Genomic DNA, 461,373 nt, shown 5'->3' with positions numbered 1-461,373 from the left:
CCACCGCCGCGACCTGCTGCATATTCAGCATCACCACGAACAGCCCGCCCCCCAGCAGCCCCAGCCGGCTCTGGAGCGAGTCCAGCCGCTCCCCCATCCCCAGCTCCTCGGCGTGCGAGGGCAGCAGGAACGTCGCGGTCGCCATGAGCACCATGAGATACAGCGGGCCCGTCAGCTTCCAGAAGATCGTGGGATCGTCCCGCGCCAGGTCGACCTCCACCCGGATCCGGCTGTAGGTGGTGGCCGTGCCCCTGGGCAGCGTGGGGTCGCCGAAGTTCGTGGGGTAGATCCGCCGGGCGGGCGTCAGCCGGAAGCCGGTGATGCGCCAGCCGGGCGGATGGATTTCCTTGTTGTAGGCGGAATTGGCGTTGTCCGGCACCAGCAGGAAGCGCTTGCTCTCCGGCGCCGCCGTGACCAGCACCGCGATCCGCTGCCGGTCGAAGGGGAAGGCACGGACGTCCCAGCCCTGCCGGAAGGTGCCCTGGATCCGCATGAGGTCCCGGAAACCGCCCCCTTCGGCGCTCAGGATGGGATCGCCCTTCTCGGGGTCGTTGGCGTTGCTGAACGAGACCGCCGGCAGCGGGTCCAGCTTCCGGTCCGGGCAGACGGACCACAGGAACATCCGCGCGGAGAAGACGTGGTTCGAGGGGTCCAGGTCGTAGAGATCGCTGAGATACGCGCCGAGCTCGCAGCTCGGCACCGGCGCCCGCGCGGTCCGCGGCGACGCGTACGCGACGGAACCACCGCCGGCCCGGCCGTCACCGCCCTGGAGCAGCCACACCGCGCACACGCAGGCCACGACGGCCACCAGGGCGGCACCGGCCCCGCGCCGTCCGAACCGTCCGGGCCGACCCTCACGCTCCCCAGCCATATGTCAGGGAGCGTGGCCCGGCCCGGGGCCGTCGAACCGGGCCCGCACCCCGATACGCCCATGTGGGTGATGGGCGTATCGGGGTGCGCCTCGTCCCGTACGGGCGCGCCTCGGTACCTCAGTGCGTCGGCGGCCGGCCGCTCGCGCGCACCACCATCGCCGAGCCGCCGCCGCGCCTGACCTTCTCCGCGGCGGCGAGCCAGCGGCCGTCGGGCAACCGCTGCACCCCGGTCGCCGCGCCGATCTCGGGGTTCTCCTTGAACACGTGCCCGAGGGCTTCGAGCCGTCCGCGCAACGGGCTGTTCCACAGGGCGGGTTCGAGATCGGTCGTCGCGGCGTTGCGCTGGCTGGCGCGCGGGGCGGCGATCGCGTCGGCGAGCGGCATGCCGCGGTCGACGTGGTTCAGCAGGGTCTGGAGCACGGTGGTGATGATGGTGGAGCCGCCGGGCGAGCCGAGCGCGAAGGCGGGCCGGCCGTGGTCGAGGACGATCGTCGGCGACAGCGACGAGCGGGGCCGCTTGCCCGGGCCGGGCAGGTTGGGGTCGTGGACCCCGGGGGTCACCGGGACGAAGTTGAAGTCGGTCAGCTCGTTGTTGAGCAGGAAGCCGCGCCCGGGGACGGTGATGCCGCTGCCGCCGGTCTGCTCGATGGTGAGGGTGTAGGCGACGACGTTCCCCCACTTGTCGGCGACCGTCAGATGGGTGGTGTTCTCCCCCTCGTACGGGGTGGGGGCGGGCGCGCCGCGCGTGCCGCAAGGCACCGGGTGGCGCGGGTCGCCGGGGGCGAGCGGGCTGGTGAGGGCCGTGCCGTCCTTGATCAGGCAGGCGCGGGCGTCGGCGAACCGCTGGGAGGTGAGCGCCGCGGTCGGCACCTTCTCGTGGGCGGGGTCCCCGACCCAGCGGTTGCGGTCGGCGAAGGCGATGCGGGACGCCTCGATGTAGCGGTGCAGGTAGGTCTGCTCGCTCAGCTTGGCGAGGTCGCCGCGCTCCAGGATGTTGACGGCCTCGGCGACCGTGCTGCCGCCGGAGGAGGAGGGGGCGATTCCGTAGAGGTCCAGGCCGCGGTAGGAAGTGCGGGTCGGGGCCTGGGTGTTCGCCCGGTACGCGCGCAGATCGCGCTCCGTCAGGTCGCCGGGGCGGGCCACTCGCCCGGAGCCGGGGGCGACGGGCGGCTTGCGGACGGTCCGTACGAGGTCGCGCGCGATGTCGCCCTTGTAGAACGCGCCGACGCCGCTCCTGCCGAGCTGCTCGTAGGTGCGGGCCAGGTCGGGGTTCTTCAGGGTGCTGCCGACGGCCGGGGGTCTGCCGCCCGGCAGGTAGAGGGCGGCGGTCGCGGGGAAGTCCTTGAACCGGGCCTCGTTGTCGGCCGTCTGCTGCCGGAAGGTCTGGTCGACGGTGAAGCCCGAGCGGGCGAGGCGCTCGGCGGGCTTCAGGACCTGGGCGAGGGACCGGCTGCCCCAGGCGCGCAGGGCGGTGTCCCAGGTGGCGGGCGTGCCGGGGGTGCCGACGGAGAGCCCGCTGGTGATGGCGTCGGCGGGCGGGAGCGGCTTGCCGTTCTCCAGGAAGAGGTCCTTGCCGGCGCTGAGCGGGGCGCGTTCCCGGCCGTCGATGGTGGAGACGCGGTGCCGCTTGGCGTCGTAGTGGACGAAGTAGCCGCCGCCGCCGACGCCGGAGGAATACGGCTCGGTGACGCCGAGCGCGGCGGCGGTGGCGACGGCGGCGTCCACGGCGTTGCCGCCCTTGCGCAGCACCTCGATGCCGGCGGCCGAGGCGTCGGCGTCGACGCTGGCGACCGCGCCCCCGTAGCCGACGGCGACGGGGGACTTGGCGGGTGTCGCGGCGGCCGGGCCGCCCGTCGCGTCCGGGCCGCCGCCGGTGGCGGCGGCCGGGACGACGCCCAGCCCGACGACCAGGGTGGCCGTCGCGGCGAGCACGGGCAGACGTCGGTCGGGTTTCTTTCTCGCGGGGGCCATCCCTACCTCCATGCGGGCGAGCGGGCCCCGGAGCCTACTCGGCACGCGAGGGGGAGGACAGGGTGCCGCGCGAATGGCCCCGGGACTCGAGCTCACCGGCCGTGCGGAGGGCGGCCGGGCGGGTGACTCAGCTCTTGTGGCCGAGGGCCGGGAGCACCGCGGTCGCCATGGCGGACTCGCCCTTGGCATTGGGGTGGAAGGGGGCGGCCGGGTTCTCCGGCCGCGCCCCCTCGATCCAGCGGTCGGCGGTGGACTTGCAGACGTCGTGGCCGACGGTCGGGGCGTAGGTGTCGGCGTAGCGGACACCCGCCTTGCGGGCCTGCTCCTTGAGCATGGCGTTGAGCCGCTTCTCGGTGTCGCGCAGGTACGGGACGTCGCCGGCGGCGATCGGCACGGACGGGAAGCAGCCGACGCCGTCGTCGGGCATGATCGCGGGGTAGCCGACCAGGACGACGCGGGCGTACGGGGCGCGCTTGTGCACGTCCTTCAGCACCTTGGCGATCTTGGGCGCGGTGTCGGCGATGCGCTTGGTGAGCTCGTCGGCGCCGCCGGCGGTGAACTTCTTGCGGCAGGGGTCGCCGGCCGGGTCGGAGACGGACAGCTGGGCGCAGGTGCCGATGATGTCGCCGAAGCCGATGTCGTTGCCGCCGATGCCGACGGTGACCAGGCGGGTGGTCCGGCCGAGGGTGTTGAGCTGGGGCGGGTTGTCGCCCTGGGCGCGCCACATGTCGTCGGTCTTGGCGCCGCTGCAGCTGACGTCCTTGAAGGAGCCGATGCCCATGGCCTTGGCGGCGAGCGTGGGGTAGTTGACGCTGGAGCGGGCGCAGTCGCCGCCGCTCTGCTCCGGGACGCCGGGGGCCGAGGTGTAGGAGTCGCCGAGGGCGACGTAGCGCTGGCCCGTGGCGGGCTTCCCCTCCTGCGCCTGGGCGGCCGTCGCGGGGGCGGCGGCCACGGCCGCCAGGGCCGTGGCCGCTCCGAGCGCCGCGAGTGCCCTTCTTCCGTGCTGCCCGCCGCGTCCGTTCACCTGTGCCACTGATTCCTCCGTTTGTCGTGCGTGTCGTGCGTGCACGGTGGGCGGGCCCACGCGCAGGCGCGCGCCGTGCGCCCCTCCCGTGCTTCCCACGCGGTCGTCCGCGCGGTTGTGTCCGCCCCTATGGTGTCCGGCGGACAATGCGTCGCAAGACTCGCCGCGTCGTGACCGTCTGTCAATGTGACTGATAGGTGCGGCTGTGGCGCGGGCGGCGTAACGGACTTCACCGGCCGGACGATGACACGTCACATGAGGATTCGATTAGCGACATCCTGTGCGGCGGCGGCCCTGGCCCTGATCGCGCTCGGCACGGCACCCTCCGCCAGTGCGGCGCCCACCGATCCGACAGATCTCTCGGTGACCCAGGCGGGCAACTATCCGACGGAGTCGAACCCCGACGGATCGTTCTCGGTCACCTGGAGATCGGAGGGTTCCCAGGACGTCACGGGGCTGACCCGGCTCACGGTCGACCTGCCGCCCGGCATCACCACGCAGGGCGCCCTGATGTACTCGATGCCCTACGACTACACGTTCACCGAGACGGTCTCGCCGGACGGCCGCCGCCTCACGGCCTGGTACTACGGCACGATGACACCGGGCCGCAGCCACTTTATGAAGGTGAAGGTCACCGCGACCGGCAAGCCGTCCGGGGAGATCAAGGCGACCGTCGCCCACGCCCGCGACCTCGACCCGCGGAACAACGTCGCGACCGTCACGCTCGGCGGCTCCGGCGGGCCGCCGGTGATCCCGCCGGAGCCGGTGGTCACCGGAATGGACGTCCGGAGCGGCCCGGGCAGCGGCGGCACGGTCGTGACGCTCACAGGCCGGAACCTCGACGACGCGTTCGTGGACTTCGGCCTCTACGCGGCGCCGGGCTCCTGCACGAGCACGAGCTGCGTGGTCACCACCCCGCCCGGCTGGGGTCCGACGGCGGTGGACGTCGCCACGCCGGGCGGCGGCGCCCCCGCGGGCGACTTCGTCTACGGCGAGCCGGAGCCGACGGCTCCACCGGAGCCCGTGCTCAGCTGGCTGTCCACGCGCGGCGGCCCGGCGGCCGGCGGGACGAACATCCAGGTCGCCGGGCAGCACCTCGACCGCGGCGTCCTGATGATCGGCGGCCGGCCCGCCGTGCACAGCTCGTGCGGTCCGGAGTTCTGCACCGGGCAGTCCCCGGCGGGGACCGGAACCGTCGACGTCACCGTGGACGCGCCCGGCGGCGAGAGCGCCCACGGCCCGGCCCTCACCTTCACCTACGGCCCGGCATCCGCCCACTAATTTGGAGTCTAGAAATCCAATTAGATAGAGTACGTGCGTGCGACTGACCAAGAGCACCGACATCGCGCTGCGCATGGCCATGCGCCTCGCGGTCACGGGCGAGAACGACGCGCCGACCACCCGCGAGGTGGCCGGCGCCGTCGGAGTGCCGTACACCCACGCGGCCAAGGTGGTCAGCAGGCTCCAGCACCTGGGGGTCGTCGAGGCCCGGCGGGGCCGGGGCGGCGGGCTCACGCTCACCGCCGCGGGCCGTACGGGCTCGGTCGGCCGGCTGGTGCGCGAGCTGGAGGGCACGGGCGACGTCGTCGGCTGCGAGGACGACCCGCCGTGCCCACTGGCCGGAGCCTGCCGCCTGCGGGGCGCGCTGCGCGCGGCCCAGGAGGCGTTCTACGCCACGCTCGACCCGTACACCGTCGAGGACCTGGTCGCCCGGCCGACCGGCCCCGTGCTGCTGAGCCTGGGCTCCGGGCCCCCGTCATGACGACCCCGGCGCGCCGGCCGCACACCGTCGGCGCGCCGGTGACATGACGGATCACCCTCCGTCCGGTTGCCGCGTCGCACACCTTTAAACAAGAGTCTGAGATGAATATTTCAGCCTGAGCGTCAGGAGTCGCCGATGCTGTCCCCCCAGTCGACCGAGATCGTCCGCGCCACCCTCCCGGCGGTCGGCGGCGCCATCGGCGAGATCACGCCGCTCTTCTACGACAAGCTGTTCGCCGACCGGCCGGAGCTGCTCCGCGACCTCTTCAACCGCGGCAACCAGGCCAACGGCAGCCAGCGCCAGGCCCTCGCGGGCGCCATCGCCGCCTTCGCCACGGCGCTGGTCGAGCACCCGGACACCCGCCCCGACGCGATGCTCGCGCGCATCGCCCACAAGCACGCGTCGCTCGGCATCACCCCCGACCAGTACCCGCTCGTCCAGCAGCACCTCTTCGCCGCCATCGCCGAGGTCCTGGGCGAGGCGATCACCCCGGAGGTGGCCGCGGCCTGGGACGAGGTCTACTGGCTGATGGCCAACGCCCTCATAGCCCTGGAAGCGCGGCTCTACGAGGAGGCCGGCGCCCCGGACGGCGGCACCCTCCGCCCCTGCCGGATCACGGGCCGGCTGCGGGAGACCGCGGACGTGGCCACCTTCCTCGTCCAGCCCCTGGACGGCCGCCCGCTGCCCGCGGGCCGGCCCGGCCAGTACGTCTCGGTCCAGGTGGAACTGCCCGACGGCGCCCGCCAGATCCGCCAGTACAGCCTCTCCGGCCGCCCCGACGACGCCCTCCAGTTCTCCGTCAAGCGCCTGGCCGGCGACCCGGCCGGCGAGGTCTCCAACCACCTGCACGACCACCTGAACGTCGGTGACACCCTGCTGGTCAGCGCGCCGTTCGGCGATGTCGCCCTGGACGGGGGCGACGCGCCCGTGCTGCTCGCCTCGGCCGGCATCGGCTGCACCCCGATGATCGGGATGCTCGCGCACCTCGCGGCCACCGGCTCGACCCGCAGGGTCGTCGCGGTGCACGCGGACCGCAGCGAGTCCGCGCACGCCTTCCGCACGGACCTCACCCAGCTGGTCGCCAAGCTGCCGGACGCCGCCGCGCACGTCTGGTACGAGCGCCCCGAGGCCGCCGACTGGCCGGCCGACCGCACCGGCCTCGCCGACCTCACCGGGGTCGAGATCCCGGCCGGCACCGTCGCCTACCTCTGCGGCCCGCTGCCCTTCATGCGCGCGGTCCGCGCCCAGCTCCTCACGGCGGGCGTCCCGGCGGCCGACATCCACTACGAGGTCTTCGGCCCGGACCTGTGGCTGGGCACCGCCTCCTGACGCCGATTCAGCCGCCCGCCCCCCTCGGGCGGCTCACCGACCAATCGTTACCCATGCGTAACTTGCCGGAGCATTACCTTCGGTAAGCCGACGAGGTTACCGTCGGGTCACTTTCATCGGCGTGCCGCACCCCCCGTCACTTCCGCGGCACCGACGTCAGGAGTGACTGTGCGACACCCTCGTAAGGCACTGCGCGCCTCCGCCGTCGGAGCCGCCTGTGCCGCACTGCTGGCGGGCGCCGCCCTGGGGACGGCGCCCGCCGCGCAGGCCACCCCCGGCGGGCAGGCCGCGGCGGCGCGGTCGGCGAGCGTGCGGTTCACCGACATCCCCGGCTCCGGTGGCATCACCCTCAAAGGCAACGTCTTCACCCCCGGCGGCGCGGACGGGTCCCGCCACCCCCTGATCGTGCTGCCCACCAGCTGGGCCATGCCCCAGCTGGAGTACGTCGCCCAGGCCCGGCAGCTCGCCGACGCCGGCTATGTCGTGGTCAGTTACACCTCGCGCGGCTTCTGGCTCTCCGGCGGGCAGATCGAGACGGCCGGCCCGGCGGACGTCGCCGACTCCGCCGCGGTCATCGACTGGGCACTCGCCCACACCCCCGCCGACCCGCGGCGGATCGGCATGGCCGGGGTCTCGTACGGCGCCGGCATCAGTCTGCTGTCCGCCGGGCACGACAAGCGGATCAAGACCGTGGTCGCGATGAGCGGCTGGGCCGACCTCATCGAGTCGATCTACGGCGAACGCACCCAGCACCGCCAGGCGGCCGAACTCCTCGGCGGGCTGGGGAAGCTGACCGGGCGGCCGAGTGACGAGCTCCAGCGGATCCTGAAGAACTTCCTCTCCTCGGACCTGTCCAAGGAGAAGGAGATGCTGGAGTGGGGGGCCAAGCGCTCCCCCGCCACCTATCTGAACGAGATCAACGCCAACGGCGCGGCGATCATGCTGGGCAACGCGTGGGGCGACACGATCTTCCCGCCCGACCAGTACGCGAAGTTCTACGAGCGGCTCACCGGCCCCAAGCGGCTGGAGCTGCGGCCCGGCGACCACGCCACCGCCGAGGGCACCGGGCTGCTCGGCCTGCCCAACGACGTCTGGGCGGACGGGAAGCGCTGGTTCGACCACCACCTCAAGGGCGTCGACAACGGCATCGACCGCGAGCGGCCCGTCCAGCTGAAGTCCCGTACGGGCGGCGGCTACGAGTCCTACCCCGACTGGGCGGCCGTGGACCGGACCCGGCGCACCCTGCCGCTGGAGGGCACCCGGACCATCCGCACCGGCGTCGACTCCGGCGCCAACGGCGGCACGGCCCTGCTCTCCAACACCCTCGACCAGTTCCTGCGGCTGCCACCGATGGTGTCGGTGCCGCTGCTGCCGCGCGCGTACACCGCCGTGTGGGAGTCCGGGCCGTACCCGAGCGCGCAGCGCGTCCGCGGGAGCGTCCGGCTGCACACGACGGTGACCGGCGAGAAGGAGAGCGGCACGGCGATCGCGTACCTCTACGACGTGGGGCCGCTCGGGCTCGGCAAGCTGGTCAGCCACGCGCCGTACACGTTCCACGGGAGGGAGCCGGGGCGGCCGTTCGCGGTGGATCTGTCGTTGGTCGCCACGGCGTACGACGTGCCGGCGGGGCATCGGCTGGCGGTGGTGGTGGATTCCGTCGATCCGCTCTATGTGGGGCACAACTCGGGTGGGCGGCTGACGTTTTCGTCACCGGCGGGGGATCCTTCGACGCTGTCGGTGCCGGTGCGGGGGTAGGGGCGCCTACGACGTTCTCCCCCACCCCGCCCCTTCCCGTAACCGGGGGCTGACGCCCCCGGACCCCCGGTGTCCTCAAACGCCGGACAGGCTGGATCTCACTCCGCCGCCCGGTACGTCCCCGGTGCCAGGTACACCGAGAACCTCGGCGAGGCCCCGCCACGGTACGAGATGAAGTTCTGCGTCAGGGACTCCGTCAGCGGGCGGTCCGCGAGGGCGTCGAGGAGCTTCGCGTACGCCTCCGCCTCGGGCGCGCCCTCGGCGTGGAGGAAGGCCAGGACGCGGTCGCGGGCCGCCGCGTCGTGGTCGTGCACGGGGATCATCGGGACGTACGCGGTCGCGCTCGGGAGGTCGTGCCGGTGGTCGAAGGTGAACACGGTGACCGGGGGCTTGCGCCGCCACGCCGGGGCGTCGTCGGGGCCGTTGATCTGCCGGAGGGCGCGGGCGAACAGCCCGGGGACGTGGTCGCGGGCGGCGGCCGCCTTCGCGTCGATGCCCTCCGCGGTCACCCCGGAGTGCGCCACGTACACCTGCGCGCGGAAGGCGTCGTCGCCGACGAGGTCCAGGGCGACGGCGACGGGCTCGTGCTCCGGGCCGAAGGGGCCGAGGTGGTCGGCCAGCGCGCGCCAGGGCCGCTCCAGGCCCATCCGGGCCATGGCCTCGGCGGTGCGGGCGGCGGACCGCTCCCGGCCGGCGACCGCCGGGTTGAGGAAGATCTTGTACACGGGGTGGCGGCCGGGGCGCCAGGCCACCGCGTGGGCCATGGTGAAGTACCCCTGGGGGTCGTCGTCGGTGAAGAGGTCCTCGATCGCCAGCAGGCGGTCGAGGGAGACGCCGGGGCGGCCGGCCAGCCGGCGGCTGAAGTCCATGCCGTCCCGCATCCGGGACAGGGCGGTGCCGTCGCCCGGTGACTCCAGGGAGATCCGGACGCCGGCCTTGCCGTCTCCCCAGGCGACGGAGGGCTCGAAGGGCATGCCGTCGATGGCGACCCAGCCCGCGCGCTCCGGGGGCGTGCCGACCGGGAGCCGGCCCCAGGCGCCGGTGAGGTCCTGGAGGAGGGCGAGGATCGACTCCCGGGTCTCCCCGGTGAGGCCGAGGCTCTCGTAGGCGCGCCACACGCGGTCGCAGGCGACCTCCGCGTAGGTGTCGGTCGGCAGGTACCGCGTGGACTCGAAGCGCATCGGGCGGCCGATCATCTCGGCTATGACGCCCGAGCCGGAGGTGAACTCCCCCGGTGGGACGGGGGGCTGGGGAACAGCTCCGAGGTCTGCGGTTTCCATGGTGTCTCCCTGTGCGTAACGCGGTGCGGACAAGGGCGTACCGAAGGCAAAAACGAGCGTGATCCTCTCACCGAGCGGCGGACCGCGTCCACGCTTTGCCCGACAATTGCCCGGGGGCCCTTTATCGGGCATATGTTCCGGCCAATATTGCCGGGGCGGGTCTCCACCGGCGGCCGCGGGCCGCGCGCCGGCGCCCGGCCGCCCGGTGGTCCGGTGGCGCCCGGCGGTCGGCACCGCACGGAGTTCGTACCAGGGCCTTACCCAAGGTTCCCGGAAAGCGATCAAGTCGCGCACAAGAACGGCCGAAATCATCCACGGCGGTGGTCCGCATCGCGACGTTCTGCGACATGATCGCTACACATTGTTCGCCGGGAGCCACCGGCGGACGCTGTGCCCTGTCCACATGCGGCCAACCGGAGCGTCGGCGCCGCCGTGCTCCGGGAAGCCTGCGCAGAGGAGTTGTTGACGCGTGTCCGCACAGCACCACTCACCGCGCCGCCTTCCCCCCACCGGTTCCCACGGCCCCGTCGAAGGGGCCGCGCTGCCCGCGACCCTTTCGGAAGCCTTCACCGGGCAGGCCCGCCGTACCCCCGGCGCGACCGCTCTGGTGTGCGGGGACATCACCCTGACCTACCGCGAGCTCGACCTCCGCGCCGACCGGCTGGCGCGCCGGCTGGCGACGGAGGGGATACGCCCGGGCAGCACCGTGGCGGTCCTGATGGAACGCTCGGCCGAGCTCGTCGTCGCCCTCCTCGCGATCGTCAAGTCCGGTGGCTGCTATGTGCCGCTGGACCCACGACAGCCGGCCGCCCGATTACGGTGGATCCTGGAGCAGACCGGGGCCCGGGTGCTCCTGACGGGCGGCACGGGAACCGGCCCCCGGGACCGTGGCCCCGACGCGACGATCGGCGCGGGCCTGCGGACCCTGCCGGTGACCCTCGGCGAAGGGCCCGGCGAGGACGCGCCCGCCGTCCCCCTCTTCCCCGCCGAGCCCCGCCAGCTGGCGTACGTGATGTTCACGTCCGGCTCCACCGGCACGCCCAAGGGCGTGGCCGTCACCCATGAGAACGTCGTCGGTCTGGCCCGGGACCAGGCATGGCGCGGCGGCGCCCACGGGCGCGTCCTGCTGCACTCCCCGCACGCCTTCGACGCGTCCACCTACGAGCTGTGGGTGCCCCTGCTGTCGGGCGGTGCCGTCGTGGTGGCGCCGCCCGGTGAGCTGGACGCGCGCGCCATCGCCGCCGCGGCCGAGGACGCCGGGATCACCGGGCTGTGGGTGACGGCGGGGCTGTTCTCGGTGCTGGCCGAGGAGGACCCGCGCTGCTTCCGGGGCGTGCGCGAGGTGTGGACCGGCGGGGACGCCGTCTCGCCCGCCGCCGTGCGCCGGGTGCTGCGCGCCTGCCCCGACACCGCCGTCGTCAACGGCTACGGACCGACCGAGACCACCACCTTCGCCACCTGCCACCGGGTCGCCGACGCCGGCGGGCTCGGCACCGTGGTGCCCATCGGGGCGGCCATGGCCGGGATGCGCACCGAGGTGCTCGACGCCGGGCTGCGGCCGGTGTCCCCGGGCGAGGTCGGCGAGCTCTACATCGGCGGCTCGGGACTGGCCCGCGGCTACTGGAACCGCCCCGGGCTGACGGCCGAGCGCTTCGTCGCCGACCCGCTGGGCGAGCCCGGTGCCCGCCTCTTCCGCACCGGCGACCTCGTACGCCATGGTCCGGACGGCCTCCTGGAGTTCGTCGGGCGCAGCGACGACCAGGTGAAGATCCGTGGTTTCCGGGTGGAGCCCGGCGAGGTCGAGGCGGTGCTCGCGGGTCACCCGGGCGTCGGTCAGGCCGCGGTCGTGGTCCGCGAGGACCGGCCGGGGCAGAAGCGGCTCGTCGGCTATGTCGTGCCCGCCGAGGAGGGCGGGCCCGGTCGGGCCGCGGCGGCGCCGGACTCGGTGGGCGAGTGGCGGGAGATCTACGACTCGCTGTACAGCGACACCGCCCGCGCCCGCTTCGGCGAGGACTTCTCCGGCTGGAACAGCAGCTACGACGGCCGCCCGCTGCCCCTTGAGCAGATGCGCGAGTGGCGCGAGGCCACGGTGGAGCGGATCCGCGAGCTGCGGCCCCGCCGGATCCTGGAGATAGGCGTCGGGACCGGCCTGCTGATGTCCCGGCTGGCCCCCGGCTGCGACTCCTACTGGGGCACGGACCTCTCCGGCCAGGTGATCGAGGCGCTCGGCGGGCTGGTCCGCCGGGACCCCGAGCTGGCCGGCCGGGTCGAGCTGCGCACCCGCGCCGCCGACGACTTCGACGGCCTGCCCACCGGCTTCTTCGACACCGTCGTCATCAACTCGGTCACCCAGTACTTCCCCGACGCCGCCTATCTGACGGACGTCCTGACCCAGGCCCTCGGCCTGATCGTGCCCGGTGGGGCGGTCTTCGTCGGCGACGTCCGCAACCTGCGGCTGCTGCGCGCCTTCCACACGGACGTCCAGCTGCGCCGCCCCGGTCTGCCGGACGATCCCGCCGCCGTCCGCGCGGCCGTGGAGCACGCCGTGGTCCGGGAGAAGGAGCTGCTCGTCGACCCGGCGTTCTTCGCCGAGCTGGCGCACGTCGTGCCCGGCGCCGAGGGCAGCGAGGTGCGGGTCAAGCGCGGCCGGTACGTCAACGAGCTGACGCGCTACCGCTACGACGCCGTCCTGCGCAAGGCGTCCGGCCTGCCGGACCGCACCGCTCCGCCCGTGCGGGAGCTGCGGTGGGGCCGGGACGTGGCGGACCTGGCGGAGCTCGCCACCCGCCTCGACGCGCGCGAGCCCGTCGACATCCGGGTCACCGGCGTGCCCGACGACCGGGTGGCCCCGGTGGCCGGGGCCCTGCGCGCCCTGGCGGACCGGCCGGACGCGGCGGGCGTACGGGCCCTGGACGCCCGCGCCGACGCCGACGCCCCGCTCCTGGAGGGCTTCCACGAACTGGCCGCCGCCATGGGCCTGCGGGCGTCGGCGAGCTGGGCGGCCGGGGACCCGGACGGCCCGGCGGAAGGCGGCGCCCTCGACGTCGTCCTCACCTCCGGCAGGCCCGGCACCCGCAGCGCCGGAGCGCCGCGCCCGGCCGGGCTGCCACTCGCCTCGCTGGTCAACGCCCCCGCGACGGCCCGGGATACCGGCGCCCTGGTCTCCTCGGTCCGCGCCTTCCTGCGCGAGCGGCTTCCCGAGTACCTGCTGCCGGCCGCGACGGTGGTGCTGGAGACGCTGCCGCTGACGCCCAACGGCAAGGTCGACCGGCGCCGTCTGCCGGCCCCGGACACCGCCTCCGCCGAGGACGGGCGGGCCCCGCGCGACCCCATGGAAGAGCTGCTGTGCGGGCTGTTCGCGGACATCCTCGGGGTCTCCCGGGTCACCATCGACGACAGCTTCTTCGCCCTCGGCGGGCACTCCCTGTCCGCGACCCGGCTCAGCACCCGGCTGCGGTCCACGCTCGGCCTGGAGCTGCCGGTGCGCAGCGTCTTCGAGACCCCGACGGTCGCCGGGCTGGCCGAGGCCGTGCGCCGGGCGTCGGCCGGTGACCGGCCCGCGCTGGTGCCGGCCGAGCGCCCCGAGCGGGTGCCGCTGTCCTTCGCCCAGCGCCGGCTGTGGTTCCTCGACCGCCTCCAGGGCCCGGGCGCCGCCTACAACGTCCCGCTGGTCCTGGACCTGCGGGGCGAGCTGGACGAGGCGGCCCTGCGGGCCGCGCTGGCCGATGTGCTGAAGCGCCACGAGAGCCTGCGCACGGTCTTCCCCGAGACCCGGGGAGTGCCCCGGCAGCGCGTCCTGGACGGCGCCGTCGCCCGGCCGGAGCTGACGGCGGCCGCCGTGCCGCCGGAGGAGCTGGACGCGGCGGTGGCCGCGGCCGTCCGGCAGCCGTTCGACCTCGCCACCGAGATACCGGTGCGGGCCCGGCTGTTCACGACCGGCCCCGCCACCCATGTACTGGCCCTGGTCGTCCACCACATCGCGTGCGACGGCTGGTCGCTGGCACCGCTGTGGCGGGACCTCGCCGACGCCTACGCCGCCCGCCGGGCCGGCCGGGCGCCCGCCACCGAGCCGCTGCCGGTGCAGTACGCCGACTACACCCTGTGGCAGCGCGAGCTGCTGGGCGACGCGGACGACCCGGACGGCCTGGCCACCCGTCAGATCGCCTACTGGACCGAGGCGCTGGCCGGGCTGCCGGAGCGCACCGAGCTGCCCGGCGACCGGCCCCGGCCGCAGGTCGCCTCGCACCGCGGCGACACCCTCCACTTCACCGTCGACCCCGATCTGCACCGGCGGGTGACGGAGCTGGCCGAGCGCTGCGGGGCGAGCCCGTTCATGGTGCTGCACGCCGCGCTGGCCACCCTGCTGACGAAGCTGGGCGCGGGCACCGACCTCGCGATCGGCACGCCGGTCGCGGGCCGCACCGACCACGCGCTCGACGGCCTCGTCGGGTTCTTCGTCAATACGCTGGTGCTGCGCACCGACACCTCCGGGAATCCGGCCTTCCGCGATCTGCTGGCCCGGGTGCGGGAGACCGACCTGGCGGCGTACGCCCATCAGGACGTGCCCTTCGAGCGGCTGGTCGACGCCCTGGCCCCGTCCCGCGGGCTCGCCCACCACCCGCTGTTCCAGGTGATGCTGGCCCTGCAGAACGCCCCGGAGGGCGCGGCGGAGCTGCCGGGTCTGACCGTCGCGGAGCGCGCGGTGAGCACCGGGGCGTGCCGGTTCGACCTCTCACTGAGCCTGCGGGAGCGGCGCGACGCCGACCGGCGGCCGGAGGGCATGGACGGCGTCGTGGAGTACGGCACCGACCTGTTCGACCGGAGCGGCGCCGAGCGGCTCGTCCACCGGTTCCTGCGGCTGCTCGACGAGGTGACCGCCGACCCCGGGCGCCGGCTCGGCGGGCTCGACGTGCTGCTGCCGGAGGAGCACGGGACGCTGCTGGAGCGGAGCGGCGACGGGGCCCACGAGGTGCCCCGGCTGCCGCTGCCCGCGCTGTTCGAGGCCCAGGTGAAGCGGACCCCGGACGCGGTCGCGCTGATCCACGACGATGGCACCGGAGCCACCCGGACGCTGACGTTCCGGGAGTTGAACGCCGAGGCGAACCGGCTCGCCCGGTATCTGATCGCCTGCGGCGTGGGGCCGGAGCGGTTCGTGGCGATCGCGCTGCCCCGCACCGTCGACTCGGTCGTCGCGACCCTCGCGGTGCTGAAGGCGGGCGGCGCCTACCTGCCGCTGGACGCCCACTACCCGGCGGCGCGCCTCCGGCTGATGCTGGAGGACGCCCGGCCGGCCCTGCTGCTGACGGACAGCACCGTCACGCTGCCGCAGACGGAGGGCCCGGCGGGCGCCGGGCCGCGCCGGATCGTGCTGGACCGGGAGGAGACCCGGCGCGCCGTGGCCCTGCACTGGGACGTGGACGTCACCGACCACGAGCGCGAGCGGCCGCTGCTGACCGGCCATCCCGCGTACGCCATCTACACCTCCGGGTCCACCGGCCGCCCCAAGGGCGTGGTCGTGACCCACTCGGGCGTCGCCGGCGTGGCCGAGGCCAATGTGCGGCGGTTCGGGGTGAGCGGGTCGAGCCGGATCCTCCAGTTCGCCTCGCACAGCTTCGACGGAGCGGTGTGGGAGCTGTGCGGCGGGCTGCTGACCGGGGCCACGCTGGTCATGGCCCCGCCGGACGTCACGGCCCCGGGCCCGGACCTGGCCGCGCTGATCCGCCGGCAGCGGATCAGCCACGCGACGCTGCCGCCGGCCGCCCTGACGGTGCTGGAGCCGGAGCAGCTGCCCTCCCTGACCTCGATGATCGTCTCCGGTGAGGCGTCGTCCGGGGAGACGGTGCGCCGCTGGTCGGCCGGGCGCCGGTTCATCAACGGCTACGGGCCGACGGAGACCACGGTGTGCGCCACCCTCAGCGCCCCGCTGACCGGGGCCGGCAACCCGCCGATCGGCCGGCCGACCGTGGGCGCCCGCGCCTACGTCCTGGACCGCGACCTGTGCCTGGTGCCGCCGGGCGTCCCCGGGGAGCTGCACGTCTCCGGGGCCGGGCTGGCGCGCGGCTATCTGCACCGGCCGGGGCTGACCGCCGAGCGGTTCGTCGCCGACCCGTTCGGCGAGCCGGGCACCCGGATGTACCGGACCGGGGACACCGTGCGCTGGACCGAGGACGGCCAGCTGGAGTTCATCGGCCGGGCCGACGGGCAGGTCAAGATCCGGGGCTTCCGGATCGAGCCGGGCGAGGTCGAGGCGGCGCTGAGCACCCACCCCGGCGTGGCCCAGGCGGTGGTGGTGCCCCGGAAGGACCCGCGCGGCGGCACCTACCTGACCGCGTACGCCGTGCCGGCCGCGGGCGCCCCCGCGCCGGACGGGCCGGAGCTGCGCGCCCACCTGGCCGGGCTGCTGCCGGAGTACCTGGTCCCGTCGGCGGTGCTGGTGCTGGAGTCCCTGCCGGTCGCCGCGACGGGCAAGGTCGACCGGGCCGCGCTGCCGGAGCCGGACTTCGGGGCGATGTCGGCGGGCCGGGCGCCGCGCAATCCGCGCGAGCGCATCCTGTGCGAGCTGTTCGCCGAGGTGCTGGGCGTGCCGCAGGTGACCATCGACGACAGCTTCTTCGACCTGGGCGGGCACTCCCTGCTGGTGACCCGGGTGATCAGCGGGGTCCGTCGGCGACTCGGCGTCGAGGTGCCCGTACGGACGCTCTTCGAACGGCAGTCGGTGGCGGCGCTGCTGGACGCGGTCGACGGGCGGGACGGGACTGCGGCCCCCGAGGGGGCGGACGCGGCCCCGGGTTACGGCCCGACGCCGGCCGAGCTCGCGGCGGAGGCGGTCCTGGACCCGCGGATCACCCTCGCGCCCCGGCGCCCGCGCCGGGGGGCCGCCGGCCGGGAGCACGTCCTGCTGACGGGCGCGACGGGCTTCCTCGGCGCGTTCCTGCTGCGCGAGCTGCTGGACCGGACGAGCGCGGACGTCCACTGCCTGGTGCGGGCCACCGATGTCGCACAGGCGGAACTGCGGATCCGCCGGAGCCTTGTGCGGTACGGGCTGTGGAACGAGTTCTCGCGCGGCCGGATCGTGCCCGTACCCGGTGACCTGGAGAAGCCGCTGCTGGGCCTGGCCCCCGAGCGGTTCGAGGAGCTGGCGGGCCTGGTCGACGCGATCTACCACAACGGCGCCCGGGTGTCCGCCGTCGACGGCTACGCCCGGCTGCGGGCGGCGAACGTGTCGGGCACCCAGGAGGTGCTGCGGCTGGCGGCCCGCTCCGGCGGCGCCCCGGTGCACTACATCTCCACGGCCGCGGTGTCGGTCGGCACCGACGAGGCGCTCACCATCGTGCCCGAGTCGCACCGGGTGCGCCCGGAGGCCGTCCTGCCGGGCGGCTACACGACCAGCAAGTGGGTCGCCGAGCAGCTCGTCTGGGCCGCGGCGGACCGCGGGATCCCGGTCACGGTGCACCGGTGCGGACGCGTGAGCGGACACACCGTCAGCGGGGCGGGCTCCAGCCGGGACGTGTTCTGGCAGCTCGTCCGCGCCATGCTCGTCATCGGCGCGGCACCGCGCCCGCCGGCCGGCCAGGACCTGACGCCCGTGGTCGACCTGGTCCCCGTGGACTACGTGGCCGCCGCGGTCGTCCACCTCTCCCGCCGCCCCGGCAGCCGGGGCCTGGCGCACCACCTCACCTGCCCGGCCCCGGTGGACTTCGACACCGTCCTCGGCCATCTGCGGGACTACGGCTACCACCTGGACAGCATGGAACTCGACGACTGGAACCGCGCCCTGCGGCAGCGCGCGGACGCGGAGGCCGAGGCGGACCCGTCCGCCGGAGCGGGGTTGCTGGACGCGGCCGTGCTGCTCACCGACACGCTGCCCGCGCTCGCCCGGCTGGGCCGCCTCCGGCTCGACCGGACCAACACGCTGGCCGGGCTGGCCGGTTCGGGCGTGGATTTCCCGCCGCTGGACGGCGGCCTGATCCGCGCCTACGCCGACCACTTCGTCGCCTCGGGCTTCTTCCCGCCCGCCGGCCCGCGCTGAGCGGGCACCGCGCGGGCCGTCTCCACCGTGCCGGGGCGAGGGGCCCCGGCACGCCCGGCACCCTCCACGAAAGGGCACACAGCATGAGCAATCCGTGGGACGACACCGAGGGCACCTTCCTGGTGCTCGTCAACGACGAGGGGCAGCACTCCTTATGGCCCTCCTTCACCGCGGTCCCCGCCGGGTGGACGGCCGTACGGGGCCCCGCCACCCGTGAGGAGTGCCTCGGCTACGTCGAGGAGAACTGGACGGACATGCGGCCGAAGAGCCTCGTCGAACACCACAACCGTTACTCGGAGGCACGGTCGGCATGAGCGAGAACACGAGCGGGACCCTGGACGGCGACGTGGCCGAGCGCCAGTCGCCCCCCGCCTACCCCTTCAACGAGGCGGTCGCCCTCGAGGTCGACCCGCTCTACGCGAAGCTGCGCGCGGAGGAGCCCGTCGTACGGGTCGGCTGCCCTTTCGGCGAAGACGCCTGGCTGGTCACCAAGCACGCGGACATGAAGACCATCCTCGGGGACCCCCGGTTCAGCCGGGCCCTGGCCGCCGAGCACGACGAGTCCCGGCTGACCCCGCTGCCCATCCACACCAGCATCCTGGGGATGGACTCCCCCGACCACACCCGGCTGCGCCGGCTGCTCTCCCGGGTCTTCACGATGCGCCGGGTCGAGCTGCTCCGCCCGCGCGTCGAGCGCGAGGCCCACCGGCTGATCGACGCCCTGGTCGCCGCCGGCGGGCCCGGGGACCTGATGGAGGGCTTCGCGGTGCCGTTCGCCGGCACCGTCGTCTGCGACCTGCTCGGTGTGCCCTTCGAGGACCGCGAGCAGTTCCGCGGCTGGCTGGACGCCTTCTCCGCCACGACGGTGATGTCGGAGGAGGAGATCGAGGCGGACACCGAGCGGCTGCACGGATACATCGCCAAGCTGATGGTCAGCCGACGGGCCGAGCCGCAGGACGACCTGATCAGCGCCATGGTCAAGGCCAGCGACGAGGAGGACAAGCTCTCCGAGAAGGAGCTCGTGGAGCTGGCGAGCGTGCTGCTGATCGCCGGGCACGAGACGGTGTCCTCGCAGCTCATCGACTCACTGCACGTCCTGTTCACCCACCCCGAGCAGCTGGCGGAGCTCAAGCGCAGGCCGGAGCTGATGCCGCGCACGGTCGAGGAGCTGCTCCGCTACGTCCCGCTCATCTCGCATGTGACCTTCGCGCGCTACGCCACGGAGGACGTCGAGCTGAGCGGCACCCTGGTCCGGGCGGGCGAATCCGTACTGCCCGCGATTCCGTCGGCCAACCGCGATGAATCGGTCTTCGAGAACGCGGACCGTTTCGACCTGACCCGGGAGCACAATCCGCACTTGGGATTCGGATACGGCATCCACCGCTGCCTGGGCGCTCCGCTCGCCCGGCTGGAAATGCAGGTGGCGCTGGATTCCCTGCTGACCCGGCTGCCGGACGTCCGGTGCGCGGTCCCGGTGGAATCGCTGGAATGGAAGGACGGGATGCAGGTGCGCAGTCTGCTGGAACTGCCGGTCGTGTGGTGAACGGCCGCCGGCCGTGAAAGGGCCTGAAAGGACATGAAAGGGGGTGCCTCCCCGCGGACCGCGGGGAGGCACCTTTTCCTCCGGTTTTCCTCCGGTCTCCTCCCGGCCTCCTCAGCCCAGGCGCCAGCCGGGGTCCGCCGGGCTGCTGTCGGCCGTGGCGGCGGGGTCGCGGTTCGCCACCGGCGCGAGCGCGGCGTCGATCGCGGCCATGGTCTCCTCGTCCAGCCGGACGTCGGCCGCCTCGGCATTGTCGGTGATCTGCTCGGGGCGAGAGGCGCCGACCACGGCCGTCGCCACATTGCGGTGCTGGAGCACCCAGGCCAGGGAGAGCTGGGCGACCGTCAGACCGAGGCCGTCGGCGACCGGCCCGAGGCGCCGCACCCGGCCCAGCACCTCGTCGTTCAGCCAGCCGGCCAGCACGGACGAGCCGTCGTTGGAGTCCGTGGCCCGGGAGCCCGCCGGCCACTGGCCGCCCGGCAGGTACTTGCCGGTCAGCACGCCCTGGGCCAGCGGCGACCAGACGATCTGGGACATCCCGAGCTCCTCGCAGACCGGCATCACCTCGGCCTCGGGCACCCGCCACAGGGCGGAGTACTGCGGCTGGTTGGAGACGAACGGGATGCGCAGCTCACGGGCGAGGGCGTGGCCGCGCCGGATCTGGTCGGCGGTCCACTCGGAGACGCCGATGTAGTGCGCCTTGCCCGCGTGGACGAGGTCGGCGAACGCCTCCATCGTCTCCTCCAGCGGGGTGGAGGGGTCGAAGCGGTGGGCCTGGTAGAGGTCCACGTGGTCGGTGCCCAGCCGCCGCAGGGAGCCGTCGATCGACTCCCGTATGTGCTTCCGCGAGAGCCCCATGTCGTTGCGGCCGGGCCCGGTCGGCGCGAAGACCTTGGTGAGGATCTCCAGACCTTCCCTGCGCTCGCCCTTCAGCGCCCGGCCGAGGGATTCCTCCGCCCGGGTGTCCGCGTAGACGTCCGCGGTGTCGAAGGTGGTGATTCCCGCGTCGAGCGCGGCACGCACACAGGCGGTCTCCGTCTCCTCGCTCCTCGATGAACTCCGGGTAAGCCAGTTCCCGTAGGCGAGCCGGCTGACGACCAATCCACTGCGACCAAGATGACGGAAATCCATGTCCCCACGCTAGCAATGGGCTTCGCCCATGATCGGACGAATACCGGATTCCCCGGGCGCATTTCCTTAATGCGCCCCGGCGCCGGGCAGCAGGGTGCCCGGCTCGGCGGGGGCGACCTCCACGGCCTCCGTCTTGGGGCTGCGCCGCTGCCGCTTGGCGGCGAAGGTCGCCAGCCACGACAGGAGCATGCACATCCCGATGTAGATCGGCGAGATGACCATGACGACGGGGATGAACGGCAGCCCGTAGTCGAGATTGCTGGCGATCAGCTTGCCCGCGTGCAGGAACTCCTCGTAGGTGATCAGGAAGCCGAGCGAGGTGTCCTTGAGGGCCACCACCAGTTGGCTGATGATCGTCGGCAGCATCGCACGTACCGCCTGGGGCACCAGGACGTAGCCCATCACCTGCGTCTTGCGCATCCCCAGGGAGTACGCCGCCTCCCGCTGGCCGCGCTCGACGGAGTTCACGCCCGTACGGAAGACCTCGGCGAGCACCGAGCCGTTGTACAGGGTCAGGCCGGTGATCAGGGCGGGCATCGGCTGCACCTTGAGCGCCACGAACACGAAGAAGATCATGACCAGTACGGGCATGGCCCGGAAGAACTCCACCAGCAGCGTGGCCACCCAGCGCACCGGCCGGTGCGCGGAGAGCCGGCCGGTGGCGAGCACGCCGCCGAGGACGAGCGAGAGCACGGCGGCGTACGCGAACGCTTTGAGGGTGTTGCCGAGGCCGCGCAGCAGCAGCTCCTGGATGCCCACGTAGGTGAAGGGCCGCCATTTCTCGGCCGTGAACTGGTGGGTGTCGAAGAGCAGGTAGATCACCCAGGCGACGAAGCCGAGGATCACGACCGTCGAGGCGAGGCCGTAGAGGCGGTGCCGGCGCCGGGCCAGCGGGCCGGGGATGTCGTACAGCGCGGTGTCACTCATGCCGCCTCCTCGCCGCGTTCGCTCACCGGGGCACTCCCCAGCGCTTCTCCAGCACGTTGAAGACCGCGCTGATGGTCAGGGTCACGATCAGATAGCCGACGGCGATCCAGACGAAGGTCCAGATGATGCTGTAGCCCAGCTCGTTGAGGGTCTTGTAGGTGCCGAGGAGCTCGGTGACGCTGAACGACCCGGCGATCGCCGAGTTCTTGGCGAGGGCGATCAGCGTGGAGCCGACCGGCGGGATCACGGAGCGGAACGCCTGCGGCAGGATGACGGCGCCCAGCGTCTGCCCGAAGGTCATGCCGAGGCTGCGGGCCGCCTCGCCCTGGCCGGTGGGCACGGTGTTGATCCCGGAGCGGACGGCCTCGCAGATGAAGGCCGAGGTGTAGCAGCCGAGGGCGAGGACGGCGAAGAGCTGGAAGGGCAGCACCACGCCGAAGCGCGGCAGGCCGAGCAGGACGGCGAAGAACAGCAGGGTGAGCGGGGTGTTCCGCAGGACCGCCACCCACACCGTGCCGAAGGCGCGCAGCGAGGCGACCGGCGCGACCCGGAAGGAGGCCATCAGGAAGCCGACGACGAGGGCCAGCAGCGAGGCGTAGACGGTGAGTTCGACGGTGCCCAGCAGCCCTTCGCCGTACAGGGAGAAATTGTCGGTGAGTACGTTCACGGGGGACCTCAGCTGGCCGGATAGCGGTCGACGGGCGGCGGCTGCGGCGCGGGCACCCCGGACAGGCCGAGGGTGGCGTCGTACGCCTTCTTCCAGTCGCCGTTCTTCTCGTGCGCCTCGATGGCGTCGTCGAGGGCGAAGCGCAGCGCGTTGTCGCCGCGGGGGACGCCGATGCCGTAGGGCTCCTTGGAGAAGGGCTTCCCGGCGATCTTCAGCTCGTCGGGCGCCTTGGCCGCGAAGCCCATCAGGATGGTGTCGTCGGTGGTGACGGCGTCCACCTGATAGCTGAGGAGGTTGTCCACGCAGATGGAGTACGTGTCGTACGCGACGGCGATCGCCTTGGGGTAGTCGCGCCGGATGCGCTGGAGCGGGGTGGAACCGGCCGCGGAGCAGACCTTCTTGCCGGCGAGGTCCTGGGGCCCGTGGATGTCCTTCTCGCCGGTGCGGACGAGCAGGGCCTGGCCGGCGATGTAGTAGGGCCCGGCGAAGCCGACCTGCCGCTTGCGGAGGTCGTTGATGGTGTAGGTGCCGACGTAGTAGTCGATCTGGCCGTTCTGCAGGGCGGTCTCGCGGTTGGCCGAGGCGATGGTGCGGAAGGCGATCGTCTTGGGGGCGAAGCCGAGGGAGGCGGACATCATCCGGGCGATCTCGATGTCGAAGCCGGAGTAGACGCCGGTGGCGGGGTCCTTCTCGCCGAGGTAGGGCTGGTCCTCCTTGGCGCCGACGACGAGGTGACCACGGCTCCTGGCCGCCCGCCAGGTGGGCGAGTCGGGCAGCTGGAAGCCGGTGGCGACCTGGTAGACGGGCAGCTGGTCGGGCTGGGGCCCCTTGACGGGCGGGCTGCCCGCCCTGCCGCAGGCGGCGGCGAGCAGGGCGAGGCCGGTCAGGGCCAGGGCGGCGGCACGGCGGTGGGAGCGCCGGGTTCCGGCGGCGCGCGGCGCGCGCGGCCGCACCGGGGCCCCGGGGGCACGGCGCGGCCGGAGGGTACGGAAGGGATCGGTCCGCCTCATCTGCGCAGTCACCCCGCTCAGTGCTTGAGGATCTTGGAGAGGAAGTCCTTGGCGCGATCGCTCTCGGGAGCGGTGAAGAACTCCTCGGGAGGGCGGTCCTCGACGATGCGGCCGTCCGCCATGAAGACCACCCGGTTCGCGGCGGAGCGCGCGAAGCCCATCTCATGGGTGACGACGACCATCGTCATCCCGTCCCGGGCGAGCTGCTGCATGACCTCCAGCACCTCATTGATCATCTCCGGGTCCAGCGCCGACGTCGGCTCGTCGAACAGCATCACCTTCGGGTCCATCGCCAGCGCCCGCGCGATCGCCACCCGCTGCTGCTGACCACCCGACAACTGCGCCGGATACTTCTCCGCGTGCGCGAGGAGGCCCACTCTTTCGAGGAGTTCCCGCGAGCGCTTGTCGGCCTCCTCCCGGCCGCGCTTGCGCACCTTGATCTGGGCCAGCGAGACATTGGCCAGCACGGTCTTGTGCGCGAAGAGGTTGAAGGACTGGAAGACCATGCCCACCTCGGCCCGCAGCCTGGCCAGCGCCTTGCCCTCGTCGGGGAGCGGCTGGCCGTCCAGGGTGATGGTGCCCGACCCCACGGGTTCCAGCCGGTTGATGGCCCGGCACAGGGTGGACTTCCCGGAGCCCGAAGGGCCGATGACCACCACGACTTCCCCGCGGCCGACGGTCAGATCGATGTCCCGGAGGACATGCAGCTTTCCGTAGTGCTTATTGACATCACGCAGTTCGATCAGGGGATCGACGGCCATACCCAGCCCAACCCACTCTCAGCGCTCTCGCGGTCGACGCCTGCTGTCGGCGCAAACTATCGGCCCAATGGGGGACTCCGCCGGTGACACGCTTATATAGGGGCATTCGTTGTGCATTCCCCTCCATTTGCCCTAGGTACCCAGACCCGGCCTGGGTACCTAGCCTGTGGGGGTCGAACCGGGGAGCTCGGGGGAAGGAGCCGGGGTGGGCGACAGCAGGCCCGTCTACCAGCGCATCGCGGACGATCTGCGCCGCCGCATCGACGAGGGCGGGCTCGCCGTGGGGGACCGCATCCCCTCCCGGTCGGAGCTGAAGCGCGCCTACGCGGCCAGCGACCAGACCGTGGACCGCGCGGTGCGCGTCCTGAAGGCCGCGGGATACGCGGAAGGCCAGTTCGGGCGGGGCGTGTTCGTCACCGACCGGGTGCCGCTGGGCAGTCTGCTGCGCTCCACCGGCGCGGTCGACTCCCCCTTCGCCGCCCGGATGACGGCCCGGGACACGGCGCTGACGTGGGAGGCGTCGTCCAGCGAGGTCTGCGCCCCGGAGCGGGTGGCCGACCGGCTGCGGATCGGCCCGGGCGAGCGCGTGCTCTGCACCCAGTACGAATATCTGGCCAACCGCCACCCCGTCCAGCTCGCCACCAGCTGGGAGCCGCTGGCCATCACCGAGGGCACGGACGTCGTCCTGCCCGAGCGCGGTCCCTACGCCAGGCGCGGGGTGCGCGGGCGGCTGGCGGCCATCGGCATCCGGGTCGTCCGGGCGCAGGAGCTGGTGGGCTCACGGCCGGCGACCACCCCGGAGGCCGAGGCGCTCGGCTGTGCGGCGGGGCAGTGCGTCACGGTCGTCGAGCGCACCCACTTCGACGGCGACGGCCGGGCGGTGGAGACCTCCGACATCGTCGTACGGGCCGACCGCTGGCGGCTGGAGTACGACATTCCCTTCACCAGCTGACCCTCCGGCCTCCCCTGCCCGCCTCCGCGCTCTCCCCCGTCTCTCCCGCCCGTCGCGCTCCGGCCCCTCCCGGGGCCCGGCCCCCGTCACCGCCTCAGTTCTCGGCGAGCTCCGCGTACAGCTGGGAGAGCTCCGGCGCCCCGTCGGCCGCCCACGCCTGCCCCGCCTCGACCACATCGATCTCCCGCCCGTTGGCGAGCCGCACCACCGGCTGGCCGTTGGGCCAGATCCACCAGCCCGCGCCCGGGACCGTACGGACCACGACCGTGCCCAGGTACAGACCCGCGTCGTTGCCGAGCCAGGGCAGCAGCTCCGGGTCGTCCCGCCAGCGCGGCTGGAGCTGGTCGAGCGCCTCCAGGGAGGCCGGGGTGTCGTCGAGCGCGACGCCCGCCGACTGTGCCTGGTCGCGCAGCAGTTCGCACTCCGAGAGCAGCTCGGCGAGCCCCTCCGGGTCCCTGTCGGCCCCGTCCGCCAGCGCCACCCCGTGCGCAGGGCCGTGCCGCTTGCGCCAACCGTCCAAGAAGGGAATGTTCATACCGGCCAGGATCGCACCGACACGGATGGCCCCACCACAGGCGCGCGGCTCCCGGCGTGACCGGATGGCCTCCTTGACGTTGCCCTGACGTCTCCCTAGCTTCATCCCGCCACATTCGCAGCGGGGAAAGCTGGGAGGCATGAGACACATGCGCCTGAGAACGCAGCTCGGCGGCAGACCTCACAGACGGCACGGACGCTGGACGGTGGCCGGCGCCGTCGCGGCGGGCGCGGCGTGCGCCGTGGTCGCCGCGACCACCCCGGCGCTCGCCGCGCCGCCCCGGCCCGGCGGGGAGCCGCTCCCCCTGGAGCGGCTCTTCGACAACACGGCGGCCGGCGGCGACGCCCGCCCCGGCGAGGGCGACTTCGACGGAGCGGGCAATTCCCTGTCCGCCCAGGACCTCGGCGCCGCGGGCTGGACCCCGGGCCGCGTGCTGACCATCGACCGGACCCGGCTGACCTGGCCCCGCTCGGCGCCCGGCCGCCCCGACAACGTCCGGGCGGCGGGCCAGTCGGTCCGGCTCGGCGGCCGCGGCGAGGCCCTCTCCTTCCTCGTCGCGGGGACCACCAAGGGCGCGCCGGGCCCGGACGTCACCGGGACCGGCGTCATCCGCTACCGCGACGGCTCCCGGGCCACGTACCGGCTGACCGCCCCCGACTGGCGGCGCGGACCGCTGACGACCAAGGCCGTCGGCCTGCCCCGGCTGCGCACCCCGGGCGGACCGCGCGCGGAGACCACCCGGCTCTACGCGGTGACCGTGCCGGTCGCGCCCGACCGGGAGGTGGCGTCGGTGACCCTGCCCGACGACCCCGGTCCGGACACCGACCTGCACGTGTTCTCGATGGCACTGCGGGGTCCCACGTACGGGTGGACCGGAAGCTGGGCGGCGTCCCCTTCGGGTTACGCGGCCGTGTCCTGGACCGACCGGACGCTGCGGCTGGTGGTGCACAGCAGCGCGGGCGGGCCGGTGACCAGGCTCCGGTTCGAGAACACCTTCGCGCCGCGTCCGGTCAGGATCGGGCACGCCACGGTGGCCGTCCAGCGCAAGGGCGCGGCGGCGGCCGGCCGGCCCAGGGCACTGACCTTCGGCGGCGGGGCGGGTACGGACATTCCGGCGGGGGCCCAGATGTTCAGCGACCCGCTGGGGTTCCGGGTGCCGGAGGACGCCAATCTGCTGGTGAGCATCCATCTGCCGGGGACCGTTAAGGCGGTGCCCGTGCACAGCTACACCGCCCAGGTGTCCTATCTGACGGCCGACGGCGGCGGTGACCGCACGGCCGAGCAGGGGGCCGGCGCGTACACCGGGACGCTCGACCGCTGGCCGCTGCTGACGGGCGTGGACGTCACCGGCGGGCCGGGCTCCGTGGTGACGCTCGGCGACTCGATCACCGACGGCGAGCGCTCGACGCCGGGGGCCAACGGGCGCTGGCCGGACCTGCTCGCGCGGCGGCTGCGCGGGCAGCACGCGGTGCCCCGGTTCGGGGTGCTCAACCACGGGATCTCCGGCAACCGGGTGGTGACCGACCGCTATCCGGGCGACGGGACCAGCACCATCATGAGCGGGGTCAGCGCCGGGCACCGGCTGGAGCGGGACGTGCTGGCGCAGACGTCGGCCCGCACGGTCGTCGTCTTCGAGGGCGTCAACGACATCCGCTCCGGGACCACGGCCGCGCAGGTGATCGCCGAACTGCGGTCGATCGCGGCGCGGGCGCACGAGCGCGGCATGCGGGTGGTCGCCGCGACCATCGCGCCGTGCGGCGGGTTCTACGACTGCACGGAGACGGCCGAGGCGCAGCGCACCGCCATCAACGCGCACATCCGGCGGAACGCCGGGACGTACGACGCCGTGTTCGACTTCGACGCCGCCATCCGCGACCCGGAGCACCCCGAGCGGATGCTCCCGGCCTACGACGGCGGGGACCACCTGCACCCCAACGACGCGGGCATGCGCGCCTTCAGCGACTCGATCGCCCTGCGCGACCTCGTCTGATCCGGCCGGGCCGGCCTCGCGCCGGCCCGGCCGTGACCGGCGGGGCGGGGCGCCCCGGGCTCACACCTCCAGGTCGACGACGACCGGGGCGTGGTCCGAGGCGCCCTTGCCCTTGCGCTCCTCGCGGTCCACGAAGGCGTCCCGCTTCGCCTTGGCGAAGGGGGCGTTGCCGTAGACCAGGTCGATGCGCATGCCCTTGTTCTTCGGGAAGGACAGCTGGCGGTAGTCCCAGTAGGTGTACGGGTGGTCGTACTTCAGGGGGCGGGGCACGACGTCGGACAGGCCGGTGTCGCGCAGGGCCGCGAGGGCCGCGCGCTCGGCGGGGGTGACGTGCGTGGCGCCCTCGAAGACCGCCGGGTCGAAGACGTCCTCGTCGGTCGGGGCGATGTTGTAGTCACCGAGGACGGCGAACGGCCGCTCGCCCTCGGCGTCGGCGGTGACGGCGTCGCGCAGCGCCTCCAGCCAGCGGAGCTTGTAGGCGTAGTGGTCGTGGCCGACCTCCCGGCCGTTGGGCACATAGACCGACCAGAGGCGGACGCCGCCACAGGTGGCCGAGATCGCGCGGGGCTCCTGGCCGTCCTCGTAGTCGGGCCCGCCGGGCAGGCCCTTGACGACGTCGTCGAGGCCGACGCGGGAGACCAGGGCGACGCCGTTCCACCGGCCGGTGGCGTTGACCGCCGACTCGTAGCCGAGCTCGCGCAGGGCCTCGAACGGGAAGGCGTCCTCGGCGCACTTCGTCTCCTGTATGCACAGCACGTCGGTGCCGCTGCTCTCCAGCCAGGCCAGCAGCCTCGGGAGGCGTGCGGTGATCGAGTTCACGTTCCAGGTGGCGATGCGCATGGCCCCCACCCTAACGGCCGGGTCCGACATCAGAGCTCTACGCTCTCACCCGGCGCCAGCCGGGAGTGGTCGGTACCGACGCCCGGTCCGGCGGGGCCCAGCATCCGGTCGTAGACCGGCCGGGCGAGGTCCGTGAGGAGCGCGTCGTGGATGTCGATCGCCCGCCGGGGCCGGACCTCGCGCAGATAGTCGATGATCTCGCCGACCTTGTTCCAGGGGGCCATGACCGGCACCATCAGCGTGTCGACCGGCTGCCCGGGAAGGGTCAGCGCGTCGCCGGGGTGGAAGACCGCGCCGTCCACGAGATAGCCGACGTTGGTGACCCTCGGGATGTCCGGGTGGATCACCGCGTGCAGCTGGCCGTGCACCTGGACGTCGAAGCCCGCGGCCGTGAAGGCGTCGCCCTCGCCGACGGTGTGCACCCGGCCGGGGAAGGCCGCGGACACCTGTTCCGCGACGCTGCGCAGGGTCCACAGCTCGGCGGCCGGGTCGGCGTCGAGGGCGGCCCGCAGCCGGCCGACGTCGAAGTGGTCCGGGTGCTCATGGGTGACCAGCACGGCATCCGCGCCGAGCGCGGCGTCCTCCTCGCTGAAGGCGCCGGGGTCGATGACGAGCGTGCGGCCGTCCTTCTCCAGGCGGACGCACGCGTGGCTCTGCTTGGTCAGCTTCATGATCCCCATACTGCTACGCCCCGGCCGCGCCCGGTCCGCTCTCCTCGGAGATGACGCGCCGCGCGACCGAGAAGGCGGCGCTCGCGGCCGGGACACCGCAGTAGACGGCGGTGTGCAGCAACGTTTCCTCGATCTCCTCGGCGGTGAGGCCGTTGCGGAGCGCGGCGCGGGTGTGCGCGGCCAGGTCGTCGAGGTGGCCGCCGGCGGTGAGGGCGGTCAGGGTGACGAGCGAGCGGCTGCGGCGGTCGAGGCCGGGCCGGGCCCAGACGCCGCCCCAGGCGTAGCGGGTGACGAAGTCGTGGAAGTCGCCGGTGGCGTCGGCGGCCGCGGGGCCGTCGCCGAGGACCTCGCGGCGGACGCGGACGCCCTCGTCGTGGGCGTCCGTGGCGGGCGCGGGCGCGGGGTCGACGGTGGGGGGCGGGCCGAAGCCGGGGAACGAGGCGGGCGAGGCGGGGGTGACGGGGGGCGCGGCGGCCGGCGCGTGCGGACCGGCCGGGCTCGTCGCGTACGGGCTGGGGGTGGCCGACGGCGTGGGGGCGAACATCCCGCCGGGGAGGCCGGGGCCGACCTGGCCACCGGGGACGCCGGGGGCGGGCATGGCGGAGGCCGCGGGGCGGGCGCCGGCTCGGGCGCGGGCGCCGGCCCGGCGGCGGTCCCGCCCGGCGGCGTCTGCGGGGCGGTGGCCTGCCAGGCCGAGGTGAAGTGGCGTACGAGCAGGTCGGTGACGGCGGAGGGCTGCTCGACCGGAGCGAGGTGTGAGGCCCCGGGGACGACGGCGAGCCGCGCGTCGTGGATCGAGGCGACCAGGACGCGGGCGTCGGCGGGCGGTGTCACCTGGTCCTCGGCACCGACGAGCACGAGGGTGGGCACGCTGATCCGGCCCAGCCCCTCCCGGGCGTCGAACGCGGCGAGGGCGTCGCACGCGGCGACGTAGCAACCGGGGTCGGTGGTACCGACCATCTGCACGGCCCAGTCGACGATGGCCGGCTGGGCGCCCGCGAAGTTCTGGGTGAACCAGTGCTCGGGCGCGGCCCGGGCGACGGGGTCGAGACCCGCGGCGCGGACACCCTCGCCGCGCTGCCGCCAGGAGTCCGGGGTGCCGAACCGGGCGGAGGTGGCGACGAGGGCCAGCGAGGCGAGCCGGTGCGGATGACGCAGGGCGAGGTCGGCGCCGACCGCGCCGCCTATGGAACAGCCCGCGTAGCCGAAGCTCCCGACGCCGAGGCCGTCGAGGGTGGCGAGGAGCCGGTCGGTGAGCTCACCGACGGTCGGTGCGGGCTCGGCGGGTGCCCCGCCGTGACCGGGCAGGTCGAAGCGGAGTACGCGCCAGTGGCGGGTGAGCTCCGGTATCTGCCGGTCCCACACATGCCATGTGGCGCCCAGCGCCGGGCCCAGGACCAGGACCGGGGCGTCTTCCGGCCCGTCAGAGCGGTATTGGAGGGTGTTCGCCGGTGTCTCACTCACCCGCCAGACCCTCTCATCTGTCACGACAGCCCCTATGAGCGGGGTCCTGGCGTAGCTGTCTGACCAGGTGGAAGGCGTCCCGGGCCGCATGGCGCTTGAGACAACGGCCGGCATGGCGACGCCCGTCGGTGGCGCGGGTTCATAGCCACGCGGGTCGGGTGGCCTCTTCCGTCGTGTTCCGTCGTGCTGTCTCGCCGTTGAGTGCCTGGCGCTGAATGACGGGCACCGATCCGCCACCGCGCTGTTCTCAAGGGTGGTCGCGCCGCGGTCTTGACCCAGGGGCCACCTGCCGGGTCGGGGTCAGCGCGTACGTCGCGCTGGACGGGTCCGGGCCGCGGCCCCCGCTGACGGACGGGCGGGCGGTGCGGTTCGAGGGGCCGTTGCTGTTTGCGCGTCCACCTCTCATCCAGCAGGCGGGAAAGATCAGTACCCGTGGTCGTGAAGTGCTTGCAGGCGGTCGCGGGTGGTGCGGGGCAGGCCGGCGACGACGCGTTCCCAGGAGTGTTCGATCATGTCGGTGAGTTCGTCGGTGGGCACGGTGCCGTCCAGGGCCACGGTGTTCCAGTGCCGCAGGCGCGCGTAGAAGCCGGGGCCGACCGCTGGGTACTGCTCGCGCAGGTGCAGGGCGGTCTCGGGGTCGCTTTTGAGCGTCACCTGCTCGGGACGCGAGGCGTTGGCCTCGGTCAGGATGGCGAAGATCTTGCCGCCGACCTTGAACAGGGTCATCCCCGGCCCGGGTTCGCCCTCCGTCGCTTCGGGCAGGCCCATGGCGAACGCCGCGATATCCGCCGGAGTCATGGGCGACGCCTCCTTCGCATTGCGGTCAGGCGCGGGCCTCGGAGCCCGGGGCCCGGGGCCCGCGTGGTGGTCAGCGGTAGTCGGCGGGGTCGGGGGCCGTGCAGCCGTACTCGCCGGCCTCCTCCGCCAGGGCCTTCGCCATCCGGATCGGCGCGTACTTGGCCAGGTCGTAGTAGAACGGCGCGCGGTAGCGGCGGTTGAACTCCTCCGTGCCGTCCGTCATCTCCACCACCAGCCCACCCGGCTGCCGGATCATCAGCGGCAGGGCGTAGCGGCTTGTCGACCACGACCGCGATGCCCCGGCCGCCGGTGGCGGTGACCAGGTCGGCGGTCTGCTCGATGGTCTCCGCCGGGCGGCCCGTCTCGCTCGCCCCGCCGTGCGTGGTGCGGCCGGTGACGTACACGGTGGCCCCGGCCCGGCCGAGCTCGACGGCCATGGCCCGGCCCGCACCCCGGGTCGCCCCCGCGATCAGCGCCACCTTCCCCGCCAGCGGCTTTGCCTCGCCCATAGCCGTGCTCCCGCCCGTGATCCTGGTGGTGCCCTGAGAAGTCACAACGGAAGCATGCATTCCATATAGGACGGGACACGTCCTATATCCGATCAATTAGCGACTCCAGGAATATAGGACATGAATAGCCCTATATCGGTGTCAATCTTCTGCTGACGACTTCACGAGGCACGGAAAGGCCGACAGTCATGAGCACCAGCACCGACGTCAACGAACTCGTTCACGAGTGGGTGGACGCCTACAACCAGCAGGACTTCGACCGGTTCGGGGCAGTGCTCACCGACGATGTCGTCTACACCTGCGGAGCCTTCCAGCTCGCCTTCACCGGCCGCGACGCCTTCGTGGACCACATCCGGGAGTACGCGGGCGCCGTTCCGGACCGGACCCTGACGCTCAAGCGGGTCATCGCCGAAGGCGACGCCATCGCCATCGAAACCGACTTCGCGGGCACCAGCTCCGGAGCCCACCCCGCCCTGCCCCCGGCCGGACAGCCGGTCACCGCCACCTTCTGCACCATCCTGCACCTGCGCGGGGGCCGGATCGCCTCGCAGACCGACTACCTCGGCGGGCAGTAACCCCTGCGGGGAACAGGCGTCCACGGTCGCCGCAAGTGACCACACCCCCTCTTGCTGCGGCCGTCGCCTCGTGACCTGGAGCGGCGATCGGAACGCGGTCCCGCCGGCCGCCCTCCACACTGCCGTCCTCCCCTTGATGACCGCTGTGCCCGCACCATCCGGCACCAGGCCACGGGCCGCCGTGGGTAAGCGTCTGCCGGGCTTTTTGCCCGGTCAGGCGTATTTACCGAGGTCGCCGGCTTGGAGAGCGGTCTTGTCATTGACGCCGATGACGTAGCCGTCCACGTCGCGGAAGTAGAACATGCGTGGAGGCTGCGAACTCAACGTGCCCGCTGGGGGCGGGGCGGAGCGGCGCCGTGCGGTCGCCCCGCCCCGCCCCCAGCGGCAGAGTTGCCCGTGCCCTCCGGGCGTGCGTTCAGGCAGGCGCGTTGTCAGCGCTTGAGCCCGCCAGTCGCGATGTCGTCGATTTTGTAGGTGAGGCCGATGACGTCCTTCTCGTGCATCTCAAGCGCGAGCGCGTAACGGTTCGCATCGTAGGTGCCGTTGCGGATCCCCTTCTGAATCCGCGCGAGCTCCGACTCAGCCTTCGCCAGCCTTTCCTGCGTACGGCCGAGTTCGGAGGTGCCCCAGGGCTTTCCTTCCCTGAGCTCGTCGTACTTCAGGCTCAGTCCGATGACGTCCTTCCCGTACATTTCGAGCGCGAGCGCGTATTGCTTCGCATCGTAGGTGCCGTTGCGGATTCCCTTCTGGATGCGCGCGAGCTCCGACTTGGCCTTGCCCAAGTGCTTCTCGGTCTGTTCGATCAGGGCCTTCCGATCGGTCGAGAGCTTGGCCGGTGCGGTGCGCTCGGAGGCGGGCCTGATTACGGGCTCGGACGCCGCCTGAGCGACGCCGGCGACGAGGACGGTGATGAACGCACCCGCGCCGAGAGCAACGGCTGCGCGGGCGGCGCGGGCGCCCGTCCGGACCTTACGGCTGGTTGTCTGCTTGGACACAAGTCTCCTTGTTTCTGATGACTGTTCGGCTCGTGAGACCTGGTCGACGGTGAAGCCGAGCAAGGCCGCCGGAATCGAGATCGACACTACGATCGCAATAGGACAGGGGGTGTCCCATTGAACGGGTGGCGCATCATCGGTTCTACGGGTGCACGGTGGCTCGGCATCTGTTTCCGCCGCACTGCAATGCGTTCCCTCGGTCAATTCCCCTGCATTTACTCAGCTTTTTCGGCCCGGGGTGGGCCCGAATCACTGCTGTGCTCTGTGAGTCGCAGAGTGCTCCGCGCCACGGTCCGCAGGTGGGTGAGGACTTCGGGGTCGGCCTCGACTGCGGTGACTTCGCCGAGTGCGGCGAGGAGTTGGGCGATGCGGTGGAGGGAGTCGCCGGAGAGGTCGACCGCACAGGTCTCGGCAGTGAGAGGTGTGACGCGTTCGGGCAGGCCCTGGGTGCGGGCGAGGGCGGTGGCCGCGGAGGCGGCGACGGTGGCGACGGCGCGGTAGCGGGCGGGTGCGGTGGCGATCTTCGCGGCGAGGTAGGCGGCGGGGTCGGGTGCGGGCAGTTCGCGGGGCGGGACCCGGTGGCCGGTGGGGGTGGGGTCGGTGATGCGGTCGAGGCGGTAGGTACGCCAGTCGTCCTTGTGGGTGTCGTAGGCGACGAGGTACCAGCGGCCTGCCGCGGGGACGAGGCTGTGGGGTTCGGCGCGGCGGGGGCCGGGCGTGCCATGGCGGGTGGTGTAGCCGAAGGTGACGATCTCACGGTCGCGGCAGGCGGCGGCCAGCAGGGCCAGCGCGGCCGGGTCGGCCTGGGCGCGGGCCGCGACGCCGTAGGCGACGGGGGCGGTCGTGGCCTGCTGGAGGGCCGCGACGTGGGTGCGCAGCCGGGTGGGGAGGACCTGTTCGAGCTTGGCGAGGGCGCGTAGGGCGGTTTCCTCGATGCCGGTGATGTCGGTGGTGGCGGTGCGCAGGGCGACGGCGATGGCGACGGCTTCGTCGTCGTCCAGGAGCAGGGGTGGCATGGCGGTGCCGGCGGCGAGGCGGTATCCGCCGGCGCGGCCGGTGGTGCCCTCGACGGGATAGCCGAGTTCGCGCAGGCGGTCGATGTCGCGGCGGAGGGTGCGGGTGGTGACGCCGAGCCGGTCGGCGAGCTCCGTACCGGCCCATTCGCGGCGGGTCTGGAGGAGGGCGAGCAGGCGGAGCATCCGGGCGGGCATGTCGGTCGTCATACCTCCACTGTGGCTCCATATGCGGACGAGTCGTGTCCTAAAAGGCTCCTAGCGTGGGATACGCCCGAGGGGATGAATCAGATCATTCCCTCCCGTATCGCCGAGGAGATGTATCGCCATGAAGATCGGACTACTGGGGACCGGATTCGCCGTCGCCCACGCCGGCGTCTACGCCGCGCGTCCCGACACCGAGGTCGTGGTCTACGGGCGCAGCCCCGGGAAGCTCGCGATGTTCGCCCAGGACTTCGGCTTCGCCACCACCACGGACGCGGACGCGATCTACGCCGACCCGGACGTCGATCTGGTGGACGTGTGCCTGCCGACCGCCCTGCACAAGGAACACATCCTGCGGGCACTGGCGGCAGGCAAGCACGTGCTGTGCGAGCTGCCCATCGCTCCCACGGTCGCCGAGGCCGAGGAGATCACCCGCGCCGCCGAGGCGAGCGACAAGAGGGTGTTCATCGACATGTTCATGCGTATGCACCCGGCCGTGCGGCATCTGCGCCGGGTGATCGAGGACGGCTCGCTCGGCGCGCTGCGCACCCTGCGCTCGTACCGCAAGGCCGGCCCGGTCTGGGGCCCGGTCGACCTGGGGCTGGGCAAGCTCGCGCTGGAGGTGATGCTCTCCGACCTGGACTACACCGTCGCCGCCCTCGGCCTGCCGCACACGATCCACGCCGCCGGAATCGACACGGGCGACGGGCGGGCCGCAGCGGAGACGGTGCTGCGGTACGACGACGTGGTCGTGGAGTACACCGCCTCGTCGATGGTCCCGGCCTCGTACGGCGTCACCCACGGCTTCGAGGCCACGTTCACCGACGGCGTCCTCGAACTGCACGAGCGGCCTTTCGAGCGCACCGGCCCGGTCATGAGCCTGACCGAGTACACCGCCGCCGGCTCCCGCGAGATCACCCTCACCCCCGCCGACAACTACGCCACGGCGATCGACCACGTCCTGGACTGCGTCACGAAGGGCACCGAGGACGCTCTCCTCACCCCGCGCACGGCCACCGAGACGCTGCGCCTGGCACTCGACATCGACCGGGCACTCACCCGGCCCTGACCCCTCTTCCCGGACCGGCGCCGCCCGGTCCGGGGCCGCACCGCCTGCCAGGAGCCCCTCATGAGCAACAAGCCCTCCCCCGACGAGCACGGCATCGTCATCACCCGCGCCCGTGCGCACAACCTCAAGGACGTCTGCCTGGCCATCCCCAAGGGGGTAATCACGGTGTTCACAGGGGTGTCCGGTTCGGGAAAGTCCTCGGTGGTCTTCGACACGATCGCCGTCGAGTCCCAGCGGCAGCTCAACGAGACCTTCCCCGCCTTCGTCCGCAACCGCCTGCCGAAGTACGAGAAGCCCGAGGCCGACGGCATCGGCAACCTTTCTCCCGCGATCGTGGTGGACCAGAGGCCCCTCGGCGGTGGGAGCCGCTCGACCGTCGGCACGATGACGGACATCGCCTCGCTCGTCCGGCTGCTGTTCTCCCGCGCGGGCACGCCGTCCGCGGGCATGTCGACGGCGTACTCCTTCAACGACCCCTCCGGGGCCTGCCCCACCTGTCAGGGGCTCGGCCGTACCGTCCAGCTCGACCTCGACCGGTTCTTCGACACCGGCAAGTCCCTCAACACCGGGGCCCTGCTGTTCCCGCTGTTCAATGTCGGTGGTGTGCAGTGGACGCTGTTCACCCGCTCCGGGCTGTTCGACAACGACAAGCCGCTGCGCTCGTACACGAGGAGGGAGTGGCGGACGCTGCTCCACGGCGGCGCGGACGGCGAGGTGAGGATCGAGCTCGCCACCCGCAAGGGCACCCAGAACGTCGTCTACGAGGGCATCGTCGACCGGTTCAACCGGCTCTACCTCAACCGCGACCTGTCCACGCTGTCGAAGCGGACCCGGGACGCGGTGGAGGAGTTCACCGCCGATGCCGAGTGCCCGGACTGTCACGGTGCCCGGCTGAACGCAGCCGCCCTGAAGACGAGGATCGACGGGCTGAACATCGCCGACCACATGGCCATGGAGATCACCGATCTGATCGGTGTCCTGGAGAAGATCGACCACCCGCTGGGCACCCCGATCGCGAAGGCGGCGATCGAGGGACTGCGGCGCATCGAGGACATCGGGCTGGGCTATCTGCACCTGGGCCGGGAGACGGCCTCCCTGTCGGGCGGCGAGGGGCAGCGGCTGAAGATCGTACGCAACCTCGGCTCCAGCCTCACCGGCATGACGTACATCTTCGACGAACCCTCCACCGGCCTGCACCCGCGCGACGTGAACCGGGTGGGGCGGCTGCTGACGCAGCTGCGGGACCAGGGCAACACGCTGCTGATCGTCGAGCACGACCGGGACGTCATCGCCCTGGCCGACCACGTCGTCGACATGGGGCCCGGCGCGGGGACGCACGGCGGGCAGGTGGTCTTCGAGGGGAGCGTGGCCCGGCTGCGCAAGGCCGGTACGCTCACCGGCCGGCATCTGGGCCGCACACTGCCGCTGAAGACGGAGGTCCGTACTCCCACCGGGCACCTGGCCGTCACCGGCGCGAGCCGGCACAACCTCAAGGACGTCTGTGTGGACATTCCCACCGGAGTGCTGGTCGCGGTGACGGGCGTGGCGGGCTCCGGCAAGTCCACCCTGATATCCGAGGTGTTCACCGAACAGCACCCCGAGGCCGTCGTCATCGACCAGAGCCCCATAGGAGTCAATTCCCGTTCCACTCCCGCCACCTGGCTGGGCATCATGGATACGGTGCGCAAGCTCTTCGCCGAGGCCAACGGCGTGCCCGCCGGGCTGTTCAGCTTCAACTCGACCGGCGCGTGCCCCGCGTGCGGCGGGAAGGGCAGCGTCACGGCGGACATGGCCTTCGCCGACCCGGTCACCACCGTCTGCGAGACCTGCCGTGGCCTGCGCTACAGTGCCGAGGCCCTCGCCCACACCCTGCGCGGCAAGACCGTCACCGACGTCCTCGCACTGACCGCCGAGGAAGCCTGCGCGTTCTTCACCGGCCGGGGAGAGAACAGCGTGCGGACCGCGCTGGAGACCCTCGTGGAGGTCGGGCTGGGCTACCTCACGCTCGGTCAGCCCCTGTCGACCCTGTCCGGAGGCGAACGCCAACGGCTCAAGCTCGCCGGGCATCTCGGCAGCCGCAGCGGCGTCTACGTGATGGACGAGCCCACCACCGGCCTGCACATGGCGGACATCGAAACCCTCCAGCGGCTGCTGGACCGCCTCGTCGACGACGGCAACACCGTCATCGTCATCGAGCACAACCTCGACATCGTCAAGCGCGCCGACCGGGTCCTCGACATGGGCCCGGAGGGCGGACGGCACGGCGGACAGGTCCTGTTCACCGGAACCCCCGCCCAGTTGCTCAAGCACCGCACGTCCCACACCGCACGGGCGCTGCGGCAGGACCTGAACGGGGCCGCACGCAGCTGACGTCCCCGAGGCCCGGCTCAGGTCATGGCCAGGTCCTGAGCCAGGCCGAAGGCGTACAGCAAGGCAGTGGCGGGGAGTAGCGCGAGCAGGCCCCGTACGCGTTCCCCGGCGCCCCGGCCGAGCAGGACGGGGACCCGCACGGCGGCGCCGCGTGGTGATGCCGATGTCCGTGCAACGGCGGTCTCTCCCGCCGTGGGAGTCATGGCCGGCATTCCGTAACCTTCCGATCCGTATCCGACGGTTGTCGATGTCCCGGGGGGGGCGGGTGCCCGGGCGGTGACGGCCGGGCACCCGCCCCCCGGGGACACGATGGTCAGCCCTGTACGGGCGCGGCGGGCATGGCGAAGAGGCCGAAGCGGTTGCCGTCGGGGTCCTTCAGCCGGGCGAAGACGAGCCCGTCGGGGTTGCCGTCCGGGCCGTGCTCGACCGCGGCGCCGCCGGCCGTGGCCTCGGTGACCGTGGCGGGAACATCGGTGACCAGGAAGGACGGCATCACGTAGTCGGCGCCGCCCGGGCCGGAGGAGTGGTCGTACATGCCGCCCGAGGGGAACGGGTTTCCCGTGAAGACGTTGAAGTACGGTTTGCCGCCCGCACTGTCGTCCTTCTCGAACCGCCAGCCGAACGCGGCCTCGTAGAACTCGCGGGTGGCCTGCGGATCGGTGGTGCCGATCTCGAACCAGGCGAAGCTGCCCGGGGCAGGCGCGTGGGCGGCCTGCTCGATGTGCTCCTCCGTCGACGCCGCTCTCTCTTCCAGCTTCTGCGAGGTGGTGCGGGAGAAGAGGGCGAAGGCGTTGCCGAGCGGGTCGCGGAGCCGGGCGAAGACGGTGACGTCGCCGACCGCGGTGGGCGGGACGACGACGGTCGCGCCCAGCTTCTCCAGGCGCTCGACGTCGGCGGACAGGACGGAGAGGTTGATGACCTCGCCGCCGGTGCCGCCCTGCTCGATCGCGCCCATGGGCCAGGGTGCGCCCGGGGCGATGACGCGGGTGTAGACGCGTCCGTCGGTGGAGGAGTCGTGGTCGGTCTCGAAGGTCCAGCCGAGCAGGGGGCCGTAGAAGTCCCGCACGGCGGCGGTGTCGGCGGTGCCGATCTCGAACCAGACGACGGAACCAGGAGATATGAAGCTCATGACGGAATTCCTTTCGTGATGCGGGGCGTCAGGCCGTGGTGACGGCGGGCGCGGGGGTCTCCTCCTGGTCCACACCCGGCTCTGCGGGGCGGACCTTGCGGGGCAGGGCGAACATCAGCAGGAGGGCGACGGTGACGAGCCCGGCGACGTACAGGACCGTCTCGCCGACCGTGTCGGTGTACGTGTGGGCATTGGCCCGAGCTCCGGCCTGCCGAAGGGCGTCCGCGGCGCGCGGGTCCGTCTGCGCGGAGGCCAGGACGGGAGCGGTGCAGCTGGCCGGTGTGCTGGCGGGGTCGGTCTGGGAGGCGCGGTCCCGGTGGCACACCGTGAACGCGGTCACCGTACGGTCGGCTTGTTCGGTGCTCAGCGACGTGGCGGCCAAGTCCGTCCGGAGCCGGTCGGTGACTTCGCCGTTCGCGGTGTGGCCGCCGAGCAGCCCGAAGAAGACGACCGCGACCAGGGCCGCGCCGAAGGCGCTGCCGAGCTGCCCGGCCGTGGCGGACACGCCGGAGGCGGAGCCCGCGTCACGGGCGGGGACATCGGTCAGGACGGTGTCGGTGAGCGGGGCGACGATCATTCCCATGCCAAGGCCGAAGACGGCCATGGGCCAGGCCATCTGCCAGTAACCGATCGAGGGTCCCGCCGCACCGGTCTGCCAGGCGAACAGCAACAGCCCCACGACCATCAGGACGGCGCCGGCCTGCAGGACCGTACGGCCGAACCTCGGCACGAGCGCGCCCATGGCCAGCCCGGCGCCGATCATGACGGCGGCGGAAAAGGGCAGTCCGGCCAGGCCCGCGCGCAGGGCGCTGTAGCCGAGGCCGATCTGAAGGTAGAGCATCCAGGCCAGGAAGAACACGCTCAGACTGAGCGTGATCAGCAGTTGCACGCCGATCCCGGCGCTGAAGCCGCGGGCCGTGAAGAGGCCGGTGGGCATCAACGGGCTGTCGTCACAGGCGGTCTTGGCCCGCTGGTGGGCGACGAACACAGCGAGCACGCAGACGCCAGCGGCCGCCATCACAAAGGTCCAGGCCGGCCAGCCCAGCGAACGGCCCTCGGTGAGCGGGTAGATGACCATCAGCAGGCCCAGCGCCGCCAGGCCCATGCCGACGAGGTCCACACGTGGCGCCCGTTCGGCCTTCGACTCGCCCATCGCGCGGGCGGCGATGATCAGGGCTGCCAGGCCGATGGGCAGGTTGATCAGGAAGATCGGCCGCCAGGACAGGCCGAACAGGTCGGCCTGGACGAGGAAGCCGCCCAGGACAGGGCCCAGGATGGTGCCGACGGCGGTGATCGCGCCGTGGATACCGAAGACCTTGGCCCGCTCACCCTTGGGGAAAGCGACGTGCACGGTCGCCAGGACCTGCGGCACCATCAGCCCCGCCATCGCGCCCTGCGCGACGCGGGAGGCGATGAGCATCGGCGCATTGACGGCCAGACCGCACAGCAGCGAGGCCGCGGTGAACCCGGCGATGCCCAGCAGGAACAGTCGCTTGCGGCCGAAGATGTCGCCGAGCCGCCCGCCGGTGATCAGCAGCAGCGCGAAGGTGAGTGCGTAGCCGGCGACCGTCCACTGCACGGCGGTGTAGGAGGCGCCGAGGTCCTCCTGGAGGTGCGGGATGGCGACATTGACGATCGTCACGTCGATGACGTCCATCAGCGTGCCGGCCAGCAGCGCGGTCAGGGCGAGCCAGCGGCGGGGGTCAGGGGGTGCGTGGGAAGTGGCAGGGGAATTCATCGAGGTGCTCCTGAAGGGGTGACGCTTACGGCTGCGCGGGCGCGGGGACCTCAGTCCCCGCGCGTCGACGGGCTCAGCCGGTGCAGCAGTTCATCTCCCAGATCACGCCGAAGCGGTCCTGGACGATGCCGTAGACCGCGCCCCAGGGCTTGGGCTCCAGCGCCTCGTACACGGTGCCGCCCTCCGCGAGCTTGCCGAACGCCGCCTTCTGCTCGGCGAGGTCGGTGTGCTGGAGGCCGATGTGGAGGTTGTTGCCGGTGACCGGGCCGCCGAGGGCGGTCGGGTCGCCGAAGCGGTCGGCGACGTTGAGGCCACTGCCGTCGGGGAAGCGCAGCGCGGAGTAGACGACGGTACGGTCCATGCCCGGGACGTCCGCCAGGCCGGGCAGGTGCGCGGCCAGCATGCGGCGCTCGGTGAGCTCCTCGGCGCCGAGGGCGTCCGCGTAGAAGGCGAGGGCGTCGAGCGCGTTGTCGCAGTAGATCATCGGGGTGGTGAACAGGGTCTGCTCGGCCATGACGGGCTCCTGGTGGTGTCGGGGGGGATCCGGGTGAATCCCGGGGAACCGGTACGGGCCGGATGGGCCTTTCCGGGGGTATGGAACGACCATAGGAAACCAATAGGCCAATTCATGACCTATTGGGCAAAATGACTGTTCAGCGACTCGCATCGCGGTTTTAGGCCGGGAAATGTCCTATCGGGGTGGGATGCTCCCGGGCATGCGCGCCGAGTGCCTCGATACGGCCCGCGCACCATCAGCCGTGGGCGCCACGGGACCGAGCAGCCGCCTTTTGCGGAAGGTCCGCGCCTTGTCTCGGGCACCCTTCCCCCGTTCCGGGCAAGGCTCTGCTGCGGCGATCGCATCGGCGTGACCCCCGGGCCTTCTTCCGTATCCGTGTCACTGGGGCGTGGCGGCACGGTGTTTGGCGGCGGGCGTCCCGGTACGGCGCAGGACGTGCCAGACAAGGGCATAGAGGGTGACCAGGCCGGCCAAGGCGGGGAGAGCGAGGGTCACACCGTGGTGGAGGCGCAGGTAGGGGGTGGGCTGGTACGCCTGGTCGAAGGTGACCGCGCCCCAGAGCAGTACGGCTGCCGGAAGGGCGGCCAGGGTGAGCCACAGCGGGGCGCGCCGCAGCGGACGCGGCAGAGACGCCGGCTGTCCTGTGGGCTGACGGATGAGCCACCAGGCGGCCACGGCCACCATCACGGCAGCGAGAACCACGGTGATCCCGGCCTGGAGCGTCCGGTGGAGGCCGAGGCGGGGGTCGGGATGGGTGAGGTCGTCGAGCAGGACATGGCTGGCCGCTCCCAGGGCCAGGGCAAGCATCGTCCACAACGCCCGCGGGACACTGTCGCAGCGGAAGCCCACGGCAGGGGCCGTGAGTTTACGGCCGAGGCGGTCGGGCGTAAGGGCGAGCAGAGGCTGTTTGAGGAGCAGGTGGAAGAGGGTCAGCAGAACCGCGCCGAGCAGTGCGCCCAAGGTGGCCGCGCCGGGGTAGGTGTGGGTGAACTGCGCGGCGTCCGCGAGCCCGGCGCCGCGCACAGCCGTCTCCAGCGGCGGCAGGAGTTTGGGCAGGTCCGGAGCCAGGGAACCGGCGACGAGGGCGGAGGTGGGGAGCGGCCTGCAGGCGGCCGCGGGGAGAACGACGGCGGGGTGGACGAGGGTCATGGGCATGAAGATGGGTCCTTAGCGCAGCGCGGAGAGAGGCTCCGCTCCGGGTGGCGGAAAGACACTAGGGGCCCAATAGGCCAATCAATGACCTAATGGACAGAATGGCTGTTCAGCGGCTCGACTTTGGGTTTTAGGCCGGAAAATGTCCTATTGCACTGGGATGCTCCCGGGCATGAGTGATACCCCCGCCCGCCTTCTGCGACTGCTCTCCCTGTTGCAGTCCCCGCGCGAATGGCCCGGCCACGAGCTCGCCGACCGTCTCGGAGTGAGCCCGCGCACCATCCGCCGCGACATCGACCGCCTGCGCGAGCTCGGCTACCCCGTCCACGCCACCCAGGGCAACACCGGCGGCTACCGCCTCACCGCCGGCACCGCCATACCACCCCTCCTCCTGGACGACGACGAAGCCGTCGCCATCGCCATCGGCCTGCGCACCGCCGCCGCAGGCTCGGTCACCGGCATCGAAGAAACCTCCGTACGCGCCCTGGCCAAACTCGAACAAGTCCTCCCCTCCCGCCTGCGCCGACGCGTCACCGTCCTCCAGGAAGCAGCAGTCGCCGTACCACAAGGCGGACCGAGCGCCGACGCCGAACACCTCACCCTCCTCGCAGCCGCCTGCGTCACCCACGAGAAAATCCGCTTCACCTACCACGCCGCCAACGGACAGGAAACCCGCCGCCTGACCGAGCCCCACAGCCTCGTCGCCGCCGGACGCCGCTGGTACCTCGTCGCCCACGACACCGACCGCGCCGACTGGCGCACCTTCCGCCTCGACCGCCTCACCAACCCCTACGCACCGGCACCCGCGTCCCACCCCGCGAACTACCCAACAGGGTCGACGCAGCCACCTGGGTGGCCAACACCCTCAGCGGCACCGCCGGCCACCGCGCCCTGCTCCTCCTCCACGCACCCGCCGAACAGGTCACCGACCGGATCCCCGCCACCCTCGGCGTCATCGAACCCATCGACGACCACACCTGCCGCCTGCTCACCGGCGCCGACTCCCTCGAATACCTCGCCTACCGCGTCGCCGTCCTCGGCTACGACTTCGACATCCTCGACCCACCCGAACTCGGCGACCACCTAAGGACACTGGGAGAACGCGTCCTGCGCGCCGCGCACACCGCCGAGCGGGCGGGGGACGCCAAGTGAACACCCAGCCCGGGCCCTTCGACACAGCCAGCATCATGGCCGAACAAGGACAACCCGGACCGCCAGGTACGGTTGAGTTCCCTGGGGTGAAGCAGGGCATTGAAGACCGTCCAGAATGGCGGCCGCCAGATCGTAACGGAACTGGAGGGCGGAGTCGGCCGCCTTGCTTTCCGGCATCCTCCGGCGGCCGGCTGACGATCGAGATCGGCCGAGGCGGACCTTCGGGCCGGAATCAGAAGGCGGGCGCCCTCAGCACACAGGGCGCCGCCGGGGCTGAGGGGTCCAGGGCCCGCTTGACCAGTCCGATCGCACGCGGGCTGTACGACATGCTCAGATGGGCGGAGAAGTCGACGACGCAGCCCTCCTGCAAGGTGATGTTCTGCACCGTTGCTCCGGGGCCCGCCGTCATGAACGTGCTCTGCCAGGGAGTGGTGATCTCGTCGTACTTCGTGCCGATCACGGCGTAGTCGATCCCGGGAACGGTGTCCCCGTCGGCGTTGAGCTCCGTGATGAAGTCGGATTTCTCGTACTGCTGGATGCCCGCCTTCCCCAAGACCTTCTCCCCGGGGCCCAGTATGTGGAGCATGTCGGCGAGAGTCTCGATGCCGCTCATGGTGGTGCCGTGGTTGGTCGCGCCGAGCTGGACGACCTTCTTGACCTTGTTCTTCGAGGGGTCGGTCGGGTTCGCGCCTCCGTCGGCCTTGAGATACCAGCGGGCCAGGGTCCCGCCCTGGGAATGGCCGACAAGGTCCACCTGGCCGGAGCCGCCGGCAGCGAGCACCTTGTCCACGAAGGCGGCCAGCTCCTTGGAGGACTGCTTGATGTCTCCGTAGCCCTTGACGGTGGGAGCGAGAGCCACTCCGGCGTCGTCGGTGTCGCCGTAGTCGAGGGCGTAGACGCAGTAACCCTGGGCCTTCAACTCGGGTGACATCCGGGCCCAGTTGTTGTAGCGGTTCTCGTAGGTCCCGTGCACCAGCACGACCGGACGCGGGTGGGCGGCGCTGGGACGGCAGTTCCAGTCATTGGCGCCCGGCGGATCGATGTCGAGGTGGAGGATGGAATGGACCATAGCGGGAAGGAAATTGCCCTGCTCAGGGCCGGTCTCCGCGGCCGCGGACGTGGAGGTGGCCAAGACCGTCGCCGCGGCGGTGGCACAGACGGCGGTGACATATTTCGGTATGTGCAAGACGGCTCCTGAGAAGTGTGGAACTCGGGCCACGCGCGATGTTTCCCATGGGTGCCGACCGAGGAGGGCCTCGGGTGGCCTCCTCCGACGCCCCCACCGGATGACGTATCGTCAGATCTCTGCCCTGGTAACGCCCGAGGAGAATCCCGGACCGTCGGCCGCGTACCTCGGGTAACTTTCCGGGCCCCCAGTATGCACGCGAGGCGGGAGGTTCTGAAGGGTCGGCGGCGTCCTTCGGCCTCTACTGGTGGGCTCTCCCAATCCCAAGCCCGGGAGCCGCCCTCCCCTGGCAGCGACCCGCTGGACGCCGCCGGCCAAGGCAATGCGCAGGCGCCTGTACAGGGAGAAGCAGTCGGCGCTGCCCGGCGGTATGGCGCATGCCACGACCGGATGATGATCGACGGCCTGCCGCCGGTCCGGCCGGACCGGCGGCAGGGTTTCCCGCTCTGACCGACGGTCACGCCAGTTCCCGTATCCGGGCCAGGATCGTCCGCCTCTGATTTGAGCGGGTCGGCCCGGGGCAACTGTGCCCACCCCAGCTCGCGCCGCCCATGATATGGGTGCCAAGACCGACGTCCTGTGGACTGTCGGCCAGCTTGAGCGGCCAGCCATGCTCGCGAATTCCCCATTGGCAGATCCGAGTGACAGCATCAATCTGTGCCGTGGTGAGTGCCTTGCCGGAAAAACCGGAGGTTTCCACAGACTCCCATTCGGCGTTGCCATCGCCCTGAGGCCATGCCCTGTCATGCGTAGAAACGTACTGTGCCAGCATGTCGAATCTGCGGAGTTCTGACGTTCCCGGGGACTGTTGCAGACGGATCGGCCTGCGACAGTCTCCGGGAGGCTTTGCGGGTCAGAGTCTTGTCAGAACCGCAGTCCGTGCTTCATCAGGTGCTCCTTGATCTCCTTCTCGGAGGGCAGTCCCTTGGGGGCATTGCCGGAAAGGTTCTCGCGAACCTCCTTCAGTTTGGCCTCAAGCGCCTTGTACTCCCCGTCCCGGTCGCCCAAGTCCAGCGACGGCGCGCCAGCAAGCCCTTCCAGGTTCGCGTCATCGAGGGTGAGCTTGCGGCTCAGATCCTCCAGGTACGGCTTTGCCACCGCGTTCATGAAGTGCTCGTTGAAGGCGTCGAGGGCGCTCTTGCCGTCCTTGGAGGGCTTCGCGGTCGCGTCGAAAGTGTGCTGGGCGATCTGCAGCCCCTGGGCCTGGTACGCCTTGACGCGCTCCCTCGAGTGCTGGCGGCGGGTATCGGACAGCTCGTGGATGAGTCGATCGTGGCATGCGCTGATACGGTTCTTCTCCTCCTCGGAGCCGGCAGCGGCACGCGCCTTGTCCGCCACCTTGCTCATAGCCTGAGCAGCGGTCTGGACCCACTTGCCGAGCGTTGCCTGCTCGGTTGTGGCTGCGGCCTTGAGCTTGCTGCTGAGCTGCGGAGCAATCTTCTCTTCAGGACGGGCCTGCCGACTTTCACAGCGATGCTCCCGCCGCGGGCGAGCTTGGCCCCCACCTTGGCGAGCACTGTCGAGTCCGTGCTTGCCGCCTGCACCCCCTTCAGGTCCTTGCTCATCGCCTCGGCGGCCTTCGAGGCGAATGCCTCGTACTCCGCCGCGGTCAGAGGCTTGTCCCGTGCCTTGTTCAGGGTCGTGTTCGTCTCACGCAGCGGTGACAGCACAGCCTTCGGGTTCTTCTCCAGCTCCGCGACAGACGTGACGTATTCGACGTCCGAGCCGTGCCGGGCCAGGCGCTCACGCTGGACACGGGCCACCCACTCCTCATCAGCAACGGGCTTCCCCGCCTCCGCAGGACCTTCCTCACCCTGCGGGTTCCGCCCCTCGGTGCTGTCCGACTCCGTCGCCTGCCGGCCCTCACCCGGCTGCTTGCCTTCCTCCGCGGTATCACCGCCGTCTGCCGTCTCGCAGGGGTCTGCGGACCGTTTGGCCCGTCCCGAGCCGCCCTGCGCGCAGGAAAGGAGTCCCTCCCCCTCCGTCAAGCGGGTGATCTCATATGGAGTGTCAGACGCCTGTGCACCCTTGCCTGGTCGAAAAGCGTCGTTGAACACGGTCTCGTTCACGATGGGCACTGCGTCCTTGTTGACCAACCGGACCGGATTCGCGGAATGCACCAACTCCGGGCGGATGGAACCTTGCGATGCCCACTCCTGCTGATAGGCGTACTGTGCACGCGGGCCCTCGACATGAGTTCTGAGCTGTTCCGGAATTCGGTTGGTCGCCGGGTCCAGACTGGCCTGGACATCGTAGAAGTTACGGTCAGGCTGGATAGCGTAAACCCAGACCTTTTGGTTCTGCGCCAGAAGACCGAAGGTTCCCTGTTTGGCCGCATACCTCTCACTGACGGACGTGGATACGAAGTTCGTAGTTCCGCCCAGTGGTCCCGAAGCCTGCCGAGTACTTCTCCCGGATACATGATCCAGCAGATTATTGTTAGTACCGGCACCGGGCACTTTGAATCCCTCGCGGAATATTTCCTCCGGCGGCCGGATGTCGACTCTGTACACCGTCTTAGGCGGAGATATCTTTTTGGCAGCGCCGACCTTGACGCCCCTGCCACCCTTATCCATCTTGTCGCTCGCAGCGAATGCCTCCAGTTCGGAGCTGGACAGCAGAGCCGCAGCCGCCGCAAAGAGCATGACAGGGCGGCGCCACCGCGTGCGGAAAAAATTATTCCCCCCAGCGGGGGCGGGGGTGCGAAACTCCATGACGATGTGCAGCCTTCTCTCAAATTGGACGTGACCCATCGGGGTCGTTTCCCACGACCCGAACCACGCTAGGAACTCAATAGGTCACCCAGCGACCTATTACCAAGAGAGAGCAAAAATTTCAGAAACGGTCTCCACCTCAGGGCCACCCTCCTGAGGGTTCACCGGAAGCGGATCTCGAACCGGGTGTGACCGCAGGGCGCACCCCACGGAGCCAAGGAAAGCGCCATCTCGTCACCAACAGCAGTGATCTTTACCCGGCACGGTGGTTGCCGACGGGGAGGGCATTCTCAGCACTGAAAGGCTGACGAGGCGCCATATCGCCGAATGCGGCGCCGCTTAAATACACAAAGCTGCCAGCGCCTTCCCGCATATCGGCCGCGATGTCAGAGCCAGCCGTTGGCACGGGCAATTCGGATGGCGTCGGCCCGGCTGCGGGCCTTGAGTTTTCCGGTGATCGCGGCAAGGTGGTTGCGCACGGTTCCGGGCGCCAGGTGGAGCGCGGCCGCGATGCCGCCGGGAGCGTGCCCCTGGGCGGCGAGGTCGAGAACCTCACTCTCCCGGCGGGTCAGCGGGCTGCTCTCGGCAAGCAGTGCCCCGGCCATGACATCCGGGTCCAGGAGCCGGCCCCCGGCAGCGACCCGTCGGACGCCGTCGATCAGGACGGCGAGGGGGACGTCCCTGCCGAGGAGGCCGCCGACCCCGCTCCGCAGTGCGGCCCGCGCCACAGCCGGACGGTTGACACCGGCGAGCAGAAGCAGTCGGCACTGAGGCAGGGCCCGGCGCAGCCGGGCGAGGGTGGTGGCCGCGTGGCGGCCGAGCAGCGCCGCATCGACCACGGCGACGTCGGGCCGGGCCCGGAGCGCAGCGCGCGCGGCCTCGTCGGCGGATGCGGCCTCGGCGACGACTTCGATGTCCGCTTCGGCGCCCAACGCGACAACAAGGGCTTGACGCAACAGGAGCAAGCCATCAGCGACAAGGACACGGGGCATGGACAACTCGGCTTTTCAACGGGACGGGAAAGGGCGTGAGCATGGTGCGCCCCGCAGAAGGTCTTCCGCGTCCGCGCAAGCGACGGAATTACGGAAGTGACGCGAGGGGCAAGGCCCCGCACCCGTGGATGCCGGCCATTGAACGGGCCCTCCCCTGACGGGCCGTGCCGGCGCGCCCGCGGGCAACACTACGGCGGCAATAGGTCACCGCATGGCCCATTGCCCCTGCTCTCCGCCACGGCGCCTCCTGAACCTTGACGCCTGGGAAGCCGTCCCAGGCTGCCGCCCAGGTCCTGCCGTTCCCGCGTTCACCGGCAGACCTGTGCATTTTGCACGGCACAAGCATGGCCAACGCATCTGAACGCAGTCGACGGAAGAAGATCCACTGGCCTGCAATTCCCGCATCGCCGCAGGTAGGCATCGCAAGGACGACAGTCTCACCACCGCAGACACAGCTCACGCCCTCAAGCGATCCCTTGATCAGAAGAAAAGGATTCCTTTACCTTCCCTGCATCCGGGGCACCGGCGCATGGTCCGTTCCTTCCAGATCGGCTCCCAGGCGGCCGAACACGTGGAACGGCAGGTCCTGAGCGAACAGCGGCAGCATGCCGCCCCATTGCCCATCCCTGTGCTGCGATCTCGCCCCGGCCGATTCTGCAGACCTTTCCTGAAAGGCACTTCTCGATGTCCTTTGCAACCCGGCGGATGATGGGGAAGCCGACGCGTCCCAGGAGCGACCGCAGCCGCGGGAGACACGGCTGGGCCACGCTCCTTTTCATGGCGACAGCGGCTGCCGCCCCCCTGATCGCCGCACCCGCCCATGCCGCTCCCGATCCCCGCCCCACACCGTCCGCCGCCCCTGCGGCGAGCACCGGGTACCGGCCGGTCATCTTCGTCCACGGCCTCAAGGGTGATGCGCTCACCTGGGGATCCATGGTCGACAACTTCCGGAACTCCCAGGCGGACAGGCCCGGATACTCCGGCAGCGAGCTCCACACCTGGGGCTACGACTGGAAGCTCTCCAACAAGGAGAACGCCCGGAAGCTCCACGAATACATCAGCGAGAAGTTCCCCCGGACCAAGGTCGACATCGTCGCCCACTCCATGGGGAGTCTGGTCAGCCGCTGGTACCTCAAGGACCCGGAGGGCCATGGCTGGAAGGGGGCCGAGAAGGTCGCGAACTGGGTTTCCATCGGTGGCCCCAACAAGGGCACGACACTGGCTGCCCTGTGCAACGTTCCCCCGGACGAAGCCCTGGCTTACGGAGCCGGAGGCCTTGCAGCCGCATGTGACACGATCTCGGGCGGGCTCCCTGAGATGACAGTAGGAAGCGACTTCCTGAAGGCGCTGAATTCCGGGGATCCAACGCCGGGGAACGTCCGCTACACCACCATCGGCTCCCCAGCTGACGGGCTGGTCTTCCCGCGCGACAGCGTTGCCCTCGACGGCGCGGACAACCACAACTCCAACAACATCGCGAAACACAAGGACCTCGGGCACAGTGCTCTGCTGGACGACAGCGACGTCGCGGAGTTCGTCGCGAAACGCCTGCAGGAGGGCCAGCATGCCGAGCGTAAGCCGCACAAGGGCCCCTTCAAGCTCACTGTCAAGGACGCCCGGATCCATGTGAACGACGCGGGCAACGAAGCGGAAGTCTTCGGCCACATCACGCTCAGGGACCGGAACGGGAACTCGAAAAGCATCTGGGACAGGGAAAATGCTTCCGGCCAGATATCAGAGATCCCCAGCGAACAGTGGCACAGCCTGGGCACCGGAGGCGAGCGTAAGGGATTCTTCCTGCAGTCGACCGGCGCCGTGGACATCAAGGTGAAGATCCAGGAAGACGACCACACCGCCACCAATGTCGTGGCCGCGGGCATCGCCGGCTGGGATCCGCTCTCCTCGGGCCCCGGAGACTTCTCGGACACCTTCCAGGGCACAGATGGTGGCGTCGTCCGCATCGATTACACCGTCGAGCCGCTGTCCCGGAACAGCGATGTGATCCCCGTCGACTCGGAGAAGGACTGCCCCAAGGACTACCTGTGCGTGTACCGGGGCAAGTGGCGCGACGGCGGCGGAATCGCCGTGCGCTCGGGCGTCTCCGTCTCCCGGCTCGCCGACCACGGCTTCAACGACGCGATGCAGTCCTGGATCAACCGGTCCGGGCGCCCCTACTCCTGGTACGAGGACACCGAGTACGGCGGGGGCAGGCACCCCATCGGCTCTCACGAGGCCGTCAACATGACCAGCCACAGCAACCTCGACGGACTGCGCGGCAAGGCTTCCTCACTGCAGCCCCGCTGAGAAACCCGGACACCACCGACCGTGGTCCTGGGCGCCCGAGATGTCTTCTGACGCCCAGGACCGTGGCACCACTCCGGCACCGACGCAAAGGACAGCATCATGGCCTTCCATCGGCCCTTCGGTACAACACGTAAGCGCATCACCCTCGGGATCCTGACGACTGCGGCCGCCGTGCCTCTCCTCGCCACCCCCGCCACAGCTGACGCCCCAAAGCCCACCCCTGCCCCGAGCAACCCGGCGCAGCTCAAGGTACTCAACTGGAACGTCATGCTCCTCAGTGACCTTATGTCGCTGGAAGCGGGCAAGACGGCTGTGGCCGCGAGAGCCGCCTCGATAGCAGACTCCGCAGCAGTAAAGAACGCGGACGTCATCGTGCTGGAAGAACTGTTCAGCATCGCCCCTTCCGAGGACCTCCTGGCCCGGCTGCACGCCAAGGGCTTCACCCATCAGACCAAGGTGGTGGGCTCCGCCGCGGTGGACTCCCCTGATCCGGACAGCGCATGGGACGGCCGGTACGGCCACCAAGCCACACACTTTGAGAACGGTGGCGTGGCCATCGTGAGCAAGCACAAGATCTCCCGCCGCGAGGAATTCGTCTACCGCGACGCAACCGGCGCCGACAAACATGCGGCCAAGGGGTTCGCCTACGCGAAGGTGGAGAAGAACGGCTCTGCCCACCACATCTTCGGCACTCACCCGCAAGCCGAAGCCGACAAGGCAGACATCCGGCAGAAGCAGTTCGACGAACTCGACCGGTTTATCTCGGAGAAAGAGCGGAACGATGCCATTCCGAGAAACGAGCCGGTGATCATCGCCGGCGACATGAACGTCCACAGATCGGACGACGAGTACCGCGACATGCTCAGCACCCTGGGCCTCCAGGACGCACCGCATTCAGGTGGCAACACCCTTGACACCGTGGGCAACGACATCGCCCGGCACCGCTACAACGGACACCGGTCGGAAGTCCTGGACTACGTCCTCTTCCGCAAGGGCCATCCCATACCGAAAAGCTGGGCCAACAAGACCATCAAGGTGAAGATGAAGAAGCCCGTGGAGGTGGACGGCTCCCTGAAGTTCCGGGACTACAGCGACCACTACCCGGTACTCGGATATGCCAACGATCCGTACGAACTGAGCGCCGAGGCAGCCGCCGGGAAGTACCGGCTCACTGTGCGGAAGGTGACCGTCAAGGGGGCGGAGGAGAAAAGCGGCGATGAGGTCTACGGAACCGTCGCGGTCAACGGCACCCTCGTCTGGGCCCGGGACGACGACCATCCGCTGGACGACCAGAAGGCCCCGTACACCCTGCCCGGTGTGAGCGCAGAGTCCGTGACCAGGCCGGACGACCAGTTCCGGCTGACTCTGCGTCTCAAGGACTTCGACCCCTCCCCCCTGGACAGTGACGAGCAGCTCTTCGACACCGTCGTGAACCTCGACGCCACCCCCGGAACACACACCGCACGGGTGGCCGGCACCGACGAGCTCACACACGGCGAAGCCGCGGCCGAGGTCGAGTACCACGTCGAGGAGATCCGGTAACCAGCCCTACGACACCTGTCATCACCGCCTCCCTGCTCCGCGCGCTCGACAGCGGAGAGCCGGCGTACAGCGGTGCTCACACCGAACGCCGCGCACCGTCGTAGCCCACGGTGCGGCGAACCCCCGCCGGAAGCCGCCGGCCGGCGGGGGTTCCACGGACGCCCCTATGGTTGGGGGCCGATGGATACCGTCCTGATCAGGTTGAAGACCTCTCGGGCGGCATATCGCTTAAGGCATCGGAAGTGATCAGCAGAGTGACGGCGCTGTCCGGGCCGATGTCCACCGGTATGAACAGTTGCTGGGCGTGGCGTTCGACGAGCCGAGTCAGACGCTGATTGAGCGCCTGACACGATGGACAGCCCATGCCAGGACTGCCTTATCGTGAGGCACTCACTATCGCCTGCGGCGGCGTCTGACCAGCGATGATCAGGACGCGGGGTGATCTGCGAGGTGAGGGAGCAGGTCGCTCACGGGGGCCTCGGCGAGGTACGGGACGAATCGCCGCCGGTACTGGTCCGCGAGGCCGGGGGGCAGGCTGCCGATCAGGTCGACGGCACGGTAGGCACTGTCGACGGCGGCGTCGAGATCACCGAGGGACAGGTGTGCGTCCACCACGTAGAGGAGCCGTCGTGCGGTGCGCGGGGGCACCTGTGCGGTCGACGGGGCGAGGAAGGGCGCGAAGTGGGCCAGTGCCTTCTTTTGGTCGCCCAGGTAATGCCAGGCGTATCCGTAGCCGAAGTTCAGGTGGCCCTCGTCGATGCCGATGCCGAAGCCGAAGCCGTCGGTCGGCGGTCCCTCGTCGGGTGCGCCGGTGACCAGCGCGGTGGCCCGGTCCAGCGCCTGCGTGCTGCGCCTCGCCTCGCCGAGGCGGGCCAGGGCGAGGGCTTCTCTGGCGAGAAGGAAGGCGTCGAAGCGCGGGGAAGGCCGGGGGGTGAGGGACTGCGCGGCGTTGACCAGGGACAGGGCGTCCCGGGCGTCGCCCGCTATGAGATGCAGGATCGCGAGGCGGGACATGCAGGCCGCCGCGTGCCGTCGTGATCCCGCGGCGGCCGCGGAGCGGATCGCGGTGAGGTCGTAGCGCTCCGCCCCGGCTTCGTCGCCCAGACAGCTGTTGAAGTATCCGCACAGGGCCGCGGTACGCGTGGCGAGGAGCAGCAGCCGGGTTCCGGTCGGGCGGTCGTAGCCACCGGTGGCCAGCAGTCTGCCGACAAGCCGGTGACCGGCCCGGGCGGCGTGGTGCAAGGTCATCGGCGTGGCCGACGACCCCGCTCCCTGCACTTCGAGCGCCCGGGTGCGCGCTTCGATCCCGGCCAGCCTGTCCGGGTTGACGAAGTGGCCGTCCTGGGCCGGCGGCTGCTGGGGGCTCGCCAGGGCGGCGAGCGCCTTCTTGATCTGAGCTTCGAGCACGGGGCCGGTGACCGCCAGGTACGAGCGGGTCCCTTCCCGGCCGGGCTGCGCCGTTCTCCGGGTGGCGCTGATGGCTCCTTGCGGGGTCCACGGCTGTTCCAGCAGGGCGTCGTCGTCGGTGGCCAGGTGCAGCCAGTGGGGCCAGCCGAGGCGCCGTACGTCCTTCTCGGACACCCGGTGCACATGAGCCATGGCCAGCTGCGTGCCGAGCTCCGGGACCGTCCGGCCGGACTCCCAGCGGGAGACCTTCTCGCGGCGGGCGGCCATGTTCCCGAAGCCCAGCTCGGCATGTGTCTCGGCGATCAGTCGCGCATAGGCGGGGTGCGACATGCCTGCTGACGTACGGAGGAACGCCAAGGGATGCTGTGCCATGAAGATGCCTTGATCGAAAAGGTCCAGCGCCTGACGGGACCGAGGGGTCAGCGAGCGGTGGAATAGTAAATGAATTCTCCAGGTGGCACCAGAGGTCAAAACACCCATTTAAGCGCGCCCGTCAGCCGAGCCAAGAGAAGTCGGCTGAAGAGGAACTGCAAGCCCAAGTGCCGACCCGCGCCCCTGCTCCTCGCCCAGCACTGAGGAATGCCCGATATACGGCTCATTTCTGTGCGATCCATCCCCAAGAGCCCGCACAGCCCATGGCGCTGGGCACCCCCTGGGCACCCCTCCGGATCTTGAAGCACACCCCTGCTCGTGGTCTTCTGGCACCCACGCTGTCCGGCGAGCCGCCCCGAAATCCTCACGGAAGCGACCGGCCGCCGGCACTGCTGGAGATTCCCGGCATCGTCCGATGTCGGATTTCGAAAAGTCCGGACCAAGGCCACAGGTTTCCGGTGCCGAGGGATCGCCTTGGCGCCCGCACGAAGAAAAAGAAACATATAACTCAGTGAACGACCTTGACACCCGACGTCTGAGTGCTTATTTCGACGACGTCGTGACACAGTTCCCGGCAGAGCGGCCCACGGCGAGCCTGCTCATCACGCACCTGCTGCCGGAACGCCCCGTCTTCGTGGACGCAGTGGCCGGCCTGTCGGATCTGCGGGCAGTTCTGCCCAAGCCGAAGTCCATATGTCCTACCGCGCTGGAGGCCGTCGAAAGGACGGCCATATGCGACCCGTTGTCCCGGGAGACCTTCAGCGATCCGGCCGCGGTCGTCGCCTACCTCGAATCGCGGGCCGCCGGGCTGCCGGTCGTCCTCCTCGACATAGGCGGCTACTTCGCGCCTTCGCTCTCCGAGATCTGTGACCGGTTCTCCGGCCGGGTCCTCGGCGTGGTCGAGGACACCGAGAACGGACATCGCCGTTACGCCGGACCGGACAAGCTCCCCTGCCCCGTCATCTCCGTGGCGCGTTCACCGCTCAAGGACCCCGAGGACTTCCTCGTAGGACAGTCGGTGGTCTTCTCCACCGAGGCGCTCCTGCGTGCCCGGGGAGGGATTCTGGTGGGCCGCAAGGCATCGGTCATCGGGTTCGGGAAGCTCGGCTCCAGCATCGCCCGCCTGCTCCACGCCAAGGGCGTCCAGGTCACCGTCCACGACATCGACCCCGTGCGCGGCACGCAGGCTCTGTCCCAAGGCTTCTCGGTGGCCGCTCGCCTGGAGGACGCTCTGGAGCCGGCCGACATAGCGGTGTGCGCCACCGGGGCCAAGGCGCTCCGGCACGACGACTTCGCGATGCTGAAGGACGGTGCCTACGTCGCCACCGTGACCAGCGCCGAGGACGAGCTGGAGATCGAGCGGCTCCCGGAGACGTACGCCCTCACGCCCGCGGGTGACCACATCACCCGGTACTCGTCGTCCAGCCGTTCCTTCTACTTGTGCAACGGCGGCAACGCCGTGAACTTCCTGCACGGAGCATCCGTCGGCCCCTTCATCTTCCTCGTGCAGGCCGAGATCCTGGCCGGCCTGAGCAGGCTGTCCCGAGGGGACCTCGCTCCCGGCCTGCACGAGATATCGGCACAGGACCGCGCCGCCATCGCCTCGACCTGGCTGGACCACTTCAACAGGCGGATGTCATGAGCATCGGCCCTCAAGAGATCCGGACCGCTCTGAGTGCCTACCTGGACCGGTATCCGGAAGACGGACAACGCCTTCGAATCGTGCGGGAGGTTCTCGACCTGCCCGACGCCTCTCCCACGTCGCGCGAGGAGTTCCGAGGGCACGTCACCGCCGGGGCGGTCCTGATGGACGGGCAGGGCCGAGTTCTCCGGATCCACCACCGGTCCCTGAACACATGGCTGTTCCCCGGTGGCCACCTGGAGGCGGGTGACCGCTCCCTGGCCGGTGCCGCCCTGCGGGAACTGTGCGAGGAGACCGGGATCGCCACCGAGTCGGTGACCGCCGTCGATGCCGTACCGGTCGACATCGACGTGCACGACATTCCGGAGAACCGGGCGAAGGCCGAGCCCGAACACACCCACTTCGACTTCCGGTACGTCTTCCGTACGTGCTCCCCGGAGCTGTCGCCTCAGTACGAGGAAGTGACGGACGTGCGGTGGTTCCCGGTCGAGGACATCCCGGACGAGCGGCTGCGCTCCCGTGTCCAGGGCTTTCCTGACCGATCGGAGAACCCGGCTTCCCGATGAGCCCGTCGCAGCGCTCCACTCTCACCGTGACCATGCTCGCCACATTCCTGGCCGTCATGGACCAGTTCATCATCAATGTCGCTCTGCCTTCGATCCGCAGCGATCTCCACGCTTCCGCGGCCGAGGCCGAATTCGCCGTCAGCGGGTACGCCCTGGTGTACGGCGCCCTGCTGATCACAGGAGGGCGGCTGGGTGACCTTTTCGGATACCGGCGCCTCTTCGTCCTCGGCGTGGCGACGTTCACCCTCGCCTCCCTGGGATGCGGGCTGGCTCCTACCGCCGAGGGCCTCATCGCTTTCCGCCTGGTCCAGGGCATCGGCTCGGCCCTCTTCTACCCTCAGATCCTCTCCTTCCTCCAGACGACATTCGACGGGCAGGCCAGGACGAGGGCGTTCTCGATGTTCGGTGCCGCGGTCGGTCTGGCCTCGGTCTGCGGGCAAGTGCTGGGCGGTCTGCTGGTCGGCCTCGACCTCTTCGGGATGTCCTGGCGCCCCGTCTTCCTCATCAACGTCCCCCTGGGGCTGGCGGCACTGGCCGGCGCCATGAGCCTGCCGCGGTACCGGGGAACCGAGCGGCCGCTCCTCGACCTCCGAGGTCTCATCTGTCTCACGAGCGCGTTGCTCCTGCTGTCCGTACCTCTGGTGGGCGGACCGGGCTGGGGATGGCCGTGGTGGTCGTACGCCCTACTCGCTCTGGCATTGCCCGCGATGCTCGCGTTCGTGCTCTGGGAACGGCGCGTCGCCCTCCGCGGAGGCATGCCGCTGATGGACCCGGGGTTGTTCAGGCGACGCGTCTTCGCTACCGGCAACGGACTGGCCCTCGCCTTCTTCGCGAGCAACGCCGGGCTCTTCTTCGTCCTCACCCTGCATCTTCAGCAGGACCTCGGCCGCACCCCCCTGGAGAGCGGGCTCACCTTCGCACCCTTGACCCTGGCCTTCATCGTCGCCTCGCTCAGCGCCCCGCGCATCCAGCACCGGCTCGGCCTCCATGTCCTGACCTGCGGATACGGGCTCAACCTCGTCGGCGTGCTGGCCCTGTTCCTCTTCGCCGTGACCGACGGCCCGGGGTCCCGCACCGGAGTTCCCTGGTTCCTGCCGGCCGCACTGACCGTCATCGGTCTGGGGCAAGGGCTGGGAGTGAGCCCCTTGTTGGGAGCCCTGCTGTCCGACGTACCGCGCGTTCACGCCGGAGCCGCCTCGGGTGTGGTGGAGACCACCGCACAGGTGGGGGCATCGCTGGGCACGGCCGGCGCCGGTCTGGTCTTCCGGTCGCCCCAAGGGCACGCCGCCACGCCATCGGCCTTCTCCCAGGCGCTGACGGTCAACGTCGCGCTGTCCCTGACCGCTCTCCTCCTCATGGCCCTCGTCACGCGCCCCCAGCTCCAAGGGGGCAAGGAAGAACCGTTCCTCACCACCGCTGACCAGAACTCCCCGGGTGTCCTCTCATGACCGAATCAACGCAATCATCGGCGAACACTTTCAACAACGCTGTTCTCTTCGACCTGGACGGTGTCCTCCTGGACAGCCGGGAAGCCATGCGCCGCGCGATCCTGGGAACCGCCACGGCGGCACTGGGGAGGCGCGTCGACGAGTCCCTGCTGGGGCCCGATCTGGATCGCCTCCCGCATTACGAATCCCTGGCGCACCTCGGCGTCCTCGACAAGGAGACCGCCTTCGGAGCCGTTTGGGAGACGGCACTGGCGGTCGCCACCCGGGACACCGTCCTCTTCCGCGGAGCCGTCAACGTCCTGCGGACCCTCCGTGCCCGGGGCTCGGCCATCGGCGTGGTCACCATGCAGCCCCGTACACGACTGGCCTGGCTCGTCCCGGAAGAGCTGTCCTCCCTCTTCCACGTGGTGGTCGGCTGGGGGGACGCCGAACCCAAGCCCTCCGGCGCGGGCATCGCCCTTGCCCTCGAACACCTCGAAGTGCACCCGGCACGCGCGTGCTTCGTCGGCGACAGCCCCACTGACATCGCCGCCGCGACGGCGGCCGGGGTCCCGTCCATTGGAGCGGCCTGGGGCTACACCGGATCCTCCCTTGCCGACCACCACCCCACCGTGCTCGTCCACGCGCTCTCCGACGTACCGGCGGCCGTGGCAAAGGTGCTGGGCTGACGTGCCGGACCCCCTCCACCCCGTACCGATGACGAGGAAAACGCAAACCGTGCTCGACCCGATTGACGACGCGTTCAAGGTCCTGGCGAACGACAAGGGCCAGCACTCCCTCTGGCCAGGTCATCTCGACCCGCCGCCCGGATGGCGAGTCGTACACCCGACGGCGAGTCGCCAGGAATGCCTGGACTACGTCGAAGAACACTGGACGGACATCCATCCCCGGGGGTCGGCCGACGGGGAAGCCGATCTCCCCGGTCACACGGACCCGGCAAGGGCCGAGGAAGCGCGGACACGCGCCTGTGTGCACGACATGTTCGCCGACCAGGTCGCGCGGACGCCGTTCGCGCCGGCGCTGATCTGGCAGGACCAGCAGCTCACCTATCTCCAGCTCGACGAGGAGTCCGGCCGGATCGCCCGGTACCTCATGGAACGGGGCGTCGGCCGGGGCTCGCGCGTCGGTCTGTGCGTCGAGCGGTCACCGCAAATGATCACCGCCCTCCTGGGCATCCTGAAATCGGGCGCGGCATACGTCCCCCTCGACCCCGACTACCCGGCCGGACGCCTGCGGTACGTACTGGACGACGCCGAGGTCACGTTGCTCCTGACGCAATCGCACCTGGGCTCGCTGTTCCCCGGTTACGACGGCGAAGTCGTCCATCTCGACAGGGCCCAGGAACGCATTGACGCCCTGCCCATCGCGTCGGCCGGCATCGCCGTTCCGTCGGACATCGCCTATGTCATCCACACTTCCGGGTCCACCGGCAGGCCGAAGGGCGTGCCGGTGACACACCGGTCCCTGGCGAACCACAGCTTCGCGGTGAACGACCACTTCGCGCTCGCCCCCGGCGACCGTGTGCTGCAGTGCAGATCGCTGAGCTTCGACGCCGCCGCCGAAGAGATCTTCCCGCCGCTTCTGCACGGAGCCACCCTGGTGCTGGGCGACGATCCGCTCCGGCAGACGTTCCGCGCCCTGACACAGCAGGTGATCGACACCGGAACGACGTTCCTCAGCATTCCCACCGCCTTCTGGCACAGCTGGGTCCTGGAGGAGGACTGCCTGGTGCGCCTGGCGTCGGAGTCGTCCCTTCGACTCATGATCGTCGCCGGCGAGAAGGCCGGCCGGCAGGCCCTGCTGACGTGGCGCGAATGGACCGGCCGCGGCATCCGGTGGTGCAACGTCTACGGTCCGACCGAGGGGACCATCACATCGGCCCTCTACGAACCGGGGGCCGACTGGACAGGCGACGGACACGGGTCCGTCCCCATCGGACACCCCATCGAGAACGTGCACGCCTATGTCCTCGACGACCGCATGAACCCGGTCCCGCAAGGGACAGCCGGTGAGCTGTACATCGGCGGGAGCGGGATAGCCGTCGGCTACCTCAACAAGCCGGGGATGACAGCGGAGAAGTTCCTCCCCGATCCGTTCTCCGGCGCGTGGGGCGAACGCATGTACCGCACCGGCGATCTGGTGCGCGCCGCGGCCGAGGGCGGTATCGAGTTCATCGGCCGTCGCGACCACCAGGTGAAGCTGCGCGGCTACCGGATCGAGCTCGGCGAGATCGAGATGACTCTCGCCGAGCATCCGGAGGTCCGGGCAGCGGTCGCTCTGGTGGACGAGACCGACCCGGAGAACAAGTCGCTCGTGTGCTACGTGGTCATGCATGCGAGAACCAGGGTCTCGGTCGGTGAGCTGATGGCTCACCTGCGCCGGCATCTGCCCTGGTACATGATTCCTGCCGTGGTCGTCACCATCGACGCATTCCCCTTGACGCCCAACGGGAAGATCGACAGGAGTGCTCTCCCGGCCCTCGGAGTAAGCGCCGCTACGACTGCCGACCACATCGCCCCGCGTACGCCCGTCGAGGCCGCACTGGTATCCATCTGGGAAGAGCTGCTGCAAAGGCAGGGCATCAGCGTCGACGCCGACTTCTTCCAGTCGGGTGGCCATTCCCTGCTCGCGGCGAGTCTGATCGCGCATATCCGAACGAGGCTGAAGGTGAGTATCCCGGCCCGGGTCCTGTTCGAGTCTCCGACCGTTGAAGGACTGGCCACAGCGGTGACGGACAGGCTGGCCGGGGCCGCGACGCATGACGCACGGAACGGCTGACCGGCCGGTGGTGCGGGGAGAAACAGGTCCCGTGAACTCGCGACCCCGAGCGAACGGCCCCTGGATCAGAACACTCTGCCCGGCCCCGTCGGCCCGCCTGCGGCTGGTGTGCTTCCCGCACGCCGGCGGCACGGCCGGCTTCTACCGGGATTGGAGCGGCCTGCTTCCGGCCGACGTGGAGTTGTGGGCGATCCAGTACCCGGGCAGGGAGAACCGGATCAGCGAGCCCTTCGTCACCGACATGCACACGCTGGCCGAGCTGATCACCCATGAGCTGTCGCGGTTCCTCGATCTGCCGACGGTGATCTTCGGTCACAGCATGGGCGCCGCGGTCGGCTACGAAGTCGTCCGCCGACTGGAAGCCGCCGGCAGAGGGCGCACCGTCCGGCACCTTCTGGTCTCCGGGTGTGCCGCGCCGCACCGCGTCCGCCCCTTCGCCGGTCATGAGGGCGCGCGCTGTCTGGATGACGATCAACTCGTGGCCATGCTCAAGCGCCTGGGCACCGGCGGCGCCGCCCTGTTGGACGATCCGGACATGAGGTCGGTCCTTCTGCCGGCGATCCGCAACGACTACGGACTCATACAGTCCTACACCGGGCGCCTCGACCGAATGCTGCAGACCGGCCTCACCGTCTTCACGGGGCGGCAGGACGACGTCGCCCAGGCCGGCGATCTGCACGCCTGGGCGGAGGTGACCCGGGGCGGATTCGAGATCCGCTCCTTCCCCGGCGGCCATTTCTATCTGACGAGCCACCGGGACGAGGTCGTAGAGGCTGTGAACGACGTGCTGGATGTCGTCCGGTGACAGTACGTCACTTCTGGGGCGCCAAGGCTCCTCATGTACCTGGAGAAAACAAGTGAACGTTGATCTGTCGGACCCGATGATCTATCAAGAGTCCGATCCGGAGCTGGTGTGGGCTCAACTGCGAGCCGAGCAACCCGTCTACCTGAACCGGCGGGCGAACGGTGAACACTTCTGGGCGGTGATGACGCACCGTCTGTGCACTGACATGCTCACCGACCCGCACGTCTTCAGTTCCGAGAACGGGATGCGCCTGGACTCCAGTCCGCGGGTCCTGGCCGCGGCGGCCGGCAAGATGCTCAACGTCACCGACCCTCCCCGGCACGACAAGATCCGGAAGGTCATCAGCTCGGCTTTCACGCCGAAAATGGTCAACCGCCTCGAAGCCAATATGCGAAGGACCGCCGCCAAGGCCATCGACGACGCCATGGCAGGCGGTGAGTGCGAGTTCACCCGTGTCGCTCAGAAGCTTCCGGTATCGGTCATCTGCGACATGATGGGAGTTCCGCCGGCCGACTGGGACTTCATGGTCGACCGCACACGCTTCGCCTGGAGCTCCACCGCGCTCGACGAAGCGGAAGAGGCGGAGAAGGTGCGGGCCCACACCGAGATCCTCTGCTACTTCCAGGAACTGGCCGTGGAGCGGAGACGGAATCCGCAGGACGATCTCATGAGTGCCCTGGTGCGCGGCGAGATCGACGGGGCGCCGCTGACCGAGCAGGAGGTCTTCTACAACTGCGACGCGCTCATCTCCGGCGGCAACGAGACGACGAGGCACGCCACGGTGGGCGGGCTGCTGGCCCTGATCAACAACCCGGATCAGTGGCGGAAGCTGCGGGACAACCCGGGCCTGATGCCTTCGGCGGTCCAGGAAGTGATCCGGTACACCTCTCCGGTCATGCACGCCCTCCGCACCGCAAGAGAGGACGTGGAACTCGGCGGACAGCGCATTCGCGCAGGAGAGCACGTCATAGCGTGGCTGCCGTCGGCGAATCGTGACGAGGCGGTCTTCGCCGACCCGGAACGCTTCGACATCGAGCGCTCCCCGAACCGCCATCTTGGGTTCATCCAGGGGAACCACTACTGCATCGGCGCCGCACTCGCCAGGCTCGAGCTCACAGTGATGTTCGAGGAGATCACACGGCGCGCGGAAGCCGCCGAACTCACCGGCCCGGTGCGTCGGCTGCGGTCGAATCTGCTGTGGGGGTTCGACTCGCTTCCGGTGAGATTCACCCCATGGCGCCGGTAGACATGCGAACCCGTATCCGAAGCACAAACCGGAGGCTGCCGGTGAGCACCATCACCACAGTGGACTGGGCCGAACTCTCCCCGGACGCCCTGCGTACCGTGGAGAGCTATGAGAGCCGATATGACACCCGGTTCAGTGACCTGGTCCATTTCGACTCGCAGGTGCTGAAGTCCCTGCACGCGCCGGGCATTCTGCCGGGCAACATACACATCGCGTCCGCCGAAGACCCCCGTGTGATCGAGCGAATGGCCACCGTCACGGCCATCGCCAACAGTCCCGCGCCCCGGGACGTGGACCGTGAGCGCTATCTGCGGGCACTGCTCGACATCTACGGCATGCTTGCCGTCCAGGTGATGGACGCCGCGTCCGTGCCGGGAGCGACCGTCATCGCCCCGGAACGCGAGGGGCGGATCCTGGCCGAGCTGCTCGATGTGCTGCCCCATCGTCGGGGCTGGACGCCGCAGGCGAAGCGCATGCCGGTGGACGGCGGCCTGCTCGTCGGCGTGGACGACCGGCTCCCCGCCCGGACCGACCGCTTGGTGATCGTCGACGGGGTGGTGGCCAGTGGCGTGACGCTGATGGCCGCGATGCGGCTGACGGCCCGGCCGGGGGCCGTGGTCGACGTCTTCACCTGCCACGCGACCGAGGAAGGTGCCCTCGCTCTGGCCAGGTTCGCGGAGCAGTCGGAGATCTCGCTGACGCTGCACGTCGGGCACGTGTCCGGGGTGCTCGACGAAAGGTTCTACTCGGTGGATCCCGCCGACCGGGCGTCCCTCATCCTCGGCGACATCGGCGACACCATCGGCCCGGTGGCACCGCCGACGCCGCCGGGAGCATCGCGGGAACGCCTGACGCCCCAGGAGCCGGACCAGGACGCGCCTCTGCTCGCCGCGTCGTTCCAGCAACCCGGCGACACCCCCGAGCGGTTGCGCCGCCAGATCGAGTTCGTGATCGAGGCCGACCGGCTCAAGAACGTCTTCCGGCAAAGCCCGCTCCTGGCGGCGGACCGCAAGGAGAACGACGCCGAACACTCCTGGCACCTCGCTCTGATGGCCCTGGTGCTCGCCGAGTACGCGGACGAGCCCGTCGACGTCGGCAAGGTCCTCGCCCTGGTCGTCGTTCACGATCTCGTGGAGATCTACGCAGGGGACACCTTCATCTACGACACCATGGCCGCCGCCGATCAGGACGTGAGGGAACAGCGGGCCGCGGAGAAGCTCTTCGCCGTCCTGCCCGCCGGCCAGGCCGAGCGGTTCCGGGCTCTGTGGGACGAGTTCGAAGCACGGGTGACCCCCGAGGCACGCTTCGCGAAGGCAATGGACCGGCTCCAGCCACTCCTGCTGAACTACGGCAATCGTGGTGGGACCTGGCGCACTCCAGGAGTCACGGAGGGCGACGTGCTCGCCCGGAAGTCCGTCATCGAGGACGCTTCGGCAGACCTGTGGCGATACGCGCAGGACTTGATCCGCACCGGTGGTGCCAACGGCTGGGTCCCCCGTACGGGTCCCGGGAACTGACAGAGAACGCCGGCGCACCCGGCCGCCCAGGCGGGGCGGGTGCGCCGGTCGCGGGCCGGCCTCGCCCAACATCGGAAAGACTCATGCGAGCAACATTCATCCATGCTCCCGGCGACATCCGGGTGGAGAACGTCCCGGACCCGGAGATCGTCAACCCGACCGACGCGGTCGTACGAGTGGTCGCCACCTGCGTCTGCGGCTCCGATCTGTGGGAGTACCGCGGCATCAGCCCCGTCGGCACGCCACACCCCATCGGCCACGAGTACGTCGGCGTCGTCGAGGAGACCGGCAGCGAGGTCACCTCCGTCAGGCCGGGCCAATTCGTCATCGGCTCGTTCTTCGCCTCGGACAACGCCTGCGCGATCTGCCGGGCCGGATACCAGGCGTCCTGCCCGGACGGCGAGTTCATCAACGGCTGCCAGGCCGAGTACGTCCGTGTTCCGCTGGCCGACGGCACGCTGGTGGCCCTCGACCGCCGGCCGGCCGAGGAACATATTCCCGGCCTGCTCGCCCTCTCCGACGTCGCGAGCACCGGCTGGTACGCCGCCGTGGCCGCGGGGGCCGGGCCCGGCGCCACCGTCGCGGTCGTCGGCGACGGTGCGGTCGGCCTCTGCGGAGTGATCGCCGCCAGGTGGCTCGGCGCCGAACGCATCATCACCATGAGCCGCCATGCCTCCCGCCGGAAGCTCGCCCTGGAACTCGGGGCCACCGCCCTCGTCGCCGAGCGCGGCGACGAGGGCGCGGCACGGATCAGGGAGCTGACCGGCGGCATCGGTGCCGACGCCGTGCTCGAGTGCGTCGGCACACCCGAGGCGATGCGGCAAGCCCTGCGCTCCGCCCGTCCCGGCGGCACCGTCGGGTTCGTCGGCGTCCCCCACGGCATCCGGATCGACGGCCGAGAGCTGTTCCGCTCGCAGGTGGCGCTGCGCGGCGGCCCGGCCCCCGTGCGCCGTTTTCTGCCCGGCTTGATCGAACAGGTCCTCGACGGCCGCATCGACCCCGGCAAGGTCTTCGACCTCACTCTTCCCCTCGACCACGCTGCCGAGGGCTACCGTGCCATGGACGAACGCCGCGCCGTCAAAACACTGCTCTATCCCTGACTACGGCTCGCCCCGCCGGACGGCCGCCCCGGGAACCGGTGACGGCGGAGGCCCGTCGTCTCGCGAGCTGTCAGACGCGTCTCACCGACTGTGCGGACTCCCCGGGACACGAGGCCCTGGCCTGCCTTGAGCGCTCTTCCTGGACGGTCTCTACGACCTGGTGCCCAGCGAGGGGCCGAGGACGAGTACGGGCACGTCCTCGGGGCCGTCGGTCCGGTGTGGCGGGGACACGGTCAAGGGGTCGCCGTGGGGGCGTCGAAGTCCCGCCGGCACCACGGATTGTCCGGGTTGACAGCGGTCTCAGGGCGTGGTCGTGGAGACCAGGTAGACCTTCGGATACTGCGGATTGTCCAGATTGACCGTGATCTCCAGGGACGGCTTGGGCTTGTCCTGCTCCAGCACCGTGCCCGACCAGTGGTGTCCGGCGCCGAAGTCCCAGCCGACCTCCGCCGCCTCCTCGGAGTCGACGGTGACCTCGCCCTCCTCCAGGTCGCCGAGGTTCCGGCCGGACTTGGCGAGGAAGTTCTCCAGCCCGTCGCGGGTGGTGGTGAACTGCACGTACAGCGAGCTGGCCTTCCACGAGTTGGTCTCGTAGGTGGCGACGTCCGCGGAGTACGGGGGGATCCACACCTCGTAGATGCGGCGCTGGAGCCGGGAGGGCCAGCCCTCCTCCAGGCCGACGGCCTTGGCCTGCTCCTTCTTGGACTCGCTGCCGCCCCGGCTCTGCATCGCGGAGATATAGAGGTAGCCGGCGGGGATGGCGATGAGCAGGAAGATGACGAGCGGCTTGACCCAGCGGTGCCGGCGGGGGGCGGCCGGCTGCTTCCGGTCCGGCCCCCGGTCGGCCTGTCCGGGCACGTCGGTGCGGTCGGGGTGGTCCATGGTGACCGTCACCCGCGGCCCGCGCGCGCGTAGCGCTCGTAGCGCTCCACGCGGCGCCGGTTGGCGCGGCGGAAGCGGCGGGCGACGAGCCGGGCCAGGTCGGCGGCGCCGACCATGCCGGCCTCGGGGCCGAGCTGTGCCTTGACGATACGGGCCTCCGGACGGTAGCCGCGGCCGGTGAGGTGGCGGCGGAAGGCGTCCCGGGCGGGGGCGATCAGCAGGTCGTCGGCGGCGCTGACGCCACCGCCGATGACGAAGCAGGACGGGTCCAGGGCGGCGGCGAGGTTGGCGATGCCGACGCCGAGCCACTGGCCGATGTCCTGGAGCAGCTCCACGCACATGGCGTCGCCGGAGCGGGCCAGCTCGGTGATGAGCGGTCCGGTGATCTCGGAGATGTTGCCGCCGACGCGGTCGATGATGCCGTACGCGACCGGGGACTCGGCGGCGGCCAGTTCGCGGGCCTCGCGGACCAGGGCGTTGCCGGAGCTGTACTGCTCCCAGCAGCCGCGGTTGCCGCACGGACAGCGGTGCCCGCCGGGGACGACCTGCATATGGCCGAACTCGCCGGCGACCCCGTACTTGCCCCGCTTGACCTGGCCGTCCTCCAGGATGGCGCCGCCGATCCCGGTGCCCAGGGTGATCATCACCAGATGGTCCTCGCCCCGGCCGGCGCCGAAGCGCCATTCCGCCCAGGCGGCGGTGTTGGCGTCGTTGTCGACCATGACCGGGACGGCGAGCCGGCCGGCCAGGCGGTCGCGCAGGGGCTCGTTGCGCCAGGACAGGTGCGGGGCGAACAGGACGCGGTTGCGGTCGGCGTCGACCCAGCCGGCGGCGCCGATGCCCACGGCGTGCACGTCGTGCCGGTCGGAGAGGTCCAGGACCAGCTCCGTGATCGTGTCCTCGACGACCTTGGGGCTCTTGGACTTGTCCGGGGTCTCCGTGCGGAGCTTCTCCAGGATGTTGCCGTCGGCGTCCACGACGCCCGCCATGACCTTGGTGCCGCCGATGTCGATGCCGACGGTGGGGACCCGGGGGGCGGTGAGGTGCGAGCGGCGCTCGCGGGTTCCGACGGTGCGGAGCACGGTGGCTCTGGCCGCGCCCCGGTGGAGCTCGCGGTACATGCTCATGACGCCTCCACGGTGTGGGGCCTGGCGGTACGGCTGCGTGCTCGCACGGTGTCGTCGTCCCCGCGGTGGTCTCTGGAGGGGGTCCCTCGATGGTTACGGTCGGTGCGATTGTGCCTCACCGGCGCGCTTGGTACCGCATCGCGGTGGCGCTCCCCCGGGGGCTCCCGGTCGCCGAAACGCCGGACGGGCCGGAAAATCCGGCCCGTCCGACGATCATGAAAAAGGGGGACGGGGGGCGTCAGCCCTCGTCGGTGGCGACCCGTTTGCCGCCGATCACGTCCGGGCCGGTCGCCCGCGCCAGCTCGTGGCTGAGCTGGTCGAGCTCGCTGCCGCCCGCCATCTGGCGGGTCAGCTCGTCCAGGGCGATCTCCGACTTGGCGTGGCTGCCGGCCATCCCACCGCGCTTGAGGAGCACGAAGCGGTCGCCGACCAGGTACGCGTGGTGCGGGTTGTGGGTGATCAGCACCACGCCGAGGCCCGCGTCCCGGGCCGCGGCCACGTACTTCAGCACCACGCCCGACTGCTTGACACCGAGTGCCGCCGTCGGCTCGTCGAGGACGAGGACCTTCGCGCCGAAGTAGACGGCGCGGGCGATCGCCACGCACTGCCGCTCGCCGCCGGACAGCGTCCCGATGGGCTGGTCGACGTCGCGCAGGTCGATGCCCATGCGCAGCAGCTCCGCGCGGGTGATCTCGCGCATCCGCGCGGCGTCGAGGCGCTTGAGGGGGCCGAAGCCCTTCGTCGGCTCGGAGCCGAGGAAGAAGTTCCGCCAGACGGGCATCAGCGGGACGACCGCGAGGTCCTGGTAGACCGTGGCGATGCCGCGGTCCAGGGCCTCGCGGGGCGAGCCGAGACGGGTCTCCTCGCCCTCGATCTCGAAGGAGCCGGCGTCGTGCTGGTGCAGCCCCGCGATGATCTTGATGAGGGTGGACTTGCCGGCGCCGTTGTCACCGAGCACACAGGTGATCTCACCCGCGTGGACCTCCAGGGAGACCCCTTCGAGGGCCCGGATGCTCCCGTAGAACTTGCTGACGTCCGTCAGCTTGACCAGAGCACTCACGAGTGCCTCCCGTTCTCCCCCGGAGCTGACGCCCGGGAGGTACCCCCGTCTCCGCCCACGCGGCGCGGAAGTGCGGCCATCGTGATTGCCTGCGGCCCGGCGGCCGCGCGTGCGTCGCTCACTTGCTCGCCTCCGCCCGCTTGCGGACCCATGCGTTCAGCAGCGTCGCCAGCAGCAGCATCGCGCCCAGGAAGAACTTGAACCAGTCCGGGTCCCACTGGGCGTAGACGATGCCCTTGCTGGTCATGCCGAAGATGAACGCGCCGACCGCGGAGCCGATGGCCGAGCCGTAGCCGCCGGTCATCAGGCAGCCGCCGATGACGGCCGCGATGATGTACAGGAGCTCGTTGCCCACGCCCTCGCCGGACTGCACCACGTCGTAGGACATCAGCAGGTGCTGTCCGGAGACCCAGGCGCAGAAGGCGACCGCCATATACAGGCCGATCTTGGTGCCCTTGACGGGGACGCCCACGGCGCGGGCCGCGTCGGAGTTGCCGCCGACCGCGAAGATCCAGTTGCCGGCGCGGGTGCGCAGCAGGATCCAGGTGGCCAGGGCTACCAGGCCGAGCCACCACAGGATGGTGACCTGGAGGTCGACGCCGCCGATCGTCAGGTGCGAGGCGAAGACCGCGCGGGCGGACTCGAAGCCCTCCATGTCACCGATGGTCTTGGTGGAGACCGTGCCGCTGATGAGCTTGGTGAAGCCCAGGTTCAAGCCGGTCAGCATCAGGAACGTGGCCAGCGTGATGATGAAGCTGGGCAGCTTGGTGCGGGTGAGGACGAAGCCGTTGAAGAAGCCGATGGCCAGCATGGTGAGCAGCGAGACGCCGGCGCCCACCCAGACGTTGGCCGTCATCTGGTAGCTGAACATCGAGGAGACCAGTGCGGCGCTGGTCACCATCACACCGGCCGACAGGTCGAACTCGCCGCCGATCATGAGCAGCGCCACCGGGACGGCCATGATGCCGATGGTCGAGGAGGCGTAGAGCACCGTCGACAGGCTGGACGCCTGGAGGAAGCTGTCGGCGACGGTCGAGAAGAAGACGAAGACCGCGGCGGCGCCGACGACCGCGCCGAGCTCGGGGCGGCCGAGCAGCCGGCGCAGGTGCGAGCGGTGCGCCGACCGGTCGGCGGCCGTGTCCTGGGCGGGTGCGGTCGCGGGCGCGCTCATCGCGTGCCCCGCTTGGTGAAGTCGGCGAGGATCTTGGCGTCGTCCTTGGTGACGATCTGCGGGCCGGTCAGGACCGGGCGGCCGCCGCCGAGCATGTCGCGGTTGTAGCGGTAGAGCCACAGCAGGTCGACGGCCTCGTAGCCCTGGAGGTACGGGTCCTGGTCGACGGCGAAGCCGAGCTTGCCGGACTGCAGGGCGTCGGCGACCTTGGCGTTGAGGTCGAAGGTGTCGACCTCGGCCTTGCTGCCGGCCTGCTCCGCGGCCTTGACCGCGGTGGGCGCGAAGGGGGCGCCGAGGGTGACGACGGCGTCGATGTCCTTGTCCGACTGGAGCTTCGCCTCGATGGACGACTGCACGTTGGGCATGTTGGTGCCCTCGACGTAGAGGTTCTGCAGCTCGCCCTTGAAGGACTTCTTCACGCCCTCGCAGCGCTGCTCGTGGCCGACGTTGCCCTGCTCGTGCAGGACGCAGACGGCCTTCTTCCTGCCGCGCTCGTTGAGCTGCTCGCCGACGGCCTCGCCGGCGATCACCTCGTCCTGGCCGATGTGGGTGAGCGCGCCGAACTCCTTGGACTTCTCGGAGCCCGAGTTCACCGTGATCACCGGGATGCCGGCCTTCTTCGCCTTCGCGATGACGTCCTTCATGGCGTCGGGCTTGGCGAGGGTGACGATCAGGCCGTCGACCTTCTGGTCGATCATGGCCTGGACGTTCTGGGCCTGCTTGTTGCCCTCCACGTCATGGGCGTAGAGGAACTTGATGTTGTCCTTGGCGGCCGCCTGCTTGGCACCGCTCTGGACGATGTCCCAGAAGGTGTCGCCATCGCCCGAGTGGGTGACCATCGCGAAGGTCCAGCGGGGCGTGTCCACCGCGGCGTGCCCCTGGGCCGCCTTGGCCGCCCGCTCCTCCGCGCGCTTGCCGCCCGTAGCGCTGCACCCCGCCAAGGAGGCGCCGAGCACCGCTGCCAGCACGGCGCTCACCGCACGTACGCCTGTCCGAAGCCTTGCCACGAGGAGTTGCCCTTCTCACTGTCTGTCACGGTGCGGCCGGGCCCCGGTCCTGCGGGCCCAACCGCCCAAGTATCCGTCACCATCCGTCACCGCTGACCGCGGGGGCTTTTGGGGGTACCTCTCCGGGCTGCTGTATGTGGGTGGATTTTTAGCGGCGCCCACCACACCGAGTCAAGACTTTGTCCGAACATTCTGACGACACAGAAGCCGCCGGGCCCGTCCGTGGCCGCCCCGGCGGGCCCGTCCGGCAAGGCTACGGGCGGACGAGCAGCTGGAAGTCGAAGGAGTAGCGCGAGGCCCGGTAGACGTGGGAGCCGAACTCCACGGCGCGCCCCGTGTCGTCGTACGTCGTCCGTTCCATGGTGAGCAGCGGCGCCCCTTCCGGCTCGCCCAGCAGTCCGCTCTCCGCGGCGGTCGCGGCGCGCGCGCCGACCGTCTGCCGGGCGCTGTGCAGGGTGATGCCGGCGGACCGGATCAGCCGGTAGAGGCCGGTCGCGGCCAGTCCGCCGCCGTCGAGGTCGAGCAGGCCGACGGGCAGGTGGTTGCGCAGATGCGCCATGGGTTCGCCGTGGGCGAGGCGCAGCCGCTCGACGAGCACCACCTCGGTGCCCTCGGGGACGCCGAGGGCCGCGGCGACGCGCGCGCCGGCGGGCTCGGTGGTGTGCAGCAGGACCCGGGTGGCGGGCTGCTGGCCGGCCGCCTCCAGGTCGTCGTAGAGGCTGCTCAGCTCCAGCGGGCGCCTGACCTGGCTGTGCAGTACCTGGGTACCGACGCCACGGCGGCGGACGAGCAGCCCTTTGTCCACCAGCGACTGGATGGCCTGCCGGACGGTGGGCCGGGACAGCCCTAGCCGCGCGGCGAGGTCGATCTCATTGCCGAGCAGACTGCCCGGGGCCAGGCCCCCCTGCTCGATCGCCGCCTCGAGCTGCTGCGACAGCTGGTAGTAGAGCGGTACGGGGCTGCTGCGGTCCAGGCTGAACTGGAGGGATCGGTGCGTCGACACGCTGGGAGCGTAACCGCGGGACCGGATGACGGGAAGTTCGGAGGTCAGGTTGTCCGGACATGCGCACTTCCCGGGGGCGGGCTGACCGATACGGGTGACGAAGCCGTCAACTCCGTGCCTTGCGGTCGCGTCTTGTGCAATACAGATGACAGTGGCGAAGTCCTATGGATTCCGGGATATTTCCGGTAATTCCTCTTGAGGGCTTGTCCATCCGCCGATGTCAGCTGCGTTCCGGGCACCGCGAGTGCCCCGAGGGAAGGGCCGGAGGGAGGGCGAGGCCGTGGAAGAGCTGGCTCTGGGGGTGGCGCTGGGCTTCAGCGCGGGGATCAGCCCGGGCCCCCTGCTCGCACTGGTGCTGTCCGGGACGCTGCGCGGCGGCCTCGGCGTGGGGCTGCGGGTGGCCGCGGTGCCCCTGCTCACCGATCTGCCGGTGATCGTCCTCTCCGTGACCGTGCTGGCCGTGCTGCCGGAGCGGGCGATCGCCGTCGGCGGGGTGCTGGGCGGCCTGTTCCTGGCCTGGCTGGCCGTGACGACGCTGCGCGAGGCGCGGACGGCCGAGGTGCCCACGGCGCGGGACACCGGGGAAGCGCGGGCCGCGGGGCGGCGGACCCTGTGGCAGGGCGCGCTGGTCAACCTGCTCAGCCCGCACCCGTGGATGTTCTGGCTGACGACCGGGGCGCCGCTGCTGGTGGCGGCCTGGCGGCACGGCCCGCCCGGCGCCGGCGGCTTCCTCTTCGGCTTCTACGCCCTGCTGGTCGGCAGCAAGGCCGCGCTCGCGGTGGCGGTAGCCCGGGCCCGCCACCGGATCGGCACCCGGGGCTACCGCCTGCTGCTCGGCGGCTCGGGGGTACTGCTGCTGGCGGCCTCCGGCTTACTGCTGGTGGAGTTCGGCTCCGCGCTGGCGGCGTAGTTCGCCTGGTCCTGTTGCCTGTCCGGTACCGACACGATCGAGCGACTTTGCCCGCAAAGCTCAACCTCGCTCCCGGTCTGACTCGTTTTTGTGTTTACCGGACACATTGACTGGGGGACCGAGCCATGAGCCATGGACACGGACACCACGACCCTTCGAGCGGCGGCCCGGCGGCCGTCCTCTCCCGCATCCGGCTGTACGACGAGCCGGCCGCCGGCGGCCACGACCGTCTCCGCCCCGTCCGCGACTGGGTCCGCGACCATGTCGCCCGGCCCCACCCGGACCTCGGCCGCAGGGGCGCGGTCTGCCCCTTCGTACCGCTCTCGCAGCGCCTGGGCCTGATCCGCTACGCCCTGGCCGAGCCCCTTGTGACCGACGAGGCCGGGCTGACCGCGGCGGTCGCCGCGCTCAAGGCGCACTGGCTGGCCATGGAGCCGCGCGGCGGGCAGCACACCATCGACAAGACGATCGTGCTCGTCCTGCCGGGGGCGGCGGCGGAGACCGTCGTCCGGGTGCACGACCGGGCCAAGCCCGAGTTCGTGGCCGACGGCATGATGCTCGGCGAGTTCTTCCCCGGACACCCCGGACCGGGGCTGCACAACCCCGATTTCCGGCCGTTGCACAGCGACACCCCGCTGCTCGTCGCGCGCAGCATGGTCACCAACGACCTGCCGTTCCTGACAGAGCGGCGCTATCCGCCGGCCCGGCGCGCCGGCTTCGTGGAGTCCTTCCTGGAGCACCAGCGGTCGGCGAGCCCGGACACCAGGATCCGGGCCCGGGAGGAGCTGGCCCGGGCCCGGGAGGAGCTGGCGCGGCCCGAGCCCCGGCCGCCGGACTGAGCGGGCGGCCCGGCGGGGGTCAGAAGCGGACCGGCAGCCGGTGCGGGCCGCGGATGAACAGGCCCTCGCGCCAGGGCAGGGCGTCCGGATGGGCGTCCAGGGCGAGGCCGGGGCAGCGCTCCAGGACGGTCCGGAGTGCGGTCCTGGCCTCCAGGCGGGCCAGCGGCGCGCCCAGGCAGTAGTGGATGCCGTGGCCGAAGGTGACGTGGCCGCGCGCGTCGCGGCGGATGTCGAAGCGGCCCGGGTCGGCGAAGCGGGCGGGGTCGCGGTTGGCGTCGGAGATGACGGGCAGGACGAGCTCGCCGCCGCCGGGTATCACCGTGCCGCCGATCTCGACGGGCTCGGTGGTGAAGCGGTACGTCGGGGTCTCCAGCGGGCCCTCGTAGCGCAGCGTCTCCTCCACGGCGCCGTCCAGCAGGCCCGGGTCGGCGCGCAGGGCCGCCAGCTGCTCGGGGTGCGTGAGCAGGGTGAGGACCGCGTTCGTGATGAGGTTCCCGGTCGTCTCGTGGCCGGCCACGAGCAGGATCCAGGCGGTGCCGAGGAGCTCCTCGGGCGAGAGCCGGTCGCCGTCCTCGTCCGTGGCGCGGACCAGGTCGCTCAGCAGGTCGTCGCCGGGCCGGGCCCGCTTGGCCGCGACCAGCTCCTCCAGATAGGCGTGCATCGCGCCGGCGGCGACGGCCTTCTCGGCCGCCGGCGCGGATCCGACGGCGGTGTTCGACCAGTCGCGGAAGGACTCCCGGTCCAGGGACGGCACGCCGAGCAGTTCGCAGATGACGCCCATGGGCAGCGGGAAGGACAGGGCGTCGACGAGGTCGGCGCGGCGGTCCGGCGCGGCCAGCATGGCGTCCAGCAGGCCGTCGGTCAGCTCCTGGACCCGGGGCGCCAGGGCGTCGACCCGCTTCGGGGTGAACTCCTTGGCGACGAGCTTGCGCAGCCGGGTGTGGTCCGGCGGGTCGAGGGTGAGCATGTGCGGGCCCGAGGCCACGGTCTTCAGCCCGAGCGACGGCGACACGCTCCGCCAGTCCTTCGACAGGCGGGGGTCGCTGAGCGCGGCCCGCGCCTCCTCGTAGCCGACGACGAGCCAGGCGACGGAGCCCTCCGGCATCCGTACGTGGTGCACGGGCCCCCGCTCCCGCAGTCCGGCGTAGACCGGGTGCGGGTCTCTGGCGAACGCGTCCCCCAACGCCGCCAGATCGACGGTCTCGCTCGTGTGCGCCCCCATGGCTCCCCCTCGCTCCGGAAGATCGTCCCCGGCACGACGGGTGGCCTCAAGAGCGATTTCCGGACACCTGTCCGGTAACCGGTGGGCCCGGTCTACGGGTACTCGGCGAGGTGGGCCACCCGGTGGCGCGCGTCGGAGGGACCGCCGGTGCCGTTGACGACGTGCCGGATCACCCCCTTGCCGCCGAGGGAGACGGTGACGAGGTGGTGGAGGCGCACCCCGGGCCGGTGGGGTGCCGCGAACGCGCGGTCGGCGACGACGCGCGGGTCGGCCGTGAAGTTGCAGTAGCTGCCGAGCCCCCATGCCTCGTGCCGGGTGACGCCGGCCGCGACCTCGTACGCCGGGTAGCCCCGGTGGGCGCCCTCCCGCCAGGCGGCCTGTCGCGGCGGGTCGTAGGGCAGCTCGTTCTGGAAGAAGTACGTCCGGCCGCGCTCGCCCCGCCAGAGCGTCTGGTGGCGCTGGTAGTGCTCGACGAACAGCCCGTACACCGTGACGTCGTCGCCGTTGACGATCAGCCCGTGGTCGGCGGTGTTGACGGTCCAGCCGACGCCGTCGCCGTGGTCGGCGCGCCACAGCCAGAGGTTGTCGCCGATCACGTCGGAGCTGTTGACGACCAGGCTGCGGGCGGCCCGGCCGGGGCCGGCGCCGCCGATCCGGAAGAAGACGTCGTGGAGGGAGACGGGGTCGGCGGCGTGCCGCCGCCGCGCGCCCGGCGGGCCGATCTCCAGCAGCGTGGGCGAGGCGACGGGCCCCGCGTCGATCAGCAGGCCCGCGAGCCGGACCCCGTCGACGTCGGCGACGGACAGCGCGGTGCCGCCGTGGTCGGGGACGAGCGTGGCGAGGCCGAGGCCCAGGACGACGGTGCCGGGGCGGGTGACGCGCAAGGTGCGGTCCAGGTGGTGGACGCCGGGGGTGAACAGCAGGTCCCGGCCGCGGTCGAGCGCCGCCTGGACGCCCGCCGCGCCGGCCCCGGGCCGCACGAGGTGGAACCGGCCGAGCGGGCGCGACTCCCCCGCCGGGCGGGCGCCGTGGGCCCAGGTGGTGCCCTGCCCGCCGGTGCGCAGGGCGGGCACCTGGACGCGGTAGGCCCCGGCCCCGTCGACGTACAGGAACGGCTTCTCGCGCACGACCGGTGTCCGGTCGACGCGGGTGTGGGGCGGCGTGGGGTAGCCGCGGTCCGAGGGGGCGTTCCGGACGCCGACGAAGACCATGTTCCAGGTGGCGCCGGTCCAGCCGGCGAACTCGCTGTCGCGGGTGAGCCATTGCTGCTGGGTGCCCGCCCGGACCCGGCCGTCGATCAGCGAGTCGGCGAGCAGGCCGCCGCTGGACCAGCCGCCGTCGTCCAGGAGGAGATCGCCGCGGACGTGCATGCGGCGGTACGGAGCGGCCTGCGAGACGGCCCAGCGGTCGGCGCCGGAGGGCGGGAGGACGGAGAGGTTCTCGGCCGAACGCCAGAAGTTCTGGGTGGCGTTGCCCTGGAACCAGTCGGCCTCGGCGCGCACCGCGCCCCGGACGAGGACGTCGTCCGGGGACCGCCCGAGGCCCGCGACCTGGGTGGAGAAGCCGACGTTGATATCCACGTCGTAGCTGCCCGGCTTGAACAGCAGCGCGTGGCGGCCCTCGCCGAACTGGGCGCGCTCCTGCCGCCGGAAGACCTCGTCCACCTCGCGCTGCACCACGGCCCTCGGCATCGACGGGTCGAAGACGTGGACGTTCGGGCCCAGGTCGGGGGCGTCGCCGGGGGCGCCGGCGCGGGGCGCGGCGGGGGTCTGGGCGAGGGCGAGGCACGCGGTGGCGGCCAGCAGGGCGGCGGTGAGTCTCACCCGGCCATGGAAGCCGAAGGTCCCGCCGCCGTGGCGGACGGCGGCGGGACCTTCACCCGTCGGTGTACGGACCCGCGGGCGGATGGTTCAGCGGGCGGGTCAGCAGGTGAAGTCGACCAGGTCGAAGGTCTCGTAGTGGTCGCCTGTGTAGTAGTCCTCGTGGGTCTGCTTCCCGGTGACGATCCGTCGGGCGCCGCGGTCCGGGGAGCCCGGGGTCGTGACCGTGTACTCGTGGTAGTAGCCGGAGGTCTGCTTCGGCAGGACGCCCTCGCGGTTGGTGAAGACGGTGCCGTCCTTCGGGTACGGGAAGGGGCCGCCGGCGTCGATCAGGCGGATGGTGTCGTGGGCCTGCGAGGGCAGGTCCGAGTAACAGATGTCGCCGACGGTCTTCACGGCGGCGGGGGCGGCCGCGACGGCGGCCGGGGCCGGGGGCGTGGCGGCCAGGGCGGGTCCGCCGAGGAGCAGGGCGGAGACGAGGGCGCCGGCCAGGGCGGTGCCCCGGACGAGGCGGCGGGAGCGGGCGACGCGTGGGGGGTTAGTCATGTTCATGACCACAAGGATGACGCGCGTAGCTACCGGTGAGTCAATATTGAACGGGCAATGTTTCCGGGAGGTTCACCGAGGCCGGCCGCCGTTCACCCGGAATCGACCGTTCGTCCTCTGCGGTTTTGCCTCAGAGGCAAAACCTTTGCCTCTGAGGCACAGCGGGTCTATACCGGAACCATGAGCCAGAGCACCCCGGCCCCACCGGACGGCGGCGGCCCCGGAGAGGACCTCCCGGCCGTCGCCCCCCGCCTGCGCGACCTGCGCCGCCGCAGCGGCCTGACCCTGGAGGCCGCGGCCGGGCGGGTGGGCCTGTCGCCCGCCCACCTGTCACGGCTGGAGACCGGCCGCCGCACCCCGTCGCTGCCGATGCTGCTGGCGCTGGCGCGTACGTACGGGACGACGGTATCCGACCTCCTCGGCGAGGCGATCCCGGAGCGGGACCCGATCGTGCGGAGCGACCGGATGGAGCCGCAGGAGGCCGGCGGCTGGACGTACTGGCGGGCGGGCGGCTCGGGGCGGGCCATGCAGGCCCTGCGGCTGCACGTGCCGCCGGGCGGGGGCGGCCAGGCGGAGCTGGTGCGGGTGCACCCGGGCGAGGAGTGGCTCTACGTCACGTCCGGCCGGCTGCGGCTGACGCTCGGCGAGTCCACCCACCTGCTGGACGCGGGCGACGCCGCCCACTTCGACTCGCTGACTCCGCACCGCATCGCCGCGGCCTCGCCCGGCGGGGTGGACCTGCTGTTCATGCACACGCTGATGCAGAGCGCCGCGACCGAGCTGTGCCTCGGGGGCGCGACGCCGACCCGGAGGGGAATGCCATGACACCCGTCAACGGACGCCTGGACGGACGCACCGGGGAACCCGCCGTCCGGCACATGAACGAGGAGGACCGGGCCCCGATGGGGATGACGGTCCGCGTGATCATCTACCTCGTGGCCGTGCACTTCTTCGCCGCCTTCCTCTTCCTCCTGTTCTATCTGGCCGGGGGGTGAGCGCGCGGCGCCCGGTTCTGGAAGGCTGGGCCGGGGGACGGCCCCCGCTCGGACGGCGGAAGGCGGATCGATGACGCGCACGGCCCAGGACGTACTGGCGGACGCGGCGCGGGAGCTCGCGCCCGCGCCGAACGCGACCGTCGAGCGGATCGCGGCGGGAGAGGCGCCCGTCGAGGTCCTCGCGACCCTCGCGCTGGAACAGCACCACGTCATCGTCGGCGACCGCCGCAGCTTCGCCCACCTCGCCGGGCGGGCCGGATCCCTGCCGGCCGTCGCCGCGTTCTTCGAGACCCTCGCGCGGGGCGAGGACTCGGCCCTGGGCCACCTCGGGGCGCTGGCCACCGCCTGCGGGCTCGACGAGGAGACCGTGCGGGCCTACGAGCCGCGGGCCGGCTGCCAGGCGTATCCGTCGTACGTGGCCCGGCTCGCGCTCGGCGCGGAGCCGGTGGACGTGGTCGTCGCCCTGTCCGCCAACTTCGCCGCGTGGTCCGGCTATTGCGCCACGGTCGGCCGGGCGCTGCGCGAGCGGTACGGCTTCGACGACGCGGCGTGCGCCTTCTTCGACCTCTTCGCCGAGCCGAAGCCGGGCGCCTCGGACGCGGTACTGGCCGCGGTGTCGGCCGGGCTGGCGGCGGGCCGGCTCTCCGAACCCTCGGCGCGCCGCTACGGCCGGCTGCTCCAGGACTACGAGTCGATGTTCTGGGAATCGCTCGCTGTACGGTGAACGCATGTCGTTCAGCGATCGGCCGTCGGTGGCCTACCGGACCGCGCTCCCCGCGGACTTCGAGGGCGTCGAGGCCCTCGACAACTCCTTCACGACCGGTTCCGTCCTCGAAGTGACGGCCACCGAGGAGGGGTTCCGCGTCCGCGCCGTGCCGGTCGACCCTCCGCTGCGGAAGGTCTACCCGTCCGAAGCGGAGGAGGAGGCGGGGCCCGGCGAAGACGAGGGGGCCGAGGGGGCCCGGACGGTCGTCGCCCACGACGCCGGGGGCCTGTGCGGCGCCGTCACGTTCGCCCACTCCGCCTGGAACCGCCGGCTGCTGATCTCCGACATCCGGGTGGCGCCGCACCGGCGCGGCCAGGGCGTCGGGGCCGCCCTGATGGACCGCGCCCTCGCGCACGGCCGGGAACTGGGGGCGCGCACCGCCTGGTTGGAGGTGACCAACGTCAACGCCCCGGCCGTGCGCGCGTATCGCCGGATGGGCTTCGCGCTGTGCGGCCTGGACACCACGCTCTACACGGGGACGGCGTCGGAGGGTGAGATCGCGCTGTTCATGAGCCGCCCCCTGTGACGGGCCGCGGCCCGTCACCGGGCCGGTCCGTCAGCGAGCCGTGCACGCGCAGCCGGGCCACGCCGCCGTCGGGGAGGACGTCGATCCGTACGTGCGTGGCGACCGGCCGGGCGGCCAGCGGGAAGCGGTGGACGGCGTCGGGCTGGAGGCGGGTGCGCGGGAGCACCTCGGTCCAGTCGGCTCCGGGGTCGGCGGGGTCCGCGCCGGCGGTGGCGTCGAGGATGGAGAGGGCGGCCCAGCCGGGGGCGTTGCCCTTGTAGCAGCCGGTGTCGATCTCGACGCCCCGGAGGGCGGCGCGGCCGGTGAGGCGGTAGCGGACCCAGTCGTGGCCGGTGTCGCGGCGGCGGCGGGTCTCCCAGCCGTCGCCCATCTCGCGGGAGCGGCCGGGCCGGATGCTGTTGAAGGGCGAGCTGTAGAAGCGGTCGGAGGCGTCCTCGACATGGCCCCCGTTCTCCAGCGCGGCGAGGTCGAAGACGCCGAGGGCGGCGAGCCAGGCGGGGTCGGGCACCGCCTCGCCGTGCACCCGCAGCCGGGCGACGCCGCCGTCGGGGTACTGACGCAGTCTCAGGTGGGTGAAGCGCTCGCGGGCGCCGACGGCGAAGGCGTTGGCGGCGTGCCCGCCGACCGGGGTGCGCGGTACGAGGACGGTCCACTTCACGTCCCCGGCGAGCAGTTCCTCGGGGGCGGGGGTGCCGGGCAGGGCGGCGGCCTCGACGGAGACGGCCTCGGGGTGGTTGCCCCGGAAGTGGGCGGTGTCGACGACGAGTCCGTGGACGCGGCCGGGGACGCCGAGCCGGATCAGCGCCCAGTCGTGGTCGCCGGGGGCGGGGTGCGGCGCGGCGGCCGTGGCGCCGCGCCTGCGGCGGGTCTCCCAGCCGTCCATGACCTTGCCCTTGTGGCCGAAGGCGCGCGGGTCGAAGCGGGGGGCGGTGGGCGTGATCAGGTTCTCGCGCTCGGCGAAGAACTCGTCGCTGGCGGCGACGACGGCGGCGCCCAGGTCGCGGTCGGCGAGGTCGGGGAGGTGCCCGAAGGGGACGGGCGCGGTGCGGTAGTCGGCGTACGGGTCGCCGCCCGCGTACGGTTCCGCGTTGCCGGCGAAGGAACGGGGCGGGGCGTCTTCGGCGGAGGGGCGTATCTCGGTCATGTGCCGCGCTGCCTTTCGAGGAGGAGGCCGGTGGGTTCGGCGAGGGCGCCCGGCCCCGCGATCCGGCGGCCGCGCAGCCAGGTGGACCGGACGACGCCGAGCAGTTCCCTTCCGGCGTAGGCGGTGCCGGGGTTGCGGTGGTGGAGCGCGGCCGGGTCGACGGTGAAGGGTTCTTCGGGCGCGAGGACCGCGAAGTCGGCGTCGCGGCCCGGGGCGATGGCGCCCTTGCGGTGGAGTCCGGCGAGGGCGGCGGGGGCGGCGGCCATCCAGTGGGCGACGTCCCGGAGGGTGTGGCCGCGGCGGCGGGCCGCGGTCCAGACGGCGGGGAGGCCGAGCTGGAGGGAGGAGATGCCGCCCCAGGCGGTGCCGAAGTCGGGGACCTTGAGGTCGGGGGTGCAGGGCGAGTGGTCGGAGACGACGCAGTCGAGGGTGCCGGCGGCGAGCCCCGCCCAGAGGGCGTCCTGGTTGGCGGCCTCGCGGATGGGCGGGCAGCACTTGAACTCGGTGGCCCCGTCGGGGACCTCCTCGGCGGTGAGGGTCAGGAAGTGCGGGCAGGTCTCGGCGGTGACGCGCACGCCGTCCGCCCTGGCCCCGGCGAGCAGCGGGAGGGCGTCGGAGGACGACAGGTGCAGGACGTGGACGCGGGTGCCGCGCCGCCGGGAGACGGAGATCAGGCCGGCGACGGCGTCGTTCTCGGCGGCGCGCGGGCGGGAGGCGAGGAAGCCCGCGTAGCGCCGGCCGTGGGGCCGGGGGGCGCGGTCGAGGTGGGCCGGGTCCTCGGCGTGCACGATCAGCAGGCCGCCGAAGCCGGCGAGCTCCGCCGCGACGGCCTCCAGGTCGCCGGGGCCGAGGGCCGGGAACTCCTCGACGCCGGAGGGCGACAGGAAGGACTTGAAGCCGAGGACGCCGGCCTCGTGGAGGGGCCGCAGGTCCGCGAGGTTCGTGGGGAGCGCGCCGCCCCAGAATCCGACGTCGACGTGGACCGCGCCGCGTGCCACGTCCCGTTTGACCCCGAGGTGCTCGACGGTGGTGGTCGGCGGGAGGCTGTTGAGCGGCATGTCGACGAGCGTGGTGACGCCCCCGGCGGCGGCCGCGCGGGTGGCGGTGCGAAAGCCCTCCCACTCGGTGCGGCCCGGGTCGTTGATGTGCACATGGGTGTCGACGAGGCCGGGGAGCAGGGCGTCGTCCCCGAGGTCCTCGGTCACGGCGCCGGGCGGCGGGTCGCTGTCGTGGGGCAGGACCGCCGCGATCCGGCCGGCGGCCACGGCGACGGAGGCGGCGCGGGTCCCCTCCGGGGTGACGACGCGTGTGGAGCGCAGCACCAGCTCCACCGGTTCTGGGGACACGCCTTCTCCTCTCCCAGCGGTTCCCGGTGACTACCGGCGATCCCAGTGATGACGAGCGAGATGTTTTTCAACGTTCTGTTGAACGGCGGTGTGGGCAGTCTTCAGCCGGGCCCCGCACCCGTCAAGACCTCCGGACCGCCCCCGCCCCTCCTGCGGCTTTCCAGAGGACAGAAATGGGATTTCTTCTGACGGAAGGTGGCGAACAGGGGTGGCGACGGGCCGGTAGGCTTCTGCCACCCGTCCCGGAAGGACCCCGAACGTGCCCTCGCCCACCGAGCCCCGAACCGCCTCACCCACTGGCGGTGTCCAGTCCCTGGAGCGCGCTTTCGACCTCCTGGAGCGGATGGCGGACGCGGGCGGCGAGGTAGGGCTGAGCGAGCTCTCCGCGAGCAGCGGGCTGCCGCTGCCGACCATCCACCGCCTGATGCGCACGCTGGTGGCCTGCGGCTACGTCCGCCAGCACCCCAATCGCCGGTACGCCCTGGGCCCCCGTCTGATCCGCCTCGGCGAGAGCGCCTCCCGGCTGCTCGGCACCTGGGCCCGCCCGCACCTCGCGCGGCTGGTCGAGGAGACCGGCGAGACCGCGAACATGGCGCTGCTCGACGGCGACGAGGTCGTCTACGTCGCCCAGGTGCCCTCGCGCCACTCGGTGCGGATGTTCACCGAGGTCGGGCTGCGGGTGCTGCCGCACACCACCGGGGTGGGCAAGGCGCTGCTGGCGCAGAGCCCCGACGACGAGGTCCGCGCGCTGCTCTCCCGTACGGGCATGCCCGCCGCGACCGAGAAGACGATCACCACGCCGGAAGGCTTCCTGGACGCGCTGACCCGGGTGCGCGAGAGCGGCTACGCCGTGGACGACAACGAGCAGGAGATCGGGGTCCGCTGCCTCGCGGTCCCGGTGCCCAACGCCCCGACGGCCGCCGCCATCTCCATCTCGGGCCCGGCGGGCCGGGTCACGGACGCGGCCACGGAGCGGATCGTGCCGCTGCTCCAGCAGGTGGCGGCCGAGCTGTCGGTGACGCTGGCCAACACGTCCGCCTGACGCGGGTCGCCGGCCGCACTGCCGCGCCGGCCGTCGGCCACGCCCCACAGCAGGTGCGCGAGGCCGCTCTCCCCCGCCCGTACGGTCCCGCCCGTACGCTCCGCGCGTCAGCCCCCTTCGCGGGGGTCCGGCACCCGGAACGGCTCCTCCCCCGGCGTCCCGCCGAAGCGGTCGACCGCGGCCCTGACCTCGCCGAGCGCGGGGGCCAGGGCGCTCACCGAGCCCAGGGCGCCCGCGACCAGGAGCAGCGCCCGGCGCAGCCGGGGCACCTCGGGCTCACCGGCGCGCGCCATCGCGTCGAGGGCGGCCAGCTCGTCCTCGGCGGCGTCGCGGTCGGGTAATACGGCAGGGTGCCCGGCGAGCGCCCGGCGCAGCCGGGACACCGCGTCGCACAGCTCGTTCACCCTCGGGTCCTCGCCGACGCGATCCACACGCTCCTCTTCCGCCACTCCGGCGCCCTCCGCCACGACCTTCCCCCTCCCACCCGCTAGCGCGGATCAGTTAACGCACTTTCCGTACCTCGCGCTACACGCACGGCGAAATCAAGTCCGTACTCCGCACGCACGGGTGATGCGGCCGCCGCGCCCCGCCCCGCCGATCGATGCGGTATGCAGGGGCCATGACGCGCACCACGGCCACGACATACCGAGCCGCCTCCGGGGCGGCGCCCGTCGCCGGACTGCTGCTCGCGGCGGGCGGCGGCAGACGGCTCGGCGGCCGGCCGAAGGCGCTGCTGGAGCACCGGGGGCGGCCGCTGGTGGAGCACGCGGCGGCGATCCTGGCCGAGGGGGGCTGCGCACCGAGGTACGTCGTGCTCGGCGCGGCCTCCGAGGAGGTCCGGGCGCGCTGCCGGCTCCCCGGCTGTGAGCTGCTGGACAACCCCTCCTGGGCCGACGGCATGGGCTCCTCGCTGCGCGCGGGGCTCGCCGCGCTGACCGCCGGGGACGCCCCGGCGGTGCTGGTGACGCTCGTCGACCAGCCGCGCGTCGGCGCGGTGGCGGTGGCCCGGCTGCTGGCCGCGCACCGGGCCGGCGCGGGCCTGGCGGCGGCCTCGTACGGCGCGGAGCGCGGCCACCCGGTGCTGTTCGCGCGCGAGCACTGGGCGGGCGTGGCCCGCGCGGCCACCGGCGACCGCGGCGCCCGCGACTATCTGCGGGCGCACTCCGCGGAACTGACGCTCGTGGAGTGCGGGGACGTCGCGGACCCCGGCGACATCGACACCCCGGACGATCTGCGGCTGCTCGGCTGACGTGCCGGGCCCGGGTACCCGCCCGGCGGCCGGCAGACACGTGCCCGGCGGCCGGGGGTGGCACGGGGAGCCGGAAACCGTTCCCCGACGTCACCGCCCCATTGATGTTCCACCATGAGAAAACTATTCTCCACTGACGATCAGCCGGGCGGCACTCCGTGCCGCCGTGCCCGAGCACCGCTGAAGGAGTGAGCGCCCATGCCCGCACCAGCGCCGTCCCCGCTGGCCCTCGCCGACGCCCCGCCCGTCGCCCGGCAGTCGGAGGTCCTGACGAACGGGGCGCTCGCCTTCCTGGGCGAGCTGCACCGCCGGTTCACCCCCCGCCGTGACGAACTGCTGGCCCACCGGGCCCGGCGCCGGGCCGGGATCGCCCGCACGGGCACCCTGGACTTCCTCCCGGAGACCGCTCACATCCGCGAGGACCCCGACTGGCGCGTCGCCCCCGCACCCGCCGCGCTGGCGGACCGGCGGGTGGAGATCACCGGCCCGACCGACCGTAAGATGACCGTCAACGCCCTCAACTCGGGCGCCCGCGTCTGGCTCGCGGACTTCGAGGACGCCTCCTCCCCCACCTGGGAGAACGTGGTGCGGGGGCAGCTCAACCTGGTGGACGCCTTCGAGCGGCGCATCGACTTCACCGACGAGCGCGGCAAGTCCTACGCCCTGCGGCCCGCCGAGGAGCTGGCCACCGTCGTCGTCCGGCCGCGCGGCTGGCACCTCGACGAGCGCCACCTCACCGACGGCGAACGGGCCGTGCCCGGCGCGCTCGTGGACTTCGGCCTGTACTTCTTCCACAACGCCCGGCGGCTGCTGGACCTCGGCAAGGGCCCGTACTTCTACCTGCCCAAGACCGAGTCCCACCTGGAGGCCCGGCTGTGGAACGACGTCTTCGTCTTCGCCCAGGAGCACCTCGGCATCCCGCGCGGCACCGTCCGGGCGACCGTCCTGATCGAGACGATCACCGCCGCGTACGAGATGGAGGAGATCCTCCACGAACTGCGCGAACACGCCTCCGGGCTGAACGCGGGGCGCTGGGACTACCTCTTCTCGATCATCAAGAACTTCCGTGACGGCGGCGAGCGGTTCGTGCTGCCCGACCGTAACTCCGTGACGATGACGGCGCCGTTCATGCGCGCGTACACCGAACTCCTGGTGCGCACCTGTCACAAGCGTGGCGCGCACGCGATCGGCGGGATGGCGGCCTTCATCCCCTCCCGGAAGGACCCCGAGGTCAACCGGGTGGCCTTCGAGAAGGTGAAGGCGGACAAGGACCGCGAGGCGCGGGACGGCTTCGACGGCTCCTGGGTCGCCCACCCGGACCTGGTACCCGTGGCCCGCGCCTCCTTCGACGCGGTCCTCGGCGACCGGCCGCACCAGAAGGAGCGGCTGCGCGAGGACGTCCGGGTGACGGCGGATCAGCTCCTCGCCGTCGACTCGCTGGAGGCGAAACCCACCCACGAGGGGCTGCGCAACGCCGTGGCGGTCGGCATCCGCTACATCGAGGCGTGGCTGCGCGGCGTGGGCGCCGCCGCCATCTTCAACCTGATGGAGGACGCCGCGACGGCCGAGATCTCCCGCTCGCAGATCTGGCAGTGGATCGACGCGGGGGTCGTCCTCGACACGGGCGAGAAGGTGACCGCGGAGCTCGTCCGGCGGGTCGCGGCGGAGGAGCTGGGGGCGGTGCGCTCGGAGACGGGGGAGGCTTTCGCGGCGGGGCGGTGGGGGGAGGCGCACGATCTGTTGCTGCGGGTGGCTCTGGACGAGGACTACGCGGAGTTCCTGACGCTGCCGGCGTACGGTCTGCTGCGGGGCTGAGGGCCTTTCCCCACCCCGCCCCTTCCCGAACCGGGGCTCCGCCCCGGACCCCGGTCCTCAAACTCCCCCAGCTACCGCTGGGAGGTGCCCCCAGACGGGCTGAGTTGTTGCCCGGAACCGGGCGGAAAGCCGAGCTCGGACCGGGCGAAAATCCAGCCCGGCCGGCGTTTGAGGCCACCGCGCGAAGCGCGGAAAGGGGGCCCGGGGCGCCAGCCCCGGTTACGGGAAGGGGCGGGGTGGGGTGGGGGCTACGCCGCCGCGCCCAGCGCCACGAACCCGCAGATCAGCACCGCCAGAATCACCAGCAACGGCCACACGAACCGCAAATACTTGTCGTACCCCACCTTCGCCAGCGCCACCCCGCCCATGATCACCGCCGTCGTCGGCACCCACAGGTTCATCAGACCGCTCGCCGCCTGCCAGGCCGTCACCACCACCGTCCGCCCCACGTCCGCGAAGTCCGCCAGCGGCGCCAGGATCGGCATCGCCAGCGTCGCGTGGCCCGAGGTCGAGGGGATCAGGAAGGCCAGCGGGAGGTTGACCAGGAAGACCATGATGCCGAAGAACGCGCCCGGCGTGCCGGAGACGACGCCCTCGATGGAGTGCAGCACCGTGTCCGTGATGCGGGCGTTGTTCATGAGGACCGTGACGCCCCGCGCCAGGACGATCGTCAGCGCGGGCGACATAAAGTCGCCCGCGCCCTTGACGACGACGGCGCTCAGCCGCTGCTCGCCCATCCGCGCGACCACGCCGACGAGCACCGACGCGACCAGGAAGAGGGCCGCCAACTGGGCGAACGACCAGCCCAGTTCCCAGCCGTAGGGCGTCGCGTCCGCCTTGCCCGTGAGCGCGCTCGCCCAGGGGATCACCGAGAAGATCATAAAGACGAAGACCACGGTGACGATCACGAGGACAGCCTTCTGCAGCCCGGTCAGCTCCGGGGGCGCCGCCGCCTCCGCCGCCAGCTCCCGGTCGCCGGGCAGGAAGCCCACCATCGAACGGCCGGGGTCGGTCCGCACCCTCCGCGCGTACCGCTGGACGTAGCCGATGGTGACGCCCGTGAGGACGACCCACATCGCGAAGCGCAGCGCGATGCCGTCACCGAGGGAGACCCCGGCGGCCGACGAGGCCACCCCCGTGGCGAAGGGGTTGACGGTCGAGGCGAGCACCCCGACGCCCGCGCCCAGGATGATCGTGCCGGTGGCGACCATCCGGTCGTAGCCGAGGGCCAGCATCAGCGGCACGATCAGCCCGTAGAAGCCGAGGGTCTCCTCCGCGAAGCCCTCGACCGTGCCGAGCAGCGAGAAGACGGTCATGACGGCGGCGATCAGCAGGGCGCCACGGGTGCGCAGCCGGTGGGCGAGCCGTTCGATGCCCCGGTCCAGGGCGCCGGTGGCGAAGACGACAGTGATGAACGCGCCGATGGCGAGGACGAAGAGGAAGACGCCCGCGCTGCCGTAGAGCGCGCCGACCGCGTCCGGGGCGACCTCGCCGGTGCGGGCGTCGCGGATGCCGTACAGGCCGTTGACGGGCGAGAGGAAGAGGTCGCCCAGACGGTGGACGAAGTCGCCGGGCGCGGCCTCGCGGTGGTACGTGCCCTGGACGGGGTTGCCGTCGTCGTTCCGCCGGTAGGTGCCGGAGGGGATGACGAAGGTGAGGATCCAGACGGCGAGGGTGACGAGCGCGAGGACGGTGAGCGCGCTGGGGAAGGTGAAGCGCCCCTCGCCGCCGGCGGCCGCGCCCCCGTTCCCATCCGCGCCGCCGTCGGCGCCGCTTCCCACCGGCCCCTCGCCGCCCGTGTCGTCCTCCCGGTCGGGCGCGCCGTCCCCGGCTTGCTGGTCCACGACGGAACACCCCTCCGCGCTTCTGGCGGTTGTTTTGCGCCGATTGTGGCGTAAAACGGAGGTATCTCCCTAGTCGCCACGCACGGACCGGCGTGCTCCGAGGTGGTTGAACGCGAGGTTGAGGACGACGGCCGTCAGACAGCCGGCGCTGACGCCCGAATCCAGGACGATCTTCAGGGTCTCGGGGACGGCCGCGTCGTCGTAGAAGGACCCGGAGACCACGGGAATCAGGCCGACGCCGAGCGAGACGGCGGCGATCAGGAGGTTGTCACCCTTGTCGAGGCCCGCCTTCACCAGGACTCCGACGCCGCTGGCGGCGACCGTGCCGAAGAGCACGATGCCCGCACCGCCCAGCACCGGGCGGGGCACGACGGCGATGAGCGAGGCGAACGCGGGGCTCAGGCCCAGCAGCAGGAACATCAGCCCGCAGGCGGCGACGACGAAGCGGCTGCGCACCCGGGTGAGGGCGACCAGGCCGATGTTCTGGGCGAAGGCGCTGTTCGCGAAGCCGTTGAAGAACGGCCCGACGGCGGTGCCGAGGGTGTCCGCGCGCAGCCCGCGCGCGATGACCTCCTCGTCCGCCGCCCGGCCCACGATCTCCCCGAGCGCGAGCATGTCCGCGGTGCTCTCCGTCATGCAGACGAGCATCAGGACGCACATGGACACGATCGCCGACACGGCGAAGTGGGGCGCGCCGAAGTGGAAGGGGACGGGAAACCCGACGAGGTGGGCGTGGGCGGCGGGATCCAGGTCGACGGCGCCGGCCGGAACGGCGATCAGGGTGCCGGCGACCAGGCCCAGCAGGATGGCGATCTGCTGGAGAAAGCCCCGGAGCAGCCGGCGCAGCAGCAGCACGATCACCAGGGTGGCCCCGGCCAGGCCGAGGCCGGTCGGGGACGCGGGCCGGTCGCCGCCGTCCTGGATCCACTTGAAGGCGACCGGCAGCAGCGAGAGGCCGATCAGGGTGATGACGGTGCCGCTGACCAGGGGCGGGAAGAAGCGGACGAGCCGGCAGAAGTAGGGGGCGAGGAGGAAGCCGAGCGCGCCCGCCACCATGACCGCGCCGTAGATGACCGGGAGGGCGTCCCGCGGGTCGGCCTGGGCGCCGACGACGGCGAGCATCGGGGGGACGCCCGCGAAGGACACCCCGTTGACGAACGGCAGCCGGGCGCCGACCTTCCAGAAGCCGATGGTCTGGAGCAGGGTGGCGATCCCCGCGGTGAACAGCGCCGCGCCCACCAGGAAGGTGATCTCCGTCGGGGACAGGCCGATGGCGGCGCCGACGACGAGGGGCGGGGCGACGACCCCGGCGTAACTCGCGGCGAGGTGCTGGAAGCCGCCGGCGAGGAGTTTGGTGAGGGGTGGGAGGTGGTCGACGGGGTGGGGGGCGGGGCGTTGTTCCGGGGCCGGGTCGGGGGTTCGCTCGCTGGAACCGTGCACGGTGGCCATGGCGGGTCCTCTTGTCGGTGACCGATGGGTGCCCGCCCCCGGGCGGGGGATTTTTCCCCACCCCGCCCCTTCCCGGAACCGGGGCTCCGCCCCGGACCCCGGTCCTCAAACTCCCCCAGCTACCGCTGGGAGGTGCCCCCAGACGGGCTGAGTTGTTGCCCGGACCGGGCGGAAACTTCAGCTCCGGACAGGGGCGAAATCCAGCCCGTCCGGCGATTGAGGACACCGCGCGTCAGCGCGGCCGGGGGCCTGGGGGCGAAGCCCCCAGTTCCGGGAAGGGGCGGGTAGGGGAAAACCCGCCGGAGGCGCGCAAAGTGCGGGCCGGAGCGCCACCGGTCACAACCGGCCACGCCCCGGCCCGCCACCCGTGGGCCGCAGCCCACGGGCCCGGCCGAGGGCCGTCCCCCTCGACCAAGTCCGGAAGGGCGGACGCGTGGCGGGACAGAAGGGTGAGACCCTCAGTCCCCCGCCGCGATCCGCGCCAGCCGCCGCGCCTCCGCACGCGCCTCCCGCGCCACCTCCTCCTCGTCCACCGTCACCAGCCGCCCGTCCTCGACGACCGCCCGGCCGTCGACGAGGGACAGGGTGACGGGCGCGGCGGCGCCGAGGACGAGGGCGGCGACCGGGTCGGCGATGGAGGAGTGGCCTAGGCCGTCGACCTTCCACAGCACGAGGTCGGCGAGCTTGCCGGGCTCCAGCGAGCCGGTCTCCCCGGCCCTGCCGAGAACCTGCGCGCCGCCGTACGTGCCCAGCCGCAGGGCCTGACGGACGCTCAGGGCGTCGGCGCCGCCGGCGAGCCGGTGGACGAGCAGGGTGTTGCGCAGCTCGGTGTGGAGTTCGCCGGTCTCGTTGGAGGCGGTGCCGTCCACGCCGAGCCCCACGGGCACCCCGGCCTTGAGCAGCGCGGGGACGGGGGCGGTGCCGGCCGCGACGCGGGCGTTGGAGGACGGGCAGTGGGCCACTCCCGTGCCGGTGCGGGCGAACGCCTCGATGTCGGCGTCGCCCATGTGGACGCAGTGGGCCATCCACACGTCGTCGCCGAGCCAGCCCGTGGACGCGAGGTAGTCCGTGGGGCCCATCCCGAAGAGCTCCTTGCAGAACCGCTCCTCCTCGACGGTCTCCGAGCCGTGGGTGTGCAGGCGCACGCCCTTGCGGCGGGCGAGCTCCGCGGCCTCGCGGAGCAGTTCGGTGGAGACGGAGAAGGGCGAGCAGGGGGCGACCCCGACGCGGAGCATCGAGTCGAAGCCCGGGTCGTGGTGGGTGTCGATGGCCTCCTCGGTGGCGATCAGTGCCGCCTCGGTGGTCTCGACGGCGAAGTCGGGCGGCAGCCCGCCGGCCGACTCGCCGCGGTCCATCGAGCCCCGGGTGGGGTGGAAGCGGACGCCCATCTCCCGGGCGGCCCGGATCTCGGCACCGAGGAGGTCGCCGGCGCCCTTCGGGAAGACGTAGTGGTGGTCCATGGCGGTGGTGACGCCGCCGCGGACCATCATCGCGAGGGAGCCCCGGGCGGCGGCGTGGACCATCGGCTCGTCGATGCGCGCCCAGATGGGGTAGAGGGTCACGAGCCAGTCGAAGAGGGCGGACTCCTGGGCGAGGCCGCGGGTGAGCCATTGGTAGAAGTGGTGATGGGTGTTGACCAGGCCGGGGGTGGCGAGGTGGCCGGTGCCGTCGACGCGCCGGACGACCCGGTCGAGGCCCTCGGGGGCCGCTCCCGGGCCCACCGATTCGATGCGGTTGCCGGCGACGACGACATGGCCCGAGGCGTATTCGGTGTCCTGGGCGTCGACGGTGGCGACGGCACAGTTCTCGATGACGATCCGGTCCACGGGTGCGGACCGGGGGCCGGTGGAACTTGTGGGACCGGTGGGGGCTGACGGGGGTGCTGCCACGGCGATTCCTCGTTCTCGGTTCACGGAAGGTTCGCGGTTCACGGGGGCTCGTGGGCCACGGAGAGCGTGGTCCACGGAGGTTCGTCAGTCACGAGGCTCGCGGGCCACGGAGAGCGTGGTCCACGAACGCACGTGGGTTCACAGACACACGTGGTTCACAGACACACGTGGTTCAACAGACACACGTGGTTCAACAGACGCACGTGATTCACGGAAGGTTCGTCAGGTCCACCGGGATGGCGGCCTCCGCGCCCTCCCGCAGGACGGTCGCCTCGATGAGCCCGTACGGCCGGTCGGCGGCGTAGTACACCTCGTTGTCGTTCTTCAGGCCGAACGGCGAGAGGTCCACCAGGAAGTGGTGCCGGTTGGGGAGCGAGAGGCGGATCTCGTCGACCTCCGGGAGGTTGTCGACGACCCGCGCGCCCATGGCGTAGAGGGTCTGCTGGAGCGAGCGGGAGTAGGTGTCGGCGAAGGCGCGCAGCAGGTGGCCGCGGATGGCCGCGTAAGCGGCGTCCCAGTCGGGCTCGGTGTCCTCGCCGCCGGTCCAGGCGTACCGCCAGCGGGCGTGCACCTGGGTGGCGAGGATGCGGTCGTCGGTCTCCGGGAGCGTGGTGTAGCGGTCCTTGACGTAGCCGCGGAACTCCGAGTCGGTGGTGTTGAGGACCACGAGGTCCTTGAGCCCGGAGACGACCCGCAGGGCCGTGCCGTCGAAGGATATCTGCGCGGTGCGGGTCTCCTGCCCGGTGCGGACGAAGGAGTGCTCGCCGGGGCCGTCGCAGGCGATCCGCTCCCAGGCGTACTCCTCGATCCGGATCCGGGCGGCCGTGACCGGGCCCTGGCTGCCGACGAAGTGGCGGGCGAGGTGGGCGCCGAACCGCTCGGCGGAGTCGATGCCGTGTTCCTTGGCGAAGGCGAACACGGTGTTCTTGGTGGCGTCGGTCGTCAGGACGTGGGCGTTGGAGCCGGTGAGGTGGACGGCGTCCATGTCACCGGAGAGCGAGACGGAGACGCTGAGGTCCTTGAGGTGATGGACGGCTCCGTCCCGGGTGACCTTCAGGACGCGGTTCTCGGCTTTGCCGTACTGGTTCTGGCCAAGGACGGGCATGCTAGCTCCCTCGGTATACGGAGTAGCCGTACGGGCTGAGCAGCAGCGGTACATGGTGGTGTTCGCCGGGCGCGACGGTGAAGTCGACCGTCACCTCTGGGAGGAAGGGCGTGCCTCCCCCGGCGCGGCCGGAGAGGTAGGGCCCGGTCGCGAAGCGGAGCCGGACGCGGGCGGTGCCCGCCGGCAGCGCCGGGAGGTCCCCGCAGCGGCCGTCCGCGTCGGTGGTCGAGCCGCCGAGCGCGGCCCAGGCCCCGGCCTCGCCGCCGGCGGCGTCGGCGCCCCGTGCGGAGAGCTCGACGGCGACTCCTCCGGCGGGCCGGCCGAGGGCCGTGTCCAGGATGTGGGTGGACACCGTGGCGGCCGGGTGGTCGGTGCTCATGGCGGGCTCCCGTCGGTCGGGGGTCGGTCGGGGGCGCCGCCGGGCGCGGTGACGAGCCCGGCGAGCCTGATGCGGTTGATCTTCCCGAGTTCCCGTCTGACGATCTCGCGCTCGTGTTCCGGCGTGTTGTCGATCCGGTGACGAACGGCGTCCCGCAGTTGTACGGCGGTGAGGCCGGTGGCGCAGACGAGGAAGACGTGTCCGAACCTCTCCTGGTAGGCGAGGTTCAGTTCGAGCATCTCCGCCCTGAGCGCGGCGGGGGCGTCCGCCATTCCGCGCTGTTCGCGGGCCGATGCCGGGTCGCCGGGGGTGGGGCGGCCGATCGGCGGGTGCCCGGCCGTCGCCTCGGCGAGGTCGGCCGGGGCCAGGGCGGCCAGGGCGGCGTCACCGGCCTCGTACAGGGCGGCCGGGCCGGGGTAGGGGCGCCGGGCGAGGACCGCCTCGACCCAGGCGCCCGAGGCGCAGACCGCGCGCAGCGCGGCCCGGGCCGCGTCGTCCTCCGCCGTGTTGAACCGGGTGAGCCCCGGCGTCGAACTCGAAGTCACGGGAGCCTCCGTGGCCGCTGCCGATGAGCTTGAGCGTGAACGGACCGCACACGACCGCCGGGCGTGAACGGGCTGCGCATAGCTAACGCCCTCGGAAACACCCCGTCAACACTTTGTTGAAATTACTCACCGCTCCGGGTGGTCTTTCCCGGATCGGCTTCCCGGTTGAGGTAGTTGTAGATGGTGAAGCGGCTGACGCCCAGCGCCGCGGCCACCCTCTCCACGCCATGGCGTACGGAGAACGCGCCGCGCGCCTCCAGGGTCCGTACGACCGACTGCTTGGCGCGGCGGTCCAGTTCGGCCAGCGGCAGGCCGTGCCTGCGCTCCAGTTCGGCCAGGATGTGGTCCAGCGAGTCGGACAGGTGCGGCAGCCGCACGGCCACGACCTCGCGCCCCTCCCACGACAGCACCACGTCGTCGCCGCGGGCCTCGCCGGGCTCGATCAGCTCGCCGCCCATGGCGTCGACGAGCGGTCTGACCGCCGCCCTGAACGGGTGTTCGGCCGCGCCGGTCACGCCCCCTCCCCCGGTACGACGTTGACCTGGAGGGAGACGCGGGTGGCGCCCGCCCGGAGGGACTCGCGCAGCAGCTCGCCGACGGCGGCCAGCACCTCCTCCGATCCGCCCTCGGCGCTGGTGCCGAACGGGCCGACGTCCACGGCGTCCAGTTCGGCGGCCCGCACCGCGTCGCGAGCCGCCACCGCGTGCGGTGGCGGCTCGTCGAGATCGAACGGCTCGGTTGTGAACTCCACTCTCAATCGCACCATGGCCCCACCGTAGCGGGGTGGCTGACCTGCGCGTTCAGCCTCTGGCCGACGCCATCTCCCGCTGGGGTGCCGCCAGCCGGCCCGCCGCACCGGCGTCCTCGGGCGCGGGCGCCGTGACCTGGACGGCGTCGAGCAGCCCCGGGAAGCGGAGGTCGATGTCCGTGCGGCGGAGCGAGATCACCCGCGAGGTGCCCCGGATCTCCGTCGCCATCAGCCCCGACTCCCGCAGTACCTTCAGGTGGTGCGAGAGCGTGGACTTCGCGATCGGGTAGCTGAGCCGTCCGCAGACCATCGGGCCACCCTCGTACAAGGTGCGGGCGATGTCCCGGCGGATGGGATCGCTCAGGGCATGCAGGACCTTGTTCAGGGAGATCTCCCCACGGTCGGGGTGGAACAGTTCAGCACGCACGGCCGGCCTCCTCGTCGATGTTGCTCGTTTCGGTGTCCGCAACCGGCCGCCGCCACCACATCCGGACCGCGGCGCCCTGCCCCCGCTACTCAAGTTCGACAACTTGCGAACTTGAGGCATCGTAGCGGAAGCGGTCACTCACGAGGCATCACCCACACAGCGGCCGAAGCGCCGGGGCGGAGAAGGGGTGTGAACGGACGGCGCGGACGGCATCCGCGGGGGTTCGGATGCCGTCCGCCGTCCCGTACGGCGCGCCGCGGCCTCCCGGCCGCCCCTTGCGCGCTCCCACTCCTCGACAATATTCGATGTTCGCCGAAGTTCGCAAGAGTCCGCCTGACCGCACATCAGAAGAAAGCCCCCGGGCGGCGGTCCGACCCTTGACACCCTCTCGATTCGGCGGGCACGCTTCCATTGAGCAGAATTTAACTTCCGCATTACGGAAGGAATGGCGTTCCATGGGCCCTCATGAGCCGCGTTTCAATGTGAACCTCTCCATCCTCTTCACCGAACTTCCTCTTCTGGAACGTCCGGCTGCCGCTGCGGCGGCGGGTTTCACCGCCGTGGAGCTGTGGTGGCCCTGGCCCGGGGTGGCGGTGCCCGCCCCGGCCGAACGCGACGCCCTGCGGCGGGCGCTGGACGACGCCGGCACCCGGCTGGTCGGGCTGAACTTCTACGCGGGGCTGCTGCCGGGCCCGGACCGGGGCGTGCTCTCCCTGCCCGGCGCCGGCTCGGACGACTTCCGCGCCAACCTCGACGTGGCCGCCGACTTCGCGGCCCGCACCGGCTGCACCGCGCTCAACGCCCTCTACGGCAACCGCGTCCCGGGGGTCGGCCACGCGGCGCAGGACGCCCTGGCCCTGGAGAACCTGGTGCGCGCCGCCCGCGCCGCGGACCGGGCGGGGGCCGTCCTCCTGATCGAGGCGCTCAACGCCACCGAGTCCCCGGACTACCCCGTCGTCACCTCGGCCCGCGCGGTCGGACTGGTCGAGGAGGTGAACGCGGCGAGCGGGCTCGGCAACGCACGCTTCCTGATGGACCTCTACCACCTGTCCATGGGCGGCGAGGACCTGCCCGCCGTCATCGAGCGGTACGCGGGGGTGACCGGGCACGTGCAGATCGCGGACAACCCCGGGCGCGGGGAACCGGGCTCCGGGGCACTGGACTTCGGCGCGCTCCTCGGCCACCTGGACAAGGCGGGCTACGACGGCTGGGTGGGGCTGGAGTACCGCCCTTCCGGGGCCAGTGCCGACAGCTTCGGCCGGCTGGACGCGCTCGGCCGCCGCGCGGGCTGAGTGACCACGCCGCCGCACCCCGCCCGCCCCCCCCCGAGGACTTCGCAAGGCTCCCACGAGACCCCACGAGAAGGGCCCTCCGCATGCCCACCGCACTCCCGCACGTCGCCTGGATCGGCCTCGGCGTCATGGGCTCGCCCATGTCCGAGCACCTGATCAAGGCCGGATACCCGGTCACCGGGCACACCCTGGAGGCGCACAAGCTCGACCGGCTCGCCGCCGCCGGCGGCACCCCCGCGGCCTCGGTCGCCGAGGCGGTCCGCGGCGCCGACGTGATCGTCACCATGCTCCCGGCCGACCCGCAGGTCGAGGCGGTCGCCCTCGGCGCCGACGGCGTCCTCGCCCACGCCCGGCCGGGCGCGCTCCTGATCGACATGTCGACCGTGGCCCCGCGCACCTCCGTCGCCCTCGCCGAGGCCGCCGCGGCCGGCGGCAAGGGCGTCCGCGTCCTCGACGCCCCCGTCTCCGGCGGCGAGGCCGGGGCCGTGGAGGGGGCGCTGTCCGTCATGGTGGGCGGCACGGCGGCGGACTTCGCCGCCGCGAAGCCGCTCCTCGGCACCTTCGGCACGACCGTCGCGCGATGCGGCGGCCACGGCGCCGGCCAGACCGTGAAGGCCGCCAACCAGCTGATCGTCGCCGTCACCCTCCAGGCGTGCGCGGAGGCCGTCGTACTGCTGGAGAAGTCCGGTGTGGACCTCGCCACCGCACTGGACGTGCTCGGCGGCGGCCTGGCCGGCTCGGCCGTCCTCAGCCGCAAGCGGCGGAACTTCCTCACCCGCGAGTACGCCCCCGGCTTCCGCGTCGACCTGCACCACAAGGACATGGGCATCGTCACCGACGCCGCGCGCGCCGTCGGCGCCGCCCTCCCGCTCGGGAGCGCCGCCGCGACCCTGATGGCCTCGGCCCGCGCGCGCGGCGACGGCGGCCTGGACCACTCGGCGCTGCTGCGCGGCGTCGAGCTGCTGTCGGGGACGGCGTCATGACCACCGCCCCGGCGTACGGGGACCGCGCGGCATCCAGGCGCCCGGCCGTCGCCCGGATGCCCGCCATGGAGGCGGCCGTACGCATCATGAAGGACGAGGGCGTCGACATCGCCTTCGGCTGCCCCGGGGCCGCCGTCCTGCCGTTGTACAAGGCGATGGAGACCGTGGGCGGCATCGAGCACCTCATCGTCCGGCACGAGGAGGGCGCGACGCACATGGCCGACGGGTGGGCCCGTACCAACGGCCGCGTCGGCGTCGCCCTCGCCACGTCCGGGCCCGGCGCCACCAACCTCGTCACCGGGCTCTACACCGCGTTCGCGGACTCCGTGCCGATGGTGTGCGTCACCGGGCAGGCCGCCTCCGCCAAGCTGCACCAGGAGGCGTTCCAGGCGGTCGACATCGTGGAGATCGTCCGGCCGGTCACCAAATGGGCCACGCAGATCAAGGAGGCCGCGCAGATCCCCTGGGCCTTCCGGGAGGCGTTCCGCACCGCCCGCGAGGGACGGCCGGGCCCGGTGCTGATCGACATCCCGGTCGACCTCGCCCGGCACGAGATCCGCTACGACCCCGCCCTCGACGCCCGGCTGCCGGTCGCGGCCGTCGCGCCGCACCCACCGCGCGTCGAGGCCGCCCTGGATCTGCTGCTGGCCTCCGAACGGCCGCTGGTGCTGGCCGGCGGCGGGGTGATCCTCGCCGAGGCGGCGGCCGAGCTGCGCGCGCTGGTCGAGTACCTGCGGGTGCCGTTCCAGGTCACGCTCATGGGCAAGGGCGTCATCGAGGACGACCACGAGCTCAACATGGGCACCACCGGCATCCAGACCTCCCAGCGGTACGCCAACGCGTCCTTCCTGGAAGCGGACTTCGTGCTCGCCGTCGGCGCCCGTTTCGGCGACCGGCACACGGGCGGCGACCTCTCCGTCTACCGGGGCGGGCGGACGTTCGTCCACGTCGACATCGAACCGTCCCAGCTGGGCAAGGTCATCGAACCGGAGCTCGGCATCGTCTCCGACGCCCGGCTGTTCCTCGCCGCCCTGCTGGCCGCGGCCCGGGCCCGGGCCGCCGCCCGGGCGCCCCTCGCCTCCTGGGAGCCGTGGACCGCGCGCTGCCGGACGCTCAAGCGCACCCTCACCCGCCGCGAGGACTTCGACACCGTTCCCGTCAAGGCGCCCCGCGTCTACAAGGAGATCAACGAGATCTTCGGCGAGGACACCTACTTCGTCACCGCCATCGGGCTCTACCAGATCTGGGGCGGCCAGCATCAGAAGGCCCACCGGCCCCGTCACTACCAGGTCTGCGGCCAGGCCGGCCCGCTCGGCTGGGAGCTCCCGGCCGCCATCGGGGTGAAGAAGGCGCTCCAGGGGATGGGCCGGGGCGACACCGAGGTCGTGGGCATCGTGGGCGACTACGGCTTCCAGTACACGGTCGAGGAGCTGGCGGTCGCCGCGCAGTACGACATCCCCTGCGTGCTGATCATGCTGAACAACGCCTACCTCGGCCTCATCCGCCAGGCGTCGGCCGGGTACGGCATGAACTACCAGGTCGACATCCACTACGACGAGACCGGCACCAATCACGTCAAGCTGATGGAGGCGTACGGCTGTTCAGGCAGGCGCGTGGTGGACCCGGCGGACATCCGGCCCGCCGTCGAGTGGGCCCGGGAGCGGGCGGCGGCGACCTCACGGCCGGCACTGGTCGAGATCCTCATCGAGCGCGAGGCGAACACCCCGCACGGCCCGGACATCGACGCCGTCCGGGAGTTCGAGCCCCCGCCCGCCGGCTGAGACCGCGAGGGGGTGACGACCTCCCGTGCCGCCCCCGGAGCACGGGCGGCACGGGTGCGGCGGTGACCCCGGCGTCCCCGCACGCCCCCGCGCCACCGCCGTCCGGCACTCCTCCGGCGGGCGCCGGGGGCGTGCCCGTCCGCTTCGGCATTCGCTCCCCCAGCGCGCCCGCATCGTGGACGATGGGCCCGTACTCATCCCCTGCGGACTACGTTGCTGGAGCCGAAGATGGCCAAGAGCGTGCCGGTTCACTGCCCGACGTGTCGTCGGGAGCACTCCTTCACCCCGCCCACCTTCCCTTGCGCCTGCGGCGCACCCCTCACCCTTCCCGTCCTTCCCGACGCCACACCGGAGTTACTGGCCCACCGCACGTGGCGCGACTCCTGGGTGGCCGTGCGCTGCCCCTCCTGCGACCGCCAGGACCAGTGGCCGCGACCGGAGTTCGGCTGCTCGTGCGGCACCGTGGTGCGGCTTCCGGTGCAGCCGGTGCGCGAGCCCTCGACGGACTCGGGCCCGCCGGCGCCCGCGGCGCTGCGGCCCGAATTCCGCCCGGTCGCCATCCGCACCGCGGAGGACGCGGTGGTGGCGGCCGAGCGCTATCTCACCTGGCTGGGGTTCACGGGCGTCACCCGTCCGGGTGTGGCTCCCGACTCCGGTGTTGACCTGCGCGGTGTGGGCCTGGTCGCCCGGGTCGACCCGACGACCCTGCCCACGTCCCTGCGCGCCGTGGAGTGTCTGTGGCTGCACGGTCTGATCGATTCCGCGTCGGGCGTCTTCTTCTCCCTGGCGGGCTACGAGCGCGAGGGCCGGGCCCGCGCGGACGAGCTGGGCATGCCCCTCTTCGTGATGGACCTGACCGGCACCCCGCAGCCGCTCAACGGCCCGGCCGACGCACTGCTCGAACAGGGCCCGAACTGACCGCCGGAACCGCGAACCTCAATTCTTCCTCTGAACCGGCGCCGTTCGATGGCGAGTTGGGGACCACGGGCGGAAACTCTGTTGTGGGCCCGCGAAACGTACGGGGGATCGCGGGCCCTCCACGCCAGGTCTGTCCGGCGGGTCAAGGGGAAGTCCCGCCGGGCAGGTCCTAGGGCGTCACGGTTAGGGCGTCACGGCCGTCTCCAGGACCGCGGTGGCCTGCTCCCGCAGCTCCACCTTGCGGACCTTGCCGCTGACCGTCATCGGGAACTCCCGCAGCACCCGCAGATGGCGGGGCACCTTGTAGTGCGCGAGCCGGCCCCGGCAGTACCGGGCGAGCTCGTCACGGGTGAGGGTGTCGGCGGGGTCGCGGAGGATCACACAGGCCATGATCTCCTCGCCGTACTTCTCGTCGGGGACGCCGACGACCTGCACATCGGCGATCTTGGGATGGGTGTAGAGGAACTCCTCGATCTCCCTGGGGTAGACGTTCTCCCCACCCCTGATGATCATGTCCTTGATGCGGCCGACGATCCGGACGTAGCCGTCCTCGTCCATCATCGCGAGGTCACCGGTGTGCATCCAGCGGTCCTCGTCCACGACCTCGGCGGTGCGTTCGGGCTCCTCCCAGTAGCCGAGCATCACCGAATAGCCGCGGGTGCACAGCTCCCCCGGCTCACCGCGGCCGACGGTGTCCCCGGTCGCCGGGTCGACGACCTTGACCTCGATGTGCGGCAGCACCCGGCCGACGGTGCCGGTGCGCCGCGCCAGGTCGTCGTCGCGCCGGGTCTGGGTGGAGACCGGTGAGGTCTCCGTCATCCCGTAGCAGATGGCGACCTCGGCCATGTGCATCTCGGTGACCACCCGCTTCATCACCTCCTCCGGGCAGGGCGAGCCGGCCATGACCCCGGTGCGCAGCGCGGAGAGGTCGTGGGCGGCGAAGCCGGGGAGGCCCAGCATCGCGATGAACATGGTGGGGACGCCGTAGAGCGAGGTACAGCGCTCGTCCTGCACGGCGCGCAGGGTGGCGGCGGGATCGAAGGAGAGGGCGGGGATGACGGCGCAGGCACCGTGCGAGGTGATCGCGAGGTTGCCCATGACCATGCCGAAGCAGTGGTAGAAGGGCACCGGCAGACACACCCGGTCGGTCTCGGTGTAGCCGAGGAGCTCTCCGACGAAGTAACCGTTGTTGAGGATGTTGTGGTGGGAGAGGGTGGCGCCCTTGGCGAAGCCCGTGGTGCCCGAGGTGTACTGGATGTTGACGGGGTCGTGGCAGCCGATCCGCGCCTCGCGCTCGGCGAGCCGCGCGGGATCCACCCCCTCACCGAGGCGGACGAGCCCGGCCCAGGTGGGGTCGTCGATATATACGACGTCGCGCAGGGCGGGGCAGTCGGCGCGGACCTGTTCGACCATCCTTCGATAGTCGCTGGTCTTGTGTTCGACGGAGGCGACGAGCACGCTCACCCCGGCCTGGCGCAGGACGTAGCCCAGCTCGTGGACGCGGTAGGCGGGGTTGATGTTCACCATGACCGCGCCGACGCGGGCGGTGGCGTACTGGACCATCACCCACTCGGGGCAGTTGACGGCCCAGATCCCGACCCGGTCGCCCTGCGCCACCCCCTTGGCGAGCAGCCCGAGCGCGACCTCCGTGACGGCCCGGCCGAACTCCGCGTAGGTCCAGCGGCGGCCGCTCACCGCGTCGACCAGCGCCTCGCGGTCACCGAACCGTTCGATCGTGAAGGCGAGATCGGCGCCGATGGTGTCTTCGATCAGCGGGACGGAAGTGGTCCCCGCCGTGTACGAGGGTGTGGTCACCGGTGATCTTCCTCTCGGTACTCGTGCCCGCCGCCCCGCGCGGTGCGGTCGCGCAGCTCGACGCGGCGGATCTTGCCGGACACGGTCTTGGGCAGCTCGGCGAACTCCAGGCGGCGCACCCGCTTGTAGGGCGCGAGCGTGGCGCGGGAGTGCGCGAAGAGCGCCTTCGCGGTGGCGGGACCGGGCTCCCAGCCCTCGGCGAGGACGACGTACGCCTTGGGGACGGCGAGCCGCAGCGGGTCGGGAGCGGGGACGACGGCCGCCTCGGCGACGGCCTCGTGCTCCAGGAGGGCGCTCTCCAGCTCGAACGGACTCACCTTATAGTCACTCGATTTGAAGACATCGTCGCCCCGACCCACGTAAGTCAGGTACCCGTCGGCGTCGCGAGAGGCAATGTCGCCGGTGCGGTAGTAGCCGCCCGCCATGGCCTCGGCGGTGCGCTCGGGGTCGCCCTCGTAGCCGGTCATCACCCCGACGGGCCGCTCGCTCAGGTCGAGGGCGATCTCGCCCTCGTCGGCGGGCTCACCGGTGACGGGGTCCAGGAGGACGATGGTGAAGCCGGGGCCGGGGCGGCCCATGGAGCCGGTCTTGAGGGGCTGTCCGGGCGAGTTGGCGATCTGCACGGAGGTCTCGGTCTGGCCGAAGCCGTCCCGGACGGTCATGCCCCAGGCGCGCCGTACGGTCTCGATGACCTCGGGGTTGAGGGGTTCGCCGGCGGCGACGGCCTCGCGCGGCGGGGTGCGCAGCGCGCCGAGGTCGGCCTGGATGAGCATCCGCCAGACGGTGGGCGGCGCGCAGAAGGTCGTCACGCCCGCGCGGTCCATCTCGCTCATCAGCCGGGCGGCGTCGAAGCGGGTGTAGTTGTGCACGAAGACGGTGGCTTCGGCGTTCCAGGGGGCGAAGAGGTTGGACCAGGCGTGCTTGGCCCAGCCGGGCGAGGAGATGTTGAGGTGGACGTCGCCGGGCCGCAGCCCGATCCAGTACATGGTCGTCAAGTGACCGACAGGGTAGGACACATGGGTGTGCTGGACGAGCTTGGGGCGGGCGGTGGTGCCTGAGGTGAAGTAGAGGAGGAGGGGATCGTCGGCGAGGGTGGGGCCGTCGGGGACGAAGACGTCGCCGGGGTGGGTGGTGCCGTCGGGGCCCGCGTGGCCCGTGCCGCCTCCGACCGGGTCGGCGGGCTCGCAGTTCTGGTGGTTCTCGTAGTTCTGGTGATTCTGGTGGTTCTCGTAGTTTTCGTGGTCCTCGTAGGCCAGCCAGGGCGCCGGGGCGCCGCCGCCCACCGCGATCCGGGTGTAGTCGCCGGGGACGTCCGCGAACTTCTCCGTGTCCCCGGTCCTGACGATCACATGGGCGGCCCGGCCGCGCTCGACCCGGTCGGCCAGATCGGCGGTGCCCAGCAGCGGGGTGGCGGGGATGACCACGGCGCGCAGCTTCATCGCGGCGAGGGCGGTCTCCCACAGCTCGGTCTGGTTGCCGAGCATGACGAGGATCCGGTCACCGGCCCGTACGCCCCGCGCGCGCAGCCAGTTGGCGAGCCGGGCCGAGCTCCGGCGCAGGTCGTCGAAGGACCGCCGGGACTCGCTGCCGTCCTCCTCCACGATCCACAGCGCGGTGCGGTCGTTGCCCTCGGCCAGGGCGTCGAACCAGTCGAGCGCCCAGTTGAACTCCCGGGGCCGGGGCCAGACGAAGCCCTCGTACGCCGTCCGGTAGTCGTCCCGGTGGGCCAGCAGGAAGTCCCGGGCCGTCCGGAACTCGTCCGTCGCCGAACCGCTTGTTCCGTCCGCGTCTGTCAGGCTCATAGACGTCACATGTCCTCCATATCGCAGGGCGCGTCGCCGGCCCGCTGGTTAGCATCGTGCGACGGTGATCTGAGTCTCACCACCCCCGGACGGGGGTGGCCGCATTTCATTGGATACGGAGATTCCGACTCCGGGTCCGGACCGGGGAGGCAGTGATGGGGGATGCGGACGGGACCGCGGAGGTGCGGGCGGCGCTGTTACGGATGCGCAGGGGTGCGGGGATCCCGGTGGCCTTCGGCGGGCTGCTGGGTGGCTCACGACAGCTCCGGATATCGAACATGTCCGGCACCGCGACGCCCGCGCTCCGCGGCCTGGCCATCCGCACCGGCAGCGGCCTGGGCGGCAAGGTCGCGGCCCTGGGCCGGCCGCTGTCGGTCACGGACTACCACTCCTCGCACGTCATCACGCACGAGTACGACGCGGCGGTGGCCGCGGAGGGGCTGCGCTCGGTGATGGCGGTGCCCGTCGTCGTACGGGGCCGGGTGCGCGGGGTCCTCTACGGCGCGCTGCGGCGACCCCTCCCGCTCGGCGACCGCGCGCTGACCACGGCGGTGGACGCGGCGCGCGAGCTGGAGCAGGCGCTGGCCGTGCAGGACGAGGCCCTGCGGCTGCTGTCGGTCGCCCATCAGCCGACGACGGCGGACCCGGCGATGTGGGAGGAGGTCCGCGAGGCCCACGGCGAACTGCGGGCCCTAGCCCACCGCGTCACCGATCCGGCCCTCCGCCAGGACCTCCTGACCGCGTGCCGGCGCCTGGCCCTGGCCGCCTCCGGCGGCGTACGGACGGCCGGCGCGGACGGCCCGCACGCCGATCTGTCGCCGCGCGAGATCGATGTGCTGGCGTGCGTGGCCTCGGGCGCGACGAACGCGGGGGCGGCGGAGCGGCTGGGGCTCCGGCCGGAGACGGTCAAGAGCTATCTGCGCTCCGGGATGCGGAAGCTGGGGGTGCACACCCGGCTGGAGGCGGTGGTGGCGGCGCGGAAGGCGGGGGTGCTTCCGTAAGGGCGCGCACCCGCCCCCGTACGCCCCGTACGCGCCCTCCGTCCATCCTTCCTTCCCCCCTCCATCCGGCCCCCCCGTCCGCACTCCGGACAGCGCCCCGGGACCGATGTCAAAGAAGCGTCAAAGGAGTGGCACTCAGGGTCAACAGGCTGTCAATGAGGCGCTTCGGCGGGCGTGGGACGGGCATAGCGTGAGCGGGCCGCACGACGTCACGGGCGGCTCGTCCCACCACGTCCGCGGCATCTCGCACCTCTTCGTCCCGCCGGCCGTACCTCCGGTCGCACGGAACACCGCCGTACCGGCACGTATCGCCTTCCCCGACACCTCTCGATGACTTCCACACCCCTTCGAGGACCGTCATGCACCTGAGCCGTAACCCCGCCGAAGCCGCCGCCATCGCCGCCGTCGACGGCCCGCAGGCCGACGAGGGGGAACCCTCCGAACCGTCCCATCCCGCCGGGCGGGCCCCCGAGCGCGCGCTCTACGTCCCCGTCCGGCCCTGCCCCAGCGGTTTCGCCCTGCGGGTCTTCCGGTCGCCCCTCGGCGACCGGACCGCCGTCGCCTTCACCACCGCGCGACGGCTCTCGGACGTCCTGGGCCCCGGCCAGGTGTCCGTCCGCCTCGCCCTCCCGGCCGTGCGCGCCCTCGCCGCGCCCCTCGGCGTCGCGCTCGTCTCCGTGGATCCCCAGCTCACGGCCCCCGCGGTGCGGTCCGCGCCGGACGGTGTGCCCGAGCAGTTGCCGCCCCTTCCCGGCTGAGCCGGGCGGACCCCACCGACCACGCCGCCCTTCCCCGCTGGAGATCACCATGTCCGTACCCCTCGCCCCCCGTTCCCGTACCCCGCTCCCCGAGGCGCCCGCGCCCGCCGCCGGGGTCTGGCCGGCGTCCACCCGGGTCCTGCCCGGCGGCGACCTGGCCGTCGGCGGCGTACCGCTCGCCGAGCTCGCCGACCGCTTCGGCACCCCTTCCTATGTCATCGACGAGGACGAGGTACGGGCCAGGGCGCGCGCCTGGCGCGCGGCGCTCCCGACCTCCGACGTCGCGTACGCCGGCAAGGCGTTCCTCTCCCGGGCGATGATCCGCTGGATCGAGGAGGAGGGCCTGCACCTGGACGTCTGCTCCGCCGGGGAGCTGGAGCTCGCCGCGCTCGCCGGGTTCCCCGCGGAGCGGATCGTCCTGCACGGCAACGCCAAGAGCCCTGACGACCTGCGGGCCGCGCTGCGCCTGGGCGTGGGCCGCGTCGTCATCGACAGCACCGGCGAGGTGGCCCGGCTCGCCGCGCTGGTGCCGCCGGGCGCCCGTCAGCGGGTGCTGGTGCGGGTGGTGCCGGACGTGGCGGCCGGGGCGCACGCGGCGGTCCGTACGGGGGTGGCGGGCCAGAAGTTCGGGCTGCCGCTCACGGGCGGGGAGGCCGAGGACGCGGTGGCGCGGGTCCTCGGGCAGCACCGGCTCGAACTCACCGGTCTGCACTGCCACCTGGGTTCGCAGATCACCGGCCTCGACCCGTACGTCACGGCGGTGCGGCGGCTCGTCCCGTTCCTGGCCCGGCTGCGCGAGCGCCACGGCGTGACCTTCCCGGAGCTCGACCTCGGCGGCGGTTTCGCGATCCCCTACCGCGAGGGCGAGCCGACCGTCGACCCCCGGGCGTACGCCGAGCGGGTGTGCGGCGAACTCGTCCTGCAGTGCGCCCGGTTCGACCTGCCGGTGCCCCGGCTGACGGTGGAGCCGGGGCGCTGGATCGCGGGCCCGGCGGGCGTGGCGCTCTACCGGGTCCTCGCGGTCAAGCGCACGGGCGAGCGCGTCTTCGTCGCGGTGGACGGCGGGATGAGCGACAATCCGCGCCCGGCGCTGTACGGCGTCCGCTACACCGTCCGGCTCGTGGGCCGCGCGTCCGGCGAGGCACCGCGTGCCATGACGGTGGTGGGCCGGCACTGCGAGGCGGGCGACGTGCTCGCCGAGGACGTGCCGCTGCCCGGTGACATCCGGCCCGGCGACGTCCTGGCGGTGCCGGCCTCCGGGGCGTACCACGTGTCGATGGCGTCCGCGTACAACCTCGTCGGGAGGCCGCCGGTCGCGGCAGTGTCGGGGGGACGGGCGAGGCTGCTGATACGCCGGGAGACGCTGGAGGATCTGCGGAGCAGGGACATGGGGGACTGAGTCGGGCCGGCCCGTCCTCTTCCGGCGATGGGCCAGGGAACCTCCCCGAACCGCACGTCGTGCCGCAGCCCGGGCGCGGAGCCGGTCGAGGCCGGGGCCGAGGTCGTCCGGGTCCGTGGTCTCCCCCGGGCCGGCCCAGGCGTCGAGCGTGATCCAGGCGGCGGCGCCGGCGCGGCCCCACAGAGCGCGCGGGGTGACCTGGACGAGCGGCAGGAGGCCACGTGCGGCGGCCAGGGCCGCAGGGTCGGGTCCGGGCCGGCGGGCGGCGAGCGCGTGGTAGGGGTCCATCGGCGACCGGGCCTGGAGGCCGACCAGGTGCCCGACGGCGTCGAGCGCGGGCAGCGCGGCACGGCGGAGCAGGAGCTGCCGCTCCAGCAGTGCGCGGTTCAGAGCGCGTACGGTCAGGGTGGGAGACGGGCCGGTCGTCATGCGCTCACACCAGAAGCGAATGTCGATCATGACCGGTCATCTCCTGTCCGCGCCTGGGTCCGCTGTCCGTAATTTGGTCCGTATATCCTGTTCTGCGGTCCAGTGATGAGCGAGAGGGAAGAGTGCCCCCATGCCGGAGAACCCGCCTCGCCGTCAGCGGCCGACACCGAAGAAGCACTCCTGGCTCCGCTCGGCGCCCGCCCGCGCGGGCGAAGGCGACACCCCGCCCGCCCCGGTCCCGGCCGGCCCGGAGAACGGCGCGGGCAGCATCGTCCACGCGGCCGTCTACCGCGAGGGCCACCGGATCAGCACCCCCACCTCGCTGGCAGACACCTACCGCCGGCTGCGCGAGCAGCCGGACGGCATGGCGTGGATCGGGCTGCACCGGCCGACGGAGAGCGAACTGGTCTCGCTGGCCGAGGAGTTCGACCTCCACCAGCTGGCCGTGGAGGACGCCCTGGAAGCCCACCAGCGCCCCAAGCTGGAGCGCTACGGCGACACCCTGTTCGTCGTGCTGCGCGCCGCGCGCTATCTGGACGCCTCCGAGGAGGTCGACTTCGGCGAACTCCACATCTTCGTCGGCCACGACTTCGTGATCACGGTCCGGCACGGCGCGGCACCCGACCTCTCCGCCGTCCGCCGCCGCATGGAGAGCACTCCGGAGCTGCTGGCTCTGGGCCCCGAGGCGGTGCTGTACGCGATCCTCGACGCGGTGGTCGACGGCTATGCCCCGGTCGTGTGGGGCGTCCAGAACGACATCGACGAGATCGAGACCGAGGTCTTCGGCGGCGACCCGGAGGTCTCCCGCCGCATCTACGAACTGGCCCGCGAGATGGTCGAGTTCCAGCGCGCGACCCGCCCCCTGGTAGGCATGCTGCACGGCCTGATGGCGGGCTTCACCAAATACGGCACCGACGACGAACTCCAGCGCTACCTCCGCGACGTAGCCGACCACGTCACCCACACCAGCGAACGCGTAGACGGCTTCCGCTCGGCCCTGGCCGACATCCTCGCGGTCAACGCCACCCTGGTCACCCAGCAGCAGAACGCCGAGATGCGCGCCTTGGCGGAGGCGGGCTTCGAACAGAACGAGGAGATCAAGAAGATCTCGTCATGGGCGGCGATCCTGTTCGCGCCGACGCTGGTCGGCACGATCTACGGCATGAACTTCGACAACATGCCGGAGCTGCACTGGGTGGGCGGGTATCCGTTCGCGATTGTGCTGATGGCGATCGTCTGCACCAGCCTGTACGTCATCTTCAAGAAGCGCGACTGGCTGTAGGCAGGCGCCCCACCCCCTTGATCGACTTAACACCAGCGAATCACGGACCGTGCCTCCGGAGGCTGCCTGGGGAGAATCCGGGGAGAACGCACGGCAGCGGGCCGACCGGACTCAGGGCCTCCACCTCGTCGAGCGGCGGCGCCCGGCGCAGTCACCGCTCCCCGCACTCCACAGGAACAGGCCATTCGGAACGCCCTGCGTATCCGCGGCACGGCACCCAGCCGGAAAGTCTCGGCGCAGACCAGAGGACTGCGAGGGCCGGTAGACACTCGCGAAGACATGGCCGACTCACGCTCTTGCCTCCCGCACGATCATGACGGGGCATCAGATTCTGTCAGTGGCCACCGCTACAACCGAACTGGAGGTCCGCGCGGCGCGGACCGATAGGGAGGGGATGCAGCATGGCGAAGGTTCCGGACGGATACGTGCGCGTACGAAGCCACCTCCGCCGCAAGCCGGGGCCGAAGTCCGCCAAGGGACTGAGCGTCTGGGCCGTGGCCGGCTTGTGTGCGGTGGTATGGCTCTGGGGTCAGATCTTCGGGTTCGGCGACAGCGACACCGAACAGCAGCCTGCCCCGAAGCCGGCCGTCTCCGCACCGGCGGGCGGGCAGTGACGGCCCGACCGCGGCGAAAGATCCGATGGCGACCGCGCGGCACCATGGACGCCCTGGGTGCGGCGGCCGTGGCCCTCGCGGTGTTGGTCGCCCTGGCGCAGGCCGCATCGAACCCGGTGACGAGGGCCGCTGCGGCCTGGCCGCTGCTGGTCCTGGCCGTCCTCGCCCTGGCCGTCGCCGTGGCCGGACTCCGGATACGGGGCTACCGCCGGCGCCGCGCGGACAGCGAGAGGCTGGCTCGTCTACGGATCACCTTGTCGGAGTTGGACGCGATGGACGATGAGCAGTTCGAGTACGCGCTGCGCGACCTCCTCGTCCGCGACGGCTGGGCGGCCAGGAAGGTGGGCCGGGCCGGGGACCAGGCCGCGGACGTGATCGGCGTCCGAATACCCCTCGGGCGGATCGTGGTGCAGGCCAAACACACACGCGTCGGAGGCAAGGTCGGCTCGTCGGTGATGTACCAGGTGAAGGGCACGGCAGGTCCCGTGCACAAGGCGAACCACGCCGTCGTCGTCACCAACGGCTCGTTCACCCGCGACGCCATGACTTGGGGCGACCTCCACGGCGTGCGGTGGGTGGACCGCGACCGGCTGGCCCGTTGGGCCCACAAGGGCAGGCCCCTGCACGAACTGCTCGCGCTGCCCACGAGAGGCTCCCGCTTGCCGTGGCGTCGAGCGGCATGACATACGCGCCGGCGAGAACGGGTGGCACAGCGTGTGCTGTGCCACCCGTTGCTCAAGCCGCGACCAGGTTCTCTGCGACGAATTCAGGGACCGCACCGAGCAGTACGTCGACCGCAGCTCGTCCCCTGCCACCCGCCTCGGGCATGAAGTGGGCGTAGTGGTCGAGGGTGACGGTCGGGCCGGAGTGGCCGAGCCATAGGGCGAGGGTTACGACGGATTCGCCAGCTTCGATCGTGCCCGACTACGCCCAGCAGGTCCTCGACGACCCCGCCTGACCGAAGCCGAGAACCCCGAACCACGACCCCGAGCAGTTCCTCCAGCACGCCGCACGCCTGCACACCCTGGACGACGTCCGCTCCACCGCCGGGGCCCTCGCCCGGCGCGCCGGGCGAGGGCCCCGGCGACCGAGCACGAGCCGCGCCGGCCTGGGCGACTCTGGGCTTGACCATGACAAGTTCGCCTCCGCCCTGGCGTAGGTACCGTTCTGATAGAGACGCCTGAACAGACGGAGGCACCATGCCCTGCCGAACGACTGAGCCGAGCCGACCCATCAACAGGTCGGAGGCGCGCTGATGATGGAGGAAGCCGAGGAGATCGGTCGCCGAGCCCGTCGCGCCCGCCTCCGCCTGGGCATGCCGCAGGCTGACCTTGCCGCCGCTCTAGGCAAGTCGCAGGGCTGGGTCTCGAAGATGGAGCGCGGCCTGATCGAACTGGACAGGGTCGGCGTCCTGAACCTGCTGGCGGCCGAGTTGCACGTCCACCCCAATGATCTGATCGGCCGCCCGTACACCAGCTCCCCCGACGAGAACCAGTGGCAGGTTGCCGCGTCCTCGATCCTGCGGGAACTGCGTCGCTACGACCTCGTCCCCGTGTTCGACGGCACCCCGCGTCCGGCGACGAAGCTGTGGCGGGAGATGACGCGGCTGCACCGCCTGCGGGACGCCGCCGCGAACGTGGCCATCCTGCGTGTCCTGCCGGACCTGCTCCGCGAGTCACGCGCCCTCGCCGAGGTGACCACCGGCCACGAGCGGGAGGAGGCTTACGCGATCTACGCGGTGTGCTGCAAGTTCGCGCACACCGCCGCCCACGCTCTGGGTCACCCAGAGCTGGTCGCCATGGCCTGCGAGCGGGCCGCCTGGTCCGCACGGCTGTCCGGCGACCCGGTCATGCCCGCGGTCGCCGACTGGATGCGGGTCTGGGACATGTGGGCGAGCGCGGACTGGGAAGACGCCATCGTCCTGTCCGACAAGGCCATCAGCACTCTTCAGCAGGACTACGAGCGTGGCGAGCCGTTGGCCCTGCGGGCATGGGGCACGCTCCAGCTCCGTGCTGCGGTCTCCGCAGCGCGTGGCGGCCGGGCAGCGGAGGCGGAAGACCGCGTCAATCTCGCCAGGACGGCGGCCGACCGCATGGGTGAGTACACCGGGCCTCCGGTGTACGACAGGCACTCGCTGACGTTCTCGCCCGGCAACGTCCAGATCCACGCCATCAGTGTGGCGCTGGAGATGGGACAGCAGCGAAAGGCCCTGACGATAAACCACCGCACCAGTCCGGAGCTGGTCGCTTCCCTGCCCAACTCGCGCCAGGGACACCACCACATGGATCTTGCGCGAGCCTGGCTATGGGACGGGCACCGCGACAAGGCACTGGGCGAACTGGAGAGGGCGGAGCGAATCGCACCCCAGCTCGTCCGTAACCACCCCATCGCCCGCTCCACCCTTCGCAGCATCGTCTACGCCGAGCGAGCGGTCACACGCGAGAAGTTGCGGCACATGTCCGACCGCTTCCACCTGGACGGATGAGGGTCGTATTCCTCGGGCTCATATTCGGCCCCTGACCCGTTCCTAGCGTCAGGGGCATGAGCGGACGACCAACTCCCCATCTGCCTTCGCAGGGGGCCGAGTTAGGCACAACGGCCCCGTTCCTTCCCCAGCTCGGCGACCTCGCCTCCGACACCGCCCGGAACGGCCGAGTCGGCGTCGTCGTCGCGCTCCCCGGCGAAGGTGCCGCGACGTACCACCTGCGCCCGCCGGGCGGCGGCCCGGAATGGTCCGCGTCGGCCGACGCCAGCACGTTGGAGCCGGTGCCCTCCAGGCCGACACACGCGACCCTGCTCGTCACCGACGCGGTCTACGACCCTCGTGCCAAGCAGGGCTCGGTGGCCATCCTCGTGCACCACGAAGATGGCGGCCGCAGCGAGGCCGTGCTGATCCTCACGCCGGCCGACCTTGAGCGCCTGCACGCCCAGACCGGACGCATACTCGCCGACCACGAGCACTCTCGCGGCGGGGCGCCGTGATGCCCGAGGGACGGCACCGCGCGCCGGACCACGGGCCGAGCAACCCGGTCCACCGCGACTCCGGCGGCATCGCCCTGGCCGTCCTGGCCCTGCTCGGCCTCGCCGGCCCCGCGTGGATCCTGCGCGGCCAGGCTGCCGATCTCCTCTCCGCCGAGTGGCCCACGGCCCTCTCCGTGCCGGATGTCACCGAGCCGACCCCCTAGACCGCTCCGGCCCCCGGCCTGGGGCCTGCCCCCGGGTGCCGGAGCACCGGACACCGCCCTGGACGAGGCGCGGTGAGGAGCCGCCCGAGCTACGACGGGCTGCCCCGCAGCACAACCCGTTCCGCCCGGCGGCAGCCAGCGGCTCGGCTCGCCGGGCGGAACAGCGCTCGACCCGGCACATGTCGTACGGCATCCGATCGGCCGCCCATCGCTGTGGGCAGACGGACCATCACCAGGGAGGGGATCCCATGGAGATCCCGTACATCGTCATCGACCAGCTCACCCCCTCGCAGCAGCAGGTGTGGAACACCTACTTCGGCGACGCCGACCGTCCCCGCTACATCGAAGAGGGCATCTGGCGCCGCACCCAGGAGGAAGCCACCGCCGGCCAGTCGGGCTGGAGCGGGGGCGACGACGCCCGGCGGCGCCTCATCCACTACCGCTACCGGTACGACCTGGTGCCGACCACGGCCGCCCCCGCGATCGGCCTGACCGACCTGTACCTCTACCACTCCGTGACCGCGCCCGCCGGCGAGATCACCGCCCACGAGGACGCGCTGAGGGCCGCGCTCGCGGTCGGGGGATGGAAGCGCACCCCCGGCGGCGCCTTGTGGATGCGCCGCGACCTCAAGTGCAAGATCACGCAGTTCACGCTGCACCCCCAGGACGCCGTGGCCCGCCGCAAGCTCCCGCAGAACTACCGCAGCCTCGACGTCCACATCACTTCCGCCCAGTACGCCCCACCGCCGGCCGTGCGGCAACGGCCCTGGGACGTGCTGGCCTCCGGCATCCGGATCAAGGACCAGCGCGGCACACCCACCCTCGCCCCGGACCTGTCCGCCCTCGCCGATTACCTGCCCTTCCAGGTCGAGATCGGCTGCGGCACCTCCGTGGAGGCCGGCATCCCACCCCTGCACCGCCTCCACGAGATCTACCGGGTCACCGACCGCCAGGGTGACGACCCGCGGGAACACCACTTCGCCCTCTCCCCCACCTCCGACCCGCTTCTGCACGAAGTGCTCACCGAGCCGGAGGAAAAGACGGCCGAGTTCACCGAGATGTTCAAGGCGTGCTTCCTGGCCGAGCCGACGCCCGCCATGCACGCGCTGAAGGAGCTTCACGACACTGGACACCTGGTCGGGCCCGTGATCACCAACAACTTCGACGTACTGGCAGCCCGCGCCGGCCTGAAGGAGTGCTTCATGCGCCGCTACGACCAGGCCGTACCGGACGTCGAGTGGGTGGACGGCGCGAAGGCCCTGCTCGTCGTAGGCCTGCACGCCGACCGGCGCAAGGTCCAGGCCCGCGCCCGCGAGCGCGGCCTGAAGGTCGTCTACCTCGACCCCGAGGGTTTCTGGCACGACGGCCAGTTCAAGCCCTACCCGCTGGAAGGCCCCCAGGACGACGACCTGGTCTGTCGGAAGCCGGCCGCGGAGGGCCTGACGGAACTCGTCAACCTCCTCGCCAAGGCCACCGACTGACCTACCTGCACGATCAGGTCCGGGCCGGACAGCGGCGCTAGCGTGTCGCCCCTGACCGGCCCGGACCACCGGGCAGGCGAGACAGGGAAAGGAGCGCCGGCACCATGCGCGTATCCGTCATCGGCTGCGGCCACCTGGGCATCCCGCACGCCGCGGCCATGGCCGAGATCGGCCACGAGGTCATCGGCGTGGACCTCGACCAGGCGAAGATCGACCGGCTCAACGCCGGCGAATGCCCCATCTACGAAGAGGGCCTGCCGGACCTGCTGGCCGCCCACACCGCGTCCGGCCGACTGCGCTTCACCACCGACCTGGCTGAGGCCGCGGCATTCGCCGACGTCCACTTCCTCGCCGTCGGCACACCGATCGACGCCGACGGACGCAGCTACGACACCGGCCAGGTCTTCGGCGCGGCCCGCGCACTCGCCCCGCACCTGACCCGCCCTGCGTGATCATCGGCAAGTCCACGATCACCGTCGGCACCACCCGCGACCTGGCCGCCCTCCTCGCCCGCCTCGCCCCTGCGGGCACCGACGTCGAGGTCGTCTGGAACCCCGAGTTCCTCCGCGAAGGCCACGCCATCGAGGACACCCTACGCCCCGACCGGATCGTCGCAGGCGTCCCCTCCCCACATGCCGAGGACGTGGTCCGCCAGGTGTACGCCCCGCTGCTGCACAACCAGATCCCCCTGTTCGTCACCGACCCCGCCACCGCCGAACTGATCAAGGGCGCCGCCAACGCCTACCTCGGTATGAAGATCTCCTTCATCAACGGCGTCGCCGACATGTGCGCCGCCGCCGGCGCCGATGTCCACCAGCTCACGGAGGCGATCGGTCTCGACCCGCGCATCGGCCGCGGTGGACTGAACGCCGGGCCCGGCTACGGAGGGGGCTGCCTGCCCAAGGACGTGCGCGCGTTCACCGCCTCCGCACAGAGCCTCGGCGTCCTTGACGCGGCAGCCCTGCTGCGAGCCGCCGAGCAGGTCAACGAATCGCGCCCCACCGCTGTCCTCACCCTCATCGAGCAGACCCTCGGCCGACCGGTGGCAGGGGCACGCGTCACCGTGTGGGGCGCCTCCTTCAAGGCCGGCACCGACGACGTGCGCGAGTCTCCGGCCCTCGCCATCGCCGCCCTCATGCACCAACGCGGCGCAACCGTCACGGTCCACGGCCCCCACGCCATACCCACCGCACTCGTACGCCACCCCGAGCTCGACTACGCGGAAGACCTGGAGGAGTCGGTCAAGGGCGCGGAACTGATCGTCCTGGCCACCGAGTGGCCCCAGTTCCGCGACGCCGACCCCAAGGCGCTGTCCACCCTGGTCGAGCAACCGGTCCTCGTGGACCTCCGCAACCTCCTGAACGCCGACACCTGGCGCACAGCCGGATGGACCGTACGCCAGCTCGGCCGACCCGCACAGCCATAGGACCCAGGCCCCCCGGGGCCGGGACACACGGATGGGAGATCCGTCATGGACGACCTGTGGGACGACATCACCAAGCTCTCCGCCGTCTGCCGCAAGGCCGGTGAACACCTCCCCGACGAGGAACTCAAGGCCCTCCAGGTGGGCAAGGTCGCCGAGGAGGCCGGCGAGGCCATGCACGCCCTCTACGGGCTGAAGGGCCTGACCACCTGCGGCGACGCCCACAGCTGGTCCGAGGTCCAGAACGACCTCGTCGGCGCCGTCATCGCAGCCCTGCCGGCCATGCACTACATCGACCCTGAAGGCGCTCGCGCGACCTTCGAGGAGATCTTCCACCGCCGTACCCGCAGGGGCCGCGAAGCCGCTGCCGCCTCCTGACCACTCACCCATCCCCACGCCGGCGGTCGCGCGCCCTCGGGACGCGACCGTCGGCCCGTGTCGTAGACGCTTCTCCCCCACCCGCGGGGTGGACCATGGCGGGATGACCGACACCCAGCTCCAAGCGGAAGCGATTGAGGCCAGCACGGGGGGATCCGCGCTGATCACGAACAGCCGGGGCGACTACCTGCTCCATCTCCGCGACGACATCGAAGGCATCTGCTGGCCCGGCTACTGGACTCCTATCGGCGGGCGTCCCGAACCGGGCGAATCGCTGGCCGACACCGTCGCACGCGAGGTAGCGGAGGAGACCGGACTCACCATCCCGCTCAAGGAGTTCACCACCGTCCAGCAGAGGAACGCCGAACACCTCGGCAAGGGCCCGATCGCCATCTACACCGGCCACTGGGACGGAGACGCCCACGCCCTCCCCCTCACCGAGGGCATCATGCTCCACTGGTTCCCGGCCTCGGTGCTCCCACGGCTCCGCGTACCCCCGTGGTGCCGAGAGGCGATCGCTCTCCACCAAGATGTGTGAGCCCGGACGCCTTCGGGCGGGCCATCGTGGTGCGAACCCCGGCGCTGACCTGCACATAAAGCCACCAGGCGGCATGACATGAACCGCCCCGACACGAGTGACAGCGAACTCGAAGCCCTTCGCTGATAGCACCCTCGATGCCTACCGCGGCCCTGCCTGTAGGGCCACCGGCCTCCGGCTTGTCACCGCCTACCAGATAGCGGCCTCTGAGCTGGGAGAACCGTCAAGCCGACCACCGTTGTCAGTGGCTCCTGCTACACCAGAAGGCGCGATGAAGGGTGGCCCTTCGTCGGCAGCTTGTTGATCAATAAGGAGCCTGTGCATTGAAACTGACGGCAGCTCAGCTTACTGCAATCGGTACCATCCAACGCGACCTCCTCATCGTCGCATGTGCGGGTTCGGGCAAGACTGAGGTGATCTCCCGCCGGGTTGTGGAGCTGCTGAAGCAGCCTGGCGTGCACCCGCGGAACATCGTGGCCTTCACCTTCACTGATAAGGCCGCCAGCGAGCTGAAGGAGCGGATCAACGCGCGTGTTCGGGAAGAGCTCGGCGAGGTCCACGGACTTGCCGAGCTCTTCGTCGGAACGATGCACGGATACGCGCTGGACTTGCTCCACTCTCACGCTCCGGAAGCGTTCAAGTTTTCGGTGCTCAGTGATGTGCAGGCCCGTGTGCTCATCGACCGGAACAGTCGTAACAGCGGCCTCACCGACACCCTCGCCCGCGTGGCAGGCAAGCCGCCCCGAGAGCTCCGGCGTTACACAGAGTCGCGGCTCTACCAGCAGGTTCTGAGCCTCCTCCGTGAAGACGAAGTCGATGCGAGCCAGCTGTACGACGACACTCGAGAGGGGCTGACCAGCTACAGGAAGTTGCTCAAGCGCCATCATTACTTCGACTACAGCGAGATTCTGCGGCAAGCTGCCGACCTTCTCGACCCTGCGGGTGACGCGGGCGCGACAGGCCCGGATCCGGTCATCAGCCTCCGCAACCACGTCCGGGACACAGTCCGTTACGTCGTGGTGGACGAGTACCAGGATACGAACCCCGCCCAGGAGCAGCTGATCCGCGGGCTGACGCAGTTTGGCGCAAACCTCTGCGTTGTCGGGGACGACGATCAGACGATCTACCAGTGGCGAGGCAGTGCTGTTGCGAACATCCTTACCTTCGCAGACAGGTACAAGGACGTCGAGACGGTCACCCTTAACGAAAACTACCGCTCCAGTCGGGCCATCGTGGATCTCGGCCGGACGATTGCTGAGGGGATCCCGAGCGGAGAGCGTCTCCAGAAGAGCATGGTTGCCTCCGGGCATCAGGAGTACGAGCGTGGCGATCTCCTCGCTCTGACTTTCGACTCGGACTCCGACGAGGCTGAGTGGATCTGTAGCCGGATGCAGTGGATGCGCGGGCTGCCCTTTGCCGACCGGCCTGGCGGCGAGGCGCGAGGTCTGGATTGGTCGGACTTCGCAGTTCTCTTCCGTAGTGTCTCTGGCGACGCTGGCCCGCTTGTTGCGGAACTTCGGCGGCGTGGCATCCCCTACGTGATCAAGGGGCTCAGTCGACTCTTTGAGACCCCGGAGATCAAGGCAGCTCAGTCCTCCTTCTCCTACGTCACTGGGGAGGTGCAGCGGGAGGAGGTCGTGAATGCCTGGCTGGACTCTCAGCTTGGTTTCAAGCCGGATGACATCCAGCGGGGCATCTCCGTGCTCGATGAGGCACGTACCTGGACGCCGGACATGCCCTGGGACTCCTTCACGATCCAGGGTGTATACCTTCGGTTCCTCGAAGAGCTCGGCCTGCGGGAGGGGGGCATTGCCGAGTCCGTGGGCCCCGAGCGGGGAGAGCTCGTGTTCTACAACCTCGGCAGGTTCAGCACAGCGATTTGGTGACTACGAGCGCATCCACTTCCTCAGCAACCCGCCTGACCGGTTTGCTACTTTCGCGAAGTGGCTGGAGTACCAGGCAGCTGACTACTACGAGGAGAGCGATGCCGACGCCGGCTATGCCCGTCCCAACGCTGTCACCATCGCCACGGTGCACCAGTCGAAGGGCATGGAATGGCCAGCTGTCTTCGTCCCGTGCCTGCGGAAGAACCGGTTCCCGGGTAAGCGGCAAGGAGGACTCAACGTCTTCCACGTGATCCCCGAGTCTGCCGTCCAAGGTGCTGCGCGTTACCGGGGTACGGAGGAGGATGAGCGGCGTCTGTTCTATGTGGCGGTTACGCGGTCACAGAAGTACCTGGCTATGACCTTCTCGCCGAGCGACAAGAAGCTCTACAAGAAGGAATCGCTCTTCTTCGCTGAGGTGACGCGCAACACCTACGTTCTCACGAGGGAGCCGGTTCGTCCCGACGGCAGCGCACTTGGTCGGCTCCAGCTGAGTTCGCGGCACAAGACACCGGATGTCGTACTCAGCTTCAGTGAGCTCAAGTACCTCTTTGAGTGCCCCTATCAGTTCAAGCTGCGCTTCCTCTACGGCTTTGACTCGCCGCTGCAGAAGGAGCTCGGCTACGGCAAGTCTCTGCATGACGTCATGGCTGAGGTCCACAAGCGGGCGGTCAAGGGAGATATCGCGACCAGTAGCGAGGTTGAGGAACTCGTTGATCGGCACCTTCACGCCCCGTTTGCCCCTGCACCGCTCAAGGAACAACTTCGTACCGCGGCTACTCGCGCAGTGAGCCGGTACCTCAGGGATAACGGAGCCCGGCTGGCCCTGACCGAGTACTCGGAGCAACCCATCGAGGTGCACGTCACCTCGGGCGTCACCGTGAAGGGCCGGATTGACCTGATTCGGAGGTTGGACACAGGTGAGGTGTCCATCGTCGACTTCAAGTCGACTGAGCGGGCTCAGGCTGAGGACGTCACGAGGGATCAGCTGCACATTTACGTAGTCGGCTATGAGGAGCTGAGCGGGACACGTGCGGACCTCGTGGAGGTTCTCAACCTTGATGAGGGGAGTGGCAGCAAGCGCGAGGAGGTCAGCGACGATCTGCTGTCACACATCTCGGGCAAGGTGGCAGCCGCCGGCAACGCCCTACGGATCAACGACCTGCCCCGAAAGTCCGCGTGGTGCGAGACATGCAGTACGTGCGATTTCGCTGCCGTTTGTCGCGACCGGCCATCCCCCTGACGGGGCAGTTCCGGTGTAACGGGGTGAGCCCCGTGTGAGCCCGGACGCCCTCAGACCGATGTCACGTACCGGCCCCAAGGGGGCTGCCGCCCGGCGCTGACCTGCATGGACAGATACCGGGCGGCAGTGGGAGTCACCAGCTGTCACGATCGGATTCGAACTCGTAATGCATAGGTCTCGGGTTCGGATCGCGAGGGCGGCTCAGTTGGCCGCGGGCGGCACCGTCGGCTACCCGGGCCGGCTCCCTACGACCGAATCGTGGGCTGGTATACCCCGCCGTAGCTGCCGAAGACGCGGGTGGACCAGGTCATCGAGGGCGCGTACATCGAGGGCACCCTCACGATGACTACCGGCACGGAGATCATCCTCATGCCCGGCTGCCCCGCTTACGGCGGCTACGGAGGCCAAGGCGCCTCTCAGCCGACTTCTCCCCGAAGACGGGTCGGCCCCGCTGGGGAGAATCTGGGGAGAACGGAGCCCCGTTGGGGAGCGGCTGGGGAGGGCCGGCCGCGCAAACAGGCAGCACGACGAAAGAGCCGGAAAGAAGCATCGCCGCAGGTCAGAGCACCTTTCCAGCTGATTCCCGCAGGTCAGCGCCCCGAGGGCGACGACTTCAAGAAGATCTCGTCGTGGGCGGCGATCCTGTTCGCGCCGACGCTGGCCGGCACGATCTACGGCATGAACTTCGACAACATGCCGGAGCTGCACTGGGTGGGCGGATATCCGTTCGCGATTGCGCTGATGGCCATCGTCTGCACCAGCCTGTACGTCGTCTTCAAGAAGCGCGACTGGCTGTAGGCGGGCGCCCGCCTACGCGCCGTCACCCTGGCGTCCTGGCCGACGGCCCCGGATGGCCCTGGTGGATGAAGGCCGCCCAGGCCGACGGGTGGTGCAGTTCCGGGGCGCCGGCCAGTTCGGCCAGCAGGCTGCCGCTGAGTGACCCCGGGTTCTCGCGTTCCGGGTCGAGCATCCACATCTGGGCGGCGTGGAGCGCGTCCACGGGGCTCAGGCCGTCGGCGGTCAAGTAGTGGTGGAACACGGCCATCATCAGGGCCGCGGCCGAGTCCTGGGTCGCCCACCGGGAGCCCACCACGTCCCGCGCGCCGCTCGCCACGAAGGCGGTCGTCAGAGTGAGTGCCTCGTCGTGGTCGCGCTTGCTCAGGTCCGTCTCGCAGGCGCTGAGTACGACCAACGGCCCGTCGGGGTAGGTCTGTTCACCTGTGGGGCGATCGAGGAGGCGTGAGACGGTCAGCAGGTCCGCAGGTCCGTGCTCGTCGGGGGCCAGGCGCAGGGCCGATGTGGTCGGGTCGGTGCCGGCCGAGCCGTGGCACGCCACGTGGAGCAGGGACGGATTCCCGGCGAGGGCGTCGAGGAGGTCGTCCGGGGTGCCAGGCGCCGAGGGTTCGACGGGAGGCTCGTAGAACTCCCCGTACAGGCGCGCCCGCGGGTACAGGGTCTGCTGGAGCGCCGCCACCTCCAGCTCGGCGTACGGCAGGCTCATGGTGGGGTCCGCCACCAGGACGGGAGCCTCGGCCGGGGCGCGCCGGGCGCGCCGGACCGTGTTCAGGAACTGACGGCCGGACGCCGCATAGCTGATGACCATGATCTGGCACGCGTAGTCGTGGGGCGCGGCGGCCGGGAGGCGGGCCGCGTGCCAGGGCACGACGCCGAGGCGGCCGCAGGGCACCAGGACGATCCTGGGCGGGCCGGGGCGGGCCTTGCGCCGGTTCTCGTTCGCGGCGAGCCGTTCCGCGATGCCGGTCAGCACCGGGCCGATCATCGCGTCCGTGGCCCAGTCGCAGAGCTCGGACAGCGCGTCCTCCCAGGTCCGCGCGGTCCCGGGCGCGGTGGGCCGGTCCTGGTACGCGGCCGAGGCGTCGAGGAACCGCTCCAGGGGGCCGCTTTCCTCGCCGGACAGGAGGGGCAGGGCCCGTACGCCGGTGCCGATGTCGGGGCCCAGTACGACGGCCATGCCCGGCGTGGTGCCGTCGCCGGCCAGCAGGTAGACCAGTGCGTCCGCGTCGCTCCCGGCCACACCGGCCTTGAGCTCGTCGACCGTGGGGGTGCGGAAGAGGGCACCGTCCCGGCGGCGGTGGCCCAGGGCCTCCAGGGCGCGGCGCCGCAAGGAGCTGGGCAGTTCCCGGGGGAGCTCGTCGGGTGCCACGCCGGCGCCGGGTGCGGATCCGGCCCGTACGGGTTCCGATCCGTCCCGTACGGATTCCGCCGCTCGCCACTCCTCCGCGAGGTCGTGGTGGCCGCGGGCCTCCAGGAGGTCGGGCACGGCGCGTGCGGCGGAGGCCGCTTGCAGCACCAGGGCCCGGCCCAGTTCCAGGGCGGCCACCGCCTCCTCGACCCGGCCCTGGGAGGCGGCCCAGACGGCGGCCCGCACCCCTCGTTCGGCCCCGGTCCGGGCGGCGAGCAGGCCGTGGTCGGATCCGGACTGCAGGACGACGTCGCCGGCGAGTGCCTGGAGCGCTTCCATCGCCGCGTCCGTGGCGGCGTCCCGGTCCGCCGGGTCCTGGGTGCGGCTCTGGCGGGTCCGGTAGTACTCCGCGAGCTGCCACAGGGCGGGGAAGGCCAGGTGCGGGGACCGGCCCTGCCGGACCTCGTCGCGTACGTGTTCCAGTCCGCTGATGGCGGCGTCCAGATCGGCCGGGTCCTCGGTGGTGGAGTACCGGAGGCCCGCCGTCATGGCGGTGAGGTACGGGGTGCCCGCCGAGGTGCCGGGGGCCGGCGGGGCGGGGCTGAGTATGTGCTCCGGGGCGCGGCCCAGCATGACCCGCGTGGCCCGGAGCCCCTCGGCGAGCTCCGCGATCCTCGCCTCTGGAACCCCGGTCTCCCACTCGGGCCTCGCCTCGAGGGCGGCCTCCTGCCGGTCCAGGCCGCGTACGACGGTCTCGTCGTCGCGGGTGCGCTCTCCGAGCGATACGAGCGCGGATCCGTGGAGGAGCGTCACCAGCCAGTGGAACGGATGCCCGGCGGCCACGGAACGCTCGAGTGCTTCCAGTTCGCCCGTCAACCGCAGGAGTTCGTCCTCGTTCTCCGCCTCGTCCGCGGCCCGCGTCCTGAAGAACAGCTCGGCCGCCCGGGCCCCGACGACGAGGTGGGCCGCTCCGGGATCCTCTGCCGCCCACCGCGCGAAGTGCTCGACGACCGGCCCCATCTGCCGGAGGGCCGCATCGCTGTCGGCACGGCTGCCCCCGAGGGGCCCGGCCATCTGCAGCACCATGCGCATCAGGCTCTCGATCTCGGCGGTCCGGCCGTGCCCCGCCGACAGGCGGTCGAGTTCCCCTCCCAGGCGCCGGAGAAGGCGGCTGAGGGACTCGGGATCGCCGGAGTTCACGGCCTCCGGCAGGCCGAGCACGGCGGCGAGCCACGCGCCTGTGACAGCGGTGTCGGCCCGGTCCGCCTCCTGCTCCGGTTCCGGTTCCGGGACGGCGACCCCCGGTGCCGGCGAGTCGGGCGAGTCGGGGAACGACGAGATCGGGCCCAGCAGCGTCCGCAAATGGTCGGCGAACGGCAAGCCAGGGGGCAGCATGGCCAGCAGCGTCTCGGGGTCGGAGAAATCGGTCCGTGCCATGTACGACAGGAGGTCCTGCACCTGCCGCAACTGCCCCTGGAGTTCCGGTGGCAGCATCGGAAGCTCGCCCGTCTCGGCGGCCAGTGCCGCGATCCGCGCCGCCTCCGCGGCCGGCTGCCCGGGTTCCGCCGCCAAGGCGCGGTCCAGGACGGAGAAGATGTCCGGGGGTGCGGCCCCTGCCGGGCCCGGCCGCACGTGATCCGACACCATCAGCAGGAACATCGCCGCCCACTGCCTGTCCTCGTCCGACATCCGCTCCCCGGCGGCCGTCGCCGGATCTCGCACCTCGCCCAACAGGCGCCCGGCCCGTTCCGGGTCGTCCGGTGTGCCGTGTCCGGCCGCGTGGCGGGTGGCGTGCAGGCCACCGAGTACGAGGGTGACCTTGCCGAGCAGCAGCCGGTCGTGTTCCAGGAGGTCTCGCAGCCGCGAGAGTTCGGCGATCGAGCCCTCGGACTCCGCTGCGGACACCGGAGGGGCCTCACCTCCCCGTCCTATCAGCCGGGCGCCTCGTCCGGTGGCCTCGGCGACCCAGGTCCGAAGCCCCTGGACCCCACCGCTCTCCTCGTCGCCCACCATGTCCCCCGTCCCCTCCCCCGTCCGTCACGGTGATTCCGTCCGGTCGCTCTCGCGGCCCATGATGGCCGCAGGGTGGCTCCCCCGGCTCCTGACGGTCGCCGACTTCCCTCCATCCGACCGGAATTCGACCGGCGGCCACCCCGCGCCGGTCGCCGGCCGCCGTTCCCGGCCCCGCTGGGCGGCGACCGGGCGAACAGCGGGCGAGGTCCGGGCCCGGTCTTCACCCGGCACGCCGACCGCTGCTTCGCTGTTCGTACGGGGGAACGAAGGAGGAGGCAGCGTGGACATCGGCGTGGTGACCGCTCCGCTGGTAGCCGTCGTGGGAGTCGTCGGCACGCTGCTGTCCGCGCTGCTGACCCAGCGGGCGGCCGACCGCAGCCGGCGGCAGGAACGGCAGCGGGCCGAGAGGGCGCGGGAGCGGCGCGCCGAGGCGCGGGAGCTGTGGTCGTGCTACGTGGCGCTCAACGCCTCCGGACGGCGTTATCTGGCCGCGCTCACCGACCAGTTGTACGCACTCGGCGACACCGCGGAGGCGCCGCGTGTACGGCAGCGGCTCACCGACGCGCGTGACCACCACCGGGAGGCGTACGCGGAAGCGCAGATACGGCTCCCGGAGCGGGTTCTCGACCGCGCGAGCGCCGTCAGCCACGGCCTGGGGGCGGTCTACGGCATGATCCGGCGGCTGGACGACGGTGTGCCGCGTCCGGAGGACTCACCGGACGCGGCACACGAGGACATCGAGGCCCTGTGGGCCCGGCTGCGGGAGATGCGGCGCGAGATGCGGGCCGGTCCTGGTGCCGCCCGGGCGGGCTCCGCCCGTCGGCGGGGAGATGCGGGCGAAGCCGGGGCGGCGTCCGCGGCGGACCGGCATAGTGGGAGCGATCCGACAGTGACTGCGGAGGGCTGTGTGGGGCCCGAGGAGGCGGGATGCCGGTGAGCCGGGAGGAGAGCGGTGGTGTTCAGGGGCTGCGCGCCTGGGTGTCGGACGCCGTCGAGCGGGTGAAGCGGCTGCTCACCGGCGTGGGGGGCGGCCCGCTGTCGCCGCAGGCCACGACGGCGTCGGTCGCCGAACTCGACCAGCTCGCCCGGCTGCTGGAGCACGACGAGGAGCTGAGCGGCTCGGCGCACGTGTGGCTGGCGGGTGCGCTGACCCTGCGGGACGCGGCCGGGGCCGGCTCGCCCATGGACCGGGACCGGGCCGAACGACTGCTGCGGGACGCCCGGGACCGTACGACGCCGCTCGGGGCCGCCGTGACCGAGGAGGACCGGCGGTGGGCGGCGCTGTTCCTGATGAGCCACCTCTCGCCGATCCGGCCACAGCGAGAGGTGCCCGGGGCGGCGGTGCCCGATCTCTCCGGATATCTCGACCGGCTCCAACAAGCGGGACCCGCCGGGATGATGGCCAGGGCGACGGAGCTCGGCGCGCTGATGGACGACGCGGTGACCCTGCCGCTGCCGCCGGAACTGCTCGGTCCGCTGCGCCGGGCGCAGACGCTCTTCTCGGCCCCTTCGCCCCAGGGGGTCTCCGACCTGCTGGCGGGCATGGTGCCGCCCGGTTCGCCATACGCGGACCAGTTACGCCTGATGATGGACCGTATGTTCGGGGCGACGACGCCTCCGGGCCCGGACTCCTCCGCGTCCGCCCGGCCGACGTGGGAGCGGGCCCCGGAACCCGAGCCGGAGCCGGAGCCGGAGCCAGCCGAGCTGAAACCGGCTCCGGACCCTCAACCACGAACAGACCCGACGCCGGAGCCCGAGCCGCCGTCCACGCTCACCCTCAACGCCCTCCGGAACATGGTCACCACCCTGGACGCCGTCAACGCGGCCGCCCAAGGGCTCGACTCCGTCCTGCGGAACGGCGACCCGCAGGCGCTCAACGCCCTCCTCGACAGGCTGCGCTCGGCACAGGGCCTGCCGCTGCCGGGAGGTCTGGAGTCGTCGTCGGCCCTGGAGGCGATCAGGACGGCCCTGCTCGGCATCAGTCCGGCCGTAGGAGGCACCTACCAGGACGCTGAGGCCGGGCGCACCCACATGGACTCGCTCGTGGGACATCTGGAAGGCATGCGTGGATCGCTTCCCCCGGGCATGGGCGACCCCGCCGTCGTGGGGCGCGCGATGGACATCATCTCGCGGGCGATGGCGGCCCGGGAGACGGAGGACGTCCCCGCCCTCCGGAAGCTCCTGGACGAGGCCGAAGCCCTGGGGCCGGCCGTCCCCGAGGGTGATCCGCTCCGGTTCGCGATCGACTTCGCACTCGGCTCGGTGCACGCCTCGCTCGGCATGGTGACCCGGGACCACGAGGCGCTGCTGCGGTCCCTGCCCCTCATGGAGCAGGCGATGACCCGTGTCAAGGAGAGCGGCCTGCCCTTCGCCGACGAGCTGCCCGAGCCACGGACGCGGGACTTCCGCATGGTCCACGACGCCCTCACCGGAGAGACGGCCCCCGCCCCCGCGCACGTCCCGCCGCCCCCGGACGCCTCGATGGACGATCTCTACTCCTCGGCGCTGTCCCTGGGCCTCCGCTTCGACCGCGACCGCGACCCGGCCGTGCTCGACACCCGGATCGACGAGCTCGAACGGCTCCGGACCGGCGTACGGGAGGGCAGGGCACCGCGGATCGCCGCCGACGCGCTGTGGCAGCTGGCCGAGTCGTACCACCTGCGCAACCTCCTCACGGAGGACGCGCCCGACGGGGCGGGCACCCGCGCCCTGGAAGCCGCCGAGGAGGCGCTGAAGGCACTCGCCGCCGACGTCCTCCTCCAGACCGGCGCCGAACACGGGCTGCTGGCCGCCCGTACCGGGGCGAGCCGGGGCGTCCGGGCGGCCCGGATGGCGGCCTCGTACGGCAAGCCGCACGAGGCCGTGGCCGCCCTGGAGCTGGGCCGGGCCCTGGTCCTGCAAGCGGCCTCCACCTCGTCGGCCGTGCCCGAACTCCTGGAGGCCGCCGGGCGTCACGGGCTCGCCGGGGCATGGCGGGCGGCGGGCGGCGCCGAGGACGGCACGGACGACGCCGGAGAGGTTCCGGGCCTGTTGCCGAGCACGTTGCGCCGCGAGGCCCTCGACGCCCTCGGATACCGTCGGGAGGGCGGCCTGCTGAGCACCCCCACGCTCGGCGAACTCACGGACGGACTCGCCGGGGCGGGCGCGGACGTACTCCTCTATCTGGTGGCCGGCGACGAACGGGGACCGGGCCTGGTGATCGCTCTGGGACCGGAGCTCGGCGCCGGAACGGGCGCCCTGCCGCTGCTCCGCGACACCGAGGACGGCCCGCTGGCGCGGTATGTCGACGCGGCGGCGGCACGGGACGCCGATCCGGACGGGGCGTCCGCCGCCCAGGCGTGGGAGAACGCACTGGAGGAGTTGTGCGACTGGGCCTTCCAGGTGCTCGGCCCGGTCCTCGGCGGCATCGAGGACCGGCTGGCGGAGGCAGGCGAAGGGCGGGAGGGCCGGCCGCTCCGCGTCGTCCTGGTGCCCTGCGGGCGCCTGGGCATCGTCCCGTGGCACGCCGCGCGGTTCCCCGCCGGGGCGGAACACCGGCGTCTCTGCCAAGCGGTGGTCGTCAGCTACGCGGCGTCCGGCGGCCAGTTCCTGCGCACGGTGGGACGTGCGCCGCGGGACCCGGCCGGCGCCCCCGTGCTGGTGGCCGACCCGACGATGAGCCTGCAGTACGCCGATGCCGAGGTGACCGCCCTGCGGGACGCCTTCTACCCGGATGCCCGGGTGTGCGGCGCGCTCTACGACGTGGAGCCGGGAGAGCTGCCGCCCGGTACGCCCGACGCCGTCCTGGGGTTCCTCTCGGACGGCACCTCCCTGCTGCACGTGGCCTCGCACGGGTCGGCGGGCACCCGCCCCACGGTCTCCGCGCTGGACCTCGCGGCCGACGGGAACGGCACTCCGGCCCCGCTGACGGTGACCAGGCTGCTCGACCACGAGGGGCGGCAGGACGCCGGGGACGGGCCGTTGGTCGTACTGAGCGCCTGCCAGACCGATCTGAGCAAACGCGACCACGACGAGGCACTGACCCTGGCCACGGCCTTCGTCGCCGCCGGGGCGCGGGACGTCGTGGGTTCACGGTGGCCGGCCCAGGACAGCGCGTCGGCGCTGCTGATGGCGGTGTTCCACCACCACCTCGCCGTCGACGGGCTCAGCCCCGTGGACGCCTTGAGGGCGGCGCAGTCGTGGATGCTCGATCCGCACCGGGAGAACCCGGGCTCCCTCCGGGGCGACCTGCTCAGGGAGATGGCACGACCGGGACGGGAACGTACCGCGCTCTGGGCCGCCTTCAGCCATCAGGGGCACCCGGGCCCGAGCGCGACGAACGCGGAAGAAGGGACAGCATGAACGAGGAGGGCCGCGGACCGTCCGCGGAGCCGCTGCTCGCCCTGATAGGCGAACACCGGGAGTCCATCCGCGCGGCGCTCGACGACGCACAGCACGCGCTGCTGCTCACCCGGCTGAGCGCGCTCACCGAAGCGCCGCCGGACAGCGACATGGCGGTCCGCAGGGCGCTCCAGGGCGTCAGGCTGGCATTGCGGCCGCTGCCGTTCGACCATCCGGTGCGCGCCGCCTTGGACGGGGTACGGCTGGCCACCGCGCCCCCCGGGCCGACGACCGTGACGGACGCGCTGGCGCTGGTCGGCCTCCTGACGGCCGCGGCCCCGCACCCCGGTCCGATGACGACCGGGCTCCCGGAACCCGGCCTCATGCAGGCCGGGGTCCCGGAGCCCGCGCTGATGCCCGGCAGCGTCCCGGAGCCCGGACTGATGCCCGCCGCGCCGCCCTCCACGCCGTTCCGCGACGGCCGCGCGCCCGACCCGCTGCTCCGGGAGCCGGCCCTCTCGGCGGCCGAGGTGGCGGCGCGCTGTGGCGGCGCGCCGCCACCCGAACTGATCAGGCTGCCGGACCCGCCGAACAGCGACCGCTACCCGGAGTTCCAGTTCCCGCCGGGCGGTGGCACACCGCACCCGGTCGTCCTTCAGGTCAACCGGCTGCTCCTGGCGGACATCGACCCCCGGGGCGCCGCGTCCTGGTGGCTCGGCGGCAACAGCTGGCTGGGCGGGACCCCCGCGTCGCTCCTGGGGCGGCTGCCCGACCACGAGCTCGTCTGCGCGGTCACCGCACTCGTGGAGGGGGAGTGATGAGCAACCTCCCGCCCCTGATCAGGTTCTTCCCCATGATCGAGGACCAACTGGAGCCCAACCTCGAGGTGATCCCGGCCGGCACGGAGCTGTGGCGGGTGCACAAGTCCACGTACAGACCGGTTCAGTTCAACCCGACGCTCGCGGACATCCACCTCAGGGGCGGCCGCTTCGAGGGCACCGTGCTCGACCCCTACCGCAGCCTGTACGTGGCCGACACCGCCCTGACGGCCGTCGCGGAGAGCGTGTTGCGTTCGGTGCCGTTCCCGCGGACCGGGACGCGGCGGATCCCTTACGCCCTCGTCCACGGCAGGGCCCTGAGCGTGCTGCGCACCACGCGCGAGCTGACCTTGGTCTCGCTGATCGAGGAGAAGGACCTGGCCGCCGTCCACCAGACCGCCGACCTGCTGGACGACGAGAGGAGCTATCCGATGGCACGGCGCTGGACGAGCGAGATCCGGGCGCAGGCACCCGGGGCCATGGGGCTGGTCTGGCAGTCCCGCCGGAACCGGCCCGGGCACGCCATGGTGCTCTTCCACGACCGCTTCGAGGACTGCCACTGCGGGGCCCTGGAGGTGCTGCCGGAACGGGGGATCGCGGACCTCGGCTCCCCGGCGGGCACGGACGAGCTGGACCGGCTGCTCGGCCCGCTGCGGGCGGAGGTGTCGAAGCCCGTCAGACGGTGACGGACACGGGTGTTCGGTACCAGGCTTGTCCGCCTGTGAAGGGTAGTGCATCGTGGGCGCATGGCACCGTCTCTCTCCGATCACGCCTTGCTCCTCGCCGAGTTGAAGGAGGTCAGGCGCGCGGGACCGATCCGGCTGAGGGGGCGTGCGCTGCCCGCGCTGGAGGCGGCGGCGGAGGCGGTCGCACCGCCCGGCGCCCGGACACCGGGTGCGCGCATGGAGGCGTTGCTGCGGAGCGCGGTGACGCGCCTGGACGCGGGGACGCTGCGCACCGCCGCCGAGTACACCCTGGGGCTGGCCCAGGGGACCCGGGACTGGCCGGCGTCCTCCCGCCGGGCCAGGGCGGCCTCGGTCTACGGAGTGAGCGTCGAGCGGTTCCGCAAGGACCAGGAGGTGATGGTCCTCGGCCAGGTCGCCGAGCACATCGTGCGGCTGACGGCGGAGGCGGCCGGGCCGGACCCGGGCGCGGCCGTGGCGGACGGGGACGGCGTGGGGACCCATCGGACCGTGGAGGTCCGGGCCGGCGGCCGGACCGTCCGGCTCACCGTGCACGTGCACCCCGTGGACCTGCTGCGCGACGTGGACGTGGTCGTCTCCCCGTCCAACGTCCACTTCGCGCTGCCCGAGGCTTACAAGTCCTCCATCGCCGCGTCGCTGCGGCGGGCGGCGTCCGTGCACGGGGTCACCGGTGAGGTGCTGGCGGACCCGCTGCCGGCGGAGTTGCGCGAGTGGGCCGAGCGGCACGGCACTTCGGGGCGGGCGGTGCGGCCCGGCACGGTGGCGGCCACCACGGCGGGGGCCCTGGCCGCGCAGGGCGTCCGGCGGATCTACCACGTGGCGATCGCGGTACCCCGGGCAGGCACCAACGACTACGACGTACTGCCGGCCGACGTCACCCGGGCGGTGTCCCGGACGCTGGCGGTACTGGCCGAGGAGCGGAACCACCACGTACCACCGCTGCGTTCGGTGTGCTTCCCCCTGCTCGGCTCGGGCCGCGGCGGACTGGATTACGAGGTCAGCCTGGGCGCCGTATGGGCGGCGGTGGAAGCCGAGCTGGCGCGCGGGGCGCGCTGGGACGTCCACTTCGTGGTGCGCACGCCCGAGGCGGCGGCGCTGGTGGAGCGCATCCCGGCCGGAATCCGCCCGGCGCACGCCCGGAGGCCGACCGGCTGACCCGGTGGAATGGCAGGGACGCCCCGGTGCGTACGGGGGAGCGCCGGGGCGTCGCGTTTCGGGGTACGGGGGGATCTTCGTGTGGGTAATCTCTGCTGTCACGCGACCGGTTGAGGCCGAGTCACCTGGCGTGGGCGAATGAGTGGCGGGATGGAAAAGTGGGGTCATGGGGCACCGGGACGGATCATCACCTGGCCCGCGCCCGACGCGTACGTCCTGGTCGAGGGCGTGCTGTTGCGCGTACTCCCGGACTCCCCGGGGATGGCGCCGGGCACGGAGGTCGTCGTGCGCTACGACGCCGCGCGGCACCGCCTCCTCGCGTACGAAGCGGAGCGGGCGGACGGGAGCGGGGCGGCCGGGGATGAGTGAGTACGACTTCGGACTGGCGCGGGGCTACGACGAGCGGCAGCCCGTCGTCCTGCTCCTCGACACCTCGGCCTCCATGGGCCGCCCGGCCGGGCACCCCCGGATCGACGAGCTCAGCGACGCGCTGGCCCGCTGGTTCGACGGGGTACGGGCGGAGCCGAGGCTGCGCGCGCGGGTGGAGGTGTGCCTGATCACCTTCGATTCGCGGGTGCGGGCCTTCGACTCGGACCGGGACCGGCTGGTGCCGGTCGAGGAGGCCGACCCGGACCGGCTCTTCGTGCCGGTGGACCGGATGCGCCCGCCCCGGCTGGAGGCGTCCGGGCTCACCCGGATGACGGAGGCCGTCGAGACGGCGCTCGACCTGGCACGGGCGCGCCACCGGGCCTTGCAGGACCGGCGGGTCCAGGTGCGCAGGCCGTTCCTGTGGGTGCTGACGGACGGCGCGCCGAGCGACGCGGACGGGGCGGCGATGGACCCCGCCGCCCTGGCCGGCACGGCGGAGAAGGTGCGCCGCGGCGAGGAGCGGGGCGAATGCGTGCTCCAGGCGATCGGTGTGCGCGGCGCGGACCTGGAGCTGCTGCGGGTCCTGACGCCCAAGGGCGCGCTGATGCTGGAGGGCCTGGACTTCGGGCGGATCCTCGATGTGCTGTTCCAGAGCTCGGACCGGGTCGGGGCGGGGCAGGCCGCCGACGAGATCCACCGGCAGGTGGCCGACCGCGCGGAGCACGAGCGACGCATGCGACTGCTCGAGGAGAGGTTCCGGTGATCGTGGCGGGGGCCGCCGTCCAGGGCACCGCGCACCTGGCCCGCGGACAGGGGTGCCAGGACGCCTTCAAGGCGGTCGACCTGGGTCCGGCCGCCGTCCTCGCCGTCGCGGACGGCGCCGGGGGCCGGGAGCGCAGCGCGCTCGGCGCGCACATCGCGGTGGACGCCGCCTGCCGGGTCCTGTCCGAGGACATCCCGGAGGCGGCGGACGCTCCGGAGACGTGGACGGGGTGGATCGCGGCGGCCGGCGCCCGGGTGGCCGGGGACTGCCTGCGGGCCGTGGAGGGCGTGCTGGCGGCGCCGGTGGACGCGGGCGCGCTGGCCGCCACACTGGCCGCGGCGGTGGTACGGCCGCCCTGGGTGGCGTTCCTCTCCGTCGGCGACTGCTTCGGGACGGTGCTGACCCACGGGACCGGGGGCACCGGGGCGGACGGGCGGGCCGCCGAGCGGTGCCATCTGGTCCTTCCGCCGCCCCCTCCCGGCGCTCCGGAGACGGTCTTCCTCACCTCGCCCGGGGCCGCTCTGCGATTACGGTCGTTCGCGCTGTGGGAGCCGCAGCTCAGCGGGGTCGTCCTCGCCACCGACGGCTGCGCGTCCCTCACCCTCGACCACCCCTCCGTCCACGGCCTCCCGCCCGAGGCGGGGCCGCTGCCCGCGGAGCGGTTCTTCTGCGGGCTCGCCGCGACGCTCCGCGGCAACGGCGGTGACGCCGCCCCCTTGCGCGCCCTGCTCTCCGGCCCCGACGCGGCACGGACCGGCGACGACCTGACCGTGCTCTGCGCCCTGACGGACGGCAGGTGACGATGACCCTCACGGTGGTGTCCGGCAGCGGACGCGCATGGCGGCTCACCGAGCGGATCGGCAGCGGCTCGGAAGGGGTCGTCTACGCCGTGGACGACGCGCGCCCCCTGGTGGCCAAGCTGGTCCCCGACCCGCTCGACCCGGCCGCCTACCGGCGCCGTATCGCCCGGCTGGTGCGGCAGCGCCGCGAGCCGCGTGCCGTCCGGCTGCTGGCCGGGACGCCCACGCGGGTCGCCTGGCCGCTGGCCGGGGTCCGGGCCGGCGGCCCGGGCGCCGGCGGTGTGGACGGCTATGTGATGACCGACATGCGCCACGCCCACCGGCCGTTCGCGCATCTGCTGACCCCCCGGTCCCGCGCGGCGTTCCTCCCCCACGCGACCTGGGCCACCGCACTCGCCGCCGCCCTCTCGCTCGCCCGGCTCCTGGCCGACCTGCACGCCGAGGGCTATGTGGTGGGCGATCTGAAGCCGGACAACCTCTGGGTCGACGCGCACGGCGGGGTCGGCATCGCGGACGTGGACTCCTGGCAGTTCGCCGTCGGTGACGAGGTGTTCCCCGGGCGCATGGGCAGCCCGGGCCACACGGCACCCGAACGGATCGGCGCGCCGGCCGGCACGGCGCCGGACCGGGCGTCCGACGTGTTCGTCCTCGCCGTCCTGGTCCACGAGTTGCTGATGTGCGGGCTCCACCCGTTCGCCGGGCATCCCGTCTCCGGTGACTATCTGTCGTACGACGACAACGTCCTGCACGGCCGCTGCCGGCTCCTCGACCGGGCCTCGGTGGTCCTGCCCCGTTCGGCCCCGCCCGCCGACCTGCTCCCCCGCCGGCTCACCGCCCTCTTCCGGGCGGCTTTCGGCGGGGTGCGGCCCCCCGCTTCGACCTGGGTCGAGGCGCTGGCCGCGGAGGCGGACCCGGCCCGGCTGAGGACCTGCCGGCGGAATCCGCTGCACGTGCACACCGCCGAACGGCCCTGGTGCCCCTGGTGCGACCTGGCCGAACGCGGCACGGACGACCGTCCGGCTCCGGACCAGGGCCCACGGAGGGGCGGCGGCGCGGCACCGGGCGCACAGAACGCGCAGGACATGACCGGTACGGAGGGGAGCACCGTATGGCGGAGATGACCCGGCTCTCGGTGGCGCGCACGCTCGACCACTGCACCGTCCTCGGGCCCGGGACCCGGGCCGTGATCTGGGTGCAGGGCTGCCCGCTGCGCTGCCGTGGCTGTGTGGCGGCGGAGACGCTGCCCTTCGACGGCGGCACCGCCCACAGCGTCACCGAGCTCGCCGACTGGCTCTGCGGGGTGCCCGGTGTCGAGGGCGTCACCCTGTCCGGTGGCGAGCCCTTCAGCCAGGCGGCCGGGCTGGCGGCACTGCTCGACGAAGTACGGTCGCGACGCCCCGGATTCAGCGCGATGGCCTACTCCGGTCTCCGGTACGAGGCCCTGCGCCGGGGCGGCCCGGACCGGCGCGCCCTGCTGCGCCGCCTCGACCTGCTCGTCGACGGCCCGTACGTGGCCTCCCGGCGGCACGGCCTGCGCTGGCGCGGCTCGTCCAACCAGCGCGTCATCGCGCTCACCGACCGCTACCCGCACCTGGCGTCCGAGCCCGACGTCAGCGCGGGCGTCGAACTGTCCGTGGAGGCCGACGGATCGCTGTCCTGGGCGGGGGTGCCCCCGGCCCCCGGGTTCCGGGAGGGGTTCGAGGAACGGCTCGCGGCCCGGGGGTTCGTCCTGCGCGCCGAGGCACGGAGGGAAACATGAGCGGATCACCGAAGTACAGCACCGTCACCGTCGCACCGGCCTACGCGCGGCTCGAGGCGCAGCGGCGCCAGGCGCGGGAGGCGGAACGCCGGCGGCTGGAGGCGCGGCGCGCCGGGGAACGGGCCGAGCGCGCCGCACGGCGGGCCCGGGAGGCGGCGGCGCGCCGGGAGCGGGCCAGGGCCGAGGCCGAGCGCCGGGAGACCGAGTCGGCCGAGCGCCGGGCCGAACGGCAGCGGGCCCACGCGGCCCGGTCGCGCCAGGAGCAGGCCGGGGCCGACGCGCGCCGGCTGGCCGAGGTGCGGGAGCTGCTGGGCCGGGTCCGCGCGGACGGCTCCGAGGTGCGGGTCCTGCGGCAGCGGCTGGACGCGCTCCAGGGCGGCGTCGACCGCGCCGAGGACCTCGGCGGGGCGATCGAGGAGCTGCGCGGCCGGGTCGTCCTGCTCGGCCGGGAGGGGGAGGCGCCCGGCCGGGGCGCCGGCCACGGGGCCGTCCTGGCCGGACTGGAGGAGCGGCTGGCCGGGATCGGCCCGCAGGCCCGGGAGCGGGACCCGCAGGGGTACCGGACCTGCGTGGACCTGCTCGGGGAACTGCGCGCGGCGGCCGGGCCCGGGGCGGAGACGCGCTTCCGGGCGTTGCTCGGCACCGTGGAGCACGCACTCGCCCGGCATGCCGCCACCGCCGGGGAACGGGCCGCCGAGGAGCGCCGCCGGGCCGAGGAGGCGCGGGAGGCCGAGCGGCGGGCCGAGGAGCACGCCGCCGGGCGGGAGGCGGCGCGGCAGGCGGCGCTGGAGGCCGAGCGGGAACGCCTCGCCGCGGCGCTCGCCGAAGCGGCGGACCGGCTCGGCGTCGTACGGCGGCCGGTGGAGGAGGCGGCGGAGGAGGCCCGGGAGCTCGCCGACCCCGGACTCGCCGAGCGGCTCACGGCCGCGCTGGCCGCCGTCACGGGCTCGCTCGCGGCGGGCGCGGCGGCGGAGGCGTTGCGGACGGTCACGGCGCTGGAGGAGTCGCTCGTGGGCGCCGAGGCCCGGTTGGACGAACTCCAGTTGGCCTGCACGCGCCGGATGGACCTCGCGCAGGCGCTGCGGGACGCCATGCTCGGCGAGGGCTTCGAGTTCACCGGCGGAGCCGAGCGGGACGGGCGCCTGCTGCTCAGCTTCGAACGGCCGAGCGGGGCGACGTACGAGACCACGGTCACCACCGACGAGGGCGGCACCCCCTTCCTCGTCTACCGGGTCGACGGCGAGCCCGACATCACCCTCCGGCCGGAGCCGGACGGCGCGGTGTGCGACCGCACCGAGGACCTGCTGGAGCGGGTGCACGAAGCGATCGTCGAACGGAACGGCTTCGTCCCCGGTGAACTCACCTGGCAGGGCAAGCCGCCGGGGGACGGCGGCGCACCCGGCACCGACGCGGCGGCGCGGCGGGCCCGGCGGCTGCCCGGCGCGGAGGACTGGAGGTGGAGCCGGTGAGCACGGTCGAGTGGGCGAAGCGGGAGAACGGCGCCGGCGGCGCGGAGCGCCCCCCGCACGCGGACCGCCGGAGGGGGCCCGCCGGGGACGGGGAACCGGTCACCGCGGACGGCATGATGCCGCTGTGGGCGGTGTCCCTCGGCTGGGAGCTGCGGCGTGGGCGTCAGGTGATCCTCAACGGGCAGATCAGGGACCGCTGGTGGTTCGCGGACCGGCCGGCGTCCTTCCGCGAGGTGGTGGCGGGCCTGCTGGAGACGCGCGGCGCGGAGGTCGTCGGCTGGTGGGACCCGGTGGGCGGGCTCACCTTTCCGCTGCCGGGTCACGCGGAGCGCTTCGACCGGCTGCGCGAAGGACGCCCGCCCGAGGAGGCGGGGAAGCGGGACAGGGCGGCCGGAGCGCCACCGGAGGGCCCGGGGGGCCTGCCGCCGCGGGGACACGGGGAGCACTTCGACCAGCCGCACGGAGAACACCCGCCAGAGGGGACGAGGAAACGGGACGGGGCGGCCGGAGCGCCACCGGAGGGGCCGGGGGCCCGGCCGCCGCAGGGCCACGGGGACGCGGCGGGGGCGCCCGACGCCGCGCCGGACGTGACGGCCCGCACCCGACGCGGCGGCGAGCGGGACCGCGGCCGGGAGCGCCTGCTGGCGCCACGGCAGTCGGGCCGGCCGCGTTCCTTCGAGGACGTCGTCGCCACCGTGCACCGTCTGGTGGCCTCGCCCGGCACGGCCACCGCCTTCGTCTTCGAAGACGTCGATCACCACCTCCCGCCCGGCCGGCCCGAGTCGCACCCGGGCTTCCTGCGGCTGCGCGCCGCGATGACGGACGCCGTGACCCCGCGTGACGCCGCCGGCCCGGCGCCGCACGCGCGCAACGCGGTCCTGTGCGCGGTGGGGGACATCGGGCGGCTGCCCGGCTGGTTCCATCTGGAGGACCCGAGAATCGCCGCACTGCACATCGGCCCGCCCGACCCGAGCGAGCGGCGGCTGTGGCTCACCTGGCTGCGGCGGCACTTCAACGGGGCGCGGGACTCCTCCCGCGCCGACCTCGAGGCCCTCGTGGGAGCCACCGACGGGATGGCGGCCTGGGACATCGAGTCCCTGGCCAGGACCTCATGGCTGCGCAACGCGTCCTTACGGAAGCCGGACAAGCTGCTGGAACTGCACCGGCTCAACGTCAGCGTCGACCCGTGGACCCAGCTGGACCGGGAGACCGTCGCCGGCGCCGCCGGGATCCTCGGCACCCGGGTGGTCGGCCAGTCCACGGCCGTGAACGCGGTCGCGGCCGCCCTCCAGTCCGCTTTCGTGGGGGTCGACTTCGGCGGCTCGGGAACGGCTCGCCCCCGGGGCGCCTTCTTCTTCGTGGGCCCCACCGGCGTCGGCAAGACCGAACTCGCCAAGGCCGTGGCTGAGTTGATGTTCGGCGATCAGAGCGCCTACGCCCGCTTCGACATGAGCGAGTACCAGCAGGAGCACGCCGCCGAGCGGCTGGCCGGTGCGCCGCCCGGCTACATCGGCCACGAGCAGGGCGGCGAACTGACCCGCCGGGTGCAGGAGCGGCCGTTCAGCGTGCTGCTCTTCGACGAGATCGAGAAGGCCCACCCCAAGGTGCTGGACAAGTTCCTGCAGATTCTGGAGGACGGCCGGCTCACCGACGGGCGCGGCCAGACCGCGTACTTCTCCCAGTGCCTGATCATCTTCACCTCCAACACGGGGGCGGAGCGGGTCCGCGGCCTGCTGGAGGAGCGGGACGAGCTCTCGTACCCGCGGCTGGAGGCGCACTTCACCCGGGCGGTGGAGGAGAAGTTCCGGCAGATCGGCAGGCCGGAGATCTACGGCCGGCTCAAGCCGGGGGTGGTCGTCTTCGACATGCTGCGCCCCGAGCACGTCGTCAGGATCGCCGACCGGCTGCTGCGGCAGCTCGCCGAGTCGGTCCGCGAACGCCACCGCGTGGAGCTCGTTCCCGACCCGGACACCCTGCACCCGTGGATCACGGAGCGGATGTCGGACCCCGAGCACCGGGCGTACGGAGGGCGGCAGATCCGCAACGAGCTGGAGCTCGTGCGGTCGGCCGTCGTCGGCCATCTGCTGGCGCACCGCCCGGAGCCGGGCAGCCGGATCCGGGTCGGCGTCGGCGCCGACGGCACGGTGCGGGTCGCCCCCGACGGGGTGGGGCCGGCCGCGGGCGAAGGGAGCGGGCGAGCATGATCGCCATCGACCTCGGGCACCGTTTCGGACACGTCGCGCGGGTCGGCTCCGACGGCCGGCCGGAGGTGACCACGACGGAACTCGCCGGTGTGGACGGCGTCCTCGACCCGGTCCGGGCGCTGCCCCGGCTGTTCGGCCCCGCCCAGGCGATGGACGCGGAGCCGGACCGCGCGGCCCTCCTCGGACTCCCCGTGTCGGGCGGCCGGGAGGAAGAGCTGCGGTACGCGGTGGAGCGCGCCGGGCTCGACGTCGTACGCGTCGTCCCGGACCCGGTGGCCGTGGCCGTGCACTACGGGGCGGTCGCGGAGGGCGTGGACCACACGGTCCTGGTCTGCGACCAAGGGGCCACGACACTGGACCTGAGTGTCCTGGCCATCGCCCCCGACCTCACCGTGCACGTGGTCCGGAGTCTGAGCCTCCGGCTCGGCGGCGACGACTGGGACGCGGCGGTCGCCGCCGGACTCACCGGACGCCTACCGGAGGGCGTCGACCCGCTCAGGGCGGCCGAGGTCCTCCGACGGGCGCTCGGCGACTCGGACGGCGTCACCGAGACGGTGGAGGACGCGACGGGTGGCCGGCACCCGCTGACCCTGGACCGGGCCGCGTGCGAGCGGGCGGTGGCGGCGCTGCGGGAGCGTACGCTCGCGGCCGTCGCCGAAGAGCTCACCGCCGTGGCACCGGCCGTGGACACGGTGCTGCTCGCCGGCGGCATGTGCGCCGCGCCCGGCCTGCGGTCCGGGATCGAGGCCCTCCCCGCCGCGCGGGGACTGACGGTGCGCCGTGACCGCCCCGAAGCCGCGGTCGTGCTCGGGCTGCTGGCGCTGCACGACTTCGGCCTCCTGCGCGTCGTCACCGGGCCCGCCGCGAGGCCGGGGCGGACGAAGACCGGGTACGCCGGCCCGGGCACGGGGTGTCCGCCCGCGGAGGCCGGGCGCCTCGGGGCGGACGCCGGAGGTGTCCTGCCGGACCCCGAACCCGGCCGGAGGCAGGGCGACGCGACGGATCCCGAGCCCCGCACGGGGCGTCCGCTGCCGGAGGACCCCGAGCCCGGCCCGCGGCGGAGCGGCGCGCCGGGGGTCCCGCAGGCCGGGCAGGCCGGGCGCGAAGGCGACTTCCGACCCCCGGAGCCCGAGGACGCCGAGCGGCCGCGTCCCGAACCGCCGCACGCCGGAGCCCCGCAGGCACCGTACGCAGAGCCTTCGTACGCCCGGCCCTCGTACACCCGGCCGTACCCCGAGCACTCCCGGCCCCCGTACACCGAGGACCCGGAGACCGGCCCCGCGTACGAAGACCCGGAGACCGGCCCCGGCTCCCCGGAGGCACCGGAGCCGCCGACTCCGCCGGGCGCTCCCGGGGCCGGCTCCGTCCCCGGGCCGCCGGCCCCGTCCGGCAGCGACCCGTACGACACCACGGCCACCGCCCCCACCGGGTCGCCCGCCGATCCACGGCCCCTGTTCGCGGTCCCGGTCGACCAGCTCCAGGCCGTCCGGCGCGGCACCCACCTCCTCGTGCTGTGGGCGTGGCCCGACGGCGCCCTGAGCGCGCGGGTCCGCTGGCGCGGGGAGGGAAGCACCGCCGGAGCGGGTCCCGGCGACGGGGACGTCGTGTGCCGGCGCCGGGTGTACGAGCACGACGGCGGGTTCGACGTGGCCGTCGGCCACGGGGCCGTCACCCTCACCGTGGAGGCCCTGGTCGCGGAGGGCCGCGAGGACCGCGAAGGCGCATCGTCGCTGCTCGTGTCGGCCGCGCCGCCGGTCGTCGCGTACGAACCGAGCGTGCGCCGCCGCCTCAGGGGCCGGGTGGCCTCGGTCGTCTTCACCTCCGAGACCGGCTGCGACCTGCCCGGTCTCCGTATCGTCCACGGCCTCGGCCGCTTCCGCCCCACCAGCACGGCCGAGGGAACCGTCCTGCACGAAGTGCCCGCACAGCGGCTGTCCGCCGGCACCCCCTTGACCGTGGAGTTCCCGCTGCCCGCCACCCGCGGCCCGTCCTGGCTGGTCTGCTTCCCGGCCGACGCGGACGCGGGCGCCGACTCCGGAATCGACATCCGCCCGACGGCGCTGCACAGACTGCGAGTCACCTGATGGCCAAACGCCTCACCTGCCCCTACTGCTACGAGAACTTCGCCCCGCGCGAGATCCGCTTCCGCTGCAACAGCCGTCTGAGCAGGACGGGAAAGCAGTGCCAACGCCGCCGGGACCAGGTGCTCGACCAACGGAAGGGACCGCGCCGCAGCCATGACCTCGGCCCGGACTTCACCGCGGACGGCCGCAGGCCCACGGCGGTCTGCCCGGACTGCGACGGCGAGAGCACCTACCGGATCTGCCCGGTGTGCCACTCCGAACTCCCCGTCCAGTTCGGCATGGTGGACAACCGCCTGATCGCCATGGTCGGCCCGAAGGCGTCCGGCAAGACCGTCTATATGACGGTGCTGCTCCACGAGGTGCGCAACCGGGTCGGCGAGGCGTACGGAGCCGCCCTGATGGGCTCGGACGACGAGACGATGCGACGCTACGGCTCCGACTACGAGGACCGGCTCTACCGCGACAACCAGATGTTCCCCGGCACCCAGACCGCCTCCACCACCCTCAACCGGGTGGACCCGCTGGTCTTCCGCTTCGGCCTGCGCCGGCGCACCCTGCTCGGCGAGCGCCCCCAGCACACCGTCCTGTCGTTCTTCGACACCGCCGGCGAGGACTTCAGCTCCCGGGAGAACGTGGAGCTCAACACCCGCTATCTGGCCGGTGCCGACGGCGTCGTGCTGCTGCTCGATCCGCTGCAGATGCCGGGCGCCCGCGACAACGCACTGCCCGGTACCCCGTTGCCGGGCACCGAGGGTCTGGACTCCCCCGCCAACGTCCTCTCCAGGGTCACCAACCTGCTACTCGCCCCTCGCTCCGGCAGGTCCGCGCAGAAGATCGACACCCCGATCGCCGTCGTCTTCCCGAAGATGGACGCCTTCTGGCACCTGCTCGACCGTGGCAGTCCGCTGCGCGACTACGCGCCCCCGCGCGGCCGCTTCGACGTGAGCGACAGCCTCAGCGTCCATGAGGAGGTGCGCCGGCTGCTCAAGGACTGGGACGGTGTGGCGATCGACCACCTGCTGGACAACCACTACTCCCGCTACCGGTACTTCGGCGTCTCCGCCCTCGGTCGCAATCCCACCCCCGACGCCCGGGTCTCCCCCACCGGCATCCAGCCGTACCGGGTGGCCGACCCGCTGATGTGGCTGCTGAGCGAGTTCGGTTCGGTGCCGAAGGCAGGGCGGGGATGACGCACTTCCAGCAGCTCTACTACACCTCCTGCGAACACGGGCTCAGCGGGTTCTCCGGATTCCAGTTCAACGCCGTCAGCGCGGGCGTCACCGCCGAGACCCGGCATGCCGTGGAGGCGCTGGCCGGGTACGAGCCGCCCCGCTCCCTGGCGGAGTCGGACACCCCGGAGCTGCTGGAGCGCTGCCCGGTCAACCTCTGCTACCGGCCCTACGACCGGGAGGGGCGCCGCGCCACCGCGCTGTGCGTGCGGTACGTGGGCCGCGACTCCGCCCGCCGCTTCGGCAACTACTTCGCCCACGCCCTGCACAGCGAGGACTTCGCGGCGACCGGGGGCGGGACGCTCGCGATCGAGTTGTGGAACTCGCCGGTGTGGACCCGCGCGGTGTCCCCGAGCACGGAGCTCCCGGTGCTCGCGGCGCCCGCGCCCGGGCCGCTCGGCGTCCGGGCCGTGAGCGAGTTCCTGCGCGGGCACCCCCACACGGCCCGGCTGCCGGAGCTGCTGGCCGCCGTGTTCGCCGCGCTCACCGAACACGGCTCGGTGGTGGTGGTCGACCGTTCGACCGAGCGGATCGCACACTGGTTCGCCGCGGTCTCCTACCTACTGCCACCCCCGCTCGCCCGCGGCCTCTCCTTCGCCACCTACGTCTTCCGCCCGGCCCGCAGCAGGCTGCACCTGATCGGCACGGTGCCCGAGGCCCAGCTCGCCTTCGGGCCGGACGACGAAGCGGCCTACACCGTGTTCGACTTCTCGCGGGGCGTCTTCCCCGACGTCCCCGTGGGCGACCTGGTCCGCCTGCTCACCCGCATCGGCGTCGGCTCCGTCCGGCCCGTCTGGTCCTGGACGGCGGACTACGCCCGGGGCGGGGAGGAGACGGCGGACGACTGGCACGCCCCCGTCGCCGCGGCGGCGGCCTCGGGCGGCCTCACCATCACCGCGGCCGACGCCCACGCGGTGATCGACTGGCTGGCCGGGGCCGACCATCTGGGGGCCCGCCGGGCCGCCGTCGCCGCGGACATCCACCGCAGGCACCGGGACCTGGACGACAGCCGGCTGACCGTACTGAGCGCGGCCGCGAAGGCCGGCGGTGACACGGCGGTGCACCAGGAGATCGAGGGAAAACTGCACGCGTCGCGCATGCGGGCCTACACGGCCGCCGCCGAGGACGCCGCCGAGCCCGTACCGATCACCGAGCCGACGGCACGCGAGCGGGCCACCGCCCTGTGGGAACGGCTGCTGGAGACCGAGGTGCGGACCGCGCGCGAGCGGACGCGGCTGCTGCTCTGGGCCCTCGGCGCCCGCCTCCCGGTACCGCCGGAGGTCATGGCGCGCGAGACGCTCACCCTGGCCCACACGCTGCTCGGCGCCGCAGCCCCCGCCCCGCGGTTCCGCCACGAGGTGGCCGAACTCCTCCGTGTCCTGCCGGTGATGAGGACGTCCCTCGCCTCGGCGGTGGAGGAGGCACTGGCACGACGCGCGGGACAGGAACAGCTCTTCTCGCAGTTCCCCGCCGAGCTCCTCCACGAGGACGACCTGGCGGGCCGCCCCCTGCTCCTGGAACACCACCTGCGGGCGCGAGCCGAGCGCGAGCCCTCGAACACGGTCCCGCTCATGTTCAAGATCCTGAAGATCCGCGGGCGCGCGTCGCCCGACGAGGAACTGCTGCGCGGCCTGTGGCGGCAGCCCTCGCGCGTCTGGAACCACCGGGAGGCGACGCGTATCGCCATGGAGCTGCCCACGAGCGGCCCGGTGGACGAGGCGGTCGGCGAGTGGTTCGACCGCGCGCTGGGCCAGGACGTCGAGGACGAGGACACGCTCGGGGCCTGCCTCGACCTGTGCCACGTACTCTCCCACCCGGCTCGCTTCGCCTGGCTGCCGCCGAGCGCCGGGGAGCGCGTACGAATCACGCTCGGCCTGGCCGACGTGCTCCGCCACGCCCTTGAGGCTACGGAACTCGTCGTCGCGTTCACGATCCCGGAGACCGGCCTGTGGGCGGCGCCCCGCGCGCTCAAGCGCCTCTACCTGGTGCCCGCCATGCTGGACCTGCCGGCCGACGTCGGCCGGCTCCGCCGTCTGCTCACGGAGCTGGACCACCGCTGCCTCGACGGGTATCTGTCGGCGGTGCACCACCGCGCGACGCGCGGCGAGCGCGTCGACGACATCGTGCTCGGCCATGTCGCCACCGTCGTCACCCTGCCCGCGGGAGCCCGGCTCTCCCAGGCCCAGGAGGAGACGGCCGCGGTGATCCGCGCCCATCCCGCGGCGCACTGGCCCCTCCCGGACCTGATCCGGCTGGAGCACGTGGTACGGCCCCACCAGGCCGGACTCGCCGACCACTACGCCGGGGCGGCCGACGCCCGGCGGCCCGGGACCCGGGGCCCGGCCCGCAGAATCCCGCTCCTCGGCCGCCGCGTCAGGCCCGGCGCCGCGGCGCCTCCCGACGCCGCACCACCGGACAACCCCCGTAAAAGGAAGGGGCGATGACACACCGTGGCCGAAATCTTCCTCTTCGTCCTCGTCCCCCTCGTCTTCCTCGCCGGGCTCGCGGCGTATCTGCCCTTCGTCCCGGTCATCGCCGCCCTGCGGGCCCTCGCCCTGGTGATGCAGATCCTCACGGGGTACGGACGCACGCTCGTCGGTGTCGTGTACCGACGCACGCCCGAATTCCGGACGCTGCCGCCCTACCGCCCGCAGGACGAGCGGGTGAAGGCGTACCGCAACTACTTCTTCGGCCCGGCCTTCCGTGACCTGCGCCAGCTCCTCACGCTGGCACGGCGGTCCTCCGTCACCACGGTCGGCGATTCCTTCCGTGCCGTGACCTCCCGGCAGTTCGTCGCTCCGGCGCACCACCGGGCCCTGACCGTGCCGTACGGCCTGACGCTCCACCTCGGGCTCTGCGCGGGCACGGTGCTGGCCCTGCTGCCGGTCGGCCTCCTCGTCGTCCTGCACGCGCTCCTCATCGCCCTTCTCGCGGGTGGGGCCCGGCTCCTCGCCGGCACTCTGCGGGCCGTCGACCGGGCGGTGCTGGGGATGAAACGGCTGCACACCGGAATGCTCTGCCCGCACTGCTTCGAACGCGTGCCCTACCCCGCGTACGACTGCCCCAGCCCCACCTGCCGACGCCGGCACGCGGACATCCGCCCGGGGACGTACGGCGTCTGGCGGCGGCGCTGCGAGTGCGGACAGCGCATGCCGACGCTGCTGATCCTGATGAGCCGGGACGCGCGGCTCCAGGCGTACTGCGTCCACCCGCACTGCGGAAAGCCGATGAACACGGACGCCGGCCATATGCCGGAGGTGGTGATCCCGTTGATCGGCGGACAGGCGGCGGGCAAGACCCAGCTGATGGCGGCCATGCTGCTGGCCCTGGAGCACGCCGCGGCCGGCGGCGGTCCGGCGATCACCCTCGCCGACGAGGAGTCGGACGCCGAATACCAGGTGCTCCGCGAGGTTCTGCGGATGCGGGGACACACCCGCGCCACCCAGAAGACCCTGCCCCGGGCCCACTCCTTCGTCCTCGGCGCCGGCCGCTCCCAGCGGCTCGTCCACCTCTTCGACACGGCCGGCGAGCGGTTCGTCGACCGCGACGACACCGACGCGCTGCGCTACGCGCGGGCCGCGCGCACCTTCGTCTTCGTCCTGGACCCGATGGCGGTGAAGGCGTTCTGGACCGCTCTGGAACCCCCGCCCGGCCCCCTGCTGGACCACACCCTGGGCTCCACGGTCGATCCGGAGGAGGTCTTCGCCCGCTCGGTCCAGGCGGTGGCCGCGATGGGCGCCCCGCTGAGCCGCTCGCGCCTGGCGGTCGCCATCAGCAAGACGGACCTGCTCGCCGAACACGGCCTGGCGCCGGCCCACCCCGGCGACAGCGACGGCGCCCGGACCTGGCTCCGTCAGGCGCTCGGCCTGCACAGCCTCGTACAGGCCATGGAACTGAACTTCCGCGAAGTCCGTTTCTTCCACACGGCCGCCGTGGCGAACGAGGAGACCGGAGTGGACGGCAGCGTCACGCGGTTCGTCGAGTGGTGCTTGCGGGGATGACGGCTCCCCCGCCGCCTGTCACGCATGGCCAGAAGTTGCCATCAACTCAACGTTTGAAGAAGGGATTTACCTGACTACGGACGTGAATTCGCCTACAGTTGTGACGAACGTGGTGCGAGGACGTGCTGCGACGTATGGAACCGGGGGTTGCCCCGGGGGTTCCGGCCGTCGGATTCATCCATGGGCCGGGGCTGTTGCCGGTGACGAGGTTCGGCGCAAGGGCGCCTTCACCCGCACGCGGCGGCAACCGCGTCCGCCGGAGTCGTGAGACGTCGCGCGTGGCGTAAGGGACCCCCACCGCCCTGTTCCATCGGCTCGCCGGAGGCATCAGGAAGACAGCCCGGCGTGTGCCGAACCTGGCTGACAGCGGCCCCGTACGGAGCTGGTCACGCTGACCACCGCACCCTTACCACCGAGCATCTATTTCGTGGACGACGGCGGCGACTCCCGCCGGCTGGCCCTGCTGGGCTGGCTCCGGGTCGCCCTGGGCCGGACCTCCGGACCTCTCGGCCACTGGCAGGCGTTCCGTTCGGAACTCCACGCCGATCCTTTTCTCGACATCCGCCCGGGCGACGCCCTGCACGCGGTCTCCCTCGCCGCCGGACGCGGCCGGCCGGTCTACGGTGTCCGCCGGGAGCCCGGTACCTCCGCCAAGCAGCCCTACCGTGACGTCGTTCGCCGGGCGCTCGGCACCATCGGCACGATGCCCGGCGTCACCGCGGGCAGTTCGTACCGCACGGGAGCCCCGGGGGATCCGTTCGGACGGACCAAGCAGGGGCTGTACGAAGCCTGGGTGCGGCACGTCGACGCCGCGCACGCGGCGGCGGGCACCCACGCCTTCATCGTCTTCGACGGGAACGGGACCGAGACCGGCCTGCGTGGCGCGCACCACCGCCTGCCCGGGCCACGGCACGTCATCGGCGATCCCTGCCTGATACCCGCCCGCCACAACCCGTTGCTCCAGGCCGCGGACCAGATCGCCTACGCCTCCTACCAGAAACTGGCCCGCCGGCCCCAGCGGCGGTTCATGTGGGACTGGCTCGACGAGCACATCCCGCAGGCCGAGGGCCCGATCCGGCTCTGAAGAGAACAGGTCCGGGCCCCGGCATCGCTGCCGGGGCCCGGTATGCGGACCTGGTGCCCCGGATTCCCGGGCCAGGACCGCCGCCACCAGCTTCCCACATCAGCGGACTCACGACGGAGACCTCATGACCAGTTCCACATCTCGTCCCGCCATCTCGGTCGAGTGGGAGGGCGAGACCATCATCGTGTCGAACGTCGAGCGCGATCTTCCGGCACCGTCGACGGGAGACGAGCGCGGAGAAGTCCTCACGGCGGGCGCCGCCAACCCGATGGTCCCCCTCCCCGCCGACGCCTGGCACGCCGTGGCGCGCGCGGTCGTCACCCCCGAGACGGTGGCCATGCAGCTCCGCCCGTCCAAGTCCTCGGCGGGAGGGCTCCTGATGGAGGAGCACGTCGAAGGCGCGACGCTCAGGTCGGTCCTCTCGAAGGCATGGCTGTTCGAGCTGTTCCCCGGCATTCAGCCCCGCACGGGCATGGAGGCCATGGAGGTCCCCGACCCCCGCGTGGAAGGCACGACGGACGACGGACAGCCCTGCACCCTGCTGCGCTATACGTACAAGGACTTCGCGCACCTCAAGCGCCATGTGTGGCAGACCGTCCAGGGAACCCTGGCGCTCAACAGCTACGCACCGTCGATCCTCAGCCGGAAGGTCACCCGGGCCCTGATCACGCACCCCGTCGAGTTCGCCTTCGAGGACGGCACGGAATCCGTCTACGGTCTTGTGGTGCGCGATGGGATCACACGGCTGGCGAGTGCCTGGAAGGTCCTGGCGGGCCCGGAATCCGACGCGGACAAGGCCGCCACCACGGCGGTACAGGCCCTGTTCGGCACGGTCTCCCCCGCCAGGCACGGGGAAGGCAAGCCACTGACCCAGCGGATAGCCGCGAGCCGGGAGGCCCGGCGCACCACCCTGGCCAATGAATTCGCCCGCGGCTGGGCCGGATCCGAGCCGACACTGCGGGCGATCCAGATCGCGCAGACCTTTGTCGTGCCCGTACAGATCACGGTCGGAGCGCAGCAGCACGCGGGGGGCGGGCCCGCCCTCGCCGCCGAGGACCTCTTCGACGACGCGATGCGCTCGATCCTCGCTTCGGTCCACCTCGAGTTCAAGGAATGGAGCCCGGCGGCTCAGAACGTCGAGGTCGCCACGCGCGCGCTCAAGCGGGTGATGCAACTCGGCCTCGGGAGCCTGCGCAGGGACGAGCTGCAAGTGGTCTACGGACTCGCGGTCGGCCGCACCCTCCCGGAGGAATTGCCGAAGGAGTACGGGGACGACGCGATTCCGGGAACCGCGCTCTGGCGGGCCGTCTATCTGGTGCACTCCCTGGCCCACCCCGGGCTCTTCGGCCCGCTCAAGGAGCAGTCCAAGGCGATCAAGGGGGATCGCCGCATGTCGGACAAGGGCTTCGCCGCCCTGCTCGGCCCCATCGTGGACCACCCGTGGCGCAACAAGAAGCGGGACGTCACCAAGCAGGCGCGCAATGCGTGGGCCAACGGTGGCGTCCTCACCAAGGACGTCCTCACCAGGCCCTGGAGGCCCGTTCCGACCACTGATTTCACCTCCTTGGTCAAGGCGGCGCTCCGCGGCGACGACAACGCGCGCGGCACACTGGCGGTGGCGGGCGGAATCGCCTTGATCGCCGACAAGATGCTCACCCGGAACGTGGGCTCCGCGCTGATGGCGCCCAAGGAAAAAGGTGGCGTGCCTTTCCGCGCCAACGTCAACGACGTCATCGGGGACCTCGCCCGGCAGGACAACGAGCTGGGGCTCTGGACCCTCGCGCTGGCGGCGCAGCGATTCGAGGTGGAGCGGCTGCCACGCAACTCCGCGACCGCCCTCCAGATCATCCGTAAGCCGGCCGAGACCGACCAGGCGAACGACTACGTGCATGTCGTGGTGGACCTCTCGGCATCGGACCGGATCGCCCGTGACGCGGCGGGCCAGCCGCTCGCTCTCACCCAGTGGGATGTCGTGTGGGCTTCCGACGAGCGGCGTGCGCGCAAGGAGGTCGCGCGCAGGAATCCGCCCGCCGCACCGCAAGGAGCCGGCGCCCTGCCACGGCAGAACGCGGCCGGCGCCGCGCTCCCCGGAACCTCCGGGGCGGCGTCGTCCGACCAACCGGCGGCGCAGCTGGCCGCCGACAATCGCCGGACGCTCAAGGACGCGCTGGACGACGCCCGCCACGCACTCGACGAGCTGACCAGGCTCGAACCCGAACTCGGCACCTGGCCACCACTTTTCACCACTGACTCCCTCAAGCAGCTGCACACGGTCGCGCAGGACCTGAAGCACGACCTGTACCAGCGGCTCAAGGCGTTGAACGACGCGGTCGAACAGGAGGAGCAGGAAGAACGGGAAGAGGAAGAGGAGGCGGAAGACGGACTCGCCGAATCCGGTAACTGACGGGCTCCGGTCCCGGAACCGGCCGGGACCGGAGCCAGGACCAGAGCCGACCGGGGCCGGGACCGGAGCCGGTCGGCCGGGACCGGTACCGCCCCGTACCCGCCCCACGACCGCGTCGGCCACCGGATCCGCCGCCGGGCCGGCTCGTGGAAGGACCCGCCCGCATCCGCCGGAGGCTCCCCGGCGGCCCGGCTCAGCGCCCCGTGAAGAAGTCCCGGACCCGCCGCCGGGCCCGGCGCTCCGTGGGGTAGTCGTCGTCCGGGCCGTCGTCCGGCCCCTGGAGGACCGTCCAGCTCACGGCGGAGACGGCCGGCTCCAGGGAGAGCCGGCTGACGGCCTCCTCCAGCAGGGAGTCGTCACGGCGCTCGGTGGTGAGGTCCGCCGCCACGGTCACCTTGCCCGGCACGGGCGCGTCCGCGCTGCGCACGGACCGCAGCCGGAAGCCGGGCCGGACGAGTGACTGCACGACGAGGGTGCGCACATGGGCCTCCTCGGGCTCGGTGCACACGACCTCGAAGTGGTAGTCCGTGGCCACCTCGGCGCCGCCGTGCGGCCCCCGGTCGAGCCCCCGGGCGACCGGGCGCAGCAGGGTGTTCGCGCCGACCACGCCCACGGTGCCGAGGGCCGCGACCACGTACAGACCGGTGCCGGCGAGCGCGCCCACCGCGGCGGAGCACCACAGGGTGGCGGCGGTGTTGAGGCCCCGGATGCTCAGGCCGTCGCGCATGATGACGCCGGCGCCGAGGAAGCCGATGCCGGAGACGATCTGGGCGGCGACGCGTGAGCCGTCGTAGCCGGTGGTGCTGGTCGCGGAGGAGAAACCGTACTGCGAGAGCAGGACGAAGAGGGCGGAGCCGGCGGCGACGAGCGCGTTGGTGCGCAGACCCGCCATACGGGCGCGCCACTGACGCTCCAGCCCGATGATCGCACCGAACCCCAGGCCGGCCGCGATGTTGGCCGCCATGTGCCACTCGTTGACGAAGACCATGTTCCACCCTTCTCACCGGCCGCTCGGCTCTCCCGCGGCTCTCTCTTATCGGCCGTTTACAGCCAGGTGTTGAACCGGCGGATGTACCAGGACTTCACCACCTGCGTGAGCGCGCAGTACGCCAGCAGGATCCCGGCCAGCCACGGGAAGTAGCCCATCGGCAGCGGCTCCATCGAGAGGGCCGACGCCAGCGGCGAGAACGGCAGGAGGAGGCCGAAGAGCATCACCAGTCCGGTCATGACCAGCACCGGCACCGAGGCCCGCGACTGGATGAACGGGATCTTGCGGGTGCGGATCATGTGGACGATCAGCGTCTGGGACAGCAGGCCCTCGATGAACCAGCCGGACTGGAAGAGCGTCTGGTGCGCCTCGCTGTTCGCCCCGAAGACGTTCCACAGCACCACGAAGGTGGTGATGTCGAAGATCGAGCTGATCGGGCCGATGAAGAGCATGAACCGGGCGATGCCCTTGGCGTCCCAGGTGCGCGGCTCGCGCAGGTACTCCGGGTCCATCCGGTCCCAGGGCGTGGCGAGCTGCGAGATGTCGTACGCGAGGTTCTGCACCAGCAGGTGGATCGCCAGCATCGGCTGGAAGGGAATGAAGGCGCTGGCCACCAGGACGGAGAAGACGTTCCCGAAGTTCGAGCTGGCCGTCATCTTGATGTACTTGATGGTGTTGCCGAAGGTCGTCCGGCCCTGCTCGACGCCCTGCTCCAGGACCATCAGGTCCTTCTCCAGCAGGATGATGTCGGCGGACTCCTTGGCGATGTCGACGGCCGTGTCGACGGAGATGCCGACGTCGGCGTCGCGCAGCGCCGCCGCGTCGTTGATGCCGTCGCCGAGGAAGCCGACGGTGTGGCCCTCGGCCTGGAGCGCCCGGACGATACGGGCCTTCTGCACGGGGTTGGTCTTGGCGAAGACCGTGGTCGTACGGACCAGGGAGCGCAGCTCCGCGTCGTCCAGGCCGTCGAGCTCGGCGCCGGTGACGACCTCGCCGACGTGGATGCCGACGTCGGCGCAGACGCGCGCCGCGACCAGCTCGTTGTCGCCGGTGACGACCTTGACGGCCACGCCCTTGTCCGCGAGCGCCGTCAGGGCCGCCGCCGCGTCGGCCTTCGGCGGGTCGAGGAAGGCGAGGAAGCCGATGAGGGTCAGCTCCGCCTCGTCCGCGACGGTGTACGCCTCGCGGTCGGCGGGGAACGTCCGGGTCGCCACGGCCAGCACCCGCAGGCCCCGCCGGTTGTGGTCCTCGGCGGTACGGGTCACCCGGCGGCGCAGCTCGGGCGTGAGCTCCACGCTCCGGCCGGCGTCCGTCATACGGGTGCACAGGTCGAGGACCTCCTCGACGGCGCCCTTGGTGATCAGGCAGTGCTCCCCCGCCACGGTGCCCTCGCCGTCGGGGGCCGGCACGGCGAGGCTGTTGCGGCTGAGGACCACGGACATGCGCCGGCGGGCGAAGTCGAAGGGGATCTCGTCGACCTTGGTGAACCGCGCGTCGACGACAACCTCCTCGGCCTCGAGCACCCGGTCGATGACGGCCTGGTCCATGAGGTTGCGCAGCCCGGTCTGGAAGTGGCTGTTGAGGTAGGCGTATTCGAGGACCTCGGTGTCCTCCTGGCCGTGGACGTCGAGGTAGCGGTCGAGGACGATGCGGTCCTCGGTGAGCGTCCCGGTCTTGTCCGTGCACAGCACGTCCATGGCGCCGAGGTTCTGGATGGCGTTGAGGCGCTTGACGACGACCTTGCGCCGGGACATCGCGACGGCGCCGCGCGCGAGGTTGGTGGTGACCACCATCGGGAGCATCTCGGGGGTGAGCCCGACGGCGACCGCGACGGCGAAGGTGAACGCCTCGGCCCAGTCGTTCTTGGTGAAGCCGTTGATGGCGAACACCAGCGGGACCATCACCAGCATAAAGCGGATCAGCAGGAAGCTGACCTTCCGGACGCCGGTGTCAAAGCTGGTCTCGGGGCGCTCCCCGACGAGCGAGCCGGCCATCGAGCCGAAGTAGGTGCGGCCGCCGGTGGCCACGACGACGCCGGTGGCGGTGCCGGAGGTGACGCTGGTGCCCATGAGGGCGAGGTTGTCGGCCTCGACGGGGTCGCTGGTGGTGCTCTGGCCGTAGTCGTGGGTGCGGGTGTCGGCCTTGGCGACCGGCAGCGACTCGCCGGACAGCGCGGCCTGGCTGATCATGAGGTCCTTGGCGGTGAGCAGCCGCAGGTCGGCGGGGACGAGGTCGCCCGCCGCGAGCCGCACGATGTCACCGGGGACGACCTGGTCCATCGGGATCTCGACCGCCGTCGGCTGCTCGCCGCGCCCGGCGCGGCGCTGGACGGCCGTGGTCGTGGTGACCAGGGCGCGCAGCGCGGCGGCGGCACTGCCGGACCGGTACTCCTGCCAGAACCGCAGGAGGCCGCCGATCAGCACCATGCCGCCGATGATCGGGATCTTGGGGTCGAAGGGCTCCTCGTCGGCGACCTGGAGCCACTGCACGTACATGATCACGAGCAGCGCGACCAGGATGAGCATAAAGGGGTTCCAGAACGCCTTCGCCAGCTGGACGTACCAGCGGGGGCCCCGGTCGTGGGCGATGACGTTGGCGCCGAGCCGCTCCAGGCGGTCCGTGGCGTCGTCGTGCCGCAGGCCCTGGGCGGTGGCCCGTACGTCCTGGAGCACCTGGCTGCCGGGCAGCGCGCTGTACCTGGCCAGCTGCTGCCCGACGGCGCGGGTACGGGTCTCCAGCTCGGCGGCCTTGCGCTCGCGGCGGTTGCGGCCCGGCGGTGCGAGCTTCTGCGGGGTGAGGGTGGTGTGGGTCATGGCGGAACCTCTCTCCGGGCACGACGGCACGACGGCGCGGCGGCACGGGGGCACGAGGGCACAGGGCACTGCGACGCGACGGCGCACGACGCCGAGCCGCAGGAGGGCATGGCGACATGACGGTGCGTCAGCTCGGCTGTACGGGGGCACGGTGGCGCGCCCGTACGACGGCGCCGCGTGGCGGCCGGGCCTGTGGCACGGAAGGGTGGAGAACAGATATGCGGGCTACGGCCGTCGTCTCCGCCGGGACGGGGGTACGCCTGTCAGCGGCCCGTCAGGGCACGACGGCGGCCGGAAAACACCGGATGAAGGGGAAATGCGCGCGACAGCGCCCGGGCCGTGAGCAGGCCGGAGGGTCGTGGAGACCCGGGGCCGGGGGCCTGGAGAGATCGGCTTCGGCTCAGCGGCCCGGCCGGTACGGCCGAGGGGTCAGAGCGAAGCGGAAACGCTGAAGCGAGGACTTCCCTCGGGACTCCGACTGGTCATCCCGATCACCTCCTCGCTCGTACGGACAGCGCAGGCACCGCGCGAAATCACGCCGAATGCGGCCGGAGCGGCACCTTCAGCTCCTAGCTTGCCATATGACGTCAAGCGATCCCCCATCGCCGGGTAATGCGAGGATCAAAAGTGTGAGCGAACTCCGGAGCGCCGGCGAACGGCACGGGCGGGCGGCACCGCTCTCCCGCCGAGGGCTCGCACGCGGGTGCGCGGGCCTGCTGCTGACCGTCGTGAGCGTGCCGCTGGCCTGCCGGGCCCTCGATACGGACGGGGTCACGCCGGTCCCCCAACTGCTGGCGTTCCTCCCGTGGTTGACAGCACCCCTCACGGTGGCGCTGCTGCTGGCCGCGGGATCCCGCTGGGTGCCGGGCTGCGCGTGGGGGCTCCTCGCGCTCGCGGTCACCGGCTGGTTCCTGCGCCCGTACGAGGCGGGCGCCGCGCGGCCGGCCGGCCCGGTCACGGCCCGGCTGCGCGTCCTCTCGGCCAATCTGGAGTTCGGCGGCGCCACCCCGGGGCTGCTGGCGGCGCTCCGCCGGGAGCGGCCCGACCTGGTGTCCGTGCAGGAGTGCGCGCCCGCGACGTGCGGGGCGGCGCTCGGCGGGGCGGAGGTGCGGGCCGCCTATCCGTACCGGCTGGTCGTGGGCGGCGGCGCGGCGGAGGGCTCGGCGATCCTCAGCCGGTACCCGCTGGAGCCGGACGGTGCGGTGCCGGGCACGCTGGCGATGCCGAGGGCGGTGGTGCGGGTGGCGGGGGTGCCGCTGCGGTTCCAGGTGGCGCACCCGATGCCGCCGGAGCCGGGCGGGCTGGCGGTGTGGCGTGAGGAGCTGGGGCGCCTGCGGGAGGTGGCCGCCGGGCGCGGCGACACGGCGATGGTGCTCGCCGGCGACTTCAACGCCTCGCAGGACCACGCGGCCTTCCGCGCCCTCCTGGACACGGGGGTGCGGGACAGCGCGGCGGCGCTGGGCCTGGGCCGCACCCCGAGCTGGCCCCGGCCGGTGGCGCCGCGGCTGGGTGTGCAGATCGATCACGTACTGGTCAGCTCCGCGCTGGAACCGCGCGCGGCACGCTTCCTGGACCTGCCGGACACGGACCACCGGGCGCTGGTGGTGGATGTGGCGCTGCACGGAGGCGGTGAGCCGTCACCGCGTGACCGGGGGCCGGAAATGGCGAGGGGAATCAGCGCTCCGGTTGCGCGCCCAGGGGCGCACGACCTCGGAAACGCCCGCGCCTCGGATGCCCGGCGACAGGCCCCGAACGGTTCACGGATTCATGGCCACGGAATCGCTCACACCGCTACCCGACGACGGGCCGGAGATTAAACAGGAACGCCGTCCGGTGATACCGGAAAGTGAATTCTCGCTTTCGCCGCACCCGCACGGGGCGCGTTCTCCGGGCACACCTCACTTGCCACACGGGTAGCGGCCTCTTGCCACCAGAGGAGGATAGGGACTCGTCCAGCAATCTTCCATACGGCCTGTATTTTGATCGCAGATTTCACCCACACGCACTTACTGAAGCGATCATTGATCGAGTGTGACCGGCTTTACGCAAAGTAAGGTCATGGACACCGATCCCGTCGAAGCAGCGGCGATCCCCCGCAACTAGGACTTCTCCCCGCCGAAAACCGGCCAGTAGGGCATTTTCAGGCGCCGGGGGGTGTTTACTGGCACGGCGGTCTGAGCCTTGGCGGGTCCAGGCCCCTCGGCCGGGGGTCCGGGTTGGTCCCTTGACCCCCGGCTCTCCCATCCCGCCGCCTCGTTCGAGGGCCGGTACGGGAATTCGCGCACACATTCACCGGGCGCCGATGATTCCGGTTCACCCATTCCCGCTTCCCGCGAATTCCATCGCCATCAATTCCCGCAGAGGCCGGCGGGGCATACTCACCGGGGGCGCATTCCTGACGCTTCACGCCCCTGGCGTGCGCGGTACCCATGGAGCACATCGTCCTATTAGTGAGGAATCCCCCTCGCCTCAGGGAAACTTCGCCGTCACCGCCGCATCGGGGTAGCGTTTGAAACGCCGCTTGTAACCGGCAGACCTCGCCTAACCACCGAGAGCCGCAATCCGGGCACGAGAGGCACTGGACCCGCCAAAGACCCGCAAATTCCATAACGAAAGGCTCAGCCGCAACGTGGACCACGTCACCTACTACGGAACCGTCATCGCGTTCGTCGCGCTCATGACCTTGCTCGCGGCGTACGCGATCAAGCGCCTCGCGCACTCCCCACGCACTCTCGCCGCCGTGCTGCTGGCGATCACCGCGGTGATCGGCGCCTTTCCCCCGGTCATCCGGGCGCTGGTGCCACCACCACCGGCCACAGCCCCGGCCGCGCCCGCACCGGTGACCGGGGGCCGGTCATGACGCCTCCCCCGAACCTGGAGTCATTCCGCGTCCCCGACGTACTGGCCGGGCGTCGGCCCATGCCCGAAGGCAGCTTCCTGCACGGCCTCGCGCCACGGCTATGGTCGTCGATGATCCCGCTCGGACAGACCCGCGCCTACGCCAAGGGCGAGCCGCTGACGACCGGCGGCCCGGAAGAGGCCGTGCACATCGTGCTCGGCGGCTGCGTGTCACAGCAGCGCAGCCACTTCGGCACCTCCATCCTGCGCTTCCGGGGCACCGGCCAGGTGCTGGAGGAGCAGCGGCTGCTGGACCCGGGCGCTCCCGGTCCGGCCACGACGTGCCTGAGCGAGACCGTGACCCTGGGTTTCGCCCCCGACGTGCTGTGGAAAGTCCTCACCCGGCACGTCGTGATCGAGCGCAAGCTGCTCCTGAGCCTGGAGACACGCAACCGCACGGACGAGCGGATCTACAGCACGTTCAAGCGGCCTGCGCTGGCGCGCGTCAGCACGCTGCTGCACCACCTCGGCGCCACCGTGGGGGTGCGCGACCAGGGCCGGTACGGGGGCGTCCGCATCGAGGGGCCGAGTCAGTACAACCTCACGGAGGCGCTGCAGCTCGGCCAGTCCACGGTGGAGCAGGCGCTCGGCGAGCTCCGTGAGAAGGAGGTCATCCACAACCGGTACCGGGCGATCGTCGTGCGGGACATGGCCGCGCTGGCGGCGATCGCGCGGCGGTAGCGGGCGGGGAGGGGCTCTTCCCCGAATGCCCTCAGGCGCCGGACGGGCTGGAATCAGCCGTCCGGCGCCTGAGGGCCGGGGTCCGGGACCGTCCGGAACGGTCCCCTCAGCTCATCCGCAGTGCCAGGAAGAAGTCCAGCTTGTCCTCCAGGCGCGAGAGGTCACGGCCCGTCAGCTGCTCGATCCGGCCGACCCGGTAGCGCAAGGTGTTGACGTGCAGGTGCAGCCGCGTCGCGCACCGCGTCCAGGAGCCGTCGCAGTCGAGGAACGCCTCCAGCGTCGGGATGAGCTCGGCGCGGTGCCGGCGGTCGTAGTCGCGCAGCGGGTCCAGGAGGCGGGCCGTGAAGGCGCGGCGGACGTCGTCGGGCACGAAGGGCAGCAGCAGGACGTGCGAGGCCAGCTCCTGGTGGCCCGCCGCGCAGACGCGGCCCGGGCGGGCGGCGGCCACCCGGCGGGCGTGCCGGGCCTCCTCCAGGGCGCCGCGCAGGCCCTCCGCCGAGTGCACCGCGGCGCTGACGCCGAGGGTGAGGCGGCCGTCGCCGTCGAGGCCCCGGGCGAGGGGTTCGCGGACGGCCGCGAGGAGGGCGTCGGCGTGCAGGCCGGGGGCCGCGGGCGCGCTCTCCGCGCCGGTGAGCGCGTCGTCCAGGCCCTCCGGGCGGACCGGGACGGCGGGGAGGGGCACGAGCGCGACCGCCTCATCGCCCGTGTGGGCGACGGCGATCCGGTCGGACGGCTCGGGGCCGGTGGCCTCCGGGTCGACGAGGATCTCCTCCAGGAGCGCCTGGGCCACCGGGCCGCCGGGGATGTCGCCGCCGTCCCACTCGACCCGGGCGACCACCACCTGCCAGTGCGGGGCCGAGCCCAGGCCGGGCAGCAGCACCGGCGCCGCCACCCGCAGGCGGGCCGCGATCTCGGCGGGCGCCGCGCCGCCCTGGACGAGCTCCAGGACCTCCTGGGCGAGCCGGCGGCGCACCGTGCGGGCGGCGTCGCGGCGGTCCCGCTCGACGGCGATCAGCTGGGTGACGCCGTCGAGCAGGTCGAGCCGCTCGGCCGGCCAGTCCCCGGCGTCCGCCTCGACGGCCAGCAGCCAGTCGGACAGGACGGTCTCGCGGACGTCCCGGGAGGCGATCCGGCCGCCGCCCCCGATGGGGAAGAGGGAGTACGTGCCGCCGCCGGCCGTGACCCGGTGCGGGCCGCGGCGGCCCGTGCGGGAGGCGGCCAGGTGCTCGCCCGCGAGCGTGGCGCAGACGGCCGCGGGCAGCTCGGGCCCGGCGCCGGCCAGCGAGGAGCCGGCGATGGGCCGTCCGGTGGGCGAGAGCACCCAGGCGCGCAGGTCCAGGTCGGAGCCGAGCAGGTCCAGGACCACCTCGGGGCCGCCGCCCGCCGGGCCCGAGGTCATCAGCCGGCGGTGCCGGTCGACGACGGCCGCCAGGTCGCCCGCGCGCTCGCCGGAGACCTGGCGCACCACGTGCTCCGTGATGGAGGCGAACGAGACGTCCTCCACGACGGAGAACAGCGGCAGCCGGTGCCGGGCGCACGCCTGCACCAGGTCGTCGGGGATCGAGCGCATCTCCGCCTCGCCCGCCGCCAGCCCGGCCACCCCGGCGGCGGTCAGGATCCGGACGAACCGCTCGGAGTCGTCCGGGTCCCGGCGCCATGCGAGCCCCGTGAGCACCAGCTCGCCGCCGGACAGATACCGGCTGGGGTCCCGCAGGTCGGTGGTCATCACGCCGCGCACGGAGCGGTCCAGCTCGTCCTCGCCGCCGAGCAGCCGAAGGCCCAGCGCATCGGTCTCCAGGAGTGCGCGCAGCCGCATCGTGGTCGCCGCCGATCTGTCTTGTTGTAACCAGTGGAATGCAGTGGGGTTTCTGAACCCCGCCTTTCGTTCGAATCTACAAGACGGCGGGCGTGGCCAGCCAACCGCTTCATGGTTTCGGTGACTGCACCCGGGTGCGCGGACCTCGGTGTACTGGCTGCAGAGCGCGCGAACAGGACATGCGGCGCCGGGACCGAACCGGCCGGAACACCTCCCACGGACCACCTCGCGAGACCCGATCGAGAAGAGAAGATCCATGGACTTCCTGCGCCCCGGCACCTGGGAGGAGGCTCTGGCCGCCAAGGCGGAGCACCCCTCGGCCGTGCCCCTCGCGGGTGGCACGGATGTGATGGTCGAGATCAATTTCGACCACCGCCGTCCGGAGTACCTGCTGGACCTGAACCGCATCGGCGATTTGTACGAATGGGAGGTCGGCGAGCGGGACGTCCGCCTCGGCGCGTCCGTCCCGTACACGCGGATCATGGAAAACCTCCGGGGGCCGCTGCCCGGGCTGGCCCTCGCGGCGCACACCGTCGGCTCGCCGCAGATCCGCAACCGGGGCAGCGTCGGCGGCAACCTCGGCGCCGCGTCCCCGGCCGGCGACTCCCACCCCGCGCTGCTGGCGGCGGGCGCCGAGGTGGAGGCCGAGTCGGTGCGCGGCACCCGGCTCATCCCCGTCGAGCGGTTCTACACCGGCGTCAAGCGCAACGCCCTGGAGCCGGACGAGCTGATCCGGGCCGTCCGCGTCCGCAAGGCCGACGGGCCGCAGCAGTTCGCGAAGGTCGGCACGCGCAACGCCATGGTGATCGCGGTCTGCGCCTTCGGGCTCGCGCTGCACCCACGGGCGCGGGCGGTGCGCACGGGCATCGGCTCGGCCGCGCCCACCCCGCTGCGGGCCCGCGCGGCGGAGGAGTTCCTCGACGCCGCGCTGGCCGAGGGCGGCTTCTGGGACTCCGGGCGGGACCTGCCGCCGTCCCTCGTCCGGCAGTTCGGCGAGCTGGCGGCGGGCTCCTGCAACCCCATCGACGACGTGCGCGGCAGCGCCCGGTACCGCCGGCACGCGGTGGGCGTCATGGCCCGCCGCACCCTCGGCTGGGCCTGGGACGCGTACCGCGGCAGCGAGAGGACCACCCGATGCGCGTGAACTGTACGGTCAACGGCCGCCCGCGGGAGGCCGACGACGTCTGGGAGGGCGAGAGCCTGCTGTACGTCCTGCGGGAGCGGCTGGGCCTGCCGGGCTCGAAGAACGCCTGCGAGCAGGGCGAGTGCGGCTCCTGCACGGTCCGCCTGGACGGCGAGCTGGTGTGCGCCTGCCTGGTCGCGGCGGGGCAGGCGGAGGGCCGCGAGGTGGTGACTGTCGAGGGCCTGGCCGAGCTCGCGGCACAGCGCGCCCCAGACGCCGGGGCCGCCGGGGACCAGGGCCGGGACGGGGCGCAGACCGCCGGACTCTCCCCCGTACAGCGGGCGTTCGTCGACGCGGGCGCCGTGCAGTGCGGCTTCTGCACCCCCGGTCTGCTGGTCGCCGCCGACGATCTGCTGGCCCGCGTCCCCGACCCCTCCGACGCGGACATCCGCGAGGCCCTCTCCGGCAATCTGTGCCGCTGTACGGGCTACGAGAAGATCCTCGACGCGGTACGCCTGGCGGCCGCCCGTGCGGGAGAGACGGTCTGACCATGGGCACCCCTCGCGTCCCCACCGGACTCCCCACCGACCTGCCCGCCGGCACCGGACCCGCCTGGGCGGGCCCGGCCCCGGGCGGCGTCGGCGAGTCGACGCTCCGCCCCGACGGCACCCTGAAGGTCACCGGCGAGTTCGCGTACGCCTCGGACCTGTGGCACGAGGACATGCTCTGGGGCCACACCCTCCGCAGCCCGCACGCCCATGCCCGGATCCGCTCCGTCGACGTCTCCGGGGCGCTCGCGACGCCCGGCGTCCGCGCCGTGCTGACCCACGCCGACCTCCCCGCCGCCACCCGCTACGGCCTGGAGATCGAGGACACCCCCGTCCTCGCTGACGGTGTGGTCCGCTACCACGGCGAGCCGGTCGCCCTCGTCGCCGCCGACCACCCCGAGACGGCCCGCCGCGCCGCCGCGAAGATCGAGGTGGCGTACGAGCCGCTGCCCGTCGTCACCGGTGAGGCGTCCGCGCTCGCCCCCGGCGCCCCCGTGCTGCACCCCGGCCGCACCGACGCCCACGCCCGCCACGTCCCGCACCCCAATGTCGTCCACCGGCAGCCGGTCCGCCGTGGTGACGTCGCCGCGGCCAGGGCCCGCGCCGACGTGATCGTGACGGGCGACTACGAGGTCGGCATGCAGGACCAGGCGTTCCTGGGCCCCGAGTCCGGGCTGGCGGTGCCCGCCGAGGACGGCGGCGTCGACCTGTACGTCGCCACCCAGTGGCTGCACGCCGACCTGCGCCAGATCGCGCCGGTCCTCGGTCTGCCCGAGGACAAGGTCAGGATGACGCTCTCCGGCGTCGGCGGCGCCTTCGGCGGCCGCGAGGACCTCTCCATGCAGGCCCACGCCTGTCTGCTGGCCCTGCGCACCGGCCGGCCCGTGAAGATGGTCTACAACCGCTTCGAGTCGTTCTTCGGCCACGTCCACCGCCATCCCGCCCGGCTCCACTACGAGCACGGGGCCACCGAGGACGGCAGGCTCACCCATGTGGCGTGCCGCATCGTGCTGGACGGCGGCGCCTACGCCTCGTCCTCCCCGGCCGTCGTCGGCAACGCCGCCTCGCTCTCCGCCGGCCCGTACGTGGTCGACGCGGTGGACGCCGAGGCGCTCGCGCTCTACACCAACAACCCGCCCTGCGGCGCGATGCGCGGCTTCGGCGCCGTCCAGGCGTGCTTCGCCTACGAGGCGCAGATGGACCGGCTCGCCGCCGCCCTGGGGCTCGACCCGGTGGAGTTCCGGCAGCGCAACGCCATGTCCGAGGGCGCGGTCATGCCGACCGGTCAGGTCGTGGACTCGCCCGCGCCGGTCGCCGAACTCCTGCGCCGCGTCAAGGCGATGCCGCTGCCGCCCGAGCGGCAGTGGGAGAGCGCGGGCGGCGCGGCGGACGTGCGCGCCCTGCCCGGCGGGCTGTCCAACACCACCCACGGCGAGGGCGTCGTGCGCGGCGTCGGCTACGCCGTGGGGATAAAGAACGTCGGCTTCTCCGAGGGGTTCGACGACTACTCGACGGCCCGGGTGCGGCTGGAGGTCGTCGGTGGCCGGCCGGTGGCCACGGTGCACACGGCGATGGCCGAGGTCGGTCAGGGCGGGGTCACCGTGCACGCCCAGATCGCCCGCACCGAGCTGGGCGTCGAACAGGTCACCCTGCGCCCGGCCGACACCCGTGTCGGCTCGGCCGGTTCGACCTCCGCCTCCCGGCAGACGTATGTGACCGGAGGCGCCGTCCGGCACGCCTGCGAGGCCGTCCGGGAGCGGGTGCTGGAGCTGGGCCGGGCCCGGTTCGGCACGTACCACCCGGCGTGGGCCACCGCCGAACTGCTCCTGGAGGGCGGCAAGGTGACCACCGACGGCGGCGAGGTCCTCGCCGATCTCGCGGAGGTCCTCGGAAGCGACGCCGTGGACCTGGAGCTGGTGTGGCGGCACCGGCCCACCGAGCCCTTCGACCTGGTCACCGGGCAGGGCGACGGCCATGTGCAGTACTCCTTCGCCGCCCACCGCGCCGTGGTCGAGGTGGACACCGAGCTCGGTCTCGTCAAGGTCGTGGAGCTGGCCTGCGCGCAGGACGTCGGGAAGGCGCTGAACCCGCTGTCGGTGGCCGGGCAGATACACGGCGGCACCACGCAGGGCCTCGGGCTGGCGGTGATGGAGGAGATCGTCGTGGACCCGGTCACCGCCAAGGTCCGCAACCCCTCCTTCACCGACTACCTCATCCCCACCATTCTCGACACCCCCACCCTGCCCGTGGACATCCTCGAACTCGCCGACACCCACGCCCCCTACGGGCTGCGGGGCGTCGGCGAGGCCCCCACGCTCTCGTCCACCCCGGCCGTCGTCGCCGCGATCCGCGCCGCCACGGGGCTGCCGCTCGCCCGGGTGCCGGTGCGGCCGGAGCACCTCACCGGCACCTGAGCACGGGTGCCGGGACCCGGCGCCCCTCCCCCACCTCTTCGGACTGCCGCCGACGGGCCCCTTCCGCCCCTGTACACCGCGCGCGAGGGGCCCCGGCGGGCCGTCACCCGTTTCCGTCTCGGGCCGTCCCCCGGGTCGTGCAGCGATCCACATTCCCCGGAACATGGGAGCAGGTCATGACCCAGCCATCCGTGGAGCCGGGCACCACGGCACGGGACGCGGGCGCGGGCCCACGGCCACCGGCCGGACGGTCCCGGCTCGACCGGTACTTCCACATCGGCGAAAGGGGCTCCACCCTCGGCCGCGAGGTGCGCGGCGGCGTCACCACCTTCATGGCGATGTGTTACATCCTCCTGCTCAACCCCCTGATCCTGTCCGGCCCGGACGTCACGGGGCACACCCTCGGCCACGCCGGTCTGATCACCGCCACCGCGCTCGGCGCGGCGGTCTGCACACTGCTGATGGGCTTCGTCGGCAAGGTGCCGCTGGCCCTCGCCGCCGGGCTGGGTGTCTCGGGCGTGCTCTCCACGCAGGTGGCACCCCATATGACGTGGCCTCAGGCGATGGGCATGTGCGTGGTGTACGGACTGGTGATCGTCGTCCTGGCGGTCACCGGGCTACGCGAGCTGATCATGAACGCGATACCGCTGGCGCTCAAGCACGCCATCACCATGGGCATCGGTATGTTCATCGCCCTGATCGGCCTGGTCAAGGCCGGTTTCGTGCATGCCTCCACGGGCGGTGGGCCGGTCACCCTGGGCACGGCCGGCGAGCTCGCCGGCTGGCCCGTACTGGTCTTCTGCGTCACCCTGCTGCTCATCTTCATGCTCCAGGCCCGGGACGTCCCCGGCGCGATCCTCATCGGCATCGTCGCCGGCACCGTGCTGGCCGTCGTCGTCGACGCCGTCGCCCGGCTGGGGCCCAAGACCTGGCAGAACGGCGCGCCCACGCTGCGGGGCGGCGCCGTGTCGATGCCGGACTTCTCGCTCTTCGGCCATGTCGCCCTCGGCGGCTGGGGCACGCTCGGCGCCATGGGCGTGGGGATGATCGTGTTCACCCTGGTGCTGGCCGGCTTCTTCGACGCGATGGCCACCATCATCGGCGTGGGCACGGAGGCGGGGCTCACGGACTCCCGGGGGCGGATGCCGGGGCTGAGCAAGGCGCTGTTCGTCGACGGCGCGGGCGGGGCGATCGGCGGCGTCGCGGGGGCGTCGGGCCAGACCGTCTTCATCGAGTCCGCGACCGGGGTGGGCGAGGGCGCCCGTACGGGCCTGTCCTCGGTGGTGACCGGCGGGCTCTTCGCCGCGTGCCTGTTCTTCACCCCGCTCACCCGGATCGTCCCCGGCGAGGTCGCGGCCGCGGCGCTGGTGGTGATCGGTGCGATGATGATGAGCAACGCCCGGCACATCGACTGGAACGACCGGGCGGTGGCGGTGCCGGTCTTCCTGACCGTGGTGCTGATGCCGTTCACGTACGCCATCACGCCGGGTGTCGGCGCGGGCGTCATCGCCTTCACGGCCATCAAGGCCGCCCAGGGGAAGTGGCGCGAACCCGGGGTGTTCATGTGGCTGCTGACCGCCGTCTTCACCGTCTACTTCGCCCTCCACCCCCTGGAGAACTGGCTGGGCGTCAGATGACGGCGCACGGCCCGACGTTCCCGTACCGCGCAGAGGAGACCGTCATGCTGGACCTCGCCGACGAGCTGCACCGGTGGTGCGCGGAGGGGCGCGAGTTCGCCGTGGCCACGGTCGTGGCCGTCACCGGCAGCGCGCCCCGGCAGCCCGGCGCGGCGCTCGCGGTCGACACGGACGGCACGGTGATCGGCTCCGTCTCGGGCGGGTGCGTGGAGGGCGCGGTCTACGAGCTGTGCCGGGCGGCCCTGGTGAGCGGCGAGAGCGTGCTGGAACGGTTCGGCTACTCCGACGAGGACGCCTTCGCCGTGGGGCTGACCTGCGGCGGGGTGCTCGACGTCCTGGTCACGCCGGTCCGCGCGGACAGCCCGGACCGCCCGGTGCTCGGCGCGGCCCTGGCCGAGGCGGCGCGCGGCGGCACGGCGGCCCTGGCCCGGGTGGCCTCGGGCCCCGCGCACCTGCTGGGCCGGGCCCTGCTGGTGGGCCCGGGCGGCGGGGTGACGGGCACGCTCGGCGGTACGGAGGCGCTGGACCGCGTCGCCGGCCTGGAGGCGGCGGCACTCCTGGACGTGGGCCGGACGGGAACGGTGGAGGTGGGCGAGGGCCCGGGGGCCGCGACGGCCGGGCGCCCGGCCATGGGCGCCGCTGGAGCGGCCCGCGGCGCCGGGGCGGGTGGCGAGCCGGGGTCCGGCGTGGGAGCTCTCGGCGGGAGGGAGCCGGTCGCGGGGCGGGCGGCCGGGGGCGGCGCCCTCGTCCGCCCCGGCTCACGCTGCGGCGAGCCCGTGACGCTGCTCGTCGAGTCCGCCGTCCCGGCCCCCCGCATGATCGTCTTCGGGGCGGTCGACTTCGCCGCGGCGCTGGTCGGGGCGGGGAAGTTCCTCGGCTACCACGTCACCGTCTGCGACGCCCGGCCCGTCTTCGCCACCGCCCGCCGCTTCCCCGGCGCGGACGAGGTCGTCGTGGACTGGCCGCACCGCTATCTCGACTCCCAGGACCTGGACCACCGCGCCGTGCTGTGCGTCCTGACCCACGACGCGAAGTTCGACGTCCCGCTGCTGGAGCGGGCCCTGCGGCTCCCGGTCGCCTACGTCGGGGCCATGGGCTCGCGCCGTACGCACGAGGCCCGGCTCGACCGGCTGCGCGAGGCCGGCGTGGGCGAGCGCGAACTGGGCCGCCTGCGCTCGCCGATCGGCCTCGACCTGGGTGCCCGTACGCCCGAGGAGACGGCCCTGTCGATCGCCGCCGAGATCGTCGCCGTCCGGCGGGGCGGTACGGGCACCCCGCTCACGGGGGCCCGTACGCCCATCCACCACGACCACCGGGCGGCGTGAAGGAGCGGGCGGCCCGTCCCCGGCCCTCGGAACGGGCCGCCCACGCCCCTGTGATAGGCATGCGCAGCATCTCGCACACCCGTTTACGCACATTCAGAGAGTCACTTTGTCCTCTTCTGCCAGACGTACCCCCAGACGTACCTCCGGACGTACCTCCGGCCGGTCCCGGCTGGTCGCCGCCGTCCTCGCCATGGCCGCCTGCGGCATGGCCTTCTCCGCCACCGGCGCGGCCGCCGCGCCGCGCGTCCCCGCTCCCGCCATCGACGCGCGCGCGGCGGCGACGTACTGGACGGCCGAGCGCATGGCCGCGGCCCGGCCGCTCGACGCCGGCCACGGCACCGCCCCCACCGGGGCACGCACCCGCGGTCTCGCGGCCGCCGCCGCACCGAGCGGCACGCTCCAGGGCGCGTACGGCGACGGCATACCGCCGGTCGGCACGTTCTTCAGCAGCTCCGGCCCCGGCGGGCCCACCTACTGCACCGCGAGCGTCGTGCAGAGCGCCGGCCGGAACCTCGTGCTCACCGCCGGGCACTGCGCCAAGTCCCTCGCCGGCGGGCAGCAGATCTTCGTACCGCAGTACCGCAAGGGGCAGGACGCGGCCCACCAGCCGTACGGCGTCTTCCCCGTGGAGCGGGTCTTCACCGACCCCCGCTACACCAAGAACAGCAAGGGCACCGACTCCGACCTGGACTTCGGCTTCGCCCGGCTCGGGGCGAACGCCCAGGGCGCCGAGGTGCAGGACCTGACCGGCGGCCTGCGGCTGACGCCCACGCCGCGCTGGACCAGCACCGTCACCGTCACGGGCTACCCCGGCACGTTCAACCCCGACCAGCGGGCTTTCAGCTGCACCGTGCCCACCGCGCGGCTCGCCGGTTACCAGCAGCTCCAGATGAAGTGCGGCGGCTTCTTCGGCGGGACGTCCGGCAGCCCCTGGATCTCGTACTACGACGCCAAGGCCCGCACCGGCGACCTCATCGGCGCCCTCGGCGGCTGGAACGGCGGCGGCGACGCCGCGGGCGACGACTGGGTCAGCTACTCCCCCGTCTTCGGCCAGGAGGTCCAGGACCTCTACCAGGACGCCGTCGCGGACCGCACGCCCGTGCGCCCCACCGCCTACCAGCCGCCGTCCGACGCCGCCCGGCTGCCCGGCGCCGCCTCCACCTGGACCCACGCCCGGCACCTCGCGTCGGGCGACTTCACCGGTGACGGGCGCGAGGACCTGCTGACCATCTGGAGCGACGGCGAGGTCAGCCTCTACCCCGGCGACGGCCAGGGCGGTTTCGGGGCGGAGAAGCAGCTCGCGAAGGCGGACAGCTTCTGGAAGCGCGCCGAGACGGTCACCACCGGCGACTTCAGCGGCACCGGCCGCACCGACCTCATGGTCCGCTGGGACAACGGCAAGCTCAGCTACTACGAGGACTTCGACGCCTCCGGCTCCGGCAAGGAGTACACGCTGGGGGCCGTCGGCTCCTTCTGGAAGTACGCCACCCAGATCACCGCGGGCCGGTACGCCGCCACGGACAAGGCGGGCGACCTGGCCGTCCGCTGGGTGGACGGCAGCCTCAGCGTGTACTCCGGCGTGAGCTCCGCCGGGCCGGGCACGGAGCGCCGGCTGATGGAGGCCGGTTCGTACTGGCGGAACGCCACCGCCCTGACCAGCGTCCAGCCGGCCGGTGACGGCCGCTCGAACCTGGTCGTCCGCTGGTCCGACGGCTCGCTGGGCTCGTACACCACCACGGGCACCGACATCGGCAAGGGCACCCGCCTCCAGCCGCCCAACGCCTCCTGGGCGGGCGCCGTGATGACCGCCGGCGACTTCACGGGGACCGGCCGCCGGGACGGCCTCGTGACCCGCTGGTCCAACGGCGAGACCTCGCTGTACGGCGGTACGGGCACGGACGCGCTCGGCGCCTGGTCCCCGCTGGTGCAGACGGGCTGAGCCGCACCGCGCGGCCCGCGGCTCGCGGCCCCGGCTCCGGGAGCCCGCGCCGCGGGCCGGCGGGATAGCCTTCCTCCCATGGGGGTAGTGATCAAGGAAGGCCGCACCCGGGTCCGGGTGGAGCGCGGCGAGGTGCGCTGGCAGACGGGGCGCACGACGACGGTGGTGCCGGGGCCGTGGATAAGCCGCGTCGACGTCGATCCCGGTTCCGGGCCGGGCACGCTGACGCTCCATCTGCTCGCCGGGCCGCACCCGCCCGCCGCACCACTGACGGTCCGTCACCGAAGTCACCAGGCGCTGGCCGGGCTGGCCGCGGAGATGACGGCGCTGCGGCCCACGTACCCGCCCTACGGCACCCGCCCTCCGGTGCGCCGGGAGACGACGGAGCCGTGGCCGGTGCCCGCCGTACGGTCGGCGGCGGGCCGGCTGACCGGCGTCCTGCGGCACGGCACGTTCCCGCAGAAGTCCGCGGCCTTCTACACACTGTTCGGCCTGCCGGTCGCCCTGCTGGCCCTGCTGCTCCCGGGGGCGCCGCGCTGGCACGCCCCGGCCGCCTGGGCGGCCGGTCTCTTCGGCGGCTATCTGCTGACGCTCTTCGAGCACGCCCTCGACCTGCGGACGCGCTGGATCCTCCGGCGCCGGGGCGTGACGGTCCAGGTGCCGAACCCTCCGGAGGTCTTCCGGGACAGCGAAGGGGCCGGCTCCTATCTCTACCGCTTCCGCACGCTCGACGGGGTGACGTGCCGTCACCGCTCCGGCTGGAAGGCACGGCGGGGCGAGCTGCGATACGACCCGGAGGACCCGTCGCGGGTGCTGGCGTCCTCGTGGGGCGCGTTGCCGGTCGGCCTGCTGCTGGGGGTGCCGATGTTCGCCGTACCGGGGGTCGTGTGCGCGGCGATGCCCCTGGTGTGGGTGGGGGAAGCCGTGACGGCACTGTTCTGACCACGGGAGGCCGTCCGCGCGGCCCGGCCTACGCCCGCCCCACGGACCGCAGGTACTCCGCCCTGTTCAGCGGGTTCCCGTCGCTGCGCGGGCGCTTCGGCACGCTCCCGCCGCACGGCCGGTCGGCCGCCGCCGCCGTCCACCACACGCCCTCACCCCGCGTGAGCCCCGGCAAGCGTCCCTCGAACCCCGTGAGCCCGCGCGCCGGGATCGTTCCCCTCAGTACGCATCCCTCCGCCCCGGCCACCGTTTCCCCGACGACCGCGCCGGCCGCGGCGAGCGCCCCCATGACCGGGCCGAGGCAGTCCACCGGCACCTCCAGCTCGTAACCGTGGCAGGGTTCGTACACCTCGGTCCCCGCCTCGGCCAGCGCGGCCATCAGGACCAGGGGCGTCAGCTGCCGGAAGTCGGCGGCCGTGCTGACCGGGCCGACGAAACCGGAGCGCGTCAGGGTGACGACGCAGTCGGTGACCGGCCAGCCCCGCAGGCCCTGGTCGAGCGTGCCGTGGACGGTCTCCTCCACCGCCCGGTCGAAGGCGAGCGGGAGGGCGCCCAGTTCGGTGTCCCGCCGGAAGACGTTGCCGGAGCCCGGCGCGCCCGGCTCGACGCGCAGGCCGACCGTGGCCCAGAAGACGTGGCCGCCGTGCCGGTCGATCTCCTCCCGTGCCTCGCCGGTGCCGGCGGGCCGCTCCCGGAGGATCGTGGTGCTCGGCTCGAAGGCGGCGCCGAGGCCGAACTCCTCGTCGAGGGTGGCCGCGAGGACCTCCTTCTGCACCTCGCCGTAGAGCAGTACGGAGGTGCCGCCGCCCGGCAGGGCGCGGGTGCCGATCAGCGGGTCCTGGTCGGCGAGCCCGGCCAGCGCGGCGTGCAGCCGGGCCGCGTCGGCGGGGCGCACAGGCCGGACGACGGACTCCAGGGACGGCGGGGCGAAGTGCGCCGGACCCGCGTCCGCCAGGGGCCCGAGGCGGTCGCCGACGCGGATCCCGGGCAGGCCGCGGAGCCGGGCGATGCCCCCGGCGGTCAGCCGCCGGGCGGCGTCCGGCGGCGCGCCGACGGTCTCCAGGAAGGTGATCCGGCCGGTGTGCTCGCCGGGCGCGCCGTCCGCCTCACGGCGGTGCAGCGTGATCCGGGCGCGCTCGGCCAGCTCGCCCGAGAACAGCCGGAGGTACGCGGTCTTCTCGCCGGACGCGCCGCGCTCGACGGCGAAGACCGTGCCGGTCGGCCCGGCGTCCGGAGCGCCGGCCCCGGCCCGTACGGCCGGCAGGTACGTGGCGATCCCGTCGAGCAGCCCGGCGATCCCCTCGCCGGACAGCGCCGAGCCGAAGTACACGGGGTGGAGCAGGCCGCGCGCCGTGCGGTCGGCCAGCGCGGCGCGCAGCTCACCGGCGCCCGGCGGCGGCCCGTCGACGAGCCTGGCGAGCAGGGCGTCGTCGTCCTCGGCCAGGGCCTCGGCCACCAGGTCGCGGAAGGCCGGATCGCGGTACGAGCCGGGGACGGCGCGGGCGGCGGGCGTGCCGATGCCGTGGACCGTGGCCATGGGCACCACGCGCGGCGTCAGCCGGCGGCGGATGTCGGCCAGCGTCCCGGCCTCGCGTGCGCCCGGGCGGTCGGCCTTGTTGACGAACACGAGGGTCGGCAGGCGCAGCCGCCGCAGCGTCCTCATCAGCACCCGGGTCTGCGCCTGGACGCCCTCGACCGCGGACAGGACGAGCACGGCGCCGTCGAGGACGCCCAGGGCGCGGCCGACCTCGGCGATGAAGTCACTGTGCCCGGGGGTGTCGATGAGGTTGACGCCCAGGTCGCCGACGCGGAAGGGGGCGACGGCGGTGCGGATGGTGATGCCCCTGCGGCGTTCGAGCTCGCCGCTGTCGGTACGGGTGCTGCCGGCGTCGACGCTGCCGAGCCGGTCGATGGCACCGGTGTCGAACAGCAGGCGCTCGGTGAGGCTGGTCTTACCGGCGTCGACGTGGGCGAGAATGCCGAGATTGAGGGTGCGGGAGGTGTGCATGCGCGAACGAGTCCTCGAAAACAGTGATCCGGTCAGGGAACTGGGGGTTTTCGAGGCTTCGGCGCATGCGGGTTCTCCCTGGTGCTCGTCGGTGGCTGTGCCGGGGCCGGGCGGACCGGCCGTTCCCGGCCACCGCCCATGCGGCGGGCGAGGGTCCGGTCGCGCGCCCTTCCACCGTGCGGCGGGGGCGCGCCGTCATCCTGCCAGCGGCCCCGTCCGGCGCGCGAGGCATTTTCCACCGCCGCGGCCCGACCCGGCCCGGGCCGCTCCGTACCGCCTGGACCTGCCCGTTCTCCGATAATGTGCCGCTGCCGCGGAGAGCCGCGGACACGGGGGCGCCCCTTCGCCCCGTAACCGGCGGGCGAGTTTGTGAACTGGTTCACACCTGGCCCTTGGCCGCGCCCGTGTCTTCGTGCTGAGATGCGGTCACGGCTTCCAGCTCGACGGCGCGCTTGGGGAGGGCACTGTGGCGGATACCGCCATGCGGAATTCTGGGTTGTCCGAGGAGCCACCGGAACCGGAGGGGCCGCACGGAGGGGACCCGCACGGGGACGATCCGCTGGAACGGGCCGTATGGCGGCTTCGGTCGCGCGCCTGCTGGGACGACGCCGCGGCGCTCCTCGCGCCGCGCGCCGCCGGGGAGCCCGGTCCGGCGCTGCGCCGGACGGTGGTGCTGATCGAACAGTGCATGTTCACCGGGGAGGGCTGGCGGGCCGCCGAGGACGCGCTGCGCACGGCGGAGGCGCTCGCCGCGGACGATGAGGAGCGCGGGGCGGCCGCCTGCGAGCGGGGTCATCTCGCTTACGCCGCCACCCTTTTGGGCGTACGCGACCGGGCCGACGAGGCGCGTTCCGCACTGGGCCGGGCGGCGGCGCTGCTCGCCCCGGGTTCACGGACCCGGCCCCTGCTCCACTTCCGGCGGGGCCTGATCGCCCAGCACCTGTCCGACAATCCGTCCGACGCGACGGCGGCCTTCGAGCGGGCCCACGCGGGGGCGACCACGCACGGCCAGCGGTTACTGCTCTCCTTCACCTGGCGGCACGTGGCGGCGATGGCCGAGCACGACGGGCGGCTCGACGAGGCGCGGTACGGCTTCGCGGAGTCCCTTCGCATACGGGAAGAGCTGGGCTATCTGATCGGGATCGCGCCCGCCCTGGCATCGCTGGCCTCGGTACTGCCGGACGCGGGCGAGGCGGCGCGGCTGCGGGCGGAGGCGGGGCGGCTGGTGCGGCTGCTGGGTGGGGTGCCGGCGTGGCTGGCGGGCCGTCTGCCGACGGGGGCGGCGGCGCGTAGCGCGGGGCGGGGCCGGGGCCGGGGGACGGCGGTTCTTTCCCCTACCCGCCCCTTCCCGAACCGGGGCTCCGCCCCGGACCCGGTGTCCTCAATCGCCGGACGGGCTGTTTTCAGCCCGTCCGGCGATTGAGGACACCGCGCGTCAGCGCGGAAAAGGGGGGCCGGGGGCGAAGCCTCCGGTTACGGGAAGGGGCGGGGCTGGGGAACAAGCCCCCCTAGACCGCCCCCGTGAAGTGCCCCCGCACCAACGCCTCCACCGCCCCCAGATCCCGCACCGTCAACGCCTCCAGCAACGCCACGTGCTCCGCCGCGTCCGCCACCAGATCCGCGCAGCGGAACGCCGGCTCCCGGGCCGCCGGCCACTGCGCGCGACGGTGCAGTTCCTCCGCGACCGCGGTCAGTTGGCGGTTGCCGGCGAGGCCGAGGAGCGCGCGGTGGAAGGCGCGGTCGGCCTCGGCGTAGAGCGCGCGGTCCCCCGTCGTGGCCGCGGCGGACGCGGCCTCCGCGAGGGGCGCCAGCTCCGCCCAGCGCGCCGCCGGGACCGTGCGCGCGAGGCGCAGCACGACGGGGACCTCCAGGAGGGCGCGGACCTCGGCCAGCTCGGCCAGGTCGCGGGCGCTGCGGCGGGTGACGCGGAAGCCCCGGTTGGGCACGACCTCCACGGCGCCCTCCAGGACGAGCTGCTGCATCGCCTCGCGCACGGGCGTCGCGGAGACGCCGAACCGCTCGCCGAGGGCGGGGCCGGAGTAGACCTCGCCGGGTATGAGCTCACCGCCCAGCAGGGCCTTGCGGAGCGCGTCGAGCACCTGTCCGCGCACGGAGTAGCGCGTGGGCATCCGGCGCGCGGGAGCGGGGACCGCGTACGGGCGCTCGCCGTGGACGTGCTCGCCACGGACCAGTTCGTCGCGCCCGTGGTGCCCACCGTGCGCGCCGGGCGTGGCCTGCGCGGGCACGCCGGCGGCGGTGCGCGATGCCTCGGTGTGGGGTCTGCCCTGCTCCATTGGGGTCCTCCTGTGTCCATCTGAACCATAGGCGGCCGTTCTGACAGTTCAAACCCCGATCAATTCCGGTAAGGTAAGGCTTACCTGCAAATGATCCCGATTCGGTGGTCCTCGCATGCTTCCCGCCTCTGCCACTCCGCCTGCCGGTATTTCCTCATCCGCAGCACCTTCGATCCCACCCGCCTCGGAAGAGGTCCCCGACCCCACGGTCACGCTCTCCGACACACCCTCTGCCACCCCCTCTGACGCGCTCACCTCCGTTTTCTCCGCCGCCTATACCCGGCTCTCGGAGGCCCTCCCCCACGTCACCGCCACGGTGGAACCGCCGTGCCGGGGCGACGGCTGGTTGACGGCCGACGGGCTGGCGGCGGGCGGCGAGGAGCTGGACGCCTTCCTCACCCGGGACGACGAGCAGCTCCTGCGGGACTACGGGGAGCGGGGCCGCCCGGAGGCCGTCGCGAGCCTCGGGCTGCACCGCTACGCCTGGCCGGTCTGCCTGCTGGTGACGGTCCCGTGGTTCCTGCTCCGCCGGGTGCCCCGGCTGCCCGCGGCGGCCGTGTCGCTGCACCGCGCGCGGGGCCGGATGACGGCCTGGCCCACGGGGTTCGCGTGCCTGCCGGACGATCCCGCGGCGGCCCTGCCGGGCGCCGTGGCGGTGGCGGACGAGGAGGCGCTGCGCGCGTGGGCGCGGGAGGTGCTGGCCGAGCACCTGACACCGGTGCTGGGCGCCTTCCGGCCGCGGATGCGGCGCGGGCCGCGGGCGGTGTGGGGCATGGCGACGGACGAGGTCGCCGAAGGGCTCTGGCACGTGGCGGGGCTGCTGGGCGAGGCGCCCCGGGCCAGGCGCGAGCTGGAGCTGCTGCTGCCGGGGGCCACTCCCCCGTACGTCGGCGGGGCCTCCTTCCGGACGCTGTCCGGAACCCGGGGCGAATCCTTTCCGACGCGCGACCGGGCGGGCTGCTGTCTGTTCTACACACTGCGCCCCGAGGACGCCTGTCTCACCTGCCCACGCACCAGCGACGCCGAGCGCATAAGGCGGATGTCCGCAAGCTGAACGACCCCACACCACCCGATCGAGTGGGGCGAAGGGAACGCAATTCCCTTCCGGTTGAGGGACGTTCGATTTCCCCCACACCTATCTGTATTCCCTTGCCCTCCATTGGCAGGCAGTTACGTCGAAACCCCTTGTTGAACGGACCGATTCCGTCAGGATGGCGCGCGAAAGGCCGTACAGCTATGCAAGGGACGCAAGATGAGAGTGACCGATATACCGCTGAATTGGATGCTCCCCTCTGTCGTGGCGCTAGCCGGGGCCGTGGTGGCGGTGACGGTGCTCGCGCGCGGCCGGCACGGTAACGCGGACGACGCGGGGGCGTCCTCGGACTCGTGGGAGCGCACGGAGGAACGCAGGCGCCGTAAGGAAGCGGTCTACGGCAGCGCCTCGTACGTCCTGCTCTTCTGCTGCGCCGCGGTGGCCGCCGCCCTCTCCTTCCACGGACTGGTCGGCTTCGGGCGGCAGAACCTGGGCCTGGTGGGCGGCTGGGAGTATCTGGTCCCCTTCGGCCTCGACGGGGCGGCGATGTTCTGCTCGGTGCTCGCCGTGCGCGAGGCGAGCCACGGTGACGCGGCGCTCGGCTCCCGGCTGCTGGTGTGGACCTTCGCCGGCGCCGCGGCCTGGTTCAACTGGGTGCACGCGCCACGGGGCATGGACCACGCGGGCGCGCCGCAGTTCTTCGCCGGCATGTCCTTGTCCGCCGCGGTGCTCTTCGACCGCGCGCTCAAGCAGACCCGCCGGGCGGCGCTCCGCGAGCAGGGACTGGTGCCCCGCCCGCTGCCCCAGATCCGCATAGTCCGCTGGCTGCGGGCCCCTCGTGAGACCTTCGGCGCCTGGTCGCTGATGCTCCTGGAGGGTGTGCGGACCCTGGACGAGGCCGTCGAGGAGGTCCGCGAGGACAAGCGGCAGATGGAGCGCGACCGGGTGCGGCGGCGCGAGGCGGGCAAGCTGGAACGCGCCCGGCTCAAGGCGTACAACCGGCAGCACCGCGTATGGGGCCGGGTCTCGCGAGGGGGCCGGCAGGTCGAGGTGAGCGGACCGGCGGTCTCCGCCGCCGCTCAGCCCGCGCAACTCGGCGCGGACCCTTCCATAGCCGCTGACCAGGGACAGTTGCCCGTCCGCGCGCGTCCGCTGCAGGCCGTCTCCGGTGCCCAGAGCGGCCCCGGGCCGATCGACCTGACCGCCGAGGACGACACCCAGGCCATCCCGCGACTCGACTCGCTGGAGGCCAAACTCGCCCAGATCGAGCGACAGTTCGGCTAGCGGCCCGCGGGCCCTGAGTCGTCGCCGCGCGGCGGTTCAGGGCTCCTGGGCGCCCAGCTCGAACCAGACCGCCTTCCCCACCCCGTGGGGCCGCACGCCCCAGCCGTCCGCCAGCGAGTGGACGAGCAGCAGCCCGCGCCCGGACGTGGCGGCCTTGTCCGGCACGCCCTCCGCGGCCTCCTCCGGGACACCCGGCCCCGCCCCCGCGCAGCAGGAGTCCCCTCCGCCGCACCCCGCCCGGCCGACGCCGTCGAGGCCCCGCGCTCCGGCGTCCATGGGCGTCCCGCGCGGCTCCGGGCGCCCCGGGAAGAAATCCCGCACCTCCACACGCAGCAGGCCCTTGACGGAAGCGCCCGGCCCGCCCGTGAGCGTGGCCTTCACCACCGCGCCCCCGTCCGTGTGCACCAGGGCGTTGGTGACCAGCTCGCTCGTCAGGAGCTCGGCGATGTACGCGCGGCCCGGCTCGCCCCAGTGCGCCAGCAACTCGCGTAACCGGGCACGCACCTCACCGACCGCGGTGAGGTCCCTGCGCCCCAGTCGTCTTTCGAAGCGCGGGCCGCCATGCTCCGCGCCGTCCTCTCCCGGTGCCATGCCGTCCGCGGTCTCTTCCCGGCCCGCGCGGCCGTCCGTACCCGCCCGGTTCGCAGTCCGCCGTTTCATCCTTCCCTGCCCCCGACCCCTCCCCGGCGCCCCGGCGTCGAACACGCTCACGCACACTCACCAATGCATGCCCCGGCCCACGGCCGACGACGCCTGTTGACCCATCAACATGGTGATATGACTGGAATGCTGGCGCGTCTTGTGCAGGGCGCGAATATGCCAATGGCGTCGGGCGGGTGAGGTTTCACCCGGCCCATTTCGCGGGGGTTCGCGGGAGACCGCCGACGCCGCTCCGGGGTTCCGGAGGGACGGTTCGGCGGGCCGCCGGGGCCTCCGCGGGCCGCGCGGCCGTCGGCTCCGGTGGCCGCTCCGGCTGGCCGCTCCGGCGGCGTCCCTCAGGGGCGTCCCCCGGGAAACGCCCGTCGGGGCACCTCCGGAGAACGTCCCGGAGATGCCCCGACGGCCCGCCGCGCCGAACCCGCTACGCCTCCCAGAGGGCACACGCCGTCCGGTCGTCGGCGTACCCCTTCACCCGTAGCTGGACGTCCCCGAGGAAGGCCGCCAGGCCCGGCGGCTCGCCGTCCGCCCAGCGCTTCGCCAGCCGGGCCCCCAGCTCGGGCTCGCCCCGCAGCGGCTCCGCCAGGCCCGCGCTGCACAGCAGCAGCGTGTCGCCGGGCCGGGCGGCGGACGCCCGGAAGCGGAACGGCTCGCCGGGGATCTCGGGGGGCTCCACGACCGGTGCCAGGCCCGGGGTCGGGATGCCGAGGTCCACGGTCATCCGGTCCTCGGGCACCGCTCCGTAACCGATCAGGGGCTCGTCGGCGAGATCCCCGCGCGGCGCCGGATCCGGGTCGAGGTCCTGCCAGGTGCCTTCGCGGAGCCGGAACAGACCGCCCGCGCCCACGCCGAAGAACACGCGCGTACGGCAGGCCGGGTCGGCGGTCAGGAGCAGGCACCGCACGGCGGCGGTGTACTGCTCGGGCCGCAGGTCCAGCTCGGCGGCGCGGGCGCGCAGCCGGCCGTACGAGCGGTCGGTGAGCCTGTGCAGGCCGGACTTCAGCTCGCCGCGCCTGCCGCCGCGGATGTCGTCCGCCAGCCGGGCGTGACTGCGGCCCACGGCCCCGCCGAGCCAGGCGCAGATGTCCCGCGCCGCCCGGTGGCTCGCGCCGCGCGTACCGCTCGCCATCGCGACGAACAGCAGGGCACCGTCACCCTCCCCGAAGCGGGCGGTCAGCAGGGCGTCGCGCCGTGGCTCGCCGCGGTAACGCGCGGAGTCGCCGCGCAGCGACAGCGCCCGGAGGGTGACCGAGCCGTACCGGGCCCCGTCCAGGACCGTGTCCGGCACGAGGTCGCCCAGCCGGTCCGGGTCGGCGACGGCCCAGGCGGTGGGTTCCGCGTCGTAGGTGGGCGGCCCCTCGCCGACGAACTCGGCGGCCCGGGAGGGCTGCCGGGCGGGCCCGGAGGGTCCCTCGGCGGGCACGGCGGGGGTGAGCCAGCCCGCGGACGGGGACGGCCCGGAGGGCAGCACCTCGGGCGCCCGCTCCGGGCGCCGGGGCACCCTGCCGCCGGGCCACGCGTCCGGCTGCTCCGGCCGGCCCGGCCAGGCGGCCGCCGGAACCTCCGGCAGCCGCACGGGCCGCCGGGGCGACTCCACGAGGGCACTCGACGGCTCCGGCCGACCGGCCGGGGAGACCGCGGTCTCCGGAGGCTCGGCGGGCCGCACGGGGACGGGCGGCCAGGGGCCGTCGTCCTGGAGGGCGCCGTCCGGCGGCACGGGCCGGTACGGCTGCTCGGGCTCGTCCGGCCAGAGGGCCGGACCGGACGGGGACTCGACGACCGCACCGGACCCCGGCGGCACGGAACCCTCCGGCTCCTCCGGCCACAGGGACGAACCGGCGGACGGGGACTCGGCGACCGCTCCCGAACCGGGCCGTACGGGGTCGCCCGGCTGTTCCGGCCAGAAGACCGACGTCGGGTCCGGACCCTTGCCCCTCGGGTGGCGGTCCCGCCCCGGAGACGGGACCGGGGCGGCGGGCCGCTCCGGCCAGAAGACCGACGTGGGCTCCGTCCCCGGGCCGCCGTTCGCCCGCCCGGGCCCCTGGCGTCGGCCGGATCCGGGCGGCGTGGGCTCGGCGGGCCGGCGGGGCGACCGGGGCTCCGGCACCGCGCTCCGCGGGCTCCGCCCGGACCGCGCGGCGCCGGGCGACCGCGTGGTGTCGGCGGGCCGTTCCGCCCGCCCGGGCGCTCCGGGCTCCGGAGTGTCCTCCCCCGGCGTACCGACCGGCTGATCCGGCCACAGCCGGCCCTCCTCGGGTCGCGGGGATCCGGACGACCGGGGCTCCGGGCGGCCGGGCGTCCCGGGGCCCGCCTCCGGCCCCGCCGCGTCCTCTCCTGCCGGCGCACCGCCCGGCGACCCCATCGTGTCGACGGGCTGATCCGACCAGAAGGACGACCGGGGTTCCGGCATCAGGTCCGCGTCGGGGAGCCTGGGCGCCTTTCGCCTGCCCGGCGGCGGGGTGCCATCGGGCAGCGCGTCCGGCCAGAAGCCCGCCGACGGATCCGCGCCCGTACCCAGCACGGGTGGCCTCGGCGGCTCCGGCGGGGCGCCGTCGAGCGGCTCGTCCGGCCAGAGGGAGGAGCGGGGGCCGGGGGGCGCGGGCGGCCGTTCCTCCCACCACGACGAGGCGGACGCGGACTCCGGCGACGGGTCCGGCCAGACCGGCGGCGGCTCGGTGCCCGTGGGCCCCGCCGGGTCCCCGGCGGGGCCGGACCGCGCGGGGCCGGACGGCCGGTCCGGCCGGAGGGAAGGCGGTGCGGCCGAGCCCGCGCCCCCGGCCGGAGGCGGGCGCCCGTCCGACGGGACGGCGGTGGTGGTTCCGTGAGACCGGCGGGCTGGTCCGGCCAGGTCGGTGAGGCGGGCTCCACCGGGCGGCCGCTCCGCCTCGGCGGCCTCGGCGCCGGGGGGCGGATGGGCGGGACGGGGCCGCTCCGGATGGGCCAGGAGCCGGTCACGGGGCGGGAGCGCGGGGGCCGGTCCTGGGACGGGGGCGGCGGCTGCGAGGGGGACCGCGGCGGGGACGGCGCGCGCTCGGTGGGCTGTTCCGGCACGGCCGCCTGGCGGGGCCGCGGGGGCTTCGCCGCCTTCGGCGGCTTCGGATGGCGGACCGGCTTCAGCGGCTTCTCCGCCTGTGCGCCGACCGCCCGGCCGGCGTCCCGCACGTTCTGCTTCTGGACCTGCTTCCTGATGGGCGCCCTCAGGTCGGGCCGGGCCGGCCGGCCGGGAACGCCCGGCGGACCGGGCACCCTCGGCGGCGGGACCTGCGGCGCCCTCGGATCAGGGGGCGCGTCGCCCACGATCCGCTCCGAGGCCGTGGGCGCGGGCGGCCGGGGCCGCCCGGGTCGGGCGGCGGCGGGAGGCCGGGTCGGCGGGGCCCGGCCGTCCCCGGCCCGGCGGCCTTCCGTAGTTCTTGGGCAGCGACGGCAGGCCGCCCGCCTGCGGCGGTGCCGGGCGGTCCGGCCCGGGCGCCGCCTTCGCCCTGGACTTCACGAACCTCGGTTCCGCCGCGACCACCGCGGAGGCGGAGGTGAAGCGTTCGTCGAGGCTGTCTTCCTTCGCGGCGGATCCGGTGTCGGGTGCATTTTTGTCGTACAACTCGCCCCACCAGGCGTCCTCTTGACCGGTGCGCGGGTCCCCCTGATGACTCATGCCCTTATTGTCCACACTGTGGCCCATACGGGAAGAGTGCGCGGGGGTCGTCCCCCAGGGATGATGACCGAAGTCGGAACGCGCTTGCGGGGAGGGATGTCGCGTGCTCAGTGCCATAGGTCTGGACGCCGTCCGGGAGACAGTACCGTGTGGGCGGAGGCCCGAAAGGGCTTCCGCCCAGAGTGCGGTGGAACTGGTGAACGGCGCGTCCGCTGTTGCCGAACATCTGCTCAGAATGCGGCGTGGAGCCACCGAAGAGGTGTGCGTGCTGCTGGCCGACAGACCCGGGTCCGCGGCGGCGGACACGCTCGAAGACGTCCCCCACAGGGCTGTTGTCGAACGCACGGCCGTTACCGGCCTTCTGGGGCTGCCGGGACTGCCGCAACAGCTGAGGCGGAAGGTGCCTGCCGAGGCTCCCGGCCCCGGTGCGCCCACCCGGGTGCGGGTGGTCGACCGGGTGCCCGCCGAGCTCGTCGTCGCCGACCGCGCGATCGCGCTCGTACCACTCACCCCGCGCACGGGTGAGCCGGCCGAGCCCACGGCCCTGCTGGTGCACCCCGGTGTCCTGCTCACGTCCCTGGTGGACCTGTTCGAGGACGTCTGGCACGAAGCCCGCCCCCTGCGGGCCCGCGCCGCGGCGGCCGAGGGTCCCGACGCCCTCGATCTGGAGGTCCTCTCGCTGCTGCTGTCCGGACTGACGGACACGAGCGTCGCCAAGCAGCTCGGGCTGGGGCTGCGGACGGTGCAGCGGCGGGTCAAGCGGCTGATGGAGCTGGCGGGCGTGACCACCCGCCTCCAGCTGGGCTGGCACGCGGCCGAGCGGGGCTGGACCGCGGGCCCCTGACCCGCGCCGGGCTTCGTGGCGGGGCTCTACGGGGTGGAGCGGCGGCGGCTGGGCGGGCACGGGGAGGCGTGGGCGGGAGGGTGACGGTGCGCCTGCGGCGGGCTTTTCCCCAGCCCGCCCCTTCCCGAATGTCCTCAAGCGCCGGACGGGCTGATTTTCAGCCCGTCCGGCGCTTGAGGACCGGGGTCCGGGGCGGAGCCCCGGTTACGGGAAGGGGCGGGGCTGGGGAAAAGCCCGCCGCAGGCGCACCCACCCTTACCGCTCAGACCACCCCCGCCCCCTCCAGCCCCAGCAGCAACCGCTTCCGCTCCAGCCCACCCGCGTAGCCGGTCAGCGAGCCGTCCGCCCCGATCACCCGGTGGCAGGGGCGCAGGACCAGCAGCGGGTTGGCGCCGACCGCGCCGCCCACGGCCCGTACCGCGGCGCGCGAGGCGCCGACGCGGGCGGCCAGCTCGCCGTAGCTCGTGGTGGTGCCGTAGGGCACGTCGTCGAGCGCCTCCCATACCTTGCGGCGGAACTCCGTGCCCTGGACGGCGAATTCCAGGGCGAAGCCCTCGGACTCCCCGGCGAAGTACGCCCGGAGCTGGCGCTCGGCCTCGGCGAAGGCGCCGGGGTCGCGCCGCCGGTCGGCGGCGATCGCGGGGGCGTTCTTCTGGCCGGGCACCGTCAGCGAGGCGACGGCGGTGCCGCCGGGCGCGGTGTCCGAGGGCGTGCCGGTGAGGAGCAGCGGGCCGAGCGGGCTGTCGATCTCGGTGTAGAGCATGGTCAGTCGTCCTTCGCGGCGTGGTTCCAGAGGTGGTGCAGGGCGTACGAGCGCCAGGGGCGCCAGTCCCCGGCGGCGGTCGGCGGCGCGCCCAGCGCGGCGAGGCCGTGCCGTGCGCCGGCGTCGCCCGGCAGGAAGACGTCGGGGTCCCCGAGGGCCCGCATGCGGACGTAGCCGGCCGTCCAGGGGCCGATGCCGGGCAGTGCGAGGAGGGCCTGCTCGGTGGCCTCGCGGTCGACGCCGGGGTCGAGCCGGACGGCGCCGTCGGCGAGGGCGGTGGCGAGCGCGCGCAGGGCCCGGCGGCGGGACTCGGGCATGCCGAGCTCGTCGAGGGCGGCTCCGGCCAGGGCGCCGGGTTCGGGGAAGAGGTGGGTGAGGGTGCCGTCGGGCGCGGTGAGGGGCTTGCCGTACGCGGCGACGAGCGCGCCCGTGAGCCGGACGGCGGCCGCGACGGTCACCTGCTGGCCCAGCACGGCCCGGACGGCGAGCTCGTCGCCGTCCGCCGCGCCCGGGGAGCGCAGGCCCGGCCGGGCGGCGACGAGGGGGCCGAGGCGCGGATCGGTGCCGAGCCGGTCGGCGACGGCGTACGGGTCGGCGTCGAGGTCGAAGAGGCGGCGGGTCCGCTGGACGGCCGTCGCGAGGTCGCGCAGGTCGGCGAGGTGCAGCCGGCAGTCGAGCCAGCGGTTCCGGCCGCCTTCGGCCGGCTCGCGGACCTCGGTGATCCCGGTGCCGTAGGGGAGGCGGAGGGTGCGGCGGTAGCGGCGGGCGCCGGGGGCACCCGTCATCTCCTCGACGCCGGGGACGGCCCGGCGCGCCAGGAAGTCGAAGATCTCCCGGGCCGCGTAGGGGCCTCGGTGGGCGAGCCGCAGGGGGACGCCGGTGGGCGCGCCGGTGGTGGGCCGGAGCTCGTTCCGACTCGCCGCCGCCTCGGCGCGCAGCGCGCTGGGGGTGCGGGCGTAGACGGTCCGGATGGTGTCGTTGAACTGCCGGACGCTGGCGAAGCCGGACGCGAAGGCGAGCTCGGTGACCGGCAGGGCGGTGGTCTGGAGGAGGATCCGGGCGGTGTGGGCGCGCTGGGCCCGGGCGAGGGCGACGGGGCCGGCGCCGAGCTCCTGGGTGAGCTGGCGGTGGACCTGGCGGGCGCTGTAGCCGAGCCGGTCGGCGAGCCCGGCGACGCCCTCGCGGTCGACGACGCCGTCGCCGATGAGCCGCATGGCCCGGCCGACGAGGTCGGCGCGGACGTTCCAGTCGGCGGAGCCGGGCGCGGCGTCGGGGCGGCACCGGCGGCAGGCGCGGAAGCCCGCGCCCTGGGCGGCGGCGGCCGAGGGGTAGAAGCGGACGTTGGCGCGCTTCGGGGTGACCGCCGGGCAGCTGGGCCGGCAGTAGATGCCGGTGGTCGCCACCGCGAAGAAGAATTCTCCGTCGAAGCGCGCGTCGCGGCTGCTCACCGCCTCGTAGCGGGAGTCCTCCCGGAGCTGTGCCGTGGTGTCCGTCATGTGTTCCAGTCTGCGGTACGCACGGACCTGGTACTGGCGGGAATCGGACATGGCCCTCACCTGGGGTGAGGGCCGTGCCGAGCGGCGCGGTGCGCCCTGCCGGGGCGCGCGTGGACTAGCGGGCGCTTCCTCGTTTGCGCTCCGCCATGTGGCGGCCCACGGCCTGCTTCCGCTTCCAGTCGCGCCGGATCTCGGCGCGCAGGCGGGCGTCGGTGCGGGCGGCGATCCACTCGTTCTCGCGGATCAGCTTACGGTAGCTGTCGAGGCGGCGCTCGGGGAGCTCGCCGGAGTCGAGCGCGGCGAGGACCGCGCAGCCGGGCTCGCCGCCGTGGGCGCAGTCGTGGAAGCGGCACTCCCGCGCCAGCGCGTCGATCTCCGCGAAGGTCCGGGCGACGCCGCCGTCGGCGTCCCACAGGCCCACGCCGCGCAGTCCGGGCGTGTCGATCAGTACGCCGCCGCCGCGCATCGTCAGCAGATTGCGCGTGGTGGTGGTGTGGCGGCCCTTGCCGTCGCTGTCCCGGGTGGCGTGGACGTTCTGGACGTCCGCCCCGGCGAGCGCGTTGGCGAGGGTGGACTTCCCGGCGCCGGACTGGCCCAGGAGCACGGCCGTGCCGCCGGAGAGGGCGGCGGCGAGGACGTCGACGCCCTCTCCGGTCGCCGCGCTGACGGCGAGGACCTGGGCGCCCGGCGCCACCACGGCGGTGTCGTCGAGGAGGTGGCCGAGCACCACGGGGTCGGCCACCAGGTCGGCCTTGGTGAGGACGACCAGGGGCGCGGCCCCGCTCTCCCAGGCGAGGGTGAGGAAGCGCTCGACCCGGCCGAGGTCCAGCTCGACGGCGAGCGAGACGGCGATGACGGCGTGGGTCACGTTGGCCGCGAGGATCTGGGCCTCGGAGCGCTTGGAGGAGGTGGACCGCACGAAGGCCGTGCGGCGCGGGAGCAGCGCCCGGACGAACCCCTGGGCGAGGTCGGCGGCCGCCCAGTCGCCGGTGCACATGATGCGCTGCGGGTCGCCGGTGGTGACGAGCCCGGTGTCGGCGTGGACGGTCCGCACGGTGTCGCCGTCGGGGACGACGAGGTCGCAGCGGCCCCGGTCGACGCGGGCGATCCGGCCGGGGGTGAGGCCCCGCTCGGCGTACGGGGCGAACTCGGCGGCCCAGTCGGCGTCCCAGCCGTGGCCGGACAGCGGGTGCGAGGGCGCGGAGAGGGTGGAGGGAGAAGGAAGAGGGGGGAAGGACGGGAAAGACAAGGGAGACCCTTCACAAGGGTGTCTCCGGCACCGCGCGCACGCGCGGTGGGTGTCGACGCATGCCGACGGGCGCCGGCGCGCGCCGTCGGGAGGACGGCGGCGGCCGACGGGGGCCGGGGAGCGTCAGCCGGAGACCACGGAGGTGGAACGGACGGGCTTCTGGACGCGGACAGCGCGCATCGTGGGAACAGCCATCGGTCACACCTCCTGGTTCGTGAACGGCCGGGCGCGGGGGCCGGGGCCGGCCACCGCGTGGATCTTCCTCACCCTAGCCCGGGGCCGTGCGGCCCGGTCAACCGGTTTTCCGGCGGCCGGTTCCGGGCCCCGGGCTCTTCCGGTCTCCCTCGTCCGGTACGCGAAAGCGCCGGCCGGGCCGGTTCTCCGGCCCGGCCGGCGGCCGGGGTGACGGCGGCCGGGGTGACGGCGGCCGGGGTGACGGCGGCCGGGGTGACGGCGGCCGGGGTGACGGCGGCCGGGGTGACGGCGGCCGCCGCGCTAGTCGCGCGGCTTCGCGTGCTTGGGACGGTGCTCCGGCTTGTGGAGGCGGGCGCGGACGTCCTCGGGGGGCAGGAACTGGGCCCAGCGCTCGGGGAACTCCGAGGGCGGCTCGCAGTCCCGGCCCATCACACCGTCGTCCCCCGGCCCGTAGTCGTCGTCGTCGAACCTCGCCTCGAAGGCGCGGGCGGCCCGCTCGGCCGCCTCCTGGGCCGCGGCGGCGGCCCGCACGCCGTCCACCTCGGCGCGGGCGGCGGCGGTGGCGACGGAGGGCCAGACGCGGTCGAGGGCCGCGTTCACGGCCGCGCCGACGAGGACGGCGAAGGCCGAGACGCCGATCCACAGCAGCACCGCGACGGGCGCGGCCAGCGAGCCGTAGATGGTGAGGCCCTCCACGGTGTGCGTGAGGTAGATGCGCAGCAGGAGGCTGCCGACCACCCACATCGTCAGGGCGACGAGTGCCCCGGGGATGTCCTCCTGCCAGGGCGACCTGACGGGTACGGACACGTGGTAGAGCGTGGTCAGGAACGCGATGGACAGCAGGATGACGACGGGCCAGTACAGGAAGCGGACGACGTCCGCGCTCCAGGGCACGATGTCGACCACCGCCTCGGGTCCGGCCACCATCAGCGGCAGCGCCACCGCCCCGACGAGGAGGGCGACGATGTAGAGGAGGAAGGCGAGCAGCCGGGTCCTGACGATGCCCCGCTTGCCCTCCAGCCCGTACATGATCGTGATGGTGTCCACGAAGACGTTCACGGCCCGCGAGCCGGACCACAGGGCGATGGCGAAGCCGACCGAGATGACGTCCGGGCGGCCCTTGGTGACGTCCCGGAGGAGCGGCTTGGCGATCTCGTTGACGCCCTTGTCGCTGAGCACCGTGGCCGAGGCTTTGAGGATGTTCTCCTGGATGGACCCGATGGTGTTCGTGCCGGTCCAGTCGTCCCAGTAGCCGAGGAGGCCGAGGAGGCCGAGCAGCAGGGGCGGCAGCGACAGCAGGGTGAAGAACGCCGCCTCGGCCGCGAGTCCCGTGACGCGGTACTCGATGCAGGAGTTGACGGTGTCCTTGAGGAGCAGCCAGGCCATCCTGCGCTTCGAGACATTTCGGTACAGGACCCTTGCCCTGTGGAGACGGCCGGTACGCCGCCCCGATGGTTCGTTTGCTGCCTGCACGCTCTAACCGTATCGGCCCTGGCCAGGTTCGTTCGCACCGTGGCGGGAGGTACGGGAGGGGGGCGGCCGCGGGCGGAACCGGAGGGGGCCCGGGGAAGTCCGGTGAGGCCCGGTGGAGGGTGATGCTGCGCCGACTCGGCACCACCCTCCGGCCGCTCCCCGTCAGGATCCGTCGGCGCCGCTCCCCGGCGCAACGGTTGCATGCCGTTGCAATCCGGTGGATGCCCTCACGGGCGGGCCCGTGCGACGGCACCATGGGCAGGGTGAACCTCGGAACGATCGACGAGAGCCTGCTGCCGGCCGTGCGGGAGGCGAGCCTCGGGGGAGGCCCGCCTCCGGCTCCCCCGCGCGCGGTGATCGGGCAGTCGTGGCACCGGGCGCGGCTGCACGGCGTGGACCCCGACGCGGGCCGCGCGTCCCCGCCGCCGCTGCCCGCCGAGGAGGTCGAGCACCGGCGTCACACGTCCCGGCTCGGGAGCCTGCTGCCGCAGCTCCGCGAGGGGCTGGGCGCGATCGTGGACGTGGAGCGGCATCTGATGGCCGTGACGGACGCCGAGGGCCGGGTGCTGTGGCGGGACGGGGCGCGCGGGGTGCTGCGCAGCGCGGACCGGCTGCACTTCCGGGTGGGCGCCGCCTGGACGGAGGAGCAGGTCGGGACGAACGGCATCGGGACGGCGCTGGCCCTGGGCCGCCCCGTGCAGGTGCACGCCGCGGAGCACTTCGTCCGGACCCACCACAGCTGGACGTGCGCGGCGGCGCCGCTGCACGACCCGCGCGACGGGCGGCTGCTGGGCGTGCTGAACGTCAGCGGTCCGGCGCCCGCCTTCAATCCGGCGACGCTGCCGCTGGTGACGGCCGTCGCGAAGGTCGCCGAGGCGGAGCTGCGGCTGCGGCACTGGGAGTCCGTGGACCGGCTGCGGGCGGTCGCGGCGCCGATGCTGTCCCGGGTGGGGGGCCGGGCGCTGGCGGTCGACCGGGAGGGCTGGACGGCGGCGGTCACGGGCATGGGGCCGGTGGGCCGGGTGGCGCTGCCCAAGGAGGTGCAGGCGGGGCGGGTGTGGCTGCCGTCGCTCGGGCCGTGCTCACTCGAACCTCTGCCGGACGGCTGGCTGGTGCGGGTGGAGGAGGCCGGTCCGGGCGGCGGCGCGGAGGCGGTGGCACACCGGGTGGTGCTCGATCTGCGGCTGCCGCGCAGCTGGACGGTGACCGTCTCCGGGCCGGCGGGCGAGTGGTCGCGGGAGCTGAGCCCGCGCCACGCCGAGCTGCTGTACGTGCTGGCCCGGCATCCGGCGGGGCGGACGGCGGCCGAGCTGGCCGCGGACCTCTTCGGCGACGCGTCGCGCACGGTGACGGTGCGGGCGGAGATCTCCCGGATGCGGCGCACGCTCGCGGGGGTGCTCGGCCACCGCCCGTACCGCTTCGCGGACAGCGTCGAGGTCCTGCTGCTGACTCCGCCCGGGGGTACGGACCCGCTGCCGGCGTCGACGGCTCCGGGGGTGCTGGCCGGCCGCCGGGGACTGCCCTCCGGATAGCGCGCGGCGCGTGGTTGGCTGGGCGGCATGAGCATCAGTACGACCAGTGTGACCACGTGGTCCATGGAGCAGACCTCGCCGGCCGATCTCACACCGTTCCGGGGCGGCGGCCCCGACGGGTCGTCCGGTCTGCCCGAGGGCGTCCGCATCGTCCGGTCCGAGCGGCCCTCGCCCGAGTTCAGCCGGTTCCTCTACACCGCCGTGGGCGGGGACCTCACCTGGACCGACCGCCTGGGCTGGCCGTACGCCCGCTGGCAGGAGTTCCTGGCGCGGCCCGGCGTCGAGACGTGGGTGGCGTACGAGCACGGGACGCCGGCCGGGTACATCGAGCTGGACGCCCAGGACGGGGGCACGGTGGAGATCAGCTACTTCGGCCTCCTGCCGGCCTTCCGCGGCCGGGGCATCGGCGGGCCGCTGCTGTCGATCGGCACGGCGCGCGCGTGGGATCTGGCGGAGCGGTGGGGGGAGCTGGCGCCGACGAAGCGGGTGTGGGTGCATACGTGCAGCAAGGACGGGCCGTATGCGCTGGGGAACTATGAGCGGCGGGGGTTCCGGGTCTTCGACACGAAGGTCGAGGAGGAGCCGGATGTTCCGACGCCGGGGCCGTGGCCGGGGGCGGGACTGTTCTGACGGGTCCGCTGCGCGGGCCTTTCCCCACCCCGCCCCTTCCCGAACGGGGCTCCGCCCCGGGCCCCGGTCCTCAAACGCCGGACGGGCTGATTTGTCACCCGGAACCGGGCGGAAAAGCCGGCCCGTGGCACGGAAAAGCTGTCCCCGGACAGGAGCGAAATTCAGCCCGTCCGGCGTTTGAGGACACCGCGCGGAGCGCGGAAAAGGGGGCCCGGGGGCTTGCCTCCGGTTCGGGAAGGGGCGGGGCTGGGGAAACGCCCCGCGCAGCGGCCGGCCGCAACACCCCGTCCCACACCCCAAGACACAAACGTCCGCATCGCGGACAACGGTGGACTGCCCCGAGACCGCCGTGCCACGCTTCCGTCATGTCCCGCGCAGGAGTTGTCTTGGTGAGCCGACGTCACGTCGATCTCGGCCGCATGTCCAGCGCCATCTGTCCGGCGCGCTGACAGCCTCAGCAGCACCGCCGCACGCCGTCCCCATCGCCGCGGACGCGCCCCTCCCCTCCGCAGTGCCCCTTGCACCGCCGCCTTGTCGCCACAGCGTCGCCGTCGCCGACCCCTGACGCATACCCGCAGCTCAATGCGGGTGTCATCGGGGTCGCGCCCACGCTTTCCCGCGCCCTGAGAGCCACCCCGAAGGACATACCGCCATGGCTGCCACCTCGGAACTCCCCCAGCCTTCGGCCGGGGGTGCCCCCGCCAGCACCACCGCCGCCGCCCGCCGGAAGACGGGCCGCCACCGCGGCGAAGGCCAGTGGGCCGTAGGCCACTTCACCCCGCTCAACGGGAACGAGCAGTTCAAGAAGGACGACGACGGTCTCAATGTGCGGACACGCATTGAGACGATTTACTCCAAGTCCGGCTTCGACTCCATCGACCCCAGCGATCTGCGCGGCCGGATGCGCTGGTGGGGCCTCTACACCCAGCGCAAGCCCGGGATCGACGGCGGCAAGACCGCGATCCTCGCGCCGGAGGAGCTGGACGACAAGTACTTCATGCTGCGGGTGCGGGTCGACGGCGGGCGGCTGAGCGTCGCCCAGCTGCGGGCCATCGGCGAGGTGTCGCAGAGCTACGCGCGGGGCACCGCCGACATCACCGACCGGCAGAACATCCAGTTGCACTGGGTGCGGATCGAGGACGTGCCCGCGATCTGGGAGAAGCTGGAGGCGGTCGGGCTCTCGACCACCGAGGCGTGCGGCGACTGCCCGCGCGTGATCATCGGCTCGCCCGTCGCCGGGATAGCGGCGGACGAGATCATCGACGGCACACCGGCCGTGGACGAGATCCACGACCGCTACATCGGCAGCAAGGAATTCTCCAACCTGCCGCGGAAGTTCAAGACCGCGATCTCCGGCTCACCCGTCCAGGACGTGGTCCACGAGATCAACGACATCGCCTTCGTGGGCGTGCGCCACCCCGAGCACGGGCCCGGCTTCGACGTCTGGGTCGGCGGCGGCCTGTCCACCAACCCCCGCCTCGCCGAGCGCCTCGGCACCTGGGTGCCGCTGGACGAGGTCGCGGACGTCTGGGCCGGTGTCGTCGGGATCTTCCGCGACTACGGCTACCGGCGGCTGCGCACCCGCGCCCGGCTGAAGTTCCTGATGGCGGACTGGGGTCCGGCGAAGTTCCGGCAGGTCCTGGAGGACGAGTACCTGGGGCGCAAGCTCCTCGACGGACCCGCGCCCGAGGAGCCCAGCTCGCGCTGGCGCGACCACGTCGGCGTGCACGAGCAGCGCGACGGCCGCTTCTACGTGGGCTTCGCCCCGCGCGTCGGCCGTGTCGACGGCGCCACCCTCACCAAGATCGCGGAGCTGGCCGCCGCACACGGCAGCGACCGGCTCCGTACCACCGTCGAGCAGAAGATGATCATCCTCGACGTGCCGGCCGACCGGGTCGAGTCGCTGGTCGCGGGGCTGGAGGCGCTCGACTTCCAGGTCCGGCCGTCGCCGTTCCGGCGGTCCACGATGGCCTGCACCGGAATCGAGTTCTGCAAGCTGGCCATCGTGGAGACCAAGGCCCGGGGCGCCTCGCTGATCGACGAACTGGAACGCCGGATGCCGGACTTCGAGGAGCCCGTCAGCATCAACATCAACGGCTGCCCCAACGCCTGCGCCCGGATCCAGACCGCCGACATCGGCCTCAAGGGCCAGCTGGTGCTGGACGCCGAGGGCCGCCAGGTCGAGGGCTACCAGGTGCACCTCGGCGGCGCGCTGGGCCTCCAGGCCGGCTTCGGCCGCAAGGTCCGCGGCCTCAAGGTCACCGCCGCCGAGCTCCCCGACTACGTCGAGCGGGTGCTGACCCGCTTCGACGCGCAGCGGCGGGACGACGAGCGGTTCGCGGTCTGGGCCGCGCGTGCCACGGAGGCCGATCTCTCATGAGCGAGCGAGCCGCCCCCTTCTTCTGCCCGTACTGCGGGGACGAGGACCTGCGACCCTCCGAGGAGGGCCACGGCGCCTGGGAATGCGGCGGGTGCAACCGCGCGTTCCGGCTCTCGTTCCTCGGACTGCTGTCCCGAGGGCTGACCAAGGGAGCCCCCCATGACCGACCTTGAGATACTCGCCGAGCGCGCGGGCCGTGAGCTGGAGGACGCCCCGGCGCTCGACATCCTCGACTGGGCCGCACGGACCTTCGGGCCGCGGTTCTGCGTCACCTCCTCCATGGAGGACGCCGTCGTCGCCCACCTCGCGTCCCGTGCCGTCCCCGGCGTGGACGTGCTGTTCCTCGACACCGGCTACCACTTCCCGGAGACCATCGGCACCAGGGACGCGGTCGCGGCCGTGATGGACGTCAGCGTCCTCACCCTCACCCCGCGCCGCAGCGTCGCCGAACAGGACGCCGAACACGGGCCGCGCCTCCACGACCGGGACCCGGACCTGTGCTGCGCGCTGCGGAAGGTCGAGCCGCTCACGGCCGGCCTGGCCGCGTACGACGCGTGGGCGACCGGGCTGCGCCGCGACGAGTCGCCGACCCGGGCCGGCACCCCGGTCGTCGGCTGGGACGCCCGGCGGGGGAAGGTCAAGATCTCGCCGATCGCCCGCTGGACGCGGGACGACGTGGACGCGTACGTCGCCGAACACGGAGTCCTCACCAACCCGTTGCTGATGGACGGCTACGCCTCCGTCGGCTGCGCGCCCTGCACCCACCGGGTCGCGGAGGGCGAGGACAGCCGCGCGGGCCGCTGGGCAGGGAGCGCCAAGACGGAGTGCGGGCTGCACGGATGACCGCACAGGGGAGCAGGGAGCGAGCGATGAGCGGGGCCACCATCTGGCTGACCGGGCTGCCGAGCGCGGGGAAGACCACCCTCGCGCGGGCGCTGGCCGAGCGGCTGCGCGGCGAGGGGCGGCGGGTGGAGGTGCTGGACGGTGACGAGATCCGTGAGTTCCTCTCGGCCGGTCTGGGTTTCTCCCGCGCGGACCGCGACACCAACGTGCGGCGGATCGGCTTCGTCGCCGAGTTGCTCGCCCGCCACGGGGTGGCCGTCCTCGTGCCGGTGATCGCGCCCTACGCAGACGCCCGGGAGGCGGTCCGCAAGCACCACCAGGAGCACGGCACCGGATATCTGGAGGTGCACGTGGCGACGCCCGTGGAGGTCTGTTCGGTGCGGGACGTGAAGGGCCTGTACGCGAAGCAGGCCGCGGGCGAGATCTCCGGGCTCACCGGGGTCGACGACCCGTACGAGGAGCCGGTGTCGCCGGATCTGCGGATCGAGGCGCACGGGACGAGCGTGACGGAGTCGGCGGCCGTGGTGCACCGGCTGCTGGTGGAGAGGGGACTGGCATGAGCGGGAGCGGGTGGGCGCTGTCGCACCTGGACGCGCTGGAGTCGGAGGCGGTGCACGTCTTCCGTGAGGTGGCCGGGGAGTTCGAACGGCCGGTGATCCTCTTCTCCGGTGGCAAGGACTCCATCGTCATGCTGCATCTGGCGCTGAAGGCGTTCGCACCCGCGACCGTGCCCTTCGCCCTGCTGCACGTGGACACCGGGCACAACTTCCCCGAGGTCCTCGCCTACCGGGACCGGGTGGTAGCTGAACACGGGCTGCGCCTCGAAGTGGCGTCGGTGCAGGAATTCATCGACACGGGGCGGTTGCGGGAACGCCCGGACGGCACCCGTAACCCGTTGCAGACACCACCCCTTCTCGACGCCATCGAACGCCACCGTTTCGACGCGGTGTTCGGCGGCGGGCGCAGGGACGAGGAGAAAGCGCGGGCGAAGGAGCGCGTGTTCTCCTTGCGGGATGAATTCGGCGGCTGGGACCCGCGCCGCCAGCGCCCCGAGCTCTGGCAGCTCTACAACGGACGCCACGCCCCCGGCGAACACGTCCGCGTCTTTCCCCTGTCGAACTTCACCGAGCTCGACGTGTGGCAGTACATCGCCCGCGAGAAGATCGAACTGCCCTCCATCTACTACGCCCACGAACGCGAGGTCTTCCACCGCGCCGGAATGTGGCTGGCCCCCGGCGACTGGGGCGGCCCCAGGGAAGGCGAGCGGACGGAGAGACGACTGGTGCGCTACCGCACCGTCGGCGATATGTCCTGCACCGGCGCCGTCGACTCCGACGCGCTGACCATCGAGGCCGTCATCGCCGAGATCGCCGCGTCCCGCCTGACCGAGCGCGGGGCCACCCGCGCCGACGACAAGCTGTCGGAAGCGGCCATGGAAGACCGCAAGCGCGAGGGGTACTTCTAACCATGACCACCACGACCCTCCTGCGTTTCGCGACCGCCGGTTCCGTCGACGACGGGAAGTCCACCCTGGTCGGCCGGCTGCTGCACGACTCCAAGTCGGTGCTGGCCGATCAGCTGGAGGCCGTCGCGCACGCCTCCCGCAACCGCGGCCAGGAAGCACCCGACCTGGCACTGCTCACCGACGGACTGCGGGCGGAACGGGAACAGGGCATCACCATCGACGTGGCCTACCGCTACTTCGCCACCCCCCGCCGCCGCTTCATCCTGGCCGACACCCCCGGACACGTGCAGTACACCCGCAACATGGTCACCGGCGCCTCCACCGCCCAGCTCGCCATCGTCCTCGTCGACGCCCGCAACGGCGTCGTCGAACAGACCCGCCGCCACGCCGCCGTCGCCGCCCTCCTGCGCGTCCCCCACCTCGTCCTCGCCGTCAACAAGATGGACCTCGTCGGCTACACCGAGAACACCTTCGCCGCCATAGCCGACCAGTTCACCGCCTACGCCGCCTCCCTCGGCATCCCCGACGTCACCGCCATCCCCATCTCGGCCCTGGCCGGCGACAACGTGGTGGAAGCGTCCTCGCACATGGAGTGGTACGGCGGCCCGACCGTGCTGGAGCACCTGGAGGGAGCGCAGGTCGCCACCGACCCGGCAGCGGAGACCGCCCGCTTCCCCGTCCAGTACGTCATCCGCCCCCAGACCCCCGCCCACCCCGACTACCGCGGCTACGCCGGCCAGATCGCCTCCGGGGTCCTCACCGTCGGCGACGAGGTCACCGTCCTGCCCTCCGGCCGCACCAGCACCATCACCGGCATCGACGCGCTCGGTGAAGCCGTCGACGAGGCATGGGCCCCGCAGTCGGTGACGGTCAGTCTCGCCGACGACCTGGACGTCTCGCGCGGCGACCTGATCGCGCCGACCACCACCGCACCCGTACCCACCCAGGACGTCCAGGCCACCGTCTGCCACGTCGCCGACAAACCCCTGCGCGTGGGCGACCGCGTCCTGCTCAAACACACCACCCGCACCATGAAAGCCATCGTCAAGGACATCCCCTCCCGGCTGACCCTCGACGACCTCTCCCACCACCCCCACCCCGGCGAACTGACCGCCAACGACATCGGCGAAGTGACCCTGCGCACCGCCGAACCTCTTGCCCTCGACCCCTACGGTCACTCCCGCCGTACTGGTTCCTTCCTCCTCATCGACCCCACCGACGGCACCACCCTGACCGCCGGCATGGCGGGCACCGCCTTCGCCGCTTCCCTCACGAGGTGACTTCCCGCATGGCTCCTACGCCGCGCCCGCAGCGCTGGCTGCTGCGCAAACCCAAGGGAGACGCGCCCACCCGGCTCTTCTGCTTCCCGTACTCCGGTGTGGGGGCGTCGATGTACAACCGTTGGCCCAAGCGGATCGGCCCCGCCGAGGTGTGCCTGATCCAGCTGCCGGGCCGGGAGAACCGCCTGCGCGACCCGCACTACGTCACATACGAGCAGCTCGCCGGGCCGCTCGTGGAGGCGCTGCTGCCCTATCTGGACCGGCCGTTCGCGTTCTTCGGGCACTGCGGCGGCGCCCTGCCGGGCTTCGCCACCGCCCTCCACCTGATGCGGGAGGGGCTGCCGACCCCGTCCGCGCTCTTCGTCTCCTCGCAGGTCGCCCCGCACGACGGCCCCTTCGGCCGGTTCCTCGGCATGACGGACGACGAGCTGGCCGTCGAGCTGGGCGAGCTGACCCGGGCCATGGGCGGCACACCGCACCCCGGCCTGATCGACATGAGCCTCGGGGTGCTGCGGGCCGACGTGGACGCCAACCGTGCCTACCACCTGGCCGAGCCGGTCCGGCTGCCCTCCGTGGTGCACACCATCGGCTGGGACGCCGACAGGGAGATCAGGCCGGACCAGATGGGCGGCTGGGAGAAGTACGCCGAGCCCGGCCGGTTCGGCTCGACGGTCCTCCAAGGGGAGCACTACGCGTTCCTCGGCGCCCCCGACCACCTGATCGACGTGCTCGCCACCGGTATGCGACGGGCGCAGGAGGAGCACGACGACAAGGAAGGGGGCGGCGTGGATGGACCTCGCACCGACGCCTGAGCAGCGGGCCTACCGCGACGAGGTGCGGGCGCTGCTCGACACCGACGAGGTGCGCGCCGAGACCGCCGCGGTCCGCACCCGCCCCGGCACCGAGGGCGGCCTCCTGGACATCTACCGCAGGCTGGGGGAGCGCGGGCTGCTGGCGCCCAACTGGCCGCGCGAGTACGGCGGGAGCGGGCTCGGCATCGCCGAGAAGGCGATCCTCACGGAAGAGCTGATCGCCCACGGTGTGCCCGACATCGCGCACACCCTCAGCGTCGACATCGTCGGCCTGGCCCTGCTGCTGTACGGCACCGACCGGCAGAAGTCACGGCTGCTGCCGCCGATCGCGCGGGGCGAGAGCGTAGCCGGGGTGCTGTTCAGCGAGCCGGAGGCCGGGTCCGACCTCGGCGCCCTGCGGACCAGGGCGGAGCGGGACGGCGACGGCTGGCGGCTGTCCGGCCGGAAGGTCTACAGCGCCAAGACCCAACTGGCGGACTTCGCGCTGTGCGCCGCGCGGACGACGGAGTCGGAGGTCCCGTTCCACGGGATCACCGTCTTCCTGGTGCCCCTGCGCCCCCCGGGCGTCGCCGTGGAGCCGCTGTGGAACATCGGTGACGAGCGCTTCAACGAGGTGACGCTCTCCGGGATCCGGGTCACCGAGGAGGACGTGCTCGGCACCGTCGACGACGGCTGGGGCGTCATCGGCGAGATCCTCGGCCTGGAGCGCACCGGCATCGAGTTCCAGGCCAAGGCGCGCCGCTGGCTGGACGCCGCCCTGGAGCGGACCGGTGCGGAAGGGCTCGCCCCGGCCGAGGCCGACCGGCTGGTGGCCCTCGACGCCGACGTACGCGCCGCCCGGCTGCTGGCGTGGCGGTGCGTGGACGACCTCCACGCCGGGCGGAGCGACGAGGTGCGCTCGGCGATGGCCAAGTACTGGGCGGGGGAGACGGGCCGCGAGGTCGCTCTCGCCGCGTCCGGGGCGGCCGGCCTGGACGCCCTGCTCGCCGGGGACGACGAGGAGAGCCTGGGGCACGGGGTATTGGAGGCGGCCTGCCGGGAAGCCCCCGGACTGACCCTGGCCTCGGGGACGTCCGAGGTCATGCTGACCGTCATCGCCTCCGCCGGCCTCGGCCTCCTCGCCTGAGCCGGCCGGGCGTCCAGGGGGGCTTTCGAGCACCCCGGGACCCTTGAGCGCCGCGAACGCCGCACCGAGCCCAGCCACCGAGAGAAACCGGAGAGACCGGACCGCCATGGACGTCACACTCGCCGCGGAGCACCAGGAACTGCGCGAGCAGGTCACCGAGATCCTGGGTGACGAGCTCGCCCCGCTCATCCGCCGCATGGCCGACCGCCCGCGCCACGGCGCCGCGCCCGACGACGCCGAGATCCGCGCGCTGGTCTGGCAGGCGCTGACCGGGATGGGCGCCCTGGGTCTCAACCAGTCGCCCGCCCCCGGCGACCGCCGTGGCCTGCGCGGCCTCGCCGTACTGGCCGAACGCCTGGGTGAGGTTCTCTACCAGGGGCCGCTGCTGGACACGGTGCTCGCCTCGGAGGCCCTGCTGCGCTGCGCTCCGGACCCCGGGCGCGAGCGTCTCCTCAAGGAGATCGCCGAGGGCGCGTCCGTGGCCGCCGCGGTGCGCGACGGAGGCGTTCGCCCGTACGACGCCCCGCTCGCGGCCGGTGCGACGGGGGACACCGTCGGTGCGGAGCGGCGTTTCGTCGGCTTCGCGGCGGAGGCCGACTGGCTGCTGGTCCCGGGCCGGACCGCCGACGGCGTCCACCGGACGGCCCTGGTACGGCGCGACCAGCCCGGCGTCCACCTGCGCAGACACGAGGAACTGGGCCGCGGCGAGCTGTACGCGGTGCGGCTGGCCGACGCCCCGGTCACCTTCTGGCTCACCCCGGAGGGCGACGCGGAGACGGCCTGGCACGAGCTGATCGCCTCCGCCCGTACCCTCCAGGCGGCCTATCTGGTCGGGCTCGCCCGGGGCGCCCTACGGCTCGGCGCCGACCGGCTCAAGGAGCGTCGGCAGTTCGGCGGCGCCCTGGCGAAGCAGCAGGCGCCGGCCTTCCAGCTGGCCCGCCTGGCCACCCGTGTCGACGCCGCCCACCTGCTCACCCAGCAGGCCGCCTGGGAGGGCGACACCGGCCGCGACCACCGCCTGACGGCCGGTCAGGCCCTGGCCATGGCCGCCACCCTGGCCCAGGACACGGGCCGGGACGTACTCCACCTGCACGGCGCCCACGGCATGACGGACGCCAGCGACGCCCAGCTGTTCTACCGCCGCGCGACGGTGGAGTCACGGGTGCTCGGTTCACCGGCACGGGTACGGGCCGACGTCATGCCGCTGCTGTGGGAACGGGGTCCGGCGGACTGAGCGGCGCCGGTCCCGTCCCTCGCGGCTCAGGCCCGGTGGGCGGCCGCGCCGACACGGTGCGTACGCGCGGCGTCCGGTAGGAGGGCGGTGAGCGGAGCTGTGGGTTCCACCCTCAGTTCGAGGCGGAGCAGCCGTGCGTAGGCACGGTACTGGCGGACCGCCTCGGAGAGGTTGCCCTCGGCGATGTGCGCCTCGATCAGCACCCGCTGCGCGGTCTCGCGCAGCGGGTCGGCCGAGACGGCGCTCAGCCCGGCCTCGATGGCCGACGCATGGTCCCGGAGCTCGGTGAGCCTCCGGCACAGCGCCTCCAGGGCGTGCAGGCGGATCTGCCGGTACCGCTCCCGCTCGACCACCACCCACTCGTCCAGCCGCTCCGGCAGCAGGTCGTGGACGAGCGCCGGGAGCCGGCATCCCCGGGGATGCTCACCGGCCTCCAGCAGCCGGGTCCACCGGACCGACTCGTGCGGGTCCACCGACACGGAAGAGCACAGGCCCAGTTGCGCGCCGTGGCCCGTGGCCCGTGGCCCGTGGCCCGTGGCCCGTGGCCCGTGGCCCGTGGCCCGTGACCAGGTCCGGGGCGGCCCGCCGCATCTGCCAGAGCGTGGTGCGCAGCGCGGCGGCCGACCGGTCGCCGGGCAGGTCCGCCCACAGCCGGCCGGCGACGACGGCGCGGTGCTGCGGCCGGTCGGACAGGGCGAGGAACGCCGGCAGCCGCTGTGCCCCCGCCGGCAGCCGCAGCCGCCGGCCGTGCCTGCTGAGCTCGAAGGCGGGCAGCAGCAGAAGCCGGAGCCCGGTGGCCGCCGTGTCGTCTCCGGGGCGTCGGTCGTTCTCGGACATGCATCCCCACGGGTCGAGACGCACCGCAGCGGCGCCGAGGTCGGGTGGTTCCGGCGTCAGTATCACCCCGGCGCCTTCGCCCACCATCGCCATGGGCGAGCTGCGCCAGTTCTGGGTCAAGCGCTCGGACCTCGCCCGTGACTCCCGAGGCCGTCACCGCCTGCGCCCGTGGCACGGCCTCGGCGCCGCCCCCGAGCAGCTACTTCCAGCGGCCGGTGCCGCCGGAGTGACGGCCGCGCCGTCGCCGCGTCGACGCCGGTGTCCGCGTGGGCGGCCGCCGTCGCAGTCATCCGCTATAGCGGATGCCTTGACGGGTTTTGGTCCGCTGAGTAACGTTGCCGACGCTGGGGCCACTTGGCCGGTGCGGGCGGTCGCCGCCGTCCGTGCGCACATTTACGCGGCTGGTACGGGGGTGCAGCCGCGTGAGTGTGGCAGTAGGGGGCACGCGCACATGCCGGGAGGCGCCCGCACCACCTGTGCGGGGCCGCCCCGGTGCGGTGCGGGTGGCCGTCCCCCGCCGCGCTGTCCCCGTTGTGAAGTCGTTCCTGCTTTCTTTCTTCCCACCTTCCCCCGTGGCCACACTGCTCCACCCTGCGCACAGCCCGTCCGGCCGCCGATCCCTCAACGGCGGTGCCGGTCGGGGCGTTCTCCCGCACCGGAATACCGCCGGCACATCAGAGATGGGTGAAGATGCTCAAGGAAGCCGCACCGGTTCACGCACTCGCGACACCCGTAGCACCCGTTTCGACGGCGGTGCCTGAGGCGGTCGTGGCAGGTGTGTCGTACGCCCGTCACCGAGCCGCGGTCCCGCCGGGCCCCGTGACAACCGCCGCCTTCCGTAACCCTCCTGCCCCGGCATCCGTCGCTTCCGGCTCCGGACGGGTATCCGCCGTGGTCGACGTCCGCGGGCCGGCGGCGGCGCTGGGGGAGTACGCGTTGCGGGTCTACGCGTGCGCGCTCGAGCGGTCTTCGGTGACGGTGGAGGAGGCGGCCGAGGAGCTCGGTCTGCCGCCCGCTCGGGTCGCACGGGCGGTGGCGGAACTGCGGGAGTTGCGGTTGCTGGTGGGAGCGGCCGGTTCGGGGGGCGGCTTCACCGCCGTGGGACCGGAGGTGGCGCGCCGGGAACTGACGGTGCCGTTGCAGCGGACGATCGAGGACGCCCACCGTGAACTGGCCGGTGTCCATGAGCGACTGGCGTCCTTCACCGCCGCCCTCCACTCCTCCCGCCGTACCGCGCGGCCGTCCGCCCCGGCGGGCACCCCGGTCGCCGACCCGCTGCTCGCCGGGGTGCCGTCCGCGGAGGACGGCCCCGTCCGGGCCGCCGTGTACGACGGCGCCTTCCCGCCCGGTGCCACGGAAGGGGGAGCCGGTCTGCGCCAGGAGCGGCTGCGGCTGGCGAACCTGGCGGGCGGCTGCCGGTTCGAGATCCTGGTGATGCTCTCGGCCCAGGAGGTGTCCCGGCAGGACCCCTTCCTCCTCGAACTGCTCCGGGAGCCGCTCCGGAACAAGGTCCGTACCCGGGTCCTGTGCCCGCACACGCTGCGCGCGGACGCCGCCGCGCGTTCGGTGCTGGCGCGTCTCGTCCAGGACGGCGCCCAAGTGCGCACGTGCACCGAGGCGTTCGACCCCGTGGTCATCTTCGACGGGCAGGCGGTCTTCCTCCCCGCCGGGGACGGACAGGGCGCGGACGGCGGCGCCTTCGCCTATGAACAGCGCCTGGTCGCGTTCCTCGGCAGGATGTTCGAGCGTTTGTGGGAGCCGGCCGGCCCGGTCGAGGGCGCGGCGCCCGGATACGGGGACACGCTGGGCGACCTGAGGGCGACGATCCTGCAGCTGCTGGCCTCGGGCCTCAAGGACGAAGTGATCGCCCGCAGGGTGGGCATGTCGTCGCGCACCTTCCGCCGGCATCTGGCCGCCCTCATGCAGGAACTGGGCGCGGGGAGCCGTTTCCAGGCGGGCGTACGCGCCGCCCGCCTCGGCCTGGTGAGCTGAGCCTTCCGGCACCCCACCTCTCGTACCTTCCTCTCACCCCCCACACCTGGGGCCCGTCCCGGCGTCATCTCCGGGCCGGGCCCCAGGCATTTCGGTGCCGCGCGACCGGCATGGTCGGTCGCGCGTGGTGCACGGCGCCGAGATCCGTTTTGGGACGAGTGGGGAAATGATGGCTGATGATCGACTCCCGGTATGCCGTCATGATCCGTACATTCGGGCTATTCGACGCCAACTAGGGAGGACTGAGATGGCTATGAGGCACGGGTTACGGCGACGGGCTGTTGTGGCGATGGCGGTGGCATCGGGGGTGCTGGGGGGCGTCCTGCCGATGGGGCAGGCGTTCGCGGCTCCTGCGGGTGGGAAGACCACCCTGACGTTCAGTGAGGCGAAGACCACGCAAATGAAGGTCCCGGCCGGCGTCACGAAGATCGTGATGACGGCCGTGGGTCCCGGGGGCGGCGGCGGGGGCGGGGGTGCCGGGCTGGACACCGCTGCTCCGGGCACACCCGATGCGGCCATGTTCGGCGGCGGGGGCGGTGCGGGCGGCGCTGCCGGCGGCTACTTCCAGTGCACCCTGAACGTCACCCCCGGTGAGACCCTGTCGATCGACGTCGCCGGTGGTGGCGCGGGTGGCGCGGGCGGCACTCTGGTCTGGTTCAGTCCGACCGACGGCGAAGCCGGCGGGGACAAGGGCGGGTCCACGGTTCACTTCCCGAACGGGCAGCAGACGGCCGGGGCTCCGCGTGGGGCGGGCGGTGCCGCCGGTATCCGGGGGCAGTTGGATGTCGGGCCGGGAGCCGGGGGCGTGGGAACCGATGTCACCAGTGGTCTCGGCAAGGGCCGGTGCGTCGGCGAGCCCACGTCGAGGCCGGGGGCCGCTTCGGCTTCCGGCCTGGTCGGGACCAGGGTGGCGGGCGGTGCGGGAGGCGCGGGCGCGCGACCGTACGCCGTGCCGTCGACCTGCCCGGCCGGGGCGGGCCGTGGCGGGGACGGTGGCCAGGGCGGTGGGGACATCATCACTCCCCCGATTCCCCCGGGGCACTTCAGCCGTCTCAAGGGCCAGCCCGGCCAGGCCGGGAACCCGGGCTGTGTGGTCCTGACGTACTGACGGCGGCGGGCGGCGGTCCCACCGCCGCCCCTGTCGGGGGACAGCCGACGGAGAGGCCGGTGCGGCTCGCCCTGCCGCGGCGACCGGGGCACCCCGCTCTTCCCGCCTTCGAGTCGCTGGACGGCGGCGCGCAGTCCGGCAGAGCGCTGGTGCGCCACGTGCTGTCCACGCACCTGGACCAGTTGACGCCGCGCGGGGAGGCTGCCGGCCCGGGACGCCGACCCAGGGGGCCGGGGCCGCTGGTTTCCGCCCGCTTCCCCGGGCGCAGTATCGAAAGGGTGGACATCGGAGGGGGAGACCATGACCGTGATAGCCGGGCTCGTGCACAACGGCCGGGTGCACCTGGGCGGGGACTCGGCCGGTGTCGCCGGGCTCAGACTGACCGTACGCCTGGACCCGAAGGTCTTCCGGAACGGTCCCTACGCCATGGGCTTCACCACCAGCTTCCGCATGGGACAGCTGCTGCATCACGCGTTCAAGGCACCGAATCCCAGAGGGGACCTGGACCGGTTCATGACCACCGTCTTCGTCGACAAGCTGCGCAAGTGCCTCAAGGACGGCGGCTGGGCGCGCAAGGACTCCGATCAGGAGAAGGCGGGGACGTTCCTCATCGGGGTGCACGGCCGCCTGTTCGCCCTCCACGACGACTACCAGATAGCCGAGCCGGCCGACGGATACGCGGCCGTGGGCTGCGGGGACGAATTCGCGCTCGGCGCTCTGCACGCCACCGCGGGCCTGGACCTGAAACCGCGCGAACGCCTGGCCCTGGCCCTCTCGGCGGCCGGCCACCACAGTGCCGGAGTCTCCGAGCCGTTCAGTTACGTCACCGCGCGCAAGCACCGTTCCGAGGAACGGGCCTGGCCGCCGCCGGCCCGCGGGAAGCGGACCGTTACCCGCGGGGAGACCGGCGGCCCGGACGGCGCCGGCGCTGTCGATGCCCGTTGACGACGATCCCGTCGGCGGCGGTCGCGGCCTCGGTGAAAGTGCCGGGAGCGATGCCGGGGTGGTCGGCGAGCCACTGCCCGTAGGGCGGGTTGCCCATCATGTCCGGTTCGGTGCGAGCGAAGTCTCATCCGCGTTCGCGGAGATACGCCTCCAGCTCGGCGGCGCCGGTCAGCATCGCCCGTCCCCGGGCGGACAGGCGGGCGCGCCAGTCGCACAGCGCGGCCTCCAGCGGCTCCAGCCCGCCGGCCGAACGCACCTGGGTGATCAGCGGGGCGATCTGCTCCAGGAGATAGCCGCCCCGCCGGAGCTGGTGGGTCAGCCGGGCGTCCCGTACGTCCGGCTCGTCGTAGACGCGGTACCCGGTCCGCGAGTCGCGGCGCGGGCGGACCAGCCCGGCGCGCTCCCACTTCCGTAGCGTCGCGGGCCGGATTCCGAGCTTCCCCGCCAGCGGCCCGATGAACGTGCCGCCGGGCCCGGATACCGCCGCCGGCTCGGGCGCCGTGGTGGTGTCCAGGTCGCGGAGGGCGCTCTCCACGGCCCGCAGGGTCCGGCGGTCGTCGAGGAGCTGGACGTGGCTCTCGTCGATGAGGCGGAACGCCTCGTCGACCGCGCCCTCGTTCACCGCCCGCATGATCGACGTCGCCGTCGGGTGACCGTGCCCGGGCACCAGGGCGAGGAACGCGCGCAGGGCGCCCGCGTGCAGCGGGGTGTAGGTGCGGTAGCCGTGGGGCGTGCGACCGGCGGCCGGAAGGATGCCGGCCTCCTCGTAGTTCCTGACCGCCTGCGTGGACAGACCGTGCCCGCGCGCCAGGTCGATCGGTCTGAGCCGCTCACCGCTTTGAAGGTTTTGTCCCATGGGCCTGCCGATATCGCGAAAAAGTTTCAACCGAAGGTTCAACGATACCGTTGAAGGCATGGCAACCGACATCAAGGACACCGCGTACCCCGTCGACGCCGCGGCCGTCATGAGGCTGTTCCCGGCCCGGCCACGGGTGCTCGCCCTGGGCGAACCCACCCACGGCGAGGACACCTTGCTCGACCTCCGCAACGGCCTCTTCCGGCAGCTCGTCGAGCAGGAGGGCTACCGGACGATCGCGATCGAGAGCGACTGCACGGCGGGCCTGCTCGTGGACGACTACGTCACCTCGGGCACGGGCACCCTCGACGACGTCATGGAGCACGGGTTCAGCCACGGGTTCGGCGCGTCCGCGGCCAATCGCGAACTCGTGCGCTGGATGCGCGTCCACAACGACGGCCGGCCCGCGTCCGAGCGCCTCCGCTTCGCCGGCTTCGACGGCCCGCTGGAGATCACCGGCGCCGCGAGCCCCCGGCAGGCCCTCACCGCGCTCCACGGCTTTCTCGCACCCCGGGTGGACGCCGGCCTGCTCCCCTGCACCGGGGAAGCGCTCGACCGCCTGCTCGGCGCCGACGACCGGTGGACCGATCCCGCCGTGATGACGGACCCCGCCCGGTCCGTGGGGCGGTCGGCCGGGGCCGGGCAACTGCGGCTGTTCGCCGACGATCTGGTGGCGCTGCTCGACGCGCAGACGCCGCACCTGATCGCGGCGACGTCACGGGAAGCCTGGGACCGGGCGCGCTTGTACGGACGCACCGCCGTCGGTCTGCTGCGCTACCACTTCTGGATGGCCGACACGTCACCGGCCCGTATGGCGCGGCTGGTGGGTCTGCGGGACCGGATGATGGCCGACAACCTCCTCGCCGTCGCCGAACGGGGCCCGGCCCTGGTCCACGCCCACAACCTCCATCTCCAGCGGAACAAGAGCGCGATGCTGATGGGCGACCGGCTGGAGTGGTGGAGCGCCGGGGCGATCGTGAGCGCCCGCCTGGGCGACGGGTACGGCTTCCTGGCGACGGCTCTCGGCACGATCCGTCACCAGGGAGTGGACACCCCGCCGCCCGGCACCGTCGAGGAACTCCTGTACGCGCTCCCGGAGGAGAGCTGCGTCGTGGACGCCCCCCGACTGGCGGCCGCCCTCGAAGACACGCCGCCCCCTCCCCGCGTCTCCCCTTACTACGGTTACTTCCCGCTCGACCCGGCCCACCTGGCGGGAAGCGACGGGCTCGTGTTCGTCAAGGACGTCCCGCGGAGTCGGCGCGACGATCGGGGACCGGCCCGGCGGCCGGCCTGCCGATGACCGCCCGCCCGGCGCTCACCGGCCGGGCGAAGCCGGCGGGACCGTGCCGCAGAACTCCGCGAGGAGTACGTACGCGGCCGCGTCGGTGTCGCCGGCCCAGTCGGTGTTGAAGTTGACCACCAGGCGGTGCCGCCCGTCCCGGGTGGTGTAGGCGACGCTCTGCGAACCGGGCATGAAGCCCGTGTGCCCCCAGACCTCCGTGCCGCAGGGCAACGTGGCCCGGAAGATCCCCAGGCCGTCGTCCTGGCCGTCGCCGAAGTCGGGTGAGGGGACCGTGGTCGTCATCTCCTTGAGCTGGGCGGCGGGGAGCAGCTCGCCGCGCATCAGGGCGGCGTAGAAGCGGTCGAGGTCGCCGGGGCTGGAGATGATCTCACCGGCGGACCAGGCCCAGGAGGGGTTGAACTCCGTGATGTCGTGGACCGTTCGCCCCGGGTCGTCGGGGAATCTGGTGTACATCCGCCCGCTCGGGTGCGGAATCCGGGTGTCCGTTCCGGGCAGGCCGGTGGCGGACAGCCCGAGTGGCCTGAAGATCCGCCGCTCGGCCTCCGAGGCGTAGGTGCGGCCGGTGACCCGTTCGATGACCATCGCGGCGAGGACGTACGCGGTCGTGCCGTAGCCCCAGCTCGTCCCGGGGGCGAAGTTCGGCTTGTGCCGCATGGCGACCGCCACGAGCTGCCCGGGTTCCCAGGTGTCGTAGCGGTGGGCCAGATAGTCCTTGCCCTGGAGGTGCAGGGCGGGGTCCTCGGTGTAGTCGTAGATGCCGCTGGTGTGGTTGAGGAGCTGCCGGAGGCTGATCTCGCGGCCGTCGTGGCCGTGGCCGCGGACCGTGCCCGGCAGCCACTTCTCCACGGTGTCCGACATGCTCAGCCGGCCTTCGGCCGCCAGCTGGAGAAGGACCGTCGCGATGAAGGTCTTGGAGATGCTCCCCGCCCGGAACCGGTCGCCGGGCAGCGGCGGGCGCCGCGTGGCGAGGTCGGCGACCCCGGCGGCGGCGCGCCAGGTGCCGTGCGCGTCGTGAGCCTGCACCAGGACGCCGGGGACGCCGCCCGCGACGGCGGCGTCCATGGCGGCCCGGGTCTGTTCGTGGCGCCCGGCGGCAGCGGCGGGCGCACCCGCCGCTGCCGCCGGGACGCCCGGGCCGGCCGCGACCGCCAGCGTGGCCGCGGCGACGAGGGCGGCAAGGGCCGCCCGTACCGTGTATGCCGTCATGGGAACTCCCTCCGACTGGGAGGACCCATACTTCCGGGGAGCCGACCGGCTCACGGTACGGCGCAAGCGAAGCAACTCTCCCGTGTCGGGTGCGCCCGGCGCCCGGTGGACGGCGCACGCCGGGTGACCGGCTACGGCACGGCGGCGGGGACGTCCCCGCCGCCGTGGGGTCCTTGGCGGGCGCGGGCGATGCCCGGCTTCCGCCACTGGCCGCCGGAGATCTGACGCCCGCCCTCGCAACCCTTGTTCAGGAGGGCGTCCCAGCCGTACGGCAGTGGTGCCGGTGGCCGCGTGTCAGGAGTCCGCGACGGCCTCCAGCGGGCTCAGGGCGGCTGCCCGGCGGGCCGGGACGGCGGCCGCGATCGCGCCGATCGCGAGGGACAGCAGGCAGACGAGGAGCAGCGTCCCCCACGGCGGGGCCGGCGAGTACTCCGTCATGGCGCCGTTGGCCAGCGAGCCGACCGCCCAGGCGCTGAACAGACCGCCCGCCAGGCCGAGGAGCGTGCCGAACGCGGCGACCGTGACCGCCTCCAGCCGGATCATCCGCCGGATGCCCGCCCGGTCCATGCCGACGGCGCGCAGCACGCCGATCTCGCGGGTGCGTTCGGCGACCGACATGGCCAGGGTGTTCACGATGCCGAGCGCGGAGATCACGGCGCCGATGACGAGCAGCCCGTACATCAGGGTGAGCAGTTCGCCCACGGTGCCGGCGGCCTCGCGGACGATTGCCTTCCGGTCCTGCACCTTCAGCAGCGGGTTGTCGCCGACGGCGGTGCGCAGCCGGTCCTCGATGGTCCTGGAGACCGTGCCCCCGTCGGTGCGGACGAGGACGCGCTGGACGGAGCCGGGGGTGAAGCTGTGCTTCGCCACCTCGGCGCGGGCGCCCAGCACGTCCTTGGCGATGGGGTTGTCCTTGTAGACGGCCGCGACGGTGTACTGCTTGAACTCCCGGCCGGGGCCGCCCGTGCCCATGCTGGCGTTGATCTTGCCGCCCGCGCGCACGCCGTGTTCCCGGGCGACGGTGCCGGAGACGGCGATCCGGCCCGGCCCGAGGTCCGCGAGGGAGCCGCTGGTGAGGTCGAGCCTCATGACGTCCTTCACCGTGCCGGGGTCGACGCCGGAGATCTCCTTGCTGCTGCCGCCGAGGAGCACGGTGGAGTCGGTGACGGCGGTCGCCGTCCGCACCCCGGGCGTGTCGGTCACCCGTCGCACGGCGGCCGGGTCGACGGTGAGCGTGGGGGTGCGGGTGCCGATCACGTAGTCGGCGCCGAGGCCGGCCGCGGCCTGCCGGTCGAGCGCCTGGCCGGTGGAGCTGCCGAGGACCGCGAGTCCGGCGACCAGCGCGGTGCTGATCATCAGGGCGGATGCGGTGGCCGCGGTGCGGCGCGGGTCGCGCAGCGCGTTCTGCCGGGCGAGGTGGCCGGTGAGCCCGAAGCGGCCGGTCAGGCGTCCGGTCAGCCGGATCACGGGGCCGGCGAGCAGCGGCGCGAGCACGACCATGGCGACGACGAGGACGGCGCAGCCGAACATCGCGCTCCGCAGGTTGGCCTCCGAGGCGTCCTTCGCTCCCGTGAGCGAGATCAGCAGACCGGCGCCGAGGGCGAGCAGGGCCAGGCCCACCACGGCGCGGATCCGGGACCGCGCGGTCGACGGCGGCTGTCCGGCCGTACGCATCGCCTCGACGGGCGCGACCTTCGCCGCCCTGCGGGCGGGCAGCCACGCGGCGAGCACGGTGACTCCCACGCCCACGCCGAGCGCCGCCACGACGGGGCGTACCCCGATCACCAGCGGGCCGCTGGGCAGCGGGTCCGCGCTGGTGCCCAGGATGTCGGGCAGCACGGAGGCGATGCCCAGGCCGGCCACGAAACCGGCCGCCGACGCGGCGAGGCCGACCAGGAGGGCCTCCCAGAGCACGGAGCGGACCACCTGGCGGCGCGAGGCGCCGATCGCCCGCAGCAGCGCGATCTCACGGCTGCGCCGGGTGACGAGCATGGTGAAGGTGTTGACGATGAGGAACGAGCCGATGAACAGGGAGACCCCGGCGAAGACCATCGGGATCTTCTTGTAGCCCCGGGTCATGGTCTCGACGTTGGTCGCCTGCTGGGCGGCCTGGGCGCTGCCGGTGGTGGCCTCCGCGCGGTCGGCCGGGAGTACGGCGGTGACCCGGCCGGCGAGCTCGGCTTGGTTGGTGCCGGCCGCGGCGGACAGGTCGATCCCGGTGTAGTGGCCCGGGGTCGCGAACAGGTGCTGGGCGGTCGCCTTGTCGAACAGGGCGAGGGTGCCGCCGGCGGTCACCCGGGAGTCCTCGGTGGTGACGATGCCGACGAGCCGCTTGGTCATGACCGGGCCGTCGACGGCGAGCGTGACCGTGTCGCCGGTACGGAAGTGACCCGCGGCGGCGGTGCCGCTGTCCAGGGCCACTTCGCCGCTGTTCGCGGGGGCGCGCCCCTTGACCAGCGGATAGCGGCTGTCCTTGCCGTCCGCGCCGGGTACGTAGGCGGCGGCCGGGTGCGCCCATGCCTTGTCGGCTCGCAGCGGAGTGCCGTCGGAGGCGTTCAGGGTGGCCACACCGTCGACCGACGGCCGTACGGCGGCGACGCCGGGGACGCCGGCCAGTTTCCGCGCGAGGGCGTCGTCGAGCACTCCGGCGGACCGGTCCGCGGCGGCCCCCGGCGGCGGGGACTTCGGGGTCACGGTGACCGCGACGCCCGCGAAGTTCCGGGTCGCGGCCGCGCGGTAGGCCGCGGCGGACGAGTCCGCGAAGACGAGGGTGCCGGAGACGAACGCGACACCCAGGCAGACCGCGAGGACGGTCATGGCCAGACGGGCCTTGTGCGCCAGGGCGTTGCGCAGGGCTGTTCTCAGCATGGGCAGCTTTCGGGAACGGGGGAGAGGGAGCGAGGTGGGTGCGGCACGGCCGGAACAGCCGGCGGGCGAGCCGGTCGGCCGGCGCGTGGACCGGTCGGCCGGTGCGCGCGGTCAGCCGGTGTGTGCCCGGGTGTCGAAAGCCTTCATCCGGTCCAGGACCCGGTCCGGGGTGGGGCGGGTCATCTCGTCGACCAGGCGGCCGTCGGAGAGGAAGACGACGCGGTCGGCGTAGCCGGCGGCGACGGGGTCGTGGGTGACCATGACCACGGTCCGGCCCAGTTCGCGTACCGATTCGCGCAGGAAGCCGAGGACCTCGGCCCCGGCGCGGGAGTCGAGGTTGCCGGTGGGCTCGTCACCGAAGACGATCGCGGGGCGCGAGGCCAGGGCGCGGGCGACGGCGACGCGCTGCTGCTGTCCGCCGGACAGCTGCGCGGGCCGGTGGCCGAGGCGCTGGGAGAGGCCGACCATGGCGACCACACGGTCCAGCCACTGCTGGTCGGGGCGGCGCCCCGCGATGGACAGCGGCAGCGTGATGTTCTCCAGCGCGGTCAGCGTCGGCAGCAGGTTGAACGCCTGGAAGACAAAGCCGATCCGGTCGCGGCGCAGCTGTGTGAGCTGCCGGTCGTCGAGAGCGCTCAGCTCGGTGGTGCCGACGCGCACGGAGCCGGAGCTGGGGGAGTCGAGCCCGGCGGCGCAGTGCATCAGGGTGGACTTGCCGCAGCCGGAGGGGCCCATGATCGCGGTGAACTCGCCCTCGCGGAATTCGATGCTGACCCGGTCCAGGGCCACGACCCGGGTGTCGCCGCTGCCGTGGACCTTCGTCAGGTCGGTGGTGGCGGCCGCGATCCCGGGCGTCGTGCGCAGCGCGTGCGGGGCAAAGGGGTCGGCGGTCACAGGGACTCCTCTTCGGTGCGGAAAGGTGCACTTCGAAGGGTGCCGGGGGAACGTATCGGGGCCTGAGCCACTGTGTATCGGTGGCCGCTCCGCTTCGCGGCAGTTGTGTATGGGCGGGGGCCGGCCGGTCAGGCCGGCAGGCGCAGGGTGGCGACGGCGCCGCCGTCGGGGGCGTTGTCGAAGCGCAGCTCGGCGCCCAGGAGCCGGGCTTGTCCCAGGGCGATGGTCAGGCCCAGGCCGTGACCCGTGCCGCGCTCCGCCGCGCCCGTGTGGAACCGGCGCGGGCCGTGCAGCAGCAGGTCCGGGGGGAAGCCGGCGCCGTGGTCGCGCACGACGACCGTACGGCCCTCGACGGTGACCCGTACCGGGGCGTCGCCGTGCCGGTGGGCGTTGGCGACGAGGTTGCCGACGATCCGCTCCAGGCGGCGGGGGTCGGTTTCGACGGTCTCCCCGCCCCGGTCGGCTTCGGCGCCCGGTGTCCCGGTGACGGTGACCTCGGTATCGAACCCGGTGCGCAGTACGGCCTCGGAGACGACGGCGCCGAGCGGCACCCGGGCGCGTACGGGCTGTTCGGCGCCCGCGTCCAGCCGGGAGATCTCCAGCAGGTCCTCGACCAGGCCGCGCAGATCGCGCACCCGGGCCCGGAGCAGATCCTCCGTCTCGCCGGGCGGCAGCAGGTCGGCGGCGGCCAGCAGACCGCCGACGGGGGTGCGCAGCTCATGCGCCACGTCCGCGGTGAACCGGCGCTCCGTGCGCAGCCGGTGGCCGAGGCTGTCGGCCATGAGGTCGACGGTCGCGGCGATGTCGGCCACCTCGTCGCCGCCCTTGGTGGGTCCGGTCCGGGCGTCGAGGTCCCCGGCGGCGATCCGGCCCGCGGTCTCGGAGACCCGCCGCAGCCGGCGGCCGAGCAGCCCGGCCCCGTAGACCGCCAGGGGCACGGCCGCCGCGAGCGCGAGCAGCGAGGCGACAGTCATGATCACGTCGAGCCGGCGCAGGGTGTGGAGCTGCGGGCCCATGTTGACCCGGACGGCGAGCACCGGGCTGTCCGGCCCGCCGGTCCGCTGGGCGGCCCAGACGCTCGGCCCCAGATTCCCCTCGACGCGCCCGTCGTAGGCCGTGTGCCGGTCGCCGTCGGCCGGGTGGCGCAGCGCTACGGGCAGGTCGGCCGGGTCGAGCTCGGCGCCGTCCGCCGGCGTTCCGGTACGCCGGTGGACCTCCATGGCCGAGTAGACGGTGTTGAACGCCTGCGCTTCGGCGCGGTCGCGGATGTCCTGTGCGATCCACACGTGCACCAGGACGCCCACCACGGCCATGACCAGGCATGCCGTGGCCGCGGCCAGCGCGGCGATCTTCCACCGCAGGGAGGCGAGGGCCGGGCGGAGCCGCTGGAACGGACGCACCGGCCTCAGCGCCTGAGCTTGTAGCCGAAGCCGCGGACCGTCTCGATCCGCTCCCGCCCCAGCTTTTTGCGCAGCCGCTGCACGCACAGGTCCACGACCCGGCTGTCGCCGTCCCAGCCGTACTCCCAGACGTTGCGCAGCAGGGTGTGCCGCTCCAGTACGACGCCGGGGTGGGCGGCGAACTCGAGGAGCAGCTTCAGTTCGGTGGGGGTCAGCGCCACGGGTTTCCCGGCGACGAACACCTCCATACCGGCGGTGTCGATGGTCAGGTCGCCGAACGCCGGCATCCCGCCCTCGGACGGCGGCCCCTCGACCGCGCCGTGTCCGGGGCCCGGGGCGGGCGCGTAGGTCGCCCTTCGCAGCAGCGAGCGGATGCGTGCGACGAGGACATAGGTGTCCACCGGCTTGACCACGTAGTCGTCCGCTCCGGCCTCCAGGCCGGCGACGACGTCGAGCCCGTCACCGCGGGCGGACATCATCAGAACGGGCACCAGGCTGGTCTCCCGGACCCTGCGGCACAGGCCGATGCCGTCCAGGCCGGGCAGCATCACATCCAGGATCAGCAGGTCGAAGTGCTCGTCCCGGAAGAGTTCGAGCCCCGTGAGCCCGTCGGCCGCGGCCCTCATCCCGTAGCCGTAGCGCTCCAGGGCGACGGTGAAGGACCGGCGCATCAGGTCGTCGTCCTCCACCAGCAGCACGCGAACAGGGCGCGACGAGACCCCGGCCGGGGTGGACGAGGACACGGGCAGGCAACTCCTGTACGAATGCGTGGATGGTCCGGGCGGGACACGGGCCCCGGTCGTACGCACGATCGGTGACCTGTGGGAACGATACGGCAGACGTCAGATGCGGCGACCGCGTCGCGCGGGGGAGCGGCGGCGCCGGTTCCCGCGGCCCCTCCCTTTCCTCTTCGTTCGCTGAGTACCAGGTCAGGCCGGGTGTCGCCGGGATCGGGCGACCGGTGGTGCCGGGGCTCTCCAGCTCTTCGCGGGCCTGTGCCGGGCCCCTTCGCCGAGGGCGGGAGCGCGGATCCGATGGGCGATCAAGCGCTTCCTGATACGTATCCGATACAAAACCGCCGTGGGTGCTCCTCCCGGACGGCGGGTGCCGGGGGCCGGTAACGCTCGCGTGCCCGAGGCCCCGCCGGGCCGGTGAGCACCTGGGAGCCGGAGACGGGTCAGCCCTGGGCCGCGTCCAGAAGGCCGTCGAACGCGGAGGCCACCGCGAGGCCCTTGGCGATGTCCCTGGGACTGGCCTCCGGGTTCGGTCCCCCGTACCAGACATGGGCCTGCACCTGGTGCTTCGTGATGTAGCCGATCGCCTCGTCGGAGGCCAGCCCCGGGTAACCGACCGCGACGTCGGTGAACATGTAGTCGATCCAAGGGGTGGCGAAGCGGATGACGTCGATGACGTAAGGCTTGAACTCGTCGCTGTAGGTGGCGCAGAACAGCACTTGCCGGCCGTCGTCGACGAGCGCGACACGCAGGTCGTGGACGGTCCCGAGACGGTTCTCCCAGTACGGCGCCTCGATGCACGCCTTCTCGGCGCGCTCCAGGAAGACGGCGGGTCCGGTCGGCTGGATGACCGGTGCCAGCAGGGTGAACTCGGACCGGTTCACCGCCCGCAGGCCGACTCCGTCGGTCTGGGTGCGGGGGTGCTGGAAGTTCTTGGCGATCTCCTCGACCGGTACGTCCGGGGAGATCGGCTGATAGGTCGACGGATCGAAGTCGTACATCCGGGTTTCCTTTTCGAGGAGGCGTCAGGACCGGTCGGGAAGCACGTCCGCCGCCGAGGCCGGCTCGGCGCGGTGCTGACCGTTCAGCCGGTGGCGCAGCGACGACGAGTGCCGGTACACCTCTTTGCGGACGGTCTGGATCGAGCCGAGCGGTACGTGCTCGGGCGGGCAACGCCACGGTGTGAACGAGAGCGCGTCGGCGGCGGCGAGGTTCTCCTCGCCGCCGATGTCCTGGCGGGGGAAGCGCAGTCTGGCGACGGTCACGAACGGGGACTCGTGCTCCTCCCATTCGACGGTGAGGTCGTCGACGGGCATGGTCTCCAGGGACGCGCACAGCTGCACCTGAAAGTCGAACTCGTGCTCCGCCCCGGCGAGTTCGCCGACCAGGGCGGGGCGGAAGACCTCGTCCCGGCCCGTCGGGTCGAGGCCGCGGGTCCGTACGCGGGCGGCCGAGTCGTCCGTGGGGCGGATGCGCAGTTTGGCCACGTAGTCGCCGTGGCGCACCGCTCCCATCGAGAAGAACGAGGAGAGGAGGAGGTTCTGCCACCGGGCCCGTTCGCCCAGCCGGAGCATCGCGCCGAGCTCGTCCCAGGCCCATTCGGACGCGGGCAGCGTGCCGTACCCGGTGACCCAGTCGTGGAACATCTGGTGGTTGCCCCGGCGGCCGCTCTGCCGGTACTTCGGCAGGTCGATGAAGAGCTTCGCCAGGAATGTGTAGTGCGCCGCCGTGTTGCAGAAGAAGACGGGCCCGTTGATCATGTTGAAGTCCATGGTGCGGCTCATGGCCTCGTCGGGCAGGGTGGTGGTGGACTCCATCCCGAACACCTTGGTCGCCATGCCCACGATGTTGCCCAGCATCCGGTCGGCGCCCAGGTGGGACAGCCCGTTGGAGTAGCGGACCAGCGCGTCGTGCGTCCCGGGCCTGCCGTAGACGCCCTGGGCGTACTCGGGCGGGACGCCGTCGAGGATCTCGAACGTGCCGCGCACCAGCCCGTACGCCTTCGCGTGGGCGAAGCGGACCGCGCGGCCCTCGCCCTCCACCGAACCCCGCTCGAAGTCCTCGATGACCTCGATGATCCGACGCATGCTCCGATCGAGATCAGGTTCCGGTGGCGCGATGTCGGGCGCGTACCGCACAGGGGTGAAGTCCAGCTCCGGTGATGTCACCTGTCACTCTCCGGCATCGATGTGGGTGGGGTGGTGGCGGGCTTCGCGGCCGTGTCGGGCAGCGTGGTGAGCCACTTCAGCGCGGTCAGGCCGGGCAGGAAGCAGTACTCGCCGCCGCGCACGGTCACGAACCGGGGCAGCCCGGTGAGCCTGCGGCGGACCGGCGTGGCCGGGACGGTGTGGACGCCCGTGCCGTCGTTGTCGCCGATCAGCGGGTCCCGCTCGGCGCCGAGGCCGGCGAAGTCGCCGTCGTTGAGCCACACCTGCTGCACGAACTCGAACTGCCGGGACAGGCTGGCGCCCAGGAAGACGAAGATGATCCCGCGCTCCGCACCGTCGTCCTCGAGGATCCCGTCGGGCAGCGGCGGGCCGTAGGCGGCACCGCGCCGCAGCACGCGGTGGATGTTGACCGCGACCACGGTGTCCGTGAGGCCGTCCCTCGGGTTGGCGCGCCGGATGTGCGCGCCGCGCGGGACGCGCAGCCCCCGCGGGTCCTCGTGGTAGCGGAAGTCGTTGTTGCGCATGGGGTCGGCGCCCAGTTCCGGATCGTCGTGGTCCGGGGCCAGCGCGAGCGGCGCACCACTGCGCCAGCGGCCGACGAACTTCGCCGCGAGCAGTTCCTCGGCCTCGGGGGAGGAGGCGTTGTCGCGCAGGTATCTGCGGAACGCGGCGACGTCCGCGTGCATCTGGCGGAAGGCCAAGTAGCAGCCGTTGCGGCCGAGGACTTCCGGGGCCGGACCCGGTGGCGGGGTCCCGGACTCGTCCGGGTAGCCGAAGAGGAACTCACCGGGCTGGACGGAGTCCTGACCGGGCAGCGGCGCGTCGGTGCTGCCGAGCAGGTGTGGACTGGAGATCCCGTCCCGGAACCCGAAGTGCTCGCGCCCGGTGACCGGGACACCGACGTCGAGCCGGTAGACCAGGTTCACCCCGGCCAGCCGGCCGGCCGCGTCCACGGGTTCGCGCAGTCCCTCGGGGGCCCTCGCGATGATCATTACGCCGATGTGCACATCGGCCCCGCCCAGTGGAGGGAGCCAGTTGCCGGGATCGTTGGCGCCGAGGTCGCCGAGCACCTCCTTGCGGGCGGCCATGCCGGCCCGGAACTCCTCGGAGAAGGAGGCGAGCGAGTCCTCCGGCACACCCAGCCGGGCCAGGCCCCGGTAGGTGAAGGCGACGTTGAGGGTGTACGGGCGGGGCAGCTCCCAGTCCGCCGCGCTGGTGATCTTCGGCAGGACCTCGCGCAGGGACCGCTTCGTCGCGGCCGGGTCGTCGATCCGGTACAGCAGATAGACGCCGTGATAGTCGTCCGGGCGGCGGCGCAGCACGGTGCCCTGGATGTCGTCCAGTTCCAGCGCCGGCACCGTACCCGCGGTGGGCCCGGTCATCCCCGTGGGTCGAAAAGCCGGGTAGCCATGAACATGGTGGGCTTCCTTCATATGGGCGCAAATATGGACACAGTTTGCACCGAAGGTGTCGATCTCGATGGCAATCCGTCTGCCGTGTCGTGGAAGTGCCTCCCGTTGGACCGAGGCGGCGGCCGGGCTTGCCATGTCTCCGGGCTCGCCATGTTTCCGGGCGCGGCGGCCCACCGATCCGGCGGAGTGTGATCGTTCCCCGAAAACCACCTTCCCGGAGGCACCGCTGTGATGATGTGGTCCTCCGTGCCCGAGCCCAGGGAGGCCGCTCATGTCCCGAACCCCGCAGGAGATCTTCGAGAGCCATGTGCGCGCCGGCGCGTTCACCCGGAACGCCGATGCCCTCGCCGAGAACTTCACCCCGGACGGCGTCTTCGAGGCGCCGCTCATGCCCGCCGGCGCCGCCTTCCCGAGGAAGCTGGTGGGCCGCGAGGAGATCCGTAGCGCGATGGCGGCGTACTACCGGGGCCAGGGGAAGGACGGCCGTGCGCCGAACGTCGAGAAGTCCGGATACGTTCTGCACACCACCGCCGATCCCGAGGTCTTCATCGCCGAGATCGACACGGTCTTCGACGGGGACGGGGGCGGGGACGGGGATGGGGACGACGTGACCGTCTCGCTGGTCCAGATCTTCCGCGTCCGCGACGGGAAGATCGCTCGACTGCGTGACTACTTCGCGCCGGAGCTGATGGACTGAGCGGCGTCGCCACCTCCCTGTCGGCAGGTCAGGGTGGTGTGGGGCGGCCCAGCGCGCCTGGGCGAGCGCTCCCGGGGTCGTTGCGGGCGGCGCCCCCACGCGGAGACCATCGGGCGGTGGCGAGGACGAGGCGTCCGGTGGCGGCGTTCTCCGGGTGGCGGTCGGTCTCCTCGTCGGTGGCGCGCCTCCCGCGGACCCCACCGCGCACCCGCTCGCGCGTTCGCCCGTTCCCTCGTCGGGCCGACCTACGGGTCATCCGCCCTCCGTACGGGTAAACCCCGCGGATGTGGTCCCACGACGGGGAACGCGGCCCCTCGCAGCGCCCTGCCCCGCATGCCCTGGCACCCGTTGCGCAGACGTCCCTGTGGACTCTGTACCACCGGGCGGCCGCCGCCCGCCGCGACCCCCCGCTCCTCACGGATCCCGCGGCCGTGGAACTCACCGACCGATGCGACTGGCCCTTCCAGGCGTGGTTCGGCCGGCCGCACCATGTCGCCGAGCAGTACCTCGCCCGGCGGGCCCGCATGTACGACGCCGCGACGACGCGCTTTCTGCGGCGCCACCCCGGAGCCACGGTGATCGCCCTGGGGGAGGGGCTGGAGACGCAGTTCTGGCGCGCGGACAACGGCACGGCGCACTGGCTCTCCGTCGACCGGCCCGAGGTGATCGAGCTACGCCGCGCGGTCCTGCCGCACGGACCGCGGCAGCACGCCGTCGCCTGCTCCGTGACCGACCCGCGGTGGACGGACCACGCCGTCGCCCGGCCGCCCTCGCTCATCGCGGCGCAGGGCCTGTTCATGTACCTTCGGCCGCCCCAGGCCGCCGCCCTCATCCGCCTCTGCGTCCGCCGCTTTCCGCGGAGCGTGCTGCTCTTCGACACGCTGCCCCACGTCACCGCCCACTTGGCCCCGTACGCCCTGACCCGTGGCGGGACATTCCGCTTCCCCACCCTGCGCGGCGCCATCAGACCGTCCGCCCTGCGCCTCGGCGACACCGGGCAACGGCACGCGGTGACGGTGCGGAGCATCGGCCCTTACGCGATCGGGCCGCGCGCCACCGCCCGGCTGATCCTCGCCGCGCAGCGCTCATGGCCCGTACGCGAGGCGCTGTTGCCGGCGCTCGTCCGGTTGGACATTCCCTGACGTCGAGGCGGTAGCCCGCCCACCCGTGTCCGGCAGCGGGTCGGATGGCTGTATGAGCGCGGAACCGATCGATTTCAGGCCATGAACGGTAATCCTATTTGCTGTGCATGATCTGGATCAGGTTGCCGCAGGTGTCGTCCAGGACCGCCGTGGTGACCGGGCCGGCCTCCAGCGGCTCCTGGGTGAAGCGGACCCCGAGTCCGCGCAGCCGGTCGAACTCCGCGGGTACGTCCGCCACGGCGAACGAGGCGGCCGGGATGCCGTCCTTGACCAGCGCCGTCTTGTACGGTCTCACCGCGGGATGGCCGTCGGGCTCCAGCAGCAGTTCGGTCCCGTCGAGGTCTTCCGGTGAGACCACCGTGAGCCAGCGGTCCTTGCCCAGAGGGACCTCGGTCTTCTTCACGAAGCCGAGCACCTCGGTGTAGAAACGCAGGGCCTTTTCCTGGTCGTCGACGAAGACGCTGGTCAGGTGGATCCTCATGGGGCGCCTCCGGGGTGGTGTCCGGCCTGGGACCGGGTGATCATGCGTTCGAGGGGCCGGTGGCCCGAGGGCGGAACACACGGTGCCCCCGGCGCCGCGGACGGACCGGACATGCTGATCCCAGTACAACGGGCGGCCGCGTACGCGTCGAGTGCGGACGGGCATACGGGGAACCCGCGCGCCCCTACGGTGCGTTCCCGCCGATGCCGCTGGGCCGGTGGGCGCCCGTCTCACGCCCGGCTGTCGTCCGGGGCGGCGGCCTCCAGGGTGGCGATGTCACCCGACATGATCGTCCGTATGTGCTCGGTGATGTGCTCCGCCGGCCAGTCCCACCAGGCCACCGCCAGCAGCCGGGCGACGTCCTCGTCGCCGTACCGGGCGCGGACGCCACGGGCGGGGTTGCCGCCGACGATCCCGTAGTCGGGCACGTCGGCGGTGACCACGGCGCCGGAAGCGACGATCGCGCCGTGCCCGATCCGTACACCGGGCATCACCGTCACGCCGTAGCCGAACCAGACGTCGTTGCCGACGACGGTGTCCCCGCGGTTCGGCAGGCCGGTGAGCAGGTCGAAGTGGTCGGACCACGAGCCGCCCATCGTGGGGAAGGGGAAGGTCGAGGGGCCGTCCATGCGGTGGTTGGCGCCGTTCATGATGAACCGGACCCCTGTGCCCAGCGCACAGAACTTGCCGATGATCAGCTTCTCCGGCCCGTAGTGGTAGAGCACGTTGCGCGTCTCGAACGCGGTCGGGTCGTCCGGGTCGTCGTAGTAGGAGTACTCCCCGACCTCGATCAGCGGGGACTTCACCAGCGGCTTGAGCAGTACCACCCGTGGGTGCTGGGGCATCGGGTGCAGCACGGTCGGGTCCGCGGGAACGTGGGGACTCATGGGCGGGCTACCTCTCCCTGGCCGGGCCGTCCTCGCCGGACCCGGCTTCGCCGGTGGTCGCCGTTGACGCGACAGCGTGTGCGTCAAGGATGCTGTCATGGCTCCGTTCGCCGGGCAAACCCTTTCCGGGCGGTGACTCCCGCCTTGCCGCAGGTGTCCGACGGTCTTGCCGCCGGTGCCTGACGGCCCGTCGGTGCGGCCTGCCGAGGCCCCCGCCCGCTGTGACGACACCCCCTCTTGAGCGATCGCTCAAACAGCTCTAAGATTCGACCCGCGCGCGGGCCGGAACATCCCCTTCACCATCGAGAACGTCCCCTACCGCGACGCCTACGGGCGGGAGACCGTGACCTTCGTGCGGACCTTCGCCTTCCCGGACCGGCCGCGCCGGTTCGACGCCACCATGGTCTTCAGCCGCGAACGGGGCTGCGTCGTGGACTACCTCGGCACGCACCAGCACCTCGCCACCGATCTGCACTTCACGGCCGACGACACCGGGGCACTGGTCATCCGCTCCGGGGAACACCGCTTCCGGGAGGGCCCGGTCGACGCCCGGGTGCCCGCGCTCGTCGCCGGTGACGCCGTCGTCCGCGAGTCCTACGACGAGGCGGCGGAACGCTTCCGCATCGAGGTACGGGTCACCAACCGCCGCTTCGGACCGCTCTTCGGCTACCGCGGCTCCTTCACCGCCGCCTACACCCATGGAGTCGAGCCGCGGGCGGGCCTGCGGCCGGTGCGGGAAGAAGCCCGCGCGTGAGCGAGGACACCCGGGCCAAGCTGCTCGAAGGGGCGCCGCGGACCCTCACCGAACAGGGCATCGCCAAGACCTCCGCCCGGTCCGTCGCCGCGGCGGCCAGCGTCAACCAGTCGCTGGTCTTCTATCACTTATCGTACGGTCCCGCCTGCGACGACGGGAGGGGCGGGGTTAGGGCCTGCCCCACGGGTCGTCTCGCCGACGAGACTGACGGGTCCGACGGGCCGTCTCCGAGGGACCGGGCCTACGAACGTGTGAACCACCGCTGGTCGGGGTGGAAGTGGCAGTCCCACAGGACCAGCGGAGTCCCGTTGGCGGTGCTGCCGTTGTTCGCCAGCCCCACGCACTTGTTCTGGCCTGCCGCGGACACGAGGGCAGCGGTGCCGTCACCCAGATCCTGCATCCGCCACCACTGATCGGGGTGGAGGTGGCAGTCCCACAGAACGAGGCGCGTGCCATTTCTGTCGCTGCCGTTGTCCGCCAGCCCTATGCATTTGCCTTGCGGATAGCCGGAGGCGTTACTGCGCAGGGAAACGCCGTCATCGCCTCTGTACCACCACTGATCGAAGTTGAGGTGGCAGTCCCACAGGACAAGGATCGTCCCGTTGGCGGTGCTGCCGTTGTTCGCCAGTCCCACGCACTTGTTCCCGTTCGGGTCAGCCGCGTTCCGTAGGCTGAAGAGGGGGCCGGCTCGTGTCGCCGTTGACGGCGCTGCCGTAGCCGTTGCCCCGGTCAGGGCGAGCGCGGCACTCGCGACCAGCGCACTCAAGACTCCCAGCCGACGGTTCAAGCGAACGATCATGTGGTGTCCTTCCCCATGGCCGCCCCTCGGGCGTCGCTCAAGGGTGGCCGCTGTACTCGGCTCCGTACACCCCTGGAACCGGACATGTGCTGCGCCTTCCCGTAGACCGCCACGCACAACGGCCTAAGCGCACGACCGTCATGCGCCCCCTCGGGCACGGCTTGGGCGCAGTTCGTGGATCCGGCCCGCTGCCCCGCGCGGCGTACGGCCGGGGGGGGGAGAAGACGGCGATGGACGCGGGCCCGCGCCCCCCTGTTCAAGCCCTCATCTGATGGGATCGGGGCCATGGACAACCGACGGCGCGTTCTGATCGTCGCCTACGACGACGCGCAGATCCTCGACATCGCCTGCCCCAGCGGCGCGCTGGACATAGCCAACCGGTACGGCGCCTCCCCGCCGTACACCATTGAGCTCGGCACTCTCGGCCGTCGTGCGGCCCGTAGCTCGGCGGGGATCGTGCTGGGGGCCGGGCGCGGTCTGGAGGCGGTGACGGGGCGGCTGGACACCCTGCTCGTCGTCGGTGGCGCGGGCTTCGAGGAGGCGTCGGCGGACGAGCGGTTGCTGACGCAGGTGCGGCGGCTGGCCGGGAGCAGCCGCCGCGTCGCCTCGGTGTGCACGGGCACCTACGTGCTGGCCGCGGCGGGGTTGCTGAAGCACCGGCGGGTCACGACGCACTGGGGATACGGCGAGCGGCTCGCGGCCCGGTACCCTGATGTGGCCGTGGACGTAGGGCCCCTCCACATCCGCGACGGGAACGTCTACACCTCGGCGGGGGTGACGAGCGCGCTCGACCTCACGCTCTCGCTGATCGAGGACGACCACGGGCCCACGCTGGCCCGCGCGGTGGCCCGGGAGCTGGTCTCCTACCTTCACCGGCCCGCGGACCAGGCGCAGATCAGCATGTTCCTGACCGCCCCGCCGCCCGGGGACCGGCTGGTGCGGGACCTCACGGGCCATATCGCCGGCCACCTGGCCGAGGACCTGTCCCCGGGCGCGCTGGCGGCCCGGGCGGGGGTGAGCACCCGGCATCTGACGCGGCTGTTCACCGAACACCTCGGTACGACACCGGCCCGGGCGGTACGGGAGGCCCGTACGGAGGCGGCCGCGCATCTGGTGAGGTCGAGCCGGCTGTCGCTGGCCGCGATCGCGCGGCGTTGCGGGTTCAAGTCGCCGCAGACGCTTCGTCAGGCATTCGTGGACCACTATGGATGCGGCGGGGACACGATCCGCAAGATGCCGGACATGCCACGACCGCGTGTCCCCCAAGGGCACAAGACTTCCCTGCCATGAGACACACGACGACACGCAGGAACCTGATGCGCGGGGCCGCCGCCGGCGCCGCGCTCGCCACGACGGGCGCGGCCGGCACCGCCCTCGCGCGACCCGCCCGGGCCGCGCGGCGGTCACCGGCGGTCGGCAAGGGCCCGGACATCGGCATCCTGCTGTACGACGGCTACAGCCTGCTGGATCCCACCGGCCCCGCGGAGGTCCTCTCCCGGCTGCCGGGCGCCACCGTCACGATGATCGCCCAGGAGCGGGGGCCCGTCCGCACCGACACCGGCGACGTGGCCGTCATGGCCGAACGGCGCATCGCCGACGTCGACCGCCTGGACGTGCTGCTCGTTCCCGGCGCCGGCAATCGCGGCACGGTGGAGGCGATGCGGAACAAGGAACTCCTGCGCTGGATCGGCATGATCGACCGGCACAGCCGGTGGACGACGTCCGTGTGCACCGGCTCGCTCGTGCTCGCGGCGGCCGGGTTGCTCGACGGCCGGCAGGCGACGACCTACTGGGCCTCCGCCGACTACCTCCGCACCCACTACGACGTCACCTACCTGCCCGAACGGTATGTGCGGTCAGGGAAGATCATCACAGCGGCGGGGGTGTCGGCGGGGCTGGACATGGCGCTGTACCTGGCGTCCCTGATCGCAGGCGACAGCACGGCCGAGGCGATACAGCTGGCCATCGAATACGACCCGCGCCCTCCCTTCGACGCCGGGAACGCCGCGAAGGCCGGCCCCGAACTGAAGGAGCGGGCACTGCGGTTGCTGGCCGAGTCGCAGAAGTGAGGGCGAGGCCGCGGGGGCGCCTCGAACGCTGACGAACGGCTGCGCCGCCGGCCGCCCGCGGGACTATGGCCGAGGCAGTCGACCGGGAAGCCCTTGGCGCTCCGCCCCGGTGGCCGGGCGACCGCGGGTCAGCCGTTCCGCTCGGCGGGGCCCGGCCTGCCGCTGACGTGCTGCTCGGCCGAGGGGGCGGGCGACGGCCCCGGAGGGGAAGCCGCCCGCTCCCTCGTGACCAGGATGCCCAGCAGGGCGGCGACCACGCCGCCCGCCGTGAGGATCCACCAGGCGGGCCGTACCGCCGAGGTGAAGGCGGCCGCATCGGTCAACGGGGCGCCGTGCAGACCGGCGTTGAGGATCGCGCCGAGGGCGGCGACACCCATCGCGAAGGCCGAACGGCCGAAGGTGGTCAGCATTCCCGAGGCCAGCCCGGCCCGGTCCGAGGGGAGCCCCGAGACGCCGGCGGTGATGATCAGCGGGGTCGACAGGCCGACGCCCAGCCCGAAGAGGACGTACTCGACGACGATCATGACCCGGGACGAGTCGCCGGTGAAGAGCGCGATCAGCATCCCGCTCGCCGCCAGCACCACACCCGCCCCGACCATCAGCGGCCGTGCGCCGTACCGCCGGGCGAGTCCGGCCGCGCACACGGAGGAGACGGCCAGGGAGCCGGCGGGCACCAGCATCCACAGGCCCGCCTCCGAGGCGGACATCCGCAGCGGGTTCTGCAGGTAGAGGGCGGTGAGGAAGAAGAACCCGCCGAACGTCCCGAAGACGGCCACCAGCGAGGCGATCGCGCCGCTGAACCGCGCGTCGCGGAAGAACGCCGGCTCGATCAGCGGCTCGGCGCGGCGGCGCTCGTAGGCGAGCAGGGCGACGAACGACACGACGGTGACCGCGAAACAGGCGATGACGTGCGGCGCCGTCCAGCCCGCGCGCGGCGCTTCGATGATCCCGTAGGCCAGTGGCCCCAGCAGGGTGATGACCAGGAGCTGACCCACCGGGTCCGGCCGGCGCGGCCGCTCGGCCCGCGACTCCGGCACGCGGAGCAGCGCGATCACCAGTGCGACGATCCCCAGCGGGACGTTCAGCCAGAACACCGACCGCCATCCGACGGCGTCCACCAGCACCCCACCGACCACGGGCCCGAGGGCCAGCCCGATGCCGTAGGCCCCCAGCCACAGGCCCATGGCCCGGGTCCGCTCTTGCTTGCCGGGGAAGACGTTCGCGACGATCGCCATGGCGACGGGGCTCAGCCCCGCGGCCCCCACGCCTTGGAGGATCCGGAAGCCGATCAGGGCGGACAGGGACGGCGCGAGCGCGCACAGCACCGAGGCGACCGTGAAGACCACGATGCCCGCCACCAGCACCCGTTTGCGCCCGATCCGGTCACCGGTCGATCCGGCGCAGAGCATCAGCGTCGCCATGGCGAGGCTGTAGGCCGCGATGGCCCACTGCATCCCGGAGACGGAGGCGTGGAGATCCCGCTCCATGGCGGGGAGGGCGACGTTCAACGCCGTGATGTCGACGCCGACCATGACGATGGCGAGGCAGCAGACCGCCAGGACGAGATTGCTCCGGTGGGTGGTGAGCGTGGGCACGGCGGGGCTCCCTTCCCGCGGAGGTCCTCTCCTTCGACTTTCCGCCGGTTCGGGCCGTGCTGCCATCGGACACTCGGGGGACGGCCGGGAGGCCCCCTGTCCCCCGATCGTCCGACCCGGTCCGCGCCGGTCCGGGCACCCGCTGTGACCACGCGGTTGATGACGCAACGAACCGTGCGCGACGCCCGGCGCCGGTCGGACGGAGCCGGGCGCCGGCCCCGCCGCCGTACGCGGTACCGGCTCGCCGCTGTCAACGGCGCGTCCCGTCGGCGGTGGCCGATCAGCGACCGGTGGCACCACCACGTCCCGGCGCGCCCGTGCGCGGCAGGGGCGGCGAGGCTCGACGAGGGGGCGGACGGCGCCCGTGCGCCCCGAAGGGACGTAACCGCGAAAACTAGGGAATGTCTGGTTCGCGACCCGTGAGCATATTCCTCGCAATGATCAACAACCATCGCGAGAGGTGCCACCGTGTCGCTGGCCATGAGTGTCGAAGGGCGTGAGGCGTTCCTGGCCGAGGCGCGCGTCGGGATGCTGGGCATCGAGGCGCCCGAGGGCGGCGCCCCGCTCCTGGTGCCCGTCTGGTACGCGTACGAACCGGGCGGCGAGGTCGTGGTGCTCACCGGGCGCACCTCGCTGAAGGCGCGCAGGATCCAGCAGGCGGGACGGTTCAGCCTCGGCGTCCAGCACGAGACCCCGCCCTACCGCTATGTGAGCGTCGACGGGCCCGTGACCTCCGTGGAGGACCGCGTGGACCCCGACGAGCGGTCCGCGCTGGCCCACCGCTACCTCGACGCGGACACGGCCCCCGCCTACCTGGAATCCACTCTCGGTCAGCTGGACGACGACATCACCATCCGCATGCGTCCCGAGCGCTGGCGCACCGCGGACTTCGCCGCGTTCGCCGCGCAGTTCTCCTGACCGGGCGGTGAGAGAAGGAATGGCGGGGAACATGGTCCGGGCCGACGAAGCGGGCGCGACGACATGGCGTACCGGCCGCCTGCACGAGCTCTTCGAGGAACAGGCCGCGCGGCGGCCGGACGCCCTCGCGGCGCGGTACGGCGAACACAGCCTCACCTACCGTGAACTGGGCGACAGGTCCGGCGCGTTGGCGGACCGACTGTACGCCGCCGGGGTACGCGGGGGAGACGCGGTGGGCGTGGCCGGGACCCGCTCGCCGGAGGCGCTGGTGGCCTTCCTGGGCGTCCTCAAGGCGGGCGCCGCCTACGTACCGCTGGACGACACCCACCCCCCGGCCCGGCTCCAGGCCATGGCCGAGGACGCCGGCGTACGCGCGGCGGTCGTGCTGCCGGGCAGCACCTGCCGGATACGCAACCTGCGGGCCCGGCTCGAACTGGGCGGCGGTCCCCGGGCGGCCGCCGCCGAAGCCCCGGCCGCGGACGTCCCCCGGGCCGCTCCGAGGGCACCCGCCGGAAGCACGGCCGACGACCCGGCCTATGTGATGTTCACGTCCGGGACCACGGGCCGCCCCAAGCCCGTCGCGATCCCGCACCGCGGGGTGGCCCGCCTCGCCCTGACCGAACCCGCACTGGGCCGGCCCGGCCCGGGCGACCGGGTGCTGCACGCCTACGGCCTGTCCTCGGACGCCTCCACCATCGAGATCTGGTCGGCGCTGCTGGGCGGCGCGGCACTGGTGCTCGTCGACCGCGAGGTGCTGCTGAGCCCCACGGCCCTGGAACAGGTCCTGCTGGCACAGCGGGTGACGGTCGCCTACCTCACCACCAGCGTGTTCCACCTCATCGCCCGCACCCGGCCCGAGACGCTGCGGACCCTGCGCTACGCCTCCGCCGGCGGTGAGGCCCTCGACGCCGACCTGGTCCGCAAGGTGCGGGCGGCGTGCCCGGGAACCGTGCTGGCCAACCTGTACGGGCCGACGGAGAACAGCGTGGTCTCCACCGTCCACGTCCTCGACCACCTGCCCGAGGACGCCGTCACCGTGCCCATCGGCAGTGCCGTCGCGTACGCCTCCGCCCACGTCGTACGGGAGGACGGCACCCTGGCGGCGCCCGGCGAGGAGGGCGAGCTGTGGGTGGGCGGCGACGGCCTGGCCCTGGGGTACGTGAACGACCCCGGGCGCACCGCCGAGCGCTTCGTCGACGCCTCCTTCCCCGTCATGGACACGCCCCGGCCCGGTCGCTTCTACCGCACCGGCGACCGGGCGGTGCGCAACACGGAGGGGCTCCTGGAGTACCGCGGGCGGACGGACCGTCAGATCAAGCTGCGCGGCCACCGGGTGGAGCTGGAGGAGGTCGAGGCCCGGCTGCGGGCCCACCCCGCCATCGCCGAGGCCGCGGTCGAGACGGTCCGCCACCCGGACGGCGAGGGGCACCTGATCGCCCATGTCACCGGCGCGGTCGCCGGCACCCCGGTGCCGGTCGACTCGGTACGACGGGACCTGGCGGCGTGGCTGCCCGCCCCGGCCGTGCCCGCGCGGCTGCTGGAGTACGACCGGCTGCCGGTCGCCGCCACCGGCAAGGTGGACCGCCGCGAGCTCGGCCGGCCGCACGAGGACCCCGCCCCCGCCGCGGCGGGCGGTATGCGGGAGGCCGTGGCCGGGATATGGGAGCTGGCGCTGCGGATACGACCCGCGGCGCACGACAGCTTCTTCGGCCTGGGCGGCGACTCCCTGCTGGCCGCCCAAGTGGTCACCCGTACCCTCGCCGTGTTCGGCATCGGAGCCGAACACGGCAGCACTCTGGTGCGCGGCCTGCTCGACCGCCCGACCCTGCACGACTTCACCCAGGCGGTGCGGGACGTCCGCGACACCGGCGGCACCGGCCGGGCCACCCCCTCCGGCGACCCCGTCGACTTCGCGGCCGAGGCCCGCCTCGGCTTCACCCTGCCGCCGGCCCAGGGCCCCGAGCCCCGGTGGGAGCGGCCCGCGCACATCCTCCTCACCGGCGCCAGCGGCTTCGTGGGCGCCTTCCTCCTCCACCGGATGCTGCACCGCACACAGGCCCGCGTCCACTGCCCGGTACGGGCCCGGGACGCGGCGCACGCCCTCCGCCGGGTCCGGGCCGCGCTGGAGCGCTACGGCCTGCCCACCGAGGGGCTGGAGCAGCGGGTGACCTGCTTCCCCGGCGACCTGACCGAGCCGTCCCTGGGCCTGGCCCCCGCACACGCCGAAGAGCTGTCCCGCACCCTCGACCTGATCGTGCACAACGGCGCCCAGGTCAACTTCCTCTACCCCTACGAGGCGCTGCGGGCCGCGAACGTCCAGGGCACCCGCGAGATCGTCGCGCTGGCCGCGCCCCGCAGGGTCCCGGTGCACTTCCTCTCCACCATCGCCGTCGTGGCCGGCTTCGGCACGGCCGGTGTACGGCACGTCCCCGAGGACCTGCCCCTCGCACACGCCGACCGGATCACGATGGGCTACGGCGAGAGCAAATGGGTGGCCGAAGGCGTCCTGCAGGACGCCGCCCGGCAGGGTCTGCCGGTGACCATCCACCGTCCCTACGAGGTCACCGGCGAGCAGCGCGGCGGCGTCTGCAACACCGAGACGGCGATCTGTTCCCTGTTCAAGACGATCGCCGAGACCGGCGTCGCCCCCGACATCGAACTCCCCCTGGACTTCGTGCCGGTGGACCACCTCGCGGACGCCGTGACGCACATCGCCACCCACCAGCGGGCGACGGGGCGCGTCCTCCACCTCACCAACCCGCGTCCGGCCCGGCTGACCGACATGCTCGACCGGATGCGCGCGGCCGGCTTCCCCGTCCGCACCCTGCCCTACGACGGGTGGGTGGGCGAGCTCGTCCGGCACGTCGCCCGGCACCCCACCGCCGCCACCGCCCCCTTCGTCTCCCTGTGCGTGGACCGCGCCAACGGGTCCGCCATGAGCGTCAAGGAGATGTACCTGGAGGGCACCTTCCCCGCCATCGGCCGGGAGAACGCCGAGACCGCCCTGGCCGGCAGCGGACTGGCGTGCCCCCCGGTCGACGCGCGCCTGCTCGACCGCTATCTGCACCACTTCCTGTCCACCGGATACCTGGACCGCCCGGGAACGCCGCGTCACTCCGCGTGCGGGTCGGCCACGGAGGAGCACCATGACCATGCCTGACGACCCGTTCGGCGACGCCTACCGCTGCGTCCACGAGAGCGGCGCCGAGCCCGGCGTCACCCACCTCGTCTACGAGATGGACGACGGCTACATCTACGCCGAGGACGCCGTGAACTACTTCCACGGCCCCGAGACCTGGCTGCCGGTGGACCGGATGGCCTGCGAGCGCGCCACCGGCCGCATCCTGGACATAGGCTGCGGCCCCGGACGCCACGGCTCCGTGCTGGCCCGGGACGGCAAGGACGTCGTGGGCATCGACACCTCACGCGGCGGCGTGGAGGTGGCACGGCTGCGCGGCGTCGAGGCGCACGTGGCATCCGTGTCCGAACTCCCGGAAGACCTTGGCACGTTCGACACCTTCCTGATGCTCGGCGCCAACCTCGGACTGCTCGGCGACCAGGAGAACAGCCGGGCCGTCCTGGAGGGCCTGGCCCGGCACGCCCGCCCCGGCGCCCGCCTGCTGGGCACCAACATGGCCTTCGCCGAGGAGTCCCGGGCCGACCCCCGGGCACCGCAGGGGGTGCACACCGCCCGCGCCCACAGCGGCGAGGAGTTCGTCCGCATGCGGGTACGCCACCGCACCGCCGCCACCGACTGGTTCGACTTCCTGTTCTGCCCGCCCGAGCGGCTGGAGAAGGTCACGCACGGAACCCCGTGGACCGTGCACGCCATCCACCAGGACGACTCCACGGCCTGGCCCACCTACCTGGCCGACCTGAGACTGGAGAGCTGACCCCCATGAACCGCGTGGACACCGCCACCACCACCGCGGCCGACGCCGCGCTGCTGGTCGACATGGCCCTGGGCCACCTCGCGTCGGCCGCCCTGCGCACCGCCGTCGAATACCGCGTCGCCGACCACCTCGCCGACGGCCCGCTCCACCCGGAAGAGCTGGCCCGCCGCACCGGGACCCGCGGCGCCCACCTGTGCCGCGTCCTGCGGTTCCTCGCCTCGCGCGGTGTCTTCCGTGAGGACGACGAGGGCGCTTTCCACCTCACCCCCGCGGCGGCGCTGCTGCGTACCGGCGTGCCCGGCTCCCAGCACCCCGGCATCGTCATGATCACGGACGATATGTACCGGCGGACCTCGGGCGGTCTCGCGGAGACGGTACGGACCGGCGAGCCGTCCTTCCCCCGCTTCTACGGCGCCCCGTACTTCGCCTACCTGGAGTCCGACGACGCGGCCCGCAAGGTCTTCGACGCCGGGATGGCCGCCTTCTCCGCCCCCGCGGACGCGCTCGTCGCGGAGGTCTACGACTTCCCCGCCACCGGCACCGTCGTCGACGTCGGCGGCGGCCAGGGCGGACTGCTGCGGCAGATCCTCGAACACCACCCCGGCCTCCACGGCGTCCTCTTCGACCGCGAGGTCACCGCCGTCGACCACACCCTGGACGCCCCGCACCTGGCGGGCCGCTGGAGCGTCGAGGCCGGCGACTTCTTCACCTCCGTACCCGCGGGCGGCGACCTGTACGTCCTCAAGCAGATCCTGCACGACTGGGACGACACGGACGGCCTGAGGATCCTGCGCTCCTGCCGTGCCGCCATGACCCCCGGAAGCCGCCTGCTCGTCATCGACCCCCTCATCCCGCCGGGCAACGACCCGCACCCCGGCAAGGCCCTGGACCTGGCCATGATGACGCTGTTCGAAAGCGCGGAACGCAACATCGACGAACTGGACGCACTGCTGTCCCGAGCGGGCCTGCGCCGCACCCGGCTCGTGCCGACTCCGTCCCCGACCTCGATCGTGGAGGCGGTCGCCGCGTAGGAGGGCCCGGCGGCGCGGCCTGCCCGGGATCAGGGAAGCGGGTCGGCGGCGGTGATCCAGAGCCGTCCCCGGCCGCACCGCACGAGGCGCCCGGTGCCGGGCGACGGCTCCTCCAGGGGCGTGCGCCGGAGCTTCCATGTCACCGCCGGTCCGGACGGTCCGTACGCCCTGGAACGTCTCCGGGGCATTGAAGATCACCCGTCGGCCCGGAGCACAGGGATTCACAGGTGTGCATCCATATGAGCGAACGATTCCGCTTTCGTTTTGACGGCGTGGGGGCCGGGGTGTCCGGACGTGAGCACGGGCTTCGCCGACCAGACTGATCCACGAGAGCCCGGAAGAATTCCGGACGGCGATGTCGAGATCCCGTGGTCGGCTCCGTCCTCGGGGTGAGCGTGGCCACAATGGGTCGCACCAGTACCGAGGAGAATCGCGATGGCCAAGTACCTGCTTCTCAAGCACTACCGTGGCGCTCCGGCCGCGGTGAACGACGTGCCCATGGACCGGTGGACGCCGGAGGAGATCTCGGCACACGTGCAGTACATGAACGACTTCGCTGCCCGGCTCGAGAAGACCGGTGAGTTCGTCGACGGTCAGGCGCTCGCCCCCGACGGGGCGTGGGTCCGGTACGACGGCGAGGGGCGCCCGCCGGTCACCGACGGCCCGTTCGCCGAGACCAAGGACCTCGTCGCCGGCTGGATGGTGATCGACGTCGACGACTACGAACGCGCCGTCGAGCTGGCCGGGGAACTGTCGGCCGCCCCCGGGGCCGGCGGGAAGCCGATCCACGAGTGGCTCGAGCTGCGTCCCTTCCTGACCGCGCCGCCCACGGTCACCGAGTGACCCCACAGATGGACGAGGCCCTGCTCCGCGGCCTCACCCCGAGCGTCCTGGCCGCCCTCGTCCGCCGCGGAGCCGACTTCGCGGCGGCCGAGGACGCCGTCCAGGACGCCCTGGCCGAAGCGGTCCGTGTCTGGCCGACCGGCCTTTCCCCGGGCTCCCGGCCCCGCTCGGGCGGGGGAGACCCCATTCGGGACGCGAAGGGCTGGCTGATCACCGTGGCCTGGCGCCGCTTCCTCGACGCCGAGCGGGCGGACGCCGCCCGCCGCCGGCGCGAGGTCCTCGTCGGCCGGGAGCCCGCCCCGGGGCCCGCCCCCGCGGTGGACGACACCCTTCGGCTCTACTTCCTGTGCGCTCACCCCTCGCTGTCACCCTCGTCCGCCGTCGCCCTCACGCTCCGTGCCGTCGGCGGGCTCACCACCCGCCAGATCGCCCGGGCGTACCTCGTGCCCGAGGCGACGATGGCGCAGCGCATCAGCCGGGCCAAGCGCACCGTGTCCGGGGTGCTGTTCGACCGGCCCGGCGACGTCGCCACAGTCCTGCGCGTCCTCTATCTGATCTTCAACGAGGGCTACTCCGGTGACGTCGACCTCGCCGCCGAGGCCATCCGGCTCACCCGGCAGCTCGCGGCCCGGGTCGACCACCCCGAGGCGGCGGGGCTGCTCGCCCTCATGCTGCTCCACCACGCCCGGCGCGCTGCCCGGACCGCGCCCGACGGCAGCCTGGTGCCGCTCGCCGAGCAGGACCGCGGGCGGTGGGACACCGGGGCGATCGCCGAGGGCACCGGGATCCTGCGGGCGGCCCTCGCCCGCGACCGGCTGGGAGAGTTCCAGGCCCAGGCCGCCGTCGCGGCCCTCCACGCCGACGCGCCCACCGCCGAGGAGACCGACTGGGCGCAGATCGTGGAGTGGTACGACGAGCTCGTGCGGCTGACCGGCAGCCCGGTCGTCCGGCTCAACCGCGCGGTGGCCGTCGGCGAGGCCGAGGGACCGCGCGCCGGCCTGGCGGCGCTCGCGGCACTGGACGACTCGCTGCCCCGCCACACGGCGGTGGCGGCCTATCTGCACGAGCGGGACGGCGACCCGGTGACGGCGGCGAGGCTGTACGCCGAGGCGGCCGCGAAGGCGACCGACCTGGCCGAACGTGATCATCTGACCCGCCGGGCGGCCCGGCTCAACGCCCGCCGGCCCCGCTGACACCTCGCCGGATCATTCCGCGGTACTCGGCACGGGTCCGTGGCCAGCGAAAACCCACCCGCCGCACTCCGATAGCATGTTCGAACTTGTGGTGATCGCCCCGGTCGCCCGTCATTTACCGGAAAACCATGCTGCCGGCATGAAGCGTGACTTATTTAGCTGACATCTAACAAATTGGCCAGACGATTGATATCGAGAGTAACGCGATTGTTTTCGCGAATAAACTTCAGAATTGCGTTCGCCGGGATGCGTAAACCGCGGGTGATCCTGTGGGCCGCGGCAGGTGTGGTGGCCCTTGGATTCCTTGTCGCGCTGGAGATCGCCGCGCGTCACTACGGCCTTCCGGGGCCGATGACCAACCAGGCCAAAGAGGTGGTACTCGCCCCCAAATCGGGGCCGCTGCTGTATGCCAGCATGGCCTTGATGATGGTGGTGCTCACCTGGCGGCAACGGTTCCTGGCCTTCGGCGTCGCGGTCGGCATCGATGTCGTCTTCTTTCTGGTGCGGTGGGTGGTCGACGCCAAGATGATGTTCGGCAACGGCGCGCTGTGGGTGGTGCTGGGCTGCGCCGTCATCGCCGTCACGCGCCGCACCGGCAAGGAACGTGCCCTGCTGCTGAAGGGCGTCGGCCTGGGCCTGCTGCTGGTGGCCGGCCGCAAGACCGGCGACACCTGGCTGCTCATCACGTCGAAGACCCGCCCGATGGTGCTCGACCAGTACGTGGCGACCGCCGACCACGCGCTGGGCAACCCGTCATGGCTGGTGGGCCGCCTGGTCGAGGCCACCGGCCCGGTCGGCGAACACATCCTCGACTACGTCTACATCCAGCTCGCGGTCGCCGCGGTCCTCGTCGCGTTCTACCAGCTGCGCAACGTGGCCTCCGAGCGTCGCTTCCCGGGCCATCACCTGGTGCGCACCTTCCTGGTGATCGGCCTCCTCGGCCCGGCCATCTACATGATCTTCCCGGTGGTCGGACCGATCTTCGCCTTCGGTGACGACGGCGGGCAGTGGGCGGTGGCCGACCTGTGGCCGCACACGCCGCCGGCGATCACCGTGCCGCACCAGATGCCCTTCGACGAGATCACCCCGCGCAACTGCATGCCCAGCCTGCACACGGCGTGGGCCACCGCGATATTCATCCATTCCCGCAAGGGCCCGCGCCTCCTGCGATTCGGCGGCGCGTTCTGGCTGATCGCCACGCTCGGCGCCACGCTGGGTTTCGGCTACCACTACGGCGCGGACATCATCGCCGGTGTGGTGTTCACGCTCACGATCGAAGCGGCGCTGCGCGCACTCGATCGCGGCTGGGACCGGTCGGGAATCCAGCTGGTCGTCTATGGCGCGACGGTCTTCACCGCGATGCTGGTGTCGTACCGCTATCTGTCGATGGAGATGGCCGAAAACCCGTGGGTGTTCGGACCGCTTCTCATTCTGGCGATGACCTCGGTGATCTACGGCTACATACGGACCACCAAGACGTGGGAACCGAAGGCCGCACCGGCGCGGCAACGGGAACCGCAGCCCGAACTGGTCTGAGACATTCCTCGGAGAAGTTGCGGAAGGGGCGGCAACGCGTACGACGCGGTGCCGCCCCTCTCCGTTTGCCCGCGGCCGCCCGAGCAGCCCCTCAGGCGGACGGGCCCTGAACAGGGCACTGGTCCGCGAACGCCTGGATTTCGTGACCTTCCCGGTCGCTGATGTGGTAGCAGTGCCCGTTGGCCCACACCGTGACGGAATCGGCCCGATGCTCGACCTGAAACGGCTCGTCCCCGAACGCCGTCCCGTTCCATGCGCCATTCGCCGCCGGTGAATGCGTCACCACGACGCGGGCTTGCTCCGGCGGGATCCGGTGAATGTCGGCCCAGGGCTCCACGGCCAGCTCCAGATGCTTCTCACCACCGTTCGCGACCGTCAGCCGCGCGGTACTTCCCGCGAAGGTTCCCATCACCCGTCCTCGGCCCTGCTGGCCACTGCCCTCATGGTGTGCGCACACGGCTCGATTCTCACATGAGCGATCTTGCGGCCCGACGCCTGCACCTGAATTGTCGAGAACCCCGCCGGATGCGGCGTACGCGCGGGGAGCGTACGGCCGGATACGGGTCTGGACACGGCTTGCGGGCGATCCGAAGATGGGACGGCCCGGTTCCGGCAGTTGTGAACGTGTACTCCCCGAGGCCCTGTGGCCGGCTGAGCGTCCGGTCTCAGTGGTGTCCACCCTTCGGTGTTCCCGTCATTCCCGTCAGTCGATGGCGGGATCGTTTCGGTGTGACAGGAGAAAGACGTGCGTTCTCGCCACTGGCTCTTCCCCGCTGTGACAACGCTGATCTCCATGCTGGCGACCACCGCGATCGCCGACGCATCACCCACAAGCGAACGGTCTGCCGGATGGCAACCGCAGCCCGGCCAGACCTATCAGTTCTCGTCCCGCTGGAGCGGAAGGTGCCTCGACGTCGCCGGCACCGGGGAATTCTCCAACATCCGGCAATGGGACTGCCTGAGATCCTCCGAGCAACGTTGGACGTTCGAAAGCGCGGGAGGCGGTTATTACTACGTGCACCCCGTGTTCGACGCGGGTAAGTGCCTCGATGTCGATACACGCGCCCAGAGCGGGGACTACGGCGGCAACGTGCACTTGTACCACTGCTGGCAGGGCCAGAACCAGATGTGGCGGCTGGACGACATCGGCGACGGTTGGTTCTCCGTGATCGCGCACCACAACTACAAGGCCCTCGACGTCGATACCCGCAACGGAAACATCAACAACGCCAACGTACACAACTGGACGTACTGGGGCGGTAACAACCAGATGTGGCGGATCTCCCCAGCGTGACCCGACCGTAGGGCTCGATCAGCGGGTACCGCCGTCCTCCGCCTGGGGAAGCAGGGGAAACAGCCGGGTGATGAGGGCCACCGGCCGAGCGTCGTCGGGCCGGGCCAGGGGGCGTTGTTCGCGATCCTCGTAGGGCGCGAGTGCCCGTCGGATGGTGTCCGCGACCCGGCTCATCTCCTCAGGTGTCAGATAGGCGAGGGAGCTGAAGGCTTCGTCGTGGCGCCATTCGGCCGGTGCTCGGTCGCGCTGGGCCTGCCAGCGCTGCCAGCTCTCGTCCTCCAGTCCTCGGGCCAGGTCGCCGAACCGCTCCTCCGCGGGCTTGTCGGAGGCGGTGTCCTGCGCCAGACGCCAAGGACGTGCGCGCCCCCCGTTGCGGGGAGCTTCTTCGACGTATCCGTGACGGGCCAACTGCCGTAGGTGGAACGAGCAGAGGCCGGAGCTGCAGCCCAGCCGGGAGGCGGCTTCGGTCGCCGTGACGGTGCCGACTTCGGCGAGCAGGTCCAGCAGGGCTGTGCGAACTCCGTGTTCGCGCAGCCCTTCGCCGGCGTCGGCTGTCAGATCGTCCGGGGCGTTGAGATCTTCTTCAGTCACTTTGCAAAGTCTGCTACTTTGCAAAGTACTTGGCAAGTATGAGTTCTTCTGAAGGCGTCAGGCCGTGGTGATGATCACCGCGGCATCTGTGGCGTGCGCAAAGAAAGGGGGAGACAACCATGTCTGTTCGTCACGAGCCGTCCCGCTCCGTCGACCGGCGAGTCCGTGTGCAAGGCCGTCCGGTCGACTCCCATCCCGCCCCGTCCCCGGAGGCGGAACGGGGCTCGATGCGTCGGATCACCGTGGTGGGGGAGGAGGTCCTGGGCCGCCCGTGCCGTGAGGTCACCGAGTTCGGCACCCCGGAGCTGTCGGCGTTGATCGACGACATGTTCCTGACCATGTACGTGGCCGACGGCGCCGGCCTGGCCGCCAATCAGGTAGGCGTCGACCTGCGGCTGTTCGTGTACGACTGCCCGGACGACCATGGGATCCGGCATGTCGGCCATATCGTCAACCCGGTTCTGGACCTGCCCGACCCGGGCAGTCGGCGACTCGTCGACGACTTCGAGGGCTGTTTGTCCGTACCGGGTGCCACCATGTCGGTTCCCCGCACCGACCGTGCCGTCGCTCGCGGGTTCGACGAGGACGGCAACCCCGTCCTCATCGAGGGGACGGGCTACTTCGCCCGGTGCCTGCAGCACGAGACCGATCACCTCATGGGGCACACGTACCTTGACCGGCTCTCCAAGCGGGACCGCAAGGACGCGTTGCGGCAGATGGAGGACCGCCGTGAGGATGTCTTCGCCCGCCGCGCGGCCAAGGCCGCCGAGTCGGGGCGGTGAGTGATCCGCCGGCCCATCCCGGTCCCCTTCTGCCGCGGACCGGGGGCTTCCGGCTCTGCTCCCTGCCTGTCTCGGCCCCCGTCAGTCCCCGGCGTCCTCCCGCAACCCGACCCGGTCGTGCAGCCGGCGCAACGGCCCCGGGGCCCACCAGTTCGCCCGCCCCGCCAGCCGCATGAACGACGGCACGAGGACGGCGCGGACCAGGGTCGCGTCCAGTACCACCGCCAGTGCGAGGCCGACGCCGAGCATCTTCAGCAGCGTCACTCCGGAGATGGCGAAGACGAACAGCACGACGGCGACGAGCACCGCCGCGGCCGTGATGATCCGTCCGGTGTGCTGGAGACCGAAGGCCACCGATTCCGTGTTGTCCCCTGTGCGCAGATAGCGCTCACGGATCCTGGAGAGCAGGAACACCTCGTAGTCCATGGAGAGGCCGAACGCCACGCAGAACGTCAGGATCGGGATGGTCGCGTCCAGGGTGCCGGTGTGCATCGGGCTGCCGACCAGGAACGACAGGTGTCCCTCCTGGAAGACGAACACCATCGCCCCGAACGTGGCGCTGAGGCTGAAGGTGTTGAGAACCAGCGCCTTCACCGGCATGAGCACGCTCCCGGTGAACAGGAACAACAGCACCAGCGAGGAACCCACGACGATACCGATGGCCGCCGGGGCGGCCCGGCCGATGGCCGACGTGCTGTCCTTGACCGCGGCGGCCTGCCCGCCCACCGACACCGTGCCTCCGTCCGGCGGCGCCACGCCCCGCAGCCGGCCGACGAGACGAGTGCCCGCAGGAGAGTCCTGGTCCACCGCCGCCACCACGGAGACCAGCGCGCTGTCGCCGTTCACCGACGCGGCACCGGCCGGCCCCGGTTCCCGGACCCGGCGGCCGGCGGCGTACGTGCCGGTCGCCGTGGTCACCCGGCGGACGTCGCGCACCTCGGACAGGGCGAGGGCGTACGGCTCCAGAACCCGGGTCCGGTCGCGACCCACGCCCTCCACCACCACGGGGACGGTGCGCAGCGCATCGGCGTCGAACCGGGTGCGCAGCAGTTGCGTGGCGCGGTGCACCTGGGAGTCGGCGGGCAGCGCGCGGTCGCCGAACAGACCGGGCGACGCCCGGGTGAACGGGGACGCCAGGACGGCCAGCACCAGTACCGCGCCGCCTCCGTAGAGCACGGGGCGGCGCATCACGGCCATGGCGAACCGGTACCAGCGGCCGCTCGCGGGTGCCGCCGGGACCGCCGTGCCGGAGGCGGCCCGCCGCGCCGGGCCGCGCAGCCGGGCGAAGACGTCGTAGCGGTCGACCCGGTGGCCCAGGACGGCCAGCAGCGCGGGCAGTACGAAGACCGCCCCCGCCGCCGCGGAGAGCACCACCACGATGCCGCCGTAGGCGAAGGACCGCAGGAAGAACTGGGGAAAGACCAGCAGGGCGGACAGGGACAGGGCCACCGTCAGCCCGGAGAACGCGACCGTCCGCCCGGCCCTGCGCACCGTGGGCCCCAGCGCCTCCCGGACCGTCGCGCCCCCGCGCAGCTCCTCCCGGAAACGGGCGAGGATGAACAGGCTGTAGTCGATACCGAGGCCGAGGCCGAGCGCGACGGTCGAGTTCATCGAGTACACCGAGATCGACACGATGCCCGCCAGGGCGTTCAGCACGGCCCGGCTCACCAGGACCGACAGCAGCGCGATGACCAGCGGCAGGGCGGCGGCCACCGCGCTGCCGAAGACCAGCAGCAGGAGGACGAGGGTGATCGGCATGGCGATCGCCTCGGCGAGCAGCAGGTCGTGCGCGGTCTGCTTGCCGACCTCCGACTGCACCTGCGCGGGACCGGCCGCCATGACCGTCAGCCCCTCCGAGTGCCGCCGGATGTCCGGAACCAGCCGCTCGGCGGTCTTCGCCTGGTCGTCCTCGTCACCGCGCAGGGAGAGCGACACCAGCGCGATGGAGCCGTCCCGGGAGCGCATCGAGGGCGTACGCCCCGCCGTCCAGTACGAGGTGGCCGCCCGCACTCCCGGAGTCCGCTCGGCGCGCCGGGTCAGGTCCGTGCCCAGGGAGGTCATCGCCGGTGAGTCGACCGAACGGGGCCCGCCCAGGGACCTGCCCAGGGAGGCCGTCGGCGGCGAATCGGCCGTACCGGCCCCGCTCAGCAGCAGCACCAAGTCGTCACCGGCGGCGGGGAAGTGCTCGGACATCAGGCGCCCGGCACGGGAGGACTGCGCGTCCGGATCGGAGAACCCGCCGTGCACCAGCCGGTTCTCCACGCCGAGACTGCCGATCGCGGCCAGGACGAGGGCGAGCGCGCTCACCCACAACACGGCGGTACGCCGCCGGTACAGCGCCGCGCTGAAGCGGTCGGGCATGAACGGACCTCCCGGTCGAGTGGTCTGCCGAGCGCGGGCCGGCGGTCGTACGGGGCCGTGGTGCTCACGGCGATCGTTCACCACGCGTGACTCCGAGATACCGCACCGGCCCAGGTCCTGTCGACGGGGCAACTCCCATGTTTATTACGGTGGTTCGGTTGAGGGGTGCCGCCGAGGTGGGGATACTTGTTCCCGAGTGGTGACGCCGAGCCGAAGTTGGGGCCCATGGACCAGGAGCACGCGCTGCGGGACCTGCTCGGCCGGCTCGACCTCGACGCCGCCCCCGCGCCGGACCGGGGCGACGGCGAGCACTTCCTCGGCCCCCCGCCGCTGGAACAGTCCTCGCCGGTGTACGGAGGGCACCTGGCCGCCCAGGCGCTGGCCGCGGCCGGCCGTACCGTACCCGCCGGGCTGCCCGTCCATTCCGCGCACTGCTTCTTCCTGCGCCCCGCCCTGCCGAACACGCCCCTCGAGTACCGCGTCGACAGGGTGCGGGACAGCGCCTCCTTCGCCACCCGGCGGGTTCAGGCCACCCAGCGCGGCCGGGAGGTGTTCGCCCTGACCGCCTCCTTCCACCGCCCCGATCCGGGCCTCGGCCACCAGGACCCGATGCCGGCCGTCCCGGCCCCGCAGGACCTGCCGACCTACGAGGAGCGGCTGGCCAAGGCGTTCGGCGAGCCGGTGCAGCCGCTCGGGAAGCCGTACGAGCTGCGCTTCGCCGGCCCGTTGAGCTTCGACGTGGAGAAGGACCCGTCGCTGGTGTCCTCCCGGACCCGGGTGTGGGTGCGCGCCAAGGGCGTGGCACCGCCGGAGGCGAGCACCGACCGCGAACGCCTGCTCCACGACTGCCTGCTGGTGTACGTCTGCGACGTCACCATGCTGGAGACGGTCCTGGTCCGGCACGGCGTCTCGTGGTTCCACGCCAGCGGCCGGAGCGTCGACTACACCGTCTGGATCCACCGGCCCTTCCGCGCGGACGACTGGCTGCTCTGCGACCTGGAGTCCCCGGTGGCCTCCGGGGGGAGGGGACTGGTTCTGGGCCGGGTCTTCACCCGCGGCGGTGTGCTGGTGGCCACCCTGGCCCAGGAGGGCCTGATCCGGGTGAGCGACGGCCACGGAACCCTCGGCTGAGGGCCCCGGGCCGCCGCACGGGGGAAGGGCGCCGCGAGACTCCCTTCCGCCGCGGCCGGCCCGGCTTCGCCCTTGAGGGGGTCAGGCGAGGCGCCGTACGAAAAGGCCGGACACGGTGGGCGAGCCCTTGGGGACGGGCTGGTCCGCCGAGCTGCCGAAGAGCACGGCGCCTCCGGCGCGGTCGACGCCCAGGAGACGGGCGTTGTCGGTCCGCTGCGCGCCGTCGACGCCGGTACTGACGCGTTCGACGGCGCCGGTCGCGAGGTCCCGGGCGAAGACGTCGTAGGTGTCGTTGGTGTCACCGGGCACGAGATTGGTGGCCCCCGAGGTGAAGAACACCTTCCGGTTGTCGGCGCTCATGAGCGCGCCGACGGGCGAGCTGCGGTCGGCCTGCACACCGCCAGGGCCGAGGCTGAGGAGCCGTATGCCATTGGTGGCCAGGTCCGTGGCGAAGACGTCCCCCGCCTCGTTGGTGTCGTTCTCCACGACGTGCTGCGAGGTGCAGGAGAAGAGGGCGTACCGGCCGTCGGGGCTGAGGCTGATCCGATCGGCCCGCACGTCCTCGCCGTCCAGGCCCCAGGCGGCCGGCCGGGTGCGGCGGGTGCGGATGTCGTACACATAGAACCGGCGGTCCGGAGCGGGGCGTCGGATCCCGGGCACCCCCGCCGTGGCAGGCGGATCCGTGGGGACGCCGTTGGACTTGAAACCGACCTTGCTGCCGTCCGCGCTGATCACCGGTGAGGCGTACACGCCCCACGGCAACCGGTCGCCGATCCGCACCGTGGTCTTCTCCCGGCGGTCCCGGACATGGATGTAGTCGACGCCGTCGCCGCCCGTGGAGGAGAACGCGACGTAGCGGCCGTCGTCGCTGATCTGCCCGTCGGAAGCGCTCTTCGCCGAGGGGACGTCCTCGCTCCGTACGAGAAGCTCGGTCCGGCCCGTCCCGCGGTCCCGGACGTAGACGTCGGACCGGCGGCCCGTCCGTGCGGCGTCGGTCAGGTCGGTGGCGAATGACGAGAAGACGACGTAACGGCCGTCCCCGCTGATGCTGTCGGCCGTGGAGTCGTCATCGGCCACCGAGCCGTCCGGGGTGGCGCTGATCAGCTCCACCCGGCCCGTCCGGAGATCCTTGAGGAAGACCTTCATACGGTCCCCGGTGGCTCCGGGGACGAGGTTGGTCGCCCGGGAGGCGAAGACCACGAAGCGTCCGTCGCCGCTGATCCTCCCACCGTCCACGGGCGCGTTCGCGGGAGTGCCGTCCGCCGCGACGCTCACCTGCTCGGTGCGCGGCTGCCGGCCGTCCGCCGCCGCCGTGGTCATGGGCAGGGCCGTCGAGAAGCCGGCCAGCAACGCCGCCGCCGCGGCGGCATGTCTGAGTCGACGCATGGTCGTTCCCCTCTCATACGATTCATACGGTGCGGGCATATGCGCATGGGTTACGCGGAGGCAGCCAACAACCCGGCCGGGCCCCCAGTCAATGCCGAGGGAGGTTCCCTCCGCTTCGGATACGGCCATTGCTGGAGCGAACGCCTGGACGCTCACCGAACGCCGCCTCCCACGCGCCACGTGGCACCGGGCCCAGGCCGCTCCGTCCGTGGGTGTCGGTCGTCCATCGGGGCCGCCGGTCCGGTGTCGGCGGCTTGTCGGCGGGTCCTGGCACCTTTCCGGAAAAGGCCGCCGGAGACCACCGGGCGGCCCCGACCGCGAGGAGTCACCATGCATACCCCTGTCACGATCATCGGCGCCGGACTCGGCGGACTCACGCTGGCCCGCGTCCTGCACGTCCACGGCATCCCGGCCACGGTCTACGAGGCCGAGTCCTCCCCGACGGCTCGCACGCAGGGCGGGCTGCTCGACATCCACGACTACAACGGGCAGCTCGCCCTCAAGGCGGCCGGCCTGATGGACGAGTTCCACGCCATCGTCCTGGAGGGCCGCCAGGCGGTACGGGTCCTCGACCGGGACGGGACCGTCCTGCTCGACAAGGCCGACGACGGCACGGGCGGCCGCCCCGAGGTGCCGCGCGGCGAGCTGCGGCGGATACTGCTCGGTTCGCTCCCCGCCGGCACCGTCCGGTGGGGGCACAAGGCCGGCGGCACCCGCGCCCTCGGCGAGGGCCGCCACGAGGTGACGTTCACCGACGGCACCACCGTCGAGACGTCCCTGCTGGTCGGCGCGGACGGCGCGTGGTCACGGGTCCGGCCGCTGCTCTCCACCGCCACACCCGAGTACGCCGGCACGTCGTCCGTCGAGACCTACCTGTTCGACGCCGACACCCGGCACCCGGCCGCCGCGAAAGCGGTCGGCGGCGGAATGCTGATCGCGCCCGCGCCGGGCAGGGACATCTTCGCCCACCGGGAGAGCGGCGGCACCCTGCACACCTACGTGGCACTGTCCAGGTCCCAGGACTGGTTCGCCGCCATCGACTTCACCGATGCCGCCGCGGCCACCGCCCGGATCGCGCGGGAGTTCGACGGCTGGGCGCCGGAACTCACCGCGCTGATCACCGAGGGCGATACCGCGCCGGTCCTGCGCCCCTTCTACGCGCTGCCGGCCGGGCACCGCTGGGACCGGGTACCCGGGGTGACCCTGCTCGGCGACGCCGCCCACCTCGCGGCCCCGAACGGCGAAGGCGCCAACCTGGCCATGCTCGACGGCGCCGAACTCGGCGCGGCCCTCGCCGCGTCCCCCGGCGACGTCGAGGCCGCGCTCGCCGAGTACGAGCCGGCCATGTTCGCCCGCAGCGCCGAGGTCGTCGCTTTCGAAGGCGCCGAGGCCCATGGGACCGACTTCGAGAACGACACGCCCCGGGCCCTGATCAAGATGATCACCGAGCAGGGCCGGTAGGCCACCCCTGAACCGAGGGCGCCGAGGGCGCCGAGTGCCCCGCGCGCACGCCCTAGACCACCAGACCCCCGGACACCTCGATCGCCTGCCCGGTGATGTAGCGCGCCCGGTCGGACGCCAGGAAGCACACCAGGTGCGCCACGTCCTCGGGGGAGCCGAACGCGTGCCCGGGGATGAGGGACTTGAGGAACTCGGCCTTGTCCGGTGGGATCGCCGCCGTCATGTCCGTCTCGATCAGGCCGGGGGCGACCGCGTTGACGGTGACGCCCCGGGAACCGATCTCCTTCGCCAGGGCCTTCGTGAAGCCGATGACCCCGGCCTTGGCGGCCGAATAGGCCGTCTGGCCGGGGATGCCGTGCAGCCCGGACGAGGAGGCGATGTTGATGATGGCGCCGCCACGCTGCTTCACCAGGGGCATCAGCAGCGGCTTGGTGACGGTGTACATGCTGTCGAGGTTGGTGGACATGACGTCGTGCCACTGCTCCGGGACCATACGGGCGAACAGGGTGTCACGGGTGACGCCGGCATTGTTGACGAGGACGTCGAACCGGTCCAGGTGGCCCAGGGCCGCGGCGGCGAAGCGTCCGGCCTCCGCCGCGTCGGCGACCTGGGCGTACAGCGGGACGCAGCGCCGGCCGGGGTGGGCGGCGCGCAGTTCGTCGGCCAGGGCGCGGGCCCGTTCCTCCGCGCTGTGGTAGCCGAAGACGACGTCGGCGCCCTGCGCCAGCGCCAGCCGCACCACCGCCGCGCCGATGCCTCTCGACCCGCCGGTGACGATGCAGCCGCGCCCCGCCAGGGGGAGGTCATCCGGCACTGCCCACCCCGGGCACCGGCAGCGTCACACCCGCCGCGGCGGCGGGCCCGCGGGACTCCCTCCGGTGCCGCGCGGTCTCCTCGCGCAGCTCGCGATAGCGTTCCTCGGCGATCAGGGCGGAGATCATGGGCGCGTAGAACGCCCCGTCGCCGACCAGCCTGATCCACTCCGGTGTGATCTGCGCGAGGCCCCGCTCGGCCAGGGCGTCCCAGACCGTCGCGAACTTCTCGTAGACGTCGATGCCCAGGGCGGCGCGGTACTGGACCCGGTCGACCTCGGTGCTGATGAGGCTGCGGAAGAGCACCATCAGCAGCCAGTCGTCGGGTGTGTGCCGGAAGCCGCGCTCGACGGGGAACCGGCCGTTGTCGACCGCCGCCTTGTACTGGGGCAGGCTGCGGTGGTTGATGAACGACCAGGAACGCCCGGGCGGCAGCGTGGGGTTGCCGAAGAAGGTGATCGCCGCGTAGCCGAGCCCGAGGGTGTCCAGGTGGTCGAAGCGGGTGGTGTAGCCCTCGCGGAAGTCCCGGGCCGTCGGATCGCCGGGGCGGCGGAAGTTGTACGTCGACAGCTGCCGGTATCCGTGGTCGAGCAGGAAGTCCCGCCCCGCCCGGTACAGCTCCAGGTTGGCCAGGGTGCTGGGCAGCTCGTGGTAGCGGTTGAGCGCGAAGTCGGTCGGGCCGCCGACGTTCAGCTCGTAGTGGGTGATGTCGTAGACGTCCCAGGAGACCAGGGTCTCCAGGTCCTCCAGCAGGGTGTCGACGGTCTGCTGGGGCCAGCCGAAGATGAGGTCGACATTGGCGGACAGCCCGAGTTCGCGGGCCCATTCCAGGCTCTGGATGACGTGTTTGGTCGTCTGCTTGCGCCCGCTGAGGCTGTTGAGCCGTTCGTTGATCTGCTGGACGCCCATGCTGATCCGGTTCATCCCGGAGCCGCGGATCGCCTCCATCTTCTCCCGCGTGAAGAGCTGGGGGATGCCCTCCAGGGTGAGGTCCGCCTCCTCCGCTATCTCGGGGAAGAGGCTGCGCGTCATGTCCATGATCCGGTGGTAGACGGGGGCCTTGTAGAGGTTCGAGGTGCCTCCGCCGAAGTACGCCCCGACGAGGACGGTGTCCTCCATCTGCTCCCGGTACATCTCGGCTTCGCGTTCCACATAGCCGTAGTAGTTCTCCAGGGCGGCGTTGCCCTGGAACTCCTCGACGGGGAACAGGCAGTACCCGCACTTCCCGGGGTCGGTCTTGATGCAGTAGGGCACGCCGATGTAGAGGAAGACCGGGGACTTCCCGTGCACTTCGCGCAGTCGGCGGCGGTCCTCGCCGATCTCTTCGAGCGGCACGGACAGCTCGTTCCAGTACCGCGGTGACGGGAAGCCGTGCTGGATCTTGTTGACCTGGCGCTCGCCGAGGTGGCTGTCGAGGTAGTTGTTGACTAAGTCGGTGCTTAACACGGTCGCGGGCACTTCCCCTCTGGGTGGGATCTGCCGGGTGGCCTGCCGGTGCGGCGGGAGGAACGGCTCAGGAGTCCATCGGGGCGGCGGCCGCGTCGGTCGCCTCCGCGAGGATGACCCGGTGGAGGAGGTACTCCGCCAGTTCCTCGATGCTCTGGTACTCCAGTGCCTCCATCGCCTTGAAACGGAAGTCGAGTTTCTCCTGGATGCGCCGCTGGAGTTCGGTGATGCTCAGGGAGTCCAGACCGATCTCCAGCAGGGCCAGGGAGGGGTCGAGATGGTGGATGTCGACCTCCAGCTCGGTCGACATCCGCCCGAGGGTGTCGGCGATCTCGTCGGTGAGCCAGCCGATGACCGTCTGCCGGCGCTCCTCGGCCGGGAGGGGCTCGACGCGCTCCCGCAGCTCCTGCCGCGAGTCGCCGCCGTCCCGGGAGCGGATGTCGGAGGGGGCGGCCGGGACCGCCGAGGTGTCGGTCAGCGAGGCGACGCGCCGGAACTCGACGTCCTCCAGGTCCGCGAGGACGTTCCCGGTGTCGTCCAGGACGCGCAGGTGGGCCGTGAACGCGCTTCCGGACTCGTTGGGCCGCAGCCGGACGTGGCCCCAGACCTGGTCGGGGAGCGGGCCGCGCAGCACCATGCGGCCGACGCCGACCGGGATGTAGGTGCCCCTGGCCGAGCCGTCGCGCGCCGCCGCGGCCGTCAGGTGCAGACAGCCGTCGAGCATGGTGGCGAACGGGTTCTCGTGGCTCACGCGCCGTGCCCCGTCCGGAGCGGCCGTGATCCGGCCCAGCGCCTGACCGCCCGCCTCGTCCAGCCACAGCTCGCGGACGGTGGAGAAGCTCGCGCCGTACTCCATGCCGTCCTCCCGCAGCAGCCCGTAGAGCCGCCCGGGCGCGAGCTCCGTGGGCATCGCCGCGCGCAGCTCCTCGGGACGGGTCCCGGGGGAGCTCCGGCGGGGGGCCGGTCCGACCTTGCCCTGGCAGTACCGGGGCGCGCCGTCCCCTCCCGTCACGGCGAACCGGAAGCGGCCGTCCGCCGCGGGACCGTCGCCCTCCAGGTCGACCTGGAGGCCGCTGGGCCCGGCGGGGGACAGGAGGAGCGGCCGTACGAAGCCGACGTCGGTCAGCTCGACCGGCGCGGAGCCGTGCCCGTCGACCGAGGCGTAGGCGTTCACGGCCAGGTCCAGGTAGCCGGTGGCCGGGAAGACGGTCGAGCCGAGGATGCGGTGGTCCACCCACGGCGTGCCCGGCCGCACCTCGTGCCGGTGGACGGTCCGGGCGGCGGGCCGCGGTTCGGCCGGGGCGGCCGTGGACGGCGGGCGCGGGGCCGGTTCCGCCGGCTCGTCGCGTCCGGCGGACGGTGCGGGCGACACCCAGTAGCGGTCCTTGCGGAACGGGTACTGCGGGGCGGACGAGGTACGGCGGTGGCGCGGGCCGCGGTGGAGCGCGGCCGGTTCGATCGCGGCCCCCGCCGTGAACAGGGCGCCCGCGGTGGTGAGGAGGTTGCGCACGTCCCGCCGGTCGCGCAGCAGCGTGGGGATCACCGTGACCTCGGTGGCGCCGAACGCCTCCGGGACGTACGCCCGCAGGGCGGGGTGCGGACCGATCTCGACGACCACGGTGCAGCCCAGGGCCGCCACCGCGCGCATGCCGTCGTGGAACCGGACCGGCCGGCGGACCTGCTGGCTCCAGTACTCCGGTCCCTCGGCCCCGGTCAGGGCCTCGCCCGTCACGTTGGAGAACACCGGCACCGTCGGTGCGGTCGGCCGCAGCCCGGCCGCCGCCTTGCCCAGCTCGGGCAGGGCCGGGTCCATCAGCGGCGAGTGGAAGGCGTGGGACGTGCGCAGCCGGGTGGTCCGGCTGCCCTCCGCCTCGGCGCGGCGCGCGACCTCCGCCACGGCCTCCGCCCGGCCGGAGACGACCACGGCGCGCGGGCCGTTGACCGCGGCGACGCAGACGTCCGCCTCCCGCCCGGACACCCAGCCCCGTACGGTTCCGAGGTCCGCGACGACGGCCAGCATCGCCCCGTCGCGCGGCAGTTCGCCCATGAGGCGGCCGCGCAGCGCGCTGAAGCGGGCGGCGTCCTCCAGGGAGAACATGCCGGCGACGCACGCGGCGGCGACCTCCCCGATGCTGTGCCCGACCACCGCGTCCGGGACGGCTCCCCAGGAGCGCAGCAGGGCGGCGAGCGCGTATTCGACGGCGAACAGCGCCGGCTGGGCCAGGCGCGTGTCGTCGAGCGCCTCCGGGGACTGCTCCTCGAACAGGATGTGCCGGAGCGGTACGGGCAGTTCGTCGTCGAGCACCTCGGCGCAGCGGTCGACGGCGGCGGCGAAGTCCGGTTCGCTGCCGTACAGTTCACGGGCCATCCCGGGGTACTGCACGCCCTGGCCGGTGAAGACGAAGGCGGTCCGGGCGGCCTTGGCCGGGTGCCCGCTGCTGACCGACGCGGCCGTCCGGCGGGTCCGCCACAGGCGGAGGTCGTTGGCGATCCCGAGGGCTCCCCGCCCGGTCACCGCGAGGCGGTGGCGGTGCGCGGCGCGTCCGGCGGCGGCGGTGAACAGGGCCGCCGGCAGTGTCTCCCGGTCGGCCCGGGAGAGATGGTCCGCCCAGCGGTCGGCCAGACCGTCCAGGCTCTCCGGCGACTTGGCCGACAGGACCAGCAGCTCGGCGGGGCGTGGACGGGCGCTGTCGGCGCCGGGCCGTACCCGGGGCGCTTCCCGCAGGATCGCGTGGGCGTTGGTGCCGCTGTAGCCGAAGGAGTTGACGCCGGCCAGCCGCGGGACGTCCCCCCGGGGCCAGGGTACGGTTTCGCCGGGAACCTCCACGGCGGTGCCGTTCAGATCGATCTTGGGGTTCAGCCGGTCGAGGTGGAGGCTCGGGTAGATGACCTCGTGGTGCAGGGAAAGGGCGGCCTTGACGACGCCGAGGAGACCGGCGGCGGCCTCGGTGTGACCGAAGTTGCTCTTCACCGAACCGACGTAGAGCGGCCGCTCCACGGCGTGGGCGTGGCCGTAGGCGCCGGCTATCGCGTTCATCTCGATGGGGTCCCCGACCGGGGTCCCGGTGCCGTGCGCCTCGACGTAGCCGACCTGGGCCGGGTCGACGCCGGTGCGGGAGAGCACCGCGCGGATGACGTCCTCCTGGGTACGGCCGTTGGGCGCGGTGAGCGCGGGGGTACGCCCGTCGTGGTTGATCGCGGTGCCGACGACACTGGCCAGGATGGGATCGCCGCGCTCCTCGGCGAGCGACTGACGGCGCACCAGCGCGGCCACGCAGCCTTCGCTGCGGACGTAGCCGTCCGCCTTGGCGTCGAACGCCCGGCACTGCCCGCTGCGGGAGAACAGGCCCAACTTGCAGAAGGAGATGTGCACATCGGGGTTGAGGATCAGATTGACGCCCGCGACGACGGCCGAGTCGCACTCGCCGGTGAGGATCGACTGCCGGGCCAGGTGAAGGGCGGTCAGTGACCCGGAGCAGGCGGTGTCGACCGTGAGGCAGGGCCCCTTGAGGTCGAAGAAGTGGGCGATACGGCCGGCGCTGATGCTGAGTTCGTCGGCCATCGAGTCGAAGGCCGTGATGCCGGTGAGCCCCCCGATGTCACGTTTGAGGAGGCCGTAGTTGTTGCCGTTCATCATGGCCAGGAAGACGCCGGTGTTGCTTCCCCTGAGGTCGTCGGGGTTCTGCCCGGCGTGCTCCATGGCGTGCCACACGGTCTGGAGGAGCAGGCGCTGCTGCGGATCCATGCGGACGGCCTCGGCGTCCGAGATCCCGAAGAACGCCGCGTCGAAGCGGTCGACGTCGTCGACGAACCCGCCGTGGCGGACGTAGGTCTTGCCCGCCGCCAGGGGGTCGGGGTCATAGAGGGCGTCCACGTCCCACCGGCTGGGCGGGATCTCCTCGACACAGTCCCGCCCCTCGCGCAGGACGGTGTGCATCTCGTCCAGTCCGTGCACGTTACCGGGGAGCGTGCACCCGATCCCTACGAGAGCAATGGGCTCAGCATCCATGCCGACTTCTCCTTCGCCGGGTGGGGGCGGCGCTGTCATACGGTCCGGCGCGGGGACACGTTCTGGGACAGCAGCAAGTGGCAGAGCGTCGTACAAGCTTAGTGCCGGGGGTCTCAAGCCCCTGAAAGATTTACGGCTCTATGCGCAGATAGAGAATGAATTGCGCTTCGGCACACCCTCGCAAGGCTAGGCGGGCGCCTGGCAGGGGGCAAGGAGCGACAGAGTGTGGAGTGGCGCACTTGAAAGGCACCGGGAGCGCCGTGCGAGCGACGGGCGCGCGCCGTTTCACGGCTCGCACGGCGCACGGAGAGGAGCGCGGGCGCTCGGCAGGCGGTTAGGGCGTACGCCGGTGCGAATACCCCGCGCGCACTGCCGAGTTCGCCTTGGGCCACCGGCCCGTACGATGCCGGGCTGAAGCGGGGCGGGTCCGGGGTGGCCGGTCAGGGCAGGAGCAGCAGTTTTCCGGTGGTCCGGCGCGACTCGATGTCGGCGTGGGCCCGGGCCGCGTCCGCGAGGGCGTAGCGGCCGGTGACGCGTGGCGTGAGCCGTCCGTCGAGGACGAGGTCGAACAGCTCACCGGTCCTTCGCAGCAGGGCCTCGTGGGTGGGGACGTGGTGGTGCACCACGGGGTAGGTCAGCAGGATGCTGTTGGGCAGATCGGTGGGCCGCAGGGTCGGGACGCCCATGAAGGGGCCGTAGTAGGCGTGTACCCCGTGCGGGCGCAGGGCCAACTGCGAGGAGAGGAACGTACCGGCGCCGCCGCCGTCGTAGACGACGTCGGCTCCCCGCCCGCCGGTCAGCTCCTTGATCCGCTCCTCGAAGCCGCCGCCGGAGTGGACGAGCACATGGTCGGCACCGGCCTCCTTCGCGACGGGCGCCTTCTCCTCGCGGGAGACCAGGCCGATCACACGACCGCCGCGCGCCTTGATCATCTGCGTGAGCAGCTGCCCCACCCCGCCCGCCGCCGCGTGCACCACGGCGGTGTCGCCGGGGCCGATCGGGTAGGTGTCGGTGCTCAGGTGACTGGCGGTCAGGCCCTGCATCATCATGGCGGCCGCGGTCTCGTCGCCGACGCCGTCGGGAACCTTGATCAGCGAGTCCGCAGGTATGGCGAGCAGCTCGGCGTAGCTGCCCGGGTGGTAGAACCAGGCCACCCGGTCGCCGACGGCCAGGCCCCGGACCCCGTCACCCAGGGCGGCGACACGGCCCATCCCCTCGGCACCGAGGACCGCGGGGGCACCCCAGCCGGGGCCGCCCTCGGCGCGGGCGCCGATGTCCATGTAGTTCACCCCGGCGGCGCCCAGCCGTACCAGCGCCTCACCGGGGCCGGGTACCGGGTCCGGCAGCTCGGTCCAGCGCATGACCTCGGGACCGCCGTGCTCCTCGATACGGATCGCATGCATGGGTGACACCTCTCTGTGCGCCGACGGGCGCGTCGTGGGGAACGGCTGCACGCTAGGACGCCGAGAATGGACCGGCAAGTCCACAATCTGTGCCACAGCGGCGAGTTGGGAAGCGTGCGGCCCACGGGGACGAAGATCAGACTCTGGTCTCTCCGGACCAGGAGCAGGTCGCCCTGGTAGAAGGTGATCGTCAGGTGCCGGCAGCCTGTCGCTCCAGCCGAGTAACCAGCCCTGACCTGCGCGTCCGGCCTTAGCGTTGGTCTCTCGGCGAGTACGGCAACTGCCGCTGACGGCCACGACAAGGGGGGAGCGATGACGCGGGACGGCGCCGACCTCATCGTGGAGGCCAACGGGATGCTCATTCAGGGGCCGGGCACGCTCGCCGGTGAGTTGGCCGGCGTTCGGGCCCGCAAGGTCTTCAAGACCAGCTCGTGGCTGCGCTACGCGGCGGGAGAGCTGAACCGTCAGGAGGCGTTCGACGCCATCGTGGCGGTGCTCGATGTCCCGCCTGCGGCCGTCGCCTCGACCGTCAACGCCTACCGGGATGCCTGGCACATCCCACCAGGGCTCCCGGAGATCCTGGACGCCCTGAAAGAGCATAGTGTCCGTCTCTACGGCCTGGTCACCATGCCCGCCACGGACTGGGGCCACGCCCGCGAGCGGTTCGCCGGACTCTGGAGCCGCTTCGACGGCCTGGCCGCATCAGGTGACCTGGACGCGGGATTCCTCAGCCTGGTCATGACGGCCAAGCACCCCTGATATGCGAAGACTTGAGATGCGTCACCTGTTTGACCGGTGACACAAGCTGTGCCACAGTCGTCTGGCACGCTCACGGCGGCCATCGGGACCGGCGCGCGCGTGGGATCTCCTGCGAGGCGCGGATCGTTCGCAGGACGGCACTTCGAGACGCGCGGAGGGCTTCACATGATCAAGAGGCGTACGTTCGGCAAGGCTCTCGGCCTGGGTGCCGGGGGCGCGGCCGCCGCGACGCCGGCGGGGCCGGCGCATGCTTCGGCCATGACGGGGCAGGGGGCCACCGCGGCCGGCGGCCGCGGACGCACCGCGTTCCCCTCGCTCAAGAAGGTCAGGGCCGGTCTGCTGGAGATCGGCTACGCCGAGACGGGGCCGGCCCACGGGCCGCCGGTCATCTGCCTGCACGGCTGGCCGTACGACATCCACAGCTTCGTCGATGTCGCGCCCCTGCTGGCGGCGGAGGGATACCGGGTGATCGTGCCCTATCTGCGCGGTCACGGCACGACGCGCTTCCTCTCGCCCCGGACCTTCAGGAACGGGCAGCAGTCGGCCCTCGCCCTCGACATCATCGCGCTGATGGACGCACTGGGTCTGGAAAAGGCGGTGCTCGCCGGATTCGACTGGGGAGCGCGGTGCGCCGACATCATCGCGGCGCTGTGGCCCGAACGCTGCAAGGCCCTGGTATCGGTGGGCGGCTACCTCGTCGTCAACCTCAAGACGAACCTCCAGCCGCTGGCGCCGGCGACCGAGCACGCCTGGTGGTACCAGTACTACTTCTCCACGGAGCGAGGCCGGATCGCCATGGAGGACAAGGCCAAGCGCCACGACCTGACCCGACTCGTCTGGGACACCGTTTCCCCGACCTGGGACTTCGGCGACGCCACCTTCGAGCGCACGGCCGCCGCCTTCGAGAACCCGGACTACGCCGCCATCGTGATCCACAACTACCGCTGGCGGCTGAGCCTCGCCGAGGGCGAACGGCGCTACGAGCCGTACGAGAAGAGGCTCGCCGCCCGGCCGGTCATCGCCGTGCCGACGGTGACGCTCGACGCCGATCGCGACCCGTTCACGGTTCCGGGCGACGGGACCGCGTACCGGGACAGATTCACCGGCCCGTACGACCACCGCACCCTGAAGGGCATCGGCCACAACGTGCCGCAGGAGGCGCCCGAGGCGTTCGCCCGGGCGGTCGTCGACGCCGATGGCCTCTGATACCGCATCAACTGTTGTCCGGATACGCATTTCTGCCGGAGCGTACGGAGTGTACGGAGCATCCGGAGCCGCGCGGGAGCAGGGCCGCGCGCACCGGTACCGAGGGAGCGGGAGAGGATGACGATGCAGGACCACGACACTCGGGACAGCGGCTCGGTGATGCGCCGCGCGCGGTTCGGCGCGCTGCCGGAGCGGATCGCCTACGAGGACATGGTCGAGACGAAAGCGGCCTCGCCGAGGGATCCGGCGCGGGACGGCTGCGACCCCGATGAGGCGAGGAACCTTCTCCCCTGTCTGGCCTGGGACCTGGCGCTCTGACGCGCGCCCTCCACTACGGCGGCGCCGGCCAGGACGCGAGATCCGGCTGAGCGCCACGGAGGGAGGGCGGCCCGGCAACGGCCGACGACCCTTGCGGGGCGCCACGGTCACCCGTCAGGATGGTGACGTGAACATGGAACACGCCTTCGTGTGCGGCAATCCGGCGCTGGACTTCGCGGCCACGCTCCGGGCGCGCCGCACGGCGCGATTCGAGATGTTCGCGGCGCCGGACCGCCTGGACGCCTGGTACCTGGAGTCCGGCACGGTCGACTCCGTCTCGCCCGCCCGGCAGGCCGACGTCGTGCGGGCGACGACCGTACGCGAGGCCGTCTACCAACTGCTCACGGCACGGCGCCTCGGCGAGGACTTCGACGACGGGGCGCTGGCCGAGGTCAACGACGCGGCGCGCAGGGCTTCCGCGGCACCGCAGCTGACCCACTCCGGCCGCTGGACGGCGGCGACGCAGCGAGAAGCGCTGTCCACCGTCGCCCGGCACGCCGTGGAACTGCTGAGCGGCCCGGACGTACCCCTGCTCAAGGAGTGCGGCAACCCCGAGTGCACCCGCGTCTACATCGACCGCTCGCGCGGCACACGGCGTCAGTGGTGCGGCATGGAGTCCTGCGGCAACAAGATCAAGGCCGCCGCGTACCGCGCGCGCAGGAAGACCGCCGTCACCGTCGTGGCGTGACCGCGGTACCCGCTGCCGGGCCCGGGGTCAGTGTGGTGCCGCCGGTGCGGCGGTCCGCGGGGTGGCCCCGGCGGCGCCCGCGCCGAGCCCGTTCAGGAGGGTGTCGACCACAGTGTCGGCGGCCCGCGCCGGGCTGAGGCCGGTGAGCCGGCGCGAGGCGATGTTCATGAGCTGCGGCAGAACCGCGAGCACCCACTCGTCCGGCAGCCCGGAGCGGAGCAGGCCCTCGTCCGTGGCCCGGCGCAGGAAGTCGGTGAGCTCACGGACCGAGTGCTCGCGCCGCTCCCGGACGGGCTCATTGGCCAGCATCAGGCTCAGGTCGACCGGCCACCTGCGGTTGACGCCGATGATGCCCTCGACGTAGCGGTGCAGGGCGACGGCGACCGGGGCCTCGCGGAGCCGGGCCTCCTCGGTGGCCCGCTCGATGGCCGTCAGGCGCGCCTCGTGGATGGCGGCCAGCAACTCCTCGCGTGAGGCGAAGTTCCGGTAGACCGTGCGCCGGTCCACGCCGGCCTCCGCCGCGATGGCGGTGATGCTCACGGCCGGATCGGCGGCCAGGAGACGTGCCCCGGTCGTCATGACCGCTTCCATGTTGCGTGCTGCGTCGGCTCTCACGGCCCCACGATAGCCCTGTCCGCGCGGAAAGAGCGCCATCCCGCAACTTTTATGTGCTTGTTGCGGCGTGAAGCGCTACATTGATGTGACAGTTAGAGAGTTCCCCGGCTACGGACTAAGGAGAAAGCGCGTGATCACTTACGACAAGCTCTTCATCGGCGGCACCTGGACGGAGCCGAGCGACCCGGAGCTCCTCGACATCCTGTCCCCGCACGACGAGTCGGTCGTCGGCCGCGCCGCCCAGGCCCGGCCGGCCGACGTGGACCGCGCGGTGGCCGTCGCCCGCGCCGCCTTCGACGAGGGCACCTGGCCGGACACCCCGCCGGCCGAGCGGATCGCGGTGCTGCGCCGGCTCGACGCCCTGCGCGAGGCCCGGGCGGCGGAGATCGCGGCCGTGATCACCGCGGAGAACGGCTCCGCGAGCTGGTTCACCCGCGCCGGGCAGCCGGGCCTGTCGCGTCAGGCCGGCGCCTACCTGAAGGCGGCCGAGGAACTGGCGTGGGAGGAGACCCTGACACCCACCGACCCCGCGGCCACCGTCCGCAGTGTGGTCCGCCGGGAGGCCATCGGAGTCGTCGCCGCGGTCATCCCTTGGAACTCGCCGTTCTCCGCCTCCCTGGCGAAGATCATTCCAGCGCTGCTGGCCGGCAACACGGTCATCCTGAAGGTCTCGCCGGAGAACTCGCTGAGCATGGGCCTGCTGGCCGACCTGCTGTCCGGCTGCGGCCTGCCCGAGGGCACGATAAGCGTGCTGCCGGCCGACCGCGAGACCAGCGAGCACCTGATCTCCCACCACGACGTCGACAAGATCGCGTTCACCGGCTCGACGCGAGCCGGGCGCCGGATCGCCTCGATCGCGGGCGAGCAGCTCAAGCGCGTCAGCCTGGAACTGGGCGGCAAGTCCGCCGCCGTCCTCCTGCCCGACGCGGACCTGGCGAGGTTCAAGGCGGGGCTGAGGTTCTCCTCCCTGCTCAACAACGGTGAGGCGTGCATCGCGCACACCCGCGTCCTCGCCCCGCGCAGCCGCTACGAGGAGGTCGTCACCGCCGTCAAGGAAGCGGTCGAGTCGCTGAAGGTCGGTGACCCGCGGGACCCGGACACCTTCATCGGCCCGATGATCCGCCGTGACCAGCAGCAGCGGGTGCGGGACTACATCGAGCTCGGCATCGAGGAGGGCGCCCGTCTGGTCACCGGCGGCCCCGAAGTCCCGGCCGGCCTGGAGAAGGGCTACTACGTCACCCCGACGGTCTTCGCCGACGTCGACACCTCGATGCGGATCGCCCAGGAGGAGATCTTCGGCCCGGTGCTGGTCGTCATCCCCTACGAGGACGAGGACGACGCCGTGCGCATCGCCAACGACTCCGAGTACGGCCTGTCCGGCGGCGTGTGGAGCGCGGACGAGGGACACGCCCTCACGGTCGCCCGCCGTATACGGACCGGCACCGTCACGATCAACGGCGCGTCCATCGGCTTCGACGGCCCGTTCGGCGGCTTCAAGGCCAGCGGCTTGGGCCGCGAGTACGGCTTCGCCGGGCTGAACACGTACATCGAGTACAAGACCGTCACCATCTGATTGCCCGTCATGCCGACGAAGGCGCGGAGCGGGCGAGCGTGGCGCCGGAAAACCAGTACGTCCGGCCGTGGCCACGCCGGGTGTCGACCTGCCTGATGCGGGCCAGGGTCGGCTGGAGAACCGGCCGTCCCGCCCGCCTCACCGCGCTGCGAGCGCGCCCGGGGCGGGGCGGCTCCTGCGAGGCGGTGGCGCCGGACCGGTCGGGTACGGGGTCCGGGCCCGGGGAACCGGGCTGCCCGCGAGCGGAGCTGACGCGGCCCCCGTGAACACGTCCCCGCTCAGCCGCCGGGTGCGGAGGCTGCCTCGCCCGTACCGGTCAGACGGGAGGCGAGCTGGGTGCGACGTGTCACGCCGAGTTTGCGGTACGCGTGGGTGAGGTGGGTCTCCACGGTGCGGCGGGCCAGTTGCAGTGCCGCACCGATCTGGGCGTTCGTCTGGCCCTGGGCCGCCAGCTCGGCGATGCGCCGCTCCGCCCGGGTCAGCACGGCGCAGCTCTTCGTGACCTGGCGGGGACCGCGGGCGCCGCTCGCCCGCAGGGCGTTGTCGGTGGCGCGGACCAGGCGGCCGGTGGCAGCAGCCGCGGCAGGCCCGTCCGGGGTGTCCGGGTCTCCGGTGGCGTCGGTGGCCAGCAGGCGCAGGGCCAGGGCATGGGCCTCGTACAGGTCGTCGCGCCCCTTGCGGCCGTTGCCGGTGTCGATCCGCGCGTGGCCCAGGTCGAGGAGGGTCTCGATGAGCTCGACGGGGGCCTCTGCCGTTCTCAGCAGGGCCGCGGCCTCGGTCAGCGACTCGAGCGCCCGGCGGCCGCCCACGGCCGCGGCGTGGGCGCGCAGGGCGCGGCCGACGACGCGGGGTGTGCCCCAGGTCCGCGCGTGGCGCAGTTCCTCCTCGGCGAGTTCCAGGGCTCTGGCCGGCTGTCCGAGTCCGACCAGGGCGAGGGCGGCGCCGGAGCGCCAGGGGGTGGCCACGGGGCTGACGAAGTCGCGGGCGCTCTGACCGCGGCCGCAGGCCAGGTAGTCGTCCAGGGCGGCCTGCCGGTTTCCTTCGGCCGCGTGCACGAAGGCTCTCGCGTAGCGCAGTTCGTTCCATTCCCAGGAACTGTCGGCGCTCTCCTCGTCGATGGCGGCCAGCAGCCGGTGGGCATGGGCACGGTGGCCGAGTTCGTAGCGGGCGAGTGCCACCATGGACGCCAGGTGGGGCAGGCGGATCCCCTGCCCGGCGCAGGCGTCGAGGAGCGGGGCGTTCTCGGCGACCACGCGCCGGAAGTCGCCGGTCCACAGGGCCGCTTCGGCGCGCACGCTGATGAGGCACTGCCGGCCGATGTCCGTCAGGTCCGGGAGCACGGGCGGTGCGGGAAGGGCCTCGTCGGCGAAGGCCCGCGCCTCGGCCAGCCGGTCGGCCCACTGCAACAAGGTCGCGGCGCTGCCCAGCCAGCCGCTGCGGAGCCGGGGGTCCACCGGTGCGGCCAGCCGGGGCAGGACACGGTCGAGGGTCTCGGCCGCCGAGAGCCGGCCGGCCCCGACCTCGTACTCCGTGACCAGCCCGCAGGCGAGCGGCTCGATGGCGGCGGGCGCCGTGGCCGCCAGCTCCCGCATGCGGGCCACGGCGTCGCGCCACGCCACCGCGTCGTGGGAGGCCATGAGGGCCGCGGTGGTCTGCAGCACACGGACGAGTTCGCCGTCGTCCACGGTGCTGCCCGCCCGGCGCATGACGCGCATGGCGGTGACCGTGCGGCCCCGGGCGACGAGCGCCGCACCGAGGGCGGGCGCGACGGCGGCGCGTTCGTGGTGGTCGAGGGGAAGCTCCAGCGCCGCGTGCAGCCTGCGGATGCCGGCATCCGCGCTGTGCGGCAGTTCCAGGGCGCCGAGGCGCAGGGCGAGCCCGGCGCGGCGGTCGGGGGTGAGCGGAGCGGTGAGGGCGTGGCGCAGGAGGGCGATGGCCTCGTGGACCCGGCCACCGCGTACGGCCTCCTCGGCCGCGTCCTCCAGGGACCGCGTCATCCACTCCTCGCCGGGCCGGTCGAGACGGAGCAGCTGGGCGGCGACGTCCGCCGCGGGCGCGCCGCGCTCGTCGAGCAGGCGGGCGATACGGCCGCGGAGTTCTCCCAGTTCGGCCGGGTCGGCGGCGGCGAGGGCGGCTTCGCGTGCCAGCCGGTGGGAGAAGAGCCGGCCGAGGGCCGATGTGCTCACCGGCGTGGCGCGGTGGCCGGGGAAGAGGCCGGCGGCCTCCTGGAGCAGGGCCTCGCCGAGCACCGCGGTGCCGCCCCCGGCCGCGGCGAGCGCCAGGGCGATCCGGCGCGACCCGGGGGTCGCCCGGACCCGTATCCAGTGGGCGATCGCGTCGCGATAGCGGCTTCCGCCCAGCTCGGAAAGGCCGCGGGGCAGCGGACCCGCACAGAGGTCGGCGAGCAGGGCGTGCACCAGGGCCGGGCTGCCGCCGCACGCCTGGGCGCACAGCTCGGCCCGGTCGGCGTCGTGCCCACCGGCGGACACCAGACGGGCGGTGGCTTCCGGGCCCAGCGGGCGGAGCCGTACGGACGTACCCGTCTCACCCGGCAGGACGGTGACGCCCTTCTCCCCGCACTCGGTCAGGACCAGCAGTACGGGTATGCCCGTCAGCCGGCGGGCCAGGTAGCCGATCCAGCGGCGTGACGCCATGTCGGCGTCATGCAGATCGTCGACGGTCAGGAGTACAGGGCGCCGGTAAGCGGCCTGTGCCAAGCGGGTCACGAGACGATGGAAGACCACCTGTTCCTTGTCGGCGGGCAGGTCGGCGAAGGGCACCTCCTCGGCCTCGGGAAAGAGCCGGCGCACGAGCGCGAAGGGAAACCCCGCCTCCTCCGGTGAACAGGACGCGTGCAGCACGTCCATCGCCCCGCCGGCGGCCTCCCGTGCCGTGACCTCGCTCAGCAAGGCGGTACGGCCCATCCCCGTCACGCCGCTGAACAGCACCCAGCGGCCCCCGCCGGACCGCGCGGACTCTCCGGCCTTCGCCGCGGCCGCTACCGCGTCATCGCGTTCGAGAAGCACTTTTCGCATGCTCAACTCCTCCACCTTCGTGCACAGTCGCCGTTTCACAGGGGACGCCTGAGACGAATGATGGATGTCGAAAATCGCGAAATTATCTATTCTGAGCTGGTATCCCCCTCCAGAAGATAACCCATATGCCTCATGTGACGCCGTCGGGCGGCGGGCGGCATCGGCCGGGGGTCCGGGAGGCCGCGAGGACGCAGGCGGTGGCCAGAACATCACTTTAAGTCTTGTATCCCCCGAAATGACTATTTCCGGGAGAGCTTGGGGATTTTGCTACCAAGTGATGGGTGTAAGTGATGGGTGAGCAACAGCTTCCCAAGGGGGAATCCATGGCTGAAGATCAGCCGAACGACGCGGTCCGCGGCGGGAGCCCGGACTCGGCGGTCGACCGGGTGGCCGACTTCTACGGCGCTTACATCGACGCCGTCGACGACGGAACCGATGACCTGGGTGGGGAGCTCCGTGCCCACTACCTCACCGAGGACTTCCGCGGGCGCTTGGCCGCTTGGGAGGAGGCCAATCACGCCGACGGAGTCCTGCGCGCGCAGGACGTGCCCACCCACTGGGAGGTTCGCTACCACGATTCCGGTGCCGGGCACCTGTTCACCACGGTCACGCTCACTTGGGGTACGGGCCCGGACGCCGGGCACACCCGGCTGGCGGTGCAGAGCGACCTGAGCACCAAGCTCATCTCGGACATCGAGGACGGGGGGCCCGGGTCCTGACGCGGGCGCGGGACGACTGAGGAGAGAGGGCCGGAAGTCGTCACGGAGGAGGCGCCGGACCCGGCGGGAACACCCGTGTCCGGCGCGGTGGCCGGTTCTGGACCGTGGGGTGAAGGGGCGCGCAACCTCTTCGGGGTGCGGTGGGTCTGTGTGGGCACGGAGGCGGACGTTCCGCGTTCGTCCGTCGACCGACACCATGCGACTTCCATGGAGGACACAGTGAAGCGTGCTGTACGTACTCGCGTCGCGGGAACCGCGTTACTCGCGGCCACCACCGTCACCGCACTGGCGGTGAGCACCGGAACGTCCGTCGCCGCTCCAGCCCCCGCCGCCACGTACAACCAGGAGTGCGGCACCGGCTATGCGCAGGTCAACCAGATCCCGATCCCTGGCCGCGGGGCGGTCTTCCTCGCGTACAACGCCGCCACCGGCAAGAACTGCGTGGTCACCAAGCGGAACACCTCGACCGGTGCGCGACTGTGGGTGGGCTCCTGGCTTCAGCGGAACAGCGAACTGAAGTCGAAGCAGGAGCAGTACGGCTTCTTCACCTCGTATTCCGGACCGGTCCTTCTGGACGCCAAGGGCAAGTGCGTCGACTGGGGCGGCGAGATCGACGGCTATGTCGTGGCCCGGTACAAGACGAACTGCGGCACTCTGGCCCCGACCGGGCAGTAGGCCGTTTACCTGGGGCCCGGGCGGTGAATGGAGCGGCGGGTGGCAGGAAATGCTCTCCCAGGCCGACTTGCCGGATGCCAGGCTACCGGGGGAACAGGCTCGGCTGTTGTCCGGAGTAAAGGGGCGGCGGGCCGCGGATCCGAAGGCCGGTGGCGCGGCGGCCGTGTCCTCGGGCCCGCTCCTTCGGTTGGCAGGCTGCGGAGGCGGGTGGGAAGTGATCCGGCCCGTTCCGGCTCCATCCCCTCAAGTACCTGTCGAACCAAGGGAGAAGACGACATGGGACTCACTGCCCGAAGGCTCACCGGCGTCGGCACCGCGCTCGCCGTGGCCATGGTGCTCCTTGCCCCCTCCGCTTCGGCCGTCAAACCGGGCGAGCGGTTCCGCTACGGCGACCTGGACTGCCTCGCCACCGCGGACGCGGCGTGGAACGGGGCACTGAGCTGCACCGGCACCATGAACGTCACCTGGCGGGCCAAGGTCAAGTGCTACCTGGGCTTCACGTACTACGGCCCGTGGCAGAACAACGCCACCGGCGGAACCAAGGAGTCCAAGTCCGACTCCAAGTGTGCGGTTTACGTCGACGACATCATCATCGACGCCATCTGACGCACGCCGATCCCAGGCCCTCGGTTCCGTCAGGCGACCGTCCCGCCCGCGTTGCGGATCAGTCGCTGGAGCACCTTCACCGTGGTGACGTAGTCCGCGTCGTCGATTCCCTCGTGGAAGGCGGCGCGGATCGCCGGCGCGTTGCGTGCGAGGGCGACGTGGGCTTGTTCCCCCTCCTCGGAGAGCCACAGCCGGTCCTGGGCGTCCCGGGTCGGCCGGATAAGACCCCAAGTGCGGTTGAGGGCAAATGAGCGAGCTTCCGGATGCTGCCGACGTCGGAGAGACGATCTGTCGTGGCGGACGCCCTGCGCCGAGGGGGGTTCCGGCACCTCGCCCGACAGCGGTACACGTACGCGGACCCCACCCCGCCGCCGGGGCCGAGTGTCAGCCGAGTCGGCCCAGGTCGTGGTTGAGTTCGATGACGTTGACGCGCTCCTGGCCGAGGAAGCCCAGGTCGCGGCCGCGCAGGTGATCGGTGACGAGCTTCCGGACCCGCCCGGCCGGCAGCCCCCGCGTTTTGGCGACCCGGTTCACCTGCTGATACGCGTAAGCGGGGGAGATGTCGGGGTCGAGGCCCGAGCCGGAGGCGGTGAGGGCGTCGGCGGGGACCGACGCGGGGCCGACGCCGTCGAACGCCGCCACGGCCGCGCGCCGTTCGGCGATCGTCGTGACGAGCCGGGGGTTGTTCGGGCCCAGGTTGGAGGCGCCCGAGGAGGTGGGGTCGTACGGGCCGGCGCCCTTGCCGGCGTCGGCGGCCGACGGGCGGGGCTGGAACCACTCGGGGGCCGGGCGGAGCGCTTCCGAGGCGTCGTCGGGGTTCTTCTTCGGCAGGGCGAAGTTCTGGCCCAGGAGGCTGGACGCCACCGGGGTGCCGTGGTCCTCGACCAGGGAGCCGTCGGCCTGGTGCTCGAAAGCCAGCTGACCGACTCCGGTGACCGCGAGCGGATAGGCGATGCCCGTGACGACGGTGAGGGTCAGGAGCATGCGCAGGGCCGACAGGTGCTGCCGCAGCGTCGACGGGAGGTGCGGGGACATGGCTGGCGCCTCTTCTCTGCGGTCGGGTCAGTGGAGGCCGGGGACGTACTGGACGGCCAGGTCGATGAGTTTGATGCCGAGGAACGGCAGGACCACCCCGCCCAGCCCGTAGATCCAGATGTTGCGGCCGAGCAGCGCCGCCGCGGAGGTGGGGCGGTAGCGGACCCCGCGCAGGGCGAGCGGGATCAGCACCACGATGATCAGCGCGTTGAAGACGATCGCGGAGGTGATGGCCGAGGTCGGGCTGTGCAGGCGCATGATGTTGAGCTTGTCCAGGCCCGGGTGGACCGCGGCGAACATCGCCGGGATGATCGCGAAGTACTTCGCGACGTCGTTGGCGATCGAGAAGGTGGTCAGGGCGCCCCGGGTGATGAGCAGTTGTTTGCCGATCTCGACGATCTCGATGAGCTTGGTCGGGTTGGAGTCCAGGTCGACCATGTTCCCGGCCTCCTTGGCGGCCGAGGTACCGGTGTTCATGGCCACGCCGACGTCGGCCTGGGCGAGCGCGGGCGCGTCGTTCGTCCCGTCGCCCGTCATGGCGACGAGCTTGCCGCCCGCCTGCTCGCGCTTGATGAGGGCCATCTTGTCCTCGGGCGTGGCCTCGGCGAGGAAGTCGTCGACACCGGCCTCCTCCGCGATGGCCCTGGCCGTCAGCGGGTTGTCACCCGTGATCATGACGGTCCTGATACCCATGGCGCGCAGTTCCTCGAAGCGCTCCCGGATGCCCTCCTTCACCACGTCCTTGAGGTGCACCAGACCCAGGACGCGCGCGCCGTCCGCGTCCCGCACCGCGACCACGAGCGGGGTGCCACCGCTCTGCGAGATGCGCTCGGCGGCTTCGCGCACGTCCTCGCCGACCGTGCCGCCGGCCTCGGTGACCCAGGCGCCGACCGCCGCGGCCGCGCCCTTGCGGATGCGACGGCCGTCCACGTCCACCCCGCTCATCCGGGTCCGCGCGGTGAACGGCACGAACGTGGTGTGTGCCAGCTCGCCCTCCGTACGGGCGCGCAGCGCGTGCCGCTGCTTGGCGAGGACGACGATCGAGCGGCCCTCGGGCGTCTCGTCCGCGAGCGACGACAGCTGGGCGGCGTCCGCGAGTTCGTCCGCGCCGACACCGCCGACCGGCAGGAACCGGGCGGCCTGACGGTTCCCCAGGGTGATGGTGCCCGTCTTGTCGAGCAGCAGGGTGTTGACGTCCCCGGCGGCCTCGACGGCGCGCCCCGACATGGCCAGCACGTTGCGCTGCACCAGGCGGTCCATGCCGGCGATGCCGATGGCCGAGAGCAGCGCGCCGATCGTGGTCGGGATGAGAGCCACCACGAGCGCGACGAGCACGACGATGCTCTGCTCGGCGCCCGCGTAGACCGCGAACGGCTGCAGGGTGGCCACCGCGACGAGGAAGACGACGGTGAGCGAGGCCAGCAGGATGTTCAGCGCGATCTCGTTCGGCGTCTTCTGCCGCGCCGCGCCCTCCACCAGCGCGATCATCCGGTCGATGAAGGTCTCGCCCGGCTTGGAGGTGATCTTGACGACGATGCGGTCGGACAGCACCTTCGTGCCGCCGGTGACCGCCGAGCGGTCACCGCCGGACTCCCTGATGACCGGGGCGGACTCGCCGGTGATCGTGGATTCGTCCACACTCGCGACGCCTTCGACCACGTCCCCGTCACCGGGGATGATCTGCCCGGCCTCGACGACGACGTGGTCACCCGGACGGAGGCTCGCGGCGGGCACCTCCTCCTCCGGAGGGGCCGCGGTCCCCGGCCGCCAGGAGGGGAGGCGGCGCGCGGTCGTCCCGGTCCGGGCCCGGCGCAGCGTCTCCGCCTGGGCCTTGCCCCGGCCCTCGGCCACGGCCTCGGCGAGGTTGGCGAAGACGACGGTGAGCCACAGCCACGCCGTGATGACCCAGGGGAAGACGCCCGGGTTCTTGAGGGCCGACAAGGTGGTGAGGGCCGCCCCGACCCCGACGACGAACATCACCGGGTTGCGGACCATCAACCGGGGATCCAGCTTGCGGACGGCGTCGGGGAACGAGGCGACGAGTTGCCGGGGGTCCAGCAGACCGCCCGAGACCCGGCGCGGCTGACGAGGTGCCGGAGAAGTGGTCATCGGTGGAGTCCTTCCGCGAGGGGGCCCAGCGCCAGCGCGGGGAAGAAGGTCAGGCCCACGACGACGAGGATCACGCCCGTGAGCAGGCCGACGAACAGCGGCCGGTGGGTGGGCAGCGTGCCCGCCGTCACCGGCACGGGACGCTGCCCGGCCAGGGTGCCGGCGAGTGCCAGGACGAACACCATCGGCAGGAAACGGCCGAAGAGCATGGTCAGGCCGAGGGCGGTGTTGTACCAGACGGTGTCGGCCCGCAGACCGGCGAAGGCCGAGCCGTTGTTGTTGGCGGCCGAGGTGAAGGCGTAGAGCACCTCGGAGAAACCGTGCGGGCCGGGGTTCGCCATCGCGGCCCGTTCCCCGGGCAGCGCCATGGCGACGCCCGCCCCGATCAGGACGATGACCGGGGTGGCGAGAATGTAGAGGGAGGCGAACTTCATCTCCCGGCTACGGATCTTCTTGCCCAGGAATTCGGGCGTCCGGCCCACCATCAGCCCTGCCATGAACACGGCGAAGATCGCCAGGACGAGGATCCCGTAGAGACCGGAGCCCGTGCCGCCGGGGGCGATCTCGCCCAGCATCATGTTGAAGATCAGCAGCCCGCCGCCGCCCGGCGTGTACGAGTCGTGGAAGGAGTTCACCGCGCCGCACGAGGTCAGCGTCGTTGACGCGGCGAAGAGGGCGGAGGCCCAGACGCCGAACCGCTGCTCCTTGCCCTCCATCATGCCGCCCGCCGCATGACCGGCCGAACTGCTCACGCTGTGCAGCTCGTTGGCCGTCACGGCGGCGACGGACGCCACCCAGATGACCCCCATGACGGCGAGGACGGCGTACCCCTGCCGCCGGTCGCCGACCATCGTGCCGAAAGTCCGGGGGAGGGAGCAGGAGATCACCAGCAGCAGGTAGATCTCCAGGAGATCGGTGAAGGCGGTGGGGTTCTCGAAGGGGTGCGCGGAGTTGGCGTTGTAGAAGCCGCCGCCGTTGGTGCCGAGTTCCTTGATGGCTTCCTGGGAGGCGACGGGACCGCCGGTGATGCTCTGGTGGTCACCGGCGATGGTGGTCACCGCCTGGACGCCGTGGAGGTTCTGGACCACTCCCGCAGCGAGGAGCGCGATCGCGAAGACGAAGGCGATCGGCAGCAGCACGCGCAGGACGATCCGGGTCAGGTCGGCCCAGAAGTTGCCGACCTGGCTGGTCCGCTCGCGGGTGAAACCGCGGATGAGGGCGGCGACGACGGCGATGCCGACCGCCGCGGAGACGAAGTTCTGCACCGCGAGACCGGCCATCTGCACCAGGTGGCCCATGGTCGACTCGCCCGAGTACGACTGCCAGTTGGTATTGGTGACGAACGAGGCCGCGGTGTCGAACGCCAGGTCCGCCGGGACGGGCTTCATGTCCAGCGACAGCAGCAGGTGGTCCTGCAGCCGCTGGAAGCCGTAGAGGAACAGCATCGACACCAGCGAGAACGCCAGGACACCGCGGAGGTAGGCCGCCCACGTCTGGTCGGCGTCCGGGTTCACCCCACCCGCCCGGTACACGACGCGCTCGGGGCGCAGATGCCGGGAGGTGGTCAGGCAGCGGGCGATGTGGTCGCCGAGCGGTCGGTGGGAGAGGGTGAGCGCGGCCATCAGGGCGAGGGCCTGCAACCAGCCGGCGAGGGTGTCGTTCATCAGAACCTCTCCGGGAAGAGCAGGCAGAACACCAGGTAGAGCAGCAGGGCCGCGGCCACGATCAGCCCCACGAGATTGTCGGCGCTCACAGCTTCTCGACCCCCTTCACGACGAGGTGGAGGAGGGCGAAGGAGAGGGCGATGAGGCCGAGGAAAGCCAGATCGGCCATAGGCGATGCACCCCGTAGATTCGAGAGGAGCGGAGGGAGGACGGGACCTGCCGGTTGCGCGTGGGGACAGGAGAGGGCCACTGCGGCCGGGAGCCGGCGGACCGATCTGTTTAGGTAGAAAACGGTAATAGCGGGCGCCCTCGGCAGGGCGGTGAACACGCCAGTCCGCGCCGGTGGCCGATGTTCGGCCAGGGATGATCACCGCCATGCGGTTCGGAATCCTCGGTGACACCCGGGCATGGCACGACGACGGCACCGAGGTAGCGCTGGGCGGCCCCGCGCGGCGCACGCTGCCGGCGTTGCCGCTGATCCGCTCGGGCGCGGTCGTACCGGTCGAACGGCCGGCCGAGGAGGTCGAGCCGCGCAGGACAGTGTCCGCGCACGCGCCGCAGTCCCGGATATCCAGGCCGCGCACGGCCCTGGGCGCGGCGGCCACGATCGAGCGCGCCGGGACCGGGTACCGGATCGTCGTTCCGGAGGACGCCGTCGACGCCGACCGGTTCGGGCGCCCGGCCGCCGACGGGCGGCGCGCCCTGGCCGACGGCGACGCCGGACGGGCGGCCGCGCTGCCGCGCCGGGCGCTCGGGCTGTGGCGAGGACCCGCGCCGGCCGGGCTCACGGAGAGCGGGACCGGCAGCGGGACGGCCGCGCCGCCGCGGGACGGCTGGAGGAACTCCGCCTCGCGGCCCTGGAGGACCGCATCGAGGCCGACCCGCGCCTGGGGGAGCACCGCGCGCTCGTGCCGGAGCCGCGCGAACTCGTTCGCCGCCACCCGCTGCGGGAGCGGCTGACCGGGTCGCTGATACGCGCGCTGTCCGCTCAGGGCGAGCAGGCCGCGGCGCCGGTGGTGTTCGAGGAGACCGGACGGCACCTGGCGGACGAGCCGGGCGCCGACCCTTCGGCCGGGCTCGCCGCCCCGCACCAGGAGCTGCTCGCCGCGCACCCGTCCCCGGCGCCCGTCGCGCCGCCCGCCCGGCCGACCTCCTTCGCGGGCCGTGCCGAAGAGGTGGCCGAGCTCGCCGAGCTGCTCCGGGTGACCCGGCTGGTCACGCTGACCGGCCCCGGCGGGGTCGGCGAGACCCGCCTGTCCGACGCCCGCCGCGACGCCGGCCGCTCGCGTACCGCCTAGCCGAGCGCCGTCGCCGCTTCCCCGATCGTGCGGTCCAGGTCGTCGAGGAGATGCCGCAGCGCCTGCTCGTACCCGGCGGCGAAGTGTTCGACGGTGGCTTCCCGGTAGAGGTCCGGGTTGTACTGGAACTCGTACGTCATCCGGTCGTCGCGCCGGCCCACGTGGAAGGTGACGTCCGTGGTGCTGACGCTGCCGCCCAGGTCGTGGCGCGTGGAGCGGGTGCCGGTCAGGTCCAGTGGGGGCGCGGGCTCGTTGTGGAAGGTGAACAGGACGCGGAAGAGCCGGGGAGGCCGCGGGTACTCGTCCTCCAGCGAGGCCAGCACGGCGGGGAAGGGCACGGCCTGGCAGGTGAGGGCCTCGGCCAGGTCGACCGCGGAGAGCCCGAGGAGCTCGCGCAGGTTCCCCTCGTCGGACGGCCGGGCGCGGAGGACGTACGCGTTGGCGAAGTAGCCCATGGCGTCGAAGGCGCTGGCCCGGGTGCGGTTGGCCATGGGAATGCCGAGTGTGACGTCCTGGCTGCCGGTGAGCCCGCGCAGGAGGAGGCGCAGCGCGGAGAGGCTGACCGCGGCGAGGGTGACGTGCTCGGCCCGGGCGAGCCGGGAGAGGGCGTCGCTCGTGTCCTCGGGGAGGGTGAACACCCGGCGCTTGCCGTTGAAGGTCTTCCGCTCGGGCGCGGGGTTGTCATAAGGGAACGTGACGGCGTGGGAGAAGCCCGTCAGTCCCTTGCGGCAGCGGTCGAGGAGCTTACGCGCCCGGGGAGTGCCGATCCAGGCGTGCTGCTCGGCGGCGAACTCGGTGAACTGCAAAGGGGATTCCGGCAGGGCGGGCGGTGTGCCGGTCACGGCGGCCCGGTAGAGCTCGGACACCTCACGCCACAGCAGGCCCATGGACCAGCCGTCGAAGACGCTGTGGTGGACGACCGCCAGGACGAGGTGGTCGTCCTCTCCCAGCCGGTAGAGCGTGAAGCGGGACAGGGGCGTGCCGTCGAGGGGGAACAGCTCCTCGGCGTCGGCCGCCACGCGCCGCCGTACGGCGTCCTCGCGGCCGGTATCCGGGAGGCCGGCCAGGTCGTCCGTGAGGTCGACGTGGGCCAGGGGCCGCGGGCCGGGGGAGTGGAGCACCTGCCGGACGGTGCCGCCGGCGTCCCGGCGCAGTGAGGTGCGCAGGGCGTGGTGGCGGGCGGTGACGGCGGTGAAGGCCGCCGCCAGGGCCCGGGTGTCGAGGGGCCCGGTGACGCGGTGGGCCTCCGACATGTTGTAGGCCCGGCTGACCTCGGGGTCGGCCAGCATCGGCGGGTAGAGACGTTCCTGGGCGGGAGAGGCCGGATACACCGTGCCGTCCTCGGGTGCGCGCATGGTCGTGTCCTTCCTTATCGGGCCGCGGGCAGGAGGGGGTTGGGGACCCGGCCGACCCCGGCGGGCATGGTCACCTGCCGCGACCGGCCTTCGCGCAGGAGCGGGCCGAGGACCAGGCGCGAGGGCCACACGGGCGCCCGCAGCACTTCGTGCCGGACGGCGTCGGCCACGGCGGGCGGCGGGCCCACCCGGTCGAGGGCGCGGTCCACGGACAGGGCCAGCCGCTTCCAGAACGCCGTCTCGCCGATGCCGTGGGCCCGGCTCAGCGCGTCGGCTATGCCGTACAGGTTGACCTGGAGGCCCAGGGTCTGGAGGAAGCCGACGAGCTGACGGCCGGTCGGGAGGCACACGGAGTCCGGGTCGCCGGGCTTGATCCGGTACCCGGGGTCGGGGAGGCCGGCGGCGGCCATCCAGCCGGGGGTGAAACGCAGGGTGTCGTGGTCGCGCAGGACGAACCGGCGGGGGACCCCGTGTTCGAGGACGACGACCACGTTCTGCCCGTGGAGCTCGGGCAGCACGCCGTGGCGGAGGAAGCCCACGCCCATCTCCAGGAAGGCGTCGGCGAGTTCACCGAAGAACTCCAGCGCCTGTGCCGCTCCCCAGTCCTCCGCCGAGCGCGCCCGGGCGAGCAGGGGGCCGAGGAGATGCCACTCGTGGGCGGCCAGCGCGGCCATGGGCAGCACGAGGCGGTGCCCGCCGTCGAACACCTCCCGCGGGTACAGGCGCACCTGGGCCGCCAGCTCGCCGGGGCGTACGGCGGCGGCCGGTCCCGCCCCGGGGGAGCTCCAGCCCGCCCATGTGCGTTCGTCACAGATGCCCGCCAGGGCGCGGAGACCGGGGTCGCGGTCGGCGATGGCGCGCATGGCCGACTCGGCGCGCTCCCCGTTGTCCAGATCGCCCGGGTCGAGCAGCCGGGGCACGCCGAGGGTCGTCACGCTCAGGGGGAGCTTCACATGGACGTGTGCCTGGGAGGCGGTCGCCAGGCTGCGCAGCGAAGCGGTGGGCAGGAAGGCCCCGAGGGCGGGTGTGAGGGGGACGGGGCCGTCCGGATCCCGCCGGGAAGGGGTGGCCCGCCCGTCACGGTGGGGTCCGGCGAGGACGTGATCGTACTGCCAGGGGTGGACGGGCAGGGGCTGGTGGGTCGTCAGGTCTATGTCGTGACGCTCCATCAGGCCGAGCAGGGCGTCCGTCTCGGTGCCGGTGAGCAGGAGCCGGTGCAGGGCCTCGGAGGCGGGGGCCGAGCCCCACCGGGTGCCCTCGCGGGGTACGGCGACCCAGGCGAGCGGCATGGCCTCGGCGCGCAGGGGGCCGTAGCGCGTCGCGTCGTCCGCGGTCCAGCCGGTGGCGGCGCGGGCGGTGGGGTGGAAGGGGCGGTTGCGTAGGGAGGCCAGGCGCTCACCGGCCAGCAGGCAGTGCGGTCGCGGCAGCAGCGGGTGCGCGGGGCCGGTGAGGGCCGGTGCCGGGGCACCGGCCACGCCGGACGGGCCCACCTCGTCGTCGGCGCCGGTGGCGGGCCGTGCGCCCGCGAGGAGCCGCCGCCGGGCGGCGAGCGTCGCGGCGGTGTGCTCGACGGCGGTACGCAGGTCGTCGAGCACCTGGTGCGCGTAGGCGGCCGGGGCTTCGCCCGGTACGGGCGTCCGGTCGGCGTCGGCCTGGAGGAGGCCGAGCAGTTCGGCGGGGCGGAGCGTCCGCACCCGGTCCGGTGCCGGCCCCGTGGGCCGGTCGGCCGGTGCCGCGCCGGCGGGCCCGCCGTGCCAGACGGGGCCGCGCGAGAACCGCCAGGACTGAAGAGCGCTGACGGGGCGGGCCCGGAAGCAGACCCAGCCCTCGGCGAGGTCCAGACGGAACCAGCTCTCGCCGATGCCGAGCTCCCGTGCGGCGAGGCCCGCCGGGACGCGGTCCGAGCGCCGGTGGGCCACCTCGTAGAGGTTCTCCTGGACGAGGGTGTCGACCAGATCGCGCATGACGAGCTCGGCCGCCCGCTCGTCGTGGTCCCCCTCGTGAGGCCGCTCGTCATGGGGAGCGCGTACGGCCGCACCCGCGGTCGCGGCCCCCAGGGACTCCGGAGCGTCCGTCAGGAGGCGTGACGGGTCGTCGGCTGCACAGCACAGGTCGGGCATCTGCTTGTTCTCACTCCAATGTCGGTCGGCGTACCGGCGGCCGCGCCCGGGTCCCCGGCGCGGCGGGCGGTCAGGGCGTTTCCCGCTCGCCGGCCCGGACCACGGCCGCCAGCAGGGCGTCGACCGTACGGGGCTCGGTGTCCGGGTTGAGCAGCGTCAGCTTGAGCTGGACGGCCTCGCGACCGGTGGTGGGGTCGGGAGCCGTCGTGCGGCCCACGACCGCGAGGCCCTCGCGGAGCAGGCGTCTGCGCAGCCGGGCGTTGACGGCGTCCACGACGTCCTCGGGGACGTCGGCGGGCACGTACCGGAAGACGACGGTGCTCAGGGTGGGGGGCGCGTAGAGGGCCAGGCGCGGGTGGGCGGCGATGGCACCGGCGGCGTGCCGGGCCAGGTCGTGACAGCGGTCGACGAGGGCGCCGAGGCCGGTGCGGCCCAGGGCCTTGAGCGTGACGGCGATCTTGGCGGCGTCGGGGCGGCGCGTGGTGCGCAGTGAGTGGCCGAGCAGGCTGGTGTAGCCGGCCTCCTCGTCGTCCTCGGGGTTCAGATAGGCCACCTGCCGGTCCAGCGGTTCGAAGGCGGCGCGCTCGCGGGCGAGGAAGACACCGGCCGCCACGGGCTGCCAGCCGAACTTGTGCAGGTCGAGGGTGATCGTGTCGGCGGCCTCCAGGCCGGCCAGCAGGAGGCGGAGCCGGTCGGAGAACAGGGCGCCCCCGCCGTAGGCGGCGTCCACGTGCAGCCGGGTGCCGTGCGCGGCGGCGATCCCGGCGATGCGCGGCAGCGGATCGACGGCGCCGAGATCGGTGGTGCCGGCCGTGGCCACGATCGCCACGGGGAGCTCGCCGCGGCGTCGCAGCGCGGTCAGTTCCGCGTCCAGCGCCGCCGGGTCCATGCGGTGCCCGGAGTCGGTGGGGACCGCGATCACGGCGTCCTCGCCGAGCCCGATGAAGCCCGCGGCGCGGGCGATGGAGAAGTGGGCGGCGCGGGAGCACAGGACGCGCGGCCGGACACCGGCCGGGATGCCGGAGCGGGCGGCGGAGACGCCCGAGTGGCGGGCGACGGCGTGGTCCCGGGCGAGGAGGAGCCCCATGAGGTTGGACTCGGTGCCGCCGGTCGTGACGACGCCGGAGGCCGCGGCGGGGTCGTAGCCGGCCAGACCGGCGAGCGCGGCGACGACGGAGCGCTCGACGGTGGTGGCGGCGGGGGCCTGGTCCCAGGAATCCAGCGAGGGGTTGAGGGCGGAGGCGGCCATGTCGGCCGCGACGGCCACGGCCAGGGGCGGGCAGTGCAGGTGCCCGGCGCAGGCCGGGTCGGCGGGGTCGGCGGCGCCCGCGGCCAGCAGGCGTGTCACCTCCGCCAGCGCGGCGGCCGCTCCCGTCCCGTGCTCGGGCAGCGGTGTGCCGAGCCGCTTCTCCCACCGGGCCGCGAGCTCGCCGGGGGTACCGGCCGGGACGGGGCCGCCGCGTTCGGCGGCGCCGTCGGCCAGTGCTGTGACGGCGGTGGCCAGCAGGGCGCCCAGCGCGGCGGGGCCGCCCTCGCCCTGGGCCAGGCGGTGCGCGGGGAACAGGGGGTCAGTGTGCGGCACGGGTGCTCGCCTCCAGGGCGTCGGTGAAGCGTTCGAGGACCGATGCGGCCTCCTCGTCACTGATGATCAGCGGCGGCAGCAGGCGGACCACACCGTCGTGCCGTCCGCCGAGCTCCACGATGAGCCCGCGGTCGAGGCAGGCCGCGCGAACGGCACGGGCGAGGCCGGGGTCGGCCGGCAGGCTGCCGAGGGGATCGGGCTCGCCCTCGGGGTCGACCAGCTCCACTCCGAGCATCAGCCCGCGGCCGCGCACATCGCCCACACAGGGGAACCGCGCCTGCAACTCCTCCAGCCGCGCGAGCATGCGGGCGCCCAGGGAGGCGGCTCGCTCGGCCAGGCGGTTGCGGGTGATGAAGTCCAGGGTCGCCGTTCCGGTCGCCATGGCCAGGGTGGTGCCGCGGAAGGTGCCCGCGTGGGCGCCCGGCTCCCACACGTCGAGCTCCTCCCGGTAGACGACGACGGCGAGCGGCAGGCCGCCGCCGATGGCCTTGGAGGCGACGAGGACGTCCGGGACGACCCCGGCGTGCTCGCTCGCCCACAGGGTGCCGGTGCGTCCCATGCCGGTCTGCACCTCGTCGGCGATCAGCGGGATCCCGTGCCGGCGCGTGACGTCGCGCATGGCCCGGAGCCAGCCGGCGGGGGCCGGTACGACGCCGCCCTCGCCCTGGACGGGCTCCAGGATCATCGCGGCGGGCGGCACGACCCCGCCGTTGGGGTCGGCGAGCAGCCTGCGGACGTACTCGGCCGCGGTACGTTCCCCGAGCTCGCCGCCGAGCCCGAACGGGCAGCGGTAGGCGTAGGGGTAGGGGAGGCGGGTGACGTCCGCGCCCGACCCGGCGACCCGGGCCTTGGCCGCGACGCCACCCGAGACGGCCAGGGCGCCGCTGGTCATGCCGTGGTACGCCCCGGTGAACGCGGCCAGGCCGTGCCGTCCGGTGGCGGACTGGGCCAGTTTCAGCGCCGCTTCGACCGCGTCGGTGCCCGCCGGGCTGCAGAACTGGACGCGTGCGCCGCGCGCGAGTTCGGCGGGCAGCGTGGCGAACAGCGCCTCGGCGAAGGCGTCCTTCTCCGGGGTGGCGACGTCGAGGGTGTGCAGGGGGCGGCCACTGTCGATCACCTTGCGCATCGCCTCCACGGCGACGGGGTGGTTGTGGCCCAGGGCCAGGGTGCCCGCACCGGAGAGGCAGTCCAGGTACGTGCGGCCGTCGGCGCCCTCGACGGTCATGCCCTCGGCCCGCACGGGGACGATCCGCAGGTGCCGTGCGTAGGTGCGCGCGGACGACTCCCGGGCGTCCAGTCGGCGCAGGATGCCCTGCCCCTCCGACTCTGTCACTGCCGGTACCGGCTCTGCCGAGGACATGGTGCGGGCACTCCTGATCGATGGGGGAACAGCGGAAGGGAAGGGGAAAAGGGGAAGGGGGCGGAGGGGGCCGGGCCCCCGCCGTCGTCAGCTCGCGGCGAGGTCGTCGTCGACGAGGCGTGCCAGCGTCTCGACGGTCGGCGAGGCGAGGAAGTCGCCCGGCATGACGTCGGCGCCCAGCTCGTCGCCGATGCGGCTCAGCATCTCCATCAGGTGCATGGAGTCGCCGCCGCTGCCCACGAAATGCTCGCGCGGGCCGATCGAGGCCAGGCCGATCACCTCGCACCAGATGCGGGAGACTGCCTCCTCCGTCGCGGTACGGGGGGTCTCCTGCCCGGGAGCAGGCTCGGCCGGGGCGGGCAGCCGGGAGCGGTCGAGCTTGCCGGTCAGGCCCACCGGAAGGCTGTCGAGGACCACGACGCGCGCCGGGACGGCATGGCTGGGCAACTGGCGGCCGAGGTAGCCGAGCAGCTCGTTCTCGTCCGGCGGCAGGAAGGTGGGAGAGGTGACATAGCCCAGCAGCCGCGTCCCGTGCGACGGGTGCCGGTCCACGACCACGGCGGCCTGGCCGACGGTCGGGTGGACGCGCAGCAGCTTCTCCACCTCGGCGGGCTCCGCCCACTGGCCGCGGATCTTGACGCGCTGGTCGCGGCGGCCGCAGAAGACGAGGTTCCCGTCGGGCAGCCGCCGGGCCAGGTCGCCGGTGCGGTACGAGGGCGTTCCGCCGGCGTCCGTGGTGAACGCCGCGGCGGTGCGCTCGGGGTCGTGCCAGTAGCCGCGCGCGACATGGGCGCCGCGCAGGACGAGTTCGCCGAACACCTCGGTGGGCCGGCCGGTGGTGTCGGTCAGCACGACCTCGATGCCCTCGACCGGCCGGCCGACGGGCAGCGCGGCGCGCAGGGCGTCGGCGGGCTCCACCAGGTGCTGGAGGGCCAGCGTGCACTCCGTCGGGCCGAGGCCGTTGACGAGCCGGGCGTGCGCGGGGAAGGCCGCCCGGAAGGCCGCCGCGTCCGCGCCGGTCGCCTCCTCGCCGCCCAGCACCACCACGCGGACGGTGTCGAGCGCGCCGTCGCCGTGCCCGGCGCTGGTCAGGTGCCGGAAGACGGTGGGGGTGCAGTGCACGACGGTCGCCCCCGCGCTCGCCAGAGCCGCGCGCAAGGAGGCCGGGGAGTGCGCGGACGGGTCCACGACCTCCAGGCAGGCGCCCGTCAGCAACGCGCCGAACAGGTCCATCACACCCGCGTCGAAGGAGTACCGCGCCAGCAGCGGGACGCGCTCGCCCGGGCCCAGGCGCAACCGCGTGGCGTAGGTCAGGGCGTGGCGCAGGACGTTGCCGTGCGTCTGGACGACACCCTTGGGCGTACCGGTGGTGCCGGAGGTGTAGAGCACGTAGGCCATGGCGTCCGCGGCGGGGGCCGTGACCTCGCGGCCGGTGCGGTCGACGGCGTCGTACGCGGTGGGCAGGGGGACGACGGGGAGGGCGGGGGCCAGAGCCGCCGCCCGGTCGGCGAGACCGGCGTCGCACAGGAGGGCGTCCGCGCCCGCGTCGGCGAGGATCGCGGCGAGCCGGGTGTCGTCCAGGCGGGGGTCGAGCGGCACATAGGCGGCACCGGCCTTCAGCGCCGACCAGACGCCCAGCACCGCGCCGGTGTCGTGCGCGCACAGCAGCGCGACGCGACCGGTGCCCTCCTCCGCCGGGGGCCGGGGCAGGCGCAGCACCACGGCGTCGGTGATCCGGTCGAGGTCCGCGTAGCTGAGCTCTCCCGAAGGGCCGCGCAGCGCCGGACGGTCACCGTGGGCGGCCGCGACGGCCTTGAAGCGGTGCACCAGACCCTCCGTCACCCCGGCGGCGGGCGGCGGGAGGTGACCGGCCGGGGCGGGGAGCGCCCAGATCCGGGGCGCGGCCACCGCTTCGTCCTCGACGGGCAGTTCGGCGACGGGCCGGCCGGGCTCGTCCCCGGCGGCGTCCAGCAGAGTACGGGTGTGCCGGAGCAGGCGGGCCGCGGTCGCCCGCTCGTGGAGTCCGGCGTCGTAGGCGAGCCGGAGGACCATGGGGGTGCGGGCGGTGTCGAGGGTGAAGGCCAGGTCGTACGGCGCGTCGCCGGGGCCGTCCCGCGTCCCGTCGTCCGCGGTGAGGTAGCGGAACGCCACGGTCGGCACCTCGGCACCGGCCTCTTCCGCCGGGCGTCCGACGGGTACGCCGGCCCGGCCGGCGGTGTCCTGGTGGAGACGGCCCCACAGGGCGGTGAACGGGGCCCGCGGGTCGAACCGGGCGTGCAGGAGCACCGGTTCGGGGCCGGTCGCGGGCAGGGCGGCCCTGAGGAGGAAGTCGTCCTGGCCGGTGTGGCGGTGCAGGACGGCGCACAGCGCGGCGAGGGCGAACGCGGCCGGGCGGTGGTCCTCCGAGGGCCGCAGGCGGTCGGCGGTCCCGGCGGGCAGCGCCAGCTCCTCGGTGGCGGGGCGGCGGTCCAGGCGGTCGGTGCGGGGCAGGTCGGCGGGCAGGTCCAGGGGCGCCGCGCCGGCCGGCGTGCGGAGCCCGTCGGCGGCTTCCGTGGTCGCGGACGGGTGTGTGCCTGCGGTGCCGTGCAGTGGCATGGGGGTTCTTTCGTCGTTCGTGGTGGCGCGGGCGAGAGCTGACGGCCGGTCAGGTGGTGAGGAAGTCCGGGTGGGGGTGGCTGAGGAAGTCGCGGTGGGAGATCTCCCAGCCGTAGGCCCCCGCCATCGGGAACACCACGATGTCCCCGGTCCGCAGCCGGCCGACACGGGTGGCACGGGTGAGGACGTCGGCCGGGGTGCCCAGCTCGCCGCAGAGGGCGACGGGCGTGTCCCGCAGCTCGGTCCGGTCGACGGGCCAGGGCCAGCTGTCCACCCCGACGACGGTGAAGGGGTGGTCGGCACCGAGCACCTTGGGCAGCCGGAACTGGTGGATCCCGCCGCGCAGGACGGCGAAGGCCCGCCCGTGGTTGTGCTTGACGTCGAGGACCTCGGCGCAGTAGAAGCCGTGCTCGGCGACGAGCGAGCGCCCGGGCTCGATGACGAGTTCGATGCCGGTGAGGGCGGCCGACCGGTCGTGGAGACCACGGGCGAAGGCGTCCCAGTCGAAGTGCCGGCCGTCGCCGGAGTAGTCGACGCCGAACCCGCCGCCGATGTCGAGCACCCGGGTGGGCAGCCCGTGACGTGCGCGCAGTTCGGCGGCCAGGGCCAGACAGCGGTCGACGAAGGCCAGGTGGGAGGCGGCGTCCGGGTTGTTGGAGACGGAGTGCAGGTGCAGGCCCTCGACGTCGATGTGCGGCGCCGCCAGCGCGGCGGCGGCCACCTGCGGCAACTGGTCCTCGTCGATGCCGAACTGCGTGGCCTCGCCGACCATCTGGTGGGTTCCGGTGACGAGCGGCCGCCGGGTGTTGACGCGCAGCAGGACGCGGGCGCGGGTGCCGGTGCGGCCGGCGACGGCGTCGAGACGGGCCAGGTCGGTCAGGCTCTCCACGTTGAAGAGGTCCACGCCGGCGCGCAGGCCCTCCTCGACGGCGGCCCAGCTCTTGCCGGGGCCGTTGAAGACCACCCGCGCGTCGCCGTCGGCGGCGCGGGCCTTGCGCAGTTCACCGCCGGAGGAGATCTCGAAGCCGTCGACCACCGGGGCGAGGGCGCTCAGCACCTCGGGGCGGGAGTTGGCCTTGACGGCGTACAGCAGGGTGCAGGCGTCCGGGAGCGCGGCGCGCAGCCGCCGGGCGTGGTCGGCGATGGCGGCGGTGTCGTGGACGTAGGCGCAGAACGGCTCGGCGCGCTCGCGCGCGGCGGCGATGCCGCTGTGGATCCGCTCGGCCACCCGGGAGGGCAGCGCGTGGCCTTCGTGACGGTGGGTCTGCATGGTGGGTGGGTGCTCCCGCACGGGTCACCGTCCGTGCCGCGGGCAGCGGCACGAACGGGCAGGGGTGGGCAAGGGGGGACGGTCAGTGCTCGGCGTCGGTGGTGCGGTCCCGGGCCGCCGCGGCCCGGTGCAGGGGGTTGTCGACGTGCTGGTACAGCTCACCGGCCGCGTCTCCCTCCAGCCGCATGCGGACGAACATCTTCTGCCGCAGGGTGGGGGCGCTGACCGCGGCGCGGTCGGCGGCGACCCGGGGGGCCAGTCCGGGCCGGCGGGCCAGCTCCGCGAAGGTCCGTTCGGCCTCCTCCCACACGGCGTGCCAGCTCTCGTCCTCGGGGACGGCGAACTCGTCGGCGAGCGTGGTGACGAACTCGGCGACGTTCGCGCGCAGGACGGCGTAGCGGAACCGGTCGTGGAGCTTGGCGGGGTCGTCCGTGACGGTGACGGAGCCCGGGTAGGGGCGGAAGCCGACGCCCGCCTCCTTCAGGCGGCCGGCGTGCAGGCGCAGGCCGGCGAAGTCGCGCAGCAGCAGCCTGGTGGGCCGGCCGTCGCGGACGACCACCACGGTGTTCTGCAGGTGGCTCTCCAGGGCGATCCCGTAGGCGGTCATCAAGGTGAGCGTCACGGGCAGCAGCAGGGCGAGGTAGTCGCGCAGGACGGCCCGGGCGGCGTCGGGGTGGCCGAGGCCGTGGACGCGGGCGTACCGGGTGACGAGGTCGGCGAGGATCGTACGGCCGGTGACGGGGGAGCGGGCGAAGAGGGCACAGCACGTCAGGGCCGTCTCGCCGGGCGCGAGATGGCCGCCGAGGTCCTCGCGCAGCAGCAGGGAGAGGTTGCGCTGCCGCGCGTCGCCGCGGCCCCGCTCCAGTTCGGGCCCGCCGGGGGCGGCGGAGGCGAAGCAGAGGCCGGCGAGTTCCCGCACGGGCACGGCACGGCGGGCGAGGCCGGGTTCGGCGGCGAGGACGCCGGCGAGGATCCGGCTCAGGGCGGGGCCGTTGTGCGTGGAGGCGGGCGAGATGTTGCGGCGGGTGGAGGTGAGGAGGACGTCGAGGGAGGTCTTGACGACCAGGCGGCGTCCGTGGGCGCCGGGCTCGGTCACCACGCTGCGTACGGAGGTGGTGGGCCGGGCCGGCAGGACGGTGTCGTCCGGCAGCGGGACGACGGTCCCGTCCGCGATCTGGTCGGCGTAGCAGGTGGGGAGGGTGTGGTCGGCCTGCCAGGGGTGGACGGGGTAGAGGTGGTAGTCGTGCGGGTCCAGCCCGTGTGCGGTCAGGTGGTGGCGGGCCCGCCCGTAGAGCTCGGGGAAGTGACCGGCGAGGATCTCGTCGGCGCCCCGGCCCTCCGGATCGGGGGTGGACAGGGCGTGGGTGGTGCGGACGGCCACCAGCCGCAGGTCGGTGCGGCCGGTGTTCTCGGCCGCGTAGCGCTGGTTCTCCGCCGGCCGCATGCCCTTGCGGACCCTGCCGCACGGGTGGATGTTGTGGCCCTCGGCGCACAGCCCGTCGGCCAGGAGGTTGACGGCGTCGGCGTCGGTGTCGCGGCCGAGGAGGGCGAGGAGTTCCCCGGCGTCGCGGGCGCCGAGGCGGCGGGCGGTGGCGGCGAGGGCCTCCGAGGTGCGGTCGACGTTGGTGTGGGAGAGGGCCAGGTTGGCCACCGAGTCCGCCACCTCCGCCGTGAACTCGTCCCAGGCGCCCAGCTGTTCGGGCGCCACCGTCGGCCTCAGGGCGGTGAGCAGGCCGACGGGATGGTCGATGCGTTCCCGGTGCCCGGCGGTGAGCAGGAAGGCGGTGGCCGCGGTGCGGGTGCGGCCCAGGTCGGCGCGGCTGACGACACCGACGGCCAGGACGCGGCCGTCGTCGACGGGCAGGAGCTGGACGGCGGTGGCGCCCTCCTGGGTGAGGACGCGCAGCGCGTCCTCACCCAGGAGCGCCCCGGCCTCGCCCGCCGGGTCCGCGCCGAGGGTGCGGACGAGGTGCGGGGGCCGGATCTCCTCGCGCAGGAGTGCGGCGAGGACCCGCGTCATGGTGCCGCGCCGGGCCCGCGTCAGGCGGGCGGGGTAGGCGGCGGCCAGCTCGGGGTGGTGCTCCGCGAGGTGGGCCAGCGTCCGGCGTTCCTCTTCGGTGACGGGTACGGCGGCCACCGGGGCGGTGACGGTGACGGACAAGACAGGGCCTCTCGTGCGTGCTTATGCGCCGTGGTGCAGGGGGTTGGCCACGCGTCCGTGGAAGACGATGCTGGGGCGCTTGGCCATGTCCCGGTAGCCGTCCTGGAGGAGCCGGTGGCGGTTGAGGCACAGCCGGTCCAGGTCGGGGGCGAGGAGGTCGAAGAGGGCGTAGCGGTCGGCCAGTTCGGGGAAGCGCTCCTGGTAGCCGAGGATCTCCTCGCGGACCATGGTCCAGAACGCGTCCTGGTCCACGCCGAGGTGCTGGTCGACGAGGTCGGCGAGGTAGCGGAAGTGGCCGACGAGGAGGGCGCCCTGGATGTACTGGCAGAGCATGTCGGGGGACTTCGAGCGCAGGGCATCGGCGACCTGCTCGGGCATGCCGGCGGCCTCCGGCAGGGGCACCTCGGAGACGTTGACGTCGTCGACGAAGTCCTTGACGGCCAGGCGGATGGGGACGTCCTGCTCGTCGAAGACGACGATGGCGTTCTCGCCGTGGGGGGAGAAGGCGACGCCGTAGCGGTAGAGGAAGTGCAGCAGCGGCGGCAGCAGGGCGCCGAAGAGGCGCCGCAGCCATTCTTCCGGGGACAGGCCGGAGCGGGCCACGAGCTCGCTGACCATCGCGCGGCCGGTGCGGTCGGTGTAGAGGAGGCTGGCCAGGGTGCGGGCCCGCTCGCCGGAGTCGAGGAAGGCCGCCAGCGGCTCCCGCCAGATGACGCCGAGCATCTCGCGGTGCTGGTACGGGGCGTCGGCCATGGTGCCCAGGAGGGGGTGCGGCACGGCGACGGAGGCGACCTCGCCCAGCAGGATGACACGGGTCTCGTGCCGCAGGAAGGCGTCGGCGTCCCGCAGCCCGAGCACCCAGCTGGTCAGCGTGGGGGCGGCGCAGGTGCGGGCGGTCGGCAGGCCGCGCCAGACCAGGGTGTTGAAGATCGACAGCGGGAGCTTGACGTGCCGTCGGCCGGGGGTGTCGATGTTGGTGAAGGTGCGGATGGACTGCTGGGGCAGATAGCGGTCGGGGCCGTCCCCGAGGGGGACGATGCGGCCCTGGGCGATCTCCCCGCCGAAGACGGGGACGACGGTACGGTCCCACTGCCAGGGGTGGACCGGCAGCCAGTGGTAGTCGTCCGGGTCCAGGCCGCGCTCGGTGAGCCGGGCGGTGAAGCCGGCCCGGGTGGCCGCGTCGAGTTCCTCCGCCAGCAGCCGCCCCTGGGTGAGCCCGTCGACGCCCTGATAGGTGGCCAGATCGCGGTGGACGGCCATCCACGGCAGCCGCGTCGGCTCCCGTGACTCGGGGGCGTAGCGGGCGACGTCGGAGGCCGTGAAGCCCATGCGCCCCTTGTTGGGGATCAGCCAGGGGTGGCCGGTCTGATGGCCTTCGAGCTCGGCGTACGGCAGGTCCGCGAGCTCGCCGACGCCCGGGGCGCCGGGGGAGAGGAGCCCGGTGTCGGCGACGAGCGTGGCGGTGAGTTCGCACACGAGGTGGCCCGCGGTGTCACCGGCGATGCCGAGCATCTCGTAGGTCTCGCGCAGGAACCGCACCGCGTCGTCGGCGTCGGTCTCCCGCCCGCCGGCCTCCCGGCGCAGGGAGGCGGGGTCGACGTGCCAGGACTCGAAGGCGCCGCGGCGGGCCTCGAAGACGTAGCCGATCCCGCCGGGGAGGTCGAGGCGGTAGGTGCCGGGTGCGACCTCGACCGGGGTCAGCAGCTGCTCGAAGGACAGCTCGGCGATCGTCTTGGCCAGCAGGTCGCGGTTGGCGGTGCGCCAGGCGGGGCCGGTGAGCGTGGCGGGTACGAACAGGGACATGGGTCTCCTCGTGGTGGAACGGTGGCGGCGTACGGCGTCAGCGCGTGGACTTCCGCGCGAACAGGGAGCCGAGCTGCCGGTCGAGGGACCAGGCGGTGTTCAGGTCGGGGGCGGCGATGCAGTACATGACGCCGTGGCTGCCGTCGAAGGCGTTGGTGAAGAGGACGCCCGTGCGGGTGGCCGGGTCGTAGGCGTGCCCGGCGGCGGTGAGCCGTTCGAGGGCGTCGGTGAAGGAGTCGACGGACCAGCCCTCGGGCCATACGCGTTCGAGGATGATGCGGTCGGTGCCGTAGCCGTCGCCGATGATCTTCTTGCCGAGCACACCGTAGATGTGGGTGGAGCCGGTGATACGGCCGTTGTACTCGGTGAAGAGCACCTCGCGGCGGGGCGTGACGATGGCGTCGGTGGCGCACATGCCGCGGTAGCCCATGGCGTGCAGCGACTCGCACAGCTCGCGTCCGCCGTCGACGAGCGCGCGCATCACCTCGGGCTCCAGGCCCACGCACGGCATGACCTGGCCCACGGCGTACGGGGCGGACAGCAGCTCGCCGTCGCCCGTCAGCTCCACGCCCTCGTCGGATATGCGGTACTCGGTGAAGTAGGCGGAGCTGTCGCGGTGGTACTGCTCCACCACGGGCCGGCTGCGGCCGCCGCCGGTGAGCCACTCCCAGCGCTCGTCGAGGTAGGCGCGTACGGCTGCGCGGTCGGGCACCGTCACCGCGCGGCGGGCGCCGATGGGGCGGATGCCGTCGGTGGTGCTGAGGATCTCGTTGCCGTGGCCGCCGGAGAGGAAGTCGTGCTTGACCATCACCGGCTCGCCACCCGCGAGGAGTTCGACGATGACGGTCTCGGCCACCTCCTTGCTGGTGGCGACCGCACCGGCGGGCACGGGGACCCCGGCGCCGCCGGCGAGGGTGCGGAAGAGGGACTTGCTGTTGGTCAGGGGGCCGCCGCCCTGGTCGACGAAGCCGTGGCCGGCCAGGGCGGACGGGGCGCCCAGGGCGCGCGCCAGACGGGCGACGGTCGCGTCCGGCCACAGGGAGAAGATCTCGGTGACCGGGCGGTCGCCCACGGCGGAGCGCAGCTCGGCGAGGAAGGCGGGGTCGGCCAGCCGGCCGGGGGTGAGCATGCTGTCCTCGCCGCCCGGCGGGACGACGACCGTCAGCGAGGCCCGGTCGACGCCGGTCAGCGCGGTGACATAGGCGAGGAAGTCCTCGTCGACGGCGGCGGGGAGCACGAGGACGTCCCCGTCGGCGGCGAACCACGCCAGGCGCTGGACCCACCATCCGGTCCACCCGCGATCGGTCCGTACGTCCTCGCTGAAATCGTTGCCGACAAGTACACGGGTCATGGGTGCTTCTTCCCCATCGGTCGGGCTCCGGCGGCCTTGACGACCGCCGGGGCGTTCTGGAAGCCCAGCGGCCGGTATCGAAGTCGCTCCGCGGTCCCCGGTGGATTCCGCCGGGTATACCGGCCGTTGCGACGGGCTTCCCGTCGTCACCTCACGGACCGGGCCGAAGAGAACTCCTCGATGGCGCGGCGAGGTAGGGACGTAAAGCGCCCGCGCTTCCGGGCGAACGCCACGGGAAGCACTTGAACGGGCTTCCGGCGTCCCCCTCACATTGCCAGATCCTTACCTTACAACGTGTCGGTAGATGGTCATGACAGGTAGGTGTCCATGGGATACTCATGACTGGCCGTGACCTGCTGACCAGGCATCACCTGCCGGGCCGGACCCCTCGCAGCCGGTGGCACCGAGGAATTGACGGGTGGTCTCGGGGGCGCTTAATTCACTCTCCGTCAGGAGTGGCCGACATTCGGTTTCTGGTAGTTTTCCGCCGTGCGCGCTTTTCTAGTACCGGATTCACAGACCCCTGACTGCCGCTCGCCGGTCCGCTATATTCTCCGGCTCGCCTCAGAATTCCGAATACCCCTTTCCCTGGGCATGGTCCACGGAATGGCGACCATGCTCGCCCGGGCCCTCGTCCCGGTCGTCATCGGACTGGCCATCGACCGTGGGCTCGTGGCCCATGACCGCCCTTCCCTGTGGCTGTGGAGCGGCGTCCTGTTCGCCCTCGTCGTTCTCCAGGCGGCCACCACCACGCTCCAGGAGCGTTGTGATTTCGCCGTCAACGCCGGGCCTTCCTTCCGCACCATGCAATACGTCAACCGGCACGCCGCCGTGCTCGGTGCCGATCTGCGGAAGCACACCTCCACCGGAGAGGTCGTCAACATCGGCACGGGCGACATCGAGCCCATCGGCCGCGCCCTCGCCGCCACCTCCCGGGCCGCCGGCGCCGTCGTCGCGATCGTCGTCGTCGCCGCCGTCATGCTCTCCTCCGCCTGGCAGCTGGGACTGACGGTCCTGATCGGCGTCCCGCTGATCGTGTGGCTGATGACACTCGCCGTGCGCCCCCTGCGGCGCCGTCAGGGCGCCCTGCGCAAACAGCAGGGCGAACTGGCCGCCTTCGCCGTGGACACCGCCACGGGCCTCGGCGTCCTGCACGGCTTCGGCGGCGCCGAGCGCTTCGCCGAGCGCTACCGCGCCGAATCCCAGCGCACCCGGCGCCTGGCGACCCGGACCGCGCGCACCGAGGGTGCGCTCGCCGCGGTCAAGACCTTCCTGCCCGGCGCACTGGGCACGGCCGTGGTCTGGCTCGGCGCCCACCTCGTCCTCGACGGCACCCTCACCGTCGGACAGCTCGTCGCCTTCTACGGCTACGCCGTCTTCCTGGCCACCCCGCTGCGCTGGCTGACCGAGTCCTTCGAAGCGCTCACCCGCGGCCATGTCTCCGCCGAACGCGTCTGCCGCTTCCTGCGAGCCGAACGCGAACTCCCCGACGGCACCGCCGGGACGACCGGTGACACCCCGGCGCCCGCGGGCCCGCTGCACGACCCGCTCTCGCGGCTGTCCGTCACCCCCGGCGCCTTCACCGCCGTCGCCTGCGCGTCCCCGGCCGACGCCACGGTGCTCGCCGACCGCCTCGGCCGCTACGCAGACTCCGGCACCACCTGGGGAGACGTCCCGCTCGGCGACCGCCCCCTCGCGGAGACCCGCGAGCGCGTACTGGTCCTGCGCAACGACGACCGCCTCTTCGCCGGCCCCCTGCACGCCGAACTCGACCCGCTCGGCCGCACCACCCGCGAGGACCTCCTCGAACTGGCCGACACCGCCGTCGCCCGCGAGGTCCTCGACGCCCTCCCCGACGGCCTCGACAGCCAGGTCCAGGGCGCCGGCCGCAACTTCTCCGGCGGCGAGCGCCAGCGCCTGCGCCTCGTCCGGGCCCTGGCGGCGGACCCCGAGGTCCTGCTGCTCGTGGAACCGACCAGCGCCCTGGACACCCACACCGAGGCCCGCCTCGTCCAGCGCCTGCGCGCCCGCCGCGACGGGCGCACCACCGTGGTCTTCACCAGCAGCCCCGCCGTCCTGAGCCAGGCCGACCACGTGGTGCACGTGGAGGACACCACCGCCGTCGCCACCGGCTCGCACCGCGAGCTGCTGGCCGACGACCGCTACCACTCTCTCGTGACCAGGGAAGGCGACCCGACGTGACCGTACTGCCCGTCGTTTCCTCGCAGGAGGCCCGGCGCCACGCCCGTCGCCTCGTGCTGAAGTACCCCGGGGAACTGGCGACGGTGCTCGGCCTGCACGGCCTGAGCACCGCGTGCGGACTCACCGCCCCGCACCTGCTCGGCGGCCTCGTCGAGGACGTACGCTCCGGGATCGACTCGGTCTCCACGGCCGCCCTGCTGATCCTCGGGTTCGTCCTGGCCCAGTCCCTGCTGCTGGGCCTGGCCGTCAGCAGCACCGCCCGGCTGTCGGAGAAGGTCGTCGCCGAACTGCGCGAGGAGTTCCTCGAGGACCTCCTGCGCCTTCCCCTCGCCCGGGTGGAGGAGGCCGGCGTCGGCGACGTCCTCACCCGCTCCACCCGCGACGTGGACGCCCTCGCCCGCGTCGCCCGCTACGCCCTGCCGAGCACCCTCGTGGCGCTCACCACCATCGCCACCACCGTCGGCGCGCTGCTGCTCACGGGCTGGCTGATGGTCGTCCCCGTCCTGCTCCTCGTCCCCGTGCTGTGGCCGGTCACCCGCTGGTACCTGGGCCGTGCCCGGGAGGGCTACCTGCGGGAGCGGACCACCTACGCCCAGGCCGCGGAGACCCTCACCGAGACCGTCACCGGCGCCCGTACCGTCGAGGCCCTGCGCCTGGTGCCGCGGCGTACCGAGCGCATGGACCGGGCCGTGGCGGAGACCTACGGCGCGCAGCGGCACACCCTGTGGCTGCGGTCGGTCTTCCTGCCCGTCACCGACACCGCCATCGCGCTGCCCACCGTGGCCACCGTCATCCTGGGCGGCCTGGCCTACGACCAGGGCTGGGTCTCCCTGGCAGGGGTCACCGCGGCCACCCTGTACACCCAGCAGCTGACCGGGCAGATCGACATCCTGCTCTTCTGGCAGGACAAGCTCCAGGTGGGCGGCGCCTCGCTGGCACGCCTGCTGGGCGTGCGCCAGGAAGCCGACCCCCGGCCCGCCGCCACCGGCTCCGGGGAGCGTGCCCCCGGTGACCTGGACCTCGAACTGCGGGGGGCGAGCTTCTCCTACACCGACGGCCGCGACGTCCTGCACTCCCTCGATCTGACCATCCGTCAGGGAGAGCGGGTGGCCGTCGTGGGCCCCTCCGGAGCGGGCAAGACGACCCTGGGCCGGCTGCTGACCGGCACCGACCTGCCCCGCGCCGGCACGGTCACGGTCGGGGGCGTGCCGCTCGCGGACATCCCGCGCTCCACCCTGCGGGCGGACATCGCCCTGGTCACCCAGGACCACCACATCTTCCGCGGCAGCGTCCGGGACAACCTCCTGCTGGCCTCCCCGGCGGCCGGCGAGGAGCGGCTGCGCGAGGCCCTCGAAGCCGTGGGCGCCTGGGGCTGGGCCTCCGAACTGGGCCTGGACACCCCGCTGCAGGGCGCCGGCGGCGACCTCGCCCCGGACCGCGCCCAGCAGCTCTCGCTGGCCCGTCTGCTGCTGAGCGACCCGCACACCCTCGTCCTCGACGAGGCGACCTCCCTGCTCAGCCCGCGCTCGGCCCGCGACGTGGAACGCTCCATGGCCGCCGTGACGGCCGGCCGTACGGTCGTCTCGATCGCCCACCGGCTGCACACCGCGCACGACGCGGACCGGGTGCTGGTGATGGAGGCCGGCCGGATCGTGGAGGACGGCTCCCACACCGAGTTGCTGGAGAAGGACGGGGCCTACGCCGCCCTGTGGCGGTCCTGGCACGCCACCGCCTGAACCTGCCTGTACGGCGAGGTGCCGCACACCCAGGAGGGTGTGCGGCACCTCGTCGTTTACGGGGCTTCCCCGGGGTGCCCGGCCGCCGGCCGGGCACCCGTGGTGGATCACGCCTTGGTGGCGACCATCAGGCTGTGCTCGTAAGGCAGACCGGTGATCGCCTCGACGGTGGGGAAACCGGCCTCGCGCATGAGCCGCTCGTACTCGCCCACCGGATAGGCCAGGCCCTGGCCGGTGGCCAGCACCGTGAGGTACAGCGACAGCCGGGCGGAGTAGACCCCGCGCTCCTGGTCGCTCAGGGTGAACCCGTAGATGAACAGGCGCCCGCCCGGCCGCAGCGCCGCGTGCGCCTTGCGCAGCAGCGTCAGGATGCGCTCCGGGGAGAGCACCTCCAGACAGTGGCTGAAGAGCACGCAGTCGACGCCCCCGGGGAAGTCGTCCTCGAAGAGATCGCCGCCCTGGAAGCCGATGCGGCCGCCCGCGACGGCGTCCTCGCCCTCCTCGGCGAGGGCGACCACGCTGGGCAGGTCGAAGATGGTGACGGTGCTGTCGGGGAAGCGCTTGACGAGCTCACGCGCCGTGGTGCCGTCGCCGCCGCCGATGTCCAGCAGCCGCTCACCGGGGGCCAGACCGATGTTGTCCAGCAGGCCGCTCATGCTCTGCAGGGTGAACGCCGACATGGAGGCGTGCAGGACGGCCTCCCGCTCGGGGTCGTGGGACAGGCGCTGGTAGAGGGTGGGCTCGGTGCCCGGGTACCCGTCCAGGGCCGTGTTGGTGCCGGCCCGCAGGGCGGTCGTGGCGTGCGGGAAGGCCGGGTAGTAGATCTCCTGCCAGCCGCGCAGGATGTGCTTCCAGCTGTCGGGCCCGTCGCCCGCGAGGAGCTCGTCGGCGACCGCGGTGTTGGCGTAGCGGCCGTCCTCCTTGTCCACCAGCTCGGTGGCGCACAGGGCGTGCAGCAGGACACGCAGCTGATGGACGGGTATCCCCGTGCGGGCCCGCAGTTCCTCGAAGGGGGCGGGCCCCTCGGCGAGCGTGTCGAAGACGCCCAGCTCGATACCGGCCACGAGGGAGTTGAAGAGGGCCGGTCCGTTGACGATCAGGTCGAAGCGCTCCAGGAGCCTGCTGCGGGTGTCGGGGGCGTCGTTCACGATGTACGGGTCCTTGTGTGTGTCGGTGTCGGGACGATGTCGTGGAGGAAGCCCGCCAGCCGGCGTACTCCCTCCTCGATCGCGGGTTGGTCCAGGTAGCTGCACGACAGGCGCAGTTCGTGGTCGCCGGCGTCGCCGATCCAGAACGGCGCCATGGGCGTCCACAGCACGCCGTGCCCGGCGGCGCAGCGTTCCAGCAGCGCTGTGTCCACCGGTACGGGCAGGCGCATGCGGACGAAGAAGCCGCCGCGGGGGCGGTTCCAGCTCACGGCGCCGGTCAGCTCCGGGGTGGCGCAGTGCCGGTCCAGGGCGTCCAGCAGGAAGGCCAGGTTCTCCCGGTAGACCTGGGCGCGGTCGCGGCCCAGGTCCGCCAGGGAGCCGCCGTGTTCCAGCAGCATGCCGGCGATGACGGCCTGGCTCAGCGGGGAGGTGTTGACCGTGACCATGCTCTTGAGGGCCGCCAGGTCGTCGGCGAGGAGCCGTGTGCCGCCGGGCCCGGTCACGGGCTGGTCGGCGACGACGAAGCCGACCCGGGCGCCGGGCAGGCAGACCTTGGCGAAGGTCCCCAGGTGGATGACGCGGGTGTCGCGGTCGAGAGCCTTCAAGGAGGGGACGTCCGTGCCGGGGGGCGCGGTGAAGGCGTAGGCGCCGTCCTCCAGCAGAAGCAGGTCCTCCTCCTCGGCCACGGACAGCAGGGCGTGGCGGTCGGCCCGGTCCATCACCGTGCCGGAGGGGTTGGCGTAGTCCGGTGCCACGTACAGGGCGCGCACCCGGCGGCCCCCGGCCCGCGCGGTGCGGCAGGCCGCGCGCAACGCGCCGAGGTCGGGACCGCGGTCGGTGTCGGGCACGGCGACCACCCCGATGTCCAGCAGCCGCGCGGCACCCAGGATGCCCACGTAGCCGGGGGTGGCCACGGCCAGCAGGTCACCGGGGGAGGGGCACAGCGCGCGCAGCGTGAGGACCATGGCCTCCTGCGCCCCGACGGTGATCACCAGGGCCTCGGGGCGGGCGGGCACCCCGAGGTCGCGGCTCAGGGCCGCCGCGACGACGTCGTTGATCAGGCCGCGGCTCGGTCCGTACTCGTGGAGGAGCCGCCGGGCCCGCTCCTCTGACAGGCCGCGCTCGGTGCGCAGGTGCTCCAGATAGACGTCGGTGTAGTGGGAGAGGTCGGCGTCCCGCAGGTGCGGCAGGCGGGGCGCGCCGGGCGCGAAGGAGATCGCGCCGGGATGCCGGCCCATGACCTCGTTGAGGAAGCTGATGGCACCCAGGACGGGGTCCTGGAGGGAGCCGTGCAGGTCGGATTCGTGGAGCAGGGGCATGGGTCGGTCACTTCCCTCCGGGCCGGCCGGGCTTCCGGGCGACCTTCTCCAGGACGTCGGCGGCGTAGAGCCGGGTGGCCTGGACGTAGGCGAACTCGGCGAGGTAGGCGAGGAAGCGGTCCCGCGGCTCCTCGGCGAGTGCCAGCATCCGGCGGTTGGCGGTCACGGCGGGGTTGTCGAGCCGCGCGGCGGCGGCCTCGACCCGGGCGCCGATCTCATGGGCCGGGACGACCTCGTCGCACACCAGGTGGGCGTCGGGGTCGCCGGCCTGGATCCGGTGGCCGCCCAGGATGACCCGCCGGGCGGGGCGCGCACCGGTCATCCGGCCCAGCCGGAAGTTCCCCGCGCCGGGGACGATGCCCTCGTCGGCGGCGGGCAGGCTGAAGTAGGCGTCGTCCGCGGCGATCACGTGGTCGAAGACCATCAGCAACTGCATGCCGCCGCCGATGGCGAAGGAGTCGACCGCCGCGATCCAGGGCTTGTGCGCGGTGCGGTACGGGTACGCGTCGGGCGCGGGGTCCACCAGCAGGCCGTGCGCGATCTTGGTGAGGTAGCCCAGCTCACGGCGGAGCAGGAACCCGGTCAGCGAGATCCGGCCCGCGTGGAGCTCCTTGAGGTTGATGCCCGCGCTGAAGACCCGCCTGCCCGCGTAGCGCGGGTGGTCCACCTCGCCGCCGCGCACGACGCCGACGTGCGTGGCCTCGTCGAGGAGGACCAGGTCGACCGCCGTCTCCATGTCGTCGATGAGCCGCTCGTCCTCGGCGTTGAGGCAGTGCGCGTTCTCGACGGTCAGGTGGGCGGTCGTGCCGTGGCGTTCGAGCCGTACGCTCGCGAGCCGCACCCGGCCCTCGGTCCGGAAGGTTTCGCGTAGCTCCAGGGCCCGGCGGCAGGGCAGCATCATGGCGTCGGCGAGGTGCGGTCCGGCCTGGGGGTGGCTCAGCAGGGCGCGGAAGAAGACGCCCTGGTCGATCTCCAGGCCCTCCTTGGCCGCCTGGGGGAGGGCGCGCTCGGCCGCCAGCTCCGCGGCCGTCGGGACCAGGCCGGGGAACCGGTCGGCCGCGGCGAGGGCGAGGTCCGCCAGCCCCCGGTGGCGGGTGCGGGCGTCGGTGAGCACGTCGTAGACCTCACCGGCGTGCCGGTGCATGAAGCGCCCGCGCAGGGTCCGCGAGCCGGTGTGCAGGTGTGCGGCGAGCTCGTGCCGGGACGTGTCCCGGTCGGGCGGGGCGGGCAGGGCCGCGAGCCGGGCCGTGGCCTCGCGGGTGTGGCCCGCGAGGAGCGCCGCGTCCGCGGTGAGGTCACCGGTGAGGGCGGGCAGGGGGACGGCCGCGCCGGCGGGCGTGAGCGGGGTCACCGGGCACCGTCCTCGGCCAGCCGGCGCAGCTCCCGGTCGCAGGCGGCCAGGTGGGACCCGAGGGCCTCCTCGTGATCGGTGGTCGCGGCTTCGAGCAGCAGCTGACGGCGTACGGCCAGTTCGGCTCCGGAGACGCGGCCCAGCAGCAGGGCGGCGGCGCGGACGGTGTCGTCGACCTCGGTGGTGAGCTCGTCGACCAGGCCCATGCGGTGAGCGCTCTCGGCGGACAGCTCGTGGCCCCAGAGCACGAGCTGCCGGGTGCGTGCCGCGCCGATCTGGTTGACCAGGCGGTGGACGGCCATCCCCGGCCAGAAGTGCCCTTCGTTGACGGGCAGCAGCAGGCGCAGGTCCGGGGTGGCGATGCGGTAGTCGGCGGCGAGCAGCAGGTCCAGCGCGGCGCCCTGGCAGCCGCCCGCGGCGATGGCGATGGAGACGGCCTCCAGCCGCTCCAGGCGCCGTACCGCGCGCTCCCAGCGGTTGACGTCCTGGACGCCGACCTGACCGGGCCACGGGCTGCGGGCGGAGACCGGTGCGCGGGTGGCCCCCAGGTGCAGGGCGAGCGTGGGCGGGACCTCCTGCTCCCCGGCCCAGTCGCAGGCGTCGTTCACGGCCGCCGTCAGCTCGGCCAGCGGGCGGCCGCTGTCGATGCGCAGCGTGCGGCCCGGCCCGCCGAGGGGCTCGGTCCGTACCGGGAGGGTGTCCATAAGGGGGGTCCCTTCAGGGTCGTTGGTTGCGTCCAGGGGTTGGACGACACACGTCGGCAGGCCCCGGTGGCGGGTGCCGAGGGGTGGGCGCGGCTCGGTCACCAGCGCAGCAGGGCCGTCTCGACGGTCGAGCCCGGTCCCATGGTCATCAGCACGCCGTGGTCGCCCGGGGCGGTGCGGCCCTCCTCGCTCAGCCGCTGGTAGGAGAAGAGGAAGGAGCCGCTCGAGAGATTGCCGTGATCGGCCAGGACACCGGTGGTGTGCCGCAGGTCGTGACGGGTCAGACGCAGATTGACGCGGACGGAGTCGATGACCTTCTTGCCGCCGGAGTGCACGATCCAGTGGGCGATGTCCGAGCGCCGCAGGCCGGTGCCGTCCAGCAGGGCGGCGACGGTCTCCTCGGCGTGGGCGCCGACGACGTAGGGGATCCCGGGGTCGAGGAAGAAGCTGAACTTGCCGTGGTCGTCGTCCCATTCGTAGCGCATGGCCTCGCTCGCCTCGGGGATGATGCGGCTGGCGAACTTGAGCACGATGGGTACGGCGGGTGCCTTTGCGGCCCGTTCGGCCGATTCGGCCGGAAGCGGTGTGCCCGCGCCGACCGCGATGGCGGCGGCGCCGTCACCGAAAAGGCTGTTCACCACGGACGTACGCATCGTGCCGTCGAACACATAGGCCGCGGAGCACGCCTCGACGCAGACCATGAGGGCGATTTTCCCGGGATTCGCGACGGCCCAGCCCGAGACGGCGTTCAGTGCGTTCAGACCGGCATTGCAGCCCATTCCCACGACATCCAGCCGGGAACAGCCGGTGTCGAATCCCAGCTCCTTGATGATTTTCGCGCTGAAGCCCGGGGTGATGAAGCCGGTCGAGGAGACACAGCAGAGGTAGGCGACGTCCCGCGGTGTCGCACCGATCTTCCCGAGGCATTCCCCGATCGCCGCCCGGGCCATGTCCAGACCGGATCCGACGTGCTTGCGCAGCAGTTCGCCCTGGGATTCGAGGCGCCGCGCGCCGTCCGGGCCGATCGGCGGGAGCGTCAGGTTGCGGCGTTTGATCGCGCTGTTCAGATAGAGCGACCGGATGCGCGGGTCGTCGACCCGGAAGATATCCAGCAGCTCTTCCTGTGAATAGGAGTGCGGCGGAACTCCCGTGCCCACCGCGAGGATACGTGACAGCGGCTGTGACGGCGCTGCTATGTTCGACAACATGACACCTTCGAAGATATACGGTTCGCCCGGTGACCGGCCGCGCGTCCGCTACGAGAAGAAAGGCCGCACGGCTTTCGTCACGCTCGACCGGCCCGAGGTCCTCAATGCGATGGACATTCGCATGCACAAGGAACTCGCCGAGGTCTGGGACGATTTCGAGGCGGACGACTCGCTGTGGGTGGCGGTGCTGGCCGGCGCGGGCGACAAGGCGTTCTCGGTGGGGCAGGATCTCAAGGAGCTGGCGGCCCGCGACGCCGCCGGCACGGCCGGCGCCTCGACCTTCGGCAGCCGCGGCAAGCCGGGCTGGCCCCGGCTGACCGAGCGGTTCGGCCTCACCAAGCCGGTCGTCGCCAAAGTGCGCGGCTACGCCTTGGGCGGTGGCTTCGAACTCGCCCTGGCGTGCGACCTGGTCGTCGCCTCGGAGGACGCCTGTTTCGCGTTGCCCGAGGCCCGGCTCGGCCTGGTGGCCGGTGCCGGTGGCGTCTTCCGCCTGACGCGCCAGATTCCCTACCGGACCGCCATGGGCTACCTGATGACCGGACGCCGGATGCCGGCGGCCAGAGCCCTGGAACTGGGCCTGGTCAACGAGGTGGTGCCCGCGGCCGAGCTGGACGCCTGCGTGGACGGCTGGGTGGCGGACCTCCTCGGCTCCGCGCCCCTGGCGGTGCGCGCGGTCAAGGAGGCCGCCGCCGCGTCCGCGCACCTGCCGCTGCCGGACGCGTTCACCGCCACGTACCCCTGCGAGGAAGCGCGGATGCGCAGCGAGGACGCCCTGGAGGGGCCCCGGGCCTTCGCCGCGAAGCGCCCGCCCCGCTGGAGCGGGCGCTGAGGGGACGGCCGAGGGCGGCGACGGGTCAGCCGAGGTAGTCCTCGGGCCCGCCGTCGCGGACGGTGTCCAGGGTGAAGCAGTGGAAGCCCCCGCCGAACAGGCGCCGGTGCCGGTGACGCACCGGGACGACGGTGAAGCCGTGCCGCTCCAGCACGCGGGCCAGGTCGGGGCACGCCTCGTTGACCAGCACCGTGTCGGGGGACACGGACAGCACATTGAGGTCGATGTACGGGCTGGTGAGGATCAGGTCGTCGTCCTCGTACCGCGGGAAGTTGTTCTCGCGCGGCGGCGGGGGCACCACGATGTCCCACTTGCGGAGCGGCTCCGGCAGGAAGTCCAGGACCTCCTTGGAGCGGACCAGCAGCAGTCCCGGTCGCAGCGCCAGCACCATGCTGTCGATGTGGCTGTCGCTCAGGCGGTGCACCCGGTGGATCCGGAAGCGACCCTCGACGTGCCGCTCCAGCCAGTCCACGGCGAGCGCGTGGTTGGCGGTGGAGATGTTGGCGACGATGTCCCGGCCCAGGCGCAGGCACTGCGCCCCGTCGAACATCATCTCGTAGCCGACGTCGTAGGGGTGGGCCTGCGGGTCGGTGACGGGCTCGGTGGGACCGCCGGCATTACTGTCGGCATAGGACGGGTCGAAGGAGGCGTCGGTCATCAGCGGACGCGGCATGACCGTCCAGCGGGCGCCCTTGCGGAAGTAATCCGCGAATACCGGCTTGAGGAACTGGGTCTCGAAATACCGGGAGCGGACCATCGGCGAGGTCTCGATGATCTCGTCACCGAGGATGAGCGTGTTGTCGCGGACGTTCAGCGGCGGGACCACGGAGGCCGACCACGCGGGGGTCTGCACGTTCGGCGTGGCGGCGTCGAGGTCCATCGGCCGGTGCACCTTCACCGACAGGGACTCGAGCGTGGCGACCAAGCCCTCGATGTCCTCGCAGAGTTCCTCGACGTACCGCTGCTTGATGGGCTGCTGCCCGGGCCGGGCCTGGGCGCTCGCACCGCTCGCCGAGAGCCGGGGGTAGTACCACTCCGTGCGGACGAGATTGTCGTGGAAGAAAAGGTCGAACGACAGCTCGCGCTCATGCGAGATGTAATTGCGGGCGGAGCCGACAATCACTTCCCGAAGCGGTGACCATTCGTCAAAGCTGCTCAATTTCAAGACCATGGCCCCCATCGTCGTCATGGCGCATTTCAATTTCCTGCGAAAAATGCGGGCCGAACGCTTGAAAAACCCGCTAGAAAAGAGGTGTTACCTCATGTCTTCGCAGGTCGGCGCGGTGCGGCCGCGTTCGACCGGGGGTAGCTTTACAGAACTTCCGAGGGCCCGTCAACTTCCTCCATCAGCCCGCCCGGACCGCCCTGAGGGGCTCGCCAAAGCCCTCCGTGACTGCCGTGAGGAGTCACTGCGTTTGGTCATCATTCGGCAAACTGTTAAGCTCCAGCGGTATTGGAAGCGGCCTGCGCGGTAAATCGCGATGCCGCCATTTCGGCCCTGGCTGACGGCATCTGCTTGGCTACGACCGTGGCCTCTACATGGATGCCGGTTGAGCCGTCGCGGGGCCGGCCCCGGAGGGAAGCCATATGAGTAAGCGGCGGCCACCGGCCGACTGCCCGCACCCGTCCGACCCCGCCACGCGGTGCCCCGGCACCCTGCCCACCCGGCGGGACGCCCCGCTCGATCCGCCCCCCGGCCTGCTCCGGCTGAACGAGACGGCGCCCCTGCACCGGCTGCGCTACCCCGACGGGCACGAGGGCTGGCTGATCACCCGTCACTCCCTCGTACGCGCCGTCCTGGCCGACGCGCGCTTCAGCGCCCGCTCGGAACTCAAGCGCGTCCCCGCGCCCAGGCCGGGCGCGGACCCCTTCATCGGCGAACCCGCCCTGCCCGGCTGGCTCGTCGACATGGACCGCCCCGAGCACACCCGCATCCGACGGCCCATCAGCGGCCCCTTCACGATGCGGGCCGTCGACCGGCTGCGCCCGCGCATCCGGCAGATCGTCGACGAACACCTGAGCGCGATGCGCGAGCAAGGCCCGCCCGCCGATCTGGTGGCCTCCTTCGCCCTGCCCGTCCCCTCCTTGGTGATCTGCGAACTCCTCGGGGTCCCCTACGGAAGCCGGGCCGGCTTCCAGCGGGCCGGCGCCGTGCTCTTCAGCCTGGAGGTCAGCGCCGCCCAGGCCACCGAGGCCATGGCCGAACTCGACGGCTTCCTCCTCGACCTCGTACGCCACCGGCGCCGTCGTCCCGGCGACGACCTGCTCGGCAGGCTCGTCTCCGGCACGGACCTGGGCGACGAGGAGATCGCCGGCCTCGGCGTCCTGCTGCTGACCGCGGGTCACGAGACCACCGCCGGCATGCTCGGCCTCGGCACGCTGGCCCTGCTCACGCACCCGGACCAGCTCGCGGCACTGCGGGCCGACCCCGCGCTCCTGCCCGGCGCCGTCGAGGAACTGCTCCGCTACCTCACCATCTTCCACTTCGGGGTCCCCCGGACCCCGCTGGTGGACGTCGAGCTCGAAGGGCGGCTTATCCGCGCGGGAGAGTCCGTCACCCTCTCCCTGCCCGCCGCCAACCGCGACCCCGCGGCCTTCGACGCCCCCGACGTCCTGGACGTCACCCGCAGCGCCCGCGGGCACGTGGCCTTCGGCTACGGCGTGCATCAGTGCGTCGGCCAGAACCTGGCCCGCGCGGAACTGGAGATCGGCCTCGGCGCGCTGCTCTCCGGGTTCCCCGGCCTGCGCCTGGCCGTCCCCGTCGAAGACGTGCCGCTGGCCGCCGACTCGGGGTTCTACGGAGTGCACGCCCTGCCGGTCGCCTGGTAGACGCGTGGTCTCCCCTGACACGTCAGGGGAGACCACCGGCGATGCGTGACCGAGGGCAGGTCAGAAGGTGACCACTGCCTTGAGGGCGCTGCGGTCGTCCATGGCCCGGTACCCGTCCGCGACCGACTCGAGCCCGACGGACAGGTCGAAGACGGGGGAGGGGTCCAGCGCGCCCTCCAACACGTCCGGCAGCAGCTCGGGGAGGTACGCGCGGACGGGGGCGATGCCGCCGCGGACGGTGATGTTGCGGCGGAACAGCACGCTCATGTCCAGCCCCGCACCGCTGCCGTGCGGCACGCCGACCCACCCGATGCCGCCGCCCGGCCGGACGGCACCGACCGCGGTCTCCATGGACTGCCGGGTGCCGACGGCCTCGACGACCGCGTGCACCCCATGACCACCCGTCAGTTCGCGTACGGCCGCCACCGCCGCCTCGCCCCGCTCGGCCACCACATCCGTGGCGCCGAAGGAACGGGCGACGCGCGTCCTCGCCGCGTGCCGGCCGAGCACGATGACACGCTCCGCGCCCAGGCGCCGGGCCGCCAGCACCGCGCACAGGCCGACCGCGCCGTCACCGACCACGGCGACGGTGGCACCGGGACGGACGCCGGCGCTCACGGCCGCGTGATGACCGGTCCCCATGACATCCGACAACGCGAGCAAGGCGGTCAGCAGCCGGTCGTCGGAGGCGGCCGCGGCCGGAAGCCTCACCAGCGTGCCGTCGGCGTAAGGGACGCGCACCGCTTCCCCCTGTCCGCCGTCGGCGCCTGCCGCTCCCCAGACCCCGCCGTTCGCGCAGGAGGTGGGCAGGCCCTCGGCGCAGAAGCCGCACGTGCCGTCCGACCAGGTGAAGGGCGCGACGACCAGATCGCCGGGGCGTACGGCGCGCACGTCGGACCCGGTCTCCACCACCGTGCCGAGGAACTCGTGCCCGATCCGCTGCCCGGGCTGCCGGGCGGACTCCCCCCGGTAGGCCCATAGATCGCTGCCGCAGACGCAAGCGCGCAGCACCTGCACCACGGCGTCCTGGGGCCGCTGGACGCGGGCGTCGGGAACCTCCTCGACGCGGATGTCGTAGGGGCCGTGAATAGTGGTGGCGCGCATGAGTCGGAGGTGTCCTTGCGTGGCGGCTGGGGGCGTGAACAACCGTACGGTATGCCGCTTCGAGGGTGCCGACGAGTGCGCCGCCGGGCCTTCGCCCGGCGGGCGTGCGCCGGGCATTCCCTCGGCGCCTCACGCGCCCCGGACCCACCCTCTCGTGCCGCGGCCGGGGAGCCGCCAGACTGGCTCCTCGCGGCTTCCCGCTCCCGGAGCGGGGCCGTACACGGCGTACCCCGGGGGAGGTTCGGTGAAGGTCGGTTCCTGGAACGAATGGGATCCACTGAGGCACGTCGTCGTCGGACGGGCCGACGGGACCATGGTGCAGGCGCCCGAGCCGGCGGTCGTCCGGGACTGGCCCGAACACGGCTTTCCACGCGGAACGCACGGGCCGGTGCCCGAGGAGATGACGGCGGCCGCCAACGAGCAACTGGACGCCTTCGCACGCGTCCTCGAAGAGCGCGGCATCCGGGTCGACCGGCCCCGGCCCCTGGACTTCGGCCGGGCGGTCGGCACCCCTGAGTGGTCGCAGCCGAGCATGTTCGGCGCCATGCCGGTACGGGACGTCCTGGTGGTGATCGGGAACGAGCTGCTCGAAGCGACCATGTCGTTCCGCAGCCGCTGGTTCGAATACCTGGCCCACCGGCCGCTGATCGAGTCGTACTTCCGGGCCGACCCGGAGATGAGGTGGGAGGCGGCCCCCAAGCCCCGGCTGACGGAGGCGTCGTACCGACCCGGTTTCTGGGACGAGTACGAGGCCCTGTCGTCCGAGGAGCAGGTCGCCCGTGCCAGGGCGGGGAAGCTGTTGCTGACCGAGGCCGAGCCGCTCTTCGACGCCGCCGACATCGCCCGCTGCGGCAAGGACCTGTTCGTCCAGCGGTCCCTCGCCACCAACGCGGCCGGGATCCGCTGGCTCCGGCAGCATCTGCCGGAGCACCGCGTGCACGGGGTGACGTTCGGCAACGCGCACCCCATGCACATCGACGCCACCTGGGTGCCGCTCCGCCCCGGCCTCCTCCTGCACTGCGCCGAACGGCCCGCCGAGGAGGAGCTGTCGCACCACCTCAAGGTCAACGACTGGCAGGTCGTCCAGGCCGCCACCCCCGGGCGGCGGACTCCACCGCCACTGTCCGCCTGCAGCCGCTGGCTGTCGATGAACGTGCTGGTGCTGGACCCCGGCACGGTCTGCGTGGAAGCGAGCGAGACCGCGCAGCTGGAACAGCTCGACCGGCTGGGCTTCGAGGTCATCCCGGTGCCGTTCTGGGACGTGGCCCCCTTCGGCGGCGGACTGCACTGCGCCACGCTCGACGTCCACCGCGAAGGCGTCCTGGAGGACTACTTCCCCAGGCGGTCCGGAAGGTTCTGAGGCTTCCGCGGCTGGTACGCGCCCCCCCCGCGCGGGTACGCCGAGACGTGGTCAAGCAACGGTGCCGGGAACTCGAACACGCGCCCCCCCCGCGCGGGTACGCCGAGGCCGCGCCCTGCCGGTCAACGCCGCTCGTGCCGGCGCCGGGCGTGGTTCGTGGGCGGTTCGGGCAGCCAGTCGTGGGCCGGGTCGTACTCCAGCCACCGGCTTCGTCCCGCTTCTTCGGCGCAGGCGGCGGTCAGGCCGTCGAGCCCGGGGTGTGCGTCCCCGGTGCGCCACAGCAGGGACCAGGCGTACAGCGGGGTGAGGCCGACCAGCGGGACGGCGCGCAGCCCGGGGAGCTCCGGCCGGGGGACGTCGGCGGGGAGCAGGGAGAAGCGCCGTGGGTCCCGTACCACTTCTTCGAGGAAGTGAGTGAGCCCCAGGTTGACCCCCGTTGCCCTGCCGCGGATGCCGAACCGGTCGGCGAACTGGTGGAGGAAGTCGAGCTGGTCCAGCTTTCCCGGTGCCCACAGCAGACTGTCGCGCAGCTGGTCGGGCCGCAGCGCCGGTGCGGCCGCGAGCGGATGGTCCGCGCTCAGTACGGCGTCGACGGGTTCGAGGCGGACGAGGCGGTGGGTCAGCCCTGTGTGCAGCGGTGGGTGGACCCGGCCGAAGGCCGCGTCGATGTCGCCGTGCAGCAACGCGTCCGTCACCGACGGCAGATCGCGCCCGTGCCCCAGCACCAGGTCCCCGGCCCGCTCCGCGACCTGGGCCAGTGTCCGCATCGGCGCGTAGAGGTGTCCCCAGACGTCGACCCGCAGCGGGCGGTGCCTGCCGACGGCCGCCGCGACCGCGGCGTCGGCGGCGGCCAGGGTCCGCCGGGCCGGCGCCAGGAAACGCCGCCCGGCCTCGGTGAGGTCCACGCCGCCACCGCGCCGGAACAGGGCGACGCCGAGCAGGGACTCCAGCCGCGCGATCCGCTTGGACAGCGCCTGCTGGGTGAGGGCGAGCGTTCCGGCCGCCCGCCCGAAGTGCAGTTCCTCGGCGGCGCGTACAAAGGCACGTACCTGTGCCACGTCGAGATCCATGGCTTTCACCATAGGTGACAACCAAAGGTTGTCGGACTTGCCCGATCGTTGTTGGATCGCCGGGCGGTCGGCGCGGTTGCATTCCCGGCATGCAACGACTGATTCCCACGGGCGACGCAGCGCGTCCCGTCGCCTTCGCCGAGACCCCTCAGCCCGTCCCGGAACCCGGTGAGGCACTGATCAAGGTCGAGGCGTTCGCGCCGAACCGGGGCGAGACGTTCCTCCTCGAGGACCCGCGCCCCGGGCTGCTGCCCGGCAAGGACATCGCCGGGCTCGTCGTCCAGGCCGCCGCGGACGGCTCGGGGCCCGCGACAGGCACCCGGGTCGTCGGGCACCCGGCGCACGGCGGCTGGGCCGAGTACGCCGCCGTGCCCACGCACTCCCTCGCGGTGCTCCCGGACGGCGTCGACAGCACCCGGGCGGCGGCCCTGCCCCTGGCCGGGATCACGGCCCTGCGGCTGCTGCGCACGGCCGGTTCCCTGACAGGCCGGCGGGTGCTGCTGACCGGTGCCTCGGGCGGGGTCGGCCACTACGTCACCGAGCTGGCCGTAGGCGCCGGAGCCGAGCTGACCGCGGTCAGCGCCACACCGGCGCGCGGTGAGCGGCTCGCCGGCCTGGGCGCCACGGTGGTGCACGACGTCGCGGCGGCCAAGGGGCCGTTCGACGTCGTGCTGGAGTCCACGGGCGGGCCGGACCTGCCGCTCGCCCTCTCCAAGGTGCGCCCGGGCGGCCTGCTCGTCTGGTTCGGCCAGGCGAGCCGCACCCCGGTCACCCTCGACTTCTTCCACCTGCTGGGTGGACCGGAGCGTGTCACCATCCGGCACTTCCACTATGCCGGTGCCCCGTACGGCCCTGATCTGGAGGCTCTGGTCGGCCTGGTGGAACGGGGGCGGTTGCACCCGGAGATCGGCCGGGTCGCCGACTGGTCGCAGACCGCCGGCACCCTGGTCGACCTGCGAGAGCGCCGGATCCGCGGCAAAGCCGTCCTGCTGACGGGAGGAGCGCGATGAGCGCCGGGGAACCCGCCGCCGAGTTCGCCCGTGCCCAGTGGACACGTGCCACCGGCGCGGGCGTCGACCCCCACGAGTACGGTCGCGTCACCGACGGCCTCACCTCCGTCGCCGACTGGGGACCGTCGTTCCGGCGGACCGGGGACGACTACCTCGAACGCGCCGGGAACGCGGGATCGCCCGTCTCGGCGGGGGAGCACCTGCTGATGGCGGCCCGGTGGTTCCACCTGGCCACGCTCGCGCCGTACGCGGAGGCGCACCGTGCCGCCGCCGAGGCGGACCACGCCCTGAGCCGGGCGCTCACCGTGCTGGAGCCCGGTGCCCGGCGGGTGAGCGGCGAGGGGTTCACCGGCCTGCTGCGCGGCCCCGCCGACGCGCCCGGCACCGTGGTCGTCGTCCCCGGCCTGGACTCGGCCAAGGAGGAGTTCCTCGACCTGGTGTCCGCGTTGCTGGCCAGGGGGCTGGCGGTGTTCGCCATGGACGGCCCCGGGCAGGGCGTCCTCGCGGCCGGTACGACCCTCAGGCCGGACTACGAGCAGGTCGTGGGCCGGGTCATCGACGCCCTCGGTGTCCCGCGCGTCGGCCTCGTCGGCCTCAGCCTGGGCGGCTATTTCGCGGCCCGTACGGCGGCACTGGAGCCGCGGGTGGCGGCGGCCGCCACCGTCAGCGGCCCCTTCCGCCTCGACTGGGAGGAACTGCCGCCGCCGGTACGGGACATCATGGCCCGACGCGCCGGGGGCGCCGACGCCGCCCGCGGGTTCGCCCGCCACGTGGACCTCACCGCCCTGGCGCCCCGCATCACGGCCCCACTGCTGGTCGTGGACGGAGGCCGGGACGTCATTCCCGGCGTGACGAACGGCGAGCCCCTGGCCCGTCTGGCACCACACGGCACCTACCTGTCCGTCCGGCACGGCGACCACCTGCTCGGCAACGCCCGGCCCGACTGGCTGTCCCCTCTCGGCGACCACATCGCGCGCACCCTGACGGGAACCCCGGCGGGCTCACCGGCCGGGCAGCGGAGGAGCCCCGGGCCGGCGCCGTGCTGACGACAGTGCCCGGGGCCCCTCGATCCGACTGCCCGGACGCGCACGAGACGTGGACGACGGCAGGGCCGGCCGGCTTCTTCCGCGAGCGCCTCGCCGCCTGGCCCGCGCCGTCCGCGACCCGTCAGCCGCCGGCCAGCAACAGCTCCGCCAAAGGCGTACGCACATGGTGCACCGAACGGCCCGTGCGGGTGGTGGTGAGGAGGCCGGCGGCACGCAGCGCCGAGGCGTGTGCCGAGGCCGTGGCGTTGCTGACGCCGGTACGCCGCGCCAGTCCCGTGGTCGTACGGGCCTCGTCCAGGCACCGCAGCATGGCGAGCCGGGTGCGCCCGAGGACGCCCGCGAGAGCCTCGTCGGGTGGGCCGTCGCCCCCGTCCGGGACCGGCGGCAGCCCCCGGCCCGCGGGGTAGGCGAGGGCCACCGGGCGGTCCGGCAGGTCCTGGACGAGCGGGCCGTGCCGCCAGTGGAAGGTGGGACGCAGGATCAGCCCGCGTCCGCCGAGCCGTACCTCGCGCACACCCCGGGCGCCCGGCACGGGCCATTCCCAGACCCCGTCGCACAGCCGTGACCCCGGCGCCAGGCCGGCCAGGGCGGCACCGAGGCCCTGTTCGGCGAGGGCGAGGGCATGCCGGGTGAACTCCGCCCGGTGCAGGTCCTGGACCAGGGGCCACACCGGCGCGAGGACCGACTCGTACGCCGCCCGCTGTGCCCGGACGAATACGCGCCAGGCTTCGTCCTGCCCGCCGTGCAGGCCGCGGATCCACGGCGGGGCGGTCCGTTCCGCGTAGACCTGTTCGATCCCGGCGCGCACGAACTCCGGGCGGGCGGACCGGATCAGCGCGAGCCCTTCGTCCGGTGTGTCGCCGAGGACGTCGAGGAAGGCGGGGGGCACCCCGTCCGGCACCAGGTCCGCGAGCGGCCGGACCGCGCCCGGCAGGCTCCGCAGCAGTCTGTTCCGCCAGCGGCCGAACAGCAGTTCCTCGTGCCGGGTGCCCAGCATCATCAGGGCCGCGTGCGTCTCGGGCAGGGGCGAGGGCCGCGGCGCGAACCGGACCCGGGCGAAGTCGTCCGCGGTGAAATGGATCCGGATCACGCACATCTCCCTCTTCCGCACCATCCTTTCGGGCCCGGCCGCAAGGTTCACCCCGGCGCCGCCCCGGCCCCCAGGATGCCGTCCATGACCACTTCCCACACACCCGGCCGCCGTTCCCTCGCGAAGGGCGTCCTCGCCGCCCTGTTCCTCGCGACCGCCGCCCCCGGCCCGGCCTCGGCCTCCGGGCGTCCCGGGGCGCCCCTCCTCCGGCTGCCCGCGCCCACCGGCCCGTACCTCGTCGGCGCACGGGTACTCCACCTCGTCGACCGCTCCCGCAACGACCCGTGGGACATCACGATCGGCGTCCGCGAGCTCATGGTCACCGTCCTGCGGCCGGCCTCGCCCGGCCCGGGCTCCGCACGCGTTCCGCAGCTCACACCCGGCGCCGCCGAAACGTTCGGCTTCCTCGCCCACCTGGTTCACCCTCCCCTTCCGGCCGCCGGGGTCGACTGGGCGGCGACCCTCGCCCATGCCCGGGCCGGGGCCCCGCCGCTGCCCGGCCGTGGCCCCGTACTGCTCTACAGCCCCGGCGGCGGCGACGCCCGCACGATGGGCAGCTCGCTGGCGGCCGACCTCGCCTCGCACGGCTGGACCGTTGTCACCGTCGACCACCCCGGGGACGCCAGCGAGGTGGAGTTCCCCGACGAGCGGCCGGAACGCCCCCGGATCCGGACGACCGTCCTGCGCCCGGACATCGACGCGGCGACCTTCCGCACCATGATCGACACCAGGGTCGCCGACCTGCGTTTCGTCCTCGACACCCTCGGCCTGGACCGGGTCGGGATCTACGGGCACTCCGCGGGCGGCACCGCGGCCGCGCAGGCGCTCCACGAGGACCGGCGGATCGCGGCCGCCGTCAACCTGGAGGGATACCTCGACCAGCCGGACGGCGAACTCCTGCCCGTCGCCCGGCGGAAGACGGACCGGCCACTGCTCCTGGCCGGCACCGACGGCTTCCGCGACGCACGGCTGGACCGCTCCTGGGCAGCCCTCCTCGCCCACGGGGGCCCCGTCGCCCGGCGGCAGCTCGACAACGCCCACCACTGGGTCTTCACCGACTACGCGGCCCTCGTCCCCCAGCTCCACGCGGCCGGCCTGATGACCGCCGCCGGACGCGCCGCCATGGTCGGCCGCGCGGACCCGCGCGCCACCGTGCCGGCCGTGCGCGACCTCGTACGGTCGTTCTTCACCCGTCACCTGCCGGTGCGAGCACCCGCCTCCCGCTGAACGAGCGGGGCCGGTCCCCGGGGACCACCTCCCGACCGACCGGCGCCGCGCCGTACCGGAGAGCATACGAGCGGACCGCCGGTCATCAGCCGGCGGAGGACTCGGGGTCCAGGGGAAGGACGGTCAGGACGCGCCAGCCGCTGTCGTCCTGCGGCCCGGTGGGCGCGAGCGGTTCGTCGTGGAGGCCGTCCAGGAGTAGGGCAACAGCCGGCAGTGCGCCAACGACAACAACCTCATCCGCGACTGGGTGAACCGCCACAGCGGCACCCGGCGCATGGCCACCAGCGGAAACCGCCTGTTTCAGGTAGCAGACGCCTCGGGCCGGGGTCGTATCGCCTCGGCCCCACGGGCTCTTTCGACCACGGACGCCGGCGCCACGGCGCTGTGCACCGGTAGCTAGAAGATCGTCAGCGTTGTCACCCCCGTGACGCCGGTGAGACCGTCGGTAAGGCACTGCAAGGCGCTCGGCTGGGGCAAGGGGATGACCTGGAGCAGGCTATGGCCCTGGAAGCGGCCGCGGGTGACGGTGCCGGTGACCGGGGTGACCACCTGGCCCACCGCAGCCGTGCTGCTGCCGCTGATGTCAGCAGTGCTGGAGTCACTGGTGTGCCGAGGGCCGGAGTGACCGGTGTTCCAGGTGTAGGTCCGGCGGGACCGGAACCCTTCCAGCAGCTTGTTGCAGCCCGTGATCAGCGTGAACTCCTCGTGGTAACCGCCGTTTTTCACCGCGCCGTCACCGCCGGCGCAGGAGGCGAAGCGCCCGTCGATCGTGATGTGGATGGGGCGGGCCTTGAGGATGACCCCCGGCTGGTAGCTGACGGACTCGGTGCCCTCGCACTGCAACAGCCCGGGTCTCCGGGGTTGGGCGGACGCCGGAGCCGGTGCGGTCACGCCGAACAGCACAGCCGCGGCCAGGGCGACCACCCGCAGCCGCTGCCCACCGACCGCCACCGAGGCTTTCTTCGCATTGAGCAACGTATTGAGCAACATGGGGCTGTTCATGCCCCGGCCGTACGGCCCGCAGACAGGCGCGCCGGAGCGACGAGGGGCACCCGGTCCCGCGTCCCCGCGTGCGCCCCGGGCCGCACGCCTATCCGTGCGGGCCGTGCCACGCGTAGTCTCTTGCCGCCCCTTCGACATCCCCCAGGGCCCGTGCGCCCGCGCCGGAGGTAGCTGGAGGAAAATGGACACGGTGGAGAGCGGCACGGTGGCCGTGCCGGGCGCAAAGCTGTACTTCGAAGTGCGCGGTACCGGGCCGCTGCTGCTGCTCATCCCGGGCGGCGCCTCCGACGCCGAGGTCTTCCGGGACCTGGCCTACGAGCTCGCCGTCTGCCACCGGGTCGTCACCTACGACCCGCGCGGCATCTCCCGCAGTCTCCTCGGCGGACCGCCGCCGGAACCGTGGCTCGACACCCAGGTCGACGATGCCTTTCGTCTGCTGGACAGCCTCACCCGGCCCGGCGAGCCGGTGCGGGTGTTCGGCAGTTGCGCGGGCGCCCTGACCGCGCTGGAGCTCCTGGTCCGCGACGCGCGCAGGATCCGGCTGGCCATCGCCCATGAGCCACCCGCGATGGGGCTGTTGCCGGACGCGCCCCGGCACGCGGCGTTCTTCGAGGAGGTGTACGCGACATTCCGCCGGGACGGCGTCCCGGTAGCCCTGGAAAAGCTCCGGACCATCTTCAGCGGCAGGCCCGCCCCACCGCTCCCCGAAGCAACCGACAACAGCGAGTTCTTCCTCTCCCAGGTGATGCTGCCCTCCAGCCGCTGCGTGCCCGATGTCACCGCGCTTGCAGCCGTGGCGGACCGCATCGTCCTGGCCGGCGGCCGAGCATCGCGCACCCACGACGTGCACCGGCCGGTCACCGTCCTCGCACAACGGCTCGGCCGGGAACCGGCGGAATTCCCCGGCGGGCACGCGGGCTACGCCACACACCCCGCACTCTTCGCCGCGCACCTCGCGGCAGTCCTGGCCGGCGCACAGCCCGTACTCGGCTGACCCGCCATGCGTACCCTGATGGGCGCCCAGAACTGCGGCTTCGGGCCGGCCTCCGTGCTCGTCGCCGTCTCCCGGCTGCTCTCCGGACACGAGCGGGTGTTCGTAGGCGACGGGATCGCGGCGCAATTCGCGCGCCGCAACGCCACCGCTTTCAACGGCGTCCACGAACTCACCGATCCGTACGGGAACGGAGCCGCGCTCCTCGACCGGCTGATGGAGAACAGCGACCAGGCCGTATCCGTCATGGACGCCGACTTCGTCCTGCACTCCGTCGTGGCGCGCCGCCCGGTGGTCCTGGTGGACTGCTTGTTCGGCTTCTGGCAGCAGCACCACCGTCACTCCCTGGCGCGGATCCGTGAGCTGTGCGTGACCGTCCCCCGTACCTCTTTCGCGGCGGCACGCCACCACCTGTCCGGCCTCTCGCCGCATGAACGCGTCCTCGCCGCTCATATGCTGGCCGACCACAGCGTGGTCCAGAACTTTCCCGGCGTCTCGCGGCGCATGGCCGAGTTCACCGAGGCCGGTGCGGAGGGCGTGATGCATCTGACCGGTCCGCTCGTCGACCTGGAATGCCTGAGGGAAGCGAGGGAAGGCGGACCGGCGACCGGCGGACCGGACTACGACCTGCTGATCAACACCGGTGGCTTCAAGAACTTCCTCCTGGACTTCGAGGTCAACAACGACTACCTCCGGCTCATCGACCGCTGGATCCCGGACCTCCTCGCCGACTGGCCCCGGTTCACCCGTGTCCTGGTCTGCGGCGGCCCGTACGCCGGGTACCGCGGCGGCGCCGACCAGGCATCCGGACAGCGGATCGACCACCGGTTCCTGCCCCAGCGCGAGCTGCTGCCGCAGGTGGCGAGAACGCCGCACTCCTTCATCGCCCCCGGCCTGTCGGCGCTGAACGAGGCCACGCTCCTGGACCAGCTGCCCTTGGGGCTCCACGAACAGCACTACGCGCACACGTTCACCATCCGGAACCTTGCGGACACCCTCTTCGGGCACCAGGCCGCCCGGTTCGCGGACGTCCTGCCCGGCCTCGCGTTGCCCGAGGACGACTACGCGGGCACCGAGGCCCTGGTGGGCATCGCCGGCCGGGTACTCAAGGACGACGACCTCTACGCGCGGTTCCGCAGCACGTTCAACGAACGCATCGAGCAGTACCTCTTCCTCACGCCGGAACAACGGCGAGGGGGAGTGGCGGAGCTGCGCCGTGCCCTCGACGGCCCTCCCGCCCCTTCGGTGATCGCCTCGATTCTCGCGGCTGCCGGGTGACCGGATGGCGTGGGCCCCGGTGCCGTCCATCGACGCGGACGTGCCCGCATCCGCGGCGCGAAAGCGAAGTTTGCCGTCGTGTCAGTCCGTGTCAGTCCGTGTCAGTCCGTCGGATCCCGGAGCCCGCCGGCCTCGGCGTAGACGCCGACCTTCCAGGTGATGACGGAACGGCACGCCTCCAGCGCCTGGATCTGTGCGTCGACGCGCCGGCGGTGGGCGTCGGGGAGCCGCGGGCGTTCCGCCTCGTTGCCCGGACCGTGCCGCACCGGCTCGGCGAACTGCTTGAGGTCACCACCGTCGGCCGCATCGGCTGCCTCGCCGCCGACCCGAGTGCTGCGGGGGCGATCAGCTCTGTGCCGTTCTGCAAGGCATGAGCGCGCTTCGTCTTCCGTTCTCCAGGCATTTCACGGTTCACCTTTCCCGGTGTCCGTGGCATTTGCCCGCTTTTAGGGAATAATAGCGGCGTGAAGGTTTCCCGACCGGTCTGGACGGCCGGTGACCCCGTTGAGGTGCGGCACCAGCCGCGGCCGGCGGCCTTCACGGGCCCGCTGCGGTTGGCTGCCGGGCCCGTCCGCCCGTCATCGTCCTGGGCGGGTCGTGCATCACGACCCGCCCAGGCCACCTTCCTCCTTGCCTTCAAGGGGAGTGCGTCATGAGTGTCCCCTCCGACGGCCACCTCCTGCCCTGCTCCCGGCATCTCTTCGACGTCCCCGACCATGTCGCCTACTTCAACGTCGCGAGCCTCGCACCGACGCTGCGCACCGGCTTGGCCGCAGGGCACGACTCCATGCGGCTACGGGCCCAGCCTTGGAAGATCGGTGCGGACGGCTGGTTCACCGCAGCCGAACAGCGCCGGGCCCTGTTCGCCGCCCTCATCGGTGCGTGCGCCGATGAGATCGCCCTGATCTCCGCGACCAGCTACGGCATGGCCACAGCGGCCAAGAACCTCACCGCGCGTCCGGGGCAGCGTGTGCTGGTCCTGGCAGATGAATACCCTTCAGGGATCTACACCTGGTGGCGTTTCACCGAACGTACCGGGGCCGGCATGCTCACCGTCGCCCGCAGACCCGGCCAGACCTGGACCGAGGCCGTCCTGGACGCCTTGGACGAGAGGGTCGCCGTTGTCTCGGTGCCGCAGGTGCACTGGACCGACGGAGCGCTGCTGGACCTTGAAAAGATCGCCGAAGCGGCGCGGGCGGCAGGAGCCGCTCTGGTCATCGACGCGAGCCAATCCGCAGGGGCGATGCCCCTCGATGTTGCCGCCCTCCAGCCCGACTTCCTCGTCACCGTCGGCTACAAATGGCTGCTGGGTCCGTTCGGCCTCGGCTACCTGTACGTCGCCCCGGCCCACCACGACGGCCTGCCGCTCGAAGAGAACTGGATCGTACGCCAGGATTCACAGAACTTCGCCCGGCTCGTGGACTACCGCACGGCATACCAGCCCGGAGCACGACGCTTCGACATGGGCCAGCGAACCGCCTTCGAGCTCACCCCCATGGCCACCGCCGCCCTGGAACAGCTGACCACATGGACCGTCCCGAAGATCGCCGCCACCCTGAACGCCACCACAGCACGCATCGCCGCTGCAGCTCGGGAGCGGGGACTGGCCGTCTCCGATCCCCGCGGACCGCACATGCTCGGCATCGATACCTCCGGCCGCGCCCCACAGCACCTATTGACCGCCCTCGGCAACGCCGACGTCCACGCCTCAGTCCGAGGAGCCGCACTGCGCATCAGCCCTCACCTGCACACCAGTAAAGGCGACATCGACAAACTCATCACCGCACTCGATTCCGCCCTCGGCCGATAAGAGGCACCAAAATGGCGTCGGTGTGCGTGGTGTCCTACGGCATTCGCAATTCGGGCCCTTCGTGCGGAGTGGAGCGTTGCCGTGAACAGCGGGCCCTTCCGAGTCCCCGACCTGTCGGACCGTCCCCACCGCCTTGTCGTCGAGCACGAGATGCAGGCGGATCCGCACGCCCTCTGCCTGGCGTGGACGGAACAGTTCGACCGCTGGTTCGCCGCTCCCGGCGCAGTCCTGATGACGCCCCGGGTGAATGTGCCGTTCTTCTTCGAGGCCGATACGCGATGGAGCCGGGCATGCCCAAGATGGAACAGCAGGCCGGTGCGGACGCTCTCCGTCCCGAGGCGTTCGTGTACCGCCGCCAGCAGCATCAGGTGCAGTCGGCCGCGGTGCACGGAGTACTGCGGCCAGCGGTATCCGGCCGCGAGGCCGAGTGCCTCCTCCCATACCGGTTCGCCCGACCGGTCGCGGTAGCTCAGCAGGTGCGGGGGCAGCGCGATGGCGGCCAGTTCATCCGCCAGGCCGAGTTCCGCGAGTTCCCGTACGGCGTGCGGCAGCAGGTTGATCCCCACGCCGACTGCCTCGATGGTCCGTGCAGCCTCCCGCACTTGCGGCCGGAAGCCCGCGGCGTACAGGTTCGCGCCGCCGCCCCGAGTCTGCCAGTGAGGTGACCCCACCTGATCCGTGCGGCCAGGCCCACGCTTCGGTCATACGCAGACAACGGACGGCTGTGGGTACCGAACTCGGCCACTGCCGGGTCTGTCCGGTCAACGACATTGCCGTTTACCGGACAGACCCCCGGTTGAGTGTTATCGCGCTGTGCCAGGGGGAAGGACAGCACGTGACTACGCGTAGAACGTTTCTCGGTACCGGCGCCGCCCTCGGTGCTACAGCTTTCGCCGACGCCTCCACGGCACGGGCTTCCGCCGGCACCGCCTCGGCTCCTGTCCCGGAGCGGGACGCCAGGGCCGCGGTGAATCAGATCGACACCGATATGCAGCGCCACTACGACCTGCTGCGTGCCTCGGTGGCGCGGCATCTGGGCCCTGTGATCGTCGTCAACAACGACGCGAAGGGAGGGGAATACTTCCTGGTCGACCGAGGCAGGACTGTCGAGCGATTACACCCGGTGGGCCCGGTGTTCGAGCTGGCGAAGTCGGTCGCGCATACGCCGCTGGGGATCTACTCGGTAGTGGCGCCCTACCTCAGCCCCAAGGTTCCGCCGGTTGGCAACGCGGACCGGATCGACCCGCACGACCTGGAACAGGTCGCCCACATCGGGCCGTCCTCGACGGCGTGGATCGATCCGCTGCGGAAGTTCGCGGCGACGCTGGAAACCGCGCGCCGGAACCTGCCCGGCGCCAACATGCCCGGGGCGCTGGAGGATGCCGGCCGGAGCATCCTGGACAGCGGCCTGGACTTCATCACGGACGCGGTCACGTCCCACTCCTTCGACATGCAGGGCTTCCAGGACTTCTCGAGCGCGGTGTACGGCCATATCCGGACGACCATGTACTGGGCGTCGAAAGCCCAGATCGAGGGCGTTCACGCGCTGCTCAAACGGTGGCGGGCTCAGCTGGGCGAGTCGGCCTGGTCCGAACTGTACGTCTTCATATTCGAGTTATGGACGACGGCCGCCCTCAATCAGAACGCGGTCATCATCAAGCCGTGCATGGATCAGAAGCGGGCGGACAGCCACCTCATCAACCAGATGATCGCGCAGTTCCCCTCCGACCCGGTCGCCACGGCACTCGACAACCTCGCCCGGATCGTGCAGGACAACATAGCGGCGGAAATGGTGTTCCCCACCGATCCGGATGTCGCGACCGCGCTGGCAGGTGAAGAAGACCTCCTGGCGCAGGAAATCCTGAAACAGCTCAGGGACTGCCCCTTCCACACGGCCGCAAAAAAATAGTGGCCCCCTGCGGCCGCTGGCCCCCTCGGGACCGGTCGGCTGAGCCGTCCGGCCCGGACGGAACAGCGTCACGCAGCCGGAGGACCTGCTCGCCGACCGGCCCGGGCACCGTGTGGAGGCGGACCTGCGGCAGGTCGTGCCAGCGGGCCAGCACGTTCTCGTCGAGCGGACTGCCGGTCACCACCAGGTGCAGCGGGGCGGTGAGCCGGGCCGGAGCGGCATCGACCGTGGCGATGCCCTTGCAGGGCCACCAGCCGCCGACGAGGCATGCCGCCGCGGCGATCTAAAGCGTGTTGCAGAAGGCTGCGATCTGGGAATTTCCTGGGTATGGCCGGGGTGTTGAGGGCTGAGCCGTTGTGGGTGGAGACGTTCACCGGGGGCGCCTCGGGCCGTAACTACCGAGCACGCGGGGCCGCCCGGGCCAAGCCGGGGTGCCGGCCCGATCACGTCGCCACAGGTCCATGTCGACGGCGTCGACGACAAGCCTGGTCCGCTTGCCCACGACGCAGGGTTCCGAGACGTTGATGAGTTTCTTTGTGAACCAGGAGGAAAGGACGAACTGTTGCGCCGTGGCACGGCCGGCGAGGACGATGTCTGTCAAGAAGCGCATCTTCAGGAAGTGGAGTCTGTTCCATGGGAGTGAACATGCGAATCCGTACAGCCGTCGTGGCCTCCGCCCTCGCGCTGGCGACCGTTCCGGGCGCCGTCGGATCGTCGGCGGTAGCCGTCACCCCGGCCCCCCACGCCAAGCCCGCCGCCGAATGCGGAGTCCGCTCGGACGGCAGGCTGTACTGCGGTAACAGGGCCGGGGCGAGGGGGTACGCCGACCGCTCCTACCGTTCGGCGACGCGTGGGACGCTCGTCGGCACGTTCAGCTGGTTCGCGTGCTGGGGACACGGCGACCCGCACCCCGGCGGGAACGACATCTGGTACTGGACACAGCTCGACAACGGCGCATGGGGCAACGTACCGGCCGTCGATGTGAACACCGGTCAGGACCCGGCTCCCGGACTGCGTGCGTGCTGACGGGTTCCTGAGAAAGCACGCTGGACACGTCGCTTCGCTCTGCCGGGCACGAGCTGACGAGGGCGGCGTCCGCAGCGGGGGCCGGACATGGGCCGGGACGGGCGGTTCCTCACTGGATGTACTTGAGGGTCCACTTCTGATTCGGCAGCCCCTGGTTGTCGTTGGTCACGACCGGCGACCGGTTCGCGCCGCCCCAGCCGCGGTCGGGCTCGAGGACGCGGCCGAAGAGGTTCGCGATGCGTGCCGGTCCGGACTGGGTCGCCGGGTCGACGTACCAGAGCTGGTCGACGTTGGTGAAGTCGTGGTCGCAGGTGGACAGCCAGGTCGCCCAGCCGCTCGGGCCCTGCGCGTAGCCCGCGAGGCATTCGCCGTTCCTGCGGTTCACCATGTGGTAGCGGCCCCGGCCGTCGGCGACCAGGTCCCAGAGCTGGTACGCCTCCGTGGTGCAGTCCCATACGCGCACGCGGTCCTCACCGTACGGGAAGCCCATGCAGCGGCCGGTGCCTTGGTTTCTGAACTGGAACGGGCCGACCCCTGCCCGGGCGGCGGCCGCCGGGGCCCGCTCCGCGCGGGCCCGCGGCTGGGCAGCCCCGGCACCCGGGGTCGCCGCCGCGAAGGCGGCGGCCAGCGCGATCGCGAGCACGGTGAGTCGTTTGCGTGGTTTCACGAGCTTCCCCTGTTCGACGGTTCCGGAGACTGCGAGCGCAGGCTCTCGCGCCGTGCGCCGCTCGGAGCGGGCTTCGACGCGAATCACCTCTAAGGGGTGAAGCGGGAGCCGCCGCGGCGCGCGCCGTGAGTCGATCGCGTACGGCGCGGGGGCGACAGCAAGGCCGAGCGGACGCGGGATCCGAAGCTGCGCCCGGGCGTTCACCGAAGGCGTGGCCGGGCCGATCGTCCCGACGTACCGGACGTCCGGGGCTTCGATCCTCAGATGTATATCGACGGCCGGCAGAGGCCACCGTTCGCGGCCCGTCGCCGTGCCGCCGGGGAGTACCGTGATGCCGACGTCGCGCCCTCGACGAGGAGTTCGCCGAACTGTCCCGTTCGCCCGGGGGCCGAAGGGGTGGGGATGACGGAGATCCGCCGCGAGTTGATCCGTCCGTTACCGGGAGTGCTGAAGGCGCACGCGGCACGCGTGGGACGGAAGACCGCCTTCCGCGACGGACGGCGAGGCGTCACCTACGCGGAGCTGGAGGAGCGTACCCGCCACCTGGCGGGACACCTGGCGCGGCTGGGACTGCGCGGCGGCGACCGGGTGGCCCTCCTGCTGGGCAACCGGGTGGAGACCGTGGAGAGTTACCTCGCGGTCCTGCGGGCCGGAGCCGTGAGCGTGCCACTCGACCCCGGAGCCGCCGACGCCGAGCTCGCGTACTTCCTCGACGACAGCGAGGCGGCCGCGGTGATCACGGAGGAGACGCTGCTGCCACGGGTCTCGCGGTTGGCGGCCGTGCGACCGAGGCTGCGGTCGCGGATCCTGGTGGCGGGCACGGACACCGTGCCGGACGGAGCGGCCCGGGGCACCCACGCCTTCGAACGGCTCGCCGGCCCGGATCCGGGACGCGCGCCCCGCGACGACCTCGGCCTGGACGAACCGGCCTGGATCCTCTACACCTCGGGCACCACCGGGCCGAGCAAAGGCGTGGTCTCCAGCCAGCGCACCGCGCTGTGGTCCGTGGCGGCCGGCTACGTCCCGCTGTGGGGTCTGGGGGAGGACGACCGCCTGCTGTGGCCGCTTCCCATGTTTCACGCCTACGCCCACTCGCTGTGCCTGCTGGGAGTGGTGACAGTGGGCGCGAGCGCGTACCTCCTCGACCGGGGCGCGAGCGTCGCGACGGCGCTCACCGAAGGGCGGTTCACCATCCTCGCCGGCGTGCCCGCCACCTACCGGCTGCTCACGAGCGCGGTCCGCGGAGCCCTCCCGCCGCCGGACGGCATCCGACTGTGCGTCACCGGAGGCGCTCCGTGCACCCCGGAGCTGCGGGCCGACGTCGAGGAGCTGCTCGGCGCACCGCTGCTCGAAGGCTACGGAAGCACCGAGACCTGCGGGAAGATCACCGTCGACCGGCTCGGCCGGGCGGGACGTGCCGGCCCCGGCGGTCTCCCGGTGCCCGGCGTCGACATACGGCTGACCGATCCCGACGGCGGCGACGTCGCCGACGGGGACGAGGGGGAGATCCGGGTCCGCGGTCCGAACCTGATGCTCGGATACCACCACCGCCCGGACGACACCGCACGGGCGTTCAAGGACGGTTGGTACCGCACCGGGGACCTCGGCCGCCGCGAGCACCACGGCGGTCTGCGCGTCACCGGCCGGGTCAAGGAACTGATCATCCGGGGCGGCGAGAACATCAACCCCGCCGAGGTCGAGCGAGCGCTCCTCGGCTGCCCCGGCGTCGTGGACGCGGCCGTCGTCGGCAGGCCGCACGACGTGCTGGGCGAGGTGCCGGTCGCCTTCGTGGTCGCCGACCCACGGCACGGCGTCGACACCGACGGGATACGCGCCCTGTGCCGCGAACGGCTGTCGGACTTCAAAGTGCCCGACGAGGTGTACGAGACCGACTCCGTACCCCGTACCCCCTCGGGCAAGACCGACCGCCCCGCGCTGACCCGGCGACTGGCCGAACGGCTGGGGTCGGCGCGCGAGGCCACCGCGTCCGCCCTGCGCCCGCGCCTGGCGGCACTGACCCCACCCGGGCGGTACGACGCCGTGCTGCGCCTCGTCCTCGCCGCCACGGCCCACGTGAGCGGCGTGCCCGAGCGGGATCTGGAACCGGGCCGCCCCTTCACCGGCTTCGGGATCACCTCCCTGGGCGGCGTACTGCTGCGCGACCGGCTCGCCACGGCCACCGGCCTCGAACTGCCCGCCACCTTGGTGTTCGACCACCCGACGCCCGCCGCCGTGGCGGAGTTCCTCCGGACCGGGCTCCTGGGCGGGGTGGCACCGGACGACGGCCCGAGCGGCGGCGGGAGGGGCGGGTCCCCGGCGGAGCCGGTGGCCGTCGTCGCGATGGCCTGCCGGTATCCGGGCGGCGTCACCTCACCCGAGGACCTGTGGCGGCTCGTCGCGAACGGCGTCGACGTGACCTCGGACGCCCCCGACGACCGCGGCTGGGACCTGCCCGGCCTCCTCGACCCCGACCCCGACCGGCTCGGCACCTCCCTCACCGGCCGTGGCGGATTCCTGCGCGGGGCGGCCGACTTCGACGCGGCCCTCTTCGGGATGTCCCCACGGGAGGCACTGGCCACCGACCCGCAGCAGCGCCTCCTGCTGGAGACCGCCTGGGAGGCCCTGGAGCGGGCCGGCATCGACCCGACGGCCTTGCGCGGCAGCGACACCGGCGTCTTCGTCGGCGTGATGTACGACGACTACGCCGGCCGTCTCCTGACCCGCGGCCCGCACGAGCTGGAGGCGCACCTCGCGCTGGGCTCGGCGGGCAGCGTGGCCTCGGGCCGTATCGCCTACGCCCTGGACCTGCGCGGGCCCGCCGTCACCGTGGACACCGCCTGCTCGTCCTCGCTGGTGGCCCTGCACTCGGCGGCGCAGGCGCTGCGGTCCGGCGAGTGCTCGCTGGCCGTGGCCGGCGGCGTCACGGTGATGGCCACCGCGGCGCCCTTCGTCACCTTCAGCAGACTGCGGGGCCTGGCGCCGGACGGCCGGTGCAAGCCGTTCTCCGCCGCGGCCGACGGCACCGGCTGGGCCGAGGGCGCCGGCGTGGTCCTGCTGGAGCGGCTGTCCCACGCCCGGCGCAACGGCCACCCGGTGCTGGCCGTGCTCCGGGGCTCGGCCGTCGCCTCCGACGGCGCGTCCAACGGCCTGACCGCGCCGAGCGGCCCGGCCCAGCGGGAAGTGATCCGTCAGGCCCTGGCCGCCGCCGGGCTCACCCCGGACGACATCGACACGGTCGAGACCCACGGCACCGGCACCGCGCTCGGCGACCCCGTCGAGGCCCGGGCCCTGCAAGCCGCGTACGGGCGGGGAAGGCCCGGCGACCGGCCGCTGTGGCTCGGGGCGCTCAAGTCCAACATCGGGCACACCCAGGCCGCGGCCGGTGTCGGCGCCGTGATCAAGACGATCCTGGCGATGCGTCACGGACGGCTGCCGCGCATCCTGCACTGCGAGGAACCCTCACCGCGAGTCGATTGGTCGCCGGGGGCCGTAAGGCTCCTGACGGAGGAACAGGTGTGGCGTCCGGCCCGCCCCGGCGCCCCGCGCCGGGCAGGGGTGTCCGCGTTCGGCATCGGCGGGACCAACGCCCACGTCATCCTGGAGGAAGCGCCGGAGGAGCCCGCTGCGAAGGGGGCGGCTGCCGCCGGGCCGTGGAGCACGGTGCCACCGCTGCTGCTGTCGGGCGCGGATCCGCGGGCACTGCGCGCGCAGGCCGGCCGGGTGGCGTCCCTGCTGCGGGAACAGCCCCGGCTGTCCCCGCTGGACGTCGGGTTCTCCCTGGCCACCACCAGGGCGGCGCTCACTCACCGTGCGGCCGTGACCGCGGGGGACCGCGAGGCGCGGCTGCGCGCTCTGGACGCGTTGGCGGCGACCGGCCACGCGCCCGGCAGCACCGAGGTGAGGCCGCCGGGTGCACCTGCCGGGCGGCTGGCACTGCTCTTCTCCGGCCAGGGCGCGCAGCGACCCGGCATGGGCCGGGAACTGCACGGCGCCTTCCCCGCCTTCGCGGCCGCCTTCGACGCCCTGTGCGCACGGTTCGACGCCACCGGCGCGCTCGACCGTCCCCTGCGCACCATGCTGTGGGCGGACGGGCACACCGACGACGCCGCTCTCCTGGACAGGACCGACTTCGCCCAGGCGGGGCTGTTCGTTTACGAAGTGGCGCTGTTCCGGCTGCTGGAGTCCTGGGGCGTACGGCCGGACGCCGTGGCCGGCCACTCCGTCGGCGAGCTGGCAGCCGCTCACGCGGCCGGCGTCCTGTCGGAGCCGGAAGCGGTGGAATTGGTCGCGGCCCGAGGGCGGCTGATGCGGCGACTGCCCGGCCACGGTGCCATGGTGGCCCTGGAGGCCACCGAGGCCGAGACGGCGGAAGAGCTGGCGGACCTGGCGCACCGCGTGGCGATCGCGGCGGTGAACGGCCCCCGGTCGGTCGTCGTCTCCGGGGAGGACGAGGCCGTACGCACCGTCGCCGCGCGCTTCACCGGTCGAGGACGCCGCACCACCCGGCTGCGGGCCGGCCACGCCTTCCACTCACCGCTGATGCGGCCCATGCTCGCCGAGTTCGGCCGCATCGCCTCGTCCATGACCTACGGGAAGCCGCGCATCCCCGTGACCTCGACCCTGACCGGGCGTCAGGCCGAGGGGGACGATCTGCGCTCGGCGGCGTACTGGGTGCGCCACGCCCGCGAGACCGTACGTTTCGCGGACGCGGTGCGACACCTCGTGGACGACGGGCGGGTGACCGTCTTCGCGGAGACGGGCCCCGACGCGCAACTCACGGCGGCCGTCATGAGCGGTGTGGCGGGGGAGCGCGACGGGCTGGTGTGCACGGCCACCGCTCGGGCCGGGACTCCGGAGCCGGAGGCGGTCCTGGCCGCGCTGGGCCGGCTGCACGTCCACGGCCCGCCGGTGGACTGGCACCGCGTCTACGCGGGCAGCGGCGCCCGGCGGGTCGACCTGCCGACCTATCCCTTCCAGCGACAGCGCTACTGGCTGGAGAACACCGCCGCCCCCGCCCCCGTCGGCGACGGGCATCCTCTGCTGCCCGTGACGACCACCGTGCCCGGCACGGAACGCCTGCTGTGCACCGGTCACCTCTCCACCGCGTCCCAGCCATGGCTGCGCGATCACGTCATCGACGGGCAACCGCTCGTCCCCGCCGCCGCGTTCGCCGAGATGCTGATCCACGCGGGCGACGTGAGCGGACTGGAGGTCGTCGAGGACTTCGCGCTGCCGACCCCGCTGCCGCTGCCGCCGTCCGGCTCCGACGACGGGGTCCAGGTGCAGGTGGCGCTCGGCGAGCCGGACGCCTCCGGCCGGCGCACCGCCGACGTCCACTCCCGCCCGCGGGAGTCAGGACCGCTCGGCGCCTGGACGCACCACGGTACGGGGCGGCTCGGCCCCGCGACCGGCCAGGGAGACCACGGAACCGATGCCGCCGCGTGGCCGCCCCCGGGTGCCGTGCCCGTGGACCTCACGGGCGCCTACGCTCGCCTGGCCCGCGCCGGCCACACGTACGGCCCCGCGTTCCAGGGCGTCACGGCCCTCTGGCGGGGGCCGGACGAGGAGGTGTTCGCCGAGGTACGCCTGCCCGGGCCGGCGAGCGCCGACGCCGTCCGGTACGGCCTGCACCCCGCCCTGCTCGACGCCGCGCTGCACGCGGCCCTGCTCGCCGCGCCGACCGACGGCCCCACCCGGATGCCCTTCGCATGGCGTGGCCTGCGCCTGTACGCCGTGGGCGCCACGGCGCTGCGCGTACGCCTGCGTACCACCGGCCCGGACACGTTCGCCGTGGAGCTCGCCGACCACGGAGGGAAGCCGGTGGCCCGGGTGGACTCCTTCAGCACCCGGCCCGTACCGGAATCCACCGGTGCCACGACCACGGAAGCGAGCGTCGCCGGGGGACTGTACGGCCTGCGGTGGACCGGCATCCCCGCCGACGGCGACGGGCCGCCCCTCGCCGTGGCGGAACCCGACGACCTCGGCCTCCGCCCCGTGCTCCCCGGGCCACCGGCCGGCACGAGGAACGCCTCGGAGACGGTGGTCGTCTCCCTGTCCCGCCTCTCCTCGGATGCCGGCCCGGCCGTGGACACCCACACCCTGACGACGCGTGCTCTGGCCGTGCTGCGGACCCACCTGTCCGCCCCGGCGGCGCCGGGATCACGCCTGGTCGTGGTGACCCGTGGCGCCACCGTCACCGTGCCGGATCTGTCGGCCGCCGCGCTGTGGGGCCTGGCGCGTTCCGCCCAGGCGGAGTATCCCGGCCGTCTCACGCTCGTCGACACCGACGGCCGGCCCGAGTCCCTGCGCCTGCTGCCCGCCGCTGTCGCCACCGGCGAACCCCAGCTCTCCCTCGTCGAAGGCGCCGTCCGCGTCCCCCGGCTGGCCGGCACCGACACCCCGCGGGACGCTCCTCCGGTGGAGGGCACGGTCCTGGTGACGGGCGGCACCGGAGCCCTCGGCGGTCTGCTGGCCCGGCACCTGGTCACCCGGCACAAGGTCCGCCACCTCGTCCTCGTCAGCCGGCACGGCCTCCTCTCACCGGCCGCGCGACGTCTGCGGGCAGAGCTCCGGGAGTCCGGCGCCCGGGTGGACGTGACCGCGTGCGATGCCGCCGACCGGACCCGGCTGGCGGCCGTCGTACGGACGTACGCGCACGAACTGAGCGCCGTCGTGCATGCCGCCGGGGTCCTGGACGACGGAGTGCTGGAGGCCCTGACACCCGGACGGCTCGCCGCGGTGCTGCGGCCGAAGGCGGACGCCGCCTGGCACCTTCATGAGCTGACGAAGCGTCTGCCCCTGTCGCACTTCCTCCTGTTCTCCTCGGCGGCCGGGATACTGGGCACGGCGGGCCAGGCCAACTACGCGGCCGCGAACGGCTTCCTGGACGCGCTCGCGCACCACCGTGCCGCTCTGGGCCTGCCGGCGCTCTCGCTCGCCTGGGGGCCATGGGCGGGCGGGACGGGAATGGCGGCACGTACCGCCGCCCCCGACCGGGCCATGGGCGGCGTGCTGCGCCCCGTATCCCCCGCGCAGGGCCTGGCGCTGTTCGACGCCGCGCTGGGCAGCGGCGAACCGGTGCTGGCCCCGCTGCTGCTGGACCGTTCCCGGCGTCCGGCCACCGCCGGGCAGCCGCTGCCGGCGCCCCTGCACGGGCTGCTGCGCCCGGCCCGCCCGGCCGCCCAGGCCGCGGGCGACGGTCCCGGAGCCGCGGCCGGATCCTGGCGGGAACGACTCGCCGCCCTCCCCGGGCCCGACCGGGGCCCGGCCTTGCTCGGGCTCGTCCGCGAGGAGGTCGCCGCCGTCCTCGGCCATGCCGGTGCGGACGCGGTAGGGCCCGGCCGCCCCTTCACCGAGCTCGGCTTCGACTCCCTGACCGGGGTGCTGCTGCGCAACCGTCTCGGCGCGCTCACCGGCCTGTCCCTGCCCGCCACCGTCGTGTTCGACCGGCCCAGCGCCGCGGAGCTGGCCGCGCACGTCGGCGAGGAGCTGGGCAAGGCCCGGCTCGAAGGGGAGGCGGCCGCCCCGCGCGCGATGCCACGCCCGCCGCAGAACCTCGCCTCCCTCTACCGGCGGGTGTGCGAGACGGGCGACGTCGTGTCGGCGATGCGCTTGCTGGTGACCTCCTCGCTCGCCCTCCCCGCCTTCGGAGGCGCCGACAGCGCCCGGCACGGGCTCACACCCCTCAGGCTCGCCGAAGGCACCGCCGGTCCCGCGCTCGTGTGCTTCCCCGGGTTCACTCCCGCCGTCGGCAGGCCCTGGCACGCCACGCTGGCCTCAGAGCTGGCATCAGCCTTCGGCGGCGAGCGGGACGTACTAGAGATCCGGCATCCCGGCATCGCCGAAGGGGACGCCGTCCCACGGGACTGGCAGACCCTGGTCGACCTGCACGCCGCCACGGTACGCGAGCACGTCGGCGACCGCCCGTACGCCGTCCTCGGCTCCTCGATGGGCGGCTGCCCCGCGCACTCGGTGGCCGCACACCTCGCGGCGACCGGCACACCACCGGTCGGCCTCGTCCTCATCGACACCCACCACGTCACCCCGGACCTCGAGAACGAGCCGTGGCTGCTCGCCCTGCCCGCCTACGCCCCCTTGCGGATGGGGGAGCGCTTCGACACCGCCGTGGACGACATGGCCGTGGCCGCGCTCGGCGCCTACATCCGTATCGCCCGCGGCTGGCAGCCGGAACCGACAGATGTCCCTACGCTGCTGATCCGCCCCACCGAACCGCCACCGCGGTCGCCGGCCGGCGGCGGTCCCGAAACGCGATGGCCGGTGCCGCACACCACGGTGCACGTCCCCGGCGACCACTGGAGCATGACCGGAGAGCACGCGCACACGACGGCGGCGGCCATCGGGGCATGGCTCGGGACACGACTCACAGCCACCGGCGATGCCCGGGCGTGACGCGGGTCCCGAGCCTGCGGACGCACCGCCCGGGAACTACCGTTCCGCTGGTGGTCCACCGGATCCGCTCGGCCCCCCGTCTCCAAGGGAAGCCACCTGCCCGGGGATCGACCGGTGACGCTGAGGAACGCCTCGCTGAACGCGCCGGGTTGCGCTCGGCGTCCGCATGGCACGCAGCCCGCGGTAAATCCCGGTGGAAGGCCGTGCTGATCACCGGAAGCGGCCGGGGCATCGGGCAAGGCATCGCCGAACGCCTGGCCCGGGACGGCGCTCCGGTCGCCGGTGAAATCATATGGCCGTCGGCGAAGACGGATCCGGTGCCCAGGTCGTGCTCAGAAGCTTCTTGTCGGGCTTGCCGACGCCGGTGAGCGGAATGCGGTCCACGATGTGCACGGCCCTCGGCGCGTACATCGCTCCCTTGCGCTCCGTCACGAACTCCCGGATCGCGTCGAGCCCGACCTGGCTCCCCGCCGCGGGGACGATCGCGACGTGGACCTCCTCGCTCTCGTCCGCGCGGCGCACCCCGAAGGCCGCGCACCGCGCGACGGCGGGGTGTTCGAGCAGCAGCTGCTCCAGCTCCGCCGGATAGACGTGCCCGCCGACCACGACGACCATGTCCTTGAGCCGGTCGACGAGGAAGAGGTACCCCTCGGCGTCGACGTAGCCGACATCGCCGGTACGGACCCAGCCGTCGCGCAGGACCTCCGCGGTCAGATCGGGCTGCCGCCAGTACCCGCTCATCATCATGGGGGTACGGACGCAGATCTCCCCGGATTCCCCGGCGGCCAGGACCTCGCCGTCCGCGTCGCGTATCTCGATCTCGGCGCCCGGGGCCGCACGGCCGGCCGTGGACCGGCCGCCGCGGCCGGTCACCCCGTGCTCGTGGGGCAGCACCTCGGCGATGTTGCCCGCCTCCGTCTGGCCGTACCAGCCGTGCAGTACCGGCCCGAACGCCTCGGCCGCGTCGCGCAGCCGCCGGGCCGAGGCGGCGGTCCCGCCGTAGAAGACGCGGCGCAGCGCCGACACGTCGGTGCCGGGCAGTGCCGGGTGGTCCAGGAGCTCGTACAGCAGGGGCGGCAGCAGCCAGATGTCGGTGATGCGCTCGCGCCCGAGGACGGTCAGGACCTCGCCCGCGTCGAAGGCGGGCCGCAGGACCACCGTGCCGCCGGCGAGGAGCGTGATGTCGGCGACGATCCCGGCCATGTGCGCGAGCGGGGTGCAGGCCAGGAACCGGGGCCGCGACCCGGACGGGATCCTGCCGGCGTGCAGGGCCAGCGCCTCCCGGTACGGGCCGTGGGCCATCCGGATGCCCTTGGGCGTCCCCGTGGTGCCGCCGGTGAACCGGATGCACCAGTCGTCCTCGGCCCGTACCGTGCTCACCACCCGCTCCGGCGCGCGGAGCGCCGCGTGGGCGAGCAGGTCCTCGCCGAAGGCGGCGGGGCCGAGGGTGAACACGGCGGGGACCGGCGCCAGGGCGCGCAGCGCCTCGGCGGCCTCCCGCGTCGCGGGCGCGACGAGCAGCATCGAGGCCCCGACGGTGGCCACGATCCGCGCCTGTGCCTCCGGAGCCGTGCCCTGGTCGAGGAAGACCGCCCGGGCGCCCAGGAGGTTCACCGCATAGCGGGCGAGGAGCGCCTCGGGCTGGTTTCCGGTGAGGAACACGACCGTGCTTCCGCGACCGATGCCGCGCCCCGCCAGCTCCGCGGCCGTCCGGCGCACGTCGTCGCGCAGCTCCCCGGCCAGAACGGTGCGGCCCTCCGCCGTGATCAGCGCCGGCCGCTCCGGGGAGCGGGAAAGCACCTTCAGGAGAGTGTCGACGTAACTCTCGTACGCCGGGCGGGGGTTGTTGTTCATCGGCCGTCTCCTTCGGTGGTGCGGACATCCGGAGGCTACGGGCGTGCCGTTCATACGGTCCAAGACCGATTCAGGCATGTAAAGATGCCTGTGAAGTTATGAGGAGGGGGGTAGGGGCAGGTGGATCTGCTGTCGCTGCGCTGTTTCCAGGTCGTCGCGCGCCACGAACACATCAGCCGGGCCGCCGCGGAGCTGCATGTGGCCCAGCCCTCGGTGAGCCGGACCATCGCCCGGCTGGAGGCGGAACTGGGTGTGCCGCTCTTCGACCGCCGCGGTCGCCGCATCCGGCTCAACCCGCACGGCGCCGCCTTCCTGCGCCGCGTCGACCGGGCGCTCGGCGAACTCGAGGACGGGCGCCGGGAACTGGCGGACGTGGCCGGAGGGGGAGGCGGCACCGTGACGGCGGCCGCCGAGACGCTGCTGACCCTCGCCGGACTGCTCGTCGGTTTCCGCGCGGCCCACCCGGGTGTGGACGTCCGGTTGCACCAGGCGTCCGCGGACGCGATGGCGCACCGTCTCCGGGCCCGCGAAGTGGACTTCTGCCTGGTCTCCCAGCCGCTCGCGGGCCCGGTGCTGACGTCCGTCGAGCTCCTCCGGGAGGACGTGCTGCTCGCGGTGCCGCCCGGGCACCGGCTGGCCGGGCGCGAACGGGTCGCCCTGGCCGCGCTGGACGGCGAACCGTTCATCACCCCCACCCCCGGACACTGGCAGCGCGTCCTGGCCGACCGGCTGTTCGCCCGGGCCGGGGTCCGCCCCGCGATCGTCTGCGAGGGGAACGAGCCGGGCGCGATCCTGGACCTGGTCGGCGCCGGGCTGGGGGTGGCCCTGCTGCCGGCCATGGCGCGGGACTCCGGCATCCGGGCAACGGTCTCCTGGGCCCGGCTGGACGCGCCCGACTGCCACCGGGTGCTGTGGCTCGCCCGGCACAAGGACGCCTATCTGTCCGCCGCCGCCCGCTCCTTCGGCGACTTCGCCGTCGAGCACTTCCGGCACTTCCGGGGCCCTGCCCGGCCGGGACGCGGTACGACGGCGCCGCGGCCCCGCACATGAGTCACCTCCTGCCGCGGGCATCGCCTCCCCGCCGCCGGAGCGGGCGGCGGGGAACCGAGGGCGGTAGGCGTCCTACCGGCGGCCGCGTAGGAGCGGACGGTCACCAAGACGGCGAACGGCGCGGTCACCACGGCTCCCGTCGGCACCCTCGGCCGCACTCCCAAGCGGACTCTGGCCGAAAACGAGGGCTGGTATCGGGCGCCCGGCGCCACGAAGATGCTCCCCTGCCGGACAGGACCGGCCGGAAGGACCAGAAGGAGGGGAGTCCGTGGAGTTACGACGAAGAGGCCCGCGCGGCACACGCGACAGAGGGGCCGGGAGACTGCTGCACGGCGCGGTCGCGCTGGCGCTCGCCTGGGGCGGAGCCGCGGCGGCCCCGGCGATGGCACAGGACGCGCCCGCCGCGCGCACATCCGCCACGGCCGCGTGCCAGGCGGACACCGCCGCCAAGGGCCTGGCCAGCAGGCCGGTCGCCGACAGTCTGGTGTCCGTGGACCGCGCGGACGGCCGCATCGCTCAGTTCCAGCTCTTCTACGACGCCACCGCCACCGGCGGCCTGCCCTTCGTATGGCAACGCGAACAGGACACGCCGGCCGGCGCGTACGGCCCGTGGCAGCGGGTCAGCGCGGCGACCGTGGGTCCCAAGAGCTACGCCGTCACGGCGGTGGAGAACTCGGCGCGCCACCTGGAGCTGCTGTTCTCCACCTACGGCTCCTTCTGCCACACGGTGGAAGGGACCGCCGGCTGGGGCACCCCCACCCCGTTCGGGCTCGCACCGACGCCGTACCACGGTGCCGTCGTCCTCTTCAAGGAACGGGACGGCAGCATCGACGCCTTCGCCTCGGGGGCGCGGACCGGCGGCACGATGGAGGTCCGGCACCAGCGGAACGCCGAGGAGGGCTGGGACCCGGTCCGGTCCTTGGGCCAGCTGCCGGAAGCGAACGCGGGCCTGAGCCAGCCGAGCACGGTGGAGCAACTCCCCGACGGACGCCTCCATCTGACGGCACGTGAGTGGAACAGGGACCGCACATGGGAGATCACCCAGGCGGCGCCGGGCGGCGGCTGGGACCCGTGGCGGCTGCTGCCCGCCCGCACCGCGGCCACCGCGCACGCCCGTACCACCGCCGGACCGCAGCTGAACGTGCAACGCACCACCGGGCTCCTCGACGGCGACATCGTCCGGTTCACGATCGCCGGCGGCCCGCCCAAGGAGTACGTCTGGGTCAAGCAGTGCGGGCCCTCGGCCTCCGCCGGCACCTGTGACGACGCCACCGGCCGCCAGTTCCGGGTGTACCCGGACGGCACCTACCGGATCTCGCCGAAGAAGCTGTACGCCCAGCTCAGCACCCCGGCCGGGAACGTCGACTGCCGTACGGCACCGGCCGACGCCCCGTGCTCCCTGGCGCTCACCGACAACGCCGGGGCCCTGCTCACCACCGTCCCGCTGCGCTTCGCCCGGCACGGCCGCCCGGAGGCGCCACCCACCTTCGACGTGGACCCGAGCGAGGACCTGGTGGACGGACAGTCCGTGCACGCCACGGGCAAGGGCTACGAGCCGCAGTACCACGTACTGATCATGGAGTGCGCCGCCGGGGCCGCGAACACCTTCGGGTGCCGCCCCCGCAGCAGGCCACCGGCCACCGATGATGACGGCCGGGTCGACGAGAACGTCACGCTCTCGGCGACGTTCACCGCCATCGACGGCCACACCGTCGACTGCCGCACCGAGAGCGCGTGCGAGCTGGTGGTCTTCGGCACCCGGGTCCGCGGACCCGAGACGGTCCGCCACCCACTGAGTTTCGTACCGGCGGCCGGGACCGGCACAGCCGGTTCGCGCGGCACCACCGCGGGAACGTAACCGGACGTCCGGGACCGATGAGGGAGAGGGTGGGCTCAAGGTGAACGAGCGAGCACTGGCGATGCTGCGGGCGGGTGGAGCCGAGGGGATCGAGCACCCCGGCGGCACCCTGCAGGCGCACCTGGAACGGGTCAGCGCCCTCCTCTCGTCCTGGAACGCCCGCCCGGCCCTGGTATCGGCCGGGCTGTGCCACGCCTTCTACGGCACCGACGGGTTCGCGGTCGCGCTGCTGGACCTGGGACGCCGGGCGGAGCTGACCGAGGCGATCGGCTCCGAGGCCGAGGAACTCGTCTACTTCTATGCCTCCTGCGACCGTAAGGCGTCCTACCCCGTGCTGGCGGACGACGTGGGCCCGTTCTACGACCGCTTCACCGGGGAACGGCTGCGACCGGACATCTCGGCACGCCGGGACTTCGCCGAGCTGACCGTCGCCAACGAACTGGACATCGTCGCGATCAGCCCGGCGTACCGCGCCCGCCACGGTGCGGCGTTCCTCGACCTGTTCACCCGGTGGCACCCACTGCTGTCGGAGCCGGCCCGGGCGCACTGCCGCGCCGTGCTGGGTTAGGCCGGCCGTCTCCATGCGGCCGGAGCACCGGTTCTCCGCCGACCCGGGGGCCTTTCCGATGCGGTGACCGGGAACATCCACCGGGTCGCGACGGCGGCGCCGCGTGCGCGGGCGTCGTCACACGTTGAGGTCGTCGCCGACCTCGACCACGGGCTCGTCGGGCACGATGTGCATCGCGGCCTCCTCCGCGGAGGCCGCCCCGCCGTCGATTCCCATGTCCCGGGCGAAGATGTCGTTGCGCCGAGGGGGCATGGCGTCGATGGTGGCGACGAGGCGCCCCGCGCGCTCGTCGCCGGCCTCCTCGTCGATGGGCTCGCCCTCCCCGCCGGGCACGTCGCCGATGCCGTCCCCGTCCGGCACCCCGATGTCGGGGACCTCCTCGGCGAGCCGCCGGCCGAGGCTCTCGCGCTCGTTCTGCTCGCGGGCCGTCGTGCCGTGGTGCCCCACGCCGAGCGGCCTCTCCGGGGGCGAATAGCCCGCGTCGAGCACCTGATCGTAGAGATCGCCGTCGAGGGCGTTCTCCAGGTCCAGGTCACCGGGGTTGTCCCGGCGGTCGGACCGGGCAGGCTGGTAAACCTCGTCACCCATCACGTCATCGGACATAGTGAGGCAGTCTCCTCCCGCACGGTTCCGCGGCGACGGCCTACCTCCACTGTCCCTCGTACCGCCGCTTCGCGCCCCTCAGGAAGGGAGGGGCGACCGCCCGGCGAGCGCGGAACCTCGGTGCGGAGAACTCTCGCCGCGCAGTGGGGCAAGGGCCTTGACGGCGGCTTCGGCGGCCCTGGCGATGAGTGTGTCGTCCGCCTTCGCGTCCTTGGCGGTGCGGCCGGAGAAGACGGCGACGACGAGCGGGGCGGCCCGGGGAGGCCAGAGGACGGCGAGGTCGTTGCGTGCGCCGTAGCCCCCCGACCCCGTCTTGTCGCCCACCTGCCAGCCGGCCGGGACACCTGCTCGGATGAGCGTGTCGCCCGTGGTGTTCCGCTTGAGCCAGTCGGTCAGAAGCGGCCGCCTGTCCGCGGCGAGGGCATCGCCGAGGACGAAAGCGCGCAGGTCGGCGGCCATGGCGCGAGGGGTGCTGGTGTCACGGGGGTCGCCGGGAGCGGCCTCGCTGAGGTCGGTTTCGTACCGGTCGGCCCTGGTGACATGGTCGCCGATCGCGGCGAGAGCGTCCTGCAGGCCCTTGGGGCCACCGAGTTCGTCGAAGAGGAGGTTGGCCGCGCCGTTGTCGCTGTGACGGACCGCGGCATCGCACAGTTCCCGCAGGGTCATGCCCCCGCCGACGTGCTCGGCGGTGACCGGCGAGTGGCCGACCGGAACGTCGCGGCCGTAGCGCACACGCCGGTCGAGCTGCTGGAGCGTGTTCTTCCGCAGCACGGCGCCGGCGAGGAACGCCTTGCAGACCGAGGCGTAGGCGAAGCGCTCGTCCGGCCGGTGGGCGACGGACCGCCCGCTGCCGGTGTCGACGGCGTAGACGCCCAGCCGGGCGTCGTACTCACTCTCCAGTTCGCCGAACGCGCGCTCGGCTTCCTGGGTGGTGCCACGCGACGCGGGGGACGGTGGAGCGGTCCGGCACGCGGCGAGGGGGGCGACCGCGAGTCCGGTCAGGGTGGCGATGGCGGAGCGCCTCGTAGGGGAGGTCGTCATGGAGCGATGCCTTTCGGGTCGGTGATCGGGCGTGGGGCCCATCGGTTCCCGTCGAGCCGGCGGCCGGCGCGAATCGGTCAGGAACGTCCGGCCGGTACGGCGGCCAGCACATCGTGGACGAGGGGCACGGCCGAGGCGCTGCCACTGAGGCCGCCCTCCACGACGGCGGCGATGGCGATGCCGTCCCGGTGCGCGGCGACCCAGCCGTTGTTGGGGGCCTGCTCGGACACCTCGGCGGTCCCGGTCTTCGCGCCGATGTCGCCGGGCAGGTCCGCCAGGCCCTTGGCGGTGCCGTCGGTGACCGTCGCGCGCATCATGGCGCGCAGCCGGTCTGCCACGTCCCCGGGGAGCGGTGCGGTGGTGGCCGTGCCGTGAGTGCCGGGGAGGAGTGTGGGCTGGCGGAACGTTCCGGTTGCCGCGGTCGCGGCGATGGACGCCATGGTCAGCGGGTTGCCCAGGACCTTGCCCTGCCCGATCATCGCCGCGGCCTTGTCGGTCTGGTCGCCCGGTGCGGGTGCCGCTCCGTCGAAGGAAGGGATGCCGATGTCCCAGTTCTGGCCTATGCCGAAGTACTTCTCGGCCACCTCACCCGGTTCCCGGTCGCCGAGCTTGTCGCGCAGGCTGATGAAGGCGGTGTTGCACGACTCGGTGAAGTCCTGGGCGAAGGTGGCTCCCCGGTGCTCGGACAGCTCCATGTTGTGGAACTGTTTGCCCACCGTGAGGTATTTGGGGCAGTCGACGACGGTGCCGGGCTCGACGGCGTTCTTGAGCAGCAGTGCCGTGCTGGTGACGATCTTCCATGTGGAGCCGGGTGCGTAGGTGCCGGAGACGGCGCGGTTGAATCCGGCGGACGGGGAGTTCGCCACGGCGAGGATCTCGCCGGTGCCGGCCCGCAGGGCGACGAGGGCGGCGTTCTTCCCCCGGCTCTTGGACGCGAGGGCCTTCTCGGCGGCCGCCTGCCACACCGGGTCGATCGTGGTGCGTACGGGTCCGTCGCCGGCCCGGGCGGCGGGCGCGGTGCCGAAGGCGGCCTCCGTGGCCTTGGTCTCGCCCGACGCGCGGTCGACGAGCTGGACGGCTCCCCGGGGGCCGCCCCCGGCGGCCTTGCCGAGCTGGGCGATGACCGGTGCCAGGGAGGGATACGTACCGCCGGACAAGGGGGCGTCGCCACGGCCGGTGACCTTGACGGCGGCCGTGGTCCCGCGCTCCAGACGGAACTTGTCGGTGCTGCTGAGCTTCGGGTGCACGAGGGAGAGGTCCCAGTCCACCTTCCACGTCCCGTCCGGCTGCTCGCGCAGCGGGAGCTTCGAGGCGTAGGTCCAGTCCCCGAGGCCGGCGACCGGCATCTTCGCGGTGAACGGCACGGTGACCGTACCGCCTCGCGCGGCGGTGGCCGGCGCGGCGGTGAGGACCGGCTTGCCGATCTCCAGACCGGTGGTGAAGTTCCGCAGCGTGCTCTCGGCCGGCCCGGGGCTGGTGGTACGGCTCCCGGCCTCGGCGAGCCGGCCGGCCGCCCAGTCGGCGAGGAACGCCCGTGCCTGGGCCACGGCCGCGGGCTCGGGGGACGGCGCACCGATGGCGAAGGGGCCCCATCCGGCGGCGTACGCCCCACCGGCGGCCGCGGCGAGCGTCACCGCCGCCGCCGAGGTCAGGAGGGCCGGCCGACGTCGTCGCCCGGCACGCGGGGTGTCCGCCGGTGGCATCGAGGACGGGTTGCGGCGCCCGGGGCGCCGGTGAGGCTGGGGGAGAGGCATGCCCCGAGCAGAGCAGCACAGCTCCCCGCCCGTCCAAGATTGTTATCAGTATCCAATTGATTAATCTGCGATATAGTCCCTGCTCGTGGACCTGATACGCCACCTACAGTGCTTCGTGGCTGTTGCAGAAGAGTCACACTTCGGCCGCGCCGCCCAACGCCTCGGCATGGCCCAGCCGCCCCTGTCGCAGCGCATCCAGCGCCTGGAGCGGGAGCTGGGAGTGCGCCTGTTCGAGCGCACCAGCCGCCAGGTGACGATCACCAAAGGCGGCACCCTGCTCCTGGACGAGGCCCGCGAGATCCTGGCCCGCTCCGAGGCGCTGAGGGCGACGGCCCGCCGCATCCAGGAGGGCCGCAGCGGACTGCTGCGTGCGGCCCTGCCACCCGACCTCGCCGGCGACACCGTCGCCGCGATCCTGGCCGCCTTCCAGCGCCGGAACGACGGGGTGGAACTGGAGCTGCACGAGCTGACCACGGCCGACCAGCTCGCCGGGCTCGCCTCCCACGACCTGGACGTGGGCCTCATCCGCCACCCCTGCGACGTATCCGGCCTGGAGCTCGGCCCCGTCCTGCGCCACGAACTGGGCGTCCTGCTGGCCCACGACGCACCGGCCGCCCGCTCCGAAGCGGTCCCGCTGACCGCCCTCACCGGCTACGACCTGATCCTCTTCCCCCGCGCCCAGGCACCGGCCGTGCACGACGACCTCCTGACCACCTGCGCCCGGCACGGTTACACCCCCACCTGCGTCCGGCACGGCCAGGGCCCCAGCTTCACCCGCGGCCTGCTCCTGTCCTCCCGGGCGATCGCCTTCAGCCCCCGGGACGCCCACCCCGCCCAGGACCCGGACCTCACATGGCGCCCGCTCGCCGGTGCCCCGCTGACCCTGCGGCACTCCGCCGCCTGGCCCAGGGGACGCGGTGACGCCGCCGCCCTCGCCTTCGCCGACACCGTCACCGATGCCCTCGCCGCCACCGCCACGGCGGGCGGCGACCTGCCTCCCACCCCCCTGCACCTGCGCCCAGCGGCGGAGTACTGGATATGACCGAGACCAAGGCCCGCACCCGCGGTCGCGTCCGCGCCGCCTTCGCCGAAGCCGGCGTCACCGGCTGGCTGCACGCCGTCGACATCGACTCCGGAGCCCAGCTCGACGCGGGCGCCGACCAGCCGGTCGTCACCGCCAGCGTCCACAAGCTCTGCCTGCTCGTCGCCCTCCACCAGCAGGCGGAGGCGGGCCGGCTCGACCTCTCCGAACAGACCACGTGCCCACCGCGCGACCGCACCCCCGGCCCCACCGGACTCGCCGCGATGCTCGACGACGTCCGGCTCTCCCTGCGCGACGCCGCCTACCTGATGATGGCCGTCAGCGACAACACCGCGGCCGACCTCATCCTCGAACGCGTCGGCCTGGACGCGGTCAACCGCACCACGTGGCGCCTGGGCCTCACCGGCACCCATGCCGTTCACACCTTCCGCGAATTCCTCACCCTCCTCAAGGAGGACACCGGCCCCGGCGGCCCCCAGGCGCTGACCGACCCCCGCGTCATCGCCGGGCTCCGCGTACTCGACCCCGCCGCCACCAACCACAGCACCCCACGCGACATGACCCGCCTGCTCGCCGCCATCTGGCGGGACGAAGCCTGCGCCCCCGAACACACCGCCGCGATGCGCCGCCTGCTGGGGCTTCAGGTCTGGCCCCACCGCCTGGCCTCCGGGTTCCCCTTCGACGACGTCCACGTCGCCGGAAAGACCGGAAGTCTGCCCACCGTCCGCAACGAAGTCGGCGTCGTGGAATACCCCGACGGTGGCCGCTATGCCGTAGCGGTGTTCACCCGCGCCTCCAGCACCGCCGCCGTCCTCCCACCGGCCGACGCGGTCATCGGCACCGCGGCCCGCATCGCCGTCGACGCGCTCCGGGCCTGCCGCGGCTGATCATGTGGACGCCGGTGGGCCGTCACGATCGCGAGCCACCCGCCGCGAACGGCGGCGCCCGCTCCGCTCCGTGGGTAACTCGGGCGGGCGGGCGGCCACGGCATTGCGCCGTCTGGCGGAACCGGGTAATTCGGGTTTACGTATGGGCTCGCCTTCCGTCACACCGCGCTCGTCCAGCCCCCGGCGCGGCTCGCGTCAGGGCCGAGCGGCGACGGCGCGGGCGGCGGGCTTCGTCGAACCGACCCGGAACCAAGGAGCGTTCGCAGATGAGAAACACGTCGCGTGCCCTGTTCGTCTCGCTGGCCGTCGCGGCCGGCGCCGTGCTGCCGGTCTCCACGGAAGCGCATGCGGCCGACGGGTACGACCGCTGTCCCGTCGGCTCCTACTGCATGTTCTCGGGCCTCGACGGCACCGGCGACATGATCACGCTGCGGAGCAGCACGCCGGACCTCGCGGCACTCGGCATGAACGACAGATCCAAGTCGGACTGGAACCGGACCGCTTCGACCATCTACCTCTGGTCCGACGCGGGCTACTCCGGCTGCACGGCCGTCACTTCTTCCGGCCCGACCGGCAAGGGCAACTTCTTCCCCGACTACCGGGACTTCTTCAGCTCGGTGCGGTTCGACGGCCCGGGCGGCCGGAGCTGCGGCACGCCTCCCGGCGGAAACGGCTGACCCGCGCTGCCATGCGGGACCCTCCGATAACTGGTCGCCGGGCGGGTCCCCGTGGCGGAGCGTCAGCGTTTCGGGCGCGCTGCCGATGCCGGTCACGTCGGCGGAGCGTACGGGTCCGGTGCGATCGCCGCCGGGCGGAACGGGTCCGACGGGGTGGACCCTGGTCGAGGGCAGGCACCCGGACGGCAGAACCGTCCCGCTTCTCCTCCCACTCAACCATATATCGCATGGGGGATCTTGCCGCAAGACCCCCATATGGGGCGAAGATGGCTCTCCGCTCGCCGATACGCGGCACGAGAACGGGGGAGTGACCATGCGGGTGCTGTTGTCCACGATCGGCTCACGGGGAGAGGCCCAGCCGGTGCTGGCCCTGGCCGCACAGCTGAAGGAATTGGGCCAGGAGGCCGTGGTGTGCGCGCCTCCCGACTTCCAGGAGACCGCCGCGTCCCTCGGGATCGCCTACGTCCCGGTCGGCCCGGAACTGCACACGACCGCGAAGTCGACGGGGGCCGTGTTCCCCCCCGAGCAGCGGCGGCAGATGATCGAAGGCACGATCGCCGACCAGTTCGCGGCGGTGGGCCCGGCCGCGGAAGGATGCGACGTGATCGTGGCGGGCGGCGCCCTGGCGATCGCCGCCCACTCGGTCGCCGAGCAGCGCGGCATCCGCTACGTCTACGGCGCGTTCGCACCGATCACCCTGCCTTCGCCGCACCACGCGCCGCCCGTCTTCGGGTCGCTGGGGCAGAAGCCGGCGGACGGCACGGTCGACAACCGGACCCTGTGGGCCCAGGACGCACAGCGCTGGAACGCCATGTGGAGCGCGGCACTCGACGCACGGCGCGAGGCCGCCGGCCTCGGCCCGGCCGGCGACGTGAGCCGGTATCTCTTCACCGACACCCCGTGGCTGGCGGCCGATCCGACCCTGGCACCATGGCCGCGGCCGTCGGAGCTGGACGTGTTCCAGACCGGTGCCTGGACGCTCCCGGACCGGCGTCCGCTGTCGCCCGAGCTGGAACGGTTCCTCGACGCCGGCGAGCCACCCCTCTACTTCGGGTTCGGCAGCATGCGCGCCCCCGAGGGCATCACCCGGACGATCGCCGAGACCGCCCGCGCCCTCGGCCGCCGCGCGATCCTCGCCCGCGGCTGGGCCGGACTGTCCCTCGACGAAGCCGCGCCCGGCTTCCTGACGATCGGAGAGGTGAACCAGCAGGCGCTGTTCCCACGGGTCGCCGCGGTCGTCCACCACGGCGGGGCCGGCACCACCACGGCAGCCGCGGCGGCCGGCGCGCCACAAGTGATCGTCCCCCGGATGTTCGACCAGTTCTACTTCGCCCGCCGTGTCGACGCGCTCGGCATCGGCAGCGCCCACCCCGCCGGTGACCCGTCGGCCGGCTCCCTCACCGCGGCGCTGCGCCGCGCCCTTGACCCTCAGGTGGCCAGGACCGCCCACGGGCTGGCCGACCGGGTACGTACCGACGGTGCGCTGACCGCGGCCCGTCGGCTGGTCGCGGCGGGCTGACCGGAGCCGTGATCAGTGGCGGGAAAAAGGTTTGGAGGGACGACGGGCAGGCTGGTAGCTTGCGGTCGACCGTGACACCGCCCGAGGAGGTGAGACCCATGAACGCTGTATCGACGTGGGTGCTCCCCCTTCCCGTCACGGCCGGCGATTGACGTAGGTGTCGCCGGGAGCGCCTCGACAACAAGGCACTCCCGAAAGGCAGCACCCATGCACTCTCTGCAGTTCACCGCCGAGTCGTCCTCGAACGGCATACGCGAACGCGACTTCACCCTGGGCGGCGTCCCCGGCGTTCTCTGGTCGCCGGCCTCCGGCGCCGAGCGCGCACCCTTGGTACTGATGGGCCACGGTGGGGGCGCCCACAAGAAGCACCCGGCGATGGCGGGCCGCGCCCACCTCCTCGTGACCGGCTGCGGCTTCCACGCCGCCGTCATCGACGCGCCCGGCCACGGCGACCGGCCGCGTACCGCCCACGACGAGCGGGAGATCGCCGAGCTGCGCAAGGCGCAGGCGGCGGGCGAGCCGGAAGGCCCGGCCGTCGTCCCGTACAACGCCCGTCTGGCGGAGCTCGCCGTGCCCGAATACCGGGCGGCCCTCGACGCCCTTCAGGAACTCCCGGAGATCGGCGCCGAGGGGCCGGTGGGCTACGCCGGCATCGGCCTGGGCACCGCGATCGGGGTGCCGCTGGTGGCGGCCGAGCCCAGGATCACGGCCGCGGTCTTCGGCATGATGTGGCCCGATGCCCTGTTCGAGGCGGCGAAGCGGATCACCGTCCCGATCGAGTTCGCCGTGCAGTGGGACGACGAGCGCATCCCGCGCGAGGCCGCTCTCACGCTGTTCGACGCCTTCGCCTCGAAGGAGAAGACGTTGCACGCCAACGCGGGCGAGCACATGGAACTGCCCAGGTTCGAGGCCGACAGCGCGACCCGGTTCTTCGCCCGGCACCTCGGCCGGACGGTCACCTCACCGGCCTGAAGGTGAGCGGCGGCGTCCGGTCTGCCGCGAGGTGAGCCTTGCCGGTCGGCCCACCGTACGAGCGACCCGGCGCCGCCGATGCCGACGGCGCATCGGGCGGGCGGCCGATGATGAGACAGGCATGTCCATGCCATAAACTCCGGATCGTCCCGGCCGTCGGAGCCGGGCTGCACCACGGGGGATCACCATGTCCGTTCGCCATGTTCTCGCATCCGCGCTCGTCTTCGCCGGCGCGCTCACCCTGACCGCCTGCGGTCCCGAGAAGGACACCGGCACATCCGAGCCGTCGGCGAAGCCGCCGCACAGCGCCACGGCTCAGCCGTCGGCCAAGCCGTCGCCCGCCAAGGGCGGGGGCGCCGCGGGCAAGGGCAGCTGCCCCTCGCTCAAGCCCGGCCACAAGGTCATCTGGGTCAACAACGTCGAGGGCGCGATGAACAATGTCATCGCCAAGGACACCGAGACGGCCTGCGACCCGTCGTCGGGCGCGGGGGCCTCCTACCACCCGGTGGGCGAACTGAAGACCTATGCCCTGAGCCCGGACACCAAATTCGTCCTCATCACCGAGGGCGGCGGCGGCAAGATCCCCGGTCCCACGGCGGGCCCCGGCAGCGGCGTCGCCCATGTGAAGACCTGCGCGGACCCGGACGGCAAGCAGTACGACGGCGGGCAGCGGAAGACGAAGGACGGGGAGTTCTGCTGGGGCATGAACTTCTACGATGTCGCGGTGGGTTCCGACAACAAGATCACGGAGATGGCCGAGGTCTACTCGTCATAACTCCGCCCGCCATGGCCCGGATACGATCGGGACCGCCGCCCTGCCCGGCGCCGCTGCTCGTCCACGGCGCCCTGGCCGGGCATGCGGCCTGACGGCCGGTCCGGCCGGGCGCCAGGGCTTCCGACGGTAACGCGCACCCCGCTCAGTCGCCGGGTGCCCTCGCGACCGTCACACACTCCGAGGCATGACACGTCCCGCGCCGCGATGCGGTCGAGCGCCGCCCCCGGCTTCCGGGCCCCTGACAGCGTCCCCCGCAGGAACACGATCCCGCGCCCGTCGCCGGTCCGGCCCGCCTGTGCCCGCACCAGGTCATCCCCGTGCAGACCCGAGGGCCGTGAGCCCGGGGGCTCAAGCACAAGCTCAGCAGGAGATCCAGCGCACCTCGTACGGAGCGAGGGACAACACCTGCCCGTCCACCCGGGCCGTGACCCGCCGGGACTCGGTGTTGACGACGAGCACGGCCGCATCGTCGGCGAGGACCTGGATCCTGGTGCCCTGCTCCGCGGTCGCGGCAACCGGCCGGAAAGCGCTGCCCGGAGGGAACTCGTGGGCGAACCGGCCCAGCAGCCGGGCCATGGGCAGCTCTCGGCCCCCGTCGGGCAGGTGGGTGCTCCGCCACAGACAGCCCGGGCAGTCGTCCCCGGTCCGCTGCGGGTTCCAGTAGAGGGCGGCGGCCGCGCCGCTCGCCGCCAGTCGCATCATGGCGACGGCGTGTACGGCGATGCGGTGCTGCTCGCTCCAGCCGTCCCGGCCGCCCGGCCGGTCGTCCCGGGCGGGCGGCTCGACGTACCACTCGGCCCACCACACCGGAAGCCCGGTGACGCTCCTCAGCCAACGGGTGACGTCGGCGAACTTCTCGGTGGCGGCGAACTCGTCGGGGATCGCCCGGTGGCCCTCACGGGTATAGCTGGATCCGTCGACGACGACGAAGTCCGCGCCCGACTTGTGCGCGTTCCAGTAGTGGACGACGTCGGCGGAGCGCTGGTCGAGCTCGCCCCAGGGGCCGCGCAGTTCGGGCGAACGATCCTCGCGGTCCACGGCGGGCGGGTCGTGGTCGGCCACCACGTAGGGGCCGCCGACGAGGTTGCCCGGACTCTGCCTCTTCAGCTCCGCGTGGACGAGGTTGTACAGCTCGGTGTACCCCTCGTAGTCCCACCGGCGCCTGCCCTCGTCGTAGAAGCCCTTCAGCTCGTTCCACACGAGGAAGTGTTTGACGTCCGGGTAGCGACGGGCGACCGTGCCCGCGAGCCGGGCGAAGTCCCCGTAGTGCCGGCGATCGGGAGCGGCCTCCAGCCGGGACCAGTCGGTACGCCTCTTCCGGCCGCCTTTCATCCAGTCGGGCGCGCCGCACAGGGTGAGGACGGGGGTGGCGCCGGTGGCCCGCATCAGGGCGACCCGCTCGTCGAGGGCCTGGAAGTCGTAGCGCCCGGGCGCCGGTTCGGGGTTCTCCGCGCCCCATCCCATGATGTGCTGGTTCTGCGGCAGGGAACGGGCGGAGAGCAGGGCCCCGGCCCTGTACGTGGCCTCCGGCGTGCCGTGGTCCGCGCTGTACTGGGTGTGGGTGAAGCCCCAGCCCGGCCGGACGTCCTCCTGCCTCCGGCCCGCTTTCGGTAACCTGCCGCCTCCCGCTCCGCCCGAGGCCGCCGCCAGGGAAAGAGCCGCCAGCGCCACCGCGCCGCACGTGCCGAGCAAGGAAGCGAACAGCCGTCGCCCCGTGCCGGACCTCACCGACTCCGCCGCATCATGTCGCCGCCCCACGACATCCAAGGATAGGCGCCGGCATCCGGATTTCGGCCCCTGTTTCGGCCCACATGGTGCGCGACGGGAGCACGGGGAGCGCGCCCGGAACGTCCCGCACGACCGGCGCCGGTGCCCCGGCCCCACCGGGCCGGGGCACCGGCGCCGGCGGTTAGTGACCGGGCGCGAGCCATTCCGGGCGGCCCGAGCCGCGCGGTGCGAGGACCGTGCGGAAGGTGCCCGGGGTGCGGGACATGACGACCTGGTCCGTGACGCCCTGATAGAGGCCGCACGGGGTGTCGGCGGTGAAGGTGTCCGGATCGAGATAGGCGTGCCGCTCGCCCGTGCCGGCGAGTGCCCGCGCGTAGTCCTTGTCGAGGATGCCGAGGCTGAGGATCCAGAGGGCGACCCGGGTGAGGGACACGTGCACGCGGTAGCTGCCGCCCTCGGTGGCGCGCCGCATCAGGGCGGCGATGATGCCGGTCGTGGCCAGCCAGGGAACCAGATAGTCGTTGACGACCTTGATCGGGGGCAGTGCCGGGTTGTCGTCGGTGCCCTCGAGGTTCATCATCCCGCTGACGCAGCCGGCGGTCTGGTCGAAGCCGACGCGGCCCGCCCACGGGCCGTGCCGCCCGTGCAGGCTGACGGTGGCGTGGATGATGCCGGGCCGGATCGCGGCGGCCTCCTGCGCGGTCAGCCCCATGCGTTCCAGGTAGCCGGCGCGGTGGTTGGCGTAGAAGACGTCGGCGCCGCGCAGCAGGTCGCGCAGGGTCGCCGCGGCCTGCGGGTCCCGGGCGTGGTCGAGCGTGGCGGAGCGTACGCCGACCTGGGCGGTGTAGTAGAGGATGTCGTTCTCGTACTGGCCGGGGCGCCAGATGTTGAGCGCGTCGGCGCCGTGCTGGGCCATGGTGCGGCCGATGGCGGCGCCGGCGATGACGTGGCCGAGGCCCAGTGCGCGCACACCGTCGAGGGGCTGGGAGGCGCCGGGCGGCAGCGGTTCGGGGTCGCTGTCGCCGATCTTCTCTATCTCGATCAGCGGCATGCCGGCCAGGACGTCGCGGTACTGCCGGGTGTCGAGGAACTCCCGGGTGGTGCGCAGCATCGGCATGACGACGCCGGCGTCCGCGCCGGCCCGCTCCAGTTCCGCGCCGTCCCAGCGGGCGACGGCGTTGGCGATGGCCGTCGCGTCGTCGGGGGTGCCCAGCAGCTTCAGGGTGCGGGACTTCAGCGCCGGGTAGACGTTCAGCGGCATCACCCAGCGGCCGTCGCCCGCGCGGTAGAAGGAGAGGGCGAAGGGATCGTCGGGGGCGAGGACCGGGTAGCCGTTGAGCTTCTCCCACTTGCCGTCGTAGAAGGGGCAGAGCCGGTGCGGGGCCTTGCGCAGATCCATGGTGACGTCCTGGCCGGGGCCGCCGCGGTGCTGCCACAGCTTTGCCAGGGCCACGGACTTGGCCGTCAGGCCGAGAGCGGGCGCGGCGGCCAGCCGGAGGGTGGAGGGGACGACGGGGTCGGCGCCGATGAAGGAGACCGTGCCTCCGGCGTCCTGTTCGCCCATGCCGACGCCGGCGAGGACGTCGTTCAGCGCGGTGTGGATGTCGAAGTCGTCGTCGGCCTCGCCGGTGACCGGCTTGTCGAGCGCGGCCTTGATCCTGGCGGTGAGCTGGGTGTCCATCGTGCTGCCTTTCCGGCCGCTCATACGTGGGCGTGGGTGTCGGGGGTCGTGGCGAGGGCGCGCATCAGGGCGATCTGCGCACGGTCACGGCGGATGGCCAGCTCGCCCACGGGCGTGTCCCCGAAGGCGTGCTCCGCCTGCTCGGTCAGCCGGGCGACGGTGGGCTCGTCGAAGACGGGGGTGCCCAGGCCGGGCCAGGCCGCCTCCATGGCGTGGCCCAGGTGCCGGAGGAAGTGCGGCAGGCCGCCGGGCCCACCGCCGAGGTGGAAGGTGCGGAAGGGGCCCGCGACCGCCCAGCGGAGGCCGATGGAGTCGGTGACGATCTCGTCGAGTTCGGCCTCGGTCACCACTCCCTCGGCCACCAGGTGCACGCATTCGCGGAAGAGCGCGGACTGGAGCCGGTTGGCCACGAAGCCGGGGATCTCCTTGCGGAGGATCTGGGGCTTCTTGCCGAGCGCCGTGTAGAAGTCGTGGGCCTGCCGGAGCGTGTGCGCGGAGGTCCGCTCACCGGGGACGATCTCCACCAGGGGTACGAGGTGCGGCGGGTTGAACGGGTGGCCGACGACGAGGCGCTCCGGCTGCCGCATGGCCTCGGCGATCGCGGTCGCGGGGATTCCGGAGGTCGAGGTGGCCAGCAGCGCGTGGGCGGGGGCGGCCTGCTCGACGGTCTGCCAGATCTCCTGCTTCACGGGCAGGCGCTCGGGGCCGTTCTCCTGTACGACGTCGGCGTCCGCGACGGCGGTGGCCAGGTCGGCCTCGAAACGGAGCCGGGCGGTCAGGTTCTCGGTGGGCAGCCCGAGCGCCGCCAGGGCCGGGGCGATCTCGTCGAGCCCGGCCAGGACCTTCTCCCGCGCGTCGGGGCGCGGGTCACTGACGACGACGTCCAGGCCGTGGGCGAGGAAGAGCCCGGTCCAGGAGATGCCGATCACGCCGCCGCCGATGACGGCTGCCCGTCGGTACGGGGCGGTCTTCGCGTCCGTGGGGAACGCGTGGGTGGTGGGAGAGTTCATGTGGCTGCACCGCCTTCTCAGTGGGCGAGGTAGTCGTGGACGACTGCGGCCGGGCTCAGGGTGAGGTCGGTGAGGATGTGGCCGGCGGCGACGACCTCGAGCACCGGGAGGTCCGCGAGCGGGGCCAGCGCGTGGGCGAAGAGCTCCAGGCGGGCCGGGCCGCGGAAGGCGCTCTTGACGGTGATGTCGGTGATCTGGGTACGGACCAGTTCGCAGATGCGCGGCCGGCCGTCGTAACCGGGCACCGCCTTGACCATGAACGTGGGCACGCAGATCTCCGCCCGGGCCTCTTCCAGGTCCATCGGGTGGTGCTTGTATCCCATGGTGGCGGTGGCCACCCGCAGGGAGCCGTAGTCCAGGGTGCCGACCAGGGTGTCGGAGTCGACGTAGAGCCTGGGCGAGCCCGCCTTCTTCGGGTAGGCGCTCAGTTCCCGCCCGCTGGAGATCGCCGGCACGCTGTCGAGGTACATCGCCAGGTTGTACTCACCGCGCTCGCCCTCGTGCTCGACGGGGATGACCTGGCCCGCCTCGGTGTAGTCACCCAGACCCGTCACATCGGGCATCCGCATGATCTCGAACCGCACCAGCGGTTCGGGGACCGACAGCGGTTCGGGGACGACCCGCCGCAGGGCTTCGGGATCGGTGCGATAGGTGATGTTCAGGTACTCACGGTCGGTGAACCGGTACCGGGTGGGGGCGAAAGCGGGGGCGTCCAGCGGGGTGGTGAACAGCTGGGCGACGTCGTGCATATGCATGAGTGGCTTCCTTGGAGACGCCTGTGCCTGTCAGGGCGGGGAGCGGATTCCTCCGCTCAGCGCTTGGAACCACTGCACTCCACGGAGCCAATGTCTGTCCAATATATGTTTCCCGCTCATTCGATATGGTTGACCATATGGAGTTCACCAAGCGCCTGCTGGAGCAGTTCCTGGCCCTCGCCGAGGAGAGGCACTTCGGCCGGGCGGCGCAGCGCCTCTCGATGAGTCAGCCCCCGCTCAGCCAGGCGATGCAGCGGCTGGAGCGGGGCCTGGGCGTGACCCTGCTGGACCGCCGGCCGGGGGACCTGCGCCTCACCCCCGCGGGTACGGCCTTCGCCGTGGAGGCGCGGCGGCTGCTGGACGCCCAGTCCGCGGTCGTCGAGCGCGTACGGCGCGTCGCGCACGGCCTGGAGGGTGATGTGCGGGTGGGATACGTGAGCATCCTGAGCCACCGCCACCTGCCCCGGTTGCTGCGCGCCGCTGCCGAGGAACTGCCCGGCCTGCGTGTCCACCTGCACCAGGACGCCACCGTCACGCTCGTCGAGATGCTCCGCTCCGGCGCCCTGGACCTCGCGTTCATCCGGGACCCGTCGCCCGTCCCGGATGATCTGGTCGTCCACGACTTCGCCGTCGAGCGCATCGTCGCGGCCCTGCCGGACGAGCACCGGTTGGCCGGAGCCGCGTCCGTCGCGCTTTCCGATCTCCGCGAGGACGACTTCGTGCTCCTCAGTGAAACGGCCTTGCCGGGGCTGGCCCGGCAGGCCCGACTCGCCTGCGGGGAATCCGGGTTCACACCGCGCCGCCGTGCTGACGCCGACGATCTCACCGGTCTGCTCGGCTACGTCGCCGCCGGGCTGTGCGTCAGCCTGATGCCGGAGGACCTGCGTGACTTCCCCGTCCCCGGGATCACCTTCGTGCCGCTCCGGGAAGCGTCGCCGTACCTGCGGACGACCGTCGCCGCCGTCCGGCGCGCCGACGCGGACGCGGCCGTGCACCGCCTCCTGGACCTCATCACCCGGCACACCGGCCCGTGAACCCGCTCACCGGCATCGGCGAGGACGCGGGCCGCGCTCCTTCAGGCGGGCTCCGGAGCGAGCGCGGTACGGGTCCCGCCTACGAGCCGCGGTGACCCGAAGACGACGATCAGCCCGCCGGGCCCAGCGGGTTCGGCGGCCCGGTGCGGCGCCGACGGAGTGTCCTCGGCGGTGTACCGCGGACGGAGGCGAACGGGGCGTCCCCGAGGCCGGGACCTCGTGGGGTCCGCCGGCAACCGGCCGCGCAGGCTTTCCATGCCACGGTGTCACCAAGAAAAAGATTGCCCCGAGGCCAGGGCTGACGTTGGCTGGGCGGCATGACCGAACTGCGTACCGATCGCCTCACCCTCCGTCGATGGCGTGACTCCGACCTTGGACCATGGGCGACGATGAACGCCGATCCCGAGGTGCGGGAGCACCTGGGCGACCTGCTCACCCGCGAACAGAGCGATGCCTCCGTGGCGTGCTTCCAGGCCGAGTTCGACCAACGAGGCTATGGGTGGTGGGCGGTCGAGGCGCGGGACACGGGAGAGTTCATCGGCTTCGCGGGCTTGGATCAGGTGGACGACTGCATGCCGTTCACAGGAGTGGAGATCGGCTGGCGGCTCGCCCGCTCCGCCTGGGGTCAGGGCTACGCCACCGAAGCCGCGCTGGCAACCCTGGCCCACGGCTTCGACACCCTTGGACTTCCCGAGATCCTGGCCGTGACAACGGCCACCAACCTCCGCTCGCAGGCGGTGATGCGCCGGATCGGTATGACGCGGGACCCGGCAGGCGATTTCGACGATCCCACGGCTCCCGAAGGGCCACTGCGTCCGAACGTGCTCTACCGCATCGCTCGTACCGCGAGGGTCTGACCGAGGGATGTCGGCCGTCAACTGGACGCTCCTGCAATGGCGGTGCTCTCTCAGGGTGGGCCCGCAGATCCACGGCCCGGAATCCGGGCGCACTCGGGAACGGCGGGTCCAGGCCCCGCACCGCTGGTCGCGAGACCCCGCCGTCTACCGGCACGGGAACCGGGCCGCTAGCGTGGCGCTCGCAACCGACCACGGAGGGGAACGCCATGGGGTGGGGAACGGGTAAGGGCTCGACGGGCGACGGGAAAGGCGACCACCGCGGCGGCAAGGACCCCGGCAAGGACAAGCCCTCCGACGACACCTCTCAGCCCAAGTCGGACCCGAAGCACAAGAAGAGCTGAACGGCGATGACCGCCACGGAGGAACTGCCCGCGGTCCGGGCCATGCTGACCGCGATCGCGGCGGAGAACGGTGAGCTCCCGGAGCCCTGGGCAGCCGCCATGGCCGCGGTCCGCCGGCATGAATTCCTGCCCCAGGTCCTCTGGCGGTGGGACGGCGACCACTACGTTCCGATCGACGCCGGGAAACAGCCGGACCGGTGGCGGGCCGCCGCGTACGCGCCCACCTCGGTGGTGACGCAGGTCAACGACGGCCGACCGGTCGAGGCCGGCACAGAGGTCTTCCCGTCGTCGTCCGCGTCGGCCCCCGCCGTCGTCGCCCGCATGCTCGGCACCCTCGACCCCGGGCCCGGGCAACGCGTGCTGGAGATCGGGACCGGTACGGGCTGGAACGCCGCCCTGCTGGCCCACGTCATCGGCGCCGGCAACGTCACCAGCCTGGAAGTCGACGCCGAGGTGGCCGAGCAGGCCGCGACCACCCTGGAACGGCTCGCCCCGGGCGTCAAGGTGGTGGTCGGCGACGGCACGTTCGGAGCGCCCGACGGCGCCCCGTACGACCACGTCATGGCCACCTGTTCCCTCAACCGGCTGCCCGCCACCCTGCTTCGGCAGACACGGCCGGGCGGCACGATCCTCACCCCCTGGTCCAGGCCCTGGTGCAACTACGGACTGCTCCACCTGACCGTCCGGGACGACGGCAGCGCACAGGGCCGCTTCCACCCGTACGCGGACTTTATGCCCGCCCGTGGACAGCGCCTTGACCTGCGCATCTACCGTGACGTCGTGCGGGACGACCACCAGCCCGACGAATCCCGCACCACACTGCCGCCCGACGCGGTCGCCGGCGACGATTTCGCCGCGCAGTTCGCCCTCGCCCTGCGACTGCCGGACCTCTGGTACGCCTGGCACGAGGCCCCGGCCGTCGACGGCGTCGTCCGGCGCCTGTGGGTCGCTACCGTCGACGCCGGCTCATGGGCCGCCGTCGACGAGACGGAGACCGGCGGAGGCACGTTCACCGTGTGGCAGCACGGGCCGCGGAAGCTTTGGGACGAGGTCGCGGCCGCCTGGGACCGGTACGTAGCCCATGGCCGCCCGGGGCCCGACCGCTTCGGCATGACCGTCAGCGCCGACGGCTTCCACGAGGCATGGCTGGACAGCCCCGCCAACCGGATCTGAGCTCGTCAGCGGCGTAGTGCCACGGTTCCGAAGTTGGGAGGGTCGTACTCAGTGCTGTCGGGCGGTAGCCGCGTCACGGCCGGCCGGATGTGACACGGCCCGGCAGCCACCCTCCACTTCGCCCATCCATTCCTGCTCCTCTCTGTGCGGAGAACCTCGATGTGTACCTCAGCACATGCACGATGGCAGCGATCCGAGCCGCTGGAGGACGATGAACGCACACTCAAGGAGCTCGGCTACACCCAGCAACTGCACCGGCACATAGGCGCCTTCGGTAACTTCTCCGCTTCCCTGTCGGCCATCTCCATCATGTCCGGGACGCTGCTGCTTCTCGGCTACGGCCTGAACAGCGGTGGACCCGCGGTGGTGGTGTGGGGGTGGCTCGCCGTGGGGCCGCTGGTGCTGTGCCTGGCCGCGGCGCTGGCCGAGATCACCTCCCGCTACCCCACCAGCGGCGGCCTGTACTACATGGCCCGCCGGCTCGGCGGTGAGCGGTGGAGCTGGTACACCGGCTGGCTCAACCTTCTGGGCCTGCTCGGCGGGATCGCGGCCCAGGACTACGGCATCGCGACCTTCACCGCCGCCTGGGCGAACCTCCAGTTCGGCTACGTGCCGACACCGGGGTCCCTGCTGGTCGTGTACGCGGTCATCCTCGCGCTGCACGCGGTCCTGAACCTCCTCGGCACCCGGCTGATGAACGTCCTGACTTCCCTGAGCGCGTGGTGGCACCTGGCCGGGGCCGTCGTGATCGTCGGCGCCCTGACCCTCATCCCCGCTCACCATCAGCCGGCCGGCTTCGTGTTCTCCGAGTTCACCGACAACACCGGCTGGTCGAGCCCCGTGTACGTGATCCTGCTGGGCATGCTGCTGCCGTGCTTCGCGCTGGCCGGCTACGACACCTCGGCCCACCTGAGCGAGGAGACCAGTGGTGCTTCCGTGGCCGCGGCGCGCGGGGTCGTCCGCTCGGTGGCGGTGTCCTGGATCGCCGGCGGTGTCCTGCTGGCCGCCTTGCTGTTCGCCGTCCAGGACTACGCCGGGACGCTGGGCAGCGAGACCGGGGTGCCGGTGGCGCAGATCCTCCTGGACGCTCTGGGCGTGGCGACGGCGAAGGCGTTGCTGCTGGTGATCATCGTCGCGCAGTTCCTGTGCGGTTACACCGTGACCGCGGCCGCCAGCCGCATGATCTACGCCTTCGCCCGGGACGGCGCCCTGCCCGGCTCGGCGCGCTGGCGGAAGGTCACCCGCCGTACGGCCGTCCCGGCCAACGCCGTCCGGCTCGCCGTCGCTGTCGCCTTCGTGCTCGCCCTGCCGTCCCTGTATTCCGCCACGGCGTTCTCGGCGGTGACCGCGATCTCCGTCGTGGGTTTCACCCCGGCCTACGCCATTCCGGTGCTGCTGCGACTGCGCCACCGGGACCGGTTCACCCCCGGGCCCTGGCACCTGGGCCGCTGGAGCCGGCCGATCGGCTGGGTGGCGGTGTGCTGGGCGGCCGGGGTAACAGTGCTGTTCCTGCTGCCGCAGTCCAGCCCGGTCACCGCCACGAGCTTCAACTACACGCCCGTCGCCTTGCTGGTGGCACTCGTCATGGCCGCCCTGTGGTGGCGCTTCGGAAGCCGTTCCTACGGTGTGCCCCGCTCCGGCACGGGCTCCGGCACGGCGAACGCCCCCGACCGAACCGAAGAAACCGAGAACAGCATCTGATGACAGCGGAACCGCAAGCCGCACGTAGAGTCCCCCGCTCAGGTGCCTTGCCGGGCACAACAAATCATGGAGGCACCGTGACCGTTTCCGCGGAGTCCATCGAATCGGTACAGCAGCTCACCACGGTCTGGCGGACCATGGTGCTCGACCGCGCCGCGGACGCGGACGTGCGCGACCTTCCGGGCATCGCCGTCCGCTGGGCCGACAGCCGGTTCGGGTTCTGGAACTGCATCACCTTGACCGAGGCGGGAGCGGGAGCGGAGCTCGTCGGGCACCGTCTGAGCCAGGCCGCGGCCATCATGCGGACAAAGAAGCGTCCGGGCCTCGTGTGGCTCTTCGAAGACCTTCTCGACAACGAGGCCCGCTCGGGGCTGGAGACGACAGCCGAGCAGGCCGGCCTCCAGTACGCCTTCCCCGGTACGGGCATGGCCGGCGACCTGCTCCCCATCCCCGCACCGGCGCACCCCGACCTGACGTTCGCCCGTGTGAGCACCGACGAGCAGTTGCGGGCCTACGCCGACCTGCAATCACGCGCGTACGGGTTCCCGCTGGAGGAGGGCCGCGACGGCCTGGTCGGATCCACGCTCTGGAAGAACGAGGTCTACGCCTACCTGGCCATGCGAGGCGACGAACCGGTGGCGTGCGCCGGCACGGTCGAAGCGCAAGGCCGCCTGTTCGTCGTACTCGTCGCCACGGACCCGCGGTGGCAGCGCAAGGGCTACGGCGAGGCGGTCACGCGCAAGGCGCTGCACGAAGGCGCGCGGGCCACCGGGCTCACCCGCGCCACGCTGCACGCCACCGCCGCCGGAGCCCCCGTGTACCCGCGCATCGGGTTCAGGCCCAACACACGAATCCACTTCTACAGCCTGAAAGGCTGATCCGGCGATCGCCGCATCCGGGTTTGGTCACTGTGGATGAGCATGTGGTCGCTGTGGGTGGAATGGGTGGGGGCGCGGTGTGAGGCCGGGCATAGGGCCCAGATCACCTACGAGTGGGAGTAGTGGTCCCTGAACCCAGCGAAATCGGACATCTCGGGCGTTTGGGTGGGGTGCTGGAGGCTCGCCTGAACGGTGTGGGGTAGTAGGTCACACCTTTGCCAGGGGGTTTTCCGGCGGCTAACAATTACGGGGTCGCTTGGCGCCGTCGATCGAGACGCGGCGCTTTTTCCGCGCCGTTTCCGGGCCTGCGACATCCGCGATTGGAAGAGGTTCAGCTCAGTTATGCGCTCCACCATCTCCGGTTATACCCGTCTGCCCCTGGTCCACAAGCTCTCCACCGCTGGTATTGCCGCGGCCGGGATAGCCGCGGTGGCGTTCGCCGCCGTTCCGGCCTCGGCCGAGTCGCAGGCGCTGGACGTCAAGCCTGTCGCGGTGAGCACCACCGCCACCGGCACTGCTGGTGCGCAGGAGCAGGGTGAGCTGGCCCAGCGGGTCGCGGACGCCATCGCTGAGGCCCGGACGGACGCCGCGGCCGCGCAGAAGAACGCCGCGGAGACCGCTGCGAAGGCGAAGGCTGATGCGGAGCGTGCGCGGAAGGAGACGGCGAGCCGTTCGCAGGAGCGTAAGCCGGTCCAGGCCGCCCCGGCTCCTGCCGCCCCGGCCCCGGCTCCGGCTGCGGTTGAGAAGAAGGCTTACGGGAACAACCTGGACGGCTGGATCAACGAGGCGCTGGACATCCTGCGTGCGAAGGGTATTCCCGCTTCGTACGAGGGCATCAAGCGGAACATCATGCGTGAGTCGACGGGTAACCCCCAGGCGATCAACAACTGGGACTCCAACGCTGCCGCCGGTATTCCGTCGAAGGGCCTGCTGCAGATCATCGACCCGACGTTCAAGGCGTATCACGTCGAGGGCACGTCCTGGGACATCTACGACCCGGTCGCCAACATCGCCGCGTCCTGCAACTACGCGGCCGACAAGTACGGCTCGATGGACCGCGTCAACTCCGCCTACTGATCACCCTCACTGATCACCCCACGCACTTTCCACGCGAAGGGCGGCGGCACCCCGAACGACAAGGGGTGCCGCCGCCCCTTTTCCGTAGCGTCCCGTCACCCCCCGCACGGCCTGGCCGGCACCGGAATCCCCAGCAGGCACACGCGTGAAAGGCCCGGCCGTCGGCGGCCGGGCCTTTCAGGTGACTGTGCTCAGCGGAAGCGTCGCAGGCGGAGGCTGTTGGTGACGACGAAGACGGAGGAGAAGGCCATCGCCGCTCCGGCGATCATCGGGTTGAGCAGGCCGGCCGCCGCGAGGGGGAGGGCGGCGATGTTGTAGCCGAAGGCCCAGAAGAGGTTGCCCTTGATGGTGCCAAGGGTGCGGCGGGAGAGCCGGATGGCGTCGGCGGCTACGAGGAGGTCGCCGCGGACCAGCGTCAGGTCGCCGGCCTCGATGGCCGCGTCGGTGCCGGTGCCCATCGCCAGGCCGAGGTCGGCGGTGGCCAGGGCGGCCGCGTCGTTGACACCGTCGCCGACCATGGCGACCGTACGGCCCTCGGCCTGGAGGCGCTTGACGACGTCGACCTTGTCCTGGGGCAGGACCTCGGCGATGACCTCGTCGATGCCCACCTCGTGGGCGACGGCCTCGGCGACCGCCTTGTTGTCACCGGTCAGCAGCACCGGGGTCAGGCCGAGGCGCCGCAGCTCGCCGATCGCCCGGGCGCTGGTGGGCTTGACGGCGTCGGCCACGGTCAGGACGCCCCGTGCCTCGCCGTCCCAGGCCACGGCCACCGCGGTACGGCCCTCGGCCTCGGCGGCCGCCTTGGCCGCCGCGAGCTCCGTCGGCAGCTCGATGGCCCACTCCGCGAGGAGCTTCTCGCGGCCGACGAGGACCGCGTGCCCGTCGACGACGCCCTGGACGCCGAGGCCGGCGACGTTCTCGAAGCTCTCGGGGACCGGCAGGGTGCCCGTGCGGCCGGCGGCGCCGTCGGCGACGGCTCGGGCGATGGGGTGCTCGGAGGCGTGCTCAAGGGCGCCGGCCAGGCGCAGCAGCTCGTGCTCGGTGACACCGGGGGCCGTGACGACCTCGTGCAGGGCCATCTTGCCCGTGGTGACGGTGCCGGTCTTGTCCAGGACGACGGTGTCGACGCGGCGGGTGGACTCCAGGACCTCGGGGCCCTTGATGAGGATGCCCAGCTGGGCGCCGCGGCCGGTACCGACCATCAGGGCGGTCGGGGTGGCGAGGCCCAGGGCGCAGGGGCAGGCGATGATGAGGACGGCCACGGCGGCGGTGAAGGCGGCGGTGGCGTCGCCGGTCATGAACAGCCACGTCAGCAGCGTGCCGAGGGCGATGAGCAGGACGACGGGGACGAAGATCCCGGAGATGTGGTCGGCCAGGCGCTGGACCGCGGCCTTGCCGTTCTGCGCGTCCTCCACCAGCTTGGCCATCCGGGAGAGCTGGGTGTCCGCGCCGACGCGGGTGGCCTGTACGACGAGGCGGCCGGAGACGTTGACGGTCGCACCGGTGACCGCGTCGCCGGTGGTCACGTCCACGGGCACGGACTCGCCCGTGAGCATGGAGGCGTCCACGGCCGAGGCGCCGTCGAGCACCGTGCCGTCCGTGGCGATCTTCTCCCCGGGCCGGACGACGAACCGGTCACCGACCGCCAGTTCGCTCACGGGAACGCGGACTTCGCGTCCCTCGCGGAGGACGGCCACGTCCTTGGCGCCCAGCTCCAGCAGGGCGCGCAGCGCGGCGCCGGCCTTGCGCTTGGACTTCGCCTCCAGGTAGCGCCCGGCGAGGATGAAGGCGGTCACGCCGGCGGCGGCCTCCAGGTAGATGGAGGACGAGCCGTCCGCACGGGAGATCGCGAAGTCGAAGCCGTGCCGCATGCCCGGCATCCCCGCGTGACCGAAGAACAGGGCCCACAGCGACCAGCCGAGCGCGGCGAGTGTACCGATCGACACCAGCGTGTCCATGGTCGCGGCGCCGTGCCGCGCGTTGGTCCACGCGGCCTTGTGGAAGGGCAGCGCGCCCCACACCACGACCGGTGCGGCCAGGGTCAGCGACAGCCACTGCCAGTTGTCGAACTGGAGGGCCGGCACCATCGCCATCAGCACCACCGGCACCGACAGGACCAGCGAGACCAGCAGCCGCTGCCGCAGCGTGCCGAGCTCGCCACCGGTCTCTTCCTCTTCCTCGGCCGGGGCTGTTCCCTCCTCCGTGCGGGCGGCCGGCTTCGGCGGCTCCTGGGCGGTGTAGCCGGTCTTCTCGACGGTGGCGATCAGGTCGGCGACCTCGACCTCCGGGCCGTAGGAGACCTTGGCCTTTTCCGTCGCGAAGTTGACCGTCGCGCTGACGCCGTCCATGCGGTTGAGCTTCTTCTCGATGCGCGCCGCGCACGAGGCGCAGGTCATGCCGCCGATGGAGAGTTCGACCGCGGCGGTGGGCGTGGTCGCGGGGGTGGGTGCCGGGGCCTTCTCGGGAGCGATGCTGGTCATGTGCTGTGGGTCTCCTGGAGGAGGGCCGGGCCGTGCGGCTGCCATATCAGTGGGGCGGCATCGGCCCGGCAGTGGATACCGGGGAGGGGTAGTGCCTCAGGCACGGCCGGCGAGCTCGTAGCCCGCCTCGTCCACGGCCGCGCGCACGGCCTCGTCGTCCAGCGGACCGGCCGAGACGACGGTGACCAGGCCGGTGGCGGCCACGGCCCGCACCGAGGTCACGCCCGCCATCGCGGAGACCTCCTGTGCGATCGAACCTTCGCAGTGGCCGCAGGTCATGCCGGTCACCTTGTAGACGGTGGTGACGCCGCCCTGGACGCCGGCCGGGGTGGTGGTGCCGCAGGTGCCGGCCGGGGTGCAGCAGGAGCCGCTGCCGGACTTCGTCTGGGAGGTCATGGCCACTTCCTTCGGGACGCGGGTGCGATGCCTTGACGGAGGGTGCCGGGTCGGCCCCGGACTCCTTCCGACGAGAAGAACCATATACCCCTGGGGGGTATCCAGGGAAGGGGTGGTGAGGGCGCCGGGCCACGGAGTGGGGGAGAGGGTGTCGAGCCGGGTGGGGGGCGATCGTGGTCCTGCAAAGCGTCCTCGCGCTCTACCAGCACAAGCAGGGCCGGCTCGCCCGGCTGTCCCAACTACCTCTTCGATCGCATCGGCGAAAGCACCTGCGGCCTGTCCGACCTGCTGCGTGAAGGCGCCGTCGAAGCCGTCATGAGCGGCAGTGAGCCGGCTGAACCTGCCGACCCGCACGGGTTGCGGTGAGACGCTGCGAGGCCCAGGGTTCGGCACCACCGTGCAAGGAGGAGGCCAGTTCCGGAATAGGCCGGAAACAGGCAACATGCGGGATGCCGCGCAGTGGTATCCGACGGGGCACGGGTGGTCCTTCCGTGAGGGCGAGATGCGGTGAGCACCGTCACGGCGGCGTGTTCACCGCGGCCACAGGTACTCGGGCATGTCGGCCGGCATGGAGCCGCCGAAGACGGCGAGGAGGTTGGTGCCCACGAAGAACACGAGCATCCAGGTATTGAGGTATCCGACCCCGGCCAGGAGCCGTACGGCGCCGCGGACTGCGGGACGCAGGGTCTCACTGCCGCGGAAGATGTGGGGAGCGCGGCCCTTGCGGTGGGCGTGGAACCACATGACGGTGATCGGGGTAGGCACGGTCACCGCGATGAGTAGCGCGTGCAGGAGATTGAGCTGGTACCAGTGGCCCGCGAACACGGTTGTCCCGGGGGTCGTTGCGGTATAGGCCCACATCCCGGTGACGATGAACAGGGATTCCAGTACGACGTTGACGATCAGGCCGAAGAGGACGGCTACCGTCCATAGCCGGATGCCACTCCAGGCGGGCCGGGTCCGGGTGAGCCAGGTGGTGAGGGCCATCTGGCCCCATACCCAGAGGATGAGGATGCCCATGATCAGACCGGAGGGGGCGAGGATCGGCTCGATCAGCAACTTGGCATCGGGGTTGTTCCAGCCGGGTAGATATGGGCCCCAGGTGCTGACGTAGGGGACGCTGCGGTTGAAGACGACGAACGCCCGGACACAGTCGAAGAGTGGATCCTGCCAGATCAGCGAGTTGAAGCCGATGAACACTGCCGCGTTCAGAGTGACGGTGCGTCGGCGTAGGCACTCTCGCAGGACGTAGATGGCGATTGCCAGGATCGCCACCACTGCGATTCCCTGGAACACCAGGGCAGCGGTGGCGCGGGCAGTGGAGATGTGGAAGTCACGCTCGGGGCCGGAGGTCAGGCCGCCATTGGCGGCCCAGCGGGTGAACAATTGGATCTGGAAGACCGCGTACGCCGCTCCCAGTACCGCCCAGACAGTGGCCGGCCGAGGTTTTGCGGTGCGTCGGATCTGCTGGGTCTGCGTCATGGAGACTCCTCTGCCACGGGTATGTGAGACAGGGCCGCCTACCGGACAGGTCCCGGCACCGGAGAAGGAGCCTGAGACGGGTTGTCTGTCAGGACTTCCTCAAGGTGCTGGATTCTTCACCGGGCAGGTCAGATGTTGTGGCCGGGAGATCAGGTGCTGCTTTGAGGAACAGGCTGATCGTGTACAGGATGGCGAGGAGGCCGACAGCAGTCAGGACGCCGGCTGCAAACCGGCCGGAGGTGTTCAGGTCGGTCTTCAACGCCACCAGTGCTGGCCAGCTGGTGACCGTGATGAACCCCATGTAGCCGCTGCCGAGCATCGGCAGTGCGAGCAGCCACCGGATGCCGTTGAGTTGCTTTCCGAAGAAGAAGACCAAGGCTCCCATGCACATGGACACGGTCACGTACGAGATCGGCCACACAAGGGGGAGCCCGTACAGGCGCAAGGTCTGGAAGCCGGTGTAGGAGTAGACGCCGGCCACGTGGATCGTCAGGTACTCGAGGGCCATGTCCACAGCGGTACAGATCGTTACTGTCAGCCAGTACTTTCCCGGTGACCATCCGTCGGTGAAGGCGAGGAACGCCAAGTAGGCGGGGAAAGAGAGCGTCACGATGTTCACCATGAGGTACCACAGGGGTTGTTCGGTACCGAACGATTGGAAGAGCACTAGTTGGTCGGCGGACCGGGAGATGGTGATCTGGAGCAGGAAGCGCCCTCCGGCATCCGTGGCCCAGGACAGGAAGGAAGCGGTGAGCAGGATCCACAACTGGATCCTGCCTTTGCTCCTGTGCTCGTGGGCTGCCCAGGTGATCAGGGCGATGACTGCCCCCGTGACGGCGATCAGGGTTAGCGTGGCGCCGGTCTGTTCCCGGGTGTTGCCGGCCAGAGTGCTGAAGGTCGTGTCCATTGCGCGGCCTCCCTCGAGGCAGTGAGACGGCGGCCCGTCGCAGGCTGGCATGCTTCGGGTCATCGCACGGTCGTTCGGAGTACTCCATTGGTCTGTGGCCGGTTCGCGGCCGTTTTTCGCGGCCGTGCGGGTCAGTGGAGTGCCCGCCGCGCAGATGCCGGCCCGGCCGGGGGCGGGGTGAGGGTCATCGTGGTCCTGTGGGAGAAGGTACGTGCCAGGCGGACGGCGATCTGGGGGGAGGCCAGGGAAGCGGGGGTGCGTGTCATGTTGAGGGCCTCGAGGAAGGCGCGTTGTACGCGCTGGTCGTGGGTGCCTGTGGTGAGGACGCGGTCGAGTCCGATGGCGAGCAGACGTTGGAGGGGGCCGGGAGGCGGGCCCTGGGTGGTGGGGTGGCGCAGGTCGACAGCTGTGGCCAGCAGCCAGTAGCGGTCCAGGAGAGCGGCCAGTCGGCGGTGATAGCGGGCCGCGCATACATGGGGGGCGGCATGTGAGGCCAGGCAGGCGCGCAGCAGCGCGGCGCTGTGGACGGCGGCGGTCATGCCTTGGGCGTAGAGGGGGTTGAAGCAGCAGGCGGCGTCACCGAGCAGGACGAGGTTGGCGGGCTGCCGGGGCATCCGCTCCAGGTGGCGGCGGCGGTTGCTGGTGGCGTGCGTCGTGGCGACAGGGGTGAGGGGTTCGGCTGTGGCGAGGGCGTCGGCGATGACGGGGTGGGGCAGGGTCTTGGCGAAGGGCAGGAAGTTCTCGTCGCCGGAGGTGGGCCGGTCGGCGCCGAGGCCGTTGAGGGTGACGATCCAGCGGCCGTCTTCGATGGGGGCGATACTGCCGCCGCGGGTCTGTGGTGGGCTGGTGATCATGAGGTAGCAGGCGAGCCAGTTTCTGGCCGGGTCGGCTGCGGGGCGGTAGAGGCGGCTGGCGTAGCCGAGCCGGGGAGCGATGGTGGTCTGGGGGATCGCCGGGTAGCCGAGGTCGGTCAGCCACCGGTCTGCCCGGGAGCCGCGTCCGGTGGTGTCGGCGAAGAAGTCGGCTTCCAGTTCGGTGAGCTCACCGCTGGGTGTGCGCAGCTGGACCGCGTGAATGCGGCCCCGGCTGCCGGTCAGCGCCTGGGCGCGGTGTTGTTGCAGGGTGGTGACGTTGGGCAGGGCGGTGACGCGGCGGCGAATAGCCCCTTCGAACAAGGCGCGGCTGGCGGTGACACCGGTGAGGTCGGAGGGAAAGCGGACGCCTCAGCCGCAGCTGGTGCCGAGGAGGAAGTCGGCGCCCATGTCGACCCCGACGGCGCCGGATTGGCGCAGTGCGGCACCGATGCCGGGGAGCAGGGTCTCCAGGGCGCGCTGGCCGCCGACGAGGAGTGCGTGGACGTGGTCGCCCTGGGGAACGCCGGGGCGTCGGCCGGGGGTGTTGGGCAGGCGATCGGCGTCGAGGAGCGTGACGCGCCCGTAGTGCTTGGTCAGGACAGTGGCGGTCAGCAGCCCGGCGATGCCCGCGCCGAGCACCACGGCATGTCCGGAGCGTGGTGTGCCGGTCATGAGGAAGCTCCTAGTGCCAGCTGAGGCCGACCGTGATCGGAGGCGGGTTGCCGCGGGGGCCGTGCCGGTCGGTTTCCGTGCTCCGTCACTTGGGCGCGCCGGACATCGGCACCCAGCAGGGCGGCGCAGTCGACGAGTTCACGGGGCCATGGGCCGGGTTCGTAATGGTCGCCGACGCGGTGTGCGCTGGCCCACACCTGCTCGCCCGTGGCGACGAGTTCGCCGCCCTGCTGCCCCGGCTGGGTGATCCGGTAGTAGCGGAAGACACCTTTCATCAGGTGCATTCGCACCCATGGAATGGTCATCCGGATGGCAGTCCGTTCGCCGAACCAGAGTTCTTCGGAGTACTCGCAGGAGCAGGATCGGGTGAGCATGGCGTAGTCACCGCAGATGTCACTGCTGAAGATGGGCGCGTAGGTGATTCCGGCCTGCTCGCGGCAGCGGCCCTGCCAGTCGATGAGGCGGGCGTAGTAGACGGGTCCCACCGCGCTGGTGTCGCCCGCGGTGACCACGTGCTCGATGGTGAACCAGGGCTGCCCGGCAGTTTGTGCGCCCGCCTTGGCAGGCGTGCGGGCCGCGGCGGGTGCGGTGGCGTTGAGGCGGGTCATGGAGTTCCTCCCGGGGCGGGCAGGATGACGAGAGCGGCCAGGTATCCGGTGTGCGGAGCGGAGAGGCGGGTGACAGGCCAGGCTGTTGGCGGGGCGGTCAGGTCGTGGGCCAGGCAGCCGCGCCAGGCAGGGGTGAGGGTGACGCCGATCTCCACGAAGGAGCGGGCCATGCCCCGGCCGATGGCTTTGGCCACGGCTTCCTTGGCCGTCCAGATGGTGTGGAAGGCCGCGATGCGTTCTCGTGTGCCGAGAATGTCCAGTGCGGCCCGTTCCGGCGGGGTGAGGGTGTAGGCCAGCATGTGCGGGGTGACGCGGGCGGCACTGACCTGCTCGACATCGATGCCGATGTTGCCGCCTGTGCTGCTCAGGGCCATTACCCCCAGAGGCCCTCGGTGGGAGGTGCTGAAGCGGATCGCTGGGTGGTGGGGAAGCTCCGGGCGGCCGTTTGCCGCCACCGTGATCACAAGCTGCTGGGCGGGGACACCGAGCCGGGCGGCCAGGGCCTGGCGCAGCATTCCCCGGCGCACCACGAAGCGGCTGCGCACCAGGGTGGTGGGAAGGTCCTGTGCCCGTCGGCGTTCGGCGGGATCCAGGAGCGGCCACCAGCGGTCGGCGGGCTGGGCGAGGTCGAGCCAGCACAGGGACGGACGGGCTGCCGCAGAGGGCGCGGTTCCGGTCATGGCTGCCACTGCGGGTAGCGGATGGCCTGCGGGAATTTGTCCGTGACGTGGAACGTGAGCCCGGTGATGGTGAGTTGGACCCTCCCGGTCCGCGTCGCGGCGACGGCCCGGTCGTCGGCGGTGCGGTACCACAGGCTCAGGCCCTCGGGGTACGCGTGGGCGAGTTCGGTGTCGGTCATCGTGGTGTACAGGTCGATGCGGGCGATGGTGAGGGGAACGCACATGGCCTATTCTCCGCCGGGCTGGGGCGCGTAGGCGAAGAGCCTGCTCAGGGAGTCGATCAGCAGGGCCGGCACGGCGAGCCGGGCGAAGATGCCGTCGGGAGCCAGGCGGGGGTACCACAGCGCGTCGCCGCCTGCGGTCCCTGCGCCTGGGTGGTGGTTGGTGCGCCATACGCCGGAGAGCTGCACGGTGCTGTCGGGGCGGACGGTGGGGCAGTCCTCAAGTGCGGGAAGCGGCGGCGGAGGCTGCCATAGCGGTGCCGGGGGAAGTCCACCGAGGGTGACCTCTACCCGGCAGTGGTTCCGGTCGGGGACGAGGACCCGGCCGTCGGGCGTGACAAGGTCGGAGCGGAGCGTCACCCGGTACCGGCCCGCCCCGGTCTGCTCGGCGAGGATCCGGCACCGGGGCGGGGTGCCGTTCGGGTCGGTGTAGAGCGGGGTGGCGATGACCAGGTCCCGGAAACCGGTCACTGCCAGGCCGGGGGCGAGACGGTGCGCGGCTTCCGCTGCCAGAGCGAGCATCATCGCCGCGGGCAGCAGCGGGCGGCCGTCGGCGAGATGCTCGGCCAGGTAGGTGTCGCGCCGTGGATCGGCGCGCCAGGTCCACCGGGCCGCCCGGTCCGCGGCGGGTAGCTCGCGGTCCGGTGCGCCGAGCAGCCCGCCCGGTGGCGCTGCGGGGGCGGTGAAGTCCGGCACGCCCGCCAGGCGATTGCCGGGGCTGAAGGCGTAGAACGGGGTGGGGTCGAGCGGACGGGGGGCGGTGAGCTCGGACAGGAAGACGGCCGCTCCGTCAGCGTTGTCGAGCCCGGTGAAGCCGTACGCGCGACTGAGCCGGCCGGCCGCGTCCTTGACCATGCCGGTCTCCCGCCACAGCCCCCAGCTGATGGTGAACTCTTCGGTGTCTCCGCGGTGCTGGGCGCGAGCGGCGGCGGCCAGGTACTCGTTGGCGGGCGAGTAGTCGGTGTCCCCGGCGCAGCCTGTCAGGCCGCTGACGGAACCGAAGTTGCACCACAGGCGGGGGGCCGGGTCGGCGAACGCCCCCTTGAGGTGGTGGTATCCGGCGACCTTGGTGTCACGTACGGCCCGGAAGTCGGCGAGGGTCTTGTCGCGGACTGCTGCGGAACGGATGATCCCGGCTCCGTGGACCAGCAGGTCCACCCGGCCCTCCGCCGCGTACACCTCTCGCGCCGCCTGCTTGACCTGCTCTGGTTCTCGCAGGTCGCACACCAGGTAGTGCACGCGGTCGGGACCGCACAGCGCACGGAGCGTACGCAGGGTGCGCTGGATCTCGCGGGTGCGCAAGAGCGTGTCGAAAGACTTGTTCAAGGCGGGCAGCGCGGTGCCCGGGCGGGTCTTGAGTTCGTGGGCGAGGTAGCTCCGGCGGGCTTCGGGCAGCTTGTTGTCGGGGGTTTCCAGCAGGGTTTCGGGCACTTCGCCCGCGGGAGTGGTGCCGAGCAGCCATACCCGGGGGCGGATCTGTTCGGCCAGCGCCGCGACGGCGACCGCGGTGGCGCCGCGGGCGCCTCCGGTGGCCACGACCACCGCGCCCTTTCCCAGGGCCGAAGGGCCGCCGTGCCGGTTCCTGGGAAGCGGCGCAGGACAGATCTCCTCGACATAACGTAGTCCTTGGCGGTAGTGGACGACGGTCCGGTCACGGTGTGCGGACCGCTCGGCGGTGACCTGCCCGAGCCCGGCTTCCAACGTGGCATCGGTGACCAGGGCGAAGACCGTGCAGGGAAGTTCGAGTGCGAGGCTGCGCAGGAATCCGGTGAGCAGAGTCAGGTGCGGGTGGGTGGTGTGGCCGCGCAGAGGATCGAGCAGCAGCGCGGCCACCGAACCCCCGGTGTCGGGAGCGAGTTCCCTGACCGCCGGCAGGACGCATTCCTGGAGCCGCAGCAGTTCGTCCGGAGGCGTCACGGGCCAGGCGTGCTCCGCCTCGCGCCCGCGGACCGAGCCGACCACCAGAAGATCACGGAACGGCCCTGTCCCCCGGCCGGCGGCCTGGGCCAGGACGATTTCCTCGTGGCCCGGTCGCGCGTAGGCCACCACGTCGCTCGGTGCGGTGCGCGGGTCGGTGCTGATGAGGTAGGCACCGCACTCCCGGGCCCGCCGGGCCAGCGCCCGCGCGGCGGCTGCCGAGTCGACGAGAACGAGCGTGCCGGACCTCAACGCCGGTGAATCGGACGCCTCCGGACTGCTGGGCACCGCATCGCGGCGGCGGTAAGCGAGCACAGCCCGCTCCACACCCCTGACCGGCGGGCCCGGGGCCGGCCCGTGCCGCGCCGTGGCGGGCTTGACCAGCACCCTCGGACCCGGATCCCGGCCTTGCACGACCGAACACGGTGAGCCCGAATGGACAGCGCGCAGCACAGCGAGCGCCCCTTCGGCCCCCTGGTAGCCGAGGGCGTCTCCCGCGCCGGAACCGGGCAGGTCGTCATCGCACGCACCCGGCCTCCCGGACATGTCAGCCGTTTCGGTGGCGATCTCCGCCAGAACGTGCCAGCCGTGCTCTCGGGCCAGGGACCCACGCGTGAGAACCAGCAGCACCGCTGCCTCCGCCAGGGAATCCGGCCGTACCCCGGCCAGCTCCTCCATCACTGGCGAGCTGTTGCCGTTGATCCCCAGGACGAGCGCCACGTCAAGCTCTCCTGTGGCGAGATACCGCTCCGCGACGTGCAGAGCGGCCTGGGTGGAGGCGCGGCCCGAATCAACCGCGAGGGTGACGCCATTGAGGCGGAAGCGGTTGGCCACCCGGCAGGAGATCACGTTCGCGAGCTGGCCCGGCATGCTGTCGTCATTTGCCGCAGGTAGCCGATTCCGCAACTGCTCGAGATGTCTGCGCAGCCGCCCGGTGTCCGCCGGCAGTGTGGCCGGGTGTCGCGCGACCGTAGCGAGCAGGTCGTCCGCTGCGACCCTGAGGGAGTAATCGGCCATGGCGCGGGTCGGCCCCATGTGCCCGGTGATCACCCCCGTCGTCTCGCGGTGGCGCTCCCACAGCTCCCCGTGCTCCTCGACGAAGGCGGAGGCGACAGCCGTGGCCATCAGATGAGTGCGGTCGATACTGCAGGCGGCGAGCGGCGGCATCCGCAATTCCTTGAAGGGCGGCAGCGGATACGTATCGCCGAAGGAGCGCCGGGGCCCGGGTCCCTCGCCGCGCAGCCAGGCCGCGGTGGCATCCCGTCCGGGCATGCCGGGGAAGTGGGTCTGCCAGCCGACCAGGACCATGGGGTCGTCCGCCCGTGGAGTGAGCGCCCCACGCGGAGCGGGCGCCTCGGCCGGTTCGGGGCCGTGCAGGACGAGGTGTCCATTGGTGCCTCCCAGACCGTAGGCGCACACGGCGGCGGTACGGCGACGCCCGGGCAGGGCCGGCCACGGCCGGTCCGTCACCGGAACCGTGATCCTGTCGGCCTTCACGCCATCGGGGAACCGGGTGAAGTACCGTTCGCCGGGGATGGAGCCGTGCTTGAAGGCGAGCAGCGCGTGCACGACGGAGACCACTCCGGCAGCCCATCCTCCGTGCCCCACCAGCGGTTTGTTCGAGGTGAGCAGATGGCCTTGCGGGCCGGCGAGCGCGGCGAGCCCCTCCAGTTCGACGGCATCGCCGACCCGGGTGCCGGTGCCATGACCGACGATCCACTCCACTTCGTCCGCGTCGATACCGTTGACGGCGCGGGCACGCAGGACGGACAGCTCCTGACCGTTGATGTCAGGGGCCCGCACGCTGCCCCGGCCGTCGACGGAGCCACCGAATCCGCCGAGCAGGCCGAGAATCCCGTCGCCGTCCGCCAGCGCCCGGTCCAGCCGCTTGAGGGTCACGATGCCGGCCGCGTCGGAGAACAGCACCCCGCAGGCATCCTTGTCGAAGGCACGGATCTCCCCATTCGCGGACAGCCCCTTGAGCTTGGCGAACAGAACGAGGTCGCGTCGTCCTCCGGTACTGCTGCCGCCGCACAGCACCACGTCACGCTCACCCGCCAGCAGGCTTTTGACGCCGATGTCGATGGCGTACAGCGAGGACGAGCAGGCGGAGTCGACGGCGAGACGGTCGCTGTCCTCGGGCAAGAGCCCCTGGCAGGCGCGCCGGATCATGCGGTCGGCAAAGATGTCGCGAGGATGGTCCGCCGCATGCGTGTAGCGGTCGCCCAACGCCTCGCGCAGCCGGTCCGCCGCCTCCCCGCTCCCCGCGGCGGCGACCGCGGCGGCCGTCAGCATCGACTCCTCCAGACTGACGCTGCCCGGCAGCGTACCCACGTAGCAGCCGAGCCGATCGCCTTCGCGCCGGGTGACGGTGTCCAGTGCCTGGAGCAGACAGTGCCGCAGCAGCAGGGTCGTCAGGTCGCCTGCCGTCCAGCTGTTCGACGCGAGTTCGGAGGCAAGCTGGGGGTGCGGGGCGAAGTTCCGGAGGAAACCGGCCACGCGGACATGGGTCTTGTCCTCGGCCTTCGGGTCAGGGTCAAACCACTGGTCCAGATCGAAGTGCTCGGGCTCACCGAACGTGTTCCTGTCCTGGTGCAAGATGCCCCAGAACTCATCCGGGCTGCTCGCTCCCGGAACCGCCAGTCCCATACCGACCACAGCGACGGCCTCGGCCACGTGACGCGGGACTTGCTTCCGTACGGCTGAGCCCGCGGCTGCTGAGCCCGGGACCCCGTTCGGCACCAGGGAGGCCCCGGTAGGGGAGCAGGCTGTTTCGGAGGCCAGGACGGCGGCGGACTCCGCCACTTCGTGCAGGGCCGGCCTCCCCTCGACGGCACCGGGCTGTCCCGCTCCGGACTCGCTGATCAGGAGCTGCTCGTGCGCGAAGCCATGGACCTGCGGCAGGAAGGCGGCCGGGGCCGCCCCGGGCGTGGTCACGCCATCACTCCGACCGGCCCGTCGGCCTCCTCAGCAGCCAGCAAGACCATGAGGTCGGCCAGCTTGGGCAGGGTGTTGTAGTCCCGCAGACGCAGCTCTGCGGGCGGGGTCGGCAGGTCGTACCGGTCGAGGAGCTCGACAAGGAGATCGGTCTTCTTGACCGAGGCGATCCCCAGGTCCGCCTCCAGGTGGGCGTCCTCGGTGAAGACCTCTTCCGGATAGCCGAGCGCGTCGGCGAAGACGCGGCGCAGCTCATCGACCAACCGGTCACGCTCCGGCAGCCCGGAACGCGGCTCCACCGGAGGCGCCGGTACAGCGGGAGAGGCGGGCGCAGCAGCCTGCACGGGCCTGACCTGCTGGGCAGCTGGTGCACTCGTCCGGACAAAGGGCGGTGCGGCCGCGTCGGCGGAACCTGCGGACAGCAACACCTCGAGGATGTCCCGGCCGTCCGGATCTCCTGGGGGCGGCCCCACCAACTCTGCCCCCGGTGGCAGGCACTCCACCGCGTACTGCGTCAGGAGCGGCCGGGGACCGGCCTCGAAGAAGGCGCTGACGCCGAGGTCGCCATGGAGCGCCCGCAGCGCCTCCATATAACGAACCGGTTCCGTCAGATGCCGGTCGATGATCCACCGCACATCTTCCACGGACTGCACCAGCCGCCCCAGGAGAGGGGAGAACACCCGGATACGGGGCAGGTCGAGGCGGTAGTGAACTGTCTTCTCCGCCACCCGCCGAGCCGCCCCCGCCAGCATGGGGTTGTGATGCGGGTACGCCACGAGCAGGCGGGTGGCCTGGATGCCGAGGGAACGGGCCGCCTTCTCGAGGCGGTGCAGCTCCTCGACGCTGCCGGAAACCACTGTCTGCTGCGGTGCGTTGAACAGTGAGGGGCGCAGCCACAGACCGCCCACCGCCCCGCACAGATGGTCCGCCCGACGGGCACTGATCCGCAGTGCCGTGAGCCCCCCCGCGAAGTCACCTTCGGCCAGCGCGACCTCCCGTTCGCCCAGCGCGCATGTCGCGTCGTACACCGACAGTGCCCCGGCCGCGGCCAGTGCGGTGAGCTCACCGGTGCTGTGGCCGAGCAGCACATCTCCCGGTCGGCCGTTCGCCACCATTTCCCCGTACAGGACGAGGCCGGTGACCAGCGACGCGAGATGCAGTCGGGTGGGCGTGACGGCCAACTCTTCGATGTCAGGACCGTCCCTGTCCGTCAAAGCCGCGGAGACAGGCTCGACGCCGTATCCACGGGCCGCTCGGTCCACCTCCGCGAGCAGCTTCGAGACCTGCGATTCCGTGGCCAGCCTCTGGAGGACACCGGGCACATAGCCGCCGAGTCCCGGAAACTGGATTGCCGTATACATGACAGAGACCTCCATCGAAGGAATGGGTTCTGCGCTTCCGGCCGGCCGGGGCTGTGGGTGGCCCGGGCTTGCCCCGGGTTGACCACCGCTTCGAGCCCTCACCGCAGGCGGGGCGGCGCGGACGGCTCCAGTTTCGTGTCAGTTCCGGCCTTGGATCCGGAAACGCCGAGATGATGCGGTCGGATCACCACGGCGGCCGCAGTAGCCGGGGATGAACTGCCGGGCGCCATGGAGTTCAAGGCGATGGCGCGTCGCGCCTGAGGCGGCGCAGGAGGGCGAAGCTGATGGCGAACTGCCAGAGGAACGCGGGGGCATAGCCGATGACCACATTGCCGATGGATGCCGGTGACCACGGCCCGGTGGGGAAGAAGGCGATGGCGACGAGGTTGGCGAGGATGAGGTACACGCTCATGACGGGCAGGACACGGTTGGTGAGCGTGACGGGGAGTACGGGGTCGGCGCGGTTGGCTGAGCTCAGGGCGAGCAGCGCGATGGCCAGAGCGATCATGCCCATGGTGCCGACCGCGTTGGTGAGGTCCCACAGCGCGGCGACGATGAACAGTTCGGACGGGTTGTGCCCGTAGGACGGGTAGCCCTGACCCAGCAGTCCGTTGACCAAGACGGCAGCACTCACGGTAGCTTCAAGGGCGGTCCACAGGGCTCCGAAGAAGAGCATGATCTGTACAGCCAAGGGCGTCCGCTCCGCGCGCTGCTGGTAGACGGCGGAGACCAGGACCAGGAACATTCCTGTTCCTGCGGCGAGGGCGAACCAGAAGACGGCCTGGCCTTCGGCGCAGTGGTTCTTCAGCGCGTAGTCCAGCATCGGACGGCCGCCGGCATCGACGTCCGGCCAGGGGACTTTGCCGAAGGCTGTTGCGATGATGAACGTGGTCAGCGGGATGAACGCGGTGCGGCCCGCCCAAAGCAGATACCGCCGGTGATGTTCTGAAATGCGCACGGGACGGTCGGTGGAGCTGTCAGTGGCCATGGCGTTTCCCTTCCCTGGCAGGTGCTGGCCGAGGTCTCTCTTCTGCGTGCCGGCCCACCCGGCGTCTCCGCCCGACCAGGGAAGCGGCAGTCCGTTCCCACGGTCGCGATCGGTGCTGCATCCGAAGCCGACATGACCCACCCCGTCTGTTCCGCGATGGCCGTGCTGTAGCTGAACCGGAAAACCGGCAGCTCACATCCGTCGACCACCTCGACGTCGCCGGTCGGTATGAAGTGCACGTGCAGCCCGTAGTAGGCCACCGCCACCTTCTCCGGAAGCTCGCTCCCCGCCGCGTGGTGCACCCGGTGCAGACCCACCGGCCCGCCCCTCAACAGGACTGCCTTCATCAGAGAAAACCTTTCCGCACAGGGGGGTAACGGGCAGCGTCAGCCCCACGCCGAACCAGCTCGACGAAGAGAGATGAGGAAGATCCCCAATTCGAGAACCTCGGGGGAGGTGCCATCACAGAGCTGTGGTGTGGAAGCGTGGGGAGCGGCGTCGGCTGTTGTGCTCATGGTCTCTGCCTGGGGAATGGGCCGGACGGGAGAACCCGTCACGTGGCAGCAGGCGGGTCCCGGCCAACAGCTCAGGCTTTATGAAGAACCGTTCCAGCGCCTCTGAGCTGCGAACGGCGCAGGACCTGCTCCCTGCATCATGCCTCCTGCACAGGCTAAAAACGCCCCCTTTGCAGAGGCGGACGAAAGCATTCGGAACATGTGAATCCGCCTGGTGGTACAGCTGATACCACCGAGCTCCGCATGCGCCGCCTTTGCGATACCACAGAGAACGCCGGGATGACAGTGACAACAAGGCGGAACACCACACGCAGTCAAGCTGCGGCAGCCTCAACTCGTCATCCGAGAACACCCGCGTCGCCACTGATACCCCACGTCGCTCCACATGCGGGCGCCCGGCACGGGGGTGCCCAAGCCCCCGCCTCGGCCGGCCATGAAGCAGGCTGGGACCGTAGCCCCGGCCCTGGGGAAGGACGGAGTGACGGCCCTCGCCCCGCTCCCGGTGTTCCGGCCACGCGGTCAGCCGCAGCTGCCTGACCGCCTTGTGCCCGTGCGGCTCCATGTCCAAGTGCCATGTGTCGAAGTGCCATCCAGGTCAGAGGAGGGGCGAACGAAATATTCCCGGACTTGCGACAGGGGGGGGAACGGACGGCCTCGGGTCCGGGTGTACGTGTGGCGTTACGCGCCAGTGGTGCGCCGGCCCGAGGTGGAGCGGCTGCGGCGGGCGCGCGGTGTCCGGGGCGCCGGTCAGGTGAACACCTTGGTGCGTAGGTGTCGGCGCCGACCGTGTACGGAGGGAGATTTCCAGCCGGCTGGTCCTATCTGCTCGACGACACGCCGACCGAATGCTTCGGGGAGACTCGGATCTACCCGCCGCTGGCCCGGCTGCAGCTCGACTGCCGTTTCGAGCCCTCCTCGAGCGGCGGCCCCTGGTACGAGGGCTATGACTCCACCGCGCAGTCGGGCACCGTCAACGGAGTCATCAGCAGCTCGCCGGCTGATACGGGCTTCACCACGATCCTCTCGCCCTACTTCGACGGCTACACCTGGCTGCTCTACCAGGAGGCCGACGCGCTGGATTGATCCGGATCCGCGGTCGCGCAACGTCCGCGCGCCCGCGAAAGGCTTGCGCCATCACCCGTGGGTGAGCGCTGTCCGGTCCGTCCTCGAAGTCCCCGGCCATGAGTGCTTCGGCCTGTGGCCGGTCTCGGACGCCGAGCCCCGCACCTTTCACTCGGCGCGCGTCGGCGATGCGCTTGCCCGCACCCTGGCGCTGCCGCCGCGCGACTGAGCGCGTACGGGGCGGCTGGGCGCACCGCATCGGCCGAGCTCGATGCGGATGGCCGCGCTCGCGCCGGGAAGAGCCGGACGGCATCCCCCAGGTTGCCGTCCGCCGCCGGGGCCGGCTGTGCCGTGACCGCGCCCGTACCCCCGGCCCGGGCCCTGCCCGCCCCCGGGCCGTCCGTGTGCGTCCGTCCGGCCCGCCCGGTATCGTCCATGACGGGCGATCCACCCAAACCGATGCGGCTTTGTCCGGCTGGGCAGCCGCGGCTGTCGGCAGAGGAGCGGGGCCACGTGACCAAGCACGGCATCCACGCGGTGGCTGCCACGGCCGCACTGGCCCTGGCGGCGTTCTGCTCGATACCGAGCGGTGCGGCGTTACCGCACAGCCGTACCGCCGGGCCCGGACCGGCCGCCCCGCCGCGGTTCGTGCCCGGTCCCTGCCCGGAGACGCCCGCGCCGGTCACCGCGCTGAGCACCGCGCGGTGCGGTTTCCTGGAAGTCCCCGAGAACCGTGCCCGCCCCGGCAGCCCGACGATCCGGCTGGCCACGGCGGTCGTACCCGCCACGTCGGCGAAGCCCGCCGAGGACCCGGTGGTGTTCATGGCGGGCGGCCCCGGCGGCGACACGTTCGACGACATCCCCTTCCTGGTCGACTCCGGCCTGAACCGGGATCGCCCGCTGATCGTCATGGCCCAGCGCGGCAACCTCCACGACCGGCCGAACCTCGCCTGCCCGGAGCTGGACCGGTTCGCCGCGCGGTACGTGGGACTCGGCCACGACGCGCCCCAGGCGGAACGCCGCCTGCTGGACTCCGTGAAGAAGTGCCGGAACCGCCTGGCGGCCGACGGCATCGACCTGAGCGCCTACAACACCACCGAGAACGCCGCCGACTTCGCCGACCTGCGCACGGCGCTGGGAATCCCCCGGTGGAACGTCTACGGCTACTCCTACGGCAGCGACCTGGCACTCACCTACCTGCGCCGGCACCCCCAGGGGATACGCGCGGTGGCGATCGACTCGGTCACCCCGCCGCAGATCGCCACCCTGCCGTGGACCTGGAGCAGCGCCCGGGAGGGCATCGAGAACCTCCTCGGAGCATGTGCGGCCGAGCCCCGCTGCGGGAGCCGCTACCCGGACCTCCGCCGCACTCTCACCGAACAGGTGCGCAGGTTGGAAGCGCGGCCTTTGACGCTGACGGCCCGGCCGGCCCGCGGCGGAGACCCGGTGAAGGTCGTCCTCGACGGGGGAGCACTGCTGAACCTGCTGGTCGCCAACGCCGTCAAGGCCCCCGACGTCCCCGCGGCGATCGAGGAGCTCGGCCACGGACACCCGGAGCGCTTCGCACGGGCCCGCGCCGCCGACTCGGTCCAGGCCGTCGGCGAGACCGCCCACGGCCTGACGGAGTCCGTGGCGTGCGGCGAGTGGGCGCCGGGCTCCGGACCGTCCGACGTGCTGAAGGCGGGGCGCCGGGCCTTCCCCGGATGGCCGGACACCGTCCTGGCCCAGGCGCCGCAGCTCCCGTTCCAGCACCAGGTGTGCCGCGTCTGGGACGTACCGGACCGCACCTCCGCCCAGCGGGTGGCCACCGTGAGCGCGGTGCCGACGCTCATCGTCTCCGGGACGTTCGACACGAAGACCGGGGCGAGCTGGGCGCGGGCGGCGGCCCGTACGCTGTCCCGCTCGACCTCCGTGCGGATCCCCGGGATCGGACACTGGGTGGTCCCGCAATCGCCCTGCGCGCAACGGGTGCTGGCGTCGTTCCTCGCCCGTCCGACCGCGCCCGACACCGCTTGCGTGGCCGGTCTCACGCCGAAACCGTTCACGATCGTCCCGAAGTGACCGGGAGGGCAGATGTCACTCGACCACGCACCCCGCCGTCGCCGTACCGCGCGCCGGTTCCACGCCACGCCGGCCGCGGTGACGACCGCGATCCTCGTCACCGGGCTGCTCGCGGCGCCCGCACGCGCGGAACACGGCACCGGGACCCCCACCGGTACAGTCGCCCGGACAGTGGGCCGTGCCCACTTCCGGCCGGGCCCCTGCCCGAGGACGCCGGAGCCCGTCGCCGCGCTCGAGAAGGCCCGCTGCGGAACGCTCACCGTGCCCGAGAACCGCGCCGAGCCCGACGGCCGGCAGATCGCCCTCGGCGTCGCCGTCGTACCGGCGGCGACCGGCAAGCCGAAACCCGACCCGGTCGTATGGCTCGCCGGCGGCCCCGGCGACGACGCCGTCGGGGAGGCGAAGACGGCGATCGACGGCGGTCTGAACCGCGACCGGGACGTGATCCTCATGTCCCAGCGGGGAACGTACTCGGCCGACCCGGCGCTCACCTGCCGCAACATCGACGAGTTCAACGCACACGCGGTCGGCCTCGTCCACGACGCACCGTCCACCGAGCGCCTGCACCTCGAGGCGACGCGCACCTGCCGTGACCGGCTGGCGGCCCCAGGCATCGACCTCGGCGCCTACAACGACACCGAGAGCGCCGCCGACTACGCGGACCTGCGCGTCGCCCTGGGCATCGACCGGTGGAACGTGTTCGGCATCTCCTACGGCACCCACCTGGCCCTCGTCTACATGCGCCAACACCCCCGGGGAACCCGGTCCGTCGGCATCGACGGCATCCTGCCGCCCTCCGAGGCGGGGTCGGCGTCGACCTGGAGCAGCGCCCGGCAGGGCTTCGACGGCCTGTTCAAGACCTGCGCGGAACAGCCCGCCTGCAACCGCCGCTATCCGAACCTGGCCGCCACCTTCGAACGCCTCGTCCGCGACCTCGAAGCCCACCCGGTCACCACCACCGTCACGGTCCCCGGCCACCCGGAGCCGGTGAAAGTCGTACTGGACGGCGGAGCCCTGGTGAACTGGATGACCTCCGCCACCCACGTGGCGGCGGGCGTCCCCCGCTCCCTCGACGAACTGGCCCACGGCAAACCGCGGCGGATCGCCGAGCAGTGGGCGGGCGGCAGACTCAGCCCCCAGGCATTCGGCAGAGTCGCCCACGGGCTCGCCTACGGCGTCTTCTGCGGTGAGTGGGTGCCGTACGAGAGCCGGGCCGAGGCGATCCGGGGCGGGCAGGACGCGTTCCCGTCGTTCCCCCGCTCGGTGCTGGCCCAGGCTCCGCAGCTCACCTTCCTCCGTCCGGACTGCGAAGTCTGGAACGTCCCCGCGGCGCCGCGCTCGATCCGGGAGGCCACGCGGAGCGACATCCCCACCCTCGCCCTGTCGGGCGGCTTCGACTCCCAGACCGGGGCGGCCGCCGGTCCGTACGTCGCCCGTACGCTGAGCCGCGCCACCGTCGTCACGGTCCCCTACGAGCCTCACGTGGTGTTCGCCACGTCACGGTGCGCCCAAGAGATCACCGTCTCCTTCTTCGACGATCCGACCGCCGCGAAAACCGGATGTCTCGGTGGTCTCGAGCCGCCCCGGTTCGAGATCGGCCCGTGAGCCGGCCGACGTGCCGAGGGCCTTCGGAACCGGAGGGGACACGGCCCTTCGGGTTCCGTCGGCCCGGGGTTCATCGAGGTTTCATCGACCGCTGCCACTGTCGGAATCAGCACCCTGGTCCGGGTCACACGGGCCCCGCTGAAAATCCCGCGCATCACGCTCTCCAACGAATCCGGAACGGTTCACCTCCGTGAGTCATGGAGAGCCCGGATCCCGATGAGAGGCCGTTCTGTTGCTTCCGCGTGCTGAATCAGCCCAGCTGACCGTGGCCTGGATCACCTCGAGCTTCCCGCCTGAGGTCAGCGGTATCGCGCTGGGGAATGTGGAGCGAGCCCGGTGGTTCGCCTCGCAGCAGGATGTCCGTTTATGCCTGCTGGTCCCCGAGTCCCCCGAAGGCTTCCCTCCGGTGAGGGTGGGCGCGCCCGGTCTGGAGCTGTTCCCCTACGCCGCCAAGCCGTGGCTTCCCTACCCGATGCTGCCGGTCCCGCGCCGGGCCGCGCTCGCACAGATCGACGCGGCCCTGGAGAGGATCGCGCCGGACCTGGTGGTGGTCATCGACCCCGAACGGTCCTTCGTCTTCGGCTCGTGGGGGCTGCCGGGGCACGCCTACGCACGCCGGCACGGCGTGCCTTACGTGGCCCAATACCAAGGTGACCACTACAACTTCGCCCGGAGCTATCCGGTCTGGCGCCACCTGGCGACCGCGGCGTTCCCGCCCGTCATGCGTTATGTGTACCGCCATTTCGACAGCGCCATCTGTGCGACCCCCTACGCCGCGGACACCTTGGGCGGCCTCAGCGACGTGCGGATCGAGCAAGTTCCCTTCGACAGCGTCGACATCGACGCCTTCGGCCCCGACCGTGCCGACCCCGCCGTTCTCTCCAAGCTGGCGCCTCGTTACGACGGACGCGGCAAACGCCTGCTCTACCTGGGCCGCCTCGCCCGTGAGAAGCGTCTGGACCTGATCATCGGGGCCTTTCTCAGGCTGAGCGCCATGCCCGGCAACGAGGACCTGTCCCTCTTCATCGCCGGCGACGGTCCGCCCGACATCACCGCCCAGGTCACACGCCTTGCCGCCGCCTCATCCCGGATCCATCTTCTCGGCTTCGTCCGCGGCACCGACCGGAGCGCCCTCTACGCCTCCTGCGATGCCTTCTGCACGGCCTGCCCCTACGAGACCTTCGGCTGCACCGTCGTCGAAGCGATGGCCTCCGGAATCCCTGTGGTCAACCCTTCCAGCGGAGGCATCACCAGCATCCTCTCGCATGGTCACAACGCCTACCTCTTCCAGCCCGACAGCCCCGACGCGCTCTTCGGTGCCCTCCGCGCGGCTCTCGACGACAACGGTCGCGTCACCGGCCGGGCGCGCGCCGACGCCGCCCAATTCACGGTGGAGAGATGCTGCACCCATCTCCTCACCAGCTACCAGCGCCTCACCGCCTTGACCACCCGCAAGCGCGAGAGGTGCGTCCACTGCCTATGAGGAGGCAGGCCGTGTCCGCTGGATGCGCACGCCGGGTGCGGGCCGCCGGTCCTCGCGCCGGTCCTCGGCGTGCGGGGGAACACGAACTCCTCGGCGCGGGCCGACGAAATCGTCGGCCCGGCCGCGGCCACAGCGTGCACACTCACCTGATCGGGTGAGCTCGATTCCTCCCGCGGGTAGCGCGGAGTGCGCCGGGCAGCCTCATCCTCACAGGCTTCCCGGACGGGAGGAGTCGCTGTGACGGCACCATCAGGGCCGACCCGCGCCGACTGGGCCGATATCGTGCGGCTGTTCGTGATCGGCGTGCTTCCCGCCCTCGCCCAGGGGTTCGCGAACCGCCGCCCCCTCGCCCTCGGGCTGACGGCCGCGTCGGACACCCACGCGTGGGGCTGCCGGGTTCCGCACGGCTTGCGCATCACCTCGCCGCACCGCCCGGGTCCCGGACGTCCCCTCCCGCGCACCGCCGATCACACGTCGCTGCGGTTCGCGGCGGGCGACCACGCCCCGCACGGCTGACGTCGTGACGGCGTCCTCCCGCCCCGCCGCCCCTCCGGCCCCCGCCGCGCCCGTCCTGTGGTACCCGGGCGACCGTGCGGCCGCCTTCACCCCGGCGGAGATCCTGAGCGCGGCGGGCGTCATCAGAGAAGCCGTCCATCTCGTGACCACCCCCGCGGGGCCGGGGATCGGGATCGCCGTAGGGGGTTCCACGGGCCCGGTCGTCCCCGGCCGGCGGGGACTGGCCCTGCTGGGCACCCTGCCGCCGCTCTACCCGGAGTGGCTCGGCGACCGCGCCTTCGGCGAGGCGCACGGGGTGCGGTTCCCCTACGTCGCCGGGGAGATGGCGGGCGGCATCGCGACCGTGGGCATGGTCTCCGCCATGGCCCGGGCCGGCATGCTCGGCTTCTTCGGCGCGGCCGGGCTGGATCCGGAGCGGGTCGAACGGGCGGTGGCCGAGCTGGCCTCCGGGCTCGCGGGGAAACCGAATTGGGGCGTCAACCTCATCCATTCGCCCGGCGAGCCGATGCTGGAGGACCGGATCGCCGAGATCGTGTGGCGCCACCGGGTGCCGGCCGTCTCCGCCTCCGCGTTCATGTCGCTCACCCCCGCGGTGATCAAGGTCGCCGCCCGCGGACTGCGCCATGGGCCGCAGGGGCGGATCCTGCGCGGCACGCGGCTCTTCGCCAAGGTGTCCCGGCCCGAGGTCGCGGGGCCCTTCATGAGCCCGGCCCCCGCGCCCTTGGTGCGCGCTCTCGTGGAGCGGGGGCAGCTGACCGCGGACGAGGCCCGGCTGGCCGCCCGGGTGCCCGTGGCGGAGGACGTCACCGCCGAGGCGGACAGCGGCGGGCACACCGACAACCGGCCGCTCACGGTCCTGCTGCCGGCCATGCTGGCACTGCGGGACGAACTCACCGCCGTGCACGGCTACGACCGCGCCATCAGGATCGGGGCGGCGGGCGGGCTCGGCACTCCCGCCGCGGTGGCCGGTGCCTTCGCCCTCGGCGCGGCGTACGTACTGACCGGTTCCGTCAATCAGGCCACCCGGGAATCAGGGCTGTCGGACGACGCGAAGGCGATGCTCGCACAGGCCGACATCGCCGACGTGACCATGGCGCCCGCGGCCGACATGTTCGAGCTGGGCGTGAAGCTCCAAGTGCTGCGCCGGGGCTCCCTCTTCGCCGCGCGCGCCACCCGGCTCTACGAGCTCTACCGCGACCACGAGAGCTGGGAGGACATCCCGCCCCGGCAACGAGCGCGGGTCGAACAGGACATCCTCCGGACGTCGTTCGACGCCGTCTGGGCCGAGACGCTGCGCTTCTGGCAGCGGCGGGACCCGTCCCGGCTCCGCGAGGCCGAGCGGGACCCCCGGCACCGGATGGCGCTGGCCTTCCGCTGGTACCTGGGCATGTCGAGCCGCTGGGCGGTGGCGGGGCACACCGAGCGCCGTGCGGACTACCAGATCTGGTGCGGCCCGGCCATGGGAGCGTTCAACCGCTGGGCGGCGGACAGCTTCCTCGCCGAGCCCGGCCGGCGCGACGTGGTGCAGATCGCCCTGAACCTCCTCGAAGGCGCGGCCGTCCTCACCCGAGCCCATCAACTGCGCGGGCACGGCGTCGCCGTGCCCGCCACCGCCTTCGCCTTCCGGCCCCGGCGGCTCTCCTAGCCCCTCCCGGCGCCGCCGGTCCGGCCCGCGCCCGACCACCGACCCGCCCGCGACACGAGGACCCCACCATGCCGGATCAGCCACTCCCACGCCGCGTACCCGTCGCCGTCGTCGGGCTCGGCGCCCTGCTGCCGGACGCCCGTGACGTCGAGCAGGGATGGCGGCTGATCCTCGGCCGCCGGAACCTCATGCGGGACATCCCGCCGACCCGGTGGCTGCTCGACGACTACTACCACCCCGTCCCCGGCACCCCGCAGAAGGTCTACACGCGCCGTGGCGCGTTCCTGCCCACCGTGGACTTCGACCCCATGGCCTACGGCATCCCGCCGCACAGTCTCGCGTCGACGGACACCGCGCAGCTGCTCGCCCTTCTGGTCGCCGAGCAGGTCCTGCGGGACGCCGCGGACGGCGGTGCCGTCCGGCCGGACGGCGATCGCGTCGCCGTGCTGCTCGGCACGGCCGCACTGGGACTCCTGACGGAGTCCAACGCCCCGACGCAACGGCCGGTCTGGCTCAAGGCCCTGCGGGAGCACGGCCTGCCCGAGGCCGAGGCGCGAGCCGTCTGCGACCGCATCGCCGCCCACTACCCCGGACCGACCGAGGATACCTTTCCCGGTCTGCTCAGCAACGTCGTCGCCGGGCGCATCGCCGCCCGCTTCGACCTGCACGGCACGAACCACACCACCGACGCGGCATGCGCCAGCTCGTTCGCCGCCCTGTCCATCGCCCTCGACGAACTCTCCCTGGGCCGTGCCGACCTGGTCGTCACCGGAGGCGTCGACGCGACGAACGACATCGGCATGTTCTGCTGCTTCACCACCACCCCGGCGCTCTCCCCGACGCAGGAGTGCCGCCCCTTCTCGGAGGACGCCGACGGGACCATGCTCGGCGAGGCCGTGGTGATGTTCGCGCTCAAACGCCTGGCCGACGCGGAACGCGACGGCGACGGCGTGTACGCGGTCATCCGCGGCCTGGGCAGTTCCTCCGACGGGCGCGGCACGGCCATCTACGCGCCCAGGGCGGGGGGCCAGGCACTCGCCCTGCGCCGGGCCTACGAGGAAGCGGGCTACGCACCCGCCACCGTCGAACTCGTCGAGGCCCACGGCACCGGCACCAAGGCGGGAGACCAAGCCGAGTTCGCGGCCCTGAGGGAGGTGTTCGCGTCGAGCGGCCGCGCCGGCCGGCAGTGGTGCGCCCTGGGGTCGGTCAAGTCCCAGATCGGCCACACCAAGAGCGCGGCGGGAGCGGCCGGCCTGCTCAAGGCCGTCCTCGCCCTGCACCACAAGGTGCTGCCACCGACCGTCAACGCCGATCGTCCGCACCCCGGCCTGCACATGGAGACCAGCCCGTTCTACCTCAACACCCTTACCCGCCCGTGGATCCGGGCCGGTGACACCCCGCGGCGCGCGTCCGTTTCCAGCTTCGGGTTCGGCGGCAGCAACTTCCACGCCACGCTGGAGGAGCACCGGGCTCCGGCTCCGTCCCGTACCCCCGCCGGCTCCCGGCCGCGCCTGCGCACCGCGCCGACGGAACTTCTGCTGCTCTGCGCCGGATCCGCCGACGAGCTCCGCGAGCGGGCGGCGGACCTCCGGCGGGCCGCGGACGAGGCCGGCGCCCGCCCGGCGCACGGTCTCGCCGACCTGGCCCGTCGTACGCAGGAGGACTTCCGGCCCGACGCGAGCCGACGGCTCGCGGTACTGGCCACCGACACCGCCCGGCTCGTCGAGCAACTGGACCAGGCCGCCGTGGGCCTGGACACGGGGGAGACCTCCTCCCGGCCGCTCGCCCTGCACTGGGGAGCGGGGCCGCCCGAGCCCGGCCGCCTGGCCTGGCTGTTCCCCGGCCAGGGAGCCCAGTACGTGGGCATGGGGGGCGACCTGGCGGCCCACCACCCCGGGGCGCTCGCCGTCTGGGACGCCGTGGGCGGGACGGGCCCCGAGGGAGCGGACCCCGGGGGAGCGGGTCCCGACGCGGTGCCGCTGCACCGCGTGGTCTTCCCCCCACCCGTACCGGACGACCGGCGCGCCGCGCAGCAGGAGCTGCTCACGGCCACCGAGTGGGCGCAGCCCGCCCTGGCCGCACACAGCCTGGCCCTGCTCGCCCTGCTGGCGGAGTTCGGCCTCCGCCCGGACGCGGTCGCGGGCCACAGCCTCGGCGAACTCGTCGCCCTGCACGCGGCGGGCGTGTACGACGGCGAAACGCTCATGCGCCTGTCCCGCGCCCGCGGCGAGGCGATGCGCGACGCCGGGGCCGCGACGCCGGGGGCGATGCTGGTGGTCCTCGCCGGCCTCCCCGAGGTCAGGGAAGCGCTGACGCGGTCCGAAGGGGAGGACGTGTGGATCGCCAACCACAACGGTCCCCGGCAGACGGTTGTCTCGGGCACGCCCGAGGCTATCGCGACGGTGGCGGCGCGGATGGAGGCCGCCGGCACCGCCACCGTGCCGCTGGTCACCTCCGCCGCCTTCCACAGCCCGCTTGTCGCCGCCGCCCGGGCCCCCTTCGCCGCAGCCCTTGCGACTGCCACGCTCTCGCCCCCGGGCCCGGAGGTCTTCTCCAACACCGACGCCACGCCCTACCCCGCCGCCGCCGAGGAGATCCGCGCCCGCCTGGCGGGCCACCTGACCGAACCCGTGCGCTTCACGGAACAGATCGAGGCCATGTACCGGTCCGGGGTGCGGACCTTCGTCGAGGCCGGGCCGGGCACGACCCTCACGGCGCTGGTGGACCGGATCCTCGGCGACAGGCCCCACCTGGCCGTACCCCTCGACCGGCGCGGGACGCACGGTGTGACGGCCCTCCAGGACGCGCTGGCCAGGCTCTCCGTCCACGGGATCCCGCTGGACTTCGCGCCGTACTGGCAGCACTACGCCATGCCCCGCCCCGCAGGCCGGGAACGCGCGCCCAGGATGACCGTACAGATCGACGGCGGCAATTACGGACGGCGCTACCCGCCGCAGGACGCGGCCCGGGAAGCCGCGGAACGGCAGGGGAGCGCAAACCGGCAGGGGAGTGCGGGCCGGCGGAAGACCGCGGACGAGACCCCCGGACCCACGCGGCCCACCGGGCCCGGCGCGGCCGTCCCGCCGGCACCTCCCGCGCCGCCGCCCTCGGCGGTGCCGCCCGCTGTTGCCGCACCGCCTGCCGGGCCCGACGCGGCGCCCGCACCACCCGGCGTTTTCGACATGCCCGAGGCGCCTGCGCTGCCCGGCGTCCCGGCTCCGACCGTGACGCTGTACGGGCCCGGGCCCGGGCCCGAGCCGGTTCCGGCGCCGTTCCCCGTACCGCCGGACGCGTACCCGTCCCCACGCCCGCCGACCGGCGAGGACGACGCCCGGATCACCCTGATCGAGGATGCCCAGCGCCAGACCGCCGAAGCCCACGCCGTCTTCCTGCGCTCCATGAGCGAGGCGCATCAGGCGTTCCTGAGGATGTCCGAGACGTCCTTCGCGGCGCTGGTGGGAACCGCGCCCGGTGAGCCCGCGGCCCCGCTCCCGGAGTGGCCCTCCGGCATGCCCGGGGCATCCCCTGCCACGTCCCCGGCCGCCCGGCCGGACAGCACGGCGGTTCCCGGTCCCGCCGCCCCGGCACCGCCGCGAGCCGTCCCGCAGGCCGCCGACGCGGCCACCGCGCCCGGCACGGCGGAGTTCGACCCCGCACTGCTGGAGGAGACGCTGCTGGCCGTGGTCGCCGAACGGACGGGCTACCCGCCCGAGATGCTCGACCTGGACATGGAGCTGGAGTCGGAACTGGGCATCGACTCCATCAAACGCGTGGAGATCCTCTCCGTGCTGCGCCAGCGGACCGGGGACCTGCCCGAGATCCAGGGCGACCCGGTGGAACTGGTGTCGCTGCGGACACTCCGGCAGGTCGTCGACAAGATGCGGGAGGCGGCCGGCGTCACCGCCGCACCGGCGCTCGCTCCCGGCCCCCCTCCGGCGCCGGAGCTTCTTCCGGGTCCCGCCTCGGCGCCCGGACTCCCTCCCGGGCCCGCCGCTCCGGCGCCGGGCCCGCCCCCGGCCGTCCCGGGGCGCTACGCGCTGCGCGCCGTCCCCGCCCCGCCCACCGGCCTGGCGGTGCCCGGCCTGGGCGAGCACGTCCTGCACGTGGTCGACGGGGGCTCCGGCCTCGCCGCCCTCGTGGCCGGGCTCCTGGGCGAGCGGGGAGTCCCCGCCGAGCCCGTCCCGGAGCCGCCGCCGGAGAGCCGGGCGGTGCTGCTCCTGGGCGGCCTGGCCGAGGACCTGACGGTCGACGCCATGCTGGAGGTCCAGCGGGACGCTTTCCGGGCGGCGCGCACGGTGGCACCGCGGTTCGCCGAGGAGGGCGGGGTGTTCGTCACCGTGCAGGACACCGGCGGGGACTTCGGAGCGCGGGGCGCGCGGGGCGAGCGGGCCTGGCTGGGCGGCCTCGCGGGACTCGTGCGGACGCTCGCCGGGGAATGGCCCGGGGCCGTGGTCAAGGCGGTCGACTGCGCGCGCTCGGGCCGTTCGCCGCGGGCCGTGGCCGACGCCGTCGTCGGGGAACTGCTCCACGGGGGGCCGCTGCTGGAGGCCGGCCTCCCCGCGGACGGGAGCCGGGTGACGGTGGTGGCCGTCCCGGCCCCGCCGGGGGCGGAGGACGGCGGCCCGGGCCCCGACGACGTCCTCGTCGTCACCGGTGGCGCCCGCGGGGTGACCGCCGCCGCGGTGACGGCGCTCGCCCGGTCCCGGCGGCCGCGGCTGGCGCTGCTGGGCCGCACCGAACCGGCCGACGAGCCCCCGGGGCTGCCACCGGGGAGGGACCGGCCCGCCCTCGTACGGGCCCTCGCCGCGCGGCGGCCGGGCGCGACCCCGGCCGAACTCGCCGAGGAGGCCCGTCGCGTCCTCGCCGTCCGCGAGATCAGGGAGACCCTCTCCGCGATCGAGGAAGCGGGCTCACCCGTGCGCTACGTCCCGGCCGACACGCGGGACCCCGGTGCCGTGCGAGCCGCCCTGCACACCGTGCGCACCGAGTGGGGGCCGGTCACCGGCATCGTCCACGGCGCCGGAGTCGTGGCGGACAAACGGATCGCGGACAAGACCGACCAGCAGTTCGACGACGTCTTCGGCACCAAGGTCTCGGGGCTGCGCGTGCTCCTGGACGCGACGGCCGACGACCCGCTGCGGACCCTCTGCCTGTTCTCGTCCGTCGCCGGCTGCTTCGGGAACCCGGGACAGAGCGACTACGCCATGGCCAACGAGACCCTCCACCAGGCGGCGGCCACCGAGGCGGCGGCCCGCCCCGGCTGCCGGGTGCGCTCCCTGGCCTGGGGCCCCTGGCAGGGCGGCATGGTCACCCCCGCACTGGCGGACCACTTCGCGGCGGCCGGAGTGCCTCTCCTGGACGTCCCGGCCGGCGCACAGGCGTTCGTCGAGGAACTGACCCGCCCGAGCGATGACGACCGGGTGCTCCTCGTAGCCGTGCCCGCCGGCGCCCGAGCGCGGGAGGAGCTCCCCGCCGTATTGCCGCCGACCGGACTGCGGCACCCACAGGCCGCCGGCGCGCGCGTCACCCCGGCCACCCACCCGCACCTGGCCCACCACGTCCTCCGGGGCAGGACGGTCCTGCCCCTGGCCCAGTCCCTGGAGTGGATCCTCGCGGCTGCCCGCGCCTGGAACCCCGCCGCCACCCCGACCCTGCGCGACATCCGCGTCCTGCTCCCGGCCTCCTGGGAGGCGACGGACACCCAGGACCGGGAGTTCACCCTCCACGGAACGAGCGGGACCGTGCGGCCCGGCTCGCTGACCGTGGAACTGCGCGGCGCCGGAGGCCGGGTCCACTGCCGGGCGCTCGCCGCCCCCGCCGACGGCTCGGCGGGCGCGGTCCCGCCCGTACCGGCGGAGACGCACGACCCCGGCCTGCCGCCCTGGCCTCACGCGCGGATCTACGACGGGGAACTGCTCTTCCACGGCCCGCTGCTGCACGCGCTGGCGAGCGTCGAGGGGGTGGGGCCGGCCGGTGCCCGGGGCACCCTCGCCGGCCTGGCCGCACTGGGCTGGCCCGGCGACACATGGCAGACCGACCCGGCCGTCCTCGACGGGGCCCTGCAACTCGCCGTGCTCTGGGCACGGGAAGCCCTCGGACACGCCACGCTCCCCATGGCCGTCGGCACCTTCCGCCCGTACCTCCTGGGTCCCGCGCCGGGGCGCGTGACCTGCCGGGTGCTGCCGGTGCGGGTGGCGGGCGACCACGCCCGGTGCCACCTGCGGCTGACGGACCGGGACGGAGCCCCCTTCGCCGACCTGCTCGACGTGGAACTGGTCCGGCGGCCGGACGTACCGGCGGCCGGCGACAGCCGGGGAGGCGAGACGTAGATGACCTTCGAACCCGTCGCCGTCGTGGGACGCGGGTGCGTACTGCCGGACGCGTCGGGCCCGGAGGAGTTCTGGCGGAACCTCCTGGACCGCCGGGTCAGCCTCCGGCCCGCCCCACCGGACCGCTGGGGGGTGCCGCTCCCCACCGGTGGGGCCACCGCGTCCGGACCCGGCCACCCGCACCGCCCCGCCACCGGCACCGGCGGATTCGTCCGCGGCTTCGCGGATGCCTTCGACCCCACCGGATTCGCCCTGGGCCCCGCGGAGATCCTGCGGCTGGACCCCCTCTTCCACTGGGTCCTGCACGCCGGACGCCAGGCCCTCGCCGAGGCCGGGCTCCCCGCCGCCGCACCCACCCGCTCGGGCCTGGTGCTCGGCAATCTGTCCTACCCCTCCACCGCCGCCGTCCGCCACACCGAACACGTCTGGCTGTCCGCCCAGGACCCCCCGGTACGGGACGCCCTGCTGGCCGCGCTGCCGCCCCGTCCGCACGCCTTCAACCGCTTCTCCTCCGGGCTTCCGGCCCTGCTCGCCGCCCGCGCGCTGGGGCTGGAGGGCGGCGCGTACGCCCTGGACGCCGCCTGCGCCACCTCGTTGTACGCGGTCAAGCTCGCCTGCGACCGGCTCCACGACCGGTCGGCGGACCTGATGCTGGCGGGCGCCGTGAGCCGTTCCGACGCCCTGCTCATCCACGGCGGCTTCGCGACGATGGGCGTGCTCAGCCCGACCGGACGCAGCAGGCCGTTCCACCGCGAAGCCGACGGCCTGGTACCGGCCGAGGGGGCGGCCCTGTTCGCGCTCATGCGACTGGCGGACGCCGTGGACCAGGGACGGCAGGTGCTCGCCGTGGTGCGCGGCATCGGCCTCGGCAACGACGGCCGCGCCTCCGGACTCATCGCCCCCGACGCCGCGGGGCAGGAACGCGCCGTGCGCGCCGCCTACGTCTCGGCAGGGGTACCACCGGAGTCCGTGGGCCTGCTGGAATGCCACGCCACCGGAACGACCGTCGGCGACGCCGTCGAGGTCCGCGCGGCAGGCCGTGTCTTCGCCGCCCACCCCGCCCTGCCGGTCGGGTCGGCGAAGGCCAACGTCGGCCATCTGCTGACCGCGGCGGGCGCGGTCGCCCTGCTCAAAGCGGTCGGCGCGGTCAGTGCCGGGGTCCGGCCGGCGACCCCGCACGACGGCACCGCCACGGCGCTGGACGGGCAGCCGCTCCGGCTCGTCACGGAGCACGAGGACTGGGCGGGGCCGCGCCGCGCCGCGGTCAGTGCGTTCGGCTTCGGAGGCACCAACGCCCATCTCGTCCTGGACGCCTGGGACGCGCATGTCCCGCCGCCCCTCCCGCCGCCTCCTGCCACGGCTCTCCGGCGGCATGCCCCCGTCGCCGTGGTCGCGCTCGCGGTCAGGGCCGGACGGGACGGGGACACAGGTGACTTCCACGCGGCCGTGGGCTTCGGGAGGCCCGTCGGGGAACCGCGCGAGAGCGTCGGTCTCGCCCTGGAGGGCCTGCGCTTTCCGCCCCTGGACCTCCGGGAGAGCCTGCCCCAGCAGCTGCTGGTCCTCGACGCCGCACGAGAAGCGGCCCGTGGTGTGACCATGCCGCCCCCGCGCACGGCCGTCGTCGTCGGGGCGGGAGTCGATCCGCAGGTGGGCAGGCACGCCGGACGACTGCGCATCGACGCCCTCTGGCAGCGTTCCGGACTGCTCCGGCCGCCCGGCCCGCGGGACGGGCTCGGGGACGCTTTCACACCCCCCGGCACGGCCGCGGGCGTGGTGGGGGCGATGATGAACATCACGGCCAACCGGATCAACTACCAACTCGGCCTGGAGGGCCCCGGGTTCACCGTCTCGGCCGAGGAGGACTCCGGCACCGCCGCCCTCGCCCTGGCCGCCCGCCTCCTGAGGGCGGACGAGGCGGACGCCGCGATCGTCGGAGCGGTCGACCTCGCGCACGACCCCGTGCACCGGGAAGCCCTGCGGGAACTGGGCGTGGACCGGGCGCCGGGGGACGCCGCGGTCGTCCTCGTCCTCAAACGGCTGCCGGACGCGGAGCGGGCCGGGGAACCGGTCCTGGCGGTCCTGGACGAGACCGAGTCCGGGCCTGAGCCCGAGTCTGAGCCCGGCGACGGCCCGCCCGACCTGCGGGTGAGCACCGTCCCCCTGGACGGCACGGAGGAATGCTGCGACAACTCCGCGCTGTTCGGCACGCCGCACGCCGCCGCCGGCCTGCTCGCCGTCGCGACCGCCGTCACCGCCCTGCGCCACGGAGTCAGGCCCCGGCCGGGCCGGTTCGCCGAACTCGATGCGCGATTGCGTACGGCCGAGGCCGTCGTCCCGGTCCTGGAGGGCCCGCGACGGCGGGTGCGGCTACGCGCCGCGCCCGCCCGGCGGCACGGACAGGTCGCCTTCGTATACACGAACGGTTCCGCCGCCTACCCCCGCATGGGCCGGGAGCTGACCCTCGCCCTGCCGGACCTCGCCGAGGCCGTCCGGCACCGCTGCGACAACCCCGAGGACGTCCCCTGGCCGCCCGCGGACTTCGCCGACACGGGCGTGCTCGGCAGGATCTGGGCCACCACCCGGCTCGCCGCCCTGCACACCCTCGTCACCCGGTACCTGCTCGGCCTGCGTCCCGACGCGGCCATCGGCTACTCCTCGGGCGAGACCTCCGCGCTGGTCGCCCTGGAAGCCTGGCCCGACGCCGCCGCCCTGGCCGAGGACGCCCGGCGCGGCGACCTGCTCACCCGCGACGTCACGGGCGAGTACCGGGCGGTCCGCCGCGCCTGGCGGGCCAGGGGCATCACCGGGCTCCGCTGGCGGAACTACCTGCTCACCGCGCCGCTGGAAGAGGTCCGGGAGGCCGTCGCCGCCGAACCGGCCGTGCACCTGATGGCGGTCAACGCCCCCGGCGTCTGCGTCGTCGGAGGCGAGGAGACCGCCTGCGCCGCCCTGGTACGGGACCGCTTCGCCCACCGGGCGGTCCGGCTCGACTACGACATCGCCGCCCACGCCCCCGAACTGGAGGCGGTCCGCGACGCCTGGCACCGGCTGCACCGCCGCCGCACCGTGCCCGTCCCGGGCGTCCGCTTCTACCGGGGCGACACCGCCGAACCGTACGTGCCCACCGAGGAGAGCGCCGCCGACGCCATCACGGCGCAGGCCACCACGACGGTGGACTTCCCGGCGGTGATCGAGCGGGCCTACGCCGACGGCGTCCGCGTCTTCGTCGAGCACGGCCCCCTCTCCCTGTGCACCGACTGGATCGGCCGCATCCTGCACGGACGCGAGCACCTGGCGGTCGCACTCGACGAACCCGGCGGCCGGGCCCTGCACCGGTTGCACCGGTCGGTGGAGCGCCTGGCGTCCGCCGGCCTGTGCGACCCGGCCCTCCTGCTGAGCCTGCTCGGCCGGACCCGCACGGACCCCGGCGCCGGACGCCCCGGAACGCCGGTGGACCGGACGCTGCGCGTACCGGCCCACCCCCGCGCCGTCAGGCTGCCCGCACCGGACACCGCCGGCACCGTCATGCGGCCGGCACCGGACCTGTCCCCGGTGCTCTCCGAGGTCCCGGCGGGAGGGGAGCGGGCCGCCGGGCCGCCCGCGCCGCCGCCCGACCCGCCCCCGGCGGCTGGCACCGCGGCCGTCGCACGGCACCGCACCCGGGTCACCGCCCTGCACCGGCAGTACCTGACGGAGCTGACCGCCCTGCACCGGCGGTACCTCGAGGGCCGGCACCTGCTGGGCAACGCCGTTCCCCGCCCGTCGGCCCGCCCGCGTCCGGGCCCCGCACCGCTCCCCGCTCCGCCGCCGCAACCGGCTCTGCCCGGGCCCAAGTTCGACCGGGCCCAGCTGGAACGCCTGGCGGACGGCCCGGTCTCCGAACTCTTCGGCCCGCTGTTCGCCGCCCAGGACGGCTACCGGCGCCAGACCCGGCTGCCCGGGCCGCCCCTGCTGCTGGTGGACCGCGTCACGGGCATCGCCGCGGCACCGGCCTCCATGGGAACGGGAACCATCTGGACCGAGACCGATCTCAGGCCGGATTCCTGGTTCCTCGACCACACCGGCCGCGTCCCCGGCGGCCTCCTGGCCGAGGCCGGCCAGGCCGACCTGCTCCTCATCAGCTGGCTCGGCGTCGACCTGCTCAACCGGGGCGAGCGCGTCTACCGGCTCCTCGGCTGCGAAGCCGCCTACCACGGCACCATGCCCAGGCTGGGACAGACCCTGCGGTACGAGATCCATGTCGACGGCCACGCGCATCACCGGGGCACGCGGCTCTTCTTCTTCCACTCCGACTGCTTCGCCGACGGCGAGCACGTCCTCAGCATCCGCAACGGCCAGGCCGGATTCTTCACCGACACCGAACTGGCCGCGGCGGAAGGCATCCGGTGGACCCCCGGCACGGTCCCGTCCCCGGACCTGCCGTTCGAACCGGTCACCCCACCACCCACCGCCGCCCGGTTCGGCGCCGAGGCCGTACGGGCCTTCGCCGAAGGCAGGCCCTACGACTGCTTCGGACCCGCGTGGCACACCACCCGTGCCCACCTCCGGACGCCCCGCATCGACGGCGGGCGGCTCCTGCTCATCGACGAGATCACCGCGTTCGAACCGGCCGGAGGCCCGCTCGGCCGCGGCTATCTGCGCGCGGAGCTGCGACTGCGCCCCGACGGCTGGTACTTCGAAGGACACTTCAAGAACGACCCCGTCCTCCCCGGCACCCTGATGAGCCACGGCACCCAGCAGGCGATGGCCTTCTACCTGGCCGCGCTCGGGCTGACGATCGACCGGGACGGGGCCCGGTTCGAGGCGCTGCCCGGCGTCACGGCCGTGTCCCGCTGCCGCGGCCAGGCGACCCCGGCGAGCCGACGCGTGGTCTACGAGATCCACGTCGGCGGCCTGAGCACCGGCCCGGAACCCGTGCTGTACGCGGAGGCCATGGTCAGCGTGGACGGCGTCAACGCGTTCCACGGCCGGAACCTGGCGTTGCGCCTGGTGCGGGACGCCCCGCTGGACCACTGGCGGGAGCTGGGGCCGCACCGTGAGCAGACCACCGGCGCATGCCTCGAACCCCGGCTGCTGGGCGGCCTCGCCGGCCACCGCGAACGCCGTCCGGTGGCCACCGAGAACGGCTTCGCCTTCGACTACCCGTCGCTGCTCGCCTGCGCCTGGGGGCGCCCCGGCCAGGCATTCGGGCCGTGGGCCGCCGTCCTGGACCGGGCGGCGACGACGATCCGCCTGCCCGGACCGCCCTACCACTTCATGAGCCGGATCGCGTCCCTGGACGCGCCCCTGGGAGAGCCACGGCCGGGCAGTGCGGTCGTCGCCGAGTACGACGTGCCGCCGGACGTCTGGTACTTCGAACAGAACGGCAGCGCCGTGATGCCCTGGGCGGTGCTGATGGAAGTGGCGCTGCAACCCTGCGGCTGGCTCGCCGTCCGCACCGCCGACGCCTCCATCGCCACGGGCCCCCGGCTCGTCTTCCGCAACCTCGACGGCACCGCCCGTCTGCACGAGCAGGTGCGCCCGGGCACCCGGACCCTGCGCACCCGGGCAGTGCTGTCCGGCGCCGTCCGGCACGGGGACACCACGATCGTCTCCTTCGCCGTCGACTGCACGGCCGACGGCGCGCCCCTGCTGACCGTGACCTCGTCGTTCGGCTTCTTCCCGCAGACCGCCCTGGACCGGCAGGTCGGCATTCCCCCCGACGCCGACGAGCGCGCGCGGTGGGCCATGCCGTACGACCCGGGCGCCGACCTCACAGGGCGGCGACCGGACGGGGGCGCGCGGCTTCCCGGCCCCATGCTGCGGATGCTGGACCGGGTCACCGGGCACCGGCCGGACGGCGGCCCCGCGGGCCTGGGCCGGCTGCGCGCCGAGAAGGCGGTGGACGCCGGCGCCTGGTTCTTCAAGTCGCATTTCTTCATGGACCCGGTACAGCCCGGCTCCCTGGGCGTGGAGGCGATCGCCCAGCTGCTGCAGTTCCACCTGCTGAGGACCACCCCGGCGGCGGCGATCGCCGCGGGCACCCTCGAACCCCTGACGGGCAGGGAGTTCACGTGGCGGTACCGCGGCCAGGTCGTCCCCACGGACCGGCAGGTCACCGTCGGCATCGACATCACCGAGGAGGGCGAAGACGAACAGGGACACCACGCCCTGGCCGACGGCCGGCTCTGGGTGGACGACCGCCGCATCTACCGGGTACGGGGGCTGGGCATGCGACTGGGCCGCGCCTGAAGGGCCGTTTGTGTGCCGCGCCGTTGCGGGTGCCGCCCGCGGTCCCTCAGCCGAGACAGAACTCGTTGCCCTCGATGTCCTGCATCAGGATGCACGACTCATTGTCCTCATCGGCAAGGAGCGGTCGGCGAGGACGCCGGGCATCGGCTCAGGGGTCCGCCGCCGGTCGCGTTCGCCCTGGACCGGACCCGCCCCGGACCAGCGCGCGAAGCCAGCCCAGGCCGACGAGGGTGACCACGACGAGGCCGCCCACGGAGAACAGCGTGAACAGGTGCCTCTGCTCGGCGGTGGGGCGGGGCACATAGCCGTCGGCGAACAGCCGGGCCTCCAGAGACGTCCTGGTGAGCAGGACGACGAGCAGCACGGCGATGCCGTGCACGGAGTCCCACAGGGCGTGCAGGACGGCGACGCCGAGATAGGTGACGACGACGGGCGCGGGGAAACGGAACCGGCCGCCGGGCTCCCGGTGGGCGAGGAGCACACCGCCGGCGACGGCGGTCCACAGCCCATGGCCGAACGGGGCGAGCAGACCGCGCAGGATCTCGGTCTCCACCAGCGCCCGCAGGTCGAGACCGCCGGCGGTGACGGCCGCGTTGAAGGCGTACCCGGCGCTCTCGAACGCCGCGAACCCGAAGCCGACCGCCGCTCCCAGGACGGTGCCGGCCCGCACTCCGCGGACCCGCGGGCGACGGCGCAGGACGAGCATCAGAGCGATGAGCTTGACCGCCTCCTCGATCAGCCCGACGCCGAGGAACAAGCCGACCGACGGATGCAGCAGATAGGTCTCCAGAACGGATGCGCCGAGTACGCCGAGCAGGCCGCCGATCGCGAAGGAGCCCATCAGGAGATCCGCTCCCAGGCCGCGGCCGTCCCGCTCGTAGGCCCACAGCGCGAACACCGTCGGCGTCAGGAAACTGCCGAGCAGGATCACCGTGGGCAGCAGGTTGGTGTTCCGAGTGCCGTACGTGACCACGACCGTGACCAACCACAGCACCAGCCCACCCACCAGGCACCGCAGCCACAGACGGCTCCGCGGCGCCGGTGCACCCACCCGCGGAACCCCGGAAGGCGGCGAGGGCCCGTCGGGGGTGGAATGCTCCATGGCCGCTCCTCTGGGACATGCCGCTGCCCGGCACCCGGGCCGGGGGCGAGAGCACCGCCCGCACGGCCAGGACACCATGTGAGGCTCGCCCCCGCGCGCCGGGCGAGGCATTCTCGCGAACGGGCGGGCCGGGCCGAAGCCCCGGGCGGGCACCGCGGGAGCCGCCGGACCGGCGCGTGCCGGGGGCCGGGTCCGTCGGGCGACGACCCGGCCCCTTCGGCGGTGGTGGTCAGACGCGGTCGGCGGCGATCAGGACGTACTGGAAGGAGCCGTCCTTGTACGAGTTGATGAAGGCATCCTCGATGCCGGTGACCAGGGACGACGTGGCTCGCAGCTCCCAGTAGGGCAGGGCCGCGGGGGTCAGGTCGACGACGGCCTGCGGTACGAGACGGTTGTCGGCCATGGCGCGCAGGTACTCCCGGCGGGAGTGGATGTTGCACTCGAAGTGCGCGTTGATCTGGGAGATCAGCTTGGACGGCTGACCGTACCGCGGATTCCAGCACCCGGTGATGGTCACATAGCGGCCGCCGATCGCGAGGATGCGGGAATGCTCGGCGAAGAGGTCGTGCAGGTCGACGTACATGCTCGACTCGTTGTTCCACGAGGCCGCTGCCTGCCCGGTCTCGAAGGGCGTGTTGAGCATGTTGCAGACGCGGGCGTGGACGTGGTCCTCGATGCCGAGTTCGCGGGCGCGCCGGTTGCCGAAGTCGGCCTGCTTGGCCGACAGGGTGACGCCCTCGACGCGGCAGCCGAAGCGCTGGTGGGCCATGACCATCGAGCCGCCGCGGCCGCACCCGGCGTCCACGAGCGTGTCCTCGCGCCGGACGGCGCCGAGGTGGTCCAGAAGGAGTTCGGCCTGCGCCGACTCCAGCCGGTGGAGCTCGGCGATCAGTTTCTTCTCGTACTCGCTGTCCTCGGAGTCACCGAGGGCGGCGTGATCGATGTCGCCGATGCCGTAGTGGTGGTGGTAGAGGCCGTCGACGTCACCGAGACGCAGGTTCACGGGCCTGGCCTCATGGTCCCAGTAACGGGCGATGTCCCCTTGGTAGGGCGTCGTCGGGGCGGGGACGAACACCGGGGTGGCGGGGGCGACGTGATGGGTGCTGGACACGGATGCGTACCGTCCTTACCAGAAATCGGGCAGGCTATAGCGATAGGTGTTGGTCTGGTGCCAGTAGTGGTTGCCGTCGACCCACACGGCCACTCCCCGCAGGAAGCGCAGCACGCTCGGGACGGGGCAGGCGGCGGCCACGGCGGCGGCTTCGGCCTCGAAGTCGTGCATGAGGCCGTTGTGTACCTCGACCGCCTTCAGATAGGCGTCCCGCTCGGAGAGGCCCTCACGTTCGGCGATCACTACGGGCAGGTTCAAGTGCCGACCGGGACTGGCGAGTTCCTTGGTGTAGGAATACAGGTCGTTGACGATGGTGGAGGCGTTCCCGGCGAGCGCGATGACCCGTTGCATGTCGGGCCGCGCATGGAGGTCCGCCGGCAGTTCGTAGCCCCCGACGGTATCGGTGATGGTGGGGCAGGGGCGGAAGTTGTTGAACTGCCGCATCGCCAGGTATTCCCACACCTCGGGGACGTGATCCGCCTGGGCCCAGGCCGCCTCGGCGAGGTATCCCATGTGCAGACGGGCCATGTCGTGCCGGAAGCGGTCGGCCTGGGACGGGCTGGCTTCCTGGAGCAGGTACTCCATGGCGGAACGGTAGGAGCGCCGTGGTGCGTCGGAGTGGAGCGACCGCGCCCACTGCGGCTGGTACTCCGGCGTCGTGTGGAGGGCGTCGAGAGCCGTGTGCGCCAGCAGCAGGCGCCCACCGAGGCCGATGGGTGAGCCGCCGTGGTCCTCGCAGTAGCAGTCGTCGACCGCGTTCTCGGCCACCATCAGTCGCGCGGCGAGCATCAGATGGTCGACGGTGGGAGCGTCCGGATGGCAGGCGACCATGTAGCGCCCCACGGAGAATCCGTCGAACTGGTCCTCCCACTCCTCGGGATACAACTCGACCTCGTCCAGCGCCCATGCCTTGATCCTGCGGCTGACCTCCTCCACCCGTACGGGATCGGGCTCCGGCACCGGGTGGTGGTAGAGGCCCGGGATGGGGTTTCCCGCCGTCGGTTTCCCCGCCTCCTCGGCCGCCTCGGGTGCGGGCGCCGGGGGCTCCTCGCGCGGGGCCAGGCGCAGGCCCGCCGTACCCAGCCCGGTGGGACCGCGCAGGATCAGCTCCAGGCCGGGGCTCGGCCGCCCCACCGCGGCGGCGTCCTCCCGTACGTGCCCGGCGGCGACGCCGTCGTCCGGGCCGTCGTCGGGCGGGGCCACGGCTCCCGTGCCGGGCGCGGGGAGGAAGGGCAGCGCGGGCGAGGAAGGCAGGAAGGGCCGGGCGCCGTCGGCGGCCGGCTGGCTCGGCTGCAGAGGGGAAGGCCGGGTGTCGGGCATCCGTAACTCCTTAGACTCCTCGGTGACTCGGGTGGACCGTCCCGGATCCCGGGCGTGCTCAGTGAGAGTGGTGACCGGCGTATGCGCGTGCTCACCGGCGAAAGAGGAAGAAGTGGCTGATGGCCGGGAATCCGTCCGGATCCTGGCTGGGGAACAGTAACGGCCGCACGCCCACCCGCCCCGGAAAAACCATAAATATTACCCCGATGCGGTGACCTTGCCTCGTATGACGTTTGCCCGGGCGGCCGACGGCATTCGGACCCGGTCGAAAACATGCTCTGCGGGTGAATCGGCAGGGGAGAGAGGGCGGTTGGGAGTCGATTGCCGTAGGAGGTGGCGGACGTCGGCAGGCGGTCACGCACGGGCCGGGTGCCGCGCACCCGCCGCTCGCCGTGCCGTGACAGCGCCTGGCCGGTGGTGATTCCGGTGTCGCGGAAAACAACGTTCAGGCCGGTACGGGGGAAAGGGCTCGCGGTCGCCCATTCAGAGGAATTCGGACACCTCGACAGGTAGCCGTGCGAGGCGGTGGGTATCCGCGTAGCGTCCGACCCTCGGCCTGTCGGGCGCCCTCCGAGATGTCGCCTCGAGACTGGAGCACCCGCGATGGAGCCCGGTGCCACCGTACGGACCTGTCATTTCGCCTTCGCCGACGCGCTCGAATTCGACCCGCAGCTCCGGCACCTGATGACGGAAGAGCCCGTCTCCCGCATCCGCATGCCCTACGGCGAGGGCGACGCCTGGCTCGTCACCGGCTACGAGGACGTGCGCACGGTCACCACGGACCGCCGTTTCAGCCGCGACGCCGTCGTAGGCCTGGACTACCCGCGCATGACACCCGAGCCGAACAACCAGGCCGGGCCCCTCAACATGATGGACCCACCGGCCGGCAGCCGGCTGCGCCGCCTGATCGCCAAGGGCTTCACGCCGCGGTGTGTGGACCGCATGCGGGAACGCGCACAGCGCGTCGTCGACGGCCTGCTGGACGGCCTGGAGGAGAGCGGCTCCCCGGCAGACCTCGTGCGGCACATGACGTCGTCGCTTCCCATGACGACCATCTGCGAGGTCTTCGACATCCCCGAGGAAGAGCGGCCCCGGCTGTGCTCCCACGCCAGGACGATGACGCACGGCGGATCCGCCGGCCGCGAGGACGCGAAGCGTTCCCAGGACGAGCTGCGCGCCTGCTTCTCCGAGCTGGCGGCGCGGCGCCGGGCCGACCCCGGCGACGACCTGATCAGCGCCCTGGCCCGGGCCCGCGACGGGGACGAGTTCCTCGACGACCGGGAACTGGCCGCCATGGCCGTGCTCCTGTTTCTCACCGGCCAGGAGCCCACCTCGTACGAGCTGGTGAACATCTCCTACACCCTGCTGAGCCGCCCCGAGTTGTACGCGAGGCTCCGCGAGCGACCCGAGACGCTCCCCCGGGCGCTGGAGGAACTGCTGCGGTTCATCCCGTTCCGCAAGGAGGGCGTCGGGATCCCGCGGGTGGCCATGGAGGACGTGGTGCTGAGCGGGGCGAGGATCAAGGCGGGTGACATCGTGCACGTGTCCTACCTGACGGCTAATCGTGACGCCAATAAATTCGACCGGCCTGACGAACTGGACCTCGACAGGCCGAAGCCCGCCCACATGACCTTCGGCTGGGGCTCCCACCACTGCCTCGGCGCCCCACTCGCCGCCATGGAGCTCCAGGTCGCCTTCGGCACGCTGATCAAGCGATTCCCCGGGCTGCGGCTGGCGGTGCCGGCCGAGGAGGTCCGGTGGAACACGGGCTCGATCTGGCGCCACCCCGTGGAACTGCCCGTCGCCTGGTGACGGCACCGTCCGCTCACCCGGGAGCGGACGGCGAATCACTCCGGCCCCGCGAGCTCCCGGCGGGCCAGGAGCCGGTACGCGTCGGTCACGCGGGCGCCGGACGGGAGGAGCCCGGCCAGGTGGTCGGCGGCCTTCATCGCGACGAGCAGGGGCAGCGCGCCGAGGAACACCGCCTTGCGGGCGTTCCTGCGAAGCCGTGACGGCGCCGTGGGGAACCAGGGGGCGTCCGGGGCGGGAGCTGCGTTGTGGAGGCGGAGGTAGGTGGAGTACAGGAGATTGACGGGGCCGTTGAAATTGCAGCGCTGCTGGGCGACCACCGTGAACCCGAGGCCCTCCAGGTGGCGCCGGAGGTTCGCCAAGGGCATCAGATGCAGGTGCTGCGGCTGGAACCAGGGCATCCACCAGCGGCCCAGGGCGCGGCCGAACCGGCACTCGGGGTCGGGAACTTCGATGAAGAGGTGGCCTCCGGGGCGTACGACCCGGGCCGCGGCCCGTAGCTCCCGCTGCGGATCGATCGTGTGCTCCAGGTAGTGCTGCATGCTGACCATGTCGTAGGCGTCGGCCAAGGTGGGTGCCAGATCGGCGAACAGGCCGCGGTGGGCGCGGTCGATCCATCCTCGCCGGGCGGCGAGTTCGACGCCGTTGCCCCGGTCGAGGCCGTCGAAGACCGTGCCGGGGAACCGGTCCGCGGCGGCCGCGCAGAAGTGGCCGTGCCCGGTGCCGACGTCCAGCCATGTCTTCGGCCGGACATGGCGGGCCGCGAACGCGGCGCGTTCCTCGTACGCCCGCCGCAGGCTCGCCCAGGTCTCCCCGGCGCGTTCCTCCCAGTAGCCGTCGTAGAAGTCCCGGTAGTAGAAATCCAGACCGTCCTCGTTCAGCCGCGGGTTCTGGAAGATGTGGCCGCAGCCGAGGCACTGGTCGAGGGTGAACCTTCCCGGCTTGCGCTGCAGGAGGTCCGTGGTGTGCAGGCGGTGACGGAGGCGCCCGGCGTCACACCAAGGGCAGGTGGTCCGGGGCGCGCACAGGAAGCGGTCCACACCCTGGGCGAGCGCGGCACGGTAGGAAGCCCGCTGCTCGGGAGTGGGGGGCGGAGGGGAAGGGAGCATGGGTGAACTCCTGGGGGAGGAGGGGGGATCCGGAGGTGGGGCGGGAGTCCTGTTCACCGGGCCCGGGAGTCCTGTTCACCGGGCCCGGGCGCGTATCGCCGCGGTGCGGGCCGCGAGTCGTCCGAGGTGCGAGGCCGCGGCGGCGGCGCCTCCCGCCGCCCGGAAGGATTCCCCCACGCCCCGGGCCGCGGCCCGGAACCGCGGCTCGCCGAGGACGGCGTCGAGGGCCGCTCCGATCCGGTCGGCGGTCGCGTGCCGGAACCGGACGCGCAGCCCGGCTCCCGCCCGGACCACCTGGGAGGCGATCACGGGCTGGTCGTACCGGACGGGTGCGACGACGAGGGGCAGTCCGTGCCACAGGGCCTCGCAGACGGTGTTGTGGCCGCCGTGGCAGAGCACGGCCGAGCACCGCTCCAACAGGGTGAGCTGGGGCACGTGCGGCAGGACGAGAATTCCGTCGCCGGTGTCGCGCACGGTGCCGGACGGGTCGGCGATCACCGCTTGGACCGCGCCGGACCGCTCGCGCACCGCGGCGGCGCAGGCGGGGAGGAAGCGGGCCCCGGCGTCGCCGCTCACCGTGCCGAGCGTGATCAGCACGGTGGGACGCGCGCCGTCCAGACGGTGCCAGGGGAAGCCGCCCGCGCGGGGGCGTGGGGCGAGGGACGGCCCGACCAGCCGCACCTGCGCGCCGAAGCGCCCGGCCGGGCCCGCCAGCGCCTCGGTGGTGAACATCAGGACGAGGTGGTCCGAACGGCGCGGGTCGGACCGGTCGTTCCGTACGCCCACGCGTCTTCGCAGGTCCTGGATCCGTCCGTCGAGCCAGGCCCGCAGCTGCGGCGTGCCGGCCAGCGCGGTGGACTCCGCCGAGGTCGTCGCCGAGGTGGCCCAGGGGATCCCCAGCCGTTCGGCCACCAGACCTCCGGCGAGGGCCTGCTGGTCGGCGACGAGCACATCCGGCCGGAATTCCCGTACGGCGGCCAGGACCCCGGGGGCCATGGCCTCCGCGAGCGGTTCCAGACAGTGCTCCCACAGGGACATCAGTGCCGCCGCACCCTGCTGTTCCGGGGGCGGGGACCACGCGTCGGGAGCCGGTGCCCGCGGATCCACCGCTCCCCGGGCCGCGCAGGGGAACACGGTGGCCGACGCTCCCACCAGCGGTTCCACGGCGTACGGCGGGCCCGCCCAGGCGACCCGGTGGCCGCGCCGGACCAGTTCCGCGGCGACGCCGATGGTGGGGTTGACGTGTCCCGCGAACGGGGGCACGACGAACAGGAAGCCGCTCATGACCCGCTGTGCCTCACGTCCGGTGCCCCGCCGTTCCCGCCGCGTCCCCCTGGAGGCACGAGACGACGTGGTCGACGAGGTCGCCGACCGTGAGGTACATGAGCTGGCTGAGGTCGAGTTCCGCGAAGTACTCGGCCATGTTCACCCGCTCCCCGTAGGCCGTGGCGAGCCGGCCGCCCAGGTCCGCGAAGTCGATGCTGACCATGTCGAGGTCCTCGTGGAGCAGGGTCTCCCTGCCGACCTCCCCGTCGTGGAAGTCCTCCACGGGCTCCCCGAGAACGGCGCCGATCATTTCGAGGACCTGTGCGAGCACCTCGGCCTCGGCCGTGGGGCCTGTCGGCGCCGTCCGTTCGTCGTTCATGCCGTCCTTCCTTCCTGCGTCGGTTCCTGGATCGGTTCCCGGCTCGGTTCCTGGGCCGGTCCTTGGGCCGGTCCGGCGATCGCCGGACCGGGCGCTCCGTCCGCCGTGCCCGTCGTCCATGCCACGACGTAATCCCTGGCCGGCAGGCCCGGAGGGTTGCCGACGAGTCGGCACCGCACGGACCAGGTCCGTCCACCGGCCGCCACCACGAGCCCCTCCGGGCGGGCATCGAGCACCGTGAAGTCCCGGGGGCGGCCCCGCAGACCAGTGCCCTCCGCCTTGGCCACGGCCTCCTTCGCCGCCCAGAACCGGGTGAACCACAGGGCCTCCGGTTCTCCCGTTCCCGCGCACGTGGAGGTGAGCAACCGGCGTTCCGTCTGTCCCAGGGCGAAGTCGTGGAGGTGCCCGGGCCGGTCGGTGACCTCCTCCACATCGATGCCTACACCGCCGGTCCCGCCCGGTCCACGCCGCCGCACGAGGGCCACACCGGCCTCGGCGCGGTGGGCGAGCGACACCTCCAGCCCGGGCAGGATCCGGCCGTGCACCCCGGTGACGTACGGTCTGCCCCGTTCGTCGTTGCCGACCTGGATCTCGGCGGGGAAGACCGGCCCTTCGCCCCGCTCCCACAGCAGCCGCCGTACCGCGTCCTTGACCGCGATCCGGCCGAGCAGCCACCGCTCACGGGCGTGCGGAGGCTGCCGGTCGTGGGCGAGCCGTTCAGCGCGGCCCAGATGGTTGCGCATCACCAGGTCACGGGAGGCGCTGTCGTGCCAGAACCGGTGGATCAGGTGCCACCCGCCGGGTTGCGGCCGGGAGAGGGTGTGGCGTTCGGGGAAGCGTTCCACTTTGATGGTCTCGGGCAGATTGTCGAAGCGCCGGTCCTGCCAGCCGGTGAGCTCCGCCCACACCCGGCCGCCCGTGACGAGCCGTACGTCGGCCTCGAGCACGGTGTCCGTCAGCGAGACGATCCTGATGAGGCACTCCACCGGGGTACCGGGCGCGGGGTGGGGGCCGTGGAACCGGATGTGCCGGATGCCCGTGGGGAGCACGGCGACCCGCTCGGTCCGGCTCGCCATGATCCAGTAGCCGATGAGCTGGCCGGCGTTGTCCAGCAGGGCGCCCGGCGTGGCAGGGGCGGAGATCACGCCGCGCACGTGCTCCTCACCGATGGCCGTGATGGCGGTGACGCCCTGGAACGACGGGCCGTGGAACATCCAGCGCTCGTCGTAGAGCTGGGCGGCCGTGTGCTCGGGTACGCGTTCGGCCGCCGGGTCCGGGCGCCACCCGTCCCCGGCGGCCCGCGGGTAGTGCGGCGCGAGCTCGACGGTCGCCCGCGCGCTCCGGCCGAAGGAGACGTCGAACCGGTCGGCGCCGTCCGGCGACGGGGTTCCCGTGACGCGTACGTCGACGGGTTCGGCGGCGGGCACCCACTGATCGAACCGCACATGGTGGACGGCGACCGCCCGCATGCCCGGGACGGCCTGTTCCGCCGCGTGGGTGAGGTGGTGGACGATGGTGGTGCCCGGCACGACGGGCCTTCGATCGTCCAGATCGGGCCAGCCGGGCCGTTGGTGGATGAAGCAGTGGTCGCGCAGGTACGGCATCGCTTCCATGGAGATCCGCAGCACGGTCTCCCACCCGTGGCCCGGTGCGGCGGCACCGATCAGCTCGGCGGCGGTGGCGGCCGTCTCCCGGATGAGCGCGGCGAGTTCACCTGCGGGCGGGAAGCGCCCGGCGGCCTCCTCCAGCGCGGTGACGCACCGGCCGACGGGATCGGCGCCGGGGTCACCGGGCCCGCCGGAGCCCGGGGCGGCGGTGCGGGCGAGCGCGAGGTCGCGGCGCAGCTCCGCCAGGTCCGGCCCGCTCAGGGAGACGAGCGTGCTGCCGAGGGCGAGCCGGGTCGGCGTCCGGGCCACGGCGGTGGCCCCGGCCGGGCGGGCCGGCCGGTGGGCCGGGTCGGTTCCCGGCGCGGGCGGCAGGGCGGGGCCGGTTCCGGCGCCGTGGACCCACAGGGCCAGAGCCACCCGGCGGAGCTGGGCGACGCCGTCCCTGCGGGGCGAGTTGGCGGCCACGGCGAGGTGTTCCCTGCCCTCCAGCGTGGCGGAGACGAGTGAGGTGAGCCGGCCGGTGCCGACCTGGACGAACGCGCGGAATCCCACGTCGTGCAGGGAGCCGACGAGCGAGCGGAAGCGCACCGGCTCCAGCAGGTGCCGGACGAACAGCTCGCGTACCTCGGCCGGGTCCGTGGGATACGGGGCGGCGGTCGTCGCCGACCAGAGCGGAACACGGGGCGGCACCAGCTCCAGCCGCTCGGCCTCCGCGGTGATCGGCTCCAGCCACGGGGCCAGCATGGGGGTGTGGAAGCCCGACCGGAACGGCAGGACGCGCCCGAACACGCCCTCGGCGCGCAGCGCCCGGACGGTGTCCTCGACCTGGGGCCGGGGGCCGCAGATCATGCACTGCTCGGGAGCGTTGTCATGGGAGAGGACGACGCGGCCGTCCCCGCGCGCCGCCAGCGCGGCCCGCGTCCGTGCGGCCGAGGCGCCCAGCACCGCGAAGGCGAGAGAGGGCACGCGCAGCCGGTCGGGGTCGAAGGCGGCCAGGAGGCCGTCGACGGCCTCCCGCGCGTACATGCCGGCCATCGCCATGGCGTTCCATTCGCCGACGCTGTGACCGGCGAGGGCGTCCGGGACGACGCCCATCCTCCGTAGCGCGTCGTCGAGGAGGCGACCGAGGGCGAACACCTCGATCCCGTGCCGCCCGACGTCGCCGACCGGCGCTCCCGCCCCGGGCGGGCGGCCGGTGGTGGGCGGCAGGCCGAAGTATTCGGCGATCCCGTCCGTCCGGGGCGCGAACTCGGCCTCCAGGCCGGGGAAGACGAACGCGACCCTGCCCGTGGTGCCGGGGCCCAGGAGCGGGGCGGGTGCGTACCAGATGTCGTTGCGGCCGCGCCAGGGGCGCCCCGCGGCCACCACGCGTGCGGCCAGCGCGCGCCGCTCGGGGGTCGGGGCCACGACGCCGAGCCGGACCGGGCCGGTGCCGCGCGGTGCGGCCGCCGCCGGGTGGTTCTCCAGGACCAGCAGGTCCGCGAGTTCCCCCGGGGTGTCCGCGGCCAGGGCCAGGACACGCTCGGGTTCGCCCGCACCGGTCGAGGGACCGGTGCTCCGGCGCCTCCGTACGCCGGTGGCGGGCGGCGCCTGTTCGAGGACGACATGGGCGTTGACGCCGCCGAAGCCGAAGGCGTTGACGGCGGCGCGGCGTACGGCCGGGCCGGGCCCGCTCTCCCACGGCTCCGCCGTGCCCGTGACGCGGAACCGCGTGCCGGCCAGTGCCGGATGCGGCTCGTCGCAGTGCAGCGTGGGCGGCAGCACCCCGTGGTGGACGGCGAGGGCCGCCTTGACCAGCCCGGCCGCTCCGGCGGCCGGCATGGTGTGGCCGATCATCGACTTCACCGACCCGAGCACGGCCCGGTCGCCGTCCGTGGCGGGTCCGAACGCCTCGGCCAGGGTGGCGAGTTCGGCGGCGTCCCCCGTCGGCGTCGCGGTGCCGTGCGCTTCGAGGAGCCCGAGGCAGCGCGGTGCGCGCGGGTCGAGGCCGGCGGCTCGCCACGCCTGCCGCACGGCCCGTACCTGGCCGCCCGGGTCCGGGCTGAGGAGCCCCGAGGCGCGGCCGTCGCCCGATACGCCGGTGCCGCGGACGACCGCGTAGACGCGGTCGCCGTCCCGCTGGGCGTCCGCGAGGCGTTTGAGGACCACGACGGCCGACCCCTCGCCGATCAGGAGGCCGTCGGCGTGCCGGTGGAAGGGGCGGATGCGCTGGCTGGGCGAGAGGGCGCGGAGCTGGCTGAAGACGCTCCACAGGGTGATGTCGTGGCAGTGGTGGACCCCGCCGGCCAGCATCACGTCGCAGCGGCCGGAGGCGAGCTCGGTGACCGCCTGGTCGACCGCCACCAGGGACGAGGCGCACGCGGCGTCGACCGTGTACGCGGGGCCGCGCAGGTCGAGCCGGCCGGCCGTCCGCGAGGCGACGAGGTTGGGCACGAGGCCCGCGGCCGCGTCCGGGCTGTCGGCACCCAGCCGGCGGGTGAACGCGGCCCGTACCCGGTCGAGCCGGCCGGGATCCAGGTCGGGCAGCAGCTCGCCGAGGGTGCGCGTGAGCTGGTGGGCGAATCCCACGCGCTGGGTGAGGCGGGCGAGCCCCGCCCCCATGTAGTTGCCGCGGCCCAGCACCACGCCCACCCGGTCCCGGTCGGGCAGCCGCCCCTCGCCACCCGCGTCGGCCACGGCGGCCGTCGCCACGTGCAGCGCGAGCAGCTGATCGGGCTCGGTGCCGGGCACGGCGGCGGGCATGACGCCGGACCGGGCGGTGTCCACCACGGCGAACTCGTCGACGAATCCGCCCCGCCGGCAGTACACGCGGTCGGCACCACGGGCACCGGCCGGGTCGTAATAGCAGGCGTCCCACCGTTCCGGTGGGACGTCGGTGATGGCGTCGGTGCCGGCCGTCAGGTTCCGCCAGTACGCCTCCAGGCCGGGGGAGCCGGGCAGCAGCACGGCCATGCCGATGACGGCGACCGGAGGCATCGGCGTGCGCGGCATCGGTGCGTACGGCGTCGGTGGCTGCGGCACGGTCACCGGCCCGGGGCGGTGTGGACGACGGCATCGGCCCGGATACCGCCCCAGGCCAGTTCGCGCAGCAGGGCCCGCGCCCCCTCGTGGGGGTCGATGAGGCCGATGCCGCGCCGGGCGTAGGCACGGCCGAGCTCCGGGGTGACCATCCCCGGGTGGGTCCCGGTGGGGGCCCAGGGGCCCCAGTGGACGGTCAGGGCCCGGCCGCCGGTGCGGGCGGCCCACCGCGCGCCCAGCTCCTCCAGCGCGTCGTTGGCGGCCGCGTAGTCCGCCTGGCCCCGGTTGCCGAGCGCCGCGGCGACGCTTCCGAAGAGGACGACGAAGGCGGGAGCGGCCGGCAGCCCTTCGAGAGCGGCGAGCAGCGCGGCGGCACCGTCCACCTTGGTGGCGTACACCCGCTGGAAGGACTCGGCGGACTTCCGCGCGATCAGCCCGTCCTCGATCACGCCCGCGCCGTGGACCACACCGTCGAGACGCCCGTACTCGACATGGATCTCCTTGACCGCCCGGCACACGGCCTCGGGATCCCGGACGTCCACCGAGCGGTACCGCACACGGGCGGCGACGGCCGTCAGCTCGTCGACCGTGGCGGCGATCTCCCGCCGGGCCAGGACGCGCGCGCTCTCGTCCCGGACCTGTGACGGTGTCAGACCGCCCCGGGCGGCGAGTACGCCGTACAGCGCCGCCCGGTCGCCCGCCGCGGCGATGTCCGGCTCCTCGTCCGGGCCGGGCCAGGGCGTACGGCCCAGCAGCTCGATCCGGCAGCGGGCGGCGGTAGCGAGGGCGACGGCGACGCGTGCCGTGATGCCGCGGGCCCCGCCGGCCAGGACGACCACCGACTCGCGGTCCAGCCCGGCGGCGGTCGCGGCGGCTCCGTCGTCCTCCTGCCCCGCGCGGGTGAGCGGGGACTCCCGCAGCTCCAGGCATTGCCGGCCGGCAGCGGTCCGCAGGACGACGGGGGCGTCCCCGCCGATGAGGAGCTCGGCGGCGAGGGCGTCGGCGACGGCCGGCGCGGGCAGGCCGGGGGACAGCTCCACGAGCCGGGCCACGGCCCCCGGGTACTCCTGGGCCACGGCGCGGAACAGCCCGCGCAGGCCGGCCGTGCGGGCGTCGTGCGGCGCGGCGTCCCGGACGGCGAGGAACCAGTGCGGATCGCGCCGCAAGGCGGCCCGGATGACGGGGTAGGCGCCGGGGAGCACCGACGGGTTCGAGCCGGCCGGCGGGCCGAGGAGCACCACGCCGTCCACGGGGCCGTCCCGCTCGGCCAGCAGATGGCCGGCCGGCAGGATCACGGTCCGTGCCCCGTGCCGTAGCAGCCGGGCCGTCAGCGCCGTGGCGACGTCGCCGTCACCGAGGAGCGCGAAGCGCCGGCCGGTGAGGTGGGAGGACGCCGGAGCGGTCGGGGCGTCGTCGAGCGGGACGGGCACGAGCCGGAACCGCCGCGGTGCCCCGCCGGGCGCCGGCCGGGGCCGGTCCGCGTCCGGCGGGGACCCGGCGGCGATCCTTCTGACCAGCCATGCCGCGGTGGCCGCCGCGGTGCGTGCCTTGCCGAGCTCTTCCAGCTCCTCGTCGCCGAGGGCCGCCGTACCACCGCCGAGGCCCGCGCGCTGGGCGAACTCGCCCGCGATCTCGGCCCGCTTGATGGAGTCGATGCCGAGGTCGGCGTCGAGGTCCAGGTCCGGTGCGATCATGCCGAGCGGATAGCCGGTGCGCGTGCTGATGACCTCCGACACCAGCCGCAGCGCGTCCGCCTCGGTCAGGGCCGCGGGCGGCGCGGCGGGACGGACGGGCGCTTCGGACTCCGGTTCCGGACGCGCGGGGGAGCGGGGGACCGGCGGCGCCACGGGCTCCCGCTGCCCGCCGCCGAGGTACCCCAGCAGCACATCGCGCTGGGCGGCGATCATGTCCCTGCTCGTGCGCAGGAATTCGGAGACCAGCCCGTCCTTGTCCGCCGGTGGGTCACCGTCGCGGTACGGGGCCGGCACCGCCGGGGCGGCGACGCGCCGGGCCGGTGCCGGCCCGCCGGGCACGGGTTCACCGTCCCGGGTACGGACCAGGTGTCCGTCGACGGTCCAGCCCGGCAGCTCCCGCGACACGCGTCCGGCGTCGACGGCGTCGCGGCCGTGGAACAGCCAGGCGGTGCGCACCGGCAGCCCGGCGACCGCCAGCGCGGCCAGGGCGCCGAGGAATCCGGGAAGCTCACGGCCGTCCTCCCCGGGCCCTCCCACGAGGGCGACGGCGCGGTGCGGCCGTCCGGCGAGGATCGCCCCGACCATGCCGGTGAGCACGCTGCCCGGCCCGGCCTCGACGAAGATCCTGGCCCCTGCCGCGTACATGGCCTCGATCTGCTCCGTGAAGCGCACCGGCGCGCTGATCTGCCCGGCCAGCTCCGCGCGCAGCGCCTCGGCCCGCCCGCCGTGCGCGGCGGCCGTCCGGTTGGACCAGACGGGGAACTCCGCCTCGCCCAGGACCTGGTGCTCCAGCGCCTCGGCGAACCGGTCCGCGGCCGCCGCCACGAGCGGACTGTGGAAGGCGCAGGCCACCGGAACGCGGGTCGCGGAGCGGCCGGTGGCACGCATGGCCCGCACCGCGGCGTCGACCGCGTCGGCCGGCCCGGAGACGACGGTCTGGGCCGGCCCGTTGCGGTTGGCCACCACGACCCGGCCCGCCAGGCCCGCTTCCACAAGGGCCCGTTCGACATCGGAGGGCGCGGCGGCGACCGCCGCCATGCCGCCCGGCCCGTCCGGGTGCGCCTCGGCGGCCGCGTGGATCGCTTCGGCCCGCTCGGCGCTCAGGCGCAGCAGGGCGCGGGCGTCCAGGACACCCGCCGCACACAGCGCCACGAGCTCGCCGTAGCTGTGTCCGGCCGCCATGTCGGGCCGGACGCCGGCCTTGTCCAGGAGGGCGTGCGCGGCGAGACCGACGGTGCCCAGCGCCGGTTGGGCCGTCCGGGTGTCGGTGAGGCGGGCCCGCTGTTCCGCTCGCCGGGCCTCGTCGAAGGCGGCCGGCGGGTGGAGGGCGGCGGCGTGGTCACGGCCGAGGCCGAGGTGGCGCCGGAGTTCCGGGAAGGCGGTGAAGAGGTCCGCGAACATGCCGGGGCGCTGACTGCCCTGGCCGGGGAAGAGGAAGGCGACCTTGCCGGGATCCGCACCGGAGCCCGCCTCCCTTCCCGGTTCCGCGTAGTGGACGCCCGGTGCCGGACGACCGCCGGTCGCCGGGTCGCCTCCCGCCGCCGGGCCCGCCTCCATGACCCGGCGCAGCTTGCGCGCGAGGTCGCCGAGGTCGGCCGCGACCAGGGCGACCTGGACCGGTTCCCGCCCGGCGTCGGCCGCGCGGGAGGCCGCCAGCGCCAGATCGCGCAGGCGCCAGGGCCGCCCGGCGGCGCCGTCGGCCAGCTCCAGCGTCCTCCCGGCGGCGCGGAGGGCCGCGGACAGATCGGCGCCCCGGAAGAGGAAGAGCTCGGCCGGCCAGGCGTCCCGCCCGTGCTGCGGGGGCACACCCGTGGCGTGGGCGGTGAGCACCACATGGAAGTTGGTACCGCCGAAACCGAAGGCACTGAGCCCCGCGACCCGCTCGGCGGCCGGGAGCGCCCACGGCCGGGCGCGGGTGTGGAAGACGAAAGGGCTGCTCCCCTCCCGCCAGGACGGGCTGGGCCGCTCCAGCCGCGCGGTCGGCGGGGTGACCCCGGTGTACAGGGCCAGGGCGGTCTTGACGAGACCGGCCAGGCCCGCGGCGCATTTGGTGTGCCCGATCTGCGCTTTGACGGACCCGAGGGCACAGCCGCCCGGCCGCGCCCCGGCCGCGGTGAACACCTCGTCGAGGGCGGCCAGCTCGGTACGGTCGCCGAGGACGGTGCCCGTACCGTGGGCCTCGACCAGCCCGACATCGGCGGGGGAGACACCGGCACCGCCGTAGGCCCGCTCCAGGGCGGTGCGCTGGCCCTGCGGGCACGGCGCGGTGAGGCTCCGCGACCTGCCGTCGCTGGAGCTGCCCACCCCCTTGACCACGGCGTAGACGCGGTCGCCGTCCCGTTCGGCGTCGGCCAGCCGCTTGAGCACCACGCAGGCCACGCCCTCGCCGAGGACGGTCCCGTCGGCCCCGGCGTCGAACGGGCGGCACCGCCCGGTCGGCGAGAGTGCCTGGACGGAGGAGAAGAGGACGTAGTCGGTGATGCCGTTGTGCAGGTCCACGCCCCCGCACAGGACGAGGTCGCTGCCACCGGTGACCAGTTCCTTGCAGGCGGCGTCGAGGGCGGCCAGGGACGAGGCGCACGCCGCGTCCACGGTGTAGTTCGCCCCGCCCAGGTCGAAGCGGTGGGCGATGCGCCCGGAGACGACGTTGGCCAGGATGCCGGGGAAGGAATCCTCGGTGGGCGTGGGGAGCTGCTCCGCCAGACCGGGCGGGACCGTGCCGAAGTAGGAGGGCAGGACCGCGCGCAGGGTGTAGGCGTGGGACAGCTCGCCTCCGGACTCGGCGCCGAACACCACGGAGGCGCGGGAGCGGTCGAAGGGCCTGCCGCCCTCGTCGCCGTATCCGGCGTCGTCCAGAGCCCGGCGCGCGGCCTCCAGGGCGAGCAGTTGCGCCGGCTCGGTGCTGCCCAGTGAGGTGGGCGGAACGCCGTAGCGCAGCGGGTCGAAGGGGATGCGCGGCAGGAACCCGCCCCATTTGGAGACCGTGGCCGTGCCGTGGTGGAGCGCGGGGTCCCAGCGGTCGGCCGGCACCTCGGTGACGGCGTCGGCGCCGTCGAGCACATTGGCCCAGAAGGCGGCCATGTCGGGGGCGCCGGGGAACATGCAGGCCATGCCGACGACGGCGATGTCCAGCGGCCGGGGTACGGCCCCTCTTCCCGGCGAGCCCTCCTCCGGCGCGCGGCGTAGCTCCTCCGCCCGCCGCTCCAGGAAGTCCGCGGCCCCATCGGTCACGGCGCGGTGCAGCGCCGCGACGGTGGTGACGGAGGAGCGCAGCGCCGCGACGTCCCCGGCCATGAACAGGCCCTCGCGGAGCTGCCGGTCCTCGCCCACCGGCACCGGTTCGCCGCCGGGACCGCGCTCGACGCCCCTGCTGGCGAGCCGCAGACGCCCGATGTTGTGCCGCTCCAGGCTCTCCCAGCGCCGCCGTGCCGGTACGCCCTGCGCCCGGAGGCGCTCCTTGAGTGCGCCGAAGTCCTCCGTGACGGGAGTGGTGAGGCACCGGGTGGCGTGCCCCGGCGCCGTCTCCAGCAGGGTCGTGCCGTGCGCGGCGAGGACCTGCCGCTGGAAGAGCGGCTGGACGGCGTCGCAGGCGACGGCTTCCTCCGTGAACAGGTAGGCCGTCCCCATCAGCAGACCCACCGCGACGCCGCGCCGGATCAGCGGGGCGGCCAGGGTGGCGACCATCGCGGCGGACCGCTCGTCGTGGACGCCGCCGGCGAAGAACACCTCCACGCCGTGTGCCTGTCGAGCGTGCCGGGCGTCCTGAGGGCCTTGGGTCCCCCGGGCTTCCTGGTCCTTCCGCCCGGACAGGAAATCCGTGAGCACCGCGATCTGCGCCTCCCACAGCGGAAAGCTGTTCCGCGGTCCCACATGACCACCGCACTCCGCGCCCTCGAAGACGAACCTGCGGGCTCCCGCCCGCAGGAACCGCCGCAGCAGGCCGGGCGAGGGGACATGCAGGAACGCGGCGATCCCGGCCTCTTCGAGGGCGGCCGCCTGGGAGGGCCGCCCGCCCGCGATGACGGCATGGCTCGGGCGTACTTCCCGGACGACGTCCAGCTGGCCGTCCCGGATCCCTTCCGGGGCGAAGCCGAGTACGCCCACGCCCCAGGGCCGCCCGGCGAGGGCCGCCGCCGTGTCGCGCAGCACGGTACGGGCCCGGTCCGGCGGTGCCAGGGCGAGCGCGATGAAGGGGAGCCCGCCCTCCGCGGCCACGGCGGTGGCGAACGCGGGCCGGTCGCTCACCCTGGTCATCGGGCCCTGCGCGACGGGCAGATGGACACCGAACGCCCCGGCCGAAGCCGAACCGGGACGCAGCGCCGAGGCGGCCGTGCCGCCGCGCAGGCCGTCCTCGACCGCTTCAGTGAGGCTCCGGACGGTGCGGGCCACGGTCCGCCAGCGGTCGGCGAAGCCGGAGGCCAGGAAGCCGTCCTGGCCCACCGGCAGGTGCCCGGCCCGCGACCCGTGGCGCAGCAGCACCCGCCGGCCGTCGACGACGGCGGTCTCCGAGCCGTCCATGGCGCGGATCTCGGCCGCCTCCCGCCCGCCGAGTCCGGACTCGGCCAGCAGGGCGAGCTGGCTGTCGAGGACGACCCCGGCCGCCCCGCCCGCGACAGCCGCGGCGGCGGTGCGTGGTCCGATGCCGCCGCAGGCCCATACGGGAACGGTCACTCCCGGCTCGCCCAGCACCTGTTGCAGGAGCACGAACGTGCCGGTGCGGCCGACCCGGCCGCCGCTCTCGCCGCCCCGCGCGACGAGGCCGTGCGCTCCGGCCCGTACGGCGGCCAGGGCTTCCTCGACGGTGGTGATCTCGACCAGCACCCGGTACGCGCCGGCCGTCTCGCGGACCGGCCAGTCCGCCCCCACGCCGAGCACCACCGTGTGCGGTGCGGCCCCGTCCCCGGCGGGCCCGGGAGCGAGATCCGCGGGCGCGAGCCGGCACCCGGCGGCGACGCGGACACCGTAGCGCCGGCCCCGGGTCCAGTCGCGGACCTGTTCCAAGGCCTCCCCGGCCCGGCGGTCTCCCGTGCCGAGGTCGAGCACGCCGAGGCCCCCGGCCCGGGTGAACGCCGCGACGAGCCTGGCGTCGGGTGCCCCGAAGGGGCTGATCCCGATGAGCACGTCACGCGAGGACGCAGCGGACACGCAGACACTCCTCTGCAAGGGGAGACCCGGCGTCCCATGACAGTCCATGTGAGACATCCGCGGCAGAGCGCGCAGGGTTGCACGCGCACACGGGGGAGCGCGGGTGAGTCGGCGTTGGCTCCGATGTCCCGTCCCTTGGCCGCAAATCGCCTTTGACAGCAGGGTGGTTGATGCTAAGAGGGCGGGGGCGGGTGGTCGGGGGTACGCGGGTGCGAGACGGGGGGCGGCGGCCCCGGGCGGTCGGGAGGGAGGGCCGGCGGCGGACGGACTCGGCGACCGCGGCGGCGAGCGGGCCGCCGCCGAGGGCCTCACCAACACCGAGATCGCCGAACGCCTGCACATCTCCCTCGGCACGGTCAAGAAGCACCTCGCCGGCACCCAGCTGAAGCTCGATCTCCGCAACCGGGTCGAACTCGCTGCCTGGGCCTACCGGCACGGCCACATGGACGGGGCTCCGCAGGCGCGGGAACACCGGTAGCCGTCGGTCGTCGGCTCGGGATCCTGCCGGAGGGCACCCTGGGCAGAATGGCTCTACCGTGTCCCTCGCACGGCGTGCGGTGGCTTCGGCAAGCGAACGTGACGTGCGGCTTCCTGACGAAGAGTCAGTGATCCGGTGGGAGGAGATTCATGGGGGCGGCTGCTGCCGGCCGCCGGATGCCCGTGTGTCAACGGGCCGCGTTTTCCTCCCCGCCCTTCTCAAGCTATAGCGCACCAGGGGGCTTGCGGCAAGACCCCCGTTGTGCCGCAGGATGGTCGGCCGAGGCCGGAACCTGGGGAAAAGGGGGATTTGCGATATGCGTGTGGTGCTGTCGACATGGGGATCACGCGGGGATGTCGAACCGCTGGCCGCACTGGCGGCGCGGTTGCGGGAACTCGGCGCGGAGGTACGGGTGTGCGCGCCGCCGGACGAGGAGTTCGTGGCGCTGCTGGCCGGTGCCGGTGTGGAGCTGGTGCCGCTCGGACCGACGGTGCGCTCGGTGGTGTGCGGCGAGCGGCCGCCGACGGCTCAGGACGCCTTCCGGCTCGCGCCCGAGCTGGTCGCCGCGCGGTTCGACACGCTCACCGCGGCGGCCGAGGGATGCGACGTGCTCCTGGCGACCGGCCTGATGCCGGCCGGCGCACGCTCGGTGGCCGAGAAGCTGGGCATCCGCTATATGTTCGCGTGCTTCCAGCCCTTCGGGCTGCCGTCGCGGCACTTCCGCCCGGGGCGGCGGCCGGGCACGCCGTCCCCGCAGGAGGAGACCGACCTCAAGGTGCTGTGGGAGCAGGACGCCCAGCGCGTGAACGCACTGTACGGGGAGGCACTCAACCGGCACCACGCGGCGATCGGCCTGCCGCCGGTGGACAACGTCCGTGACTACGTCTTCACCGACCGGGGGCTGCTGGCGGCCGACCCGGTCCTGGGCCCTTGGCAGGACATGACGGAACTCGACCTCGTGCAGACCGGGGCGTGGATCCTGCCGGACGAACGCCCGCTCCCGGCCGGGCTGGAGGCGTTCCTGGAAGCCGGTGAACCGCCGGTGTACGTGGGCTTCGGCAGCATGGCCGGGCACCTCTCGAAAGACCTCGCCCGGGTGGCCGTCGAGGCGGTCCGCGCGCAGGGCCGCCGTGTCCTCCTCGCCCGCGGCTGGGCGGACCTGGCCCTGATCGACGACCGGGACGACTGCTTCGCCGTGGGCGAGGTCAACCAGCAGGCCCTGTTCCGCCGCGTCGCCGCCGTCGTGCACCACGGCGGCGCGGGCACCACGACGACGGCCGCCCGGGCCGGCGCCCCTCAGGTGGTGGTGCCGCAGATCGCGGACCAGCCGCACTGGGCCGCCCGGGTGGCCGAGCTGGGCATCGGCGTGGCCCACGCGGGCCCGGCCCCGACAACCGAGTCCCTGGCGGCCGCGCTCACCACGGCCCTGACGCCCGGGACCCGGGCGCGAGCGAGGGCCGTGGCCGCCACGATCCGCACCGACGGTGCGACGGTGGCCGCGAAACTGCTTCTCGACGAGGCAGCCGGCCGGGGAGGGCCGCCCCGGCCGGCGTGAACTACCCGGAACGCCGAACCGGGGACCGGCGGGCGGTGACAGCGGTCGGGCGAGCGGAGGTCAGCCGCAGGTCCCCGCCGGGCGGTTGCGGACGACGAGGTCGTTGTAGCCGGTGGTCCGGTCGACCCACACCACCTGCTTGCCGCCTGCCGAGGCGTAGGTGGTCTGCTCGCCGCGGTTGCAGGAGACCCGCCCCAGGCGTGCGCCGTCCGGTGAGAGCTGCCACAGCCTGCTCAGCTTGTCGTCGGGCGTCTGCGCGGCGACGGTCACCGCTTCGTCGGACGCGGTCAGGAACATGCCGTGCAGCGCGTCCTTGCCCATGGCGGGGCTGATGTCGACGACGCCGGTGCCGTCGAGGTTCGCGCGGCGCACCGCGGTCCGCGCGTATTCCGGGTCCTCCGTGGCCAGCCAGTACACGTACGTGCCGGTGATCGCCGTATGGCCGGCGGACAGGGGTGTGCCGAGCTGCCGCATGACCGTCCGGTGGCCGGTCGCGACGTCCAGGACCTCGATGTCGTGCTTTCCGCGGCCGAAGTGGGAGAAGGCGATCCGGCCGTTGCTGAGCGACGGGGCGCCGGTTCCCGCGGCGCGGCCGCCGGCGGAGGGTTCGATGTAGACGGGATCGGTCTCGCCCATCCGCAGGTAGACCACGCGTGAGCCGCCGCGGAGCGGGTGGAAGGCGAAGGTCACGACCTTCCCCTCGACATGCAGTGAGGTGATGTCGGCCCGGTAGGAGTCGGTGGAGAAGAGCTTCTTGACGGGGCCGCCGGCGAGCGGCCGTGCCAGGACCTCCGGGTTCCTGCTGCCCCGGGTCGACTTCCACACCACGGTCTTTCCGTCGGTGGCCGGACGCGTGTGGTACCGCCCGTCGTTGGGGCTGATCCGTCGGGGGGCGCCGGTGCCGTCCACGCGCCCGGCCCAGACGGAGTACGGCTCGACTCCGTCGTCGTTGGACTTCGACGTCACCCACCAGCCGCCACCCGCGCCGACGGCGGCATCGGTGTTGAGCCTGCCGAACAACAGGTCGGAGTCCACGCCCAGGGCGAGCTCCCAGTCGGGCACGATGCCGTGGGCGTCGAAGGACCGCTCGACCGCCCTGAGCTGCCCGTCCGTGACCTTCAGGTCCCGGGCCGCGGCGATGACCGCGTTGCGGCCCTCGGTGAAGCCGTCCAACGGGCTCATGTACTGCGTGAGAGCCTTGTAGACGATCCTGTCGGCGAGAGCGGTGTCCAGATCCTCGCGGATGTCCCAGAGAGCGCCCGAGAAGATGGTGGAGTTGAGGTGGACGCCGCCGTTGTCGTTGGAGAACGCGACACCCTGGAAGGACTTCGACGTGGTCCGTCCGTCGTTCATGTCCCGGGCGGCGCACGCGCGAGGGCCCTTCGCCCGGCACAGCGTCTCGCCCAGCAGCCCGGAATCCGGACTGTCCATGGGGAGGCCGTACAGGTCGGTCTGGATGGCGTTGCCGAAATAGTCGGCGATCGCCTCGCCGAGGGAACCGGACTGGGCCGCGGGGACGAGCCCCGCGCTGTTCTCGATGACGCCGTGCGTCAGCTCGTACCCGACGACGTCGAGAGCGGAGGAGAACGGGCGGTACTCCTGATTGCTGCCACCGTAAATGACCTTGGTGCCGTCCCACTGGGCGAACGGGCTCTCCGGAAAGCCCACCAGGGAGTTGACGGGCAGGCCCCGGCCGTCCAGGCTGTCCCGGCCGTGGACCTTCTTGTAGTAGTCGTGGACCTTGCCCGCGGCCCAGTGGGCGTCCACCACGCCCAGTTCGGTCGCTTCCCGGCCGAACGCCGGAGTGGGGGAGCCGAACTCCTTGAGGCCGGGAATGGGCCACCGGCCCACCAGCTCGGTCCAGTACCGCCCGCGCGCGTCCCAGGTGGAGATCAGGTTCTTGCCGCCGCCGGCCTCGGTCCGGCTGCGGTCGCGCGTCACGTACTCCTTGCGTGCCTCGTCACGGTCCACCTGGAGCTCGACGGCAGTCCCGTCGATCCTGACGCCGGACCCCTTCGTTCCGCCGCCGTCCTGTGTGACGGCGGGCATACGTGACCGGTCCGGCGGACTCGCGCCCTTCGGGGCCGACGCGGGCGTGGTGAACGACTTGATGCCGCTGTACTGAAGGACCGGGTGGCCGGTTCTCGCCTCGATGTACACCTCGCTCAGCACCGGCAGCCCGGTGGCCGTGTCGGTGCCCCGCACGGTGACCTGCCAGGTGAGTACGCCGGGCCCCCGGGGAAGGACGACGAGGCCGCGGGCGGTGCCGCTCAGCGGCTGCTCCTCGGCGTGGTCCGCATCGCCGTCGGGCCATCGTGGGGCCAGTTGCCTCTCGACCGCGTCCACCGCCAGCTCGACCGCCGTTTCCGCCGCCACCTCCGGCTCGGTGGCGACCTTCAGACCGGTGAAGTACTTCCCGGAGGTGCCGGTGACGACGCGCTCGCCGCCTTTGCTCTCCATCCGGACGACGTACTCCCCGCCCAGGACGTCCACGCCCCGGTGCCGCTGCCTCAGCCGTACGGTCTCCAGGCCGCCGGCGACCGTGGTCCGTACCGGCGTGAGGTCGCGATCGGGGCGGGCGATCCGGTAGCGGCTCGCCTTGGCCGCGAGGTGCCCGCGCGCCGCGTCCGCGGCGCTTCCCTCCGCCGTCACCGGCTCCCGGATGCCGCTCACGAGCCCGGGCGTGGCAGTGCGCTGCCCCGGGACCACCTCCTCGGGGCCTGTCTGCGGTACCGGCGCGGCACCGGCCGCCGGAACTGCGGAAACGACGAGTGCGGCGACGCTGATCAGCGTCGCCGCACCGGTTAAGCCGCTTCGTGCCGCTCTGGATGTTCTCGGGCGCACGATTCCCCCCTCCGCGGGATGTCGGACCAGTCATGGAAGCGGAGGTCGGCTGTGTCCGGCAATGCGGGGGACGGGCGCGTGGGCGGGTTTCGGACGGGCGGCGCTGTTCGGCGCGGGCGGCCGGGCCCAGGATTGATTACTGAATGCGGGCATTCGGTTGCGGTGGGTGGGCCGGCGGGGGTGCGGGTGTGAGGTGGGGCATGGGGCGTGGGTCACTTACGAGGTGATGTAGTGGACCCCTGCTGCCCCGCGAAAAGGGATATTGCGGGCGTGTGCGGGTGTGGCGGGGATGTCCGTGAACGGTGTGGGGTAGTAGGTCACACCTTTGCCAGGGGGTTTTCCGGCGGCTAACAATTACGGGGTCGCTTGGCGCCGTCGATCGAGACGCGGCGCTTTTTCCGCGCCGTTTCCGGGCCTGCGACATCCGCGATTGGAAGAGGTTCAGCTCAGTTATGCGCTCCACCATCTCCGGTTATACCCGTCTGCCCCTGGTCCACAAGCTCTCCACCGCTGGTATCGCCGCGGCCGGGATAGCCGCGGTGGCGTTCGCCGCCGTTCCGGCCTCGGCCGAGTCGCAGGCGCTGGACGTCAAGCCTGTCGCGTGGAGCACCACCGCCTCCGTTGCCGCCGAGGACCAGGCGCAGGGCGAGCTCGCCCAGCGTGTGGCCGGTGCCGCCGCCACGGCGAAGAGCGAGGCCGCGGCCGCGCAGAAGAACGCCGCGGAGACCGCTGCGAAGGCGAAGGCTGATGCGGAGCGTGCGCGGAAGGAGACGGCGAGCCGTTCGCAGGAGCGTAAGCCGGTCCAGGCCGCCCCGGCTCCTGCCGCCCCGGCCCAGGCTCCGGCTGCGGTTGAGAAGAAGGCTTACGGGAACAACCTGGACGGCTGGATCAACGAGGCGCTGGACATCCTGCGCGCCAAGGGCATCCCCGCCTCCTATGACGGCATCAAGCGGAACATCATGCGTGAGTCGACGGGTAACCCCCAGGCGATCAACAACTGGGACTCCAACGCCGCCGCCGGTATTCCGTCGAAGGGCCTGCTGCAGATCATCGACCCGACGTTCAAGGCGTACCACGTCGAGGGCACGTCCTGGGACATCTACGACCCGGTCGCCAACATCGCCGCGTCCTGCAACTACGCGGCCGACAAGTACGGCTCGATGGACCGCGTCAACTCCGCCTACTGATCACCCCACTGATCACCCCACGCACTTTCCACGCGAAGGGCGGCGGCACCCCGAACGACAAGGGGTGCCGCCGCCCTTCGCTGTGCTTGGTAGGCGTCGCTGGTTGCCCCCGTGAGCCTTGCTCGCCGAGCCGGTGCGACGTCAAGGTGCCGCCGATGAGTGCATGTCTGTGGGGCCGAGAACTAAAGTGGACTCATCAGTCCACTCAAGGGGGGCGATATGCAGAACGCATCCACTGCCAAAGGCCGGGCCACCCAGGCTCGCATCGTGGAAGGCGCGGCCGAAGTGCTGCGGGAGCAAGGTGTCTCCTTCACGACGCTCGACGATATCCGCGCACGCGCCAACGCGAGCAAGAGCCAGCTCTTCCATTACTTTCCCGGGGGCAAGGACGAATTGCTGCTGGCGGTGGCCCAGTGGGAGGCGGACCGCGTCCTGGCGGACCAGCAGCCGCATCTGGGATCCCTGGACTCATGGGAGTCGTGGGGGCGGTGGCGGGACGCTGTGGTGGAGCGTTACGAGCGCCAAGGTGACCAGTGCCCGCTGGGTGCCCTGTTCCTGCAGGTCGGCCGCTCGACCCCTGGAGCCCGCGCCATCGTCACGGAACTCATGCGGCAGTGGCAGAAGCAACTCGCCGACGGCATGCGCGCCCTCCAGGCCGGTGGCCTGGTGTCGCCGGGCTTCGACGTGGAGCGTTGTTCTGCCGCGCTGTTGGCGGGAATCCAGGGTGGCGTCTCCATCATGATGTCCACGGGTGACTCCACCCACCTCAAGGCGGCGCTGGACAACGGCATCGAGCAACTGCGGGAATCGGCAAGGCGTTTGGCCTGATGACGATATGGACGCAGCCTCGGAGGGTCTGGCGATCCGCTAGGAGTATGAGGCGTTGTGGGTCGACGGCGGTGTGGGACGCGTGATCGGCACGCGTTCCACACCACCCGGAGGACGGATCAGCGGTCGGTGGGGATGGCGGCGCGGAATTTGGTGGTGAGGTCGGCGCCGCGGATCACGCCGTTGGTGTGGTAGGTGAGTCCCCATGCGTCGATGGTGGAGCCGTCGGCGAACAGGCACATGCTTCGCAGGTGGTCGCGATCGGTCGGGTCGCTGGTTTTGATCCATCCGCCGACGTCGTTCTTGTGGTTGCCGAACTGGGTTGTTCCGCCGATGGCGGCGCAGTAGGCGGCGGAGGGGTTGCCTTGCGGGTGCTCGGGCAGGGCCGGCTTCCGGACGTACGCGAGTGCGGCGAGGGTCGGCAGGTCAGCGGCGAGGGTGTCGGTGGCCACGGTTATGCGGGAGTGGTCCGTGGCGGTGAACTCGCACAGCTCCCGCTGGCCGCCGAGTGGAGTGAGCTTGCTGCCGGAGTCGTAGAAGGGCCGGTAAGCCGCCGGGTCGCCGCCTTGGGCCTTGCACCAGGCGGCTGGAGTCTTCGGCCGGGGCTCCGACGGCTGAGCGGTGGCCTGGGTCGCTGCTGCGGCGACGGCAGCGGTGACGAGGGTGACGGCAAGGGCGCGTGCGCGCATTGTGCCTCCCGAGAAGTCTGAGGCCAAACAGTCTCGGGCTGGTTGCGCGTGCGCGTCAACGAGGCGTCGGTGCAGGGGAGTCCGGCGGCTCGGCCCGCCCGGGCGGTGGGGTGTGCGGTTCGGCGTGGGCACACGGCGAACCGCCGCGGGCATCGAGCCGGTACGAGCGCGCCCGGGTCGCCGGCCTCGCTCTGCGGACCGCAATCCGCACCGCCCGCGCTATGCCCACCGCCGCGCGGGACGAAGTCCCGGCCGCGTCCACGTCGTCCGGCTCGGCGCCGCCCATCAGACGCAGGTGCCCCTCATGACCGACGCCGAGCCGCCGACCGGCTCACCGCCACGGCGGCCGGGGAGCCGTCGCCGCAGCCGTCCAGCGCGGCTGCGCACCGATGCCGACGCCCTCAGCGGTAGACGGCCCGCGCGGTCGGGCGCTGGAAGAAGTGCCCGCCCTCAGACACCTGCTGCCACCGTGGCGCCCAGCCCCAGCAGCACGACACCGGTCGTCACACTGAGCCCCCGCAGGACCGTCGGCCGTGATATCAAGGCGCGCCCTCGGCCGACGGCCCAGGTGAGCAACATGTACCAGGAGGCGCTGACGAGCGCCCACAAGGCTCCCAGGGCGACGGTCGACAGGAACACCGGGCCCTTCGCCGTCACGAACTGGGGCAGCACCGAGACGGCGAACACGCCGGCCTTCGGGTTGCCGAGGTTGGTGCTCAGGCCGGTGAGGTATCCGCCCGCGAAGCCGGTGCGGCGCCCGCCCTCGTGGGGCGGGCGGGTGGAGACGGTGGTGAGCGCGGTCCGTAGCGTCTTCACTCCGAGGCCCATCAGCACGATGCCGCCTGCGATCCGGAGCGCCGCGTACGCGGTGGGGCTGGCCAGCAGGACGGCGGACAGCCCGGCCGCGGCGGCCGTGGACCACAGCAGGAAGCCGGTGGCGTTGCCCGCGAGCGTGCCTCGGACTGTGCGTCGGCCGCCTTCCAGAACCTGTCGGATCAACAGGGCTTGACTCGCGCCTGGCAGCATCGCCAGCAGCAAGGTGGTGGCGATGAAAACGGGCACATGCGTGGGCATGGGAAAAGAACCCCTTCCGGGGATTGCGGTCGATGGGTGCACCACCAGGCTTCCTGTCCCGCGCCCCCAAGAGAAGTTAAAAGAGAGGGGTGTAGCGTTAAGATGAGTGAATGGTGATGGACCCGGGGCAGCTCCGCCTTCTCGCGCTGATCGAGCGGCACGGCTCCCTGACGGCGGCGGCTCGCGCCCTCCAACTCACGCCCGCGGCGATCACACAGCAGGTGGTCAAGGCCGAGCGCGACTGGCAGGTGCCGCTGGTCATCCGTGGTCCTCGCGGGGCAACGCTCACCGCGGCCGGCGCGCTGCTGGCCTCCCACGGTCGAACCGTGGAGGAGGCCTCGGACAGGGCCGAGGCGGAACTGGCCGCACTGCTCGGCCACCTCTCCCTACGGCTGCGGATCGGAACGTTCCAGGCAGCCGCCCTGCACCTGCTGCCACCCGCCCTGACGGCGCTGCGCCACCGCCATCCGGACGCCGACGTCTCGGTCGTGGACGTGGTGTCCGGACGCGGAGCGGATGAGATCAGCGCGGGACGCCTGGACATGGTCATCGTCGCGTCCTGGGGCACGCCGCTCGCGCCGCCCCCACACATACGGGCCCACTCGCTCCTGTTGGACCCGATGGTCGTGGTTCTCCCCGACGACCATCCACTGGCCATCGGGCAGCCCGCGGACACCGAACTTCACCTGGAACAACTGCGCGACGAATCGTGGGTTTCCATCCTGGCCGGCCATGCCGCCCGCGAACAGTTCCACGACGCTGCCCGCGAGGCCGGTTTCACTCCCACCGTGCGGTTCGAGACCGAGTCCTACGATGTCGCCCAGGCCCTCGTCGGCACAGGCAGCGCAGTGGCCCTGGTCTCGCGCCTGGCCCTGACCCATGCGCCCGGCACCACCCATCGCGAACTGGCCCACCCCAGGCCCTACCGCCAGCTCTACGCCGTGACCAAAACAGACGCCAGCCTCACACCACTCGCAGACATGCTCATCGACCTCCTACGCGATGTCGCCCGCGACATCACCGCCACCTGGGAGGCTCCCCTGCAAGAAAAACAACGCTCATCGAACTCACCGCACGGAGCCTGAAAGCCCCCGGTTCTGAATCGACACCGCCTGGTCCGGAGCCGCCGGCCCCGCTCCGACCGATCATCGACGTCGGCAGCCGGCTCGCGGCACTGAAGCAATGGGCGTAACACTGAACAGCCCACCGCGACTTTGCCCGGAATGCTGAAGCACTGAGCGGCACCCGACAAGACTGTCCGTGATGTTGGCTGTGCCGACCATGGGCCATTGCTTAACTGTTCTGATGGCCACTGAACTGATGCTGCTGTGCCGGGTTTCCTACCGTGACCAGGAGGTCACCGCGCCCAGGCTGCGCGGCCTGCTCGCTCTTCTGGCGGGCGAACCACGCACCGGGTGCAGCACGGCGTTCCTGGTGGACGGCCTCTGGAGGGACGGGGAACCGCGGAATCCCGTGAAGGCGCTGCAGACTCTGGTCGCGCGCGCCCGGAGCCTTCTCGGTGCCGGCGTGATCGTCGGCACCGCTACCGGCTATCGCCTCGCGCTGGGTGAGGAGCAGGTCGACAGCTCCGCCGTCCTGCTCCACGCCGCGGCGGGTGCGGAGCGGCTGCGGAGCGAGGACCCGGCAGCGGCGCTCGCGGAAGCCGAGGCGGGCCTGGCGTTGTGGGGTGCCGACGGCGTGCGGTGCGAGGGGGATGCCCCCGGCGATCCGGTGTCCGCGCTGCGCGCGGAACGGGCCCCGGTGTACCGGTCGCTCATACAGATCCGTGCTCTGGCCCTCGCGCGGTTCGCTCGCCGGGCCGAGGCGGTCGAACCGCTCACGCACCTGGTGCGTGAGCTGCCGCGGGACGAGGAGGTGTTGCTCGAACTGGTGCGCTGCCAGGCGGCAACCGTGGGGCCGGCCACTGCTCTGGCCACATACGACGGTTACCGCCGCAGGCTCCGCGAGGAACTCGGAGCCGACCCGGGACCCGCGCTGCAGGGCGTACATCAGGAACTGCTGCGGGGGGCGGCGCCCGCGGTGCGCCGCGGGGTGTCGCACGATCCCAATCCCTTGCTCGGCCGTGCCGCCGACACCGTCGCGGTGGCGGAGATGCTGCGGACCTCCCGGGTCACCTCGATCGTCGGACCAGGAGGCTTGGGTAAGACCCGCCTCGCACACGCGGTGAGCCGCGAGGCGGAGCAGCGGGTGGTGCATCTGGTCGGGCTCGCCGGTATCACCAGCGACGCGGATGTGGTCGGCGAGGTCGCGTCGGCTCTCGGGGTCGGCGAGTCACTGCGCCTCCACACACTCCCGTCCGCCGTCCCCGCCGATGTCCTCACCGGCATGGTGGGCGCGCTCGGGCCCGGCCCCGCGCTGCTGGTCCTCGACAACTGTGAGCATGTGATCCGCGGTGTCGCGCAGCTGGTGCAGGCCCTGGTGTCGGCCGTCCGCGACCTGCGGGTCCTCACCACCAGCCGGGCTCCCCTCGGCATCTCCGCCGAATCGGTGTATCCGCTGCCGGAGCTGGATCTGCCGACCACCGTCGAACTGTTCCGGCAGCGGGCCCGGGCCGCTCGCCCCGGCGCCGAGCTGCCCACCGGGACGATGACCGAGCTGTGCCGCCGCCTGGACGGATTGCCGCTCGCCGCAGAGCTGGCGGCGGCGCGGGTACGCGTCATGACGGTCGGTGAGATCAGCCACCGGCTGGCGGACCGGTTCGCCCTGCTACGGGGCGGGGCACGGGACGCCCCGCCCCGCCACCGCACCCTGCACGCCGTCGTCGACTGGAGCTGGAACCTCCTGGACCCGGCAGGGCAGGCGGTGCTGCGTACGCTGTCGGTCTTCCCCAACGGCTTCACGGCGGACGCCGCCCGGTATCTCCTCGATGACGACGAGCTCTTCGGCGGCCTGTTCCGCGACGGCGAGGTACTGGAAGTGCTCACGGATCTGGTTGACCAATCGCTGGTCAAAGTGGTGGACACGGCCGCCGGCGCGCGCTTCGCGATGCTGGAGACGATACGGGAGTTCTGCACAGCCCAGCGGGCGCGCTCAGGCGAGGACGACCGCGTGACCCGCCGGTACCTGGCATGGGCGTGCGACTTCGGGATGCGGCACCACGACGCGCTCTTCGGGCCCGCCCCCTTCGAGGCATGGGAGCGGATCAGAGCCGAGCAGGACAACCTCATCCAGGCGCTGCGGCTCGGCCTCGCCCAGGAGGACGGCGCCGCGGTCGCGGCCACCACCGCGGTCCTCGCGACCCTGTGGACCACCGAGGCGAATTACGCTCGCCTCGTCCCGCTCGCCCAGGACGCCGGCCCCCTGCTCTCCCACTTCCGGCCCCGGCCCGACTACGTCGAGGTCACCCGGACCGCCACGGCCACCTGTGCCATGAGTCTGTTCCTCGGCTTCGCCCCCGGAGCGGCGCGCACGCTCGTCGCCCTGCGCCGCCTGCCACCGGCCTCACCGAACACCCTGGTAGGGGCCGCCTCGACCGTCCTGTGCGCCCTGCCTGGACTCCTGGGCCCCGATGAATCGGTGCTCAATGCCTTGTGCGACCGGGATGAGTCACTGCTCTCCGGCGTGGCCAACTGCGTGGCCAGCCTTGTGTGGGAGAACTCCTACGACCCGGGTCGCGCGCTGTCGGCGGCCCAGCGCATGCTCGACGCCTTCAAGGAGCTGCGCATCCCGTGGATCCAGGCCATGGCTCCCGCCCAGATGGCCAGACTGTGCCTCCAGACCGAGCAAGGACGCGAAGCACTGCACCATCTACGGTCGGCACTACAGGTCCTGAGGGAGCCCGGCCTCCAGGAGGGAGACCCGATCGGCGTCCGGTGGGGCATGGCGCTCGCCAACCTGCACACCGGTGAACTCGAAGAAGCCGAGCACTGGGTGGCGCAGGCGACGCTGCACGAGCCCCAAGAGGCACCGGACGTCCTCTCGCCCGGCCTTGGCGTACGCGCCGAGATCGCACTCGCGCGCGGCGACACCGAAGACGGGCTGCGCCTGTGGCGCCGGGCCGCCGAAGGAGTACGAAGCAGCACCGCCGGCCCGGTCTCCGACCTCGAACTGGACCTGGAGCCCTGGGCCCTGGAGGTCCAGGCCGTCGCCGTGACCGCCCACGCGCGATACGGTTGCCTCGACCTCGTCGAGGACCTCACCCTCACCCTCCAGGACCGGCTTCCGGCGCTCATGGCTCCCCGCGCCGCCGCGCCGTGGCCTGACGGAGGCCTCGTGAACCCTCCGCTCTGCGGTGCGCTGCTGCTCGCGCTCGGCATGGCCGACCTCGACCACGGTCTGCGCACCGGCGACGCGCGCCGCACCAGGTCGGGAACACGGCTGATCGCCCTGGCCGAACGCTTCCGCTACCTGCGCGTCTTCCAGCCGACCATGTCCTCCGCGCTGTCCCGGCAGGCGGCCGAACAAGCCGACAGGGCCGCGTACACCGAGGCGGTATCGGCGTATGCCGCCCTGGACCGGGACGCACTGCGGGCCGCCGCGCTGACGGCGTTACGGGAACGGGACCGTGGTCTGAAGCCACTCTGAAGCCGCTCTGAAGCTCATTGACGGCACGCTCTGCGCAGACCTCGCGAGATGTCTCGATCTCACGTGGACAGGTTCCAGGAATATCGAGGGAGCGGAGGCGCGATACATGGCACCCGCTTCTCGAACAACGTCGCAGGAGGATGAATCAGATGAACGCCAGGAGATGGGCCTTAGCGGTTTCCTCGCTCACCGCCGCTGTCGCGGTCGGCATTCCCCCGGCCATGGCGCAGGCCGCCGAAACCCGGCACGTGGGCGACCGGTGCACCAGCGACGACTACACGACGTGTGCCGGGTCGGCGTCCTTCATCAAGGAGGGGGACCACATGCTGATCTGGGACAACAAGGCTGACGGGCACTCGGTCGTCGTCATCGGAGACCGGTCCGACGGGCTGCCGCTGAAGTTGCGGAACCACTCCGGCTCTGAAGGCGACGGGAAGGTCGACCACAACCTGAACCTTCCCGAGAACGGGTGGATCCGCTACAAGGTCTGCCTGGGGGAGTACGGCTCCAAGAACGTCATCGAAAACACCTGCTCCGCGAGCAAGACGGAGAATGCCTCGTAACGAGGTGGGGATGGCCCACAGGGAGAAGTGAGAACCGGCTGGTGGCGACCTCGGCCGCTACCAGCTGACACAAGTGACAGGCACGGTGTGGCCGTCCGTACCATGGCGGGCACGGGCGGGGGGAAAGGCCGTGCGTCTGCGGCTGGTCGTGGTCGAGGACGCCGTTGACCGCACGGGTGGCCCGGGTGGCGAACCCGCGAGGCACGACCGCGTGTGGGTGCGCGACCGGCTTGAGGGGTTGTGGGACGAGGGCCTCGTCGCCTGGCACCCGCGCGACAGGCGCCCCGGGATCTCGCCCGCCCAGCCGGCGCTGGTCTGCGTGCTGCAGCACTTGCACCACCTCTCCGACCGGCAGGCCGCCGAGGTGGCGCGCTGCCGCATCGACGTCAAATACGTCCTCGGCCTGGAGCTGGACGATCCCGGCTTCCACCACAGCGTGCTCCGCGACTTCCGTGATCGGCTGGCCCAGGAGGACCGGGCCGACCTGCTGCTCGGCCTCGCCCTGAAGCGGCCGAAGGAGGCGAGGCGGGGCTGGTCAAGGAACGCGGGCACCGGCGCACCGACTCCATCTGCATCCTCTTCGCCGCGAGGGAGCCGGGCAGACCCGAGCTGGTCGCCGAAGCGGTCCGCGCCGTCGTGGAGAACCTCGCCCGCACCGCCCCCTGAACTGCTCGAGGATCTTGTGACCGCGGAGTGGGGCGAACGCTACGGACGGCAGGTGCGGATGTGCGGCCAGCCCAGTCACTCCGTCGCCCGTTTCACCCAGGCCGGCACCGACGCCCGCACCCTGCTCGACCACATCTACGCGGGCTGCCCCGGCGGCACTCTGCCGCAGGGCGAGGTCCTGCGGCAGATCTTGGTGCAGCAAGCCCCGGGCTATGGCACCCTTCACGGTGGTCCGGTTCGGCAAGCGGCAGTGTGGTCCGTGCCCCGAGCGGACCAGATGCCCCCCCGCGGCGCCGCCGGGGCCAGGACGTCCGAAAAGCAACCCTCTCATGTAATCCGATCGAGTGATTCCCGAAGAAACCCTTCCGGTGAATCGTTAACCCGGGCTTTACTGAGGCATGCGCCTGGCGAACATGATCAGGCAGAAAAAGGTTCAGAAAGACCGCCCTCGCTCGTATCACGTCACCCTGGGCCGTAAACCTGCAAACCTCCTGGCCGCGCCGGGTCAACAGTACGTACACCAGGAGCCGGTGGTTCAGAAAAAGAACGCAGCAAGAACAACTACCGCATATCCCAGCGGCTGGCACGATCACGATGGCCGCGACATCATCCGGGCGGCCCGCCGGCAGGAGCTCCAGCAGGCACAGGCCGGCCACATCGCCTATCTCCGAAAGCGACGAGCCGAAAGCTCCCGGCCCTGATCCCCTTGGCTTGGGTGATTCCACCCCAATCTGGTTCAAGGAATCAGGCGAGCCTCGCTTCTGCTGCAAGGGACCGTCGTCATGCCTTATGAGGATCACCGGACTTGGCTCAGCGGCTGTGCGGAAGCCTTCGGCGGTGAAGTGGGAGCGATGCGCAGGCGGTGCGGGTGGGTTGTGTGTGAAGGGTCACCGGAGGTGGCGGAATGATGGGGTACAGGATCCGCTTGCGGCGGGACCCCCTCGCCTACGTCGAGGAGCTGAGCCGCGGCAGCACGGCGGGGGTGATGCGGCTTCCCTGGGGTGGCTGGTGTGTCCGCGATACCGAGCTGGCGCAGACACTGCTGCGGGATCCGGAGTACCACACGGACGGGTCGGTCTTCTTCGGCGAGCTGCTGCCCGCCCGCGGTGCGCAGGCGGAGCTGGGCCGCGCGGTGCGCAGCCTTCTGCGAGACGGCGTGCCGCGCTACCGTGCCGCGTTGCCCGAGGCGGTGGCCGCTCTGCCGACGGCCAGCCGGTGGCCGGACGCCGGCACGCGGGTGGTCTACCACTGCCTGGCGGACGTGCTGCTGCGCCCCGGCACACCGGGCGGCAGCCGTGAGCTGATGCGGCAGGCCGCCCACGAGGGCGTGGCGGTGCGCTCGCCGCATGTGTGGCAGCGGGCCCGGGCGGAGCTGGTGCGGGCCAGGCTGGTGACCGCCGTGACCGAGGAGGCACACCGCCGCCGCCGGCAGCCTGCCGGTGAACCGCGGGACATGCTGGACGCGGTGCTCACGGTGTGCCCGGAAGCGGAGATGCCCGGCCGGACAGTGGCCGACCTGCACCTGATGATGTTCCGGGCGATCATGGCCCCCGTCAGCGCCTCGCTGGCATGGTCGGTGCTGCTGGCCTGCCTGCACCACACCAGGGCCGCACCGTGGCCCTGGCCGACCGATCACGTCGTGCGCGAGGCGCTGAGGCACCGCCCGGTGCCCTGGATGCTCGGGCGCACCCTCCCGCGCGCCGTGGAACTCGGCGGCATCGTCTTCCCGCCCGGTGAGCTGCTCTCCGTCTGCCCGTACCTGCTGCACCATGACGAACGCCACTGGGATTCCCCTGACGCCTTCCAGCCCGAACGCTGGGCCGGCGACAGTGGGCACGGCCCCTACATCCCCTTCGGAACGGGGCCTTTCAGCTGCGCCGGCGCGGCGGTGGCACACACGCTGCTCACCGATTCGCTGGCCGCACTCACCGACCACGCCTGCCTGGCTGTCACCGGCGGTGATACACGCGCCGCCATGTCGGAGGGCAATGTCCCGCGACCGTTCATTCTCCACCGCACCCCGGACCACCCGCCCGCACACGACATGAGAAGGAGGTGATGAGCCATGGCCGCGACGATGCGACGCATCTTCACCAACAAGCCAGCCCGACGGTGGTACTGGTACTGATGAGCAGGGCACCACAGGCCCGGACGCCTCCGGTGTCCGGGCCTTCCCCTGCGGTGAACGAGGACTGCCGTTAAGAATCTTGGCAGGAGGGGCAAAGTGCCCCACCTGCCCGCGCGGCGCGAACTGCCGAACGCACGTCGCGCGCCTCGCGGGAGCGCCGATCGCACACGGCGTACTCGCGGCCGTCACACACGGTCTTCAGACCCGTCGCGCGCCCCCGCCGGCTCCCGGACGGCCCGACCAGCCGGAGCCGCGCCGCCCTGCCCGCGCCGGACGGACGTGGTACCGCACCGCTCGCGAGCACCCTGGGAAACGATCTCCACCTGAGCGGGAACATCTCCCGGGGAACCCATGAACAGCCGCACGTCAGCGAATTTTGTCGGTTGGCCCCGGGCAATCCCGCCGGCCCGCCCTCACCCCGGCCGCTAGCCTCGGCGCTCATGAACAACAGGCGGCGCAAGAAGCTCTCCCGACAGCTCACCGTGGCGGCCCTGCTGGGTGACACCGCCCGTGTGAAGGCGCTGCTGCGGGCCGGCGCCGACCCCGAGCGGGCGGACAGCGAGGGCACCACCCCACTGTACGAGGCGTCGGTGAACGGGGAGGCCGGCGTCGTCCGGCTGCTCCTGGCGGCCGGGGCCCGCCCCGACACCGAGAGCGGGCACGGTTCGCAGGGCACGCCGCTGTGCGGGGCCGCCTGCTGGGGGCACACCGAGGCGGTGCGGGAACTGCTGGCGTACGGTGCCGATCCCGGCCTGCGGGAGGACCACGGCACGGGCCGCTCGCCCCTGGAATGGGCGCTCACCGGCCCGCATCCCGCCACGGCCGCCCTCCTCGCCGAGGCGGGAGCGGCCACGGACCGCGTGCCCGCCCCGGCCGTCGCCGCGCCCCACGCGAGCGCGTAGTCGCCCAGGGAGGGATCGAGCAGGCCGAAGGCGCGGGGAGGGCTTCCTCGTGCAGGTGGTGCAGGTGGTGCAGGCGGGCGGCGTGGTCGGAGACCAGCCGCCGGGTCTCGCGCCTCTTGGACTCCCGGAGCCCTGCCGGTGCGGCGCCCACACGCTAAATATGACATCCATAGCAACTTTGCTCTTGGCGCACAACGAGCACCCCGAGACGATCCCCCCGCCCCGTGTAGGTTCCGAGAGTCGATGCCCAATGTCGGCCGAGGATGCGCACTGAATGCGCAAATCCGGGGTTCGGTGCGCAATAGTCACGGTCCGTAGCCGTCGGTGTCAATCTCGATCTGGTGGCGTAGCGGACCCTTTCCCGGGCAGGCGGGGCAGCGTTGGCGCCGGACCTGGCGCCAACGCTGCCCCGCCTGGCGCCGCTCCCGGCCTCGGGCTTCAGCGGGAGAGGAGGTCTCGAAGTGCCTTGGCGATGTCGGCGGGGGCTTCTTCAGCCATGAAGTGGCCGCAGGCGACGGTAGTGTGCCGCAGATCCGGTGCCCAGGCGCTCCACAGTGCTGCCGCGTCGAAGCCGAGGGCGGCGCCCCAGTCCTGTTGGAGCACGGTGACCGGCATCCGTAGACGGTTGCCGGCGTCCTGGTCGGCCTGGTCGTGGGCGACGTCGGTGCCGGCAGAGGCGCGGTAGTCGGCCACGATCGAGGGCACCGCGTCTCGGCAGGCGTCCAGGTAGGCGGCGCGGACGTCGGCGGGAATCGCCTGCGGGTCGTTGGTCCAGATGTCGAGGAAGTGGCCGAAGAAGGCGTCCGGGCCGGCGGAGATCATCTGCTCGGGCAGGCCCGGGGGCTGGGCCATCAGGTAGAGGTGGAAGCCGACGGCGGCAGTGACACCGCGCATCACCTCCCACATGTCTACCGTCGGGAGCACATCGAGGCAGGCCAGGTGAGTGATCGTCTCGGGGTGGTCGAGCCCGGCGCGGAAGGCGACCAGGGCGCCGCGGTCGTGTCCGGCCAGCGCGAAGCGCTCATGCCCCAGCGCGCGGGCCAGGGCGACGATGTCCGCGGCCATGGTGCGCTTGGCGTAGACGTTGCCATCGGTCTCGACGGGTTTGTCGCTCGCGCCGTAGCCGCGCAGGTCGGGGCAGATCACGGTGTGGTCGGCCGCGAGGTCGGCGGCGACATGCCGCCACATCAGGTGGGTCTGCGGGAAGCCGTGCAGCAGCACGATCGGACTGCCCGAGCCGGAGACGGCCGCATTGAGGGATACACCGTCCGCGACGGGGACGCGTTGGTAGGTGAAGCCGGCGGTGGCAGGCGTCATGGTTTCGCCCTTCCTCCTATAGGTGACCAGGTGCCTCACAGCCTGCCGGGCGCGGATGAGCATCGAGTGAGCGCGTTACGGTAACCAGGGGCGATGCCCGGAAAGGAGTGGTCGAAGATGCAGGTCGCGTTCGGGGTGCTGGGGCCGGTGGTGGCCTGGGACGGTGCCGGAGGCGCGATCGCCTTGAAAGGGCCGCGGCACCGCGCCGTGCTGGCCCGGCTGATCGTCTCCCGCCGCCGCGTCGTCCCGGTCACGCGCCTGGTCGAGGACCTGTGGGAGGACCCGCCCGCTGATGCGGTGGGCGCGGTGCGTACCTTCGTGGCTGCGCTGCGCCGCGCTCTGGAACCGCAGCGCCCACCCCGTGCTCCGGCCAGGCTGCTGGTCACCGAGGGCCCGGGGTACGCGCTGCACGCGGAGCCGGACGCGGTGGACGCCTGGCGTTTCGAGCAGGCGGTGGCCGCCGCCGCGACGCTGCCACCCCAGCCTGCGCTCGCACGGCTGGAGGAGGCGCTGGGATGGTGGCGCGGGCCTGCCTACGCCGACTTCACCGAGGAGATCTGGGCCCGTGGGGAGCGCTCCCGCCTGGGCGAACTGCGGCTGCACGCCGTCGAGCGCGGGGCCGAGGCCCGGCTGGCCCTGGGACTTGCCGCCGAGGCAGTGCCGGACCTGGACGCGCACGTGGCGGAGCACCCCTGGCGTGAGGACGCCTGGCGACTGCTGGCCCTCGCGCTGTACCGCACCGGCCGCCAGGGCGACGAGCTCGCGGTGCTGCGCCGGGCGCGCACGCTCCTCATCGAGCAACTGGGGGTGGATCCGGGCCCGGGTCTGCGCCGCCTGGAGGCGGACATCCTCGACCAGGCCGGCCACCTCGAGGCCGCGTCCGGGTCAATGGGTTCGGCGGGGCGGGTGTGGGCGCAGGCGGCCGCCGCCTACGACCGCACCGTGGCATCCGGCGCCCGGGCGCGACTGGAGTCGACGGTGGGCCTGCTGCGCGATCTCGCGGTGACCGGGGGCGGGGGCCTTCAGGCCGCCCGTCAGCACCGCTTGGCGGCCATCACGGCGGCGGAGGAGCTGGGCGACGCGGAACTCACCGCCCGCGTGATCGGCGCCTACGACGTCCCGGCGATCTGGACCCGGGCCGACGACCCGCAGCAGGCCGCGTGTGTCGTGGCGGCGGCCGAGCGCACCCTGGGCGCCCTCCGGCCGGGTGCGCACCCGACGGCGCGAGCCCGCCTCCTGGCCACGATCGCCCTGGAGTCACGCGGCACCCGCTCAGCACTCGGGCCCCATGCCGCCCGGCAGGCAGAGCAGATCGCCCGCCGCCTGGACGACCCCGCGCTACTGGCGTTCGCCCTTAACGGCGTGTTCATGCAGACCTTCCACCGCGCGGGTCTGGCCCCGCGCCGGGACGAGATCGGCGCCGAGCTCGTCGACCTGTCCGCCCGACACGGCATGGCCGCCTACGAAGTGCTCGGACACCTCATCCGACTCCAGGCCCGAAGCGCGCTCGCGGACTTCGCCACAGCCGACGGACACGCGGCCTGCGCAGACCGCCTGGCCGAGCGTCACGAGTTGCCGCTGGTCGGCGTGTTCACCCATTGGTATCGGGCGCTGCGGCTCGCCGAGAGCGGCGGGACATCGGTTGCAGAGGCGGAGGCGGCCTACCAGGACGCCGCAGAGCAACTGAACGGAGCCGGCATGCCCGGACTGGAACGCGGGCTGTTGCCGCTCGCCCTGCTGTCCCTGCGCCTGCGGCACGCACAGCCCGCCCAGGCCGACGAACGCACCGACTGGGGACCCTATGAGCCTTGGACCCGCCCCCTGGTGCTGCTGGCCCAAGACCGCGGCGGTGAGGTCACGGCAGCCCTGCGCCGGCTCCCGGAACCGCCCCGCGACCTGATGTTCGAAGCCCTATGGTGCCTTGCCGCACGAGCCGCGATCGCCGTCGGCGACCGGAAGACGATGGAGCGCGCCTTCACGGAGCTCGCCCCCGCAACGGCGGAGCTGGCCGGGGCAGGCAGCGGCCTGCTCACCCTGGGCCCGGTCGCGAAGCACCTCGACGACCTCGCTACCGCCCTCCAGCATCCTCGGTGAGCAGATCGCACCCATTCGTCCGGGACCCATGACGCCGAGTTCGCCACGCGCGGCGTCGTCGGCCGAACGTCGCAGGCCAGGCCGGACTCGACCACCGAGGCGCCGTGCGTGTCCTGACTCCTTGCCCTCTGCGACGACAACACACCGCGACCACCGCACAGGGCGACATGAAGCAGAATGCGCATTCCCAGCAGACGCGTTCAGTGCGCGTCAAGCCCGGATCCCAACGTTTCCGCAGGTCTCGGTGCGCACGAAGCCACGGACTCTACACCCGCCCCGCCCCGCCCCGACACGCCCTACTCCGTCCGCGTCACCAGCAGGACCTCGATGGGGCCGCGCTCCCATGCGCCCGGGACACGGGCCCTCCTACGGTAGGGATCCGGCGCTCCACTACCGGCGCCCCGCACACCGGCGGGGCCGGGAGCCCGGCACACGAGAGGAACACCCCTCATGAACGCACGAACCCTGCGGACCGGACCCGCGATCGCCCTGGCCGCGGCAGGCATGCTGCTTGGCGGCGCGGCGGGAGCGGCCGTCGCCGCCCCGCAGCAGGGCATCGCGAGCACGAGCGCCACGGTGCTCCAGGAGCGCCCATCCGGCAAGTACGGCCCGTACTCCTCCTACAAGTCCTGCTACAAGGCGGGGAAGTACGGCCAGGACCACGGCCGCTGGCACTACTTCTCCTGCAAGGACGAACACCACAAGTGGTGGCTGTACACCTACCGCTGACAGCGGCAGGGCAGGTCACCCGCCCGGCCGGGCCTGGGAACCCGTCACGCACCCCACGCGGGGGCGTACGGGCGTCCCGGCCCCGGCCCGCCGCACGCCGCCTCGCACCCCCGCGGGGCCCTGCCCGCCCGGTGCGGCAGACCGGCCCGGCCGGACGGACACGCCCGCCATCCCCACCGGCGTGCCCGGCACCCACCCCGTATGCCCCTGAACGGACCACACCACCCTCACGCTCCCCGGTGTCCCCGCCCGGAGGCGCTACGCTCCGAAACGCGTGCACACGCACCGACCGCGAGGAGGCGTCATCAGCGAGTACACCACTCCGTCACAGGCCGAAGGCGAACGCCTGCCGGAAGACGAGGACGAGTCCCAGGCCAGGGAACACCACCACCCCGACACCACCCGCACCACGCCCTCCCAGGCCGAAGGCGAACGCGCCACGAACGACGAACCCTGACCTCTGCCCCACATAGGGGCGCTGACACAAGGGCCCGTAGCCGACCCCGGCGTTTTGGCATGGCGTTCCAGTCATGACGTCATCGGGCCATGCTGTACAAGACGCCGGCGCTGGAGGCCGATGACCACCGGACCCTCACGGAGATCGAGGAGATACGGGTACGTCTTCGGCACCAGCTGCGGGTGCGGCCGCGCTGGTCCGGTCAGCTGCGGCGGAATGACGCGCGGGCGATCGCCGGGTCGAACACGATCGAGGGCTACGCCGCGACGGTGGACAACGCCGGAGCGCTAAGCGCGTCGTCTACGCGCTGCTCCCTGCCTTCCGAGGATCGAGGGTTCGCCGCACCGGCTACCAGCAGGACGCTGACTTCTCCCCCTGGCGGGAGCCGGGCACTCTCCCCTGCCGTCGCCCTTCGTGCCCCTGGCCTCCGCCTTGGTCTCTGTCCCTGCTCCTGCCCTGGTCTCTGGCCTTTTGGCTTGCTGCCCCTTCCGGGGGGCGCGTGGAGTGTTCGGCGTGCGCCTGCGAAAGCCCGTCCACAGTAGGGGAGTTGCTGTGGGTGAGCGGAGTGTGTTCCGTGGCCGGGTGGAGGTAACGAGTGGGAGAAATCGGGAGGATCCTGAGTTTGGTCGTCCGGAATAGCGGAAAACCTAGCCGCGCGCTCTCTGCGTTCCCACCCGTTCTCTGTGTTCTCGTCTGTTTCGTGCCGCTCTGCGTGTTCCTGCGTGTTCGTTCGTCCCACTGCCGGTAGTTCACCCCCCTTGGCTTGAGGGACCGTCTATGTCTGGAAGACCCGTATACGTCGCCGCGCACGCTCCCGGAGCCCTGCCCCTCGTTGGTCATGCCTGGCCCCTGCTCCACCGTCCTCTGCCCTTCCTCAGCTCCCTCCCGCAGTACGGTGATCTCGTCGAGATCCGTCTCGGACGCGTCCGTGCCCACGTCCCCTGCCATCCTCAGCTCCTGCGTCGCGTCCTGTCTGACGACCGTACTTTTGACAAGGGTGGGCCGTTGTTCGCCCGATTGCGTGATCTTGTCGGTAATGGGCTGGGCAGTTGCCCGTATGGTGATCACCGTCGTCAGCGGCGTCTTGTGCAGCCTGCTTTCCAGCGTGCCCGTATCGAGGACTACGCCGGTGTCATGGTGGATGAGGCTCTGCGCCTGGCGGCCGAGTGGCGGCCGGGGGAGACCGTCGACGCCTTTCCCGCGATGTTCGGTCTCGCCCTGCGCACGGTGACCCGTACGCTCTTCTCCTCCTGTGTCGGCGAGGACGAGGTGGCGCGGCTGCAGCGTTTCTTCGAGACCGCTCTCGCCGGTCTCTTCCGCCGTATCTTCGTCCCCGCCGCCCTCCAGCGTCTGCCCTTGCCCGCCAACCGCCGTTACGCCCATGCTCTGGCCGGTCTCCACGGCTGTGTGGACCAGCTCATCACCGGCTACCTCAGCGCTGGTGAGCGGCAGTACACCACTGCCGCTCACCAAGGCCCCTGCCAGGGCGAGCGCGAGGACCGCGGGGATCTTCTGTCGGCGTTGGTCGCGGCCAGGGAGGAGGGCTCCGCACTGAGTGACGGTGAGCTCCATGACCAGGTCATCACCATGCTCCTGGGTGGCGCTGAGACTGTCGCCGCCGCTCTGACCTGGGCCCTGTACGCCCTGACCTGTAATCCCCGTGTCGCGCGCGGTCTTCACGACGAGATCGACCAGGTGCTGGCCGGCCGCCCGCCCGCTTACCGGGACCTGCCTCATCTGCCCCGTACCAGCCAGATGATCTGCGAGACCCTGCGCCTGTACCCGCCGGCATGGCTGTTCACCCGCGTCACGACCCGCCCGCTGAACCTCGCCGGCCGCTACCTGCCCCTGGGCACCACCCTCGTCATCAGCCCGCCCGCCCTTCACCACGATCCGGCCCTCTATCCCCGCCCCGCCGACTTCCTTCCCGACCGTTTCGCGGGTGAGCGCCCCGGAGTGCCGCCCCGGGGCGAGTTCACCGGTTTCGGCGCGGGCGCCCGCCGCTGCCTGGGCGACACCTACGCACTCGCCCAGACCACCCTGACCCTGGCCACCCTCACTCAGCGATGGCGGGTGGAATGCGCCCCAGGTACCGACATCCGCCCCCAGCCCCTGTCCGCCGTCCACCGCCCTCGCCACCTCCTACTGCACCTGGCCCCCCGCACCCCCAGCCCCCACCACTAGGGCGTGTCCGCAAAGTCATGGTGTGAGCCGTAACAGCAGGCAGGCGATGGTGACCATGGCGTGGTAGTGGTCGGCTCGTTTGTCGTGCTGGACGTGAGCCAGGAGCCGGGCGGCCCCGTGGGCGGGGTTGCCGAAGACGGGGGCGGCGTGGTTCCGCGCGGACCTGAAGGAGACCGGGCCGCCCGACAGGTGGCCCTCGGCGGTGTCGTTGCCCGCGACGGTCAGCAGTACACGGGCGTACCCGTGGAGCCGGCCGGCCGACGGCTGACGCCGTCGGCTGCCTTGGGCCGGTTCCAGAGACTGGTGCTGACGGATGATCTACTCGGTGTGCAGCACCGCGGCGATGGTCATGCGGGCCGCCGACCGGGCCGGGACCAGGGCGCCGAGGACCGCGATCGTCACACCCGCCAGGAGCATGGCGGCCAGCTGCGGGGCATGCCACACGTCCTTCATGTACTCCGGGAAGTCGATCACTCCGACATGGTCCACGACGAGGCGGTGGGCCGCGATTCCGAGCGGGATGCCGAGCAGCCCGCCGACCGCGCCGAGCCCGGCGACCGAGGTCACCGTCATCACCACCACCTGCCGGGGCGTCATGCCGATCGACTTGAGCATGCCCAGGTCCCGGCGCCGCTCACGGGTGTTGAGGAGCACGGTGTTGAAGACGCCGAGCGAGGCGACGAGGGTCAGCAGCACCGTGAACACCGTGGCGAAGGTGATGACGGTGGCGGTGCCGGCGTTGCCGGAGTCCATCACCGACGCGTGCAGGGCCGGGTCGAGTGCCGCGACCGCGTCGGCGTAGGCGCGCGCGTCGGCGCCGGGGGCGAGCCGCACCGTGTACTCGGTGGCATGGGCGTCCGGTGCGAGCCGGGCATAACTCTCCCAACTGGCCTCCAGCGCACGGGCGTTTCCCTCGATGACCTGGCCCACGACGGTCGCGGTGATCTTCCGGCCGTTCAGCTCCAGCGTGACCCGGTCGCCGAGCTTCAGCCCGCGCTGGGTCAGGAACGCCGGCCCGGCCGCGATCTCGCCCGCCGCGGCCGGCGCCCGGCCCTTGACAATGGTGTGGTCGTACACGGAGTCGTCGCCGCGGTAGAAGTCGGCGAAGACGGGCTGGGTCTGCCCGGTCATGTTCGCCTGGGACAGTGCGCGGGCCCGTACCCCCTTGGCGCCCGGCAGGGAGCGCAGCCGTTCCTCGATCTGCACGTCACCGAGGCGCGGCGGTGTCCGGTCGGGGCCCGACCCCCCGGTCGTCACGTGGATGCGGGCGCCGCCGTCCTCCTTCCCGACCTCGCCGTACGCCAGCAGAGTGCTGGTCAGCCCGGTCGACAGGGTCACCGTGGTGACGCCGAGGACGATGGCCGCCAGGGTCAGCAGGGTGCGGGCGGGGCGGGCGAAGGGCTGGCCCAGGCCCAGGCTGACCGGGCGCGGCAGCCGGGTGGCGCCGAGCATCCGCTGGACGCGCAGTCCGCGCCCGGTCCGCGGCGCGCCGCCCGCGCTGATGGCCCGTGCGGCGGGCAGCCGGTGGGCGCGCAGGGCGGGCACCAGCGCGGCGAGCAGGACGAGGGCGGGCATGCCCACGAGGCAGGCCACCGACACCCACGGGCTGATCTCGCCGACCGAGGCCCGGCCCACGTCGATGCCGGTGAACGCGACCTTCAGGATCGGCCCGGCCAGCGCGTTGCCGGCCAGCGTGCCGAGCACGCAGCCCGCCGCGGCCGGTACGGAGAGCATCGTCAGGTAGACGGCGACGACCTGGTTCGGGGTGAAGCCCAGGGCTTTGAGGACCCCGATGTGCCGGTAGCCGGAGACGACCGCGCCGCTGACCACGTTGCCGACGATCAGGGCGGAGACCAGCAGGCCGAGGACGCCGAAGAGCGTCATGAACGGGAGGTAGGAGTCGGCCATCGCGGAGAAGGCATGCTTGAGGGTGAGGTAGGTCTGTGTGCCGGTCAGCGAGTCCTTGGGCAGTCCCGCGGTGGCCCGGGCCAGCCCGGCGCTCAGTTCGGCCTCCGTGGCGGAGTCCGTGAAGCGGTAGAGCATCTGGGCGGAGGTCGGGTGCAGTGCGGCCATCTGCTCGGGCGAGACCCAGGCGCTCGCCGACTTGCTCATGCTGGTGGCGAATCCGACGACGGTCAGCGTCCCCCCGCCGGGGGTCTCCAGCTCGGTGCCGAGGAGTGCGGTGCCGGGGGAGCCCTGGGCGGACCAGTTGACGACTATCTCGCCGGGTGCGGTGGCCCAGTGGCCCTCAAGCAGGTCGATCCGGTCCACGGGGCCCGCCGGGTCGGCCCGGCCCACCACGCTGAGGGTGCCGCCCGCCATCCAGAGCCAGTCCTTGGGGATGTCGACGACGGCCTGGCCGAACGGTCCGGCCGCGGCCTCCACCCCGGGCTGCCGGGCGGTCCGCGCCAGCTGCTCCGGCGAGACCTTCGTGGTGTCGAAGCCCGCCACCGTGTGGGCGCCGCGCTGCGCGGCGTATGCCTTGTCGAAGGGGCTCGAGGCGGCGGTCAGCAGAGCCAGTGCGAGCAGGACGGTCGTGGTGGAGCAGAGCACGACGAGTCCGATGACGAAGGTCTGGAGCCGGCGGCGCTTCACGGCCGCGCGCGAGGCCCTCCACACGGCGCTCACGCGGTCGCCTCCAGCGCGCTCTCGCGGGCGACCCGGCCGTCGGCGACTTCGACCAGGCGGCTGGCACAGCGGGTGGCCAGCTGCGGGTCGTGGGTGACGATCAGCAGGGTCTGGCCGATCTGGTTGAGGTCGATCAGCAGGTCCATCACCTGCTCGCCCGACCGGCTGTCGAGGGCGCCGGTCGGCTCGTCGGCCAGCAGCAGGGCCGGGCGGTTCATCAACGCCCGTGCCACGGCGACGCGTTGGCGCTCGCCGCCGCTCAGTGTCGCCGGATAGTTGTTCCGGCGCTCGGCGACACCGAGTTCGTCCAGGAGCTCCAGGGCACGGCGGCGCGCCAGGCGGGCCGGGGTGCCGGTCAGCTGGGCGGCCAGCGCCACGTTGTCCAGGACGGGCAGGTCGTCGATGAGGTTGAAGAACTGGAAGATCATGCCGACGTTCCGCCGCCGGAACAGCGCCAGGCCGGTCTCGTTCAGCTTCCCGAGGTCGTGACCTTGCACCTCGACCGTGCCCGACGTCGGCCGGTCCAGGCCGGCCACCATGTTGAGCAGGGTGGACTTGCCGCAGCCGGAGGGGCCCATCACGGCGACCGCGTCGCCCGCCCGGATCTCCAGCGAAAGGCCGTCCAGGGCCTTCGCGTCGCCGTACTCCTTGTGCACGCCGTCCAGCCGCACCACTACTTGCCGGGCACCGTCATGATCAGTTGTCATGGCTCGAACCTAGGCCGGGACCGATGACCGGGCGTCACCCCCCGGATGTATCCGTCCGGGGAGGTCATCCCGGAGATGTACGGCGCTGCATCGGGGGGGGGGCGATGCGCGGCACGCCGGGGCACCTGCGAAGATGATCCGGTGGGGGAATCCTGGACGATGTGGCTGGTCATCGCCCTGATGGCGGCAGTCGGCGCCGCCGGGTGGCTGTGTGCGGCGGCGGCGCGGGCGCGGCGGCGGCACCGGGCGGCCATCGAGGAGCGGGGCTGGCTCCTCGAGCGGGAACGGGAGAGCGCGACGCGGACCGCGGTGGACGCCGAGCGGGCCAGGATCGCAGCCGAGCTCCACGACATCGTCAGCCACAACGTGAGCGTCATGGTGATCCAGGCCGGGGCCGCCCGCGAGGTGCTGGCCACCATGCCCGAGGAAGCGGCGGCGGCGATGAGCGCCGTCGAGACCGCCGGGCGCAACACGATGACCGAGCTGCGCCACCTGCTCGGCCTGCTCGCGCCCGCGCAGAACGGCGAGGACGAGCCGTACGGCGTGGACCTGTCGCCGCAGCCGAGCCTGAGCCGGCTCGGCCCGCTGATCGACCGGATCGCCTTCGCCGGCCTGCCCGTTGAGATACGAATCTCGGGTGAGCCGCGCCCGCTGCCGACCGGGATCGACGTCACCGCCTACCGGATCATCCAGGAGGGCCTGACCAATGCACTCAAACACGGGGACGAGGCGAAGGCCGAGGTGACGGTGCGGTACACGGACCACTACCTGCGCGTCGAGGTGCTGAACAGCGGACCGAGCGTCCTGTCGGGCGGCGCGCCCGCACAGAAGGAGCCGGGCCGGGGCCAGGCGGACGGAGCGGGACGCGGGCTGCTCGGCCTGCGGGAGCGGGTCGCCGTCTACGGCGGCGACCTGGACGCCCGCCGTCGCCTTGGCGGCGGCTACCGCGTCCGCGCCCGGATCCCGCTGGACCGGCCATGACGACGCACACCGGGCCCGCCCCACGCGTCGTGATCGCCGACGACCAGGAGCTGGTGCGCACCGGCTTCCGCATGATCCTGACCGCGCGCGGCATCGACGTGGTGGGCGAGGCCGGTGACGGGGCCGAGACGGTGGCCGCCGTGCGCAGGCTGCGGCCCGACGTCGTCCTGATGGACATCCGGATGCCCGTCATGGACGGCCTGGAGGCCGCCCGGCGCATCCTCGCGCAGGACCCGGACTGCCGGGTGATCATGCTGACCACCTTCGACCTCGATCAGTACGTCTACGCCGCCCTCGCCGCCGGCGCCAGCGGCTTCCTGCTCAAGGACGTCACCCCCGCGCATCTGGCCGCTGCCGTGCGCCTGGTCGGCACCGGTGACGCGCTGCTCGCACCCTCGATCACCCGCCGCCTTGTGGAGCGCTTCGCCTCCGCCGCTCCGGCGGCCGGTCCGGCTCCCGCGGCCCCGGCCGTCCACCGCGACCTGGCCGCACTAGGGAACGTATTGGGTTGTGATCAAGAGGTGCTGCGGGTGAGGTCTTTGATCCAGATCATCGCGGCACGGAGGTGGAGGCCGGCGAGGTAGCTTGCCGGGGTTTGGTCGTATCGAGTGGCGATGCCTCGCCAGGCCTTCATTTTGTTGATCAGACGCTCGACGGTGTTGCGTTCTTTGTAGAGATCGGGGTCGAAGCTGACGGGCCGGCCGCCGGTGCTGCCTTTCTTCTTCCGGTTGGCGGCCTGGTCCTTCTTCTCTGGGATGACTGCTTTGATGCGTCGTTTCCGCAGATGAGCGCGGTTGCCGCGGGAGGAGTAGGCCTTGTCCGCGGCGACCGCGTCAGGCCGGGTGCGAGGGCGGCCGATGCTCTGCCGGATGCGTACCTTCTTCAGCACGGGGATGAACTGCGGGCTGTCGGCGGCCTGTCCCGCGGTCAGCACGATGGCCAGCGGGCGGCACTTTCGATCGCTGGCGAGGTGGATCTTGCTGGTCTGGCCGCCTCTGGAACGTCCGAGCAGGGCGGCTTTCAAACGGACCTGGTGACGGCGCCGGATGCGGCGTCGTGCCTCCCGCTCGAGGCCATCTCCACCGTGTCCGTCTTGTTCTTCCGGGCCACCCCCTTTTGCCGGGCCTTCCCCTCTTCGGCTGAGGCTTTCTCCAGGGCGGCAAGGACGCCGGGGTCCAGATGCATCCCGGCGGCGTCGTGGTGAGCCCTGACCGTGGTGGAGTCCACGCTGACCAGGGACACGTCCACCTCACCCCGCCTCGCCGCCTGTGCGATCGAGGCCTCCAGCAGGGCTTCGAAGACACCGGCGTCCCTCCACTGACGGAAGCGGTTGTGGACAGTCGGCCAGGCGCCGAACTCGGACGGCATCTCCCGCCACTGCCCACCCGTACGAAACCGCCAGATCACGCCCTCGAACTGCTGCCGCAACCGCTCGGGGTAAGGCCCGAACCTGCCTACCGGCAGGAAGGGCTCGATGAACTCCCACTCCACATCCGTCAGTTGCGCTCTCGTCACATATGACGGTCTACCGGACCAGGACCCACCATGAGGTCGAATCGAACAAACTGATCACAATCCGATACACGCCCTAACGCCGCGCGAGCGCGAGGTCCTGACGCTCATGGGCCGGGGGCTGTCCAATGCCGAACTGGCTCGTGAGCTGACGCTCAGCGAGGCGACGGTGAAGACCCATGTGGCCCGGATCTTCGCCAAGCTGACCCTGCGCGACCGGGCCCAGGCCGTCGTCCTCGCCTACGAGACAGGACTCGTCTCACCGGGCGAGTCCGCTGACACCGCCAACCCCTGCGGATAGCCGGCATTACGGATTGTGGTGCCGTGGGGAACCCGCTTCGCCCGCACCGAGGCCACGGTCGCCGACGGAGGGCCCGTCCACGGTGTTCCAGTACGGCAGCCGCCGGCTGTGGGACGAGGTCGAGGCCGCGCACGCCTAGTGGCAGGAGCAGGGCCGGCCCGGGGGAACCACCGTCTTCCGGCCTTGTGCCGCCCCGACCCCCTGCTGCACGCTGCGCGTGGAGGGCCCGGCGATTGCGCGGCGCATGGGGGTGGCTGGGTTGTTCATATGCCCATCATGTGGGGATCCATGGCTGTTTCCAGCATGATGAGGCTTTTTTCGGGGCAGCTGCTGCCGATGGTGCAGTCGTAGTGTTCGCAGCCGGGTCCTTCCAGTTTGCCGCTGGATGCATGGCTGCCCGGCGGTCCACCGGTCGCGGTGAAGGTGACGGGGGCGTCGGTCATCTGGTAGCGGAGCGCGGCTGCGCCGGACTCCCAGGGGAAGTGGACCGAGGAGACCTGGAAGGTGTCCGATTCCCGGGGATGAAGGACGTGGCCTTCGTCCGGGGCTTCGTCGAACGACCCGGATACCGCCTTCGACGTCAGTACGAGAGCGTGCGTCGACTGGTTGCTCACGGTGACCTCGTAGTGCTCACGTTCCGGCAGGGGAGTTCCGGTCGCGATGGCTGTGTCCCTGAGCTTCTTTGCGAATTCCTTGTTCATGCCCTCCAGCGTGCGCGCGGGAGCGGGCATGCAGGGTCATCCGACCGCCGGGACGAGCGGGGGAGCACAGGACCCCCGATCGGTGGGTGCTGTGCGCCGGCCACCGAGCGGCCTTGGAACCTCCCGGCCGCCGGGGCCAGCCTGACCCGCACCTGACACAGCACGGGGGTGGACTGCCGACCCCCAGACGCGTAGGTTCACGCCACCGCTCCTCGATCCCGGCATGGGGCTCGGGGCGCACCTGGCCGACACTTCCGCACCGGGTCAGCGCCTCCGCAAGGTCGGGCACATCAGCGCAGGTGCGACGACCATGCCTTCCCTCTGCGGGTGGCCAGCCTGGCCCGAAGGGGTAGAAGAACCATCGCGCCGCTCGGGCCTCTCCCAGAGGCCGAAGTGGACCAGCTTGATTTCCTCCCCGCACAGGCGCCCGGGACCTTGAACGTCCCATACGAGCCTCAGGTCGGCGGATCCGCGAAAACTCCCCGGACAGTGCCAACTCGCCGACCCCACCCGTAGTGTTCACGCCGGGGCCTCGGCTCGAGCCGACGCTGCCCGCGCGCGCCGCGGTACTCAAGGGTCTGCCGGCCGAGGTCCGCGAGGGTACCCGCACAGCGCCCGAGTTCGGCGTGCTGCTCGTAGCGCGAGTGGCTGCCGGCTGGTCCGAGCCGTTCCACATGCACGACGCCTTCGTGATCCCGCACGCTGTACCCGGTGGCGACGTGGTGGCCGCTGATGTCGACGGCGGATGCGGGAATCTGAGCCGCCTCCAGGGCAAGAGCGATCGCGCACAGGCTGGAGGCACTTCCACTGCGCGGGCACGGAAACCGACCGTCCGGCCGCGGACTCGGCGAAGCGGGTGTCCGGTTCGACCGGCACCAGTGGGCTTGGTGAAGGGGAAGGTACCGGGGGACCGTTCGAGCACGGAGCTCTGATGTTCCTCCAGCTGAGGGCAGGAGTTGTCGGCAACGGACGGGTCTACCGAACGCGTACGCGCGGATGTACGAAAAGGAGATGCCGCGCGTAAGGCCCTGACGTAACTTGCGCAGCAGGACTGTGACACTTACTTCCGGAGGGTTGATGGTTCCGGAACTGGTCAGGACCTGGGTCGCCGGCTGGGCCGTGTCACGCGGCACGCCTTCACCGGTCGAACGGCCTTGGGGCCTCTACCTCGAGGTGGGCCACCCCGCCCAAGTGGCACGCCACGTACTGCCCGATGCGGACGGGTTCGCGGTACGCGCAGCTGCCGACTCGGTGAGCGTGCCGCACACCTGGCTCAAAGTCCCCATGGAGCCCGAGGACGTCGGTCACTGGCTCACTGAGGGCTGGGCGGTGGACAAGGACGAGACGGGGTACCTGATGGCCGTGGATCTGCGGTCCACGGACCCGGTGGTCCCCGAGGGCTACTCCGTGTCCGTGGAGACCCACGACGGTGTCGTCCATGTCCGGGTGCACGACGCCGCGGGCGATGCCGCGGCCAGGGGGCAGATGGTCGTTGTCGGCCGGGCGGCGGTCGTCGACAAGGTCGGGACCGACGACACCCATCGCCGTCGTGGCCTGGGCGCCTTCGTGATGCGCGCCTTCGCCGACCACGCCGTCGCGCGGGGCGCGGTCCTCGGCGTGCTGGGCGCGACCCCCGAGGGCCGCTCGCTGTACGAGAACCTGGGCTGGAAGGTGCACGCACCGCTGGCAGCCTGCATCTACAAGCCCTAGACAGGTACTGTCCCGTACGGGTCGGGCGCGGTTGTCGCACCGACCGGACCAGGGCGGCCGGCAACGCTGCGACGTGCGGCCGGGGCCGGCCGCGATACCGGACGGCGGTGGCCACACCGATGCGGCGGGCGGGGCCTGGGTGCGCGCGGGAAGGAACGCCCGCGCGCGCCCCCGGGCCGGGTGCGCCGCCATGCGGCTGTCCGCTGCGGGTCGTGAGCGAGATCCCGGTGAAGGCGGGCGGGGCCGGGCGGTACGCGGTCAGCGGCGGAGATCGATCCGGTACACGCGCCGGAGACGCGGATGCTCCGCCAGGCACCAGAGCCGGCCCGCGTCGTAGCTGAGGTCCTCGGGTCCGATGGCGAGCGTTCCATGCCTTTTCGGGCTGCCCTTGCGGCCCTTGTGCAGCCACAGCTGTCCCGGCTTCGGGGTGCGTTTCCTGTTCTCCCCGTCCTCCTCGTTGTCCTTGGGGCCTTTCTTGCCACGGACGTTGGCGGCGTAGTAGGCGTCGCCGCCCACCGCGACCGCCCCCTGGACGTAGGGCTTGGACAGCCAGTCCTCGTCGGACAGCCCGTCGGTCAGGTAGCCGGTCGGGGCCAGGCTCCAGCGCACGACCCTGCCCCTGGGGCCGTCGTCCCGGAATTCGCTGACGACCAGGGAGTGGGGTTCGTCGGGGCGCGTGCGGTCCAACGACAGCTGCGAGTGCCGCAGCCGGCCGCCGCCCCGGTTCTCGTACAGGTGGTGCAGCGGAAGGATGTAGTCGTAGTTGAATGCCTTGCGCTTGTCCGCGCCCTGTACCTTGACCATCCGGGTGAGGTCGAAGGCGCTCACCCCGCCCTGTTTGAAGGGGGCGAGCAGGCCGGGCAGGTTGGCGACGTAGAGGAAGTTCCCGACCCAGGCGACGCCGCCCGCGTGCATGACCACTGGCTTGAAGGTGGCGGTGTCGTTGCCGTGCAACTGGCTGGGCTCCACCAGCAGCACATGCTCGTAGCGGGGCTGCTTCGGGTCACCGGTCACGTCGATGAAGCTGATCCGGGCGCCCCGGTACTCGTAGTTCCCGTAGCCGTACCAGCTGACCGCGACGACCTTCCTGCCACCCACCGTGCCGCCGTAACCGTCGACGCTGGTGCTGATCCCCTGCGGATACCACTGGGTGGTCTCGCCGTCCAGCTTGCGATGTGGGTCCTTGGTGTCCGGATCCCAGGCGAAGCCGTAGTCGAAGCCGGTCGGCTCCACTCCCTTGACAGGTCCGTCACCCCAGCCCTTCAGGACGCCACCGGCGCGCTTCGCCCGCCGCAGCACGTCCTCGACCAGGTCGGCGCGGGGCAGACGGCGGCGCAGGGTATCGGCGGCGTCGTGCCAGTCGCGGTGATACTGCGAGGGGCTGAGCCGCATCGTCAGGGCGAAGTCGCCGGGTGCCGCCCGTGCCGTGGACGGTACGAGCAGGCCGCCGGCGCCGGCGGCGAGGGGTGCTGCCGCCATGCCGCGCAGAATCGTTCTTCGTGTGGTGTCCATGGCCAGGCACCGTAGGGGCGGAGCCCGACATTCGGTACGGACGTGACGTCGGCGGCCGTGAGAGGTGACGGCCGTCCGGGTCGGGCCGTGGCATGGGGCACCACTTCCGGGCCGGCCGACGGGGGCGTCAGCATGCGCACTGTGCACCGTGGGAACGGCACTTCGCCCCTGCACGCGCAGTCCCTGCCGCGAGAGGCACGGACCTTCCGAGAACCCGGCTGTCAGTGCCCGGCGCTGATCAGCTGGGCCACCCTGGCACCCGTCAGTTCGGTGGCGAGCACGCTGTTCTCCAGCGGCAGCAGGCGGTGCGCCTTGCACAACTGTGTCGGCAGCGCCGCATACTCCTCCCCGGTGACGCGCGCCCAGGACGGGTCGAACCGCACCCGGATGATGAGGTCGCGGGCCTGTTCGGAGACGATCGTCGACGCCAGGAGCCACAGCCCGGGCTCCCGCGTGGTGCCTGGCGGATCGAAGGCCAGGTGCAACAGCGACGCCGCCCGGCCCAGCGGGTGGTTCAGCCGGTGCCAGAGGATCCGTCCTTCCGCGTCGATCCGGCCGAAGGTGCCGGTCCCCGCCTTCGCGGTGCCGAGGAGCACCACCCAGATGCCGCCGGGGCCGCCGATCAGGCCGACCGGGGTGCTGCCCTGCTCCACCGGGACAGGGATCTGGGAGGTGCGTCCGGTGCGCGGGTCGATGCGCAGCAGTGAGCTCGCAGTGTCCTGGCTGACGTAGAAGTCCCCACTGACCGGGTGCTGTGCGGCGAAGATGGGGTGGGGCTCGGCGTCGAAGAGGCGGTGGCGGCCGGGACGCGTGTGGTCCAGGGCCAGGACCTGGTCGCTGCCCTTCAGGGTCACCCACAGGGTGTCGCCGTACTCGTTGACGTAGTGCGGCCCCCGACCACCGCCCGGAACGGCGATCTCCCGTTCGATGCACGGGGTGGCTTCCAGGGAGTCCGCCCGGGGATCCACCAGGAGCAGACGGTCGGCGCTTTCGTGCGTGGCCCAGATCCGCCCGGGGTGGCGCGAGGAGACCGTCAGCCCGTGCAGCATCGCGTCGGAGGATCCCAGGGGGAACGCCTTGGCGGCCGTCACCTGCTCCGTGCGGGAGTCCAGCTGGAGCTTCACCAGCCGGCTGTTGGACATCTGGGACACGAGGACTATCGGGCGCCCCGGGACTCTGACGATCTCGTGCGTTTCATCGGCGGGTGGCAGCTCGTACTCCGTGACTGTCCGCCAGGAGGCCCCCGCGGGTGGAGAGACCGTGTTCCGGTACCGCGAGCCTGCGGCCGCGGTGCCCGGCGTTCCGAACAGCGTCCCGGCTGCCGCGAGGCTGCTCAAGGACATCAGCCGGCGGTGAAAGGTGCGGCGGTCCAAGTTGCTCTCCAGCCAGACGCGACTCTTGGGTGACGCGTCCATGTAAGCGGCGCTGCCGGATCATCAGATAGCGGATCCGGTGGATTCCCTCTTGTGGGTGAGGTGGAAAAACGCCACCGGGCCCGGGCATGGGGGTGGCTGGGTTGCTCATATGCCCATCATGTGGGGATTCATGGCTGTTTCCAGCATGATGAGGCTGTTTTCGGGGCAGCTGCTGCCGATGGTGCAGTCGTAGTGTTCGCAGCCGGGTCCCTCCAGTTTGCCGCTGGATGCATGGCTGCCTGGCGGTCCACCGGTCGCGGTGAAGGTGACGGGGGCGTCGGCCATCTGGTAGCGGAGCGCGGCTGCGCCGGATTCCCAGGGGAAGTGGACCGAGGAGACCTGGAAGGTGTCCGATTCCCGGGGACGAAGGACGTGGCCTTCGTCGAACGATCCGGATACCGCCTTCGACGTCAGTACGAGAGCGTGCGTCGACCGGCGACCGACAGCGCTTCGAGGAAGAGCTGGATGCCGCCGACCTCGACGACCTGACCAGGGTCCGCGAGATCACCCAGGCGTACCGTCACCGCGTCCTGATGCGGTCCGACCCTGCGGCCATGGCCGCACTCACACGGGCGACGGAGGACGTCGCCGAGGAACTGCGCCGCAAGCTGGCCGAGGCCAGTGGCCGGTGGCCCACGCCTTCTACTCGGACGCCGCCCAGAAGATCCGCGCTGAGCTGACCCTGTGGGAGCGGGCTGCTGTCGAGGAGGTCCGCATCTCCCTGGAGTCCGACCTTGAACAGGGACGCGGTCTCCCCGACGCGGATCCGCGCTCGGAGTCGAAAGCGAGCTGGGCAGGGTGGTCGGGTTCGCCGGCCGCGCGGATGCGCCACTGGTCCTCGCCGGCCGGCTCGCCCGGCGCCTGGCCGACCAAATGCGGCTGACCGGGCCGATCCAGGACCCGGTGGGCTGGCTGATCGGTCTGGCCTGCCACAGCGTCAGTAATGCGGCGACGTGCGGTGCGACGACCCGGTGCTTCTCGGCTCCGACCAGGACTGCCCCCCGGGTGCGAGGAGTAGCAGGCCGACCGCCGTACCCAGCGCCGTGCGGCCGCGGTCGACGCGGCGATGCCCGGGACCCCGGGCGGCCAACAGGTGGCAGCTGCACCAGGACGTGACAGCCAAGGCCTGGGTGAAGGCGTACGAGTGGGAGCAGGCCCTCGCCGAAGCCGCGGTCGCGCAGCCGTCCGCCGATGTCCCGGTTGCCCCGGCGGGGCCCCGCCCGGCCGTCGTCGTCGCCGCTCCGGTGAAGGATCCCGCCGACGGCGACGACGGCCAGGAGCTGCTCCTCGAGAACCTGACCCGCGAGCAGGTCCTGGACTGGCGCAATCGCGCCGCCGCCGACCACCAGATCGTCCACGACCGCATCGCCCGGTATGGCGAGGCGTCAGCGCAGCGCCTGTCCATCCGGGGCTCGTCGCGACCGTGCAGCGCCTATCCGGTCTCGGGCACCTGGACCTCGGCTACACCCCGTGGGAGCAGGTGTGAGCGGCGGCGAGATGTCCGGCGTCGATCTGGCCCGAGTCACGCTGCGGGCCGCGGCGGCGGGGCCGTAAGGCGAAGTTGAAGCAGCGGCCAGCGGCCGGTCCGTATGGTGTGCTGAGACGGGCCCGAGCTGATGCGCCTCAGCGCGGCGATCGGCGCGCTGGTCACCGAGCGGGCCTGGGCGCTCCCGGCCGCCGGTGCGACGCTGCGGGAGCGGTGGACGGCCATCGCCCCGAGCTCGTCGCCGCCGTCGGCTTCGACCCGGGGCTCCGGCCGGCCCACCGTGTGCCCGGAGTCAGTAGCCTGGGTGACGAAGGCCCGCCTGGAGCAGACCCGGGTCATCGCAGCCGCCGGCAAGGCGGCGGGCCGCACCACCGTACGCGCTCTGAGGATCCTGCCGCCCGGTTCCGTCCCCACACCCGACCCGGCCCCCGTCGGACAGGAAGCCGCAGCCGCCGGTCCGGCGACCAGGGAGACCGCGTGCGACGGCTACAGCCGCGATGCGCGAGCCGAGTCACTGCACGTTCCCCGAACCTGAGCCCCGGAGGAGCGCCCTTCAGAAGTGTCTCGTCCAACCACCTTCAGGGCTCCACGGCTATCCGCTTCAGTGCTTGACGAACATTTCAAAGTCGTTGAACCCGTCGCAGAAAATATGCTCGACCTGCTCATTGAACAGCTCGTGCCAGTAGTTGTTTGTGTCCTGCGCCCAGATGCCGAATCTGTTGACACTCACGCACTTCTGCCGCCCCGGCGGGGTATTCGGAGTGATCACAGTCAACGTCAGGCTCGTGAGGTCTTTCCAATACAGGTGCTGTCCCGGCTTCGGCCCGCCCAGCAGGTTGACTTTGCTCCAGGTGTTCTGGAAGTCGCCGAACTTCTGAAGATGCTCCGGGTCGGTCTCGCAGCCGTTGTTGTTGGTCCGGACGAGCCTGGTCCATGTGTCGCTGCCGGACACCGGGTCCCGGTAGCGTGCCGTGACCCACGAGGGAATGCACTCATTGGTGTTGGACAGGCTGGTGACGTCGAACCACATGTTGAATGCTTTGAAATCTTCGTTGCCGGCAGCCGAGGCGGGCGCTACGCCGACCAGGAAGGCACTCAATGCCATTCCCAGCAGTATTGCAAACGCTCTTCGGCAGGACCGAAACGCGCGTCTGCCCATAGTGATCCCTTCCTTCCTCACTGTCCCAAACAACCTGGGCCTTTGGTGATCGAGATCTTCGGGGGGAAGTTTTCCGCGGAGACTACTGTCGTGGCGTCGTCGCCGTTATCCAGAAGAGGCGATCACGACCCTCACTCTCCTGCTCTCCACGAGTTCCTACAAGCGTGAGATCTGGACACCTCGGCGACCGTTGGCAGACCGGGAACACCATCAGCCTCGACCCCGGCCTCCTCATCGGCAGCGACTGGCGCATCGCCAGCGGTGTCACCCTCACCGTCACCGCAAATCCACACCTCCGACGCCCGCGTCCGCCAGCGCCCCGCCACGGCGTACCGCGACGCACCCATTTCCTGGCCGCGGTGGCGGCGAGTTCGGTGTCGAGTTCGTGCAGGCGGTCGGTGACGCGGGTGGAGTTCACCCTGCCCAGCAGATCCAGCGCAGTAGCCGTGGTGTGGTCGGCGGCTTCGAGTTGTCCGGCTTGGACCTGGGCGCGGGCGAGCGCGATGTGGTCGAGGGCGCGGCTGCGGATGCGGTCGGCGGGGCGTTGCTCGGTGCCTGCCTCGGTCAGTTCGATGGCGCGGGTGGCGCGGTGGGTGTCGTGGGTGGCCGCGATGGACTCGCATACGCCGGCGGTGACCTGGTACTCGGCGCTGTCGAACCAGGCGGCCCAGCTTGGTAGGGGCTCGCCTCGGTCGGTGGCCAGGGCGTCGGCGGCGGTGCCGATGGCCCGGGCGGATTCAGGGAGGTGGCCGAGGACGGCATGGCAGCGGGCCTCCAGGGTGCACAGGAAGGCGCGCAGGCGCCCGGGTGGGAGTTTGCGGGTGCCGTACGTGGGCGGCCTGGACGAGTTCGGGGGCGTCCTCGGCGTGTCCGAGGTGGTTGGCCTGACGGGAGAGGCAGTTCAGCAGGTGCCCGGCGATTCCGGCGCCGGCGGGCCCGGCTTTCCGGTCTCCCGGACGGTCCGGACCGCCCCGGCCCGGAACTCCGCGTCGTACCTCTTACATATCTCTGCCATCGAGCTTCCTCATAGCGGACATCTCCACACTACGAGGGGAGGGACACGTGCGTAGACGCGCATGTGTGCCGGAGCGTGCTCCGGCACACATGCCGCGCCGAGGCCGCTTGCAGTGATTCGTCGTGCTTCAGCGCTCCTGTCGGTCGGGCTTGTCGTGCTGACGGGAATGGCTCAAGTTGAAAAATGAACCGCTGGTGGGGGCTGCTGTGGGTAGCTGCCGCCGGGACGAGAGAGCCACGGCAGCAGGGGCGGGGAGGGGAATCGGGGCTGAGACAGGCAGGGATAGGCGATGTGCGACAGAAATGCGCTCATCCACAGTGCACCGAGCAGCCGCCCCCAGACCGTTGGCGAGTACTTCTTGCAGGCAGGACTGGCCCGGCCTGGTCGCGCGGCAGTGCTGCGGGAGGACGAGTGCCTGACCTACGAGAATTTGGCGCTCGGCGCGGAAGACTTGGCTCGGGAGCTCGCGGAGCGTGGGATCGGCCGTGGGGACAGGGTCGTGGTCGAATGCGATCCGGTCCCGCAGGCGGTGGTGGTCCTGGTGGCGTGCTCGCGGCTGGGCACCGTCTATGTACCGGTCGCTCCGGATGCTCCGCAGATCCGCAAGGCGGCGATCATTGAGGCGGTCAGGCCTTCGGCCTATGCCGTAGCCGCCGGACAAGAAGCAGCTCCCGGCGTCCCGGTGCACATGTATCTGTCAGTCGGCCGGGTGGCTGTGTCGGGCCGTGTCCCGGGGTACCCGGAGCACGTCCTCGGCGCGCCGAGGAGGATGACGTTGCCTACGTGATCTTCACTTCGGGTACCACCGGGCGGCCCAAGGGCATCATGATGACTCACCGGGCGGCGTTGGCCTTCTTTCGCGGGATGGCCTGGCAGGCGCCGGTCTCTTCCCAGGACCGCATCGTTTCTTTCGCCCCGCTGAACTTCGACTTCTCGCTGCTCGACCTCGGGTGGGCGGCGGGTGCGGGCGCGACGGTGGTCCAGGTCCCGCGGATGCTGCTGCGTCACCCTCGGCGTTTCGTGGGCTATCTGGCGCGCCAGCGGGGCACCTGGGTGAGTGGTGTCCCCTCGATCTGGCCGCCGGTGCTGAGGCATGCTGCGGACGCGCTGCGTGCATGCACCTGTCTGCGGGGGTGTTGCTCGGTGGCGAGTCCTATCCTGTCGCTCTGGTGCATGCGCTGCGGCGGGCACGGCCGGGGGTGCGGCTGATCAACGTCTTCGGGCAGTCGGAGTCGATCGCCTGCTCTTTCCTGGAACTGCCCGATCCGTTCCCGGACGACCTGCGGCAGGTGCCGGTCGGTCCCGCGTATCCCGGCGCGGAGATGCTCGTACTCGACGAGGCGGGCTGTGCAGTCGGCACCGGCGGGGTTGGTGAGCTCTTCCTGCGGAGCACCGCGTTGTTCTGCGGATACTGGCAGGACCCCGATGCCACCCGTCGGGCCCTGGTGCCGCTGCCGGGACGGCCCCGGTGCGGTGAGCGCGTCCTGCGCACCGGCGACTTGCTGCGCCGGGAGCCGGGTGGGCTGTTCAGCTTCGCGGGCCGCAGGGATCTTCAGGTCAAGGTCGGTGGCAACCGGGTGGAACCGGAGGAGATCGAGGCGCATCTGACCGCGCATCCCAAGGTGGAGGAGGCTCTCATCGTGCCCGTAGGCGGAGACCTGAGCACCCGCTTGGTCGCCCTGGTCGCCTGCGGGATGGAAGCGGCCGGTCTGGAAGACGAGTCGCACGCCTGGTGTGGTGCCCGGCTGCCGTCCTACATGACTCCCGCCTACGTGCTGACCGTTCCTGCGCTGCCGCGCACCGTGGGCGGAAAGCTGGACCGGCAGGCCGCGCATGACATCGCCCTGCGCCGGGTGGCCGTGGCCCGGGACGGCGCCGCGTATGCTCCCGCACGCCCGGCGGCCGGTCCCCTTCGGCCGCGGAAGCAACCACCAGCCGGACATCCGCTCGCCGAGCCCCTCGGTTCCCCGGTGCCGCACGTGACCGCGAGGAAACAGCTCGGGACGGGGAGCTGGGCCACCGCGGCTCCGGAAGGTGTCCAGATCGCCGCGGTACGGCTGCCCGGCCGGGACAACCGCCTGAGCGAACCGCCGCTGCGCAGCGCGCAGTCCGTGGCCGAGATGCTCGGCCCCGCCTTGGCCGGCCGGGATGACAGTGTGCCGTGGGGTTTCTTCGGGCACAGCCTGGGCGCGCTGCTGGCCTTCGAGACCGCGCACTGGCTCACCCAGCGGGGGCATCCCGGCCCCCGTGTTCTTGTTGTCGCATCCGCACCCGCCCCCCATCTGCCGTACAGCGCACCACCGTTGCACCAGCTCCGGCGGCAGCCTGCGGGGGCTGGGGTGCGGGTGGATCACCCGTGCGAGCAGTACCTGACGCAGTGGAAGGGGCAGACGGTCCGCTCAACGTGGTCGTTTCACATTGATGCGGCAGGCCGGCCTGACCGTGCTACGGCGGCGAATCTGACGGCGGGGATGGCCACCGTCCGAGCCCTGCCACCCCACCCCCCGACCGTCGTCTCAGGCCCTGGCCTGCGCCGGTAGTCTCCGCGGCGCGCTTTGATGGCTGCGCCGGCGCCTCGCTCCGGCTCAGGTCACTGGATTCCGGTGGCTCTGGTCACCATGCGTTGATGACCGGCGCGTCGGGTTCGTGCTGCCGCCAGGCCTCGTTGAGGCGCGCGAGCCGGTCCGCGGCGGCGATGCCGCGCAGGGACGCGACCTTGCCGTCGCTGACTTCGAACGCCACGGCGCCCACGACCCGGTCGTCGACCACGGCGACGACGGCCGGGGAGCCGTTGACCAGCGCGATGTGGAACGCAGGGGAGCCGCCGGCCAGCCGTCGCTTCGCCGGAGTGGGCTTGAAGCCGGCCCGCACGTAGGAGGCGACACGCTCGCGCGTCCTGTACCGTAGCAGCCGCCTGGCCAGTCCGGCACCGTCCGAGACCGCGATCACGTCGGCGGTGAGCATTGCCACCAGCCGTTCGGTGCGCCCCGACACGGCGGCGGCGAGGAACTCCTCGGTGATCCGGCGCGCGGACGCGGGGTCCACCTCGTCGCCGCCGCGGCGCTCGGCGGCGACCCGGCGTCGGGCCCGGTGGACATGCTGCTGGCTCGCGGACTCGGTGATGTCGAGGATCCCGGCGATCTCGGCGTGCGGGTACGAGAATGCCTCGCGCAGGACGTAAGCGGCCCGCTCGACCGGCGAGAGGCGCTCCATGAGGGTCAGTACGGCTAAGGACACCGATTCGCGCTGCTCGAAAGTATCGGCAGGGCCGAGCATGGGGTCGCCCTCGAGGAGCGGCTCGGGCAGCCAGTCTCCGGCAGCGCGCTCATGGCGCGCCTGCGCCGAGCGGAGCCGGTCGAGGCAGAGGTTGGTGACGACCTTGGTCAGCCAGGCCTCCGGCACCTCGATACGTTCCCGGTCCGCGGCCTGCCAGCGCAAGAACGCGTCCTGCACGGCATCCTCGGCGTCGGCCGCCGAGCCGAGCAGACGGTACGCGAGCGAGGCCAGCCGGCTCCGGCCGGCCTCGAACCGATCGATGGCTGCACTGTCCATGCGGAGCAGCCTATGCGGCGACCTTCGCACAGGGCTGGTCGGGCGTGGTGGCCAGGCGGTGCTTGCGCTTCGGCATGCCGAAGGTCGGGTGGGCGATGCTCCACCCGGCTCCCTTGAGGACGCCCGACTTGAGCCGCGCGGCGGTCCGGCCGCCCAGGTACCAGGACTTCGACCGGACGTCCTCGTCCACCATCTGGAAGATCGCGTCTCGCCGCCCGAGGCTGATGTGGTTGCCGTAGTACTTCAGGCCGGTGGTCGGGACCTTGCCGCCCGTCAGGCGCGCGATGATGGCGGCGGTCGCCTGCATGTTGGTGAAGCCGGCCGAGGCACAGGACATCGGCAGCGGTCGGCCGTTCTCGCCGATGGCGTAGGCGCAGTCACCGGCGGCGTAGACGTCCGGGTGCGAGACGGAGCGCATGGTGCGGTCGACGACGATCTGGCCGGTCTCGGCTATCTCCAGGCCGCTGGCGGCCGCGATGGGGTGCACGGCGAACCCGGCCGACCACACCGTCACATCGGCCGGGATGGACCTGCCGTCGGCGGCGATCGCCCGTGCCGGCTTGACGGCCTCGATGCCGGTGTGCTCGTGGACGGTGATGCCGAGCCGGTCGAAGGCCTGGCGCAGGTGACGGCGGGCCTTCGGGGAGAGCCAGGCGCCCAGCTCGCCACGGGCAGCGAGCACGACCGAGAGATCGGGCCGGGACTCGGCGAACTCGGTGGCGGCCTCGATGCCGGTCAGCCCCTCGCCGACGACCAGCACGGTGCCGCCCTCGCCCAGGCCGGCCAGGCGCTCGCGCAGACGCAGCGCCGAGGGCAGGCCGGTCACATCGAAGGCATACTCGGGCACGCCGGGGACGCCATGGTGGGCTACGGAGCTGCCGAGCGCGTAGAGAAGCGTGTCGTACGCGAGCTCGCCGTTGCCGTCCTCGCCGGTCACGGCGACGGTCCTGCGCTCGGGGTCGACGCCGGTGACGCGCGCCAGGCGCAAGTGCACCCCGGTGCCCGCGAATACGTCGGCGAGCTTGCGGAACGCGAAGTCCTGGCCGACCGCGAGCTGGTGGAGCCGCATCCGCTCAACAAAGTCGGGCACGGCGTTGACGACGGTGATCTCGGTGTCGGCGGGGGAAAGCCGGCGGGCCAGGTTTCCGGCGGCGAAGGCCCCGGCGTATCCGGCGCCGAGTACGACGATGCGGTGCTTCATAGCGTGGCTCCTGTCTCGTTCGCGTGCCCCTTGAACGAGACGGCGCCCCGATTGCTGACAGGAGTCGGCTGTGACGCGGGTCACTTAGGGATCGCAGAGAATCAACATGCTTACTTGATCTTGGCTTGGGTGGGGCTGGAAGCGAGGAACGTCGTGATGTCGGTGGGTGTGCGGAATCGGGCGGTGGAGGCGTTGATGTGATGGCCGTGCGTTTCCAGGAGGGGGCGGACTTCCTGGTTTGCGCGGCTGATGGTCATGGCGGTGACACCGAAGAGCTGACCGAGGAGGTCCATGGTGGCGAGCTTGCGCTGGTGGAGCACGGTGGCCAGGACCCGGTCGGCTGGAGCGAGCTTGGCTTTGGCTCCTGTGCCGGGGGCCACCAGGCGCTCATGACCTCGGCGGATGCGGAGTGTCCGCTCGCGTTGCAGTTCCAGCTGGGGCGTCAGAGTGTCGATCAGCTCACTGAGCTGCTCGCGGGGCATTCCGGTCAGTTCCGGGGCCTGCAGTGAATGCGGCGTCAGGCGATGTGGTGTGCTCGCCGGCGCCTGGTCCGCTGTGCTGTTGACCGGTGTCTCGTTCACGTGAGGTTGGGGGTGAAGGGTGTAGTTCCAGTCGCCGTGGAAGCGGTGCCGGGTGATCGGCAGGGCGGCGATGGCCTCGTCGCTGACCTGGATGCCGGTGGGGTAGGGGTTGGTATCGAGTTCGGCGTGGACTGTCAGGCCGGTGCGGGTCGTGGTCGCGGCGATGCTCTGGACAATGACTTCGTGGCTGGTCAGGGGTCTGCCACGCCAGTTCATGGTGATGTGGGAGAAGAGCCGGTGCTCAATCTTGTTCCACTTCGATGTCCCGGGTGGCAGGTGGCACACGGTGATCTCAAGGTTGGTTTCGGCGGCGAGGGCGGCCAGCTGAGTCTTCCAGCCGCGGGTGCGGTAACCGTTGGAACCCCGGCATCGGCGGTGATCAGCAATCGCCGGGCCCGTGGGTAGTCGTGCCGGCCGCGGGCCTGCCACCAGCGGCGGATGGAGGCGACGGCGAAGGCAGCGGTGTCGTGGTCAGTACCGACGTTGACCCAGCCGGTGTTCGCGACCGTGTCATAGATGCCGTAGGGGATTGCCTTGTCAGCCTGACCGGGGAAGTCATGGGTTTTGACCTTTACCGGTTCGCCCATGGGCTGCCACTCCCGCGGTGTTCTTGTAGTCGCCGACCAACTCCTTCTTCTTGGTGTCCACACTGATCACCGGGTCTCCTGCGTCCCGGTGATCGCGGGCTCGCTCGTTGAGGTAACGGAACTGGGCATCGCGGTCCGGATGTTGCTGGCCTTCGATTGTCTTGGCGTTGGCCTGCAGACTGAAGCCTTCCTCACGCAGCAGGTCGCCGACGGTGTCGGCCGAGACACGGTGCCCCTGGCGGGTGAGTTCGGCGGCGAGTGTTCTGGTCGACTTCACCGTCCAACGTAGAGGCGACATCGGATCGCCCCGCATATCGGGCTCGACCAGGGCAAGCAGTGCGGGCCGCAAGCCCGCGTCCAGCTCGGCGGCCTTCTTCCTGCCTCCGCCTGGCCGGCGGACTCGGCCCAGCGGGGCTTCCCCGGCCTCGAGCTCGACAACGCCTTTGCGGACAGTGGCTTCGCTGGCCTGAGCGGCCCGGGCAACAGCCCGGATCCCACCATGTCCCAGGATGCGGGCCTCGGCCCCCATCACCAACCGACGCTGCCGTTCATCCAGGTGCGGGAACAACACCGCGAACCTCACCGCGAGTTGCTCGTGCACCGACTTCGATATGCCCATACCACATCAACGAGCGTCAGAGAGGAAAGCAACACGTTGATTCTCTGCGATCCCTTAAGCGGGGTGGGTGGCTGGGCCTCCGGTAGGCGCTTGGGCTTGTCTTGGGCAGTCGAAACCCCGGCCGGCCTGAAGAAGCCCCGGCTGATGGCGGTCACCGAGTTGCCCGGGTCCCAGCTGGTCCGCGGGCTGGCCGCCTTCCGTGAACTGGCCGGGGAGAAGGACTGGCCGCCGCTGGTGTGGTCGGGTGAGCACGGCTACCACTTCTGCCTGGACCTCGACGCGCTGGAGGAGTGGGAACAGCAGTGGGCTGACGTGAAGTTCACGCAGATCAGTCGGGTCATCACCGGTGTCCTGGCACCGCACGCCAAGCTCTTTCCCAAGAGCCGCTGGGTGAAGTGCGTCGTCGCCCAGATGAACGCGGTCCAAAGCGCACTGGACATGATCGCCCGCCCGCAGATCCAGTAGCCGAAGCGGCGGACCGCACCACCACGAAGGAGAAGGAGGGGCCGGTCCCGGCCCGTCGGCCGCATCCCCGGGACCGGCCCCTTCTCCTTCTCTATGCGCGCATTCCGCTATCCTTCCGACACCACCGACGAAGAATGGGCACTCATCGCACCTTCTCTGAACTACGAGGAATCTCCTTCAGTCCCACCACGAAACGACGAACAGCCCTCGTTGTGCGGCCTCCACGTAGAAGTCCCTCAGCGCCATGAAGTGGGTCGTCAGGTAGGCCAATGGGTCACCGCTGAAGTCGCCGCCAGCGATGGTTTCGCGGCAGTCTGCCGGAATCTCGGCCATCACCCTGTCCCAGTCCAGCCCAGCAAGTTTCGCTGCGACGTCGGCCACGGAGGCCGGCGTGAGAGCCGTGGGAGTGGGCCCGAAGCCACCTGTTGCTTCCGGATGGCTCAGCACCGACACGTCGACGCTCGCATCACCGTTCAGCGCATAGTTGAGGGCCTCCAACGTGGGCGAATCCACCCCTGCGAGCTCGCAGGCATCGCGGAGAAAGCGCGGGGACCAGTCGAGGTCGATCCAATCCTCGGCAGGCGGGTCCCACTCGGGATCAGCGTCTGGGCTGACTGCTGCCGAAGCGCGGCACCGAGTGATGTATGCCCCGCTCACTCGGGCGAGTTGTTGTGTCACGGCCATGTACTCAGTATTCCCGTGGCGGCCTGTGCTGGGGAAACCGGGCCGAGGTCGCTGGGCGCGTCTAGGGAACGTATTGGGTTGTGATCAAGAGGTGCTGCGGGTGAGGTCTTTGATCCAGATCATCGCGGCACGGAGGTGGAGGCCGGCGAGGTAGCTTGCCGGGGTTTGGTCGTATCGAGTGGCGATGCCTCGCCAGGCCTTCATTTTGTTGATCAGACGCTCGACGGTGTTGCGTTCTTTGTAGAGATCGGGGTCGAAGCTGACGGGCCGGCCGCCGGTGCTGCCTTTCTTCTTCCGGTTGGCGGCCTGGTCCTTCTTCTCTGGGATGACTGCTTTGATGCGTCGTTTCCGCAGATGAGCGCGGTTGCCGCGGGAGGAGTAGGCCTTGTCCGCGGCGACCGCGTCAGGCCGGGTGCGAGGGCGGCCGATGCTCTGCCGGATGCGTACCTTCTTCAGCACGGGGATGAACTGCGGGCTGTCGGCGGCCTGTCCCGCGGTCAGCACGATGGCCAGCGGGCGGCACTTTCGATCGCTGGCGAGGTGGATCTTGCTGGTCTGGCCGCCTCTGGAACGTCCGAGCAGGGCGGCTTTCAAACGGACCTGGTGACGGCGCCGGATGCGGCGTCGTGCCTCCCGCTCGAGGCCATCTCCACCGTGTCCGTCTTGTTCTTCCGGGCCACCCCCTTTTGCCGGGCCTTCCCCTCTTCGGCTGAGGCTTTCTCCAGGGCGGCAAGGACGCCGGGGTCCAGATGCATCCCGGCGGCGTCGTGGTGAGCCCTGACCGTGGTGGAGTCCACGCTGACCAGGGACACGTCCACCTCACCCCGCCTCGCCGCCTGTGCGATCGAGGCCTCCAGCAGGGCTTCGAAGACACCGGCGTCCCTCCACTGACGGAAGCGGTTGTGGACAGTCGGCCAGGCGCCGAACTCGGACGGCATCTCCCGCCACTGCCCACCCGTACGAAACCGCCAGATCACGCCCTCGAACTGCTGCCGCAACCGCTCGGGGTAAGGCCCGAACCTGCCTACCGGCAGGAAGGGCTCGATGAACTCCCACTCCACATCCGTCAGTTGCGCTCTCGTCACATATGACGGTCTACCGGACCAGGACCCACCATGAGGTCGAATCGAACAAACTGATCACAATCCGATACACGCCCTAGTGCTCGATTCCGTTTTGGCGGGGTAGATGTAGAGGTGTGGGGGTGTCGGTCCGGGCTTCTCGGGGGCGAGTTGCTGTGCCGAAGCTGTTGTTGGCCCGTCCGGCGTCGGATGTGGTCGAGGAGGGGGAAGTCCGGAGGCTGGCCGGTGCCCGGCATGCTCCGGCGGACTGGATCCTGTGGGTGAGGATCGTCGTGCTGAGCGGGGAAGGGCACCGTGTCCCTGCCCTAGCGTCCCGGCTCGGGTGTCATCACAAGACGGTGCGCAAGTGGCTGCACCGGTTCAGCGTCCAGGGCTTGGAAGGGCTCGGAGACTGCCCCGGATGCGGCCGCAAAAGGCGTATCACCGAGGCCGAACGCTCGCGGATCATCGAGCTGGCCCGCTGTGACCCTCCGGGCCGGCTGGTGAGGGAGCCTTGGGGTGACCTGGCGGTCGAGGACGAGTGAGCCCCGGGCGAGTGGGCCCTGGACACTCTCACCGAGGCGGCCCGGCGCCAGGGTATCGACATCCAGCGCTCCCAGGTCCGCAGGATCCTGCTGGCCGAGGGTGTCCGCTGGCGTCGTACCCGTTCCTGGATCACCAGCCGTGATCCGGAGTTCTCCCCAAAAGGACCCGGATCGTCGGCCTGTACACGGACCCGCCGGAGGGTGCCACGGTGATCTGCGCGGACGAGCTCGGCCCCGTCATCCCGCGCACCTTCCCGCCCGCACCGGGCTGGTTACCGGACGGCCACCGCGTCAAGGCCGAGCTCGACTACAGCCGCAGGCCGGAGAAGACCTGGGTCTGCGGCGGCCTGCGGCCGGCCGACGGCCAGGAGATCACCATGCCCGCGGCCTTCCGCAACAGCGTCAACTACCAGAAGTTCCTCCAACTGCTGGAGGACGCCAATCTCACGGGTGACATCGTGGTCGTCACCGACAACCTCTCCTCCCATAACAGCAAGGCCACCCGCGAATGGCTGGAGGACCACCCCCGCATCCATCACGTCTTCATCCCGGTCGGCGCGTGCTGGCTCAACCTTCAGGAAGGCTGGTGGCGCCTCTTCCGCAAGGCGGCCCTGGCCGGACAGCCCTTCGCCGACCCCGACGAAATCGACCACGCAACGAGAGCCGCCACCGCCCAGCTCAACGCACGCGCCAAACCCTGGATCTGGGGCCGCCCTCCACCACCAACACGCCAGCTCCGGCGCCGTTTCGAGTACCGCCTTTGAGGAATCGAGCACTACTAGGCAGGTGGACTGGTTGGCCCACCACTCCAGATGCGCCATCTTCTCGTTATGATCCATTCCCCGAGCGTAAGCGCCCGTACTCCAGCATGGGCTGCTCGTTGAGTAGGGGTATGGGGCGGGGTGATCTGACTGATGCCGAGTGGGAACGGCTGCGGCCGTTCCTGCCGGTCAGCAACAGGCGTTGCGGCAGGTGGCGGGACCATCGGCAGGTGATTGACGGGATTTTGCACCGGGTGCGGACCGGAGAGCAGCGGCGCGATCTGCCAGAGCGGTTCGGTCTGTGGAAGACCATCTACGAACGCCACCGGCTGTGGTCGGCCGATGGCACCTGGGAACGTCTGCTCCAGCAGGTCCAGGCCGAAGCCGACGCGGCTGGGGAGATCGACTGGGACATCTCGGTCGACTTCACCATCGTCCGCGCACACCAGCATGCGGCCGGCGCCCGCACCGACCCGCCCCCGTCCTCCACCTCAAAGGGGCCGCGGCATCTGGTTCACCGACCGGGCGGTGGTCAAGGCACAGGCGGACGAGATCGTGGCCCTCGACCGGCGCGACGGCACCCGTCTGTGGGACGCCCCCACCCCCGGGTCAGGGACGGTCATGTGCCAGGCGTCCACCGATGCCACCAGCAACATCGCGGTCCTGGCCTACGGCAACGGAGAGGACTGCCACACCTTCTACGCCGTCGACCTCACCTCCGGAAAGCCCCTGTGGCAGCACCAGATCGACGCTGATGAATGGGCGCCCAGCGGCGGCACTCGCATCGCCCGCTCCGGGGACACCGTCGTCGTCTCCGCCGAGAAACACCTGGCCACCGCCTACCGCGTCAGCGACGGGAAAGAGTTGTGGAAGGACACCAGCCCCACTGCTTTCGACCTGAAATCCCCCCCGGGACGTCTGCCGGGAGGCAGGAGTACACCGGCGGCCGCCAGCTGATCCGGATCCAGCACTGCAACGTGGGGGACTTCAACCAGGACTACGACGTCGCCGCCGTCGACACCGCCACCGGCCACGCGAAGTGGACCTACCGGCTCAGCGAACGGGGCGGCCTGCTCGCGAGAATCCTCTCCACCAGCCCGGTCATCGTCCACGACTCCACCGCGAACTCCTTCTCCGGCGGCCTGGAGCCGCTCGTCATCGACGACAACGGCCGCCTGCGCACCCGCCTCGCCCCCGCCACTGACGGCGCGTACCTCCACAACGAGGGCGACGGCAGCCCGTTGTCTGAGGTGCAGATCAAGGGCCGGAACATCTTCATCGTCGCGGACAAGAAGGAATCCGACTCCAAGGGCAGCAACAAGATGATCGCCTGGGGCGGGGAGACAGGAAAATGCTCTGGGAGCAGAACCCCACCCCCGAAAAGTCGCAGGCATTCAGCACCGTGGTCGCCAACGACCCTGACGTCCTCGCCTACAGCTCCGCAGGACCATACGCTCCCAGCGCCCTGGTCAAATTCGACCCCGCCACCGGCCGGCAGACGACCGTGCACAGCTACCCGGCCGCCTCCCATGACGGAGCACGCGCCGGCTACCTGCCCCTGCCCCTGCCCTTCCTCGAACGCGGCACCCTCTACCTCTCCGCCGGCGACGTCACCGAACTCCCCAGCATGGAGACAGACAAGCGCGAGAAGGCACTGCTCGCACTTCCCGCCGACTGGCGCAGCCATAGCCCCTGCCACTCCGGATACCACGGGGGCAGGGGCTGCAGCCCTTCCCGTCCTCCGGTCCCGGCCGGTCATCCGCAGGCGCACACCATGTGGGTGAGGGCCCTCTTCCCGTCTTCCCGCGCTCGATGAGCATGGGCTCGTGCTCCTGCGGTCAGGTAGGAGACGGCCAGCCGCGCGGTGAAGAGGGCCAGGGCCTGGTACTCGGCTGGCGCGAGAGCATGTCCGCAGCCAGCGAGGAAGGCGGGTCCGGCAGCCCTTCGAGGATGCGCCGCAGCGGCGCAAGGAGGGTGCCCCGCCGCGTATCACCGAGGGACCGCCGCTCCGCCATGGGAACGGATGAGCAGGGCGGCGTCGACGAGGCCCTCGATGCCGGCTGCCGCGCCCACCGCGGCATGGCGGGAGTTGGGAACGCGAGAGGGAGGTTCCTCCGGCAGGGTGGTGGGGCACAGCCGACCGGGTGCGTGCACGACGAGCCCGTTCAGGTTCTCGGCGCGGCTGTCTGTCTCGGAGACGTGGCGGAAGTGGCTGAGGAAGCCGGGCCAGGCGTGCACTTCGAGGAGGGGTTCGGGCAGATCTACGGTGGGGATGCGGGCGTCGATGAACGCATGGGAGTTCGGGCGCCGCCGTGCTGCGGGCGCGGCGGGGCGGCAGCACCGAGTCACGACCGGGCACTGGCAGCGGTCGCCTCCGACAGCGGCTTCTCCTGTGTGACCAAGGCCAGGACGAGCGCCAGTGCCATGGAAGGAGTGGTCCAGAAAAAGACGGCCTGGAACGCTGTCACGCTCTCGGCGGCAGTCGGCCGCGGGGAGCGCAGGCCGGCTGCGAGGATCGTGCCGAAGAGAGCTGCGCCGAAGGCTCCGCCGAGGGTGCGGAAGAAGTTCAGCACGCCGGTGGCGGTACCGAGGTCCTCGTAGCCGACGGCGTTCTGGCCTGCCAGCAGGCAGACCTGCACGAAGAAACCGATGCCCGCGCCGGCGACGGCAAGGGGCACGATCATGGCGAGTGGGCGCGTGTCCTGGTCAGCGTGGCTGAGGGCGAGCATCGACAGGGTCACCAGGACCGATCCGGTCACGGGGTAGAGCTTGTAACGGCCGGTCCGGGTGATGAGCGGGCCGGAGATCGCGGCGGCAGCCACCAGGCCGAGGAGGAGGGGGATGTCGTACAGCCCGGCGACGAAGGCGGACTTGTGCTGCACGGTCTGGATGAACATGGGCACGTACAGCATGCCGGCGAAGAGCACCAGAGCGGCGAGGAAGAACTGGGCCGTTGCCAGGCTGAAGACAGTGGAGCGGAACAGATGCAATGGGGTGATTGGCTTGGCCGTTCTGTGCTCGACGTACACGTAGAGCGGCACAGAGACGATACTGAAGGCGATCAGGCCGAGTACGACACCCGAAGACCACGCGTAGGCGTGGCCGCCCCACGTCATGAAGAGCATCACGGATGCGGTGAACAAGGTGGCGACCAGCGCACCGGGAACGTCGACCGGCCCACTGTCATGCGCGGGACGGGGCAGGTGGAGGTTCGCCGTAACCATGGCGAAGGCGGTGATGCCGATCGGCAGGTTGACGTAGAAGATCCAGCGCCAGGAGAGCCCCTCGGAGAACGCGCCGCCGAGCAGTGGTCCGGTAACAAGGGCGAGGGCGGCAGTCATGCCCAGCAGGGCTTGGTGCCGGGCGCGTTGCCGCGGTGAGGCGAGATCGCCGGTGATGGCCAGCACCAGCGAGGTGATGCCTCCTCCGCCGATGCCCTGGAGGGCTCGGAAGAGGGCGAGCAGCGGCGCACTGTTGGCCGTGCCGCTCAGCAGCGAGCCGGCCAGGAAGACCACGATGGAGAACTGGAGGATCTTCTTGCGGCCGTGCAGGTCGCCGAGCTTGCCGAAGACCAGTGCTGTGACGGCGCTGGTGAGCAAATACGCCGTGACGATCCAGGAGATGTCGGCGGAAGCCCTCAGGTCCGCGCCGATACTCGGCAGGGCGGCGGCAACGATCGTCTGGTCGAGGTTGGACAGGAACAAGGCGAGCATCAGCGGAAACATCACCGTCATCGTGTCCGCTGCCCGGTCATGTGCAGGCCGCCGGATCGAAACGGCTCAGCAGCCGGACGAGCCTGCCGGTCGACCAGGGCCAGCAGAAGTCGTTCCGCCCGCCCGGGCCGAAGTAATAGCTCGCACAACCACCCGCGTTGTACACCGTGGTCCGCAGTGCCTTCTGCACCGCGGAGTTGTATGACGCCTGGACAGACGGTGCCACGTCCAGCGAAGCGGCGCCTTCTCTGCGCAGGTGGTGCAGTGCGCCGCAGACGTAGGTGAGCTGGGCTTCGAGGACCGTGACGGCGGACGTCGCTCCGCTGAGGAGATTGGGGCCCAGCAGCAGGAAGAGATTCGGGAACCCGCTGACCATGGTGCCGAGGTATGCCTCCCGTCCGCCGCGCCAGGCGTCGGCGAGCGTACGGCCGTCCCCGCCGTGCACCCTGCCGGCCAGCGGCAGTTCACCGATGTGGAATCCCGTCGCCATGATGATGGCGTCCGATGCTTCCCGCGTGCCGTCAGCACCCACGACCTCATTCCCTTCCACGGCCACAACAGCGGTGGGGTGCAGGTGCACATGGGGCTTGGCGAGTGCCGGGAAATAGGTGCTCGATGACAGCAGGCGCTTGCAGCCCATGGTGTAGTGCGGCGTGAGCACCCGGCGCAACTCCCGGTCGCGGACCGCCAGACGTAGCTGTGCCCGCGCCGCGCTCTGCAGCAGCCGTGCCAGTGGCGGGTGGCGGAAGGCGTAGACGAACGCCTCCTGCATGCCGTACTGGCCTGCCCTTACGGCTCGGTGCAGTCCCGGGACACGGCTCAGACACCAGTTAACGGCAGGCGGAATCGCGACGTCGGGCTTGGGCAGCACCCACTGGGGGGTGCGCTGGAAGAGGTGCACGGCCGCCGCGCGCGCCTCGATGGCCGGGACAAGCTGGATGGCTGAGGCACCGCTGCCGACCACCGCCACGCGCCGGCCGGACAGCTCGACGGACTCGTTCCACCGTGACGTGTGCAGGACCGGGCCGGGGAAGCTGCCGAGGCCGGGGATTTCGGGCCACCGTGGGCAGTGCCACGGGCCGGTCGCCAGCACCAGCGCCCGGGCCGTGCAGGCACCGTCCGTCGTCTCCAGGAGCCAGCGCCCGGCCGATGCGTCCCAGACAGCCCGTCGGACCTCCACCCCGCACCGCAGCACCTCGTCGACTCCGTACCGGCAGGCAGTCGCGCGCAGATAGTCGCAGATCTCCCGCTGCCCGGCGAAGACTCTGCGCCCGCCCGGGTTGCCGGTGAACGAGTAGCAGTACAGCGCCGACGGGACGTCGCACGCACAACCCGGATAGGTGTTGTCCCGCCAGGTACCGCCGAGCTCTCCAGCCTTCTCCAGCACCACAAGGTCGCGGAAGCCTGCCTGACGCAGTTGTATGGCGGCCCCGATGCCGGAGAACCCGGCACCGACCACCACGACCTGCGCTTCCCCTGCCTCCTGGTGTGCAGTCGGCACCGGGACCCCCTTGCGACGTGCCCACGATCCGTTTCACCACCACTCTGGCAAAAGGTGCGGGAACCCCGTTAGAGCGCAAACCGGCGCACAAACGGGGCTCCCCGCTCCGCACAGGGGCGCAACGGCGGATCCGGCCGCCGCGCACCGGGGGACGTCACTGGCTCGTCCGCACACAACAACGCGTCCGTCAGCTCGAACAGCTCGTCCCCGCGCGCGGTCATGCAGCCGAACAACAGACTCACCTTCACGGCCTTGGTCTTGATCGGTGCATCCTGAGTCGGAGCACATGATCAGGCGAAGGTTGCCTCAACGTCCGGCGAATGCCCAGGTAGGCGGCCTAGTTGGAGGCGTATTTCGACGACGGGGTTCGGAAGAGGTTAAGAACAAGCCGAGAAGCTGTACACAAGGTGCGGCGGGCACGTCCTCGCTGGCATGCGCCGTCGGCTCGTGGCACGGGCGGACTGAACGTGGTGCGCGCCCTGACAGCCGTGGCCGAGTGCCCCGATACTGATGACATCACCGGCCCGACAGAAGGGGGTAGTTGCCGTGATCGGACAGCGCATGGCCGCTGCGGCATTGCCGCCGCCGGTGTCGGGCGGACGGCCGTTGGTGGGCCACGGTGTGGAGTTTCTGCGCGACGGCGTGCGGATGCTGGAGCGGGGGTACCGCGAGCACGGGGAGGCATTCACGCTCCTGCTGGGCCGGGAGCCCGTCCCCGTCCTGGTGGGCCCTGAGGAGGCCCGGTGGTTCCTGCACGAGACGGGCCACAGCCTTTCCATCGGCGAGGGCATGGACTTCCTCAAGAAGATGTTCGGGCCGGACTTCTACCTAGTCGCCGGACCGGAGGAGTATCAACGGCAGCTGCCCGCCACGATGCTCCCCTTCCGCGGCCGGGCGGCTCAGCAGCGCGCGGAGCTGATGACCCGGCACGCGGCGCTGTTCTCGGCCCGGCTCGGTGACCGGGGCACCCTTGAGCTGACCTCCGGCTTCGCGGAACTCGTCCTGCGGACCGGCGTCGAGGCATTCCTGGGGCCGGGTATCCTGGAGCGCCTCGGACCCTACGCCTTGCGCGAGTTCCGCGCCTTCGCCCGGGGCCTGGACCCGGTCACGCCTGCTTGGTTGCCCGCGCCGCACTTGCTGCGCGCCCACCGCGCCCGGGACCGGCTCCGCACAGCGGCGGGCACACTGGTCGAAGAGCGCCTGCGGCACCCCGCCGACCCTCCCGACATCCTCCAGGAGCTGGTGCGCCTCCATGCGGAGCAGGGCATTCCAGCGCGGCGGGAACAACTCGCCAACCGGGTCCTGAGCCTAGCCCTCGGCAGCCACAACGACACTGCGAGCTCCCTGGCCTGGGCCCTGGCCGACCTGCTCCGGCACCCCGCCGAGCTGGCCGCGGTGCGCGACGAGATGGGCGCGGACCCATCCCGCACCGCGCCCGTGGACCCGGATACGGTCCGCAAGCTCTGCCACCTCCACCGCGCCGTGCAGGAGACGATGCGCCTGCACCCTCTTCCGCCCGTCCTGGTGCGGCGGACCCTCCGGGACGTCGAGGTCGCCGGCTGGGTCCTTCCCCGGAACCACCGCGTCTTCATCACGCCGCTACTCACCCACCGGCTTCCCCGGCTCTTCGACAACCCCCTGAGCTATCGGCCCGGCCGCTACCTTGCGGATCCCAAGGCGGCCCAGAACATTCTGACGTTCGGCGGCGGAGTGCACCGGTGCCGCGGCGAACAGTTCGCCTATCTGGACATCAAGATCACCATTGCGCACCTGGTACGGGACTTCGACCTCGAATTGCTCGACACCGATCCGCGGCCGGTCCGCAAGATGGGGCGGCACTGTCTGCAGGGCCCCTGCCGAGTGGCCTACCGGCGCAGGGCGGTGTGACCGCTCAGCCCGTAGACGCTGTTCCGCCGCGACCGGGAGCGCCATCGCCTCCGGTAGAGGCCCTTTGCGCATCGCGGGTGCCAGCACGGAGGCGGCCGCCATGAAGGCATGGCCTCCTCCACAAACGCGTACCCCTCACCTGCTGAGGACGACCACGGAGAAGTCGAGGACAGGGGGCCGGGCTCACTCTGGCAGGTGCACCTGGCGGGCCGCCCGCTCCTCCTTCCCAGGGGGACGGGCTGTGCTCATTGTCCGGAAGCCTGCGGCCACCTGGCTCGCGGCCGACGTCGCGGGCGCCGGCCGCGTCGAGCACCCTGCGGATGGTCTTGGGCGCGACGCCGTGCCGGGCGAGCACCTTCCTACTCGACCCCCGAGTCCGACGTGATCCCACACCGCCGCACCGGGCCGCGGCCATTCGATGACGAGTTCGGCGGCCCGTTGTTCCTTGGATATCGAGCCAGGCGGTCACCGCCGCCGGGTCGTCGTCCTGGTGGAGCTCGAGGGAAGTGAGGTGCTTGTCCCGGGCGCGGCGGGCTGCCTCCCGCACGAGGGAGTGGCTGCCGATGTTCTCCTTGCAGCCGCGCTTGAGGAGAGCGTGGAAGGCGCGGCTGTCCAGGTGGGACCTGACCCGTGGCTAGGCCCGCGGGCCCGCGGTGCCGGTGCCGCCTGGCCTCCCGGGGCGACGCGGTGCCTGGTGCCTGGTGCCTGGTGGGCGGGGTGGTGGAGGGGGTGCGGGTGGCCGGGCCGCCCCGCCCCGCCGGTCATGCCCCGCCGGTCACGGGCAGCCGCCGGTCATGCTCCGCCGGGCCGGTCGCGGGTGGCCGGGCCGGCGGGGGGGGGCTGGTGGTACCGGTCCGTCCGTGTCTTCGTCTGGCGGCGCCGGTCTGTTCTTCGCGCAGTGCAGTGCAGTGCGGCCTGTGTCCGGGGTTACCGGCCGAGCGGGCCCCGGGGTCCGAACCCTGTGTCCGCGAAGCGTTCGCCGATCCGCCGGTAGCCGGCCGCGTCCGGGTGCAGGCCGTCGGGAAGGTCGCCGGCGTTGCCGGGCCGAAGAGGGTGCGCCCGTCGAGGTAGTGCAGGTTCCGGTCGTGCTTGCCGCGTTCCTGGGCGATGCGGGCGAGGGTTTCGCGTACGGCGTTCAGTGTCAGGGCGCCCTGGGCCACGTCGGCGCGTTTCCCGGTGGCCTTGATTCCTTCCGGGTGCTGAGGGTGGGGCCGGGGACGTCCTCGACCGCCGGGCAGGTGATCGGTGAGATCAGCAGCAGTGGGGTGGCGGGGTGGCCGTCGCGGACCGTGTCGAGGAAGCCGTGCACCGCCGGAGTGAAGGTCCGCCGCCGGAACGACGCGGCGTTGACGGTGTTGATGCCTACCTTGAGGCTGATCAGATCCGCGGGGGTGTCCGGATGGTGCGTGCGACGTAGGGGTCGAGCATGGCGTTGCCGGCCTGGCTGAGGTTGACCAGGTCCGCCCCGGCGGCTGTGGCGGCTACGGCGGCCAGGTGCCCGTGGGTGCGTCGGCCTCGATGCAGTGGCTGATGGAACTGCCGTGATGGACCCAGCGGCGGCGGCCGCTGGGTGCGGGCGGTACGACTTCGGCGTCGGCGCGCAATGCGAGCAGTTCGGTGCGGGTCTGCTGCGGCAGCCACAGCTCGACCTCCTTCACCCCGGCCCCGAGCCACGCCGAACCGCACTGTGCCCGGGCGCCGGCTCGAACCGCTGCTCACCCCGCGGATCGGACAGGCGTACGACGTTGCCGACCGGAACCCCGGCCCGCCGGCTTCCCGTCCACCACCAGGTCCACTGCTCCCGGCCCCAGCGGGCCCGCTTCGCCGTCGAAGTGCCACACGGTGGTCAGCACGTCGAGCTCCAGGGCACGCGCCCTGGTACGGAACACCAGGCGGACGCCGGTGGGCATGTCGGCCACACCCGGGTGAACGCGTCCGGGTACTGCGTCCGGGTCCACGCGGGCAGCCGCAGCGGCAGCACCCCCGCCCCGGTGGTCTCCAGCTCCAGCGCGCCACGGAACTCCACCGGCCCGCCGGTCAGGGGGATCTCACGCATCGACGTGGTCATGGGGGGCCTTTCGCTTCCTGCCTCTTGCCGTCAGGTGAACACCAATGCGCGGGCCGCGGATTCTGTTCCCCCTCCACCTGCCGGCGCGGGGAGCCGGCTGTGTCCTGGATGCGGGGGCCGGGCCGCCGCGGGTTCGCCTCCCGGCGCGCCGCACCGGCGGCGTGCACGGACCTTTGCGTGCCGGTGCCCCGGGGGGGCTTTCCCTCCCGGGGGCACCGGCACACCGCGCTTCGCCGGCGGATGCTTCCTAGTGGACGGTCTTGTAGCTGAGGGCCGGGTAGGTGAAGTTGGCCCAGTGCAGGCTGCCGAGCCCGAAGTGCCAGTCGCCGGGCTTGCCGGGGAGGCCGGGGAAGCAGTCGTGGTGGTAGTAGACCTCGATGTCGGAGGTGGTGAAGTTGACCGCGGAGAGCGCGGGCTGGGGAGGTTCTGGCAGCCGGTGTTGCCGGTGTCGGCCGGTGTCTGTCTGCCGGTCAGGTCGCTGCCCGCGGAGAAGTACGCCACGGGGCGTGGGGCAGGTCGACCGCCGCGGCGGGCTGGGCGGCGGCGGTGCCGCCAGCAGCACGGCACCGGCGACGGCGAGTGAGCCGCCTGCCAGGTGTTTCTTCCGGCGTATGGCCATGAGGGGTACTCCCTTGTCAGCGACGTCGTCGGAGCGGCCCGCGGCCCGGTGGAACAGTGCCCGGGCGGCAGGCCACCAAGCTTCTTGCATATTCAACCGCTCAACCGGACGGCGTCAATTCACTTGAGCGACAACCGAGTTCACCGACCGAATCCAGCCAGGAAAGACACTGGAATCCGCCGCCCGTACGCCATCCGCAGTGTTCATGCCGGGCCTCGGCCTCGAGCCGACGCTGCCCGCGTGCGCCGCGGTACTCAAGGGTCTGCCGGTCGAGGTACGCCGTGCCCCGTCGGGTGTCCGCCGCCTCCGTCCGGTGCCCGTTCCTCTGCTCCGGCCGGAGCCGCCCGGCGGTGCGGGTAGGGGTGGATTGAGCCGCCTCTGGATGGGTCCGGCTGGATCAGGGAGACCGCGACCGCCAGGTCGTTGAACGTCTTGGGCCGTAGCCGGGGCAGGGTGGACATCTGCGCTCTCGGCTCGGTCTGGAAGCTCGGGATGCCCGGATCACACTGCCTGGCGCTCGTTTCGGGGCGTATGGTCACTTCCGGTCGTCTCACCGCCTTCGGTTACTCCGAGGGGGTGAGCTGTTCGCGTACCCATGCGGGTCGGGGTTGATGTGCGGCCGGCCTGCTACGACGATGGTCGGTACGGTTTCGTCCCCGCCGGTGGCCGCCCGTACCGCCGCGGCTCCGGCGGGTCACGCCAGATGTTCACCCAGTGCAGCTGGCGGGCGCTGCGCCCAGTTTGAGGCGCAGTCGCAGGCAGTACGTACAGCCTGGCCGCCAGAAGACGACCGGTCGGCTGTCGGCCGCGCTGCGGCGCTGTGCCTCCCGTGCGCTGACGGCCGCGGGAAGACAGGGGTGAGTGGATGCCTGCGAGCAGTACGAACATCGGCAGGAGCACTGCGCCGTGCCGGGGCTTCCGCTGAGGCCGGTACGGCGCCACGGCTGAGCGCAGAGCATGAACAGCGTCGGCAGGATCCAGGAGCGTGTCATGGGATCGCAGGCTACCGGTGGTCCGGAAAAGTTTCCGGACCGGACCGCTCGCCGGGGTTCCCGCGGGTGAACCGCGGGCCGTGCGGCCCGCGCGGAAAGCGTGCTGGGCACGGAGCGGGCCGCGCCGGCCGGACCGGGCCCGGATGCTGGGGGATTTCAGGGTGTCAGATCATCAGGAGCAGCCGTGTGTGGGGCACCAGTTTCCGGTTCACGCTGGTGCTCTGCACGAAGATGGTGAAGTCGTCGTTGTGGTCGGGCTTGACGC

The 461,373-nt window shown here is 72.3% G+C and carries 354 protein-coding genes and 18 pseudogenes (1 of these 372 only partly in view); 199 read left to right on the top strand and 173 right to left on the bottom strand.

Features of this window, described 5'->3' with window-relative positions; translation table 11 throughout:
* The 3 genes from AF335_RS18925 to AF335_RS18915 all read right to left on the bottom strand — a co-directional run.
* On the bottom strand, positions 1-871 hold the 5' portion of the coding sequence (locus tag AF335_RS18925; RefSeq protein ID WP_146045565.1) for a ligand-gated ion channel. It extends 227 nt beyond the left edge of the window; 871 of the gene's 1,098 nt are visible here — the first part of the coding sequence; it begins with the start codon at positions 869-871; the stop codon falls past the left edge of the window.
* Between the two features lie 118 nt (positions 872-989).
* The gene (ggt, locus tag AF335_RS18920; protein WP_102919567.1) at positions 990-2,843 is read right to left on the bottom strand and encodes a gamma-glutamyltransferase; all 1,854 of its coding nucleotides are present in this window, start codon (positions 2,841-2,843) and stop codon (positions 990-992) included.
* A 127-nt stretch (positions 2,844-2,970) separates the two neighbouring features.
* Positions 2,971-3,876, bottom strand: a complete 906-nt coding sequence (locus AF335_RS18915) for an SGNH/GDSL hydrolase family protein (RefSeq protein WP_184743956.1) — start codon at positions 3,874-3,876, stop codon at positions 2,971-2,973.
* 246 nt (positions 3,877-4,122) lie between these two features.
* On the opposite strand from AF335_RS18915, the gene AF335_RS18910 reads away from it, so the two are divergent.
* From AF335_RS18910 to AF335_RS18895, 4 genes are all read left to right on the top strand, one after another.
* Positions 4,123-5,148, top strand: a complete 1,026-nt coding sequence (locus AF335_RS18910; protein WP_146045564.1) for an IPT/TIG domain-containing protein — start codon at positions 4,123-4,125, stop codon at positions 5,146-5,148.
* A gap of 37 nt (positions 5,149-5,185) precedes the next feature.
* Positions 5,186-5,629: an RrF2 family transcriptional regulator gene (locus tag AF335_RS18905; protein WP_102919565.1), complete on the top strand. Its 444-nt coding sequence runs from the start codon at positions 5,186-5,188 to the stop codon at positions 5,627-5,629.
* Positions 5,630-5,764: 135 nt separating this feature from the next.
* Positions 5,765-6,958, top strand: a complete 1,194-nt coding sequence (locus AF335_RS18900) for a globin domain-containing protein (protein WP_102919564.1) — start codon at positions 5,765-5,767, stop codon at positions 6,956-6,958.
* 168 nt (positions 6,959-7,126) lie between these two features.
* Positions 7,127-8,713, top strand: coding sequence for a CocE/NonD family hydrolase (locus AF335_RS18895; protein WP_102919563.1), 1,587 nt, complete (start codon positions 7,127-7,129; stop codon positions 8,711-8,713).
* A gap of 98 nt (positions 8,714-8,811) precedes the next feature.
* On the opposite strand, the gene AF335_RS18890 is transcribed toward AF335_RS18895, so the two are convergent.
* A complete protein-coding gene (locus AF335_RS18890; protein WP_146045563.1) occupies positions 8,812-9,993 on the bottom strand; it encodes a tryptophan dimethylallyltransferase family protein in 1,182 nt (393 codons plus the stop codon).
* A gap of 469 nt (positions 9,994-10,462) precedes the next feature.
* Between AF335_RS18890 and AF335_RS18885 the strand changes: the two genes are divergently transcribed.
* From AF335_RS18885 to AF335_RS18875, 3 genes are all read left to right on the top strand, one after another.
* Complete coding sequence (locus tag AF335_RS18885) at positions 10,463-18,022, top strand: non-ribosomal peptide synthetase (RefSeq protein ID WP_102919561.1); 7,560 nt, start codon at positions 10,463-10,465, stop codon at positions 18,020-18,022.
* Positions 18,023-18,105: 83 nt separating this feature from the next.
* Positions 18,106-18,336: an MbtH family protein gene (locus AF335_RS18880; protein ID WP_102919560.1), complete on the top strand. Its 231-nt coding sequence runs from the start codon at positions 18,106-18,108 to the stop codon at positions 18,334-18,336.
* Positions 18,333-19,565, top strand: a complete 1,233-nt coding sequence (locus AF335_RS18875; RefSeq protein ID WP_102919559.1) for a cytochrome P450 — start codon at positions 18,333-18,335, stop codon at positions 19,563-19,565. The genes AF335_RS18880 and AF335_RS18875 overlap by 4 nt, the downstream gene beginning before the upstream one ends.
* A 111-nt stretch (positions 19,566-19,676) precedes the next feature.
* Here AF335_RS18875 and AF335_RS18870 read toward each other — a convergent pair whose 3' ends face one another.
* The 5 genes from AF335_RS18870 to AF335_RS18850 form a co-directional block, all read right to left on the bottom strand.
* The gene (locus AF335_RS18870; protein WP_102919558.1) at positions 19,677-20,693 is read right to left on the bottom strand and encodes an aldo/keto reductase family protein; all 1,017 of its coding nucleotides are present in this window, start codon (positions 20,691-20,693) and stop codon (positions 19,677-19,679) included.
* A gap of 66 nt (positions 20,694-20,759) precedes the next feature.
* Positions 20,760-21,620, bottom strand: a complete 861-nt coding sequence (locus AF335_RS18865) for an amino acid ABC transporter permease (RefSeq protein WP_102919557.1) — start codon at positions 21,618-21,620, stop codon at positions 20,760-20,762.
* 22 nt (positions 21,621-21,642) lie between these two features.
* Positions 21,643-22,287 (bottom strand): amino acid ABC transporter permease, encoded by a 645-nt coding sequence (locus AF335_RS18860; protein WP_102919556.1) that lies wholly within the window; start codon positions 22,285-22,287, stop codon positions 21,643-21,645.
* Between the two features lie 8 nt (positions 22,288-22,295).
* The gene (locus tag AF335_RS18855) at positions 22,296-23,297 is read right to left on the bottom strand and encodes a glutamate ABC transporter substrate-binding protein (RefSeq protein ID WP_102919555.1); all 1,002 of its coding nucleotides are present in this window, start codon (positions 23,295-23,297) and stop codon (positions 22,296-22,298) included.
* 17 nt (positions 23,298-23,314) lie between these two features.
* Positions 23,315-24,058 carry an amino acid ABC transporter ATP-binding protein gene (locus tag AF335_RS18850; protein WP_102919554.1) on the bottom strand — a complete coding sequence of 248 codons (744 nt, stop codon included), beginning with the start codon at positions 24,056-24,058 and terminating at the stop codon, positions 23,315-23,317.
* Between the two features lie 205 nt (positions 24,059-24,263).
* Here AF335_RS18850 and AF335_RS18845 point away from each other — a divergent pair, with 205 nt between their 5' ends.
* Complete coding sequence (locus AF335_RS18845) at positions 24,264-25,010, top strand: GntR family transcriptional regulator (protein ID WP_102919553.1); 747 nt, start codon at positions 24,264-24,266, stop codon at positions 25,008-25,010.
* 94 nt (positions 25,011-25,104) lie between these two features.
* Here the strand turns inward: AF335_RS18845 and AF335_RS18840 are convergent, their stop codons facing one another.
* A complete protein-coding gene (locus tag AF335_RS18840) occupies positions 25,105-25,545 on the bottom strand; it encodes a DUF6278 family protein (protein ID WP_102919552.1) in 441 nt (146 codons plus the stop codon).
* A gap of 139 nt (positions 25,546-25,684) precedes the next feature.
* On the opposite strand from AF335_RS18840, the gene AF335_RS18835 reads away from it, so the two are divergent.
* Complete coding sequence (locus tag AF335_RS18835) at positions 25,685-27,535, top strand: SGNH/GDSL hydrolase family protein (protein WP_376697878.1); 1,851 nt, start codon at positions 25,685-25,687, stop codon at positions 27,533-27,535.
* A gap of 60 nt (positions 27,536-27,595) precedes the next feature.
* Here the strand turns inward: AF335_RS18835 and AF335_RS18830 are convergent, their stop codons facing one another.
* The 5 genes and pseudogenes from AF335_RS18830 to AF335_RS18805 all read right to left on the bottom strand — a co-directional run.
* Complete coding sequence (locus tag AF335_RS18830) at positions 27,596-28,375, bottom strand: exodeoxyribonuclease III (protein ID WP_102919550.1); 780 nt, start codon at positions 28,373-28,375, stop codon at positions 27,596-27,598.
* Between the two features lie 29 nt (positions 28,376-28,404).
* Positions 28,405-29,046, bottom strand: a complete 642-nt coding sequence (locus tag AF335_RS18825) for an MBL fold metallo-hydrolase (RefSeq protein ID WP_102919696.1) — start codon at positions 29,044-29,046, stop codon at positions 28,405-28,407.
* A gap of 13 nt (positions 29,047-29,059) precedes the next feature.
* Positions 29,060-30,510, bottom strand: a pseudogene (gene pcaDC, locus AF335_RS18815) (bifunctional 3-oxoadipate enol-lactonase/4-carboxymuconolactone decarboxylase PcaDC).
* Between the two features lie 423 nt (positions 30,511-30,933).
* Complete coding sequence (locus tag AF335_RS18810; RefSeq protein WP_102919547.1) at positions 30,934-31,308, bottom strand: MmcQ/YjbR family DNA-binding protein; 375 nt, start codon at positions 31,306-31,308, stop codon at positions 30,934-30,936.
* A gap of 94 nt (positions 31,309-31,402) precedes the next feature.
* Positions 31,403-31,817 (bottom strand): annotated as a pseudogene (locus AF335_RS18805) (SDR family oxidoreductase); the annotation flags it as partial.
* Positions 31,818-32,005: 188 nt separating this feature from the next.
* On the opposite strand from AF335_RS18805, the gene AF335_RS18800 reads away from it, so the two are divergent.
* Complete coding sequence (locus tag AF335_RS18800; protein ID WP_102919546.1) at positions 32,006-32,392, top strand: ester cyclase; 387 nt, start codon at positions 32,006-32,008, stop codon at positions 32,390-32,392.
* Between the two features lie 431 nt (positions 32,393-32,823).
* Here the strand turns inward: AF335_RS18800 and AF335_RS18790 are convergent, their stop codons facing one another.
* Together AF335_RS18790 and AF335_RS18785 are read right to left on the bottom strand one after the other, a co-directional pair.
* Positions 32,824-33,387 carry a hypothetical protein gene (locus tag AF335_RS18790; protein WP_102919545.1) on the bottom strand — a complete coding sequence of 188 codons (564 nt, stop codon included), beginning with the start codon at positions 33,385-33,387 and terminating at the stop codon, positions 32,824-32,826.
* 215 nt (positions 33,388-33,602) lie between these two features.
* The gene (locus AF335_RS18785) at positions 33,603-34,610 is read right to left on the bottom strand and encodes a helix-turn-helix transcriptional regulator (RefSeq protein ID WP_102919544.1); all 1,008 of its coding nucleotides are present in this window, start codon (positions 34,608-34,610) and stop codon (positions 33,603-33,605) included.
* Positions 34,611-34,728: 118 nt separating this feature from the next.
* On the opposite strand from AF335_RS18785, the gene AF335_RS18780 reads away from it, so the two are divergent.
* Positions 34,729-35,673, top strand: coding sequence for a Gfo/Idh/MocA family protein (locus AF335_RS18780; RefSeq protein WP_102919543.1), 945 nt, complete (start codon positions 34,729-34,731; stop codon positions 35,671-35,673).
* A gap of 60 nt (positions 35,674-35,733) precedes the next feature.
* Positions 35,734-38,043, top strand: a complete 2,310-nt coding sequence (locus AF335_RS18775) for an ATP-binding cassette domain-containing protein (protein ID WP_102919542.1) — start codon at positions 35,734-35,736, stop codon at positions 38,041-38,043.
* 17 nt (positions 38,044-38,060) lie between these two features.
* Here AF335_RS18775 and AF335_RS36235 read toward each other — a convergent pair whose 3' ends face one another.
* The 5 genes from AF335_RS36235 to AF335_RS18755 form a co-directional block, all read right to left on the bottom strand.
* Positions 38,061-38,183 (bottom strand): hypothetical protein, encoded by a 123-nt coding sequence (locus AF335_RS36235; protein ID WP_260423822.1) that lies wholly within the window; start codon positions 38,181-38,183, stop codon positions 38,061-38,063.
* A gap of 173 nt (positions 38,184-38,356) precedes the next feature.
* Positions 38,357-39,172 (bottom strand): VOC family protein, encoded by an 816-nt coding sequence (locus AF335_RS18770; protein WP_102919541.1) that lies wholly within the window; start codon positions 39,170-39,172, stop codon positions 38,357-38,359.
* A gap of 28 nt (positions 39,173-39,200) precedes the next feature.
* The gene (locus AF335_RS18765) at positions 39,201-40,910 is read right to left on the bottom strand and encodes an MFS transporter (protein WP_102919540.1); all 1,710 of its coding nucleotides are present in this window, start codon (positions 40,908-40,910) and stop codon (positions 39,201-39,203) included.
* 73 nt (positions 40,911-40,983) lie between these two features.
* Positions 40,984-41,424, bottom strand: coding sequence for a VOC family protein (locus AF335_RS18760; RefSeq protein ID WP_170127746.1), 441 nt, complete (start codon positions 41,422-41,424; stop codon positions 40,984-40,986).
* Positions 41,425-41,805: 381 nt separating this feature from the next.
* Entirely contained in the window at positions 41,806-42,582 is a 777-nt protein-coding gene (locus AF335_RS18755) for a DUF4184 family protein (RefSeq protein ID WP_102919538.1), read from the bottom strand.
* Between the two features lie 169 nt (positions 42,583-42,751).
* Between AF335_RS18755 and AF335_RS18750 the strand changes: the two are divergent.
* Positions 42,752-43,731: pseudogene (locus tag AF335_RS18750) on the top strand (helix-turn-helix transcriptional regulator).
* 232 nt (positions 43,732-43,963) lie between these two features.
* Here the strand turns inward: AF335_RS18750 and AF335_RS18745 are convergent.
* The 5 genes from AF335_RS18745 to AF335_RS18725 form a co-directional block, all read right to left on the bottom strand.
* On the bottom strand, positions 43,964-44,800 hold the full coding sequence (locus AF335_RS18745) for an esterase/lipase family protein (protein ID WP_102919695.1): 837 nt from the start codon (positions 44,798-44,800) through the stop codon (positions 43,964-43,966).
* A 574-nt stretch (positions 44,801-45,374) separates the two neighbouring features.
* Complete coding sequence (locus AF335_RS18740) at positions 45,375-45,689, bottom strand: peptidoglycan recognition protein family protein (RefSeq protein WP_102919537.1); 315 nt, start codon at positions 45,687-45,689, stop codon at positions 45,375-45,377.
* A gap of 92 nt (positions 45,690-45,781) precedes the next feature.
* On the bottom strand, positions 45,782-46,264 hold the full coding sequence (locus tag AF335_RS18735; protein WP_102919536.1) for a hypothetical protein: 483 nt from the start codon (positions 46,262-46,264) through the stop codon (positions 45,782-45,784).
* Positions 46,261-47,562 (bottom strand): scabin-related ADP-ribosyltransferase, encoded by a 1,302-nt coding sequence (locus AF335_RS18730; protein ID WP_170127745.1) that lies wholly within the window; start codon positions 47,560-47,562, stop codon positions 46,261-46,263. The genes AF335_RS18735 and AF335_RS18730 overlap by 4 nt, the downstream gene beginning before the upstream one ends.
* A 455-nt stretch (positions 47,563-48,017) precedes the next feature.
* The gene (locus AF335_RS18725; RefSeq protein ID WP_102919534.1) at positions 48,018-48,623 is read right to left on the bottom strand and encodes a response regulator transcription factor; all 606 of its coding nucleotides are present in this window, start codon (positions 48,621-48,623) and stop codon (positions 48,018-48,020) included.
* A gap of 777 nt (positions 48,624-49,400) precedes the next feature.
* Here AF335_RS18725 and AF335_RS18720 point away from each other — a divergent pair.
* A complete protein-coding gene (locus AF335_RS18720; protein ID WP_170127744.1) occupies positions 49,401-50,927 on the top strand; it encodes an alpha/beta fold hydrolase in 1,527 nt (508 codons plus the stop codon).
* A gap of 99 nt (positions 50,928-51,026) precedes the next feature.
* Positions 51,027-52,469, top strand: coding sequence for a sphingomyelin phosphodiesterase (locus tag AF335_RS18715; RefSeq protein WP_102919532.1), 1,443 nt, complete (start codon positions 51,027-51,029; stop codon positions 52,467-52,469).
* Positions 52,470-52,895: 426 nt separating this feature from the next.
* Here AF335_RS18715 and AF335_RS18705 read toward each other — a convergent pair whose 3' ends face one another.
* The gene (locus AF335_RS18705) at positions 52,896-54,248 is read right to left on the bottom strand and encodes an NsdA family TPR-like regulatory protein (RefSeq protein ID WP_146045561.1); all 1,353 of its coding nucleotides are present in this window, start codon (positions 54,246-54,248) and stop codon (positions 52,896-52,898) included.
* 511 nt (positions 54,249-54,759) lie between these two features.
* On the opposite strand from AF335_RS18705, the gene AF335_RS18700 reads away from it, so the two are divergent.
* The 9 genes from AF335_RS18700 to AF335_RS18660 all read left to right on the top strand — a co-directional run bounded on the left by AF335_RS18700 (position 54,760) and on the right by AF335_RS18660 (position 65,350).
* Complete coding sequence (locus AF335_RS18700) at positions 54,760-55,890, top strand: adenosylhomocysteinase (protein WP_376697846.1); 1,131 nt, start codon at positions 54,760-54,762, stop codon at positions 55,888-55,890.
* Positions 55,891-55,970: 80 nt separating this feature from the next.
* The gene (locus tag AF335_RS18695; RefSeq protein WP_244927087.1) at positions 55,971-56,456 is read left to right on the top strand and encodes an NUDIX hydrolase; all 486 of its coding nucleotides are present in this window, start codon (positions 55,971-55,973) and stop codon (positions 56,454-56,456) included.
* Positions 56,453-57,904: an MFS transporter gene (locus AF335_RS18690; protein ID WP_102919528.1), complete on the top strand. Its 1,452-nt coding sequence runs from the start codon at positions 56,453-56,455 to the stop codon at positions 57,902-57,904. The genes AF335_RS18695 and AF335_RS18690 overlap by 4 nt, the downstream gene beginning before the upstream one ends.
* Complete coding sequence (locus AF335_RS18685; RefSeq protein WP_102919527.1) at positions 57,901-58,572, top strand: HAD family hydrolase; 672 nt, start codon at positions 57,901-57,903, stop codon at positions 58,570-58,572. The genes AF335_RS18690 and AF335_RS18685 overlap by 4 nt, the downstream gene beginning before the upstream one ends.
* A 1-nt stretch (position 58,573) precedes the next feature.
* Positions 58,574-60,682 (top strand): amino acid adenylation domain-containing protein, encoded by a 2,109-nt coding sequence (locus tag AF335_RS18680; RefSeq protein ID WP_244927086.1) that lies wholly within the window; start codon positions 58,574-58,576, stop codon positions 60,680-60,682.
* Positions 60,683-60,713: 31 nt separating this feature from the next.
* Entirely contained in the window at positions 60,714-61,487 is a 774-nt protein-coding gene (locus tag AF335_RS18675) for a thioesterase II family protein (protein WP_211304114.1), read from the top strand.
* Positions 61,488-61,539: 52 nt separating this feature from the next.
* Complete coding sequence (locus AF335_RS18670) at positions 61,540-62,733, top strand: cytochrome P450 (RefSeq protein WP_211304113.1); 1,194 nt, start codon at positions 61,540-61,542, stop codon at positions 62,731-62,733.
* A 41-nt stretch (positions 62,734-62,774) separates the two neighbouring features.
* Complete coding sequence (locus tag AF335_RS35770; RefSeq protein WP_244927085.1) at positions 62,775-64,250, top strand: HD domain-containing protein; 1,476 nt, start codon at positions 62,775-62,777, stop codon at positions 64,248-64,250.
* A gap of 83 nt (positions 64,251-64,333) precedes the next feature.
* Positions 64,334-65,350, top strand: a complete 1,017-nt coding sequence (locus tag AF335_RS18660) for a zinc-dependent alcohol dehydrogenase family protein (RefSeq protein ID WP_102919525.1) — start codon at positions 64,334-64,336, stop codon at positions 65,348-65,350.
* A 300-nt stretch (positions 65,351-65,650) separates the two neighbouring features.
* Here the strand turns inward: AF335_RS18660 and AF335_RS18655 are convergent, their stop codons facing one another.
* The 6 genes from AF335_RS18655 to AF335_RS18630 form a co-directional block, all read right to left on the bottom strand.
* Positions 65,651-66,232: a hypothetical protein gene (locus AF335_RS18655; protein ID WP_221505582.1), complete on the bottom strand. Its 582-nt coding sequence runs from the start codon at positions 66,230-66,232 to the stop codon at positions 65,651-65,653.
* A gap of 8 nt (positions 66,233-66,240) precedes the next feature.
* Entirely contained in the window at positions 66,241-67,359 is a 1,119-nt protein-coding gene (locus tag AF335_RS18650; protein WP_102919524.1) for an ROK family glucokinase, read from the bottom strand.
* Between the two features lie 238 nt (positions 67,360-67,597).
* Entirely contained in the window at positions 67,598-68,419 is an 822-nt protein-coding gene (locus AF335_RS18645) for an ATP-binding cassette domain-containing protein (RefSeq protein WP_102919523.1), read from the bottom strand.
* 118 nt (positions 68,420-68,537) lie between these two features.
* Positions 68,538-69,590, bottom strand: coding sequence for an ABC transporter permease (locus AF335_RS18640; protein WP_228773550.1), 1,053 nt, complete (start codon positions 69,588-69,590; stop codon positions 68,538-68,540).
* Positions 69,587-70,597 carry a sugar ABC transporter substrate-binding protein gene (locus tag AF335_RS18635; RefSeq protein ID WP_102919522.1) on the bottom strand — a complete coding sequence of 337 codons (1,011 nt, stop codon included), beginning with the start codon at positions 70,595-70,597 and terminating at the stop codon, positions 69,587-69,589. Before AF335_RS18635 ends, AF335_RS18640 begins: the two co-directional genes overlap by 4 nt.
* 253 nt (positions 70,598-70,850) lie before the next feature.
* Complete coding sequence (locus tag AF335_RS18630) at positions 70,851-71,570, bottom strand: GntR family transcriptional regulator (protein ID WP_102919689.1); 720 nt, start codon at positions 71,568-71,570, stop codon at positions 70,851-70,853.
* A 310-nt stretch (positions 71,571-71,880) separates the two neighbouring features.
* On the opposite strand from AF335_RS18630, the gene AF335_RS18625 reads away from it, so the two are divergent.
* Complete coding sequence (locus AF335_RS18625) at positions 71,881-72,510, top strand: LysE family translocator (protein ID WP_170127743.1); 630 nt, start codon at positions 71,881-71,883, stop codon at positions 72,508-72,510.
* A 125-nt stretch (positions 72,511-72,635) separates the two neighbouring features.
* On the top strand, positions 72,636-73,349 hold the full coding sequence (locus AF335_RS18620) for a DUF6875 domain-containing protein (RefSeq protein ID WP_102919520.1): 714 nt from the start codon (positions 72,636-72,638) through the stop codon (positions 73,347-73,349).
* A 19-nt stretch (positions 73,350-73,368) separates the two neighbouring features.
* Here AF335_RS18620 and AF335_RS18615 read toward each other — a convergent pair whose 3' ends face one another.
* The 3 genes from AF335_RS18615 to AF335_RS18605 form a co-directional block, all read right to left on the bottom strand.
* A complete protein-coding gene (locus AF335_RS18615; protein WP_102919519.1) occupies positions 73,369-74,571 on the bottom strand; it encodes a cytochrome P450 family protein in 1,203 nt (400 codons plus the stop codon).
* Between the two features lie 92 nt (positions 74,572-74,663).
* A complete protein-coding gene (locus tag AF335_RS18610; RefSeq protein ID WP_228773562.1) occupies positions 74,664-76,373 on the bottom strand; it encodes a coagulation factor 5/8 type domain-containing protein in 1,710 nt (569 codons plus the stop codon).
* A gap of 120 nt (positions 76,374-76,493) precedes the next feature.
* Positions 76,494-76,937, bottom strand: coding sequence for a guanyl-specific ribonuclease (locus AF335_RS18605; protein ID WP_102919688.1), 444 nt, complete (start codon positions 76,935-76,937; stop codon positions 76,494-76,496).
* Positions 76,938-77,117: 180 nt separating this feature from the next.
* Between AF335_RS18605 and AF335_RS18600 the strand changes: the two genes are divergently transcribed.
* From AF335_RS18600 to AF335_RS18590, 4 genes are all read left to right on the top strand, one after another.
* Positions 77,118-77,762, top strand: a complete 645-nt coding sequence (locus tag AF335_RS18600) for a helix-turn-helix domain-containing protein (protein ID WP_102919517.1) — start codon at positions 77,118-77,120, stop codon at positions 77,760-77,762.
* Complete coding sequence (locus AF335_RS34725; protein WP_170127725.1) at positions 77,759-77,932, top strand: DUF6126 family protein; 174 nt, start codon at positions 77,759-77,761, stop codon at positions 77,930-77,932. The genes AF335_RS18600 and AF335_RS34725 overlap by 4 nt, the downstream gene beginning before the upstream one ends.
* 70 nt (positions 77,933-78,002) lie before the next feature.
* Positions 78,003-78,656 carry a thiaminase II/PqqC family protein gene (locus AF335_RS18595; RefSeq protein WP_102919516.1) on the top strand — a complete coding sequence of 218 codons (654 nt, stop codon included), beginning with the start codon at positions 78,003-78,005 and terminating at the stop codon, positions 78,654-78,656.
* A 4-nt stretch (positions 78,657-78,660) separates the two neighbouring features.
* Entirely contained in the window at positions 78,661-79,224 is a 564-nt protein-coding gene (locus AF335_RS18590) for a GNAT family N-acetyltransferase (RefSeq protein WP_102919515.1), read from the top strand.
* On the opposite strand, the gene alc is transcribed toward AF335_RS18590, so the two are convergent.
* A complete protein-coding gene (gene alc, locus AF335_RS18585) occupies positions 79,205-80,368 on the bottom strand; it encodes an allantoicase (protein ID WP_102919514.1) in 1,164 nt (387 codons plus the stop codon). The genes AF335_RS18590 and alc overlap by 20 nt on opposite strands.
* Positions 80,365-81,714 (bottom strand): allantoinase AllB, encoded by a 1,350-nt coding sequence (gene allB, locus AF335_RS18580; protein ID WP_102919513.1) that lies wholly within the window; start codon positions 81,712-81,714, stop codon positions 80,365-80,367. The genes alc and allB overlap by 4 nt, the downstream gene beginning before the upstream one ends.
* A 259-nt stretch (positions 81,715-81,973) precedes the next feature.
* Between allB and AF335_RS18575 the strand changes: the two genes are divergently transcribed.
* Positions 81,974-82,756 carry an IclR family transcriptional regulator gene (locus AF335_RS18575; protein WP_102919512.1) on the top strand — a complete coding sequence of 261 codons (783 nt, stop codon included), beginning with the start codon at positions 81,974-81,976 and terminating at the stop codon, positions 82,754-82,756.
* A 107-nt stretch (positions 82,757-82,863) separates the two neighbouring features.
* Here AF335_RS18575 and AF335_RS18570 read toward each other — a convergent pair whose 3' ends face one another.
* Positions 82,864-83,187, bottom strand: a complete 324-nt coding sequence (locus AF335_RS18570) for a DUF5955 family protein (RefSeq protein WP_244927083.1) — start codon at positions 83,185-83,187, stop codon at positions 82,864-82,866.
* Positions 83,188-83,375: 188 nt separating this feature from the next.
* Between AF335_RS18570 and AF335_RS18565 the strand changes: the two genes are divergently transcribed.
* Complete coding sequence (locus AF335_RS18565) at positions 83,376-84,005, top strand: nucleotidyltransferase family protein (protein ID WP_102919510.1); 630 nt, start codon at positions 83,376-83,378, stop codon at positions 84,003-84,005.
* A 198-nt stretch (positions 84,006-84,203) separates the two neighbouring features.
* Entirely contained in the window at positions 84,204-85,820 is a 1,617-nt protein-coding gene (gene aceB / locus AF335_RS18560) for a malate synthase A (RefSeq protein WP_102919509.1), read from the top strand.
* Between the two features lie 248 nt (positions 85,821-86,068).
* On the opposite strand, the gene AF335_RS18555 is transcribed toward aceB, so the two are convergent.
* The 9 genes from AF335_RS18555 to AF335_RS18515 form a co-directional block, all read right to left on the bottom strand.
* Positions 86,069-87,664, bottom strand: coding sequence for a YfcC family protein (locus AF335_RS18555; RefSeq protein ID WP_376697847.1), 1,596 nt, complete (start codon positions 87,662-87,664; stop codon positions 86,069-86,071).
* 69 nt (positions 87,665-87,733) lie between these two features.
* A complete protein-coding gene (locus tag AF335_RS18550; RefSeq protein WP_102919508.1) occupies positions 87,734-89,113 on the bottom strand; it encodes a nucleobase:cation symporter-2 family protein in 1,380 nt (459 codons plus the stop codon).
* Positions 89,114-89,571: 458 nt separating this feature from the next.
* Positions 89,572-90,939, bottom strand: coding sequence for an 8-oxoguanine deaminase (locus AF335_RS18545; RefSeq protein WP_102919507.1), 1,368 nt, complete (start codon positions 90,937-90,939; stop codon positions 89,572-89,574).
* A 271-nt stretch (positions 90,940-91,210) separates the two neighbouring features.
* On the bottom strand, positions 91,211-92,107 hold the full coding sequence (gene pucL / locus AF335_RS18540) for a factor-independent urate hydroxylase (protein ID WP_102919506.1): 897 nt from the start codon (positions 92,105-92,107) through the stop codon (positions 91,211-91,213).
* Position 92,108: 1 nt separating this feature from the next.
* Positions 92,109-92,486 (bottom strand): hydroxyisourate hydrolase, encoded by a 378-nt coding sequence (uraH, locus tag AF335_RS18535; RefSeq protein ID WP_102919505.1) that lies wholly within the window; start codon positions 92,484-92,486, stop codon positions 92,109-92,111.
* The gene (uraD, locus tag AF335_RS18530) at positions 92,483-93,031 is read right to left on the bottom strand and encodes a 2-oxo-4-hydroxy-4-carboxy-5-ureidoimidazoline decarboxylase (RefSeq protein WP_102919504.1); all 549 of its coding nucleotides are present in this window, start codon (positions 93,029-93,031) and stop codon (positions 92,483-92,485) included. The genes uraH and uraD overlap by 4 nt, the downstream gene beginning before the upstream one ends.
* 122 nt (positions 93,032-93,153) lie before the next feature.
* Positions 93,154-93,546 carry a helix-turn-helix domain-containing protein gene (locus AF335_RS18525; protein ID WP_102919503.1) on the bottom strand — a complete coding sequence of 131 codons (393 nt, stop codon included), beginning with the start codon at positions 93,544-93,546 and terminating at the stop codon, positions 93,154-93,156.
* Entirely contained in the window at positions 93,543-93,794 is a 252-nt protein-coding gene (locus AF335_RS18520) for a thiamine-binding protein (protein WP_102919686.1), read from the bottom strand. Before AF335_RS18520 ends, AF335_RS18525 begins: the two co-directional genes overlap by 4 nt.
* 37 nt (positions 93,795-93,831) lie before the next feature.
* Positions 93,832-94,206 carry an ArsR/SmtB family transcription factor gene (locus AF335_RS18515; RefSeq protein ID WP_244927082.1) on the bottom strand — a complete coding sequence of 125 codons (375 nt, stop codon included), beginning with the start codon at positions 94,204-94,206 and terminating at the stop codon, positions 93,832-93,834.
* 455 nt (positions 94,207-94,661) lie between these two features.
* On the opposite strand from AF335_RS18515, the gene AF335_RS18510 reads away from it, so the two are divergent.
* The 4 genes from AF335_RS18510 to AF335_RS18495 all read left to right on the top strand — a co-directional run bounded on the left by AF335_RS18510 (position 94,662) and on the right by AF335_RS18495 (position 99,180).
* Positions 94,662-95,498: a TIM barrel protein gene (locus tag AF335_RS18510; RefSeq protein WP_102919501.1), complete on the top strand. Its 837-nt coding sequence runs from the start codon at positions 94,662-94,664 to the stop codon at positions 95,496-95,498.
* Between the two features lie 83 nt (positions 95,499-95,581).
* Entirely contained in the window at positions 95,582-96,481 is a 900-nt protein-coding gene (locus AF335_RS18505; RefSeq protein ID WP_102919500.1) for a 2-hydroxy-3-oxopropionate reductase, read from the top strand.
* Positions 96,478-98,262, top strand: coding sequence for a glyoxylate carboligase (gene gcl, locus AF335_RS18500; protein ID WP_228773552.1), 1,785 nt, complete (start codon positions 96,478-96,480; stop codon positions 98,260-98,262). Before AF335_RS18505 ends, gcl begins: the two co-directional genes overlap by 4 nt.
* A gap of 228 nt (positions 98,263-98,490) precedes the next feature.
* Complete coding sequence (locus AF335_RS18495) at positions 98,491-99,180, top strand: hypothetical protein (RefSeq protein ID WP_102919499.1); 690 nt, start codon at positions 98,491-98,493, stop codon at positions 99,178-99,180.
* A gap of 183 nt (positions 99,181-99,363) precedes the next feature.
* On the opposite strand, the gene AF335_RS18490 is transcribed toward AF335_RS18495, so the two are convergent.
* Together AF335_RS18490 and AF335_RS18485 are read right to left on the bottom strand one after the other, a co-directional pair.
* Positions 99,364-100,995, bottom strand: a complete 1,632-nt coding sequence (locus AF335_RS18490; protein ID WP_102919498.1) for an AMP-binding protein — start codon at positions 100,993-100,995, stop codon at positions 99,364-99,366.
* Positions 100,992-102,797: an AMP-binding protein gene (locus AF335_RS18485; protein WP_102919497.1), complete on the bottom strand. Its 1,806-nt coding sequence runs from the start codon at positions 102,795-102,797 to the stop codon at positions 100,992-100,994. The genes AF335_RS18490 and AF335_RS18485 overlap by 4 nt, the downstream gene beginning before the upstream one ends.
* A gap of 155 nt (positions 102,798-102,952) precedes the next feature.
* Here AF335_RS18485 and AF335_RS18480 point away from each other — a divergent pair, with 155 nt between their 5' ends.
* From AF335_RS18480 to AF335_RS18405, 16 genes and pseudogenes are all read left to right on the top strand, one after another.
* Positions 102,953-103,798: a helix-turn-helix transcriptional regulator gene (locus AF335_RS18480; protein ID WP_102919496.1), complete on the top strand. Its 846-nt coding sequence runs from the start codon at positions 102,953-102,955 to the stop codon at positions 103,796-103,798.
* Between the two features lie 359 nt (positions 103,799-104,157).
* Entirely contained in the window at positions 104,158-104,556 is a 399-nt protein-coding gene (locus tag AF335_RS18475) for an SAV_915 family protein (protein ID WP_221505584.1), read from the top strand.
* Between the two features lie 49 nt (positions 104,557-104,605).
* Positions 104,606-105,955 (top strand): diaminopimelate decarboxylase, encoded by a 1,350-nt coding sequence (gene lysA / locus AF335_RS18470; protein WP_102919495.1) that lies wholly within the window; start codon positions 104,606-104,608, stop codon positions 105,953-105,955.
* A 559-nt stretch (positions 105,956-106,514) separates the two neighbouring features.
* Positions 106,515-107,666, top strand: a complete 1,152-nt coding sequence (locus AF335_RS18465; protein ID WP_102919494.1) for a magnesium and cobalt transport protein CorA — start codon at positions 106,515-106,517, stop codon at positions 107,664-107,666.
* Positions 107,667-108,067: 401 nt separating this feature from the next.
* A complete protein-coding gene (locus AF335_RS18460) occupies positions 108,068-108,280 on the top strand; it encodes a hypothetical protein (protein WP_102919493.1) in 213 nt (70 codons plus the stop codon).
* Between the two features lie 44 nt (positions 108,281-108,324).
* Complete coding sequence (locus AF335_RS18455; protein WP_102919492.1) at positions 108,325-108,963, top strand: restriction endonuclease; 639 nt, start codon at positions 108,325-108,327, stop codon at positions 108,961-108,963.
* Positions 108,964-109,535: 572 nt separating this feature from the next.
* Positions 109,536-110,765 carry a helix-turn-helix domain-containing protein gene (locus tag AF335_RS18445; RefSeq protein ID WP_102919490.1) on the top strand — a complete coding sequence of 410 codons (1,230 nt, stop codon included), beginning with the start codon at positions 109,536-109,538 and terminating at the stop codon, positions 110,763-110,765.
* A gap of 56 nt (positions 110,766-110,821) precedes the next feature.
* The gene (locus AF335_RS35760) at positions 110,822-111,262 is read left to right on the top strand and encodes a hypothetical protein (RefSeq protein WP_228773553.1); all 441 of its coding nucleotides are present in this window, start codon (positions 110,822-110,824) and stop codon (positions 111,260-111,262) included.
* Entirely contained in the window at positions 111,262-111,465 is a 204-nt protein-coding gene (locus AF335_RS18435; RefSeq protein WP_102919489.1) for a hypothetical protein, read from the top strand. The genes AF335_RS35760 and AF335_RS18435 overlap by 1 nt, the downstream gene beginning before the upstream one ends.
* A gap of 248 nt (positions 111,466-111,713) precedes the next feature.
* On the top strand, positions 111,714-112,946 hold the full coding sequence (locus AF335_RS18430; protein ID WP_102919488.1) for an SIR2 family protein: 1,233 nt from the start codon (positions 111,714-111,716) through the stop codon (positions 112,944-112,946).
* Between the two features lie 104 nt (positions 112,947-113,050).
* Positions 113,051-114,372 (top strand): annotated as a pseudogene (locus tag AF335_RS18425) (UDP-glucose dehydrogenase family protein).
* 45 nt (positions 114,373-114,417) lie between these two features.
* Complete coding sequence (locus tag AF335_RS18420) at positions 114,418-114,747, top strand: MazG-like family protein (RefSeq protein ID WP_102919487.1); 330 nt, start codon at positions 114,418-114,420, stop codon at positions 114,745-114,747.
* Positions 114,748-114,850: 103 nt separating this feature from the next.
* Positions 114,851-115,285: an NUDIX domain-containing protein gene (locus tag AF335_RS18415; RefSeq protein ID WP_102919486.1), complete on the top strand. Its 435-nt coding sequence runs from the start codon at positions 114,851-114,853 to the stop codon at positions 115,283-115,285.
* Positions 115,286-115,608: 323 nt separating this feature from the next.
* Positions 115,609-117,171: an ATP-dependent helicase gene (locus AF335_RS35755; protein WP_228773554.1), complete on the top strand. Its 1,563-nt coding sequence runs from the start codon at positions 115,609-115,611 to the stop codon at positions 117,169-117,171.
* 145 nt (positions 117,172-117,316) lie between these two features.
* Entirely contained in the window at positions 117,317-118,411 is a 1,095-nt protein-coding gene (locus tag AF335_RS35750) for a PD-(D/E)XK nuclease family protein (protein WP_244927081.1), read from the top strand.
* A gap of 612 nt (positions 118,412-119,023) precedes the next feature.
* Positions 119,024-119,209, top strand: a pseudogene (locus AF335_RS18405) (CorA family divalent cation transporter); the annotation flags it as partial.
* A 22-nt stretch (positions 119,210-119,231) separates the two neighbouring features.
* Here AF335_RS18405 and AF335_RS18400 read toward each other — a convergent pair.
* Complete coding sequence (locus AF335_RS18400) at positions 119,232-122,459, bottom strand: CHAT domain-containing protein (protein ID WP_244927080.1); 3,228 nt, start codon at positions 122,457-122,459, stop codon at positions 119,232-119,234.
* Positions 122,460-122,847: 388 nt separating this feature from the next.
* Between AF335_RS18400 and AF335_RS18395 the strand changes: the two genes are divergently transcribed.
* From AF335_RS18395 to AF335_RS18310, 18 genes are all read left to right on the top strand, one after another.
* Complete coding sequence (locus AF335_RS18395; RefSeq protein WP_102919484.1) at positions 122,848-123,504, top strand: hypothetical protein; 657 nt, start codon at positions 122,848-122,850, stop codon at positions 123,502-123,504.
* Positions 123,495-126,908 (top strand): CHAT domain-containing protein, encoded by a 3,414-nt coding sequence (locus tag AF335_RS18390; RefSeq protein ID WP_102919483.1) that lies wholly within the window; start codon positions 123,495-123,497, stop codon positions 126,906-126,908. The genes AF335_RS18395 and AF335_RS18390 overlap by 10 nt, the downstream gene beginning before the upstream one ends.
* Positions 126,905-127,705 carry a hypothetical protein gene (locus tag AF335_RS18385; RefSeq protein ID WP_102919482.1) on the top strand — a complete coding sequence of 267 codons (801 nt, stop codon included), beginning with the start codon at positions 126,905-126,907 and terminating at the stop codon, positions 127,703-127,705. Before AF335_RS18390 ends, AF335_RS18385 begins: the two co-directional genes overlap by 4 nt.
* Positions 127,705-128,391, top strand: a complete 687-nt coding sequence (locus AF335_RS18380; protein WP_376697848.1) for an RES family NAD+ phosphorylase — start codon at positions 127,705-127,707, stop codon at positions 128,389-128,391. The genes AF335_RS18385 and AF335_RS18380 overlap by 1 nt, the downstream gene beginning before the upstream one ends.
* Before the next feature lie 60 nt (positions 128,392-128,451).
* Complete coding sequence (locus tag AF335_RS18375; RefSeq protein ID WP_102919481.1) at positions 128,452-129,564, top strand: macro domain-containing protein; 1,113 nt, start codon at positions 128,452-128,454, stop codon at positions 129,562-129,564.
* Between the two features lie 150 nt (positions 129,565-129,714).
* On the top strand, positions 129,715-129,933 hold the full coding sequence (locus tag AF335_RS18370; protein ID WP_102919480.1) for a hypothetical protein: 219 nt from the start codon (positions 129,715-129,717) through the stop codon (positions 129,931-129,933).
* Positions 129,926-130,696: a vWA domain-containing protein gene (locus AF335_RS18365; RefSeq protein ID WP_102919479.1), complete on the top strand. Its 771-nt coding sequence runs from the start codon at positions 129,926-129,928 to the stop codon at positions 130,694-130,696. Before AF335_RS18370 ends, AF335_RS18365 begins: the two co-directional genes overlap by 8 nt.
* Positions 130,693-131,496, top strand: a complete 804-nt coding sequence (locus AF335_RS18360) for a protein phosphatase 2C domain-containing protein (protein WP_102919478.1) — start codon at positions 130,693-130,695, stop codon at positions 131,494-131,496. The genes AF335_RS18365 and AF335_RS18360 overlap by 4 nt, the downstream gene beginning before the upstream one ends.
* Before the next feature lie 2 nt (positions 131,497-131,498).
* Positions 131,499-132,617 (top strand): protein kinase domain-containing protein, encoded by a 1,119-nt coding sequence (locus tag AF335_RS18355; protein WP_221505599.1) that lies wholly within the window; start codon positions 131,499-131,501, stop codon positions 132,615-132,617.
* The gene (locus tag AF335_RS18350; protein WP_228773555.1) at positions 132,605-133,255 is read left to right on the top strand and encodes a 4Fe-4S single cluster domain-containing protein; all 651 of its coding nucleotides are present in this window, start codon (positions 132,605-132,607) and stop codon (positions 133,253-133,255) included. Before AF335_RS18355 ends, AF335_RS18350 begins: the two co-directional genes overlap by 13 nt.
* The gene (locus tag AF335_RS18345; protein WP_184743733.1) at positions 133,252-134,724 is read left to right on the top strand and encodes a hypothetical protein; all 1,473 of its coding nucleotides are present in this window, start codon (positions 133,252-133,254) and stop codon (positions 134,722-134,724) included. Before AF335_RS18350 ends, AF335_RS18345 begins: the two co-directional genes overlap by 4 nt.
* Positions 134,721-136,928 carry an AAA family ATPase gene (locus tag AF335_RS18340; protein WP_244927079.1) on the top strand — a complete coding sequence of 736 codons (2,208 nt, stop codon included), beginning with the start codon at positions 134,721-134,723 and terminating at the stop codon, positions 136,926-136,928. The genes AF335_RS18345 and AF335_RS18340 overlap by 4 nt, the downstream gene beginning before the upstream one ends.
* Positions 136,925-139,012, top strand: coding sequence for an Hsp70 family protein (locus AF335_RS18335; RefSeq protein ID WP_102919476.1), 2,088 nt, complete (start codon positions 136,925-136,927; stop codon positions 139,010-139,012). The genes AF335_RS18340 and AF335_RS18335 overlap by 4 nt, the downstream gene beginning before the upstream one ends.
* On the top strand, positions 139,012-140,202 hold the full coding sequence (locus AF335_RS18330; RefSeq protein ID WP_102919475.1) for a TRAFAC clade GTPase domain-containing protein: 1,191 nt from the start codon (positions 139,012-139,014) through the stop codon (positions 140,200-140,202). The genes AF335_RS18335 and AF335_RS18330 overlap by 1 nt, the downstream gene beginning before the upstream one ends.
* Positions 140,199-142,685 carry a GTPase-associated protein 1-related protein gene (locus tag AF335_RS18325; RefSeq protein ID WP_102919474.1) on the top strand — a complete coding sequence of 829 codons (2,487 nt, stop codon included), beginning with the start codon at positions 140,199-140,201 and terminating at the stop codon, positions 142,683-142,685. Before AF335_RS18330 ends, AF335_RS18325 begins: the two co-directional genes overlap by 4 nt.
* Positions 142,686-142,691: 6 nt before the next feature.
* Positions 142,692-144,242: a TRAFAC clade GTPase domain-containing protein gene (locus AF335_RS18320; RefSeq protein WP_102919473.1), complete on the top strand. Its 1,551-nt coding sequence runs from the start codon at positions 142,692-142,694 to the stop codon at positions 144,240-144,242.
* 427 nt (positions 144,243-144,669) lie between these two features.
* On the top strand, positions 144,670-145,326 hold the full coding sequence (locus AF335_RS18315) for a hypothetical protein (RefSeq protein ID WP_102919472.1): 657 nt from the start codon (positions 144,670-144,672) through the stop codon (positions 145,324-145,326).
* Between the two features lie 124 nt (positions 145,327-145,450).
* Positions 145,451-147,730 (top strand): hypothetical protein, encoded by a 2,280-nt coding sequence (locus AF335_RS18310; protein ID WP_102919471.1) that lies wholly within the window; start codon positions 145,451-145,453, stop codon positions 147,728-147,730.
* A gap of 193 nt (positions 147,731-147,923) precedes the next feature.
* On the opposite strand, the gene AF335_RS18305 is transcribed toward AF335_RS18310, so the two are convergent.
* Positions 147,924-148,718: an MgtC/SapB family protein gene (locus AF335_RS18305; protein WP_102919470.1), complete on the bottom strand. Its 795-nt coding sequence runs from the start codon at positions 148,716-148,718 to the stop codon at positions 147,924-147,926.
* Between the two features lie 56 nt (positions 148,719-148,774).
* The gene (mgtA, locus tag AF335_RS18300) at positions 148,775-151,531 is read right to left on the bottom strand and encodes a magnesium-translocating P-type ATPase (RefSeq protein ID WP_102919469.1); all 2,757 of its coding nucleotides are present in this window, start codon (positions 151,529-151,531) and stop codon (positions 148,775-148,777) included.
* 629 nt (positions 151,532-152,160) lie between these two features.
* Between mgtA and AF335_RS18295 the strand changes: the two genes are divergently transcribed.
* The 3 genes from AF335_RS18295 (at position 152,161) to AF335_RS18285 (ending at position 155,110) form a co-directional block, all read left to right on the top strand.
* Entirely contained in the window at positions 152,161-153,348 is a 1,188-nt protein-coding gene (locus tag AF335_RS18295; protein WP_244927078.1) for an endonuclease/exonuclease/phosphatase family protein, read from the top strand.
* 812 nt (positions 153,349-154,160) lie between these two features.
* Complete coding sequence (locus tag AF335_RS18290) at positions 154,161-154,391, top strand: hypothetical protein (RefSeq protein WP_102919467.1); 231 nt, start codon at positions 154,161-154,163, stop codon at positions 154,389-154,391.
* Complete coding sequence (locus tag AF335_RS18285) at positions 154,388-155,110, top strand: Crp/Fnr family transcriptional regulator (RefSeq protein WP_107503486.1); 723 nt, start codon at positions 154,388-154,390, stop codon at positions 155,108-155,110. The genes AF335_RS18290 and AF335_RS18285 overlap by 4 nt, the downstream gene beginning before the upstream one ends.
* Positions 155,111-155,216: 106 nt before the next feature.
* Here the strand turns inward: AF335_RS18285 and AF335_RS18280 are convergent, their stop codons facing one another.
* Positions 155,217-156,926, bottom strand: a complete 1,710-nt coding sequence (locus tag AF335_RS18280; protein ID WP_102919465.1) for a PucR family transcriptional regulator — start codon at positions 156,924-156,926, stop codon at positions 155,217-155,219.
* A 256-nt stretch (positions 156,927-157,182) separates the two neighbouring features.
* Here AF335_RS18280 and AF335_RS18275 point away from each other — a divergent pair, with 256 nt between their 5' ends.
* The 7 genes from AF335_RS18275 (at position 157,183) to AF335_RS18245 (ending at position 166,854) form a co-directional block, all read left to right on the top strand.
* Positions 157,183-158,070: an FAD binding domain-containing protein gene (locus AF335_RS18275; RefSeq protein ID WP_102919464.1), complete on the top strand. Its 888-nt coding sequence runs from the start codon at positions 157,183-157,185 to the stop codon at positions 158,068-158,070.
* Entirely contained in the window at positions 158,061-158,597 is a 537-nt protein-coding gene (locus AF335_RS18270) for a (2Fe-2S)-binding protein (protein WP_102919463.1), read from the top strand. Before AF335_RS18275 ends, AF335_RS18270 begins: the two co-directional genes overlap by 10 nt.
* Before the next feature lie 2 nt (positions 158,598-158,599).
* Positions 158,600-161,011, top strand: coding sequence for a xanthine dehydrogenase subunit D (gene pucD / locus AF335_RS18265; protein ID WP_102919462.1), 2,412 nt, complete (start codon positions 158,600-158,602; stop codon positions 161,009-161,011).
* Positions 161,012-161,187: 176 nt separating this feature from the next.
* A complete protein-coding gene (locus AF335_RS18260; protein WP_102919461.1) occupies positions 161,188-162,648 on the top strand; it encodes an NCS2 family permease in 1,461 nt (486 codons plus the stop codon).
* Between the two features lie 44 nt (positions 162,649-162,692).
* On the top strand, positions 162,693-163,973 hold the full coding sequence (locus AF335_RS18255; RefSeq protein ID WP_102919678.1) for an XdhC family protein: 1,281 nt from the start codon (positions 162,693-162,695) through the stop codon (positions 163,971-163,973).
* Positions 163,974-164,079: 106 nt separating this feature from the next.
* On the top strand, positions 164,080-165,912 hold the full coding sequence (locus tag AF335_RS18250; RefSeq protein WP_170127742.1) for a trypsin-like serine peptidase: 1,833 nt from the start codon (positions 164,080-164,082) through the stop codon (positions 165,910-165,912).
* 78 nt (positions 165,913-165,990) lie between these two features.
* The gene (locus tag AF335_RS18245) at positions 165,991-166,854 is read left to right on the top strand and encodes a hypothetical protein (RefSeq protein WP_146045560.1); all 864 of its coding nucleotides are present in this window, start codon (positions 165,991-165,993) and stop codon (positions 166,852-166,854) included.
* Between the two features lie 28 nt (positions 166,855-166,882).
* Here the strand turns inward: AF335_RS18245 and otr(A) are convergent, their stop codons facing one another.
* Complete coding sequence (gene otr(A) / locus AF335_RS18240) at positions 166,883-168,862, bottom strand: tetracycline resistance ribosomal protection protein Otr(A) (RefSeq protein ID WP_102919458.1); 1,980 nt, start codon at positions 168,860-168,862, stop codon at positions 166,883-166,885.
* A gap of 481 nt (positions 168,863-169,343) precedes the next feature.
* Here otr(A) and AF335_RS18235 point away from each other — a divergent pair, with 481 nt between their 5' ends.
* Positions 169,344-170,285 carry a hypothetical protein gene (locus tag AF335_RS18235; RefSeq protein WP_425329121.1) on the top strand — a complete coding sequence of 314 codons (942 nt, stop codon included), beginning with the start codon at positions 169,344-169,346 and terminating at the stop codon, positions 170,283-170,285.
* Positions 170,286-170,370: 85 nt separating this feature from the next.
* On the opposite strand, the gene AF335_RS18230 is transcribed toward AF335_RS18235, so the two are convergent.
* On the bottom strand, positions 170,371-171,156 hold the full coding sequence (locus AF335_RS18230; protein WP_102919457.1) for a GntR family transcriptional regulator: 786 nt from the start codon (positions 171,154-171,156) through the stop codon (positions 170,371-170,373).
* A gap of 316 nt (positions 171,157-171,472) precedes the next feature.
* Here AF335_RS18230 and AF335_RS18225 point away from each other — a divergent pair, with 316 nt between their 5' ends.
* Together AF335_RS18225 and AF335_RS18220 are read left to right on the top strand one after the other, a co-directional pair.
* Complete coding sequence (locus AF335_RS18225) at positions 171,473-172,210, top strand: (2Fe-2S)-binding protein (RefSeq protein ID WP_311775605.1); 738 nt, start codon at positions 171,473-171,475, stop codon at positions 172,208-172,210.
* 198 nt (positions 172,211-172,408) lie between these two features.
* A complete protein-coding gene (locus AF335_RS18220; protein WP_102919455.1) occupies positions 172,409-173,473 on the top strand; it encodes a DUF2637 domain-containing protein in 1,065 nt (354 codons plus the stop codon).
* A 36-nt stretch (positions 173,474-173,509) separates the two neighbouring features.
* Here AF335_RS18220 and AF335_RS35745 read toward each other — a convergent pair whose 3' ends face one another.
* The 3 genes from AF335_RS35745 to AF335_RS18200 all read right to left on the bottom strand — a co-directional run bounded on the left by AF335_RS35745 (position 173,510) and on the right by AF335_RS18200 (position 177,779).
* The gene (locus tag AF335_RS35745; RefSeq protein WP_228773557.1) at positions 173,510-174,064 is read right to left on the bottom strand and encodes an ATP-binding protein; all 555 of its coding nucleotides are present in this window, start codon (positions 174,062-174,064) and stop codon (positions 173,510-173,512) included.
* A gap of 490 nt (positions 174,065-174,554) precedes the next feature.
* Positions 174,555-175,931, bottom strand: a complete 1,377-nt coding sequence (locus tag AF335_RS18210) for a protein phosphatase 2C domain-containing protein (protein WP_244927076.1) — start codon at positions 175,929-175,931, stop codon at positions 174,555-174,557.
* Positions 175,932-177,407: 1,476 nt separating this feature from the next.
* Positions 177,408-177,779, bottom strand: coding sequence for a hypothetical protein (locus AF335_RS18200; protein ID WP_146045559.1), 372 nt, complete (start codon positions 177,777-177,779; stop codon positions 177,408-177,410).
* A 400-nt stretch (positions 177,780-178,179) separates the two neighbouring features.
* On the opposite strand from AF335_RS18200, the gene AF335_RS18195 reads away from it, so the two are divergent.
* Positions 178,180-178,623 (top strand): winged helix-turn-helix transcriptional regulator, encoded by a 444-nt coding sequence (locus AF335_RS18195; protein ID WP_146045558.1) that lies wholly within the window; start codon positions 178,180-178,182, stop codon positions 178,621-178,623.
* A gap of 262 nt (positions 178,624-178,885) precedes the next feature.
* Here the strand turns inward: AF335_RS18195 and AF335_RS18190 are convergent, their stop codons facing one another.
* From AF335_RS18190 to AF335_RS18175, 4 genes are all read right to left on the bottom strand, one after another.
* Positions 178,886-179,386 carry a methylated-DNA--[protein]-cysteine S-methyltransferase gene (locus tag AF335_RS18190; protein WP_102919450.1) on the bottom strand — a complete coding sequence of 167 codons (501 nt, stop codon included), beginning with the start codon at positions 179,384-179,386 and terminating at the stop codon, positions 178,886-178,888.
* A 2-nt stretch (positions 179,387-179,388) separates the two neighbouring features.
* Complete coding sequence (locus AF335_RS18185) at positions 179,389-180,882, bottom strand: DNA-3-methyladenine glycosylase 2 family protein (protein WP_228773568.1); 1,494 nt, start codon at positions 180,880-180,882, stop codon at positions 179,389-179,391.
* 115 nt (positions 180,883-180,997) lie between these two features.
* Positions 180,998-182,131 (bottom strand): ribosome small subunit-dependent GTPase A, encoded by a 1,134-nt coding sequence (rsgA, locus tag AF335_RS18180; protein ID WP_102919448.1) that lies wholly within the window; start codon positions 182,129-182,131, stop codon positions 180,998-181,000.
* Positions 182,132-182,626: 495 nt separating this feature from the next.
* Positions 182,627-183,799: a YihY/virulence factor BrkB family protein gene (locus AF335_RS18175; protein ID WP_102919447.1), complete on the bottom strand. Its 1,173-nt coding sequence runs from the start codon at positions 183,797-183,799 to the stop codon at positions 182,627-182,629.
* Between the two features lie 254 nt (positions 183,800-184,053).
* Between AF335_RS18175 and AF335_RS18170 the strand changes: the two genes are divergently transcribed.
* The 12 genes from AF335_RS18170 (at position 184,054) to AF335_RS18120 (ending at position 195,101) form a co-directional block, all read left to right on the top strand.
* Positions 184,054-185,331, top strand: a complete 1,278-nt coding sequence (locus AF335_RS18170) for a helix-turn-helix domain-containing protein (protein ID WP_102919446.1) — start codon at positions 184,054-184,056, stop codon at positions 185,329-185,331.
* A gap of 27 nt (positions 185,332-185,358) precedes the next feature.
* Positions 185,359-185,961: a GNAT family N-acetyltransferase gene (locus tag AF335_RS18165; RefSeq protein WP_221505587.1), complete on the top strand. Its 603-nt coding sequence runs from the start codon at positions 185,359-185,361 to the stop codon at positions 185,959-185,961.
* A gap of 365 nt (positions 185,962-186,326) precedes the next feature.
* Positions 186,327-186,410 (top strand): putative leader peptide, encoded by an 84-nt coding sequence (locus AF335_RS36665; protein ID WP_376697850.1) that lies wholly within the window; start codon positions 186,327-186,329, stop codon positions 186,408-186,410.
* Positions 186,411-186,613: 203 nt separating this feature from the next.
* On the top strand, positions 186,614-188,341 hold the full coding sequence (locus AF335_RS18155; RefSeq protein ID WP_102919444.1) for a nitrite/sulfite reductase: 1,728 nt from the start codon (positions 186,614-186,616) through the stop codon (positions 188,339-188,341).
* A complete protein-coding gene (locus tag AF335_RS34720; protein WP_170127741.1) occupies positions 188,338-188,514 on the top strand; it encodes a hypothetical protein in 177 nt (58 codons plus the stop codon). The genes AF335_RS18155 and AF335_RS34720 overlap by 4 nt, the downstream gene beginning before the upstream one ends.
* Positions 188,501-189,184 (top strand): phosphoadenylyl-sulfate reductase, encoded by a 684-nt coding sequence (locus tag AF335_RS18150; RefSeq protein WP_102919443.1) that lies wholly within the window; start codon positions 188,501-188,503, stop codon positions 189,182-189,184. The genes AF335_RS34720 and AF335_RS18150 overlap by 14 nt, the downstream gene beginning before the upstream one ends.
* Before the next feature lie 26 nt (positions 189,185-189,210).
* The gene (gene cysC, locus AF335_RS18145; RefSeq protein ID WP_102919442.1) at positions 189,211-189,744 is read left to right on the top strand and encodes an adenylyl-sulfate kinase; all 534 of its coding nucleotides are present in this window, start codon (positions 189,211-189,213) and stop codon (positions 189,742-189,744) included.
* A complete protein-coding gene (gene cysD / locus AF335_RS18140; protein WP_102919441.1) occupies positions 189,741-190,649 on the top strand; it encodes a sulfate adenylyltransferase subunit CysD in 909 nt (302 codons plus the stop codon). Before cysC ends, cysD begins: the two co-directional genes overlap by 4 nt.
* Before the next feature lie 2 nt (positions 190,650-190,651).
* A complete protein-coding gene (locus tag AF335_RS18135) occupies positions 190,652-191,929 on the top strand; it encodes a sulfate adenylyltransferase subunit 1 (protein WP_102919440.1) in 1,278 nt (425 codons plus the stop codon).
* Positions 191,930-191,937: 8 nt separating this feature from the next.
* Positions 191,938-192,741: a thioesterase II family protein gene (locus tag AF335_RS18130; RefSeq protein ID WP_102919439.1), complete on the top strand. Its 804-nt coding sequence runs from the start codon at positions 191,938-191,940 to the stop codon at positions 192,739-192,741.
* Positions 192,719-193,867: an acyl-CoA dehydrogenase family protein gene (locus AF335_RS18125; RefSeq protein ID WP_102919438.1), complete on the top strand. Its 1,149-nt coding sequence runs from the start codon at positions 192,719-192,721 to the stop codon at positions 193,865-193,867. The genes AF335_RS18130 and AF335_RS18125 overlap by 23 nt, the downstream gene beginning before the upstream one ends.
* Before the next feature lie 106 nt (positions 193,868-193,973).
* Positions 193,974-195,101: an acyl-CoA dehydrogenase family protein gene (locus AF335_RS18120; RefSeq protein ID WP_102919437.1), complete on the top strand. Its 1,128-nt coding sequence runs from the start codon at positions 193,974-193,976 to the stop codon at positions 195,099-195,101.
* 26 nt (positions 195,102-195,127) lie between these two features.
* Here the strand turns inward: AF335_RS18120 and AF335_RS34715 are convergent, their stop codons facing one another.
* Together AF335_RS34715 and AF335_RS34710 are read right to left on the bottom strand one after the other, a co-directional pair.
* Positions 195,128-195,574, bottom strand: a complete 447-nt coding sequence (locus AF335_RS34715; RefSeq protein WP_170127740.1) for an AfsR/SARP family transcriptional regulator — start codon at positions 195,572-195,574, stop codon at positions 195,128-195,130.
* Positions 195,525-196,058: an AfsR/SARP family transcriptional regulator gene (locus tag AF335_RS34710; RefSeq protein WP_170127739.1), complete on the bottom strand. Its 534-nt coding sequence runs from the start codon at positions 196,056-196,058 to the stop codon at positions 195,525-195,527. Before AF335_RS34710 ends, AF335_RS34715 begins: the two co-directional genes overlap by 50 nt.
* 771 nt (positions 196,059-196,829) lie before the next feature.
* Between AF335_RS34710 and AF335_RS36230 the strand changes: the two genes are divergently transcribed.
* The 3 genes from AF335_RS36230 to AF335_RS18100 all read left to right on the top strand — a co-directional run bounded on the left by AF335_RS36230 (position 196,830) and on the right by AF335_RS18100 (position 199,983).
* The gene (locus tag AF335_RS36230; protein ID WP_102919435.1) at positions 196,830-197,930 is read left to right on the top strand and encodes a helix-turn-helix domain-containing protein; all 1,101 of its coding nucleotides are present in this window, start codon (positions 196,830-196,832) and stop codon (positions 197,928-197,930) included.
* Between the two features lie 247 nt (positions 197,931-198,177).
* Positions 198,178-199,038, top strand: a complete 861-nt coding sequence (locus tag AF335_RS18105) for a hypothetical protein (RefSeq protein WP_102919434.1) — start codon at positions 198,178-198,180, stop codon at positions 199,036-199,038.
* A 300-nt stretch (positions 199,039-199,338) separates the two neighbouring features.
* Complete coding sequence (locus AF335_RS18100) at positions 199,339-199,983, top strand: hypothetical protein (protein ID WP_228773570.1); 645 nt, start codon at positions 199,339-199,341, stop codon at positions 199,981-199,983.
* Positions 199,984-200,107: 124 nt separating this feature from the next.
* Here the strand turns inward: AF335_RS18100 and AF335_RS18095 are convergent, their stop codons facing one another.
* Complete coding sequence (locus AF335_RS18095; protein WP_102919433.1) at positions 200,108-200,839, bottom strand: TioE family transcriptional regulator; 732 nt, start codon at positions 200,837-200,839, stop codon at positions 200,108-200,110.
* A gap of 58 nt (positions 200,840-200,897) precedes the next feature.
* Between AF335_RS18095 and AF335_RS18090 the strand changes: the two genes are divergently transcribed.
* The gene (locus tag AF335_RS18090) at positions 200,898-202,139 is read left to right on the top strand and encodes an erythromycin esterase family protein (RefSeq protein WP_102919432.1); all 1,242 of its coding nucleotides are present in this window, start codon (positions 200,898-200,900) and stop codon (positions 202,137-202,139) included.
* A gap of 15 nt (positions 202,140-202,154) precedes the next feature.
* On the opposite strand, the gene AF335_RS18085 is transcribed toward AF335_RS18090, so the two are convergent.
* The 8 genes from AF335_RS18085 to AF335_RS18050 all read right to left on the bottom strand — a co-directional run bounded on the left by AF335_RS18085 (position 202,155) and on the right by AF335_RS18050 (position 212,794).
* On the bottom strand, positions 202,155-203,348 hold the full coding sequence (locus AF335_RS18085) for a serine hydrolase domain-containing protein (protein ID WP_102919431.1): 1,194 nt from the start codon (positions 203,346-203,348) through the stop codon (positions 202,155-202,157).
* 294 nt (positions 203,349-203,642) lie between these two features.
* Positions 203,643-206,216 carry an ABC transporter permease gene (locus AF335_RS18080; RefSeq protein WP_102919430.1) on the bottom strand — a complete coding sequence of 858 codons (2,574 nt, stop codon included), beginning with the start codon at positions 206,214-206,216 and terminating at the stop codon, positions 203,643-203,645.
* 111 nt (positions 206,217-206,327) lie between these two features.
* Positions 206,328-207,110, bottom strand: a complete 783-nt coding sequence (locus AF335_RS18075; RefSeq protein ID WP_102919429.1) for an ABC transporter ATP-binding protein — start codon at positions 207,108-207,110, stop codon at positions 206,328-206,330.
* Positions 207,111-207,238: 128 nt separating this feature from the next.
* Positions 207,239-208,510: a sensor histidine kinase gene (locus tag AF335_RS18070; protein ID WP_244927075.1), complete on the bottom strand. Its 1,272-nt coding sequence runs from the start codon at positions 208,508-208,510 to the stop codon at positions 207,239-207,241.
* A 5-nt stretch (positions 208,511-208,515) separates the two neighbouring features.
* Positions 208,516-209,253, bottom strand: a complete 738-nt coding sequence (cseB, locus tag AF335_RS18065; protein ID WP_280524637.1) for a two-component system response regulator CseB — start codon at positions 209,251-209,253, stop codon at positions 208,516-208,518.
* Positions 209,254-209,687: 434 nt separating this feature from the next.
* Positions 209,688-210,245 (bottom strand): hypothetical protein, encoded by a 558-nt coding sequence (locus AF335_RS18060; RefSeq protein WP_102919428.1) that lies wholly within the window; start codon positions 210,243-210,245, stop codon positions 209,688-209,690.
* Between the two features lie 24 nt (positions 210,246-210,269).
* A complete protein-coding gene (locus AF335_RS18055; RefSeq protein ID WP_228773571.1) occupies positions 210,270-211,331 on the bottom strand; it encodes a catalase family protein in 1,062 nt (353 codons plus the stop codon).
* A gap of 77 nt (positions 211,332-211,408) precedes the next feature.
* Entirely contained in the window at positions 211,409-212,794 is a 1,386-nt protein-coding gene (locus AF335_RS18050; RefSeq protein ID WP_102919427.1) for a Dyp-type peroxidase, read from the bottom strand.
* Between the two features lie 301 nt (positions 212,795-213,095).
* Between AF335_RS18050 and AF335_RS18045 the strand changes: the two genes are divergently transcribed.
* Both AF335_RS18045 and AF335_RS18035 read left to right on the top strand, forming a co-directional pair.
* A complete protein-coding gene (locus AF335_RS18045; RefSeq protein ID WP_102919426.1) occupies positions 213,096-213,521 on the top strand; it encodes a nuclear transport factor 2 family protein in 426 nt (141 codons plus the stop codon).
* A gap of 284 nt (positions 213,522-213,805) precedes the next feature.
* Entirely contained in the window at positions 213,806-214,663 is an 858-nt protein-coding gene (locus tag AF335_RS18035) for a class I SAM-dependent methyltransferase (RefSeq protein ID WP_102919425.1), read from the top strand.
* Positions 214,664-214,757: 94 nt separating this feature from the next.
* Here the strand turns inward: AF335_RS18035 and AF335_RS18030 are convergent, their stop codons facing one another.
* Positions 214,758-215,144 (bottom strand): VOC family protein, encoded by a 387-nt coding sequence (locus AF335_RS18030; protein ID WP_102919424.1) that lies wholly within the window; start codon positions 215,142-215,144, stop codon positions 214,758-214,760.
* A gap of 230 nt (positions 215,145-215,374) precedes the next feature.
* Positions 215,375-216,031, bottom strand: a complete 657-nt coding sequence (locus AF335_RS18025) for a CatB-related O-acetyltransferase (protein WP_102919423.1) — start codon at positions 216,029-216,031, stop codon at positions 215,375-215,377.
* Positions 216,032-216,302: 271 nt separating this feature from the next.
* Between AF335_RS18025 and AF335_RS18020 the strand changes: the two are divergent.
* Positions 216,303-216,785: pseudogene (locus AF335_RS18020) on the top strand (DUF4166 domain-containing protein); the annotation flags it as partial.
* Positions 216,782-216,913: pseudogene (locus AF335_RS35735) on the top strand (TetR family transcriptional regulator); the annotation flags it as partial. The pseudogenes AF335_RS18020 and AF335_RS35735, both read left to right, overlap by 4 nt.
* Before the next feature lie 113 nt (positions 216,914-217,026).
* Here AF335_RS35735 and AF335_RS18010 read toward each other — a convergent pair.
* On the bottom strand, positions 217,027-217,584 hold the full coding sequence (locus tag AF335_RS18010) for an RICIN domain-containing protein (protein WP_102919422.1): 558 nt from the start codon (positions 217,582-217,584) through the stop codon (positions 217,027-217,029).
* A gap of 285 nt (positions 217,585-217,869) precedes the next feature.
* On the opposite strand from AF335_RS18010, the gene AF335_RS18005 reads away from it, so the two are divergent.
* Together AF335_RS18005 and AF335_RS18000 are read left to right on the top strand one after the other, a co-directional pair.
* Positions 217,870-218,874, top strand: coding sequence for a GlxA family transcriptional regulator (locus AF335_RS18005; protein WP_102919421.1), 1,005 nt, complete (start codon positions 217,870-217,872; stop codon positions 218,872-218,874).
* On the top strand, positions 218,871-219,653 hold the full coding sequence (locus AF335_RS18000; protein WP_102919420.1) for a DJ-1/PfpI family protein: 783 nt from the start codon (positions 218,871-218,873) through the stop codon (positions 219,651-219,653). The genes AF335_RS18005 and AF335_RS18000 overlap by 4 nt, the downstream gene beginning before the upstream one ends.
* A gap of 128 nt (positions 219,654-219,781) precedes the next feature.
* On the opposite strand, the gene AF335_RS17995 is transcribed toward AF335_RS18000, so the two are convergent.
* Positions 219,782-221,248 (bottom strand): MFS transporter, encoded by a 1,467-nt coding sequence (locus AF335_RS17995; RefSeq protein WP_170127737.1) that lies wholly within the window; start codon positions 221,246-221,248, stop codon positions 219,782-219,784.
* A 468-nt stretch (positions 221,249-221,716) separates the two neighbouring features.
* Here AF335_RS17995 and AF335_RS17990 point away from each other — a divergent pair, with 468 nt between their 5' ends.
* From AF335_RS17990 to AF335_RS17960, 7 genes are all read left to right on the top strand, one after another.
* Positions 221,717-222,166 carry a pyridoxamine 5'-phosphate oxidase family protein gene (locus AF335_RS17990; RefSeq protein ID WP_211304112.1) on the top strand — a complete coding sequence of 150 codons (450 nt, stop codon included), beginning with the start codon at positions 221,717-221,719 and terminating at the stop codon, positions 222,164-222,166.
* Between the two features lie 31 nt (positions 222,167-222,197).
* Positions 222,198-225,326, top strand: coding sequence for an amino acid adenylation domain-containing protein (locus AF335_RS17985; RefSeq protein WP_228773572.1), 3,129 nt, complete (start codon positions 222,198-222,200; stop codon positions 225,324-225,326).
* On the top strand, positions 225,313-226,059 hold the full coding sequence (locus AF335_RS17980; RefSeq protein ID WP_102919417.1) for a class I SAM-dependent methyltransferase: 747 nt from the start codon (positions 225,313-225,315) through the stop codon (positions 226,057-226,059). The genes AF335_RS17985 and AF335_RS17980 overlap by 14 nt, the downstream gene beginning before the upstream one ends.
* A 5-nt stretch (positions 226,060-226,064) precedes the next feature.
* Positions 226,065-227,090, top strand: coding sequence for a methyltransferase (locus AF335_RS17975; protein WP_102919416.1), 1,026 nt, complete (start codon positions 226,065-226,067; stop codon positions 227,088-227,090).
* Positions 227,091-227,525: 435 nt separating this feature from the next.
* Complete coding sequence (locus AF335_RS17970; RefSeq protein WP_102919415.1) at positions 227,526-227,933, top strand: YciI family protein; 408 nt, start codon at positions 227,526-227,528, stop codon at positions 227,931-227,933.
* An 8-nt stretch (positions 227,934-227,941) separates the two neighbouring features.
* Entirely contained in the window at positions 227,942-229,126 is a 1,185-nt protein-coding gene (locus tag AF335_RS17965; protein WP_102919414.1) for an RNA polymerase sigma factor, read from the top strand.
* A gap of 246 nt (positions 229,127-229,372) precedes the next feature.
* Entirely contained in the window at positions 229,373-230,662 is a 1,290-nt protein-coding gene (locus AF335_RS17960) for a phosphatase PAP2 family protein (RefSeq protein WP_170127736.1), read from the top strand.
* A 91-nt stretch (positions 230,663-230,753) separates the two neighbouring features.
* Here the strand turns inward: AF335_RS17960 and AF335_RS17955 are convergent, their stop codons facing one another.
* Positions 230,754-231,071, bottom strand: coding sequence for a hypothetical protein (locus tag AF335_RS17955; RefSeq protein WP_102919413.1), 318 nt, complete (start codon positions 231,069-231,071; stop codon positions 230,754-230,756).
* 384 nt (positions 231,072-231,455) lie between these two features.
* Here AF335_RS17955 and AF335_RS17950 point away from each other — a divergent pair, with 384 nt between their 5' ends.
* A complete protein-coding gene (locus tag AF335_RS17950; RefSeq protein ID WP_102919412.1) occupies positions 231,456-231,956 on the top strand; it encodes an RICIN domain-containing protein in 501 nt (166 codons plus the stop codon).
* 18 nt (positions 231,957-231,974) lie between these two features.
* Here the strand turns inward: AF335_RS17950 and AF335_RS17945 are convergent, their stop codons facing one another.
* Positions 231,975-232,547, bottom strand: a complete 573-nt coding sequence (locus tag AF335_RS17945) for a winged helix-turn-helix domain-containing protein (RefSeq protein WP_102919411.1) — start codon at positions 232,545-232,547, stop codon at positions 231,975-231,977.
* A 119-nt stretch (positions 232,548-232,666) separates the two neighbouring features.
* On the opposite strand from AF335_RS17945, the gene def reads away from it, so the two are divergent.
* Positions 232,667-233,329, top strand: coding sequence for a peptide deformylase (def, locus tag AF335_RS17940; RefSeq protein WP_102919410.1), 663 nt, complete (start codon positions 232,667-232,669; stop codon positions 233,327-233,329).
* A gap of 81 nt (positions 233,330-233,410) precedes the next feature.
* Here def and AF335_RS17935 read toward each other — a convergent pair whose 3' ends face one another.
* Positions 233,411-235,690, bottom strand: a complete 2,280-nt coding sequence (locus AF335_RS17935) for an MMPL family transporter (protein ID WP_102919409.1) — start codon at positions 235,688-235,690, stop codon at positions 233,411-233,413.
* 225 nt (positions 235,691-235,915) lie between these two features.
* Here AF335_RS17935 and AF335_RS17930 point away from each other — a divergent pair, with 225 nt between their 5' ends.
* Positions 235,916-236,821 carry an acyl-CoA thioesterase gene (locus AF335_RS17930; RefSeq protein WP_102919408.1) on the top strand — a complete coding sequence of 302 codons (906 nt, stop codon included), beginning with the start codon at positions 235,916-235,918 and terminating at the stop codon, positions 236,819-236,821.
* 81 nt (positions 236,822-236,902) lie between these two features.
* Here AF335_RS17930 and AF335_RS17925 read toward each other — a convergent pair whose 3' ends face one another.
* On the bottom strand, positions 236,903-238,207 hold the full coding sequence (locus AF335_RS17925; protein WP_146045556.1) for a TolB-like translocation protein: 1,305 nt from the start codon (positions 238,205-238,207) through the stop codon (positions 236,903-236,905).
* A gap of 330 nt (positions 238,208-238,537) precedes the next feature.
* Here AF335_RS17925 and AF335_RS17920 point away from each other — a divergent pair, with 330 nt between their 5' ends.
* A complete protein-coding gene (locus tag AF335_RS17920) occupies positions 238,538-239,668 on the top strand; it encodes an FAD-dependent oxidoreductase (protein WP_102919406.1) in 1,131 nt (376 codons plus the stop codon).
* Between the two features lie 52 nt (positions 239,669-239,720).
* Here AF335_RS17920 and AF335_RS17915 read toward each other — a convergent pair whose 3' ends face one another.
* The 4 genes from AF335_RS17915 to AF335_RS17900 form a co-directional block, all read right to left on the bottom strand.
* On the bottom strand, positions 239,721-240,482 hold the full coding sequence (locus tag AF335_RS17915) for an SDR family oxidoreductase (RefSeq protein WP_102919405.1): 762 nt from the start codon (positions 240,480-240,482) through the stop codon (positions 239,721-239,723).
* On the bottom strand, positions 240,472-241,926 hold the full coding sequence (locus tag AF335_RS17910; protein WP_170127735.1) for a coproporphyrinogen-III oxidase family protein: 1,455 nt from the start codon (positions 241,924-241,926) through the stop codon (positions 240,472-240,474). The genes AF335_RS17915 and AF335_RS17910 overlap by 11 nt, the downstream gene beginning before the upstream one ends.
* Before the next feature lie 67 nt (positions 241,927-241,993).
* Positions 241,994-245,935: a type I polyketide synthase gene (locus AF335_RS17905; protein ID WP_170127734.1), complete on the bottom strand. Its 3,942-nt coding sequence runs from the start codon at positions 245,933-245,935 to the stop codon at positions 241,994-241,996.
* A gap of 440 nt (positions 245,936-246,375) precedes the next feature.
* On the bottom strand, positions 246,376-247,338 hold the full coding sequence (locus tag AF335_RS17900; protein WP_102919402.1) for a quinone oxidoreductase family protein: 963 nt from the start codon (positions 247,336-247,338) through the stop codon (positions 246,376-246,378).
* Positions 247,339-247,650: 312 nt separating this feature from the next.
* On the opposite strand from AF335_RS17900, the gene AF335_RS17895 reads away from it, so the two are divergent.
* From AF335_RS17895 to AF335_RS17880, 4 genes are all read left to right on the top strand, one after another.
* Positions 247,651-248,097, top strand: a complete 447-nt coding sequence (locus AF335_RS17895; RefSeq protein ID WP_102919401.1) for an HAD family hydrolase — start codon at positions 247,651-247,653, stop codon at positions 248,095-248,097.
* Between the two features lie 165 nt (positions 248,098-248,262).
* A complete protein-coding gene (locus AF335_RS17890) occupies positions 248,263-249,303 on the top strand; it encodes an alpha/beta fold hydrolase (protein ID WP_102919400.1) in 1,041 nt (346 codons plus the stop codon).
* Positions 249,304-249,420: 117 nt separating this feature from the next.
* Complete coding sequence (locus tag AF335_RS17885) at positions 249,421-249,621, top strand: hypothetical protein (RefSeq protein ID WP_376697824.1); 201 nt, start codon at positions 249,421-249,423, stop codon at positions 249,619-249,621.
* A gap of 127 nt (positions 249,622-249,748) precedes the next feature.
* Positions 249,749-250,309, top strand: a complete 561-nt coding sequence (locus tag AF335_RS17880; RefSeq protein WP_102919399.1) for a CGNR zinc finger domain-containing protein — start codon at positions 249,749-249,751, stop codon at positions 250,307-250,309.
* Positions 250,310-250,336: 27 nt separating this feature from the next.
* Here the strand turns inward: AF335_RS17880 and AF335_RS17875 are convergent, their stop codons facing one another.
* On the bottom strand, positions 250,337-250,924 hold the full coding sequence (locus AF335_RS17875) for a TetR/AcrR family transcriptional regulator (RefSeq protein WP_184743540.1): 588 nt from the start codon (positions 250,922-250,924) through the stop codon (positions 250,337-250,339).
* A 130-nt stretch (positions 250,925-251,054) separates the two neighbouring features.
* Between AF335_RS17875 and AF335_RS17870 the strand changes: the two genes are divergently transcribed.
* Positions 251,055-252,497 carry an aldehyde dehydrogenase gene (locus AF335_RS17870; RefSeq protein ID WP_102919397.1) on the top strand — a complete coding sequence of 481 codons (1,443 nt, stop codon included), beginning with the start codon at positions 251,055-251,057 and terminating at the stop codon, positions 252,495-252,497.
* 278 nt (positions 252,498-252,775) lie between these two features.
* On the opposite strand, the gene AF335_RS36225 is transcribed toward AF335_RS17870, so the two are convergent.
* Positions 252,776-255,532: a helix-turn-helix transcriptional regulator gene (locus tag AF335_RS36225; RefSeq protein WP_170127733.1), complete on the bottom strand. Its 2,757-nt coding sequence runs from the start codon at positions 255,530-255,532 to the stop codon at positions 252,776-252,778.
* Positions 255,533-255,855: 323 nt separating this feature from the next.
* On the opposite strand from AF335_RS36225, the gene AF335_RS17860 reads away from it, so the two are divergent.
* The 3 genes from AF335_RS17860 to AF335_RS17850 all read left to right on the top strand — a co-directional run bounded on the left by AF335_RS17860 (position 255,856) and on the right by AF335_RS17850 (position 257,532).
* On the top strand, positions 255,856-256,251 hold the full coding sequence (locus AF335_RS17860; RefSeq protein WP_102919670.1) for a hypothetical protein: 396 nt from the start codon (positions 255,856-255,858) through the stop codon (positions 256,249-256,251).
* 219 nt (positions 256,252-256,470) lie between these two features.
* The gene (locus AF335_RS17855) at positions 256,471-256,926 is read left to right on the top strand and encodes a spore-associated protein A (protein ID WP_244927074.1); all 456 of its coding nucleotides are present in this window, start codon (positions 256,471-256,473) and stop codon (positions 256,924-256,926) included.
* Between the two features lie 276 nt (positions 256,927-257,202).
* Positions 257,203-257,532 carry a hypothetical protein gene (locus AF335_RS17850; RefSeq protein ID WP_102919394.1) on the top strand — a complete coding sequence of 110 codons (330 nt, stop codon included), beginning with the start codon at positions 257,203-257,205 and terminating at the stop codon, positions 257,530-257,532.
* Positions 257,533-257,561: 29 nt separating this feature from the next.
* Here the strand turns inward: AF335_RS17850 and AF335_RS35720 are convergent.
* From AF335_RS35720 to kdpF, 5 genes and pseudogenes are all read right to left on the bottom strand, one after another.
* Positions 257,562-257,744, bottom strand: a pseudogene (locus AF335_RS35720) (MarR family transcriptional regulator); the annotation flags it as partial.
* Positions 257,745-257,916: 172 nt separating this feature from the next.
* The gene (gene kdpC, locus AF335_RS17840) at positions 257,917-258,567 is read right to left on the bottom strand and encodes a potassium-transporting ATPase subunit KdpC (protein ID WP_102919393.1); all 651 of its coding nucleotides are present in this window, start codon (positions 258,565-258,567) and stop codon (positions 257,917-257,919) included.
* A 27-nt stretch (positions 258,568-258,594) separates the two neighbouring features.
* Entirely contained in the window at positions 258,595-260,676 is a 2,082-nt protein-coding gene (gene kdpB, locus AF335_RS17835; RefSeq protein WP_102919392.1) for a potassium-transporting ATPase subunit KdpB, read from the bottom strand.
* The gene (kdpA, locus tag AF335_RS17830; protein ID WP_102919391.1) at positions 260,673-262,340 is read right to left on the bottom strand and encodes a potassium-transporting ATPase subunit KdpA; all 1,668 of its coding nucleotides are present in this window, start codon (positions 262,338-262,340) and stop codon (positions 260,673-260,675) included. The genes kdpB and kdpA overlap by 4 nt, the downstream gene beginning before the upstream one ends.
* The gene (gene kdpF, locus AF335_RS17825; RefSeq protein ID WP_102919390.1) at positions 262,340-262,429 is read right to left on the bottom strand and encodes a K(+)-transporting ATPase subunit F; all 90 of its coding nucleotides are present in this window, start codon (positions 262,427-262,429) and stop codon (positions 262,340-262,342) included. Before kdpF ends, kdpA begins: the two co-directional genes overlap by 1 nt.
* A 286-nt stretch (positions 262,430-262,715) precedes the next feature.
* Here kdpF and AF335_RS36660 point away from each other — a divergent pair, with 286 nt between their 5' ends.
* Both AF335_RS36660 and AF335_RS35710 read left to right on the top strand, forming a co-directional pair.
* Entirely contained in the window at positions 262,716-263,300 is a 585-nt protein-coding gene (locus tag AF335_RS36660) for an AfsR/SARP family transcriptional regulator (RefSeq protein WP_376697823.1), read from the top strand.
* Positions 263,198-263,638, top strand: a complete 441-nt coding sequence (locus AF335_RS35710; protein WP_376697825.1) for a BTAD domain-containing putative transcriptional regulator — start codon at positions 263,198-263,200, stop codon at positions 263,636-263,638. The genes AF335_RS36660 and AF335_RS35710 overlap by 103 nt, the downstream gene beginning before the upstream one ends.
* Here the strand turns inward: AF335_RS35710 and AF335_RS17815 are convergent.
* From AF335_RS17815 to AF335_RS17775, 9 genes are all read right to left on the bottom strand, one after another.
* The gene (locus tag AF335_RS17815; RefSeq protein ID WP_102919389.1) at positions 263,635-264,993 is read right to left on the bottom strand and encodes a condensation domain-containing protein; all 1,359 of its coding nucleotides are present in this window, start codon (positions 264,991-264,993) and stop codon (positions 263,635-263,637) included. The two genes, AF335_RS35710 and AF335_RS17815, sit on opposite strands and share 4 nt — an antisense overlap.
* 14 nt (positions 264,994-265,007) lie before the next feature.
* On the bottom strand, positions 265,008-267,113 hold the full coding sequence (locus tag AF335_RS17810) for an IucA/IucC family protein (protein ID WP_211304110.1): 2,106 nt from the start codon (positions 267,111-267,113) through the stop codon (positions 265,008-265,010).
* 70 nt (positions 267,114-267,183) lie between these two features.
* A complete protein-coding gene (locus AF335_RS17805) occupies positions 267,184-268,695 on the bottom strand; it encodes a pyridoxal phosphate-dependent decarboxylase family protein (protein ID WP_244927072.1) in 1,512 nt (503 codons plus the stop codon).
* Positions 268,682-270,055, bottom strand: coding sequence for a diaminobutyrate--2-oxoglutarate transaminase family protein (locus tag AF335_RS17800; RefSeq protein WP_102919388.1), 1,374 nt, complete (start codon positions 270,053-270,055; stop codon positions 268,682-268,684). The genes AF335_RS17805 and AF335_RS17800 overlap by 14 nt, the downstream gene beginning before the upstream one ends.
* Positions 270,056-270,142: 87 nt before the next feature.
* Positions 270,143-272,650, bottom strand: coding sequence for an amino acid adenylation domain-containing protein (locus AF335_RS17795; protein ID WP_102919387.1), 2,508 nt, complete (start codon positions 272,648-272,650; stop codon positions 270,143-270,145).
* Between the two features lie 49 nt (positions 272,651-272,699).
* The gene (locus AF335_RS17790) at positions 272,700-273,920 is read right to left on the bottom strand and encodes a type III PLP-dependent enzyme (protein ID WP_102919386.1); all 1,221 of its coding nucleotides are present in this window, start codon (positions 273,918-273,920) and stop codon (positions 272,700-272,702) included.
* A gap of 82 nt (positions 273,921-274,002) precedes the next feature.
* On the bottom strand, positions 274,003-276,081 hold the full coding sequence (locus tag AF335_RS17785; protein WP_102919385.1) for an IucA/IucC family protein: 2,079 nt from the start codon (positions 276,079-276,081) through the stop codon (positions 274,003-274,005).
* A 21-nt stretch (positions 276,082-276,102) separates the two neighbouring features.
* Positions 276,103-277,884 carry an IucA/IucC family protein gene (locus AF335_RS17780; RefSeq protein WP_102919384.1) on the bottom strand — a complete coding sequence of 594 codons (1,782 nt, stop codon included), beginning with the start codon at positions 277,882-277,884 and terminating at the stop codon, positions 276,103-276,105.
* A 37-nt stretch (positions 277,885-277,921) separates the two neighbouring features.
* The gene (locus AF335_RS17775; protein ID WP_102919383.1) at positions 277,922-279,235 is read right to left on the bottom strand and encodes a preATP grasp domain-containing protein; all 1,314 of its coding nucleotides are present in this window, start codon (positions 279,233-279,235) and stop codon (positions 277,922-277,924) included.
* Positions 279,236-279,724: 489 nt separating this feature from the next.
* Here AF335_RS17775 and AF335_RS17770 point away from each other — a divergent pair, with 489 nt between their 5' ends.
* Together AF335_RS17770 and AF335_RS17765 are read left to right on the top strand one after the other, a co-directional pair.
* A complete protein-coding gene (locus AF335_RS17770; protein WP_324187923.1) occupies positions 279,725-281,437 on the top strand; it encodes an ABC transporter ATP-binding protein in 1,713 nt (570 codons plus the stop codon).
* The gene (locus AF335_RS17765; protein ID WP_102919381.1) at positions 281,434-283,173 is read left to right on the top strand and encodes an ABC transporter ATP-binding protein; all 1,740 of its coding nucleotides are present in this window, start codon (positions 281,434-281,436) and stop codon (positions 283,171-283,173) included. Before AF335_RS17770 ends, AF335_RS17765 begins: the two co-directional genes overlap by 4 nt.
* Before the next feature lie 107 nt (positions 283,174-283,280).
* Here AF335_RS17765 and AF335_RS17760 read toward each other — a convergent pair whose 3' ends face one another.
* The 5 genes from AF335_RS17760 to dpgA all read right to left on the bottom strand — a co-directional run bounded on the left by AF335_RS17760 (position 283,281) and on the right by dpgA (position 288,903).
* Positions 283,281-284,321 carry a methyltransferase gene (locus AF335_RS17760; RefSeq protein ID WP_102919380.1) on the bottom strand — a complete coding sequence of 347 codons (1,041 nt, stop codon included), beginning with the start codon at positions 284,319-284,321 and terminating at the stop codon, positions 283,281-283,283.
* On the bottom strand, positions 284,318-285,640 hold the full coding sequence (locus AF335_RS17755; RefSeq protein ID WP_102919379.1) for an aminotransferase-like domain-containing protein: 1,323 nt from the start codon (positions 285,638-285,640) through the stop codon (positions 284,318-284,320). Before AF335_RS17755 ends, AF335_RS17760 begins: the two co-directional genes overlap by 4 nt.
* A 7-nt stretch (positions 285,641-285,647) precedes the next feature.
* Positions 285,648-286,991, bottom strand: coding sequence for a (3,5-dihydroxyphenyl)acetyl-CoA 1,2-dioxygenase DpgC (gene dpgC, locus AF335_RS17750; RefSeq protein WP_244927071.1), 1,344 nt, complete (start codon positions 286,989-286,991; stop codon positions 285,648-285,650).
* On the bottom strand, positions 286,988-287,695 hold the full coding sequence (dpgB, locus tag AF335_RS17745) for an enoyl-CoA-hydratase DpgB (protein WP_102919378.1): 708 nt from the start codon (positions 287,693-287,695) through the stop codon (positions 286,988-286,990). The genes dpgC and dpgB overlap by 4 nt, the downstream gene beginning before the upstream one ends.
* 98 nt (positions 287,696-287,793) lie before the next feature.
* A complete protein-coding gene (dpgA, locus tag AF335_RS17740) occupies positions 287,794-288,903 on the bottom strand; it encodes a 3,5-dihydroxyphenylacetyl-CoA synthase DpgA (RefSeq protein WP_102919377.1) in 1,110 nt (369 codons plus the stop codon).
* Here dpgA and dpgD point away from each other — a divergent pair.
* Entirely contained in the window at positions 288,902-289,732 is an 831-nt protein-coding gene (gene dpgD, locus AF335_RS17735; RefSeq protein ID WP_102919666.1) for an enoyl-CoA-hydratase DpgD, read from the top strand. The two genes, dpgA and dpgD, sit on opposite strands and share 2 nt — an antisense overlap.
* Positions 289,733-289,757: 25 nt before the next feature.
* Here the strand turns inward: dpgD and AF335_RS17730 are convergent, their stop codons facing one another.
* Entirely contained in the window at positions 289,758-290,891 is a 1,134-nt protein-coding gene (locus tag AF335_RS17730; RefSeq protein ID WP_228773574.1) for a glycine amidinotransferase, read from the bottom strand.
* 428 nt (positions 290,892-291,319) lie between these two features.
* On the opposite strand from AF335_RS17730, the gene AF335_RS17725 reads away from it, so the two are divergent.
* Entirely contained in the window at positions 291,320-292,561 is a 1,242-nt protein-coding gene (locus AF335_RS17725) for a cytochrome P450 (protein ID WP_102919376.1), read from the top strand.
* A gap of 60 nt (positions 292,562-292,621) precedes the next feature.
* Here the strand turns inward: AF335_RS17725 and AF335_RS17720 are convergent, their stop codons facing one another.
* Positions 292,622-293,665, bottom strand: a complete 1,044-nt coding sequence (locus AF335_RS17720; protein ID WP_102919375.1) for a zinc-binding dehydrogenase — start codon at positions 293,663-293,665, stop codon at positions 292,622-292,624.
* Between the two features lie 244 nt (positions 293,666-293,909).
* Between AF335_RS17720 and AF335_RS17715 the strand changes: the two genes are divergently transcribed.
* Positions 293,910-295,025 (top strand): serine/threonine protein kinase, encoded by a 1,116-nt coding sequence (locus tag AF335_RS17715; RefSeq protein ID WP_244927070.1) that lies wholly within the window; start codon positions 293,910-293,912, stop codon positions 295,023-295,025.
* Between the two features lie 122 nt (positions 295,026-295,147).
* On the opposite strand, the gene AF335_RS17710 is transcribed toward AF335_RS17715, so the two are convergent.
* Positions 295,148-296,095 carry a LysR family transcriptional regulator gene (locus AF335_RS17710; RefSeq protein WP_102919374.1) on the bottom strand — a complete coding sequence of 316 codons (948 nt, stop codon included), beginning with the start codon at positions 296,093-296,095 and terminating at the stop codon, positions 295,148-295,150.
* 89 nt (positions 296,096-296,184) lie between these two features.
* Here AF335_RS17710 and AF335_RS17705 point away from each other — a divergent pair, with 89 nt between their 5' ends.
* Entirely contained in the window at positions 296,185-297,105 is a 921-nt protein-coding gene (locus AF335_RS17705; protein ID WP_102919373.1) for a zinc-binding dehydrogenase, read from the top strand.
* Positions 297,102-298,151 (top strand): alpha/beta fold hydrolase, encoded by a 1,050-nt coding sequence (locus tag AF335_RS17700; RefSeq protein ID WP_102919372.1) that lies wholly within the window; start codon positions 297,102-297,104, stop codon positions 298,149-298,151. Before AF335_RS17705 ends, AF335_RS17700 begins: the two co-directional genes overlap by 4 nt.
* A gap of 121 nt (positions 298,152-298,272) precedes the next feature.
* Here the strand turns inward: AF335_RS17700 and AF335_RS17695 are convergent, their stop codons facing one another.
* Entirely contained in the window at positions 298,273-299,247 is a 975-nt protein-coding gene (locus AF335_RS17695; RefSeq protein WP_221505430.1) for an ArsR/SmtB family transcription factor, read from the bottom strand.
* Positions 299,248-299,325: 78 nt separating this feature from the next.
* Here AF335_RS17695 and AF335_RS17690 point away from each other — a divergent pair, with 78 nt between their 5' ends.
* On the top strand, positions 299,326-300,468 hold the full coding sequence (locus AF335_RS17690; protein ID WP_102919371.1) for an alpha/beta fold hydrolase: 1,143 nt from the start codon (positions 299,326-299,328) through the stop codon (positions 300,466-300,468).
* A gap of 396 nt (positions 300,469-300,864) precedes the next feature.
* Here AF335_RS17690 and AF335_RS17680 read toward each other — a convergent pair whose 3' ends face one another.
* Positions 300,865-301,470, bottom strand: coding sequence for a hypothetical protein (locus AF335_RS17680; protein ID WP_146045554.1), 606 nt, complete (start codon positions 301,468-301,470; stop codon positions 300,865-300,867).
* Between the two features lie 181 nt (positions 301,471-301,651).
* On the opposite strand from AF335_RS17680, the gene AF335_RS17675 reads away from it, so the two are divergent.
* Together AF335_RS17675 and AF335_RS17670 are read left to right on the top strand one after the other, a co-directional pair.
* On the top strand, positions 301,652-302,464 hold the full coding sequence (locus tag AF335_RS17675) for an alpha/beta fold hydrolase (protein ID WP_102919369.1): 813 nt from the start codon (positions 301,652-301,654) through the stop codon (positions 302,462-302,464).
* 6 nt (positions 302,465-302,470) lie between these two features.
* Positions 302,471-303,739, top strand: a complete 1,269-nt coding sequence (locus AF335_RS17670) for a hypothetical protein (RefSeq protein ID WP_102919368.1) — start codon at positions 302,471-302,473, stop codon at positions 303,737-303,739.
* Positions 303,740-303,840: 101 nt separating this feature from the next.
* Here the strand turns inward: AF335_RS17670 and AF335_RS17665 are convergent.
* Positions 303,841-304,029, bottom strand: a pseudogene (locus tag AF335_RS17665) (MerR family transcriptional regulator); the annotation flags it as partial.
* 362 nt (positions 304,030-304,391) lie between these two features.
* Between AF335_RS17665 and AF335_RS17660 the strand changes: the two are divergent.
* Entirely contained in the window at positions 304,392-305,549 is a 1,158-nt protein-coding gene (locus AF335_RS17660; RefSeq protein ID WP_102919367.1) for an aminotransferase class V-fold PLP-dependent enzyme, read from the top strand.
* 302 nt (positions 305,550-305,851) lie between these two features.
* Here AF335_RS17660 and AF335_RS35705 read toward each other — a convergent pair.
* Positions 305,852-306,220: pseudogene (locus AF335_RS35705) on the bottom strand (hypothetical protein); the annotation flags it as partial.
* Positions 306,221-306,516: 296 nt separating this feature from the next.
* On the opposite strand from AF335_RS35705, the gene AF335_RS17650 reads away from it, so the two are divergent.
* Together AF335_RS17650 and AF335_RS17635 are read left to right on the top strand one after the other, a co-directional pair.
* Positions 306,517-307,458 (top strand): hypothetical protein, encoded by a 942-nt coding sequence (locus AF335_RS17650; protein ID WP_102919366.1) that lies wholly within the window; start codon positions 306,517-306,519, stop codon positions 307,456-307,458.
* A 645-nt stretch (positions 307,459-308,103) separates the two neighbouring features.
* Complete coding sequence (locus AF335_RS17635; RefSeq protein ID WP_228773575.1) at positions 308,104-308,484, top strand: hypothetical protein; 381 nt, start codon at positions 308,104-308,106, stop codon at positions 308,482-308,484.
* A gap of 109 nt (positions 308,485-308,593) precedes the next feature.
* Here the strand turns inward: AF335_RS17635 and AF335_RS34705 are convergent, their stop codons facing one another.
* Positions 308,594-309,151, bottom strand: coding sequence for an RICIN domain-containing protein (locus tag AF335_RS34705; RefSeq protein ID WP_170127732.1), 558 nt, complete (start codon positions 309,149-309,151; stop codon positions 308,594-308,596).
* A 402-nt stretch (positions 309,152-309,553) separates the two neighbouring features.
* Here AF335_RS34705 and AF335_RS17625 point away from each other — a divergent pair, with 402 nt between their 5' ends.
* Positions 309,554-317,560, top strand: coding sequence for a type I polyketide synthase (locus AF335_RS17625; RefSeq protein ID WP_102919363.1), 8,007 nt, complete (start codon positions 309,554-309,556; stop codon positions 317,558-317,560).
* Positions 317,561-317,848: 288 nt separating this feature from the next.
* On the opposite strand, the gene AF335_RS17620 is transcribed toward AF335_RS17625, so the two are convergent.
* Complete coding sequence (locus AF335_RS17620) at positions 317,849-319,414, bottom strand: AMP-binding protein (protein ID WP_102919362.1); 1,566 nt, start codon at positions 319,412-319,414, stop codon at positions 317,849-317,851.
* 120 nt (positions 319,415-319,534) lie between these two features.
* On the opposite strand from AF335_RS17620, the gene AF335_RS17615 reads away from it, so the two are divergent.
* The 3 genes from AF335_RS17615 (at position 319,535) to AF335_RS17605 (ending at position 322,890) form a co-directional block, all read left to right on the top strand.
* The gene (locus AF335_RS17615) at positions 319,535-320,464 is read left to right on the top strand and encodes a LysR family transcriptional regulator (protein ID WP_102919361.1); all 930 of its coding nucleotides are present in this window, start codon (positions 319,535-319,537) and stop codon (positions 320,462-320,464) included.
* Positions 320,465-320,732: 268 nt separating this feature from the next.
* The gene (locus AF335_RS17610) at positions 320,733-322,322 is read left to right on the top strand and encodes a neocarzinostatin apoprotein domain-containing protein (RefSeq protein WP_146045552.1); all 1,590 of its coding nucleotides are present in this window, start codon (positions 320,733-320,735) and stop codon (positions 322,320-322,322) included.
* 61 nt (positions 322,323-322,383) lie between these two features.
* Positions 322,384-322,890, top strand: a complete 507-nt coding sequence (locus AF335_RS17605) for a DUF6817 domain-containing protein (protein WP_102919359.1) — start codon at positions 322,384-322,386, stop codon at positions 322,888-322,890.
* A gap of 117 nt (positions 322,891-323,007) precedes the next feature.
* Here AF335_RS17605 and AF335_RS17600 read toward each other — a convergent pair whose 3' ends face one another.
* The 3 genes from AF335_RS17600 to AF335_RS17590 all read right to left on the bottom strand — a co-directional run bounded on the left by AF335_RS17600 (position 323,008) and on the right by AF335_RS17590 (position 326,288).
* On the bottom strand, positions 323,008-323,493 hold the full coding sequence (locus tag AF335_RS17600) for a DUF5709 domain-containing protein (RefSeq protein ID WP_102919358.1): 486 nt from the start codon (positions 323,491-323,493) through the stop codon (positions 323,008-323,010).
* A 78-nt stretch (positions 323,494-323,571) separates the two neighbouring features.
* Positions 323,572-324,534, bottom strand: coding sequence for a class A beta-lactamase (gene bla / locus AF335_RS17595; protein WP_102919357.1), 963 nt, complete (start codon positions 324,532-324,534; stop codon positions 323,572-323,574).
* A gap of 77 nt (positions 324,535-324,611) precedes the next feature.
* Positions 324,612-326,288 carry a penicillin-binding transpeptidase domain-containing protein gene (locus AF335_RS17590; protein ID WP_376697822.1) on the bottom strand — a complete coding sequence of 559 codons (1,677 nt, stop codon included), beginning with the start codon at positions 326,286-326,288 and terminating at the stop codon, positions 324,612-324,614.
* A 115-nt stretch (positions 326,289-326,403) separates the two neighbouring features.
* Here AF335_RS17590 and AF335_RS17585 point away from each other — a divergent pair, with 115 nt between their 5' ends.
* The 6 genes from AF335_RS17585 (at position 326,404) to AF335_RS17560 (ending at position 332,160) form a co-directional block, all read left to right on the top strand.
* A complete protein-coding gene (locus tag AF335_RS17585; RefSeq protein ID WP_244927069.1) occupies positions 326,404-327,330 on the top strand; it encodes a LysR family transcriptional regulator in 927 nt (308 codons plus the stop codon).
* Positions 327,327-328,217 carry a serine hydrolase gene (locus AF335_RS17580; RefSeq protein ID WP_102919354.1) on the top strand — a complete coding sequence of 297 codons (891 nt, stop codon included), beginning with the start codon at positions 327,327-327,329 and terminating at the stop codon, positions 328,215-328,217. Before AF335_RS17585 ends, AF335_RS17580 begins: the two co-directional genes overlap by 4 nt.
* Positions 328,218-328,483: 266 nt before the next feature.
* Positions 328,484-328,894 (top strand): peptidase inhibitor family I36 protein, encoded by a 411-nt coding sequence (locus tag AF335_RS17575; RefSeq protein WP_102919353.1) that lies wholly within the window; start codon positions 328,484-328,486, stop codon positions 328,892-328,894.
* A 313-nt stretch (positions 328,895-329,207) separates the two neighbouring features.
* On the top strand, positions 329,208-330,413 hold the full coding sequence (locus tag AF335_RS17570) for a glycosyltransferase (protein ID WP_102919661.1): 1,206 nt from the start codon (positions 329,208-329,210) through the stop codon (positions 330,411-330,413).
* 207 nt (positions 330,414-330,620) lie between these two features.
* The gene (locus tag AF335_RS17565) at positions 330,621-331,385 is read left to right on the top strand and encodes an alpha/beta hydrolase family protein (RefSeq protein ID WP_102919352.1); all 765 of its coding nucleotides are present in this window, start codon (positions 330,621-330,623) and stop codon (positions 331,383-331,385) included.
* Between the two features lie 187 nt (positions 331,386-331,572).
* A complete protein-coding gene (locus tag AF335_RS17560) occupies positions 331,573-332,160 on the top strand; it encodes a hypothetical protein (RefSeq protein WP_102919351.1) in 588 nt (195 codons plus the stop codon).
* Positions 332,161-332,520: 360 nt separating this feature from the next.
* Here AF335_RS17560 and AF335_RS17555 read toward each other — a convergent pair whose 3' ends face one another.
* The 4 genes from AF335_RS17555 to AF335_RS17540 all read right to left on the bottom strand — a co-directional run bounded on the left by AF335_RS17555 (position 332,521) and on the right by AF335_RS17540 (position 337,334).
* A complete protein-coding gene (locus AF335_RS17555; RefSeq protein WP_228773576.1) occupies positions 332,521-333,852 on the bottom strand; it encodes a glycoside hydrolase family protein in 1,332 nt (443 codons plus the stop codon).
* Positions 333,853-334,069: 217 nt separating this feature from the next.
* The gene (locus AF335_RS17550) at positions 334,070-335,569 is read right to left on the bottom strand and encodes a CoA transferase (protein WP_211304109.1); all 1,500 of its coding nucleotides are present in this window, start codon (positions 335,567-335,569) and stop codon (positions 334,070-334,072) included.
* Positions 335,570-335,589: 20 nt separating this feature from the next.
* Entirely contained in the window at positions 335,590-336,579 is a 990-nt protein-coding gene (locus tag AF335_RS17545) for a 3-hydroxyacyl-CoA dehydrogenase family protein (RefSeq protein WP_102919348.1), read from the bottom strand.
* A 17-nt stretch (positions 336,580-336,596) separates the two neighbouring features.
* Positions 336,597-337,334, bottom strand: coding sequence for an acetoacetate decarboxylase (locus AF335_RS17540; protein WP_102919347.1), 738 nt, complete (start codon positions 337,332-337,334; stop codon positions 336,597-336,599).
* Positions 337,335-337,471: 137 nt separating this feature from the next.
* Here AF335_RS17540 and AF335_RS17535 point away from each other — a divergent pair, with 137 nt between their 5' ends.
* From AF335_RS17535 to AF335_RS17505, 7 genes are all read left to right on the top strand, one after another.
* Positions 337,472-338,368, top strand: coding sequence for a LysR substrate-binding domain-containing protein (locus AF335_RS17535; RefSeq protein WP_102919346.1), 897 nt, complete (start codon positions 337,472-337,474; stop codon positions 338,366-338,368).
* A 317-nt stretch (positions 338,369-338,685) separates the two neighbouring features.
* Entirely contained in the window at positions 338,686-339,225 is a 540-nt protein-coding gene (locus AF335_RS17525) for a GNAT family N-acetyltransferase (protein ID WP_102919344.1), read from the top strand.
* A gap of 206 nt (positions 339,226-339,431) precedes the next feature.
* A complete protein-coding gene (locus tag AF335_RS36220; protein WP_260421994.1) occupies positions 339,432-339,566 on the top strand; it encodes a hypothetical protein in 135 nt (44 codons plus the stop codon).
* A gap of 6 nt (positions 339,567-339,572) precedes the next feature.
* Complete coding sequence (locus AF335_RS17520; protein WP_102919343.1) at positions 339,573-340,739, top strand: methyltransferase domain-containing protein; 1,167 nt, start codon at positions 339,573-339,575, stop codon at positions 340,737-340,739.
* A gap of 159 nt (positions 340,740-340,898) precedes the next feature.
* Positions 340,899-342,440 carry an amino acid permease gene (locus AF335_RS17515; RefSeq protein WP_228773577.1) on the top strand — a complete coding sequence of 514 codons (1,542 nt, stop codon included), beginning with the start codon at positions 340,899-340,901 and terminating at the stop codon, positions 342,438-342,440.
* A gap of 77 nt (positions 342,441-342,517) precedes the next feature.
* The gene (locus AF335_RS17510) at positions 342,518-343,318 is read left to right on the top strand and encodes a GNAT family N-acetyltransferase (RefSeq protein WP_184743534.1); all 801 of its coding nucleotides are present in this window, start codon (positions 342,518-342,520) and stop codon (positions 343,316-343,318) included.
* A gap of 342 nt (positions 343,319-343,660) precedes the next feature.
* Entirely contained in the window at positions 343,661-344,395 is a 735-nt protein-coding gene (locus tag AF335_RS17505) for a transglycosylase SLT domain-containing protein (RefSeq protein ID WP_102919341.1), read from the top strand.
* 191 nt (positions 344,396-344,586) lie between these two features.
* Here the strand turns inward: AF335_RS17505 and AF335_RS17500 are convergent, their stop codons facing one another.
* From AF335_RS17500 to AF335_RS36655, 13 genes are all read right to left on the bottom strand, one after another.
* Positions 344,587-346,875 carry a heavy metal translocating P-type ATPase gene (locus tag AF335_RS17500; RefSeq protein ID WP_102919340.1) on the bottom strand — a complete coding sequence of 763 codons (2,289 nt, stop codon included), beginning with the start codon at positions 346,873-346,875 and terminating at the stop codon, positions 344,587-344,589.
* Between the two features lie 96 nt (positions 346,876-346,971).
* The gene (locus AF335_RS17495; RefSeq protein ID WP_102919339.1) at positions 346,972-347,271 is read right to left on the bottom strand and encodes a heavy-metal-associated domain-containing protein; all 300 of its coding nucleotides are present in this window, start codon (positions 347,269-347,271) and stop codon (positions 346,972-346,974) included.
* Between the two features lie 531 nt (positions 347,272-347,802).
* The gene (locus tag AF335_RS17490; protein ID WP_102919338.1) at positions 347,803-348,753 is read right to left on the bottom strand and encodes a spirocyclase AveC family protein; all 951 of its coding nucleotides are present in this window, start codon (positions 348,751-348,753) and stop codon (positions 347,803-347,805) included.
* An 88-nt stretch (positions 348,754-348,841) separates the two neighbouring features.
* Positions 348,842-349,660, bottom strand: coding sequence for a hypothetical protein (locus tag AF335_RS17485; RefSeq protein ID WP_102919337.1), 819 nt, complete (start codon positions 349,658-349,660; stop codon positions 348,842-348,844).
* A gap of 131 nt (positions 349,661-349,791) precedes the next feature.
* Positions 349,792-350,835: an NAD(P)/FAD-dependent oxidoreductase gene (locus AF335_RS36215; RefSeq protein ID WP_102919336.1), complete on the bottom strand. Its 1,044-nt coding sequence runs from the start codon at positions 350,833-350,835 to the stop codon at positions 349,792-349,794.
* Between the two features lie 48 nt (positions 350,836-350,883).
* Entirely contained in the window at positions 350,884-351,186 is a 303-nt protein-coding gene (locus tag AF335_RS17475) for an FAD-dependent monooxygenase family protein (protein ID WP_102919335.1), read from the bottom strand.
* The gene (locus tag AF335_RS17470) at positions 351,183-351,794 is read right to left on the bottom strand and encodes an acyl-CoA thioesterase (protein WP_102919334.1); all 612 of its coding nucleotides are present in this window, start codon (positions 351,792-351,794) and stop codon (positions 351,183-351,185) included. Before AF335_RS17470 ends, AF335_RS17475 begins: the two co-directional genes overlap by 4 nt.
* Positions 351,791-352,474 (bottom strand): 4'-phosphopantetheinyl transferase family protein, encoded by a 684-nt coding sequence (locus tag AF335_RS34700; RefSeq protein WP_170127731.1) that lies wholly within the window; start codon positions 352,472-352,474, stop codon positions 351,791-351,793. Before AF335_RS34700 ends, AF335_RS17470 begins: the two co-directional genes overlap by 4 nt.
* Positions 352,471-352,698 carry a hypothetical protein gene (locus AF335_RS34695; RefSeq protein ID WP_170127730.1) on the bottom strand — a complete coding sequence of 76 codons (228 nt, stop codon included), beginning with the start codon at positions 352,696-352,698 and terminating at the stop codon, positions 352,471-352,473. Before AF335_RS34695 ends, AF335_RS34700 begins: the two co-directional genes overlap by 4 nt.
* 3 nt (positions 352,699-352,701) lie before the next feature.
* Positions 352,702-357,549: an SDR family oxidoreductase gene (locus AF335_RS17460; protein ID WP_102919333.1), complete on the bottom strand. Its 4,848-nt coding sequence runs from the start codon at positions 357,547-357,549 to the stop codon at positions 352,702-352,704.
* A complete protein-coding gene (locus AF335_RS17455) occupies positions 357,546-358,925 on the bottom strand; it encodes an acyltransferase domain-containing protein (protein WP_102919332.1) in 1,380 nt (459 codons plus the stop codon). Before AF335_RS17455 ends, AF335_RS17460 begins: the two co-directional genes overlap by 4 nt.
* A gap of 220 nt (positions 358,926-359,145) precedes the next feature.
* Positions 359,146-359,898, bottom strand: coding sequence for a hypothetical protein (locus AF335_RS17450; RefSeq protein ID WP_102919331.1), 753 nt, complete (start codon positions 359,896-359,898; stop codon positions 359,146-359,148).
* Entirely contained in the window at positions 359,802-360,245 is a 444-nt protein-coding gene (locus tag AF335_RS36655) for a DUF5988 family protein (protein ID WP_221505428.1), read from the bottom strand. The genes AF335_RS17450 and AF335_RS36655 overlap by 97 nt, the downstream gene beginning before the upstream one ends.
* 939 nt (positions 360,246-361,184) lie before the next feature.
* Between AF335_RS36655 and AF335_RS17445 the strand changes: the two genes are divergently transcribed.
* The 9 genes from AF335_RS17445 (at position 361,185) to AF335_RS17410 (ending at position 381,345) form a co-directional block, all read left to right on the top strand.
* Complete coding sequence (locus AF335_RS17445; RefSeq protein ID WP_102919330.1) at positions 361,185-361,496, top strand: trypsin-like serine peptidase; 312 nt, start codon at positions 361,185-361,187, stop codon at positions 361,494-361,496.
* Positions 361,497-361,557: 61 nt separating this feature from the next.
* Positions 361,558-361,704 carry a hypothetical protein gene (locus AF335_RS34690; RefSeq protein ID WP_170127729.1) on the top strand — a complete coding sequence of 49 codons (147 nt, stop codon included), beginning with the start codon at positions 361,558-361,560 and terminating at the stop codon, positions 361,702-361,704.
* Positions 361,705-361,988: 284 nt separating this feature from the next.
* The gene (locus tag AF335_RS17440; RefSeq protein WP_244927068.1) at positions 361,989-363,536 is read left to right on the top strand and encodes an alpha/beta fold hydrolase; all 1,548 of its coding nucleotides are present in this window, start codon (positions 361,989-361,991) and stop codon (positions 363,534-363,536) included.
* 12 nt (positions 363,537-363,548) lie between these two features.
* Positions 363,549-365,141: an alpha/beta fold hydrolase gene (locus AF335_RS17435; protein ID WP_102919328.1), complete on the top strand. Its 1,593-nt coding sequence runs from the start codon at positions 363,549-363,551 to the stop codon at positions 365,139-365,141.
* 322 nt (positions 365,142-365,463) lie between these two features.
* Positions 365,464-366,624 (top strand): glycosyltransferase, encoded by a 1,161-nt coding sequence (locus tag AF335_RS17430; protein WP_146045551.1) that lies wholly within the window; start codon positions 365,464-365,466, stop codon positions 366,622-366,624.
* A gap of 237 nt (positions 366,625-366,861) precedes the next feature.
* Positions 366,862-367,140: a hypothetical protein gene (locus AF335_RS17425; RefSeq protein ID WP_146045550.1), complete on the top strand. Its 279-nt coding sequence runs from the start codon at positions 366,862-366,864 to the stop codon at positions 367,138-367,140.
* A 55-nt stretch (positions 367,141-367,195) separates the two neighbouring features.
* Entirely contained in the window at positions 367,196-368,785 is a 1,590-nt protein-coding gene (locus AF335_RS17420; protein WP_102919659.1) for a PfaD family polyunsaturated fatty acid/polyketide biosynthesis protein, read from the top strand.
* A 68-nt stretch (positions 368,786-368,853) separates the two neighbouring features.
* Positions 368,854-375,114, top strand: coding sequence for a type I polyketide synthase (locus AF335_RS17415; RefSeq protein WP_102919325.1), 6,261 nt, complete (start codon positions 368,854-368,856; stop codon positions 375,112-375,114).
* A complete protein-coding gene (locus AF335_RS17410; RefSeq protein WP_102919324.1) occupies positions 375,115-381,345 on the top strand; it encodes a type I polyketide synthase in 6,231 nt (2,076 codons plus the stop codon).
* A gap of 46 nt (positions 381,346-381,391) precedes the next feature.
* Here AF335_RS17410 and AF335_RS35695 read toward each other — a convergent pair.
* The 4 genes and pseudogenes from AF335_RS35695 to AF335_RS17395 all read right to left on the bottom strand — a co-directional run.
* Positions 381,392-381,472, bottom strand: a pseudogene (locus AF335_RS35695) (VOC family protein); the annotation flags it as partial.
* Between the two features lie 21 nt (positions 381,473-381,493).
* Positions 381,494-382,447 carry a PrsW family intramembrane metalloprotease gene (locus tag AF335_RS17405; protein ID WP_102919323.1) on the bottom strand — a complete coding sequence of 318 codons (954 nt, stop codon included), beginning with the start codon at positions 382,445-382,447 and terminating at the stop codon, positions 381,494-381,496.
* A gap of 229 nt (positions 382,448-382,676) precedes the next feature.
* Positions 382,677-383,558 (bottom strand): geranyl diphosphate 2-C-methyltransferase, encoded by an 882-nt coding sequence (locus tag AF335_RS17400; protein ID WP_102919322.1) that lies wholly within the window; start codon positions 383,556-383,558, stop codon positions 382,677-382,679.
* A 15-nt stretch (positions 383,559-383,573) separates the two neighbouring features.
* On the bottom strand, positions 383,574-384,878 hold the full coding sequence (locus tag AF335_RS17395) for a family 2 encapsulin nanocompartment cargo protein terpene cyclase (RefSeq protein WP_102919321.1): 1,305 nt from the start codon (positions 384,876-384,878) through the stop codon (positions 383,574-383,576).
* Between the two features lie 603 nt (positions 384,879-385,481).
* On the opposite strand from AF335_RS17395, the gene AF335_RS17390 reads away from it, so the two are divergent.
* Positions 385,482-386,690: a cytochrome P450 gene (locus AF335_RS17390; protein WP_102919320.1), complete on the top strand. Its 1,209-nt coding sequence runs from the start codon at positions 385,482-385,484 to the stop codon at positions 386,688-386,690.
* 35 nt (positions 386,691-386,725) lie between these two features.
* Here AF335_RS17390 and AF335_RS17385 read toward each other — a convergent pair whose 3' ends face one another.
* The 5 genes from AF335_RS17385 to AF335_RS17365 form a co-directional block, all read right to left on the bottom strand.
* Positions 386,726-387,796 (bottom strand): class I SAM-dependent methyltransferase, encoded by a 1,071-nt coding sequence (locus tag AF335_RS17385; RefSeq protein ID WP_102919319.1) that lies wholly within the window; start codon positions 387,794-387,796, stop codon positions 386,726-386,728.
* Between the two features lie 75 nt (positions 387,797-387,871).
* Positions 387,872-389,080, bottom strand: a complete 1,209-nt coding sequence (locus AF335_RS17380) for a glycosyltransferase (RefSeq protein WP_102919318.1) — start codon at positions 389,078-389,080, stop codon at positions 387,872-387,874.
* Between the two features lie 13 nt (positions 389,081-389,093).
* Positions 389,094-389,441 carry an acyl carrier protein gene (locus AF335_RS17375; protein WP_102919317.1) on the bottom strand — a complete coding sequence of 116 codons (348 nt, stop codon included), beginning with the start codon at positions 389,439-389,441 and terminating at the stop codon, positions 389,094-389,096.
* Positions 389,438-394,039, bottom strand: coding sequence for a type I polyketide synthase (locus AF335_RS17370; RefSeq protein ID WP_211304108.1), 4,602 nt, complete (start codon positions 394,037-394,039; stop codon positions 389,438-389,440). The genes AF335_RS17375 and AF335_RS17370 overlap by 4 nt, the downstream gene beginning before the upstream one ends.
* Before the next feature lie 32 nt (positions 394,040-394,071).
* Entirely contained in the window at positions 394,072-400,953 is a 6,882-nt protein-coding gene (locus AF335_RS17365; RefSeq protein WP_102919316.1) for a type I polyketide synthase, read from the bottom strand.
* 115 nt (positions 400,954-401,068) lie between these two features.
* On the opposite strand from AF335_RS17365, the gene AF335_RS36425 reads away from it, so the two are divergent.
* Both AF335_RS36425 and AF335_RS17355 read left to right on the top strand, forming a co-directional pair.
* Entirely contained in the window at positions 401,069-401,383 is a 315-nt protein-coding gene (locus tag AF335_RS36425) for a response regulator transcription factor (RefSeq protein ID WP_311775595.1), read from the top strand.
* Between the two features lie 316 nt (positions 401,384-401,699).
* Entirely contained in the window at positions 401,700-402,938 is a 1,239-nt protein-coding gene (locus tag AF335_RS17355) for a glycosyltransferase (RefSeq protein WP_102919314.1), read from the top strand.
* Between the two features lie 60 nt (positions 402,939-402,998).
* Here AF335_RS17355 and AF335_RS17350 read toward each other — a convergent pair whose 3' ends face one another.
* Entirely contained in the window at positions 402,999-405,611 is a 2,613-nt protein-coding gene (locus AF335_RS17350; RefSeq protein ID WP_244927066.1) for a M4 family metallopeptidase, read from the bottom strand.
* A 623-nt stretch (positions 405,612-406,234) separates the two neighbouring features.
* Here AF335_RS17350 and AF335_RS17345 point away from each other — a divergent pair.
* Entirely contained in the window at positions 406,235-406,969 is a 735-nt protein-coding gene (locus tag AF335_RS17345; RefSeq protein ID WP_102919312.1) for a transglycosylase SLT domain-containing protein, read from the top strand.
* Positions 406,970-407,188: 219 nt separating this feature from the next.
* Complete coding sequence (locus tag AF335_RS17340) at positions 407,189-407,797, top strand: TetR/AcrR family transcriptional regulator (RefSeq protein ID WP_102919311.1); 609 nt, start codon at positions 407,189-407,191, stop codon at positions 407,795-407,797.
* A gap of 119 nt (positions 407,798-407,916) precedes the next feature.
* On the opposite strand, the gene AF335_RS17335 is transcribed toward AF335_RS17340, so the two are convergent.
* Positions 407,917-408,486 (bottom strand): hypothetical protein, encoded by a 570-nt coding sequence (locus tag AF335_RS17335; protein ID WP_102919310.1) that lies wholly within the window; start codon positions 408,484-408,486, stop codon positions 407,917-407,919.
* Positions 408,487-408,936: 450 nt separating this feature from the next.
* A complete protein-coding gene (locus tag AF335_RS17325) occupies positions 408,937-409,560 on the bottom strand; it encodes a LysE family translocator (RefSeq protein WP_102919308.1) in 624 nt (207 codons plus the stop codon).
* A 110-nt stretch (positions 409,561-409,670) separates the two neighbouring features.
* Here AF335_RS17325 and AF335_RS17320 point away from each other — a divergent pair, with 110 nt between their 5' ends.
* The 6 genes from AF335_RS17320 (at position 409,671) to AF335_RS17295 (ending at position 418,364) form a co-directional block, all read left to right on the top strand.
* Entirely contained in the window at positions 409,671-410,645 is a 975-nt protein-coding gene (locus AF335_RS17320; RefSeq protein ID WP_102919307.1) for a LysR family transcriptional regulator, read from the top strand.
* A gap of 220 nt (positions 410,646-410,865) precedes the next feature.
* Positions 410,866-414,105, top strand: coding sequence for an ATP-binding protein (locus AF335_RS17315; protein WP_102919306.1), 3,240 nt, complete (start codon positions 410,866-410,868; stop codon positions 414,103-414,105).
* 149 nt (positions 414,106-414,254) lie between these two features.
* Complete coding sequence (locus AF335_RS17310) at positions 414,255-414,668, top strand: hypothetical protein (RefSeq protein ID WP_146045549.1); 414 nt, start codon at positions 414,255-414,257, stop codon at positions 414,666-414,668.
* A gap of 130 nt (positions 414,669-414,798) precedes the next feature.
* The gene (locus AF335_RS33820; protein ID WP_170127728.1) at positions 414,799-415,812 is read left to right on the top strand and encodes a transposase; all 1,014 of its coding nucleotides are present in this window, start codon (positions 414,799-414,801) and stop codon (positions 415,810-415,812) included.
* A 429-nt stretch (positions 415,813-416,241) separates the two neighbouring features.
* On the top strand, positions 416,242-417,393 hold the full coding sequence (locus AF335_RS17300; protein WP_102919657.1) for a cytochrome P450: 1,152 nt from the start codon (positions 416,242-416,244) through the stop codon (positions 417,391-417,393).
* Between the two features lie 509 nt (positions 417,394-417,902).
* Complete coding sequence (locus tag AF335_RS17295; protein WP_102919656.1) at positions 417,903-418,364, top strand: ankyrin repeat domain-containing protein; 462 nt, start codon at positions 417,903-417,905, stop codon at positions 418,362-418,364.
* Positions 418,365-418,802: 438 nt separating this feature from the next.
* Here the strand turns inward: AF335_RS17295 and AF335_RS17290 are convergent, their stop codons facing one another.
* Positions 418,803-419,681 carry an alpha/beta fold hydrolase gene (locus AF335_RS17290; protein WP_102919304.1) on the bottom strand — a complete coding sequence of 293 codons (879 nt, stop codon included), beginning with the start codon at positions 419,679-419,681 and terminating at the stop codon, positions 418,803-418,805.
* Between the two features lie 117 nt (positions 419,682-419,798).
* Between AF335_RS17290 and AF335_RS17285 the strand changes: the two genes are divergently transcribed.
* The 4 genes from AF335_RS17285 (at position 419,799) to AF335_RS17265 (ending at position 425,145) form a co-directional block, all read left to right on the top strand.
* The gene (locus AF335_RS17285) at positions 419,799-421,775 is read left to right on the top strand and encodes an AfsR/SARP family transcriptional regulator (protein WP_102919303.1); all 1,977 of its coding nucleotides are present in this window, start codon (positions 419,799-419,801) and stop codon (positions 421,773-421,775) included.
* 450 nt (positions 421,776-422,225) lie between these two features.
* The gene (locus AF335_RS17280; protein WP_102919302.1) at positions 422,226-422,504 is read left to right on the top strand and encodes a hypothetical protein; all 279 of its coding nucleotides are present in this window, start codon (positions 422,226-422,228) and stop codon (positions 422,502-422,504) included.
* Positions 422,505-422,778: 274 nt separating this feature from the next.
* Positions 422,779-422,961, top strand: coding sequence for a hypothetical protein (locus AF335_RS17275; protein WP_102919301.1), 183 nt, complete (start codon positions 422,779-422,781; stop codon positions 422,959-422,961).
* 777 nt (positions 422,962-423,738) lie between these two features.
* Complete coding sequence (locus tag AF335_RS17265) at positions 423,739-425,145, top strand: cytochrome P450 (RefSeq protein WP_102919300.1); 1,407 nt, start codon at positions 423,739-423,741, stop codon at positions 425,143-425,145.
* A 318-nt stretch (positions 425,146-425,463) separates the two neighbouring features.
* On the opposite strand, the gene AF335_RS17255 is transcribed toward AF335_RS17265, so the two are convergent.
* Positions 425,464-427,773, bottom strand: a complete 2,310-nt coding sequence (locus tag AF335_RS17255; RefSeq protein WP_102919299.1) for an FtsX-like permease family protein — start codon at positions 427,771-427,773, stop codon at positions 425,464-425,466.
* A complete protein-coding gene (locus AF335_RS17250; RefSeq protein ID WP_102919298.1) occupies positions 427,770-428,480 on the bottom strand; it encodes an ABC transporter ATP-binding protein in 711 nt (236 codons plus the stop codon). Before AF335_RS17250 ends, AF335_RS17255 begins: the two co-directional genes overlap by 4 nt.
* 141 nt (positions 428,481-428,621) lie before the next feature.
* Here AF335_RS17250 and AF335_RS17245 point away from each other — a divergent pair, with 141 nt between their 5' ends.
* Both AF335_RS17245 and AF335_RS17240 read left to right on the top strand, forming a co-directional pair.
* Entirely contained in the window at positions 428,622-429,461 is an 840-nt protein-coding gene (locus tag AF335_RS17245) for a sensor histidine kinase (protein WP_244927065.1), read from the top strand.
* A complete protein-coding gene (locus AF335_RS17240; RefSeq protein ID WP_102919296.1) occupies positions 429,458-430,045 on the top strand; it encodes a response regulator in 588 nt (195 codons plus the stop codon). The genes AF335_RS17245 and AF335_RS17240 overlap by 4 nt, the downstream gene beginning before the upstream one ends.
* On the opposite strand, the pseudogene AF335_RS17235 reads toward AF335_RS17240, so the two are convergent.
* Positions 429,976-430,976: pseudogene (locus tag AF335_RS17235) on the bottom strand (IS5 family transposase). The gene AF335_RS17240 and the pseudogene AF335_RS17235 overlap by 70 nt on opposite strands.
* 55 nt (positions 430,977-431,031) lie before the next feature.
* Here AF335_RS17235 and AF335_RS17230 point away from each other — a divergent pair.
* Positions 431,032-431,274 (top strand): annotated as a pseudogene (locus tag AF335_RS17230) (response regulator transcription factor); the annotation flags it as partial.
* A gap of 263 nt (positions 431,275-431,537) precedes the next feature.
* Here the strand turns inward: AF335_RS17230 and AF335_RS17225 are convergent.
* On the bottom strand, positions 431,538-431,975 hold the full coding sequence (locus AF335_RS17225) for a hypothetical protein (RefSeq protein ID WP_146045548.1): 438 nt from the start codon (positions 431,973-431,975) through the stop codon (positions 431,538-431,540).
* Between the two features lie 1,191 nt (positions 431,976-433,166).
* Between AF335_RS17225 and AF335_RS17220 the strand changes: the two genes are divergently transcribed.
* Entirely contained in the window at positions 433,167-433,685 is a 519-nt protein-coding gene (locus AF335_RS17220; protein ID WP_244927064.1) for a GNAT family N-acetyltransferase, read from the top strand.
* A 258-nt stretch (positions 433,686-433,943) separates the two neighbouring features.
* Here the strand turns inward: AF335_RS17220 and AF335_RS17215 are convergent, their stop codons facing one another.
* The 3 genes from AF335_RS17215 to AF335_RS34110 form a co-directional block, all read right to left on the bottom strand.
* Entirely contained in the window at positions 433,944-435,164 is a 1,221-nt protein-coding gene (locus AF335_RS17215; RefSeq protein WP_102919293.1) for a hypothetical protein, read from the bottom strand.
* Positions 435,165-435,418: 254 nt separating this feature from the next.
* Positions 435,419-436,348, bottom strand: coding sequence for an NHL repeat-containing protein (locus AF335_RS17210; protein WP_102919292.1), 930 nt, complete (start codon positions 436,346-436,348; stop codon positions 435,419-435,421).
* Positions 436,349-436,717: 369 nt separating this feature from the next.
* Positions 436,718-436,897: a hypothetical protein gene (locus tag AF335_RS34110; protein ID WP_146045547.1), complete on the bottom strand. Its 180-nt coding sequence runs from the start codon at positions 436,895-436,897 to the stop codon at positions 436,718-436,720.
* 343 nt (positions 436,898-437,240) lie between these two features.
* Between AF335_RS34110 and AF335_RS17200 the strand changes: the two genes are divergently transcribed.
* The 3 genes from AF335_RS17200 to AF335_RS17190 all read left to right on the top strand — a co-directional run bounded on the left by AF335_RS17200 (position 437,241) and on the right by AF335_RS17190 (position 438,633).
* Positions 437,241-437,495, top strand: coding sequence for a hypothetical protein (locus AF335_RS17200; RefSeq protein ID WP_102919291.1), 255 nt, complete (start codon positions 437,241-437,243; stop codon positions 437,493-437,495).
* Positions 437,496-437,724: 229 nt separating this feature from the next.
* Positions 437,725-438,177, top strand: a complete 453-nt coding sequence (locus tag AF335_RS35680) for a hypothetical protein (RefSeq protein ID WP_228773287.1) — start codon at positions 437,725-437,727, stop codon at positions 438,175-438,177.
* Between the two features lie 51 nt (positions 438,178-438,228).
* Positions 438,229-438,633 carry a DciA family protein gene (locus AF335_RS17190; protein WP_228773288.1) on the top strand — a complete coding sequence of 135 codons (405 nt, stop codon included), beginning with the start codon at positions 438,229-438,231 and terminating at the stop codon, positions 438,631-438,633.
* Between the two features lie 66 nt (positions 438,634-438,699).
* Here AF335_RS17190 and AF335_RS17185 read toward each other — a convergent pair whose 3' ends face one another.
* Together AF335_RS17185 and AF335_RS36805 are read right to left on the bottom strand one after the other, a co-directional pair.
* Positions 438,700-439,203: a hypothetical protein gene (locus AF335_RS17185; protein ID WP_146045546.1), complete on the bottom strand. Its 504-nt coding sequence runs from the start codon at positions 439,201-439,203 to the stop codon at positions 438,700-438,702.
* Positions 439,204-439,339: 136 nt separating this feature from the next.
* Positions 439,340-440,056, bottom strand: coding sequence for an NsdA family TPR-like regulatory protein (locus AF335_RS36805; RefSeq protein WP_483409772.1), 717 nt, complete (start codon positions 440,054-440,056; stop codon positions 439,340-439,342).
* A 505-nt stretch (positions 440,057-440,561) separates the two neighbouring features.
* On the opposite strand from AF335_RS36805, the gene AF335_RS17175 reads away from it, so the two are divergent.
* From AF335_RS17175 to AF335_RS36205, 3 genes and pseudogenes are all read left to right on the top strand, one after another.
* On the top strand, positions 440,562-441,059 hold the full coding sequence (locus tag AF335_RS17175) for an AMP-binding protein (protein WP_102919288.1): 498 nt from the start codon (positions 440,562-440,564) through the stop codon (positions 441,057-441,059).
* Positions 441,056-441,627 (top strand): annotated as a pseudogene (locus AF335_RS36210) (AMP-binding protein); the annotation flags it as partial. The gene AF335_RS17175 and the pseudogene AF335_RS36210, both read left to right, overlap by 4 nt.
* A gap of 90 nt (positions 441,628-441,717) precedes the next feature.
* Complete coding sequence (locus AF335_RS36205; protein ID WP_425329122.1) at positions 441,718-442,812, top strand: thioesterase II family protein; 1,095 nt, start codon at positions 441,718-441,720, stop codon at positions 442,810-442,812.
* 73 nt (positions 442,813-442,885) lie between these two features.
* Here AF335_RS36205 and AF335_RS17160 read toward each other — a convergent pair whose 3' ends face one another.
* From AF335_RS17160 to AF335_RS17150, 3 genes and pseudogenes are all read right to left on the bottom strand, one after another.
* Positions 442,886-443,824, bottom strand: coding sequence for a sigma-70 family RNA polymerase sigma factor (locus tag AF335_RS17160; RefSeq protein ID WP_102919285.1), 939 nt, complete (start codon positions 443,822-443,824; stop codon positions 442,886-442,888).
* Positions 443,825-443,834: 10 nt separating this feature from the next.
* Entirely contained in the window at positions 443,835-445,025 is a 1,191-nt protein-coding gene (locus AF335_RS17155; protein WP_102919284.1) for an NAD(P)/FAD-dependent oxidoreductase, read from the bottom strand.
* A 110-nt stretch (positions 445,026-445,135) separates the two neighbouring features.
* Positions 445,136-446,812 (bottom strand): annotated as a pseudogene (locus AF335_RS17150) (ISAzo13 family transposase).
* 96 nt (positions 446,813-446,908) lie between these two features.
* On the opposite strand from AF335_RS17150, the gene AF335_RS17145 reads away from it, so the two are divergent.
* Complete coding sequence (locus tag AF335_RS17145) at positions 446,909-447,277, top strand: RacP protein (protein WP_146045545.1); 369 nt, start codon at positions 446,909-446,911, stop codon at positions 447,275-447,277.
* 177 nt (positions 447,278-447,454) lie between these two features.
* Here AF335_RS17145 and AF335_RS17140 read toward each other — a convergent pair whose 3' ends face one another.
* Complete coding sequence (locus tag AF335_RS17140) at positions 447,455-447,961, bottom strand: DUF1877 family protein (RefSeq protein ID WP_102919282.1); 507 nt, start codon at positions 447,959-447,961, stop codon at positions 447,455-447,457.
* 84 nt (positions 447,962-448,045) lie between these two features.
* Positions 448,046-449,046: pseudogene (locus AF335_RS17135) on the bottom strand (IS5 family transposase).
* Positions 449,047-449,198: 152 nt separating this feature from the next.
* Between AF335_RS17135 and AF335_RS35665 the strand changes: the two are divergent.
* The 5 genes and pseudogenes from AF335_RS35665 to AF335_RS34100 all read left to right on the top strand — a co-directional run bounded on the left by AF335_RS35665 (position 449,199) and on the right by AF335_RS34100 (position 452,144).
* Positions 449,199-449,567, top strand: a complete 369-nt coding sequence (locus AF335_RS35665; RefSeq protein WP_244927063.1) for a helix-turn-helix domain-containing protein — start codon at positions 449,199-449,201, stop codon at positions 449,565-449,567.
* A 209-nt stretch (positions 449,568-449,776) separates the two neighbouring features.
* Entirely contained in the window at positions 449,777-450,331 is a 555-nt protein-coding gene (locus tag AF335_RS17125; RefSeq protein ID WP_102919281.1) for a transposase, read from the top strand.
* A gap of 128 nt (positions 450,332-450,459) precedes the next feature.
* A pseudogene (locus AF335_RS34685) lies at positions 450,460-450,909 on the top strand (IS5 family transposase); the annotation flags it as partial.
* A complete protein-coding gene (locus tag AF335_RS17115; protein ID WP_170127727.1) occupies positions 450,857-451,285 on the top strand; it encodes an outer membrane protein assembly factor BamB family protein in 429 nt (142 codons plus the stop codon). The pseudogene AF335_RS34685 and the gene AF335_RS17115, both read left to right, overlap by 53 nt.
* Positions 451,286-451,679: 394 nt before the next feature.
* Entirely contained in the window at positions 451,680-452,144 is a 465-nt protein-coding gene (locus tag AF335_RS34100) for a hypothetical protein (protein ID WP_146045543.1), read from the top strand.
* 173 nt (positions 452,145-452,317) lie between these two features.
* On the opposite strand, the gene AF335_RS17105 is transcribed toward AF335_RS34100, so the two are convergent.
* Genes AF335_RS17105 through AF335_RS17095 form a run of 3 tightly spaced genes read right to left on the bottom strand, consistent with a single transcriptional unit; the run spans position 452,318 to position 455,542 of the window.
* Positions 452,318-452,677, bottom strand: coding sequence for a hypothetical protein (locus AF335_RS17105; protein ID WP_146045542.1), 360 nt, complete (start codon positions 452,675-452,677; stop codon positions 452,318-452,320).
* Entirely contained in the window at positions 452,674-454,053 is a 1,380-nt protein-coding gene (locus tag AF335_RS17100) for an MDR family MFS transporter (RefSeq protein WP_228773616.1), read from the bottom strand. The genes AF335_RS17105 and AF335_RS17100 overlap by 4 nt, the downstream gene beginning before the upstream one ends.
* A gap of 25 nt (positions 454,054-454,078) precedes the next feature.
* The gene (locus tag AF335_RS17095) at positions 454,079-455,542 is read right to left on the bottom strand and encodes a flavin-containing monooxygenase (RefSeq protein ID WP_184744072.1); all 1,464 of its coding nucleotides are present in this window, start codon (positions 455,540-455,542) and stop codon (positions 454,079-454,081) included.
* A 546-nt stretch (positions 455,543-456,088) separates the two neighbouring features.
* Here AF335_RS17095 and AF335_RS17085 point away from each other — a divergent pair.
* A complete protein-coding gene (locus AF335_RS17085) occupies positions 456,089-457,429 on the top strand; it encodes a cytochrome P450 (RefSeq protein WP_170127726.1) in 1,341 nt (446 codons plus the stop codon).
* 1,141 nt (positions 457,430-458,570) lie between these two features.
* On the opposite strand, the gene AF335_RS36650 is transcribed toward AF335_RS17085, so the two are convergent.
* The 6 genes and pseudogenes from AF335_RS36650 to AF335_RS35655 form a co-directional block, all read right to left on the bottom strand.
* Positions 458,571-458,738 carry an SGNH/GDSL hydrolase family protein gene (locus AF335_RS36650; RefSeq protein ID WP_425329120.1) on the bottom strand — a complete coding sequence of 56 codons (168 nt, stop codon included), beginning with the start codon at positions 458,736-458,738 and terminating at the stop codon, positions 458,571-458,573.
* Between the two features lie 172 nt (positions 458,739-458,910).
* Positions 458,911-459,087: a hypothetical protein gene (locus tag AF335_RS36645; protein WP_425329119.1), complete on the bottom strand. Its 177-nt coding sequence runs from the start codon at positions 459,085-459,087 to the stop codon at positions 458,911-458,913.
* Positions 459,088-459,275: 188 nt separating this feature from the next.
* On the bottom strand, positions 459,276-459,497 hold the full coding sequence (locus tag AF335_RS36640; RefSeq protein ID WP_425329118.1) for a hypothetical protein: 222 nt from the start codon (positions 459,495-459,497) through the stop codon (positions 459,276-459,278).
* 247 nt (positions 459,498-459,744) lie between these two features.
* Complete coding sequence (locus tag AF335_RS17075; RefSeq protein WP_244927062.1) at positions 459,745-460,116, bottom strand: hypothetical protein; 372 nt, start codon at positions 460,114-460,116, stop codon at positions 459,745-459,747.
* A gap of 254 nt (positions 460,117-460,370) precedes the next feature.
* Positions 460,371-460,655, bottom strand: a complete 285-nt coding sequence (locus AF335_RS36635) for a hypothetical protein (RefSeq protein ID WP_425329117.1) — start codon at positions 460,653-460,655, stop codon at positions 460,371-460,373.
* 24 nt (positions 460,656-460,679) lie between these two features.
* Positions 460,680-461,108: pseudogene (locus tag AF335_RS35655) on the bottom strand (thioredoxin domain-containing protein).
* Positions 461,109-461,373: the final 265 nt, after the last annotated feature.

It is taken from the genome of Streptomyces eurocidicus (genome assembly GCF_002891295.1).
Taxonomy (GTDB): Bacteria; Actinomycetota; Actinomycetes; order Streptomycetales; family Streptomycetaceae; genus Streptomyces; species Streptomyces eurocidicus.
This window is presented reverse-complemented; position numbering and strand designations above follow the sequence as displayed.

Excerpts from the sequence above, each read along its gene's own strand:
- ggt (WP_102919567.1), bottom strand. The coding sequence starts at position 2,843 with ATGGCCCCCGCGAGAAAGAAACCCGACCGACGTCTGCCCGTGCTCGCC.
- AF335_RS18910 (WP_146045564.1), top strand. The coding sequence starts at position 4,123 with ATGAGGATTCGATTAGCGACATCCTGTGCGGCGGCGGCCCTGGCCCTG.
- AF335_RS18900 (WP_102919564.1), top strand. The coding sequence starts at position 5,765 with ATGCTGTCCCCCCAGTCGACCGAGATCGTCCGCGCCACCCTCCCGGCG.
- AF335_RS18890 (WP_146045563.1), bottom strand. The coding sequence starts at position 9,993 with ATGGAAACCGCAGACCTCGGAGCTGTTCCCCAGCCCCCCGTCCCACCG.
- AF335_RS18880 (WP_102919560.1), top strand. The coding sequence starts at position 18,106 with ATGAGCAATCCGTGGGACGACACCGAGGGCACCTTCCTGGTGCTCGTC.
- AF335_RS18875 (WP_102919559.1), top strand. The coding sequence starts at position 18,333 with ATGAGCGAGAACACGAGCGGGACCCTGGACGGCGACGTGGCCGAGCGC.
- AF335_RS18870 (WP_102919558.1), bottom strand. The coding sequence starts at position 20,693 with ATGGATTTCCGTCATCTTGGTCGCAGTGGATTGGTCGTCAGCCGGCTC.
- AF335_RS18865 (WP_102919557.1), bottom strand. The coding sequence starts at position 21,620 with ATGAGTGACACCGCGCTGTACGACATCCCCGGCCCGCTGGCCCGGCGC.
- AF335_RS18855 (WP_102919555.1), bottom strand. The coding sequence starts at position 23,297 with ATGAGGCGGACCGATCCCTTCCGTACCCTCCGGCCGCGCCGTGCCCCC.
- AF335_RS18850 (WP_102919554.1), bottom strand. The coding sequence starts at position 24,058 with ATGGCCGTCGATCCCCTGATCGAACTGCGTGATGTCAATAAGCACTAC.
- AF335_RS18840 (WP_102919552.1), bottom strand. The coding sequence starts at position 25,545 with ATGAACATTCCCTTCTTGGACGGTTGGCGCAAGCGGCACGGCCCTGCG.
- AF335_RS18835 (WP_376697878.1), top strand. The coding sequence starts at position 25,685 with ATGAGACACATGCGCCTGAGAACGCAGCTCGGCGGCAGACCTCACAGA.
- AF335_RS18830 (WP_102919550.1), bottom strand. The coding sequence starts at position 28,375 with ATGCGCATCGCCACCTGGAACGTGAACTCGATCACCGCACGCCTCCCG.
- AF335_RS18825 (WP_102919696.1), bottom strand. The coding sequence starts at position 29,046 with ATGAAGCTGACCAAGCAGAGCCACGCGTGCGTCCGCCTGGAGAAGGAC.
- AF335_RS18810 (WP_102919547.1), bottom strand. The coding sequence starts at position 31,308 with ATGACTCCGGCGGATATCGCGGCGTTCGCCATGGGCCTGCCCGAAGCG.
- AF335_RS18800 (WP_102919546.1), top strand. The coding sequence starts at position 32,006 with ATGAGCACCAGCACCGACGTCAACGAACTCGTTCACGAGTGGGTGGAC.
- AF335_RS18785 (WP_102919544.1), bottom strand. The coding sequence starts at position 34,610 with ATGACGACCGACATGCCCGCCCGGATGCTCCGCCTGCTCGCCCTCCTC.
- AF335_RS18780 (WP_102919543.1), top strand. The coding sequence starts at position 34,729 with ATGAAGATCGGACTACTGGGGACCGGATTCGCCGTCGCCCACGCCGGC.
- AF335_RS18775 (WP_102919542.1), top strand. The coding sequence starts at position 35,734 with ATGAGCAACAAGCCCTCCCCCGACGAGCACGGCATCGTCATCACCCGC.
- AF335_RS18770 (WP_102919541.1), bottom strand. The coding sequence starts at position 39,172 with ATGAGCTTCATATCTCCTGGTTCCGTCGTCTGGTTCGAGATCGGCACC.
- AF335_RS18765 (WP_102919540.1), bottom strand. The coding sequence starts at position 40,910 with ATGAATTCCCCTGCCACTTCCCACGCACCCCCTGACCCCCGCCGCTGG.
- AF335_RS18760 (WP_170127746.1), bottom strand. The coding sequence starts at position 41,424 with ATGGCCGAGCAGACCCTGTTCACCACCCCGATGATCTACTGCGACAAC.
- AF335_RS18755 (WP_102919538.1), bottom strand. The coding sequence starts at position 42,582 with ATGCCCATGACCCTCGTCCACCCCGCCGTCGTTCTCCCCGCGGCCGCC.
- AF335_RS18745 (WP_102919695.1), bottom strand. The coding sequence starts at position 44,800 with ATGGTCCATTCCATCCTCCACCTCGACATCGATCCGCCGGGCGCCAAT.
- AF335_RS18740 (WP_102919537.1), bottom strand. The coding sequence starts at position 45,689 with ATGCTGGCACAGTACGTTTCTACGCATGACAGGGCATGGCCTCAGGGC.
- AF335_RS18735 (WP_102919536.1), bottom strand. The coding sequence starts at position 46,264 with ATGAGCAAGGTGGCGGACAAGGCGCGTGCCGCTGCCGGCTCCGAGGAG.
- AF335_RS18730 (WP_170127745.1), bottom strand. The coding sequence starts at position 47,562 with ATGCTCTTTGCGGCGGCTGCGGCTCTGCTGTCCAGCTCCGAACTGGAG.
- AF335_RS18725 (WP_102919534.1), bottom strand. The coding sequence starts at position 48,623 with ATGCCCCGTGTCCTTGTCGCTGATGGCTTGCTCCTGTTGCGTCAAGCC.
- AF335_RS18720 (WP_170127744.1), top strand. The coding sequence starts at position 49,401 with ATGGCGACAGCGGCTGCCGCCCCCCTGATCGCCGCACCCGCCCATGCC.
- AF335_RS18715 (WP_102919532.1), top strand. The coding sequence starts at position 51,027 with ATGGCCTTCCATCGGCCCTTCGGTACAACACGTAAGCGCATCACCCTC.
- AF335_RS18705 (WP_146045561.1), bottom strand. The coding sequence starts at position 54,248 with ATGGCACAGCATCCCTTGGCGTTCCTCCGTACGTCAGCAGGCATGTCG.
- AF335_RS18690 (WP_102919528.1), top strand. The coding sequence starts at position 56,453 with ATGAGCCCGTCGCAGCGCTCCACTCTCACCGTGACCATGCTCGCCACA.
- AF335_RS18685 (WP_102919527.1), top strand. The coding sequence starts at position 57,901 with ATGACCGAATCAACGCAATCATCGGCGAACACTTTCAACAACGCTGTT.
- AF335_RS18660 (WP_102919525.1), top strand. The coding sequence starts at position 64,334 with ATGCGAGCAACATTCATCCATGCTCCCGGCGACATCCGGGTGGAGAAC.
- AF335_RS18655 (WP_221505582.1), bottom strand. The coding sequence starts at position 66,232 with ATGGACCACCCCGACCGCACCGACGTGCCCGGACAGGCCGACCGGGGG.
- AF335_RS18650 (WP_102919524.1), bottom strand. The coding sequence starts at position 67,359 with ATGAGCATGTACCGCGAGCTCCACCGGGGCGCGGCCAGAGCCACCGTG.
- AF335_RS18640 (WP_228773550.1), bottom strand. The coding sequence starts at position 69,590 with ATGAGCGCGCCCGCGACCGCACCCGCCCAGGACACGGCCGCCGACCGG.
- AF335_RS18620 (WP_102919520.1), top strand. The coding sequence starts at position 72,636 with ATGAGCCATGGACACGGACACCACGACCCTTCGAGCGGCGGCCCGGCG.
- AF335_RS18615 (WP_102919519.1), bottom strand. The coding sequence starts at position 74,571 with ATGGGGGCGCACACGAGCGAGACCGTCGATCTGGCGGCGTTGGGGGAC.
- AF335_RS18605 (WP_102919688.1), bottom strand. The coding sequence starts at position 76,937 with ATGACTAACCCCCCACGCGTCGCCCGCTCCCGCCGCCTCGTCCGGGGC.
- AF335_RS18600 (WP_102919517.1), top strand. The coding sequence starts at position 77,118 with ATGAGCCAGAGCACCCCGGCCCCACCGGACGGCGGCGGCCCCGGAGAG.
- AF335_RS34725 (WP_170127725.1), top strand. The coding sequence starts at position 77,759 with ATGACACCCGTCAACGGACGCCTGGACGGACGCACCGGGGAACCCGCC.
- AF335_RS18595 (WP_102919516.1), top strand. The coding sequence starts at position 78,003 with ATGACGCGCACGGCCCAGGACGTACTGGCGGACGCGGCGCGGGAGCTC.
- AF335_RS18590 (WP_102919515.1), top strand. The coding sequence starts at position 78,661 with ATGTCGTTCAGCGATCGGCCGTCGGTGGCCTACCGGACCGCGCTCCCC.
- alc (WP_102919514.1), bottom strand. The coding sequence starts at position 80,368 with ATGACCGAGATACGCCCCTCCGCCGAAGACGCCCCGCCCCGTTCCTTC.
- AF335_RS18565 (WP_102919510.1), top strand. The coding sequence starts at position 83,376 with ATGACGCGCACCACGGCCACGACATACCGAGCCGCCTCCGGGGCGGCG.
- aceB (WP_102919509.1), top strand. The coding sequence starts at position 84,204 with ATGCCCGCACCAGCGCCGTCCCCGCTGGCCCTCGCCGACGCCCCGCCC.
- AF335_RS18550 (WP_102919508.1), bottom strand. The coding sequence starts at position 89,113 with ATGGCCACCGTGCACGGTTCCAGCGAGCGAACCCCCGACCCGGCCCCG.
- pucL (WP_102919506.1), bottom strand. The coding sequence starts at position 92,107 with ATGCCCGTCCTTGGCCAGAACCAGTACGGCAAAGCCGAGAACCGCGTC.
- uraH (WP_102919505.1), bottom strand. The coding sequence starts at position 92,486 with ATGAGCACCGACCACCCGGCCGCCACGGTGTCCACCCACATCCTGGAC.
- AF335_RS18510 (WP_102919501.1), top strand. The coding sequence starts at position 94,662 with ATGGGCCCTCATGAGCCGCGTTTCAATGTGAACCTCTCCATCCTCTTC.
- AF335_RS18505 (WP_102919500.1), top strand. The coding sequence starts at position 95,582 with ATGCCCACCGCACTCCCGCACGTCGCCTGGATCGGCCTCGGCGTCATG.
- gcl (WP_228773552.1), top strand. The coding sequence starts at position 96,478 with ATGACCACCGCCCCGGCGTACGGGGACCGCGCGGCATCCAGGCGCCCG.
- AF335_RS18495 (WP_102919499.1), top strand. The coding sequence starts at position 98,491 with ATGGCCAAGAGCGTGCCGGTTCACTGCCCGACGTGTCGTCGGGAGCAC.
- AF335_RS18485 (WP_102919497.1), bottom strand. The coding sequence starts at position 102,797 with ATGAGCCTGACAGACGCGGACGGAACAAGCGGTTCGGCGACGGACGAG.
- AF335_RS18480 (WP_102919496.1), top strand. The coding sequence starts at position 102,953 with ATGGGGGATGCGGACGGGACCGCGGAGGTGCGGGCGGCGCTGTTACGG.
- AF335_RS18475 (WP_221505584.1), top strand. The coding sequence starts at position 104,158 with ATGCACCTGAGCCGTAACCCCGCCGAAGCCGCCGCCATCGCCGCCGTC.
- lysA (WP_102919495.1), top strand. The coding sequence starts at position 104,606 with ATGTCCGTACCCCTCGCCCCCCGTTCCCGTACCCCGCTCCCCGAGGCG.
- AF335_RS18465 (WP_102919494.1), top strand. The coding sequence starts at position 106,515 with ATGCCGGAGAACCCGCCTCGCCGTCAGCGGCCGACACCGAAGAAGCAC.
- AF335_RS18460 (WP_102919493.1), top strand. The coding sequence starts at position 108,068 with ATGGCGAAGGTTCCGGACGGATACGTGCGCGTACGAAGCCACCTCCGC.
- AF335_RS18455 (WP_102919492.1), top strand. The coding sequence starts at position 108,325 with ATGGACGCCCTGGGTGCGGCGGCCGTGGCCCTCGCGGTGTTGGTCGCC.
- AF335_RS18445 (WP_102919490.1), top strand. The coding sequence starts at position 109,536 with ATGATGGAGGAAGCCGAGGAGATCGGTCGCCGAGCCCGTCGCGCCCGC.
- AF335_RS35760 (WP_228773553.1), top strand. The coding sequence starts at position 110,822 with ATGAGCGGACGACCAACTCCCCATCTGCCTTCGCAGGGGGCCGAGTTA.
- AF335_RS18435 (WP_102919489.1), top strand. The coding sequence starts at position 111,262 with ATGCCCGAGGGACGGCACCGCGCGCCGGACCACGGGCCGAGCAACCCG.
- AF335_RS18430 (WP_102919488.1), top strand. The coding sequence starts at position 111,714 with ATGGAGATCCCGTACATCGTCATCGACCAGCTCACCCCCTCGCAGCAG.
- AF335_RS18420 (WP_102919487.1), top strand. The coding sequence starts at position 114,418 with ATGGACGACCTGTGGGACGACATCACCAAGCTCTCCGCCGTCTGCCGC.
- AF335_RS18415 (WP_102919486.1), top strand. The coding sequence starts at position 114,851 with ATGACCGACACCCAGCTCCAAGCGGAAGCGATTGAGGCCAGCACGGGG.
- AF335_RS18390 (WP_102919483.1), top strand. The coding sequence starts at position 123,495 with ATGCCGGTGAGCCGGGAGGAGAGCGGTGGTGTTCAGGGGCTGCGCGCC.
- AF335_RS18385 (WP_102919482.1), top strand. The coding sequence starts at position 126,905 with ATGAACGAGGAGGGCCGCGGACCGTCCGCGGAGCCGCTGCTCGCCCTG.
- AF335_RS18380 (WP_376697848.1), top strand. The coding sequence starts at position 127,705 with ATGAGCAACCTCCCGCCCCTGATCAGGTTCTTCCCCATGATCGAGGAC.
- AF335_RS18375 (WP_102919481.1), top strand. The coding sequence starts at position 128,452 with ATGGCACCGTCTCTCTCCGATCACGCCTTGCTCCTCGCCGAGTTGAAG.
- AF335_RS18370 (WP_102919480.1), top strand. The coding sequence starts at position 129,715 with ATGGAAAAGTGGGGTCATGGGGCACCGGGACGGATCATCACCTGGCCC.
- AF335_RS18365 (WP_102919479.1), top strand. The coding sequence starts at position 129,926 with ATGAGTGAGTACGACTTCGGACTGGCGCGGGGCTACGACGAGCGGCAG.
- AF335_RS18355 (WP_221505599.1), top strand. The coding sequence starts at position 131,499 with ATGACCCTCACGGTGGTGTCCGGCAGCGGACGCGCATGGCGGCTCACC.
- AF335_RS18350 (WP_228773555.1), top strand. The coding sequence starts at position 132,605 with ATGGCGGAGATGACCCGGCTCTCGGTGGCGCGCACGCTCGACCACTGC.
- AF335_RS18345 (WP_184743733.1), top strand. The coding sequence starts at position 133,252 with ATGAGCGGATCACCGAAGTACAGCACCGTCACCGTCGCACCGGCCTAC.
- AF335_RS18335 (WP_102919476.1), top strand. The coding sequence starts at position 136,925 with ATGATCGCCATCGACCTCGGGCACCGTTTCGGACACGTCGCGCGGGTC.
- AF335_RS18330 (WP_102919475.1), top strand. The coding sequence starts at position 139,012 with ATGGCCAAACGCCTCACCTGCCCCTACTGCTACGAGAACTTCGCCCCG.
- AF335_RS18325 (WP_102919474.1), top strand. The coding sequence starts at position 140,199 with ATGACGCACTTCCAGCAGCTCTACTACACCTCCTGCGAACACGGGCTC.
- AF335_RS18310 (WP_102919471.1), top strand. The coding sequence starts at position 145,451 with ATGACCAGTTCCACATCTCGTCCCGCCATCTCGGTCGAGTGGGAGGGC.
- AF335_RS18305 (WP_102919470.1), bottom strand. The coding sequence starts at position 148,718 with ATGGTCTTCGTCAACGAGTGGCACATGGCGGCCAACATCGCGGCCGGC.
- mgtA (WP_102919469.1), bottom strand. The coding sequence starts at position 151,531 with ATGACCCACACCACCCTCACCCCGCAGAAGCTCGCACCGCCGGGCCGC.
- AF335_RS18285 (WP_107503486.1), top strand. The coding sequence starts at position 154,388 with ATGACGCCTCCCCCGAACCTGGAGTCATTCCGCGTCCCCGACGTACTG.
- AF335_RS18280 (WP_102919465.1), bottom strand. The coding sequence starts at position 156,926 with ATGCGGCTGCGCGCACTCCTGGAGACCGATGCGCTGGGCCTTCGGCTG.
- AF335_RS18275 (WP_102919464.1), top strand. The coding sequence starts at position 157,183 with ATGGACTTCCTGCGCCCCGGCACCTGGGAGGAGGCTCTGGCCGCCAAG.
- AF335_RS18270 (WP_102919463.1), top strand. The coding sequence starts at position 158,061 with ATGCGCGTGAACTGTACGGTCAACGGCCGCCCGCGGGAGGCCGACGAC.
- pucD (WP_102919462.1), top strand. The coding sequence starts at position 158,600 with ATGGGCACCCCTCGCGTCCCCACCGGACTCCCCACCGACCTGCCCGCC.
- AF335_RS18260 (WP_102919461.1), top strand. The coding sequence starts at position 161,188 with ATGACCCAGCCATCCGTGGAGCCGGGCACCACGGCACGGGACGCGGGC.
- AF335_RS18255 (WP_102919678.1), top strand. The coding sequence starts at position 162,693 with ATGCTGGACCTCGCCGACGAGCTGCACCGGTGGTGCGCGGAGGGGCGC.
- AF335_RS18245 (WP_146045560.1), top strand. The coding sequence starts at position 165,991 with ATGGGGGTAGTGATCAAGGAAGGCCGCACCCGGGTCCGGGTGGAGCGC.
- AF335_RS18235 (WP_425329121.1), top strand. The coding sequence starts at position 169,344 with ATGCGGAATTCTGGGTTGTCCGAGGAGCCACCGGAACCGGAGGGGCCG.
- AF335_RS18230 (WP_102919457.1), bottom strand. The coding sequence starts at position 171,156 with ATGGAGCAGGGCAGACCCCACACCGAGGCATCGCGCACCGCCGCCGGC.
- AF335_RS18220 (WP_102919455.1), top strand. The coding sequence starts at position 172,409 with ATGAGAGTGACCGATATACCGCTGAATTGGATGCTCCCCTCTGTCGTG.
- AF335_RS35745 (WP_228773557.1), bottom strand. The coding sequence starts at position 174,064 with ATGGCACCGGGAGAGGACGGCGCGGAGCATGGCGGCCCGCGCTTCGAA.
- AF335_RS18200 (WP_146045559.1), bottom strand. The coding sequence starts at position 177,779 with ATGAGTCATCAGGGGGACCCGCGCACCGGTCAAGAGGACGCCTGGTGG.
- AF335_RS18190 (WP_102919450.1), bottom strand. The coding sequence starts at position 179,386 with ATGCTCTACACCGAGATCGACAGCCCGCTCGGCCCGCTGCTCCTCACC.
- AF335_RS18185 (WP_228773568.1), bottom strand. The coding sequence starts at position 180,882 with ATGACGGACACCACGGCACAGCTCCGGGAGGACTCCCGCTACGAGGCG.
- AF335_RS18170 (WP_102919446.1), top strand. The coding sequence starts at position 184,054 with ATGGGCAGGGTGAACCTCGGAACGATCGACGAGAGCCTGCTGCCGGCC.
- AF335_RS18165 (WP_221505587.1), top strand. The coding sequence starts at position 185,359 with ATGAGCATCAGTACGACCAGTGTGACCACGTGGTCCATGGAGCAGACC.
- AF335_RS36665 (WP_376697850.1), top strand. The coding sequence starts at position 186,327 with ATGTCCCGCGCAGGAGTTGTCTTGGTGAGCCGACGTCACGTCGATCTC.
- AF335_RS18155 (WP_102919444.1), top strand. The coding sequence starts at position 186,614 with ATGGCTGCCACCTCGGAACTCCCCCAGCCTTCGGCCGGGGGTGCCCCC.
- AF335_RS34720 (WP_170127741.1), top strand. The coding sequence starts at position 188,338 with ATGAGCGAGCGAGCCGCCCCCTTCTTCTGCCCGTACTGCGGGGACGAG.
- AF335_RS18150 (WP_102919443.1), top strand. The coding sequence starts at position 188,501 with ATGACCGACCTTGAGATACTCGCCGAGCGCGCGGGCCGTGAGCTGGAG.
- cysC (WP_102919442.1), top strand. The coding sequence starts at position 189,211 with ATGAGCGGGGCCACCATCTGGCTGACCGGGCTGCCGAGCGCGGGGAAG.
- cysD (WP_102919441.1), top strand. The coding sequence starts at position 189,741 with ATGAGCGGGAGCGGGTGGGCGCTGTCGCACCTGGACGCGCTGGAGTCG.
- AF335_RS18135 (WP_102919440.1), top strand. The coding sequence starts at position 190,652 with ATGACCACCACGACCCTCCTGCGTTTCGCGACCGCCGGTTCCGTCGAC.
- AF335_RS18130 (WP_102919439.1), top strand. The coding sequence starts at position 191,938 with ATGGCTCCTACGCCGCGCCCGCAGCGCTGGCTGCTGCGCAAACCCAAG.
- AF335_RS18125 (WP_102919438.1), top strand. The coding sequence starts at position 192,719 with ATGGACCTCGCACCGACGCCTGAGCAGCGGGCCTACCGCGACGAGGTG.
- AF335_RS18120 (WP_102919437.1), top strand. The coding sequence starts at position 193,974 with ATGGACGTCACACTCGCCGCGGAGCACCAGGAACTGCGCGAGCAGGTC.
- AF335_RS18105 (WP_102919434.1), top strand. The coding sequence starts at position 198,178 with ATGGCTATGAGGCACGGGTTACGGCGACGGGCTGTTGTGGCGATGGCG.
- AF335_RS18100 (WP_228773570.1), top strand. The coding sequence starts at position 199,339 with ATGACCGTGATAGCCGGGCTCGTGCACAACGGCCGGGTGCACCTGGGC.
- AF335_RS18095 (WP_102919433.1), bottom strand. The coding sequence starts at position 200,839 with ATGGGACAAAACCTTCAAAGCGGTGAGCGGCTCAGACCGATCGACCTG.
- AF335_RS18090 (WP_102919432.1), top strand. The coding sequence starts at position 200,898 with ATGGCAACCGACATCAAGGACACCGCGTACCCCGTCGACGCCGCGGCC.
- AF335_RS18085 (WP_102919431.1), bottom strand. The coding sequence starts at position 203,348 with ATGACGGCATACACGGTACGGGCGGCCCTTGCCGCCCTCGTCGCCGCG.
- AF335_RS18080 (WP_102919430.1), bottom strand. The coding sequence starts at position 206,216 with ATGCTGAGAACAGCCCTGCGCAACGCCCTGGCGCACAAGGCCCGTCTG.
- AF335_RS18060 (WP_102919428.1), bottom strand. The coding sequence starts at position 210,245 with ATGTACGACTTCGATCCGTCGACCTATCAGCCGATCTCCCCGGACGTA.
- AF335_RS18055 (WP_228773571.1), bottom strand. The coding sequence starts at position 211,331 with ATGCGTCGGATCATCGAGGTCATCGAGGACTTCGAGCGGGGTTCGGTG.
- AF335_RS18050 (WP_102919427.1), bottom strand. The coding sequence starts at position 212,794 with ATGACCGGGCCCACCGCGGGTACGGTGCCGGCGCTGGAACTGGACGAC.
- AF335_RS18045 (WP_102919426.1), top strand. The coding sequence starts at position 213,096 with ATGTCCCGAACCCCGCAGGAGATCTTCGAGAGCCATGTGCGCGCCGGC.
- AF335_RS18035 (WP_102919425.1), top strand. The coding sequence starts at position 213,806 with ATGTGGTCCCACGACGGGGAACGCGGCCCCTCGCAGCGCCCTGCCCCG.
- AF335_RS18030 (WP_102919424.1), bottom strand. The coding sequence starts at position 215,144 with ATGAGGATCCACCTGACCAGCGTCTTCGTCGACGACCAGGAAAAGGCC.
- AF335_RS18025 (WP_102919423.1), bottom strand. The coding sequence starts at position 216,031 with ATGAGTCCCCACGTTCCCGCGGACCCGACCGTGCTGCACCCGATGCCC.
- AF335_RS18010 (WP_102919422.1), bottom strand. The coding sequence starts at position 217,584 with ATGATCGTTCGCTTGAACCGTCGGCTGGGAGTCTTGAGTGCGCTGGTC.
- AF335_RS18005 (WP_102919421.1), top strand. The coding sequence starts at position 217,870 with ATGGACAACCGACGGCGCGTTCTGATCGTCGCCTACGACGACGCGCAG.
- AF335_RS18000 (WP_102919420.1), top strand. The coding sequence starts at position 218,871 with ATGAGACACACGACGACACGCAGGAACCTGATGCGCGGGGCCGCCGCC.
- AF335_RS17985 (WP_228773572.1), top strand. The coding sequence starts at position 222,198 with ATGGTCCGGGCCGACGAAGCGGGCGCGACGACATGGCGTACCGGCCGC.
- AF335_RS17980 (WP_102919417.1), top strand. The coding sequence starts at position 225,313 with ATGACCATGCCTGACGACCCGTTCGGCGACGCCTACCGCTGCGTCCAC.
- AF335_RS17975 (WP_102919416.1), top strand. The coding sequence starts at position 226,065 with ATGAACCGCGTGGACACCGCCACCACCACCGCGGCCGACGCCGCGCTG.
- AF335_RS17970 (WP_102919415.1), top strand. The coding sequence starts at position 227,526 with ATGGCCAAGTACCTGCTTCTCAAGCACTACCGTGGCGCTCCGGCCGCG.
- AF335_RS17965 (WP_102919414.1), top strand. The coding sequence starts at position 227,942 with ATGGACGAGGCCCTGCTCCGCGGCCTCACCCCGAGCGTCCTGGCCGCC.
- AF335_RS17960 (WP_170127736.1), top strand. The coding sequence starts at position 229,373 with ATGCGTAAACCGCGGGTGATCCTGTGGGCCGCGGCAGGTGTGGTGGCC.
- AF335_RS17955 (WP_102919413.1), bottom strand. The coding sequence starts at position 231,071 with ATGGGAACCTTCGCGGGAAGTACCGCGCGGCTGACGGTCGCGAACGGT.
- AF335_RS17950 (WP_102919412.1), top strand. The coding sequence starts at position 231,456 with ATGCTGGCGACCACCGCGATCGCCGACGCATCACCCACAAGCGAACGG.
- def (WP_102919410.1), top strand. The coding sequence starts at position 232,667 with ATGTCTGTTCGTCACGAGCCGTCCCGCTCCGTCGACCGGCGAGTCCGT.
- AF335_RS17935 (WP_102919409.1), bottom strand. The coding sequence starts at position 235,690 with ATGCCCGACCGCTTCAGCGCGGCGCTGTACCGGCGGCGTACCGCCGTG.
- AF335_RS17930 (WP_102919408.1), top strand. The coding sequence starts at position 235,916 with ATGGACCAGGAGCACGCGCTGCGGGACCTGCTCGGCCGGCTCGACCTC.
- AF335_RS17925 (WP_146045556.1), bottom strand. The coding sequence starts at position 238,207 with ATGCGTCGACTCAGACATGCCGCCGCGGCGGCGGCGTTGCTGGCCGGC.
- AF335_RS17920 (WP_102919406.1), top strand. The coding sequence starts at position 238,538 with ATGCATACCCCTGTCACGATCATCGGCGCCGGACTCGGCGGACTCACG.
- AF335_RS17905 (WP_170127734.1), bottom strand. The coding sequence starts at position 245,935 with ATGGATGCTGAGCCCATTGCTCTCGTAGGGATCGGGTGCACGCTCCCC.
- AF335_RS17900 (WP_102919402.1), bottom strand. The coding sequence starts at position 247,338 with ATGCATGCGATCCGTATCGAGGAGCACGGCGGTCCCGAGGTCATGCGC.
- AF335_RS17895 (WP_102919401.1), top strand. The coding sequence starts at position 247,651 with ATGACGCGGGACGGCGCCGACCTCATCGTGGAGGCCAACGGGATGCTC.
- AF335_RS17890 (WP_102919400.1), top strand. The coding sequence starts at position 248,263 with ATGATCAAGAGGCGTACGTTCGGCAAGGCTCTCGGCCTGGGTGCCGGG.
- AF335_RS17885 (WP_376697824.1), top strand. The coding sequence starts at position 249,421 with ATGACGATGCAGGACCACGACACTCGGGACAGCGGCTCGGTGATGCGC.
- AF335_RS36225 (WP_170127733.1), bottom strand. The coding sequence starts at position 255,532 with ATGCGAAAAGTGCTTCTCGAACGCGATGACGCGGTAGCGGCCGCGGCG.
- AF335_RS17860 (WP_102919670.1), top strand. The coding sequence starts at position 255,856 with ATGGCTGAAGATCAGCCGAACGACGCGGTCCGCGGCGGGAGCCCGGAC.
- AF335_RS17850 (WP_102919394.1), top strand. The coding sequence starts at position 257,203 with ATGGGACTCACTGCCCGAAGGCTCACCGGCGTCGGCACCGCGCTCGCC.
- kdpC (WP_102919393.1), bottom strand. The coding sequence starts at position 258,567 with ATGTCCCCGCACCTCCCGTCGACGCTGCGGCAGCACCTGTCGGCCCTG.
- kdpB (WP_102919392.1), bottom strand. The coding sequence starts at position 260,676 with ATGACCACTTCTCCGGCACCTCGTCAGCCGCGCCGGGTCTCGGGCGGT.
- kdpA (WP_102919391.1), bottom strand. The coding sequence starts at position 262,340 with ATGAACGACACCCTCGCCGGCTGGTTGCAGGCCCTCGCCCTGATGGCC.
- AF335_RS36660 (WP_376697823.1), top strand. The coding sequence starts at position 262,716 with ATGCGGTTCGGAATCCTCGGTGACACCCGGGCATGGCACGACGACGGC.
- AF335_RS17815 (WP_102919389.1), bottom strand. The coding sequence starts at position 264,993 with ATGCGCGCACCCGAGGACGGCACGGTGTATCCGGCCTCTCCCGCCCAG.
- AF335_RS17810 (WP_211304110.1), bottom strand. The coding sequence starts at position 267,113 with ATGCCCGACCTGTGCTGTGCAGCCGACGACCCGTCACGCCTCCTGACG.
- AF335_RS17800 (WP_102919388.1), bottom strand. The coding sequence starts at position 270,055 with ATGTCCTCGGCAGAGCCGGTACCGGCAGTGACAGAGTCGGAGGGGCAG.
- AF335_RS17795 (WP_102919387.1), bottom strand. The coding sequence starts at position 272,650 with ATGCCACTGCACGGCACCGCAGGCACACACCCGTCCGCGACCACGGAA.
- AF335_RS17790 (WP_102919386.1), bottom strand. The coding sequence starts at position 273,920 with ATGCAGACCCACCGTCACGAAGGCCACGCGCTGCCCTCCCGGGTGGCC.
- AF335_RS17780 (WP_102919384.1), bottom strand. The coding sequence starts at position 277,884 with ATGTCCCTGTTCGTACCCGCCACGCTCACCGGCCCCGCCTGGCGCACC.
- AF335_RS17775 (WP_102919383.1), bottom strand. The coding sequence starts at position 279,235 with ATGACCCGTGTACTTGTCGGCAACGATTTCAGCGAGGACGTACGGACC.
- AF335_RS17755 (WP_102919379.1), bottom strand. The coding sequence starts at position 285,640 with ATGCCCCTGCTCCACGAATCCGACCTGCACGGCTCCCTCCAGGACCCC.
- dpgB (WP_102919378.1), bottom strand. The coding sequence starts at position 287,695 with ATGGACACCCTCCCGGTACGGACCGAGCCCCTCGGCGGGCCGGGCCGC.
- dpgD (WP_102919666.1), top strand. The coding sequence starts at position 288,902 with ATGACACCTTCGAAGATATACGGTTCGCCCGGTGACCGGCCGCGCGTC.
- dpgA (WP_102919377.1), bottom strand. The coding sequence starts at position 288,903 with ATGTTGTCGAACATAGCAGCGCCGTCACAGCCGCTGTCACGTATCCTC.
- AF335_RS17725 (WP_102919376.1), top strand. The coding sequence starts at position 291,320 with ATGAGTAAGCGGCGGCCACCGGCCGACTGCCCGCACCCGTCCGACCCC.
- AF335_RS17720 (WP_102919375.1), bottom strand. The coding sequence starts at position 293,665 with ATGCGCGCCACCACTATTCACGGCCCCTACGACATCCGCGTCGAGGAG.
- AF335_RS17710 (WP_102919374.1), bottom strand. The coding sequence starts at position 296,095 with ATGGATCTCGACGTGGCACAGGTACGTGCCTTTGTACGCGCCGCCGAG.
- AF335_RS17705 (WP_102919373.1), top strand. The coding sequence starts at position 296,185 with ATGCAACGACTGATTCCCACGGGCGACGCAGCGCGTCCCGTCGCCTTC.
- AF335_RS17700 (WP_102919372.1), top strand. The coding sequence starts at position 297,102 with ATGAGCGCCGGGGAACCCGCCGCCGAGTTCGCCCGTGCCCAGTGGACA.
- AF335_RS17695 (WP_221505430.1), bottom strand. The coding sequence starts at position 299,247 with ATGTGCGTGATCCGGATCCATTTCACCGCGGACGACTTCGCCCGGGTC.
- AF335_RS17690 (WP_102919371.1), top strand. The coding sequence starts at position 299,326 with ATGACCACTTCCCACACACCCGGCCGCCGTTCCCTCGCGAAGGGCGTC.
- AF335_RS17680 (WP_146045554.1), bottom strand. The coding sequence starts at position 301,470 with ATGAACAGCCCCATGTTGCTCAATACGTTGCTCAATGCGAAGAAAGCC.
- AF335_RS17675 (WP_102919369.1), top strand. The coding sequence starts at position 301,652 with ATGGACACGGTGGAGAGCGGCACGGTGGCCGTGCCGGGCGCAAAGCTG.
- AF335_RS17670 (WP_102919368.1), top strand. The coding sequence starts at position 302,471 with ATGCGTACCCTGATGGGCGCCCAGAACTGCGGCTTCGGGCCGGCCTCC.
- AF335_RS17660 (WP_102919367.1), top strand. The coding sequence starts at position 304,392 with ATGAGTGTCCCCTCCGACGGCCACCTCCTGCCCTGCTCCCGGCATCTC.
- AF335_RS17635 (WP_228773575.1), top strand. The coding sequence starts at position 308,104 with ATGCGAATCCGTACAGCCGTCGTGGCCTCCGCCCTCGCGCTGGCGACC.
- AF335_RS17625 (WP_102919363.1), top strand. The coding sequence starts at position 309,554 with ATGACGGAGATCCGCCGCGAGTTGATCCGTCCGTTACCGGGAGTGCTG.
- AF335_RS17620 (WP_102919362.1), bottom strand. The coding sequence starts at position 319,414 with ATGAACAACAACCCCCGCCCGGCGTACGAGAGTTACGTCGACACTCTC.
- AF335_RS17605 (WP_102919359.1), top strand. The coding sequence starts at position 322,384 with ATGCTGCGGGCGGGTGGAGCCGAGGGGATCGAGCACCCCGGCGGCACC.
- AF335_RS17600 (WP_102919358.1), bottom strand. The coding sequence starts at position 323,493 with ATGTCCGATGACGTGATGGGTGACGAGGTTTACCAGCCTGCCCGGTCC.
- bla (WP_102919357.1), bottom strand. The coding sequence starts at position 324,534 with ATGACGACCTCCCCTACGAGGCGCTCCGCCATCGCCACCCTGACCGGA.
- AF335_RS17590 (WP_376697822.1), bottom strand. The coding sequence starts at position 326,288 with ATGCCTCTCCCCCAGCCTCACCGGCGCCCCGGGCGCCGCAACCCGTCC.
- AF335_RS17580 (WP_102919354.1), top strand. The coding sequence starts at position 327,327 with ATGACCGAGACCAAGGCCCGCACCCGCGGTCGCGTCCGCGCCGCCTTC.
- AF335_RS17575 (WP_102919353.1), top strand. The coding sequence starts at position 328,484 with ATGAGAAACACGTCGCGTGCCCTGTTCGTCTCGCTGGCCGTCGCGGCC.
- AF335_RS17570 (WP_102919661.1), top strand. The coding sequence starts at position 329,208 with ATGCGGGTGCTGTTGTCCACGATCGGCTCACGGGGAGAGGCCCAGCCG.
- AF335_RS17565 (WP_102919352.1), top strand. The coding sequence starts at position 330,621 with ATGCACTCTCTGCAGTTCACCGCCGAGTCGTCCTCGAACGGCATACGC.
- AF335_RS17560 (WP_102919351.1), top strand. The coding sequence starts at position 331,573 with ATGTCCGTTCGCCATGTTCTCGCATCCGCGCTCGTCTTCGCCGGCGCG.
- AF335_RS17550 (WP_211304109.1), bottom strand. The coding sequence starts at position 335,569 with ATGGACACCCAGCTCACCGCCAGGATCAAGGCCGCGCTCGACAAGCCG.
- AF335_RS17545 (WP_102919348.1), bottom strand. The coding sequence starts at position 336,579 with ATGAACTCTCCCACCACCCACGCGTTCCCCACGGACGCGAAGACCGCC.
- AF335_RS17540 (WP_102919347.1), bottom strand. The coding sequence starts at position 337,334 with ATGCATATGCACGACGTCGCCCAGCTGTTCACCACCCCGCTGGACGCC.
- AF335_RS17535 (WP_102919346.1), top strand. The coding sequence starts at position 337,472 with ATGGAGTTCACCAAGCGCCTGCTGGAGCAGTTCCTGGCCCTCGCCGAG.
- AF335_RS17525 (WP_102919344.1), top strand. The coding sequence starts at position 338,686 with ATGACCGAACTGCGTACCGATCGCCTCACCCTCCGTCGATGGCGTGAC.
- AF335_RS36220 (WP_260421994.1), top strand. The coding sequence starts at position 339,432 with ATGGGGTGGGGAACGGGTAAGGGCTCGACGGGCGACGGGAAAGGCGAC.
- AF335_RS17520 (WP_102919343.1), top strand. The coding sequence starts at position 339,573 with ATGACCGCCACGGAGGAACTGCCCGCGGTCCGGGCCATGCTGACCGCG.
- AF335_RS17515 (WP_228773577.1), top strand. The coding sequence starts at position 340,899 with ATGTGTACCTCAGCACATGCACGATGGCAGCGATCCGAGCCGCTGGAG.
- AF335_RS17505 (WP_102919341.1), top strand. The coding sequence starts at position 343,661 with ATGCGCTCCACCATCTCCGGTTATACCCGTCTGCCCCTGGTCCACAAG.
- AF335_RS17500 (WP_102919340.1), bottom strand. The coding sequence starts at position 346,875 with ATGACCAGCATCGCTCCCGAGAAGGCCCCGGCACCCACCCCCGCGACC.
- AF335_RS17495 (WP_102919339.1), bottom strand. The coding sequence starts at position 347,271 with ATGACCTCCCAGACGAAGTCCGGCAGCGGCTCCTGCTGCACCCCGGCC.
- AF335_RS17490 (WP_102919338.1), bottom strand. The coding sequence starts at position 348,753 with ATGACGCAGACCCAGCAGATCCGACGCACCGCAAAACCTCGGCCGGCC.
- AF335_RS17485 (WP_102919337.1), bottom strand. The coding sequence starts at position 349,660 with ATGGACACGACCTTCAGCACTCTGGCCGGCAACACCCGGGAACAGACC.
- AF335_RS17475 (WP_102919335.1), bottom strand. The coding sequence starts at position 351,186 with ATGACCGGCACACCACGCTCCGGACATGCCGTGGTGCTCGGCGCGGGC.
- AF335_RS17470 (WP_102919334.1), bottom strand. The coding sequence starts at position 351,794 with ATGACCCGCCTCAACGCCACCGCACCCGCCGCGGCCCGCACGCCTGCC.
- AF335_RS34700 (WP_170127731.1), bottom strand. The coding sequence starts at position 352,474 with ATGACCGGAACCGCGCCCTCTGCGGCAGCCCGTCCGTCCCTGTGCTGG.
- AF335_RS34695 (WP_170127730.1), bottom strand. The coding sequence starts at position 352,698 with ATGTGCGTTCCCCTCACCATCGCCCGCATCGACCTGTACACCACGATG.
- AF335_RS17455 (WP_102919332.1), bottom strand. The coding sequence starts at position 358,925 with ATGGAGGTCTCTGTCATGTATACGGCAATCCAGTTTCCGGGACTCGGC.
- AF335_RS17450 (WP_102919331.1), bottom strand. The coding sequence starts at position 359,898 with ATGGCCACTGACAGCTCCACCGACCGTCCCGTGCGCATTTCAGAACAT.
- AF335_RS36655 (WP_221505428.1), bottom strand. The coding sequence starts at position 360,245 with ATGAAGGCAGTCCTGTTGAGGGGCGGGCCGGTGGGTCTGCACCGGGTG.
- AF335_RS17435 (WP_102919328.1), top strand. The coding sequence starts at position 363,549 with ATGTCACTCGACCACGCACCCCGCCGTCGCCGTACCGCGCGCCGGTTC.
- AF335_RS17415 (WP_102919325.1), top strand. The coding sequence starts at position 368,854 with ATGCCGGATCAGCCACTCCCACGCCGCGTACCCGTCGCCGTCGTCGGG.
- AF335_RS17410 (WP_102919324.1), top strand. The coding sequence starts at position 375,115 with ATGACCTTCGAACCCGTCGCCGTCGTGGGACGCGGGTGCGTACTGCCG.
- AF335_RS17405 (WP_102919323.1), bottom strand. The coding sequence starts at position 382,447 with ATGGAGCATTCCACCCCCGACGGGCCCTCGCCGCCTTCCGGGGTTCCG.
- AF335_RS17395 (WP_102919321.1), bottom strand. The coding sequence starts at position 384,878 with ATGCCCGACACCCGGCCTTCCCCTCTGCAGCCGAGCCAGCCGGCCGCC.
- AF335_RS17390 (WP_102919320.1), top strand. The coding sequence starts at position 385,482 with ATGGAGCCCGGTGCCACCGTACGGACCTGTCATTTCGCCTTCGCCGAC.
- AF335_RS17385 (WP_102919319.1), bottom strand. The coding sequence starts at position 387,796 with ATGCTCCCTTCCCCTCCGCCCCCCACTCCCGAGCAGCGGGCTTCCTAC.
- AF335_RS17380 (WP_102919318.1), bottom strand. The coding sequence starts at position 389,080 with ATGAGCGGCTTCCTGTTCGTCGTGCCCCCGTTCGCGGGACACGTCAAC.
- AF335_RS17375 (WP_102919317.1), bottom strand. The coding sequence starts at position 389,441 with ATGAACGACGAACGGACGGCGCCGACAGGCCCCACGGCCGAGGCCGAG.
- AF335_RS17370 (WP_211304108.1), bottom strand. The coding sequence starts at position 394,039 with ATGCCGCGCACGCCGATGCCTCCGGTCGCCGTCATCGGCATGGCCGTG.
- AF335_RS17365 (WP_102919316.1), bottom strand. The coding sequence starts at position 400,953 with ATGGACTGTCATGGGACGCCGGGTCTCCCCTTGCAGAGGAGTGTCTGC.
- AF335_RS17355 (WP_102919314.1), top strand. The coding sequence starts at position 401,700 with ATGCGTGTGGTGCTGTCGACATGGGGATCACGCGGGGATGTCGAACCG.
- AF335_RS17345 (WP_102919312.1), top strand. The coding sequence starts at position 406,235 with ATGCGCTCCACCATCTCCGGTTATACCCGTCTGCCCCTGGTCCACAAG.
- AF335_RS17340 (WP_102919311.1), top strand. The coding sequence starts at position 407,189 with ATGCAGAACGCATCCACTGCCAAAGGCCGGGCCACCCAGGCTCGCATC.
- AF335_RS17335 (WP_102919310.1), bottom strand. The coding sequence starts at position 408,486 with ATGCGCGCACGCGCCCTTGCCGTCACCCTCGTCACCGCTGCCGTCGCC.
- AF335_RS17325 (WP_102919308.1), bottom strand. The coding sequence starts at position 409,560 with ATGCCCACGCATGTGCCCGTTTTCATCGCCACCACCTTGCTGCTGGCG.
- AF335_RS17320 (WP_102919307.1), top strand. The coding sequence starts at position 409,671 with ATGGTGATGGACCCGGGGCAGCTCCGCCTTCTCGCGCTGATCGAGCGG.
- AF335_RS17315 (WP_102919306.1), top strand. The coding sequence starts at position 410,866 with ATGGCCACTGAACTGATGCTGCTGTGCCGGGTTTCCTACCGTGACCAG.
- AF335_RS17310 (WP_146045549.1), top strand. The coding sequence starts at position 414,255 with ATGAACGCCAGGAGATGGGCCTTAGCGGTTTCCTCGCTCACCGCCGCT.
- AF335_RS17300 (WP_102919657.1), top strand. The coding sequence starts at position 416,242 with ATGGGGTACAGGATCCGCTTGCGGCGGGACCCCCTCGCCTACGTCGAG.
- AF335_RS17295 (WP_102919656.1), top strand. The coding sequence starts at position 417,903 with ATGAACAACAGGCGGCGCAAGAAGCTCTCCCGACAGCTCACCGTGGCG.
- AF335_RS17290 (WP_102919304.1), bottom strand. The coding sequence starts at position 419,681 with ATGACGCCTGCCACCGCCGGCTTCACCTACCAACGCGTCCCCGTCGCG.
- AF335_RS17285 (WP_102919303.1), top strand. The coding sequence starts at position 419,799 with ATGCAGGTCGCGTTCGGGGTGCTGGGGCCGGTGGTGGCCTGGGACGGT.
- AF335_RS17280 (WP_102919302.1), top strand. The coding sequence starts at position 422,226 with ATGAACGCACGAACCCTGCGGACCGGACCCGCGATCGCCCTGGCCGCG.
- AF335_RS17265 (WP_102919300.1), top strand. The coding sequence starts at position 423,739 with ATGTCTGGAAGACCCGTATACGTCGCCGCGCACGCTCCCGGAGCCCTG.
- AF335_RS17250 (WP_102919298.1), bottom strand. The coding sequence starts at position 428,480 with ATGACAACTGATCATGACGGTGCCCGGCAAGTAGTGGTGCGGCTGGAC.
- AF335_RS17240 (WP_102919296.1), top strand. The coding sequence starts at position 429,458 with ATGACGACGCACACCGGGCCCGCCCCACGCGTCGTGATCGCCGACGAC.
- AF335_RS17225 (WP_146045548.1), bottom strand. The coding sequence starts at position 431,975 with ATGAACAAGGAATTCGCAAAGAAGCTCAGGGACACAGCCATCGCGACC.
- AF335_RS17215 (WP_102919293.1), bottom strand. The coding sequence starts at position 435,164 with ATGGCGGCAGCACCCCTCGCCGCCGGCGCCGGCGGCCTGCTCGTACCG.
- AF335_RS34110 (WP_146045547.1), bottom strand. The coding sequence starts at position 436,897 with ATGGCCGACGCCCCCGTCACCTTCACCGCGACCGGTGGACCGCCAGGC.
- AF335_RS17190 (WP_228773288.1), top strand. The coding sequence starts at position 438,229 with ATGCGCCTCAGCGCGGCGATCGGCGCGCTGGTCACCGAGCGGGCCTGG.
- AF335_RS17185 (WP_146045546.1), bottom strand. The coding sequence starts at position 439,203 with ATGGCATTGAGTGCCTTCCTGGTCGGCGTAGCGCCCGCCTCGGCTGCC.
- AF335_RS17175 (WP_102919288.1), top strand. The coding sequence starts at position 440,562 with ATGTGCGACAGAAATGCGCTCATCCACAGTGCACCGAGCAGCCGCCCC.
- AF335_RS17160 (WP_102919285.1), bottom strand. The coding sequence starts at position 443,824 with ATGGACAGTGCAGCCATCGATCGGTTCGAGGCCGGCCGGAGCCGGCTG.
- AF335_RS17155 (WP_102919284.1), bottom strand. The coding sequence starts at position 445,025 with ATGAAGCACCGCATCGTCGTACTCGGCGCCGGATACGCCGGGGCCTTC.
- AF335_RS17140 (WP_102919282.1), bottom strand. The coding sequence starts at position 447,961 with ATGGCCGTGACACAACAACTCGCCCGAGTGAGCGGGGCATACATCACT.
- AF335_RS34100 (WP_146045543.1), top strand. The coding sequence starts at position 451,680 with ATGCTCTGGGAGCAGAACCCCACCCCCGAAAAGTCGCAGGCATTCAGC.
- AF335_RS17100 (WP_228773616.1), bottom strand. The coding sequence starts at position 454,053 with ATGTTTCCGCTGATGCTCGCCTTGTTCCTGTCCAACCTCGACCAGACG.
- AF335_RS36640 (WP_425329118.1), bottom strand. The coding sequence starts at position 459,497 with ATGACCACGTCGATGCGTGAGATCCCCCTGACCGGCGGGCCGGTGGAG.
- AF335_RS17075 (WP_244927062.1), bottom strand. The coding sequence starts at position 460,116 with ATGGCCATACGCCGGAAGAAACACCTGGCAGGCGGCTCACTCGCCGTC.